Origin of the sequence: Escherichia sp. WS1368, assembly GCF_046487485.1 — a bacterium.
Taxonomy (GTDB): Bacteria; Pseudomonadota; Gammaproteobacteria; order Enterobacterales; family Enterobacteriaceae; genus Escherichia; species Escherichia coli.
On the sequence record NZ_JBJQJI010000002.1, the window covers coordinates 115,343 to 576,715 of the forward strand.

At 51.1% G+C, this 461,373-nt stretch carries 423 protein-coding genes, 8 tRNA genes, 9 pseudogenes, 1 riboswitch and 1 other annotated feature (2 of these 442 only partly in view); of the genes and pseudogenes, 217 read left to right on the forward strand and 223 right to left on the reverse strand.

Annotation, left to right across the window (positions count from 1 at the left end; genetic code table 11):
* Positions 1–614 carry the end of a type II secretion system protein GspE gene (gspE, locus tag ACJHYD_RS06220; RefSeq protein ID WP_001550607.1) on the forward strand. The gene continues 772 nt to the left of window position 1, outside the view, so only the last 614 of its 1,386 coding nucleotides appear in the window; the start codon falls outside the window, past its left edge; the stop codon is at positions 612–614.
* Entirely contained in the window at positions 604–1,806 is a 1,203-nt protein-coding gene (hofC, locus tag ACJHYD_RS06225; RefSeq protein WP_001550605.1) for a protein transport protein HofC, read from the forward strand. The genes gspE and hofC overlap by 11 nt, the downstream gene beginning before the upstream one ends.
* A gap of 34 nt (positions 1,807–1,840) precedes the next feature.
* Here hofC and guaC read toward each other — a convergent pair whose 3' ends face one another.
* Both guaC and ACJHYD_RS06235 read right to left on the reverse strand, forming a co-directional pair.
* A complete protein-coding gene (guaC, locus tag ACJHYD_RS06230; protein ID WP_001217337.1) occupies positions 1,841–2,884 on the reverse strand; it encodes a GMP reductase in 1,044 nt (347 codons plus the stop codon).
* A gap of 155 nt (positions 2,885–3,039) precedes the next feature.
* Entirely contained in the window at positions 3,040–3,084 is a 45-nt protein-coding gene (locus tag ACJHYD_RS06235; protein ID WP_120795372.1) for a protein YacM, read from the reverse strand.
* 24 nt (positions 3,085–3,108) lie between these two features.
* Between ACJHYD_RS06235 and coaE the strand changes: the two genes are divergently transcribed.
* Genes coaE through yacG form a run of 3 tightly spaced genes read left to right on the forward strand, consistent with a single transcriptional unit; the run spans position 3,109 to position 4,679 of the window.
* Positions 3,109–3,729 carry a dephospho-CoA kinase gene (gene coaE, locus ACJHYD_RS06240; protein ID WP_001269520.1) on the forward strand — a complete coding sequence of 207 codons (621 nt, stop codon included), beginning with the start codon at positions 3,109–3,111 and terminating at the stop codon, positions 3,727–3,729.
* Positions 3,729–4,472 (forward strand): cell division protein ZapD, encoded by a 744-nt coding sequence (gene zapD / locus ACJHYD_RS06245; RefSeq protein ID WP_001194736.1) that lies wholly within the window; start codon positions 3,729–3,731, stop codon positions 4,470–4,472. The genes coaE and zapD overlap by 1 nt, the downstream gene beginning before the upstream one ends.
* 9 nt (positions 4,473–4,481) lie before the next feature.
* On the forward strand, positions 4,482–4,679 hold the full coding sequence (yacG, locus tag ACJHYD_RS06250; protein ID WP_000005042.1) for a DNA gyrase inhibitor YacG: 198 nt from the start codon (positions 4,482–4,484) through the stop codon (positions 4,677–4,679).
* An 87-nt stretch (positions 4,680–4,766) separates the two neighbouring features.
* Here yacG and mutT read toward each other — a convergent pair whose 3' ends face one another.
* The 23 genes from mutT to ilvI all read right to left on the reverse strand — a co-directional run bounded on the left by mutT (position 4,767) and on the right by ilvI (position 30,579).
* Positions 4,767–5,165 carry an 8-oxo-dGTP diphosphatase MutT gene (gene mutT / locus ACJHYD_RS06255; protein WP_001550604.1) on the reverse strand — a complete coding sequence of 133 codons (399 nt, stop codon included), beginning with the start codon at positions 5,163–5,165 and terminating at the stop codon, positions 4,767–4,769.
* 59 nt (positions 5,166–5,224) lie between these two features.
* A complete protein-coding gene (gene secA, locus ACJHYD_RS06260) occupies positions 5,225–7,930 on the reverse strand; it encodes a preprotein translocase subunit SecA (RefSeq protein ID WP_000905780.1) in 2,706 nt (901 codons plus the stop codon).
* A 61-nt stretch (positions 7,931–7,991) separates the two neighbouring features.
* Positions 7,992–8,504 (reverse strand): secA translation cis-regulator SecM, encoded by a 513-nt coding sequence (secM, locus tag ACJHYD_RS06265; protein WP_000014320.1) that lies wholly within the window; start codon positions 8,502–8,504, stop codon positions 7,992–7,994.
* Positions 8,505–8,734: 230 nt separating this feature from the next.
* Positions 8,735–9,652 (reverse strand): UDP-3-O-acyl-N-acetylglucosamine deacetylase, encoded by a 918-nt coding sequence (gene lpxC, locus ACJHYD_RS06270; RefSeq protein WP_000595482.1) that lies wholly within the window; start codon positions 9,650–9,652, stop codon positions 8,735–8,737.
* 100 nt (positions 9,653–9,752) lie between these two features.
* The gene (ftsZ, locus tag ACJHYD_RS06275) at positions 9,753–10,904 is read right to left on the reverse strand and encodes a cell division protein FtsZ (protein WP_000462776.1); all 1,152 of its coding nucleotides are present in this window, start codon (positions 10,902–10,904) and stop codon (positions 9,753–9,755) included.
* 60 nt (positions 10,905–10,964) lie between these two features.
* Positions 10,965–12,227, reverse strand: a complete 1,263-nt coding sequence (gene ftsA, locus ACJHYD_RS06280) for a cell division protein FtsA (RefSeq protein WP_000588474.1) — start codon at positions 12,225–12,227, stop codon at positions 10,965–10,967.
* Positions 12,224–13,054 (reverse strand): cell division protein FtsQ, encoded by an 831-nt coding sequence (gene ftsQ / locus ACJHYD_RS06285; protein WP_000075744.1) that lies wholly within the window; start codon positions 13,052–13,054, stop codon positions 12,224–12,226. The genes ftsA and ftsQ overlap by 4 nt, the downstream gene beginning before the upstream one ends.
* A 1-nt stretch (position 13,055) precedes the next feature.
* Positions 13,056–13,976 carry a D-alanine--D-alanine ligase gene (ddlB, locus tag ACJHYD_RS06290; protein WP_000130056.1) on the reverse strand — a complete coding sequence of 307 codons (921 nt, stop codon included), beginning with the start codon at positions 13,974–13,976 and terminating at the stop codon, positions 13,056–13,058.
* Positions 13,969–15,444 carry a UDP-N-acetylmuramate--L-alanine ligase gene (murC, locus tag ACJHYD_RS06295; RefSeq protein WP_001096047.1) on the reverse strand — a complete coding sequence of 492 codons (1,476 nt, stop codon included), beginning with the start codon at positions 15,442–15,444 and terminating at the stop codon, positions 13,969–13,971. The genes ddlB and murC overlap by 8 nt, the downstream gene beginning before the upstream one ends.
* Positions 15,445–15,497: 53 nt before the next feature.
* Entirely contained in the window at positions 15,498–16,565 is a 1,068-nt protein-coding gene (gene murG / locus ACJHYD_RS06300; RefSeq protein WP_001550603.1) for an undecaprenyldiphospho-muramoylpentapeptide beta-N-acetylglucosaminyltransferase, read from the reverse strand.
* On the reverse strand, positions 16,562–17,806 hold the full coding sequence (gene ftsW / locus ACJHYD_RS06305) for a cell division protein FtsW (RefSeq protein WP_001295532.1): 1,245 nt from the start codon (positions 17,804–17,806) through the stop codon (positions 16,562–16,564). Before ftsW ends, murG begins: the two co-directional genes overlap by 4 nt.
* Positions 17,806–19,122: a UDP-N-acetylmuramoyl-L-alanine--D-glutamate ligase gene (murD, locus tag ACJHYD_RS06310; RefSeq protein WP_000796459.1), complete on the reverse strand. Its 1,317-nt coding sequence runs from the start codon at positions 19,120–19,122 to the stop codon at positions 17,806–17,808. Before murD ends, ftsW begins: the two co-directional genes overlap by 1 nt.
* Positions 19,123–19,124: 2 nt before the next feature.
* Positions 19,125–20,207 (reverse strand): phospho-N-acetylmuramoyl-pentapeptide-transferase, encoded by a 1,083-nt coding sequence (gene mraY, locus ACJHYD_RS06315; protein ID WP_000964122.1) that lies wholly within the window; start codon positions 20,205–20,207, stop codon positions 19,125–19,127.
* Positions 20,201–21,559, reverse strand: a complete 1,359-nt coding sequence (murF, locus tag ACJHYD_RS06320; protein ID WP_001550602.1) for a UDP-N-acetylmuramoyl-tripeptide--D-alanyl-D-alanine ligase — start codon at positions 21,557–21,559, stop codon at positions 20,201–20,203. The genes mraY and murF overlap by 7 nt, the downstream gene beginning before the upstream one ends.
* Positions 21,556–23,043: a UDP-N-acetylmuramoyl-L-alanyl-D-glutamate--2,6-diaminopimelate ligase gene (gene murE, locus ACJHYD_RS06325; RefSeq protein ID WP_001550601.1), complete on the reverse strand. Its 1,488-nt coding sequence runs from the start codon at positions 23,041–23,043 to the stop codon at positions 21,556–21,558. Before murE ends, murF begins: the two co-directional genes overlap by 4 nt.
* Complete coding sequence (gene ftsI / locus ACJHYD_RS06330) at positions 23,030–24,796, reverse strand: peptidoglycan glycosyltransferase FtsI (protein WP_000642212.1); 1,767 nt, start codon at positions 24,794–24,796, stop codon at positions 23,030–23,032. The genes murE and ftsI overlap by 14 nt, the downstream gene beginning before the upstream one ends.
* A gap of 15 nt (positions 24,797–24,811) precedes the next feature.
* Positions 24,812–25,177: a cell division protein FtsL gene (ftsL, locus tag ACJHYD_RS06335; protein ID WP_000625658.1), complete on the reverse strand. Its 366-nt coding sequence runs from the start codon at positions 25,175–25,177 to the stop codon at positions 24,812–24,814.
* Positions 25,174–26,115: a 16S rRNA (cytosine(1402)-N(4))-methyltransferase RsmH gene (gene rsmH / locus ACJHYD_RS06340; protein ID WP_000970479.1), complete on the reverse strand. Its 942-nt coding sequence runs from the start codon at positions 26,113–26,115 to the stop codon at positions 25,174–25,176. Before rsmH ends, ftsL begins: the two co-directional genes overlap by 4 nt.
* Before the next feature lies 1 nt (position 26,116).
* Positions 26,117–26,575: a division/cell wall cluster transcriptional repressor MraZ gene (gene mraZ, locus ACJHYD_RS06345; protein WP_001295770.1), complete on the reverse strand. Its 459-nt coding sequence runs from the start codon at positions 26,573–26,575 to the stop codon at positions 26,117–26,119.
* A 601-nt stretch (positions 26,576–27,176) separates the two neighbouring features.
* Complete coding sequence (cra, locus tag ACJHYD_RS06350; RefSeq protein ID WP_000762401.1) at positions 27,177–28,181, reverse strand: catabolite repressor/activator; 1,005 nt, start codon at positions 28,179–28,181, stop codon at positions 27,177–27,179.
* An 81-nt stretch (positions 28,182–28,262) separates the two neighbouring features.
* Positions 28,263–28,349 (reverse strand): fruR/shl operon leader peptide, encoded by an 87-nt coding sequence (locus ACJHYD_RS06355; protein ID WP_001303787.1) that lies wholly within the window; start codon positions 28,347–28,349, stop codon positions 28,263–28,265.
* An 11-nt stretch (positions 28,350–28,360) separates the two neighbouring features.
* Complete coding sequence (gene ilvN / locus ACJHYD_RS06360; protein WP_001252744.1) at positions 28,361–28,852, reverse strand: acetolactate synthase small subunit; 492 nt, start codon at positions 28,850–28,852, stop codon at positions 28,361–28,363.
* Between the two features lie 2 nt (positions 28,853–28,854).
* A complete protein-coding gene (gene ilvI, locus ACJHYD_RS06365) occupies positions 28,855–30,579 on the reverse strand; it encodes an acetolactate synthase 3 large subunit (protein WP_001550599.1) in 1,725 nt (574 codons plus the stop codon).
* Positions 30,580–30,698: 119 nt separating this feature from the next.
* Between ilvI and ACJHYD_RS06370 the strand changes: the two genes are divergently transcribed.
* The gene (locus ACJHYD_RS06370; protein ID WP_120795371.1) at positions 30,699–30,743 is read left to right on the forward strand and encodes a protein YabR; all 45 of its coding nucleotides are present in this window, start codon (positions 30,699–30,701) and stop codon (positions 30,741–30,743) included.
* A gap of 154 nt (positions 30,744–30,897) precedes the next feature.
* Here ACJHYD_RS06370 and leuO read toward each other — a convergent pair whose 3' ends face one another.
* On the reverse strand, positions 30,898–31,842 hold the full coding sequence (gene leuO / locus ACJHYD_RS06375) for a transcriptional regulator LeuO (protein ID WP_001115472.1): 945 nt from the start codon (positions 31,840–31,842) through the stop codon (positions 30,898–30,900).
* A gap of 658 nt (positions 31,843–32,500) precedes the next feature.
* Between leuO and leuL the strand changes: the two genes are divergently transcribed.
* From leuL to leuD, 5 genes are all read left to right on the forward strand, one after another.
* Positions 32,501–32,587, forward strand: coding sequence for a leu operon leader peptide (gene leuL, locus ACJHYD_RS06380; protein WP_001300467.1), 87 nt, complete (start codon positions 32,501–32,503; stop codon positions 32,585–32,587).
* A gap of 92 nt (positions 32,588–32,679) precedes the next feature.
* Complete coding sequence (gene leuA / locus ACJHYD_RS06385; protein ID WP_000082847.1) at positions 32,680–34,251, forward strand: 2-isopropylmalate synthase; 1,572 nt, start codon at positions 32,680–32,682, stop codon at positions 34,249–34,251.
* On the forward strand, positions 34,251–35,342 hold the full coding sequence (gene leuB / locus ACJHYD_RS06390) for a 3-isopropylmalate dehydrogenase (RefSeq protein WP_000042358.1): 1,092 nt from the start codon (positions 34,251–34,253) through the stop codon (positions 35,340–35,342). The genes leuA and leuB overlap by 1 nt, the downstream gene beginning before the upstream one ends.
* A gap of 2 nt (positions 35,343–35,344) precedes the next feature.
* On the forward strand, positions 35,345–36,745 hold the full coding sequence (gene leuC, locus ACJHYD_RS06395) for a 3-isopropylmalate dehydratase large subunit (protein ID WP_001140665.1): 1,401 nt from the start codon (positions 35,345–35,347) through the stop codon (positions 36,743–36,745).
* Positions 36,746–36,755: 10 nt separating this feature from the next.
* Positions 36,756–37,361 (forward strand): 3-isopropylmalate dehydratase small subunit, encoded by a 606-nt coding sequence (gene leuD / locus ACJHYD_RS06400; RefSeq protein WP_000818239.1) that lies wholly within the window; start codon positions 36,756–36,758, stop codon positions 37,359–37,361.
* Between the two features lie 107 nt (positions 37,362–37,468).
* On the opposite strand, the gene sgrT is transcribed toward leuD, so the two are convergent.
* Positions 37,469–37,600, reverse strand: coding sequence for a glucose uptake inhibitor SgrT (sgrT, locus tag ACJHYD_RS06405; RefSeq protein ID WP_001248769.1), 132 nt, complete (start codon positions 37,598–37,600; stop codon positions 37,469–37,471).
* Between the two features lie 88 nt (positions 37,601–37,688).
* Between sgrT and sgrR the strand changes: the two genes are divergently transcribed.
* Positions 37,689–39,347 (forward strand): DNA-binding transcriptional regulator SgrR, encoded by a 1,659-nt coding sequence (gene sgrR, locus ACJHYD_RS06410; protein ID WP_001550598.1) that lies wholly within the window; start codon positions 37,689–37,691, stop codon positions 39,345–39,347.
* A gap of 229 nt (positions 39,348–39,576) precedes the next feature.
* On the opposite strand, the gene espY2 is transcribed toward sgrR, so the two are convergent.
* Positions 39,577–40,146: a T3SS effector EspY2 gene (espY2, locus tag ACJHYD_RS06415; RefSeq protein ID WP_001550597.1), complete on the reverse strand. Its 570-nt coding sequence runs from the start codon at positions 40,144–40,146 to the stop codon at positions 39,577–39,579.
* Between the two features lie 241 nt (positions 40,147–40,387).
* Positions 40,388–40,487, forward strand: a riboswitch (TPP riboswitch).
* Between the two features lie 30 nt (positions 40,488–40,517).
* Between espY2 and thiB the strand changes: the two genes are divergently transcribed.
* From thiB to thiQ, 3 genes are read left to right on the forward strand one after another with little or no spacing between them, the layout of a single operon-like run.
* Positions 40,518–41,501, forward strand: a complete 984-nt coding sequence (gene thiB, locus ACJHYD_RS06420) for a thiamine ABC transporter substrate binding subunit (protein WP_001550596.1) — start codon at positions 40,518–40,520, stop codon at positions 41,499–41,501.
* Positions 41,477–43,087 (forward strand): thiamine/thiamine pyrophosphate ABC transporter permease ThiP, encoded by a 1,611-nt coding sequence (thiP, locus tag ACJHYD_RS06425; protein WP_001550595.1) that lies wholly within the window; start codon positions 41,477–41,479, stop codon positions 43,085–43,087. The genes thiB and thiP overlap by 25 nt, the downstream gene beginning before the upstream one ends.
* Positions 43,071–43,769, forward strand: coding sequence for a thiamine ABC transporter ATP-binding protein ThiQ (thiQ, locus tag ACJHYD_RS06430; RefSeq protein WP_001550594.1), 699 nt, complete (start codon positions 43,071–43,073; stop codon positions 43,767–43,769). The genes thiP and thiQ overlap by 17 nt, the downstream gene beginning before the upstream one ends.
* A 113-nt stretch (positions 43,770–43,882) precedes the next feature.
* On the opposite strand, the gene ACJHYD_RS06435 is transcribed toward thiQ, so the two are convergent.
* Together ACJHYD_RS06435 and araC are read right to left on the reverse strand one after the other, a co-directional pair.
* Positions 43,883–44,647: a DedA family protein gene (locus tag ACJHYD_RS06435; RefSeq protein WP_001550593.1), complete on the reverse strand. Its 765-nt coding sequence runs from the start codon at positions 44,645–44,647 to the stop codon at positions 43,883–43,885.
* Positions 44,648–44,732: 85 nt separating this feature from the next.
* Positions 44,733–45,611: an arabinose operon transcriptional regulator AraC gene (gene araC / locus ACJHYD_RS06440; protein ID WP_001300811.1), complete on the reverse strand. Its 879-nt coding sequence runs from the start codon at positions 45,609–45,611 to the stop codon at positions 44,733–44,735.
* A gap of 338 nt (positions 45,612–45,949) precedes the next feature.
* Here araC and araB point away from each other — a divergent pair, with 338 nt between their 5' ends.
* The 7 genes and pseudogenes from araB to ACJHYD_RS06475 all read left to right on the forward strand — a co-directional run.
* Positions 45,950–47,650 (forward strand): ribulokinase, encoded by a 1,701-nt coding sequence (araB, locus tag ACJHYD_RS06445; protein ID WP_000951847.1) that lies wholly within the window; start codon positions 45,950–45,952, stop codon positions 47,648–47,650.
* Positions 47,651–47,660: 10 nt separating this feature from the next.
* Entirely contained in the window at positions 47,661–49,163 is a 1,503-nt protein-coding gene (gene araA / locus ACJHYD_RS06450; RefSeq protein WP_000151750.1) for an L-arabinose isomerase, read from the forward strand.
* A 168-nt stretch (positions 49,164–49,331) separates the two neighbouring features.
* Complete coding sequence (araD, locus tag ACJHYD_RS06455; protein ID WP_000888651.1) at positions 49,332–50,027, forward strand: L-ribulose-5-phosphate 4-epimerase; 696 nt, start codon at positions 49,332–49,334, stop codon at positions 50,025–50,027.
* A gap of 74 nt (positions 50,028–50,101) precedes the next feature.
* Positions 50,102–52,453 (forward strand): DNA polymerase II, encoded by a 2,352-nt coding sequence (polB, locus tag ACJHYD_RS06460; RefSeq protein WP_001550592.1) that lies wholly within the window; start codon positions 50,102–50,104, stop codon positions 52,451–52,453.
* 163 nt (positions 52,454–52,616) lie between these two features.
* Positions 52,617–55,523: an RNA polymerase-associated protein RapA gene (rapA, locus tag ACJHYD_RS06465; protein WP_001550591.1), complete on the forward strand. Its 2,907-nt coding sequence runs from the start codon at positions 52,617–52,619 to the stop codon at positions 55,521–55,523.
* Positions 55,524–55,534: 11 nt separating this feature from the next.
* Entirely contained in the window at positions 55,535–56,194 is a 660-nt protein-coding gene (gene rluA, locus ACJHYD_RS06470; RefSeq protein ID WP_000525176.1) for a bifunctional tRNA pseudouridine(32) synthase/23S rRNA pseudouridine(746) synthase RluA, read from the forward strand.
* Positions 56,195–56,406: 212 nt separating this feature from the next.
* Positions 56,407–56,585 (forward strand): annotated as a pseudogene (locus ACJHYD_RS06475) (transposase DNA-binding-containing protein); the annotation flags it as partial.
* 16 nt (positions 56,586–56,601) lie between these two features.
* Here the strand turns inward: ACJHYD_RS06475 and espY1 are convergent.
* On the reverse strand, positions 56,602–57,360 hold the full coding sequence (gene espY1, locus ACJHYD_RS06480; RefSeq protein ID WP_001550590.1) for a T3SS effector EspY1: 759 nt from the start codon (positions 57,358–57,360) through the stop codon (positions 56,602–56,604).
* 294 nt (positions 57,361–57,654) lie between these two features.
* Positions 57,655–58,470, reverse strand: coding sequence for a co-chaperone DjlA (djlA, locus tag ACJHYD_RS06485; RefSeq protein WP_001200573.1), 816 nt, complete (start codon positions 58,468–58,470; stop codon positions 57,655–57,657).
* 254 nt (positions 58,471–58,724) lie between these two features.
* Between djlA and lptD the strand changes: the two genes are divergently transcribed.
* Genes lptD through apaH form a run of 6 tightly spaced genes read left to right on the forward strand, consistent with a single transcriptional unit; the run spans position 58,725 to position 65,460 of the window.
* Positions 58,725–61,079, forward strand: a complete 2,355-nt coding sequence (gene lptD, locus ACJHYD_RS06490; protein WP_001550589.1) for an LPS assembly protein LptD — start codon at positions 58,725–58,727, stop codon at positions 61,077–61,079.
* Between the two features lie 52 nt (positions 61,080–61,131).
* The gene (gene surA / locus ACJHYD_RS06495; protein WP_000800457.1) at positions 61,132–62,418 is read left to right on the forward strand and encodes a peptidylprolyl isomerase SurA; all 1,287 of its coding nucleotides are present in this window, start codon (positions 61,132–61,134) and stop codon (positions 62,416–62,418) included.
* Positions 62,418–63,407, forward strand: a complete 990-nt coding sequence (gene pdxA / locus ACJHYD_RS06500; RefSeq protein WP_001550588.1) for a 4-hydroxythreonine-4-phosphate dehydrogenase PdxA — start codon at positions 62,418–62,420, stop codon at positions 63,405–63,407. The genes surA and pdxA overlap by 1 nt, the downstream gene beginning before the upstream one ends.
* Positions 63,404–64,225, forward strand: a complete 822-nt coding sequence (gene rsmA, locus ACJHYD_RS06505) for a 16S rRNA (adenine(1518)-N(6)/adenine(1519)-N(6))-dimethyltransferase RsmA (RefSeq protein ID WP_001065381.1) — start codon at positions 63,404–63,406, stop codon at positions 64,223–64,225. Before pdxA ends, rsmA begins: the two co-directional genes overlap by 4 nt.
* Before the next feature lie 2 nt (positions 64,226–64,227).
* The gene (gene apaG, locus ACJHYD_RS06510; RefSeq protein WP_000610901.1) at positions 64,228–64,605 is read left to right on the forward strand and encodes a Co2+/Mg2+ efflux protein ApaG; all 378 of its coding nucleotides are present in this window, start codon (positions 64,228–64,230) and stop codon (positions 64,603–64,605) included.
* 6 nt (positions 64,606–64,611) lie between these two features.
* Positions 64,612–65,460: a bis(5'-nucleosyl)-tetraphosphatase (symmetrical) ApaH gene (gene apaH / locus ACJHYD_RS06515; RefSeq protein WP_000257196.1), complete on the forward strand. Its 849-nt coding sequence runs from the start codon at positions 64,612–64,614 to the stop codon at positions 65,458–65,460.
* Here apaH and ACJHYD_RS06520 read toward each other — a convergent pair.
* The 10 genes and pseudogenes from ACJHYD_RS06520 to ACJHYD_RS06565 all read right to left on the reverse strand — a co-directional run bounded on the left by ACJHYD_RS06520 (position 65,457) and on the right by ACJHYD_RS06565 (position 73,981).
* Positions 65,457–65,758, reverse strand: a pseudogene (locus tag ACJHYD_RS06520) (CcdB family protein). The gene apaH and the pseudogene ACJHYD_RS06520 sit on opposite strands and share 4 nt — an antisense overlap.
* Positions 65,759–65,760: 2 nt before the next feature.
* A complete protein-coding gene (locus ACJHYD_RS06525) occupies positions 65,761–65,994 on the reverse strand; it encodes a type II toxin-antitoxin system CcdA family antitoxin (RefSeq protein ID WP_000125566.1) in 234 nt (77 codons plus the stop codon).
* An 85-nt stretch (positions 65,995–66,079) separates the two neighbouring features.
* The gene (folA, locus tag ACJHYD_RS06530) at positions 66,080–66,559 is read right to left on the reverse strand and encodes a type 3 dihydrofolate reductase (protein WP_000624375.1); all 480 of its coding nucleotides are present in this window, start codon (positions 66,557–66,559) and stop codon (positions 66,080–66,082) included.
* Positions 66,560–66,750: 191 nt separating this feature from the next.
* Complete coding sequence (gene kefC / locus ACJHYD_RS06535) at positions 66,751–68,613, reverse strand: glutathione-regulated potassium-efflux system protein KefC (protein ID WP_000377113.1); 1,863 nt, start codon at positions 68,611–68,613, stop codon at positions 66,751–66,753.
* Positions 68,606–69,136 (reverse strand): glutathione-regulated potassium-efflux system oxidoreductase KefF, encoded by a 531-nt coding sequence (gene kefF / locus ACJHYD_RS06540; protein ID WP_000600725.1) that lies wholly within the window; start codon positions 69,134–69,136, stop codon positions 68,606–68,608. The genes kefC and kefF overlap by 8 nt, the downstream gene beginning before the upstream one ends.
* A 107-nt stretch (positions 69,137–69,243) precedes the next feature.
* Positions 69,244–70,575: an MFS transporter gene (locus tag ACJHYD_RS06545; RefSeq protein ID WP_001550585.1), complete on the reverse strand. Its 1,332-nt coding sequence runs from the start codon at positions 70,573–70,575 to the stop codon at positions 69,244–69,246.
* A 58-nt stretch (positions 70,576–70,633) separates the two neighbouring features.
* Positions 70,634–70,921: a ferredoxin-like protein FixX gene (fixX, locus tag ACJHYD_RS06550; protein WP_000203741.1), complete on the reverse strand. Its 288-nt coding sequence runs from the start codon at positions 70,919–70,921 to the stop codon at positions 70,634–70,636.
* The gene (locus ACJHYD_RS06555) at positions 70,918–72,204 is read right to left on the reverse strand and encodes an FAD-dependent oxidoreductase (protein WP_001287746.1); all 1,287 of its coding nucleotides are present in this window, start codon (positions 72,202–72,204) and stop codon (positions 70,918–70,920) included. Before ACJHYD_RS06555 ends, fixX begins: the two co-directional genes overlap by 4 nt.
* A gap of 50 nt (positions 72,205–72,254) precedes the next feature.
* On the reverse strand, positions 72,255–73,196 hold the full coding sequence (locus tag ACJHYD_RS06560; RefSeq protein ID WP_001550584.1) for an electron transfer flavoprotein subunit alpha/FixB family protein: 942 nt from the start codon (positions 73,194–73,196) through the stop codon (positions 72,255–72,257).
* Positions 73,197–73,210: 14 nt separating this feature from the next.
* Positions 73,211–73,981, reverse strand: a complete 771-nt coding sequence (locus tag ACJHYD_RS06565) for an electron transfer flavoprotein FixA (RefSeq protein WP_000692217.1) — start codon at positions 73,979–73,981, stop codon at positions 73,211–73,213.
* A gap of 472 nt (positions 73,982–74,453) precedes the next feature.
* On the opposite strand from ACJHYD_RS06565, the gene caiT reads away from it, so the two are divergent.
* From caiT to caiE, 6 genes are all read left to right on the forward strand, one after another.
* Positions 74,454–75,968, forward strand: coding sequence for an L-carnitine/gamma-butyrobetaine antiporter (gene caiT / locus ACJHYD_RS06570; protein WP_000787109.1), 1,515 nt, complete (start codon positions 74,454–74,456; stop codon positions 75,966–75,968).
* A 30-nt stretch (positions 75,969–75,998) separates the two neighbouring features.
* The gene (caiA, locus tag ACJHYD_RS06575; protein WP_000347137.1) at positions 75,999–77,141 is read left to right on the forward strand and encodes a crotonobetainyl-CoA dehydrogenase; all 1,143 of its coding nucleotides are present in this window, start codon (positions 75,999–76,001) and stop codon (positions 77,139–77,141) included.
* A 128-nt stretch (positions 77,142–77,269) separates the two neighbouring features.
* Positions 77,270–78,487 (forward strand): L-carnitine CoA-transferase, encoded by a 1,218-nt coding sequence (gene caiB / locus ACJHYD_RS06580; protein WP_000349954.1) that lies wholly within the window; start codon positions 77,270–77,272, stop codon positions 78,485–78,487.
* Positions 78,488–78,560: 73 nt separating this feature from the next.
* A complete protein-coding gene (gene caiC / locus ACJHYD_RS06585) occupies positions 78,561–80,114 on the forward strand; it encodes a crotonobetaine/carnitine-CoA ligase (protein ID WP_001309938.1) in 1,554 nt (517 codons plus the stop codon).
* Between the two features lie 108 nt (positions 80,115–80,222).
* Positions 80,223–81,008: a crotonobetainyl-CoA hydratase gene (caiD, locus tag ACJHYD_RS06590; protein ID WP_000004399.1), complete on the forward strand. Its 786-nt coding sequence runs from the start codon at positions 80,223–80,225 to the stop codon at positions 81,006–81,008.
* Between the two features lie 5 nt (positions 81,009–81,013).
* Positions 81,014–81,604, forward strand: coding sequence for a carnitine operon protein CaiE (caiE, locus tag ACJHYD_RS06595; RefSeq protein ID WP_000122882.1), 591 nt, complete (start codon positions 81,014–81,016; stop codon positions 81,602–81,604).
* Between the two features lie 118 nt (positions 81,605–81,722).
* Here caiE and caiF read toward each other — a convergent pair whose 3' ends face one another.
* The 11 genes from caiF to ACJHYD_RS06650 all read right to left on the reverse strand — a co-directional run bounded on the left by caiF (position 81,723) and on the right by ACJHYD_RS06650 (position 95,196).
* On the reverse strand, positions 81,723–82,118 hold the full coding sequence (gene caiF / locus ACJHYD_RS06600) for a carnitine metabolism transcriptional regulator CaiF (RefSeq protein ID WP_000333124.1): 396 nt from the start codon (positions 82,116–82,118) through the stop codon (positions 81,723–81,725).
* A gap of 260 nt (positions 82,119–82,378) precedes the next feature.
* On the reverse strand, positions 82,379–85,597 hold the full coding sequence (gene carB, locus ACJHYD_RS06605) for a carbamoyl-phosphate synthase large subunit (RefSeq protein ID WP_001550582.1): 3,219 nt from the start codon (positions 85,595–85,597) through the stop codon (positions 82,379–82,381).
* A gap of 17 nt (positions 85,598–85,614) precedes the next feature.
* Positions 85,615–86,763, reverse strand: a complete 1,149-nt coding sequence (gene carA / locus ACJHYD_RS06610; protein ID WP_001445800.1) for a glutamine-hydrolyzing carbamoyl-phosphate synthase small subunit — start codon at positions 86,761–86,763, stop codon at positions 85,615–85,617.
* A gap of 455 nt (positions 86,764–87,218) precedes the next feature.
* On the reverse strand, positions 87,219–88,040 hold the full coding sequence (gene dapB / locus ACJHYD_RS06615) for a 4-hydroxy-tetrahydrodipicolinate reductase (RefSeq protein ID WP_000543604.1): 822 nt from the start codon (positions 88,038–88,040) through the stop codon (positions 87,219–87,221).
* A 166-nt stretch (positions 88,041–88,206) separates the two neighbouring features.
* Entirely contained in the window at positions 88,207–89,121 is a 915-nt protein-coding gene (gene rihC / locus ACJHYD_RS06620) for a ribonucleoside hydrolase RihC (protein ID WP_001239137.1), read from the reverse strand.
* A 65-nt stretch (positions 89,122–89,186) separates the two neighbouring features.
* Positions 89,187–90,137, reverse strand: a complete 951-nt coding sequence (ispH, locus tag ACJHYD_RS06625) for a 4-hydroxy-3-methylbut-2-enyl diphosphate reductase (RefSeq protein ID WP_001166395.1) — start codon at positions 90,135–90,137, stop codon at positions 89,187–89,189.
* Position 90,138: 1 nt separating this feature from the next.
* A complete protein-coding gene (fkpB, locus tag ACJHYD_RS06630; RefSeq protein ID WP_000004655.1) occupies positions 90,139–90,588 on the reverse strand; it encodes an FKBP-type peptidyl-prolyl cis-trans isomerase in 450 nt (149 codons plus the stop codon).
* Between the two features lie 87 nt (positions 90,589–90,675).
* Complete coding sequence (gene lspA, locus ACJHYD_RS06635; protein WP_000083369.1) at positions 90,676–91,170, reverse strand: signal peptidase II; 495 nt, start codon at positions 91,168–91,170, stop codon at positions 90,676–90,678.
* Positions 91,170–93,986 (reverse strand): isoleucine--tRNA ligase, encoded by a 2,817-nt coding sequence (ileS, locus tag ACJHYD_RS06640; protein ID WP_001286869.1) that lies wholly within the window; start codon positions 93,984–93,986, stop codon positions 91,170–91,172. The genes lspA and ileS overlap by 1 nt, the downstream gene beginning before the upstream one ends.
* A gap of 42 nt (positions 93,987–94,028) precedes the next feature.
* Positions 94,029–94,970 (reverse strand): bifunctional riboflavin kinase/FAD synthetase, encoded by a 942-nt coding sequence (gene ribF / locus ACJHYD_RS06645; protein WP_000767329.1) that lies wholly within the window; start codon positions 94,968–94,970, stop codon positions 94,029–94,031.
* 7 nt (positions 94,971–94,977) lie between these two features.
* Complete coding sequence (locus tag ACJHYD_RS06650; protein WP_001300728.1) at positions 94,978–95,196, reverse strand: DUF2575 family protein; 219 nt, start codon at positions 95,194–95,196, stop codon at positions 94,978–94,980.
* 102 nt (positions 95,197–95,298) lie between these two features.
* Between ACJHYD_RS06650 and rpsT the strand changes: the two genes are divergently transcribed.
* The 6 genes from rpsT to ACJHYD_RS06680 all read left to right on the forward strand — a co-directional run bounded on the left by rpsT (position 95,299) and on the right by ACJHYD_RS06680 (position 102,471).
* A complete protein-coding gene (gene rpsT, locus ACJHYD_RS06655; RefSeq protein ID WP_001274021.1) occupies positions 95,299–95,562 on the forward strand; it encodes a 30S ribosomal protein S20 in 264 nt (87 codons plus the stop codon).
* Positions 95,563–96,046: 484 nt separating this feature from the next.
* Entirely contained in the window at positions 96,047–97,468 is a 1,422-nt protein-coding gene (gene espX1, locus ACJHYD_RS06660) for a type III secretion system effector EspX1 (RefSeq protein ID WP_001550581.1), read from the forward strand.
* Between the two features lie 301 nt (positions 97,469–97,769).
* On the forward strand, positions 97,770–98,303 hold the full coding sequence (locus ACJHYD_RS06665; RefSeq protein WP_000759929.1) for a fimbrial protein: 534 nt from the start codon (positions 97,770–97,772) through the stop codon (positions 98,301–98,303).
* Between the two features lie 49 nt (positions 98,304–98,352).
* Positions 98,353–99,036 (forward strand): fimbria/pilus periplasmic chaperone, encoded by a 684-nt coding sequence (locus ACJHYD_RS06670; protein WP_001306194.1) that lies wholly within the window; start codon positions 98,353–98,355, stop codon positions 99,034–99,036.
* 12 nt (positions 99,037–99,048) lie between these two features.
* Entirely contained in the window at positions 99,049–101,499 is a 2,451-nt protein-coding gene (locus ACJHYD_RS06675; protein WP_001550580.1) for a fimbrial biogenesis outer membrane usher protein, read from the forward strand.
* A 12-nt stretch (positions 101,500–101,511) separates the two neighbouring features.
* Positions 101,512–102,471 (forward strand): hypothetical protein, encoded by a 960-nt coding sequence (locus ACJHYD_RS06680; RefSeq protein ID WP_001550579.1) that lies wholly within the window; start codon positions 101,512–101,514, stop codon positions 102,469–102,471.
* A 37-nt stretch (positions 102,472–102,508) separates the two neighbouring features.
* On the opposite strand, the gene nhaR is transcribed toward ACJHYD_RS06680, so the two are convergent.
* A complete protein-coding gene (nhaR, locus tag ACJHYD_RS06685) occupies positions 102,509–103,408 on the reverse strand; it encodes a transcriptional activator NhaR (protein WP_001300855.1) in 900 nt (299 codons plus the stop codon).
* A 65-nt stretch (positions 103,409–103,473) separates the two neighbouring features.
* A complete protein-coding gene (gene nhaA, locus ACJHYD_RS06690; protein ID WP_000681360.1) occupies positions 103,474–104,640 on the reverse strand; it encodes a Na+/H+ antiporter NhaA in 1,167 nt (388 codons plus the stop codon).
* A 585-nt stretch (positions 104,641–105,225) separates the two neighbouring features.
* Here nhaA and mokC point away from each other — a divergent pair.
* Positions 105,226–105,378, forward strand: a complete 153-nt coding sequence (mokC, locus tag ACJHYD_RS06695; protein ID WP_000809168.1) for a type I toxin-antitoxin system toxin MokC — start codon at positions 105,226–105,228, stop codon at positions 105,376–105,378.
* Between the two features lie 103 nt (positions 105,379–105,481).
* On the opposite strand, the gene dnaJ is transcribed toward mokC, so the two are convergent.
* Together dnaJ and dnaK are read right to left on the reverse strand one after the other, a co-directional pair.
* A complete protein-coding gene (dnaJ, locus tag ACJHYD_RS06700) occupies positions 105,482–106,612 on the reverse strand; it encodes a molecular chaperone DnaJ (RefSeq protein ID WP_001118464.1) in 1,131 nt (376 codons plus the stop codon).
* A gap of 88 nt (positions 106,613–106,700) precedes the next feature.
* Positions 106,701–108,617: a molecular chaperone DnaK gene (gene dnaK / locus ACJHYD_RS06705; protein WP_000516135.1), complete on the reverse strand. Its 1,917-nt coding sequence runs from the start codon at positions 108,615–108,617 to the stop codon at positions 106,701–106,703.
* A 375-nt stretch (positions 108,618–108,992) separates the two neighbouring features.
* Here dnaK and ACJHYD_RS06710 point away from each other — a divergent pair, with 375 nt between their 5' ends.
* The 3 genes from ACJHYD_RS06710 to satP all read left to right on the forward strand — a co-directional run bounded on the left by ACJHYD_RS06710 (position 108,993) and on the right by satP (position 110,851).
* Positions 108,993–109,397, forward strand: a complete 405-nt coding sequence (locus ACJHYD_RS06710) for a DUF2541 family protein (protein ID WP_000843562.1) — start codon at positions 108,993–108,995, stop codon at positions 109,395–109,397.
* A 25-nt stretch (positions 109,398–109,422) separates the two neighbouring features.
* Positions 109,423–110,136, forward strand: a complete 714-nt coding sequence (gene msyB / locus ACJHYD_RS06715; protein WP_001102367.1) for an acidic protein MsyB — start codon at positions 109,423–109,425, stop codon at positions 110,134–110,136.
* Positions 110,137–110,284: 148 nt separating this feature from the next.
* The gene (gene satP / locus ACJHYD_RS06720; protein WP_000528538.1) at positions 110,285–110,851 is read left to right on the forward strand and encodes an acetate uptake transporter; all 567 of its coding nucleotides are present in this window, start codon (positions 110,285–110,287) and stop codon (positions 110,849–110,851) included.
* A gap of 34 nt (positions 110,852–110,885) precedes the next feature.
* Here satP and mog read toward each other — a convergent pair whose 3' ends face one another.
* Together mog and tal are read right to left on the reverse strand one after the other, a co-directional pair.
* A complete protein-coding gene (gene mog / locus ACJHYD_RS06725; RefSeq protein WP_001094685.1) occupies positions 110,886–111,473 on the reverse strand; it encodes a molybdopterin adenylyltransferase in 588 nt (195 codons plus the stop codon).
* Positions 111,474–111,587: 114 nt separating this feature from the next.
* The gene (gene tal / locus ACJHYD_RS06730; protein WP_000130187.1) at positions 111,588–112,541 is read right to left on the reverse strand and encodes a transaldolase; all 954 of its coding nucleotides are present in this window, start codon (positions 112,539–112,541) and stop codon (positions 111,588–111,590) included.
* Positions 112,542–112,819: 278 nt separating this feature from the next.
* Between tal and ACJHYD_RS06735 the strand changes: the two genes are divergently transcribed.
* Both ACJHYD_RS06735 and yaaA read left to right on the forward strand, forming a co-directional pair.
* Positions 112,820–114,250 carry an alanine/glycine:cation symporter family protein gene (locus ACJHYD_RS06735; RefSeq protein WP_001550576.1) on the forward strand — a complete coding sequence of 477 codons (1,431 nt, stop codon included), beginning with the start codon at positions 112,820–112,822 and terminating at the stop codon, positions 114,248–114,250.
* A gap of 69 nt (positions 114,251–114,319) precedes the next feature.
* Entirely contained in the window at positions 114,320–115,096 is a 777-nt protein-coding gene (yaaA, locus tag ACJHYD_RS06740) for a peroxide stress protein YaaA (RefSeq protein ID WP_000906203.1), read from the forward strand.
* Between the two features lie 39 nt (positions 115,097–115,135).
* Here the strand turns inward: yaaA and ACJHYD_RS06745 are convergent, their stop codons facing one another.
* From ACJHYD_RS06745 to yjjY, 7 genes are all read right to left on the reverse strand, one after another.
* A complete protein-coding gene (locus ACJHYD_RS06745) occupies positions 115,136–115,432 on the reverse strand; it encodes a DUF2502 domain-containing protein (RefSeq protein WP_000738734.1) in 297 nt (98 codons plus the stop codon).
* A 213-nt stretch (positions 115,433–115,645) separates the two neighbouring features.
* Positions 115,646–116,932, reverse strand: a complete 1,287-nt coding sequence (gene thrC, locus ACJHYD_RS06750) for a threonine synthase (RefSeq protein WP_000781063.1) — start codon at positions 116,930–116,932, stop codon at positions 115,646–115,648.
* Positions 116,933–117,865, reverse strand: coding sequence for a homoserine kinase (gene thrB / locus ACJHYD_RS06755; RefSeq protein ID WP_000241660.1), 933 nt, complete (start codon positions 117,863–117,865; stop codon positions 116,933–116,935).
* 1 nt (position 117,866) lies between these two features.
* Positions 117,867–120,329: a bifunctional aspartate kinase/homoserine dehydrogenase I gene (gene thrA, locus ACJHYD_RS06760; protein ID WP_001264698.1), complete on the reverse strand. Its 2,463-nt coding sequence runs from the start codon at positions 120,327–120,329 to the stop codon at positions 117,867–117,869.
* Between the two features lie 25 nt (positions 120,330–120,354).
* Positions 120,355–120,474, reverse strand: a sequence feature (Thr leader region).
* Positions 120,410–120,475: a thr operon leader peptide gene (gene thrL, locus ACJHYD_RS06765; protein ID WP_001386572.1), complete on the reverse strand. Its 66-nt coding sequence runs from the start codon at positions 120,473–120,475 to the stop codon at positions 120,410–120,412. It overlaps the preceding feature by 65 nt.
* Positions 120,476–120,688: 213 nt before the next feature.
* The gene (locus ACJHYD_RS06770) at positions 120,689–121,375 is read right to left on the reverse strand and encodes a tRNA/rRNA methyltransferase (RefSeq protein WP_001223149.1); all 687 of its coding nucleotides are present in this window, start codon (positions 121,373–121,375) and stop codon (positions 120,689–120,691) included.
* 399 nt (positions 121,376–121,774) lie between these two features.
* On the reverse strand, positions 121,775–121,915 hold the full coding sequence (gene yjjY, locus ACJHYD_RS06775) for a protein YjjY (RefSeq protein WP_001303782.1): 141 nt from the start codon (positions 121,913–121,915) through the stop codon (positions 121,775–121,777).
* 95 nt (positions 121,916–122,010) lie between these two features.
* Between yjjY and arcA the strand changes: the two genes are divergently transcribed.
* Positions 122,011–122,727 (forward strand): two-component system response regulator ArcA, encoded by a 717-nt coding sequence (gene arcA / locus ACJHYD_RS06780; RefSeq protein WP_001194358.1) that lies wholly within the window; start codon positions 122,011–122,013, stop codon positions 122,725–122,727.
* A gap of 59 nt (positions 122,728–122,786) precedes the next feature.
* On the opposite strand, the pseudogene creD reads toward arcA, so the two are convergent.
* From creD to creA, 4 genes and pseudogenes are all read right to left on the reverse strand, one after another.
* Positions 122,787–124,138, reverse strand: a pseudogene (gene creD / locus ACJHYD_RS06785) (cell envelope integrity protein CreD).
* A gap of 57 nt (positions 124,139–124,195) precedes the next feature.
* Positions 124,196–125,620, reverse strand: a complete 1,425-nt coding sequence (gene creC, locus ACJHYD_RS06790) for a two-component system sensor histidine kinase CreC (protein WP_001219577.1) — start codon at positions 125,618–125,620, stop codon at positions 124,196–124,198.
* On the reverse strand, positions 125,620–126,309 hold the full coding sequence (creB, locus tag ACJHYD_RS06795; protein ID WP_001188679.1) for a two-component system response regulator CreB: 690 nt from the start codon (positions 126,307–126,309) through the stop codon (positions 125,620–125,622). Before creB ends, creC begins: the two co-directional genes overlap by 1 nt.
* A gap of 12 nt (positions 126,310–126,321) precedes the next feature.
* The gene (gene creA, locus ACJHYD_RS06800; RefSeq protein WP_000875487.1) at positions 126,322–126,795 is read right to left on the reverse strand and encodes a protein CreA; all 474 of its coding nucleotides are present in this window, start codon (positions 126,793–126,795) and stop codon (positions 126,322–126,324) included.
* A 210-nt stretch (positions 126,796–127,005) separates the two neighbouring features.
* Between creA and robA the strand changes: the two genes are divergently transcribed.
* A complete protein-coding gene (robA, locus tag ACJHYD_RS06805) occupies positions 127,006–127,875 on the forward strand; it encodes an MDR efflux pump AcrAB transcriptional activator RobA (RefSeq protein WP_000371666.1) in 870 nt (289 codons plus the stop codon).
* On the opposite strand, the gene gpmB is transcribed toward robA, so the two are convergent.
* On the reverse strand, positions 127,872–128,519 hold the full coding sequence (gpmB, locus tag ACJHYD_RS06810; protein ID WP_000942344.1) for a 2,3-diphosphoglycerate-dependent phosphoglycerate mutase GpmB: 648 nt from the start codon (positions 128,517–128,519) through the stop codon (positions 127,872–127,874). The two genes, robA and gpmB, sit on opposite strands and share 4 nt — an antisense overlap.
* 51 nt (positions 128,520–128,570) lie before the next feature.
* Between gpmB and yjjX the strand changes: the two genes are divergently transcribed.
* On the forward strand, positions 128,571–129,086 hold the full coding sequence (yjjX, locus tag ACJHYD_RS06815; protein ID WP_001545810.1) for an inosine/xanthosine triphosphatase: 516 nt from the start codon (positions 128,571–128,573) through the stop codon (positions 129,084–129,086).
* Here yjjX and trpR read toward each other — a convergent pair.
* On the reverse strand, positions 129,080–129,406 hold the full coding sequence (gene trpR / locus ACJHYD_RS06820) for a trp operon repressor (protein ID WP_000068678.1): 327 nt from the start codon (positions 129,404–129,406) through the stop codon (positions 129,080–129,082). The two genes, yjjX and trpR, sit on opposite strands and share 7 nt — an antisense overlap.
* Positions 129,407–129,495: 89 nt before the next feature.
* Complete coding sequence (gene sltY / locus ACJHYD_RS06825; RefSeq protein ID WP_000409451.1) at positions 129,496–131,433, reverse strand: murein transglycosylase; 1,938 nt, start codon at positions 131,431–131,433, stop codon at positions 129,496–129,498.
* A 210-nt stretch (positions 131,434–131,643) separates the two neighbouring features.
* Between sltY and ettA the strand changes: the two genes are divergently transcribed.
* Positions 131,644–133,311 (forward strand): energy-dependent translational throttle protein EttA, encoded by a 1,668-nt coding sequence (gene ettA, locus ACJHYD_RS06830; protein WP_000046743.1) that lies wholly within the window; start codon positions 131,644–131,646, stop codon positions 133,309–133,311.
* A 154-nt stretch (positions 133,312–133,465) separates the two neighbouring features.
* Here ettA and ACJHYD_RS06835 read toward each other — a convergent pair whose 3' ends face one another.
* A complete protein-coding gene (locus ACJHYD_RS06835; protein ID WP_000566334.1) occupies positions 133,466–134,353 on the reverse strand; it encodes a LysR substrate-binding domain-containing protein in 888 nt (295 codons plus the stop codon).
* 133 nt (positions 134,354–134,486) lie between these two features.
* Between ACJHYD_RS06835 and ACJHYD_RS06840 the strand changes: the two genes are divergently transcribed.
* From ACJHYD_RS06840 to ACJHYD_RS06860, 5 genes and pseudogenes are all read left to right on the forward strand, one after another.
* Positions 134,487–135,497, forward strand: a complete 1,011-nt coding sequence (locus tag ACJHYD_RS06840; RefSeq protein ID WP_410228818.1) for an aldo/keto reductase — start codon at positions 134,487–134,489, stop codon at positions 135,495–135,497.
* A gap of 19 nt (positions 135,498–135,516) precedes the next feature.
* On the forward strand, positions 135,517–136,314 hold the full coding sequence (locus tag ACJHYD_RS06845) for an SDR family NAD(P)-dependent oxidoreductase (protein ID WP_001550574.1): 798 nt from the start codon (positions 135,517–135,519) through the stop codon (positions 136,312–136,314).
* A 25-nt stretch (positions 136,315–136,339) separates the two neighbouring features.
* Positions 136,340–136,756, forward strand: a complete 417-nt coding sequence (locus ACJHYD_RS06850; protein ID WP_001140838.1) for an SRPBCC family protein — start codon at positions 136,340–136,342, stop codon at positions 136,754–136,756.
* A 157-nt stretch (positions 136,757–136,913) separates the two neighbouring features.
* Positions 136,914–137,126: a DUF1471 domain-containing protein gene (locus tag ACJHYD_RS06855; RefSeq protein WP_000848792.1), complete on the forward strand. Its 213-nt coding sequence runs from the start codon at positions 136,914–136,916 to the stop codon at positions 137,124–137,126.
* Positions 137,127–137,198: 72 nt separating this feature from the next.
* A pseudogene (locus ACJHYD_RS06860) lies at positions 137,199–137,315 on the forward strand (hypothetical protein); the annotation flags it as partial.
* Between the two features lie 270 nt (positions 137,316–137,585).
* Here ACJHYD_RS06860 and nadR read toward each other — a convergent pair.
* From nadR to serB, 3 genes are read right to left on the reverse strand one after another with little or no spacing between them, the layout of a single operon-like run.
* Positions 137,586–138,818, reverse strand: a complete 1,233-nt coding sequence (nadR, locus tag ACJHYD_RS06865; RefSeq protein WP_000093813.1) for a multifunctional transcriptional regulator/nicotinamide-nucleotide adenylyltransferase/ribosylnicotinamide kinase NadR — start codon at positions 138,816–138,818, stop codon at positions 137,586–137,588.
* Positions 138,819–138,838: 20 nt separating this feature from the next.
* A complete protein-coding gene (gene radA, locus ACJHYD_RS06870) occupies positions 138,839–140,221 on the reverse strand; it encodes a DNA repair protein RadA (RefSeq protein ID WP_001029698.1) in 1,383 nt (460 codons plus the stop codon).
* A gap of 48 nt (positions 140,222–140,269) precedes the next feature.
* Positions 140,270–141,238 (reverse strand): phosphoserine phosphatase, encoded by a 969-nt coding sequence (serB, locus tag ACJHYD_RS06875; RefSeq protein ID WP_001132956.1) that lies wholly within the window; start codon positions 141,236–141,238, stop codon positions 140,270–140,272.
* Between the two features lie 105 nt (positions 141,239–141,343).
* Here serB and ACJHYD_RS06880 point away from each other — a divergent pair, with 105 nt between their 5' ends.
* The 3 genes from ACJHYD_RS06880 to ACJHYD_RS06890 are packed head-to-tail and all read left to right on the forward strand — an operon-like array spanning position 141,344 to position 143,327.
* Positions 141,344–141,988 carry a YtjB family periplasmic protein gene (locus ACJHYD_RS06880; protein ID WP_001550573.1) on the forward strand — a complete coding sequence of 215 codons (645 nt, stop codon included), beginning with the start codon at positions 141,344–141,346 and terminating at the stop codon, positions 141,986–141,988.
* A 27-nt stretch (positions 141,989–142,015) separates the two neighbouring features.
* A complete protein-coding gene (gene lplA, locus ACJHYD_RS06885) occupies positions 142,016–143,032 on the forward strand; it encodes a lipoate--protein ligase LplA (RefSeq protein WP_001550572.1) in 1,017 nt (338 codons plus the stop codon).
* Between the two features lie 31 nt (positions 143,033–143,063).
* The gene (locus ACJHYD_RS06890; RefSeq protein WP_000566139.1) at positions 143,064–143,327 is read left to right on the forward strand and encodes a helix-turn-helix domain-containing protein; all 264 of its coding nucleotides are present in this window, start codon (positions 143,064–143,066) and stop codon (positions 143,325–143,327) included.
* A 160-nt stretch (positions 143,328–143,487) separates the two neighbouring features.
* Here the strand turns inward: ACJHYD_RS06890 and deoD are convergent, their stop codons facing one another.
* The 4 genes from deoD to deoC all read right to left on the reverse strand — a co-directional run bounded on the left by deoD (position 143,488) and on the right by deoC (position 147,718).
* Positions 143,488–144,207 (reverse strand): purine-nucleoside phosphorylase, encoded by a 720-nt coding sequence (gene deoD / locus ACJHYD_RS06895; RefSeq protein WP_000224877.1) that lies wholly within the window; start codon positions 144,205–144,207, stop codon positions 143,488–143,490.
* A gap of 56 nt (positions 144,208–144,263) precedes the next feature.
* Complete coding sequence (deoB, locus tag ACJHYD_RS06900) at positions 144,264–145,487, reverse strand: phosphopentomutase (protein ID WP_000816471.1); 1,224 nt, start codon at positions 145,485–145,487, stop codon at positions 144,264–144,266.
* Between the two features lie 51 nt (positions 145,488–145,538).
* The gene (deoA, locus tag ACJHYD_RS06905; RefSeq protein WP_000477829.1) at positions 145,539–146,861 is read right to left on the reverse strand and encodes a thymidine phosphorylase; all 1,323 of its coding nucleotides are present in this window, start codon (positions 146,859–146,861) and stop codon (positions 145,539–145,541) included.
* 77 nt (positions 146,862–146,938) lie between these two features.
* Positions 146,939–147,718: a deoxyribose-phosphate aldolase gene (gene deoC / locus ACJHYD_RS06910; protein WP_001550571.1), complete on the reverse strand. Its 780-nt coding sequence runs from the start codon at positions 147,716–147,718 to the stop codon at positions 146,939–146,941.
* Between the two features lie 257 nt (positions 147,719–147,975).
* On the opposite strand from deoC, the gene ACJHYD_RS06915 reads away from it, so the two are divergent.
* Positions 147,976–149,526 carry a YjjI family glycine radical enzyme gene (locus ACJHYD_RS06915; protein WP_001550570.1) on the forward strand — a complete coding sequence of 517 codons (1,551 nt, stop codon included), beginning with the start codon at positions 147,976–147,978 and terminating at the stop codon, positions 149,524–149,526.
* Entirely contained in the window at positions 149,498–150,361 is an 864-nt protein-coding gene (locus ACJHYD_RS06920) for a YjjW family glycine radical enzyme activase (RefSeq protein WP_001550569.1), read from the forward strand. Before ACJHYD_RS06915 ends, ACJHYD_RS06920 begins: the two co-directional genes overlap by 29 nt.
* Before the next feature lie 33 nt (positions 150,362–150,394).
* Here the strand turns inward: ACJHYD_RS06920 and ACJHYD_RS06925 are convergent, their stop codons facing one another.
* The 8 genes from ACJHYD_RS06925 to holD all read right to left on the reverse strand — a co-directional run bounded on the left by ACJHYD_RS06925 (position 150,395) and on the right by holD (position 156,852).
* Positions 150,395–151,174 carry a metal-dependent hydrolase gene (locus ACJHYD_RS06925; RefSeq protein WP_001550568.1) on the reverse strand — a complete coding sequence of 260 codons (780 nt, stop codon included), beginning with the start codon at positions 151,172–151,174 and terminating at the stop codon, positions 150,395–150,397.
* Entirely contained in the window at positions 151,171–152,244 is a 1,074-nt protein-coding gene (locus ACJHYD_RS06930; protein WP_001550567.1) for a patatin family protein, read from the reverse strand. The genes ACJHYD_RS06925 and ACJHYD_RS06930 overlap by 4 nt, the downstream gene beginning before the upstream one ends.
* Positions 152,245–152,365: 121 nt before the next feature.
* The gene (locus ACJHYD_RS06935) at positions 152,366–152,527 is read right to left on the reverse strand and encodes a DUF1328 domain-containing protein (RefSeq protein WP_000490275.1); all 162 of its coding nucleotides are present in this window, start codon (positions 152,525–152,527) and stop codon (positions 152,366–152,368) included.
* 126 nt (positions 152,528–152,653) lie between these two features.
* Positions 152,654–153,259 carry a molecular chaperone OsmY gene (gene osmY / locus ACJHYD_RS06940; protein WP_001295748.1) on the reverse strand — a complete coding sequence of 202 codons (606 nt, stop codon included), beginning with the start codon at positions 153,257–153,259 and terminating at the stop codon, positions 152,654–152,656.
* Between the two features lie 392 nt (positions 153,260–153,651).
* Complete coding sequence (gene prfC / locus ACJHYD_RS06945) at positions 153,652–155,241, reverse strand: peptide chain release factor 3 (protein WP_000175940.1); 1,590 nt, start codon at positions 155,239–155,241, stop codon at positions 153,652–153,654.
* 90 nt (positions 155,242–155,331) lie between these two features.
* Positions 155,332–156,009: a pyrimidine 5'-nucleotidase gene (yjjG, locus tag ACJHYD_RS06950; protein WP_000870712.1), complete on the reverse strand. Its 678-nt coding sequence runs from the start codon at positions 156,007–156,009 to the stop codon at positions 155,332–155,334.
* Positions 156,010–156,023: 14 nt separating this feature from the next.
* Positions 156,024–156,470 carry a ribosomal protein S18-alanine N-acetyltransferase gene (rimI, locus tag ACJHYD_RS06955; RefSeq protein WP_001092461.1) on the reverse strand — a complete coding sequence of 149 codons (447 nt, stop codon included), beginning with the start codon at positions 156,468–156,470 and terminating at the stop codon, positions 156,024–156,026.
* Positions 156,439–156,852, reverse strand: coding sequence for a DNA polymerase III subunit psi (gene holD / locus ACJHYD_RS06960; RefSeq protein WP_001550566.1), 414 nt, complete (start codon positions 156,850–156,852; stop codon positions 156,439–156,441). The genes rimI and holD overlap by 32 nt, the downstream gene beginning before the upstream one ends.
* Before the next feature lie 102 nt (positions 156,853–156,954).
* On the opposite strand from holD, the gene rsmC reads away from it, so the two are divergent.
* The 4 genes from rsmC to ACJHYD_RS06980 all read left to right on the forward strand — a co-directional run bounded on the left by rsmC (position 156,955) and on the right by ACJHYD_RS06980 (position 158,508).
* The gene (rsmC, locus tag ACJHYD_RS06965) at positions 156,955–157,986 is read left to right on the forward strand and encodes a 16S rRNA (guanine(1207)-N(2))-methyltransferase RsmC (RefSeq protein ID WP_001272308.1); all 1,032 of its coding nucleotides are present in this window, start codon (positions 156,955–156,957) and stop codon (positions 157,984–157,986) included.
* A 199-nt stretch (positions 157,987–158,185) separates the two neighbouring features.
* A tRNA-Leu gene (locus ACJHYD_RS06970) sits at positions 158,186–158,272 on the forward strand.
* A gap of 28 nt (positions 158,273–158,300) precedes the next feature.
* A tRNA-Leu gene (locus ACJHYD_RS06975) sits at positions 158,301–158,387 on the forward strand.
* A gap of 34 nt (positions 158,388–158,421) precedes the next feature.
* Positions 158,422–158,508: transfer RNA gene (locus ACJHYD_RS06980), tRNA-Leu, on the forward strand.
* A 38-nt stretch (positions 158,509–158,546) separates the two neighbouring features.
* Here ACJHYD_RS06980 and ACJHYD_RS06985 read toward each other — a convergent pair.
* The gene (locus ACJHYD_RS06985; RefSeq protein ID WP_001550565.1) at positions 158,547–158,783 is read right to left on the reverse strand and encodes a DUF1435 domain-containing protein; all 237 of its coding nucleotides are present in this window, start codon (positions 158,781–158,783) and stop codon (positions 158,547–158,549) included.
* A 140-nt stretch (positions 158,784–158,923) separates the two neighbouring features.
* Between ACJHYD_RS06985 and fhuF the strand changes: the two genes are divergently transcribed.
* Entirely contained in the window at positions 158,924–159,712 is a 789-nt protein-coding gene (gene fhuF / locus ACJHYD_RS06990; protein WP_001550564.1) for a siderophore-iron reductase FhuF, read from the forward strand.
* A 37-nt stretch (positions 159,713–159,749) separates the two neighbouring features.
* Here fhuF and bglJ read toward each other — a convergent pair whose 3' ends face one another.
* Entirely contained in the window at positions 159,750–160,427 is a 678-nt protein-coding gene (gene bglJ, locus ACJHYD_RS06995) for a DNA-binding transcriptional activator BglJ (RefSeq protein ID WP_001300509.1), read from the reverse strand.
* Complete coding sequence (locus tag ACJHYD_RS07000) at positions 160,385–161,110, reverse strand: helix-turn-helix domain-containing protein (protein ID WP_000936635.1); 726 nt, start codon at positions 161,108–161,110, stop codon at positions 160,385–160,387. Before ACJHYD_RS07000 ends, bglJ begins: the two co-directional genes overlap by 43 nt.
* Before the next feature lie 618 nt (positions 161,111–161,728).
* On the opposite strand from ACJHYD_RS07000, the gene ACJHYD_RS07005 reads away from it, so the two are divergent.
* From ACJHYD_RS07005 to opgB, 6 genes are all read left to right on the forward strand, one after another.
* The gene (locus ACJHYD_RS07005) at positions 161,729–162,499 is read left to right on the forward strand and encodes a threonine/serine exporter ThrE family protein (RefSeq protein ID WP_001346517.1); all 771 of its coding nucleotides are present in this window, start codon (positions 161,729–161,731) and stop codon (positions 162,497–162,499) included.
* Complete coding sequence (locus ACJHYD_RS07010; RefSeq protein ID WP_000538191.1) at positions 162,490–162,963, forward strand: threonine/serine exporter; 474 nt, start codon at positions 162,490–162,492, stop codon at positions 162,961–162,963. The genes ACJHYD_RS07005 and ACJHYD_RS07010 overlap by 10 nt, the downstream gene beginning before the upstream one ends.
* Before the next feature lie 106 nt (positions 162,964–163,069).
* Positions 163,070–163,609, forward strand: coding sequence for a primosomal protein DnaT (dnaT, locus tag ACJHYD_RS07015; RefSeq protein ID WP_000098818.1), 540 nt, complete (start codon positions 163,070–163,072; stop codon positions 163,607–163,609).
* Between the two features lie 2 nt (positions 163,610–163,611).
* The gene (dnaC, locus tag ACJHYD_RS07020; RefSeq protein ID WP_000799911.1) at positions 163,612–164,349 is read left to right on the forward strand and encodes a DNA replication protein DnaC; all 738 of its coding nucleotides are present in this window, start codon (positions 163,612–163,614) and stop codon (positions 164,347–164,349) included.
* A gap of 48 nt (positions 164,350–164,397) precedes the next feature.
* Positions 164,398–164,892: a DUF2501 domain-containing protein YjjA gene (gene yjjA, locus ACJHYD_RS07025; protein ID WP_001308243.1), complete on the forward strand. Its 495-nt coding sequence runs from the start codon at positions 164,398–164,400 to the stop codon at positions 164,890–164,892.
* Between the two features lie 253 nt (positions 164,893–165,145).
* Positions 165,146–167,437 (forward strand): phosphatidylglycerol--membrane-oligosaccharide glycerophosphotransferase, encoded by a 2,292-nt coding sequence (gene opgB / locus ACJHYD_RS07030; protein WP_001292647.1) that lies wholly within the window; start codon positions 165,146–165,148, stop codon positions 167,435–167,437.
* 139 nt (positions 167,438–167,576) lie between these two features.
* On the opposite strand, the gene lgoD is transcribed toward opgB, so the two are convergent.
* Positions 167,577–168,599 carry an L-galactonate oxidoreductase gene (gene lgoD, locus ACJHYD_RS07035; RefSeq protein WP_001596491.1) on the reverse strand — a complete coding sequence of 341 codons (1,023 nt, stop codon included), beginning with the start codon at positions 168,597–168,599 and terminating at the stop codon, positions 167,577–167,579.
* A 138-nt stretch (positions 168,600–168,737) separates the two neighbouring features.
* Between lgoD and ACJHYD_RS07040 the strand changes: the two genes are divergently transcribed.
* On the forward strand, positions 168,738–169,652 hold the full coding sequence (locus ACJHYD_RS07040; RefSeq protein WP_000091572.1) for a GntR family transcriptional regulator: 915 nt from the start codon (positions 168,738–168,740) through the stop codon (positions 169,650–169,652).
* A 214-nt stretch (positions 169,653–169,866) separates the two neighbouring features.
* The gene (locus ACJHYD_RS07045) at positions 169,867–171,228 is read left to right on the forward strand and encodes an MFS transporter (RefSeq protein ID WP_000410144.1); all 1,362 of its coding nucleotides are present in this window, start codon (positions 169,867–169,869) and stop codon (positions 171,226–171,228) included.
* Positions 171,229–171,276: 48 nt separating this feature from the next.
* Here ACJHYD_RS07045 and tsr read toward each other — a convergent pair whose 3' ends face one another.
* Positions 171,277–172,941, reverse strand: coding sequence for a methyl-accepting chemotaxis protein (gene tsr, locus ACJHYD_RS07050; RefSeq protein WP_000919571.1), 1,665 nt, complete (start codon positions 172,939–172,941; stop codon positions 171,277–171,279).
* A gap of 118 nt (positions 172,942–173,059) precedes the next feature.
* Positions 173,060–173,506 carry a homoprotocatechuate degradation operon regulator HpaR gene (hpaR, locus tag ACJHYD_RS07055; protein WP_000543916.1) on the reverse strand — a complete coding sequence of 149 codons (447 nt, stop codon included), beginning with the start codon at positions 173,504–173,506 and terminating at the stop codon, positions 173,060–173,062.
* 271 nt (positions 173,507–173,777) lie between these two features.
* Here hpaR and hpaG point away from each other — a divergent pair, with 271 nt between their 5' ends.
* The 13 genes from hpaG to yjiA all read left to right on the forward strand — a co-directional run bounded on the left by hpaG (position 173,778) and on the right by yjiA (position 187,999).
* The gene (hpaG, locus tag ACJHYD_RS07060; protein ID WP_021561431.1) at positions 173,778–175,067 is read left to right on the forward strand and encodes a 4-hydroxyphenylacetate degradation bifunctional isomerase/decarboxylase; all 1,290 of its coding nucleotides are present in this window, start codon (positions 173,778–173,780) and stop codon (positions 175,065–175,067) included.
* Positions 175,064–176,530 (forward strand): 5-carboxymethyl-2-hydroxymuconate semialdehyde dehydrogenase, encoded by a 1,467-nt coding sequence (gene hpaE, locus ACJHYD_RS07065; protein ID WP_000757512.1) that lies wholly within the window; start codon positions 175,064–175,066, stop codon positions 176,528–176,530. The genes hpaG and hpaE overlap by 4 nt, the downstream gene beginning before the upstream one ends.
* A 1-nt stretch (position 176,531) precedes the next feature.
* Positions 176,532–177,383 carry a 3,4-dihydroxyphenylacetate 2,3-dioxygenase gene (hpaD, locus tag ACJHYD_RS07070; protein WP_001612286.1) on the forward strand — a complete coding sequence of 284 codons (852 nt, stop codon included), beginning with the start codon at positions 176,532–176,534 and terminating at the stop codon, positions 177,381–177,383.
* A 9-nt stretch (positions 177,384–177,392) separates the two neighbouring features.
* Positions 177,393–177,773: a 5-carboxymethyl-2-hydroxymuconate Delta-isomerase gene (locus ACJHYD_RS07075; protein ID WP_001119868.1), complete on the forward strand. Its 381-nt coding sequence runs from the start codon at positions 177,393–177,395 to the stop codon at positions 177,771–177,773.
* 67 nt (positions 177,774–177,840) lie between these two features.
* Complete coding sequence (gene hpaH, locus ACJHYD_RS07080) at positions 177,841–178,644, forward strand: 2-oxo-hept-4-ene-1,7-dioate hydratase (RefSeq protein ID WP_000459750.1); 804 nt, start codon at positions 177,841–177,843, stop codon at positions 178,642–178,644.
* Positions 178,645–178,654: 10 nt separating this feature from the next.
* On the forward strand, positions 178,655–179,443 hold the full coding sequence (hpaI, locus tag ACJHYD_RS07085; protein WP_000431702.1) for a 4-hydroxy-2-oxoheptanedioate aldolase: 789 nt from the start codon (positions 178,655–178,657) through the stop codon (positions 179,441–179,443).
* Positions 179,444–179,617: 174 nt separating this feature from the next.
* Complete coding sequence (hpaX, locus tag ACJHYD_RS07090; RefSeq protein WP_001285761.1) at positions 179,618–180,994, forward strand: 4-hydroxyphenylacetate permease; 1,377 nt, start codon at positions 179,618–179,620, stop codon at positions 180,992–180,994.
* A gap of 9 nt (positions 180,995–181,003) precedes the next feature.
* A complete protein-coding gene (gene hpaA, locus ACJHYD_RS07095; protein ID WP_001205639.1) occupies positions 181,004–181,894 on the forward strand; it encodes a 4-hydroxyphenylacetate catabolism regulatory protein HpaA in 891 nt (296 codons plus the stop codon).
* A 250-nt stretch (positions 181,895–182,144) separates the two neighbouring features.
* Positions 182,145–183,707, forward strand: a complete 1,563-nt coding sequence (gene hpaB / locus ACJHYD_RS07100) for a 4-hydroxyphenylacetate 3-monooxygenase, oxygenase component (protein ID WP_000801481.1) — start codon at positions 182,145–182,147, stop codon at positions 183,705–183,707.
* Between the two features lie 17 nt (positions 183,708–183,724).
* Positions 183,725–184,237: a 4-hydroxyphenylacetate 3-monooxygenase reductase subunit gene (locus ACJHYD_RS07105; RefSeq protein ID WP_001175460.1), complete on the forward strand. Its 513-nt coding sequence runs from the start codon at positions 183,725–183,727 to the stop codon at positions 184,235–184,237.
* A gap of 391 nt (positions 184,238–184,628) precedes the next feature.
* Positions 184,629–186,779: a pyruvate/proton symporter BtsT gene (btsT, locus tag ACJHYD_RS07110; protein ID WP_001309197.1), complete on the forward strand. Its 2,151-nt coding sequence runs from the start codon at positions 184,629–184,631 to the stop codon at positions 186,777–186,779.
* A 49-nt stretch (positions 186,780–186,828) separates the two neighbouring features.
* Complete coding sequence (locus ACJHYD_RS07115; RefSeq protein ID WP_000467859.1) at positions 186,829–187,032, forward strand: YbdD/YjiX family protein; 204 nt, start codon at positions 186,829–186,831, stop codon at positions 187,030–187,032.
* A 10-nt stretch (positions 187,033–187,042) separates the two neighbouring features.
* On the forward strand, positions 187,043–187,999 hold the full coding sequence (gene yjiA, locus ACJHYD_RS07120; protein WP_001309196.1) for a GTPase: 957 nt from the start codon (positions 187,043–187,045) through the stop codon (positions 187,997–187,999).
* 45 nt (positions 188,000–188,044) lie between these two features.
* Here yjiA and mrr read toward each other — a convergent pair whose 3' ends face one another.
* Positions 188,045–188,959, reverse strand: a complete 915-nt coding sequence (gene mrr, locus ACJHYD_RS07125; RefSeq protein ID WP_000217934.1) for an adenine/cytosine-specific restriction endonuclease Mrr — start codon at positions 188,957–188,959, stop codon at positions 188,045–188,047.
* A 187-nt stretch (positions 188,960–189,146) separates the two neighbouring features.
* Here mrr and hsdR point away from each other — a divergent pair, with 187 nt between their 5' ends.
* The 4 genes from hsdR to symE all read left to right on the forward strand — a co-directional run bounded on the left by hsdR (position 189,147) and on the right by symE (position 196,328).
* The gene (hsdR, locus tag ACJHYD_RS07130; RefSeq protein ID WP_000981384.1) at positions 189,147–192,659 is read left to right on the forward strand and encodes a type I restriction-modification system endonuclease; all 3,513 of its coding nucleotides are present in this window, start codon (positions 189,147–189,149) and stop codon (positions 192,657–192,659) included.
* 200 nt (positions 192,660–192,859) lie between these two features.
* A complete protein-coding gene (gene hsdM / locus ACJHYD_RS07135; RefSeq protein ID WP_001063214.1) occupies positions 192,860–194,449 on the forward strand; it encodes a type I restriction-modification system methyltransferase in 1,590 nt (529 codons plus the stop codon).
* Positions 194,446–195,759 carry a restriction endonuclease subunit S gene (locus ACJHYD_RS07140; protein WP_000042302.1) on the forward strand — a complete coding sequence of 438 codons (1,314 nt, stop codon included), beginning with the start codon at positions 194,446–194,448 and terminating at the stop codon, positions 195,757–195,759. The genes hsdM and ACJHYD_RS07140 overlap by 4 nt, the downstream gene beginning before the upstream one ends.
* A 227-nt stretch (positions 195,760–195,986) precedes the next feature.
* Positions 195,987–196,328, forward strand: a complete 342-nt coding sequence (gene symE, locus ACJHYD_RS07145; RefSeq protein WP_000132864.1) for an endoribonuclease SymE — start codon at positions 195,987–195,989, stop codon at positions 196,326–196,328.
* 42 nt (positions 196,329–196,370) lie between these two features.
* On the opposite strand, the gene ACJHYD_RS07150 is transcribed toward symE, so the two are convergent.
* The 3 genes from ACJHYD_RS07150 to ACJHYD_RS07160 form a co-directional block, all read right to left on the reverse strand.
* On the reverse strand, positions 196,371–202,715 hold the full coding sequence (locus ACJHYD_RS07150) for a DEAD/DEAH box helicase (protein WP_000213434.1): 6,345 nt from the start codon (positions 202,713–202,715) through the stop codon (positions 196,371–196,373).
* Positions 202,716–202,727: 12 nt separating this feature from the next.
* A complete protein-coding gene (gene yjiT / locus ACJHYD_RS07155; protein WP_016239407.1) occupies positions 202,728–206,018 on the reverse strand; it encodes a protein YjiT in 3,291 nt (1,096 codons plus the stop codon).
* A 496-nt stretch (positions 206,019–206,514) separates the two neighbouring features.
* Positions 206,515–206,679, reverse strand: a complete 165-nt coding sequence (locus tag ACJHYD_RS07160) for a DUF1127 domain-containing protein (RefSeq protein ID WP_000394267.1) — start codon at positions 206,677–206,679, stop codon at positions 206,515–206,517.
* Between the two features lie 176 nt (positions 206,680–206,855).
* Between ACJHYD_RS07160 and ACJHYD_RS07165 the strand changes: the two genes are divergently transcribed.
* Complete coding sequence (locus ACJHYD_RS07165; protein WP_000199317.1) at positions 206,856–208,268, forward strand: PLP-dependent aminotransferase family protein; 1,413 nt, start codon at positions 206,856–206,858, stop codon at positions 208,266–208,268.
* Between the two features lie 242 nt (positions 208,269–208,510).
* On the opposite strand, the gene ACJHYD_RS07170 is transcribed toward ACJHYD_RS07165, so the two are convergent.
* Positions 208,511–209,455 carry an Rpn family recombination-promoting nuclease/putative transposase gene (locus tag ACJHYD_RS07170; protein ID WP_000181156.1) on the reverse strand — a complete coding sequence of 315 codons (945 nt, stop codon included), beginning with the start codon at positions 209,453–209,455 and terminating at the stop codon, positions 208,511–208,513.
* A 466-nt stretch (positions 209,456–209,921) separates the two neighbouring features.
* Here ACJHYD_RS07170 and mdtM point away from each other — a divergent pair, with 466 nt between their 5' ends.
* The 7 genes from mdtM to ACJHYD_RS07205 all read left to right on the forward strand — a co-directional run bounded on the left by mdtM (position 209,922) and on the right by ACJHYD_RS07205 (position 216,944).
* On the forward strand, positions 209,922–211,154 hold the full coding sequence (gene mdtM, locus ACJHYD_RS07175) for a multidrug efflux MFS transporter MdtM (RefSeq protein ID WP_001137015.1): 1,233 nt from the start codon (positions 209,922–209,924) through the stop codon (positions 211,152–211,154).
* A 40-nt stretch (positions 211,155–211,194) separates the two neighbouring features.
* Entirely contained in the window at positions 211,195–212,475 is a 1,281-nt protein-coding gene (locus tag ACJHYD_RS07180; protein WP_001037401.1) for a DUF445 domain-containing protein, read from the forward strand.
* Between the two features lie 115 nt (positions 212,476–212,590).
* On the forward strand, positions 212,591–213,742 hold the full coding sequence (locus ACJHYD_RS07185; RefSeq protein WP_001355767.1) for a double-cubane-cluster-containing anaerobic reductase: 1,152 nt from the start codon (positions 212,591–212,593) through the stop codon (positions 213,740–213,742).
* A 9-nt stretch (positions 213,743–213,751) separates the two neighbouring features.
* Positions 213,752–214,519 carry a putative 2-hydroxyacyl-CoA dehydratase activator YjiL gene (yjiL, locus tag ACJHYD_RS07190; RefSeq protein WP_000222495.1) on the forward strand — a complete coding sequence of 256 codons (768 nt, stop codon included), beginning with the start codon at positions 213,752–213,754 and terminating at the stop codon, positions 214,517–214,519.
* The gene (locus ACJHYD_RS07195; RefSeq protein WP_000657679.1) at positions 214,516–214,773 is read left to right on the forward strand and encodes a DUF3343 domain-containing protein; all 258 of its coding nucleotides are present in this window, start codon (positions 214,516–214,518) and stop codon (positions 214,771–214,773) included. Before yjiL ends, ACJHYD_RS07195 begins: the two co-directional genes overlap by 4 nt.
* Positions 214,774–214,837: 64 nt before the next feature.
* Positions 214,838–215,698, forward strand: coding sequence for an SdiA-regulated domain-containing protein (locus tag ACJHYD_RS07200; protein WP_001298932.1), 861 nt, complete (start codon positions 214,838–214,840; stop codon positions 215,696–215,698).
* A gap of 67 nt (positions 215,699–215,765) precedes the next feature.
* Positions 215,766–216,944, forward strand: a complete 1,179-nt coding sequence (locus ACJHYD_RS07205; RefSeq protein ID WP_001141202.1) for an MFS transporter — start codon at positions 215,766–215,768, stop codon at positions 216,942–216,944.
* Positions 216,945–216,956: 12 nt separating this feature from the next.
* Here ACJHYD_RS07205 and kptA read toward each other — a convergent pair whose 3' ends face one another.
* A complete protein-coding gene (kptA, locus tag ACJHYD_RS07210; RefSeq protein ID WP_001151859.1) occupies positions 216,957–217,511 on the reverse strand; it encodes an RNA 2'-phosphotransferase in 555 nt (184 codons plus the stop codon).
* 249 nt (positions 217,512–217,760) lie between these two features.
* Between kptA and ACJHYD_RS07215 the strand changes: the two genes are divergently transcribed.
* The 4 genes from ACJHYD_RS07215 to hypT all read left to right on the forward strand — a co-directional run bounded on the left by ACJHYD_RS07215 (position 217,761) and on the right by hypT (position 221,063).
* Entirely contained in the window at positions 217,761–218,444 is a 684-nt protein-coding gene (locus ACJHYD_RS07215) for a nucleoside recognition domain-containing protein (protein WP_001295597.1), read from the forward strand.
* Positions 218,441–218,902, forward strand: a complete 462-nt coding sequence (locus ACJHYD_RS07220; protein ID WP_000211971.1) for a YjiG family protein — start codon at positions 218,441–218,443, stop codon at positions 218,900–218,902. The genes ACJHYD_RS07215 and ACJHYD_RS07220 overlap by 4 nt, the downstream gene beginning before the upstream one ends.
* A gap of 12 nt (positions 218,903–218,914) precedes the next feature.
* Positions 218,915–220,087, forward strand: a complete 1,173-nt coding sequence (gene iadA, locus ACJHYD_RS07225) for a beta-aspartyl-peptidase (protein WP_000568432.1) — start codon at positions 218,915–218,917, stop codon at positions 220,085–220,087.
* A 64-nt stretch (positions 220,088–220,151) separates the two neighbouring features.
* Positions 220,152–221,063 carry a hypochlorite stress DNA-binding transcriptional regulator HypT gene (gene hypT, locus ACJHYD_RS07230; RefSeq protein WP_000340740.1) on the forward strand — a complete coding sequence of 304 codons (912 nt, stop codon included), beginning with the start codon at positions 220,152–220,154 and terminating at the stop codon, positions 221,061–221,063.
* Here hypT and iraD read toward each other — a convergent pair.
* The 3 genes from iraD to ACJHYD_RS07245 form a co-directional block, all read right to left on the reverse strand.
* On the reverse strand, positions 221,056–221,448 hold the full coding sequence (gene iraD / locus ACJHYD_RS07235; RefSeq protein ID WP_000986224.1) for an anti-adapter protein IraD: 393 nt from the start codon (positions 221,446–221,448) through the stop codon (positions 221,056–221,058). The genes hypT and iraD overlap by 8 nt on opposite strands.
* Entirely contained in the window at positions 221,445–221,528 is an 84-nt protein-coding gene (gene idlP, locus ACJHYD_RS07240) for an iraD leader peptide IdlP (RefSeq protein ID WP_120795393.1), read from the reverse strand. Before idlP ends, iraD begins: the two co-directional genes overlap by 4 nt.
* 115 nt (positions 221,529–221,643) lie before the next feature.
* The gene (locus ACJHYD_RS07245) at positions 221,644–221,769 is read right to left on the reverse strand and encodes a hypothetical protein (protein ID WP_269538266.1); all 126 of its coding nucleotides are present in this window, start codon (positions 221,767–221,769) and stop codon (positions 221,644–221,646) included.
* A gap of 351 nt (positions 221,770–222,120) precedes the next feature.
* On the opposite strand from ACJHYD_RS07245, the gene ACJHYD_RS07250 reads away from it, so the two are divergent.
* Entirely contained in the window at positions 222,121–222,951 is an 831-nt protein-coding gene (locus tag ACJHYD_RS07250) for a YjfZ/YjiC family protein (protein WP_000062552.1), read from the forward strand.
* A 140-nt stretch (positions 222,952–223,091) separates the two neighbouring features.
* On the opposite strand, the gene uxuR is transcribed toward ACJHYD_RS07250, so the two are convergent.
* From uxuR to uxuA, 3 genes are all read right to left on the reverse strand, one after another.
* Complete coding sequence (gene uxuR / locus ACJHYD_RS07255) at positions 223,092–223,865, reverse strand: Uxu operon transcriptional regulator (protein ID WP_000833677.1); 774 nt, start codon at positions 223,863–223,865, stop codon at positions 223,092–223,094.
* Positions 223,866–224,079: 214 nt separating this feature from the next.
* Entirely contained in the window at positions 224,080–225,540 is a 1,461-nt protein-coding gene (locus tag ACJHYD_RS07260; protein ID WP_000208220.1) for a fructuronate reductase, read from the reverse strand.
* A gap of 80 nt (positions 225,541–225,620) precedes the next feature.
* A complete protein-coding gene (uxuA, locus tag ACJHYD_RS07265) occupies positions 225,621–226,805 on the reverse strand; it encodes a mannonate dehydratase (protein ID WP_000438591.1) in 1,185 nt (394 codons plus the stop codon).
* A 451-nt stretch (positions 226,806–227,256) separates the two neighbouring features.
* Here uxuA and ACJHYD_RS07270 point away from each other — a divergent pair.
* Positions 227,257–227,349 (forward strand): annotated as a pseudogene (locus ACJHYD_RS07270) (hypothetical protein); the annotation flags it as partial.
* A 242-nt stretch (positions 227,350–227,591) separates the two neighbouring features.
* Here ACJHYD_RS07270 and fimH read toward each other — a convergent pair.
* The 9 genes from fimH to fimB form a co-directional block, all read right to left on the reverse strand.
* Positions 227,592–228,494, reverse strand: a complete 903-nt coding sequence (fimH, locus tag ACJHYD_RS07275; protein WP_000832240.1) for a type 1 fimbria D-mannose specific adhesin FimH — start codon at positions 228,492–228,494, stop codon at positions 227,592–227,594.
* A gap of 19 nt (positions 228,495–228,513) precedes the next feature.
* Complete coding sequence (locus ACJHYD_RS07280; protein WP_077897989.1) at positions 228,514–228,957, reverse strand: fimbrial protein; 444 nt, start codon at positions 228,955–228,957, stop codon at positions 228,514–228,516.
* 72 nt (positions 228,958–229,029) lie between these two features.
* Positions 229,030–229,560: a type 1 fimbria minor subunit FimF gene (gene fimF, locus ACJHYD_RS07285; RefSeq protein WP_001244826.1), complete on the reverse strand. Its 531-nt coding sequence runs from the start codon at positions 229,558–229,560 to the stop codon at positions 229,030–229,032.
* A 9-nt stretch (positions 229,561–229,569) separates the two neighbouring features.
* Positions 229,570–232,206, reverse strand: coding sequence for a fimbrial usher FimD (gene fimD / locus ACJHYD_RS07290; RefSeq protein ID WP_000120930.1), 2,637 nt, complete (start codon positions 232,204–232,206; stop codon positions 229,570–229,572).
* 66 nt (positions 232,207–232,272) lie between these two features.
* On the reverse strand, positions 232,273–232,998 hold the full coding sequence (gene fimC, locus ACJHYD_RS07295; protein ID WP_000066560.1) for a type 1 fimbria chaperone FimC: 726 nt from the start codon (positions 232,996–232,998) through the stop codon (positions 232,273–232,275).
* A 36-nt stretch (positions 232,999–233,034) separates the two neighbouring features.
* Positions 233,035–233,574, reverse strand: a complete 540-nt coding sequence (locus tag ACJHYD_RS07300) for a fimbrial protein (protein WP_000824105.1) — start codon at positions 233,572–233,574, stop codon at positions 233,035–233,037.
* Between the two features lie 64 nt (positions 233,575–233,638).
* Positions 233,639–234,187: a type 1 fimbrial major subunit FimA gene (fimA, locus tag ACJHYD_RS07305; protein WP_000695546.1), complete on the reverse strand. Its 549-nt coding sequence runs from the start codon at positions 234,185–234,187 to the stop codon at positions 233,639–233,641.
* Positions 234,188–234,667: 480 nt separating this feature from the next.
* Complete coding sequence (gene fimE, locus ACJHYD_RS07310; protein WP_000044711.1) at positions 234,668–235,264, reverse strand: type 1 fimbria switch DNA invertase FimE; 597 nt, start codon at positions 235,262–235,264, stop codon at positions 234,668–234,670.
* A gap of 477 nt (positions 235,265–235,741) precedes the next feature.
* The gene (gene fimB, locus ACJHYD_RS07315) at positions 235,742–236,344 is read right to left on the reverse strand and encodes a type 1 fimbria switch DNA invertase FimB (protein ID WP_000790583.1); all 603 of its coding nucleotides are present in this window, start codon (positions 236,342–236,344) and stop codon (positions 235,742–235,744) included.
* A 1,455-nt stretch (positions 236,345–237,799) separates the two neighbouring features.
* Here fimB and nanC point away from each other — a divergent pair.
* From nanC to ACJHYD_RS07330, 3 genes are all read left to right on the forward strand, one after another.
* Positions 237,800–238,516, forward strand: a complete 717-nt coding sequence (gene nanC, locus ACJHYD_RS07320) for an N-acetylneuraminic acid outer membrane channel NanC (RefSeq protein WP_001443018.1) — start codon at positions 237,800–237,802, stop codon at positions 238,514–238,516.
* A gap of 19 nt (positions 238,517–238,535) precedes the next feature.
* Positions 238,536–239,642: an N-acetylneuraminate epimerase gene (gene nanM / locus ACJHYD_RS07325; protein WP_001341302.1), complete on the forward strand. Its 1,107-nt coding sequence runs from the start codon at positions 238,536–238,538 to the stop codon at positions 239,640–239,642.
* A 64-nt stretch (positions 239,643–239,706) separates the two neighbouring features.
* Positions 239,707–240,687 carry a sialate O-acetylesterase gene (locus tag ACJHYD_RS07330; RefSeq protein WP_000991415.1) on the forward strand — a complete coding sequence of 327 codons (981 nt, stop codon included), beginning with the start codon at positions 239,707–239,709 and terminating at the stop codon, positions 240,685–240,687.
* A gap of 7 nt (positions 240,688–240,694) precedes the next feature.
* Here the strand turns inward: ACJHYD_RS07330 and ACJHYD_RS07335 are convergent, their stop codons facing one another.
* Positions 240,695–241,345, reverse strand: coding sequence for an HNH endonuclease (locus ACJHYD_RS07335; RefSeq protein ID WP_001037966.1), 651 nt, complete (start codon positions 241,343–241,345; stop codon positions 240,695–240,697).
* Between the two features lie 136 nt (positions 241,346–241,481).
* Here ACJHYD_RS07335 and ACJHYD_RS07340 point away from each other — a divergent pair.
* Positions 241,482–241,631, forward strand: a pseudogene (locus ACJHYD_RS07340) (restriction endonuclease); the annotation flags it as partial.
* An 859-nt stretch (positions 241,632–242,490) separates the two neighbouring features.
* On the opposite strand, the gene ACJHYD_RS07345 reads toward ACJHYD_RS07340, so the two are convergent.
* The 5 genes from ACJHYD_RS07345 to ACJHYD_RS07365 are packed head-to-tail and all read right to left on the reverse strand — an operon-like array spanning position 242,491 to position 246,188.
* A complete protein-coding gene (locus ACJHYD_RS07345; protein WP_109553739.1) occupies positions 242,491–244,824 on the reverse strand; it encodes a primase-helicase zinc-binding domain-containing protein in 2,334 nt (777 codons plus the stop codon).
* A 14-nt stretch (positions 244,825–244,838) separates the two neighbouring features.
* Positions 244,839–245,162, reverse strand: a complete 324-nt coding sequence (locus ACJHYD_RS07350) for a DUF5375 family protein (protein ID WP_000842358.1) — start codon at positions 245,160–245,162, stop codon at positions 244,839–244,841.
* Positions 245,159–245,383: a hypothetical protein gene (locus ACJHYD_RS07355; protein WP_001014979.1), complete on the reverse strand. Its 225-nt coding sequence runs from the start codon at positions 245,381–245,383 to the stop codon at positions 245,159–245,161. The genes ACJHYD_RS07350 and ACJHYD_RS07355 overlap by 4 nt, the downstream gene beginning before the upstream one ends.
* The gene (locus tag ACJHYD_RS07360; protein ID WP_000761643.1) at positions 245,383–245,931 is read right to left on the reverse strand and encodes a host cell division inhibitor Icd-like protein; all 549 of its coding nucleotides are present in this window, start codon (positions 245,929–245,931) and stop codon (positions 245,383–245,385) included. The genes ACJHYD_RS07355 and ACJHYD_RS07360 overlap by 1 nt, the downstream gene beginning before the upstream one ends.
* Complete coding sequence (locus ACJHYD_RS07365; protein WP_001084853.1) at positions 245,928–246,188, reverse strand: helix-turn-helix transcriptional regulator; 261 nt, start codon at positions 246,186–246,188, stop codon at positions 245,928–245,930. Before ACJHYD_RS07365 ends, ACJHYD_RS07360 begins: the two co-directional genes overlap by 4 nt.
* 904 nt (positions 246,189–247,092) lie before the next feature.
* On the opposite strand from ACJHYD_RS07365, the gene ACJHYD_RS07370 reads away from it, so the two are divergent.
* The 5 genes from ACJHYD_RS07370 (at position 247,093) to ACJHYD_RS07390 (ending at position 251,741) form a co-directional block, all read left to right on the forward strand.
* The gene (locus tag ACJHYD_RS07370) at positions 247,093–247,845 is read left to right on the forward strand and encodes a hypothetical protein (RefSeq protein WP_000214377.1); all 753 of its coding nucleotides are present in this window, start codon (positions 247,093–247,095) and stop codon (positions 247,843–247,845) included.
* On the forward strand, positions 247,842–248,396 hold the full coding sequence (locus ACJHYD_RS07375; protein WP_000991130.1) for a phage polarity suppression protein: 555 nt from the start codon (positions 247,842–247,844) through the stop codon (positions 248,394–248,396). The genes ACJHYD_RS07370 and ACJHYD_RS07375 overlap by 4 nt, the downstream gene beginning before the upstream one ends.
* A gap of 1 nt (position 248,397) precedes the next feature.
* Positions 248,398–248,670 (forward strand): ogr/Delta-like zinc finger family protein, encoded by a 273-nt coding sequence (locus tag ACJHYD_RS07380; protein WP_001185332.1) that lies wholly within the window; start codon positions 248,398–248,400, stop codon positions 248,668–248,670.
* 507 nt (positions 248,671–249,177) lie between these two features.
* On the forward strand, positions 249,178–250,764 hold the full coding sequence (locus ACJHYD_RS07385) for a hypothetical protein (protein ID WP_088759220.1): 1,587 nt from the start codon (positions 249,178–249,180) through the stop codon (positions 250,762–250,764).
* A 137-nt stretch (positions 250,765–250,901) separates the two neighbouring features.
* Positions 250,902–251,741: an MltR family transcriptional regulator gene (locus tag ACJHYD_RS07390; protein ID WP_088759221.1), complete on the forward strand. Its 840-nt coding sequence runs from the start codon at positions 250,902–250,904 to the stop codon at positions 251,739–251,741.
* Between the two features lie 243 nt (positions 251,742–251,984).
* Here the strand turns inward: ACJHYD_RS07390 and ACJHYD_RS07395 are convergent, their stop codons facing one another.
* Complete coding sequence (locus tag ACJHYD_RS07395) at positions 251,985–253,247, reverse strand: tyrosine-type recombinase/integrase (RefSeq protein ID WP_000772685.1); 1,263 nt, start codon at positions 253,245–253,247, stop codon at positions 251,985–251,987.
* Between the two features lie 163 nt (positions 253,248–253,410).
* Positions 253,411–253,495, reverse strand: a tRNA-Leu gene (locus tag ACJHYD_RS07400).
* Positions 253,496–253,690: 195 nt separating this feature from the next.
* Here ACJHYD_RS07400 and ahr point away from each other — a divergent pair.
* Positions 253,691–254,710 (forward strand): NADPH-dependent aldehyde reductase Ahr, encoded by a 1,020-nt coding sequence (gene ahr / locus ACJHYD_RS07405; RefSeq protein ID WP_001318460.1) that lies wholly within the window; start codon positions 253,691–253,693, stop codon positions 254,708–254,710.
* Between the two features lie 3 nt (positions 254,711–254,713).
* On the opposite strand, the gene idnK is transcribed toward ahr, so the two are convergent.
* Positions 254,714–255,277, reverse strand: coding sequence for a gluconokinase (gene idnK / locus ACJHYD_RS07410; RefSeq protein ID WP_000896738.1), 564 nt, complete (start codon positions 255,275–255,277; stop codon positions 254,714–254,716).
* Between the two features lie 216 nt (positions 255,278–255,493).
* On the opposite strand from idnK, the gene idnD reads away from it, so the two are divergent.
* The 5 genes from idnD to ACJHYD_RS07435 all read left to right on the forward strand — a co-directional run bounded on the left by idnD (position 255,494) and on the right by ACJHYD_RS07435 (position 261,340).
* Positions 255,494–256,525, forward strand: coding sequence for an L-idonate 5-dehydrogenase (gene idnD / locus ACJHYD_RS07415; RefSeq protein ID WP_023356371.1), 1,032 nt, complete (start codon positions 255,494–255,496; stop codon positions 256,523–256,525).
* A 23-nt stretch (positions 256,526–256,548) separates the two neighbouring features.
* A complete protein-coding gene (idnO, locus tag ACJHYD_RS07420) occupies positions 256,549–257,313 on the forward strand; it encodes a gluconate 5-dehydrogenase (RefSeq protein ID WP_000998695.1) in 765 nt (254 codons plus the stop codon).
* 62 nt (positions 257,314–257,375) lie between these two features.
* Positions 257,376–258,695: a gnt-II system L-idonate transporter gene (gene idnT, locus ACJHYD_RS07425; protein WP_001128347.1), complete on the forward strand. Its 1,320-nt coding sequence runs from the start codon at positions 257,376–257,378 to the stop codon at positions 258,693–258,695.
* Between the two features lie 66 nt (positions 258,696–258,761).
* Positions 258,762–259,760: a DNA-binding transcriptional regulator IdnR gene (gene idnR, locus ACJHYD_RS07430; RefSeq protein ID WP_109553740.1), complete on the forward strand. Its 999-nt coding sequence runs from the start codon at positions 258,762–258,764 to the stop codon at positions 259,758–259,760.
* Between the two features lie 77 nt (positions 259,761–259,837).
* Positions 259,838–261,340, forward strand: coding sequence for a helicase HerA-like C-terminal domain-containing protein (locus ACJHYD_RS07435; protein ID WP_001294573.1), 1,503 nt, complete (start codon positions 259,838–259,840; stop codon positions 261,338–261,340).
* Positions 261,341–261,500: 160 nt separating this feature from the next.
* Here ACJHYD_RS07435 and lptG read toward each other — a convergent pair whose 3' ends face one another.
* The 3 genes from lptG to ytgA all read right to left on the reverse strand — a co-directional run bounded on the left by lptG (position 261,501) and on the right by ytgA (position 263,796).
* On the reverse strand, positions 261,501–262,583 hold the full coding sequence (gene lptG / locus ACJHYD_RS07440; RefSeq protein WP_001295681.1) for an LPS export ABC transporter permease LptG: 1,083 nt from the start codon (positions 262,581–262,583) through the stop codon (positions 261,501–261,503).
* Positions 262,583–263,683, reverse strand: a complete 1,101-nt coding sequence (lptF, locus tag ACJHYD_RS07445) for an LPS export ABC transporter permease LptF (RefSeq protein ID WP_000584114.1) — start codon at positions 263,681–263,683, stop codon at positions 262,583–262,585. Before lptF ends, lptG begins: the two co-directional genes overlap by 1 nt.
* A 62-nt stretch (positions 263,684–263,745) precedes the next feature.
* Entirely contained in the window at positions 263,746–263,796 is a 51-nt protein-coding gene (gene ytgA / locus ACJHYD_RS07450; RefSeq protein WP_211180521.1) for a protein YtgA, read from the reverse strand.
* 153 nt (positions 263,797–263,949) lie between these two features.
* Between ytgA and pepA the strand changes: the two genes are divergently transcribed.
* The 3 genes from pepA (at position 263,950) to valS (ending at position 269,113) form a co-directional block, all read left to right on the forward strand.
* Complete coding sequence (gene pepA, locus ACJHYD_RS07455; RefSeq protein WP_000397144.1) at positions 263,950–265,461, forward strand: leucyl aminopeptidase; 1,512 nt, start codon at positions 263,950–263,952, stop codon at positions 265,459–265,461.
* Positions 265,462–265,814: 353 nt separating this feature from the next.
* Positions 265,815–266,258, forward strand: coding sequence for a DNA polymerase III subunit chi (gene holC / locus ACJHYD_RS07460; protein ID WP_000786393.1), 444 nt, complete (start codon positions 265,815–265,817; stop codon positions 266,256–266,258).
* Entirely contained in the window at positions 266,258–269,113 is a 2,856-nt protein-coding gene (gene valS / locus ACJHYD_RS07465) for a valine--tRNA ligase (protein ID WP_000416403.1), read from the forward strand. The genes holC and valS overlap by 1 nt, the downstream gene beginning before the upstream one ends.
* 55 nt (positions 269,114–269,168) lie before the next feature.
* Here valS and ACJHYD_RS07470 read toward each other — a convergent pair whose 3' ends face one another.
* Positions 269,169–270,365, reverse strand: coding sequence for a YjgN family protein (locus tag ACJHYD_RS07470; RefSeq protein WP_000079628.1), 1,197 nt, complete (start codon positions 270,363–270,365; stop codon positions 269,169–269,171).
* 192 nt (positions 270,366–270,557) lie between these two features.
* On the opposite strand from ACJHYD_RS07470, the gene ACJHYD_RS07475 reads away from it, so the two are divergent.
* On the forward strand, positions 270,558–271,061 hold the full coding sequence (locus ACJHYD_RS07475; RefSeq protein ID WP_001059397.1) for a GNAT family N-acetyltransferase: 504 nt from the start codon (positions 270,558–270,560) through the stop codon (positions 271,059–271,061).
* Between the two features lie 45 nt (positions 271,062–271,106).
* Here the strand turns inward: ACJHYD_RS07475 and rraB are convergent, their stop codons facing one another.
* Positions 271,107–271,523, reverse strand: a complete 417-nt coding sequence (rraB, locus tag ACJHYD_RS07480; protein WP_000002953.1) for a ribonuclease E inhibitor RraB — start codon at positions 271,521–271,523, stop codon at positions 271,107–271,109.
* A gap of 161 nt (positions 271,524–271,684) precedes the next feature.
* Here rraB and argF point away from each other — a divergent pair, with 161 nt between their 5' ends.
* Positions 271,685–272,689 (forward strand): ornithine carbamoyltransferase, encoded by a 1,005-nt coding sequence (argF, locus tag ACJHYD_RS07485; protein WP_000012907.1) that lies wholly within the window; start codon positions 271,685–271,687, stop codon positions 272,687–272,689.
* Between the two features lie 72 nt (positions 272,690–272,761).
* Here argF and ACJHYD_RS07490 read toward each other — a convergent pair whose 3' ends face one another.
* The 3 genes from ACJHYD_RS07490 to ACJHYD_RS07500 form a co-directional block, all read right to left on the reverse strand.
* Entirely contained in the window at positions 272,762–274,414 is a 1,653-nt protein-coding gene (locus tag ACJHYD_RS07490; RefSeq protein WP_000036440.1) for a hypothetical protein, read from the reverse strand.
* 122 nt (positions 274,415–274,536) lie between these two features.
* A complete protein-coding gene (gene tabA / locus ACJHYD_RS07495) occupies positions 274,537–274,989 on the reverse strand; it encodes a toxin-antitoxin biofilm protein TabA (RefSeq protein ID WP_001336307.1) in 453 nt (150 codons plus the stop codon).
* 144 nt (positions 274,990–275,133) lie between these two features.
* Positions 275,134–275,727 carry a TetR/AcrR family transcriptional regulator gene (locus ACJHYD_RS07500; RefSeq protein WP_000256663.1) on the reverse strand — a complete coding sequence of 198 codons (594 nt, stop codon included), beginning with the start codon at positions 275,725–275,727 and terminating at the stop codon, positions 275,134–275,136.
* 70 nt (positions 275,728–275,797) lie between these two features.
* Here ACJHYD_RS07500 and bdcA point away from each other — a divergent pair, with 70 nt between their 5' ends.
* The 6 genes from bdcA to ridA all read left to right on the forward strand — a co-directional run bounded on the left by bdcA (position 275,798) and on the right by ridA (position 279,324).
* On the forward strand, positions 275,798–276,511 hold the full coding sequence (gene bdcA, locus ACJHYD_RS07505) for an SDR family oxidoreductase (RefSeq protein WP_000500685.1): 714 nt from the start codon (positions 275,798–275,800) through the stop codon (positions 276,509–276,511).
* A 130-nt stretch (positions 276,512–276,641) separates the two neighbouring features.
* Positions 276,642–277,037, forward strand: coding sequence for a RidA family protein (locus ACJHYD_RS07510; protein ID WP_000230274.1), 396 nt, complete (start codon positions 276,642–276,644; stop codon positions 277,035–277,037).
* 280 nt (positions 277,038–277,317) lie between these two features.
* On the forward strand, positions 277,318–277,452 hold the full coding sequence (pyrL, locus tag ACJHYD_RS07515; RefSeq protein WP_001296693.1) for a pyr operon leader peptide: 135 nt from the start codon (positions 277,318–277,320) through the stop codon (positions 277,450–277,452).
* A 3-nt stretch (positions 277,453–277,455) separates the two neighbouring features.
* Complete coding sequence (pyrB, locus tag ACJHYD_RS07520) at positions 277,456–278,391, forward strand: aspartate carbamoyltransferase (RefSeq protein ID WP_000013046.1); 936 nt, start codon at positions 277,456–277,458, stop codon at positions 278,389–278,391.
* A 12-nt stretch (positions 278,392–278,403) separates the two neighbouring features.
* Entirely contained in the window at positions 278,404–278,865 is a 462-nt protein-coding gene (gene pyrI / locus ACJHYD_RS07525; RefSeq protein WP_000148581.1) for an aspartate carbamoyltransferase regulatory subunit, read from the forward strand.
* A 72-nt stretch (positions 278,866–278,937) separates the two neighbouring features.
* Positions 278,938–279,324 carry a 2-iminobutanoate/2-iminopropanoate deaminase gene (gene ridA / locus ACJHYD_RS07530; protein ID WP_000047538.1) on the forward strand — a complete coding sequence of 129 codons (387 nt, stop codon included), beginning with the start codon at positions 278,938–278,940 and terminating at the stop codon, positions 279,322–279,324.
* A gap of 205 nt (positions 279,325–279,529) precedes the next feature.
* On the opposite strand, the gene mgtA is transcribed toward ridA, so the two are convergent.
* Both mgtA and mgtL read right to left on the reverse strand, forming a co-directional pair.
* Positions 279,530–282,226 (reverse strand): magnesium-translocating P-type ATPase, encoded by a 2,697-nt coding sequence (gene mgtA, locus ACJHYD_RS07535; protein ID WP_000471897.1) that lies wholly within the window; start codon positions 282,224–282,226, stop codon positions 279,530–279,532.
* Positions 282,227–282,366: 140 nt separating this feature from the next.
* Positions 282,367–282,420 (reverse strand): mgtA regulatory leader peptide MgtL, encoded by a 54-nt coding sequence (gene mgtL, locus ACJHYD_RS07540; RefSeq protein WP_001387276.1) that lies wholly within the window; start codon positions 282,418–282,420, stop codon positions 282,367–282,369.
* 184 nt (positions 282,421–282,604) lie between these two features.
* Here mgtL and treR point away from each other — a divergent pair, with 184 nt between their 5' ends.
* From treR to nrdG, 5 genes are all read left to right on the forward strand, one after another.
* Entirely contained in the window at positions 282,605–283,552 is a 948-nt protein-coding gene (gene treR, locus ACJHYD_RS07545; protein ID WP_001181307.1) for a trehalose operon repressor TreR, read from the forward strand.
* Positions 283,553–283,670: 118 nt separating this feature from the next.
* On the forward strand, positions 283,671–285,092 hold the full coding sequence (gene treB / locus ACJHYD_RS07550) for a PTS trehalose transporter subunit IIBC (protein WP_001299664.1): 1,422 nt from the start codon (positions 283,671–283,673) through the stop codon (positions 285,090–285,092).
* A 49-nt stretch (positions 285,093–285,141) separates the two neighbouring features.
* Positions 285,142–286,797: an alpha,alpha-phosphotrehalase gene (gene treC, locus ACJHYD_RS07555; RefSeq protein ID WP_032301154.1), complete on the forward strand. Its 1,656-nt coding sequence runs from the start codon at positions 285,142–285,144 to the stop codon at positions 286,795–286,797.
* Between the two features lie 393 nt (positions 286,798–287,190).
* The gene (gene nrdD, locus ACJHYD_RS07560) at positions 287,191–289,329 is read left to right on the forward strand and encodes an anaerobic ribonucleoside-triphosphate reductase (protein ID WP_000187778.1); all 2,139 of its coding nucleotides are present in this window, start codon (positions 287,191–287,193) and stop codon (positions 289,327–289,329) included.
* A 157-nt stretch (positions 289,330–289,486) separates the two neighbouring features.
* Complete coding sequence (gene nrdG, locus ACJHYD_RS07565) at positions 289,487–289,951, forward strand: anaerobic ribonucleoside-triphosphate reductase-activating protein (protein WP_001106233.1); 465 nt, start codon at positions 289,487–289,489, stop codon at positions 289,949–289,951.
* A 44-nt stretch (positions 289,952–289,995) separates the two neighbouring features.
* Here nrdG and cybC read toward each other — a convergent pair whose 3' ends face one another.
* Positions 289,996–290,382 (reverse strand): cytochrome b562, encoded by a 387-nt coding sequence (gene cybC, locus ACJHYD_RS07570; protein ID WP_001232246.1) that lies wholly within the window; start codon positions 290,380–290,382, stop codon positions 289,996–289,998.
* Between the two features lie 183 nt (positions 290,383–290,565).
* Positions 290,566–291,918 (reverse strand): metalloprotease PmbA, encoded by a 1,353-nt coding sequence (pmbA, locus tag ACJHYD_RS07575; protein ID WP_001162160.1) that lies wholly within the window; start codon positions 291,916–291,918, stop codon positions 290,566–290,568.
* A gap of 93 nt (positions 291,919–292,011) precedes the next feature.
* Here pmbA and yjgA point away from each other — a divergent pair, with 93 nt between their 5' ends.
* A complete protein-coding gene (yjgA, locus tag ACJHYD_RS07580) occupies positions 292,012–292,563 on the forward strand; it encodes a ribosome biogenesis factor YjgA (RefSeq protein WP_000166270.1) in 552 nt (183 codons plus the stop codon).
* 155 nt (positions 292,564–292,718) lie between these two features.
* On the opposite strand, the gene mpl is transcribed toward yjgA, so the two are convergent.
* Positions 292,719–294,092 carry a UDP-N-acetylmuramate:L-alanyl-gamma-D-glutamyl-meso-diaminopimelate ligase gene (gene mpl / locus ACJHYD_RS07585; RefSeq protein WP_001219792.1) on the reverse strand — a complete coding sequence of 458 codons (1,374 nt, stop codon included), beginning with the start codon at positions 294,090–294,092 and terminating at the stop codon, positions 292,719–292,721.
* 175 nt (positions 294,093–294,267) lie between these two features.
* On the opposite strand from mpl, the gene fbp reads away from it, so the two are divergent.
* Positions 294,268–295,266, forward strand: coding sequence for a class 1 fructose-bisphosphatase (gene fbp, locus ACJHYD_RS07590; RefSeq protein WP_000853753.1), 999 nt, complete (start codon positions 294,268–294,270; stop codon positions 295,264–295,266).
* Between the two features lie 32 nt (positions 295,267–295,298).
* Here the strand turns inward: fbp and yjfF are convergent, their stop codons facing one another.
* From yjfF to ytfQ, 4 genes are all read right to left on the reverse strand, one after another.
* Positions 295,299–296,294 carry a galactofuranose ABC transporter, permease protein YjfF gene (gene yjfF, locus ACJHYD_RS07595; protein ID WP_000595986.1) on the reverse strand — a complete coding sequence of 332 codons (996 nt, stop codon included), beginning with the start codon at positions 296,292–296,294 and terminating at the stop codon, positions 295,299–295,301.
* Positions 296,281–297,303 carry a galactofuranose ABC transporter, ATP-binding protein YtfT gene (gene ytfT, locus ACJHYD_RS07600; protein WP_001367906.1) on the reverse strand — a complete coding sequence of 341 codons (1,023 nt, stop codon included), beginning with the start codon at positions 297,301–297,303 and terminating at the stop codon, positions 296,281–296,283. Before ytfT ends, yjfF begins: the two co-directional genes overlap by 14 nt.
* Before the next feature lie 13 nt (positions 297,304–297,316).
* Positions 297,317–298,819 (reverse strand): galactofuranose ABC transporter, ATP-binding protein YtfR, encoded by a 1,503-nt coding sequence (gene ytfR, locus ACJHYD_RS07605; protein ID WP_033557615.1) that lies wholly within the window; start codon positions 298,817–298,819, stop codon positions 297,317–297,319.
* Between the two features lie 139 nt (positions 298,820–298,958).
* Positions 298,959–299,915, reverse strand: coding sequence for a galactofuranose ABC transporter substrate-binding protein YtfQ (ytfQ, locus tag ACJHYD_RS07610; RefSeq protein WP_069903736.1), 957 nt, complete (start codon positions 299,913–299,915; stop codon positions 298,959–298,961).
* 309 nt (positions 299,916–300,224) lie between these two features.
* On the opposite strand from ytfQ, the gene ppa reads away from it, so the two are divergent.
* Positions 300,225–300,755: an inorganic diphosphatase gene (gene ppa / locus ACJHYD_RS07615; protein ID WP_000055072.1), complete on the forward strand. Its 531-nt coding sequence runs from the start codon at positions 300,225–300,227 to the stop codon at positions 300,753–300,755.
* Positions 300,756–301,134: 379 nt separating this feature from the next.
* On the opposite strand, the gene ACJHYD_RS07620 is transcribed toward ppa, so the two are convergent.
* The 3 genes from ACJHYD_RS07620 to tamA are packed head-to-tail and all read right to left on the reverse strand — an operon-like array spanning position 301,135 to position 306,988.
* Complete coding sequence (locus ACJHYD_RS07620; protein ID WP_001219160.1) at positions 301,135–301,476, reverse strand: gamma-glutamylcyclotransferase; 342 nt, start codon at positions 301,474–301,476, stop codon at positions 301,135–301,137.
* A 2-nt stretch (positions 301,477–301,478) separates the two neighbouring features.
* A complete protein-coding gene (gene tamB, locus ACJHYD_RS07625; protein WP_000060936.1) occupies positions 301,479–305,258 on the reverse strand; it encodes an autotransporter assembly complex protein TamB in 3,780 nt (1,259 codons plus the stop codon).
* Positions 305,255–306,988, reverse strand: coding sequence for an autotransporter assembly complex protein TamA (tamA, locus tag ACJHYD_RS07630; RefSeq protein WP_001269327.1), 1,734 nt, complete (start codon positions 306,986–306,988; stop codon positions 305,255–305,257). The genes tamB and tamA overlap by 4 nt, the downstream gene beginning before the upstream one ends.
* A gap of 205 nt (positions 306,989–307,193) precedes the next feature.
* On the opposite strand from tamA, the gene msrA reads away from it, so the two are divergent.
* Positions 307,194–307,832, forward strand: a complete 639-nt coding sequence (gene msrA / locus ACJHYD_RS07635) for a peptide-methionine (S)-S-oxide reductase MsrA (RefSeq protein WP_001295196.1) — start codon at positions 307,194–307,196, stop codon at positions 307,830–307,832.
* 322 nt (positions 307,833–308,154) lie between these two features.
* A complete protein-coding gene (locus ACJHYD_RS07640; protein WP_000935036.1) occupies positions 308,155–309,498 on the forward strand; it encodes a hemolysin family protein in 1,344 nt (447 codons plus the stop codon).
* A gap of 61 nt (positions 309,499–309,559) precedes the next feature.
* On the opposite strand, the gene ACJHYD_RS07645 is transcribed toward ACJHYD_RS07640, so the two are convergent.
* Positions 309,560–309,766, reverse strand: coding sequence for a DUF1107 domain-containing protein (locus ACJHYD_RS07645; RefSeq protein WP_000689228.1), 207 nt, complete (start codon positions 309,764–309,766; stop codon positions 309,560–309,562).
* 324 nt (positions 309,767–310,090) lie between these two features.
* Between ACJHYD_RS07645 and ACJHYD_RS07650 the strand changes: the two genes are divergently transcribed.
* Positions 310,091–310,645 carry a YtfJ family protein gene (locus ACJHYD_RS07650; RefSeq protein WP_000175287.1) on the forward strand — a complete coding sequence of 185 codons (555 nt, stop codon included), beginning with the start codon at positions 310,091–310,093 and terminating at the stop codon, positions 310,643–310,645.
* Between the two features lie 89 nt (positions 310,646–310,734).
* On the opposite strand, the gene ytfI is transcribed toward ACJHYD_RS07650, so the two are convergent.
* Together ytfI and cysQ are read right to left on the reverse strand one after the other, a co-directional pair.
* Positions 310,735–311,646: a protein YtfI gene (ytfI, locus tag ACJHYD_RS07655; protein ID WP_001719338.1), complete on the reverse strand. Its 912-nt coding sequence runs from the start codon at positions 311,644–311,646 to the stop codon at positions 310,735–310,737.
* A 211-nt stretch (positions 311,647–311,857) separates the two neighbouring features.
* Entirely contained in the window at positions 311,858–312,598 is a 741-nt protein-coding gene (gene cysQ / locus ACJHYD_RS07660; protein WP_000886909.1) for a 3'(2'),5'-bisphosphate nucleotidase CysQ, read from the reverse strand.
* 189 nt (positions 312,599–312,787) lie between these two features.
* Here cysQ and cpdB point away from each other — a divergent pair, with 189 nt between their 5' ends.
* Positions 312,788–314,731: a 2',3'-cyclic-nucleotide 2'-phosphodiesterase gene (gene cpdB / locus ACJHYD_RS07665; RefSeq protein ID WP_001719337.1), complete on the forward strand. Its 1,944-nt coding sequence runs from the start codon at positions 312,788–312,790 to the stop codon at positions 314,729–314,731.
* A gap of 128 nt (positions 314,732–314,859) precedes the next feature.
* Here the strand turns inward: cpdB and ACJHYD_RS07670 are convergent, their stop codons facing one another.
* The gene (locus ACJHYD_RS07670; protein WP_001317588.1) at positions 314,860–315,240 is read right to left on the reverse strand and encodes a winged helix-turn-helix transcriptional regulator; all 381 of its coding nucleotides are present in this window, start codon (positions 315,238–315,240) and stop codon (positions 314,860–314,862) included.
* An 88-nt stretch (positions 315,241–315,328) separates the two neighbouring features.
* Here ACJHYD_RS07670 and qorB point away from each other — a divergent pair, with 88 nt between their 5' ends.
* The 3 genes from qorB to ytfE all read left to right on the forward strand — a co-directional run bounded on the left by qorB (position 315,329) and on the right by ytfE (position 318,032).
* Positions 315,329–316,189: an NAD(P)H:quinone oxidoreductase gene (qorB, locus tag ACJHYD_RS07675; protein ID WP_001719336.1), complete on the forward strand. Its 861-nt coding sequence runs from the start codon at positions 315,329–315,331 to the stop codon at positions 316,187–316,189.
* A gap of 107 nt (positions 316,190–316,296) precedes the next feature.
* Positions 316,297–317,262 carry a DMT family transporter gene (locus tag ACJHYD_RS07680; RefSeq protein WP_032201334.1) on the forward strand — a complete coding sequence of 322 codons (966 nt, stop codon included), beginning with the start codon at positions 316,297–316,299 and terminating at the stop codon, positions 317,260–317,262.
* 107 nt (positions 317,263–317,369) lie between these two features.
* Complete coding sequence (gene ytfE / locus ACJHYD_RS07685; RefSeq protein WP_001719334.1) at positions 317,370–318,032, forward strand: iron-sulfur cluster repair protein YtfE; 663 nt, start codon at positions 317,370–317,372, stop codon at positions 318,030–318,032.
* Between the two features lie 44 nt (positions 318,033–318,076).
* Here the strand turns inward: ytfE and cycA are convergent, their stop codons facing one another.
* Positions 318,077–319,489, reverse strand: a complete 1,413-nt coding sequence (gene cycA / locus ACJHYD_RS07690) for a D-serine/D-alanine/glycine transporter (protein WP_000228346.1) — start codon at positions 319,487–319,489, stop codon at positions 318,077–318,079.
* Positions 319,490–319,797: 308 nt separating this feature from the next.
* Positions 319,798–320,418, reverse strand: a complete 621-nt coding sequence (gene fklB, locus ACJHYD_RS07695) for an FKBP-type peptidyl-prolyl cis-trans isomerase (RefSeq protein WP_000211225.1) — start codon at positions 320,416–320,418, stop codon at positions 319,798–319,800.
* A gap of 217 nt (positions 320,419–320,635) precedes the next feature.
* On the opposite strand from fklB, the gene ytfB reads away from it, so the two are divergent.
* Positions 320,636–321,274 carry a cell division protein YtfB gene (ytfB, locus tag ACJHYD_RS07700; protein ID WP_001119478.1) on the forward strand — a complete coding sequence of 213 codons (639 nt, stop codon included), beginning with the start codon at positions 320,636–320,638 and terminating at the stop codon, positions 321,272–321,274.
* Here ytfB and ACJHYD_RS07705 read toward each other — a convergent pair.
* Both ACJHYD_RS07705 and ACJHYD_RS07710 read right to left on the reverse strand, forming a co-directional pair.
* Positions 321,258–321,365 (reverse strand): annotated as a pseudogene (locus ACJHYD_RS07705) (TetR/AcrR family transcriptional regulator); the annotation flags it as partial. The gene ytfB and the pseudogene ACJHYD_RS07705 overlap by 17 nt on opposite strands.
* A 43-nt stretch (positions 321,366–321,408) precedes the next feature.
* On the reverse strand, positions 321,409–322,617 hold the full coding sequence (locus tag ACJHYD_RS07710) for an RNA-guided endonuclease InsQ/TnpB family protein (protein WP_069903738.1): 1,209 nt from the start codon (positions 322,615–322,617) through the stop codon (positions 321,409–321,411).
* A gap of 7 nt (positions 322,618–322,624) precedes the next feature.
* Here ACJHYD_RS07710 and tnpA point away from each other — a divergent pair, with 7 nt between their 5' ends.
* Positions 322,625–323,056 (forward strand): IS200/IS605-like element IS609 family transposase, encoded by a 432-nt coding sequence (gene tnpA, locus ACJHYD_RS07715; protein ID WP_000604912.1) that lies wholly within the window; start codon positions 322,625–322,627, stop codon positions 323,054–323,056.
* Positions 323,057–323,092: 36 nt separating this feature from the next.
* Here tnpA and ACJHYD_RS07720 read toward each other — a convergent pair.
* A pseudogene (locus ACJHYD_RS07720) lies at positions 323,093–323,407 on the reverse strand (TetR/AcrR family transcriptional regulator); the annotation flags it as partial.
* Positions 323,408–323,679: 272 nt separating this feature from the next.
* Here ACJHYD_RS07720 and ACJHYD_RS07725 point away from each other — a divergent pair.
* A complete protein-coding gene (locus ACJHYD_RS07725) occupies positions 323,680–324,474 on the forward strand; it encodes a DUF2686 family protein (RefSeq protein ID WP_001308220.1) in 795 nt (264 codons plus the stop codon).
* A 70-nt stretch (positions 324,475–324,544) separates the two neighbouring features.
* Here the strand turns inward: ACJHYD_RS07725 and rplI are convergent, their stop codons facing one another.
* Genes rplI through rpsF form a run of 4 tightly spaced genes read right to left on the reverse strand, consistent with a single transcriptional unit; the run spans position 324,545 to position 325,984 of the window.
* Positions 324,545–324,994, reverse strand: a complete 450-nt coding sequence (gene rplI, locus ACJHYD_RS07730) for a 50S ribosomal protein L9 (RefSeq protein WP_001196062.1) — start codon at positions 324,992–324,994, stop codon at positions 324,545–324,547.
* Positions 324,995–325,035: 41 nt separating this feature from the next.
* Complete coding sequence (gene rpsR, locus ACJHYD_RS07735) at positions 325,036–325,263, reverse strand: 30S ribosomal protein S18 (protein ID WP_000135199.1); 228 nt, start codon at positions 325,261–325,263, stop codon at positions 325,036–325,038.
* Positions 325,264–325,267: 4 nt separating this feature from the next.
* The gene (gene priB / locus ACJHYD_RS07740) at positions 325,268–325,582 is read right to left on the reverse strand and encodes a primosomal replication protein N (protein ID WP_001296681.1); all 315 of its coding nucleotides are present in this window, start codon (positions 325,580–325,582) and stop codon (positions 325,268–325,270) included.
* A 6-nt stretch (positions 325,583–325,588) separates the two neighbouring features.
* A complete protein-coding gene (gene rpsF, locus ACJHYD_RS07745) occupies positions 325,589–325,984 on the reverse strand; it encodes a 30S ribosomal protein S6 (protein WP_001216676.1) in 396 nt (131 codons plus the stop codon).
* Positions 325,985–326,310: 326 nt separating this feature from the next.
* On the opposite strand from rpsF, the gene yjfY reads away from it, so the two are divergent.
* Entirely contained in the window at positions 326,311–326,586 is a 276-nt protein-coding gene (yjfY, locus tag ACJHYD_RS07750; protein ID WP_000492914.1) for a DUF1471 family protein YjfY, read from the forward strand.
* Between the two features lie 128 nt (positions 326,587–326,714).
* On the opposite strand, the gene ulaF is transcribed toward yjfY, so the two are convergent.
* From ulaF to ulaA, 6 genes are read right to left on the reverse strand one after another with little or no spacing between them, the layout of a single operon-like run.
* Entirely contained in the window at positions 326,715–327,401 is a 687-nt protein-coding gene (ulaF, locus tag ACJHYD_RS07755) for an L-ribulose-5-phosphate 4-epimerase UlaF (protein ID WP_001601324.1), read from the reverse strand.
* Entirely contained in the window at positions 327,401–328,255 is an 855-nt protein-coding gene (gene ulaE / locus ACJHYD_RS07760) for an L-ribulose-5-phosphate 3-epimerase UlaE (protein WP_000949511.1), read from the reverse strand. Before ulaE ends, ulaF begins: the two co-directional genes overlap by 1 nt.
* Before the next feature lie 9 nt (positions 328,256–328,264).
* Positions 328,265–328,915: a 3-keto-L-gulonate-6-phosphate decarboxylase UlaD gene (gene ulaD / locus ACJHYD_RS07765; protein WP_001719329.1), complete on the reverse strand. Its 651-nt coding sequence runs from the start codon at positions 328,913–328,915 to the stop codon at positions 328,265–328,267.
* Positions 328,916–328,928: 13 nt separating this feature from the next.
* Positions 328,929–329,393 (reverse strand): PTS ascorbate transporter subunit IIA, encoded by a 465-nt coding sequence (gene ulaC, locus ACJHYD_RS07770; protein ID WP_000776543.1) that lies wholly within the window; start codon positions 329,391–329,393, stop codon positions 328,929–328,931.
* A gap of 9 nt (positions 329,394–329,402) precedes the next feature.
* Positions 329,403–329,708: a PTS ascorbate transporter subunit IIB gene (gene ulaB / locus ACJHYD_RS07775; protein ID WP_000218362.1), complete on the reverse strand. Its 306-nt coding sequence runs from the start codon at positions 329,706–329,708 to the stop codon at positions 329,403–329,405.
* Positions 329,709–329,723: 15 nt separating this feature from the next.
* Entirely contained in the window at positions 329,724–331,121 is a 1,398-nt protein-coding gene (gene ulaA, locus ACJHYD_RS07780; RefSeq protein WP_032201196.1) for a PTS ascorbate transporter subunit IIC, read from the reverse strand.
* Positions 331,122–331,475: 354 nt separating this feature from the next.
* On the opposite strand from ulaA, the gene ulaG reads away from it, so the two are divergent.
* Positions 331,476–332,540 carry an L-ascorbate 6-phosphate lactonase gene (gene ulaG / locus ACJHYD_RS07785; RefSeq protein ID WP_001295191.1) on the forward strand — a complete coding sequence of 355 codons (1,065 nt, stop codon included), beginning with the start codon at positions 331,476–331,478 and terminating at the stop codon, positions 332,538–332,540.
* A gap of 107 nt (positions 332,541–332,647) precedes the next feature.
* Positions 332,648–333,403 carry an HTH-type transcriptional regulator UlaR gene (ulaR, locus tag ACJHYD_RS07790; protein ID WP_000133631.1) on the forward strand — a complete coding sequence of 252 codons (756 nt, stop codon included), beginning with the start codon at positions 332,648–332,650 and terminating at the stop codon, positions 333,401–333,403.
* Here the strand turns inward: ulaR and yjfP are convergent.
* Positions 333,400–334,149 (reverse strand): esterase, encoded by a 750-nt coding sequence (yjfP, locus tag ACJHYD_RS07795; RefSeq protein ID WP_001719327.1) that lies wholly within the window; start codon positions 334,147–334,149, stop codon positions 333,400–333,402. The genes ulaR and yjfP overlap by 4 nt on opposite strands.
* 181 nt (positions 334,150–334,330) lie before the next feature.
* On the opposite strand from yjfP, the gene bsmA reads away from it, so the two are divergent.
* Entirely contained in the window at positions 334,331–334,660 is a 330-nt protein-coding gene (gene bsmA, locus ACJHYD_RS07800) for a biofilm peroxide resistance protein BsmA (protein ID WP_000254636.1), read from the forward strand.
* 148 nt (positions 334,661–334,808) lie between these two features.
* Positions 334,809–335,084: a DUF1471 family protease activator YjfN gene (gene yjfN / locus ACJHYD_RS07805; RefSeq protein ID WP_000811566.1), complete on the forward strand. Its 276-nt coding sequence runs from the start codon at positions 334,809–334,811 to the stop codon at positions 335,082–335,084.
* A gap of 116 nt (positions 335,085–335,200) precedes the next feature.
* Here the strand turns inward: yjfN and ACJHYD_RS07810 are convergent, their stop codons facing one another.
* The 21 genes from ACJHYD_RS07810 to nnr all read right to left on the reverse strand — a co-directional run bounded on the left by ACJHYD_RS07810 (position 335,201) and on the right by nnr (position 356,947).
* Positions 335,201–336,826 (reverse strand): isovaleryl-CoA dehydrogenase, encoded by a 1,626-nt coding sequence (locus ACJHYD_RS07810; RefSeq protein WP_001550492.1) that lies wholly within the window; start codon positions 336,824–336,826, stop codon positions 335,201–335,203.
* A gap of 83 nt (positions 336,827–336,909) precedes the next feature.
* The gene (locus ACJHYD_RS07815) at positions 336,910–338,073 is read right to left on the reverse strand and encodes a glutathionylspermidine synthase family protein (protein ID WP_001550491.1); all 1,164 of its coding nucleotides are present in this window, start codon (positions 338,071–338,073) and stop codon (positions 336,910–336,912) included.
* Positions 338,074–338,075: 2 nt separating this feature from the next.
* Positions 338,076–338,714: a DUF1190 domain-containing protein gene (locus ACJHYD_RS07820; RefSeq protein ID WP_000101676.1), complete on the reverse strand. Its 639-nt coding sequence runs from the start codon at positions 338,712–338,714 to the stop codon at positions 338,076–338,078.
* Positions 338,715–338,723: 9 nt separating this feature from the next.
* On the reverse strand, positions 338,724–339,122 hold the full coding sequence (locus ACJHYD_RS07825; RefSeq protein WP_000547760.1) for a DUF350 domain-containing protein: 399 nt from the start codon (positions 339,120–339,122) through the stop codon (positions 338,724–338,726).
* Positions 339,123–339,139: 17 nt separating this feature from the next.
* The gene (locus tag ACJHYD_RS07830; RefSeq protein ID WP_001564276.1) at positions 339,140–339,799 is read right to left on the reverse strand and encodes a YjfK family protein; all 660 of its coding nucleotides are present in this window, start codon (positions 339,797–339,799) and stop codon (positions 339,140–339,142) included.
* Positions 339,800–339,849: 50 nt separating this feature from the next.
* Positions 339,850–340,548 carry a PspA/IM30 family protein gene (locus ACJHYD_RS07835; RefSeq protein ID WP_001522365.1) on the reverse strand — a complete coding sequence of 233 codons (699 nt, stop codon included), beginning with the start codon at positions 340,546–340,548 and terminating at the stop codon, positions 339,850–339,852.
* 18 nt (positions 340,549–340,566) lie between these two features.
* Entirely contained in the window at positions 340,567–340,968 is a 402-nt protein-coding gene (locus ACJHYD_RS07840; protein ID WP_001550489.1) for a YjfI family protein, read from the reverse strand.
* A 126-nt stretch (positions 340,969–341,094) separates the two neighbouring features.
* Positions 341,095–341,826, reverse strand: a complete 732-nt coding sequence (rlmB, locus tag ACJHYD_RS07845; RefSeq protein WP_001293282.1) for a 23S rRNA (guanosine(2251)-2'-O)-methyltransferase RlmB — start codon at positions 341,824–341,826, stop codon at positions 341,095–341,097.
* Between the two features lie 90 nt (positions 341,827–341,916).
* Entirely contained in the window at positions 341,917–344,358 is a 2,442-nt protein-coding gene (gene rnr, locus ACJHYD_RS07850; RefSeq protein WP_000076315.1) for a ribonuclease R, read from the reverse strand.
* A gap of 38 nt (positions 344,359–344,396) precedes the next feature.
* A complete protein-coding gene (gene nsrR / locus ACJHYD_RS07855) occupies positions 344,397–344,822 on the reverse strand; it encodes a nitric oxide-sensing transcriptional repressor NsrR (RefSeq protein WP_001177639.1) in 426 nt (141 codons plus the stop codon).
* A gap of 204 nt (positions 344,823–345,026) precedes the next feature.
* Positions 345,027–346,325: an adenylosuccinate synthase gene (gene purA / locus ACJHYD_RS07860; protein WP_000527955.1), complete on the reverse strand. Its 1,299-nt coding sequence runs from the start codon at positions 346,323–346,325 to the stop codon at positions 345,027–345,029.
* A 103-nt stretch (positions 346,326–346,428) separates the two neighbouring features.
* Positions 346,429–346,626 carry a DUF2065 domain-containing protein gene (locus tag ACJHYD_RS07865; RefSeq protein WP_001089295.1) on the reverse strand — a complete coding sequence of 66 codons (198 nt, stop codon included), beginning with the start codon at positions 346,624–346,626 and terminating at the stop codon, positions 346,429–346,431.
* Between the two features lie 81 nt (positions 346,627–346,707).
* A complete protein-coding gene (hflC, locus tag ACJHYD_RS07870; protein WP_001232412.1) occupies positions 346,708–347,712 on the reverse strand; it encodes a protease modulator HflC in 1,005 nt (334 codons plus the stop codon).
* 2 nt (positions 347,713–347,714) lie between these two features.
* On the reverse strand, positions 347,715–348,974 hold the full coding sequence (hflK, locus tag ACJHYD_RS07875) for an FtsH protease activity modulator HflK (RefSeq protein ID WP_000312488.1): 1,260 nt from the start codon (positions 348,972–348,974) through the stop codon (positions 347,715–347,717).
* A gap of 85 nt (positions 348,975–349,059) precedes the next feature.
* Positions 349,060–350,340 carry a ribosome rescue GTPase HflX gene (gene hflX, locus ACJHYD_RS07880; RefSeq protein WP_000460360.1) on the reverse strand — a complete coding sequence of 427 codons (1,281 nt, stop codon included), beginning with the start codon at positions 350,338–350,340 and terminating at the stop codon, positions 349,060–349,062.
* Between the two features lie 76 nt (positions 350,341–350,416).
* Positions 350,417–350,725 carry an RNA chaperone Hfq gene (gene hfq / locus ACJHYD_RS07885; protein WP_001051883.1) on the reverse strand — a complete coding sequence of 103 codons (309 nt, stop codon included), beginning with the start codon at positions 350,723–350,725 and terminating at the stop codon, positions 350,417–350,419.
* 85 nt (positions 350,726–350,810) lie between these two features.
* A complete protein-coding gene (miaA, locus tag ACJHYD_RS07890) occupies positions 350,811–351,761 on the reverse strand; it encodes a tRNA (adenosine(37)-N6)-dimethylallyltransferase MiaA (protein ID WP_001280339.1) in 951 nt (316 codons plus the stop codon).
* Positions 351,754–353,601 carry a DNA mismatch repair endonuclease MutL gene (gene mutL / locus ACJHYD_RS07895; protein WP_001550486.1) on the reverse strand — a complete coding sequence of 616 codons (1,848 nt, stop codon included), beginning with the start codon at positions 353,599–353,601 and terminating at the stop codon, positions 351,754–351,756. Before mutL ends, miaA begins: the two co-directional genes overlap by 8 nt.
* 9 nt (positions 353,602–353,610) lie before the next feature.
* Positions 353,611–354,948, reverse strand: a complete 1,338-nt coding sequence (gene amiB / locus ACJHYD_RS07900) for an N-acetylmuramoyl-L-alanine amidase AmiB (protein ID WP_000990303.1) — start codon at positions 354,946–354,948, stop codon at positions 353,611–353,613.
* A gap of 18 nt (positions 354,949–354,966) precedes the next feature.
* Positions 354,967–355,428 (reverse strand): tRNA (adenosine(37)-N6)-threonylcarbamoyltransferase complex ATPase subunit type 1 TsaE, encoded by a 462-nt coding sequence (gene tsaE / locus ACJHYD_RS07905; RefSeq protein WP_000981977.1) that lies wholly within the window; start codon positions 355,426–355,428, stop codon positions 354,967–354,969.
* Positions 355,400–356,947: a bifunctional ADP-dependent NAD(P)H-hydrate dehydratase/NAD(P)H-hydrate epimerase gene (gene nnr / locus ACJHYD_RS07910; RefSeq protein ID WP_023909786.1), complete on the reverse strand. Its 1,548-nt coding sequence runs from the start codon at positions 356,945–356,947 to the stop codon at positions 355,400–355,402. The genes tsaE and nnr overlap by 29 nt, the downstream gene beginning before the upstream one ends.
* On the opposite strand from nnr, the gene queG reads away from it, so the two are divergent.
* Positions 356,946–358,085 (forward strand): tRNA epoxyqueuosine(34) reductase QueG, encoded by a 1,140-nt coding sequence (gene queG / locus ACJHYD_RS07915; protein WP_001550482.1) that lies wholly within the window; start codon positions 356,946–356,948, stop codon positions 358,083–358,085. The genes nnr and queG overlap by 2 nt on opposite strands.
* Here queG and ACJHYD_RS07920 read toward each other — a convergent pair.
* From ACJHYD_RS07920 to orn, 5 genes are all read right to left on the reverse strand, one after another.
* Positions 358,068–358,121, reverse strand: coding sequence for a hypothetical protein (locus tag ACJHYD_RS07920; protein WP_010723271.1), 54 nt, complete (start codon positions 358,119–358,121; stop codon positions 358,068–358,070). The genes queG and ACJHYD_RS07920 overlap by 18 nt on opposite strands.
* 233 nt (positions 358,122–358,354) lie before the next feature.
* Positions 358,355–358,430: transfer RNA gene (locus ACJHYD_RS07925), tRNA-Gly, on the reverse strand.
* Between the two features lie 35 nt (positions 358,431–358,465).
* Positions 358,466–358,541: transfer RNA gene (locus ACJHYD_RS07930), tRNA-Gly, on the reverse strand.
* 157 nt (positions 358,542–358,698) lie between these two features.
* Positions 358,699–358,774 (reverse strand) — tRNA-Gly (locus tag ACJHYD_RS07935).
* A gap of 210 nt (positions 358,775–358,984) precedes the next feature.
* Positions 358,985–359,530, reverse strand: a complete 546-nt coding sequence (gene orn, locus ACJHYD_RS07940) for an oligoribonuclease (protein ID WP_001295188.1) — start codon at positions 359,528–359,530, stop codon at positions 358,985–358,987.
* 94 nt (positions 359,531–359,624) lie between these two features.
* On the opposite strand from orn, the gene rsgA reads away from it, so the two are divergent.
* The 3 genes from rsgA (at position 359,625) to mscM (ending at position 365,087) form a co-directional block, all read left to right on the forward strand.
* The gene (gene rsgA / locus ACJHYD_RS07945) at positions 359,625–360,677 is read left to right on the forward strand and encodes a small ribosomal subunit biogenesis GTPase RsgA (RefSeq protein ID WP_000041959.1); all 1,053 of its coding nucleotides are present in this window, start codon (positions 359,625–359,627) and stop codon (positions 360,675–360,677) included.
* A gap of 96 nt (positions 360,678–360,773) precedes the next feature.
* The gene (gene asd / locus ACJHYD_RS07950) at positions 360,774–361,742 is read left to right on the forward strand and encodes an archaetidylserine decarboxylase (protein ID WP_000934925.1); all 969 of its coding nucleotides are present in this window, start codon (positions 360,774–360,776) and stop codon (positions 361,740–361,742) included.
* 21 nt (positions 361,743–361,763) lie between these two features.
* The gene (gene mscM, locus ACJHYD_RS07955; RefSeq protein WP_001550481.1) at positions 361,764–365,087 is read left to right on the forward strand and encodes a miniconductance mechanosensitive channel MscM; all 3,324 of its coding nucleotides are present in this window, start codon (positions 361,764–361,766) and stop codon (positions 365,085–365,087) included.
* A gap of 28 nt (positions 365,088–365,115) precedes the next feature.
* Here mscM and ACJHYD_RS07960 read toward each other — a convergent pair whose 3' ends face one another.
* The 3 genes from ACJHYD_RS07960 to epmA all read right to left on the reverse strand — a co-directional run bounded on the left by ACJHYD_RS07960 (position 365,116) and on the right by epmA (position 368,226).
* Positions 365,116–365,430 carry a YjeO family protein gene (locus tag ACJHYD_RS07960; protein WP_001276175.1) on the reverse strand — a complete coding sequence of 105 codons (315 nt, stop codon included), beginning with the start codon at positions 365,428–365,430 and terminating at the stop codon, positions 365,116–365,118.
* 97 nt (positions 365,431–365,527) lie between these two features.
* Complete coding sequence (gene yjeM / locus ACJHYD_RS07965) at positions 365,528–367,030, reverse strand: glutamate/gamma-aminobutyrate family transporter YjeM (protein WP_019842468.1); 1,503 nt, start codon at positions 367,028–367,030, stop codon at positions 365,528–365,530.
* Positions 367,031–367,248: 218 nt separating this feature from the next.
* Positions 367,249–368,226 (reverse strand): elongation factor P--(R)-beta-lysine ligase, encoded by a 978-nt coding sequence (epmA, locus tag ACJHYD_RS07970; RefSeq protein WP_001550479.1) that lies wholly within the window; start codon positions 368,224–368,226, stop codon positions 367,249–367,251.
* Positions 368,227–368,550: 324 nt separating this feature from the next.
* On the opposite strand from epmA, the gene frdA reads away from it, so the two are divergent.
* The 6 genes from frdA (at position 368,551) to blc (ending at position 373,679) form a co-directional block, all read left to right on the forward strand.
* Positions 368,551–370,359 carry a fumarate reductase (quinol) flavoprotein subunit gene (frdA, locus tag ACJHYD_RS07975; protein WP_001192973.1) on the forward strand — a complete coding sequence of 603 codons (1,809 nt, stop codon included), beginning with the start codon at positions 368,551–368,553 and terminating at the stop codon, positions 370,357–370,359.
* A complete protein-coding gene (gene frdB / locus ACJHYD_RS07980) occupies positions 370,352–371,086 on the forward strand; it encodes a fumarate reductase iron-sulfur protein (RefSeq protein ID WP_000829498.1) in 735 nt (244 codons plus the stop codon). The genes frdA and frdB overlap by 8 nt, the downstream gene beginning before the upstream one ends.
* Positions 371,087–371,096: 10 nt before the next feature.
* Positions 371,097–371,492 carry a fumarate reductase subunit FrdC gene (gene frdC, locus ACJHYD_RS07985; RefSeq protein ID WP_000208763.1) on the forward strand — a complete coding sequence of 132 codons (396 nt, stop codon included), beginning with the start codon at positions 371,097–371,099 and terminating at the stop codon, positions 371,490–371,492.
* Positions 371,493–371,502: 10 nt separating this feature from the next.
* Complete coding sequence (gene frdD / locus ACJHYD_RS07990; protein ID WP_000609663.1) at positions 371,503–371,862, forward strand: fumarate reductase subunit FrdD; 360 nt, start codon at positions 371,503–371,505, stop codon at positions 371,860–371,862.
* Between the two features lie 62 nt (positions 371,863–371,924).
* Positions 371,925–373,058, forward strand: coding sequence for a BlaEC family class C beta-lactamase (locus tag ACJHYD_RS07995; RefSeq protein ID WP_001550478.1), 1,134 nt, complete (start codon positions 371,925–371,927; stop codon positions 373,056–373,058).
* A gap of 87 nt (positions 373,059–373,145) precedes the next feature.
* Positions 373,146–373,679, forward strand: a complete 534-nt coding sequence (blc, locus tag ACJHYD_RS08000) for a lipocalin Blc (RefSeq protein WP_001550477.1) — start codon at positions 373,146–373,148, stop codon at positions 373,677–373,679.
* Here the strand turns inward: blc and sugE are convergent.
* The 4 genes from sugE to efp form a co-directional block, all read right to left on the reverse strand.
* Positions 373,676–373,993: a quaternary ammonium compound efflux SMR transporter SugE gene (gene sugE / locus ACJHYD_RS08005; RefSeq protein ID WP_000118482.1), complete on the reverse strand. Its 318-nt coding sequence runs from the start codon at positions 373,991–373,993 to the stop codon at positions 373,676–373,678. The two genes, blc and sugE, sit on opposite strands and share 4 nt — an antisense overlap.
* Positions 373,994–374,167: 174 nt before the next feature.
* Entirely contained in the window at positions 374,168–374,314 is a 147-nt protein-coding gene (gene ecnB, locus ACJHYD_RS08010; RefSeq protein ID WP_000239596.1) for a lipoprotein toxin entericidin B, read from the reverse strand.
* 110 nt (positions 374,315–374,424) lie between these two features.
* Entirely contained in the window at positions 374,425–374,550 is a 126-nt protein-coding gene (gene ecnA / locus ACJHYD_RS08015) for a lipoprotein antitoxin entericidin A (protein WP_000977754.1), read from the reverse strand.
* A 51-nt stretch (positions 374,551–374,601) separates the two neighbouring features.
* Entirely contained in the window at positions 374,602–375,168 is a 567-nt protein-coding gene (gene efp / locus ACJHYD_RS08020; protein ID WP_000257278.1) for an elongation factor P, read from the reverse strand.
* 41 nt (positions 375,169–375,209) lie between these two features.
* On the opposite strand from efp, the gene epmB reads away from it, so the two are divergent.
* Positions 375,210–376,238 carry an EF-P beta-lysylation protein EpmB gene (epmB, locus tag ACJHYD_RS08025; protein ID WP_000940514.1) on the forward strand — a complete coding sequence of 343 codons (1,029 nt, stop codon included), beginning with the start codon at positions 375,210–375,212 and terminating at the stop codon, positions 376,236–376,238.
* 234 nt (positions 376,239–376,472) lie between these two features.
* On the forward strand, positions 376,473–377,342 hold the full coding sequence (locus tag ACJHYD_RS08030) for a YjeJ family protein (protein WP_001008025.1): 870 nt from the start codon (positions 376,473–376,475) through the stop codon (positions 377,340–377,342).
* Positions 377,343–377,391: 49 nt separating this feature from the next.
* Here ACJHYD_RS08030 and ACJHYD_RS08035 read toward each other — a convergent pair whose 3' ends face one another.
* The 3 genes from ACJHYD_RS08035 to ACJHYD_RS08045 form a co-directional block, all read right to left on the reverse strand.
* Positions 377,392–377,745, reverse strand: coding sequence for a DUF4156 domain-containing protein (locus tag ACJHYD_RS08035; protein WP_000558209.1), 354 nt, complete (start codon positions 377,743–377,745; stop codon positions 377,392–377,394).
* 137 nt (positions 377,746–377,882) lie between these two features.
* Positions 377,883–379,529 (reverse strand): chaperonin GroEL, encoded by a 1,647-nt coding sequence (gene groL / locus ACJHYD_RS08040; protein ID WP_000729117.1) that lies wholly within the window; start codon positions 379,527–379,529, stop codon positions 377,883–377,885.
* Positions 379,530–379,572: 43 nt separating this feature from the next.
* Positions 379,573–379,866, reverse strand: a complete 294-nt coding sequence (locus ACJHYD_RS08045) for a co-chaperone GroES (RefSeq protein ID WP_001026276.1) — start codon at positions 379,864–379,866, stop codon at positions 379,573–379,575.
* 275 nt (positions 379,867–380,141) lie between these two features.
* Between ACJHYD_RS08045 and yjeH the strand changes: the two genes are divergently transcribed.
* On the forward strand, positions 380,142–381,398 hold the full coding sequence (gene yjeH / locus ACJHYD_RS08050; RefSeq protein ID WP_000015844.1) for an L-methionine/branched-chain amino acid transporter: 1,257 nt from the start codon (positions 380,142–380,144) through the stop codon (positions 381,396–381,398).
* Between the two features lie 15 nt (positions 381,399–381,413).
* On the opposite strand, the gene ACJHYD_RS08055 is transcribed toward yjeH, so the two are convergent.
* A complete protein-coding gene (locus ACJHYD_RS08055) occupies positions 381,414–381,890 on the reverse strand; it encodes an FxsA family protein (protein ID WP_001267445.1) in 477 nt (158 codons plus the stop codon).
* A gap of 336 nt (positions 381,891–382,226) precedes the next feature.
* On the opposite strand from ACJHYD_RS08055, the gene aspA reads away from it, so the two are divergent.
* The 12 genes and pseudogenes from aspA (at position 382,227) to lysS (ending at position 397,354) form a co-directional block, all read left to right on the forward strand.
* Positions 382,227–383,663: an aspartate ammonia-lyase gene (aspA, locus tag ACJHYD_RS08060; RefSeq protein WP_000069437.1), complete on the forward strand. Its 1,437-nt coding sequence runs from the start codon at positions 382,227–382,229 to the stop codon at positions 383,661–383,663.
* A 117-nt stretch (positions 383,664–383,780) separates the two neighbouring features.
* The gene (gene dcuA / locus ACJHYD_RS08065) at positions 383,781–385,082 is read left to right on the forward strand and encodes an anaerobic C4-dicarboxylate transporter DcuA (protein WP_000961959.1); all 1,302 of its coding nucleotides are present in this window, start codon (positions 383,781–383,783) and stop codon (positions 385,080–385,082) included.
* A gap of 114 nt (positions 385,083–385,196) precedes the next feature.
* A complete protein-coding gene (gene cutA / locus ACJHYD_RS08070; RefSeq protein ID WP_000883400.1) occupies positions 385,197–385,535 on the forward strand; it encodes a divalent cation tolerance protein CutA in 339 nt (112 codons plus the stop codon).
* The gene (gene dsbD, locus ACJHYD_RS08075) at positions 385,511–387,208 is read left to right on the forward strand and encodes a protein-disulfide reductase DsbD (RefSeq protein ID WP_001550476.1); all 1,698 of its coding nucleotides are present in this window, start codon (positions 385,511–385,513) and stop codon (positions 387,206–387,208) included. The genes cutA and dsbD overlap by 25 nt, the downstream gene beginning before the upstream one ends.
* A 36-nt stretch (positions 387,209–387,244) precedes the next feature.
* Positions 387,245–387,820: a transcriptional regulator gene (locus tag ACJHYD_RS08080; RefSeq protein ID WP_001188520.1), complete on the forward strand. Its 576-nt coding sequence runs from the start codon at positions 387,245–387,247 to the stop codon at positions 387,818–387,820.
* Positions 387,821–387,926: 106 nt separating this feature from the next.
* Positions 387,927–388,002: transfer RNA gene (locus ACJHYD_RS08085), tRNA-Phe, on the forward strand.
* Between the two features lie 197 nt (positions 388,003–388,199).
* Positions 388,200–388,353 (forward strand): annotated as a pseudogene (locus ACJHYD_RS08090) (integrase); the annotation flags it as partial.
* A gap of 265 nt (positions 388,354–388,618) precedes the next feature.
* Positions 388,619–390,157: a lysine decarboxylation/transport transcriptional activator CadC gene (gene cadC / locus ACJHYD_RS08095; RefSeq protein ID WP_001187178.1), complete on the forward strand. Its 1,539-nt coding sequence runs from the start codon at positions 388,619–388,621 to the stop codon at positions 390,155–390,157.
* Between the two features lie 365 nt (positions 390,158–390,522).
* The gene (cadB, locus tag ACJHYD_RS08100) at positions 390,523–391,857 is read left to right on the forward strand and encodes a cadaverine/lysine antiporter (RefSeq protein ID WP_000092909.1); all 1,335 of its coding nucleotides are present in this window, start codon (positions 390,523–390,525) and stop codon (positions 391,855–391,857) included.
* Between the two features lie 79 nt (positions 391,858–391,936).
* Positions 391,937–394,084 carry a lysine decarboxylase CadA gene (gene cadA, locus ACJHYD_RS08105; protein WP_001550474.1) on the forward strand — a complete coding sequence of 716 codons (2,148 nt, stop codon included), beginning with the start codon at positions 391,937–391,939 and terminating at the stop codon, positions 394,082–394,084.
* A 58-nt stretch (positions 394,085–394,142) separates the two neighbouring features.
* Positions 394,143–395,600: a dipeptide/tripeptide permease DtpC gene (gene dtpC, locus ACJHYD_RS08110; RefSeq protein ID WP_001550473.1), complete on the forward strand. Its 1,458-nt coding sequence runs from the start codon at positions 394,143–394,145 to the stop codon at positions 395,598–395,600.
* Positions 395,601–395,836: 236 nt separating this feature from the next.
* Complete coding sequence (gene lysS / locus ACJHYD_RS08115) at positions 395,837–397,354, forward strand: lysine--tRNA ligase (protein ID WP_001550472.1); 1,518 nt, start codon at positions 395,837–395,839, stop codon at positions 397,352–397,354.
* 118 nt (positions 397,355–397,472) lie between these two features.
* On the opposite strand, the gene ghoT is transcribed toward lysS, so the two are convergent.
* The 4 genes from ghoT to yjdI all read right to left on the reverse strand — a co-directional run bounded on the left by ghoT (position 397,473) and on the right by yjdI (position 398,713).
* Positions 397,473–397,646, reverse strand: a complete 174-nt coding sequence (gene ghoT, locus ACJHYD_RS08120) for a type V toxin-antitoxin system toxin GhoT (protein WP_001173343.1) — start codon at positions 397,644–397,646, stop codon at positions 397,473–397,475.
* 27 nt (positions 397,647–397,673) lie between these two features.
* On the reverse strand, positions 397,674–397,970 hold the full coding sequence (ghoS, locus tag ACJHYD_RS08125) for a type V toxin-antitoxin system endoribonuclease antitoxin GhoS (RefSeq protein WP_000398619.1): 297 nt from the start codon (positions 397,968–397,970) through the stop codon (positions 397,674–397,676).
* 228 nt (positions 397,971–398,198) lie between these two features.
* The gene (locus tag ACJHYD_RS08130) at positions 398,199–398,471 is read right to left on the reverse strand and encodes a GNAT family N-acetyltransferase (protein WP_000405647.1); all 273 of its coding nucleotides are present in this window, start codon (positions 398,469–398,471) and stop codon (positions 398,199–398,201) included.
* A gap of 11 nt (positions 398,472–398,482) precedes the next feature.
* Positions 398,483–398,713: a 4Fe-4S mono-cluster protein YjdI gene (gene yjdI, locus ACJHYD_RS08135; protein ID WP_001550470.1), complete on the reverse strand. Its 231-nt coding sequence runs from the start codon at positions 398,711–398,713 to the stop codon at positions 398,483–398,485.
* A gap of 179 nt (positions 398,714–398,892) precedes the next feature.
* Here yjdI and ACJHYD_RS08140 point away from each other — a divergent pair, with 179 nt between their 5' ends.
* From ACJHYD_RS08140 to ACJHYD_RS08160, 5 genes are all read left to right on the forward strand, one after another.
* Entirely contained in the window at positions 398,893–400,524 is a 1,632-nt protein-coding gene (locus ACJHYD_RS08140; protein ID WP_001216477.1) for a sensor histidine kinase, read from the forward strand.
* Complete coding sequence (gene dcuR / locus ACJHYD_RS08145) at positions 400,521–401,240, forward strand: two-component system response regulator DcuR (protein ID WP_000611288.1); 720 nt, start codon at positions 400,521–400,523, stop codon at positions 401,238–401,240. Before ACJHYD_RS08140 ends, dcuR begins: the two co-directional genes overlap by 4 nt.
* Positions 401,241–401,810: 570 nt before the next feature.
* Positions 401,811–403,151 carry an anaerobic C4-dicarboxylate transporter DcuB gene (gene dcuB, locus ACJHYD_RS08150; protein ID WP_000899522.1) on the forward strand — a complete coding sequence of 447 codons (1,341 nt, stop codon included), beginning with the start codon at positions 401,811–401,813 and terminating at the stop codon, positions 403,149–403,151.
* Between the two features lie 77 nt (positions 403,152–403,228).
* A complete protein-coding gene (gene fumB, locus ACJHYD_RS08155; protein WP_001550468.1) occupies positions 403,229–404,875 on the forward strand; it encodes a class I fumarate hydratase in 1,647 nt (548 codons plus the stop codon).
* 122 nt (positions 404,876–404,997) lie between these two features.
* Positions 404,998–405,627: a DUF2238 domain-containing protein gene (locus ACJHYD_RS08160; RefSeq protein WP_000198749.1), complete on the forward strand. Its 630-nt coding sequence runs from the start codon at positions 404,998–405,000 to the stop codon at positions 405,625–405,627.
* A gap of 138 nt (positions 405,628–405,765) precedes the next feature.
* Here the strand turns inward: ACJHYD_RS08160 and melB are convergent, their stop codons facing one another.
* The gene (gene melB / locus ACJHYD_RS08165) at positions 405,766–407,187 is read right to left on the reverse strand and encodes a melibiose:sodium transporter MelB (RefSeq protein WP_000028114.1); all 1,422 of its coding nucleotides are present in this window, start codon (positions 407,185–407,187) and stop codon (positions 405,766–405,768) included.
* 102 nt (positions 407,188–407,289) lie between these two features.
* Positions 407,290–408,645: an alpha-galactosidase gene (melA, locus tag ACJHYD_RS08170; protein ID WP_000986622.1), complete on the reverse strand. Its 1,356-nt coding sequence runs from the start codon at positions 408,643–408,645 to the stop codon at positions 407,290–407,292.
* 282 nt (positions 408,646–408,927) lie between these two features.
* Between melA and melR the strand changes: the two genes are divergently transcribed.
* The 7 genes from melR to pmrB all read left to right on the forward strand — a co-directional run bounded on the left by melR (position 408,928) and on the right by pmrB (position 418,386).
* Entirely contained in the window at positions 408,928–409,836 is a 909-nt protein-coding gene (melR, locus tag ACJHYD_RS08175; protein WP_001090758.1) for a transcriptional regulator MelR, read from the forward strand.
* Between the two features lie 198 nt (positions 409,837–410,034).
* Positions 410,035–412,302: an arginine decarboxylase gene (gene adiA, locus ACJHYD_RS08180; protein WP_076797591.1), complete on the forward strand. Its 2,268-nt coding sequence runs from the start codon at positions 410,035–410,037 to the stop codon at positions 412,300–412,302.
* A 335-nt stretch (positions 412,303–412,637) separates the two neighbouring features.
* Positions 412,638–413,399, forward strand: coding sequence for a DNA-binding transcriptional activator AdiY (gene adiY, locus ACJHYD_RS08185; protein ID WP_001217059.1), 762 nt, complete (start codon positions 412,638–412,640; stop codon positions 413,397–413,399).
* A 136-nt stretch (positions 413,400–413,535) separates the two neighbouring features.
* Entirely contained in the window at positions 413,536–414,873 is a 1,338-nt protein-coding gene (adiC, locus tag ACJHYD_RS08190) for an arginine/agmatine antiporter (protein ID WP_000093154.1), read from the forward strand.
* Positions 414,874–414,976: 103 nt separating this feature from the next.
* Positions 414,977–416,620, forward strand: a complete 1,644-nt coding sequence (eptA, locus tag ACJHYD_RS08195) for a phosphoethanolamine transferase EptA (protein WP_001309144.1) — start codon at positions 414,977–414,979, stop codon at positions 416,618–416,620.
* Positions 416,617–417,285 (forward strand): two-component system response regulator BasR, encoded by a 669-nt coding sequence (gene basR / locus ACJHYD_RS08200; protein WP_000697915.1) that lies wholly within the window; start codon positions 416,617–416,619, stop codon positions 417,283–417,285. The genes eptA and basR overlap by 4 nt, the downstream gene beginning before the upstream one ends.
* Entirely contained in the window at positions 417,286–418,386 is a 1,101-nt protein-coding gene (gene pmrB, locus ACJHYD_RS08205; protein WP_001052138.1) for a two-component system sensor histidine kinase PmrB, read from the forward strand. It begins immediately after the preceding gene.
* Here pmrB and pmrR read toward each other — a convergent pair.
* From pmrR to crfC, 4 genes are all read right to left on the reverse strand, one after another.
* On the reverse strand, positions 418,362–418,451 hold the full coding sequence (pmrR, locus tag ACJHYD_RS08210; protein WP_000797657.1) for an LpxT activity modulator PmrR: 90 nt from the start codon (positions 418,449–418,451) through the stop codon (positions 418,362–418,364). The genes pmrB and pmrR overlap by 25 nt on opposite strands.
* 111 nt (positions 418,452–418,562) lie before the next feature.
* Complete coding sequence (gene proP, locus ACJHYD_RS08215) at positions 418,563–420,065, reverse strand: glycine betaine/L-proline transporter ProP (protein ID WP_001305708.1); 1,503 nt, start codon at positions 420,063–420,065, stop codon at positions 418,563–418,565.
* Positions 420,066–420,328: 263 nt separating this feature from the next.
* Positions 420,329–421,207, reverse strand: coding sequence for a YjcZ-like family protein (locus ACJHYD_RS08220; RefSeq protein WP_000169141.1), 879 nt, complete (start codon positions 421,205–421,207; stop codon positions 420,329–420,331).
* Entirely contained in the window at positions 421,204–423,432 is a 2,229-nt protein-coding gene (crfC, locus tag ACJHYD_RS08225) for a clamp-binding protein CrfC (RefSeq protein WP_001550460.1), read from the reverse strand. Before crfC ends, ACJHYD_RS08220 begins: the two co-directional genes overlap by 4 nt.
* A gap of 401 nt (positions 423,433–423,833) precedes the next feature.
* On the opposite strand from crfC, the gene ACJHYD_RS08230 reads away from it, so the two are divergent.
* The 16 genes from ACJHYD_RS08230 (at position 423,834) to phnP (ending at position 435,673) form a co-directional block, all read left to right on the forward strand.
* Complete coding sequence (locus ACJHYD_RS08230; protein WP_001300891.1) at positions 423,834–424,169, forward strand: zinc ribbon domain-containing protein YjdM; 336 nt, start codon at positions 423,834–423,836, stop codon at positions 424,167–424,169.
* A gap of 159 nt (positions 424,170–424,328) precedes the next feature.
* The gene (gene yjdN / locus ACJHYD_RS08235) at positions 424,329–424,772 is read left to right on the forward strand and encodes a VOC family metalloprotein YjdN (protein ID WP_001550457.1); all 444 of its coding nucleotides are present in this window, start codon (positions 424,329–424,331) and stop codon (positions 424,770–424,772) included.
* Positions 424,773–424,904: 132 nt separating this feature from the next.
* Entirely contained in the window at positions 424,905–425,693 is a 789-nt protein-coding gene (phnC, locus tag ACJHYD_RS08240; RefSeq protein WP_001193403.1) for a phosphonate ABC transporter ATP-binding protein, read from the forward strand.
* 24 nt (positions 425,694–425,717) lie between these two features.
* Positions 425,718–426,734, forward strand: coding sequence for a phosphonate ABC transporter substrate-binding protein (gene phnD, locus ACJHYD_RS08245; protein WP_000991995.1), 1,017 nt, complete (start codon positions 425,718–425,720; stop codon positions 426,732–426,734).
* 60 nt (positions 426,735–426,794) lie between these two features.
* The gene (gene phnE, locus ACJHYD_RS08250; RefSeq protein WP_001193496.1) at positions 426,795–427,574 is read left to right on the forward strand and encodes a phosphonate ABC transporter, permease protein PhnE; all 780 of its coding nucleotides are present in this window, start codon (positions 426,795–426,797) and stop codon (positions 427,572–427,574) included.
* Between the two features lie 20 nt (positions 427,575–427,594).
* Positions 427,595–428,320, forward strand: a complete 726-nt coding sequence (gene phnF, locus ACJHYD_RS08255) for a phosphonate metabolism transcriptional regulator PhnF (RefSeq protein WP_001295387.1) — start codon at positions 427,595–427,597, stop codon at positions 428,318–428,320.
* On the forward strand, positions 428,321–428,773 hold the full coding sequence (gene phnG, locus ACJHYD_RS08260; protein ID WP_000542773.1) for a phosphonate C-P lyase system protein PhnG: 453 nt from the start codon (positions 428,321–428,323) through the stop codon (positions 428,771–428,773).
* Positions 428,770–429,354 (forward strand): phosphonate C-P lyase system protein PhnH, encoded by a 585-nt coding sequence (phnH, locus tag ACJHYD_RS08265; protein ID WP_000171616.1) that lies wholly within the window; start codon positions 428,770–428,772, stop codon positions 429,352–429,354. The genes phnG and phnH overlap by 4 nt, the downstream gene beginning before the upstream one ends.
* The gene (gene phnI, locus ACJHYD_RS08270) at positions 429,354–430,418 is read left to right on the forward strand and encodes an alpha-D-ribose 1-methylphosphonate 5-triphosphate synthase subunit PhnI (protein ID WP_001550451.1); all 1,065 of its coding nucleotides are present in this window, start codon (positions 429,354–429,356) and stop codon (positions 430,416–430,418) included. The genes phnH and phnI overlap by 1 nt, the downstream gene beginning before the upstream one ends.
* A complete protein-coding gene (phnJ, locus tag ACJHYD_RS08275) occupies positions 430,411–431,256 on the forward strand; it encodes an alpha-D-ribose 1-methylphosphonate 5-phosphate C-P-lyase PhnJ (RefSeq protein ID WP_000002288.1) in 846 nt (281 codons plus the stop codon). The genes phnI and phnJ overlap by 8 nt, the downstream gene beginning before the upstream one ends.
* Positions 431,253–432,011 (forward strand): phosphonate C-P lyase system protein PhnK, encoded by a 759-nt coding sequence (gene phnK, locus ACJHYD_RS08280; RefSeq protein ID WP_001075519.1) that lies wholly within the window; start codon positions 431,253–431,255, stop codon positions 432,009–432,011. The genes phnJ and phnK overlap by 4 nt, the downstream gene beginning before the upstream one ends.
* A gap of 110 nt (positions 432,012–432,121) precedes the next feature.
* Positions 432,122–432,802 (forward strand): phosphonate C-P lyase system protein PhnL, encoded by a 681-nt coding sequence (phnL, locus tag ACJHYD_RS08285; RefSeq protein WP_001564234.1) that lies wholly within the window; start codon positions 432,122–432,124, stop codon positions 432,800–432,802.
* Complete coding sequence (phnM, locus tag ACJHYD_RS08290; RefSeq protein WP_001550447.1) at positions 432,799–433,935, forward strand: alpha-D-ribose 1-methylphosphonate 5-triphosphate diphosphatase; 1,137 nt, start codon at positions 432,799–432,801, stop codon at positions 433,933–433,935. Before phnL ends, phnM begins: the two co-directional genes overlap by 4 nt.
* Positions 433,935–434,492: a ribose 1,5-bisphosphokinase gene (gene phnN / locus ACJHYD_RS08295; RefSeq protein WP_001550446.1), complete on the forward strand. Its 558-nt coding sequence runs from the start codon at positions 433,935–433,937 to the stop codon at positions 434,490–434,492. The genes phnM and phnN overlap by 1 nt, the downstream gene beginning before the upstream one ends.
* On the forward strand, positions 434,479–434,913 hold the full coding sequence (gene phnO / locus ACJHYD_RS08300) for an aminoalkylphosphonate N-acetyltransferase (protein ID WP_001110486.1): 435 nt from the start codon (positions 434,479–434,481) through the stop codon (positions 434,911–434,913). Before phnN ends, phnO begins: the two co-directional genes overlap by 14 nt.
* Before the next feature lies 1 nt (position 434,914).
* Entirely contained in the window at positions 434,915–435,673 is a 759-nt protein-coding gene (gene phnP, locus ACJHYD_RS08305; protein ID WP_001550444.1) for a phosphonate metabolism protein PhnP, read from the forward strand.
* A gap of 158 nt (positions 435,674–435,831) precedes the next feature.
* Here phnP and yjdP read toward each other — a convergent pair whose 3' ends face one another.
* Together yjdP and ACJHYD_RS08315 are read right to left on the reverse strand one after the other, a co-directional pair.
* Positions 435,832–436,161, reverse strand: a complete 330-nt coding sequence (gene yjdP / locus ACJHYD_RS08310) for a DDRRRQL repeat protein YjdP (RefSeq protein ID WP_000819739.1) — start codon at positions 436,159–436,161, stop codon at positions 435,832–435,834.
* A 68-nt stretch (positions 436,162–436,229) separates the two neighbouring features.
* A complete protein-coding gene (locus tag ACJHYD_RS08315; protein ID WP_001183282.1) occupies positions 436,230–436,547 on the reverse strand; it encodes an RpiB/LacA/LacB family sugar-phosphate isomerase in 318 nt (105 codons plus the stop codon).
* Between the two features lie 252 nt (positions 436,548–436,799).
* Between ACJHYD_RS08315 and yjcS the strand changes: the two genes are divergently transcribed.
* The 7 genes from yjcS to yjcO all read left to right on the forward strand — a co-directional run bounded on the left by yjcS (position 436,800) and on the right by yjcO (position 446,961).
* Complete coding sequence (yjcS, locus tag ACJHYD_RS08320; protein ID WP_001522248.1) at positions 436,800–438,785, forward strand: alkyl sulfatase YjcS; 1,986 nt, start codon at positions 436,800–436,802, stop codon at positions 438,783–438,785.
* A 208-nt stretch (positions 438,786–438,993) separates the two neighbouring features.
* Positions 438,994–439,269 carry a YtcA family lipoprotein gene (locus ACJHYD_RS08325; RefSeq protein WP_001309139.1) on the forward strand — a complete coding sequence of 92 codons (276 nt, stop codon included), beginning with the start codon at positions 438,994–438,996 and terminating at the stop codon, positions 439,267–439,269.
* An 18-nt stretch (positions 439,270–439,287) separates the two neighbouring features.
* On the forward strand, positions 439,288–440,319 hold the full coding sequence (mdtN, locus tag ACJHYD_RS08330; protein WP_001522247.1) for a multidrug efflux transporter periplasmic adaptor subunit MdtN: 1,032 nt from the start codon (positions 439,288–439,290) through the stop codon (positions 440,317–440,319).
* The gene (gene mdtO, locus ACJHYD_RS08335) at positions 440,319–442,370 is read left to right on the forward strand and encodes a multidrug efflux transporter permease subunit MdtO (RefSeq protein WP_410228819.1); all 2,052 of its coding nucleotides are present in this window, start codon (positions 440,319–440,321) and stop codon (positions 442,368–442,370) included. The genes mdtN and mdtO overlap by 1 nt, the downstream gene beginning before the upstream one ends.
* Positions 442,367–443,833, forward strand: a complete 1,467-nt coding sequence (gene mdtP, locus ACJHYD_RS08340; RefSeq protein ID WP_001550439.1) for a multidrug efflux transporter outer membrane subunit MdtP — start codon at positions 442,367–442,369, stop codon at positions 443,831–443,833. The genes mdtO and mdtP overlap by 4 nt, the downstream gene beginning before the upstream one ends.
* Positions 443,834–444,030: 197 nt before the next feature.
* Positions 444,031–446,178 carry a formate dehydrogenase subunit alpha gene (gene fdhF / locus ACJHYD_RS08345; protein ID WP_001300547.1) on the forward strand — a complete coding sequence of 716 codons (2,148 nt, stop codon included), beginning with the start codon at positions 444,031–444,033 and terminating at the stop codon, positions 446,176–446,178.
* A 93-nt stretch (positions 446,179–446,271) separates the two neighbouring features.
* The gene (gene yjcO / locus ACJHYD_RS08350; RefSeq protein WP_000719886.1) at positions 446,272–446,961 is read left to right on the forward strand and encodes a Sel1 family TPR-like repeat protein YjcO; all 690 of its coding nucleotides are present in this window, start codon (positions 446,272–446,274) and stop codon (positions 446,959–446,961) included.
* Positions 446,962–447,039: 78 nt separating this feature from the next.
* Here the strand turns inward: yjcO and gltP are convergent, their stop codons facing one another.
* The 8 genes from gltP to nrfA all read right to left on the reverse strand — a co-directional run bounded on the left by gltP (position 447,040) and on the right by nrfA (position 455,070).
* Entirely contained in the window at positions 447,040–448,353 is a 1,314-nt protein-coding gene (gltP, locus tag ACJHYD_RS08355; protein ID WP_000789589.1) for a glutamate/aspartate:proton symporter GltP, read from the reverse strand.
* A 341-nt stretch (positions 448,354–448,694) separates the two neighbouring features.
* Positions 448,695–449,291 (reverse strand): heme lyase NrfEFG subunit NrfG, encoded by a 597-nt coding sequence (nrfG, locus tag ACJHYD_RS08360; protein ID WP_001550437.1) that lies wholly within the window; start codon positions 449,289–449,291, stop codon positions 448,695–448,697.
* On the reverse strand, positions 449,288–449,671 hold the full coding sequence (nrfF, locus tag ACJHYD_RS08365; RefSeq protein ID WP_001550436.1) for a heme lyase NrfEFG subunit NrfF: 384 nt from the start codon (positions 449,669–449,671) through the stop codon (positions 449,288–449,290). The genes nrfG and nrfF overlap by 4 nt, the downstream gene beginning before the upstream one ends.
* A complete protein-coding gene (locus tag ACJHYD_RS08370) occupies positions 449,664–451,382 on the reverse strand; it encodes a heme lyase CcmF/NrfE family subunit (RefSeq protein WP_071591548.1) in 1,719 nt (572 codons plus the stop codon). The genes nrfF and ACJHYD_RS08370 overlap by 8 nt, the downstream gene beginning before the upstream one ends.
* 19 nt (positions 451,383–451,401) lie before the next feature.
* Entirely contained in the window at positions 451,402–452,358 is a 957-nt protein-coding gene (gene nrfD, locus ACJHYD_RS08375; protein WP_001550434.1) for a cytochrome c nitrite reductase subunit NrfD, read from the reverse strand.
* Positions 452,355–453,026 carry a cytochrome c nitrite reductase Fe-S protein gene (gene nrfC, locus ACJHYD_RS08380; protein WP_000220281.1) on the reverse strand — a complete coding sequence of 224 codons (672 nt, stop codon included), beginning with the start codon at positions 453,024–453,026 and terminating at the stop codon, positions 452,355–452,357. Before nrfC ends, nrfD begins: the two co-directional genes overlap by 4 nt.
* A complete protein-coding gene (nrfB, locus tag ACJHYD_RS08385; protein WP_001296647.1) occupies positions 453,023–453,589 on the reverse strand; it encodes a cytochrome c nitrite reductase pentaheme subunit in 567 nt (188 codons plus the stop codon). Before nrfB ends, nrfC begins: the two co-directional genes overlap by 4 nt.
* A 44-nt stretch (positions 453,590–453,633) precedes the next feature.
* On the reverse strand, positions 453,634–455,070 hold the full coding sequence (nrfA, locus tag ACJHYD_RS08390) for an ammonia-forming nitrite reductase cytochrome c552 subunit (RefSeq protein WP_001305718.1): 1,437 nt from the start codon (positions 455,068–455,070) through the stop codon (positions 453,634–453,636).
* 392 nt (positions 455,071–455,462) lie between these two features.
* Between nrfA and acs the strand changes: the two genes are divergently transcribed.
* The 4 genes from acs to espX5 all read left to right on the forward strand — a co-directional run bounded on the left by acs (position 455,463) and on the right by espX5 (position 461,078).
* On the forward strand, positions 455,463–457,421 hold the full coding sequence (acs, locus tag ACJHYD_RS08395; RefSeq protein ID WP_001550433.1) for an acetate--CoA ligase: 1,959 nt from the start codon (positions 455,463–455,465) through the stop codon (positions 457,419–457,421).
* Positions 457,422–457,647: 226 nt separating this feature from the next.
* Positions 457,648–457,962: a DUF485 domain-containing protein gene (locus ACJHYD_RS08400; RefSeq protein WP_001014565.1), complete on the forward strand. Its 315-nt coding sequence runs from the start codon at positions 457,648–457,650 to the stop codon at positions 457,960–457,962.
* Entirely contained in the window at positions 457,959–459,608 is a 1,650-nt protein-coding gene (gene actP / locus ACJHYD_RS08405) for a cation/acetate symporter ActP (protein ID WP_000832554.1), read from the forward strand. Before ACJHYD_RS08400 ends, actP begins: the two co-directional genes overlap by 4 nt.
* A gap of 177 nt (positions 459,609–459,785) precedes the next feature.
* Positions 459,786–461,078 carry a T3SS effector pentapeptide repeat protein EspX5 gene (espX5, locus tag ACJHYD_RS08410; protein ID WP_109553673.1) on the forward strand — a complete coding sequence of 431 codons (1,293 nt, stop codon included), beginning with the start codon at positions 459,786–459,788 and terminating at the stop codon, positions 461,076–461,078.
* A 153-nt stretch (positions 461,079–461,231) separates the two neighbouring features.
* Here the strand turns inward: espX5 and ACJHYD_RS08415 are convergent, their stop codons facing one another.
* Positions 461,232–461,373, reverse strand: partial view of a Na+/H+ antiporter gene (locus ACJHYD_RS08415; protein ID WP_000402207.1) — the final stretch only. 1,508 nt of this gene lie beyond the right edge of the window; the window shows 142 of its 1,650 coding nt (coding positions 1,509–1,650); its start codon lies off the right edge, out of view — the gene reads right to left on this strand; its stop codon occupies positions 461,232–461,234.

Below are 461,373 nucleotides of genomic sequence, written 5' to 3' on the forward strand. Positions count from 1 at the left end.
CCGGACTAAACCAGACGCAAATCCATCCGCGTGCCGGTCTTACCTTTCAGGGCGTTTTGCGTGCGTTATTGCGCCAGGACCCTGACGTCATTATGATCGGAGAGATCCGCGATGGCGAAACAGCAGAGATCGCTATTAAAGCGGCGCAAACCGGTCACCTGGTGTTGTCTACCCTACACACCAACTCCACCTGCGAAACGCTGGTGCGTTTACAGCAAATGGGCGTTGCTCGCTGGATGCTCTCATCAGCGCTTACGCTGGTAATAGCCCAGCGTCTGGTACGCAAACTTTGCCCACATTGTCGCCGACAGCAAGGGGAGCCAATCCATATTCCAGACAATGTATGGCCGTCGCCGCTGCCCCGCTGGCAAGCCCCTGGTTGTAGACACTGCTACCACGGTTTTTATGGTCGTACGGCCTTATTTGAAGTTCTACCCATAACACCGATCATACGCCAGCTTATTTCCGCTAATACCGACGTTGAATCGCTGGAAACACACGCCCGACAGGCGGGTATGCGTACGCTTTTTGAAAACGGCTGCCTGGCCGTGGAGCAAGGCTTAACCACCTTTGAAGAGTTAATCCGCGTATTGGGGATGCCGCATGGCGAGTAAGCAACTCTGGCGCTGGCATGGCATAACCGGCGACGGCAATGCGCAAGATGGGATGCTATGGGCTGAGAGCCGTGCTTTGCTGCTCATAGCACTACAGCAACAGATGGTTACCCCACTTAGCCTGAAGCGAATCGCCATCAATTCTGCGCAGTGGCGAGGAGATAAAAGCGCGGAAGTCATTCATCAACTGGCGACGCTACTCAAAGCCGGGTTAACGCTTTCTGAAGGGCTGGCACTGCTGGCGGAACAGCATCCCAGTAAGCAATGGCAAGCGTTGCTGCAATCGCTGGCGCACGATCTTGAACAGGGCGTTGCCTTTTCCAATGCCTTATTACCCTGGTCAGAGGTATTTCCGCCGCTCTATCAGGCGATGATCCGCACGGGTGAACTGACCGGTAAGCTGGATGAATGCTGCTTTGAACTGGCGCGTCAGCAAAAAGCCCAGCGTCAGTTGACCGACAAAGTGAAATCAGCGTTACGTTATCCCATTATCATTTTAGCGATGGCAATCATGGTGGTTGTGGCAATGCTGCATTTTGTTCTACCGGAGTTTGCCGCTATCTATAAGACCTTTAACACTCCGCTACCGGCGCTAACGCAGGGGATCATGACGCTGGCAAGCTTTAGTGGCGAATGGGGTTGGTTGCTGGTGCTATTCGGCTTTCTGCTGGCGATAGCCAATAAGCTGCTGATGCGCCACCCAACCAGGCTTATCGCACGGCAGAAATTGCTGTTACGCATCCCGATTATGGGTTCACTGATGCGGGGACAAAAACTCACACAGATCTTTACGATTCTGGCGCTGACACAAAGTGCAGGCATTACTTTTTTACAGGGCGTAGAGAGCGTCAGAGAAACAATGCGCTGCCCGTACTGGGTGCAACTTCTGACACAAATCCAGCACGATATCAGTAACGGTCAACCCATCTGGCTGGCGCTAAAAAATGCCGGTGAGTTTAGCCCACTCTGTTTGCAATTAGTGAGAACAGGAGAGGCATCCGGCTCGCTGGATCTCATGTTAGACAACCTCGCCCATCATCATCGGGATAACACACTGGCGCTGGCGGATAACCTCGCAGCCTTACTGGAACCGGCGTTGCTGATCATAACGGGAGGAATTATCGGTACGCTGGTGGTGGCAATGTATCTGCCCATTTTCCATTTAGGCGATACAATGAGTGGAATGGGATAACGCTGGCGTGTTGCTCCACGCCAGCGTTGGGAGATTACAGGTTGTTGAAGATGCGGTTTTCTTGTTCCAGCACACGGATAAATGTGGTGCGCTTGGTCAGCTCTTTCAGGCGTGAAGCCCCAACGTATGTACAAGCTGAACGCAGGCCGCCCAAAATATCACGCGCGGTATTTTCAACCGGGCCTCGCAGCGGCAGCTTAACGGTTTTACCTTCTGCTGCGCGATATTCCGCAACGCCGCCAACGTGACGTTTCATCGCAGACTCGGAGCTCATGCCGTAGAACAGCATAAATTTCTCGCCGTTCTCCTCAACGATGCGACCGCCGCTCTCTTCGTGGCCCGCCAGCATGCCGCCAAGCATGACGAAATCGGCACCGCCGCCAAAGGCTTTCGCGACATCGCCCGGCGTGGTGCAGCCACCGTCGCTGACGATCATTCCGCCCAGACCATGCGCAGCATCGGCACATTCGATCACCGCAGAAAGTTGCGGATAACCGACGCCTGTTTTGACGCGAGTTGTACAAACAGAACCTGGGCCAATGCCAACTTTAACGATATCAGCACCGGAGAGGATAAGCTCCTCACACATTTCACCAGTCACTACGTTGCCAGCACAAATGGTTTTGGTCGGCCACGCTTCACGCGCTTTCGCAACGAACTGCACGAAGTGTTCGGAATAACCATTCGCCACGTCAATACAAACGAAATTTAATGCCGGGTTCAGGTCGAGAATCTGTTTAGTTTTTTCGAAATCCGCATCTGATGTACCGGTAGAAACCATCACATGTTTCAGCACATCAGCGGAAGAATTGTTGATAAACGCTTGCCACTCTTCGACAGAATAGTGTTTATGCACAGCAGTCAAAATATCAAAAGAAGCCAGCGCAGAGGCCATAGAAAATGTGCCTACGGTGTCCATATTTGCGGCGATAATCGGCACGCCGGACCAGCTCTGACCTGAATGTTTGAAGGTGAATTGACGTTCCAGTTCAACATCGGAACGGCTTTTAAGAGTGGAGCGTTTAGGGCGGATGAGAACGTCTTTAAAACCTAACTTCAGATCTTCTTCAATACGCATGTGCGGATTCCTGGGGTTAATGGCTATAAGGGTAAGAGCGCAACTCCAGTGACGTTATCATACGCACTAATCAATGCGGCGCAAGACTGCGAAATTGTCTTTTTTTACGCTACAATCCCATAAATTTACCTGGTAAATAGTGAGCGAACGTTTCATCAATTTCGCTTTCGTGCGCTCATTTTTAACGTTTTGATAATCATGATGAATTCCCGGGAATATAAATTATGAGGTATATAGTTGCCTTAACGGGAGGCATTGGCAGTGGCAAGAGTACCGTTGCCAATGCGTTTGCTGATCTCGGAATTAACGTCATTGATGCCGATATTATTGCGCGTCAGGTGGTTGAACCAGGCGCACCTGCGCTACATGCCATTGCTGATCACTTTGGCGCTAACATGATTGCTGCTGATGGAACATTGCAGCGCCGGGCCTTGCGCGAGCGGATCTTCGCCAACCCGGAAGAGAAAAACTGGCTTAACGCCCTGCTGCATCCGCTGATTCAGCAAGAGACGCAACACCAGATCCAGCAAGCTACTTCCCCCTATGTACTATGGGTTGTGCCATTGCTGGTAGAAAACTCACTGTATAAAAAAGCGAATCGAGTGCTGGTGGTGGATGTCAGCCCAGAAACGCAACTTAAGCGCACCATGCAGCGCGATGATGTAACTCGCGAGCATGTTGAACAAATCCTTGCTGCTCAGGCAACGCGCGAAGCCCGCCTTGCCGTGGCAGATGACGTCATTGATAATAACGGCGCACCGGATGCTATCGCATCGGATGTTGCCCGCCTGCACGCACACTATTTGCAGCTTGCGTCGCAGTTTGTCTCACAGGAAAAACCGTAATGCAGACCCAGGTCCTTTTTGAACATCCACTAAATGAAAAAATGCGTACATGGCTGCGCATTGAGTTTTTGATTCAGCAACTCACCGTTAATCTACCCATCGTTGACCACGCTGGCGCGCTGCATTTCTTCCGTAATGTCAGTGAATTACTGGATGTTTTCGAGCGCGGCGAAGTCCGCACTGAGCTGTTGAAAGAACTTGACCGGCAGCAACGTAAACTCCAGACCTGGATTGGCGTGCCTGGCGTGGACCAGAGCCGTATTGAAGCATTAATTCAGCAGTTAAAAGCGGCGGGGAGCGTATTAATTTCCGCGCCGCGTATCGGGCAATTTCTGCGTGAAGATCGTTTGATTGCTCTGGTGCGTCAGCGACTGAGCATCCCAGGCGGCTGTTGCAGCTTTGATTTACCTACATTGCACATTTGGCTGCATCTACCCCAGACGCAGCGCGACAGCCAGGTAGAAACCTGGATTGCCAGCCTGAACCCGCTCACCCAGGCACTTACCATGGTGCTGGATTTAATTCGCCAGTCGGCCCCCTTCCGTAAACAAACCAGCCTGAATGGTTTTTATCAGGATAACGGTGGCGATGCCGACTTGCTGCGTCTGAATCTGTCGCTCGATTCACAGCTTTATCCGCAAATTTCCGGTCATAAGAGCCGTTTTGCCATTCGTTTTATGCCGCTGGACAGTGAAAACGGACAGGTACCGGAACGTCTGGATTTCGAACTGGCCTGTTGCTAAGGAGTAAAAATGTCAGAAACTATTACGGTGAATTGCCCAACCTGCGGGAAAACGGTGGTGTGGGGCGAAATCAGCCCGTTTCGGCCATTTTGTTCCAAACGTTGCCAGCTGATCGACCTCGGAGAATGGGCTGCTGAAGAAAAACGAATCCCCAGCAGTGGCGATCTTTCCGAAAGCGATGACTGGAGCGAAGAGCCAAAGCAGTGACATTTTGTCTGATGCGACGCTGGCCTGATAAGACGCGCCAGCGTCGCATCGGGCATCTTGTGCAAATGTTGGATGCGGCATAAACGCCTATCCGACATATACACGCTTAAGCTTCGCAAGTACCGGTTCATTGGCTGGCGGAAAATCATCGGCATTCAGACCGACCAGCGACATCCACTCACCGGGTTGCCCTTCTTTACCCCACGGCTCCCCTTCCCAGCTTTCGACCAGCCAGAACCACAGAGTTATATGCCTGTCCGGGAATTCATATTCCAGTTTTTCAAATAGCGAAAAATGTTGCGGGGTAATCCCGACTTCCTCCTGAAGTTCACGCACCACCGCCTGTTCCGGCGTTTCGCTCATTTCAATTTTACCGCCGGGAAACTCTAGTTTATTCGCCATGTGCGCATCTGCTGCGCGACGGGTTATAAAGATTTCATTGTTCTCGTTGCGAATAATACCTACCGCAATTTGCAGCTTTTTCATTGTCTTAAACCTATAAAAAAGGCGCAGAATCCTGCGCCTTTTACTTCAACTGTTAGCTTTTATTGCAGGCGACCATGGCACTGCTTGTATTTTTTACCAGAACCGCACGGGCAAGGATCGTTACGTCCTACTTTGCGCTCACCGGTTTGCGCCGCCAGTGCAGCTGCAGCTGCAGAGTCGTCATCCTGATGGCTAAGCTGCTGCATCTGCGCTAAACGCTCGGCTTCCATACGACGCTGTTGTTCCAGCTCCTCAACCTCTTCAGGCATACGTACCTGAACTTTGCTCAGCGTACTGATAACTTCATATTTCAACGACTCCAGCATCGCTGCAAACATGGAGAACGATTCACGTTTGTATTCCTGCTTCGGATCTTTCTGTGCATAGCCACGCAGGTGGATACCCTGACGCAGATAGTCCATCGCCGCCAGGTGCTCTTTCCACAGAGAGTCAAGCGTTTGCAGCATGACGCCTTTTTCGAAGTGACGCATCATCTCTGCACCAACCACTTCTTCTTTACGCTGATACACTTCGATGGACTGCGCCAGAATGCGCTCACGCAGCGTCTCTTCATGCAGTTCTGGTTCTTTATCCAGCCACTCGGCAATTGGCAAATCAAGGTCGAAGTCGTTCTTCAGACGTTCCTGCAGCCCCGGAATATCCCACATTTCTTCCAGCGACTGTGGCGGAATGTAGGCATCAATGGTCGCTTTGAACACATCTTCACGAATGCTGTTGATGGTTTCACTCACATCGCTGACATCCAGCAGTTCGTTACGCTGGGAGTAAATGGCGCGACGCTGATCGTTAGCCACGTCATCATATTCCAGCAGTTGCTTACGAATGTCGAAGTTACGACTTTCAACTTTACGCTGGGCATTGGCAATCGCTTTAGTCACCCACGGGTGTTCAATGGCTTCGCCTGGCTTCATACCCAGTTTACGCATCATGCCGGATACTCGGTCGGAAGCAAAAATACGCATCAGCGCATCTTCCATCGACAGGTAGAAACGGGAAGAACCAGCATCCCCCTGACGACCAGAACGACCGCGCAACTGGTTATCGATACGACGGGATTCGTGACGCTCGGTACCGATGATATGCAGGCCACCTGCTGCCAGTACCGCATCGTGACGTACCTGCCAGTCGGCTTTAATTTTTTCAATTTGCTCTGCGGTCGGATTTTCCAGCGCGGCAACTTCTGCCTGCCAGCTACCACCGAGCACAATATCTGTACCACGACCCGCCATGTTGGTCGCGATAGTCACCGCAGCCGGATAACCTGCCTGAGCAACAATCGCCGCTTCGTTGGCGTGGAATTTGGCGTTCAGGACGTTGTGCTTAATACCGGCTTTGGTCAGTTCGTTTGATACCAGCTCCGATTTTTCGATGGAGATAGTACCCACCAGCACCGGCTGGCCTTTCGCAGTACGTTCTTTGATATCTTCAATGATCGCCTGAATTTTTTCCGCTTCAGTCATGTAGACCAGGTCCGGCAGATCTTTACGAATCATTGGACGGTTGGTCGGAACAACGACGGTATCCAGCTTGTAGATGGAGCTGAATTCGAAAGCTTCGGTATCAGCAGTACCGGTCATCCCCGCCAGTTTTTCATACAGACGGAAGTAGTTCTGGAAGGTGATCGAAGCCAGCGTTTGGTTTTCGTTCTGGATCTGCACACCTTCTTTCGCTTCCACAGCCTGGTGCAGACCATCGGACCAGCGACGCCCCTGCATGGTACGACCGGTGTGTTCGTCAACGATGATAACTTCACCATCTTTAACGATGTAATCGACGTCGCGGGTAAACAGCGCATGAGCGCGCAGCGCCGCCGTTACGTGGTGCATCAGCATGATGTTTGCCGGAGAGTACAGAGACTCCCCTTCATCCATGATGCCTTCTTTCACCAGCAGTTCTTCAATCAGGACCAGACCACGTTCGGTCAGGTTCACCTGACGAGATTTTTCGTCCACCGAGAAGTGGCCTTCGCCCTGGAAGGTTTCGGAGTCTTCTTTTTCCTGACGGATCAGGTGCGGAATAATTTTATTCACGCGTTTATACATTTCCGAGCTGTCTTCTGCCGGGCCGGAAATGATCAGCGGTGTACGAGCTTCATCGATCAGGATGGAGTCCACTTCGTCCACCAGCGCATAGTGCAGTTTACGCTGTACACGTTCTTCAGGGCTGAACGCCATGTTATCGCGCAGGTAGTCAAAGCCGTATTCGTTGTTCGTACCGTAAGTGATGTCAGCTGCGTAAGCTTCACGCTTCGCCGGTGCTGGCATGCCCGGCAGGTTGATACCGACAGTCAGGCCAAGGAATTCAAACAGCGGACGGTTGTTTTCGGCGTCACGTTGCGCCAGGTAGTCGTTGACGGTAACAACGTGTACGCCCTTACCGGTTAATGCGTTCAGGTAAGCAGGCAGCGTTGCGGTCAGGGTTTTACCTTCACCGGTACGCATTTCGGCGATGCAGCGTTCGTTAAGAACCATACCGCCGAGTAACTGAACGTCGAAGTGACGCATACCAAAGACGCGCTTACTTGCCTCACGCACCACGGCGAAAGCTTCCGGGATCAGATTTTCCAGCACTTCGCCTTTTTCCAGACGTGCACGAAACTCTGCGGTTTTCCCTTTCAGTTCTTCGTCGGAGAGTTTTTCCATCTCCGGTTCCATGGCATTGATGATGTTAACCACTTTGCGCATCCGGCGCAGGGTGCGATCGTTACGACTACCGAAAACTTTAGTTAATAATTTGATTAGCATAATAAAATCTCAAACGCCCCGCGTTGCGGAGTCAATAAAATGAAGTAAAGGTTTATTGTTGTTAGCTGAGGCGTTGAGGGCCAGCACGGATGCCTTGCGCCTGGCTTATCCAGACGGGCGTGCTGAATTTTGCTTGCGGGGTAAAATGCGCATAATCAATGCGATAACCCTTTTCAGACGGCGTGCCTTCCTGGGTCAACAGCGCGCTGAGCGTATCCAGTAATGCAAGATGTTGCGCCTGAAGAGGCAAAGATTCTTCAGCAACGGGCAGCGTTTGCGGTGCCATTGCGAAGGAAAGATGACGGATTACCGTGCGAATGGCATGTTGATGCCAGTAATCAACGGAATAGTTCGAATTCGGGCGGCGCGTGTTCGCTTCCAGCAAGGCCAATTGACCAAAGTTAACTTTGGCTGAAGGCTCGTGGTTGCGGGTTGTCGCTTTTGCGGGCGCGTTTGGTTCGGCGGCGTTGCTGAGCGCAGGCAAACCTAAACTCGCCGCGACCATCCCTAATAAGAGATGCGGCCAGAAGTAGCGTTTACCAAACTGTCGCCAGCGCGTCAGTATTCCACTCACGTTATTGCCATCCCGATCGTATTCAAACGTATTTAGCGCACAAATCTTATCATTAAAGCCTGAAGTCCACAGCACGAATGAAGATAAGTTGTGCGTAAAAGTGCTTAAGAAAACAGCGTTCGCACCGTTTTTTATCGTTCTTATAAAATTCAAAAAAAAACGACTGGTTCACCTGGCCGGAGAGAGTGCCAGATTTGCCAGTCGAATTTTATACGACAGTATAAATGTCGTTATGCCAGTACGGCTGAAGGCGCTTTGAAGGCCAACGGCAGTTCTGCGTCGTCCTGGAAGGTCACATATTCCCAGGCTTCCTGTTTTGCAAGGACAGCCTGCAGCAGTTTGTTATTCAGTGCATGACCAGATTTATAAGCGGTAAATGCACCAATAATATTGTGACCACACATGAACAAGTCACCGATCGCATCGAGCATTTTGTGACGCACAAATTCGTCTTCAAAACGCAGGCCGTCTTCGTTCAGTACGCGATAATCGTCAACAACGATGGCACAATCGAAGCTGCCGCCCAGGCACAAACCACGGGACTGCAGATATTCGATATCACGCATGAAACCGAACGTACGCGCACGGCTGATCTGGCGCATAAACGCATCAGCGGAGAAGTTCATCGCATAGCGCTGGTTGCTGGAATCAATAGCCGGATGGTTAAAATCGATGGTGAAATCCAGCGAAAAACCATTGTACGGCTTAAATTCAGCCCACTTATCGCCATCTTCGACACGAACAGTCTCTTTGATGCGAACAAATTTCTTGGCGCAGTTCAGCTCGTCGATACCGGCGTCAAGCAGCAGGTATACAAACGGAGCGGCGCTGCCGTCCATGATCGGGATTTCCGGCGCGTTAACTTCGATAACAATGTTATCGATGCCCAAGCCCGCGAGAGCAGCATTGAGGTGCTCTACGGTTGAAATCCGTACATCATGCTCGTTGACCAGACACGTACAGAGCATGGTATCACGCACAGATTTGGCATCGGCCGGGAAATCTACCGGTGGATTCAAGTCGGTGCGACGATAGATGACCCCGGTGTTGGCCGGCGCAGGGCGTAACGTCAGGGTGACTTTCTTGCCGGTATGTAAACCGACACCCGTCGCCTGAACGATACGTTTAAGTGTCCTTTGTTTGATCATCGTATTATCTCGCCAAATTACCTATCCAACCGAAGTGTACTATACATTCGGCGGGCCAGTTTAGCACAAAGAGCCTCGAAACCCAAATTCCAGTCAATTCTTAATCAGCTTGCTTACGCAGGAATGCTGGGATATCCAGATAATCTGGCTCTTTCGCAGTTTGCGGCGCATTGTCATTCACGACTTTAGCAACCGGCTTCTGCTCCTGGGTCAGCGGAGCCATCCCGTGCTGCTGGTAGCGATCCATCACTGGCTGCTGAACCTGCTTATTGGTCACCAGAGTGATTTCAGGACGTTTGTCCATGCCGATACCTGTCGCAACAACAGTTACGCGCAGCTCGTCATTCATATCCGGGTCAAGAGAAGTACCGATAACCACAGTCGCGTTGTCGGAAGCAAATGCACGGATGGTGTTACCTACCGTTTCGAACTCATCCAGACGCAGGTCGAAGCCCGCCGTGATGTTAACCAGCACGCCGCGTGCGCCAGACAGGTCGATATCTTCAAGCAGCGGAGAAGAGATAGCCATTTCAGCAGCTTCTTCCGCACGGTCTTCACCGCTCGCCACGCCAGAACCCATCATTGCGTAGCCCATTTCAGACATTACGGTGCGTACGTCTGCAAAGTCCACGTTCATCAAACCCGGACGAGTAATCAGTTCGGCGATACCTTGCACAGCGCCTTTGAGTACATCGTTCGCTGCGCCAAACGCATCCAGCAGGGAGATACCGCGGCCCAGAACTTTCAGCAGTTTGTCGTTCGGGATAGTGATCAGAGAGTCCACATGTTTGGACAGTTCAGTGATCCCCTGCTCCGCGAATGCCATACGCTTCTTGCCTTCAAAGTTGAAAGGCTTAGTGACGACAGCAACGGTCAGGATACCCAAATCTTTTGCCACTTCAGCGACGACTGGAGCTGCGCCTGTACCGGTACCACCACCCATACCCGCAGCAATAAAGACCATGTCTGCACCTTCCAGCGCCGCACGCAGTGCATCGCGATCCTCATCAGCCGCATTACGGCCAACTTCTGGATTAGCGCCAGCGCCCAGTCCTTTGGTGATACCGCTACCGATTTGAATCGTCTGTCCAACCGCTGTTTTACGCAGCGCTTGTGCATCGGTATTTACCGCGAAGAATTCAACACCTTCAATGCGCTCGCGCACCATGTGTTCAACAGCATTACCGCCGCCGCCGCCGACGCCGATGACTTTAATCACCGCGTCATTGGTAAGTTCCATTGGTTCAAACATAGTTTCTCTCCGATTTGTGCCTGTCGCCTGAGGCCGTAATCATCGTCGGCCTCATAAAAATTAAAACTCTTTTCGCAGCCAACTATTGAGTCGCTTGATCCACGAGCCAACTGATGCTGTAACACGTTTTTCTACTTCAGCTTCACCGTTAAGATGTGACTCTTTTCCATAGTGAAGCAATCCCACCGCCGTCGAATAATACGGCTCCTGAGCATAATCCGTTAAACCGGTAATGTTCAGCGGCGCGCCGATACGCACTTGCGTATGAAACACGCGCTGAGCACAGGCTGCAAGACCTTCGATCTGCGCTGCGCCACCAGTTAATACAATGCCTGCCGCCAGGTGATGTTTAACCCCTTGTTGGCGAAGCTTTTCCTGCAACTGCAATATCTCTTCGTTGACCAGGTTGAGCAGCTCGGTATAGCGCGGCTCGATCACCTCTGCCAGGGTCTGACGTTGCAGACTCCGCGGCGGACGACCGCCTACGCTCGGCACTTCCACGCTCTCATCTTTTCCAACGATGGAACCCAGCGCACAACCGTGGCGAACTTTAATCGCTTCGGCGTCGCTTGGCGGCGTGCCAAAGGCGTAAGCGATATCACTGGTCACGACATTGCCAGCATAAGGAATTACCTTAGTGTGGCGCAATGCCCCACCGGTATAAACGGCGATATCCATTGTACCACCACCGATATCGACGACGCAGACACCCAGTTCACGTTCATCTTCCGTCAATACCGAATAACTTGATGCCAGTCCGGCAAATATCAGTTGGTCAACTTTCAGCCCACAACGTTCAACCGCTTTGACGATGTTTTTCGCCATATCGTTGTGACATGTGATCAGGTGCACTTTTGCCTGCATCCGCACGCCCGAAAGTCCTACCGGATTCTTGATCCCTTCCTGATAGTCAATCGCATACTCTTGCGGGATCACATGCAGCACACGATGCTCATCGCGCACACGCACCGATTTCGCGGTATGGACGACGTTTTCCACATCTTCTTGCGTCACTTCTTCTTCAGAAATAGGCACCATACCAATTTCATTCTGGCAGCTGATGTGCTTACCAGAAAGCGCCAGATATACCGAAGAGATCTGACAATCTGCCATCAATTCTGCCTGGTCAATGGCACGTTGTACGCACTTGACCACGGATTCGAGGTCGTTCACCCCGCCTTTATCCATACCACGTGACGGGCAGCTGCCCACGCCAATGATATTGACCATACCGTCGGGCAGAACTTCCCCTACTAAAGCGGCAACCTTCGCGGTACCAATCTCCAGTCCTACTACCAGTTTTCTGTCCGTCGCCTTGATCATTGTTGTTCTGCCTGTGCCTGATTTTGTTGCTGAGTAGATTCCTCTGGCGGCAAGGGCGCCCAGCCTACTGCCGCTCCAGAGTCATAACGCAAATCAACGTAGCTAATCCGTTTGCCATCGGTTTGCGCCTGCTGCTGTAAAACCGGATAAAGTTCTACAAAGCGAGCCAAACGTTTCATCGTATCGCCCCGGCCAAGATTGAGCTTAATATCGTTATTCAGCGTCAACTGCCAGGAACGCCGCGCGGTCATCGCCGCTTCCTTCAGAGTAAATCTGTCCTTTGCCAGCATCTGCCCCATTTCGCGATAGCCCTGCAACACTTCATTAGCGCTGCCTTCCGGGCCATACAGCATTGGAAGCACCTGCTTGCTGGTGCGATCTGGCGGCACGCTGAAGGTGTTTCCTTCCGCGTCTACCATGTGTTGATCATTCCACCGCGCAATCGGCACATATTCAACCAGATGAATCTTCAATTCATCAGGCCACTGCTTTCTGACGCTCACCTGCTTAATCCACGGCAGGCGTTGTTCTATTTGCGTCTGGATGATGTTGACATCCTGGGTCATAAAGGTACCCGGCTCACCCAATGCCAGGATCGACTGCCGGATATCGTCATTACGCGTGTAATGGCGTTCACCGGTCAACACCAGCTTTGAGAGCGGCAGGCGTTGCGCATCTTCCATCCAGCCCAACACGACCCAGCCGCTCACCAACACTGTCGTTAAAACGGTCAGCAGGAAAAGGATCCCCGCCAGACGCGTTCCATTATTGCGGCGAGAAGAAACCTCTTCTTCGCTGTTTCGCGTGTTCAGAGCAGCCTGCGACATATTAGTCCGCCAGTTCCAGAATTCGTACTACCAACTGCGAGAAGCTCATACCTGCCTGACGTGCCGCCATCGGCACCAGGCTGTGGCTGGTCATACCCGGTGAGGTATTGGCTTCCAGCAGATAAAACTGTCCATCGCTGTCCAGCATAACGTCAATACGTCCCCATCCTTTGCAACCTAACGTCGTCCATGCTTTCAGCACTAATGCCTGCAAATTGGCCTCTTGTGACGCTTCCAGACCTGCGGGGCAGAAATACTGTGTCTCATCAGAGAGATACTTCGCCTCATAATCATAGAAGGTTCCGGACGGTTGAATACGTATTGACGGTAAAATTTCTTCACCGAGTATCGCAACCGTGAACTCCGGCCCACTTAGCCATTTTTCAATCAATACTTCTTCATCGTGCTGAAATGCCAATCTTAATGCATCTTGTAGAGCATTTTCTGCTACTACTTTTGACATTCCCACACTGGAACCTTCGCGGCTCGGCTTAACGATAACCGGCAAACCTAAGGCAGAAATTTCTGCTAACTGCTTATCACTCAGGCCTTTTTCAAACTCTGCGCGGGTTAACGCTACCCACGGAGCGACCGGTAAACCGGCACCTTGCCACAGAAGTTTGCTGCGTAGTTTATCCATTGAAAGCGCAGATGCCATCACTCCGCTGCCGGTATAAGGCAAGCCCATCAGCTCGAGCATGCCCTGCAGCGTGCCATCTTCACCGCCGCGACCGTGTAGCGCGATAAACACTTTCTGAAAGCCCATCGACTTCAGTTGCGTCACGTCGACTTCTTTCGGGTCGACAGGATACGCGTCAATACCGCCTTCACGCAGCCCGGCTAACACCGCTGCGCCAGAATTCAGAGAAACTTCCCGCTCAGCGGAGGTCCCACCCAACAGGACCGCGATTTTATCAGTCATGTTGTGCTTCCTCCGGAGTTTGCGGCTTCAGTTTGATTTCAGCTAAAGAACGGGCAATTTTTCCAATATTACCAGCCCCCTGAACGAGAATCAGGTCGTTACCGGTTAATACCGGTGCCAGCATCTCGGCTACCTGCGCCGGGTCAGGCACCAGAATGGGATCAATTTTCCCACGTCCACGAATTGTGCGACACAGCGAACGGCTGTCCGCTCCCGGAATTGGCGCTTCGCCAGCCGGATACACTTCCAGCATCAACAGGGTATCAACCTGCGTCAGCACATTGGCGAAATCATCATACAGGTCGCGTGTACGGGTAAAACGGTGCGGCTGAAACAGCATTACCAGGTTTTTATCCGGCCAGCCTGCACGCGCCGCTTTAATAGTGGCGTCCACTTCCGTCGGGTGGTGGCCGTAGTCATCGACCAACATTGCCGTACCGCTTTTACCATTCACTGGCTCCAGCGGGAATTCACCGAGGAAATCAAAACGACGACCAGTACCCTGGAAGCTCTCCAGCGCACGCAAAATAGCCTCGTCGTCAATTCCCTCTTCCGTAGCAACCGCAACCGCAGCTGCGGCGTTCAGCGCGTTATGACGGCCTGGCGCATTCAGGGTGACGCGCATCGGCTCTTTGTCCTGGCGCAGCAGCGTAAAGTGCCCCTGCGGGCCAATCTGCTGATAATCTTCTACACGCACGTCGGCATCTTCGCTGAAGCCGTAAGTCGTGGTCTGACGTCCCACACGCGGTAACAATTCGCGGATCACCGGATCATCAACACACATCACTGCACGACCGTAAAACGGCAGGTTGTGCAGAAAATTAATAAAGGTCTGTTTTAAATTCTCAAAGTCGCCCTGGTAGGTATCCATGTGGTCGGCTTCGATATTGGTGACAATCGCCACCATCGGTTGCAGATGCAGGAACGATGCATCACTCTCATCTGCTTCGGCAATCAGGTACCGACCATGCCCCAAACGCGCATGAACGCCCGCCGCTTTTACCAGCCCACCGTTAACGAAGGTTGGGTCGAGTCCCGCTTCTGCGTAGATGCTGGAAACCATCGCAGTGGTTGTCGTTTTGCCGTGCGTTCCGGCAATGGCGATGCCATGACGAAAACGCATTAACTCAGCCAGCATTTCGGCACGACGGATCACCGGAATACGCGCTTCATGAGCTGCGACAATTTCCGGGTTATCGGCAGAAATCGCGCTGGAAACAACGACCACGCTGGCATCACGTACGTTTTCCGGGCGATGGTTGAAATAAATCGTCGCCCCAAGATTCATTAACTGCTGCGTGACCGGATTTGGCGCTAAATCGGAACCACTGATCTGATAACCTTCATTGGCCAGAACTTCGGCAATACCGCCCATACCGGCACCACCGATGCCGACAAAATGTATGTGCCGAACGCGACGCATTTCGGGCACGATGGAACGCAGTTTTGCCAATTGTTGTGTATTCATTCTTTACGCCATTAACTTCTTAAATTCATACGATGCAAAAGGCATCGCTACAATTACGCCCGGGCAGCCCGGCTCACTTCATTTGCCACTCGCTCGGTGGCATCCGGAATGGATGCAGCGCGGGCGCGTTCTGCCATGGTTAATAAGGTTTCTCGCGACCACCCGGCCAGGGTGTTGGCGACAGCATCCACGCTAAGCTGTGGCTGCTCGATAATTTTGGCTGCGCCCGCTTTTTCCAGCGGTAGAGCATTCCAGTATTGCTGGCGGTCTTTATGTTGAAACGGCACAAACAACGCCGGTAGTCCTGCCGCAGCGATTTCACTCACCGTTAACGCACCGGAGCGGCAAACGACGACATCCGCCCACGCATACGCCGCCGCCATATCATCAATAAATTCCGTCACTTTATGCTGCGATTGCCCCGCTTCGGCATACGCCTGTTCAACGGATTGTTGCGAACCTTTGCCGCTCTGATGCCAGATAGTGACTGAATCACCCAGTTTCACAGCAACCTGCGGCATTGTCTGGTTAAGAATGCGTGCGCCCTGGGAACCACCCACTACCAACACACGAACCGGACCTTCACGTCCAGCCAAACGTTGCTGCGGCAACGGCAGCGCCAGCACATCGGTACGCACCGGGTTACCCACCACTTCCGCATTAGGGAAAGCGCCTGGAAACGCCTGCATCACTTTGGTGGCAATCTTCGCCAGCCATTTATTGGTTAAGCCCGCAATACCGTTTTGTTCATGAAGTACAACCGGAATGCCTAACGACCACGCGGCCAGACCACCTGGGCCTGATACGTAGCCGCCCATTCCGAGCACCACGTCAGGTTTGTACGCTTTCATAATCGCCCGCGCCTGACGCCAGGCGTTGAAGATTCGCAGTGGCGCAGCTATCAGTGCTTTTATACCTTTTCCACGCAGACCAGAGATACGAATGAAATCAATTTCGATGCCATGTTTTGGCACTAAGTCCGCTTCCATACGGTCGGCAGTCCCCAGCCAGCGAACTTGCCAACCCTGAGCCATTAGATGGTGCGCAACCGCCAGTCCCGGGAATACATGTCCACCGGTTCCGCCTGCCATCACCATTAATCGCTTTCCTTGACCACTCATCGTGAACCTCGTACAAACGCCTGCGCTTTCTCCAGACGCGTTTCATAATCAATACGCAACAGCATCATGATGGCTGTCGACATAATCAGTAAGCTCGAACCACCGTAACTGATCAGTGGCAATGTCAGACCTTTGGTCGGTAACATCCCCGCCGCCGCGCCTACGTTAACCAGCGCCTGGAAGCTAAACCAGATGCCAATGGAACAGGCGAGAAAACCGGAAAAACGATGGTCAATTTCTAATGCTTTACGGCCAATCGACATCGCACGAAAAGCGACGAAGAATACCATTAAAAGTGCTAGTACCACACCGACATAACCTAATTCTTCGCCGATAATGGCGAAAATAAAGTCAGTGTGCGCTTCCGGCAGATACTCCAGTTTTTGTACCGAGTTACCTAAGCCTTGCCCCCAAAGTTCGCCGCGACCAAACGCCATCAGCGATTGCGTTAACTGATAGCCGCTGCCAAAGGGATCTTCCCACGGGTTCCAGAATGCGGTAACACGGCGGATACGGTACGGTTCGGCGAGGATCAGCAACACAACCGCTGAAATGCCCATACCGATAATGGCAATGAACTGCCACAATTTCGCTCCCGCCAGGAATAACATCGCCAGCGTAGTCACAAACAACACCACCACCGTACCAAGGTCTGGCTGTGCCAGCAGTAACACTGCCAACACCAGAATCACGCCCATCGGTTTCAGGAAGCCGCGCAGGTTATTACGTACTTCGTCGCCTTTACGCACCAGATAGTTGGCGATATAGCAAAACAACGACAGTTTTGTCAGCTCCGCAGGCTGGATACGCAGCAAGCCGAGATCGATCCAACGCGATGCCCCTTTAACAGAGCTACCCACTACCAGAACGATCATCAACAGGATGATTGATCCGAGTAGCATCGTAGCGCTGTAACGTTGCCAGAACTCCATCGGCAGACGCAGCGTAATGATCGCCAGAATGAATGCCAGGATCAGATAGACGCCATCACGCTTCGCGAAGAAGAACGGATCGTTGGTTAAGCGTTGCCCGATGGGCATTGACGCCGAGGTCACCATGATAAAGCCAATCGCCGCGAGGCCGAAGGTCAGCCACAGTAAGGTGCGATCGTACATGATCAGGCTGTCGGTATCTTTTTCCCGCGAGCCCATCACCCAGCCCTTTAGCGCCGTGGAGATCCAGACCAGAATACTGAATCCTGGCAGGCGCGGCATTTTCAGGCGAGGGAGAGATAAACGCATCAACCTAACTCCTTCGCCAGACGGGCAAACTCATTGCCTCGTTGTTCAAAGTTCTTGAACTGATCAAGGCTGGCACAGGCCGGGGAGAGCAGAACCATATCGCCCGGCTGAACACGCGGAGCCAGCAAGCGCATCGCCTGTTCCATGGTTTCGGTTTGTTCTGCCACTTCCGGGCGTAGCGCCGCCAGCTGCGCGCCGTCCCGACCGAAACAATACAGACGTACGTTATCGCCATTCAGGTAACGCGCCAGTGGGCTAAAATCTGCCGATTTACCATCGCCGCCCAGCAACAAATGCAGCGTGCCGTCTACGTGCAGGCCATTCAGTGCCGCTTCCGTACTGCCGACGTTGGTCGCTTTTGAATCGTTAATCCAGCGCACACCGTTATGCTCCAGCACAACTTCAAAGCGATGCGGCAGACCAGTGAATGTGGTTAACGCTTTCAGGCTGCTGGCGCGCGGCAAACCAGCGGCATCTGCCAGTGCCAGAGCTGCCAGTGCATTGGTGTAGTTATGCTGCCCGGAAAGTTTCATTTCTTTCACGTTCAGCACTTTCTCGCCCTTCACCCGCAGCCAGGTTTCACCCTGCTGATGATTCAGGTGATAGTCACCCATGTTGACGCCAAAGCTGACGCAGCGTTCATCCGCACCGCGAATCGGCATTGTTAAGGCATCATCAGCATTAACCACGCAAACTTTCGCGTTTTCGTAAATGCGCAGTTTTGCTGCACGATACTGTTGTAAACCAAACGGATAGCGATCCATATGATCTTCAGTCACGTTCAGAATGGTCGCTGCTACCGCCTGTAAACTGGAGGTGGTTTCAAGCTGGAAGCTCGACAGCTCCAGCACGTACAGTTCGCACTCATCATCCAGCAGCATCAACGCAGGCAGGCCAATATTGCCACCCACACCAACGTTAACCCCCGCCGCTTTCGCCATTTCACCCACTAGCGTGGTGACCGTGCTTTTGCCGTTAGAACCGGTGATCGCCACAATCGGTGCTTGTGCTTCACGACAGAACAGCTCGATATCGCCAACGATTTCGATTCCGGCATCAGCGGCAGCGCTTAAGGATGGATGCGCCAGTGCAATACCGGGACTGGCGACAATCAGATCGGCCGCCATCAGCCATTCATCATTCAGACCGCCCGTGTGGCGTTCTACAGCTTCGGGTAATTTATCCAGGCCAGGCGGTGTCATACGCGTATCCATAACGCGCGGCGTCACACCGCGAGCGAGGAAAAAGTCCACGCAAGAAAGCCCGGTGAGGCCCAGGCCGATAATGACGACATTTTTACCCTGGTAATCAGCCATGATTAACGTACCTTCAGCGTTGCCAGACCAATCAGGACCAGCATCAGCGAAATAATCCAGAAACGTACAATGACGCGCGGTTCCGGCCAGCCTTTCAGTTCATAGTGGTGATGAATCGGTGCCATGCGGAAAATACGTTGTCCGCGCAGTTTAAAGGAGCCGACCTGCAGGATGACGGAAAGCGTTTCTACCACGAACACGCCCCCCATAATCACCAGCAGGAATTCCTGACGCAGCAGTACGGCGATAATACCTAACGCACCACCTAACGCCAGCGAACCGACATCGCCCATAAAGACCTGCGCCGGATAGGTGTTAAACCACAGGAAGCCCAGCCCTGCCCCGACTATCGCGGTACAGACAATGACCAGTTCCCCGGCGTGTCGTAGATACGGTATGTGTAAATAGCTGGCAAAGTTCATGTTGCCGGTCGCCCACGCCACCAGCGCAAAACCACCGGCGACAAATACGGTCGGCATAATTGCCAGACCGTCGAGACCATCAGTCAGGTTTACCGCGTTGCCTGTACCCACAATGACGAAGTAAGCCAGCAGAATGTAGAACAGCCCCAGTTGCGGCATCACATCTTTAAAGAACGGAACCACCAGCTGCGTTGCGGGCGTGTCTTTGCCGGCAAGGTACAGCGCGAAGGCAACACCCAGCGCAATGACCGACATCCAGAAATACTTCCAACGAGCGATCAACCCTTTGGTGTCTTTACGCACCACTTTGCGATAGTCATCAACAAAGCCAATGATGCCGTAACCTACCAGCACCACCAGTACGCACCAGACGTACGGATTGGATGGATAAGCCCACAGCAGCACGGAGATCACAATCGCTGTCAGGATCATAATCCCGCCCATGGTCGGCGTACCGCGCTTGCTGAAGTGTGATTCAGGACCGTCGTTACGCACTACCTGACCAAAGGAAAGTTTTTGCAAATGAGCAATCATACGCGGGCCCATCCACAATGAGATGAACAGCGCGGTCAGCAGGCTGACGATGGCGCGAAACGTCAGATAGGAAAAGACGTTAAAGCCGGAATAATATTTGACCAAATGTTCGGCCAGCCAAACTAACATGTCCCATTCTCCTGTAAAGCGCGTACTACCTCTTCCATGGCGGCACTACGTGAACCCTTAACTAAAATCGTAATTACCTGTTGCTCAGCAATCAGTGATTTAATACGCGCGATAAGCGCTGTTTTATCTGCAAAATGTTCGCCAACGCCGCTGGCGGTGCTGATAGCATGGCTTTGTTTACCCACGCTTAACACGCGGTCAATACCAGCAGCTTTTGCCGCCTCGCCCACCTGTACATGGCAGGCTTCGCTTTCAGCGCCCAATTCCGCCATATCGCCCACCACCAGCACGCGGTAGCCCGGCATTTCAGCCAGTACCTGGACTGCTGCGGTCATTGAACCGACATTGGCGTTGTAGGAGTCGTCGAGCAGCAACTGGTTTTCCGCCAGTTGGATGGGGAACAGACGGCCTGGAACAGCTTTCAGATTTGCCAGCCCCGCTTTGATAGCATCAAGCGTTGCGCCCACGGACATGGAGAGCGCAGCGGCTGCCAGCGCATTCGCAATATTGTGACGCCCTGGAAGCGGCAGCAGAACATCGACGCTACCTGTTGGGGTTTGGAGGGTAAATTCCGTACCGTGCGAAGTCACATGGATGTTGGTGGCGGTGAAATCGCTGTTGGCGGCATTCGGTGAGAAACGCCACACTTTGCGTGAGCCAATTACGCTCTGCCAGTTCAGCCAGTCGTTGTTGTCGGCATTCATAATGGCGATACCGTTTTCCGGCAGGCCGCTAAAGATTTCGCCTTTCGCTTTTGCCACGCCAGCCAAAGAACCGAAACCTTCCAGATGCGCTGCCGCCAGGTTATTGACCAGCGCCGCTTCCGGGCGAGTCAGACTCACGGTCCAGGCAATTTCGCCCTGATGGTTCGCGCCAAGTTCAATAACTGCGTAATCGTATTCCGGCGTTAAGCGCAGCAGCGTCATCGGCACGCCGATGTCGTTGTTGAGATTGCCTGCCGTATAAAGCGTGTTGCCGCACTGGCTTAAAATTGCCGCCGTCATCTCTTTAACAGAGGTTTTGCCGGAGGAGCCCGTCAGAGCAACCACGCGCGCCGGAACTTGCTGGCGAACCCATGCAGCCAGTTCACCAAACGCCAGACGCGTATCCTTGACGATTAACTGCGGCAGATCGATATCCAGCGGACGGCTGACCAGTAGTGCGCCCGCGCCGCCAGCTTTCGCCTGGTCGGCAAAATCATGAGCATCGAAACGTTCGCCTTTCAGGGCAACAAACAGGCAGCCCGGCGTCAGTTTTCGCGTGTCAGTGGTTACAGCATCAAGGGTGATATCTGCACCTTGCAGTTCACCGTTGAGAATATCGGTAAGTTGGCTAAGGGTTACGCTAATCATGCAATCACCCCCAGCAGACGCGCCACCGTGACGCGATCGGAGTAGTCCAGACGCTGATTGCCAACAATCTGGTAATCCTCATGGCCTTTGCCCGCGACCAGTACCACATCATTCTCTTTAGCCTGCATAACGGCGCAAGTCACCGCTTCAGCACGGCCTTCCATCACTTTGGCATGTCCGGCATCTAACATTCCCGCCAGAATATCGTTGATGATGGCACGCGGTTCTTCGGTACGCGGGTTATCGTCCGTTACCACCGCCACGTCAGCGAACTCTTCAGCAATTGCGCCCATCAGTGGACGTTTGCCTTTATCACGATCGCCACCACAGCCAAAGACGCACCACAGCTTGCCCGTACAGTGCAGGCGCGCCGCCTGTAAGGCTTTTTCCAGTGCATCTGGCGTATGCGCGTAATCCACCACCACCGTCGGTTTGCCTGGTGCAGTGAACACTTCCATACGTCCGCAAACCGGTTGCAGACGCGCGGCGGTTTTCAGCAGCTCAGCCAGTGGATAGCCCAGCGCCAGCAGCGTCGCCAGCGCGAGCAGCAGGTTGCTGACGTTAAAAGCGCCCATCAGATGGCTTTCAATTTCGCCATCGCCCCAACTTGAGCTAAAGCGAATCGTCGCACCGCTGTCGTGATAGTTCACGTCGATCGCTTTTAACCAGCGTCCGTGACAATTCGGATTAATATGATCTTCCATTGATACCGCAACCGCGTCCGGCAGTTTTGCCAGCCAGCGGCGGCCCACTTCATCGTCGGCGTTAATAATCGCCTGACCGCAATGATGTTCAGAATAAAGCAGCCATTTCGCAGCTTCGTAGTGTTCCATATCACCATGATAATCAAGGTGATCGCGGCTTAAGTTGGTAAAGACCGACGCCGCAAATTTTAATGCCGCCACACGGTGCTGTACCAGCCCGTGGGAGGAAACTTCCATTGCGCAAAAAGTCGCGCCCTGATCCACCAGCCCCGCCAGCTCATGCTGAACATCGACTGCCGAACCGGTGGTATTTTCTGTCGGGATCACTTTCCCCAGCAGACCGTTACCAACGGTGCCCATTACCGCGCTGGTTTCGCCAAGCAGTTGGCTCCACTGCGCCAGCAGCTGGGTCGTCGTGGTTTTGCCGTTGGTGCCCGTTACGCCTACAAGACGTAAATTGTCAGAGGGTTCATGGTAAAAGCGGCCCGCCAGTGCAGATAAACGCTCGTTGAGCTGGCTGAGATAGATGACCGGTACGCCGTGCATTTCACGGATTTCACCGTCGGTCGCCTCATCTTTCGCCTCTGCAATAATGGCAGCCACACCTTGCGCTATCGCCTGCGGGATATATCGACGCCCGTCCGCCTGATGACCTACTACAGCTACAAAGAGATCGCCCGCCGCAGCCACACGGCTGTCGAGTGTCATCTCTCGCAGTGCTCGCGAAGGTGCGTCTGGCACCCACGGAGCAAGAAGGTCGCGCAAATTACGATCTGCCACCTGTCCCCTCGCCTTGATTAATCACAAATTCATTTTTATCGCCCGTTGTCAGCGCATCCGGCTCGATGTTCATGGTACGCAATACGCCGCCCATGATGGCACCAAAGACCGGCGCGGAAACGGCGCCGCCGTAGTATTTACCCGCCTGCGGATCGTTGATAACAACAACCAGCGCGAAGCGCGGCTGACTCGCAGGCGCAACGCCTGCGGTATAAGCAATATATTTATTGATGTAGCGACCGTCCGGCCCAACCTTTTTCGCGGTACCGGTTTTAATGGCGATACGATAGCCCTTAATCGCCGCCTTCACGCCGCCACCACCCGGTAGCGCCACGCTTTCCATCATATGCACCACGGTGCGAACAATGGATTCCGGGAAGACTCGTTCACCGGGAACCGGGGGGTCAACTTTGGTAATCGACAGTGGGCGATAAATGCCGTAGCTGCCGATAGTTGCGTAGACTCGCGCTAACTGTAACGGTGTTACCATTAGCCCGTAGCCGAAAGAGAAGGTGGCCCTCTCTATGTCAGACCACCGTTGTTTTTGAGGATATAAGCCACTGCGTTCTCCGACCAACCCCAAATTGGTCGCTTTTCCCAGTCCAAAACGTGAGTAAGTATCTACTAACGCTGAGGACGGCATCGCTAACGCCAGCTTGGAAACACCGACGTTACTCGACTTCTGTAATACCCCGGTCAGGGTTAATTCGCTGTAGCGTGCCACGTCTTTGATTTCATGGCCGTTAATTCGATAAGGAACGGTATTCAGTACCGAGTTTTCCCGCACTACGCCACGTTGCAACGCGGTCATCACCACCATCGGTTTAACCGTTGAACCCGGTTCAAACACGTCAGTGATGGTACGGTTACGCATCGCCTCTTTCGGCGTGCCACTCAGATTGTTTGGGTTGTATGACGGGCTGTTAGCCATCGCCAGCACTTCACCGGTGTTGACATCCACCAGCACGGCGCTACCAGATTCAGCTTTGTTAAAGGCCACCGCGTTGTTCAGTTCGCGATAAACCAGCGCCTGCAGGCGTTCATCAATACTCAGCGCCAGGTTGTGCGCCGCCTGACTGTCGGTGGAAGAGATATCTTCAATTACGCGACCATAGCGGTCTTTACGCACAATGCGCTCACCCGGCTGCCCGGTAAGCCATTTATCGAAACTCTTCTCGACGCCCTCAATCCCCTGACTATCGACGTTAGTAAAGCCGATGAGGTGAGCGGTCACTTCGCCGGATGGATAATAACGGCGAGATTCTTCACGCAGATGAATCCCCGGCAGTTTCAGTTTTTTGATGTACTCTGCCATGTCAGGGTTTACCTGACGCGCCAGATAAATAAAGCGCCCTTTCGGGTTGGCGTTAATGCGGGCTGAAAGCTGATCCAGCGGAATATTGAGTGCGTTAGCCAGCGCCTTCCAGCGATCACCGACGCTGATACCGCCAGCGTCATGCACTTCTTTCGGGTCAGCCCAAATCGCTTTTACCGGCACGCTCACCGCTAACGGGCGACCAGAACGGTCAGTAATCATGCCGCGGGAGGTGGAAACTTGCTGAACGCGAAGAGAACGCATGTCGCCCTCTTTTACCAGCATATCCGGAGAGATAACTTGTAACCACGCTACGCGTCCGAGCAGAAAAGCCAGCGCCAGGAGAATACAGCCGCATAACAACGCAAAACGCCAACTGATAAAGTTGGCATGTTCTTCCTGACGTTTTGGTTTCTGCGTTTTCGCCGCTGCTTTCATGCGTCGCGTTTATCCTTATTTTTGCACTACGATATTTTCTTGTGACGGATCAACATGCTGCATTTGCAGCTTTTCCGTGGCGATCCTTTCCACCCGGCTATGGTCGCCGAGCGCATTCTCTTCAAGGATCAGGTTGCGCCATTCAATGTCTAAAGCATCTCGCTCCAGCACCAGTTGTTCGCGCTGAGCGGTCAGTAAACGGGTATGGTGCGCCGTGGTTACCACGGTCACCGCCGTCAAAATAATGCAAATGAACAGGCAGAGTGGCAGCTTCCCAAATCGCAAAAGATCGTCACCGATAACACCAGGCAATGCATGGCGCTCGTGGCTTCCCATCGATCCTTTAACTTTGCTTAGAGCTTCTGTCACTCTGCTGATCATGCGTTCGTCCTCTCTGCAATACGCAGAACTGAACTACGGGCACGAGGGTTCTCAGCCACCTCTTCTTCGCCCGGCATTAACTTGCCTAGTGCTCGCAGCTGACGGCCACCCAGTTTTTTGAGCTGCTCTTCAGTCATCGGTAACCCTGCCGGAACTTGCGGACCGCGGCTGTTTTCACGCATAAAACGTTTCACAATACGGTCTTCCAGCGAGTGGAAGCTGATGATCGAAAGCCGCCCACCCGGGGCCAGCACGTTGAGCGAGCTTTTTAGCGCCTGCTCTATCTCCTCCAGTTCACTGTTTACCCAAATGCGCACCGCCTGGAAGGTCCGGGTCGCGGGATGTTTAAACTTATCTTTCACCGGCGTAGCGGCAGCCACGACTTCCGCCAGTTCTTTGGTGCGGGTCATCGGCTGTTCGCGGTTACGCTCGACAATGGCGCGGGCAATGCGTTTGGCAAAACGCTCTTCACCATAGGTTTTCAATACCCAGGCGATATCGGCTTCTTCTGCGGTTTGTAGCCATTCAGCGGCTGACTGCCCACGGGTTGGGTCCATACGCATGTCCAGCGGACCATCGCGCATAAAGGAAAAGCCGCGTTCAGCATCATCAAGTTGCGGTGAAGAGACGCCAAGATCGAGGAGAATGCCGTCGATCTTGCCGATAAGATCGCGCTCGGCAACATATTCGCCCAGCGCGGAGAAAGGTCCGTGGATGATGGAGAAGCGCGGATCATCAATAGTCTTCGCAACGGCGATAGCCTGCGGGTCGCGATCGATCGCCAGCAAACGCCCCTCTTCGCCAAGCTGCGAGAGGATCAGACGTGAGTGACCACCGCGACCAAAAGTCCCATCAATGTAGATGCCATCAGGACGGATATTGAGGCCATTAACGGCTTCATCCAGCAGCACCGTAGTATGTTTATAGTTTTCCATCATTTTATAGAGACAAGTCCTGCAGTCGCTCTGATAAGTCTCCAGTAGCCAACTGCTCTGCGTCGATATCTTCCTTGACCTGTTGATGCCAGGTTGTTTCATCCCACAGCTCAAACTTGTTGAACTGTCCAACCAGCATCACTTCTTTTGTCAGCCCGGCATGTTGCCGCAGTACTGGCGCGATTAACAATCGACCTGCGCCATCCATCTGACATTCGCTGGCATGACCTAACAGTAGGCGCTGCACACGGCGCTCAACCGGGTTCATGCTCGACAGACGCGATAATTTTTGCTCGATAATTTCCCATTCAGGCAGGGGGTAAAGCAGCAGGCACGGGTGATGAATGTCAATGGTGCAAACCATTTGACCGGCAGCGTTCTCAAGCAGCTGCTCCCGATAACGGGTAGGCACTGATAAGCGCCCTTTGCTGTCGAGATTGACTAACGTTGCTCCCCGGAACATGCCAGCCTCACCCCTTATTCCCACTTTGCCCCACAATTTCCCACTGAAAGGAGTTTACGGAGCGGAGGAAAAGCTTGTCAAGCCAGTCACAAGGCATACCGAGGTAAAAAACCCGATGTTTACGGCTAATATCAGCGTTGTTTATTTTACGTCCAACGTGCGAAGCAAATTAACGTTATGAATAGCTGTAAGAAAAAATCCCTCATCGTCATCACCGTTTTAAAATGACTAACTATTTTCCACAGCAAATATAAAGTGTCAGTTTGCGACGCGAGCGGCATTTTAGGACATATCTTCCCCGGTTAACAGTCCCTGTTGCGTCTGTGTGGCGCTTGATGCCAGCGGGTTTGCGCAAAAGCAAAGAAAAGTGTTTGTTAAATCGGCAATTCATCTCTGCATGTAACAAAATAATGCAAAAACGCGCTATCGATATCACTTAATTATTGTGAATTTCATCTGGTGAGGTAATTAACGGGCAGGTTTATAAGCATTTATCAATAATAGCCAGGAATAGTCTTATTTACTTTAAGGATATTGATGTCCATTCCCGTACTCAACGCGCCAGAGAGAAATTCACCTGACGCGTATTTTTGTTCGCGGCTTAGCTACGGCTGAGCACGCCGCGGCGATAGAGATTACGTTTAATGCGCGTTAAACCAGGTTTTGGCTTACGCGGTTCGTCCAGGCTTGCCAGGACAATCTCCAGCACACGCTCTGCGACATCGCGGTGACGTTGAGCCACTGCCAGCACCGGGCACTGTAAGAAGTCGAGCAGTTCGTTATCGCCAAAGGTGGCAATTGCCAGGTCAGAAGGCAGTTTGCCGTCACGACGTAGCGTGACATCCATCACCCCTTGCAACAACGCAAACGACGTTGTGAACAGTGCCTGCGGCATCGGATGCGTTTCCAGCCATTTTTCGAATAACTGGGCAGCCGCCTCCCGCTCATAGCTGTTGGCATAAAGGAAATGCACTTCGCGCGGATCATCTTTCCAGGCAGTACGGAAACCTTGTTCACGCAGGAAGCTGACAGAAAGCTCCGGCAGCGCGCCAAGATAAAGTACCGTCTCGGCGGGAAACTTACGTAACTCTTCCGCCAGCATTTCGGCATCATCCTGATCGGCACCAACCACGCTGGTGAAATGTTCACGATCGAGGGCGCGGTCCAGCGCGACAATCGGGAACGGGTCGTTAGCCCAGCGTTGATAAAAAGGATGCTCAGGTGGCAACGACGTCGAAACAATAATGGCATCAACCTGACGCTGCAAAAGATGCTCGATACAACGCATTTCGTTGTCGGGCTGATCTTCCGAGCAGGCAATCAGCAGTTGATAACCCCTTTGCCGCGCCTGGCGTTCAAGATAGTTAGCGATGCGGGTATAGCTGGTGTTCTCCAGATCGGGGATCACAAGACCAATAGAACGTGTGCGTCCAGCACGAAGCCCAGCTGCCACGGCGTTCGGGTGGTAATTGTGCTCACGCACCACAGCCATGACTTTTTCAACGGTTTTGTCGCTCACACGGTATTGCTTCGCTTTGCCGTTAATAACATAGCTTGCAGTGGTCCGCGACACTCCCGCCAGCCGAGCGATTTCATCCAGTTTCACAATTGCCCCTTGCGTAAAATGTAAAAACCATAGCCATTGTACTGGTATGGGTTAAATTCATTAACATCTAAGCGCAGAAAATTAACTGCGGCAACTGCTTTTATTCCAGGTTCCCACTGATTTCGCAAAAAAAGCCCAACGTGACATGTTGGGCTGCAAATTGCGCATTGAGATCATTCTCAACGCATTATTTTATCGCCGCGCGAAAGTCCGACTACACCAGAGCGAGCAACTTCCACAATTTTCGCCACATCGCGAATCGATGCTAAAAATGCATCAAGCTTATCGCTGGTGCCTGCTAATTGAACGGTATAAAGCGAGGGTGTGACATCAATAATTTGCCCACGGAATATTTCCGTATTACGTTTAACTTCGTCACGCCCGTAGCCGCTGGCCTGAATTTTCACCAGCATGATTTCCCGCTCAACATGCGCGCCCTGCCCTAACTCGCTCACGCGTAATACATCGACTAGCTTGTGTAATTGCTTTTCGATCTGCTCAAGCACTTTTTCATCGCCCACGGTCTGGATGGTCATACGCGATAATGTCGGATCGTCAGTTGGTGCAACGGTCAGGCTTTCAATGTTGTAGCCTCGCTGGGAAAAAAGGCCAATCACGCGGGATAACGCGCCTGATTCATTTTCGAGTAAGACTGATAATATCCGGCGCATAATCAGGTTCTCTCCGTTTTGCTTAACCACATTTCATCCATTCCGCCCCCGCGAATCTGCATCGGGTAGACGTGCTCACTGCCATCGACGGTGACATCAACAAACACCAGGCGATTATTACGCACCTGTTCCAGCGCCTCGCTAAGTTTGCTTTCCAGTTCTTGCGGATGAGCAATCTGGATCCCGACGTGACCATAGGCTTCCGCCAGACGAACGAAATCGGGTAGAGATTGCATATAAGATTGTGAATGACGGCCGGAATAGATCATGTCCTGCCACTGTTTCACCATCCCCAGATAGCGGTTATTGAGATTCACTACCAGTACCGGCAACTCGTATTGCAACGCGGTAGACAGTTCCTGGATGTTCATCTGAATACTGCCGTCGCCCGTGACGCAAACCACGGTTTCTTCTGGCAACGCCATTTTGACGCCCAGTGCCGCAGGTAAACCAAAACCCATCGTGCCGAGGCCGCCAGAGTTGATCCAGCGACGCGGTTTGTCGAATGGATAATAAAGCGCAGCAAACATCTGGTGCTGCCCGACATCGGACGTCACGTAAGCGTCTCCCTTCGTCAACCGCCAAAGAGTCTCGATCACCGCCTGCGGTTTAATCTTTTCACTGTGAGAGTCATATTTCAGGCACTGACGAGCGCGCCACTGTTCAATCTGTTGCCACCAGTCGCGGATCTCATCCAGCGGTTGATGGACGGATTCTTGCGACAGGAGTTCAAGCATTTGTTCGAGGACCTGGCGAGCATCCCCCACAATCGGGATATCAGCAGTCACGGTTTTAGAAATGGAAGTAGGATCAATATCGATATGCAGAACCGTGGCATTTGGGCAGTACTTCGCCAGATTGTTCGTCGTTCGGTCATCAAAACGTACCCCGACGGCAAAAATCACATCCGCGTTATGCATCGTCATATTAGCTTCGTAGGTGCCGTGCATTCCCAGCATGCCCAGTGCCTGACGATGCGTTGCCGGAAACGCCCCCAGCCCCATTAATGAGGAAACAACGGGCAGGTTCAACGCCTCCACCGTTTCTTTTAGCTGCTGATGACAGCCCGCCGTGATTGCCCCACCGCCTACATAGACAACCGGTTTTTTTGCCGCCACCAGCGTTTGCAGAGCACGCTTAATTTGCCCTTTATGCCCGGAGGTCGTGGGATTGTAAGATCGCATACTGACCGACTCCGGCCAGACGTAGGGTAATTTGTTCGCCGGATTAAGAATATCTTTGGGTAAATCAACGACCACGGGCCCAGGGCGACCACTTGCCGCCAGCCAGAAAGCCTTTTTCAGCACCTGCGGAATGTCTTCCGTTTGCTTAACCAGAAAACTGTGTTTAACCACCGGGCGAGAAATCCCCACCATGTCGCACTCCTGAAAGGCATCGTAGCCTATCAACGAGGTCGCTACCTGCCCGGAAAGGACAACTAATGGAATGGAATCCATATAAGCGGTGGCAATGCCAGTAATCGCATTGGTCGCCCCTGGACCCGACGTTACCAGCACGACGCCGACTTCCCCGGTCGCGCGCGCCAGACCATCGGCCATATGCACCGCCGCCTGCTCATGACGAACTAAAACATGATCGATACCACCCACGGTATGCAATGCATCGTAAATATCAAGGACCGCGCCTCCGGGATAACCGAATACTTGTTTAACGCCCTGATCGATAAGCGATCGGACGACCATCTCGGCTCCAGACAACATCTCCATGGCCTGCCTCACTGTTTGACGGAAAAAAATGTGTAAAACACATTAACCGTCCGATCTTGCTTAAGCAATTGGCAGCCAGAGACATAAACACGGGGTAATAAGAATAAACAGGAGGAAAGGTGAAAAGAAACGATAAAATCCTCCATTACAGAGGATTAAATTGATAATAAATCGGCTGAATCCCACAACTTACAGCAATTTCTCTATTTTTTTAATTAATCCTAAAATAGAGAGCACACACATTCAGAATAAAATTCTACATTCAATAAAAAATGCAGAATAAACCAGACATTGATGTCTGACCTATTCTGCATTCAGTTAGCGTTTGCAAATTGAGACTAATTGCTCTTCCATCCACTGATGGCCTTTATCGCGCCCGGCAGCTTCATGCCAGGAGAGATAACAGGTTCTGCTGTTTTGTTTTAACGGCAGCGGTAATACCTGTAATTCTAAGGATTCAGCGAACTCTTCCGCCAGCCAACGCGGCGCAATAGCGACCAGATGCGTTTGCGACACCACGCTAAGTACGCTCATCATTGCCATGCCCTGATACGCGATACTGGCTTGCTTATCTACCGTGTCATACCACGGTTGACTAAATGACGCGAAACGATCGAGCGAAACCGCCGCATGTTGTTCGTTATAAACATCATGTTTCAGTAACGGGCCTTTAATTGTTGGATGATTTTTGCTGGCTACCAGCACCATTTCATCTTTAAATAATGGCACACTGGTAAATTCAGGACGATGGAAGTCTTCATAACTAATCACAAACTCCGTTTCCTGATAACGCAGCTGATGTTCAGTGTTCTGATTTAATGAAGACTTGAACATAACATGTATATTTGGCGCAATCTGCTCAATGTGATTATAAATCTGCGAGGTCAGAATGCTGTCTAACGGGCTGCAGACACAAAGATGAAATACACGTTCACTACTGGCAGGCTCAAAGCCTGAACCTGGTAATTCATTTTGTACTAATTGCAATGCCTGACGAACTGAACCAAAAAGTTGAAATGCGCGAGCAGTCGGTTGAATACCACGGCCATAACGAACAAAAAGCTCGTCATTAAACATCACCTTCAGGCGTGCAACAGCGTTACTGACCGCAGGTTGCGACATTCCCAGAACATGAGCGGCACGGGTAATGTTTTGCTCCTGCATCACGGCATCGAAAACGGTTAATAAGTTGAGATCGACCATGCGTAGCTGTGGCTTGCTTAACTCCGCCGTCTCTGGATGATCTGTTTGTACCTCTGGCATACTTAACTCCACTGTCACACTTAACTCCCTTTCCCTTATTGGAATGCAGAGAAATAATCCTCGAGAATATGATTTATCATGCATATAAAATAAGAAAAAGGAAAATGAGTAAAATTAGGAAAACATAAAGATACGGGTTCTTATAAAAACAGAATCCATTGCCGTGGAAAGCGTCATTTACCACAGCATAATAATCCATAATGTTTTTGTTGCGAAAACAATCTAATCATAACTACCGCGAATACTCAATCATCCACAAAATGGATTAAATGTGCTTTTTTAATAATTAATTTATATGTTTAATGCATTAATCCTTAACATTAATTGATCAATAATATTCACCAAATCAATATCAAAAAATTCGCAAAACATATAATTCAATACAAATCATCAGGATAGGTTTCGTAACGCGTGCATTTTATCCCCCTTTCCCTCGTCGATTAGATGCAAAAATTTATTCTGAAATATGTCAACCGATGAAAAGCGGCGGTGGTTAAGCAGAAATTAATATCGCTTGTTTTAACCACCGCAGCACAATTAGCTAATTTGACGGATGCAGAACTCATGCTGGCGGGACGTTTTTATTACGTCAGGGTTGACATCCGTTTTTGTATCCAGTAACTCTAAAAGCATATCGCATTCATCTGGAGCTGATTTAATGACTCACATCGTTCGCTTTATCGGTCTACTACTACTAAACGCATCTTCTTTGCGCGGTAGACGAGTGAGCGGCATCCAGCATTAAGCCAGCACGCAGTCAAACAAAAAACCCGCGCCATTGCGCGGGTTTTTTTATGCCCGAAGCGAGGCGCTCAAAAAGAGACAAGGACCCAAACCATGAGCCAGCAAGTCATTATTTTCGATACCACATTGCGCGACGGTGAACAGGCGTTACAGGCAAGCTTGAGTGTGAAAGAAAAACTGCAAATTGCGCTGGCCCTTGAGCGTATGGGTGTTGACGTGATGGAAGTCGGGTTCCCCGTCTCTTCGCCGGGTGATTTTGAATCAGTGCAAACCATCGCTCGCCAGGTTAAAAACAGCCGCGTATGCGCGTTAGCTCGCTGCGTGGAAAAGGATATCGACGTGGCGGCCGAATCTCTGAAAGTCGCCGAAGCCTTCCGGATTCATACCTTTATTGCCACTTCGCCAATGCACATTGCCACCAAGCTGCGTAGCACGCTGGACGAGGTGATCGAACGCGCTATCTATATGGTGAAACGCGCCCGTAATTACACCGATGATGTTGAATTTTCTTGCGAAGATGCCGGACGCACCCCAATTGCCGATCTGGCGCGAGTGGTCGAAGCGGCGATTAATGCCGGTGCCACCACCATCAACATCCCGGACACCGTGGGCTACACCATGCCATTTGAGTTCGCCGGAATCATCAGCGGGCTGTATGAACGCGTACCCAACATCGACAAAGCCATTATTTCCGTACATACCCACGACGATTTGGGCCTGGCGGTCGGAAACTCACTGGCGGCGGTACATGCCGGTGCACGCCAGGTGGAAGGTGCAATGAACGGGATCGGCGAGCGTGCCGGTAACTGTTCCCTGGAAGAAGTGATCATGGCGATCAAAGTTCGTAAGGATATTCTCAACGTTCATACCGCCATTAATCACCAGGAAATATGGCGCACCAGCCAATTAGTTAGCCAGATTTGTAATATGCCGATCCCGGCAAACAAAGCCATTGTTGGCAGCGGCGCATTCGCACACTCCTCCGGTATTCATCAGGATGGTGTGCTGAAAAACCGCGAAAACTACGAAATCATGACACCAGAATCTATTGGTTTGAACCAAATCCAGCTGAATCTGACCTCTCGTTCGGGACGTGCGGCAGTAAAACACCGCATGGATGAGATGGGGTATAAAGAAAGTGAATATAATTTAGACAATTTGTACGATGCCTTCCTGAAGCTGGCGGACAAAAAAGGTCAGGTGTTTGATTACGATCTGGAGGCACTGGCCTTCATCGGTAAGCAGCAAGAAGAGCCGGAGCATTTCCGTCTGGATTACTTCAGCGTGCAGTCTGGCTCTAACGATATTGCCACTGCCGCCGTCAAACTGGCCTGCGGCGAAGAAGTCAAAGCAGAAGCCGCCAACGGTAACGGTCCGGTCGATGCCGTCTATCAGGCGATAAACCGCATCACTGACTATAACGTCGAACTGGTGAAGTACAGCCTGACCGCCAAAGGCCACGGTAAAGATGCGCTGGGTCAGGTGGATATTGTCGCCAACTACAATGGTCGCCGCTTCCACGGCGTCGGCCTGGCCACCGATATTGTCGAGTCCTCCGCCAAAGCCATGGTGCACGTACTTAACAATATCTGGCGTGCCACAGAAGTCGAAAAAGAGTTGCAACGCAAAGCTCAACACAACGAAAACAACAAGGAAACCGTGTGATGTCGAAGAATTACCATATTGCCGTATTGCCGGGGGACGGTATTGGTCCGGAAGTGATGACCCAGGCGCTGAAAGTGCTGGATGCCGTGCGCAACCGCTTTGCGATGCGTATCACCACCAGCCATTACGATGTAGGCGGCGCAGCCATTGATAACCACGGGCAGCCGCTGCCGCCTGCGACGGTTGAAGGTTGTGAGCAAGCCGATGCCGTGCTGTTTGGCTCGGTAGGTGGTCCGAAGTGGGAACATTTGCCGCCAGACCAGCAACCAGAACGCGGCGCACTGTTGCCTTTGCGTAAACACTTCAAATTATTCAGCAATCTGCGTCCGGCAAAACTGTATCAGGGGCTGGAAGCATTCTGTCCGCTGCGTGCTGACATTGCCGCTAACGGCTTCGACATCCTGTGTGTGCGCGAACTGACCGGCGGCATCTATTTCGGTCAGCCAAAAGGCCGCGAAGGTAGCGGACAATATGAAAAAGCGTTTGATACCGAGGTGTATCACCGTTTTGAGATTGAACGTATCGCCCGCATCGCGTTTGAATCTGCTCGTAAACGTCGCCATAAAGTGACGTCTATCGACAAAGCCAACGTGCTGCAATCCTCTATTTTATGGCGGGAGATCGTTAACGAGATCGCCACGGAATACCCGGATGTCGAACTGGCGCATATGTACATCGACAACGCCACCATGCAGCTGATTAAAGATCCATCACAGTTTGACGTCCTGCTGTGCTCCAACCTGTTTGGCGACATTCTGTCTGACGAGTGCGCAATGATCACTGGCTCAATGGGGATGTTGCCTTCCGCCAGCCTGAACGAACAAGGTTTTGGTCTGTATGAACCGGCAGGCGGCTCCGCACCAGATATCGCAGGCAAAAACATCGCCAACCCGATTGCACAAATCCTGTCGCTGGCACTGCTGCTGCGTTACAGCCTGGATGCCGATGATGCGGCTTCCGCCATTGAACGCGCCATTAACCGCGCATTAGAAGAAGGCATTCGCACCGGAGATTTAGCCCGTGGCGCTGCCGCCGTTAGTACCAATGAAATGGGCGATATCATTGCCCGCTATGTGGTAGAAGGGGTGTAATCATGGCTAAGACGTTATACGAAAAATTGTTCGACGCTCACGTAGTGTACGAAGCCGAAAACGAAACCCCGCTGTTATATATCGACCGCCACCTGGTGCATGAAGTGACCTCACCGCAGGCGTTCGATGGTCTGCGCGCCCACGGTCGCCCGGTACGTCAGCCGGGCAAAACCTTCGCCACCATGGATCACAACGTCTCTACCCAGACGAAAGACATTAATGCCTGCGGTGAAATGGCGCGCATCCAGATGCAGGAGCTGATCAAAAACTGCAAAGAGTTTGGCGTCGAGCTGTATGACCTGAATCACCCGTATCAGGGGATCGTCCATGTAATGGGGCCGGAACAGGGCGTCACATTGCCGGGGATGACTATTGTCTGCGGCGACTCGCATACCGCCACCCACGGCGCGTTTGGCGCACTGGCCTTTGGTATCGGCACTTCCGAAGTTGAACACGTACTGGCAACGCAAACCCTGAAACAGGGTCGTGCGAAGACCATGAAAATTGAAGTCCAGGGCAAAGCCGCGCCGGGCATTACCGCAAAAGATATCGTGCTGGCAATTATCGGTAAAACTGGCAGCGCAGGCGGCACCGGGCATGTGGTGGAGTTTTGCGGCGAAGCAATCCGTGATTTAAGCATGGAAGGTCGTATGACCCTGTGCAATATGGCAATCGAAATGGGCGCGAAAGCCGGTCTGGTTGCACCGGACGAAACTACCTTTAACTATGTCAAAGGCCGTCTGCATGCGCCGAAAGGCAAAGATTTCGACAACGCCGTTGCCTACTGGAAAACCCTGCAAACCGACGAAGGCGCAACTTTCGATACCGTTGTGACTTTGCAGGCAGAAGAAATTTCACCGCAGGTCACCTGGGGCACCAATCCAGGTCAGGTGATTTCCGTGAACGACAATATTCCCGATCCGGCTTCGTTTGCCGATCCGGTTGAACGCGCGTCGGCAGAAAAAGCGCTGGCCTATATGGGGCTGAAACCGGGTATTCCGCTGACAGAAGTGGCTATCGACAAAGTGTTTATCGGTTCCTGCACTAACTCGCGTATTGAAGATTTACGCGCGGCGGCTGAAATCGCCAAAGGGCGGAAAGTCGCGCCAGGCGTGCAGGCACTGGTGGTTCCCGGCTCTGGCCCGGTAAAAGCCCAGGCGGAAGCGGAAGGTCTGGACAAAATCTTTATTGAAGCCGGTTTTGAATGGCGCTTGCCAGGTTGCTCAATGTGTCTGGCGATGAACAACGATCGCCTGAATCCGGGTGAGCGTTGTGCCTCCACCAGCAACCGTAACTTTGAAGGCCGCCAGGGGCGTGGAGGGCGCACCCATCTGGTCAGCCCGGCAATGGCTGCCGCTGCTGCTGTGACCGGACATTTCGCCGACATTCGCAACATTAAATAAGGAGCACACCATGGCAGAGAAATTTATCAAACACACAGGCCTGGTGGTTCCGCTGGATGCCGCCAATGTCGATACCGATGCAATCATCCCGAAACAGTTTTTGCAGAAAGTGACCCGTACAGGTTTTGGCGCGCATCTGTTTAACGACTGGCGTTTTCTGGATGAAAAAGGCCAACAGCCAAACCCGGACTTCGTGCTGAACTTCCCGCAGTATCAGGGCGCTTCCATTTTGCTGGCGCGGGAAAACTTCGGCTGCGGTTCCTCGCGTGAGCACGCGCCGTGGGCATTGACCGATTACGGTTTTAAAGTGGTGATTGCCCCGAGTTTTGCTGACATCTTCTACGGCAACAGCTTTAACAACCAGCTGCTGCCGGTGAAATTAAGCGACGCAGAAGTGGACGAACTGTTTGCGCTGGTGCAGGCCAATCCGGGGATTTATTTCGACGTGGACCTGGAAGCGCAAGAGGTGAAAGCGGGAGAGAAAACTTATCGATTTACCATTGATGCCTTCCGCCGCCACTGCATGATGAATGGTCTGGACAGCATTGGCCTGACCCTGCAGCACGACGACGCTATTGCGTCTTATGAAGAGAAGCAACCGGAATTTATGCGTTAGTTTGTAAACCGTCCGGCACTCAATCGCCAAAAAGAAAAAAGCCAGCAGATAATCACTGCTGGCGTGGCGATTAACACCAATACTCAGTCACACATGATGTCCGCAAATCAGTAGCCAGAATGACTCCCCTCCCACTGCATCAGTTCTTCAAGCATGGTTAATCGTTGTGGGACGCTTAACCAACGCAACCAGCACAACTTCGCTGTCGCGGTAAAATAGTGCTGATAAAACTGACGCATGGGGCACCTCCTTGCTTCATCGTTAGGAATTATTGACTTAATATAGGGAAAATAAAATTGCTGACTTTTGCGCAGGAGTTCCCCTTTTATGCCATCTGCTCGTCTGCAACAACAGTTCATCCGCCTGTGGCAATGCTGCGAGGGTAAATCGCAGGACACGACGCTCAACGAACTGGCAGCGTTATTGAGCTGCTCGCGTCGTCATATGCGTACCCTGCTCAACACCATGCAGGATCGCGGCTGGCTGACGTGGGAAGCGGAAGTCGGGCGCGGTAAACGCTCGCGTCTGACCTTCCTCTATACCGGGCTGGCACTTCAGCAACAGCGGGCGGAAGACCTGCTGGAGCAGGATCGTATCGACCAACTAGTGCAGTTGGTTGGCGACAAAGCGACTGTGCGGCAAATGCTGGTTTCTCATCTGGGCCGCAGCTTCCGCCAGGGGCGGCACATCCTGCGCGTGCTCTACTATCGTCCGTTGCGTAATCTGCTACCTGGCAGCGCATTGCGTCGTTCCGAAACCCATATCGCCCGGCAAATCTTCAGTTCGCTAACGCGCATAAATGAGGAAAATGGGGAACTGGAAGCGGACATAGCCCACCACTGGCAGCAAATATCACCGCTTCACTGGCGTTTCTTTTTGCGTCCAGGAGTCCATTTTCATCATGGTCGTGAACTGGAAATGGACGATGTGATCGCCTCTTTAAAACGGATCAATACGCTGCCGCTCTATTCGCATATTGCTGAAATTGTATCGCCGACGCCCTGGACGCTGGATATCCACCTCACGCAGCCGGACCGCTGGTTGCCGTTACTGCTGGGACAAGTTCCGGCGATGATCCTGCCGCGCGAATGGGAAACCATCAGTAACTTTGCCAGCCATCCCATCGGCACCGGTCCGTATGGGGTGATCCGCAACAGCACCAATCAACTGAAAATTCAGGCATTCGATGACTTCTTCGGTTACCGGGCATTAATCGACGAAGTTAACGTCTGGGTTCTACCGGAAATTGCCGACGAGCCAGCCGGAGGGCTGATGCTAAAAGGTCCACAGGGCGAGGAAAAAGAGATTGAAAGCCGCCTGGAGGAAGGTTGCTACTATTTACTGTTCGACAACCGCACCCATCGCGGGGCGAATCAGCAAGTCAGGGACTGGGTAAGCTATGTGCTTTCTCCAACTAATCTGGTCTATTTCGCTGAGGAACAGTACCAGCAACTGTGGTTCCCGGCTTATGGACTGCTCCCACGTTGGCACCATGCTCGTCCGACACATTGCGAAAAACCCGCCGGGCTGGAAAGCCTCACCCTGACCTTTTATCAGGATCATATTGAGCATCGAGTGATTGCCGGGATCATGCAGCAGATTCTGGCAAGTCACCAGGTCACGCTGGAAATCAAAGAGATCAGCTACGATCAGTGGCATGAAGGAGAGATCGAGAGCGATATCTGGCTTAACAGCGCCAACTTTACGCTGCCGCTGGATTTTTCGCTGTTCGCGCACCTGTGCGAGGTGCCGCTGCTCCAACACTGTATTCCGATCGACTGGCAAGCCGACGCCGCCCGCTGGCGCAATGGCGAAATGAATCTGGCGAACTGGTGCCAGCAACTGGTCGCCAGTAAAGCAATGGTGCCACTTATCCACCACTGGCTGATCATTCAGGGGCAACGCAGTATGCGCGGTCTGCGTATGAACACCCTCGGCTGGTTCGATTTTAAATCAGCGTGGTTTGCGCCGCCGGATCCAGAGTAGCTTGTGCCTTTTGGCGGTCATGAGCGCGTTTTTTATATTCAGACGGAATGAATAAAATACATTACTTTTATATTTTCTCTGTTTTATGCATCGTCTGATTAGAGTCGCAAATAAGATTAAAGAAGGGGCATTCCAGCCCCTCTTTCATATTCTGAGTTAATCAATAACGGCGCAGCCTAGCCGTGTTCTGGCCGGAAAGGTCAGCTTTTTCAGGTTAACCTCGCGCAGGTCAGTCATACCAACGGCTATTGTTCGTTTCAGCATTGCTCAGGTCAACCTCGAGACGGTCAATACCACAAATGACAACCCCGTTAAAGTAAGCATGACTCAGATCAATGCACCCGGTACTGGTGCTCTCTTTCAGCTGCAAATCCAGAGTAAGTATCGCCTCATCTCCAATAAAAAAACTGACTCTTAACGTATCTCCTGACGAGAGTGAGGCCTTCGCGGCCATATTTTCCGGATCTATTGCATGTTCTTTGAGTTTATTAAAATTTATCAGCCAGTGGGTAAACTTATCACGCGCATCCCCATCTACAGCCCCGGTAAAGTATTTTGAGTAGTCATCACAATTCTGGAAATAAAATGCATCCTTCAGAATTTGCCTTGCCGCAGTCTGGGAATGTTTATCTGACCGGAAGAGATTGCGTAACGTCTCCCATAGCTCTTCAAAGATATTCATATTCTCGGTCTTTTTGACCAGGTTAACCATCCTGATAATCTGAGAATGAGTAAGGCCTGGATCTTTAGTGGTATTACTTGCAGGGATACTAATCTGTTCTGGGTTTCTTACTTTCATGCTGATAGCTCCACTCTGAGTTAAAAACTCAGAATAAGCGTCCTGAATAAGAATACTGTCAAAAATCGCTCATTCACGCAATAAACTGTTACGTTACCGATTCTGACTGAAGCTAAGGGATTCTTTCGGATCGACACCCTTCAGCTATGCAAATACGTCCTTGATAGCTGAACGAATATTGGCTTTTTTAATACACCTTCTCTATGGATTGCTGGTTGATAACAAAATCACTACACTAACGCCGTTCTCAACGGGGTGCCACGCAGCCGCGTGCGCTGAGAAAATACCCGTCGAACCTGATCCGGATAACGCCGGCGAAGGGATTTGAGGCTCCTTCTCAAGTCCTTTGCCACTCTTTTTTGAGGTGCAAAGTGTTAAAAAAATGTCTTCCCCTGCTGTTGCTGTGCACAGCGCCTGTTTTCGCTAAATCCGTTCTGACTGTTTATACCTACGATTCCTTTGCCGCTGACTGGGGACCTGGTCCGGTGGTCAAAAAAGCCTTTGAAGCAGACTGTAATTGCGAACTGAAACTGGTGGCGCTGGAAGATGGCGTTTCGCTGCTCAACCGTCTACGGATGGAAGGCAAAAACAGCAAAGCCGATGTGGTGCTGGGGCTGGATAACAACCTGCTGGACGCCGCCAGCAAAACCGGGTTGTTTGCTAAAAGCGGTGTGGCAGCGGAAGCCGTTAACGTTCCCGGCGGCTGGAAAAATGACACCTTTGTGCCGTTTGACTATGGCTATTTCGCCTTCGTCTATGACAAGAACAAACTGAAAAATCCGCCGCAAAGCCTGAAAGAACTGGTTGAGAGCGATCAAAACTGGCGGGTGATTTATCAGGATCCGCGCACCAGCACGCCGGGACTGGGTCTGCTGTTGTGGATGCAAAAAGTCTATGGCGATGACGCCCCACAAGCCTGGCAGAAACTGGCGAAGAAAACGGTCACGGTCACCAAAGGCTGGAGCGAAGCCTACGGCCTGTTTTTAAAAGGTGAAAGCGATCTGGTCCTGAGTTACACCACCTCTCCGGCTTATCACATTCTCGAAGAGAAGAAAGATAACTACGCCACCGCGAACTTCAGCGAAGGTCACTATTTGCAAGTGGAAGTCGCCGCCCGCACCGCTGCCAGCAAGCAGCCAGAGCTGGCGCAAAAATTCCTCCAGTTTATGGTTTCTCCGGCTTTCCAGAATGCGATCCCAACCGGCAACTGGATGTATCCGGTGGCAAATGTCACGCTGCCTGCCGGGTTTGAACAATTGACCAAACCGGCAACCACGCTGGAGTTCACGCCAGCCGAAGTGGCGGCACAACGTCAGGCATGGATTAGCGAATGGCAACGCGCCGTCAGCCATTAATTCCCGGCTGGTTAATTCCAGGTGTAAGCGCCGCTACGCTTGTGGTGGCGGTTGCACTGGCGGCGTTTCTCGCCCTGTGGTGGAACGCGCCGCAGGGTGACTGGGTGGCAGTCTGGCAGGACAGCTATCTGTGGCATGTGGTGCGCTTCTCCTTCTGGCAGGCGTTTCTCTCGGCGCTGCTCTCTGTCGTGCCCGCGATATTCCTTGCCCGCGCCCTCTACCGCAGGCGCTTTCCAGGACGGCTGGCGCTGTTGCGTCTGTGTGCCATGACCTTGATCCTCCCGGTGCTGGTTGCTGTTTTCGGCATTCTTAGCGTCTATGGTCGCCAGGGCTGGCTGGCATCGCTCTGCCAATCGCTCGGTCTGGAGTGGACCTTTTCGCCCTACGGCCTGCAAGGCATTTTGCTGGCCCATGTGTTTTTTAATCTGCCGATGGCGAGCCGCTTATTACTCCAGGCACTGGAAAACATTCCCGGCGAACAACGTCAGCTTGCCGCCCAGCTTGGGATGCGCGGCTGGCATTTTTTCCGCTTCGTCGAATGGCCGTGGTTACGGCGACAAATCCCGCCAGTTGCTGCGCTTATCTTTATGCTCTGTTTCGCCAGCTTCGCCACCGTGCTGTCGCTGGGCGGCGGTCCGCAGGCGACCACTATCGAGCTGGCTATTTATCAGGCGCTGAGTTACGACTACGATCCTGCCCGCGCGGCGATGCTGGCGTTGATCCAGATGGTGTGTTGCCTCGGGCTAGTGCTGTTGAGTCAGCGATTGAGTAAGGCCATTGCGCCCGGCACTACTCTGCTGCAAGGCTGGCGCGACCCGGACGATCGTCTGCATAGCCGCATTTGCGACACGGTGTTAATTGTGCTGGCGCTGCTGCTGTTGCTACCACCGTTACTGGCGGTGATCGTCGATGGGGTAAATCGCCAGTTGCCGGAAGTGCTGGCACAACCGGTGCTGTGGCAGGCGCTGTGGACCTCGTTGCGTATTGCGCTGGCGGCAGGCGTATTATGCGTAGTGCTGACCATGATGCTGCTATGGAGCAGTCGCGAACTGCGGGTGCGGCAAAAAATGCTGGCGGGTCAGGCGCTGGAGATGAGCGGCATGTTGATCCTCGCCATGCCGGGGATTGTGCTGGCTACGGGCTTCTTTTTACTGCTCAACAACACTATCGGCCTGCCGCAATCTGCTGACGGCATTGTGATTTTCACCAATGCGTTAATGGCGATCCCTTATGCGCTGAAGGTGCTGGAAAACCCGATGCGCGATATCACCGCGCGTTACAGTATGTTGTGTCAGTCGCTGGGCATTGAAGGCTGGTCACGCTTAAAAGTGGTGGAGCTGCGCGCCCTGAAACGCCCACTGGCGCAGGCACTGGCCTTTGCTTGTGTGCTATCGATTGGTGATTTTGGCGTGGTGGCGTTGTTCGGTAACGATGATTTCCGTACCCTGCCGTTTTATCTCTACCAGCAAATTGGCTCCTATCGCAGCCAGGACGGCGCGGTCACCGCGTTAATTCTGCTGCTACTCTGTTTTCTGCTGTTTACTGTGATTGAAAAACTACCGGGGCGAAATGTTAAAACTGACTGATATCACCTGGCTTTACCACCATTTGCCGATGCGTTTTAGCTTAACGGTGGAACGCGGCGAGCAGGTGGCGATCCTCGGGCCAAGCGGCGCGGGTAAAAGTACCCTGCTGAATTTGATCGCCGGTTTTCTGACGCCAGCCAGCGGTTCGCTGACTATCGACGGCGTTGATCACACCACTACGCCGCCGTCACGCCGTCCGGTGTCGATGCTGTTTCAGGAGAACAACCTGTTCAGTCACCTGACGGTCGCGCAGAACATCGGGTTGGGGCTTAATCCAGGATTGAAGCTGAACACGGCACAGCAGGAGAAAATGCACGCTATCGCCCGCCAGATGGGGATTGATAATTTAATGGCGCGATTACCGGGCGAGCTTTCTGGCGGTCAACGACAGCGCGTGGCGTTAGCGCGTTGTCTGGTGCGCGAACAGCCGATTTTATTGCTCGATGAACCGTTCTCTGCGCTCGATCCGGCGTTACGTCAGGAGATGTTGACGCTGGTGAGCACGAGCTGCCAGCAGCAAAAAATGACGTTATTGATGGTGTCGCACAGTGTGGAAGATGCGGCGCGGATCGCCACACGCTCGGTGGTGGTCGCCGACGGGCGCATCGCCTGGCAGGGTATGACCGATGAGTTGTTGAGCGGTAAGGCGAGTGCTTCGGCACTATTGGGGATTACGGGTTAGTATGCACTGTCGGATGCGGCGTGAACGCCTTATCCGACCTACGGACAGTGCGTTTTGTAGGCCTGATAAGACGCGGCAAGCGTCGCATCAGGCAACCCGCACAAGGCTATCCCCTAACCCCCAACCACTTTACGCAAAATATCGATATACATCGGCATCAACGGGTGGCGAATTAACACCACCAGCGCCACTACACCGACGGCAGAAATCAACGGCGTCAGCCACAACAAACGACCGCGCGACAAATAATGACTTAAACGATCGGTTGCTTTACCGCTGCGCCATAACCGCCAGCACAGCCAGCCACCAACCCACAAAAATACCGCCGTCGCCAGCAGCAACCATTTAAACTCGCCGCTCTGCATTCCGGCTGGAATATCGATCGCCGCACCCGCCAGAATCCCCGGCAGGAAGTAAAACGGTGGCCACAGCAGGCAGCCGATAATATTCGGCGTAATAAATTTTGCCACCGGGAGATCCAGCATTCCCGCCACCATTGGCACCAGCGGACGCGTCGGGCCAACAAAACGACCGACCAGAATGGTGAACATGCTGTGTTGATGCAACGCATGTTCAGTTTTATCAAGTAGTGCTTTGTTTTTCTTCAGAAATGACCAGCGATGCAATGGCTTTTTAAAACGCCAGCCCAGCCAGAAGGAGATCCAGTCGCCCAGCAGGCAACCGACGATCCCTGCCAGCCAGGCGTGCCAGAAACTTAACTCGCCGCTGCCAATCAGCGCCCCCAGCCCCGCCATCAGCACCGTACCGGGTAGAATCAAACCGACCAGCGCCAGCGACTCCAGAAAGGCCACCAACACCACCGCCATCAATGAATACACGGTGGATTGGGTAATAAAGTGTTCCAGCAATGCTTGCATAATGTGCCTGTCAAATGGACGAAGCAGGGATTCTGCAAACCCTATGCTACTCCGTCAAGTCGTCAATTGTCTGATTCGTTACCAATTATGACAACTTGACGGCTACATCATTCACTTTTTCTTCACAACCGGCACGGAACTCGCTCGGACTGGCCCCGGTGCATTTTTTAAATACTCGCGAGAAATAGAGTTGATCGTCAAAACCAACATTGCGACCGACGGTAGCAATAGGCATCCGGGTGGTGCTCAAAAGCAGCTTCGCCTGACTAATGCGTTGGTCCTCGCGCCAGCTTAAGACGCTAATTCCTAACTGCTGGCGGAACAGATGCGACAGACGCGACGGCGACAGGCAAACATGCTGTGCGACGCTGGCGATATCAAAATTGCTGTCTGCTAGGTGATCGCTGATGTACTGACAAGCCTCGCGTACCCGATTATCCATCGGTGGATGGAGCGACTCGTTAATCGCTTCCATGCGCCGCAGTAACAATTGCTCAAGCAGATTTATCGCCAGCAGCTCCGAATAGCGCCCTTCCCCTTGCCCGGCGTTAATGATTTGCCCAAACAGGTCGCTGAAATGCGGCTGGTGCGCTTCATCCGGGCGAAAGAAACCCGTATTGGCAAATATTGACGGCCAGTTAAGCCATTCATGCCAGTAGGCGCGCGGACGAAAGTAAACCCACTGGTGATACCATTCGCGAGCCTCCGGATGACGACCGTAGTGATGAATCTCTCCTGGCGGGAACAGCAAAATATCACCCGGTCGGCAGACAAATTCTCGTCCCTGATTTTTCACCACCCCCTGGCCGCGTATGGTGAGATTGAGAATATAACCCTTCATTCCCAGTGGTCGGTCGATAAAAAAATCGAGATAACCGTTGGCCTCAATCGGCGTTAAACCCGCCACCAGATGGGCGTTAAACGAGTATCCCGGCAGCAGGGGATCATTTTGCGCTTCAGCCATACTTTTCATACTCCCGCCATTCAGAGAAGAAACCAATTGTCCATATTGCATCAGACATTGCCGTCACTGCGTCTTTTACTGGCTCTTCTCGCTAATCCAACCGGTAACCCCGCTTATTAAAAGCATTCTGTAACAAAGCGGGACCAAAGCCATGACAAAAACGCGTAACAAAAGTGTCTATAATCACGGCAGAAAAGTCCACATTGATTATTTGCACGGCGTCACACTTTGCTATGCCATAGCATTTTTATCCATAAGATTAGCGGATCCTACCTGACGCTTTTTTTCGCAACTCTCTACTGTTTCTCCATACCCGTTTTTTTGGATGGAGTGAAACGATGGCGATTGCAATTGGCCTCGATTTTGGCAGTGATTCTGTGCGAGCTTTGGCGGTGGACTGCGCCACCGGTGAAGAGATCGCCACCAGCGTAGAGTGGTATCCCCGTTGGCAGAAAGGGCAATTTTGTGATGCCCCAAATAACCAGTTCCGTCATCATCCGCGTGACTACATTGAGTCAATGGAAGCGGCGCTGAAAACCGTGCTTGCAGAGCTTAGCGCCGAGCAGCGCGCAGCTGTGGTCGGGATTGGCGTTGACACAACCGGCTCGACGCCCGCACCGATTGACGCGGACGGTAACGTCCTGGCGCTGCGCCCGGAGTTTGCCGAAAACCCGAACGCGATGTTCGTATTGTGGAAAGACCACACCGCGGTTGAAGAAGCGGAAGAGATTACCCGCTTATGTCACACGCCGGGCAACGTTGACTACTCCCGCTATATTGGCGGTATTTATTCCAGCGAATGGTTCTGGGCAAAAATACTGCATGTAACTCGCCAGGACAGCGCCGTGGCGCAATCTGCCGCATCGTGGATTGAGCTGTGCGACTGGGTGCCAGCTCTGCTTTCCGGTACCACGCGCCCGCAGGATATTCGTCGCGGACGTTGCAGCGCCGGGCATAAGTCGCTATGGCACGAAAGCTGGGGCGGCCTGCCGCCAGCCAGTTTCTTTGATGAGCTGGACCCGATCCTCAATCGCCATTTGCCTTCCCCGCTGTTCACTGATACCTGGACTGCCGATATTCCGGTGGGCACCTTATGCCCGGAATGGGCGCAGCGTCTCGGCCTGCCTGAAAGCGTGGTGATTTCCGGCGGCGCGTTTGACTGCCATATGGGCGCAGTTGGTGCAGGCGCACAGCCTAACGCTCTGGTAAAAGTTATCGGTACTTCCACCTGCGACATTCTGATTGCCGACAAACAGAGCGTTGGCGAGCGGGCAGTGAAAGGTATTTGCGGTCAGGTTGATGGCAGCGTGGTGCCTGGATTTATCGGTCTGGAAGCAGGCCAATCGGCGTTTGGTGATATCTACGCCTGGTTTGGTCGCGTACTCGGCTGGCCGCTGGAACAGCTTGCCGCCCAGCATCCGGAACTGAAAGAGCAAATCAACGCCAGCCAGAAACAACTGCTTCCGGCGCTGACCGAAGCATGGGCTCAAAATCCGTCTCTGGATCACCTGCCGGTGGTGCTCGACTGGTTTAACGGCCGCCGCACGCCAAACGCTAACCAACGCCTGAAAGGGGTGATTACCGATCTGAACCTCGCTACCGACGCTCCGCTGCTGTTCGGCGGTTTGATTGCTGCCACCGCCTTTGGCGCACGCGCAATCATGGAGTGCTTTACCGATCAGGGGATCGCCGTCAATAACGTGATGGCGCTGGGCGGCATCGCGCGGAAAAACCAGGTCATTATGCAGGCCTGCTGCGACGTGCTGAATCGCCCGCTGCAAATTGTTGCCTCTGACCAATGCTGTGCGCTCGGTGCGGCGATTTTTGCTGCCGTCGCCGCGAAAGTGCACGCAGACATCCCCTCAGCCCAGCAAAAAATGGCCAGTGCGGTAGAGAAAACCCTGCAACCGCGCAGCGAACAGGCACAACGCTTTGAACAGCTTTATCGCCGCTATCAGCAATGGGCGATGAGCGCCGAACAACACTATCTTCCAACTTCCGCCCCGGCACAGGCTGCCCAGGCCGTTCCGACTCTATAAGGACACGACAATGACGATTTTTGATAATTATGAAGTGTGGTTTGTAATTGGCAGCCAGCATCTGTATGGCCCGGAAACCCTGCGTCAGGTCACCCAACATGCCGAGCACGTCGTTAATGCGCTGAATACGGAAGCGAAACTGCCCTGCAAACTGGTGCTGAAACCGCTGGGCACCACGCCGGATGAAATCACCGCTATTTGCCGTGACGCGAATTACGACGATCGTTGCGCCGGCTTGGTAGTGTGGCTACACACTTTCTCCCCGGCCAAAATGTGGATCAACGGCCTGACCATGCTCAACAAACCGTTGCTGCAATTCCACACCCAGTTCAACGCGGCGCTGCCGTGGGATAGCATCGATATGGACTTTATGAACCTGAACCAGACTGCACATGGCGGTCGCGAGTTCGGCTTCATTGGCGCGCGTATGCGTCAGCAACATGCCGTGGTTACCGGTCACTGGCAGGATAAACAAGCCCATGAGCGTATCGGCTCCTGGATGCGTCAGGCGGTATCTAAACAGGATACCCGTCATCTGAAAGTCTGCCGTTTTGGCGATAACATGCGTGAAGTAGCGGTCACCGATGGTGATAAAGTTGCCGCACAGATCAAGTTCGGTTTCTCCGTCAATACCTGGGCGGTTGGCGATCTGGTGCAGGTGGTGAACTCCATCAGCGATGGCGATGTTAACGCGCTGGTCGATGAGTATGAAAGCAGCTACACCATGACGCCTGCCACACAAATCCACGGCGAAAAACGCCAGAACGTGCTGGAAGCGGCGCGTATTGAGCTGGGGATGAAGCGTTTCCTGGAACAAGGTGGCTTCCACGCGTTCACCACCACCTTTGAAGATTTGCACGGTCTGAAACAGCTTCCTGGTCTGGCCGTACAGCGTCTGATGCAGCAGGGTTACGGCTTTGCGGGCGAAGGCGACTGGAAAACTGCCGCCCTGCTTCGCATCATGAAGGTGATGTCAACCGGTCTGCAGGGCGGCACCTCCTTTATGGAGGACTACACCTATCACTTCGAGAAAGGTAATGATCTGGTGCTCGGCTCCCATATGCTGGAAGTCTGTCCGTCGATCGCCGTAGAAGAGAAACCGATCCTCGACGTTCAACACCTCGGTATTGGCGGTAAAGACGATCCTGCCCGCCTGATCTTCAATACCCAAACTGGTCCGGCGATTGTCGCCAGCCTGATTGATCTCGGCGATCGTTACCGTCTGCTGGTTAACTGCATCGACACTGTGAAAACACCGCACTCCCTGCCGAAACTGCCGGTGGCGAATGCGCTGTGGAAAGCGCAACCGGATCTGCCAACTGCTTCCGAAGCATGGATCCTTGCTGGTGGCGCGCACCATACTGTTTTCAGCCATGCGCTGAACCTCAACGATATGCGCCAGTTTGCCGAGATGCACGACATTGAAATCACGGTGATTGATAACGACACCCGCCTGCCCGCGTTTAAAGACGCGCTGCGCTGGAACGAAGTGTATTACGGATTTCGTCGCTAAGTAGCTGCATCAGGTGTGTAACGCCTGATGCGACGCTGGCGCGTCTTATCAGGCCTACACGCTGCGATTTTGTAGGCCGGGTAAGCAAAGCGCATCCGGCATTGTTTTCCCCCTCGCCCCTTTGGGGAGAGGGCCGGGGCGAGGGGAAACGACCTCTCAGGAGTCAACATGTTAGAAGATCTCAAACGCCAGGTATTAGAAGCCAATTTGGCGCTGCCAAAACATAACCTGGTCACGCTCACATGGGGCAACGTCAGCGCCGTTGATCGCGAGCGCGGCGTCTTTGTGATCAAACCTTCCGGCGTCGATTACAACGTCATGACCGCTGACGATATGGTCGTGGTCAGCATCGAAACCGGTGAAGTGGTTGAAGGAACGAAAAAGCCCTCCTCCGACACGCCAACTCACCGGCTGCTCTATCAGGCATTCCCGTCCATTGGCGGCATTGTGCACACACACTCGCGCCACGCCACCATCTGGGCGCAGGCGGGCCAGTCAATTCCGGCAACCGGTACCACCCACGCCGACTATTTCTACGGCACCATTCCCTGCACCCGCAAAATGACCGATGCGGAAATCAACGGCGAATATGAATGGGAAACAGGAAAAGTGATCGTCGAAACCTTCGAAAAACAGGGGATCGACGCAGCACAAATGCCCGGCGTTCTGGTCCATTCTCACGGCCCGTTTGCATGGGGCAAAAATGCCGAAGATGCGGTGCACAACGCCATCGTGCTGGAAGAAGTCGCTTATATGGGGATTTTCTGCCGCCAGCTTGCTCCGCAGTTACCGGATATGCAGCAAACGTTGCTGGATAAACATTATTTACGTAAGCATGGTGCGAAGGCATATTACGGGCAGTAATGACTGTATAAAACCACAGCCAATCAAACGAAACCAGGCTATAATCAAGCCTGGTTTTTTATTGGATTTTTAGCGTGGCGCAGGCAGGTTTTATCTTAACCCGACACTGGCGGGACACCCCGCAAGGGACAGAGGTCTCCTTCTGGCTGGCGACGGACAACGGGCCGTTGCAGGTTACGCTTGCACCGCAAGAGTCCGTGGCGTTTATTCCCGCCGATCAGGTTCCCCGCGCTCAGCATATTTTGCAGGGTGAACAAGGCTTTCGCTTGACGCCGCTGGCGTTAAAAGATTTTCACCGCCAACCGGTGTATGGCCTTTACTGTCGCGCCCATCGCCAGTTGATGAATTACGAAAAGCGCCTGCGTGAAGCTGGCGTTACCGTCTACGAGGCCGATGTGCGCCCGCCAGAACGCTATCTGATGGAGCGGTTTATCACCTCACCGGTGTGGGTCGAGGGTGATATGCGCAATGGCACTATTGTTAATGCCCGTCTGAAACCGCATCCCGACTATCGTCCGCCGCTAAGGTGGGTTTCTATTGATATTGAAACCACCCGCCACGGTGAGCTGTACTGCATCGGCCTGGAAAGTTGCGGGCAGCGCATCGTTTATATGCTGGGGCCAGAGAATGGCGACGCCTCCGCGCTCGATTTCGAACTGGAATACGTCGCCAGCCGCCCGCAGCTACTGGAAAAACTCAACGCCTGGTTTGCGACTCACGATCCTGATGTGATCATCGGCTGGAACGTGGTGCAGTTTGATCTGCGAATGCTGCAAAAACATGCCGAGCGTTATCGTATTCCACTGCGTCTTGGGCGTGATAACAGCGAGCTGGAGTGGCGCGAACACGGCTTCAAAAACGGCGTCTTTTTTGCCCAAGCCAAAGGGCGACTGATTATCGACGGTATCGAGGCGCTGAAATCCGCGTTCTGGAATTTCTCTTCATTCTCGCTGGAAACTGTCGCTCAGGAGCTATTAGGCGAAGGAAAATCTATCGATAACCCGTGGGATCGAATGGACGAAATTGACCGCCGTTTCGCCGAAGATAAACCTGCGCTGGCAACTTATAACCTGAAAGATTGCGAACTGGTGACGCAGATCTTCCACAAAACTGAAATCATGCCGTTTTTACTCGAACGAGCGACGGTTAACGGCCTGCCGGTAGACCGCCACGGGGGGTCGGTGGCAGCGTTTGGTCATCTCTATTTTCCCCGAATGCATCGCGCTGGTTATGTCGCGCCTAATCTCGGCGAAGTGCCGCCACACGCCAGCCCTGGCGGCTATGTGATGGATTCGCGGCCAGGGCTTTATGATTCGGTACTGGTGCTGGACTACAAAAGCCTGTACCCGTCGATCATCCGCACCTTTCTGATTGATCCCGTCGGGCTGGTGGAAGGCATGGCGCAGCCTGATCCAGAGCACAGCACCGAAGGTTTTCTCGACGCCTGGTTCTCGCGGGAGAAACATTGCCTGCCGGAGATTGTGACTAACATCTGGCACGGGCGCGATGAAGCCAAACGTCAGGGTAATAAGCCGCTTTCGCAGGCGCTGAAGATCATTATGAATGCCTTTTATGGCGTGCTTGGCACCACCGCCTGCCGCTTCTTCGATCCGCGCCTGGCGTCGTCGATCACCATGCGTGGTCATCAGATCATGCGGCAAACCAAAGCATTGATTGAAGCGCAGGGCTACGACGTGATCTACGGCGATACCGACTCAACGTTTGTCTGGTTGAAAGGCGCACATTCGGAAGAAGAAGCGGCGAAAATTGGTCGTGCACTGGTGCAGCACGTTAACGCCTGGTGGGCAGAAACGCTGCAAAAACAACGGCTGACCAGCGCATTAGAACTGGAGTATGAAACCCATTTCTGCCGTTTTCTGATGCCAACCATTCGCGGAGCCGATACCGGTAGTAAAAAGCGTTATGCCGGGCTGATTCAGGAGGGCGATAAACAGCGGATGGTGTTTAAAGGGCTGGAAACCGTGCGCACCGACTGGACGCCGCTGGCCCAGCAGTTTCAGCAGGAGCTGTACCTGCGTATCTTCCGCAACGAGCCATATCAGGAGTACGTCCGCGAAACCATCGACAAACTGATGGCGGGTGAACTGGATGCGCGGCTGGTTTACCGTAAACGCCTTCGCCGTCCGCTGAGCGAATATCAGCGTAATGTTCCGCCTCATGTACGCGCCGCTCGCCTTGCCGATGAAGAAAACCAAAAGCGCGGTCGCCCCTTGCAATATCAGAACCGCGGCACCATTAAGTACGTATGGACCACCAACGGCCCGGAGCCGCTGGACTACCAACGTTCACCGCTGGATTACGAACACTATCTGACCCGCCAGCTACAACCCGTGGCGGAGGGAATACTCCCTTTTATTGAGGATAATTTTGCTACACTTATGACCGGGCAACTTGGGCTATTTTGAGCAAAAAAAGAGTTCGCCAGATACCATTTTGATGCGTGACGAATGCTTTGCCATCCAGTACCATAGCGCCCTTTCCATTCCTGGACCTGAATAACACCACTACCTCATAAGCACGGTAGCGGGTGGTTATTGCCTGCAATTAAAGATATAGAGCCGAACACATATGCCTTTTACACTTGGTCAACGCTGGATCAGCGATACAGAAAGCGAATTGGGACTTGGAACCGTTGTCGCGGTGGATGCGCGAACTGTCACTTTACTTTTCCCATCTACTGGTGAAAACCGTCTGTACGCACGCAGTGATTCCCCCGTGACCCGCGTGATGTTCAACCCTGGTGATACTATTACCAGCCATGACGGCTGGCAGATGCAAGTCGAAGAAGTAAAAGAAGAAAATGGCTTGCTGACCTATATCGGTACTCGCCTGGATACTGAAGAGTCCGGCGTAGCCCTGCGTGAAGTTTTCCTTGATAGCAAACTGGTGTTCAGCAAACCGCAAGACCGTCTGTTTGCCGGGCAGATTGACCGTATGGACCGCTTTGCGCTGCGTTATCGCGCGCGTAAGTATTCCAGCGAACAGTTCCGTATGCCGTACAGCGGCCTGCGCGGTCAGCGTACCAGCCTGATCCCGCACCAGCTCAACATCGCTCATGATGTTGGTCGCCGCCACGCGCCGCGCGTCCTGCTCGCTGACGAAGTCGGTTTAGGGAAAACCATTGAAGCCGGGATGATCCTGCATCAGCAACTGCTCTCTGGCGCTGCTGAACGTGTGCTGATTATCGTCCCGGAAACCTTACAGCATCAGTGGCTGGTAGAAATGCTGCGCCGTTTCAACCTGCGCTTTGCTCTGTTTGATGATGAGCGTTATGCCGAAGCTCAGCACGATGCTTACAACCCGTTCGACACCGAACAGCTGGTGATTTGCTCGCTGGATTTTGCCCGTCGTAGCAAACAGCGTCTGGAACATCTCTGTGAAGCCGAATGGGATCTGCTGGTGGTCGATGAAGCCCATCACCTGGTGTGGAGCGAAGATGCGCCGAGCCGCGAATATCAGGCCATTGAACAACTGGCAGAGCACGTGCCCGGCGTTCTGCTGCTGACCGCAACCCCGGAACAACTGGGGATGGAAAGCCACTTCGCCCGTCTGCGTCTGCTGGACCCGAACCGTTTCCACGATTTTGCGCAATTCGTTGAAGAACAGAAAAATTATCGTCCGGTTGCGGACGCCGTTGCCATGCTGCTGGCAGGTAACAAACTGAGCAATGATGAACTGAACATGCTCGGTGAGATGATCGGCGAGCAGGATATCGAGCCGCTGTTGCAAGCAGCAAACAGCGACAGCGAAGATGCAAAGAGCGCCCGTCAGGAACTGGTTTCCATGCTGATGGATCGCCACGGCACCAGCCGCGTGCTGTTCCGTAACACGCGTAACGGTGTGAAAGGCTTCCCGAAACGCGAGCTGCACACCATCAAGCTGCCGCTGCCGACGCAGTATCAGACGGCTATTAAAGTCTCCGGCATTATGGGCGCACGCAAAAGTGCGGAAGATCGCGCTCGCGATATGCTCTACCCGGAGCGTATTTATCAGGAATTTGAAGGTGATAACGCCACCTGGTGGAACTTCGATCCGCGCGTTGAGTGGCTGATGGGCTACCTGACCAGCCATCGCTCTCAGAAAGTGCTGGTGATCTGCGCCAAAGCTGCCACTGCGCTGCAACTGGAGCAAGTACTGCGCGAACGTGAAGGTATCCGCGCTGCGGTGTTCCACGAAGGCATGTCGATTATTGAGCGTGACCGCGCTGCCGCCTGGTTTGCTGAAGAAGACACCGGCGCACAGGTACTGCTGTGCTCGGAAATCGGTTCTGAAGGACGTAACTTCCAGTTCGCCAGCCACATGGTGATGTTTGACCTGCCATTCAACCCGGATCTGCTGGAGCAGCGTATTGGTCGTCTGGATCGTATCGGCCAGGCGCACGATATTCAGATCCATGTGCCTTATCTGGAGAAAACCGCTCAGTCGGTGCTGGTGCGCTGGTATCACGAAGGTCTGGATGCATTCGAGCACACCTGCCCGACCGGACGCACTATTTACGATAGTGTATACAACGATCTGATTAACTATCTGGCTTCACCGGATCAAACCGAAGGCTTTGACGATCTGATCAAAAACTGCCGCGAGCAACATGAAGCGCTGAAAGCACAGCTGGAACAGGGTCGTGACCGCCTGCTGGAAATCCATTCCAACGGTGGCGAAAAAGCCCAGGCACTGGCAGAAAGCATTGAAGAGCAGGATGACGATACCAACCTGATCGCCTTCGCCATGAATCTGTTCGATATTATCGGTATCAATCAGGACGATCGCGGCGACAACATGATCGTGCTGACCCCGTCCGATCATATGCTGGTGCCGGACTTCCCAGGCTTGTCGGAAGATGGCATCACCATCACCTTCGACCGTGAAGTGGCGCTGGCGCGTGAAGATGCGCAGTTTATTACCTGGGAGCATCCGCTGATCCGCAACGGTCTGGATCTGATCCTTTCTGGCGATACCGGTAGCAGCACGATTTCACTGTTGAAAAACAAAGCGTTGCCGGTAGGTACGCTGTTGGTGGAACTGATTTACGTGGTCGAAGCCCAGGCTCCGAAGCAGTTGCAGCTCAACCGCTTCCTGCCACCGACGCCGGTACGTATGCTGCTGGATAAAAACGGCAACAACCTGGCGGCGCAGGTGGAGTTTGAAACCTTTAACCGTCAGCTTAACGCGGTTAACCGTCACACCGGCAGCAAACTGGTTAACGCCGTGCAGCAGGATGTTCACGCTATCCTTCAGCTGGGGGAAGCACAGATCGAGAAATCTGCCCGTGCACTGATTGATGCCGCACGTAACGAAGCCGACGAAAAACTGTCTGCCGAGCTGTCTCGTCTGGAAGCTCTGCGTGCAGTGAACCCGAACATTCGTGACGACGAACTGACCGCCATTGAGAGCAACCGTCAGCAGGTAATGGAAAGCCTGGATCAGGCAGGCTGGCGTCTGGATGCCCTGCGTTTGATCGTTGTAACGCATCAGTAACGGAGCCGAAAATGGGGATGGAAAACTACAATCCACCGCAGGAACCCTGGTTGGTTATCCTGTATCAGGATGACCATATTATGGTGGTCAACAAGCCGAGCGGTTTGTTGTCTGTGCCGGGTCGTCTGGAAGAGCACAAAGACAGCGTGATGACGCGCATTCAGCGTGATTATCCGCAGGCAGAATCGGTGCATCGTCTGGATATGGCTACCAGCGGCGTGATTGTAGTGGCGCTGACCAAAGCCGCGGAGCGGGAGTTAAAACGCCAGTTCCGCGAGCGCGAGCCGAAAAAGCAGTATGTGGCCCGCGTCTGGGGGCATCCATCCCCCGCAGAAGGTCTGGTGGATCTGCCGCTGATTTGCGACTGGCCAAACCGCCCGAAACAGAAAGTCTGTTACGAAACAGGTAAACCTGCGCAGACGGAGTATGAAGTGGTGGAATATGCGGCGGATAACACGGCAAGAGTGGTGTTAAAACCGATTACCGGGCGTTCGCATCAGCTGCGTGTGCATATGCTGGCGCTGGGTCATCCGATTCTCGGCGATCGTTTTTATGCATCACCAGAAGCGAGAGCAATGGCACCGCGTTTGTTGCTACATGCAGAGATGCTGACGATTACCCATCCGGCGTATGGCAATAGTATGACGTTTAAAGCGCCAGCGGATTTTTAACCTTTCCTGTACGTTTATACCCTCATCCTAAGGGCTGCCTCTTGTACATAAATCCCCGAGTCCGGGGATTTTTTGTTTCTGCCAAACTGCTTTCAGTTGTTGCGTGTGGCTACGCTTTCCATTCGGTAATTCCCTTCCTGCTCCACAGCGAATTTTTGAACTTTTTCTTCACCCGTTGATCGTCTCTATTATTTCATTTTATCGGGTCTGTTATGGTCCTTTCTGATTGTTATTCATGGGCTAATTAGCAGTCTGGTTGGCGATGCCCATCTCGGTGATCCGCGTCGTGCACGACGCCTTGCATCACCAGCCTCTTCTCTAGCTCATCATGCAGGTCTTTCTAATTGTGAAATCATCCCACGCTACTGCTAAGGTTGAAGGGGCGTTCCAGCCCCTTCAACCTTAGCTTATTCTGGATCATTCAATAATTGCGTTGGCAATAATTTTTCAGCAGTACTTTGTTTAGTAGCAACTCCTTCAGTAACAATTTTTTTTGGGGTGATTTTATTAATAATAATTACCTCAGCATATAGGCGGGTAGCACCATCCACGGTAGCACCGTCCAGGATAGCACCGTCCAGGGTAGCACCGTCCAGGTTAGCATTCCACCCAGGTTCCAAGTAAAGGGCTTTTTTATCTATTATTGTTTTTTTACCAAAGTAACAATCCCTCATGTCAACGCCGGGAAGGTAAGCCTCTCCAAGATCAACGCCCAAGTTACCTGGGCCTTTATGCAGCTGCAACGTCTGAGTACATATCTCCTTATTTTCAATGAAAAAAGTGACACTTAACTCGATATCACCGTAGATCTCGGCGACCCAGCGCATCTTGCCCTTTGCGACCATCTCATCCGGATTTTTTGCGCATGTTTTGAGTTCATTGAATAATTCCAGACTATGGATAAACTTTTCTTTCTCATTCTCGTCGACAGCCCCAGTAAAGTATTTTGAGGCGTTGATGTTGCCAGCCTTTTTATTCACGAAATTGAACAGAAGTTTATAAGCCTCAGTCTGTTTATCTGACCAGAACAGATGACGTAACGTCTCCCACAAGCGTTGAAAGATATTCATCTTCACGTCCATCTTGTCCCCGCTCACCATCTTATAAATATCGTTATTGCTCATATTTAAAAGTGTAGCCGGCATGCCTGGAACTGATACTTTCATGGTAATAGCCTCGCATTGAGTTAAAAACTCATGATGCGCGCTCTGAATAAATATACTTTCAAAAATCGCTCATTCAGATATGTGTTTTTTATTTTTAAGACGTAAAAATATAATTCCGCTCGTCGTAAAGCTCTCAACCTTAAGCAGGGTCAACGCGATAAAACCAACAGAAACTTTCCCATAAACCGTGTATTGAGCCTGTCCACCACTCTGAGTAAACGCCTTTTCTCAAAGAAGTGACCGCCAGGGCGGCCACCTTTAATCGTGGGCAGTTACTCAGCATCATTTACAGGGTCATTTAAACCCTTTCTGCTGTTTTATCAGCTCATAGGCCTGCTGAATTTCCTGCGCTTTCTGCTTCGCCATCTCCATCATCTCAGGCGGCAAACCTTTCGCCACCAGCTTATCGGGATGGTGTTCACTCATCAGCTTACGGTAGGCACGTTTGATGGTGGTCGCATCATCCGTCGGCTTCACGCCCAGCACATTACAGGCATCTTCCAGCGTCGGGCCACGCTGCGCTTGCTGCCAGTTACCACCGCCAGATTGCTGCTGATAACCGCCGCCAAACTGTGCACCGCCCTGCATCATGCGCAAAAACTGGTCAAACTGGGCGCGGGAGATGCCTAATTCTTCAGCAATAACATACAGCACCGCCCGTTCATTCGGGTGCAGTGAACCATCAGCAAACGCCGCCTGAATCTGGATCTCCAGAAACATACGAATTAAGTCAAAACGACCAAAGCAAACACTGCGAAACTGGCGCATCTTTTCGCGCAGCGGGTAATTGTCTGATTTTCCCACCCGGAACGCATTTTGCGCCGCAGTACGGGAAGCGCCATGAAGGTTCATTCGGTCCATCAACTGGCTGGCGATATGAATATCAGCCTCCGTGACACGACCTTTGGATTTGGTTAAATGGCCCATCACTTCAAAAGTGGTGGCAAAAAACAGCGCCTGACGCTCACGCTGGTTGGCAAACCACGCCATTTTACGGCTACGGGCTTTATCAAACATATGGCCAATTAACAGGCCTAACACTACGCCCCAAAAGCCGCCGCCCATCAGTAAGGCCACGGCCACGCCAATGATTTTTCCCCAATACTGCATATATTCCCCAAATCGACACACGGATATCAGGGCTATCTCCCACAATATAAAGGTGCTTTTACCGTTTTCCGGCTGCGGTCAATTGTGGGACATCGCCTATAATTTGCATTATCATACCTGTCATTCAATGCCGTGCCTAACACCACTGACGCTATTCGGACAGGATTAACACTAGCGTAGAGATGACGAGTACGTTAGTCTCTGACCGTTTGTCACGCGCAACGTTACCGATGATGGAACAATAAAATCAACGTATGAAAAAACGTATCCCCACTCTCCTGGCCACCATGATTGCCACCGCCCTTTATAGTCAACAGGGACTGGCAGCCGACCTCGCCTCACAGTGCATGTTGGGCGTGCCAAGCTATGACCGTCCTCTGGTACAGGGCGATACCAATGACTTACCCGTGACTATCAATGCTGACCACGCGAAAGGGGACTACCCGGATGACGCCGTGTTTACTGGCAGCGTGGATATCATGCAGGGTAACAGCCGTCTGCAGGCCGACGAAGTGCAGCTCCATCAAAAAGAGGCACCAGGACAACCGGAGCCGGTACGTACCGTTGATGCGCTCGGTAATGTCCATTACGACGATAACCAGGTGATCCTCAAAGGGCCGAAAGGCTGGGCGAATCTGAACACCAAAGATACCAATGTCTGGGAAGGTGATTACCAGATGGTGGGTCGTCAGGGCCGCGGTAAAGCGGACCTGATGAAACAACGTGGCGAAAACCGCTATACCATTCTGGATAACGGTAGCTTTACCTCCTGTCTGCCGGGTTCTGACACCTGGAGCGTGGTAGGTAGCGAAATTATTCATGACCGCGAAGAACAAGTTGCGGAGATCTGGAACGCCCGCTTTAAGGTGGGTCCGGTACCGATCTTTTATAGCCCCTATTTGCAGTTGCCGGTGGGTGACAAACGTCGCTCTGGTTTCTTGATCCCGAACGCCAAGTACACCACCACCAACTACTTTGAGTTCTACCTTCCATATTACTGGAACATCGCGCCAAATATGGATGCCACCATCACGCCGCATTATATGCATCGTCGTGGCAATATCATGTGGGAGAACGAATTCCGCTACCTCTCCCAGGCGGGCGCTGGCTTGATGGAACTGGACTATCTGCCTTCAGATAAAGTCTATGAAGATGAACACCCGAACGATGACAGTTCACGTCGTTGGTTATTCTACTGGAACCACTCCGGGGTCATGGATCAGGTGTGGCGTTTCAACGTCGACTACACCAAGGTCAGCGATCCTAGCTACTTCAATGATTTCGATAACAAGTACGGTTCCAGTACTGACGGCTACGCAACGCAAAAATTCAGCGTTGGCTATGCGGTGCAAAACTTCAATGCCACCGTTTCAACCAAGCAGTTCCAGGTCTTCAGCGAGCAGAACACCAGTAGCTACTCGGCAGAGCCGCAGTTAGACGTTAACTACTACCAGAATGATGTTGGTCCGTTTGATACACGTATTTACGGCCAGGCAGTGCACTTTGTAAACACCAGAGACGACATGCCTGAAGCAACCCGAGTTCACCTGGAACCGACCATCAATTTGCCGCTCTCTAATAACTGGGGCAGCATCAATACCGAAGCGAAGTTGCTGGCAACTCATTATCAGCAAACTAATCTTGACTGGTATAACTCCAGAAACACAACCAAGCTGGACGAATCCGTTAACCGCGTAATGCCGCAATTCAAAGTTGACGGCAAAATGGTCTTTGAACGCGATATGGAAATGCTGGCTCCGGGTTATACCCAAACGCTGGAACCGCGCGCGCAGTATTTATACGTGCCGTATCGCGATCAGAGCGACATCTATAACTACGACTCGTCTCTGCTGCAATCTGACTACTCTGGCCTGTTCCGGGACCGGACTTACGGCGGTCTTGACCGTATTGCCTCCGCTAACCAGGTGACGACCGGTGTCACATCTCGCATATATGATGATGCTGCCGTTGAACGTTTTAATATTTCCGTTGGTCAAATCTACTATTTCACGGAGTCTCGCACTGGCGATGACAACATAACATGGGAGAATGACGACAAAACGGGCTCACTGGTGTGGGCAGCCGATACTTACTGGCGTATCTCCGAGCGTTGGGGATTGCGTGGCGGGATTCAGTACGATACACGTCTGGATAACGTAGCGACCAGTAACTCCAGCATTGAATACCGTCGGGATGAAGACCGTCTGGTACAGCTGAATTACCGTTACGCCAGCCCGGAATATATTCAGGCTACGCTGCCTAAGTACTATTCCACAGCTGAGCAATATAAGAATGGTATTTCGCAGGTAGGTGCCGTCGCCAGCTGGCCAATTGCCGATCGTTGGTCAATTGTTGGGGCCTACTACTACGACACCAATGCGAACAAGCAAGCCGACTCTATGTTAGGTGTGCAATACAGCTCCTGCTGCTATGCAATTCGCGTCGGTTACGAGCGGAAGCTGAACGGTTGGGATAACGATAAACAACATGCGGTATATGACAACGCAATCGGCTTTAACATCGAACTTCGCGGCCTGAGCTCCAACTACGGTCTGGGTACGCAAGAGATGCTGCGTTCGAACATTCTGCCGTATCAAAACACTTTGTGATTTGTTGATTTACCACGTAATCCGCAGTGCGGTTAATTGAAATGGAAAAAGTATGAAGAACTGGAAAACGCTGCTTCTCGGTATCGCCATGATCGCGAATACCAGTTTCGCTGCCCCCCAGGTAGTCGATAAAGTCGCAGCCGTCGTCAATAACGGCGTCGTGCTGGAAAGCGACGTTGATGGATTAATGCAGTCGGTAAAACTGAACGCTGCTCAGGCAAGGCAGCAACTTCCTGATGACGCGACGCTGCGCCACCAAATCATGGAACGTTTGATCATGGATCAAATCATCCTGCAGATGGGGCAGAAAATGGGAGTAAAAATCTCCGATGAGCAGCTGGATCAGGCGATTGCTAACATCGCGAAACAGAACAACATGACGCTGGATCAGATGCGCAGCCGTCTGGCTTACGATGGTCTGAACTACAACACCTATCGTAACCAGATCCGCAAAGAGATGATTATCTCTGAAGTGCGTAACAACGAGGTGCGTCGTCGCATCACCATCCTGCCGCAGGAAGTCGAATCCCTGGCGCAGCAGGTGGGTAACCAAAACGACGCCAGCACTGAGCTGAACCTGAGCCACATCCTGATCCCGCTGCCGGAAAACCCGACCTCTGATCAAGTGAACGAAGCGGAAAGCCAGGCGCGTGCCATTGTCGATCAGGCGCGTAACGGCGCTGATTTCGGTAAGCTGGCGATTGCTCATTCTGCCGACCAGCAGGCACTGAACGGCGGCCAGATGGGCTGGGGCCGTATTCAGGAGTTGCCGGGGATCTTCGCCCAGGCATTAAGCACCGCGAAGAAAGGCGACATTGTTGGCCCAATTCGTTCCGGCGTTGGCTTCCATATTCTGAAAGTTAACGACCTGCGCGGCGAAAGCAAAAATATCTCGGTGACCGAAGTTCATGCTCGCCATATTCTGCTGAAACCGTCGCCGATCATGACTGACGAACAGGCCCGCGTGAAACTGGAACAGATTGCTGCCGATATCAAGAGTGGTAAAACGACTTTTGCTGCCGCAGCGAAAGAGTTCTCTCAGGATCCAGGCTCTGCTAACCAGGGCGGTGATCTCGGTTGGGCTACACCAGATATTTTCGATCCGGCCTTCCGTGACGCCCTGACCCGCCTGAACAAAGGTCAAATGAGTGCACCGGTTCACTCTTCATTCGGCTGGCATTTAATCGAACTGCTGGATACCCGTAATGTCGATAAAACCGACGCGGCACAGAAAGATCGTGCGTACCGCATGCTGATGAACCGTAAGTTCTCGGAAGAAGCAGCAAGCTGGATGCAGGAACAACGTGCCAGCGCCTACGTTAAAATCCTGAGCAACTAATGGTTAAAACCCAACGTGTTGTGATCACTCCCGGCGAGCCCGCCGGGATTGGCCCGGACTTAGTTGTCCAGCTTGCACAGCGTGAGTGGCCGGTCGAACTGGTTGTTTGTGCCGATGCCACTCTCCTTACCGACCGGGCAGCGATGCTCGGTTTGCCGCTCACCCTCCGCCCTTATTCCCCCACCTCCCCTGCACAACCGCAAACTGCGGGCACATTAACGCTACTTCCTGTCGCGCTACGTGAATCTGTCACTGCGGGGCAGTTAGCGGTTGAAAATGGGCATTATGTGGTGGAGACGCTGGCGCGAGCGTGTGATGGCTGTCTGAACGGTGAATTTGCTGCGCTGATCACAGGCCCCGTGCATAAAGGCGTCATTAACGACGCAGGCATTCCGTTTACCGGTCATACCGAGTTTTTCGAAGAGCGTTCGCAGGCGAAAAAAGTGGTGATGATGCTGGCGACCGAAGAACTTCGCGTGGCGCTGGCAACGACGCATTTACCGCTGCGCGATATCGCAGATGCTATCACCCCTGCGCTTTTGCACGAAGTGATTGCTATTTTGCATCACGATTTGCGGACCAAATTTGGTATTGCCGAACCGCGCATTCTGGTCTGCGGGCTGAATCCGCACGCGGGCGAAGGCGGTCATATGGGTACGGAAGAGATAGACACCATTATTCCGGTGCTCGACAAGCTGCGGGCGCAGGGGATGAAACTCAACGGGCCGCTGCCTGCCGATACCCTGTTTCAGCCGAAATATCTCGATAACGCCGACGCCGTGCTGGCGATGTACCACGATCAGGGTCTTCCCGTGCTAAAATACCAGGGCTTCGGGCGCGGTGTGAACATTACGCTGGGCCTGCCCTTTATTCGCACATCAGTGGACCACGGCACCGCGCTTGAATTGGCGGGACGTGGCGAAGCCGATGTCGGCAGTTTTATTACGGCGCTTAATCTCGCCATCAAAATGATTGTTAACACCCAATGAATAATCGAGTCCACCAGGGCCACTTAGCCCGTAAACGCTTCGGGCAAAACTTTCTCAACGATCAGTTCGTGATCGACAGCATTGTTTCTGCCATTAACCCGCAGAAGGGCCAGGCGATGGTCGAAATCGGTCCCGGTCTGGCGGCATTGACCGAACCGGTCGGCGAACGTCTGGACCAGCTGACGGTCATCGAACTTGACCGCGATCTGGCGGCACGTCTGCAAACGCATCCATTCTTAGGCCCGAAACTGACGATTTATCAGCAGGATGCGATGACCTTTAACTTTGGCGAACTGGCCGAGAAAATGGGTCAGCCGCTGCGTGTTTTCGGCAACCTGCCTTATAACATCTCCACGCCGTTGATGTTCCATCTGTTTAGCTATACTGATGCCATTGCCGACATGCACTTTATGTTGCAAAAAGAGGTGGTGAATCGTCTGGTTGCAGGACCGAACAGCAAGGCGTATGGTCGATTAAGCGTCATGGCGCAATACTATTGCAACGTGATCCCAGTGCTGGAAGTACCGCCGTCAGCCTTTACACCACCACCCAAAGTGGATTCCGCCGTCGTGCGCCTGGTTCCTCATGCAACGATGCCTCACCCGGTTAAAGATGTTCGCGTGTTGAGCCGCATCACCACCGAAGCCTTTAACCAGCGTCGTAAAACCATTCGTAACAGCCTCGGCAACCTGTTTAGCGTCGAGGTGTTAACAGGAATGGGGATCGACCCGGCGATGCGAGCGGAAAATATCTCTGTCGCGCAATATTGCCAGATGGCGAACTATCTGGCGGAGAACGCGCCTTTGCAGGAGAGTTAACGATGATCAATTCGCCCCGAGTGTGTATTCAGGTTCAAAGCGTCTACATTGAGGCACAATCTTCACCTGATAATGAACGTTACGTTTTTGCTTATACCGTAACCATACGCAATCTGGGGCGAGCGCCAGTGCAGTTGTTGGGGCGTTACTGGCTGATCACCAATGGCAATGGCCGTGAAACCGAAGTCCAGGGCGAAGGAGTGGTTGGCGTCCAGCCACTTATCGCGCCTGGCGAAGAGTACCAGTACACCAGCGGTGCAATCATTGAAACCCCGCTGGGCACCATGCAGGGTCACTACGAAATGATCGATGAAAATGGCGTCCCTTTCAGCATCGACATTCCCGTATTCCGACTCGCCGTTCCCACACTCATTCATTAAAAGAATATGGCGACATACCTTATTGGCGACGTTCATGGTTGTTACGATGAACTGATCGCATTGCTGCATAAAGTAGAATTTACCCCTGGGAAAGATACCCTCTGGCTGACGGGCGATCTGGTCGCGCGCGGCCCGGGTTCGCTGGATGTTTTGCGCTATGTGAAATCCTTAGGCGACAGCGTACGTCTGGTGCTGGGCAATCACGATCTGCATCTGCTGGCGGTATTTGCCGGGATAAGCCGCAATAAACCGAAAGATCGCCTGACACCGCTGCTGGAAGCGCCGGATGCCGACGAGCTGCTTAACTGGCTGCGTCGCCAGCCTCTGCTGCAAATCGACGAAGAGAAAAAGCTGGTGATGGCCCACGCCGGGATCACGCCACAGTGGGATCTGCAGACCGCCAAAGAGTGCGCGCGCGATGTAGAAGCGGTGCTGTCGAGTGACTCCTATCCCTTCTTTCTTGATGCCATGTACGGCGATATGCCAAATAACTGGTCACCGGAATTGCGGGGGCTAGGAAGACTGCGGTTTATCACCAACGCCTTTACCCGGATGCGTTTTTGCTTCCCGAACGGGCAACTGGATATGTACAGCAAAGAATCGCCAGAAGAAGCCCCTGCCCCACTGAAACCGTGGTTTGCGATTCCTGGCCCTGTCGCTGAAGAATACAGCATCGCCTTTGGTCACTGGGCATCGCTGGAAGGCAAAGGTACGCCGGAAGGTATTTACGCGCTGGATACTGGCTGCTGCTGGGGTGGTACATTAACCTGCCTGCGCTGGGAAGATAAACAGTATTTTGTCCAGCCGTCGAACCGGCATAAGGATATGGGCGAAGGAGAGGCGGTCGCGTCTTAAATCCCGTCGAGCATAAAATCTAATGCCCCTTTAATCAACGTTCGGTGCGCGCTGGCATCGCAAAATTTCGTTCCCTGCGCGTTAACTGGAACAGTTGCAGTCTCATGCGTCATGAGCCGTCTACCAGTAAAAGGATTGTGTTAAGCCGTTCTGGAGGGCGAATACGGATAAATCGTTCAATAGGTGTTAATGGAATAACAATACGGCGATTAATCTCACCAATAATGTCGCTGGTAACATCGATAACAAAGGGAAACGCGGCGTTCCTGCCGCGACTGCGGTATACCGTAAATTGCATCGCTAGAAGCTCCGGTACTCATCAGAGAAACATCCGGTTTCATCAGCCAATTGATTTAACGCAGCGATAGCTTCTGCGTTCTCTTCACGCCAACGTGTTGCTGCATGTTTTTTAAGTTCAGCATTGAGCGCAACCGTAAGGGTGGCGCTCATATTTAAGCCTGCATCACGAGCGCGATTGACTAACTCACGGTCGACGGTGACGGTCACACTTTGTGTGGTACGTTTTGCAGTCATGATATCGTGCTCCTGTACAATTTATACGTCTAGTAAACACGGATATCTGCACGTATCAGTGATGCCGGAATTCTAATATACAAACTTACCGCCGCTCCAGAATCTCAAAGCAATAGCTATGAGAGTTCTGCGCATCAGCGTCGTGGAATTCGCTGAATACCGATTCCCAGTCATCCGGCTCGTAATCCGGGAAATGGGTGTCGCCTTCCACTTCTGCGTCGATATGCGTCAGATACAGTTTTTGCGCTTTGGGCAAGAACTGCTCATAAACGCGACCACCGCCAATCACCATGATTTCTGGTACGTCACCACACGCCGCGATGGCTTCATCAACCGATTTCACCCACGTAACGCGATCGTCAGTACCCGGTTGACTGCTGAGGATAATATTTTTGCGTCCTGGCAGCGGACGACCGATGGATTCCCAGGTATGGCGGCCCATAATTACGGGTTTATTTAAAGTGTTGCGTTTAAACCAGGCGAGATCGGCAGGCAGGTTCCACGGCATGGCGTTTTCCATGCCGATAACGCGATCTACCGCTAACGCCGCAATCAGACTGATCATTGAGATTTCCCGATAAAAAAAATTGTCGCCACTATACGTAAAGCGTAAACCGTCGTCGACTGGTGCGAGGATGATGTTGAGGAAAATTTTATATTCTGCTGGCGAGTCCACGCTCTCTCCCTGGACTCGCCGCATTACAATGAAACAAAAACAAACAGTTAGCTGTAAAGTGTGATTTACGTCACTCTTTATTAGGATGAGGGTTTCGTTTCCGGTTCATCCGCCATGTTGCCGGTATGTTTACCTTCTTCGGTTCCCTGCCAGCCATGTCGTTGAATTAATGACAGATGTTCGCGGTCCTCGGTAATGATCTCACTTAACATCGCGCTGGTGCGTTTATAGACCGCCGCGCGGGCTTTGGTGTCGTTCTCAACCATTGCCATCTCTTCCACCATCTGAATATTAAAGCGGCGGAACACATCGGCACGTTCTCGCGCTTCATACGGCCCCAGACCTAAACTTTCCAGTGCCAGACGCCCGGTTTTCAGCGCACCTTCGAAGGTTTCACGCTCCGGCTTTTCAACGCCTGCCTGACGCAAACGAATGTAGTGGTCGACATCGCGGGCGCGGGCAATAATCTGCAAATGCGGGAAATGTTCTTTCACCATCTCCGTCAGTTGCAGGTTGGTTTGCGGATCGTCGATGGCGTTAATCAGCACTTCCGCTTTCGCCGCTCCCGCAGATTCCAGTAAATCCATCCGCGTGGCATCGCCGTAAAACACTTTCATACCAAATTTACGCAAGGTTTCGATATGGTCCGGATCGTGATCGAGCACCACCATTTTCACCCCGCTGGAGAGCAGTAAACGTCCGGTGATCTGCCCAAAACGACCGAATCCGGCGATGATTACCCGCGGCTGTTCTTCGTCGATCTCATCGGCTTCACGCGCCTCTTCACTAGAAGATTGCTCAAGGCGATTGAGGATCACCAGCAGAATCGGCGTTGCCGCCATCGACAGCGCCACCGCCAGGGTCAGCGATTTCGCCCACTCCGGCTCCAGCACATTCGCCATCTGCGCCGCACCAAATACCACAAAGGCAAACTCACTACCCTGCCCTAACAACACCGCAAACCAGCGACGCTGTTTATTTGGCACCTGCAACGGTCGGGCAATCAGCCACAGCATGGCGATTTTGATGATGAGGAAACCGAGCAGCAGAATGACAATACGCAATGGGTTTTCAATCAGCGTGCCAAAGTCTATCGACATGCCAACGCCAATGAAAAACAGCCCCAGCAGCAAACCTTTAAAGGGTTCGATATCGCTTTCCAGCGCATGACGATATTCCGAGCTTGCCAGCAGTACGCCCGCCAGAAACGCGCCCATCGCCATCGACAAGCCAACCTCTTCCAGCAGCAAACCAAAGCCAAACACGAGGAATAACGCCACGGCACTAAACACTTCCCGCAAGCCAGAGCGGGCGACAAAGCGCAGCGCCGGACGCGTGACATAGCGCCCCAGCAGTACCACCAGCACCAGCGCACCCGCCACTTTTAACGCCGAGAGAGCAAATGCGCCCATCGTCGTCGAGGCACTGCTCGCCGCCAGTAGCGGGATCATCGCCACCAGCGGGATCGCCGCGATATCCTGGAACAGCAGCACCGCAAAGGCACTGCGACCCATTTGCGTCACCATCAGATTGCGTTCATTCATCGCCTGCATGGCAATCGCCGTAGAGGAGAGCGCCAGCGTCATGCCGATCAATTCCGCGACCTGCCAGCGCAGCCCAAGCAACATACAGAACAGCCCCAGCAGGCCGCCGCAAATCACCATCTGCAATGCGCCACCACCGAACACCGCCGCACGCAGCTTCCACAGCCTTTGTGGATCGAGTTCGAGGCCGATAATAAACAGCATCAGCACCACGCCAATCTCGGCAAAGTGCAGAATAGATTCGGCATCGGTCACCAGTCGCAGCCCCCACGGGCCAATAATGCAGCCAGCGATCAGGTAGCCAAGTACCGATCCCAGACCAAGACGTACCGCAATGGGTACAATCAGCGCCGCCGAACCGAGATAAATCAGCGCCTGAATCAGCGTATGGCTATCCATGATGTGCCTCCTGCCATTCCAGCAGACGTTGCTTATAGTGCCGCGCCTGCCCTTCGAGGGTTTCGTCGTCACAAATAAAGGTGCAGTGCATGGCAAACGGTGGCAGCCAGTTCAGCCCGCAGTAGATTGCCGTCGCCTGTAGCGGCTGCGATAGCACATCAAAGCCCGGATGCGCACCAATTTCAAAATGGCTTTCCCCGCCGCCGGTCGTCACCGCCCACAGCAAATGTTTGCCATGCAGCGCCGTGCCGCCGTGACCGTAAGCCCAGCCGTGTGAGAAGACTTTATCGATCCAAAGTTTAAGAAGCGGAGGAATGCTGTACCACTGCATCGGGTGCTGCCAGACGATCAGATCGGCGCGAGACAGCGCCTCCTGCTCGGCGGCAATATCGATATTGAAGTCAGGATAGAGTTGATAAAGAGAGCGAATTTCGACGCCTTCCAGCGTCCTTGCCTGTTCAAGCATCCGTTTATTCGCATGGGAATGATGCGGATACGGATGCGCATAAATTATAAGAATCATAGGTAGCCCGCGTGATTACGCCTTTGTTTTCCCACAAAGTGTAGTCATATATTCACGCGGCTTATAGTCAATAATATTGATTCAGAAAAGAGAGAAATCTGAACAAATTACCCCATTCTCTGCCCGCGGATGGTCATATTGCTGGTCTGCGCCAGTGACATCCCTCGAGTCTCCGGGGCAAACGCTACGGAAATCAACAAGCCAAACAGCGAGATACCCGCCCCCATTAGCATCGTGTTACTGATACCGTAATTGTTGATAAAGATCGGCAGTGCCCAGGTCGAAACAATAGTGCCAATACGACTTAAGGACATAATCACGCCCACGGCAGAGGCGCGGATATCTGTCGGGAAGAGTTCATTAGGATAGAGCCACTGCAAATTACCTGGCCCGCCAGAGAAAAAGGCATACACCGCAAAGGCCATCACTACCAGCCAGATCCCCATATCCGGGATCAGCCCCAAAACCGCCAGCGCCAGCGTCATCATGGCAAAGCTGCCAATCAACAATGGACGCCGTCCGGCAGTGTTTAACCACAGCATCGGCGGAATACAGCCAAGCATAAAGAACAGGCTAATCACCACGTTCCCCAGTGCCGCGTTTTTGCCAACACCCAATCCCAACAAACCAACGATTTGCGGGCCAAAGGTGTAAATGGCGAACATTGGGATCACCTGGCAGGTCCAGATGGCGGCAACAAACAGAACAAAAGGAAAATGGCGGCGATTAAACAGATCGCGAAAACGGGTTTGCTGCGGCTGCTCTTCATCGAAAGCCACCGGTTCGCCAAACAGTTTGCTCATCATCTCTTCGCACTCTTTTACTCGCCCTTTGCGTAACAACCAGCGGGGAGATTCAGGCAGTTCGAATCGACCAATCAAAATCAACAAACAAGGGATCGCCGCGCTACCCAGCATCCAGCGCCAGCCGCCTTCCACATCATAAAGCCAGTAGCCGACCAGATCGGCGCAGGTCGCACCGACATACCACATGGCGGCAATAAAGCTGATGGAAAACGCCCGCTGACGGGTACTGGAGAACTCGGTGATCATCGAAGTGGCGATGGGATAATCTGCACCGATGACAATACCGATGAGTACCCGCATCACCAACAGTTCGACGGGGGATGAGACAAACATCGTCGCCACCGATATCACGCCGATGGCGATGATATCAATGAGGAACATTTTGCGCCGTCCGACTTTATCGGAGATATAACCAAACAGCGATGTGCCAACGAACAGCCCGGCGAGCGTTCCCGCGCCCAGCAAGCCAATCCAGTCAGCGTCCAGCTTCAGCGCCGGAGTCAGTTGCTCCAGCGCCACGCCAATCATTACCAGTACATAACCATCCAGAAACGGACCACCGCTTCCCCACAGCAAAATGCGGCGGTGAATAGAGGAAAATTTAAGATCGTCAAAGTTTCTGGACGGTTGCATGGGTTATTCCTGTTTTTTTGCAATGAGAGTCAGTACGGCGTTACGTATCAAACCAACATCAGCCGTAACGGAACTCCACACCAAAGGTGCCGCGCGGGTATTCCCACTGTTCCAGCGCCGACCCCAGCCCCAGAATGCGACAGGTGCCGCACTCCAGACATCCGGCGTAATCGAAGCGCACACTGCCGTCATCCTGCTTCTTGTACAGACCTGCGGGGCACGCTTTCACCAGCAGCTCCAGCGCCTGTTTATCGGCATCGGCCTTCACAACAATGTGCGGATGCTCTTCATCGACATTGAATTTATTGACGCCCAGTTTGACGTCCACATTGACGGGAGAAGTCATAAAACGGTCACTCCTTTCATGCCATCCTTGATCAGATTGATGAAGCCCACTTTCTTGCCGTGGCGGAGGATTTTCTTGCGCATCAGTTCCGGCGCACTGCCGTCAATGGTGAACAGGTCACGCGCCACGCCCACCGCCAGTTCCGGGTAGCCGCTAAACATGCGTGGGTTATCAAGGAACGCCGGTAGTTTCTGGTACATACGCATATCGCGCAGCGGGCCACTCTCAAGATGCTGACGATATTCCGCCAGTTTTTGCTTACTGAAATCGTCGCTTTTCATCGCTGAAAGCACGGTTTTTGCTGCGGCTTCCCCGGCGGCAATCGCCAGATCCATACCGCGAATGGTAAAACCGAGGTTCATACACATTCCGGCGGCATCACCGGCAATCAATACGCCGTCACCAACCAACTCCGGCAGCATGTTGATGCCTGCTTCCGGCACTACGTGAGCGGAATATTCCACCAGCTTGCCGCCTGCGATCAGCGGTGCAACGGCCGGATGTTGTTTGAAATCTTCCAGCATTTGCGGCACCGATTTTTTCGCGTCATGCAGATGATGCAGACCACAAACCAACCCCAGCGACAGAGTGTTTTCATTGGTATAAAGAAAGCCGCCGCCCATCAGGCCATTGGTGGGTGATCCCGCAAACAGGCAAGCCGCGCCCTGATTACCCTGCAATTGAAAACGGTCTTCAATAACCGACTTCGGTAACTCGATCAGTTCCTTCACGCCAACCGCCACATCCGTCGGTTTGACGCGTTTTGCCATCCCCAGCTTTTCGGCAAGGATGGAATTCACCCCGTCAGCAAGGATCACCGTTTTCGCTTCAATTACATCGCCATCGGCTTCTACGCCGACAACTTTGCCATCACGCTGTACGAGGTTATCGACGCGAATCCCGGTAATTAACTGCGCGCCCGCTTCTTCGGCCTGCTCCATCAACCAGGCATCAAATTTACTGCGCAAAACGGAGTAAGAACGCTGGGATGGCGAGGTTTCGTCACCGTTGCAGTAATCCATAGTCATCGCTGACTTTTCCGTCATAAACGCGAGTTTTTCATGGGTGATCAGGCGTTCTACGGGGGCGGATTCGGCGAAACCTGGAATAATGTGTTCCAGACTGTGGGCATAGAGACGCCCGCCGGTGACGTTCTTGGCACCTGCGGAATTGCCACGCTCGATAACTAACACTTGCGCCCCTTCGCGGGCGAGCACCAGTGCGGCAACCGAACCGGCAAGCCCTGCACCGACGATGATGGCGTCAAAGATATCTTCGGACATAAGAGCTCCCTGTCAGCGGCAGGGCCGAAATGCAGCCCTGCCAGAGTGGATCAACGCGCTAAAGCTGCGGTCAGAGCCGGAAGGATCTTCACGGCGTCGCCAACAATGCCGTAATCCGCGTACTGGAAGATCGGCGCATTTTTATCTTTATTGATGGCGAAAATGGTTTGCGATGCATTAGCACCAACCATGTGCTGGATCTGCCCGGAGATCCCCACCGCCAGGTACAGTTCAGGTTTCAGCATCAGGTTGGAGATACCGACATAGCGTTCGTGCTCCATCCATTTTTCGTTTTCCGCCACCGGACGAGAACAGGCCAACTCCGCACCTATCGCCTTACAAAGCTGTTCTGCCAGCGCAATGTTCTCTTTGCTGCCAATGCCGCGACCGACGCTGACCACCAGACGGGCTTTGTCGAGATCGACGCTGTTGCTCTGGCGCGCCTGGGTTGCCGTGCGGGTAATCGCCACAGCCGGAGCCTGCCACTCCACGGTGTGCGTTTCGCCAGTGCGTGACGCGTCTGGCTGAGCCGCATCAAACGTGCCGCTGCTGATGGTCAGTACCGCATACGGCGTGGCAATGCGTTCTTCGCCAATCGCCAGACCGCCGTAAACCATGTGTTTCACTGTCGCTTTCCCGTCCTGTACGCTGACGGTGCTGGCATCGTTAGACACCGCCGCTTTAAGGCGATAACCCAGTTTTGCCGCCAGTAATTTGCCGCGACGGGTATTCGGCAACAGCACCAGACCGTCTGCGCCGTGCTGGCGAATAGTGTCCGCCATGACACCGGCGTAATCTTCGACCATCCGATCGTCCGGTTTGCCGTTTAATTTCCAGACATGATTAGCGCCTAGCTGGATTGCCTGTGCGCCGTCGGCATCATTGAGGACAAAGGCATTGATTTGATTAGCTAAAGCCTGCGCACCGTTCATCAGTTCCGGCAGACGAGAAGGGGTATCGCTGAATACCCAGACTTGAGAAAACGTGTTCATAGCATCCCCTGTAATTAAATGACTTTGCGAAGATTTTCAGCAAATGCGGCGATCTGTTCTTCGCCGTCGCCTTCAATCACGATGCGCTGACGCTCGCGCTGTTTCGGCGCGGCAACCTGTTGTTCTGACCAGGCTGCCTCTGCGTTAAAACCGATATCCGCCGCCGACCATACCTGGACTGGCTTTTTCGCCGCGCCGAGAATGGCTTTCATCGAAGGAATTTGTGGGGAGTTGATATCAGTGGAAACAGCAACAACCGCAGGCAGCGGAATGCTTAAGGTTTCTGTTTCATCTTCCAGTTCGCGCTCAACGGTGAGGGTATCTGCCGTCAGGGAGATAATTTTGCTGACGCCGTTAACTGCCGGAATATTGAGGATTTCGCCTACCAGCAAACCAACCTGCTGGGCATAAAGGTCGGAAGAACCATCGCCACAGAGGATCAAATCAAAGCCTGCTTTCTGGGCGGCTGCAGCAAGTACGCTCGCCGTTTGTTGCGGCAGTGCCTGCTCGAACTGGTCATCAATCACCACAATCAGTTCATCCGGACCGCGCGATAGCACATCTTTACGCCCTTTGGCGTTGGTCAGGGCTTTACCGCCCACACTTAGGGCCGTCACCTGCGCCTCTGCTGCCTGTTGCTTTAGCTGGCAAGCCGCTTCAATAGCGTTGAGATCGTATTGGCTTATTTTGGCATCGGCTTTACTGAAGTCTAACGAACCATCAGCATTATTGACCGCAATATCCTGTTCATCAGGCACGCACTTATAGCAAGTAATAATCTTCATTGCATCTCCAGAAATCATGAAGGAAACGTCGTTCATATCGGTGGTGTTAATTACAGATATCACGCCCTTTAATTTGGAAATAAAACTTTAATCACCAATATTGAAAATGTCACACGCAGATAAATCCAACTTTCAATATTGTTAAGTCCCTCACCAATATTGAAAACACGGCGTAGCAAAAAGAAATTTTCAATATTGCTTTATGGATCACCAATATTGAAAGTCAGATGCTATTTTTTCACTCACAATCAAACTCATCACATTGATAAACAATGAATATTTACACAAAGACGCCCTGTTTTTACCCGATAAAAAACTGTGACTAACATCACAGAACGCAGCCAATTGAATACCCATTATGAGTTAGCCATTAACGCGTCCACGAGGTTAATAATAATTATATTAAATGTTAACAAAAATAAAACAAACGGGAACGCAAAATAAATATTCGTTTTCACAGTGGAATTAACTCATGAAGAATGAAAAGAGAAAAACGGGAATAGAACCGAAGGTTTTCTTTCCGCCGTTAATAATCGTCGGCATACTTTGTTGGCTTACAGTCAGAGATCTGGATGCAGCGAATGTCGTTATTAATGCTGTATTCAGTTACGTCACCAATGTATGGGGATGGGCATTTGAATGGTATATGGTAGTGATGCTTTTCGGTTGGTTCTGGCTGGTGTTTGGCCCGTATGCCAAAAAGCGTTTAGGTAACGAACCACCTGAATTTAGTACCGCCAGTTGGATCTTTATGATGTTCGCCTCCTGTACGTCTGCTGCCGTACTGTTCTGGGGATCGATTGAGATCTACTACTACATCTCCACCCCGCCGTTTGGCTTAGAACCGAACTCGACAGGGGCGAAAGAGTTGGGGCTGGCTTACAGCTTGTTCCACTGGGGACCTCTGCCGTGGGCCACTTACAGCTTCCTTTCAGTCGCCTTCGCTTACTTCTTCTTTGTCCGCAAAATGGAAGTGATTCGCCCCAGCTCGACACTAGTGCCGCTGGTAGGTGAAAAACACGCCAAAGGGTTGTTCGGCACTATCGTCGACAACTTCTATCTCGTCGCCTTGATCTTCGCGATGGGCACCAGTCTGGGCCTTGCCACGCCGCTGGTGACCGAGTGTATGCAATGGTTGTTTGGCATTCCGCATACCCTGCAACTGGACGCTATCATCATTACCTGCTGGATTATCCTCAACGCCATTTGCGTCGCTTGCGGTCTGCAAAAAGGGGTACGTATCGCCAGTGACGTGCGTAGTTACCTGAGCTTCCTGATGCTGGGTTGGGTGTTCATTGTCAGCGGTGCCAGCTTCATCATGAACTACTTCACCGATTCGGTGGGGATGTTGCTGATGTATCTGCCGCGCATGTTGTTCTATACCGATCCCATCGCTAAAGGCGGCTTCCCGCAGGGCTGGACCGTGTTCTACTGGGCATGGTGGGTGATTTACGCTATCCAGATGAGTATCTTCCTCGCCCGCATCTCCCGTGGTCGTACCGTGCGTGAACTGTGCTTCGGCATGGTGCTGGGGCTGACAGCGTCAACCTGGATCCTGTGGACTGTACTCGGTAGTAACACTCTGCTGTTGATGGATAAAAACATCATCAACATTCCAAATCTGATCGAACAGTACGGTGTGGCGCGCGCCATCATTGAAACCTGGGCCGCTCTGCCACTCAGCACCGCCACCATGTGGGGCTTCTTCATCCTCTGCTTTATTGCCACCGTTACGCTGGTTAACGCCTGCTCTTATACCCTGGCGATGTCCACTTGCCGCGAAGTACGCGATGGTGAAGAACCACCGCTGCTGGTGCGTATCGGCTGGTCAATTCTGGTTGGCATTATCGGTATTGTTCTGCTGGCGCTCGGCGGCCTGAAACCGATTCAAACCGCCATTATCGCCGGAGGATGCCCGCTGTTCTTCGTCAACATTATGGTGACGCTCTCCTTTATTAAAGACGCGAAACAGAACTGGAAAGATTAATTAACCCCCAAAATATCAAGAGGTTGAAAGATGGATTTTAATTTAAATGATGAGCAGGAACTGTTTGTCGCCGGTATCCGCGAACTTATGGCCAGCGAAAACTGGGAGGCCTATTTTGCCGAGTGCGACCGTGACAGCGTCTACCCGGAACGTTTTGTCAAAGCACTGGCGGATATGGGTATCGACAGTCTGCTGCTCCCTGAAGAGCACGGTGGTCTGGACGCGGGGTTTGTTACTCTCGCCGCCGTGTGGATGGAGCTGGGACGTCTGGGGGCACCAACCTATGTACTGTACCAGTTGCCGGGCGGGTTCAACACCTTCCTGCGCGAAGGCACACAAGAGCAGATCGACAAAATTATGGCTTTCCGCGGCACCGGTAAGCAGATGTGGAACTCAGCGATTACCGAACCGGGCGCGGGCTCCGACGTGGGTAGCCTGAAAACGACTTATACCCGTAGAAATGGTAAGATTTATCTTAATGGTAGTAAGTGTTTTATTACCAGCAGCGCCTACACCCCGTACATCGTGGTGATGGCGCGCGACGGGGCTTCTCCGGACAAACCTGTCTACACCGAATGGTTTGTTGATATGAGCAAACCGGGCATCAAAGTGACCAAACTTGAAAAGCTCGGTCTGCGTATGGATAGCTGCTGTGAAATCACCTTTGACGATGTGGAACTGGACGAGAAAGACATGTTCGGTCGGGAAGGTAACGGCTTTAACCGCGTCAAAGAAGAGTTCGACCATGAACGTTTCCTGGTAGCCCTGACCAACTACGGTACGGCGATGTGCGCCTTTGAAGATGCGGCGCGCTACGCCAACCAGCGCGTGCAGTTTGGCGAGGCTATTGGTCGTTTCCAGTTGATTCAGGAAAAATTCGCCCACATGGCGATCAAATTAAACTCCATGAAAAACATGCTGTATGAAGCAGCGTGGAAAGCAGACAACGGCACCATCACCTCTGGCGATGCAGCGATGTGCAAATACTTCTGCGCCAATGCGGCATTTGAAGTGGTGGATAGCGCAATGCAGGTGCTGGGCGGTGTCGGGATTGCGGGCAACCACCGCATCAGCCGCTTCTGGCGTGATCTGCGTGTAGACCGCGTCTCCGGGGGATCTGACGAAATGCAGATCCTGACGCTGGGTCGCGCGGTGCTGAAGCAATACCGCTAAGTCCGTGCGCTGCCTGATGCGACGCTGACGCGTCTTATCAGACCTACGGGAGCACGAATGTAGGCCGGATAAAGCGTTTACGCCGCATCCGGCAGTCATGCGCTACATAAATTTTTCAGGAGCTAATAATGGATCATCTACCCATGCCGAAATTCGGGCCGCTGGCCGGATTGCGCGTTGTCTTCTCCGGTATCGAAATCGCCGGGCCGTTCGCCGGGCAAATGTTCGCAGAATGGGGCGCGGAAGTTATTTGGATCGAGAACGTCGCCTGGGCCGACACCATTCGCGTTCAACCGAACTACCCGCAGCTCTCCCGCCGCAATTTGCACGCGCTGTCGTTAAATATTTTCAAAGATGAAGGCCGCGAAGCGTTTCTGAAATTAATGGAAACCACCGATATCTTCATCGAAGCCAGCAAAGGTCCGGCCTTTGCCCGTCGTGGCATTACCGATGAAGTCCTGTGGCAGCACAACCCGAAACTGGTTATCGCTCACCTGTCCGGTTTTGGTCAGTACGGCACCGAGGAGTACACCAATCTTCCGGCCTATAACACCATCGCCCAGGCCTTCAGTGGTTACCTGATTCAGAACGGTGATGTTGACCAGCCAATGCCTGCCTTCCCGTATACCGCCGATTACTTTTCTGGTCTGACCGCCACCACGGCGGCGCTGGCAGCACTGCATAAAGTGCGTGAAACCGGTAAAGGCGAAAGTATCGACATCGCCATGTATGAAGTGATGCTGCGTATGGGCCAGTACTTCATGATGGATTACTTCAACGGCGGCGAAATGTGCCCGCGCATGACCAAAGGTAAAGATCCCTACTACGCCGGTTGCGGTCTATACAAATGCGCCGACGGCTACATCGTGATGGAACTGGTGGGCATTACTCAAATTGAAGAGTGCTTTAAAGATATTGGCCTCGCACATCTGCTCGGTACGTCGGAAATCCCGGAAGGCACTCAGCTTATCCACCGTATCGAATGCCCTTACGGCCCACTGGTAGAAGAGAAACTCGATGCCTGGCTGGCTGCACATACCATCGCAGAAGTTAAAGAACGCTTTGCCGAACTGAATATCGCCTGTGCCAAAGTACTGACCGTACCGGAACTGGAAAGCAATCCACAGTATGTGGCTCGCGAATCAATCACTCAGTGGCAAACGATGGATGGTCGCACCTGCAAGGGGCCGAATATCATGCCGAAATTCAAAAATAACCCCGGAAAAATCTGGCGCGGAATGCCCTCACATGGCATGGACACGGCTGCCATTTTGAAAAATATCGGCTACAGCGAAAACGACATTCAGGAGTTGGTCAGCAAAGGTCTGGCCAAAGTTGAGGACTAAACGCGTGACGTCAGTCGGCTTGCCTGACTAGCGCCCGCCCAATAACAAACGAACAACAATGGATAGAGGTGCAATGGATATCATTGGCGGACAACATCTACGTCAAATGTGGGACGATCTGGCGGACGTTTACGGTCATAAAACGGCGCTGATTTGTGAATCCAGCAGCGGAGTCGTTAACCGGTATAGTTATCTTGAGTTAAATCAGGAGATTAACCGCACGGCAAACCTGTTTTATACGCTGGGGATTCGCAAAGGCGACAAGGTTGCTCTACATCTCGACAACTGCCCGGAATTTATCTTTTGCTGGTTCGGGCTGGCAAAAATTGGCGCGATTATGGTGCCGATTAACGCCCGCCTGTTACGCGAGGAAAGCGCGTGGATCCTGCAAAATAGCCAGGCGTGCCTGCTGGTGACCAGTGCGCAATTTTATCCTATGTATCAACAGATTCAGCAGGAAGATGCCTCTCAGTTGCGGCACATTTGCCTGATAGATATGGCACTTCCCGCTGATGATGGCGTGAGTTCGTTTACTCAACTGAAAAATCAACAACCTGCCACCTTGTGCTATGCACCGCCGCTATCGACTGACGATACGGCGGAAATTCTCTTCACCTCCGGCACCACCTCCCGACCGAAAGGTGTGGTGATTACCCATTACAACCTGCGCTTCGCTGGATATTACTCCGCCTGGCAATGTGCACTGCGTGACGATGACGTCTACCTGACGGTAATGCCTGCGTTTCATATTGACTGCCAGTGTACTGCGGCGATGGCGGCGTTTTCTGCCGGGGCCACCTTTGTGCTGGTCGAGAAATACAGCGCCCGCGCCTTCTGGGGACAGGTGCAGAAGTACCGCGCCACCATTACCGAATGTATTCCGATGATGATTCGTACGTTGATGGTCCAGCCGCCTTCAGCCAACGATCGGCAACACTGCCTGCGGGAAGTGATGTTTTATCTCAACCTGTCGGAGCAGGAAAAAGACGCGTTTTGTGAACGCTTCAGCGTTCGCTTGCTGACGTCTTATGGGATGACGGAAACCATTGTGGGCATTATCGGCGATCGCCCTGGCGATAAACGACGCTGGCCGTCGATTGGTCGGGCGGGCTTTTGCTACGAAGCGGAGATCCGCGACGATCACAATCGTCCCCTCCCGGCTGGTGAGCTCGGTGAAATCTGTATTAAAGGCGTACCAGGGAAAACCATCTTCAAAGAGTATTTTCTCAACCCGAAAGCCACTGCGAAAGTGCTGGAAGCCGATGGCTGGCTACATACCGGCGATACCGGATACCGCGACGAAGAGGGCTTTTTTTATTTCGTCGATCGCCGCTGCAATATGATCAAACGCGGTGGCGAGAATGTCTCCTGCGTGGAGCTGGAAAATATTATCGCCGCGCACCCGAAAATTCAGGACATCGTGGTTGTGGGTATTAAAGATTCGATACGCGATGAAGCCATCAAAGCATTTGTGGTGCTGAATGAAGGTGAAACATTGAGCGAAGAGGAATTTTTCCGCTTCTGCGAACAAAATATGGCGAAATTTAAAGTGCCCTCTTATCTGGAGATCAGAAAAGATCTGCCACGTAATTGCTCGGGGAAAATAATTAGAAAGAATCTTAAATAAATGAAACGGCAGGGAACTACCCTGCCAGCTAATAATCACGCTCTAAAACAATATGCATTTTTTGCAGAGATGTTGTCGTCCCTGAAAAAGCAAAAATGGAGAAAAGGAATGAGTGAATCATTACATCTGACCCGCAATGGATCAATTCTGGAAATTACCCTTGATCGCCCAAAAGCGAATGCTATTGATGCAAAAACCAGCTTTGAAATGGGCGAAGTATTTCTAAATTTCCGTGACGATCCGCAATTACGTGTCGCCATTATTACCGGTGCCGGAGAGAAATTCTTTTCCGCGGGCTGGGATTTAAAAGCGGCAGCAGAAGGCGAAGCACCGGATGCTGACTTTGGCCCGGGTGGTTTTGCGGGATTAACCGAAATTTTCAATCTCGACAAACCAGTTATCGCCGCTGTGAACGGCTATGCCTTTGGCGGCGGCTTTGAACTGGCACTGGCGGCAGATTTTATTGTCTGTGCCGATAACGCCAGCTTCGCCCTGCCGGAAGCCAAACTGGGCATCGTTCCTGACAGCGGCGGCGTGCTGCGTCTGCCGAAGATCCTGCCGCCTGCCATCGTCAATGAAATGGTGATGACCGGCAGACGAATGGGCGCAGAAGAGGCGCTGCGTTGGGGGGTAGTCAACCGCGTGGTTAGCCAGGCGGAACTGATGGATAACGCCCGCGAACTGGCGCAGCAGCTGGTTAACAGCGCTCCGCTGGCGATTGCGGCGCTGAAAGAGATCTACCGCACCACCAGCGAAATGCCGGTAGAAGAAGCGTATCGCTATATTCGCAGCGGCGTGTTGAAACACTATCCGTCGGTTCTGCATTCGGAAGATGCCATTGAAGGGCCGCTGGCGTTTGCCGAGAAGCGCGATCCAGTGTGGAAAGGACGTTAACAACCGTGAGCTATTACGCCTTTGAGGGGTTAATTCCGGTGGTTCACCCGACGGCGTTTGTCCATCCCAGTGCAGTCTTGATTGGCGATGTGATTGTGGGAGCCGGTGTCTACATCGGCCCACTCGCCTCACTGCGTGGTGACTACGGGCGGTTGATCGTGCAAGCGGGAGCCAATATTCAGGATGGCTGCATTATGCATGGCTACTGCGACACTGACACCATCGTTGGGGAAAACGGTCATATCGGGCACGGAGCGATCCTGCATGGTTGTGTGATTGGTCGCGATGCACTGGTCGGGATGAACAGCGTGATTATGGATGGCGCGGTCATTGGCGAAGAGAGCATTGTTGCCGCTATGAGCTTTGTCAAAGCGGGCTTTCGCGGCGAGAAACGCCAGTTGTTGATGGGTACGCCAGCCCGCGCTGTACGCAGCGTGAGTGACGACGAGTTACACTGGAAACGGTTGAATACCAAAGAGTATCAGGATCTTGTCGGGCGCTGTCATGCATCGTTACATGAAACGCAGCCACTGAGGCAAATGGAGGAAAATCGCCCCCGTTTGCAGGGGACGACGGATGTGACGCCGAAACGGTGATCTTGCCGGATGCGGCGTAAACGCCTTATCCGACCTGGCTGGAAAGCAACCGTAAGCCGGATAAGATGCGCCAGCATCGCATCCGGCGACCAGGTCGCACGGTATCATCGAAATGACATTAACGACGCATACTCTTTGACAACATCATCTGCCACTTCTGCTCGCGGTTAAGTTCCGTGAGCGGAACGGCAGGAATACGCGGCGTCTTTCTTACGCCGACTAATTTATCCCGGCTGTTATTGCGCAGGCGCGCGTAAATTTGCTCATCGATATCGACCACTTTAACCAGTCGCTGACACTGACATCCCCGCCCTTCCAGCTTATTAGGGATCATCTTAACTTCGCAGCTTATTTCTGTGACTTCCGACAGAATATAAGTCAGGGTATTAACCGCCTTGCTGTGTTCAATATCGAAATGAATAGAGATCTCTCTTGCTATCACCCACCGATTTTCAGCCATCATCCATTCGGCGATTAACAAGTAGAGTGGTTTTTCAACATATCCTTCACACATACGAACTCCAGTTTCACAAATTAAAAGTCTGGCTATGACTCGTTTTGAAGCAATTAAACAAGGCCATATTAAAATTGTGGATATATCGATAGTATGCAACTTCACCGTCGATAAGTGTGAGCTAAATCCTGCTTATGTCATCAAAAATATCGATTCCCCAAAAGATTTACTTAATGGGCAAAAAAAACGGTCCTCATCAGAGAACCGTATTAGTTATTCGATCAAATTAGCGGATGAAAAATATCCGCCATGACACGCTATTATTTGATCTGCGCGTGCATTTCCTGCACCGAAATTACTTTATCGGTCGCATCAGCATTCAGCGCCATCGCAGTAGCGAAACCACCGTTCAGGGTGGTGTCATAATGCACTTTATATTGCAGCGCACTGCGACGAATCACGCGGGAGTCTTCAATCGCGCGACGACCTGAGGTGGTGTTGATGATGTAGGTATATTCGCCATTCTTGATGCGGTCCTGAATGTGCGGACGGCCTTCATGCACCTTGTTTACCAGACGCGGATTGATACCCGCTTCGCCCAGCACAATCGCCGTGCCGTGGGTCGCATCCAGCTCGAAGCCCTGTTTCAGCAGTTTTGCCGCCAGGTCCACCACGCGTTCTTTGTCGCCTTCGCGCACGGAAAGCAGCGCACGACCGTGTTTCTTCATGGTGGAGTTGCTGCCCAGCTGCGCTTTGGCGAACGCTTCAGCGAAGGTGCGGCCCACGCCCATGACTTCCCCGGTAGAGCGCATTTCTGGCCCTAACAGCGGGTCAACGCCGGGGAATTTATTGAACGGCAGCACCACTTCTTTCACCGAGTAGTACGGCGGGATAACTTCTTTGGTTACGCCCTGCTCGGCCAGCGTTTTGCCTGCCATCACGCGCGCCGCCACTTTCGCCAGCGGTACGCCGGTGGCTTTGGAGACGAACGGAACGGTACGCGCCGCACGCGGGTTAACTTCAATCAGGTAGACTTCGTTGTTTTTAACCGCAAACTGCACGTTCATCAGGCCGCGCACCTGCAATTCGAAGGCCAGTTTCTGCACCTGCTGGCGCATCACATCCTGAATTTCCTGACTTAAGGTGTAGGCTGGCAGAGAACATGCGGAGTCACCGGAGTGCACGCCCGCCTGCTCGATGTGCTCCATGATGCCGCCAATCAGCACCATTTCACCGTCGCAGATGGCATCCACGTCAACTTCTACTGCGTCATCAAGGAAATGATCCAGCAACACTGGCGCATCGTTAGACACGCTAACCGCCGTCTGGAAGTAGCGACGCAGGTCAGCTTCGTCATAGACGATTTCCATCGCCCGACCGCCGAGAACGTAAGACGGACGTACCACCAGCGGGTAGCCAATCTCTTTCGCTTTCTCAACCGCCATTTCGATGGTGGTAACGGTGGCGTTCGCCGGTTGTTTCAGTTTCAGACGCTCAACCGCATGCTGGAAGCGTTCACGGTCTTCCGCACGGTCGATGGCATCCGGGCTGGTACCGATAACCGGTACGCCAGCAGCTTCCAGCGCGCGCGCCAGTTTCAGCGGGGTCTGACCGCCGTACTGGACGATAACGCCTTTCGGCTTCTCAATACGCACAATTTCCAGCACGTCTTCCAGAGTTACCGGCTCGAAGTAGAGGCGGTCGGAAGTGTCGTAATCAGTGGAGACGGTTTCCGGGTTACAGTTAACCATAATGGTTTCGTAACCGTCTTCGCGCAGCGCCAGTGAGGCGTGTACGCAACAGTAGTCGAATTCGATACCCTGACCGATACGGTTCGGGCCGCCGCCGAGGACCATGATTTTTTCACGGTCAGATGGGTTGGATTCGCACTCTTCTTCATAAGTGGAGTACATATAAGCGGTGTCGGTAGCGAACTCTGCCGCACAGGTATCCACGCGCTTGTAAACCGGGTGCAGGTCATACTGGTCACGCAGCTTACGGATTTCTGCTTCACGCACGCCCGCGAGTTTTGCCAGACGCGCGTCGGCAAAGCCTTTGCGTTTCAACTGGCGCAGGAAGTCAGCGTTCAGGCCAGTGATGCCCACTTCCGCCACTTTCTCTTCCAGACGCACCAGCTCTTCAATCTGTACCAGGAACCAGCGGTCAATGTTGGTCAGGTTGAAGACGCCGTCTACGGACAGGCCCGCGCGGAAAGCATCGGCGATATACCAAATACGCTCTGCGCCAGCGTCTTTCAGCTCGCGGCGGATTTTAGTCAGCGCTTCCGGGTCGTCGAGACTCACTTTCGGATCGAAGCCGGTCGCGCCCACTTCCAGGCCGCGCAGCGCTTTTTGCAGGGATTCCTGCTGCGTGCGACCAATCGCCATCACTTCGCCAACCGATTTCATCTGAGTGGTCAGACGGTCGTTCGCCCCGGCGAATTTCTCGAAGTTGAAGCGAGGAATTTTGGTGACCACGTAGTCGATGGACGGCTCGAAGGAGGCCGGAGTACGCCCGCCGGTGATGTCGTTCATCAGCTCGTCGAGGGTGTAACCCACCGCCAGTTTCGCCGCCACTTTGGCAATCGGGAAACCAGTGGCTTTCGACGCCAGCGCCGAAGAACGCGACACGCGCGGGTTCATTTCGATAACAATCAGGCGACCGTTTTTCGGGTTCACCGCAAACTGGACGTTGGAACCACCGGTTTCAACGCCGATTTCACGCAGCACCGCCATCGAGGCGTTACGCATGATTTGATATTCTTTGTCGGTCAGCGTTTGGGCTGGTGCGACAGTGATGGAGTCACCGGTGTGGATGCCCATTGCATCGAAGTTTTCGATAGAGCAGACGATGATGCAGTTGTCGTTTTTATCACGCACCACTTCCATCTCGTACTCTTTCCAGCCGATCAGCGACTCATCAATCAGCAGTTCTTTGGTCGGAGAGAGATCCAGACCGCGGGCGCAAATTTCTTCAAACTCTTCGCGGTTATAAGCGATACCGCCACCGCTACCACCCATGGTAAAGGATGGGCGAATAATGCACGGGAAGCCCACATCAGCGGCAACCGCCAGCGCTTCTTCCATCGTGTGTGCGATACCGGAACGCGCGGTTTCCAGACCAATTTTCTTCATCGCTACGTCGAAACGACGGCGGTCTTCTGCTTTATCAATCGCATCGGCAGTGGCACCAATCATGGTGACGCCGAACTCTTCCAACACGCCCTGACGTTCCAGCTCCAGCGCACAGTTCAGCGCCGTCTGACCGCCCATCGTTGGCAGCACCGCGTCCGGGCGCTCTTTTTCAATAATCTTGCGTACCACTTCCCAGTGAATCGGCTCGATGTAGGTCGCATCAGCCATTTCCGGGTCGGTCATGATGGTCGCCGGGTTGGAGTTCACCAGAATGACGCGGTAACCCTCTTCACGCAGGGCTTTACACGCTTGCGCGCCAGAGTAGTCAAACTCACACGCCTGACCGATAACAATCGGGCCCGCACCCAGAATCAGGATACTTTTTATATCTGTACGTTTTGGCATGGCTCTTTTACTCCTGATTACTTAGCGGTTTTACGGTACTGCTCAATTAACTCGATAAAGTGGTCGAACAACGGCGCTGCGTCGTGTGGCCCAGGGCTGGCTTCAGGGTGACCCTGGAAGCTGAACGCCGGTTTATCGGTGCGATGAATGCCCTGTAACGTACCGTCGAACAGGGATTTATGCGTGACACGCAGGTTTGCAGGTAATGTTGCTTCATCCACCGCAAAACCGTGGTTCTGGGCGGTGATCATCACCACGTTTTTCTCCACATCTTTAACCGGATGGTTGCCGCCGTGGTGACCAAATTTCATTTTGACAGTCTTCGCACCGCTCGCCAGCGCCAGCAGCTGATGACCGAGGCAGATGCCGAAGACCGGAATATCGGTTTCGAGGAATTTCTGGATGGCGGTAATGGCGTAATCGCACGGGGCCGGGTCGCCAGGACCGTTGGAGAGGAAGATGCCGTCTGGATTCATTTTCAACACATCTTCCGCAGAAGTTTGCGCCGGAACGATGGTCAGGCGGCAGCCTCTATCCACCAACATGCGCAGGATGTTGCGCTTGGCACCAAAATCATAAGCCACAACATGGAACGGCAGCTCGTCTTCTTTCTTCGCTTCTGGCAGGCCGCCGGTCAGCGTCCAGCTCCCTTGTGTCCAGCTATACGTTTCTGCGGTGGTCACTTCTTTTGCCAGATCCATGCCGTTCAGACCTGGGAACGCGCGGGCTTTTTCTAACGCCAGCGCCGCATCCGGGTTATCGCCCGCGATAATGCAGCCATTCTGTGCGCCTTTCTCGCGCAGTAAACGCGTCAGCTTACGGGTATCGATATCGGCAATCGCCACGATGTTATGGCGCTTCAGGTAAGAAGAGAGGTCTTCGGTATTACGGAAGTTGCTGGCAATCAGCGGCAGGTCGCGAATCACCAGACCTTGTGCATGTACCTGAGAAGATTCTTCATCGGCGTCATTAGTGCCGACATTGCCAATATGGGGATAAGTAAGAGTAACGATTTGACGAGAATAGGAAGGATCAGTGAGGATTTCTTGATAACCGGTCATTGAAGTATTGAAAACGACTTCCCCAACCGCCGAACCTGTTGCCCCTATGGCCCGACCGTGAAACTGGGTTCCGTCTTCCAGAACCAATAGCGCTGACTTAATCAAAACACCCTCCAGAGAATATTCACTCACTTTATTTGCATATTAATTCACAATGATGACGTAAATCAATGCAAATCTGCTTACCGACGAATTTCTGGCAAACGGCGGCATTCTGGAGATATGGGAGCTAAAAGTCAACTTAATGGCGGGATTTTTTATATTATTTTGTGGCTCATGCATGTTTTACAGGCATTAAGCGACAAAAAGATCATATAACATGTTCTGGAAAACGCTTGCGCAGCAAGAAGATTGCATGAAATCAAAATGAGCAGAAAAAAGTGGACCAAACGGTCAAAATTTACATTAAAACAACAAAAACAGAATACAAAACATGTAGTTTTCAGCACTTGCATTAAATTTAAAAGCATAACACCAAAAATAAAAGGGCTAAAAAATAAAGCCCTTTATATTCAATGCATTAAATGTGTTATTTTTGCATCACTATAAATATTTTGTGGTTACAGATTATTGAGATCAAGCACATCTCGCATATCAAAAAGACCACTTTCCTTACCACTCAACCACAACGCCGATCTTACCGCACCGTTAGCAAATGTCATGCGGCTGGATGCCTTATGGGTGATCTCCAGACGCTCGCCAATATCGGCAAACATCGCGGTATGTTCACCAACGATGTCACCTGCACGCACGGTGGCAAAACCAATGGTGCCAGGCACACGTTCACCGGTATGGCCTTCACGACTGTAGACCGCGCAATCTTTCAGATCTTTATCAAGAGCGTGGGCGATCGCCTCTCCCATTGCCAGTGCGGTGCCTGACGGCGCATCAACTTTATGTCTATGATGTGCTTCAATAATTTCGATATCGGTGTAGTCCCCCATCACTTTGGCTGCTTTCTCCAGCAGTTTAAGCATGACGTTAACGCCAACGCTAAAATTGGCGGCAAAGACAATCGCAATATCGGCGGCTGCGTCACGAATCGCCTGTTTACCGGCTTCGTCAAACCCCGTAGTGCCGATCACCATCCCTTTGCCATGCTGGCGACAAAAAGCGAGATGATTCAGCGTACCTTCCGGACGGGTAAAATCGATAAACACATCAAAATCATCTTTTACCGCATCGAGGCTGCTTTGCACGGTAACGCCTGTTTTCCCTGCTCCAGCCAGCTCACCGGCGTCGCTGCCCAGTAAAGAAGATCCTTCGCGCTCCAGCGCCGCGCCCAGCTGCACGCCTTCTAATGCCAGCGCCGCCTGAATCAACTGGCGGCCCATACGCCCCCCGGCTCCCGCGATGGCAACGCGGATGTTTGCATCATGCATAGCTATTCTCTTTTGTTAATTTGCATAGACCGTTTTCAGAGTAACCAGCGCATCGCTACGCCGCCAGCCAAAAACGCTGATAATTAGAAATTAATGATAAACAGGGAGGGATATCAGTGAAAGGCATGAGTCGATGAATGACTGCATGCCGATAACATGTGACAGGTTACGGCACCAGAGCCAGCACCTCAGCTACCCACTGCTGGAAGCCTTTTACATTCAGATCCAATGCCACCTGTACATTGGCTGGTTTGCCCAGGCAACCGTCGATATCAACCACCGTCGTGCCAGAGGTAAATTCGCCCTGCGTTTCCACTGCCACAAAACACGGCTTGAGAGTGAACAGGTCCGGGCGCACCAGCCAGGCGATGGCGCAGAGATCGTGCATTCGCAGTCCACTTTGCATACTGCCGCTACGGTAGTGACTAAACAGGGCGTGGAGCATTTTTCCGGTGCGATTCAACTCCGGCAAAGTAGCGAGATAGTCAGGGGTTAATATTGCCTGATTGGTGACATCCAGACCGCACATGACGATTTCGATGCCGCTACGGAAGACACAGGCTGCCGCTTCTGGATCGGCAGCGATATTAAACTCGGCGTTTGGTGTGCAGTTGCCGCGACCAGCAGAACCGCCCATGATCACCAGACGACGAATATACGGTTTACATTCCGGGCATTGTGAAAGTAACAGCGCAATATTGGTTAACGGGCCGATGGCCACCAGGGTAACAGGCTCAGGCGCACGCATCAGGGCATCACGAATCGCCAGAAACGCTGGTATCCCAAGTGGCTTTCGGTTGTGCTCAACAAAGTCGTAGCCAGCCATTCCCGATTCGCCGTGCACAGATGCCGCATCACGCGGTGCGCGTACCAGCGGCACAGCGGCTCCCTGAGCGAGCGGAATCTCCGCATTCCAGAAATGCAGCAGTTGCAGGGCGTTGCGGGTGGTTTTCTCAACCGAGACATTACCCGCGACGGTGGTCATCAGTTGCAGGTCGAGTTCGGGGGCAAAAATCGCGGCAGCAATGGCGACGGCATCGTCAATGCCGGGGTCAGTATCGAGGAAGATAGGTAAACGCATGTTTTCTCCATAAAAAATGCCGGTAACAAGACCGGCATTTTCGCATAACTTAGGCTGCTAATGACTTAATCGACTTCACGAATATCGACACGCAGCTCTTTCGGCACTTCGAAAACAATGTTTTCTTCACGGCCTTCCAGCGGAATGGCTTCACCACCGCCCAGCTGCTGCAAACGTGCCACCACATTCTGCACCAGAATATCCGGAGCCGATGCGCCCGCAGTCACGCCGACGCATTTAACCTCTTTCACCCACTCTTCCTGGATATCTTTCGCATCGTCAATCAAAAACGCGCGTTTGCCCATCCGCTGAGCCAGCTCCGCCAGACGGTTGGAGTTAGAGGAGTTTTTCGAACCGACCACCAGCACCACTTCCGCCTGCTCTGCCAGGGCGCGTACTGCTTCCTGACGGTTAGTAGTGGCGTAGCAGATGTCATCTTTGCGCGGACCGACAATTTTCGGGAAGCGTTTACGCAGCGCGTCGATCACATCAGACGTGTCATCCACCGACAGCGTGGTTTGGGTCATAAAGGAGAGCTTCTCTTCGTTTTTGACCGTCAGTTTCCACACATCGTCTGGCGATTCGACCAGATACATTCCCCCTTCCGGGTTGCTGTACTGACCCATCGTCCCTTCCACTTCCGGGTGCCCGGCGTGACCGATAAGAATAGATTCTTCGCCACGACGGCTGGCGCGGGCGACTTCCATATGCACTTTGGTCACCAGCGGACAGGTGGCATCAAACACCGTCAAATCGCGGCTTTTTGCTTCGTTACGTACGGCCTGAGAAACACCGTGTGCGGAGAAAATCAGGATTGCGCCGTCCGGCACTTCGCTAATCTGCTCAATAAAGATAGCCCCACGCTCACGCAAGCTATCGACCACGTAGCGGTTATGCACCACTTCGTGACGGACATATATCGGTGCGCCGTAAATGGCCAGCGCGTTTTCAACAATGCTGATAGCGCGGTCTACCCCGGCACAAAAACCACGCGGGTTGGCCAACAGGATCTGCATGTTACGCCTCCAGTGCCGGATCGATTTCCAGCACTTCAATATCAAAATGAACGGTCTGCCCGGCCAGCGGATGGTTGAAATCAACGGTAATGGAGTCGCCGTTAATTTCGCGGATCACGCCAGGCATCTCACTGCCATCCATTGCGGTAAAAAGCATGATTGCGCCAATTTCTGGCTCGCCTGCATCCATAAACTCACGGCGGGAGAAGTACTGAATCAGATCCGGTGACGGCACGCCAAACGCCGCATCTGGCTCCAGCGAGAAAGTGGTTTTATCGCCCACTTTCAGCCCCAGCAGGTGTTGCTCCAGCCCTTCGGAAAGAGAAGCATCGCCCAGGCGGAATAGCGCCGGTTTACCGTTGTTGCGGGTAGACTCGGCGGTGGTGCCATCGTCGAGTTTTAGCGTGAAATGCACCAGGACGGCGCTATTGCTCTGTACAGATTCAGACATGCAGGTTTGCTCTTATATTTTGAGGATTTTTGCCGGATGCTGCCTACGATTTCGTAGCAATCTGTAGGCCGCATCCGGCAGGGTTTATTATTGTTTTTTCGCTTTAGAAGGTAAAAACCCTTCCAGCACGATCAGTGCCGCACCGACACAAATGGCAGTATCGGCAAGGTTGAAGGTGGCGAAGTGCCAGTCGCCGACGTAGAAGTCGATCATATCGACAACGAAGCCGTGCCACAGGCGGTCGAACAGGTTGCCCAGCGCGCCGCCAATAATCAGCGCGTAAGCGATATTGTTTAGCTTCTGCGTGGCCTTCGAGCGATACATCATCACTGCCAGGATCACGCTAATACCAATCGCAATACCGGCAAAGAACCAACGCTGCCAGCCGCCGCTATCGGCAAGGAAACTAAACGCCGCGCCATAGTTACGCGCATAATGCAGATTAAGCGACGGGAACAGCGGGACCGTATCCCCCAGAGCAAAGTTCTGGAGGATCAGGTACTTGCTGCCCAGATCGATAATCAGCACGACTACCACCAGCCACAGCCAGCGTAGCCCTGTTGAACAGATCGATTGACTCATCAGGCAAACTTACGTTTTTCACCGTCACCGGCGACGTTGCTGACACAGCGGCCGCAGATTTCTGCGTGTTCCGCTACCTTGCCGACATCCTGGGTGTAGTGCCAGCAGCGTGGGCACTTCTCACCTTCGGCTTTACTCAACGCGACTTTCAGCCCTTTGAGTACTTCGCTCTGCTGGGCATCAGCAGGTGCGTCGTTATAGTCTGCAACGGTAGCGCCGGAGGTCAACAGGACAAATCGTAATTCATCGCCCAGCGCGGTCAGTTTCGCCGCCAGTTCCGGTTCTGCGAACAAGGTCACTGCCGCTTCCAGCGAGCCACCCACTTTCTTGTCGGCACGCGCTTGCTCAATGACTTTGTTCACTTCGCCACGCACTTTCAACAGCTCGTCCCAGAACGCATCGTTCATCGCTTCACTGTCTGCCAGACCAAACAGGCCTTCGTACCACTCGCCGGTGAAGACGTATTTTTCACGTTCACCCGGCAGGTAGCCCCACACTTCATCAGCGGTGAAGGAGAGGATTGGTGCCATCCAGCGCACCAGCGCTTCCGCGATGTGATACAGCGCTGTCTGGCAGCTACGACGCGCCACACTGTCCGCTTTGGCGGTGTACTGACGGTCTTTGATGATGTCGAGGTAGAAGGAACCCATCTCAACGGAGCAGAAGCGCATCAGACGCTGTACCACTTCGTGGAAATCGTATGCTTCGTACGCCTTGAGGATGTCTTCCTGTGCCGCTTTCGCACAACCTACGGCCCAGCGATCCAGTACCACCATCTCTTCCGGTTTCACCATATCTTTTGCCGGATCAAAACCGTTCAGGTTTGCCAGCAGGAAGCGCGCGGTGTTACGGATACGACGATAGCTGTCGGCAGCACGTTTCAGGATCTCGTCAGAAACGGCCATTTCACCGGTGTAGTCAGTTGATGCCACCCACAGACGCAGAATATCCGCGCCCAGTTTGTTCATCACATCCTGCGGCGAAACGGTGTTGCCGATGGATTTAGACATCTTGCGGCCCTGACCATCCACGGTAAAGCCGTGGGTCAGTACCTGACGATACGGTGCTTTGCCCTTCATCGCGGTAGAGATCATCAGAGAGGACATGAACCAGCCACGGTGCTGGTCTGAACCTTCCAGATACATGTCCGCAGCGTGACCGGCAAATTCCGGACGCACGTCAACAACGGAAGAGTGGGTAGATCCGGAGTCAAACCATACATCCAGCGTATCCGGCACTTTCACGTACTGATCAGCTTCGTCGCCGAGGAGCTCTTTCGCATCGAGATCCCACCACGCCTGGATGCCGTCAACTTCAACGCGTTTAGCCACTTCTTCCATCAGTTCGAGGGTACGCGGATGCAGCTCTTCCGTGTCTTTATGCACGAACAGTGACATCGGTACGCCCCAGGTGCGCTGACGGGAGATACACCAGTCAGGACGGTTAGCAACCATCGACTCGATACGCGCCTGGCCCCAGTCCGGGATCCACTGCACGCCTTTGATCTCTTTCAGTGACTGCGCACGCAGACCTTTCTGATCCATGCTGACGAACCACTGCGGCGTCGCGCGGAAGATGATCGGCGTTTTGTGACGCCAGCAGCACGGATAGCTGTGCTGCATTTTCTCAACGTGCAACAGCGCGCCTTTTTCCTGCAGCAGCGCAACAACGATGTCGTTCGCTTTGAAAACGTTCACGCCATCCAGCGTCGGGTAAGTACCCGGCAGATAAGTGCCGTCCGGGCCAACCGGGTTAGCGGTTTCCAGGCCGTATTTCTGACCGATCACATAGTCGTCCGGGCCGTGGCCAGGCGCGGTGTGAACGGCACCGGTACCGGCATCCAGGGTAACGTGATCGCCGAGGATTGCCGGAACGTCGAAGCCCATAAACGGATGGGTAAAGCGCAGCAGCTCAAGCTCCGCACCTTTTACCGTGCCGAGAATGGTGTAATCGGTCACGCCGATACGCTGCATTACGCTTTCAACCAGATCTTTCGCCAGAATCACGGCCTGACCGTCGATCTGCACCAGCGCATAGTCGAAATCAGGTGCAATAGAGATTGCGCGGTTCGCAGGCAGAGTCCACGGCGTAGTGGTCCAGATCACCAGCGAGATTGGGCCGTTAACGTTGCTTACGGCAAATTTTGCTTTCAGCGCATCCTGATCGACCGCCTGGAAAGCAACGTCGATGGACGGAGAAGTTTTGTCGTAATACTCAACTTCCGCTTCCGCCAGCGCAGAACGGCAGTCAACGCACCAGTGTACCGGCTTCGCGCCTTTGTGCAGGTGACCGTTGCCGATGATTTTGCCCAGCGCGCGGATGATATTGGCTTCAGTTTTGAAGTCCATGGTCAGGTACGGGTGGGACCAGTCACCCAGCACGCCCAGACGGATAAAGTCTTTGCGCTGACCGTCAACCTGGGTCGCAGCGTATTCGCGGCACTTGGCGCGGAACTCAGCGGCGGTGAATTTCTCCCCCGGCTTACCGTATTCTTGCTCTACTTTCAGTTCGATTGGCAGACCATGACAGTCCCAGCCAGGCACATACGGCGAGTCATAACCGGAAAGCCCTTTGGACTTCACGATAATGTCTTTCAGAATCTTGTTAACCGAGTGACCAATATGAATGCTGCCATTCGCATAAGGAGGGCCATCATGCAGAATGAAGGTTTTTTTGCCTTTTTTAGCCGCACGGATGATGCCGTACAGATCATCATCAGTCCAACGCGCCAGCATTCCCGGTTCGCGCTTGGCGAGATCGCCACGCATCGGGAACCCTGTTTCCGGCAAATTCAGGGTTGATTTATAGTCACTCATCAGATTCTCGGTTCCGTGTTTCGGTTTGATTACATAACAGGCTTAAGCCGGTTTTGTTAGCCCAAAAAATTCGCGGGCGGTTAATTCATCACGCGCAATCTGCGCTTTCAGTTCGTCCAGCGACGCAAATCGCTGCTCATTGCGTATTTTTTTACGCAGCACTACTTGTATATGGCGACCGTAAAGGTCCATTGCAACATCTAACAAATGCACTTCCAGCTGCTGGCGAATACCGGCAACCGTTGGGCGTGTTCCGATGTTTGCCACGCCGGGTAACGGCTTTTCACCGAGGCCCAGCACTTCTACCGCATAAACCCCTTTCACCGGGGAAACCTGACGGCGCAGCGGTACATTCGCCGTCGGGAAACCTATAGTGCGCCCTAATTCATCACCGTGGACTACACGCCCGGAGATGGCAAACGGGTGCCCCAGTAAACTTTCTGCCAGAGCCAGATTGTCATCCGCAAGGGCCTGACGCACGGCGGTGCTGCTGATACGCACCCCACCTTCGCAAAAAGTTTGCGTACTGGTGATATCGAAGCCGTATTCCATGCCAGCTTTCTGTAATAACAAGAAATCGCCTTCACGACCAGCGCCAAAGCGGAAATCATCACCTACGGCAAGAAATTTTACGCGCAAATGCTTCACCAGAAGATCGCTGATGAAATTTTGCGCGGTTAACGCCGCGAAACGCCTGTCGAAACGTACGCACAGCACGTAATCAACGCCACACTCTGCAAGGTAACGCAGTTTTTCCCGCAGCCGGGTCAGCCGTGCCGGGGCTTTATCGGTTGCAAACAGTTCCAGTGGTTGAGGTTCAAAAAGCATCACCATCACCGGTAAGTTGCGCTTGCGCCCTTCTTCCTGCAAGCCCTGTAACAGCGCGCGATGACCGCGATGCACGCCGTCGAAATTACCAATAGTCAGCACACACCCTTCTTGCGGGGCCTGGCTGAGATTATGTATGCCGCGTATCAGCTTCATGTCTGGCTCAAAACAGTGAAAATCGTCCGAGTATACCTTGTACAGCGGTCAAGGTTAACCGGCGATTGAGTACCGAAATCAGAAAGAAGTGGCTTTTCATTGCCATGGCGCAAATCACGGGAAGAAACTGACCGCCTGCTGCAATTTTTATCGCGGAAAAGCTGTATTCACACCCCGCAAGCTGGTAGAATCCTGCGCCATCACTACGTAACGAGTGCCGGCACATTAACGGCGCTTATTTGCACAAATCCATTGACAAAAGAAGGCTAAAAGGGCATATTCCTCGGCCTTTGAATTGTCCATATAGAACACATTTGGGAGTTGGACCTTGGCTAATATCAAATCAGCTAAGAAGCGCGCCATTCAGTCTGAAAAGGCTCGTAAGCACAACGCAAGCCGTCGCTCTATGATGCGTACTTTCATCAAGAAAGTATACGCAGCTATCGAAGCTGGCGACAAAGCTGCTGCACAGAAAGCATTTAACGAAATGCAACCGATCGTGGACCGTCAGGCTGCTAAAGGTCTGATCCACAAAAACAAAGCTGCACGTCATAAGGCTAACCTGACTGCACAGATCAACAAACTGGCTTAATCGCCAATTTGCTGAAGCTTTGTGAAAAAGCCCGCGCAAGCGGGTTTTTTTATGCCTGCTGCTTTTGTGATGCGTGAGAAAACACACTGCCGGTTGCCAGATAGTCAAAAGTTACAGGTTCTTGCAGACATGCAGTTACACTCTCTGTACTCTTCGTGACTTAAGAATCGTAGAGTCATCGGCTGATATATTCTGAATAAGAATATCTACTCAATCTTCAGACTCCCCCTACACAGAATGTGGAGATTGTGATACACATTGAGGTATTAAACTTAAGACCACTCTATTTTTGAATTAAATTCCTATACACTTTAACGATTCATAAATATCTCCTTATTAGACCTTGTAAATTATTAACAGCAATCAACACAGGTTAACTACCTATTTATATTGTACTTCTTAAAATTAATGAGCGATTTTTGATAGTCCTCACATTCACTCATAAATTAAATTAAAAAAAATTCATCAACTTCAAGGACTGATAATGACAGATGGTATCTCAACCTCGCCACGTTGTCTTTATAAATCAAATATAGTAGATGATGTAATAATAAATAAAACAAGACAAAATGAGTTAATAAAAGTATTTTGCGAGTATAAAACCGAGTTCTTAATTTTGTTTGATGACTTTTTCAGAAGCCAGGATTTGCCTAAACCATCTCCAGTCCTTCATCATTTTTTTCAATATACTCATCTAAGAGATGCGCATTTTTATAGATGTAAACTCATAGAACATACAGTTCAATTTTCTTTTTTTAAACACAAAGATATCACATTACTTAGATTGGATGTTTTTGATGACAGAACAAGCGAATGTCTTTCTGAAGAGATTAAGATATATCAAGAATGCCATGAAAAATTCATTAAGTTTTTAAAGATAAACTTCAGCCAGGAAATATACCCACAGCTATATACTCCTGAAATATTTTATGAGGCCTGCAGAAACCTCCAGTCATTTTATGATCATCAGGAGACGTCACAAAACGCTAATTACAGTGCAATAGACAAGAAAAAAAGTTATTTTAATAAGGAAATCAAAAATCTAATTAAAAAGAATATTTATCCTGAGCTATACAATGAACAATGCTTGAAAATCCCCGCCTCATCGACAGATGATAACCAGGAAATAACATGGCGGAATTTTAAAACTAGCAATGCGGCATATTCACAACTATGTGAAAAATTATCTTTATTTAAAAGCGCGCCCAGTCGGTTAATAGAAAAATCAGCTTACTGCTCAATTGAAAACATGATCACCAATAAATTTGATGTTGTCTTTTCTTACTGCGGAGATGATATAAAGGAATTTATACTTTTATTACCCTATAATAAATCACTGGAGATGTATGAACTTAACGAGCAAAAGATCCAGTATTTGACCACCCCTAATATTAATATAAATAAACTATTGCTATCAAATATAACAATAGAAAAGAGCAACCTTTCATATGGGTATTATTTTGGTTGTGTATTATCCAATATATCATGTTTTGAAAGCGACTTATCAAACACCATCTTTTCAAATGGAGAAATAAATAACCTCTTCATTAAAAAAAGCAACATATTTGGAACATCGTTCACTAATACCAAGATAAAAAATTTGCGCTGTGAAGATATTATGCCTGGTCGATGGACCACTCAACTTGTCAATAAGCACTTAGGTTACAGATATACAGGAGTATTCAAAACCCTGGCAAGTATTGATGACAAACCGTCCCGTTTCGAAATTTTGATACCATTGATACAAACTTTAGTTCGCGACAATGTAAAGCTAAATAATGATGTGTATAAAGAACTTAATAAGTTTATGCACGATTACGACAAAACATCCCCAGAAATGAGAAAATACCTTCAGAGCATCAACGAGTGTATGCTCCTTATGAAAAACATAGTTCACCAAGATTAAAATACTCAAAGAAAGAAGTAATTTCAGAATGAAATTGTCTGTGATGATTATTAATACACTGCAGAGAAATAAAAAACAATCTGAAGCATGCTCTGAAACATCCTACTCTGTCACTCTAATGATGGCACCTTGCTCTTCTTATAAAGAAGGGAACAATTAAGAATATTAAATTTTCAAAGTTTCATCAACTTCACATCAAGAAATTAAAAAATTTAAACATTAATCTAAATAATAACAACCTGATCACATAATCGGGTTTGAAAACGAGTGACCTTCCATACCAGTTAATTAAGGATGATTTATGAAAAAGTATATTATTCCCTTCGTTGCGACAACGTTGATGTTTAGCGCAACAACCTTCGCCAAGGATGTCGATCAAGGAACGCTAACCATTAGAGGAGAAGTTGTTGATACAACGTGTTACTTTGTTAATGGTGATTCGACAACAGATATCGTTGTCGAAGATGTTGTAACCAGTGCAATGAATCAACTTATCAATAATGAAATCTATACTTTAAAAACCGGTTCAACCTCTCATGACTTAGAAATTCAGTGTGACGGCAATACAGCCCCAAGTATCGAAGTGCTAGCATCAGAGTTTGATGCTAATAACTTTACGCTGAATAAAGGAACTGCTGAGAACATTGGCTTTGCCATTTTCCTCGATGATGGAACTTTGACCAGAATGAGACCGGGGTTAAAAACACCGCTGAAAGATAATGGCTCTGGTCAATATTTTCTTAATTTAAGTGCACAATATGCCCGCACAAGTGGCAATCCTGTTACAAAAGGCTCCGTAGAGTCAACCGTAACGATTAAAATCAGTGCAGATTAACGTTTTTTGCCGGTAGCTCTGCTACCGGTATTATTTACGGAGTGATTACGTGAGAATAATAACAGCATTACTGATGTCATTTTTTATTTTACCTGTTCATGCCGGTGTGGTCATCTATGGTACGCGCATTATTTATCCGGAAAAAAACAGAGAAGTTCTCGTACAGTTAATGAATCAAAGTAAAAATGCCTCTTTGATTCAGGCATGGATCGATGATGGGAACACCACTATCGCGCCAGAAAAAATTCAGGTCCCATTTATTCTCACACCGCCAGTAAGTCGTGTAGCAGGTGGTTCTGGCCAACAACTTAAAATAAGAAAAATGCCAAACAATTTGCCTCACAATAAAGAAAGTTTATTTTATCTAAATGTTCTGGATATCCCTCCAAACAACCCACAAAATGCAGGAAAAAACAAAATTAAACTTGCATTGCAAAACCGTATAAAGTTACTTTGGCGTCCAAGCGGAATCGCTCCGGTAGATAAAAAAAGCCTTTCTCAATTAAATATCAAAAAGAAAAATAACGCCATCTCAATAAACAACGAAACAGCCAACTGGATAACGGTTACAACTATCAAAGCACAAAACGTGAAAGTTAATAATGAAAGTATCTTACTGCCTCCATTTTCGAATAACGACATTACATTAAAAAATAACCACGCATCAGAATATGAACTAACGGTAGTTGATGATTACGGGAATAACATCCATAGTAAAATCGCCGCGAGATAACAGGAAAAAGTCATGTTAAGGACGACACGATGGGTCGCTGCTATTATTTTTTTGTATTCTTTTCCGGGTTATGCTGAAGAAACTTTTGATACGCACTTCATGATTGGCGGCATGAGAGGAGAAAAAGTTTCCGAATATCGTTTCGATAATAAACAACCGCTTCCAGGAAACTACGAACTTGATTTTTATGTAAATCACCAGTGGCGTGGGAAAAAAGATATCACGATCCCAGAGTCACCAGCCAAACCATGTCTGCCTAAGGTGCTGCTAACCACACTGGGGGTAAAGACCGATAACCTCAATACAGAAGATAATTGTATTTTACTGGATGAAGCGGTTCATGGTGGACAATATCAGTGGGATATCAGTGAACACCGACTAAATTTAACAGTACCACAGGCGTATATCAATGAACTTGAAAGAGGCTACGTTCCCCCAGAAAGTTGGGATCGCGGCATTGATGCTTTTTATACCTCCTATAATTTAAGTCAGTATCGCTCTTATGACAGCAATAATAACAGTAATACAGCCAGTTATGGCCGGTTTAACAGCGGATTAAATTTATTTAGTTGGCAGTTACACTCTGATGCCAGTTATAGCAAACCTGATGATATGAAAGGCAAATGGCAAAGTAATACTCTTTACCTGGAACGTGGCTGGTCGCAAATATTAAGCACAGTTCAGATAGGAGAAAATTACACATCTTCACTCATATTCGACTCTCTGCGATTTAGCGGAATACGCTTATTTCGCGATATGCAAATGCTACCTGATTCTATGCAAAGCTTTACACCTTTAGTACAAGGTGTTGCGCAAAGTAACGCCTTGATAACGGTTTCGCAAAATGGCTATACCATTTACCAAAAAGAGGTTCCCCCAGGACCATTTACTATCGCAGATTTGCAACTTTCGGGCAGCGGCTCTGATCTCGATGTCAGTATTAAGGAAGCAGATGGTAGTGTTCGTTCCTTTTTGGTGCCCTACTCTTCCGTGCCCAATATGCTGCAACCTGGTGTTTCAAATTTCGATTTTACCGCCGGACGCAGTCAGATATATGGTGTCAAGAATCAGGAGGACTTTCTCGAGGCAAATTATATATATGGCCTCAACAATCTTTTGACACTTTATGGCGGTACGATTTTATCCGATAACTATAATGCTATAACTCTGGGAAATGGTTGGAATACACCGCTGGGAGCAATCTCTTTTGATGCTACCCGATCGAGTAGTAAGTTAAATAATGATACCAGACACGAAGGTACGAGCTATCAGGTCGCCTATAATAAATATCTATTGCAAACGGCTACTCACTTTAGCGTGGCCGCCTGGCGTTATGCTTCGCAGGATTACAGGACATTCAGCGACCATCTTTACGAAAATGATAAAATAAATCATCAGAGTGACTATGACGATTTTTATGATATTGGAAGAAAAAATAGCCTTTCTGCCAATATCATGCAACCTTTATCCAATAATCTGGGAAATGTATCATTAAGTGCGCTTTGGCGGAATTACTGGGGGCGAAGTGGAAATGCTAAAGATTACCAATTCAGTTATTCCAATAGCTGGCAACGCATCAGTTATACTTTCTCTGCCAGCCAATCCTATGATGAAAACGACAAAGAAGAGGAGCGTTTTAATCTGTTTATCTCCATTCCTTTCTACTGGGGGGATGATATTGCCAAAACACGTCACCAAATTAACTTATCGAATTCGACCTCATTTTCCAAAGATGGCTATTCCTCCAACAATACTGGAATTACTGGCATAGCCGGTGAACATGATCAGTTAAATTATGGTATATATGTTAATCAGCAACAACAAAATAATGATACCTCGCTTGGTACGAATTTAAGCTGGAGAACTCCCATCGCCACAATAGATGGCAGCTATAGCCATTCTAAAAACGCCTGGCAAAGTGGTGGAAGTATTAGTAGTGGATTAGTTGTCTGGCCCGGTGGTATTAATATAACTAACCAGTTATCCGATACATTTGCAATTCTGGATGCGCCTGGGTTAGAAGGCGCGCATATTAATGGACAAAAATACAACCGAACAAACAGCAAAGGCCAGGTTGTTTACGACCTGATTATACCTCATCGTGAAAACCATCTGGTGCTTGATATAGCAAACAGTGAAAGTGAAACAGAATTGCAGGGCAATCGTCAAATTATTGCGCCTTACCGTGGAGCAGTTTCTTATGTGCAGTTTACAACTGACCAACGTAAGCCCTGGTATATACAGGCACTGCGTCCCGATGGTTCGCCATTAACCTTTGGCTATGACGTACTGGATCTCCAGGAAAACAATATTGGAGTCGTTGGCCAGGGTAGTCGCCTTTTTATTCGCGTAGATGAAATTCCCACTGGCATAAAAGTTGCTCTCAATGATGAACAGAACTTATTCTGTACTATTACTTTTCAACACGTTATCGATGAAAACAAAACATATATATGCCAGTAAAAGGAGTTTACTATGAAGTGGCTTTTATTAATCACCTTGAGTCTATATTCTTTTATTGTGCAAAGTGCTCCCTGTGCAGTGACCAATGTCGGTGAACAACGTGGAACATATATACTCAAGCCACTGAGTATGAAAGGTAATCTAACCACCGAAAAAATTGAAAACACCGGGAATATCATTGAGTGTGCAGACTTGCAAGAGACGACCAACGCCATTAAAGTTCATTTTTTAACACAGAACGCTTTAAGGTTTAAAGTCGGAAGTCGTCATTACATTATTAATTTCCCCTTTGAATCTGACGGTAAAAAAATAGAGCTTCCAGGGAAGTTATCTTATAATTTAGAAGAAATGCTATCTGCGATAAATTTCACCATTCCATATTCTATCGCATCTGTATCAGATAGTTCTAACACCGCAGACATTTTTCCAGGAACTCCTTTTCCTTTGTTGTTCGAAATTGAAGTGAGTTCATGTACAGGGAATAATACTAATTGTAATAGCGTCCGCTTTAATTTTAATTTAAATACTATTTTACAGGTAAATTTAATGACCTGTGGTTTTGAAGATCAATCCATCGACACTGGACGATTTGTACTGTCTCGTATCAATAATGAAAATTATCAGTTTCATCATATAAGATTTGACTGTATCCAGGGTGAGCAAGGTGAATTAGTTTTTGAACCTAGTGATGTTGAATATTACTTTGAGCCAGTGACGATACAGGATTCAGGAACCAGCATATTAAAAAATGATTTAGAAAACAGTGAGGACGGTGCGGGTCAAATAGGCTTTCAACTCTCCAATGATGGTACGCATGAAATGCAGTATGGTAAAAGCAATTACTACTCTTTTCAGCATCCCCATGAAGGAAGTAATCAGATTCCTCTATTTATTCGCCCGCGTACATATGGAAATAATGTCTCAAGCGGGCAAATAATGAGCCGAGTCAAAATCGTGGTAATGTACAACTAATCTATCTCCCCCACCTTAACTTTGGGGGAGCTGCCGATTAACGTGCCGCTGGGCTAAAAAGCGCAGAATAATCCGTATTGCAGATTCGCTGTACCGCCGGGTGCTGAATCATCCGCTCAGCAAAAATAGCATGGTACTCTTCCATCACATTTTCGACGCGACCAATTTCTACGACAGTTTTATCGGCATAAAAGTCATATGCATAAAGCGTTGGGGCAACGAAGATTGCATTGTGCATCGCACCAAAAGCTTTCATCAACGCGGCATCATCAAACTCGCCGAGGATTTCTACGTTTAATCCCTGGGAGTTAAACCAGTTAAGCAATTTGCGCCCTAACATTGAACGTCGCCCAGGAATCAAAAGCCGCCGTTCTTCCAGACAAGCCGGGAACGGTTTTTCCGGTGGTGGATTTGTACACCAGAAACTCACGCCACATTCGCCAATTCTCACGGAGAACAGACCTTCCTGCTGCGTAGAATCTATCGGACAGTCGGAAATGATCATATCCAGTTTATGCTGACTTAATTGCTCCAGCAGCATTTCGTGGGTGGATTCGAAGCAGCGAAGATGAATCGGCTCGCCTTCTACCACTGCGGCGTTAAGTACGCTACTGACCAGGCGTTTAGAAAGTGCATCAGCCACGCCAACGTCAAACAATAAATTGGATTCTTTGCGATAGTTCACGATATCCAGCATTTCCTGGCTTAAGGTGAACATTTTATCGGCATAGCGATAGACCAGCTCTCCCAGCTCGCTGGGTTCGAGACCACGTCCCTTGCGTTTAAATAATTTGCCTTGCAGGCGCTCTTCCAGCGCCCGAATCTGTCCGGTAATGGTTTGTGGTGTTAAATAAAGCGCCTCCGCTGCGCCAACCACGGAACCTTCTTTATAGACATGCCAGAAGTAATACAAGTGGTTGTAATTGATATGAGACATGCTCATTTCTCTCCCTGATAACAATGAAAAGGGAGCCGTTTATGGCTCCCCGGTAAACCGTCCTGTCAAACTGATGGACGCAAACGAACGCGTAACCAGCTGTATCCAATTACCGCCGAAGAGATAGAACCGACCAGGATACCGAGTTTCGCCCAGTTAATCAGTTCTGGATCTACGCTACCAAAGGCCAGGCTGGCAATAAAGATAGACATAGTAAAACCGATACCGCACAGGATCCCCACCGCCATAATTTGCTGATAAGTCGTTCCCTCAGGCAGATGCGCCAGTTTCAAACGCAGCGCCAACCAGCAGAACAGACTAATCCCCAGCGGTTTGCCAATCAGCAAGCCAGCGATGATCCCCAATGGTAGAATGGAGGTCAAGCCATCCAGCGTGACGCCTTGCAGTGAAACGCCAGCATTAGCAAATGCAAACAGCGGTAAAATCAGATACGCCACCCACGGGTGCAACACATGCTCCAGTCGCTTCGCTGGAGAACGCCCATGCTTCTCTTTCAAAGGAATAAAGAAGCCGACAATTACCCCCGCCAGGGTTGCGTGAACCCCCGATTTCAACACCGCAGTCCACAACACCACGCCAACCAGAATATAAACGCCCGTGCGGCGTACACCACACAGATTCAATACCGCGAGTACCGCAATTGCTACAGCCGCGACACCAAGAGAGGCCATCGATAAGTCATTAGTGTAGAACAATGCGATGATAATGATGGCCCCAAGATCGTCGATAATAGCCAGAGCCATCAAAAAGATCTTCAGTGCTAACGGAACACGACTTCCCAACAGCGCCAGCACACCAAGTGCAAAAGCAATGTCAGTAGCCGCCGGGATCGCCCACCCTTCGCGGGTAATCGGATCGGCATAGTTAAAGGCCAGATAGAGCAATGCCGGCACAATCATCCCACCAATAGCGGCGATAACTGGAAATGCAGCCTGGCGTAAGCTGGCTAGCGATCCTTGCATCAGTTCACGTTTAACTTCCAGACCGACTAACAGGAAAAATACCGCCATCAGCGCGTCATTTATCCATAACAGCATGTTTTTGTTGATTTCGAGTGAACCAACCCGGAGCTGAACCGGCGTCTCCAGAAAGTCGTGATACCATCCACTGGTTGCGCCGCTGTTGGCCATAATCATCGCCAGGATAGCGGCAATGATAAGAATAATGCCTCCCGAGGCATCACTGCTAAAGAATCGATGCAGATGTTTCACTTTTTATTTCTCTTTCAGGTGAATAGATCGTTTTTACTATCTTACCCCGCACGAATCATCGTTAAAATCAGATTATAGTGTAAGAATAATTCGTTTTTTACGAACCATTGAAGGATTTGTGCCATCAGCGATGAGATGAGTTTTTGACGGCTGTAAGCGCTCACGAGTGACCCTAAACCCTGATAATCATAGCTTAAGGTCAGGATTTCTGAGGGATTAATTAGGAAAAGTAATAATTAATTTGTTGTCAGTCGGCGATGTTTGTTAGGCCAATACTTCAAAAATAATCCAGTTTGTCGTCAATAATTGCGATGAAGAGATAAATTAAAGTTAAATAATTAAATCATTAAAAAATTACGCCATAAAAATGCGAGGCGTCTTCAGGATTAGAATCGATAAAACAGAATTGGTTAAAGAGAGCGATATAATAGCGGCGGGTGCTTGAGGCTGTCTGTCTCAGGCATTAGCTGAACGGCAGATAGAGAAAAGCCCCGAGTGATATTTTACCATCAACCCGAGGCTCCCTATATGCTGAACACATGTAGAGTGCCTCTTACTGACCGTAAGGTCAAGGAGAAGAGAGCAATGAAGCAGCATAAGGCGATGATTGTCGCCCTGATCGTCATCTGTATCACCGCCGTAGTGGCGGCGCTGGTAACGAGAAAAGACCTCTGTGAGGTTCACATCCGAACTGGCCAGACGGAGGTTGCTGTTTTCACGGCTTACGAATCCGAGTAAGAGCAACGGCGGGGAGTGATCCCCGCCACTTTACAGGTGCTCGCATATCTTCAACGCACCCTATTTTTACCCTGGCCTGCCCACAGGCAGGCTTTTGGGGAGGTTAGCGAGTCAGGTCGTCAAAAAACTTCTTCACACCATCAAAGAAGCTCTTTGAACGCGGGCTGTTGTGCTCACCGGTTGGGCCACCGAAGCTTTCCTGCAGCTCTTGCAGCAGCTGTTTCTGCTTCTCGTTCAGACCTACCGGTGTTTCGACGACAACGCGGCACAGCAAGTCACCTTGCGCACCGCCGCGAACAGACTTGACGCCTTTACCGCGCATACGGAACAGCTTACCGGTCTGGGTTTCGCCAGGCACTTTCAGTTTGACGCGACCATCAAGGGTCGGTACTTCGATTTCGCCACCCAGCGCTGCCATAGCGAAGTTGATCGGGACTTCGCAATACAGGTTGTTACCTTCACGCTCGAAAATCGGGTGCTGTTTAACCTGAACCTGAACGTACAGATCGCCTGCCGGTGCGCCATGCTCGCCCGCTTCACCTTCACCCGCAAGACGGATGCGGTCTCCAGTGTCCACTCCTGCCGGGATTTTAACGGACAGCGTTTTGCTGCGCTCAACACGACCATGACCATGACATTTGTTGCACGGATCTTTGATCAGCGTACCGCGGCCCTGACAGTGTGGACAGGTCTGCTGCACGGCAAAGAAACCCTGGCGCATCTGCACCTGACCAGAACCATGACAGGTCGGACAGGTCTGCGGCTGTGTACCTGGTTTTGCACCGCTACCGTGGCAAACGTCACACTCTTCCAGAGTCGGAATGCGGATCTCTTTGGTCACGCCACGTACAGCTTCTTCGAGGGTGAGCTCCATGTTATAGCGTAAATCAGCACCGCGCGCCGCACGTTGACGACCACGTCCGCCGCCAAAAATATCGCCGAAAACGTCACCAAAAATATCGCTGAAGTCTGCGCCGCCGCCGAAACCGCCGCCGCCCATGCCACCTTGCTCAAACGCAGCATGACCATACTGATCGTATGCCGCACGTTTTTGCGAGTCGGTCAGAACTTCATAAGCTTCCTTGATCTCTTTAAATTTCGCCTCGGCCTCTTTGTCACCCTGGTTACGGTCCGGGTGGTATTTCATGGCCAGGCGTTTGTAGGCCTTTTTGATTTCACGCTCTTCCGCTGTTTTGGAAACGCCTAAAATCTCGTAATAATCTTGCTTAGCCATCTTTTTTAAATTGCCCCTAGATGAATGCACGGGCGGAGAGGAAATTCCCCTTCGCCCGTGTCAGTATAATTACCCGTTTATAGGGCGATTATTTTTTGTCTTTGACTTCTTCAAATTCAGCGTCGACAACATCGTCATCTTTCGCGTTGTTTGCAGAAGCATCAGCACCGGCAGTCTGCTGCTGGGCATGTTGCTGCTGGGCGATTTCCATCAGTTTCTGGGAAACCTGTGCCAGTTCCTGCATTTTCGCTTCGATAGCGGCTTTGTCTTCACCTTTCAGAGCAGTTTCCAGTGCAGTCAGTGCAGACTCGATAGCAGTTTTGTCGTCAGCCGGCAGTTTGTCGCCCGCTTCTTCAACCTGCTTACGGGTGCTGTGCAGCAGATGGTCGCCCTGGTTGCGAGTCTGTACCAGCTCTTCAAACTTACGGTCAGCTTCGGCGTTAGCTTCTGCGTCGCGTACCATTTTCTGGATTTCATCTTCGTTCAGACCAGAAGAAGCCTTGATGGTGATCTTCTGCTCTTTACCGCTGTTTTTATCTTTCGCGGAAACGTGCAGGATACCGTCAGCATCGATATCGAAGGTAACTTCGATCTGCGGCATGCCGCGCGGTGCCGGGTTGATACCATCCAGGTTGAACTGACCCAGAGATTTGTTATCAGCTGCACGTTTACGTTCACCCTGCAGCACATGGATGGTTACCGCAGACTGGTTGTCTTCAGCGGTAGAGAACACCTGGCTGTGCTTGGTCGGGATAGTGGTGTTTTTCGCGATCAGCGTCGTCATCACACCGCCCATGGTTTCGATACCCAGAGACAGCGGGGTAACGTCCAGCAGCAGTACGTCTTTTACGTCACCAGTCAGAACACCACCCTGAACAGCAGCACCGATTGCTACAGCTTCGTCCGGGTTAACGTCTTTACGCGGCTCTTTACCAAAGAACTCAGCAACTTTCTTCTGAACCATTGGCATACGAGTCTGACCACCAACGAGGATAACGTCGTCGATATCAGATACGGACAGGCCAGCGTCCTGCAGTGCAACTTTCAGCGGCTCAATGGAACGGTTTACCAGATCTTCAACCAGGCTTTCCAGTTTCGCACGAGTCACTTTGATGTTCATGTGTTTCGGACCGGTCGCGTCTGCAGTGATGTACGGCAGGTTAACGTCGGTCTGCTGAGCGGAAGACAGTTCGATTTTCGCTTTTTCTGCCGCTTCTTTCAGGCGCTGCATTGCCAGCGGATCGTTGCGCAGGTCAATGCCCTGATCTTTCTTGAATTCTTCAACCAGGTAGTTGATCAGACGGCTGTCGAAGTCTTCACCACCCAGGTGGGTATCACCGTTGGTAGCCAGAACTTCGAAGGTTTTTTCGCCGTCAACTTCGTCGATTTCGATAATAGAAATATCGAAAGTACCACCACCCAGGTCATAAACCGCGATAGTACGGTTGCCAGTACCTTTGTCCAGACCGTAAGCCAGCGCAGCTGCGGTCGGTTCGTTGATGATACGTTTTACTTCCAGACCAGCGATACGGCCTGCGTCTTTGGTTGCCTGACGCTGAGCATCGTTAAAGTATGCCGGTACGGTGATAACAGCTTCAGTTACCGGTTCACCCAGGTAATCTTCAGCGGTTTTCTTCATTTTTTTCAGCACTTCAGCAGAAATCTGCGGCGGTGCCATTTTCTGGCCTTTAACTTCGACCCATGCGTCGCCGTTATCAGCAGCAATAATTTTGAACGGCATGATGGAAACATCACGCTGTACTTCTTCGTCCTGGAAGCGGCGGCCAATCAGGCGTTTAATCGCAAACAGGGTGTTTTGCGGGTTCGTCACTGCCTGACGTTTAGCCGGCTGACCAACCAGAGTTTCACCATCCTGGGTATAGGCAATGATAGAAGGCGTGGTGCGATCGCCTTCGGCGTTCTCCAGTACACGAGGAGTGGTGCCATCCATAATCGCTACACAAGAGTTGGTAGTACCCAGGTCGATACCAATTATTTTACCCATCTAAACGTCTCCACTATATATTCGGTCATCATGTGGTTGTGAGTCTGTAATAGGGGCGAAACGTCTGGTTTCAACTGCCCAATTTCATTTTTTTGCAGACTCACTCACTGCGGTTGACTACTAAATGGGGTCGTAACCCACGTCATCAAGGGGGAGATGCAAAAATTTTTTGTGCTTTTGCGCAGAAATTTCGCGATATGCCAGAACAAGACACGAAACTGACAGCAATTTTATTCATATAGAGAATGAATGACAGCCAAGACATTCATAGAAAAATTGTAATAAAAAGAAAATATTACGTACCTGAATCTTCTCTTTATCAGCAGTAAACTAGTGGGTATTCATCCCCTACCTCTCCCCACTAAGAGAATCCTTATGAAATCCGTTTTTACGATTTCCGCCAGCCTGGCGATTAGCCTGATGCTGTGCTGCACGGCGCAGGCAAACGACCATAAAATCCTCGGCGTCATTGCAATGCCACGTAACGAAACCAACGATCTGGCGCTGAAACTTCCTGTTTGCCGAATTGTTAAACGCATACAACTCTCAGCCGACCATGGCGATTTGCAGTTAAGCGGTGCATCGGTTTATTTCAAAGTCGCCCGTAGCGCCAGTCAGAGTCTGAATATTCCTTCAGAAATAAAAGAAGGGCAAACCACTGACTGGATCAACATTAACAGCGATAACGACAATAAACGCTGCGTCTCAAAAATCACCTTTTCCGGTCATACGGTTAACTCATCGGATATGGCCACGCTGAAAATTATCGGCGACGACTAACGCCAGAATATAGAAGCCACAAAAAATGAATGTTAATTACCTGAATGATTCAGATCTGGATTTTCTCCAGCATTGTAGTGAGGAACAATTGGCAAATTTCGCCCGGCTGCTCACCCATAATGAAAAAGGCAAAACTCGCCTCTCCAGCGTACTGATGCGCAACGAACTGTTTAAATCGATGGAAGGACATCCCGAGCAACATCGCCGCAACTGGCAGCTGATTGCCGGAGAATTACAACATTTTGGTGGCGATAGTATCGCCAACAAACTGCGTGGACACGGTAAATTGTATCGGGCCATTTTGCTCGATGTTTCAAAGCGATTGAAGCTGAAAGCCGACAAAGAGATGTCTACGTTTGAAATTGAGCAACAGTTACTGGAACAATTTCTGCGTAATACCTGGAAGAAAATGGACGAGGAACATAAGCAGGAGTTTCTGCACGCAGTCGATGCCAGGGTGAATGAGCTGGAAGAGCTGCTGCCGCTGCTGATGAAAGACAAATTATTGGCAAAAGGCGTGTCGCATTTGCTTTCCAGCCAATTGACCCGCATTTTACGCACCCACGCAGCAATGAGCGTACTTGGGCATGGTTTGCTGCGCGGCGCGGGGCTGGGAGGCCCTGTAGGCGCGGCACTAAATGGGGTTAAAGCGGTCAGCGGCAGCGCCTATCGCGTGACGATTCCAGCCGTACTGCAAATCGCCTGCCTGCGCCGGATGGTTAGTGCCACTCAGGTCTGATACCGGAAACCGGGGAAAATTTTCATTTTCCCCTCAAAAGATCGTAGACACTGCCCCACTGGCTGATTATTATGCCGCGCCCTGAAAACACTACAGTTATTCAGGGAAATTATTTCACCATTCATTCGATGATGATTTTTGAGGAATTATGGGCAACACTAAGTTGGCTAATCCGGCACCGCTGGGCCTGATGGGCTTCGGCATGACCACCATTCTGCTTAACCTGCACAACGTGGGTTATTTCGCTCTGGACGGTATTATTCTTGCCATGGGCATTTTCTACGGCGGCATCGCGCAAATTTTTGCTGGTCTGCTGGAGTACAAAAAAGGCAACACTTTCGGTTTAACCGCATTCACCTCTTACGGTTCTTTCTGGCTGACGCTGGTTGCGATTCTGCTGATGCCGAAACTGGGTCTGACCGATGCGCCAAATGCACAGTTCCTTGGTGTCTACCTGGGTCTGTGGGGCGTATTTACGCTGTTTATGTTCTTCGGCACGCTGAAAGGCGCACGCGTTCTGCAATTCGTTTTCTTTAGCCTGACCGTGCTGTTTGCCCTGCTGGCGATCGGTAACATTGCCGGTAACGCCGCGATCATCCACTTTGCCGGCTGGATTGGTCTGATCTGTGGTGCCAGCGCAATCTATCTGGCGATGGGTGAAGTGCTGAACGAGCAGTTTGGTCGCACCGTTCTGCCGATTGGTGAATCGCACTAATTGTTTTGAGATCCCCCCGCTCGGGGGGATTTTTTTATTCGCTAACTTCGCGTCTTGCACTCTTCGGTCTGAATGCAGCAACCACTTCCGGTGCCGTTTCAACGTATGGCCCTTCCAGCAACTGAATGCAGTACGGTACGCTGGCAAAAATACCGTGCACCACAACGTTACCCTCAGCGTCCTTTACACCTTCCAGCGTCTCTTTAATCGACTTCGGCTGACCGGGTAAGTTAAGGATCAGCGCCTGTTTGCGAATCACACCCACCTGACGCGAAAGGATCGCAGTTGGTACAAAATGCAGGCTGATCTGGCGCATCTGTTCACCAAAGCCTGGCATCTCGCGGTCCGCTACTGCCAGCGTCGCATCGGGCGTTACGTCACGACGCGCCGGGCCAGTTCCGCCCGTGGTGAGCACCAGATGGCAACTCATTTCATCCACCAGCTCACACAACGTTTGCTCGATGATCGCCTGCTCGTCGGGGATTAAGCGGGTTTCCAGTTCAAACGGCGTGGTTAGCGCCGATGTCAGCCATTCTTCCAACGCAGGGATGCCTTTATCCTGATAAACGCCGCTGGATGCGCGATCAGAGATGGAAACTAAGCCAATACGTAAAGTATTCATCAAGATTTTTCCGTTTAAACAGTCTCGTTAAACAGAATGATACACTGCGAAGGGAGTGACAGACAGGCTTCAGAAGAGGTAGCGTGACCAACTTCCCGGTCACGCTAAGAATGATTACAGCAGATCGCCGATCATTTTTTCCAGTTTTTCCTGGTCAACAGCAAACTTACGGATACCTTCCGCCAGTTTATCTACTGCCATTGGATCCTGGTTATGCTGCCACAGGAACTCGGACTCAGTGATACGCGCCGGACGCGCTTTCACTTCGCCGGTGTAAGACAGTTTACGTTCGATAGCCCCTTCGCTCTCAGCCAGCTCTTTCAGCAGTGCCGGTGCGATGGTCAGACGGTCGCAGCCTGCCAGTTCCAGAATTTCGCCGATGTTACGGAAGCTTGCGCCCATCACCACGGTTTCATAACCGTGCTCTTTGTAGTACTGGTAGATTTCAGATACAGAAACCACGCCCGGATCTTCTGCCGGAGCGTACTCTTTCTTGTCGGTATTCGCTTTGTACCAGTCAAGAATACGGCCAACAAACGGCGAGATCAGGAACACGCCCGCTTCCGCACAAGCACGAGCCTGAGCGAAGGAGAACAGCAGTGTCAGGTTACAGTTAATACCTTCTTTTTCCAGCTGTTCTGCAGCACGGATACCCTGCCAGGTAGAAGCCAGTTTGATCAGAATACGATCGTTGCTAATCCCTGCATCGTTGTAGAGTTTGATCAGGCGTTTTGCTTTCGCAATTGACGCTTCGGTGTCATAGGAAAGACGCGCATCAACTTCAGTTGAGATACGGCCCGGAACCAGTTTCAGGATTTCCAGACCAATATTTACTGCCAGTTTGTCGGTCGCGTCCACGATCTGCTGCGCGCGATCGTTGCTCTGCTGTTTCGCCCAGGCGACAGCATCATCAATCAACTTACGGTATTCCGGAATCTGCGCTGCGTTAAGAATGAGAGAAGGGTTGGTTGTGGCATCCTGCGGTTGATACAGCTTCATTGCCGCGATGTCCCCAGTGTCGGCCACTACGGTGGTGTACTGACGAAGGGAGGTCAATTTGTCCGTCATGATAGTATTTCTCTTTAAACAGCTTGTTAGGGGGATGTAACCGGTCTGCCCTGATGATATCACGACGCAACGTCAGCGCAACCGCCGACAAGACGGTTATCGCCAGGCGAGACTGTTTCGGATTTCTGACACTGCGTTGATATCGCCCGCCATTTTTATACAAAACCTCATGTATGCTACGCAGAAGTTATCAAGTACCTCGTAGCGTATATACTTCTTAAACAATTGGTAACGTTTACACAGGAAAGTCATCGCGACCGGCAATAAGAGGGATATGCATGCCAGATTTTTTCTCCTTTATTAACAGCGTCCTTTGGGGATCGGTAATGATTTACCTGCTCTTCGGCGCAGGTTGTTGGTTCACTTTTCGCACCGGATTTGTGCAGTTTCGCTACATCCGCCAGTTTGGCAAAAGTCTTAAAAATAGCATTCATCCACAGCCAGGCGGTTTAACCTCATTTCAGTCATTGTGTACCAGTCTTGCGGCACGCGTGGGTAGCGGCAACCTGGCCGGCGTTGCGCTGGCTATTACCGCCGGTGGACCTGGAGCCGTCTTCTGGATGTGGGTTGCCGCGTTTATCGGCATGGCGACCTCGTTTGCCGAATGTTCCCTTGCACAACTTTATAAAGAACGTGACGTCAATGGGCAGTTTCGTGGCGGACCGGCATGGTATATGGCGCGCGGGCTGGGGATGCGTTGGATGGGCGTTCTGTTCGCCGTCTTTTTGCTCATCGCCTACGGCATAATTTTCAGCGGAGTTCAGGCGAACGCCGTTGCCCGCGCCCTAAGTTTTTCTTTTGATTTTCCTCCGCTGGTGACAGGCATTATTCTTGCTGTCTTTGCTCTGCTGGCAATCACTCGCGGTCTTCATGGCGTCGCCCGGCTCATGCAGGGGTTTGTCCCGTTGATGGCGTTAATCTGGGTACTGACCAGCCTGGTAATTTGCGTAATGAATATCGGGCAACTTCCCCACGTCATTTGGTCTATTTTTGAGAGTGCTTTTGGCTGGCAGGAAGCGGCAGGCGGCGCGGCGGGATATACCTTAAGCCAGGCGATTACTAACGGTTTTCAGCGCAGTATGTTTTCCAATGAGGCGGGAATGGGGTCGACGCCAAACGCGGCAGCGGCGGCTGCGTCCTGGCCTCCGCATCCCGCAGCGCAAGGAATTGTCCAGATGATTGGCATTTTTATCGACACCCTGGTCATCTGTACGGCAAGCGCCATGCTGATATTACTGGCGGGTAACGGCACAACCTACATGCCACTGGAAGGTATTCAGCTTATCCAGAAGGCGATGCGGGTGTTAATGGGTTCCTGGGGTGCGGAGTTTGTTACCCTCGTGGTTATTCTGTTTGCCTTCAGCTCCATCGTTGCCAACTACATTTATGCCGAAAACAATCTCTTCTTCTTACGCCTGAACAACCCTAAAGCGATCTGGTGTCTGCGAATCTGCACCTTCGCAACGGTCATCGGCGGCACCTTGCTAAGTCTTCCGCTGATGTGGCAACTGGCAGATATCATAATGGCCTGCATGGCTATTACCAATTTGACCGCCATATTACTGCTCTCGCCTGTGGTTCATACCATTGCCAGTGATTATCTACGCCAGCGTAAACTCGGCGTGCGCCCGGTGTTTGATCCGTTGCGTTATCCGGATATCGGTCGCCAGCTTTCTCCGGACGCGTGGGATGATGTTTCGCAGGAGTAATCACAACTATCGATCAACTCATTCTCTTTTTTTGCTAAAGTCGGCATAAATTTCCTGCAAGGACTGGATATGCTGATTCTTATTTCACCTGCGAAAACGCTTGATTACCAAAGCCCGTTGACCACCACGCGCTATACGCTGCCGGAGCTGTTAGACAATTCCCAGCAGTTGATCCATGAAGCGCGGAAACTGACGCCTCCGCAGATTAGCACGCTGATGCGCATCAGCGACAAACTGGCGGGTATCAACGCCGCTCGCTTTCATGACTGGCAGCCAGATTTCACGCCGGAGAATGCCCGCCAGGCGATTCTGGCATTTAAAGGTGATGTCTACACCGGCTTGCAGGCCGAAACCTTCAGCGAAGACGATTTCGATTTTGCCCAACAGCATTTGCGAATGCTTTCCGGCTTGTATGGCGTACTGCGCCCGCTCGATTTAATGCAGCCTTATCGTCTGGAAATGGGGATCCGTCTTGAGAATGCCCGAGGGAAAGATCTGTATCAATTCTGGGGAGATATCATCACCAACAAGCTGAACGAGGCGCTCGCAGCACAAGGCGATAATGTGGTGATTAATCTGGCGTCAGATGAGTATTTTAAATCGGTGAAGCCGAAGAAATTGAATGCCGAGATTATCAAGCCGGTGTTCCTCGATGAGAAGAACGGCAAATTTAAGATCATCAGCTTCTACGCTAAGAAAGCACGCGGTCTGATGAGTCGTTTCATTATTGAAAATCGGCTGACCAAACCAGAGCAACTGACTGGTTTTAATAGCGAAGGTTACTTCTTTGATGAAGCTTCCTCCAGCAATGGTGAACTGGTGTTTAAACGCTACGAGCAGCGTTAAGTTTGTAGTCAATGCCGGATGGCAATCCGGCATTGATATTTAGCGATGATGTTTGTCAGGCCCCGGACGATGATCGCCACGATGATCATTGTGCTTGTTATGGCGCGGCGATGGCGGCGGTCCATATGGGTGCCAGCGATTGCCTCGCCATTCATAATGTTGTTTCCACCAGCCGTGGTCGCGCCAGTGACCGCCATCCCAGTAATAGCCACGATTATCACGATCGCCTATCTGTAATTTTACTGACGGGACTAACGTAATTTCCGCAGCCTGCGCTGCCATGGGAGCGACCAGAACCAGGGAAAGTGCGAGTACGATAGATTGCATCTTTTTCACAGGTTACTCCTTTTATCATTGCCCGTTATGGGTCGATATCCGGAGATTACGCGATGAGAACGGCGGTTGTTATTCTCCGCAATCCTAATCTCTAAGTTACCGCATTTATTGAGAATTTCTCCTTTTTCCCTGTCGTTTCTCTCCATATTTTCTTCACAAAAAAGCCGGGCTGCATAAAAGCAAACCCGGCCTGATTGAGATAATGAATAGATATTACTGATGATTCATCATCAATTTACGCAACGCAGCAAAATCGGCGGGCAGATTATGCGAAAGCAAGGGTAAATCAGCACGTTCTGCCAGCTCTTTTGGCAGATCCAACGTTTCACCGAGAATCGCTTCCACGCTCTCTTTAAATTTCGCCGGATGCGCGGTGCCGAGGAACAAGCCATATTCGCCTGGATTCAACTGGTCACGCAGCGCACGATAAGCTACGGCAGCGTGCGGCTCCGAGGTGTAGCCCAGTTCTTTTAACTCACGCATTGTCTGTTGCGTGGTTTCATCATCCACGGCTGCATAACCCAGCTCTTTCAGTTGCCAGATTTTGCGGCGGAACAACTCTTCCACACGCGGCCAGTTGTTCGGCTGACTCACGTCCATCGCGTTGGATAACGTCGCCTGAGTCGCTTTGGGGGACCACTGACCGTCGTGCAGGAAACGTGGCACGGTATCGTTCACGTTGGTCGCAGCAATAAAACGTTTCACCGGCAGACCGAGTGACTTCGCCAGCAGACCCGCCGTCAAATCGCCGAAGTTTCCGCTTGGCACCGAGACAACCAGCTGGTTGCGCGCTTCCTGCGGCAGCTGCGCAACAGCTTCAAAGTAGTAGCAAATCTGCGCCAGCAAACGGCTGATGTTAATCGAGTTAGCCGAGTTTAACCCCAGCGCCACTTTCAGCTCTTCATCATCAAACGCCTGCTTCACCAGCGCCTGACAGGCATCGAAATCGCCGTCGATGGCAACAGTTTCAATATTGCCGCCCAATGTACAGAACAGTTTTTCTTGCAGTGGACTGATTTTGCCTCGTGGATAGAGGATAACCACTTTCACATTCGGCAAACCGTAGAAAGCATGAGCCACTGCCGCTCCGGTATCACCGGAGGTCGCGGTCAGAATGGTCACTGGCTTATCGCCCGCAATATGGGTCAGCATTTGTGCCATAAAGCGACCGCCGAAATCTTTAAATGCAAGCGTTGGCCCGTGAAACAACTCCAGACAACCGACATCGCTTTCAACATTGGCGACCGGAGCCGGGAAGGCAAACGCCGCGCGTACGCGCTCTTCCAGGATTTCCTGCGGGATTTCATCACCAATAAACGCCGAGAGGATCTTCGCACTGCGGGTGACAAAATCCAGCTTCAGCATCTCATCAATTTCAGTCAGGCTGAATTCCGGCAGGTCGTGCGGGAAAAACAGCCCCTGATTTTTGCCCAACCCCTGGGTTACGGCTTGCGCAAAGCTGACCTGCTCATTGTGATCTTTAAGATTGTAGAGTTTCATTTAGTTTTCCAGTACTCGTGCGCCCGCCGTATCCAGCCGGCAAATATGAACAAAACCTTCCTGATTTTGCAGGTAGTTCTTACCCAACCAGTCGGCAACGCGCTGGGCGGTATCCGGCTTGTCACACAGAGCGAACAAAGTCGGGCCGGAGCCGGAGATACCGCTCGCTACCGCGCCGATTTCCGCGACCGCCTGCCGCGCCTGCCGGAAGCCTGGCAGTAACCGTTCACGGTAGGGTTCAGCGATAACATCTTTCATCAGCTTCGCGGCAAGCTCAGGCTGACGGGAATAGCAGGCGTGAATAAAGCCTGCCAGATGTCGCCCGTGCGCAATGCAATCCTGGCGGCGATACTGCGCCGGTAAAATAGCCCGGGCTTCTGCCGTCGAGACTTTAATCCCCGGATACGCCAGCACCCACAGCCACTCATCAAACCCTGGCACTTGCTGGCTGATGATGTCGTTTTCTTCGATCATCAACTGCATACCACCAAGAAAACACGGTGCCACGTTGTCGTAATGAATGCTGCCGGAGATACGGCCTTCCAGCTCGCCCATCAAAGCCAGCAAACGAGTGTCATTAAGCGGCTTGCCGCAGTGTTCATTCATCGCCATCAGCGCCGCGACCACTGAACAGGCGCTGGAGCCTAAGCCCGAACCGATCGGCATATTCTTTTCCAGGGTCATCGCCACTGGAATTTGCTTACCCAGCTCCTGGCAAAAACGCTCCCAACACTGATAAACGATATTTTCCCGAGGTTCTGACGGCAGCTTATCGGCAAAGCGTCCGAGGTTGTTGAGACTGAATGTCTCTGCCGCCTCAACCGTGACTACATCTCCGAGCAATGCACCATCAACAGGTGTCACCGCCGCCCCGAGCACATCAAACCCGACGCTCATATTGGCACTGGAAGCAGGGGCATAAACTTTAACCATGTCAGACTCCTAACTTCCATGAGAGGGTACGTAGCAGATCGGCAAAGACACCGGCAGCTGTAACGTCATTGCCCGCACCATATCCGCGCAGCACCAACGGCAGCGGCTGATAATAGTGGCTATAAAAGGCCAGGGCGTTTTCGCCATTTTTCACTTTGAACAGCGGATCATTACCATCCACTTCGGCAATCTTCACGCGGCAGACGCCATCTTCATCAATATTGCCAACATAGCGCAAAACTTTTCCTTCATCACGGGCCTTCGCCACGCGCGCGGCAAAGAGATCATCGAGCTGTGACAGATTCGCCATAAAAGCGGCAACATCACCCTCGGCGTTAAACTCAGCGGGCAGCACAGGTTCAATTTCAATATCCGCCAGCTCCAGTTCACGTCCCGTTTCACGAGCGAGAATCAATAGTTTACGCGCCACATCCATACCAGAAAGATCATCTCGCGGGTCCGGTTCGGTATAACCCATTTCCCGCGCCAGAGTAGTCGCCTCGGAGAAACTCATGCCTTCGTCTAACTTGCCGAAGATATAAGAAAGCGAACCTGAAAGAATGCCGGAGAACTTCATCAATTCATCACCAGCATTGAGCAGATTTTGCAGGTTCTCAATAACCGGTAATCCAGCCCCAACGTTGGTGTCATAGAGGAATTTACGCCGCGATTTTTCCGCCGCATGACGCAACAGATGGTAGTAATCCATCGACGAGGTGTTGGCCTTTTTGTTCGGCGTGACAACGTGGAAACCTTCGCGCAAGAAGTCGGCATATTGATCCGCCACTGCCTGGCTGGAGGTGCAGTCAACAATGACCGGGTTCAGCAGATGATATTCTTTCACGAGGCGAATTAAGCGCCCGAGATTAAACGGCTCTTTGGCTTGCGCCAGTTCTTCCTGCCAGTTTTCCAGATTTAGGCCATGCACATTGGTGAGCAGTGCCTTCGAGTTGGCAACACCGCAGACACGTAAGTCGATATGTTTATTCTTCAGCCAGCTTTGTTGACGCTTCAGTTGCTCCAGCAGCGCACCGCCAACGCCACCGACGCCAATCACAAACACTTCGATAACCTGATCGGTATTGAACAGCATCTGATGAGTAACGCGCACGCCAGTGGTCGCATCATCGTTATTTACCACGACAGAGATTGAGCGTTCAGAAGATCCCTGAGCAATGGCGACAATGTTGATATTGGCGCGGGCCAGCGCGGCAAAGAATTTCGCCGAGATCCCACGCAAGGTGCGCATACCATCACCTACCACCGAGATAATGGCCAGCCGTTCCGTCACCGCCAGCGGCTCCAGTAAGCCTTCTTTCAGTTCCAGGTAGAACTCTTCCTGCATTGCCCGTTCAGCCCGCACACAGTCGCTTTGCGGAACGCAGAAACTGATACTGTATTCGGAAGATGATTGCGTAATCAGCACCACGGAAATACGGGCGCGTGACATCGCGGCAAAGACGCGCGCCGCCATGCCGACCATTCCTTTCATCCCCGGGCCGGAAACGCTGAACATTGCCATGTTATTCAGATTGGAAATGCCCTTGACCGGTAATTCGTCTTCATCACGACTGGCACCAATGAGCGTACCTGGTGCTTGAGGATTTCCGGTATTTTTAATCAGGCAAGGGATCTGGAACTGGGCGATGGGGGTAATGGTGCGGGGGTGAAGAACTTTAGCGCCGAAGTAGGAAAGCTCCATCGCTTCCTGGTAGGACATCGACTTCAACAACCTCGCATCGGGCACCTGACGCGGGTCGCAGGTATAGACCCCGTCAACGTCCGTCCAAATCTCGCAACAATCGGCGCGTAAACAGGCAGCCAGCACCGCCGCGGAGTAGTCGGAACCGTTGCGTCCAAGTACCACCAGTTCGCCTTTTTCATTACCGGCGGTGAAGCCTGCCATCAGCACCATGTGATCAGCCGGAATACGACTTGCCGCAATACGGCGGGTGGACTCAGCAATATCGACGGTAGATTCGAGGTAATGCCCCACTGCCAGTAGTTTTTCGACCGGATCGATAACGGTAACGTTGTGACCACGCGCTTCTAACACGCCGGCCATAATGGCGATCGACATTTTCTCGCCACGGCAAATCAGCGCAGCGTTGATGCTATCCGGGCACTGCCCCAACAAACTAATGCCATGCAGGACATGTTTTATTTGGGCAAATTCCTGATCGACGAAAGTTTTCAATTGCGCCAGCGGGAACCCCGGCTGGGCGGCGGCGAGTCCCGTCAAAAGTTCGGCAAAAATACGTTCGGCATCGCTGATATTGGGTAAAGCATCCTGGCCGCTAATGGTTTTTTCAATCATCGCCACCAGGTGGTTGGTGATTTTGGCGGGGGCAGAGAGGACGGTGGCCACCTGCCCCTGCCTGGCATTGCTTTCCAGAATATCGGCAACACGCAGAAAACGTTCTGCATTTGCCACTGATGTACCGCCGAACTTCAACACTCGCATGGTTGTTACCTCGTTACCTTTGGTCGAAAAAAAAGCCCGCACTGTCAGGTGCGGGCTTTTTTCTGTGTTTCCTGTACGCGTCAGCCCGCACCGTTACCTGTGGTAATGGTGATGGTGGTGGTAATGGTGGTGCTAATGCGTTTCATGGATGTTGTGTACTCTGTAATTTTTATCTGTCTGTGCGCTATGCCTATATTGGTTAAAGTATTTAGTGACCTAAGTCAATAAAATTTTAATTTACTCACGGCAGGTAACCAGTTCAGAAGCTGCTATCAGACACTCTTTTTTTAATCCACACAGAGACATATTGCCCGTTGCAGTCAGAATGAAAAGCTGAAAAATACTTACTAAGGCGTTTTTTATTTGGTGATATTTTTTTCAATATCATGCAGCAAACGGTGCAACATTGCCGTGTCTCGTTGCTCTAAAAGCCCCAGGCGTTGTTGTAACCAGTCGACCAGTTTTATGTCATCTGCCACTGCCAGAGTCGTCAGCAGTGCCATGGCTCGTTCGCGTAAAGCTTGCAGTTGATGTTTGTCTGCCGTTGTGTCACTTTTCGCCGGTTGTTGTATTAATGTTGCTAATTGATAGCAATAGACCATCACCGCCTGCCCCAGATTGAGCGAAGGATAATCCGCCACCATCGGCACACCAGTAAGAACGTCAGCCAACGCTAACTCTTCGTTAGTCAACCCGGAATCTTCGCGACCAAACACCAGCGCGGCATGGCTCATCCATGAAGATTTTTCCTCTAACAGCGGCACCAGTTCTACTGGCGTAGCGTAGTAATGATATTTCGCCCGACTGCGCGCAGTGGTGGCGACAGTGAAATCGACATCGTGTAACGATTCAGCCAGTGTCGGGAAAACTTTAATATTATCAATAATATCACCAGATCCATGTGCGACCCAGCGGGTGGCTGGCTCCAGGTGCGCCTGACTATCGACAATCCGCAGTTCGCTAAACCCCATCGTTTTCATTGCCCGCGCCGCTGCCCCAATATTTTCTGCTCTGGCGGGTGCGACCAGAATAATCGTTATACGCATATTGCCACTCTTCTTGATCAAATAACCGCGAACCGAGTGATCACTGTCAACTTATTACGCGGTGCGAATTTACAAACTCTTAACGTAAGTCGCAGAAAAAGCCCTTTACTTAGCTTAAAAAAGGCTAAACTATTTCCTGACTGTACTAACGGTTGAATTGTTAAAAAATGCTACATATCCTTCTGTTTACTTAGGATAATTTTATAAAAAATAAATCTCGACAATTGGATTCACCACGTTTATTAGTTGTATGATGCAACTAGTTGGATTATTAAAATAATGTGACGAAAGCTAGCATTTAGATACGATGATTTCATCAAACTGTTAACGTGCTACAATTGAACTTGATATATGTCAACGAAGCGTAGTTTTATTGGGTGTCCGGCCCCTCTTAGCCTGTTATGTTGCTGTTAAAATGGTTAGGATGACAGCCGTTTTTGACACTGTCGGGTCCTGAGGGAAAGTACCCACGACCAAGCTAATGATGTTGTTGACGTTGATGGAAAGTGCATCAAGAACGCAATTACGTACTTTAGTCATGTTACGCCGATCATGTTAATTTGCAGCATGCATCAGGCAGGTCAGGGACTTTTGTACTTCCTGTTTCGATTTAGTTGGCAATTTAGGTAGCAAACATGCAGACCCCGCACATTCTTATCGTTGAAGACGAGTTGGTAACACGCAACACGTTGAAAAGTATTTTCGAAGCGGAAGGCTATGATGTTTTCGAAGCGACAGATGGCGCGGAAATGCATCAGATCCTCTCTGAATATGACATCAACCTGGTGATCATGGATATCAATCTGCCGGGTAAGAACGGTCTTCTGTTAGCGCGTGAACTGCGCGAGCAGGCGAATGTTGCGTTGATGTTCCTGACTGGCCGTGACAACGAAGTCGATAAAATTCTCGGCCTCGAAATCGGTGCAGATGACTACATCACCAAACCGTTCAACCCGCGTGAACTGACTATTCGTGCACGCAACCTGCTGTCCCGTACCATGAATCTGGGTACTGTCAGCGAAGAACGTCGTAGCGTTGAAAGCTACAAGTTCAATGGTTGGGAACTGGACATCAACAGCCGTTCGTTGATCGGCCCTGATGGCGAGCAGTACAAGCTGCCGCGCAGCGAGTTCCGCGCCATGCTTCACTTCTGTGAAAACCCAGGCAAAATTCAGTCCCGTGCTGAACTGCTGAAGAAAATGACCGGCCGTGAGCTGAAACCGCACGACCGTACTGTAGACGTGACGATCCGCCGTATTCGTAAACATTTCGAATCTACGCCGGATACGCCGGAAATCATCGCCACCATTCACGGTGAAGGTTATCGCTTCTGCGGTGATCTGGAAGATTAATCGGCTTTACCACCGTCAAAAAAAACGGCGCTTTTTAGCGCCGTTTTTATTTTTCAACCTTATTTCCAGATACGTAATTCATCGTCCGTTGTAACTTCTTTACTGGCTTTCATTTTCGGCAGTGAAAACGCATACCAGTCGATATTACGGGTCACAAACATCATGCCGGCCAGCGCCACCACCAGCACACTGGTTCCCAACAACAGCGCGCTATCGGCAGAGTTGAGCAGTCCCCACATCACACCATCCAGCAACAACAGCGCGAGGGTAAACAACATGCTATTGCGCCAGCCTTTCAATACCGCCTGCAAATAAATACCGTTCATTAACGCCCCAATCAGACTGGCTATTATCCATGCCACGGTAAAACCGATATGTTCAGAAAGCGCCAGCAAGAGCAAATAAAACATCACCAATGAAAGCCCCACCAGCAAATATTGCATTGGGTGTAAACGTTGCGCGGTGAGCGTTTCAAAAACAAAGAACGCCATAAAAGTCAGTGCAATCAGCAGAATGGCGTACTTAGTCGCCCGGTCCGTTAATTGGTATTGATCGGCTGGCGTCGTCACTGCGACGCTAAACGCGGGGAAGTTTTCCCAGCCGGTATCATTGCCTGAAGCAAAACGCTCACCGAGATTATTAGCAAACCAGCTGCTTTGCCATTGCGCCTGAAAACCTGACTCGCTAACTTCCCGTTTGGCTGGTAGAAAATCACCTAAAAAACTGGGATGCGGCCAGTTGCTGGTTAAGGTCATTTCGCTATTACGCCCGGCAGGCACCACAGAAAGATCGCCGGTACCGCTTAAATTCAGTGCCATATTCAGCTTCAGGTTCTGCTTGCGCCAGTCCCCTTCGGGTAAAGGGATATGCACGCCCTGCCCGCCTTGCTCTAAGCCGGTGCCCGGTTCAATGGTCAGCGCCGTTCCGTTAACTTCAGGCGCTTTCACCACACCAATACCACGCGCATCCCCGACGCTAATCACAATAAATGGCTTGCCTAAGGTGATATTTGGCGCGTTGAGTTCGCTAAGACGCGAAACATCGAAATCGGCTTTTAGCGTTAAATCACTGTGCCAGACCTGACCGGTATAAATCCCTATCTTGCGTTCTTCCACGTTCTGATTGCCATCAACCATCAATGACTCAGGTAACCAAAAATGGATAAAACTTCGTTTCCGCCCACGGTTTTATCCTCTTCCTGCACCGTATAAAGCTCGGTCACAGGAATAGCGATGAGCGGCCCAACGAGTTTTTGCGGCCCGCTGGTACTTTGGCGAATCGCATCTTCCACATCGCTACGGTAATCAGCACGTTCGACAATCACCTGCCGAATCAGCATTATCGGAATCAACAACAGCAATACTGCACCAAACAGGGTGGTCATTTTCCAGAACAGGGGGGATTTCAACATAGTCTTCTCCTTTGCAATGGCAGCAGGATACGAAGGCTATGTGGGAAGAATTTGAAGCTATGTGAAGTGACGGTGAAGTCGAAGCGAAGCCAGCACGCCACCTTCCTGCACGTTGCGCAGCGTGACTTCGCCGTTAAACAAACGGGCGACCTCACTGACGAACGCCAACCCCAGACCGCTGCTTTTTTGACCATTTGCACGAGGCAAAGAGTAAAAGCGTTCAAAAATACGTGAAAGCGCGTAGTCAGGAATACCACTACCGGTATCCAGCACCTTAAGCGTGACGTGTTCCTGATCCACTTCGGCGCTTAGCGTGATGCAACCGCTCTCGGGGGTAAAATCGATGGCGTTATCCAGTAAATTTCCCAGCGCCTGCTCCAGTAACGCCGGTTCAGCAGCAACGTTAACCTCGGTGGGCGTAACATGCAGAGTGATTTTTTTTTCTGCCAACTGCACGGTGCGCGCTTCGCTGACGCGGCGGAATAATGCCGCCACATCAACAGCAGTCAGAACGACTTCCTGACGATTCTCCAGTCTTGCCTGGCGTAGTAACGTTTCTACCAATGCCTGCATACGCGCATTTTGCGTCAGAATGTTGTCAGTAAAACGAGCCACCACTTCCGGCGGCGGACCTTCGCGTAAAATTTCCGCCGCTCCACGAATCGCCGCCAGTGGGCTTTTTAGCTCATGAGTTAATGCGTAAACATACTGCTCAATATAGTTTTTCCCTTCCAGCTTCACGCGCATACTTTCCAGCGCCTGCGCGAGTTTACGCAGCTCGCTACTACCGAGATCGGGAAGAGGAACGGGCTTATTGTCAGTGACGGAATCAGCATAGCGAGTGAGCCGGGCAATGGAGCGGTTGATCCACCAAACCATGCCTGCGCCAATCACCAGTGCAATCCCCAACAAAATGGCGCTGGCCCATAAAATTCGCCGCTCGCTGCGTTTAATGACCGGAGCCATCGCCGCGTTCGGTTTGCCTACGCTCAAAACGCCAATAAGCCGCGAGCCGTCCATAATCGGCGCGGCAACATACATCACCGAACTTTCGGGATCGGCAGGATTTTGCAACGTGCTGCGCGCACCATACTGACCACGCAACGTTAGCCAGACGTCATTCCAGCGCGAATAATCCTGTCCAACGGCTTTATTTGCCGAATCGAACAATACTTTGCCCTGCGCATCGGTCATATAGACATGATATTCATTGCGCACTTTGTTAATGCCACCGATATTGGCGCGAAACGGGCGATGCTGTAGCTGATTAAACGCCTGCGCCAGTTGCCCATGCGTTGGGTCCCCAGAGAGCAAATCGGGACGCGCCAGCTCCGCCAGCAACGTTGCGGTGTCGATCAATGTCCCCTCCGTTGCTCTTCGCACGCCCGGTTTAACTTCTTTGACAAAAATGGCCAGTACGAACCAGGCTGCCACCGCCACCAGTAAAAAATAGCCCAGCAGCAACCGCATGCCGATACGCATTACAGGCCCCTCAGGCTATATCCCATGCCGCGATGAGTATTAATCGGTGAAAGATCGGGGTTGATGGCGCGCAGCTTGGCACGCAACGTTTTAATGTGGGTATCGACGGTGCGATCGTAGGTGTCCTGCGCATCTTCCCACACGCTATCCATCAGTTGCTGGCGGGACCAGACGCGGCCTGGCGACTTGAGTAACGTCTTCAGCAATAAAAACTCATACCGCGTCAGCGTTAATGGCGTGTCAAACCAGCTGATCTGCGCCGCGGGTTCATTCAATTCAAAATGTCCAATACGGATGACGGGAGACGGCGTCGAGAACTTCTTCACCCGACGCAGTAAGGTGCGCACCCTGGCGCACACTTCGCGGGGTGAAAACGGTTTAGCCACATAGTCGTCAGCGCCAATTTCCAGCCCAAGCAGGCGATCGACCTCTTCACTTCGGGCCGTCAGGAACAGTACAGGTAACGCCGGATGGAGCGCCAGTAACTGGCGGCACAATTCAAAGCCGCTAATATCCGGCAGACCAACATCGAGAATCATGACGTCGGGTACCTGCTGGCGAGCTTTATCCAGCACCGGCAAGCCTCGCTCAAAGACCTCGACGGCAAAACCTTCCTGCTGCAACATGTAGACCAGCGTGTCGGCTATCCCTTGCTCATCTTCCACTAACCAGACCGTTTCCCGTTGCATAAATCGCCTCTGTTATTGCCGCCACGGCATGACAGGAACCGCGCTAATCGCGTTTTTCGGCGAACCTTCTACAACTTTGTCGGAGTAAGCCAGATAAGCGAGCGCGTTGCGTTTGGCATCATAAAAGCGCACGACCTGTAACGACTTAAAGACCAGGGACGTGCGTTTTTTGAATACTACCTCGCCCTGAGCTTTGCCGTTTTTAATACGATCCGACAGTTCAATCGGCCCGACTTGCTGACAAGAAATGGCCGCATCAGAGGTATCTTCTGCCAGGCCCAATCCCCCTTTAATACCACCGGTTTTCGCCCGGCTCACATAACAGGTGACATTTTTCACATCGGGATCGTCAAAGGCTTCCACAACAATTTTGTGATCCGGGCCGATCATTTTAAATACGGTGTCGACCGAACCAATCTCTTCTGCATGAGCCAATGGCCCCAGCATTATCAGGCTTAAAGACAGGATCAAATGCTTGTATTTCATATTGTTACCATTTTTATCTATTACACGAGCAATTAGTTCGTCACGGTAAATAACATATTGATTAAGAACAAAATCTCAATACTTTTATTTCCGTCAAGTCCTAAAACATACTCTACTAAGAAAAAAACACTGAATGCTAAAACAGCAAAAAATGCTATTATCCAATTACCTGATGTCAGGTGCTCGTTGTTGAAAGGATGAGGATATTTTATGGATCAGGCCGGCATTATTCGCGACCTTTTAATCTGGCTGGAAGGTCATCTGGATCAGCCCCTGTCGCTCGACAATGTAGCGGCGAAAGCAGGTTATTCCAAGTGGCACTTACAGAGAATGTTTAAAGATGTCACTGGCCATGCTATTGGCGCGTATATTCGTGCTCGTCGTTTGTCGAAATCGGCGGTCGCACTACGCCTGACTGCGCGTCCGATTCTGGACATCGCGCTGCAATACCGCTTCGACTCTCAACAGACATTTACCCGCGCATTCAAGAAGCAGTTTGCCCAGACTCCTGCACTTTACCGCCGTTCTCCTGAATGGAGCGCCTTTGGTATTCGCCCGCCGCTACGCCTGGGTGAATTCACTATGCCAGAGCACAAATTTGTCACCCTGGAAGATACGCCGCTGATTGGTGTTACCCAGAGCTACTCCTGTTCGCTGGAGCAAATCTCTGATTTCCGCCATGAAATGCGTTATCAGTTCTGGCACGATTTTCTCGGCAACGCGCCGACCATTCCGCCGGTGCTCTACGGCCTGAATGAAACGCGTCCGAGTCAGGATAAAGACGACGAACAAGAAGTATTCTATACCACCGCGTTAGCCCAGGATCAGGCAGATGGCTATGTACTGACGGGGCATCCGGTGATGCTGCAGGGCGGCGAATATGTGATGTTTACCTATGAAGGTCTGGGAACCGGCGTGCAGGAGTTTATCCTGACGGTATACGGAACGTGTATGCCAATGCTCAACCTGACGCGCCGTAAAGGTCAGGATATTGAGCGATACTACCCGGCAGAAGATGCCAAAGCGGGAGATCGCCCAATTAATCTGCGCTGTGAACTGCTGATTCCGATCCGTCGTTAACGCTGCAGCTCATCTAATGCAGGGGCGTCCAGATGCGAGATGTCCCCTGCGGTTTCAACGACCCAACCAGACGCCAGCCACAGGCTTTCCTGATAATCCACGCGCGAAATAGAACAGTTACGCAGACGTAAGCGACGCTCTGCCCATGCTGGTAATCCGAGAATCGTACTCACCAGGCATCCCAGTGCAATACCGTGGCTCACCAGCAGCGGTCGGCTTCCCTGCGGTAAGTCCCGGCAAGATTCCAGTGCCGCATTGACGCGATCGCTGAGCTCCTGCATTGACTCGCCTTCAGGAATACGCCCGTCAACGGTGCCATTGACCAGCTGCCGACGCCAGTTCTCTTCTTCTTCGGTCAGAGAATCGATATGTCTTTTTTCCAGCACACCCATGTTTAATTCACGCAGGCGAGAATCAAAGATGATGTCACAGCCGCAGGCCTGGGCGATGATTTCCGCCGTACGCCGGGTGCGTCCTAAATCGCTACTGATGATATGCGTAATGCCAAGCTCTTTGGCACGGGTTGCCACCTGCATCGCCTGTTGCTCACCTTTGGCGGTCAGCGGGCTGTCAGACTGGCCCTGAATACGTCGCTCGGCGTTCCACTGCGTTTCACCGTGGCGGACTAGGTATACCTGTAACATGCTTTTTTTCCGTATACTGCTGTAACGTTAATTTTCTGAGTAATGCTGATTATGCACCAAGTTGTCTGTGCGACCACCAATCCCGCTAAAATTCAGGCCATTCTGCAGGCATTTCACGAGATCTTCGGCGAAGGATCCTGCCATATTGCATCCGTTGCCGTCGAGAGCGGTGTACCGGAACAGCCCTTTGGCAGTGAGGAAACGCGCGCTGGCGCACGAAATCGGGTAGCAAATGCCCGCCGTTTACATCCAGAGGCTGATTTTTGGGTGGCGATTGAAGCTGGCATTGATGGCGACAGCACCTTCAGTTGGGTGGTGATTGAAAACGCCAGCCAGCGCGGCGAGGCGCGTTCGGCTACTTTGCCGTTACCTGCGGTGATTCTGGAAAAAGTGCGTGAAGGCGAGGCGCTCGGTCCCGTGATGTCGCGCTATACCGGTATTGATGAGATTGGTCGTAAGGAAGGGGCGATCGGCGTGTTTACCGCCGGGAAACTTACCCGCGCCAGCGTCTATCACCAGGCGGTGATCCTGGCGCTGAGTCCGTTTCATAATGCGGTGTATCAGTGATCTTTCAGCAACACCTCTTCCAGCCACTGGCGCAGCTCGACGGGCGCGGCTTTCAGGCTGTTAGATCCACGCGTAATCGTCGCGATGCCCGCGCCGAGTTCATTTTTTAACTCACGCTGGCTCATTTCGCCGCGCAACAACTCTTCGACAATACGCACGCGAGTCCCCAACGCTTCGCGCTCATCTGGCGTCAGCATCAGGTTTAACAACGGTAAATGGAGATCGTTTTGGTAGGCATTCTTAAGCAGGTCGACAAAACGTAACCACTCCTGGTGACGCTGTTCTGCCATCGCTGCTGAATAGGGTGATTGTTGGGCCATAATATGTCGCCATTGTTAGCGGGGGAAGCAAAATGCCTCCCCCGGTTGTACTCGCTAAAGAGTACGATAGCATATCATAAACGTGCGGATCAGTAACGACGTCCCCATTCCGTGGCGCTCATCAATGTCGGTTTATCCCCCATGAAATAGCGGTAGTAAGCGTCATAAGCCAGCACGTTCTTCACATAACCGCGCGTCTCGGAGAACGGAATACTCTCGACAAATGCCACTGCGTCGATACGCCCGGCGCTGTTGCCAAGCCAGGTTCGCACCCGCCCCGGTCCGGCGTTATAAGCTGCTGAGGAGAAAATACGGTTATTACCAAACTGCTGATAAACATATTGCAGGTAACTGGTGCCAATGTTGATGTTCGTTTCCGGATCCAGCAATTGTCCTGGGCTGCTATAACCAGGAATAGAGAACATCTTCACCGTATGGGTCGCCGTGCCCGGCATAATCTGCATCAGGCCGCTGGCCCCTACCGGCGATTTCACTTTCGGATTCCAGGCACTCTCCTGACGGGCAATCGCCATCGCATAGCTTTGCGGGATCTCCTTCCCACTGGTGTAACGTTTGAAAAGATCGTTGTAGGCCAGCGGGAATCGTTCTTCCAGATGATCCCAAAGCTTCCCGGCGATCGTTGCCTGAACGCTAAGATCCCACCATTGGTTATTGAAAGCATACCGAGCCAGTTGCGCCTGCTCTGTTTTTGACTTGCTCTTCACCAGATTGGCCCACTCGCTACGCGCGGTGTTATCGAGATTCCAGTACATCAACTCGCGCACGCGCGCCATTTCCGGCCCCTGAGTCAGGGCGCTGTCAACATTCTGCGGCGCTTTATCAATCTTCAGCTCATACTCTTCTCCGATGCGTTGTGCTGCAACCATCGGGTAGAAACCACGCTGTTGCATGAGTTGATGCAAAATCTCTTTTGCTTCAGCTTCACGTCCGCGTTCCAGCAGTAAATCCGCCTGCCAGTAACGCCATTCATCTTTCTCTTTCGCCTCCATCGGCAAACGCGCCAGCCAGGTATTCAGGCCGCGACGATCGCCGGTGCCAAGCGCCATTCGCACACGGCGTTCAATTAACGACGTGGATTGCGAGCGCATAATGGCGTCATCGCGCCATTTCGCCTGCTCGTCGGTGACATCGTTGCCCATCAAACGCCAGGCGACGATATCGCGCAGCTCCTGAATCTGATCTTCATTAAGCTGCTGCGCCTGGGCAAGCGATGGGATCATCAGCCGTGCATTCTCAGCATCCTGCCGCGCCACACTGGCAAACGCCACCGCCGCCATTTGACGGGTAAAATCGGTCGCTCCGGTTGTACGCGCGAAGGTCAGTACCGTATTAGGGTTGTTCGCCAGTGAAATGATTGCCGAGGCGATAGTCTGGTAATCGGCAGGCATCTGCCCTGCCAGCACTGTTACCAGTCCAGTGTTACCCGCTTTCATCGCCAAACGGATACGCTCTAAATACGCCAGCGGATCTTGTTTACCTGACGCACGCCAGACGCTAAATAACTTGTCACAGGCGTTAGGCTGGCTCTTGCCGGTTAGCCACAGCTCTTTCGCCCCTTGCCAGGCTTCTTCACTCTGCCCGGTATTCCATTTCGCATAGTAGTAATTACATTGCGCTTCGGTAGTTCCGGGCTTTTCCGGGCTAAAGGCTAACAAGCCACGCCAGTCTTCACGCCGCGCCAGTTCATTGACGAAACGAGATTGCAGCGTGCGAGCGGGAGGAAGCGTGGGGTTAGCGCGAACAAAGTTAGTGACCGTCACCGCCGGTTGATTCATCAGGTCATCGGTGATCTGACGGTATTCCAGGTAGGGATAAAGCGGATAATCCTTCAGTCCAGGCATCATTTGTTCGACCACATCCATTTGTCGATTATCCCAGGCCTGCTTGATTTGGGCGTAGCGGCTACGCTGCTCATCCAGTGAGTCGGCTCGCGCCACGCTGCTGACCGTCAGCAGACAGACACCGGCAGCCAACAGCCGCCAGGTAACTTGTTTGGCTTTTTCCACAAGCGCATCCTCTAAGTGTAAATACATCAATGCAGCGTCATGCCGCGTAATAGATTTATGCTAACCAGTCATTGCCGTTTACGCCACGTTACGGACACTTTTTTACTTTTACTGCGAGGGTGATCGACCGGCTGGGATTAGGCGGGGAAAAAGGCTACACTTCGCCTTTGAAAACTCATCATCACGATAAACATAGAGGCGAAGTCCAACGTGGCTCAATTCGTTTATACCATGCATCGTGTCGGCAAAGTTGTTCCGCCGAAACGTCATATTTTGAAAAACATCTCTCTGAGTTTCTTCCCTGGGGCAAAAATTGGTGTCCTGGGTCTGAACGGCGCGGGTAAGTCCACCCTGCTGCGCATTATGGCGGGCATTGATAAAGACATCGAAGGCGAAGCGCGTCCGCAACCGGATATCAAGATTGGTTATCTGCCGCAGGAACCGCAGCTGAACCCGGAACACACCGTGCGTGAGTCCATTGAAGAAGCGGTTTCTGAAGTGGTTAACGCCCTGAAACGCCTGGATGAAGTGTATGCGCTGTACGCCGATCCGGATGCCGATTTTGACAAGCTGGCCGCTGAACAAGGCCGTCTGGAAGAGATCATTCAGGCTCACGACGGTCACAACCTGAACGTTCAGCTGGAGCGTGCGGCGGATGCGCTGCGTCTGCCGGACTGGGACGCGAAAATCGCTAACCTCTCCGGTGGTGAGCGTCGTCGCGTGGCGTTGTGCCGCCTGCTGCTGGAAAAACCAGACATGCTGCTGCTCGACGAACCGACGAACCACCTGGATGCCGAATCCGTGGCGTGGCTGGAACGCTTCCTGCACGACTTCGAAGGCACTGTTGTGGCGATTACCCACGACCGTTACTTCCTCGATAACGTGGCGGGCTGGATCCTCGAACTGGACCGTGGTGAAGGTATTCCGTGGGAAGGTAACTACTCCTCCTGGCTGGAGCAGAAAGATCAACGTCTGGCGCAGGAAGCTTCACAAGAAGCTGCGCGTCGTAAGTCGATTGAGAAAGAGCTGGAGTGGGTACGTCAGGGGACTAAAGGCCGTCAGTCGAAAGGTAAAGCACGTCTGGCGCGTTTTGAAGAGCTGAACAGCACCGAATATCAGAAACGTAACGAAACCAACGAACTGTTTATTCCACCGGGACCGCGTCTTGGCGATAAAGTGCTGGAAGTCAACAACCTGCGTAAATCCTATGGCGATCGTCTGCTGATTGATGACCTGAGCTTCTCGATCCCGAAAGGAGCGATCGTCGGGATCATCGGTCCGAACGGTGCGGGTAAATCGACCCTGTTCCGTATGATCTCCGGTCAGGAACAGCCGGACAGCGGCACCATCACTTTAGGTGAAACGGTGAAACTAGCATCGGTTGATCAGTTCCGTGACTCAATGGATAACAGCAAAACCGTTTGGGAAGAAGTTTCCGGCGGGCTGGATATCATGAAGATCGGCAACACCGAGATGCCAAGCCGTGCCTACGTTGGCCGCTTTAACTTTAAAGGGGTTGATCAGGGTAAACGCGTTGGTGAACTCTCCGGCGGTGAGCGCGGTCGTCTGCATCTGGCGAAGCTGCTGCAAGTTGGCGGCAACATGCTGCTGCTCGACGAACCGACCAACGACCTGGATATCGAAACCCTGCGTGCGCTGGAAAACGCCCTGCTGGAGTTCCCGGGCTGCGCGATGGTTATCTCGCACGACCGTTGGTTCCTCGACCGTATCGCCACGCACATCCTGGACTACCAGGATGAAGGTAAAGTTGAGTTCTTCGAAGGTAACTTTACCGAGTACGAAGAGTACAAGAAACGCACGCTGGGCGCAGACGCGCTGGAGCCGAAGCGTATCAAGTACAAGCGTATTGCGAAGTAATGCGTAAAATGCCGGATGCGACGCGCCAGCATCGCATCCGGTATTAGTTAAATGATTAGTCCCCGGAAAAGGCAGAATTTTCTTTAAGCGTATTAGCTCAGATGCGGACTGACATCTCAAATTAAGCGGGAACTCATGGTTCCCGCTTAACGTTTTATTCACCGCGCAAAATCTGGCGGAAATGGGAAACCAGCGGACGTTGGTTGGCTTTATGCCAGGCTGCCCATAATTGCGTTGAATAATTCATCCACGGCAATTCACGTAATACCACCCCTTCCGGCGCATTATGACGCAGACTATGTTGAATTAAGGCCAGACCTAATCCCGCAGCGACCAAACCTAATGCCGTGAGGGGTTCACCCGCTTCCAGGCGAATATCAGGATTAAACCCGGCGTTAACACAGGCGGCGACAAAATGATCGCGAGAATGCGCATCGTCGTTATGAATCACCGCAATCCACTGCTCATCGCCAAGTTGTGACGCGACAAGGTTTTCCTCCTGCGCCAGAGGATGATTTTGCGGTAAGGCCAACAACATTCGATCATCCAGAACCTGAATATATTCCAGATCCTGCTCGCTGTCGGTGGGCGGCGTATCGACCAGAGAAAAATCGAGACTGCGCTGGCGCAGGCCTTCAATCTGGGTCGCCGGTGGTTGGCTGTAAAGAGCGATATGCACATTCGGACGCGATACACGTAACGTACGTAACGCCGTAGAAAGTACACCGGAATGCATGGCGTTTTCGATATAGCCAATACACAAGCCCCCATCTTCCCCCCGTCCCAGGCGTTTGCCTAACGACTCCAGGCGGTTGGCGTGTGTCAGCAACGAACGTGTTTCGGCAAGGAATGTCTGTCCATCAGCGGTCAGGCGAATGCGCTGCTGATTACGCTCAAACAGCGTCAGCCCCAGCCGTTCTTCCAGTTGTGCAATCTGGCGGCTCAGCGGTGATTGCGAGATATGTAATCGCTCGGCTGCGCGTCCCACGTGCTCTTCTTCTGCGACCACCACGAAGTACTTCAGTTGGCGTAAATCAATCATGTTAGACCTCAAAGGACTTAAGTCAGACGAATTATGTCCTATCAAGTCACAACCTCGCAAGGTATTGTGATCCACGTCACAGGGCGATAGCAAAAAAACGCCCTAACCCAAACCGAATAATTGAGGACATCTTATGAGCATCAAAAATTTACTTCCCGGCAAAATTGGCTTAGGCGGCGCACCACTCGGCAACATGTTCCGTGCCATTCCGGAAGAAGAGGCCCACGCCACCGTGAGCGAAGCCTGGAACCTGGGCGTGCGTTACTTTGATACCGCGCCGCTGTACGGCTCTGGCCTTTCTGAAATCCGCATGGGCGAAGCGCTGTCTCAGTATCCACGTGATGAATACGTTCTGAGTAGCAAAGTCGGTCGCATCATGCTGGACGAAATGGAAGATCCGGCAAAACGGGATTTCGGTGAAAAAGGTGGCCTGTTCGAACACGGCCTGAAAAACAAAATTCTGAATGACTACTCTGCTGACGCCACGCTGCGCTCGATTGAAGACAGCCTGAAACGCCTGAAAACAGACCGTCTGGACATTGTCTGGATCCACGACCCGGCGCAGGACTTCTACGGTGACAGCTGGCTGGAGCAGTTCAACATTGCCCGTACCGGTGCGTTTCGTGCACTGACACGTTTGCGTGACGAAGGTGTGATTAAAGCCTGGGGACTGGGTGTGAACCGCGTCGAACCTTGCGAACTGACGCTGGCGCTGGACGAACCGAAGCCGGATGCGTTCCTGCTGGCGGGGCGTCATTCCCTGCTGGATCACGAACGTGCGCTGCAACGCCTGATGCCAGAAGCACTGGAACAGAACGTGGATATTGTTGTGGGCGGTCCGTACAGCTCTGGTGTACTGGCAGGCGGCGAGCACTTTGAATATCAGAAAGCCTCTGCGGCCATCCAGCAGAAAGTGGCGCAAATTAACGCCATTGCCACACGTTTCAATGTGAACGTTAAAGCAGCTGCGCTGCAGTTCGCGCTGGCAAACCCGGCCGTTGCAGCGGTTATTCCTGGCTCCAGCCGTCCTGGCCGTATGGCAGAAGATCTGGCTGCACTGAATGCGCCTGTTCCGGCTGAATTCTGGGCAGAAATGCGCCGTCAAAATCTGGTTGCGGAAAACGCTCCGCTGCCGACCCGTTAATCAACCTGGTGAGAAAACGATGAAACTGGATCTGACAGGTAAAGTCGCGGTGGTCAGCGGCTCAACCTCCGGCATTGGGCAGGGTATCGCCGCCGGACTGGCAAAAGCAGGCGCAACGGTGGTTGTCGTCGGCCGTAAACAGCGCGGCGTTGATGACGCCATGGCAGCGATTGCGACACAAACTCCCACGGCGTCACTGCGTGGCGTGGTGGCCGATCTCAGCACCGAAGACGGCGTGGCTGCGCTGATCGCTGCAGTCCCAACGGCTGATGTGCTGGTCAATAATCTGGGCATTTTCAACGATAAAGATTTCTTTAGCGTTCCGGATGATGAGTGGATGCACTTCTATAACGTCAACGTCCTCTCCGGCGTTCGTCTGGCGCGTCACTATGCGCCAGGCATGACGGAACAGGGCTGGGGGCGGATTATCTTTGTCTCGTCCGAATCCGGCGTGGCAATTCCTGGCGACATGATCAACTACGGCGTCACCAAAGCTGCGAATCTGGCGGTCTCTCATGGTCTGGCGAAACGACTGGCGGGGACCGGTGTGACCGTCAACGCCATTCTGCCAGGGCCAACCTTTACCGATGGCCTGAAAGAGATGCTGGCGGATGCCGCTGCACAATCGGGACGCAGTGCGCGTGAACAGGCCGATGAGTTTGTTAAAACCTCGCGTCCGAGCTCCATCATCCAGCGTGCGGCGGATGTGGAAGAAGTAGCGAATCTGGCGGTTTATCTCGCGTCACCGCTTTCCTCGGCAACCACAGGGGCAGCCCTGCGCGTCGATGGCGGTGTCGTCGACACCCTGACTATGTAACCCTATAAATTAAGAGAAAATTATCATGGCTAAAACAACTGTATCGATCGAAATTCCGGCTTCTGCCGACGCCGTATGGCAATTGATGGGCGGCTTTGATGCGCTGCCAGACTGGCTGCCGTTCATCCCGAAAAGCGTAGTGACAGAAGGCGGTCGCGTTCGTTCGCTGACAACCTCTGACGGCGGCACTGTGGTTGAACGTCTGGAAGCGTTTGATAACCGTCAACGCAGTTATACCTATTCCATTATTCAGGCACCGTTCCCGGTGGTGGATTACCTCTCCACCATTACCGTTCATGAAACCGCCGACAGCCAGGTTTCCCGTGTGGAATGGTTCGGTGAATTCACCCCGGTGAATGTGACGAACGAAGAGGCCGAAGCGCTGTTTACCGGCATCTATCGGGATGGTCTCAAGGCGCTGAAGGACAACTTTGTTGCCTGATGCGATCGACAGGCGTCGGAACGTCCGGCGTCTGATTATTAACAAAATCAGAATAGTCTATTGTCATTTGTATCATTTATGTTATCAGGCAGCAGGCGTATTCTCTCCCCATCGCGTTAATAAACGCCAAACAATTAAGACACTCTGGAATATAAACATGAAAACGATCATCGCAATTTTTACAGCTTCTCTTTTCTCTGTCGCGGCGTTTAACGCATCGGCGCAAAGCGTGACAGCAACCGGTACAACACTGGATTCTGCGGAAGCAGTTATTGCGCAGAAAGCGAAAGAGATGAACGCCTCTGAATATAAAATTACCAGCGCTCGCATGGGCAATACCGTCACCATGAGTGCCGAACTGTATAAATAATCGCGCGAGGGACCCATTACGTAATTTGCTAAATATGCGCTGAATGCGTTGCCATTAATAAACCGTATTGTAATGCCACCGATGACGCGTTCCCGCGCGGGTGACGTTGCGACTGACATAATGGCGGACTATTACGCGCAGCGCGCCAGTGCAGGACTTATCATCAGCGAAGGTACGCAAATCAGCAGAAGCGCTGCGCATAATTTTCCACGGCACGCTGATTTACTCCGGTAAATACACCAAAGCGCGCGCCGAAGCAGACTGTCAGATTTGATTGCATTCTGGCTACGCAACCGGTCGGTTGGAGTATGAAGTTGCTCACGAATAGCCTTAGCATCCGCAATTTCGTAGCGGGTCACCCGTACAGGTTCTTTCTAATCTCGACAGTCTCTTCCAGAGAGGTTTTCAACTCATCAAAAAACTTATTTTATACCTCGCCTTTGAGCCGTTTCGTCACGGTTATCTCTGCTCCCCCATCATCTCCCGCACTAGCTCCACGCAGCGCAGGAAACGGCTGTCATAATCGTCCTCTTCAACCCGCACGAATTCGATATTGTTCTCTTCCAGCATCTCCACCAGCAAGTTCTGGAACTCTTTGCGATCCACCGAACTACCGAGGCTGCGTAAACCATCCGCCACCCACGGGGTGTTGTTCTCCAGCAAGATAACCAGATCAAAACGGTATTCATCGATCAGCGCCTGCACGAACGGATGCTCCCGCCCTTCGTACTTTTTGCAGAACGCCTGGGTAGTGACAAAATCAGTGTCAATAAACGCCACTTTATTGGCATATTTCACTGCAAAATCAATATATTGAGCGTGTCCCAGCGCGATTTTATCGTAGTCAGAATACTGCAATGCGATCTCATCACCGCCGAGGTGTGAAAAGACATAATCGCGACCATATTCCCACGCACTGGTGGTATTGAAGATATTGGCAAGTTTGTTTACCAGGGTGGATTTACCGCTCGACTCGCCGCCAAGGATCGCCACGGTACGCACAAAGAACGGCTTCACTTCGGTGGGAATATATTCCCAGTAGCGGAACGGGTTTTCGCGGATCTGCGCACCGCTGATACTCATAAAGGTACGCTTCGGATCGACCAGCACCGTCTCGATCCCCAGATGTTCCATATACTGTGGCGCATCGGCTTCTTCCGAGGTGTAGATCAGGTCCGGCTGGATCCCCTTTTCAGCCATAAACTTTTTGATGCCGTTGCTCCACACATCCCAGCCGTGCGGATATGGCTCCATGCCCTCTTCGTTGAAAGCATGAATACGGATATTTTTCTGATATTTAAAGGTTTGCAATAACCAGCGCAGACGATCCGGCACGGTGGGCTGCTGCGACATGGCGCTGTCTTCAAACAACGCGCGGTCGCGGGTATCGTCAAAACCCATAATGATATGCAGCTCGTCAACCTGGCTACAGGCGCGCTGGATAAGGTAGATATGTCCGGTATGCAGCGGGTAGAACTTACCGAATACGACACCAATGGTTTTCTTCTGCCGGGGAAATTCAAGCCCCAAAAAACGGTGCAACGCCTCCAGCTTTTGCGCGCTGGGGCTTTTAATTTTGGCATTCAGTAACTGGCTTAAATACCCTTTGGTCATACCGCTGGCATCAGCTACCTGCTGTAGCGTGCAGCCCTGTTGCTTGATGGCAGTTTTCAGGTAATCAAATGACGACATATCTCCCTCCGTATCTCTCATTATAAGTCGTCGAACACGCTAAGCGCGTCGGAGAGTTTTTTAACGCCAAAAATCTGCATCCCTTCCGGCGCTTTTTTCGGCACATTAGCCGCCGGAACAATCGCCCGGCGAAAACCGTGTTTCGCCGCTTCAGAGATTCGTTCCTGGCCGCTGGGCACCGGGCGGATCTCCCCTGCCAGCCCGACTTCACCAAACACCACCAGATCCTGTGGCAGCGGTCTGTCGCGCAGGCTGGAAACCATCGCCAGCAGTAACGCTAAGTCGGCGCTGGTTTCCGTCACCTTCACGCCGCCGACCACGTTAACAAATACATCCTGATCGGCCATTTGCAACCCACCGTGACGGTGCAGCACCGCCAGCAGGATTGCCAGACGGTTTTGCTCCAGCCCTACTGCGACGCGGCGTGGATTCGCCATCATCGAGTGATCGACCAGCGCCTGGATCTCCACCAGCAGCGGACGCGTTCCTTCCCACACTACCATCACTGAGCTACCGGAGGTCACTTCATCACCGCGGCTTAAAAAGATGGCAGAAGGGTTGCTGACTTCACGCAGCCCCTGTTCGGTCATCGCGAAGACGCCCAGCTCATTCACCGCGCCGAAGCGGTTTTTATGGCTGCGTAAGGTGCGAAAACGGGAGTCGGCATCGCCATCCAGAAGCACCGAACAGTCGATACAGTGTTCCAGCACTTTAGGGCCAGCCAGCGAGCCATCTTTGGTTACGTGCCCAACCATGACAATCGCCACGCCGCGCGTTTTGGCGAAGCGCGTCAGATAAGCCGCCGTTTCACGCACCTGCGCCACACTGCCAGGCGATGACTGAACATCCGCCATATGCATCACCTGGATGGAGTCAATTACCATCAGCTTCGGTTGCTCTTCTTCGGCAATCAGGCAGATCTGCTCGATGCTGGTTTCCGACAACATATTGAGATTGTCGGTCGGCAGGCCAAGGCGATGAGCGCGCATTGCCACCTGTTGCAGCGACTCTTCGCCAGTGACATACAGCGTTTTCATCTGCTGGGCCAGTTTGCACAGCGTTTGCAATAGCAATGTGGATTTCCCGGCACCTGGGTTACCGCCAATCAGAATGGCACTTCCCGGCACCACGCCACCGCCTAGTACGCGGTCGAACTCTTTAAATCCGGTGGAAAAACGCGGCAGCTCTTCAAGGCTGATATCGGAGAGTTTCTGGACTTTTGCCACCCCGGCGCTACCGGCATAGCCACTGAGACGCTCGTTACGCGCCACCGTTGGCGACGCTGCAAGACGCACCTCGGTGATGGTGTTCCAGGCATGACAGGCGCTGCACTGCCCCTGCCAGCGCGGATAATCGGCCCCGCATTCATTACAAACAAAGGCGCGTTTTGGAGCTTTTGCCACGGTGTACCTCGTTAATGCTGTGCCGCCCGCAGGATGACGGGCGAGCAATTACTTCTGATTCAGGCTGCCAGAGAGGATGCAGAATACCCCCATCAGGTCAGCGTGACGGATGGTGACTTCCGTCTTTTCATTCACTTTTGGCTTGGCATGGTAGGCAATCCCCAGCCCTGCCGCTTTGATCATCGGCAGGTCATTGGCTCCATCACCAATCGCCACGGTCTGCGCCAGCGGGATTTCATACTCCTGCGCGAGGCGAGTCAGAGTTTTCGCTTTGTACTGCGCGTCAACGATGTCGCCGATCACATTGCCGGTAAATTTACCATCCATGATCTCCAGTTCATTGGCTACCACGGCTGTCAGGCGCAGCTTGTCGCGCAGATATTCAGCAAAGAAAGTAAAGCCGCCGGAAGCAATCGCCACTTTCCAGCCCAGCGTTTCCAGCTTGAGCACCAGTTGCGTTAAGCCTGGCATCAGCGGCAGATTTTCACGCACCTGTTGCAGAATATTGGCATCAGCGCCTTTCAGCGTCGCCACGCGGCTGCGCAGGCTGGCGGTAAAATCGAGTTCGCCGCGCATCGCCCGTTCGGTTACCTCCGCCACCATCTCGCCCGTTCCGGCCAGTTTGGCAATTTCATCAATACATTCAATCTGGATGGCGGTGGAATCCATGTCCATCACCAGCAAACCCGGCGTGCGCAGGTGCGGGATTTTCCCCAGCGGCGCGACATCCAGCTGCGCTTCGTGGGCCAGGCGCGTAGCCCGCGCGGTGAGTGAACCTGCCAGACGAATCACCTGATAATCTTCCACGCACCAGGCGGCAACAATCACCATCGCCGCGCCCAGTTTGCTCTGGTATTGGGTCAGACGCTGTTTATCCAGCCCACGACCATACAGCAGCCAGCCGCTACGACCTGCGTGGTAATCCAGTGGCATCACTTCATCACCACTTAATGAAAGAGGCAGACCCGGCCATAAAGAGACATCTTCAGGCAGGTCGCACCAGGTAATGTTAGGCATTAAGGCTCCTGTAAAATCGTTCGAAGCAGGGAAAATAACGCATGAGGCTACCTTGTATCCATTGCTTCTGGCAACATTAAGTCTCAAATTTTCAAAGGGTGGAAGATGGCTCGCACAAAACTGAAATTCCGGCTGCATCGGGCAGTGATTGTCCTGTTCTGTCTTGCCTTGTTAGTGGCGCTGATGCAGGGAGCGTCATGGTTTAGTCAAAACCACCAGCGACAGCGTAATCCACAGCTGGAAGAACTGGCCCGCACCCTGGCGCGTCAGGTGACGCTGAACGTTGCACCGCTGATGCGTAACGACTCACCGGATGAAAAACGCATTCAGGCGATCCTCGATCAGTTAACGGATGAAAGCCGCATCCTCGACGCGGGCGTGTATGACGAACAAGGCGATCTTATCGCCCGTTCTGGCGAAAGCGTCGAAGTGCGCGACCGGTTGGCGCTCGACGGCAAAAAAGCGGGCGGCTATTTTAACCAGCAGATTGTCGAACCTATTGCCGGGAAAAACGGACCGCTCGGCTATCTGCGCCTGACGCTCGACACCCATACGCTCGCCACCGAAGCCCAACAGGTGGATAACACCACTAACATTTTACGCCTGATGTTGCTGCTCTCACTGGCAATCGGCGTAGTACTGACCCGCACGCTGCTACAGGGTAAACGCACCCGCTGGCAGCAATCGCCCTTCCTGTTAACCGCCAGCAAACCGGTGCCGGAAGAGGAAGAAAGCGAGAAAAAAGAGTGACCCATTACTACAAGAAAGGAAATCGTTATGTCCACATTACGCCTGCTCATCTCTGACTCTTACGACCCGTGGTTTAACCTGGCGGTGGAGGAGTGTATTTTTCGCCAGATGCCCGCCACGCAGCGCGTTCTGTTTCTCTGGCGCAATGCCGACACGGTAGTGATTGGTCGCGCACAGAACCCGTGGAAAGAGTGTAATACCCGGCGGATGGAAGAAGATAACGTCCGCCTGGCGCGGCGCAGTAGCGGTGGCGGCGCGGTGTTCCACGATCTCGGCAATACCTGTTTTACCTTTATGGCTGGCAAGCCGGAGTACGATAAAACCATCTCCACGTCGATTGTGCTCAATGCACTGAACGCGCTCGGCGTCAGCGCCGAAGCGTCCGGACGTAACGATCTGGTGGTGAAAACCGCCGAAGGCGACCGCAAAGTCTCAGGCTCGGCCTATCGCGAAACCAAAGATCGTGGCTTCCACCACGGCACCTTGCTGCTCAATGCCGACCTTAGCCGCCTGGCAAACTATCTCAATCCGGATAAAAAGAAACTGGCGGCGAAAGGCATTACGTCGGTACGTTCCCGCGTGACCAACCTCACCGAATTGCTGCCGGAAATTACCCATGAGCAGGTTTGCGAGGCCATAACCGAGGCCTTTTTCGCCCATTATGGCGAGCGCGTGGAAGCGGAAATCATCTCCCCGGACAAAACGCCAGACCTGCCGAACTTCGCCGAAACCTTTGCCCGCCAGAGTAGCTGGGAATGGAACTTCGGTCAGGCTCCGGCATTCTCGCATCTGCTGGATGAACGCTTTACCTGGGGCGGTGTGGAACTGCATTTCGACGTTGAAAAAGGCCATATCACCCGCGCCCAGGTGTTTACCGACAGCCTCAACCCCGCGCCGCTGGAAGCCCTCGCCGGGCGACTGCAAGGCTGCCTGTACCGCGCAGATATGCTGCAACAGGAGTGCGAAGCGCTGTTGGTTGACTTCCCGGAACAGGAAAAAGAGCTACGGGAGTTATCGGCATGGATGGCTGGGGCGGTAAGGTAACTCGCTGATTAAAATATCCAGGGAAGGAAATATGATCGATCTGGAAAACCAGGAACGGGAGATTATCAATTTAATGTTCAGCCAGGGTATATCCTGGATAACTGCCGTGCGTATCAGGCATAAACTATCACTTGCTGAAGTAAGTAAAATGTTAGGTATCTCCATTAATTCTCTAAAACAGATCGAAAAGACGGAACGGCTTAGTTCAAACATCAAAAGCAAAATGGCAGGAATTTATGGTTGTCCACCAGAGTTGCTGATATGCCCTTCCTGGATGACGGCTGAACATAAATGAATAGATTCGTGAATAGATACTTGAATGTATTTTATTTTCTATCCATATGAAAAATAATAGTAAATCTATAAATCAGTTGCTATTGATGAATAGATACTAAAAAGCCGGAGCAGTCTCCCGCTCCGGCTTCACAAGGCAATCGCCTTTCAGCGAAACACAATTACTCTTTATCGCCCAGCAGAACGGATTCCAGTGCGATTTTGATCATGTCGTTGAAGGTGGTCTGACGCTCAGCGGCAGTGGTCTGCTCGTGAGTACGGATGTGGTCAGACACGGTGCAGATGGTCAGGGCTTTCGCGCCAAATTCTGCAGCGACGCCGTAGATACCAGCCGCTTCCATTTCCACGCCGAGGATGCCGTATTTTTCCATCACGTCGAACATTTCGCCGTCCGGAGAGTAGAACAGGTCAGCGGAGAACAGGTTACCAACGCGAGCATCAATGCCCAGTGCTTTAGCTGCATCTACTGCGTTACGCACCATGTCAAAGTCAGCGATAGCGGCAAAGTCATGGTCTTTAAAACGGATGCGGTTAACTTTGGAATCGGTGCAGGCACCCATACCGATAACGACGTCGCGCAGTTTTACGTGTGGCAGAACAGCGCCACAGGAGCCTACGCGGATAATTTTCTTCACGCCGAAATCGGTGATCAGTTCTTTGGTGTAGATGGAGCAGGACGGGATACCCATACCGTGACCCATTACGGAAATTTTGCGGCCTTTGTAAGTACCGGTGAAGCCCAGCATACCGCGAACGTTGTTCACTTCACGGGCATCTTCAAGGAAAGTTTCAGCAATATACTTCGCACGCAGCGGGTCGCCTGGCATCAAAACTACGTCAGCGAAATCGCCCATTTCTGCATTAATGTGTGGGGTAGCCATTGTTTTATCCTTTTTGTGACATAACAAAGGCGGAGTCAACGCTCCGCCCAAATCCATCAGAACATGGCTTTGCCATATTCCATATCAGAAGTACCAAAATATTTTGCCAGAGTCTGGCCGATATCCGCGAAGGTTTCACGGTGACCCAGTGAGCCCGGTTTTACTTTCGGGCCGTAAACCAGTACCGGAATGTGTTCACGCGTGTGGTCAGTACCGGTCCAGGTCGGATCACAGCCGTGGTCAGCGGTGAGGATCAGGATGTCGTCATCGCGCAGCAGAGACATCAGCTCCGGCAGACGGCGGTCGAACAGTTCCAGACCCGCAGCATAACCGGCGACGTCGCGACGGTGGCCCCAGGAAGAGTCGAAGTCAACGAAGTTGGTGAAGACGATGGTGTTATCACCCGCTTCTTTCATCTCTTTGATGGTGGCGTCAAACAGCGCGTCCAGGCCAGTCGCTTTCACTTTTTTGGTGATACCGCAGTTGGCGTAGATGTCTGCAATTTTACCGACAGAAACCACCTGGCCGTGTTTTTCATCAACCAGTTTCTGCAGCACGGTCGGTGCTGGCGGTTCAACGGCCAGGTCGTGACGGTTACCGGTACGCTGGAAGTTACCGGCTTTGTCGCCGATAAACGGACGAGCGATAACACGACCGATGTTGTAGCCGCCGTTGGTCAGCTCTTCACGGGCGATTTCGCACAGTTCGTAGAGTTTATCCAGACCGAAAGTTTCTTCATGGCAGGCAATCTGGAACACGGAGTCAGCGGAGGTATAGAAAATCGGCTTGCCGGTTTTCATGTGCTCTTCGCCCAGCTGATCCAGAATGACCGTACCGGAAGAGTGGCAGTTACCGAGGTAACCCGGCAGATTAGCGCGTTCGACCAGTTTATCCAGCAGCTCTTGCGGGAAGCTGTTTTCGTGATCGGAGAAGTATCCCCACTCAAACAGAACCGGCACACCGGCGATTTCCCAGTGACCAGACGGGGTATCTTTACCGGATGACATTTCGTGCGCCCATGCGTACGCGCCGATAACTTCAGCGTTGCCGTCCATTCCCGCCGGAATGAAACCGGTAGAACCTTCGTGTGCTTTCGCCAGCCCCAGACGGGTCAGATTTGGCAGATTGAGCGGGCCCTTACGACCGTTATCAGCTTCGCCTTTGGCACAAGCTTCTGCGATATGACCCAGGGTGTCAGCCCCGACGTCACCAAAGCGTTCTGCATCTTCTGTAGCGCCGATGCCGAATGAGTCCAGCACCATAATAAATGCACGTTTCATATGTTCTCCGTACTCAGTGCTTCAAATTTAAATGATCAGATCAGTATACCGTTATTCACTGATACGACGATAGACAGTTGGTGTGCTTTCCGGTGCTTTATCGGCAAGTTTAATTGCCGCTTTCACCGCTTTAGCCGCTTCCTGCCAGCTGTTTTCGTCTTTCGCGTGGATAACCGCCAGCGGACGCTGACCGTCTACCTGGTCGCCCAGACGCGCCATATCAGTAAAGCCGACGCTGTAATCGATGGTGTCAGATGCCTGACGGCGTCCGCCGCCCATTGCAACCACTGCCATCCCCAGCGCACGGGTATCCATTTCACTGACAAAACCTTCGGTATCAGCATAGACTGCTTTCGTCAGCATCGCTGTCGGCAGATACTTCGCGTAGTTCTCAACGAAGTCGGTCGGGCCTTTTTGTGCCGCCACCATACGGCCAAAGACTTCTGCCGCTTTACCGTTGTCCAGCACCGCCTGCAATTTCGCGCGCGCTTCGGCGTCATCTTTCGCCAGTTTGCCGGAGGTAAGCATCTCCACGCACAGCGCCATCGTGACATCAAACAGACGCGGGTTACGATACTCACCCGTCAGGAACTGCACCGCTTCACGAACTTCAACCGCGTTACCTGCACTGGAGGCCAGTACCTGATTCATATCGGTGAGCAGCGCGGTGGTGCGCACGCCAGCGCCGTTAGCCACGCCAACAATCGCTTCGGCAAGGGCTTCAGAGAGTTCGTAGGTCGGCATAAACGCGCCGCTACCCACTTTCACGTCCATCACCAGCGCGTCCAGACCTTCCGCCAGTTTCTTCGCCAGAATAGAGGCGGTGATCAGCGGGATGGAGTCCACGGTTGCGGTAATATCACGGGTCGCGTAGAAACGTTTATCCGCCGGAGCCAGTGAGCTGGTCTGGCCGATAATCGCCACGCCGACGTCTTTAATAATTTCGCGGAAACGGTTGTCATCCGGGAAAATGTCGAAGCCAGGGATGGATTCCAGTTTGTCGAGCGTACCGCCAGTATGACCGAGGCCGCGACCGGAGATCATCGGAATATAGCCGCCGCAGGCTGCGACCATCGGCCCCAACATCAGCGAAGTCACATCGCCGACGCCACCGGTGGAGTGTTTATCAACAATTGGGCCATTCAGATGCAGGCTTTTCCAGTCGAGAACGGTTCCTGAATCTCGCATCGCCATGGTCAGCGAGACACGCTCAGGCATTGTCATATCGTGGAAGAAAATGGTCATCGCGAGAGCGGCAATCTGCCCTTCGGAGATAGTGTTGTCGCGAATACCGTTGATAAAGAAACGAATTTCTTCATCGCTCAGCGCATGACCATCACGTTTTTTACGAATAATTTCTTGTGCGAGAAACAAGGTAACCTCCCGTGGAAAAGAGACGAGGTAATCGGGGAACCGGATGAGCATCGCTGCGTCATCCGGCAAATCAAGCCTTAGTAGCTGCTGGCGCTCTTACCGTCGCCGTGGCCCAGAGCCTTCAGCAGGCTTGCCAGCAGGCTGGAAGCGCCAAAGCGGTAGTGACGCGCATCGGCCCAATCAGCGCCGAACAGTTCATCGGCGATGGCGAGATATTTCTGCGCATCTTCCGCAGTACGCACGCCGCCCGCCGGTTTGAAACCAACGGTTTTTTCTACGCCCATATCACGGATCACTTCCATCATGATGCGCGCGCTTTCCGGCGTCGCGTTCACTGCCACTTTACCGGTAGAGGTTTTGATGAAGTCAGCACCCGCTTTGATGGAGATTTCAGACGCTTTACGGATCAGCGCTTCGTCTTTCAGTTCGCCGGTTTCGATGATCACTTTCAGCAGTACATTCGCTGCCGCACAAGCATCTTTACAGGCTTTCACCAGGTCAAAACCAACCTGCTCGTTACCTGCCATCAGCGCACGGTACGGGAACACTACGTCAACTTCATCGGCACCGTAGGCGATTGCCGCACGGGTTTCTGCCAGCGCGATGTCGATGTCGTCGTTACCGTGTGGGAAGTTGGTTACCGTAGCGATACGGATTTCCGGGGTACCCTGCTCTTTCAGCGTTTTGCGAGCAATTGGGATAAAGCGAGGATAGATACAGATAGCGGCGGTATTGCCGACCGGAGTTTTGGCCTGATGACACAGAGCAATTACTTTCTCGTCGGTGTCGTCGTCATTCAGGGTGGTCAGGTCCATCAATTTCAGTGCACGCAGGCTGCTTGCTTTCAGATCAGTCATTTCATTCTCCTGGCTTGTCGCCAATAAAATTCACCTTGCGAGTTTGTTAGTATTCTAACATCTACTCCGCAACACACTTCGATATACATCACAATTAAGGAAATCTACTTACAAGTTTGCATCACTGTAATGCGATCTGGTTCAAATAATTCACTTTCAAATGAATGCGTCAGTGGTGGCAAACGCATCAGGATCAAAGTGAACATCACGAAACTTCTTACAATGGCGCATCACCTTCGGCATAAAAGGAAAAGAAGATGCCCACTTCTCATGAGATTGCACTGCAACAACGTTGCCAGCAAATTGTCACCAGTCCGGTACTTAGCCCGGAGCAGAAGCGCCATTTTCTGGCGCTGGAAGCAGAAAACAATCTGCCTTATCCGCAGCTTCCTGCCGAAGCCCGCCGCGCGCTGGATGAGGGTGTAATCTGCGATATGTTTGAAGGTCATGCGCCGTACAAACCGCGCTATGTCTTACCCGATTACGCCCGTTTTCTGGCGAACGGTTCCGAATGGCTGGAGCTGGAAGGCGCGAAAGATCTTGATGATGCACTCTCTCTGCTGACCATTCTTTACCACCACGTACCGTCGGTCACATCGATGCCGGTCTACCTGGGGCAACTGGATGCGTTGTTGCAACCGTATGTTAGAATTCTAACACAAGACGAGATCGATATTCGAATAAAACGTTTCTGGCGTTACCTCGACAGAACCCTGCCAGACGCCTTTATGCACGCCAATATCGGCCCGTCTGATTCGCCCATCACCCGTGCAATCTTACGTGCAGATGCAGAGCTGAAGCAGGTTTCACCGAACCTGACCTTTATCTACGATCCTGAAATCACCCCTGATGACCTGCTGCAGGAAGTGGCGAAGAACATCTGTGAATGTAGCAAACCGCACATCGCCAACGGTCCGGTGCATGATAAAATTTTCACAAAAGGGGGCTACGGGATTGTGAGCTGTTACAACTCACTGCCGCTGGCGGGTGGTGGCAGCACGCTGGTACGCCTTAACCTGAAAGCCATTGCCGAGCGCAGCGAATCGCTGGATGACTTCTTTGCGCGCACTCTACCGCACTACTGCCAGCAGCAGATCGCCATCATCGATGCGCGGTGTGAATTCCTCTATCAACAATCACACTTCTTTGAGAATAGCTTCCTGGTGAAAGAAGGGCTGATTAACCCTGAACGTTTTGTGCCAATGTTTGGCATGTATGGGCTGGCGGAAGCGGTTAACTTGCTGTGTGAGAAAGAAGGGATTGCCGCGCGCTACGGTAAAGAAGCCGCCGCAAATGAAGTGGGTTATCGCATCAGCGCGCAACTGGCGGAGTTTGTCGCCAATACCCCCGTGAAATATGGCTGGCAAAAACGCGCCATGTTACACGCACAGTCAGGGATAAGTTCCGATATCGGCACCACGCCGGGCGCACGTTTGCCGTATGGTGATGAGCCAGATCCGATCACCCATCTGCAAACCGTCGCCCCGCATCATGCTTATTATTATTCCGGCATCAGCGACATTCTGACGCTCGACGAAACCATCAAACGTAATCCGCAGGCGCTGGTACAGCTTTGCCTCGGTGCCTTTAAAGCCGGAATGCGTGAATTTACCGCCAATGTCAGCGGTAACGATCTGGTTCGCGTTACCGGTTATATGGTGCGTTTGTCGGATTTAGAAAAATATCGCGCCGAAGGTTCACGTACCAACACCACCTGGCTGGGCGAAGAGGCCGCACGTAACACTCGTATTCTGGAACGCCAGCCGCGCGTGATAAGCCATGAACAGCAGATGCGCTTTAGTCAGTAAGATTATCCCCTTCTCCTGCGTTGACGGGCCAGGCAGTCGTCTGGCTCTGTTTTTGCAGGGCTGCAATCTGCGCTGCAAAAACTGTCACAATCCGTGGACGATGGGACGTTGCAATGACTGCGGGGAGTGCGTGCCACAGTGTCCGCATCAGGCGTTGCAGATTGTTGACGGCAAAGTGGTGTGGAACGCTGTGGTCTGCGAGCAATGTGATACCTGCCTGAAGATGTGTCCGCAACATGCCACGCCAATGGCGCAGTCCATGAGCGTGGATGAGGTGCTTAGCCATATCCGCAAAGCAGTGCTGTTTATCGAAGGGATAACGGTAAGCGGCGGCGAAGCCACGACCCAGCTACCGTTTGTGGTGGCGCTGTTTACTGCTATCAAAAATGATCCGCAACTGTGCCATCTCACCTGTCTGGTGGACAGTAACGGTATGTTGAGCGAAACCGGCTGGGAAAAATTGCTCCCGGTGTGCGACGGCGCGATGCTCGATCTCAAAGCGTGGGGGAGCGAATGTCATCAACAGTTAACCGGACGCGATAATCAGCAGATTAAGCGCAGCATCTATTTGCTGGCAGAGCGCGGCAAGCTGGCGGAACTGCGTTTGCTGGTAATCCCTGGCCAGGTGGATTATTTGCAACACATCGAAGAACTGGCGGCGTTTATCAAGGTACTTGGCGATGTTCCGGTACGCCTGAACGCGTTTCATGCCCACGGCGTGTATGGCGAAGCGCAAAGCTGGCCGAGCGCCACACCGGAAGATGTTGAGCAGTTGGCTGATGCGTTAAAGGTGCGCGGGGTGAGCCGGTTGATATTTCCGGCGCTGTATTTGTGACATGCCGGATGTGGCGTAAACGCCTTGTCCGGCCTACGGCACGTTAAACAACGTATACGTGTTATTAAGCAACACTTCGGCAATTTCATCCGCGGGTTCCGGGCGTAACTCGCAAAGCACGGCAAACACCCGCGCGGCCTGTTCCGGGCGATTAGGCTTCCCCTGAAAGCCGTTGAGCGGCATATCCGGCGCGTCGGTTTCCAGCAACAACGATGCCAGCGGTAGTTTTGCGATGACATCGCGGGTTTTACTGGCGCGTGGATAGGTGATAGTGCCGCCTACGCCAATTTTGTAGCCCAGCTGTACAAACCGTTCAGCCTGTTGCAGGCTGCCGGAAAAACCGTGAACCACGCCAGTACGCGGCAAATCGTGGCGTTTAAGATGCATCGCGAGTTTGTCGTGCGTGCGCCGTGAATGAAGGATCACCGGCAGATCGTAGCGTTTCGCCAGTTTCAGTTGTTCGTCGAGTAACCACTGCTGCCTCTCAAATTGCGGATCGTCGCCGAAGAGATCCAGACCGATCTCCCCCACCGCCACCACCTTCGCCGGACGCCTTTCCAGCGCCTGCTGTAGCTGATCAAGAGACACATCGCTATGTTTTTCCAACATACCAGGATGCAAGCCCAATGCGGCATACAGCGGTTGATATTTTTCCGCTAACGCCTGCACGCGGGCAAAATTTTCCGCCTCTGTCGCCGGAACAATGATCTTGCCTACGCCCGCTTGTGCCGCGCGTTGCAGGCTGGCCTCTTCATCGCCACTAAACGGCGGGAAATCAAAATGGCAGTGGGTGTCGATAAAACGGCAAATCAAGCCAGATCCTCATTGTTAAATGTCGGGTCGTTCGCCTGCGGAGCATCGCTCACTTCGGCAACCAGCGTATCGTTGGCGACTGGCGCAGGCGGAATGACAATCGATTCCGGCGTCACCACTGGCACCAGATGGCGGGTTAGCGGCGCTTTTTCAGTTAATAGCTTGCCAACCGTTGCCAGGAAATAACGACCGCATAAACGCCCAAGTTTATAGTCTTCACGCAGCGCCGGAATCCGACTGCCAAGCGCGATACTATGCAATGGCTTCGGCGGATAAATTTCGAATATCCGCAGTTTGCCCGGTGGTTTCTCAATAAATTGCTGAATATCACAATAGCTGGTTTCATGATGCTGCACCAGATTGACCAGCGGCTGCAGGCTACTGTCACCCAGCCAGCGTTCCATGCGTTTGAACCACTGCGGCGTGTAGTACATTTGCGACGGCACGGTGCGGATGACGACCAAGGTTTTTGCTCCCTGCCTTGCCGCCTCTTTAACCGGAATCGCATCACTGATCCCGCCATCCAGGTAGTTAATGCCTTCCAGCGACACTCCGCTACGATAAAAGCCAGGTATCGCACTGGAGGCGCGAATCACATCCAGCCAGTTTTGTTTGGTTGGTAAAAAGTAATTCGGCGCATAGTCATCCTGACGACAGGCGCACATATAAAACGATTTGCCGCTGTCAAACAACCGCGCGGCGGTATCCATTTGCAACGGCATCTGGCTTGCAGTGGCCTCCACCAGCCAGTCGAGATCGATAAGATTTCCTCCACGGACAAAGCGCAATGGATCGAAAAATTCGCGTTTTGTGGTATAGCGCATGATGACTTTGCGCGCGTAACCGGGCTGATTGCAGATATACGCCGAGAGGTTCTGCGCCCCGGCAGATGTGCCGAGATAAAGATCGAAAGGATTAAACTGCGCGCGCATAAACTCATCCAGCACGCCAGCCGTGAAAATTCCACGCTGTCCGCCGCCTTCGCACACCAGAGCTATTCGTCCAGGCTGGAACGGCCTTAGCGACAACGGCGCAATATTACCAAGCGTTACAGGTATTCGCTGCCCCACCTCTGCCTTCCTGTTTTTGTTGTGAAAGAATGACAAAGTAACGCAATTTATTATTCGCTAAAACCGCAAAAGCCAGTCCGCTGGACTGGCTTTGGATAAAATTTTCTTAATGGTCTGAAATCTAGGGTCGTTTTCGGCCCATGAACAAACTCACCAGGAACAGAATAATCCCGACGACAAAGACTATTTTAGCTGCGCCTGCAGCGGTACCGGCCAGACCACCAAACCCAAGTGCGGCGGCGATTAACGCGATAACCAGAAATATGATGCCCCAACGAAACATAAGCGTCTCCTTTACCATAGTTAATGTCACCGCTTGATATGAGCGTGAAAATCACTCAATGCGATATTTTTAGTGTGGTGCACATCGCGCCTCCCGACAAAGTTCGGGAGGACGAATTACGACGAATTACTTAGTTTTCAGATCATTTTTAACGCTTTTCACACCATCTACCGCTTTGGCGATACTTTCAGCACGGTCGCTCTGTGCCTGGGAATCGACGGTACCGGAGAGCTGAACCACGCCGTCGGTGGTTTCAACTTTCACATGACGGGAAGGGACGATATCGTCCGCCAGCAGTTTGGCTTTGATTTCACTGGTGGTGGCGGTGTCACCCGCGTAGCCCTTCACCGAGCCTTCTTTAGCGTCGCGAACGTGCAGTTTGTCGCTGACAGAGGTCACCCCTTCAACGCCTTTCGCCACTTTCACTGCCTCTTCGGCCTGAGCCTGGCTTTCAACGAAACCGCTCAGGGTCACGACTTTTTGATCGGTTTTGACAGAGATATCGGTGCTCTTAATGTTGTCATGATCCACCAGCGCCGCCTTCACTTTCGCGGTGATGGCGCTGTCATCCATGAAATTACCGACTTTATTCATAGAGCTATCGACTTTTTGCCCTGCGCTTTCATTGGTAGTCTGCGCGTTGTTTTCCGCGTAGGCAGAGCCGGTCGCGACGGCAGAGGTCAACATTACAGCCAGCAGAGTTTTCGAAATCTTCAGTCTTGTCATAGTCATCGATTTATTCCTGTATGTTTGCTCGTAATTTGAGCCTGGCAACACGAGGTTGCATTGCTGAATAGGGAGAGACTTCACCCTCTACAGAAGTCAATGGTCGCCATCACAAAAGCGATGGGTGATGAATAACGACCATTACAGCCTCTGAATCAGTTATTAATATCGGTAGAATGACAATCGACGGCTTTAGATACTGATATCTACGCATTGAACGGTATTTAACGCCGTCAGAAATGTCATTACTTTGTTAAATATAGATCACAATTTTGAAACCGCTCGGGATATCAGCGAAAACATAAGCAAAAGTGAATGTTTTAAGAACATTCCGTAAGCGGCTAATAAGGAAGGGAAATTGACAGGGCGCAGCGGCTACCGCGCCCTGGAGGCAAGAATTAATGCTCGCGGGTCTGGTGGAACTGAACGTCCGGATAACGTTCCTGCGCCAGACGCAGGTTGACCATGCTGGTAGCGATGTAAGCGAGGTTATCGCCGCCATCAAGCGCCAGTTGGCTTTCGTTCTTACGCTTGAACTCTTCGAATTTCTTCGCGTCCGCACATTCTACCCAGCGTGCAGTGGCAACGTTGACTGACTCATACACTGCTTCAACGTTGTATTCGCTCTTCAGGCGCGCTACCACCACATCAAACTGCAGCACACCAACTGCACCAACGATCAGGTCGTTGTTGGAGATCGGACGGAACACCTGCACTGCGCCCTCTTCGGAAAGCTGTACCAGCCCTTTGAGCAGCTGTTTTTGCTTCAGTGGATCTTTCAGGCGGATACGACGGAACAGTTCTGGTGCGAAGTTCGGAATACCGGTGAACTTCATCATCTCACCCTGGGTAAAGGTGTCGCCGATCTGAATGGTGCCGTGGTTGTGCAGGCCGAGGATGTCTCCCGGATACGCTTCTTCAACGTGCGAACGGTCGCCCGCCATAAAGGTCAGCGCGTCGGAGATCACCACATCTTTCGCGGTGCGCACCTGGCGCAGTTTCATGCCTTTTTCATATTTACCGGATACCACGCGCATAAACGCCACGCGGTCGCGGTGTTTCGGGTCCATGTTGGCCTGAATTTTAAATACGAAGCCGGTAAATTTGTCTTCGCTCGCTTCTACGGTACGGGTATCAGTCTGACGCGGCATCGGCGCAGGTGCCCACTCCACCAGACCATCCAGCATATGATCGACGCCGAAGTTACCCAGCGCAGTACCAAAGAATACCGGAGTGATTTCGCCCGCAAGGAACAATTCTTTGTCGAACTCGTTAGACGCGCCTTTCACCAGCTCCAGTTCATCACGCAGCTGCTGCGCCAGATCTTCACCAACCGCAGCGTCGAGATCCGGGTTATTCAGCCCTTTAACAATACGGACTTCCTGAATGGTGTGGCCTTTACCGCTCTGATAAAGATAGGTTTCATCTTTATAAAGGTGGTAAACGCCTTTAAACAGCTTGCCGCAGCCAATCGGCCAGGTGATCGGTGCGCAGCCGATTTTCAGCTCGTTCTCAACTTCATCGAGCAGTTCCATCGGGTCGCGGATATCACGGTCAAGTTTGTTCATAAAGGTGAGGATCGGCGTATCGCGCAGACGGGTAACTTCCATCAGCTTGCGGGTACGATCTTCAACACCTTTTGCGGCGTCGATAACCATCAGGCAGCAGTCCACCGCCGTCAGGGTACGATAGGTATCTTCCGAGAAGTCTTCGTGCCCCGGGGTGTCGAGCAGGTTAACCAGGCAATCGTGATACGGAAACTGCATCACAGACGTAGTAATGGAGATCCCACGCTGCTTTTCCATCTCCATCCAGTCCGACTTAGCGTGCTGGTTGGAACCACGGCCTTTTACTGTACCGGCGGTCTGAATGGCCTGTCCGAACAGCAGCACCTTCTCGGTGATGGTAGTCTTACCGGCGTCTGGGTGAGAAATAATGGCAAAAGTGCGGCGCTTCGCCACCTCTTGCAAATAAGGAGACAACGTCATAATTCTTTCTTCTTGAGTAAGCGGCATCGCGCCGCGCTTGTTGAAAACGAAAAATTGCGGCTATTTTACCCATCAACGGGGGGGAGGCAATCAGTGTTTACACAGGAGCTGCTCCAGTTCGTGCAACGAAGAAACGGTCCAGGTAGGCGCGATGCCTTCTGGTTGCTCGCGATTGTGCGCATTCAGCCAGCAGGTCGCAAGCCCGGCGTTGATGCCACCGAGAATATCGGACTCGGCAGTGTCGCCAACCATCAGCACGCGTGAACGGTCAGGATTGCCCGCCTGTTCCAGCGCATAATCGAAAATTTTCTTATTCGGTTTGGCAACGCCAACTTCTTCGGAAATCACCAGCAAATCGAAATAATCACGCAGGCCCGTGCGTTCCAGACGCACTTGCTGCAAGGCGCTAAAGCCGTTGGTGATGATGCCAATTTTAGCGTTGCCACGAATGGCGTTAAGCAGAGAAACCGCGCCCGGCAGCGGCGTACAGATTTCCGCCATCGCATTAATAAAGGCTTCGTTGAGTTTACCCGGCTCGACGTTCAGCCGTTCGGCCCAGCTCTCAAACCGCCCGTGCTGAAGCTGTAATGAAGTGATCGCGCCGTTTTGATAATCCACCCACAGTGGCTTGTTAACGGCCTGATAGTCCTGAAAATCTTCAGCGGTAAAGGTGACGCTGTAATCAAGAAACATCCGCTGCAGGCCGGTGAATGAGTCAAAGGTAAACAGCGTTTCATCGGCATCAAAGAAAATCCAGTCCCACTTCATTATTCCACCTTGTCTTACATACTGATTGGCAACGCCATGATGATGGCGTCTTCGCGACCGTCCGTGGTGGGGTAGTAATTGCGGCGAATCGTCGCCTCGTTAAAGCCTAAACTTTCGTACAGTGCAATGGCGGCAGCGTTTGAGGCACGGACTTCCAGCCATAGCGTCGCCACGCCGCGTTTTTCCAGTTCGTCGATCAGATGTTCCAGCAGCGCCCTTCCCAATCCCTGACGCTGATAGTCAGGATCGACCGCAATATTGAACAATGTAGCTTCATCCAGCACCACTTGCGTAATCGCAAACGCCGCCATTTTGCCGTTTTGCGTTAACTGAAAGTTGAGATAACGCTCGCCCTGGTTGCTGGCAAAGGTTTTCTCACTCCACGGAAAGGCGTGGGCGCGTTGTTCAATGTGGTAAGCCGCTGGTAAATCAGTCGTTTCGAGGGAAGAAATCGTGTTCATATGTGCAAATTTGTTGCCATAACGCGGCGCGTGCCATTGGGTTTGCCCGTAATTCGGTGAGCGCCGGTGATGCCACCTGAGCGCCTTCCAGTGATAGCGGTTCGTCAGTACCCAACCGCCAGCTGTTGCAGCGACTGCCTTGTGGCAGCATCGAGATTTTTTCTGGCGTCAGTTGCAGCACTTGATCGGGGCTGACGGTTAATGCGCGCAGAACATCGCTCACTAAAGGATCAGTCAGGGCGGGAAGATCGTTTGCCACCATCACCAGACGGACGTGTGCCGGGATCGCAATGGCAATCTCCCCCTGCAACGCGCCAGGGCGACGCAGCGACCACTGGGTAATGCCCAGTTGCTGTAACTGCCAGTCTCGTCGGGATGTCATAGCGAATCGCTCCTGTTGTCAGGGGCGCAAATATAGCAAATTCGTCGATACCGCGCCAACATATGGCTATAATCGCCGCCAGTATCAATTGAGGAGCATTCCATGTCTGCATTTACCCCGGCAAGTGAAGTCTTGCTGCGTCACAGTGATGATTTCGAACAAAGCCGTATTCTGTTTGCCGGAGACTTACAGGATGACCTGCCCGCGCGTTTAGATACCGCGGCCAGCCGTGCTCATACCCAGCAATTCCACCATTGGCAGGTGTTAAGCCGCCAGATGGGGGATAACGCCCGTTTTAGTCTGGTCGCAACGGCAGATGACGTCGCAGATTGCGATACGCTGATCTACTACTGGCCGAAGAATAAACCGGAAGCCCAGTTCCAGTTGATGAATTTACTTTCTCTGCTGCCGGTGGGCACGGATATTTTTGTCGTTGGCGAGAACCGCAGCGGCGTGCGCAGCGCCGAACAGATGCTGGCAGATTATGCGCCGTTGAATAAAGTCGACAGCGCCCGTCGCTGCGGCCTCTATTTTGGTCGTCTGGAAAAACAGCCGGAATTTGATGCGGATAAATTCTGGGGCGAATATAACGTGGATGGCCTGACGGTCAAAACGCTGCCGGGCGTGTTTAGCCGCGACGGTCTGGATGTCGGTAGCCAGTTACTGCTCTCGACGTTAACTCCGCACACGAAAGGTAAAGTGCTGGATGTCGGCTGTGGCGCGGGCGTGCTTTCTGTTGCCTTTGCGCGCCATTCGCCGAAAATTCGTCTCACTCTGTGCGATGTCTCTGCGCCAGCGGTAGAAGCCAGCCGCGCAACACTTGCGGCCAACGGTGTTGAAGGTGAAGTCTTTGCCAGTAACGTCTTTTCCGAGGTGAAAGGTCGTTTTGATATGATCATCTCCAACCCGCCGTTCCACGATGGGATGCAAACCAGCCTGGATGCGGCGCAAACGCTGATTCGCGGCGCGGTGCGTCATCTTAATAGCGGCGGCGAGCTGCGAATTGTAGCGAACGCCTTCCTGCCTTACCCGGACGTGCTGGATGAGACATTTGGCTTCCACGAAGTGATCGCGCAAACCGGGCGCTTCAAGGTGTATCGCGCCATTATGACCCGCCAGGCGAAGAAAGGTTGAGTATCTGATATCTGTCGCCGCATACCGTGTCGGATGCGGCGTACACGCCTTCTCTGACCGACAAACGAATTATCCACAATTCGCTGATGGACATTTTTCCAGCAATTACACCTCCGGCGATAATTAACTATTGACGAAAAGCTGAAAACCACTAGAATGCGCCTCCGTGGTAGCAATTCTTTTTAAGAATTGATGGTATGCGAAGGTGGCGGAATTGGTAGACGCGCTAGCTTCAGGTGTTAGTGTCCTTACGGACGTGGGGGTTCAAGTCCCCCCCCTCGCACCAAAAACCACGTTGATATTGCTCGCACTGGGCGAAGGTGGCGGAATTGGTAGACGCGCTAGCTTCAGGTGTTAGTGTTCTTACGGACGTGGGGGTTCAAGTCCCCCCCCTCGCACCAAACGAGGCGATATCAAAAAAAGTAAGATGACTGTGCGAAGGTGGCGGAATTGGTAGACGCGCTAGCTTCAGGTGTTAGTGTCCTTACGGACGTGGGGGTTCAAGTCCCCCCCCTCGCACCAATTATCTTTACTTCCTTTCTTGTTGCTTCCCTGTTTTATCATCCCTGCTTCAAATTCATTATCATCAGCATGATGCCAGCAATAAGCGCCAGGCACGATGGCAGCAAAATGTAATGCCGCAACTGTTTGTGATACAGCATCACCGGCGTCAATACTAATCCCATCAGAATGACAATCCGCCACTGATCCGGCGATAAATCCGCATACATCAGCCCTGCAATTAGCAATCCCGGCAGCAACACTCCCCAGCCACTGCCCAGCGTACGTTGCAACATGGTTTCATCTCTTTCATTGATAATGATAACCAATATCATATGATAATTTTTATCATTTGCAAGCCAGAGAAATCCCTTGCTATCGGGTAAACCTATCGCTAGGATTAGCAATCATTATCATTTAGATTACTATCCCGATTATGGCCTATCGTTCCGCACCGCTCTATGAAGATGTTATCTGGCGAACGCATCTCCAGCCGCAGGATGCTGGGCTTGCACAAGCCGTACGGGCGACGATCGCCGAACATCGTGAACATTTGCTCGAGTTTATCCGCCTGGATGAACCCGCTCCGCTTAACGCCATGACGCTGGCGCAATGGTCATCAACGAATGCGCTAAGTTCTCTACTCGCGGTCTATTCCGATCATATCTATCGCAACCAACCAACGATGATCCGCGAGAACAAACCGCTGATCTCACTATGGGCGCAATGGTATATCGGCCTGATGGTGCCACCATTAATGTTGGCGCTGCTGACGCAGGAAAAAGCATTAGATGTGTCGCCGGAACATTTCCACGTTGAGTTTCACGAAACCGGACGCGCCGCCTGTTTCTGGGTCGATGTGTGTGAAGATAAAAACGCAACACCACATTCGCCGCAGCAGCGAATGGAAACGTTAATCAGCCAGGCGCTGGTTCCGGTTGTGCAGGCATTAGAAGCGACGGGAGAGATCAACGGCAAACTTATCTGGAGTAATACCGGTTATTTGATCAACTGGTATCTCACTGAGATGAAGCAGCTGCTTGGCGAGGCGACGGTTGAATCGCTGCGCCATGCCCTCTTTTTTGAGAAAATGCTCACGAACGGTGAAGATAATCCACTCTGGCGTACCGTGGTACTGCGCGACGGCCTGCTGGTGCGCCGCACTTGCTGCCAGCGTTATCGCTTACCGGATGTGCAGCAATGTGGCGATTGTACGCTGAAATGAAAGCACTGCCGGGGAAGTAAACCCGGCATCATGCGGATTAATAGGGATGCAACACATTACTTGCTTCGCAATGCCGCATACATAACAGAATATCTGCGGCCTCCAACAACCCTGCATCAGAACTGACGCCCAGTTTCGACATCACATTAAATTTATGTGCACGGATCGTTTTGATATTGCGTTTAAGCTGCTCGGCAATTTGTGTCATTGAGTAGCCACGCGACATAAAGCGCAATATTTCTCTCTCCGTCGGGCTTAGCGTTCGGCTTTGATTAATGTACCACTGATTGTTCAGTCGGTCGGTCGCCTGACGTACACCATTTAATGACAAAAAGAGTTCCTGATGAAAAATCTCCAGCGTTGACGCTTTACTTAATACACCGTCCAACGGTGATGGCGACAATGAACCAATCAGCCGAGCTTCAATATCATCATCCGCAATAACTAAACGCCGGGTACGCGGAAACTTAATCGCCAGTTCAGTCAGGCAAGATAATCCCTCTCTGCGCTCACTTCTCATGGCAGAAAAAGAAAAAATGACCGCCGCAAACGAGATCCGCGACATGGCATCCTGAAATGACTCCTGACTGGTATAGGTATGGAGCTTATAAGGGTTACCCGCAAACTTTCTGAATAAACTCTCAATACCGATACTACTCATGACGCATTTTTCTATGAGTGCGACATTTCTCTTCTTAATTCGGCTGTGTTCCATTCTGCGGCATCTCCATAAACAGAAGGCAAGTTAAGTTCTCTTGCACCCTGCGCGCTATTTATCCATGCATACATTTCAGCGTTGCTGTGAATTGCCAGTCGACGCATCGCACTGTTTTTTTGGGCGCTGATAGTTTTATTACTTTTCTTAAGCAATGAAGCTATCTGGTTGATGCCCCATCCTTTACCTAATAGCCGCAGTACCTTGCGCTCTGAAAGAGTGAGAATGACGGAGCGATAGCTAAAATCATGAGTTTCAGTCATTGCCGGAGAGGTCAGCATGGCGCTGATACGCTCTGCGTGCGTATTGCCGGAACGTACGGTCTTGACCAGATTCTCAATGGGTTCAACATCAGACAATAACGTCGCCGTAGGGCACATAAGCAGTTCTACTGCCTGGGAATACCAGGAGCGTGACACCATGAAAACCCAGTGAATTTCCCGATATTGCGAGATTAAAGAATAATAATGTTCACAAACAGAACGTGGATCTTCACTTTCACCGGCTAAATCAGCAATGACTAATCCGGAACGACGTAATTGTAATAAGGTAAGGTCCTCCGCAGAGGCGCTGGATATTATTTCATATTCAGGGAAGTGAGTCCTCATGACCTCTTTTAACCCTGCTTGCATAACAGGTATTTTACTGATAACAATTCCATTTTTGCAGCATCCTGGCAACATATTTCCTCCACATCCACTGTCTAAAAATTACGATGGTTTATTCAGGATATTCATTCCTTAAATGTTTCCAGCAAATTAATAGATTAAGCGAATAAATTATCCTTAGCATTCACTTTCATATCAGCATACTCCTGCTGCACAACAACTCCACTGCATGTGTCAGAAGGTTAGCATCAAATGATAACCTGGTGAAATAGCCTGGAGACATTTAAAATATCTACATTAAGTTGTTAGAAATACTTAATGAAAAACAGAATTCTCATTCATTTAATTTATAATTAACTGATATCCCTTCCAGTAGAATGCAAAATCACACAATCAATATTTATTCAATAAAATCTGATAGTTTTAACTTGTAAAAATTAAAAAACGCGCCCAGTTATCTTTTATCCTGATTCGTAAAGGCTAAACAATAAATTCATTATAGTGATAATATTCATGTGATAATTTATTTGCGACGAGAGATAATTCGCTTTTTATCACCGAGCTTCTCCCGATAACCAGGATTAATCAGCGCAATTTTGATCTTAACCTACCGCAAAACAACCGTGCTTCATGATACAAATGGATTCTCATTATCTGAACAATACGCAGCACGTCTATGACAAAGGGCGAGTTATGCAAACTGAGCAACAGCGAGCCGTAACACGGCTTTGTATCCAGTGTGGATTATTTCTTTTGCAACATGGTGCGGAAAGCGCGTTGGTTGATGAGCTTTCCTCACGACTGGGTCGGGCGTTGGGAATGGACAGCGTCGAAAGTTCTATCTCTTCGAACGCCATAGTGCTGACAACCATTAAAGATGGGCAATGCCTGACATCGACACGAAAAAATCACGATCGCGGCATTAATATGCATGTGGTGACTGAAGTCCAGCACATTGTGATTCTGGCGGAGCATCATCTGCTGGATTACAAAGGTGTAGAGAAACGATTTAGCCAAATTCAGCCATTACGTTACCCGAGATGGCTGGTAGCCTTAATGGTCGGCCTTTCTTGCGCCTGTTTCTGTAAACTCAATAAAGGTGGCTGGGATGGTGCCGTCATCACCTTCTTTGCCAGTACGGTCGCGATGTATATCCGCCAGCTGCTGGCACAACGTCATCTTCATCCACAGATCAACTTTTGCCTCACCGCTTTCGCCGCCACCACCATTTCCGGTTTGCTTTTGCAACTTCCCACTTTCAGCAATACACCCACCATCGCGATGGCCGCCAGCGTTCTGCTGCTGGTGCCGGGTTTTCCGTTGATTAATGCCGTCGCCGATATGTTTAAAGGCCACATCAATACCGGACTGGCACGCTGGGCGATCGCCAGTCTGCTGACACTGGCTACCTGCGTCGGCGTGGTGATGGCACTGACGATTTGGGGGCTACGCGGATGGGTGTGATCGAATTTCTGTTAGCGTTGGCGCAGGATATGATCCTCGCCGCCATTCCTGCGGTCGGCTTTGCGATGGTGTTCAACGTTCCCGTGCGGGCGTTACGCTGGTGTGCGCTGCTTGGATCGATAGGTCATGGTTCCCGAATGATCTTAATGACCAGCGGGCTGAATATTGAGTGGTCAACTTTTATGGCTTCTATGCTGGTCGGCACCATTGGTATTCAATGGTCGCGCTGGTATCTGGCGCATCCGAAAGTGTTTACCGTGGCGGCTGTTATTCCTATGTTCCCTGGCATATCGGCTTATACCGCAATGATTTCGGCGGTAAAAATCAGCCAGCTAGGTTACAGCGAACCGTTGATGATTACCCTGTTAACCAACTTTCTTACAGCTTCATCAATTGTTGGTGCGTTATCCATCGGTCTTTCCATTCCTGGATTATGGTTGTACCGCAAGCGCCCTCGCGTATAAAATTGCCTCGCTTAAGCACACGGATGAGAGACAGCCTCCTCTCCTCCGTGTGTTACTATAAAAGTTATCTCCCTTCTCGTTCATCGTTCCATATTTGAGAAACAGTATGTCTTCCAGAGTTTTGACCCCGGACGTCGTTGGTATTGACGCCCTGGTACACGATCACCAAACCGTTCTGGCAAAAGCTGAAGGCGGTGTGGTTGCCGTATTTGCTAACAATGCCCCGGCGTTTTATGCCGTCACGCCTGCACGCCTGGCTGAACTGCTAGCGCTGGAAGAAAAGCTGGCGCGTCCGGGAAGCGATGTCGCTCTGGACGATCAACTCTATCAGGAACCGCAAGCTGCTCCCGTTGCTGTACCCATGGGGAAATTCGCCATGTATCCGGACTGGCAACCCGATGCCGACTTTATCCGCCTGGCGGCGCTATGGGGCGTGGCACTAAGAGAGCCGGTGACCACCGAAGAACTGGCCTCATTCATTGCCTACTGGCAGGCGGAAGGTAAAGTCTTTCACCATGTGCAGTGGCAACAAAAACTGGCGCGCAGCCTGCAAATCGGTCGTGCCAGCAACGGCGGACTGCCGAAACGAGATGTGAATACGGTCAGTGAACCTGACAGCCAAATTCCACCAGGATTCAGAGGGTAACGATGAAAAACGTTGGCGACCTGATGCAACGCCTGCAAAAAATGATGCCTGCCCATATCAAACCTGCTTTCAAAACGGGTGAAGAACTACTGGCCTGGCAGAAAGAACAAGGGGCGATCCGCTCCGCCGCTCTCGAACGTGAAAATCGGGCGATGAAAATGCAGCGCACCTTTAACCGCTCCGGTATTCGTCCACTGCATCAGAACTGCTCCTTTGAGAACTATCGCGTTGAGTGTGAAGGGCAGATGAATGCGTTAAGCAAAGCGCGCCAGTATGTCGAAGAGTTTGACGGCAACATCGCCAGCTTCATCTTTTCTGGTAAGCCAGGAACCGGCAAAAACCATCTGGCGGCGGCAATCTGCAACGAGCTGCTGCTACGCGGTAAATCCGTATTGATCATCACCGTGGCCGATATTATGTCGGCGATGAAAGATACCTTCAGGAATAGCGGTACCAGCGAAGAACAACTACTTAACGATCTGAGCAACGTTGATCTGCTGGTGATCGATGAGATCGGCGTGCAGACCGAATCGAAATACGAAAAAGTGATCATCAACCAGATCGTCGATCGCCGCTCTTCTTCCAAACGCCCAACCGGGATGCTGACCAACAGTAATATGGAAGAGATGACCAAGTTGCTGGGCGAACGCGTGATGGACCGTATGCGCCTGGGTAACAGTTTGTGGGTGATCTTCAACTGGGATAGCTACCGTAGCCGGGTAACGGGTAAAGAGTATTAATCCCCGTTTCTGGCGGTATACTGCGACACAATTCCACCTTGAGTAATGATGATGAAAACTGTTAAACATCTTCTGTGCTGTGCCATTGCCGCCAGCGCATTAATTTCCACCGGGGTGCATGCTGCGTCCTGGAAAGATGCGCTCTCCAGCGCCGCCAGCGAACTTGGCAACCAAAACAGCACGACACAGGAAGGCGGTTGGTCGCTCGCGTCATTAACTAACTTGCTTAGCAGCGGGAACCAGGCCTTAAGCGCAGATAACATGAACAATGCCGCAGGCATTCTGCAATACTGCGCGAAGCAAAAGCTGGCTTCGGTAACCGATGCCGAAAACATCAAGAATCAGGTACTGGAAAAACTGGGCCTGAACAGTGAAGAGCAAAAAGAAGACACCAACTATCTGGATGGCATTCAGGGTTTGCTGAAAACCAAAGATGGTCAGCAACTCAATCTGGATAATATTGGAACGACTCCGCTGGCAGAAAAGGTGAAAACCAAAGCCTGCGATCTGGTGTTAAAGCAGGGGCTGAACTTCATTTCCTGAACCGCGAAACGCCGCGTTTTAGCTGTTACCCGGCTGACGCGGCTCTCTCCTGCCCTTTTCCCTGCTCCTGGACGGTTTTCCCCCTGTTACACGGGAAGCGACCGCGATCAAAAAAGTCTGTTTATAAACTAATTCCTAACAACATCGCATTTTTTTGACACTAGAATTGCAGCAATATGGCGACGCCATTACATTGTGCTTCTCAAAAAGCTTAAACGTTGGCTAAACGGCCCGGTTTAGTGAGGATCGCCCGTTGTCAGAACTACTCTCTTTCGCCCTTTTTCTCGCCTCTGTGCTGATTTACGCATGGAAAGCGGGACGTAACACCTGGTGGTTTGCAGCCACATTAACGGTACTGGGGCTATTTGTCGTTTTAAATATCACCCTGTTTGCCAGCGACTATTTTACTGGCGATGGTATTAACGACGCGGTTCTCTATACCTTAACCAACAGCCTGACCGGTGCTGGTGTCAGTAAATACATCCTGCCTGGTATCGGCATTGTGCTGGGGCTGACGGCGGTGTTCGGTGCGCTGGGCTGGATCCTGCGCCGTCGTCGCCATCATCCGCACCATTTTGGTTACAGCCTGCTGGCACTCTTACTGGCGCTGGGCTCAGTGGATGCCAGCCCGGCATTTCGTCAGATAACGGAACTAGTGAAATCCCAGTCACGCGACGGCGACCCGGACTTTGCGGCTTATTATAAAGAGCCGTCGAAAACTATCCCTGACCCGAAACTCAACCTGGTTTATATCTACGGCGAAAGTCTCGAGCGGACCTATTTTGATAACGAGGCTTTCCCGGATCTCACGCCTGAACTGGGCGCGTTGAAAAATGAAGGCCTGGATTTCAGCCACACGCAGCAGCTGCCGGGAACAGATTACACGATTGCTGGCATGGTGGCTTCTCAGTGCGGCATACCGCTGTTTGCCCCCTTTGAAGGTAACGCCTCCGCCTCTGTCTCCAGCTTCTTCCCGCAGAACATCTGTCTGGGCGATATCCTGAAAAACTCGGGTTATCAGAACTATTTCGTGCAGGGCGCGAATCTGCGTTTTGCCGGTAAAGATGTGTTCCTGAAATCGCACGGCTTCGACCACTTATTCGGCTCAGAAGAGCTGAAAAGCGTGGTGGCCGACCCGCACTATCGCAACGACTGGGGATTCTACGACGATACCGTTCTCGATGAAGCGTGGAAAAAGTTTGAAGAGCTTTCCCGCTCAGGTCAGCGATTCTCACTGTTTACCCTGACAGTCGATACCCATCACCCGGATGGTTTTATCTCGCGTACCTGTAACCGCAAAAAATATGATTTTGACGGTAAGCCGAATCAGTCATTCAGCGCGGTAAGTTGCAGCCAGGAGAATATCGCGACGTTTATCAACAAAATCAAAGCGTCACCGTGGTTTAAAGATACCGTCATCGTCGTCTCTTCTGACCATTTAGCGATGAACAACACGGCGTGGAAATACCTTAATAAACAGGATCGCAATAACCTGTTTTTTGTCATCCGTGGCGACAAGCCGCAGCAAGAGACGCTGGCGGTGAAGCGTAACACGATGGATAACGGCGCGACGGTGCTGGACATTCTCGGTGGCGATAACTATCTCGGACTTGGTCGTAGCAGTTTATCCGGGCAGTCAATGTCGGAAATCTTCCTCAATATCAAAGAGAAAACATTGGCGTGGAAGCCGGATATCATCCGCCTGTGGAAATTCCCTAAAGAGATGAAAGAGTTCACCATCGACCAGCAGAAAAACATGATTGCCTTCTCGGGTAGCCATTTCCGTTTGCCGCTGCTGTTGCGGGTTTCAGACAAACGCGTGGAACCGCTGCCGGAAAGTGAATACTCAGCACCGCTGCGTTTCCAGCTGGCCGATTTCGCTCCACGCGACAATTTCGTCTGGGTTGACCGTTGCTACAAGATGGCACAACTTTGGGCTCCGGAACTGGCACTCTCCACCGACTGGTGTGTCTCGCAAGGGCAGCTTGGCGGTCAGCAAATTGTCCAGCATGTTGACAAAACAACATGGAAGGGCAAAACGGCATTTAAAGATACGGTCATCGACATGGCGCGTTACAAAGGCAATGTCGATACGCTGAAGATTGTTGATAACGATATTCGCTACAAAGCCGACAGTTTCATCTTTAACGTCGCCGGTGCGCCAGAAGAGGTGAAACAGTTTAGCGGGATTTCCCGTCCGGAGTCGTGGGGCCGCTGGTCCAACGCGCAACTGGGCGATGAAGTAAAAATCGAGTACAAGCATCCGCTGCCGAAGAAATTTGACCTGGTGATTACTGCCAAAGCATACGGCAATAACGCCAGCCGTCCTATTCCGGTACGCGTAGGCAATGAAGAACAAACTCTTGTGCTGGGCAATGAAGTGACCACCACCACACTGCATTTCGATAACCCAACCGATGCCGACACACTGGTAATTGTGCCGCCGGAACCTGTCTCAACCAACGAAGGGAATATCCTCGGACACTCGCCGCGTAAGCTCGGGATCGGCATGGTGGAAATTAAAGTTGTGGAACGTGAAGGGTAATTTCTGACTGATGTGTAGGTCGCATAAGGTGCGACCTACACACCTTCTCCGGCCTACAAAACATCATTGAGAAACAGAAAAAAAACAGCGCCCAACACTTCCCCGGACGCTGCATGGCAACTTTAATAATCTCGCCTTATCAGAAAGTAATTACACCCTTAATCAACTCACGATTGTTAATCACATCGCGCTCGTAGGTTTCTGCCAGCGTGGCGAACGGGTAGCGATGGGTTAACATCATGTCGGCAGTGATTTTTCCTTCCGCCATCAGTCGACCGACTTTAGCGAAATCTTCCGGCGTGGCGTTGCGGCTACCCATCATCGTCGTTTCTTTTTTATGGAATTCCGGATCGGAGAACTGCAACTCACCTTTAAACAGACCGACAAATACCACCGTGCCGCCGTGACGAATCAGATTCACGGTGTTATTCATCGCATGTTGATTACCTGTCGCGTCGATCACTTTCTGCGCCAGCGAACCACCAAACTGCGCCCGCAGCTGCGCGTCAAAATCTTCGGCTGACGGGTCCAGTACAGGTAATTCCAGACGCGTTGCCACATGTTCACGGCGCGCCGGACTGGTATCCGCCACCACCACCTGTGCGCCATCGGCTTTAGCGATTGCCGCCGCGCCCAGACCGATTGGCCCCGCCCCGACCACCAGCACCTGCTCGCCGGGAGCAATGGCTGCGCGACGCACCGCATGAGCGCTAATAGCGAAAGGTTCAATTAATGCTGCCGCCTGCGGGTCAATACCATCTGCGGGCAAAATGTTCGCCACCGGCACGCTCAAATACTCACTAAAACCGCCATCCTGATGCACGCCAATGACTGAAATTTTTTCACAGCAATTGGTACGCCCGCTTTTACACGTCGGGCATTGCTGACAGGCAACATAAGGGATCACCGCTACTTGCTGTCCATTTTTAAGATTTGCAATATTTTTACCCAGCCCAACAATCTCCCCACATATTTCATGGCCTAAAACGCGTGGATAACTAAAAAATGGTTGATTCCCACCCCAGGCATGAATATCGGTACCACAAATGCCGACTGACTTAATTTTTATTAATGCTTCATTGTCACCCGGAATAGGTATCTCGCGTTGTTTCCAGACTAATTCTTTCGGCTGCTGGCAAATTAAAACATTCATCGTAGACATGATTCGGCTCTCCATTTTTTGTTGCCTTAGATATCAATGAAAATGAAAAATGGCAGCGGAACGGAAAATCTGTTTTGTGAAAACACACGCATAAAAATGTTTTAAATCGGGTTTTAATGGACTCACAAGGAGGAAAATATGAGTCGTTCACAAAATTTACGCCACAATGTGATTAACCAGGTCATTGATGATATGGCGCGGGGTCATATCCCTTCCCCACTTCCATCGCAAAGTGCGCTGGCGGAAATGTACAACATCAGCCGCACTACAGTGCGTCATATTCTCAGCCACTTACGCGAATGCGGCGTCTTAACGCAGGTTGGAAACGACTATGTTATTGCGCGTAAACCTGACCATGATGACGGTTTCGCCTGTACTACCGCTTCAATGAGTGAACAAAACAAAGTGTTTGAGCAGGCTTTTTTCACGATGATAAACCAGCGCCAGTTACGCCCTGGGGAAACTTTTTCTGAACTGCAACTGGCTCGGGCCGCGGGTGTCAGCCCGGTTGTAGTAAGAGAATATCTTTTAAAATTCGGCCGTTATAATCTTATTCAAAGCGAAAAGCGCGGCCAGTGGAGCATGAAGCAATTCGATCAATCCTACGCCGAGCAGCTGTTTGAACTACGCGAAATGCTCGAAACACATTCACTTCAGCACTTTCTCAACCTGCCTGATCATGATCCCCGCTGGCTGCAGGCGAAAACCATGCTCGAACGTCATCGGCTACTGCGTGACAACATCGGCAATAGCTTTCGCATGTTCTCGCAACTTGACAGAGATTTTCACTCCTTACTGCTTTCAGCTGCCGACAATATCTTTTTTGATCAATCTCTTGAGATCATCTCAGTCATCTTTCATTTTCACTATCAATGGGACGAAAGCGATCTTAAACAGCGCAATATCATTGCCGTCGATGAGCATATGACCATTCTCAGCGCTCTGATTTGCCGCAGTGACCTTGATGCCACCCTTGCGCTCCGTAACCATTTGAATTCAGCTAAACAATCAATGATTCGATCCATTAATGAGAACACGCGTTATGCTCATTAAGTACGGATTAAAAACAGCAAACTATTAGCGGGTGCACGGTTTTATCAAAAGATAAATACCGGGAAATTCCCGCTTACCTATGCTCACAATCAGTCGACTAAAAATGTTTTTGTGAGCGGTAGTAAAGTCCTAAAACTTTAACCTGCCGTTAATATCAACCTTGCGTAATGCACAATTACGTAAACAATTAAAATTATAAATACAGGAGTCCGGCGTGGAAAAAGAAAATATCACCCTCGATCCGCGTTCTTCATTTACTCCATCTTCGTCGGCAGATATTCCCGTGCCACCAGATGGATTAGTTCAACGCAGTACCCGAATTAAACGCATTCAAACCACCGCCATGTTGTTATTATTTTTTGCGGCGGTAATCAATTATCTCGACCGCAGTTCGCTGTCGGTAGCAAATTTAACGATTCGTGAAGAATTGGGATTAAGTGCCACCGAAATCGGCGCTTTGCTCTCCGTGTTTTCACTCGCTTACGGGATTGCGCAACTTCCTTGCGGCCCACTATTGGATCGTAAAGGCCCACGCCTGATGCTGGGACTGGGGATGTTCTTCTGGTCACTGTTCCAGGCCATGTCTGGCATGGTGCACAGCTTTACGCAGTTCGTGTTGGTGCGTATCGGTATGGGGATTGGTGAAGCGCCGATGAACCCATGTGGCGTAAAAGTCATTAACGACTGGTTCAACATCAAAGAGCGCGGACGCCCGATGGGCTTCTTCAACGCAGCTTCTACCATTGGCGTTGCCGTAAGCCCACCGATTCTGGCGGCGATGATGCTGGTGATGGGCTGGCGTGGGATGTTTATTACCATTGGTGTGCTGGGGATTTTTCTCGCCATTGGCTGGTATATGCTCTATCGCAACCGCGAGCACGTAGAACTGACTGCCGTTGAACAAGCTTATCTCAATGCAGGTAGCGTCAATGCCCGCCGAGATCCGCTCAGTTTTGCCGAATGGCGCAGCCTGTTCCGTAACCGCACAATGTGGGGAATGATGCTCGGATTCAGTGGCATCAACTACACTGCGTGGCTGTATCTGGCCTGGCTTCCTGGTTACCTGCAAACAGCCTATAACCTGGATTTAAAAAGCACAGGGTTGATGGCGGCTATCCCTTTCCTGTTTGGGGCTGCCGGGATGCTGGTCAACGGTTACGTTACTGACTGGCTGGTCAAAGGGGGAATGGCTCCGATTAAAAGCCGTAAGATCTGCATTATTGCCGGGATGTTCTGTTCTGCCGCCTTTACGCTGGTCGTACCGCAAGCGACAACATCCATGACGGCGGTTCTGCTGATTGGCATGGCACTGTTCTGTATTCACTTTGCCGGAACATCCTGCTGGGGCTTGATCCACGTCGCAGTTGCTTCTCGCATGACGGCGTCGGTGGGCAGTATCCAGAACTTTGCCAGCTTCATCTGCGCCTCTTTTGCGCCGATCATTACTGGTTTTATTGTTGATACCACCCACTCATTCCGTCTGGCACTAATCATCTGCGGTTGCGTCACCGCAGCGGGAGCACTGGCGTACATCTTCCTGGTTCGTCAGCCGATCAACGACCCGCGTAAAGATTAAACTCCCTATGCCCGATAACATTTTGCTTATCGGGCATTTTTATGGCGATTAAAACGTTTCCCAGTTCTCCCCGCTATCTGCCACGGCCATTTTACGCGGCGTAGCTGGCGTCACGGTTTTTACTACAGCCGATGTTTCACGCTGCTGTTGCTGCTGTTGCTGAATCCGGAACACTGCCACAGCTTCGGTCAGGCGACTGGCCTGCTCTTCCAGCGCGGCGGCGGCAGCGGCAGATTCTTCCACCAGCGCAGCGTTCTGTTGAGTTACCCGGTCCATCTCAGCAACCGCTAAGCCAACCTGATCGATACCACGGCTCTGCTCATCAGAAGCAGAAGCAATTTCGCCCATAATGTCCGTCACGCGGGTCACGGCGCTGACAATCTCCGCCATTGTTTCCCCGGCGCTTTCGACCAGCGTAGAGCCAACATCCACTTTCCCCACCGAGTCTTCAATCAGGCTTTTAATTTCACGAGCCGCCTGGGCGCTGCGCTGGGCCAGATTACGCACTTCTCCCGCGACCACCGCAAAACCGCGCCCTTGCTCACCCGCACGCGCAGCCTCAACCGCGGCGTTCAAAGCCAGAATATTGGTCTGGAAGGCAATGCCGTCAATTACGCTGATAATATCGGCGATTTTCTGCGAACTGGTGGAGATATCGCGCATGGTCTGTACTACGTTATCCACCACTTTGCCGCCGCGTTGCGCCGTTTCAGAAGCACTTAACGCCAGATGGCTGGCCTGACGCGCATTCTCGGCGTTCTGTTTCACCGTTGCGGTCAGTTGCTCCATGCTGGCTGCCGTCTCTTCCAGCGAAGCGGCCTGTTGCTCGGTGCGCGAAGAGAGATCGTTATTGCCGGTGGCGATTTCGCTGGCACCGCTATAAATGGCATTGGCCCCGTTGCGCACATCACCGACGGTACGCATCAGCTCTCCCTGCATATGGCGCAAACTCTCTGCCAGTTGCCCCATCTCATTAGAGCCATCCACCTCAATCGGTTTCACCAGATCGCCGCCTGCAATATGACGAATGCTGTCAATCAGGCGATTCATTGGCGCTACCAACGAGGCTTTAATACCGAACCAGACGGCGAAGATGACCGCCAGTACGACGATCATCACGCCCACCAGAATCCACATCGCCTGGCTGTAGGAGGCATTATTATCGCTGACGGCGATATCATAGAGCCGATCGTTTTGCTCCATGTAAGCCACATACTGCTTCTCGAAACCGTCCTGATATCCCTGGGTCGGCTGATCAAAGAACTCGTTGATTTTGCCTGCACCTAACAGTTGGATCAGCTCCGCCAGCGCATTGTGATAAATATCGTAATTACGTTTGATCTCTGCCGCTGCGGCGGTGCTCTGACGCGGGTCACGCGGCAACGCTTCGTAATCCGCCCAGTTTTTTTCCGCCTGTTTCAGCGAAATACTGGCACTCTGCATCAGCTCAGCAACGGTTGAACCGCTACCAATATTATTCTGATCCATCATGTAGCGGATACCCGCGCGGTTGAGGGTGTTACGCGTCTGCAACAACGCGACCCAGCTGCCATTCAGCGTGGATTGCTGCTGGCGAATGGTTTGTAAAACAGTGAAATTTTCTTTGTCATTCTTTAAGGCATTAAAGAACAGACCGCCTGATGTCAGTTGTAAAAGGCCAAAAACGGCCAAAACCAGCAGTAAGCTGGTCACAATTTTGATACGTTTTAACATGGTTTCTCTTTCCTGTGGACCGATGCAAGATTTTCGGCCTGGAAAGCAAAAACTTTATGAAAAGGTGTAACCCGCCATCCATGGAAAAACCAGGCGCTGGTTATCAGATACTAAAAAGTTATTCATTATCGCCCGGGATGTCTTCTTGTCGGGAATTGCCCAGAGCAATAAATTCCTCTAACAGATGGGTTAACTGTTGCATTTTCTCGGCAGTAAACTGAGCTTCAATCTGCCGATAGGCTTCTTCAATCTGTGTCTGGGCGCGGTTATACAGCGCCTGCCCCTCTTTGGTTAGCGAGATATAGAGCTTCCGCTGATCATTGATCGGCTTTAATCGCAACACTAAACCGTCGCGTTCCATCCGCGTGAGGATCCCGGTCAGGCTTGGGCGCAAAATGCAGGCGCGATACGCCAGATCGTGAAAATCCATTGATGGGCTTTCCGCCAGAATACGCACGATGCGCCACTGTTGCTCAGTCAAATTATGCCGTTTAACGATTGGGCGAAAATAACTCATCGCCGCTTCTCGCGCCTGGAGCAACGCAATGGTTAGTGAGTCGTGCATTATCTTTCCCCTGAAAAATTCAAAATCATTAATATAGAAACAGTTAATCATCACGTTACCGGGACTGAGCTATCCCCGCAATTCCTCATTTTATCAAAATTGAGCATACTTTATTAACTTACTGATATTTAGTATTTTATTACCTGCAAATGTAAATAGTTTGTTAATTAGATCACATTTACATCACTTACTTTTGCCAAACTACGCAATCGGGAATAAAAGTAATCATTAACATATTAATGATTAAAATGATCGAATCCGAGGAGTGGTAATGAAAGGCACTATCTTCGCCGTAGCGTTGAACCATCGCAGCCAGCTTGATGTATGGCAGGAAGCGTTCCAGCAATCCCCCTACAAAGCCCCGCCTAAAACTGCGGTCTGGTTTATTAAACCGCGCAATACGGTGATTGGTTGCGGTGAACCGATTCCCTTTCCACAGGGTGAAAAGGTACTGAGCGGTGCGACAGTTGCGCTGATTGTGGGAAAAACGGCGACGAAAGTACGTGAAGAAGATGCGGCAGAGTACATCGCCGGATATGCGCTGGCTAACGACGTCAGCCTGCCGGAAGAGAGCTTTTACCGCCCGGCAATCAAAGCAAAATGTCGTGATGGATTCTGCCCCATTGGCGAAACCGTGGCTCTCAGCAATGTCGATAATCTGACCATCTATACCGAGATCAACGGGCGTCCTGCCGATCACTGGAACACCTCCGATTTACAACGTAACGCCGCGCAGTTGCTGAGCGCCCTGAGCGAATTTGCCACGCTGAATCCAGGCGATGCCATTCTGCTCGGCACGCCACAGGCGCGCGTGGAAATACAGCCAGGCGATCGCGTGCGTGTTCTCGCAGAAGGTTTCCCGCCGCTGGAAAATCCGGTAGTGGACGAACGTGAAGTGACCACGCGCAAGAGCTTCCCAACGCAGCCACACCCGCACGGCACGCTGTTTGCCCTCGGCCTGAACTACGCCGACCACGCCAGCGAACTGGAATTTAAGCCACCGGAAGAACCGCTGGTGTTCCTGAAAGCGCCGAATACCCTCACGGGCGATAACCAGACCTCCGTGCGCCCGAACAATATTGAATACATGCACTACGAAGCGGAGCTGGTGGTAGTTATTGGCAAGCAGGCGCGTAACGTCAGCGAAGCCGATGCCATGGATTATGTCGCGGGCTACACCGTGTGTAACGACTACGCCATTCGCGACTATCTGGAAAACTACTACCGCCCTAACCTGCGGGTAAAAAGCCGCGACGGACTGACGCCGATGCTTTCAACCATCGTGCCGAAAGAGGCGATCCCGGACCCGCATAATCTGACCCTTCGCACCTTCGTCAACGGCGAGTTACGCCAGCAAGGCACCACCGCCGATCTGATCTTCAGCGTGCCCTTCCTGATCGCCTACTTAAGCGAATTTATGACCCTGAATCCGGGCGACATGATCGCCACCGGCACACCAAAAGGCTTATCTGACGTGGTGCCTGGTGATGAAGTAGTGGTGGAAGTAGAAGGCGTGGGCCGCCTGGTGAACCGAATTGTGAGTGAGGAAACAGCGAAATGAAAAAAGTAAATCATTGGATCAACGGCAAAAATGTTGCAGGTAACGACTACTTCCAGACCACCAATCCGGCAACGGGTGAAGTGCTGGCAGATGTGGCCTCCGGCGGTGAAGCGGAGATCAATCAGGCGGTAGCGGCAGCGAAAGAGGCGTTCCCGAAATGGGCCAATCTGCCGATGAAAGAGCGTGCGCGCCTGATGCGCCGTCTGGGCGATCTGATCGACCAGAACGTGCCTGAGATCGCCGCGATGGAAACCGCGGACACGGGCCTGCCGATCCATCAGACCAAAAATGTGTTGATCCCACGCGCTTCTCACAACTTTGAATTTTTCGCGGAAGTCTGCCAGCAGATGAACGGCAAGACCTATCCGGTTGACGACAAGATGCTCAACTACACGCTGGTGCAACCGGTAGGCGTTTGTGCGCTGGTATCGCCGTGGAACGTGCCGTTTATGACCGCCACATGGAAGGTCGCGCCGTGTCTGGCGCTGGGCAATACCGCGGTGCTGAAGATGTCGGAACTCTCCCCGCTGACCGCTGACCGCCTGGGTGAGCTGGCGCTGGAAGCCGGTATTCCGGCAGGCGTGCTGAACGTGGTACAGGGCTACGGCGCAACCGCAGGGGATGCGCTGGTTCGTCATCATGACGTACGTGCCGTGTCGTTCACCGGCGGTACGGCGACCGGGCGCAACATCATGAAAAACGCCGGGCTGAAAAAATACTCCATGGAACTGGGCGGTAAATCGCCGGTGCTGATTTTTGAAGATGCCGATATTGAACGCGCGCTGGACGCCGCCCTGTTCACCATCTTCTCGATCAACGGCGAGCGCTGCACCGCCGGTTCGCGCATCTTTATTCAGCAAAGCATCTACCCGGAATTCGTTAAACGCTTTGCCGAACGCGCCAACCGTCTGCGCGTGGGCGATCCGAACGATCCGAATACCCAGGTTGGGGCGCTTATCAGCCAGCAGCACTGGGAAAAAGTCTCTGGCTATATCCGTCTCGGCATTGAAGAAGGCGCAACCCTGCTGGCGGGCGGCCCGGATAAACCGTCTGACCTGCCTGCACATCTGAAAGGCGGCAACTTCCTGCGCCCAACGGTGCTGGCAGACGTAGATAACCGTATGCGCGTCGCCCAGGAAGAGATTTTCGGGCCGGTCGCCTGCCTGCTGCCGTTTAAAGACGAAGCCGAAGGTCTGCGCCTGGCAAACGACGTGGAGTACGGCCTCGCGTCATACATCTGGACACAGGATGTCAGCAAAGTGTTACGCCTGGCGCGTGGCATTGAAGCAGGCATGGTGTTCGTCAACACCCAGAACGTGCGTGACCTGCGCCAGCCATTTGGCGGCGTAAAAGCCTCCGGCACCGGGCGTGAAGGCGGTGAGTACAGCTTCGAAGTGTTCGCGGAAATGAAGAACGTCTGCATTTCCATGGGCGACCATCCAATTCCGAAATGGGGAGTCTGATATGGGTAAGTTAGCGTTAGCCGCCAAGATCACGCACGTACCGTCGATGTATCTCTCTGAACTGCCAGGGAAAAACCACGGTTGCCGCCAGGGCGCGATCGACGGGCATAAAGAGATCAGCAAGCGTTGCCGGGAAATGGGCGTCGATACCATTATCGTTTTCGATACCCACTGGCTGGTCAACAGTGCTTATCACATCAACTGTGCAGACCATTTTGAAGGCGTCTACACCAGCAACGAGCTGCCGCATTTTATCCGCGATATGACCTACAACTACGAGGGCAACCCGGAGTTGGGGCAGCTTATTGCCGATGAAGCCTTAAAGCTCGGCGTGCGGGCAAAAGCGCACAACATTCCCAGCCTGAAACTGGAATACGGCACGCTGGTGCCAATGCGCTACATGAATGAAGACAAGCACTTCAAAGTGGTTTCCATTTCAGCTTTCTGCACTGTTCACGATTTTGCCGACAGCCGCAAGCTGGGCGAGGCTATTCTGAAAGCGATCGAACAGTACGACGGCACCGTGGCGGTCCTTGCCAGCGGTTCGTTATCGCACCGCTTTATTGACGATCAGCGAGCGGAAGAAGGGATGAACAGCTACACCCGCGAGTTCGACCGCCAGATGGACGAGCGCGTGGTGAAGCTGTGGCGCGAAGGCCAGTTCAACGAGTTCTGCAATATGCTGCCGGAGTATGCCGACTACTGCTACGGCGAAGGCAATATGCACGACACGGTGATGCTGCTGGGGATGCTCGGCTGGGATAAATACGACGGCAAGGTGGAGTTTATCACCGAGCTATTCCCAAGCTCTGGCACCGGTCAGGTTAACGCTGTTTTCCCGCTTCCCGCGTAAGGACGTTTTATGCCGCACTTTATCGTGGAATGTACTGAAAATATTCGTGAAGAAGCCCGCTTACCTGAGCTGTTTGCCAGTGTTAACACTGCACTGGCGGCAACGGGGATTTTTCCGCTTGGGGGAATACGTAGCCGGGCACACTGGATCGATACCTGGCAAATGGCTGATGGCAAGCACGATTACGCCTTTGTGCATATGACGCTAAAAATCGGCAGCGGGCGCAGTCTGGAAAGCCGTCAGGAAGTAGGCGAAATGCTGTTTGATCTGATTAAAACGCACTTCGCCTCACTGATGGAGAGCCGTTACCTGGCGCTTTCATTTGAGATTGCAGAGCTGCACCCGACGTTGAATTTCAAACAGAACAACGTACACGCGTTGTTTAAATAAATTTGCACCAGCTTCCAGGCTGGATGATAAGGCGCAGCCGCATCCGGCAATGCCACAGGATATCGCTATGTTCGATAAACACACCCACACCCTGATCGCCCAGCGTCTGGATCAGGCAGAAAAACAGCGTGAACAGATCCGCGCGATCTCGCTGGATTACCCGGAGATCACCATTGAAGACGCCTACGCCGTACAGCGCGAATGGGTCCGACTGAAAATCGCCGAAGGCCGCACGCTGAAAGGCCACAAAATCGGCCTGACCTCGAAAGCGATGCAGGCCAGCTCACAAATCAGCGAGCCAGATTACGGTGCATTGCTGGACGACATGTTCTTCCACGATGGCAGCGATATCCCGACCGATCGCTTTATCGTGCCGCGCATTGAAGTGGAGCTGGCTTTTGTGCTGGCAAAACCGCTGCGTGGGCCAAACTGCACGCTGTTCGACGTCTACAACGCCACGGACTACGTGATCCCGGCGCTGGAGCTGATCGACGCCCGCTGCCACAACATCGATCCGGAAACCCAGCGCCCGCGCAAAGTGTTCGACACCATTTCTGATAACGCCGCCAACGCCGGAGTGATCCTCGGCGGTCGTCCGATCAAACCAGACGAACTGGATCTGCGTTGGATCTCCGCCCTGATGTATCGCAATGGCGTGATTGAAGAAACTGGCGTCGCCGCTGGTGTGCTAAATCATCCGGCAAACGGCGTGGCCTGGCTGGCGAACAAACTCGCACCGTATGACGTACAACTGGAAGCCGGGCAAATCATTCTCGGCGGTTCGTTCACCCGCCCGGTTCCGGCGCGTAAGGGCGATACCTTCCACGTCGATTACGGCAACATGGGCTCCATTAGCTGCCGCTTTGTTTAAGGAGAGAACGATGGAAAACAGTTTTAAAGCGGCGCTGAAAGCAGGCCGCCCGCAGATCGGATTATGGCTGGGGCTAAGTAGCAGCTACAGCGCAGAGTTACTGGCCGGAGCAGGATTCGACTGGTTATTGATCGACGGTGAGCACGCGCCGAATAACGTGCAAACCGTGCTCACCCAGCTACAGGCGATTGCGCCCTACCCCAGCCAGCCGGTGGTACGTCCGTCGTGGAACGATCCGGTGCAAATCAAACAACTGCTGGATGTCGGCACACAAACCTTACTGGTGCCGATGGTTCAAAACGCTGACGAAGCCCGTGAAGCGGTACGCGCCACCCGTTATCCCCCCGCCGGTATTCGCGGTGTGGGCAGTGCGCTGGCCCGAGCCTCGCGCTGGAATCGTATTCCTGATTACCTGCAAAAAGCCAACGATCAAATGTGCGTGCTGGTGCAGATCGAAACGCGTGAGGCAATGAAGAACTTACCGCAGATTCTGGACGTGGAAGGGGTCGACGGCGTGTTTATCGGCCCGGCGGATCTGAGCGCCGATATGGGTTATGCCGGTAATCCTCAGCACCCGGAAGTACAGGCCGCGATTGAGCAGGCGATCGTGCAGATCCGCGAAGCGGGCAAAGCGCCGGGGATCCTGATCGCCAATGAGCAACTGGCAAAACGCTATCTGGAACTGGGCGCGCTGTTTGTCGCCGTCGGCGTTGACACCACCCTGCTCGCCCGCGCCGCCGAAGCGCTGGCAGCACGGTTTGGTGCGCAGGCTACAGCGATTAAGCCCGACGTGTATTAATGCCGGATGCGCTGCGCTTATCCGGCCTACACTCGCACCAAACCGTAGGCCGGATAAGGCGTTTACGCCGCATCCGGCAAAAAGCCGTACCAAATCGCGGACCGGATAAGGCGTTTGTGCGCATCCGCCATAAACCTTGTCGTACCCTACAAAAATCCCATTAGAGGAAGAAAAATGAGCGACACCTCACCTGCCATACCGGAGAGTATCGATCCGGCGAATCAGCATAAAGCGCTGACTGCCGGACAACAGGCGGTTATTAAGAAGCTGTTTCGCCGCCTGATCGTCTTTCTGTTCGTGCTGTTTATCTTCTCGTTCCTTGATCGCATCAACATCGGCTTTGCCGGACTCACGATGGGACGCGACCTCGGTCTGAGCGCCACCATGTTTGGCCTCGCCACCACCCTGTTCTACGCCGCTTATGTCATCTTCGGCATTCCCAGCAACATTATGCTGAGTATTGTCGGTGCGCGGCGCTGGATCGCCACCATCATGGTGCTTTGGGGCATCGCCTCTACTGCCACCATGTTTGCCACTGGCCCCACTAGCTTGTACGTACTGCGTATACTGGTTGGCATTACCGAAGCCGGCTTTCTGCCTGGCATTCTGCTGTATTTAACCTTCTGGTTTCCGGCCTATTTCCGCGCCCGTGCCAACGCCTTGTTTATGGTGGCAATGCCGGTAACGACAGCGTTGGGATCGATCGTTTCCGGCTACATTTTGTCGCTGGATGGCGTAATGGCATTAAAAGGCTGGCAGTGGCTGTTTTTGCTGGAAGGCTTCCCGTCGGTATTACTCGGCATCATGGTGTGGTTCTGGCTTGATGACTCACCGGACAAAGCTAAGTGGCTGACGAAAGAAGACAAAAAATGCCTGCAAGAGATGATGGATAACGATCGTCTGACGCTGGTTCAGCCAGAGGGAGCCATCAGCCACCACGCCATGCAACAACGCAGCATGTGGCGGGAGATCTTCACTCCGGTGGTGATGATGTATACCCTGGCGTATTTCTGCCTGACCAACACACTTAGTGCGATCAGCATCTGGACACCGCAGATCCTGCAAAGCTTTAATCAGGGCAGCAGTAATATCACCATCGGCCTGCTGGCCGCCGTACCGCAGATTTGTACCATTCTCGGGATGATTTACTGGAGCCGTCACTCAGATCACCGCCAGGAACGAAGGCATCACACCGCCCTTCCTTATTTGTTCGCTGCCGCTGGTTGGTTACTGGCTTCGGCAACTGATCACAACATGATCCAGATGCTGGGGATCATTATGGCTTCGACCGGATCATTCAGCGCAATGGCGATTTTCTGGACAACACCGGATCAGTCCATCAGCCTGCGGGCACGAGCGATCGGTATTGCGGTGATCAACGCCACTGGCAACATTGGTTCAGCATTAAGTCCGTTTATGATCGGCTGGTTGAAAGATCTGACCGGCAGCTTTAACAGTGGATTGTGGTTTGTTGCCGCGCTGCTGGTGATTGGTGCGGGGATTATCTGGGCGATTCCAATGCAGTCCTCCCGTCCGCGAGCGACCCCGTAAGGAACGACGATGCGTGACCGTCAGATTGCCAATATTGATATCAGCAAAGAGTACGATGAAAGCCTGGGTACGGACGATGTGCATTATCAGTCGTTCGCCCGCATGGCGGCATTTTTTGGCCGCCATATGCTGCCACATCGCCACGAACAGTACTTTCAGATGCATTTCCTCAATAGCGGACAGATTGAGCTACAGCTTGACGATCATCGCTACTCGGTGGAAGCGCCCCTGTTTGTCCTGACGCCGCCGTCAGTACCTCATGCGTTTATTACGGAGTCTGACGCCGACGGTCATGTGTTGACGGTACGGGAAGATCTGATCTGGCCCCTGCTGGAAGTTCTGTATCCGGGCACTCGGGAAACCTTCGGCCTGCCGGGGATTTGCCTGTCACTGGCAGATAAACCCGACGAACTGGCGGCGCTGGAACACTATTGGCAACTGATAGAGCGGGAATCGGTGGAACAACTGCCTGGACGGGAACACACCCTGACGCTCCTGGCACAGGCAGTGTTCACCCTACTGCTGCGTAACGCAAAACTCGACGACCATGCCGCCAGCGGGATGCGCGGAGAATTAAAACTGTTCCAGCGTTTTCATATGCTGATTGAAAGCCATTTTCATCAGCACTGGACAGTACCGGATTACGCTAACGAACTGCATATCACCGAATCACGACTCACGGACATCTGCCGTCGCTTTGCCAACCGTCCGCCAAAACGGTTGATTTTCGACAGGCAGCTGCGAGAAGCCAAGCGGCTGCTGCTGTTTTCTGATAACGCCGTGAACAATATTGCCTGGCAACTCGGTTTTAAGGATCCGGCTTATTTTGCGCGCTTTTTTTATCGCTTAGTCGGTTGCTCGCCCAGTGCTTATCGTGCCAAAAAAGTACCTGTGACGTGAAAATCCCTTAGCCTTAACGGGAAACCAGGCACCACCTGCTATTCCCCTTTCTCCGCCTGGAGCAAGGGGATTTAGTAACGTCAAAAATCGCTAAAAGCGACCTCGATCACAAAACCGTACCCGACCTGAAAAGTACCAGCCATTGTCCCAAAAGTCTCTTCCCGTAATCGCCCCTGCAAGCTTCAATTGAATAACAAAAACAACACACAAAATTAACAATCGTATTCCGATTAATACTGTAGAGGTCGACATGAAACCAGAAGATTTCCGCGCCAGTACCCAACGTCCGTTCACCGGGGAAGAGTATCTGAAAAGCCTGCAGGATGGTCGCGAGATCTATATCTATGGCGAGCGAGTGAAAGACGTCACTACTCATCCGGCATTTCGTAATGCGGCAGCGTCTGTTGCCCAACTGTACGACGCGCTGCACAAACCGGAGATGCAGGACTCTCTGTGTTGGAACACCGACACCGGCAGCGGCGGCTATACCCATAAATTCTTCCGCGTGGCGAAAAGTGCCGACGACCTGCGCCAGCAACGCGACGCCATCGCTGAGTGGTCACGCCTGAGCTATGGCTGGATGGGCCGTACCCCAGACTACAAAGCTGCTTTCGGTTGCGCACTGGGCGCGAATCCGGGCTTTTACGGTCAGTTCGAGCAGAACGCCCGTAACTGGTATACCCGTATTCAGGAAACTGGCCTCTACTTTAACCACGCGATTGTTAACCCACCGATCGATCGTCATTTGCCGACCGATAAAGTGAAAGACGTTTACATCAAGCTGGAAAAAGAGACTGACGCCGGGATTATCGTTAGCGGTGCGAAAGTGGTTGCCACCAACTCGGCGCTGACTCACTACAACATGGTTGGCTTCGGCTCGGCACAAGTAATGGGCGAAAACCCGGACTTCGCGCTGATGTTCGTTGCGCCAATGGATGCTGATGGCGTGAAATTAATCTCCCGCGCCTCTTATGAGATGGTCGCGGGTGCTACCGGCTCACCGTATGACTACCCGCTCTCCAGCCGCTTCGATGAGAATGATGCGATTCTGGTGATGGATAACGTGCTGATCCCATGGGAAAACGTGCTGATCTACCGCGATTTTGATCGCTGCCGTCGCTGGACGATGGAAGGCGGTTTTGCCCGTATGTATCCGCTGCAAGCCTGTGTGCGCCTGGCAGTGAAACTCGACTTCATTACGGCACTGCTGAAAAAATCACTCGAATGTACCGGCACCCTGGAGTTCCGTGGTGTGCAGGCCGATCTCGGTGAAGTGGTGGCGTGGCGCAACACCTTCTGGGCATTGAGTGACTCGATGTGTTCTGAAGCGACGCCGTGGGTCAACGGGGCTTATTTACCGGATCATGCCGCACTGCAAACCTATCGCGTACTGGCACCAATGGCCTACGCGAAGATCAAAAACATTATCGAACGCAACGTTACCAGTGGCCTGATCTACCTCCCTTCCAGTGCCCGTGACCTGAACAATCCGCAGATCGACCAGTATCTGGCGAAGTATGTGCGCGGTTCGAATGGTATGGATCACGTCCAGCGCATCAAGATCCTCAAACTGATGTGGGACGCCATTGGCAGCGAGTTTGGTGGTCGCCACGAACTGTATGAAATCAACTACTCCGGTAGCCAGGATGAGATTCGCCTGCAGTGTCTGCGCCAGGCACAAAGCTCCGGCAATATGGACAAGATGATGGCGATGGTTGATCGCTGCCTGTCGGAATACGACCAGAACGGCTGGACTGTGCCGCACCTGCACAACAACGACGATATCAACATGCTGGATAAGCTGCTGAAATAACGCAGCAGGAGGTTAAGATGCAATTAGATGAACAACGCCTGCGCTTTCGTGACGCGATGGCCAGCCTGTCGGCAGCGGTAAATATTATCACCACCGAGGGCGACACCGGACAATGCGGGATTACGGCAACGGCTGTCTGCTCGGTCACGGATACACCACCGTCGCTGATGGTGTGCATTAACGCCAACAGTGCGATGAACCCGGTTTTTCAGGGCAACGGCAAGTTGTGCGTCAACGTCCTCAACCATGAGCAGGAACTGATGGCACGCCACTTCGCGGGCATGACAGGCATGGCGATGGAAGAGCGTTTTAGCCTCTCATGCTGGCAAAAAGGTCCGCTGGCGCAGCCGGTGCTAAAAGGTTCGCTGGCCAGTCTTGAAGGTGAGATCCGCGATGTGCAGGCAATTGGCACACATCTGGTGTATCTGGTGGAGATTAAAAACATCATCCTCAGTGCAGAAGGTCACGGACTTATCTACTTTAAACGCCGTTTCCATCCGGTGATGCTGGAAATGGAAGCTGCGATTTAAGCTCCAGCCCCTTCACGCATTCGTCGAAGGGGCATTTTTATTGTGATCTCAATCACATATCCACCCGATGATAATTCTTGCCCAACCGCTCACCGCCATTCCTGACCGCTTACATCCCTAAAATAACCACTCAGTTATTTACCTTACTTTACGCGCGCGTATCTCTGGCAACATCACTGCAGGATAGCGGTCAATTTACCTCCTCAAACGCAACGCAAACCTAGAACGGCTTCGGCCTATGATTAACAAATTACTCTATGGATTTTGGTTTGCAGGAAGGCAGCAAGTGAGTGAATCCCCGGGAGCTTACAACAGTAAGTGTCAGAGGTGAACGAACGCAGCTGCCGCACCTGTAAGCCAAAAGACGACGAGTAAAATGCCAGGTTTTACTATGGATACGAAAAAACTATTCAAGCACATACCCTGGGTGATTCTCGGAATCATCGGTGCATTCTGCCTCGCGGTAGTTGCATTACGTCGGGGGGAGCACGTCAGCGCCCTGTGGATCGTGGTCGCCTCTGTGTCGGTGTATCTGGTGGCGTATCGCTACTACAGTTTGTACATCGCCCAGAAGGTGATGAAACTCGACCCCACGCGCGCGACGCCTGCGGTTATTAACAACGACGGTCTGAACTACGTTCCGACCAACCGTTACGTGTTGTTTGGTCACCACTTCGCCGCTATCGCCGGTGCTGGTCCGCTGGTTGGTCCGGTTCTCGCCGCGCAGATGGGCTACCTACCTGGCACGCTGTGGCTGCTGGCGGGGGTAGTACTGGCCGGTGCGGTACAGGACTTTATGGTGCTGTTTATCTCCTCTCGCCGTAACGGCGCATCTCTCGGTGAGATGATCAAAGAAGAGATGGGACCAGTACCGGGGACTATCGCGCTGTTTGGCTGTTTCTTAATCATGATCATCATCCTTGCCGTCCTGGCGCTGATTGTGGTTAAAGCCCTGGCCGAAAGCCCGTGGGGTGTTTTCACCGTTTGCTCAACCGTACCGATTGCGCTGTTTATGGGTATCTACATGCGCTTTATCCGTCCGGGGCGTGTGGGTGAAGTCTCTGTCATTGGTATCGTGCTGCTGGTTGCCTCTATCTACTTCGGTGGCGTGATTGCTCACGATCCGTACTGGGGTCCGGCACTGACCTTTAAAGACACCACCATTACCTTCGCGCTGATTGGCTATGCGTTTGTTTCCGCACTGCTGCCGGTGTGGCTGATCCTCGCACCGCGCGACTATCTGGCAACCTTCCTGAAAATCGGCGTTATCGTCGGCCTGGCGCTGGGTATCGTGGTGCTGAACCCGGAACTGAAAATGCCTGCGATGACCCAGTACATTGACGGTACTGGCCCGCTGTGGAAAGGCGCTCTGTTCCCGTTCCTGTTCATCACCATCGCCTGTGGTGCGGTATCTGGCTTCCACGCGCTGATCTCTTCCGGTACGACGCCGAAACTGCTGGCTAATGAAACCGACGCGCGTTTCATTGGCTACGGCGCAATGCTGATGGAGTCCTTCGTGGCGATTATGGCGCTGGTTGCTGCGTCCATCATCGAACCGGGTCTTTACTTCGCGATGAATACCCCGCCTGCTGGCCTTGGCATCACCATGCCTAACCTGCATGAAATGGGTGGCGAGAACGCGCCGATCATCATGGCGCAGCTGAAAGACGTTACCGCACACGCGGCGGCAACCGTCAGCTCCTGGGGCTTCGTGATTTCGCCAGAGCAGATCCTGCAAACCGCGAAAGACATTGGTGAGCCTTCTGTCCTGAACCGTGCAGGTGGTGCGCCGACGCTGGCGGTAGGTATCGCTCATGTGTTCCACAAAGTGCTGCCGATGGCTGACATGGGCTTCTGGTATCACTTCGGTATTCTGTTCGAAGCCCTGTTCATCCTGACCGCGCTGGATGCGGGTACCCGTTCTGGCCGCTTTATGCTGCAAGACCTGCTGGGTAACTTCATCCCGTTCCTGAAAAAAACCGACTCTCTGGTTGCCGGTATCATCGGTACTGCGGGCTGTGTGGGTCTGTGGGGCTACCTGCTGTATCAGGGCGTGGTCGATCCGCTGGGCGGCGTTAAGAGCCTGTGGCCGCTGTTCGGTATCTCCAACCAGATGCTGGCAGCCGTGGCGCTGGTACTGGGCACCGTTGTGCTGATTAAGATGAAGCGCACCCAATACATCTGGGTTACCGTTGTTCCGGCTGTATGGCTGCTTATCTGCACCACCTGGGCACTGGGTCTGAAACTGTTCAGCACCAACCCACAGATGGAAGGCTTCTTCTACATGGCAAGCCAGTACAAAGAGAAGATTGCTAACGGTACTGACCTGACGGCGCAGCAGATTGCCAACATGAACCACATTGTTGTGAACAACTACACCAACGCGGGCCTGAGTATTCTGTTCCTGATTGTGGTGTACAGCATCATCTTCTACGGTTTCAAAACCTGGCTGAAGGTGCGTAACAGCGACAAACGTACTGACAAAGAAACACCGTACGTTCCAATCCCGGAAGGCGGCGTGAAGATCTCTTCGCACCACTAACCGTGTTTAGCCCCGCTTCGGCGGGGCTTTGTTCTTATCAGAGTGAACTATGTTTGGTAACTTAGGACAGGCAAAAAAATATCTCGGCCAGGCGGCGAAGATGTTGATTGGCATTCCAGACTACGACAACTACGTCGAGCATATGAAGACCAACCATCCCGACAAGCCGTACATGAGCTATGAAGAATTCTTCCGCGAACGCCAGAACGCGCGCTACGGCGGCGATGGTAAAGGCGGTATGCGCTGTTGTTAATGGAGAGAGCATGAACCCGATTGCAGTTACCCTACTCACCGGTTTTTTAGGCGCGGGCAAAACCACCCTGCTGCGCCATATTCTTAACGAACAACACGGCTACAAGATTGCCGTGATTGAAAACGAATTCGGCGAAGTCTCCGTTGATGATCAACTGATTGGTGACCGCGCCACGCAGATCAAAACGCTGACCAACGGCTGCATCTGCTGTTCGCGCTCCAACGAGCTGGAGGACGCGCTACTCGACCTGCTGGATAATCTCGACAAGGGCAATATTCAGTTCGACCGTCTGGTCATTGAATGCACCGGCATGGCCGATCCCGGCCCGATTATTCAGACCTTTTTCTCCCATGAGATTTTATGCCAGCGTTACCTGCTGGACGGCGTGATTGCGCTGGTGGATGCGGTACATGCCGATGAGCAGATGAACCAGTTCACCATCGCCCAGTCACAGGTTGGCTACGCCGACCGTATTCTGCTGACTAAAACCGACGTCGCAGGCGAAGCAGAAAAACTGCGCGAACGCCTGGCGCGCATCAACGCCCGTGCACCGGTCTACACCGTTACCCACGGCGACATCGACCTGGGCCTGCTGTTCAACACCAACGGTTTTATGCTGGAAGAGAACGTCGTCAGCACCAAACCGCGTTTCCACTTTATCGCGGATAAACAAAACGATATTTCGTCGATTGTGGTGGAACTGGATTACCCGGTAGATATCAGCGAAGTTTCCCGCGTGATGGAAAACCTGCTGCTGGAATCGGCGGATAAACTGCTGCGTTACAAAGGGATGCTGTGGATTGACGGCGAAGCTAACCGCCTGCTGTTCCAGGGCGTCCAGCGCCTCTACAGCGCCGACTGGGACAGACCGTGGGGCGATGAAAAACCGCATAGCACGATGGTGTTTATCGGGATTCAGTTGCCGGAGGATGAGATTCGGGCGGCGTTTGCGGGGTTGAGGAAGTAAGGGGTTATGGGCCGGATAAGGCGCAGCCGCATCCGGCCTGATATTTCACTCAAAATAGTCCATATCCAGTTTCGGCACCTTCAACAAACGTGAAGAAACCCCTACTTCGTTTTCGATCATTAAGTGCACCAGGCGTTCCCCATCAACCAACACCATACCCTCGACGGATTGAGCAAAGTCACGCGCCTGAGACGTAAATCCAGAAGTGGTAATAAACACCCCACGTTTCGCCTTTTGCCCAGCCAGTGCGCCGTAAAATGCCTGTAATTCTGGCCTGCCTACAGTGTTCTGCCAACGTTTTGCCTGAACATAAACTTTCTCCAGGCCAAGTTTATCAAGCGATATCACACCATCGATGCCACCATCTCCAGTACCGCCAACACGCTGCAAATCATCACGGTGGCCGCCATACCCCAGGCGATGCAAAACATCCAGAACAATGACTTCAAAGCGCGAAGGAGAAACCTGCAATAAGTTTTCCAGAACCTCATCAGCCACCGCATCACGAAGCTCTTTTAGCGCCTGATCTAACCGATCGTCCGGGCTGCTCTTTGCTAGTTCTTCATGATCGGGAGAGTCGGCTTTCGGATCTAAATCGACGGCATCCGGCCGTGACTTAAGTTTGACATTCACAAAATCGAAGGCCAGATGGTTCGTCTCCTGCTCCGTCATTGGCTGGGGATGAGACGCAACCCAGTCAAAACCCGCAGGAGTCAGGCACCATTTGCCACGCGACAAACTTTGCGACAACCCGGCACGTTTTAAACGGTCATGTGCCCAGCCTGCACGATTTTTATAAACAAGTTGTCCGCTGGTAATGACTTTCGCTCGCTGGCTGTCATCCAGTCCTAATGCATCCGCGGCAGCCTCATGAACATCACGCGCGGCTGCACCTTCCGGTTTTGTCGCCAGATAACGCAGAACAGGTTCAATAAATTTGTCATAGGTAGGAACCGTCATAGTACATCCTTGCAGAATCAGGTAGATGTTTTTCGGCTACTATAACACTACCAAAATAGACGAACACGTTAGAAATGAGTCAGTTGCTGTGACTCCGGTCATTGTCCGGAAAGGTACAGAAAGCTAAGATAAGACGTTATGGGCCTTAAATATTTGGACAGGCCCACACAGCAATGGATTAATAACAATGATGAATAAATCCAACTTCGAATTCCTGAAGGGCGTCAACGACTTCACTTATGCCATCGCCTGTGCGGCGGAAAATAACTACCCGGATGATCCCAACACGACGCTAATTAAAATGCGTATGTTTGGCGAAGCCACAGCGAAACATCTTGGTCTGTTACTCAACATCCCCCCTTGTGAGAATCAACACGATCTCCTGCGCGAACTCGGCAAAATCGCCTTCGTTGATGACAACATTCTCTCTGTATTTCACAAATTACGCCGCATTGGTAACCAGGCGGTGCACGAATATCACAACGATCTCGACGATGCCCAGATGTGCCTGCGACTCGGGTTCCGCCTGGCTGTCTGGTACTACCGTCTGGTCACTAAAGATTATGACTTCCCGGTGCCGGTGTTTGTGTTACCAGAACGTGGCGAGAACCTCTATCACCAGGAAGTGCTGACGCTAAAACAACAGCTTGAACAGCAGGTGCGAGAAAAAGCGCAGACTCAGGCAGAAGTCGAAGCGCAACAGCAGAAGCTGGTTGCCCTGAACGGCTATATCGCTATTCTGGAAGGCAAACAGCAGGAAACAGAAGCGCAAACCCAGGCTCGCCTTGCGGCGCTGGAAGCACAGCTCGCCGAGAAGAACGCGGAACTGGCCAAACAGACTGAACAGGAACGTAAGGCTTACCACAAAGAAATTACCGATCAGGCCATCAAGCGCACACTCAACCTTAGCGAAGAAGAGAGCCGCTTCCTGATTGATGCGCAACTGCGTAAAGCAGGCTGGCAGGCCGATAGCAAAACCCTGCGCTTCTCCAAAGGCGCGCGCCCGGAACCCGGCGTCAATAAAGCCATTGCCGAATGGCCGACCGGGAAAGATGAAACGGGTAAACAGGGCTTTGCGGATTATGTGCTGTTTGTCGGCCTCAAACCCATCGCGGTGGTAGAGGCGAAACGTAAAAATATCGACGTTCCCGGCAAGCTCAATGAGTCGTATCGCTACAGTAAATGCTTCGATAATGGCTTCCTGCGGGAAACCTTGCTTGAGCACTACTCACCGGATGAAGTGCATGAAGCGGTGCCGGAGTATGAAACTAGCTGGCAGGACTCCAGCGGCCAACAACGGTTTAAAATCCCCTTCTGCTACTCCACCAACGGGCGCGAATACCGCGCAGCAATGAAGACTAAAAGTGGCATCTGGTATCGCGACGTGCGTGATACCCGCAATATGTCGAAAGCCTTACCCGAGTGGCATCGCCCGGAAGAGCTGCTGGAAATGCTCGGCAGCGAACCGCAAAAACAGAATCAGTGGTTTGCCGATAATCCCGGCATGAGCGAGCTGGGCCTGCGTTATTATCAGGAAGATGCCGTCCGCGCGGTGGAAAAGGCAATCGTCAAGGGTCAACAAGAGATCCTGCTGGCGATGGCGACCGGTACCGGTAAAACCCGCACCGCAATTGCCATGATGTTCCGCCTGATCCAGTCCCAGCGTTTTAAACGCATTCTCTTCCTTGTGGATCGCCGTTCTCTTGGCGAGCAGGCGCTGGGGGCGTTTGAAGATACGCGTATTAACGGCGACACCTTCAACAGCATTTTCGACATTAAAGGGCTGACGGATAAATTCCCGGAAGACAGCACCAAAATTCACGTTGCCACCGTACAGTCGCTGGTGAAACGCACCCTGCAATCAGATGAACCGATGCCGGTGGCCCGTTACGACTGTATCGTCGTCGATGAAGCGCATCGCGGCTATATTCTCGATAAAGAGCAGACCGAAGGCGAACTACAGTTCCGCAGCCAGCTGGATTATGTCTCTGCCTACCGTCGCATTCTCGATCACTTCGATGCGATAAAAATCGCCCTCACCGCCACCCCGGCGTTGCATACGGTGCAGATTTTCGGCGAGCCGGTTTACCGTTATACCTACCGTACCGCGGTTATCGACGGTTTTCTGATCGACCAGGATCCACCAATTCAGATCACCACCCGCAACGCACAGGAGGGTGTTTATCTCTCCAAAGGCGAACAGGTAGAGCGCATCAGCCCGCAGGGGGAAGTAATCAACGACACCCTGGAAGACGATCAGGATTTTGAGGTCGCCGACTTTAACCGTGGCCTGGTGATCCCGGCGTTTAACCGCGCCGTCTGTAACGAACTCACCAACTACCTTGACCCGACCGGGTCGCAAAAAACGCTGGTCTTCTGCGTCACCAATGCCCATGCCGATATGGTGGTGGAAGAGTTGCGTACCGCGTTCAAGAAAAAGTATCCGCAACTGGAGCACGACGCGATAATCAAGATCACCGGTGATGCCGATAAAGACGCGCGCAAAGTGCAGACCATGATCACCCGCTTCAATAAAGAGCGGCTGCCCAATATTGTGGTAACCGTCGACCTGCTGACGACCGGCGTCGATATTCCGTCGATCTGTAACATCGTGTTCCTGCGTAAAGTACGCAGCCGTATTCTGTACGAGCAGATGAAAGGCCGCGCCACGCGCTTGTGCCCGGACGTGAATAAAACCAGCTTTAAGATTTTCGACTGCGTCGATATATACAGCACGCTGGAGAGCGTCGACACCATGCGTCCGGTGGTGGTGCGTCCTAAGGTGGAGCTGCAAACGCTGGTCAACGAAATTACCGATTCAGAAACCTATAAAATCACCGAAGCGGATGGCCGCAGTTTTGCCGAGCACAGCCATGAACAACTGGTGGCGAAGCTCCAGCGCATCATCGGCCTGGCCACGTTTAACCGTGACCGCAGCGAAACGATAGATAAACAGGTGCGTCGTCTGGATGAGCTATGCCAGGACGCGGCGGGGGTGGGCTTTAACGGCTTCGCCTCGCGCCTGCGGGAAAAAGGGCCGCACTGGAGCGCCGAAGTCTTTAACAAGCTGCCTGGCTTTATCGCCCGCCTGGAAAAGCTGAAAACTGATATCAATAACCTGAATGATGCGCCGATCTTCCTCGATATCGACGATGAAGTGTTGAGCGTAAAATCGCTGTACGGTGATTACGACACGCCGCAGGATTTCCTCGAAGCCTTTGACTCGCTGGTGCAACGTTCCCCGAACGCGCAACCGGCATTGCAGGCGGTGATCAATCGCCCGCGCGATCTCACCCGTAAAGGGCTGGTCGAACTCCAGGAGTGGTTTGACCGCCAGCACTTTGAGGAATCTTCCCTGCGCAAAGCGTGGAAAGAGACGCGTAATGAAGATATTGCCGCCCGGTTGATTGGACATATTCGCCGCGCTGCGGTGGGCGATGCGCTGAAACCGTTTGAGGAACGTGTCGATCACGCGCTGACGCGCATCAAGGGCGAAAACGACTGGAGCAGCGAGCAATTAAGCTGGCTCGATCGTTTAGCACAGGCGCTGAAAGAGAAAGTGGTGCTCGACGACGATGTCTTCAAAACCGGCAACTTCCACCGTCGCGGCGGGAAGGCGATGCTGCAAAGAACCTTTGACGATAATCTCGACAACCTGCTCGATAAATTCAGCGATTATATCTGGGACGAGCTGGCCTGACACGTATACACTTCATCCTTCAGGCTGCCTCTGCGTTGGCTGCGCTCGTTCACCCCGGTCACGTACTTCTGTACGCTCCCGGGGATTCACTCACTTGCCGCCTTGATGCAACCTGAATGATTTTGTGTATATTACCCTCGGCAATTTATTCTTATGCGGCCCAATAAATTTGGGCCGCTGCTTAATTTACGGAACTCACAATGAACAATAACGATCTGGTCGCCAAGCTGTGGAAGCTGTGCGACAACCTGCGCGATGGCGGCGTTTCCTATCAAAACTACGTCAATGAACTCGCCTCGCTGCTGTTTTTGAAAATGTGTAAAGAAACCAGACAGGAAGCGGAATACCTGCCGGAAGGCTACCGCTGGGACGACCTGAAATCCCGTATCGGTCAGGAGCAGTTGCAGTTCTACCGTAACCTGCTGGTACATCTGGGCGCCGACAATCAAAAGCTGGTGCAGGCGGTGTTCCAGAACGTCAACACCACCATTACCCAGCCAAAACAGTTGACCGAACTGGTCAGCAATATGGATTCACTGGACTGGTACAACGGTGCGCACGGTAAGTCGCGCGATGACTTCGGCGATATGTACGAAGGGCTGTTGCAGAAGAACGCGAACGAAACCAAGTCTGGCGCGGGCCAGTACTTCACCCCGCGTCCGCTGATTAAAACCATTATTCATCTGCTGAAACCGCAGCCGCGTGAAGTGGTGCAGGACCCGGCAGCGGGTACGGCGGGCTTTTTGATTGAAGCCGACCGCTACGTTAAGTCGCAGACTAACGATCTGGACGACCTTGATGGCGACACACAGGATTTCCAGATCCACCGCGCGTTTATCGGCCTCGAACTGGTGCCCGGCACCCGTCGTCTGGCGCTGATGAACTGCCTGCTGCACGATATTGAAGGCAACCTCGACCACGGCGGCGCAATCCGTCTGGGCAACACCCTGGGCAGCGACGGTGAAAACCTGCCGAAGGCGCATATTGTCGCCACTAACCCGCCGTTTGGCAGCGCCGCAGGCACCAACATTACCCGCACCTTTGTTCACCCGACCAGCAACAAACAGCTGTGCTTTATGCAGCATATTATCGAAACGCTGCATCCCGGCGGTCGTGCGGCGGTGGTGGTGCCAGATAACGTGTTGTTTGAAGGCGGCAAAGGCACCGACATCCGTCGTGACCTGATGGATAAGTGTCATCTGCACACCATTCTGCGTCTGCCGACCGGTATTTTTTACGCGCAGGGCGTGAAGACCAACGTGCTGTTCTTTACCAAAGGCACAGTGGCGAACCCGCATCAGGATAAGAACTGCACCGACGACGTGTGGGTGTACGACCTGCGGACCAATATGCCGAGCTTTGGTAAACGCACGCCGTTTACCGACGAGCATTTGCAGCCGTTTGAGCGCGTGTATGGCGAAGATCCCCACGGCTTAAGCCCGCGTACTGAAGGGGAATGGAGTTTTAACGCCGAAGAGACGGAAGTTGCCGACAGCGAAGAGAACAAAAATACCGATCAGCATCTGGCTACCAGCCGCTGGCGCAAGTTCAGCCGCGAGTGGATCCGCTCCGCGAAATCCGATTCGCTGGATATCTCCTGGCTGAAAGATAAAGACAGCATTGACGCCGACAACCTGCCGGAGCCGGATGTATTAGCGGCAGAAGCGATGGGCGAACTGGTACAGGCGCTGGGTGAACTGGATGCGCTGATGCGTGAACTGGGGGCGAGCGATGAGGCGGATGCACAGCGTCAGTTGCTGGAAGAAGCGTTTGGTGGGGTGAAGGAATGAGTAAAAATTGGCAAATATGCCAGTTGGGTGATGTTTTGACCCTCATCAATGGCAGAGCATATAAGAAAGAAGAAATGCTCACAGAAGGTGTTCCTATTCTCAGAATTCAAAATTTGAATGGAGGGAATAAATGGTTTTATTCCAACTTAGAGCTACAGGAAGATAAATATTGCTATAAAAATGATCTCCTATATGCTTGGTCAGCAACATTTGGTCCATATTGGTCGAAGTGGGATCATAAACTAATTTATCACTACCATATTTGGAAGATTGAAACATCCCCTGCACTTAATAAGCAATTTGCTTATTATGCATTATTGAATATTACAGAGGCACTTAAAGCATCGGCTCACGGCGTGGCAATGCCACATATTACCAAAGCTGGAATGGAGGCTTGGGAAATACAACTTCCTCCAATTTCAGAACAAAAAATCATCGCTGAAAAACTCGATACGCTGCTGGCGCAGGTAGAGAGCACCAAAGCACGTCTTGAGCAAATCCCACAAATCCTGAAACGTTTTCGTCAGGCGGTGCTGGGTGCAGCGGTAAGTGGAAAACTAACTGAAGACTGGAGAGATAATTCGAGCCTGTCTGGGTGGATAGAAGGCAAACTTGGGGAATTTATAAAAAAACCAAGTTATGGAACGTCATCTAAGTCTAATAAAGAAGGACTCATTCCTGTATTAAGAATGGGCAATCTTCAGGGCGGAAAATTGGACTGGACGGATCTAGTCTATACTTCAGATACCATAGAAATTGAAAAGTATAAACTTGAGTACAATGATGTATTATTCAATCGTACAAATAGTCCTGAACTTGTCGGGAAAACAGCCATATATAAATCAGAGCAACCAGCTATTTATGCAGGTTATTTGATTAGGGTTCAATGTTTACCTGATTTAAACCCTGACTATCTTAACTACCATTTAAATAGCATTTTGGGGAGGCAATATTGCTACTCAGTAAAATCTGATGGGGTCAGTCAATCAAATATTAATGCACAGAAATTAATTGCATACCCAATAACTGTTCCTCCACTCCCCGAACAACACGAAATCGTTCGCCGCGTCGAGCAGCTCTTCGCCTACGCAGACACCATAGAAAAACAGGTCAACAACGCCTTAGCCCGCGTTAACAACCTGACGCAATCCATCCTGGCAAAAGCGTTCCGTGGTGAACTCACCGCCCAGTGGCGGGCCGAAAACCCGGAATTAATCAGCGGAGAAAACAGCGCCGCCGCGTTGCTGGAAAAAATCAAAGCTGAACGCGCAGCCAGCGGAGGTAAAAAAGCCTCGCGTAAAAAATCCTGATCATTATTTTCTGGCGCACCTTTCCGGTGCGCCTTTTATTATTTCACGCCAATCATAACTCACATAAATATATTTAAATCATTCCAGGAACTGACCATTTTATTCTATTTTTAGCTGGACTTTCCCTGTATTTACTGATGATATATCCAGGTATTTAGCGCGGTGCGGATGTGCGCCAACACACCCGCACCGCTCATCACAATCACTATTATCGGAGAATAGCAGTTATGACTGACACGTATTCTATTGCACAACCGTTCGAAGCAGAAGTCTCTCCGGCAAATAACCGTCATGTCACCGTCGGTTATGCGAGCCGCTACCCGGATCACGCGCATATTCCCGCCATCACCCTGAAAGGTCAGTGGCTGGAAGCCGCCGGTTTTGCCACCGGCACGGCGGTAGATGTCAAAGTGATGGAAGGCTGCATCGTCCTCACCGCTCAACCACCCGCCGCCGAAGAGAGCGAACTGATGCAGTCGCTGCGCAGGGTGTGCAAGCTGTCGGCGCGTAAACAAAAGCAGGTGCAGGAATTTATTGGGGTGATTGCCGGTAAACAGAAAGTTGCCTGAATGGAAAAACGCTCCCGACACCACATCGGGAGCGGCACATCATCAGGAGGCGCTCACCTCCACCAGCACATCCGTTGCCCAGCTCTCTTCGCTGTTGGCCACATTTCCTTCATTGCAGGCCTGAGCCATTTTGACTAACTGGAAAGAAACGTCATCGCGGAAGTCAAAGTAATGCCATTGCGATGCAAAGTTGATACGCCAGTAGCCCATCCCCTGATCGAAGCGGATCTTCAAAACCTGACCATCCTCAAAAGTCACCGTCAGTTTACGATGGTGAGGGATATCGCGCGGCGAGTCGAACACCGTTAGTTCTATCGGCCTGCCCAGCGCAGCAGCAAACCACTGATCAGCGAAATCCTGAAAATCCGCTATGCTCATCCAGTCATGGAAAGGCCGGTTACCGGGGCGATCTTTATCTTTAAACAGCGTATCCAGCGCCACTTCAGCGCCATCGGTCAGCTTTGTTTTTAGCGGTCTCAGAATTGATCCCAACAACGCCAGCGCAACCGGGTTTTGCAGATAGCGATCGGTATAGTGAACGCCGGTAATTCGCGTGTTATTCATCAGTGACTGTGCTTCTTCATGGTCGTTAAACAGCACGTCCCAGAAGCGTTGTCCAAACTGCGAAAGTGGTCCATTCAACTGTTTGTGGATCTGAATGTCTTTGACCCGCTCGACAGCGTTGGCGGCTTTAGCCGGCAGAATAAACTCGTTCAGTTCTACCGTTTTATAACCGAGACTACGCACCACCAGTTCGTCATTCAGGTGCCACTCCGGCCCCGGAATCGTTGCCTGCTGGCTGCGAGAAGCCAGCGTCATCACGCGATCGGCAAAGGTAACCTGGGCAACGATCGGCAATTGCAGATCCTGTTCAACATGGCACAGCCGCACACCCAGCGCAGTAAATTGCGATAGTTCATACAACAGATCCGGGTCATCCACTCCCGCAGGTATAACAAGATCGACCTCGACGTTGTCTTTTAGCCGATAGCTCTGAACCGCCGCGCGGAACTGACGGGCGTATAAATCCCACTCATTGGGCGCGCCGGTCATCCACAGGGTGAGCTTTTCAGCGCCTTCGTTAATCGCCCGGCGAATCGTATCGCCAATAGCGCCAGGGCAGTAGCGGGCATCCGGCAGCGAGAATGTCTCTTCATCCGGTAAACCGATGTAATACGTGAAGTCATCGCCAAGCCAGGCCAGCGCCGCTTTGCGATCCAGCAAATCGTGATCGTGGCGAGTCTGGGAATCAAGCAGGCATTCACTACATGCAGTATCACAATGGCGGCAACCTAACTGTTTCACCATTCCCTGCAAAATAGCTTCAATGTGTACCGGTGCGCTGGAGGCAAAACCTGCACCACCGCTGATCACATCATAAAGCTGAACGGCTAATACCGATTGCCCATCCTCCAGTCTGACCGGGCGTACAGAATAGCCGAGTTCTGCGCCGGAGATACCCAGAACGCCCGCTAGCGCCTGACGCAGAGCAACCGCCAGAGTCATAGCGACAATCCGCCCCTCTTCTGTGTTATCTGGCAGATACTCGCCTTTTTGCGGTTTGCGCAGAACCATTTCAAAGACATCGGTGCGCGCCAGTGCGCCCAGGGTGACGTTCTTCATGAGTGCCGTCGAACCTGGGCAAATCAGACGATGATTCTGGCTGTCGCGGTCCGCTTTACCCGGACGCGGTGGATAGTGAGCTTCCATACTTTTCGGAGCATCATTTTCATTCAGCATCGACTCCGCACGGCCACAGCTCAGACACAATGCATAACCGTGTCCACCTTCCCCCAGACTTTGCTGGAAAACATGCCCATCAGCCCCAGAAGCCATATAACCCATTAGCGGGTTAGGCAACGGTACGGGCTCTGCTTTAACAAAGACCCAGGCGGGGACAACCGGGACGAATTTCATGGTTTCAATATTGTTCGTTACCGGAGCGTGTGCATCGGTGACAAACCCGGCAGGCTGCAACACCTGACGGCGATTATCCATGATTATTTTTTCGCCGCAGGCGCTATTGGAGCAAAAGAGCATCCCGGAACTGCTCATCCCCTCTTCATAGCCAATGGTCCCGCATTTGTGACAGCGCCAGGCACAATCCAGACGCTGGGCTTCATTGGTATCAGCATTAATATTGTGCCAGTGCAGTGAGACACCGGCAGAGCGGAAGACACGGCCATCAAGAATGATCTCTGCTCCCGGTGCATATTCACGAATGGCAACACCGAGGTTACGGGAAGGTAATCCTTTATAACGGGAGACGTTATCTTCACGGTCCTTTTTATCACGACTTTTTTGCAATTTTTCGCGGATATAATCTTCCATTGTGAAGTTATCAAACGTCACTACATCTGTCGGGAAGCCGTATCCCGGCAGGAAAGTTCTGGCAGCCAGATCGCGCAGCAGATACTCTCCACAGTGTCGTTTCTTCTCCAGCTCTATGCGCTTACGATAAGGCGTTTGTGGCTGCGACTCACGCTCCTGGGTCACGAGATCGCGATAAACGGAGAGCCACCGCTGTTGCAGGAAGGTGATCGCGCTGATTGTTTTATCCCGCAGATGTTCAGCTCTTGCACCATGCAACGCCGTACCTTTCACCAGCCGTTCCAGCGCCGTGTCGATATCAAGAACCGGGCGTTCCAGCCAGATTTTAAAGCGTTCGCATTTTGACTGCCCGTCATCTTCACCGAAAAACCAGAGGCTATCGAGGCTGGTTTTCTCTTTATCGGTTTCGCCAATAACGTTACATAAAAAGTCGGACAGTAATAATGCATTGACGTGACGTTGTACCAGTCGGGCGGAGTTCATCGCGACCATGGGTGCCGGGATCATGGTTTCAAACGGCCAGAGCGGGTTGGCAAAAACCTGTTGGTCGTGTGGGTTACCTTTGCATAGGGTGTAAGAGATCGCACGCGACTCTTTACTACGCCCGGCTCGCCCGGCGCGCTGTAAATAGTTGGCAGGATGTGGCGGTACATTGTTCATTACCACCGCTGTAATGCCCCCGATATCAACCCCCATTTCCATGGTGGTGGAACAGTTGAGAACATTTAGTTGCCCGTTCTTGAACATCTTTTCATAGCTTTGCAGGCGTTCTGACGACTGCTGGGCAGAGTGCTCGGCAGTGCGATAGTAGAAACCGCCTTCCACGACACGATCGTTGATGTCTGTCCAGACGTTTTCTGACCGCAATTGTGCGATCAGCGGATCATTGCTGACCCAGTCGCGTGCTTTTGCCAGACCCTCTGCGTAGTCTTCCTGTGAACGATCCAGCTTCCAGATTTCCGGCATGGTGACTTTCTGCGCGACAAAAGTGTCATATTGCGCCTGGGTAAGATGCTCGAACGAAATATGGGTAGGCAGATAAGGGGTTAAGCCTTTAAAAGCCGTATCCAGGATTTTATTGGTTACCGGGCAAATCCAGGCATCCGTGATTAAAGAAAAAGTCATATGCTCTTTCGGTAAATAAAAACGGTTGCCATCGGGTTTCAGTACTGCAAGCGGTCCGGTAAGTTGGGCCCATGCTTCTTTCAGCCATGTATTGATAATATCAATAGTCGCCGTATTGACGGTTTTGAATCCAGCCCCCAGCATCAGTAACTTCGCTAAACGATGGGATACGTTGCCATTACGAATTTGAGGCCAGCGTCTATTCTGATTATCTTCAGGATCTTTTGATTCCGGGTTACGGACGAATTTTGATGAAAAACGGCTACCAATCCAGTTTTTCAGCTCATCATCCAGCTGTGTGAAGTTGCTCTCGCGAACGTAATGATCCAACGTAACCTTGAGAAAATCGCGCCAGTCATCCAGCGTTAATTCCCTTTCCTGCCAGTGCATAGGGAGCTTATGTATTTTCTCCAGTCCCAGGTAACCAACCTGAACCAGCCCCTGTGTTTCCAGGCTGTTAGTCCGTTTAGGGCGACGCATGAATTCCCGGAACAACAACATTTCAGAAAGCTTTAGAGGCCCGCCGTTTTCATTAAACACTTCAGGCTTCAAATAGTAGTTATATTTCAGAACCGGGCCACGGATATCGGCTTTATCTTTAAGCTCGTTAACCATTTCAGTCCAGGTGCGGGATACTAGGGTGGTTGCTGCTTTTCCGCCGATTGCAAACTGATAAGCCTGTTCAAGCTGTTCAGCCTGCGCTTGTGACAATTTCGCCTGGTCTGGCATTCCCCAGCTTCGATATTCTTCTGCCTGCTCACGGGCTTGCTTCGCCCTGGTCGCTAATTTTTCCAGATCGGCATTGGCATTCGGCGCTGTAGACGTTTGCGTCCTTTGATGCCAGCTGAGAATTTCGACTACGCTTCCGCGTAAGCGACTGCGTTCTGCTTCTTGCTGCATACGCACCGCCATTCGGGCTGTCCCTTGTCGACTGTCTGTAAAGGTGATGAGTCGACGACCTCGTCCTGGCAACGAATCTGGTCCGACGCCCTCTTTGCCTTCATCACTGGTAAAGTCCTGACAATACTCTAGAACGGTGGGCACGATATTAGTAACGTAAAATGGCCCACCTAATAGTGCACGCCGGAAGGGCTGTTTCCCACTCATGCCTCTGTAGCCACAGCCACTGGCACTACAAACCTGTTCAACATCATTAATAATCAGCGGAATGCTGTCATTGTTAATAACGCCAATACGGCGCGTCTGGCGGTCGAGGCGTTGTAGGGTATAACCGGCCTCGCTGGTCTCTCCTGCGGCAATAATCAACGGAGGCTGGAAACTGTTCTCTTTTTCGACTTTTTCCGCTGTAGCGTCATGTTCAACAGGTACTTCATCCTGCAAAGAGAATTCATCGCCACCTTTATTTTCCCACTGGACTAGTTTGCCCTTTTTGTCCCGCGCCAGAAGATGAGGTTCATTACAATCATTACAGAACGCCACTTCGTAAACAGGGCTTCCACAATCGCAATTTTGTCGCTGGTTCACATATACATAGCCAAAGGGCCAGCCTTTTTCGAGCGGTGTACCGTGCTTTAACCTGCAATCTTTATCCACACAAGCCCATATTCCCTGGGTATTACGCTGGAAGATATGCGCCCTGACTTTAAGAAATGCGGGATCCTTTGCATTAGGTTGGGTCCCTGAACAGACGTCGATCCAACGCAGTACTTCATGCTGGCTGTGATGCTGTTTTGTCAGTATGTTTAACCGCTCTGTCATCTCATCCAGCTTCATTGGATTGGGATGTTTGACCAACATCTCGCGTATGTAACGTGCTTCGGGGGAGTGCGTGAGCGCATAAAAGCGCTCAGGACTTATCCCTTTAATTTTATTATCATTTTTATCTTTTAGATCCAGATCAGGTATTTGCTCTATTTCGTCTAACGGAACAGAAACGTTTTTGGATGGTTCCAGTTCAGGAATCACCCGACTTCCGTCCAGAACATCGATGCGCTCCTGCGGGATACCGGATAATTCAGAGAGAAATTTTTTCAGCTGCTTTTCGGCGTCGCTGCCGGCAATGGTCGCAGAGGTCGCTACAAAGCGCACATCATCTGGCGTCACGCCAAACGCTGTCATCACACGACGCAGCTGGAGTGCCAGTTCAGCGGCCTGCGACCCGACATAGGTATGCGCTTCATCCAGTACAATCCAGCGTAGTGATTTTTGTGCTTTGGATTGCTGGATAATCGGGGCGTCGACCTGGCGAACCATCATATATTCCAGCATCGTGCCGTTGGTCACCAGAATCGGGGCTGGCTCCAGACGCATCTTTTCACGGGATAAGACTTCATTTGGTCTATTATCCTGCACTGTTTTCATTTTTGCGTGGAGCTCTTCTGTATTTCCGTTATACAAGCAGTAGCGGATTCCAGTACCAAAACCACGCGTCCAGGCATCCAGACGCTCGCGCTGTGAATTAATCAAGGCGTTCAATGGATAGAGAAAAAGGGCTCGGACACCGACCAACGGATTGTTGCCATTTTCATGCAGTTCCCGGTAAAGATCTTCCAGCACCGGAACCATAAAACATTCCGTTTTACCTGAACCCGTACCACTGGTTACCACCACTGAATGTTTCTTTTCCAGCAAAGCTTTCCAACTGGCTAACTGGTGTGTAAAAGGCTTCCAGTCAGCACCAAATCGGTACCGGCCATTACTCTGATTATCCAGTGAATCAACCACTGCTTTGCTCAACAATGCGTTGCCTTCCGTCAGGCTGCGCATCGTGTGATTTGACTCCTTCCATCCAAACATTTGCTGGAATACCGGAGAAGCAAGGAATGAGCCCGGTTTCCCACAATCAGCCCCCATTTGTTGCGCGAGATGTTCACGCAACTGCGGGTTTGTAACGCCCATGATACTGAGCGTTGCTTCAGTTGAACGAGACAACGATTGTTCAATAAGTGACGAAAAATAGCGTGTAGTCATCCTTATTCCTTTTTATTTTTTAGCAACATAACGCAACAGGCTGCACTGGAAGATGGCCTTAAACCAGCGGGAATCGAAATCCCTGACTTGCCTCAGGAAAAATACGGCACCGGGTTTACGGTCAAATACAGATTCAAAAGAAGCATTTCCGCTTGCCACCGCTGCGGCGAAGACGGGTAACCAGGCCACGGAATAGCGGTAATCTGCATCAGGATTAATACCAATCACTGGATTTTTTTGTGACATCATCCATTCATACAGACGCTTACAGCCATATTCAGGCCAGCGAGCCTCACTGTGCTCACGTAAGAGCTCCTGATACCACCCGTGGACACAAGATTCAGGAATAGACGGAGGGAGATATCCGTTACTTAACCATTTCTCAATTTCATCGGCATATGTCGGGAACACGAGCCCCAGCCGTTGAAACATATTAGTAACCAGTAATTTTTGGGTTTCCTCCGGTGCACCTTTTTGGCTCAGGAACAATTTGAAACGCTCAGATGCAGCTTTGATCTCAAAGATGGGGAAAAACTCCCATAAAATAGGGAACTCATTCTCAATACGACTCAGGTACTCTGCTGACATTTCAAATTTGAAGAGCGACATTGCCAATGCCTGCGGATGCTGCACCAGTGCACGCCATACTTCAAAGGTTGCCAGTGGTAAATACCCGAATTGATCGTACAGGCTACGCATAAATTGCCAGCCGGAATGGGCAGGATCGTTAGCCATCTGTCCGAGAACCCGTGTGATGGTATTAACTTCTGCCTGTGGATTAAAAAGCTGGGTCGCTTTCTGCAATGAGCGGATGTTGCTTTCTTCTACCGGTAACGAAGATTCGCCACGAATGAAGCAGGGACGAAAAGCCATCTCTTCACCCGGTTTAGGGACAACCAACCACGGTCCATTTTTGTTAACGATTGAGCTCAACTCATATTCACCGACAGGCACTCCCTCGCTCATTCTAGATGCTAAGGGAATGGATTTCCTCTCGGGTTCACTTAACAGCATGATAACGGGGGAAGGAATCTGCCCAGCACGATGGTTCACTGACTGGCTGAGTAATAGTTCTTTTTCATAATCATAGCGCAGGCTGTATTTATAGCGACGAATTTGCCAGGCCATGACCACACCTGCCCCCGTAATACGCATCTCAACAACCTGATCAATACCTGCCTCAAGTGAAATCAGGTTCTCAATATGTTCGCGCAGACTATAGAGATTCAATTCAACAGGACGATCGCTCAACGCCGTATAACACCATTCATGCCATGCCTGTAATCCACTAACGGAGCGCAAATACAACTGCAATGTATATTTTGTCGGCTCACCATTTCTGGAGAACAGAAACGCTCTGGAACCCAGCAGATCATGCAGCGTAATGTTTTTATCCAGAGGACGTCCGTTTACATCAAGAGCGAGACAGCCTTTAGCGGGAAAAGGTAACTCAATGTCGATGGGGTCAGCCGCCAAATTAGGCAGAACTTGTAATGTAATAAATGCCGGAGGTACCCCTTCCGCTTTAAGTTGTATCTCTGTTCGCCCCTCAGTACGCTTACGTGTAGCCTCCAATGTTTTATCTTTAAGTTTTGCTACACAAGGATGCTGTGTGGTGATTACGATAGTGCCTTCATTTGCGTGCATTCCACCTTTTATCTCAATACTGAAATCAGCAGGCAAGATACCGATTTTGCGACGCAAGAGCGTTTCATTATTACTATTACGGATAGAAAGATATTGAGCCCCCAGCATCTCTTGTATATGACATTGCTCAATTGAAATTCCGCTCAGGTAACGCGTTACATCAATGCTTTGAATATCTGGTAGTGTAGAAATGACTTTTGGTACACCAATAAATGTCTCATCTGGATGACAAACCCAGCTTGCACGCTTTCCATTTAGAGCAAATCTTCCGATGCTGATTTGTTCTCTTCCGGTGCGAATCCGATAAGTTTCATTTGCTGTAACTGTAACGTCCTGACATCCCTTAACAGGCAGCGCTTTAAGTCCTAATACGTTTACTGCACTCGATTGGCCATCAAAACCAGCAACAGTACTATTGTCCCGAGGGAGCACAATCAGAACATCGCTGCTTTGCACACTACAGGAGGCCTGTCCCTGTAACAGCCATTGATCTGCATCAACGATGAAGGTTAACGGCACCTCACCAATGGCAATTTCACTGTCATCAAGTTTAATGCTCCCAACAATCATCCCTCCAGCACGAGCCACTAACGACAAACCTGCCGATGGATTTTGCCTGACAAATCTCACTTCGCTTTTACGTAATCGAACTGTTGCCTGTCTGTTTTCCAGGGAAGCATAAGCTGGCCCAAGGCCAGAGACTTCCTCACCATCTTCACAAATGGCAAGTTCAAAGCGCGTAGTTGACGGCTCGCTTGTTACAGGAAAGGAAACTTCGTCAGGGAGAGATACTATCGCCCTAAGCTCATCTGGATGCTTTTCTGACCAATAGAATTGGCAACGCGTACTCTTATTTTTTTGTAGTCGAGGCTTAGCCTCTACAGAGGCTGCGCATAGCAGTCCATTCAAAAAATGCGTTCCTGTTTCATCATCTAACGGTATTGGAAACTCGCTTCGCCAGGTAGGGTGAACCTTATCAAGCTGTTGTACTGGTTCTTTGTGATTTATTAGGTTGTGAGTAAGTACTAAGGAATTGAGGTTATCAGCCATATGACTGATAAGTTCTACAGAAGTATCTTCGCTAAAAACAGTTGGCAGCGCTGATTTTTCTATGACGGCTCTTGCCAGCGAAAGGGCAGAAAAACCTGACTGCTTTGCTTGCTCATATTGTCCAAGGATCCTGGAGAAAACAGCCAGAAAGCGACTGTCTGATTCTTTGAGTAACCGGAAAGGTAAACCACCTTCACTGAATAATGTTCCGAGAAAATTGCGTCGTTCAGATTCATAAAATCGAATTGGGCGCAGCCAGTAATCGTCCATCCCTTTCGGTACGATGGTACCAAGCTCTGTGGCGGTAAATGAAATCCCTATTTTTTTATATATAGGGTCCCACGTCCATCCGCATTGCCGTTCATAATCCCTGCGGTACCACTCAGAGCAAAAAAGAACAAAACAGGCAGCAAAGTCCTTATTACATATATTAGATTGTGATTGACCGACTGCACGGAGTAGCTGCGTTAATTGGTTATATTCATCATTGGTTGCATGATATTCATAAAGAGGACGGCCATCCGGTTGTCTCAACCCTCTAAGATTCACAAAGTTACTTAGCCAGGAAGTACATTTTACCCATGAAATGTATTCTGATTGACCCAAAGCAAGCTCCTTAGAGATAAAAGATACAAAAACAAAACCCCAGAATATTTCTAATTTGAAAGAAAACCTTTAAAAATATCGTATAATTAATCAGGCGGCAATAGCTAATTTTTCAGGTCGGCACCATAAATCAATTTTAGATAAAAATGATATCAACTATCTATTAATCACAACTCATTTATCACCTGACTTTATAATTTCAAATGAAAATAAATCTCAAAAAATAAAAAAGTATGCAGTAACTAACATTTAACTTTCCAGGATATAAAACAATTAGAGAAACTTCACAATAGCGAATAATGAGAGTTGTAAAGTCAGTCAAAAAACACAAGTAATCACTGTGCGTTTTTTGACCATTATCGACATGAGTTTAAAGAGGTTAGTGAAGAAGATATTCCTGTACACTCCATACCTATTGATGAATAGTCTCGGGAAAATTTTTATAACTTAATTTAAAAACATAAAAACGTTTTATTATATAAATTTATATCCCCCCTCACTCCACATCCTCCCTGCGTAACCCGATATCCCTCAACCGTTCATCACTCATCTGCTGTAACACTCGTCGGGTCTGCATTTGCCGCCGCCAACGCCTCACCTCCTGCCAGAGTTGCACTAGGCCGATAAACGGCGTTTTGGCTTTGTTTTCGTGAAATTCCATCTGCTGCCTCCTCATCTTTCAGAGGCTTCATCATCCGTCTTCTGGCAGTTCACAATACAGATGCAAATATTAGTTTTATTTAACATACAGACAGGTTAAAACAGCATCTGCATCCGGTTTTTTAGCCTCATCTGTACCGGTTTTTCTCTCTGTATGGTCCAAATAAGGAATACAGCATGACGCGTTATCAACATCTGGCGACTCTACTTGCCGAGCGGATTGAGCAAGGGCTGTATCGTCACGGGGAGAAATTGCCGTCGGTGCGCAGCTTAAGCCAGGAGCACGGCGTCAGCATCAGCACCGTGCAGCAGGCGTATCAGACGCTGGAGACGATGAAGCTCATCACCCCACAGCCGCGTTCGGGTTATTTTGTCGCACAACGTAAAGCCCAGCCGCCAGTGCCACCAATGACGCGTCCGGTGCAGCGTCCGGTGGAAATTACCCAGTGGGATCAGGTGCTGGATATGCTGGAAGCGCATAGCGACAGTTCCATTGTTCCGTTAAGCAAAAGCACGCCGGATGTCGAAACGCCCAGCCTGAAACCGCTGTGGCGGGAGCTAAGCCGGGTGGTGCAGCATAATCTGCAAACCGTTCTCGGTTATGACTTGTTAGCCGGTCAGCGGGTATTGCGTGAGCAGGTTGCCCGCCTGATGCTCGACAGCGGCTCGGTGGTCACCGCCGATGACATCATTATCACCAGCGGCTGCCATAACTCGATGTCGCTGGCGTTAATGGCGGTGTGTAAACCGGGCGATATTGTCGCGGTCGAATCCCCCTGTTATTACGGTTCGATGCAGATGCTGCGCGGTATGGGCGTGAAAGTGATTGAAATCCCAACCGATCCAGAAACTGGCATCAGCGTTGAAGCGCTGGAACTGGCGCTGGAACAGTGGCCGATTAAAGGCATCATTCTGGTGCCAAACTGTAATAATCCGCTGGGATTTATTATGCCGGACGCGCGCAAACGGGCCGTTCTCTCTCTCGCTCAGCGTCATGATATTGTGATTTTTGAAGATGATGTCTACGGCGAACTGGCAACGGAGTATCCGCGCCCGCGGACCATTCATTCCTGGGATATCGACGGGCGAGTGCTGTTGTGCAGCTCGTTCAGTAAAAGCATTGCACCAGGCCTGCGCGTGGGTTGGGTCGCACCGGGGCGTTATCACGATAAACTGATGCATATGAAATACGCCATCAGCAGCTTTAATGTGCCGTCCACGCAAATGGCGGCGGCAACGTTTGTGCTGGAAGGTCACTATCATCGCCATATCCGGCGGATGCGGCAGACTTATCAGCGCAATCTGGCGCTTTATACCTGCTGGATACGGGAATATTTTCCCTGCGAAATCTGTATTACGCGCCCGAAAGGCGGATTTTTACTGTGGATCGAATTGCCTGAACAGGTCGATATGGTCTGCGTCGCGCGGCAGCTGTACCGCATGAAAATCCAGGTGGCAGCAGGCTCGATTTTCTCGGCTTCCGGCAAATACCGTAATTGTCTGCGCATCAACTGCGCTTTGCCGCTCAGCGAAACCTATCGCGAAGCACTAAAGCAAATTGGCGATGCCGTGTATCGGGCAATGGAATAAATTCGAATTAGTGCCGAGGCCCCTGATTTACTCTCACGAATCGCCTGTAACTCGTTTTATCTTTGCAGGGTCATCGCCACGTTACAGCATGGCTTAGGCAAAGTGCGCTTTGTTCATGCCGGATGCTATGTGAACGCCTTACCAGGTCTACAAAATTTTTAAAGTTCAATATATTTAATGGGTTATGTAGACCTGATAAGCGTAGCACATCAGGCTGCTTTGCGTTTGTCATCAGCCTCTGATTAGTATTCGATCCATGGTTCGCGCTTGCTTTCAGGCAAGGGCTGCTCTAATGCCTGCATTTGCTCTGCCGAAAGTCCGGTAATCTTTTGTATCCATTCAGGATCTGCCCCATTCTGCAACAACAATCGGAGGAGGCGCTGTTCCCCTTCTTCTTTCCCTTTCTCCCTTCCCAACAGCCATCCATCATTATGAATTCGCTCTGCAATTGTCATTATTCGCTCCCTGTGGTGTGGCATTCGCCTGGTAAGTTCGCTGATAAACGCCTTAAAACGCGCTTCATCGCCAGTCAGTAAAATGTAATTTAACAGCGCGGTTATCTGGCTGTCATTAGCGCACCCTGTAACCAGTAATACTGCCAGTTGATCGATAAGCTCCATCAGATCGCGCTGGCGAATATGCTTTTGGATCAACTCCAACAGAGCGACTCTGCGGTGCTGCACAATCTCGTCGTCTGGCACGACAGTGACATCCACCAGCGGGAACGCGGCGGTATAAACTTTCCGTGCGGTAGTCGGGTCGGCAAATTCGTCCAGCCAGCACAGGGACCAGGGGTAAGGACTACGGCTACCGTGATAAAACAGCATCGGGATGACCAGCGGTAGCGGCTGGCGTTTATCATGCTCGATATGGCGCTGCATCACCGCCATAGAATAGCGCATCAGGCGAAAGGCCATATGAATATCCTCGCGGCTCTGATGTTCAATCACCACATAAATATAGCCATCGCCTTCGCGGGTCTTTACCGACCACAGAATATCGGAATGTAGCGCCCGCAATTTTTCATCGACAAAGCTGGCGGATTCAAGTTTTAAGCTGTCGAGATCGCACAGTTCACGTAAATCTTTAGGTAAGTGGATCTCCATAAAATCCCGCGCGGTATCCGGATGCGTGAGAAAAGATTTAAACAATGCGTCATGCGGCGTGCTGGTCGTGAAGTTTGTCATGGCGATCCGTCACCTGTTGATAAGATGGCCCGACTTTAGCGACTAACAAAACCATTCTCACCCGGCAATTTCTCGTTCCCCGAGGCGCTTTCCAGGCTATTTTTGTTCGTCTGCAAACGATACATTTTTCCGGAAACAGGCTCGCGTTTTACATTTCCTGTACCCGGCAGATATTCCCCTTTCCACCGCGCTCTTTTGATTAACCGCAAATTTTAATTACACTTAAGGTGTATATTTTCTATGCAACCCATCAATTCAAGAGGTGTAATGTGCTGATGACTATTTGTAATCGTTATACATTCTGACCTGGAATCAGAAGGTATTTCTCTGTCTGTGTGTTCACAGGCAGAGTGGTTGATTACATGAAATTCAGTACATTTGTCCTTCTCGCCTGCCTTTCGTCATTACCGACGGTATTGAATTTCGTTTTCCCCATTGGGGTTCTCCGGACAAGGAGTTGTTTGTTATGCCACGTTTTTTTGCCCGCCATGCCGCCACGCTGTTTTTCCCGATGGCGTTGATTTTGTATGACTTTGCCGCGTACCTGTCGACGGATCTGATCCAGCCGGGGATCATTAATGTGGTCCGTGATTTTAATGCCGATGTCAGTCTGGCCCCGGCAGCCGTCAGTCTCTATCTCGCTGGCGGTATGGCGTTGCAGTGGCTGCTGGGGCCACTTTCCGACAGGATTGGCCGCAGGCCGGTGCTGATTACCGGGGCGCTAATATTTACCCTTGCCTGCGCTGCGACAATGTTCACCACGTCTATGACACAGTTTCTTATCGCGCGTGCAATTCAGGGCACCAGTATCTGTTTTATTGCTACCGTTGGTTATGTCACGGTGCAGGAGGCGTTCGGACAGACAAAAGGGATTAAGTTGATGGCGATTATCACCTCCATCGTACTGATTGCGCCGATTATTGGCCCGCTTTCCGGCGCAGCTCTGATGCACTTTGTGCACTGGAAAGTCCTTTTTGCCATCATTGCGGTTATGGGTTTTATCTCATTTGTTGGCTTACTGCTGGCGATGCCAGAGACGGTGAAGCGCGGCGCGGTTCCATTTAGCGCCAAAAGCGTCTTGCGCGATTTTCGTAATGTCTTTTGCAATCGGCTGTTCCTCTTTGGCGCAGCAACCATCTCTTTAAGCTATATCCCAATGATGAGTTGGGTGGCTGTCTCGCCGGTGATCCTGATCGACGCGGGCGGCTTAACAACTTCGCAGTTCGCCTGGACACAGGTTCCGGTGTTCGGCGCGGTGATTGTCGCGAATGCCATCGTGGCGCGTTTCGTTAAAGATCCGACCGAACCGCGCTTTATCTGGCGTGCCGTACCCATTCAACTGGTCGGCCTCGCGCTGTTGATTATCGGCAATCTGCTGTCACCGCACGTCTGGCTGTGGTCGGTGCTGGGCACCAGTCTGTATGCTTTCGGGATTGGTTTGATCTTCCCGACCTTATTCCGCTTTACGCTTTTTTCCAATAACTTACCGAAAGGGACCGTCTCCGCATCGCTGAATATGGTGATCCTGATGGTGATGTCTGTCTCGGTCGAAATCGGCCGCTGGCTGTGGTTTAACGGCGGTCGCTTGCCGTTTCATCTGTTAGCCGTCGTGGCGGGCGTTATCGTCGTTTTCACCCTGGCAGGATTGCTCAATCGCGTGCGCCAACATCAGGCTGCCGAGCTGGCGGAGGAGCGGTGATTTTTGCGCGATCCTGCCGTCAGGCTCTATTCTTAACGTTATGAATAAACTCATTGAACTCAGACGCGCCAAAATGTTGGCGCTCTCTTTACTGCTTATCGCCGCTGCTACCTTTGTCGTTACGCTGTTTTTGCCGCCCAATTTTTGGGTGAGCGGCGTGAAGGCGATTGCTGAAGCGGCGATGGTCGGCGCGCTGGCGGACTGGTTTGCGGTGGTGGCGCTGTTTCGCCGCGTGCCGATTCCGATCATTTCTCGTCATACGGCGATTATCCCGCGTAATAAAGACCGGATTGGCGAAAATCTCGGTCAGTTCGTGCAGGAAAAATTTCTCGATACCCAGTCGCTGGTGGCATTGATTCGACGTCACGAACCGGCGTTGTTGATTGGCAACTGGTTTAGTCAGCCGGAGAACGCCCGCCGCGTTGGTCAGCATCTGTTGCAGATCATGAGCGGTTTTCTTGAACTGACCGATGATGCGCGTATTCAGCGCCTGCTTAAGCGCGCGGTCCATCGGGCGATTGATAAGGTCGATCTTTCCGGAACCAGTGCGTTGATGCTGGAGAGTATGACCAAAAACAATCGTCATCAGGTGCTGCTGGATACGCTGATCGCACAGTTGATCGCCCTTCTCCAGCGCGATAAATCGCGCAAGTTTATTGCCCAGCAAATTGTTCGCTGGCTGGAGAGCGAGCATCCGCTGAAAGCCAAAATTTTGCCTACTGAATGGCTGGGCGAACATAGCGCGGAGTTGGTTTCTGACGCGGTGAATTCTTTGCTTGATGATATCAGCCGCGATCGTGCGCATCAGATCCGCCATGCATTTGATCGCGCCACCTTTGCCCTGATCGACAAGTTGAAAAACGATCCTGAAATGGCAGCGCGAGCCGATGCCGTAAAAAGTTATCTGAAAGAAGATGAAGCTTTTAACCGCTATCTCAGTGAATTGTGGGGGGATTTACGGGAATGGCTGAAAGTGGATATCAACAGTGAAGATTCTCGTGTGAAAGAACGTATCGCGCGGGCGGGTCAATGGTTTGGCGAAACGTTAATTGCCGATGATGCCTTGCGGGCGTCGTTAAATGGTCATCTGGAACAAGCCGCGCACCGCGTCGCGCCTGAGTTTTCCGCATTCCTGACGCGCCATATCAGCGACACGGTAAAAAGCTGGGATGCGCGGGATATGTCGCGGCAAATCGAGTTAAATATCGGCAAAGATCTGCAGTTTATCCGTGTCAACGGTACGCTAGTCGGCGGTTGTATTGGGCTAATTTTATATTTGCTGTCGCAGCTACCGGCCTTGTTCCCCCTCGGCAATTTTTAGAAATCCATGAAAAACTAAGTGGCTAACCGCGAGAGAGATCAAATAAACCACACTAAAAGAATGGTAATAATGTGGCCTCTTTTCATTATCTCCCGTGGTACGGGGAAGGAAAATCATGTCACTTGTCACCGATCTACCCGCCATTTTCGATCAGTTCTCTGAAGCTCGCCAGAAAGGCTTTCTCACCGTCATGGATCTCAAGGAGCGCGGCATTCCGCTGGTTGGCACCTACTGCACCTTTATGCCGCAAGAGATCCCGATGGCAGCCGGTGCGGTTGTGGTTTCGCTCTGTTCCACCTCTGATGAAACCATTGAAGAAGCGGAGAAAGATCTGCCGCGCAACCTCTGCCCGCTGATTAAAAGTAGCTACGGCTTCGGCAAAACCGATAAATGCCCCTACTTCTACTTTTCGGATCTGGTGGTCGGTGAAACCACCTGCGACGGCAAAAAGAAAATGTATGAATACATGGCGGAGTTTAAGCCTGTTCATGTGATGCAGTTGCCGAACAGCGTTAAGGACGATGCCTCGCGTGCATTATGGAAAGCTGAGATGCTGCGCTTGCAAAAAACGGTAGAAGAACGTTTTGGGCACGAGATTAGCGAAGATGCTCTGCGCGATGCTATTGCGCTGAAAAACCGCGAACGTCGCGCACTGGCCAATTTTTATCATCTTGGGCAGTTAAATCCTCCGGCGCTTAGCGGCAGCGACATTCTGAAAGTGGTTTACGGCGCAACCTTTCGGTTCGATAAAGAGGCGTTGATCAATGAACTGGACGCGATGACCGCCCGCATTCGTCAGCAGTGGGAAGAAGGCCAGCGACTGGACCCGCGTCCACGCCTTTTAATCACCGGCTGCCCGATTGGCGGCGCAGCAGAGAAAGTGGTGCGCGCGATTGAAGAGAATGGCGGCTGGGTGGTCGGTTATGAAAACTGCACCGGGGCGAAAGCGACCGAGCAATGCGTGGCAGAAACGGGCGATGTCTACGACGCGCTGGCGGATAAATATCTGGCGATTGGCTGCTCCTGTGTTTCGCCGAACGATCAGCGCCTGAAAATGCTCAGCCAGATGGTGGAAGAATATCAGGTCGATGGCGTAGTTGATGTGATTTTGCAGGCGTGCCATACCTACGCGGTGGAATCGCTGGCGATTAAACGTCATGTGCGCCAGCAGCACAACATTCCTTATATCGCTATTGAAACAGACTACTCCACCTCGGATTTCGGGCAGCTCAGTACCCGTGTCGCGGCCTTTATTGAGATGCTGTAAGGAGTGGCAGTGACATATTCGATTGGCATTGATTCTGGTTCTACCGCCACCAAAGGGATCTTACTGGCAGACGGCGTGATTACGCGCCGTTTCCTCGTTCCAACCCCCTTTCGCCCGGCAACAGCAATTACTGAAGCCTGGGAAACTCTGCGCGAAGGGTTAGAGACAACGCCGTTTCTGACGCTCACCGGCTACGGACGGCAACTGGTGGATTTTGCCGATAAACAAGTGACGGAAATCTCCTGTCACGGGCTGGGCGCACGGTTTCTTGCGCCAGCAACGCGCGCGGTAATCGACATCGGTGGTCAGGACAGCAAAGTGATTCAGCTTGATGATGACGGTAACCTGTGCGATTTCCTGATGAATGACAAATGCGCGGCGGGCACCGGGCGTTTCCTGGAGGTGATCTCGCGCACGCTTGGCACCAGCGTCGAGCAACTCGACAGCATTACCGAAAATGTCACGCCGCACGCCATCACGAGTATGTGCACAGTGTTTGCTGAATCAGAAGTGATCAGCCTGCGCTCAGCGGGCGTCGCGCCAGAAGCGATTCTCGCCGGAGTGATTAACGCGATGGCGCGGAGGAGTGCCAATTTCATTGCTCGTCTCTCCTGTGAAGCGCCGATTCTGTTTACTGGTGGCGTTAGTCATTGCCAGACGTTTGCCCGGATGCTGGAATCTCACCTGGGAATGCCGGTAAATACCCATCCTGATGCGCAATTTGCTGGCGCAATTGGCGCGGCGGTAATTGGTCAACGAGTGAGGACACGCCGATGAAAGAGTTTTTATTTTTATTTCACTCCACGGTCGGCGTCATACAAACCCGCAAGGCGTTGCAGGCAGCGGGCATGACTTTTCGCGTCAGCGATATTCCCCGTGATTTACGCGGCGGCTGCGGGTTATGCATTTGGCTGACCTGTCCCCCCGGCGAGGAAATACAATGGGTGATCCCTGGGCAGACTGAGTCAATTTATTGCCAGCAGGATGGTGTCTGGCGCTGCATTGCACATTACGGGGTTTCTCCGCGTTAAGGATTCATTAAGGTCGCTACGTATACTTCTCGATATCTTATTGATTTGCCTTAAAGGGATTACCGTGACAAAAAGTATTTCGTTAAGTAAACGCATCTCCGTTATTGTGATTCTTTTTGCCATTGTGGCAGTGTGTACTTTCTTCGTGCAATCTTGCGCCCGTAAAAGCAATCATGCAGCATCATTTCAGAATTACCACGCCACCATTGACGGCAAAGAAATTGCAGGCATAACGAATAATATCTCTTCGCTGACCTGGTCGGCACAAAGCAATACTCTTTTTAGCACTATCAACAAACCTGCCGCCATTGTTGAAATGACCACCAATGGTGATTTTATCCGCACAATTCCTCTGGATTTTGTTAAGGATCTCGAGACGATCGAATACATTGGCGATAATCAGTTTGTCATTAGCGATGAGCGCGATTACGCCATTTATGTGATTTCACTGACCCCAAACTCGGAAGTAAAAATCCTCAAAAAAATAAAAATCCCGCTGCAAGACTCCCCAACCAATTGCGGTTTTGAAGGGTTGGCTTATTCTCGCCAGGATCACACTTTCTGGTTTTTTAAAGAGAAAAATCCGATTGAGGTCTACAAAGTTAACGGGCTGTTAAGTAGCAATGAATTACACATCAGCAAAGACGAGGCACTACAACGGCAATTTACTTTAGATGATGTGTCCGGCGCAGAATTTAACCAGCAAAAAAATACGCTTCTGGTGCTGTCTCATGAATCTCGCGCACTCCAGGAAGTAACCCTGGTTGGCGAGGTTATCGGTGAAATATCACTAACCAAAGGTAGTCGAGGTTTGTCGCATAACATCAAACAGGCCGAAGGGATTGCGATGGATGCCTCTGGTAATATTTATATCGTTAGCGAACCAAATCGTTTTTATCGCTTTACCCCTAAATCATCGCATTAACAGGCTGGCATATTTCACCTTTTTGTTATTAACTTGTTAACAACAAAAATGACATACAAGGTTAAACATGCCTTCGTCCTCGCATCCCGTAGAACGCTTTTCTTTCAGCACCGCGCTTTTCGGGATGCTGGTTCTGACCTTAGGTATGGGATTAGGTCGCTTCCTTTATACGCCTATGTTGCCCGTCATGATGGCGGAAGGGGCGTTTTCATTTAGCCAGCTCTCGTGGATTGCCAGCGGCAACTATGCGGGGTATCTGGCTGGCAGTCTGCTATTTTCGTTTGGCGCATTTCACCAGCCGTCGCGCCTGCGCCCATTTCTGTTGGTTTCTGCCCTGGCGAGCGGGTTGTTGATCCTCGCAATGGCATGGTTGCCGCCATTTATTCTGGTGTTATTGATTCGCTTCCTGGCGGGTGTCGCCAGCGCCGGTATGCTGATTTTTGGTTCGACGCTGATTATGCAGCACACGCGCCATCCTTTTGTGCTGGCAGCTTTGTTTTCTGGCGTTGGCATTGGCATTGCACTGGGCAACGAATATGTTCTGGCAGGCCTGCATTTTGCCTTATCCTCGCAAACGTTATGGCAAGGCGCCGGGGCGCTTTCTGGCATGATGCTGATTGCACTTACGCTTTTAATGCCCTCGAAAAAACACGCCATCGCACCAATGCCATTGGCAAAAACGGAGCAACAGATAATGAGCTGGTGGTTACTGGCTATTCTGTACGGCCTGGCGGGATTTGGTTATATCATCGTCGCGACTTACCTGCCGCTCATGGCGAAAGATGCAGGCTCACCATTGTTAACCGCCCATCTCTGGACGTTAGTCGGCTTATCAATTGTGCCAGGCTGCTTTGGCTGGCTATGGGCAGCAAAACGTTGGGGGGCTTTGCCTTGCCTGACGGCGAATTTGCTGGTGCAGGCTATCAGTGTGCTGCTTACTCTCGCCAGCGACTCTCCTCTCTTGCTTATCATTAGTAGTATCGGTTTTGGCGGTACCTTTATGGGCACGACATCTCTGGTGATGACTATCGCCCGCCAACTGAGCGTTCCGGGAAATCTCAATCTTTTAGGCTTTGTGACGCTCATTTACGGCATTGGACAAATCCTCGGCCCGGCGCTGACCAGTATGCTCGGCAATGGAACATCGGCGCTTGCCGGCGCCACTCTCTGCGGCGCGGCGGCGTTGTTTATTGCTGCGCTTATCAGCACAGTACAATTATTTAAGCTGCAAGTGGTCACTTCATGAGGAGTGTTTCCCTTACCACTCAAGAAATTCGACCGCAACCGTTGATGTCAGCCAGACTCCGTTTTCCGCTTGCCAGAAAGGGATACCTCGTTTCGCCATTTCCTGTGCTTTGACGGTTAAGATAACCGGCGATCCGTGTCTTGCTCCCACTTTGCGTGCCGTTGCTTCATCAGCAGAGAGATGCACGTAATGACGATCCCCTGCAATCAGCCCCTGTTTTTTTATCTCATCAAGGAAACGGCTTGCCGTACCGTGGTAGAGAAACTGTGGCGGTGTTTTTTCGACAAAGGAAATAGCGACCTGCGAAGTCGAATGCCCCTGAACCGCGCGGATGCACCTACCATCACTGGAATAACTAAAACGTTTTTTATCACTGGTAGCGACCACGGTATCCAGCAATGCACGGGTTAACCGCTTGCCCGCTTTTTGGGCACAGAGTATAAGCTTATCGATATCCGCCCATCCTTCACGGTCAAGTACGATACCAATCGCCTCCGGTTTGTGTCGGAGGACAAAACTTAAAAACTTGCTCGTATCCGCCAGCTCTTTTTCGTTGTACTTTGCCATCTCGTTTTCGTCCCTGGATTTTCTGTTTTTATTTACTGATGTCATTGTCACTGGGTTTATGAATTTTCTGCAACTCAATCCTGCGCAGAGCCTTTTCCACACAGCGTAATTTTTCCGCTATGCAAAAAACGCATAGCCAGAAACATACTTGCATTTTCCCCATACCCACATGGCTGATAAGGTTTTTCCGCTCCAGGAATTTTCCTGGCTCAAGCAACACACAAACACAAAAAAACAATGGGGATTGTTATGACACAACAAGGGGATGCTGTAGCCGGGGAGCTGGCGACAGAAAAAGTGGGCATTAAAGGGTATCTGGCTTTTTTTCTCACCATAATCTTTTTTTCCGGTGTTTTTTCCGGGACAGACAGTTGGTGGCGCGTTTTTGATTTTTCCGTTCTGAACGGATCGTTTGGGCAACTGCCTGGTGCGAATGGAGCCACCACCTCATTTCGCGGGGCGGGTGGCGCGGGGGCTAAAGATGGCTTTCTCTTTGCGCTGGAGCTGGCACCGTCAGTCATTCTCTCTCTGGGGATTATTTCAATTACCGATGGTCTTGGTGGATTACGCGCCGCGCAGCAGTTAATGACACCTGTGCTAAAACCGTTGTTGGGCATTCCAGGGATCTGCTCGCTGGCGCTGATCGCTAACCTGCAAAACACGGATGCCGCCGCCGGTATGACCAAAGAGCTGGCGCAGGAAGGTGAAATTACCGAACGCGATAAAGTGATTTTCGCCGCATATCAAACCAGCGGTAGCGCCATCATCACCAACTACTTCTCTTCCGGCGTCGCGGTGTTTGCCTTTCTGGGCACGTCCGTAATCGTACCTTTAGCCGTCATCCTGGTGTTTAAATTTGTCGGAGCCAACATTTTGCGCGTCTGGCTTAACTTCGAAGAACGTCGCAACCCAACGCAAGGAGCGCAAGCATGACAACTCAGGTCCGCAAAAATGTCATGGATATGTTTATCGATGGTGCGCGCCGTGGCTTTACTATCGCCACGACCAACCTGCTGCCAAACGTGGTGATGGCGTTTGTCATCATTCAGGCGCTGAAAATTACCGGCCTGCTCGACTGGGTGGGGCATATCTGTGAACCCGTAATGGCGCTGTGGGGATTACCCGGTGAAGCGGCAACCGTCCTTTTAGCCGCATTAATGAGTATGGGCGGCGCAGTCGGTGTTGCCGCCAGTCTGGCGACCGCCGGCGCATTAACCGGTCACGATGTCACCGTTTTACTGCCCGCGATGTATTTAATGGGCAACCCGGTGCAAAATGTCGGTCGCTGCCTGGGGACAGCCGAAGTGAATGCCAAATATTACCCGCATATCATTACGGTCTGCGTGATTAACGCATTGCTGTCGATCTGGGTTATGCAGCTTATTGTTTAACAAGGAGTTACCATGATTGATTATACCGCAGCCGGTTTTACCCTGCTGCAGGGAGCGCATTTGTATGCGCCGGAAGATCGGGGAATTTGCGATGTCCTCGTCGCTAACGGCAAAATTATCGCCGTTGCCAGCAATATCCCTTCTGACATTGTACCGAACTGCACGGTTGTCGATCTCAGTGGGCAGATCCTCTGCCCAGGTTTTATTGATCAACACGTCCATTTGATTGGCGGTGGCGGCGAAGCAGGTCCCACGACGCGCACGCCGGAAGTGGCGCTAAGTCGCCTGACGGAAGCGGGCGTCACGTCAGTGGTTGGTCTGCTGGGCACCGACTCTATCTCTCGCCACCCGGAATCCCTGCTCGCCAAGACCCGTGCGCTCAATGAAGAAGGCATCAGCGCCTGGATGCTGACCGGCGCTTATCATGTCCCTTCCCGCACCATTACGGGTTCCGTGGAAAAAGACGTGGCGATTATCGATCGTGTGATTGGCGTGAAATGCGCCATCTCTGATCACCGTTCTGCCGCACCGGACGTTTATCACCTGGCCAATATGGCGGCAGAATCCCGCGTTGGCGGTTTGCTCGGCGGTAAACCTGGCGTCACCGTGTTCCACATGGGCGACAGTAAAAAGGCGTTACAGCCTATTTATGACCTGCTGGAAAACTGCGATGTGCCGATCAGCAAGCTGCTGCCGACCCACGTTAACCGCAACGTACCGTTGTTTGAGCAGGCGCTGGAGTTCGCGCGCAAAGGCGGCACCATCGATATCACCAGCAGCATTGACGAACCGGTCGCCCCTGCCGAAGGTATTGCCCGCGCCGTTCAGGCGGGTATTCCGCTGGCACGCGTCACCCTCAGCTCCGACGGCAACGGTAGCCAGCCGTTCTTCGATGACGAAGGGAATTTAACCCATATCGGTGTTGCAGGTTTTGAAACGTTGCTGGAAACCGTGCAGGTGCTGGTCAAAGACTATGATTTCAGTATCAGCGATGCCCTGCGCCCGCTCACCAGTAGCGTAGCCGGTTTCCTTAACCTGACCGGGAAAGGCGAAATTCTGCCAGGCAATGATGCTGACTTGCTGGTCATGACGCCAGAACTGCGCATTGAGCAGGTATACGCTCGCGGCAAACTGATGGTCAAAGACGGCAAAGCCTGCGTGAAAGGAACGTTTGAAACGGCTTAAACGGTTGTCAGCCGCCCGAATGGACGTAGAATGCCCGCAAGGGCGGCTGACAGAGTAAAACGTAATGGATGACTGTGGTGCGATTTTGCATAATATTGAAACCAAATGGCTTTATGATTTTCTGACCCTGGAAAAATGCCGCAATTTTTCCCAGGCGGCAGTCAGTCGCAACGTCTCGCAACCGGCATTCAGCCGCCGCATCCGTGCGCTGGAACAGGCGATTGGTGTTGAATTGTTTAACCGCCAGGTAACGCCGCTGCAACTCTCAGAACAAGGGAAAATCTTCCATTCGCAGATCCGCCATCTGTTGCAACAGTTAGAGAGCAATCTGGCAGAGCTGCGTGGCGGCAGCGATTACGCGCAACGTAAAATCAAGATAGCCGCTGCACACTCTCTTTCCCTCGGTCTGTTACCGTCCATTATCAGCCAGATGCCGCCGCTCTTTACCTGGGCAATTGAAGCCATTGATGTCGATGAAGCGGTCGATAAACTGCGTGAAGGGCAAAGTGACTGTATTTTTTCCTTTCACGACGAAGATTTGCTGGAAGCGCCGTTTGACCACATTCGCTTATTTGAATCTCAATTGTTCCCTGTCTGCGCCAGTGACGAACACGGAGAAGCACTTTTTAACCTCGCGCAGCCACACTTTCCGTTACTGAATTACAGCCGCAACTCCTACATGGGGCGATTGATTAATCGCACCCTGACGCGCCACAGTGAGTTAAGTTTCAGCACCTTTTTTGTCTCTTCGATGAGCGAGCTTTTAAAGCAGGTTGCCCTCGACGGCTGTGGGATTGCCTGGCTGCCGGAGTACGCCATCCAACAAGAAATTCGCAGCGGGAAGCTCGTTGTACTGAATCGGGACGAACTGGTGATCCCGATTCAGGCCTATGCATACCGGATGAATACCCGCATGAATCCCGTTGCCGAACGCTTCTGGCGTGAACTGCGCGAGCTGGAGATTGTGCTTAGCTGACATTCTCCAGCGTCGCACTGCGCCAACCGCCATTATCCCAGACCAGATCAAACGTTAGCGGTTCATCGTCGTGGTACAGCATTATCTCAAGGCTGATCGCCAGAGTGTGGCAGTACGCTTCTTTCAGATTAACCTGCAACGCCGCAATCCGTGGCTCATGAAATAACAGTGCAGAACGCAGCTGACGGCAATACCAGCTCTGGAGATGTTTGTCGCTCGGGTTATGCACTTGCCACTCGGGCATGCCTGAAACAAGTAATGACGGTAATGCCGAATGAGGAGAATTAAAAAGAGTGAGGAGATCGCTGCATACCGATTTACGCAGCAATGACGTTTTATTGCCTGAAATTTTAGGTAAAACAGCCTGAAGTGATTGGCGCATCATTTTGCGCACTCCTGACGTTTAGCAACATATGCGGCTTGCCCTGAACACCGGGCACCACTGTATTGATGCTCATTTTCCATAGCCATTCCCTTTTGTTCATTACATCCATGTCAGTCTGAGACAGGCCTGAATCCTGTCAGCAAAGTATAAAACCTTACTTGCCTATGAATATCTACTGACTTTTCAGGAAAAAAGTCATGATTTGATAAAAATCATCAAACTCAAAAAAAAACCGCTAGTATATTCTGAATATTCCGAATAGTTACGTAGATGAAAATACTTGTCACCGCTGCTACTTAATTCCGGTGGGAAATTATTTATTTCCGCATAATCAGCCGTGTATTATTTGAAACAATTAGTTTGTAAATAATATAAATTGATAACATATCAAATACATCAAAAATACCATTCACAGGCATTATTAATATAGACCTCAATATAGCAACATCAAATTCCAATTAGTAATAAGATATGCTTTTAAATTGCATGCAAATAATTTTAAATGAGCGTTTTTTGATACTTTAGAGTGTTTCCTACCCTTTAATATCACCGTGTAGAGTTGATATCACTACAACAGAAACATGCATGTCATTTGTTTACTTCTCTTTTTACTACAGAAAAATTTATCTATTTTTCTAAACATCAGTGAAATACTCATAAAAGGTAACTATTATGTCTATGCCATTAAGCAATGCCCTTCAGAGTCAAATTATTACAGATGCTCACTTCCTTCATCACCCAATAGTCGACAGTGAGTTTACACGTAAATTAAAATATGCACGCATGGATTCGGAAAACATCTATCTTCCGCCTCTTACTCGTGGCAATAACCATAATTACGATGGAAAAAGCGTTGTCGAAATTAGAAAACTTGATATTAGTAAAGAGCCCTGGCCATTTAATTATGTGACAGGAGCATGCAGAGAATCCGATGGTATTACAACAACAGGACGTATGCTCTATCGGAACTTGAAAATCACCTCAGCTTTAGACGAAATATATGGTGGCATATGTAAAAAGGCGCATGCTACCACAGAGTTAGCAGAAGGTTTACGGCTAAATTTATTTATGAAGAGCCCTTTCGATCCTGTTGAGGACTATACAGTTCATGAAATAACATTAGGCCCTGGTTGCAATGTTCCTGGTTATGCCGGAACCACGATAGGATATATTTCAACCCTTCCAGCTTCTCAGGCAAAAAGATGGACCAATGAGCAGCCAAGGATTGATATCTATATTGATCAGATAATGACGGTAACAGGGGTAGCAAATTCTTCCGGATTCGCCCTTGCCGCATTACTTAATGCTAATATTGAGTTGGGTAATGACCCAATAATTGGTATAGAAGCCTATCCCGGTACCGCGGAGATCCATGCAAAAATGGGATATAAAGTTATCCCGGGTGATGAAAATGCACCACTCAAACGTATGACTCTGCAACCGTCATCTCTTCCAGAACTGTTTGAATTAAAAAATGGTGAATGGAATTATATTGGTAAATAACTACCAGGAAGAATGAGTACTAACATTCAGGTTATACAGATAGCTAAACAATACCCTGCAATTTACAAAGTAATACTCATTGCGACTTCTTAATTTAAGAAAGCGCAAGGAACGTTTACCCTTGCGCTTATTATAATAAGTCAGGCGTCGACTTTATCCAGCGGCCATGAATCAAACAGATAGCCATCAAAATAAATATCGTCAACGTTCGAGAATTCCAGCAGACGTTGCTTAACGTTTTCCAGATGCTGCCACATTGCCAGCTTCGCCGCTCGGGCATCTTTTTTGATTAACGCGGCGAGGATCTGTTTGTGATCGCCCAACCACTCTTTGCGATACAGGCTGTCATCCAGATGGCTGTGCAACTGGATCCACATTGGATTGTTTTCCCGCCACTGCCAGGACTGACGGAACAGCTCCACCAGCATGCTGTTATGCGTTGCTTCGGCAATGGCGAGATGGAACTGCATATCACCGCTTTCGCTGCTACCCGGCGCGCTGGAAGCCAGTTCACGCTCTTCCAGTTGCAATGCCTGACGCATTTTGACGATATCTTCGCGGGTAGCCTGCAGGGCGGCAAACTCGGCGATGTTACTTTCCAGTAACTGACGCGCCTGTAACAGCTCAAAAGGACCCGCATCATTGCAGACGTTGGCATCCGGACTGTCTGTGTTGTGGCTGCCTGAGTTATCAAGAACATAGATACCGGCACCCCGGCGTACTTCCACCAGCCCTTTGATCTCCAGCATGATCAGCGCTTCACGTACCACCGTCCGCGTGACATCAAGCATTTCTGCAATTTCACGCTCCGGCGGCAGCCGTTCGCCAGGGTTGTACGGCGTCTTTATGATCAGATCGCGGATCATCGCCCCGACTTCCTGGTAAGGTCTTTGCGCAGAGGTGGCAGATTTCATGGTGTTGTGTCCGTTAGGTGCGGTTAATCAAATTTTCGCCGGATGCGGCGTGAACGCCTTATCCGGCCTACAACGGGCAATTTTACGGCCCCTGTTAATCTCAAACTATACCATTAGCACTGGAAGTTGGCACGTACAGGTGGGCAAAAAAACGAAAACTGGTCAACCAAATATCAGTTTGATTGACCAGTAAGTCTGTAGGGTAATCAGTTAGTTACAGCGCAGCCACACACTCGCGCGCACCGCGTTCGCACAGCTGCTGATATGCCGCCGTCACCGCGCCAACAAAGTCGGCATTCTGCGGCAGATCATCGGCAAAAATACCGCTCAGGCCTAGCAGCGCTTTCACGCGGTCTGCGCCCTGATACTGCGCGTTAATCTTCTGGAACTCGGCCAGCATCGGGTCGACCACGTCAATGGCATTACCCTGCTCATCCACGCCCTGGGTGTAACGCATCCAGCCAGCCACGCCCAGCGCCAGGTGACGCCAGCTGCCGCCGTTTTGCAGGTGCAGACGCACCGGGTCCAGCAGACGCTGCGGTAACTTCTGGCTGCCGTCCATCGCAATCTGCCAGGTACGGTGACGCAGAGACGGGTTGCTGAAACGCTCGATCAGCAGCGTCGCATAGGCGTTCAGGTCCGTACCTTCCGGCATCGACAGCGTTGGCGCTTGTTCCTGCATCATCAGGGCAAAGGCCGCTTTGCGATAATCCGGGTTAGTCATGGTGTCGGCAATAGTTTCATAGCCGCCGAGGTAACCGAGGTACGCCAGGAAAGAGTGGCTACCGTTCAGCATACGCAGCTTCATCATTTCGAACGGCACAACGTCTGCAACGAACTGTGCGCCCACTTTATCCCAGTCCGGGCGACCATTAACGAAATTATCTTCAATCACCCACTGACGGAACGGTTCGCAGGCAATGGCGCACGGGTCGTAAACGCCCAGCTGGTCAGCAATTTCCTGTAAGGTTTCTGGCGTCGCCGCCGGAACGATGCGGTCAACCATGGTGCACGGGAAGGTGACGTTCTCTTCAATCCATGCCGCCAGCTGCGGGTCACGCGCCTGAGCCAGTCCCAGTACCGCGACCTTCGCCACATGGCCGTTTTCACGCACGTTATCGCAGGACATCACCGTAAACGCTTTCAACCCTTTTTCACGACGCAGCCGCAGGGCTTCGACGATGTAACCAATCGCGGACTTCGGCGCAGTCGGGTTTTCCAGATCGTGCTTGATCAGTGGGTTATTGAGATCCAGCTGACCGCTTGCCGCATCAGCGCAGTAGCCTTTTTCCGTGACTGTCAGAGAGACAATCGCCGTCTGCGGACGCGCCATCGCATTGAGAATACCTTCGCAGCCGTCGATTTCCGGATGCAGCGCTTCTTTCATCGAACCGATAATTTTCAGCTCGGTGCTTTCCGCGCCTTTTTCCGCCACGGTGTACAGCAGTTGCTGTTTTTTCAGGTTTTCGATCAGCACGCGGTCGTTGCCTGGCATCAGGTTAACTTCGCAGATACCCCAGTCGCTGTCGGTGCTTTCCAGCAGGTGATGGGTATACAGCGCCTGGTGCGCGCGGTGAAACGCCCCGCAACCGAGATGCACAATGCGTGATTCCAGACGAGAATGCTCCCATGACGGGCGGGCAACCGGCAGATTGCTGTCAACAATAGTAGTCATCGTAAACTCCAGAATCCGTCTTCAGAGAGTGACGGCAAGGAAGAAGGAACCGGCACGGCGCGCAGCCATGCCGGTGGGTATTAACGGCTAAAGAAAGCGCGCTGGATCGCCAGTTCGACACCGCGAACTTCGGCCAGGCCTTTCAGACGACCAATTGCGGAGTAACCTGGGTTGGTTTTCTTCTTCAGGTCGTCCAGCATCTGATGACCGTGGTCCGGACGCATCGGGATCAGGTCTTCTTTGCCTTCCGCTTTACGACGGTGTTCTTCTTCAACAATCGCTTTCACCACTTCGTACATATCAACGTCACCGTTCAGGTGCGCCGCTTCGTGGAAGGTTTTCGGGTTATCTTCACGCATGGTGGAGCGCAGATGGGTGAAGTAAATACGCGGACCGAACTGCTTGATCATATCAACCAGATCGTTGTCAGCACGCACGCCGTAGGAACCGGTGCACATGGTGAAACCGTTCGCCATGCTGTTTACGGTATCAACCATCCACTGCATATCTTCAATGGTGGAAACAATGCGCGGCAGGCCAAGGATCGGGCGCGGCGGATCGTCCGGGTGAACCGCCATACGCACGCCAACTTCTTCAGCAACTGGAATAATCGCTTTCAGGAAGACGGCAAAGTTTTCGCGCAGCTTCGCTTTATCGATATCTTTGTACAGCTCCAGGTGCTTACGGAACTGGTCGAGGGTATACCCTTCTTCCGCGCCCGGCAGACCGGCAATGATGTTACGCGTCAGACGCGCTTTGTCTTCGTCGCTCATAGTGGCGAAGCGAACAGCAGCCTGAGCAATTTCTTCTTCGGTGTAATCCGCTTCCGCGCCTGGACGTTTCAGGATATGCATTTCGAATGCAGCGAATTCGATCTGGTCGAAGCGCAGAGCTTTGGAGCCGTCTGGCAGCACGTATTCGAGGTCAGTACGGGTCCAGTCGAGCACCGGCATGAAGTTGTAGCACACGGTGCGAATGCCGCACTGCGCCAGGTTGCGCAGAGTCTGCTGATAGTTAGCGATCCACTGCTCATAGTTGCCAGTGTGGGTTTTGATATCTTCGTGAATTGGTACGCTTTCTACGACAGACCACACCAGGCCTGCGTCTTCAACGATCGCCTTGCGTTTGAGGATCTCTTCTACGGACCATACTTCGCCGTTCGGGATATGGTGCAGCGCGGTAACCACGCCAGTTGCGCCCGCCTGACGGACATCAGCTAAAGAAACCGGATCGTTTGGGCCGTACCAGCGCCAGGTCTGTTCCATGATTTTTCCTCTTTCACATAGTGGGTTCCACAGCAAAGAGACGCGGAACCCTGGAGTTGTTTAGGTATCCGGATGAACAACCAGACCGCAGCCGTGGCGTTGCATCGGATGAGATGGCGTATAAGTTCTACCTTTTGGTAAGACATGTCAACCCGAATTCTGAAATTGGTTAACCAAATCACAAGAATTTCACTCTCATGGTTGTTGCTGCAAATTGCAGCAAAGGGTAATCGATGGTTATTGATCAGAGGATGTGACATTCATCGCAACAATGGTTGACCAATTTACATAACATGTCGCCCAAAATAACAACGGTTCAACCAGGTAAGGTAAAACGTTATGCATGTGCTTAACATTCTCTGGGTGGTATTCGGCATTGGCCTGATGCTGGTACTGACAAAGACCGCAGGTTCAGACACATTCGCTGCATTAGCAATGCCTCTTAGATAATTTTGACCTGTCAGTAAAAGACACGTTGAAAACCTGGGGTCTGCTGGAGCTGGTCAACTCCGTGGTTGGGCTGATTATTAGCAAGGTAGCGTAAAAGAACACCAGAGCCTGCCAATGGCAGGCTCTGACTGATGACAAAGTCTAAAAATGTGCCCGGACAGTCCCCTCGCCCCTCCGGGGAGAGGGTTAGGGTGAGGGGAACAGACCAGCAAAGTGCGCTTTGTTTATGCCAGATGCGACGCTGACGCGTCTTATCTGGCCTACAAAGGGCTAACGTGCAGGTTTTTAGCTTCAGGTAATATTGCGTAACTGCATTAGCAATGCCCTGTGATTTCTTTATTGATAAACAAAAGTCACGCCAATAATCGATTGCACATTCCCTGCAGTCACCTGCCCTCCGGTACGTGCGTAATTTGCCGTTAATCCCAGACTTACCGCCGAAGTCCCTACTGCTCCTAACGATACCGTGTTATTCGCTGGAATAATCGTACCGTTGCGCGTCAACTGTACGCCGACGCCCTGCGCTGGTGAAAACGACGCGGTATTGGTGAAAATCGAGTTGCCCGCATCTACGGTTGTGCCGGAGAGGTAATACCCCAGATTTTGGCTTTTCGCACAATAAACGGTAAGAGGAATTGGCACTGAACCAGGGTAGTCCGGCAGAGTAACGGTGACATCACGAGCAGAAACATCGCAGCCGCCAGTAGGCACCACCACATCATTATTGGCGTAAATATTCCACACAAACTGAAAATCATCGCTGTTATAGTTGTTGGTCTGTCGCAAAATAAGCACGGCAATTAATGAGCCAGCTTTAATCGCCACCCCGCCCGCACTGCTCACAGGCGTCAAATAAAGCGCCACCGGCCACGGCTTATCCGTTCTCGAATTATAAACAACGCGCGGCGTTTCGCTGGTGGTAGGAAATGGATAGCTACTGCCACTATATTTTACGGTCCCGGAAAAATTAGATAACACGCTGCCATAAGCCGAGCCTCGTTGCAGTGTGACATAGTCTGTAATGGTTTCCGGATAATCGTTATGGCAAAAGATTTGCGTCGAAAGATCCACGACCAGGTTTTGCCCCACATTCACGGCGGGCGCAAGGTTTACATAAACATTGGCGCTGCCACCGCCAATAGGGATAGCGGTACCATTGGCGGTTTTACAGGCGAATGACCAGGCATTTACCGACCAGCCCATCAGCAGTACAGCAAACAGGGTAATAACTCGTTTCATTACAATCATCTCTTCGGGTTCAGCTGTAGGTATAGGTGATGCTAATCACTGCCTGAATGGTTCCCTGAGTGGCTCCGCCATTTACCGTCAATGCTCTGACCTGTAACGGGAAGTGCGCTGATTGTGAGGAATCATCCACCTGAACTGTTTTGGTTGCGCCAGTATTCAATGTGTTGCCACTGTCATCCTGTAGCTCTAACTGGATGTTTTGCGCGGTCCCCTGGTTTTTATAATATCCGGTACTGTCGGCTGCCCCGCTGAAGCTGGCGGTGACCCTCGACGTTCCCACCGGACAATTAGTCAACTCAAGCGCAACATCATGCCAGGCCGATGCCGCCCCGGCAGACATCAGACTGAAAGAATAAAGATCGCCGAGATCAACCGTGGCATTGGTGGTGGAAACCGTACACGGTTTGGCGACGACCTTACCGTTCACCGTGATGGTGACATCGGCTGCCTGTATCGTCGCACTTGCGAGCGCCAATATTGCCGCCAATAAATACCCACGTTTGCGCCATTTCATGAGCATCTCCAGTTACTGATATTCAAGAGTGAAGGTAGCCGTGGCATTGATATGCCCCGCAGTGACAGGCACCTGTGTCGCCATTAGCCGGGCGTAAAAATTCAACGTATTTGGTTTACCCGGCGTCAGGGTCGTCCACGAAATCGCGGACGATGGAGCATTAAGGGGTATTTGATTTTGCTGCTCATTCAGAAGCTGTATTCCCAGTCCCGAAGCCGCTGACACCGTATTTTCAAGTGCAAGCAGATTGGCATTGTGGCTATCTGCAACGCCGGTAAACCCAACTTTTACGGCAGAAACGGCATTACCACAGGGTGACAGCAAAATACGAAATGGAACAACAGGAGTCGTCGCGCCAATGTTGTTAAATTGCTTCGCCGCGTTTTCCATCAGATCAACAGTAAAATTGGTTGATTCAGCGGCCACACTACAGCCGTTATCTCTGACATAGCCGCGGATAGTAATCGTGCTATCCGCAGCCAAAGCGTGACTCACCGCCAGCCACAAAAAAGCGCACAGAAGATAAAAAGGTTTGTTTCTCATCACGCCCCCTTAACGACATTCAGCTGATAGCTGGGTTAATAACTGCTGCTGACTCTCTGGTGGCAGTTGATAATTGGCGACACAGTGAGCATTTTCCTCTTCTCCCCATTTCACCTGAACTTTTCCCGCTAAAGGCATTCCGCTGAGGTAAACCTGACCATTATCCGCAACAATGCCGCTACTCTGGCTACTCTCTGATGTCACCATCGCCCCAAACGGCAGCGGCTTATTATTGTGGGTTAGCGTCATGAGCAGTTTTATCCCAACGCGCGCTTTAAACTCTGCTCGCACGATCGCCCCACGAGTGGGAACAACGTTAGCGACCGCGTTATCTAAATCGACGTTATCAGCCAGGGTATTGGTATCCAGCGCCACTCTGTTTTCCCTATATTCAGTGGCATAAGGCAGCACGGCATAACCGCGCCAGTCGGTACGCACCCCCGTCTGGTTTTCGACTTTTGCATCTTTTGCGCCAGGCGCTTTAACAAGCACCACCGTATCGTTTAACGGCTGCCCCAGCGTTACGCCATTGGCATGAGCCAATACCCCACCGCTGACTCCGTAATAGAGCTGCTTAATATCATCGCTATGGCTGTAACCGATATTGGCATTGCCGTAACCACCGCGATAATTCAGCGTGGCGTAGCCTGTGCTTCCGCTATTACCATCGCCTCCCCCGGCATAGCCGGTTTGCACGCTATAGCTGAGGTTGTTGTCTTCCAGCAACGTACCGTATACACCAGCCAGATTGGTCATCCGACCGTTGAGATCGTGTGACATGCTGTAGCTGGCACTGGCATGTCGCCACTGAGATTTACTGTCAGAACGCAGCCAGTGGCTGAAAGGAATATTGACGTTAAGCGCTAACATCTGATCACGTCCTTTTTGCCAGGCGTTTTTCGTCAGGCTATAGCTGAGCGTCCAGTTGATATCTTCGAACGCAGTATTTAATCCAGCCTGGAATTGCTCATCGACATTACTCGTTCCCCAATAAGTTTGATGGCTACCACTCAAATACAGTGTTGATGTGCGCCCGAGTTGCTGAGTAACGGTGAGCTGTAATTTCCCGCGTTTGTTATAAGCGAGGTTGTAATAGTCGGTGAATTTCGGCTTAACCTGAATAACTCCATCCTGTGTTTCGATGTTGTAGCCATTCATTCGACTGTATGTTGTATCAGCGAAATTAAAATATCCGCTGGTCGAATAACGGTAACCCACTAACTGAATATTCGTGCCTGATTCATTGAGCGATTTGTTATAGAGAAAACGCACCGATTGTCCGTCATGCTGACTGTCATCGGGAAGTGTGGAATTAGCCTGCGTCATATCCACAGACAGAGCGCCCAGTGCCCCCATGTTTTTCCCGATACCGAAATTAAAAGCACGATAACGATCCGCCAGTTGCGTTCCACCATATATTGTCCAGCCAGCCGGAAGGCCGTGGAGTAATGTACTCTGGAAAAAGCGGGGTTTTTCCTGCTGCGCATTTCCACTACGGTATTCTCCTGCCGTAATGGAATAACGAGTATGCCCTTCACGTTGCAAAAGCGGGACTGACGAATAGGGTACGGTAAAAATCTGCGTGCTGCCGTCAGCCTCTTTGATCGTTACCTGCAAGTCACCACTATTACCTGCGGCATAGATATCGTTGATGGTAAAAGGCCCCGGTGGCACCGTACTATTATAAATGTCATACCCATTTTGTTTAATAGTGACCTGTGCAGTACCACGAGCAATACCGTGGATCACCGGGGCAAATCCTCTTTGGCTATCGGGTAACATATTGTCATCTGAGGCCAATTGTGCGCCGCGAAAGTTAATACCATCGAAAATATCGCCCTGAGTATAACCATCACCCAGCGTCAGCCGGGAACGTAACGGTATTATGTCTCGCTCAAGCCAGGTATTGATATGCTGCCATTTATTTTTGCTACCTGATGATCTGTCGCTACTGTTATAACTCCAGGTGGTATTGTCGCGTAAACGCCACGCACCAATATTTAACCCACTCTGTAGGTTTAAATATGCATAATGGCTGTTACCCCCAATCCGATTCTGTACACTATTTCCGCTGAAATTATAATTGAGCAATCCGGCATTAATACCGGGATCCCATAACTCAGGAGGAATATAACCACGCGCGCGATTACTCATAAATGCCTGAGGGATCGTCAGGTTCAGTCGCTGCTGACCAACATCCAGATGCGCAGTAGCGTCCTGGACCATTGTGGTTAATGGCACACAGGCATCATCCGCCAGCAGATTCATACCGGCGACAGAAGCCGTATTCAGCCCCATACTGGCGAGTTGCGCGCGTGTCAGGCAGGGAACAATCCCTTGTTCACTGTCGCCCGTATTAAATGTGACATCACGCGTTGCCATATAACCATTATTCAAATAGATATCGACGCGATACGTCCCTGGCGGTAATTCTTGCCCATTTTCAAAACGCGATAAATCGGCCACAGCCTGGGGATCATCCGCTAAAAAACGCGGGTTAAAATAGAGTTCGGCAGATGACAAAGGTGCCTGTGCGGCAAAAGCACAGGCAACAAAGAGCCGGACAAAAAAACCAGCCAAACGATGCTTACGAATATGCAAGCATTGTGTGTTTCGCTGGTAAAGTCTTAAATTCAGATATGACATTATTCCTCCGGTTTAAAGTCACCCGGCAGTCAATTCTTTTTATTCAGGCGAAAAATTCCCCCTGCGTTATTCCATTACGCCCGTCATTTTGGGGGTAAGTGCACCATAATCATTTATTGTTCGGTAAGTAATATTGCTTCCCGCATCAGAAGGCAATTTAACCGTGCTTTCGCCCATTGGAGGCACCAAGGCATTTTCAAGAACCCGGGTTCCGGCATTCAACTCTGTTACCGTCAGGTAATAGGGTGTCGGGTTAATCAGCGTCAGAGAATTCGCGCTACGACGAAATCTTAATTTTTCTGCGGCCTGATCGGGTGGCAACGCTAATTTAGCCGGGCGATAGTACAGTTTAATGCGGCTGATAATTGCGAGCTGTAGCGTATTCTCAGTCAATTTTGATTTATCCATTGACGGAATCGCTTTAACATTCATCCAGAATAAACTTTCCCGATCCTGTGGCAATTGGTTATTTGTTGCATCAAGAATACGCAAGGTATTCTCTTTTTTTCCCTTCATCGCAAACAGAGGAGGCGTCACGATAAAACGACCATCCTTTACACCATCGGCATTTTCCACCCATGATTGAATTAAATAGGTACTATTTTCATCATTATTTGTCACGGCAAGTTGCACTTGTTTTTGCCCTGCCGGATAAATTACGCGAGTCGCACCTAAGGCCACTCCCGCTTCAGCGCGTCCGGCAACCATCATTGCCATAAACATCAGGATACCTGCCAGCAAGCAGAATGTTATTTCCTGCGATTTCCTTACATTGACGTTTTTATTACTCACTGTCCTGTTCCTGTTATCACATTATCTGCTGAACAATTACTGATAGGTTAAAGAGAACCAGGCCTGGGCATTGGCGATGCCGCCAGTAACCCGACGCCCGGTAGCACGATATTTGGCGATGAAATGTAGCGAAGTAGAGCCTGAGTAAAGCCGTTTCCAGTTTGCTGGAGGACGATTAATCGGTACGAGGTTTCCTTCATCATCAAACAACGCTACGCCAATATTGGTGGCTATCCCTGGCCCCTCTCCCACGGAAAGCACATCCGGATTTTTACCATCCGCGACACCGTGAAACGCCACCCCCACACGTTCACTCACCACCGTGCTACATTCCCGTAAATGAATAACAAAAGGCACCGGTGCGCTATCTTCCCCTGCCGCATGAAACCGGTTACTGCTGATTTGCCCCATATTGACCGTCATTTGTTTATCACCGGCTTCAATCCGGCAAGTTTCCGCAATAATGACGCCCTGAAATTGCATATTTCCGCCGGGCAGCGTGGTATTCCATTTATTTCCGGCCAGAGCAAACATTGGCAGCAACGACGCTAACAGAAATAATCTCTTCCTTTTCATCGTTATTTTTATCGCACAAGGGTGGGCATCCCTGCCCGTAATGACGTCCTTGAACCTGGGTAGGTTATTGATACTGAACCTTGAAGGTTGCATCCGCATTAGCTGCACCCGGGGTTGCCTCGCCGATTGCATAATAACGCGCCTGGAACGGAATGGTGTTGGTACCGTTATTCAGGGTTGTTTGTGCACTAAATGTCGCACCGTCCAGCGTCAGAGCATTGCCTGTTCTGTCCAGGATCTGCACGCCAACGTTTGTTGCACTACCTGCAGCAGAACTCTGCAGAGCCAGTACATCAGTACGCGTAGCATCAATTGCCGTACCTAAGAAGGCAACAGCGGCTTTTGTGGCAACAGTGGTATCGCAATCATTCAACTGAATGTTAAAACCAACGGCAGAGCTGGTTGCTCCAGCCTGCTTCAGGCTAGCGGTACGAACCTGTCCCAACTGAACGGTTTGATCAACAGAGCCTGCATCAACTGCGCAAGCGGCGTTAACAACTTCCCCTTTAAAGTGAACGGTCCCACCATTTACCGTCGTAGTATCGGCCAGAGCCGCTGCGGAACTGAGGGACAGAGCCGACAGAACAACGATTGCCAGAGTTTTAATTTTCATGCTGCTTTCCTTTAAAAAAACTATTTCTAAATCGACATGGGCAGTCGTTCTGTACACTTTGTTTTGTCAACGAGTTTGACTGCCAACACTGCACAGTTTTCCCCCAAAAGATGAAACATTTGGGGCCATTTTGACTCATAGAGGAAAGCATCGCGCACAAACTTTTTCAGTTTATTTGTTGGCTTAATATTCTATTGTTATCTTTATTTATAGATTTTTATATTGCATGAGGTGGTTTTTGGAGAGAAGAATGAGGAAGATGCGTCGAGCCACAGAAACGTTAGCTTTACATATAGCGGAGGTGATGTGAAATTAATTTACAAGAGAAATAATTTACATATCAAACAGTTAGATGCTTTTTGTCGTTTTTTAATATTTTTATGCTTGAGAAAAAATACGTAACTTATTTATGATATGGACAGTTTGGCCCCAATTGTCTTGTATTTATTTGTTTTTTAACTTTATTATCAATGAGTTAAATCAAACCTCTTCTCTTTTTAATTTTTCGTTTATGAGATTATTTCTTTCCCATAATCCGGCAAAACGAGCAGCATTACTGGCGGTATAACGTACAGTATGGCGAATATTTCGATGCCCGAGATAATCCTGAATTAAACGAGTATCTGCACCACGCTCCGCCAGTTCATAACCGCAAGCATGCCTTAACATATGAGGATGAGTCTGCGTTACGGTTCCAGCTTCAATACCGGCATCGCGAATAATGCGATAGGCCTGCTGGCGAGAAAGCCGACTCCCACGGCGAGAAATAAATATAGCGTCGGTCCGGTCAGCGCCTTTCCAGTTAGCACGTTCCTGGGTCCAGCGTTCCACGGCTTCACGCTCATCAAAACGTAACGGGTGAACGGTAGAAAATCCGTTCTTCAGTCGGCGAATATTTATTCGACCTTCATTAAGGTCAAGATCCTGATAATGCAGATCAAGCAGTTCACTAATACGCATCCCATGCCGATATGCCAACAGAATAAGACAATAATCTCTGGCTCCCGTTGCCCCGTAACAAACCGCCTGCATCATGGCCTGAACTTCTTTACCGGTAAGATAACGACGTTTACTCACAATAGTAGTACTCCTGACTGAGATATATTTGAATGAATACCTATAGGAAACCTCAATCGGTCAAAATTAGCCCAATAGATAAAAAGATAACCACACACGAAGTGATGTGGCTATCAGTCAATTACATTAAATATCATACAAAAATAAAATATCACTGATGTGATAACATCTATTTTCATTGATTTGATTCAATATAACAATAGATTGCAGTGGATTAACTTCCAGTTGCTTAAAAAATAAAGAAAAAAGTGCGGAAACAGGAGAATTTAAGTGATGTGTAAATTTATGAATGATTTTGTTTATTTATTTTTAAGAACATAAACCATTGTATTTTGTATGGATATGGTTAACTTAATGTTTATTATGAAAATTAATAATCACACTTACAATAACATCAATTAATAAATGGTTAATCATTTTTGATATATCGTAAGAATAATGTAGTTTTTAACACCATCCCTGGTATCTCAACTATCTCTATAAAACAGCGTGACGCTGTCGTCCTCTGGCTCTATCCCAGATGCCGTAAAAACGCCCTGCATTGCTGGCGGTATACCAGACAGTATGACGAATATTGCGATGCCCAAGATAATCCTGGATAAGTCGCGTATCTATTCCCATATTCGCCAAAGCAAAACCACACGAATGGCGTAACATGTGCGGATGAATCTCCAGTGACAACCCGGCATTACCACCGGAAGTCGAGATAATATGGTAAAACTGTTGCCGAGAAAGCGGATTTCCCTTACGCGATAAAAATACCCATTCGCTCTCAGCATGCGGGTACGAAGTACGGATACTCAACCAGTTTTTTAAAGCCTGAACTTCTTTGTTCAATAGCGGGTGCGTTGTTGAAAAGCCTTTTTTTAATCGATGGATATATATACACTTTGCCTTAAGATCAATATCCGAAATCCTCAATCGACAAATTTCACTCGCCCGGAAACCATGAATAAAACAAAGCAAAGTCAGACAATAATTACGTGCTGCATGAGGCCCGGTATTTGCTGCTTTAAGGAGTGATTCGATTTCACTATGGGTCAGGAAGTTCCTTTTTTTGTTATCAGCCTTATTCTTCATCGTTTTTCCCTTATAATTACAGACGCGCACTAGCTGTGCTGGGTTAGCAATAATCCAACATTTTTATCCTGATTATGTTTATAAAAGCGAACGTTTGCTTAATAACTAACGTAAGTGGACCAGTTCTTCTGAGTGAACTTAAATGGAGTAGCAACAGTTACTTATAATAACGTTGCCATACAAACGCTATGCTCTTGCATGCTATGTACCTTTATATATTTATCAATCGGATACGAATCTAATAATAACCCTCATCATTAATGCAACTAATCTTATCTATATATCATGTGATATGTTCTGTAACAAGTAAAATCAACATAAAAAATTCAGCAAAATTTAATATTCGTTCAACTATCCGTCTCACATATGACATTATTAGACAACTCCATTTGCCACAAAATGGCTATTTCATGGAACGCAGTAATTTCTTAGTAGCTATTATCAGGCTAATTCTTAGGTCCCTAGCGATTATTCCTGGCTGGTTCGTCAGTTTAGTTCATGAGATTGTTACATTCCTTTTTATCCTGGAGATATGGGGGAAAGCAGGAGATGATTTTTTCATCTGCATCCGTTGGTAAATATGGCTTTGGTCACTGCGACTTAAACCTTCCTCAATCACAGCTGTTCGCCGGGCTATTCGGCAAACAAGCTAAGTGAAACATCATCCTGAAAACACCAACATCAACAAGCCTCTCCAGAGAGACTTCAGGAGTGACCAGCTACAAGCCACAAACCAGGAAACATATTTCATGATGAGAATTATGCTCAGCCTGATGGCGGGTAAACACTTATTTTCACCACGCCCACTGAGTTATCTTGCAAATCTTTCCTTGTTTATACTCTAAATAAATTACTTATAAAACAGATAATTAAATAACAACCCTTGGTTTGTGAAGGCCTCCGCAAGTGTTCGTTTGGCTTCACATGGCATCTTCTTCTTAGAAAAATATCGACATATTTTGTGACACGAATTGCAAATCTGGTTTTGTTGTATGGATTGCGTGATTTTTGATCTGGTATAACAGGTATAAAGGTGCACCAAGATAGTCAATGAGACAGGGCATCTCGCAATCTATGGCAAACATCACTTCAGTTCTTTCACATCGGGTGATGAAAATGCACTTCAGTCTGAAAGGAATATGAAAATGAGATCAACAGACACTCTATTTTATGACTCTGGGTAAAATGGATTGAGTAAGTGATATAGCTTACGAACATTCAAATCAATTAAACATCAGAAGAGATTTTATACTCAGGTATTTAATCTGGCTCTCTGTTTATTTAAATAATGTGAAAAGAGATTTTTCACAGGAGACCTTATACAAAAAATATAAAATACAGCTACCGGTTGCCAAAGACACTATAAGCCTGGCAAAAAAATATTACACAACATAAATGCTAATTGTTTATGCGGGCTTTGTATTGCTTTCTGTTTCCTACAAATGAGTGAAATTTATGAAAAAGGCTAAAATACTTTCTGGCGTATTATTACTGTGCTTTTCGTCACCATTAATTTCTCAAGCTGCGACACTGGACGTACGTGGTGGATATCGTAGTGGAAGCCACGCCTATGAGACTCGACTCAAAGTCAGTGAGGGATGGCAAAATGGATGGTGGGCAAGTATGGAAAGTAATACCTGGAATACCATTCATGATAATAAAAAGGAAAATGCCGCACTCAATGATGTTCAGGTTGATGTTAATTACGCGATTAAACTTGATGATCAATGGACGGTGCGCCCGGGAATGTTAACGCATTTTAGCAGCAACGGCACACGCTACGGACCCTACGTAAAACTGTCCTGGGACGCGACAAAAGATCTTAATTTTGGCATTCGCTATCGTTACGACTGGAAAGCTTACCGACAACAAGACTTATCCGGTGATATGTCTCGTGATAACGTTCATCGTTGGGATGGATATGTCACTTACCATATTAATAGTGATTTCACCTTCGCATGGCAAACGACGCTATACAGCAAACAGAACGATTATCGCTATGCAAACCATAAGAAATGGGCGACGGAAAATGCATTTGTTCTACAATACCATATGACGCCGGATATTACGCCATACATAGAATATGACTACCTTGACCGTCAGGGTGTTTACAACGGCAGAGATAATTTATCGGAAAACAGTTATCGCATTGGTGTGTCATTTAAACTGTAGTAGACAGGAGACAGTCACAATGAATAAAACAATAACGGCGCTTGCTATCATGATGGCTTCATTTGCCGCAAACGCGTCTGTATTACCGGAAACTCCTGTGCCATTTAAAAGTGGTACCGGAGCAATTGATAACGACACTGTCTACATTGGTTTAGGTAGCGCAGGTACGGCATGGTACAAGCTGGATACACAGGCCAAAGATAAAAAATGGAAAGCGTTAGCTGCATTCCCTGGTGGACCAAGAGATCAAGCAACCTCGGCATTTATTGATGGCAATCTGTATGTGTTTGGCGGCATTGGCAAAAACAGCGAGGGCTTAACTCAGGTATTTAATGACGTACACAAATACAACCCCAAAACCAATAGTTGGGTTAAATTGATGTCGCACGCACCGATGGGCATGGCGGGTCATGTAACTTTTGTACACAACGGCAAGGCTTATGTTACTGGCGGTGTTAACCAGAATATCTTCAATGGCTATTTTGAAGATCTCAACGAGGCTGGAAAAGATTCAACCGCTATAGATAAAATCAACGCTCACTATTTTGACAAAAAAGCAGAAGATTATTTTTTCAATAAGTTTCTGTTGTCTTTTGATCCCTCAACACAGCAATGGAGTTACGCTGGCGAATCGCCCTGGTACGGAACGGCTGGTGCGGCGGTTGTGAATAAAGGTGATAAAACCTGGCTTATTAATGGCGAAGCCAAACCAGGATTGCGAACGGATGCCGTATTTGAACTTGATTTCACCGGTAATAATTTAAAATGGAATAAGCTTGCTCCCGTCTCATCACCAGATGGCGTAGCTGGCGGTTTTGCGGGGATAAGCAATGATTCTCTTATATTTGCCGGAGGGGCCGGATTCAAAGGTTCACGAGAAAATTACCAGAACGGTAAGAACTATGCGCATGAAGGCCTGAAAAAATCATATAGCACTGATATTCATCTTTGGCATAACGGGAAATGGGATAAATCGGGTGAATTATCGCAAGGTCGGGCCTACGGAGTATCATTGCCCTGGAATAATAGTCTATTGATTATTGGCGGTGAAACTGCAGGCGGCAAAGCGGTGACGGATTCAGTTTTGATCTCTGTGAAGGATAATAAAGTTACAGTACAAAACTAACGCTTCAGGGCCCCGGTAAAGGGGCCCTGCTATCAATTTGTCATTTCAATTACGCGAAATTTATATGAACGCAATAATATCGCCCGATTATTACTATATTCTTACCATTGCTGGTCAGTCTAATGCCATGGCGTATGGCGAAGGACTGCCATTACCGGACAGGGAAGATGCGCCTCATCCCAGAATCAAACAATTAGCGAGATTTGCGCATACGCATCCCGGAGGCCCGCCATGTCACTTTAACGACATGATTCCACTGACTCACTGCCCACACGATGTTCAGGATATGCAGGGTTATCACCATCCTCTGGCAACGAATCATCAAACACAGTACGGCACCGTTGGCCAGGCACTGCATATAGCACGGAAATTACTGCCCTTTATTCCTGATAATGCAGGGGTTCTCATCGTTCCGTGTTGCCGTGGCGGATCGGCTTTTACCGCGGGCAGCGAAGGGACATATTCAGAACGGCACGGAGCCAGCCATGATGCTTGTCGTTGGGGAACGGATACTCCGCTATACCAGGATTTAGTCAGCAGAACGCGAGCCGCACTGGCAAAAAATCCGCATAACAAATTCCTCGGCGTATGCTGGATGCAAGGCGAATTTGACTTAATGACCAGTGACTACGCGTCACACCCTCAACACTTTAATCATATGGTTGAAGCCTTTCGTAGGGATCTAAAACAATACCATTCTCAGCTTAATAATATTACTGACGCACCGTGGTTTTGCGGCGATACCACCTGGTACTGGAAAGAAAATTTCCCTCATGCGTATGAAGTTATTTATGGCAATTATCAAAATAATGTTTTAGCCAATATTATTTTCGTCGACTTCCAGCAACAAGGTGAAAGAGGACTGACGAACGCGCCTGATGAAGACCCGGACGATTTAAGCACGGGATATTACGGTTCAGCGTACCGGTCACCGGAGAACTGGACGACGGCACTGCGAAGCAGTCATTTCAGCACGGCAGCCCGTCGGGGGATTATTTCTGACAAGTTTGTAGAAGCAATTTTGCAGTTTTGGCGCGAAAGGTGAGCGTTCATTAATTTGATTTATTCGCATCCATCAGCGCTTTTAACTGCTCCGGCGTAAACGGTGGTTTGCGTCGGTGCAACATCGCATGGCAATTAGGGTACACAGGCAGCAAATCATTAACTGGATCCAGCTGGTAATCCTCTTTAATGGCTGACAGCGGCACCAGGTGATGCACATGGATAAAGCCTTCAGCGATATCACCATAGATCTTCACCAGATCAACACCGCATACGTTGCACTGGCATCCATGATGTTCGACCGCTTTATCTCGGGCCTTTTTATCGCGTTCATAGCGGTTTACTGTCACCTTTATCGCCGCACCTTCAAGGTATGTCTCCTGCGACGGCAACTCATCCGGGAACAGAACGTCGGCTATGGGAGCCGCAGCGGCTTTATCCAGATGAATATGAAATCCCTGCTCTATGAGTAGCTTGACACATTTAGATTTTATTCCGCCGGTGAAATCCGCAGGGGTAAATTGCGTCCCCGTCATCAATGTCGCTGCGATGCCAGCAATCGCCTTCGAGGGGTAACGTCGGCCATGATATTCAATCTCATACAACCGCGCAGGCTGGAACTGATGAGTTTCTCCCGCATCCCATAAATGGATAGCTTCGATGATATACCGCCGCGGAAGATGATCAGGGAGTTTATTCATGGAGAATGTCCTTATACGTTCTCAGAACAGGCAGCAAAAAAACAAATGAGATCAAGGTAATATATCTTCACTTGCAGGCTTGAACAGCAGAAAATTTGCGAGCATGATCGCAATTATTTCACTGCCAGGGATATCAATAGCTTCCAGTAAATCGCTACAGCAGGCAATTGCCAATATAAAAATCTGGCACAAGGGTGAACAGCGCGCGCCGCATAAGCCATTGTTATTGCTATACGTATTAGCGGGATACCTGAATGGACATCCGCGCCTTTTCGATTATTGTAGTGGAACAGTCTACGAGGATGCAGTTCGAAGTGAGTAAGTAAAGGTTGCTGGAAACGATCAATGCCGCCATACAATGATTTTTTAGGATCAACAATGAGTAATAAAAACTACGAAAGTCACCGCAAAGCGATTGTTAGTAAAGGTATACCACCCGCTCTATTAAATAGGCTCACCAATTCGGATGTTCAGGTGATCAATACCTTCTTAACACGAGTGAGCAAACTGGAACTATCTCAACAAGAGAAAGACTGGATCATAAAAATCATCTCTATGGTTTAGACAATTTCAGCCTTGTAGCCTTTCAAGGGTTTTGTGTGGGTACAAACATTATCGAATCGGGGTATAGCCGCAGCTGTAGCTGTATCCACATCAGTAAGTTGATGTAGGTTGACTTAGGTTGAGCGAAAAATAGCGAAAAGCCTTGTGTGGCGCGGATTTCAGTCATAAAAAAACGTCCGTTGATGTCTATTGATGTTCCGATGGTGCGAAGGTGCGAAGGCCGGACTCGCACACACATTTAACCTATTGTAAAAATTGAAATTTAATTATAATTAATTCAATTATGCCCCTTTTTGTGCCCCCACCATTCTCTGTTCACATTTTGATTTTTGTTGATTATTTATCCAAAAATCATCAGAGAAATAGTCAATCTAGTTAGGTTCCGTTAAACGGATCCAAACCGGGACTTGACTCTACAAAAAATACTTTTTTTTCGCAAAACCATGCACACTATTCACCCTGTCATTTTTAACTTATATATCAATTGTTTATGTGTTAACAGCGAGGTGAAGAGTGAACAGCTATCTCTACATTTGTGCGTTTCCAATAAGAAGCCCGGCATCAGCCGGGTTAGTTAATCGTTATTTTAATATTGGCTCATCACACTTGGGCAGCCAGTCTGCATTACTCTCCTCTTTCAAAGTGAGGTTAGTTTGCATTCCCTGATTAGTTCGCCGTTTCTCATAATGTAGCCCGTACTCCTTCAGCATGACTGGCAACCCTTTGCCAAACATCGTAAGACTCAGGGTGTTTTTATAGCCATTAGCCTCCATGTATACGAGGTAGGCATGGTAAAGGTATGTACGTGGCTGGCGTGGGACAATATTGGCGTTCCCCATAAACATACCGTTGGTGTCAGGTAATGCCTCAAGGTAGCCACAAAAATCAAATGCTGGATCAGCATCACGCTTGATGGTGAGAGCCTCATCAGAATTCTGCTGCGACTGAAGCAATGTTCTGGCGCTCATCGGATCGCTGAAACGCTGCATGAGCTGACGAACAATCACAGCCAGTTCTCGTGCAATTTTATCTTTCAACTGCGGATCGCGTTCTTCCGGTGCTATCTGCTCAGGAAAATGCAGAATAACTCTCCTGCGGGACACACCACCACTGCGATCAGTGAAGCGCATAGGATTATTATTTACGGCCAAGATAACCGCCGGAATATGTGTTGAATAAGCATTCTGATATTTGGGGTCCACAGATACTGCATCGCCACCAGTTATAGCCTTAAGCCCGGCGCCGTCGCCGCTCCACTTCTCCTGATCAGGCAGGCGAATAAGAGAAAAACCTATCAGAGCCGCACGTTCTCGCGGGGACTCCAGCGTTTCAATGGTCGCAGAGGTGGCGTTATCCTCTCCAGCAAGCATGGTCGCAATTTCAGCCAGAATACTTTTGCCACTTCCACCAGGGCCAGTCACTTCCAGAAAGAGCTGCCAGTCATAGCGGTTCGCCAGCACCATAAATAACGCTGCAAGAATAATGTCGCGTTTTGCTGGCTTGTGTCCGGCGGCCCGGTCCAGCCAACGCCAGAATGCCGGGGCATGAGTTTCAAGCGTTTCCCCCTTTACCGGTGGCGTGAAATCGACTTCACACAGGGTACGCAGCCAGTTCTCTTTACAGTGCGGACTAAAAAGCCCTGTTCGCGTATCGAGAACGCCATTACGAAAACCAATCAGATGACGTGACGGATTTTGCTGCTGCGGAACAATTAACTTTAATGTTTCCACCAGTGAGGCAATTTTTCCTGAGGAAAACGGTGCCCCGAGGCGCTGGAAAAGGGCTGCGACATCTCGGGCAAAATCTGACTGAGAAATAACTTTCCACACTCCAGACTCGTAGCGGGATAAAAGCTGCCCGTTCGGATCAACCGCCAGTGCATCCCTGTAATGCTCCCGAACCCTCTGAGCTTTTTCGCTGACACTCATCGCTGTGAATTCTGCTTCACTCATTGTGTCGAAAGGACTGGCGTTATGTGGCTTCAAAGCCTCAAGAATTGCCTTCCGGGTGGATTCCTCTCCGTATTGGGTAAGCGCATCATTCCAGTCACCAAAAACCGGTGGCAGCACAATGTCACACTGACTCGCTTTTGCAGCAGTTTCAGCCCTGTTCTGGCCTGAACCATTCAGATCGCGGTCCGCTGCAATAATTAACTGATATCCTGGATACTTATTATGGGCAACGCTGCTCAGAGAAAGAAAGTTGACCGACGAAAATGCCACCATGACGGCTTCTCCTGTCAAATAATGAATGGTAAGCGCCGTGGCGTAACCTTCCGCAATCCAAATCCTTCTTACAGAACTCCCGCCCCCTTCTATCAGATGATAGGCCTCCTTAACCTGACCTCCTTTAAGAAAACACTTGCTACCATTGCCACTGATGAGCTGAATATTCACCAGCTCCCCGTCAGCGTTATAGAGTGGGACGATCAAATCACCGGGGCGGAACATCACACCACCGGCCTTATGAGCTGAAGTCAGCTCATGGCAAATATGCTCCGGGAAACCTTTATGTGTAAGATAAGTGTTTCCGGCAGATTCACGCGAGGCTTGCAGCAGTCGCGCGGCAAGTGCTGCCGCTGCATCTTTCCCGCTATCGGTATCGGCGGTTAACGTCCTGACCTCGGAATTAACTACAGACAGATCATGTGTCAGTCCATGTATCCTGTCAGCTGCTTCACTGATATCCACATTCAGTGCCCTGGTGACAAGCGCTAAACCATCCCCGGCTCCGCACTGATTGCAGAACCATGTTCCGCGTCCTTCCTGATCGTCGAAGCGAAAACGATCTTTACCGCCACAGACCGGGCAAGGCTGATGGCGATTTTTCAATATATTCACGCCCAGCGCTGGCAGAATCTGAGCCCAGTGACCGCGGGCAGCCTTCACGGCCTGACTGACTTTCATTCCTGACATGACGCAGTTCTCCCTCAGTGTAAAACCGGCTTTTTGATGTGACGGACGCATAACTCATCCATTACGGCTATTCCGAGCTGGGAGAGTGCGGGACAGGACATTAGAGGGCCGTATTCCATCAGGTCTGAAAGCAGGGCGCAGGCGATTTCCATGCCTTTTGTTTGCCCGTGCTGTCGCAGATAAAATCCTTCAAGCTCACGGGCAATAGCGGTTTCAATTTCATCCAGAGTGAGCTGCAGATGGCGGTTTTGCTGATAGCAGGCACTCAACCAGGCGCAGGCTACCGCGCGGCGATACAACGCTACCCGAAGTGAAAGGGAAAGAGTGCGTGATTTCATTGCACCACCTCCATGTTCATGAGGTCATCCTGGCAACGCTGTACCACGCCATCAAGCTGCTCTGTCATCAGATAAATCAGGGAAACCAGTTGTTCACATTGAGCACTGGCAGGTTTTTCGTAGCAATCCTGAAGAACAGCCATTCCAGTGACAAACTCTCCCACGTTACGAAGATGCTTCAGGCGGAGAATATCGTCATAAGAGATTGCGGCGTGATTCATTAGATCACCTCCCGGACAGGCAGGCGAGCAGCAAGACAAAGCACATACTCATGGACCAGTGAAAGACGTGCATGATGCTCATTGCTGGCGATGATACGCAGCATACTGATACGTGGTTTACGTTCTGCACGACGAACGGCGGCAAAAACAAATATAAATTGAGGATGTGACGGGGCGAGGATCGTAGCCATAAGGGCAACCTCCAATAAGTAGCGGTAAATGCCACCACCGGAGTTCCTACGCTCATGGGTGGTGACCCGAACGGGGGTAGGAATACCGGCCTTATTGGAAACCGGCCAGCCCGAAGGCTGCCCCGCCCGGACCACCATTATCTGAAAGGGGCTAAGGTATAAGCACCGCAGCCCGAAAAATGGGTGTGCCTGAGCAACGACGTAAAAAAAGACGCACGGCGCGTCTGGTGTCGCCAATAAGTAACTCGGGTTCCTACGCCCGGCAGCCGATTTTGCGGCAGCGGGAAAACTATACCTGGAAAAGATATCAGGACGCAAGCCAGAAAAAAGAAGATGAGACTGCAAAGCAAGTTTCACGCATGGCCTCCTTGCTCGCGGGCAGCAATTCGCGCCGCCATCCATGCACTGACCTCCGACTGTACCCAGGCCACATTTTTTCCACCCAGGGATATCTGCTGCGGGAAGGCATCGCGGCTGATAAGGTCGTAGATGGTTGAACGGGATAGCCCGCAAAGGTGCATCACTTCAGGTAATCGTATGAAGCGCTCCTGCTGAGCCGGAACCGGGAGCACCGGAGCAGCTGGTGCCGGGGTGGAAACGGAAATACTATTCATCTGGCTACCTCTCTAATATGTTTACAACAGTCCGGGCAATTCCATGCGGATTCAGGTAGCTCCTTATTATGTTTATATAAGCGGCTCGCGCATGCTTTATTTATTTTGTGTGAAATGTTGATTTCTCAAAAAATAAAACAGCTAAAAACCGTATGAAACGAACAAAAACAAACAATTCCTTTATGGAATATAATAAGGAGCATCAATAATAAAAAAGTCTATTACACTAGGCAGGATCACAGCTCAAATCTGAACCAGCCCATATCATTCAGGGCGTTACATCATAAGCACTAAGACAACACCTGATTAATAAAAGAGCCAAAACGGCCAAAAATAAACAGCTCACCATATGTATCAATAAATCTGATGATTAAAGAAATTAAATTACCATCTTACTTCCGCATGTATCCGGATGTGTTTAATGAACATCAGACAAATTCATTTTTATGAATATTTTCCTGAAATGCAACTGAGTGCAGGGAGGTTGAATGTTTAATTATTAAACAGACATAAGACATCTTTTATTCTTTACATAGAATATGTATTGAATACTGGTGAATATTGGTGAGGAGAAAAGATCCAGTAATAAACTGAAATAAATATCGCGACTTATATGAAAAAGAAATATATGTTTAATTTTATCTCTGTGAACAGTCATGAACAGTAGATGATCACTTTAATTAAAACACTACACCACTTAACCACATGTATTTACTATATTTTTATTGAAGTGAACAGTAGTGAATAGTATGTATTAAAGGAAGCGTGTAGATCAGACATGACACCTTTCTCTGGCTAGCCAGAACAAGGTCATTGTTCAGTCACTGACACAATCCTCCTCGGTAGTGCGCTTGTATGGACCCCGGCACAATTGACACAACAACAAAACACTACCGGAGCAGTCATGACTACTGTTAACCAGATCCCTGATGCAAACATTACACCCTCCCTCCCACCGAAAATTCGCGAAGCGGTGGATAAAGTTAAGGCAGCAAAAGCTGTCTGGCAGGAAGAACGGCGAAAACAAACTGAAGCTGCTGCAATGATTGAAACTATCCGTAAACGTCAGGAAGATACAAAAACGGAAACGCAGGCGCTTAATGATGAATGGCGAAACCTGTTTCGTGAGAATCAGGGAAATATGACGCCACGCATGAAAAAACTGCGGGCAGAAATCGCCCTCGGACGCGAAACACTGGATGAGTTCGAAGATTTGCTGGCAGCTCAGGCGGCAGAAAATGAATTCCTGCCCTGGAAAACTGCGGATGCTGCAAACCACTACATCAGCGAACATAATCGCCTGATTGAAACTCATGCAGTGTGGCTCTGGAATGAGTTTATGAAGGAACACGGTCAGAAACTTATTCAGATCCTTGGACTGCTGAAAATGACTCTGGGCCGAAGCGCTTCTGCTGTTATCGGTGTAGTTCATACCGTAAACGACCCCGAAAGTGTGCTGAAGCAATTTATCAGCGAGCAACTCACCACTCCGGCACTGTCCTGTAACGTATCTTCAACCGATGATATTACCCTGCCGGGGATCAGCATTTATGCGGACGATAAAGCCATCCAGGATGCCAGACAATCCCCCAGCCCTGCAGCGCGTTCACGGATGCTTAAACAGCGTGACATGGTTAAAGGGGGCGAGAAGAAATGAATGCCGGAACCATTACTCAGGAAGCACTCAACGATTACCGCTCGGCGATAAAAAGCTGGCTGACACTACGTAATACGCAAAGTACCTACCAGCTTCGTCTGGCGGCTCTGCTGGATACTGAAGAAAAACCGGCAGCATATGCCAGCCAGCTTGAGGATCTTCGTGAGCGTCTTGCAGTCCTCGAATGGCAGATTAACTGTGCTGCACGGGATGGTCTTTATGCTCATCAGATTGTGCTGGAGAGTTGTGTTACAAGCGCAACGGAAAACTTCATGAGCGAGCATGGTGATGCACTCACTGACGCTCTGGCTCCTTTTCTTTGCGCTCCATACGGGCTTGAGGCGGCAATGAAAATATTACGAACCGCTGTAGCCCGACAAACGGAAATGCGTACTCCGGTAATTTCAGCAGCATATAAGAGCATTATCGACGAAACCGGATTAACGGTGGATGCATCAATGCGCGCTGATGCTTCAGCCAGTTTCACCCCGGCACAACATAAAGTTTTCCTGGCCCGCCTTAACCGACTTAATGAAAAAGGAGTGTGCTGATATGGCCCTGAAGTGTCCTGAATGTGGCGCGGTCGCTCACGCCAGAACCAGCGCCTATGAAGCTCCGTCGGTTAAACGCTCATGGTATCAGTGCCAGAATCTGGAATGTTCCTGCACATTTACCGCACTGGAAAGCGTGGATACGATAATTATGAAGCCTCGGTGCAATGAACAGGAATCAGACAAAGCAAAAATACCGGAAAAACAACAGCAAACTCTCAATCGCTATGGCTCCGCGTCAAAGCTGTCAAACCGTCAGCAAATTCCTGTCTGATTAGCAAAATACGACCACGAAGTCCCGGTCCAGTACCGGGATTTTTTACGCCTTTTTCCTGGCTGGCCTGAGAGCGTATGAGTGCATATCTATGGCGCATGAAAACGCATGAGTCTCATGCGCCATTTTTGACGCGAAAGCCCTTGTGTGGTGGCTTCTGAGACGATTTACGGGGTGCATGAAAACCAGTCTGTTAAGCGAAGCGGGCAGGCGGGCGGGGCATTGCGCGCAGGAATGTGTATACCGTTTTAGTAATGATCGCTGACATCTCACTTTTAATAATCATGATGGTAATGTGATTATTGTGAATACGAGCTCAAGGTTTGAGCTCCGGAAAAAATACGTTGGGACGTTAAAAATCAACTCGGGAGTATCCACAGTTGATCCTCATTGGCCCCCTGTAAGCAAGCGCATCAAGCTAATATTTTTCAGCCCGACACTTCATAGTTTTTCCTGCATTGGGGTAAGCTAAACCTAGTATCGTACATATGAAAGAGGGATGAGTTTATGAGTCGAAGAAAAGTTGGTAATATGGGACGTGGTGATTTTGACAGACTTTGCAATGCATCTGGCTTGATTTACAACAGCTCCTCTGAGGATGATTCCGGAGGGTGGGATGCCATTGTCGAATTTCCTCTGTTAGGTGGTATAGCCTTACTGAATAGTTTGAATGAACAGCCTATACAATGTTTAGTGCAGATAAAGTCTTCTGACGGAGAAAAGAAAGGTGTACAGGTCAAACTTTCTAACATGAAACGTTTCTGTGACACACCTCTACCCTGTTTTTTCTTTTTTGCGCGTTATAATAAGAATGCTAATATCGAATCAGCTTACCTTGTCCACATTAATAGTGATATCATGTTTCAGGTTCTGAAGCGGATTCGTCAAAATGATATAGGAAAAAAATCACCACTTCACAAACTTTCTTTCACGGTAAATTACTCTGATGAGGATGAGATAGACCTGACTAATGAATATGCACTCAAAAATGCTATTGAAAAACATATTCCTCATGGAATGAAAAAATATAGTGAAGATAAATTGAGAGATTTAGGTAATGTAGGATATAACGAAAGCCGCTATGCATTCAATTTCAAAGTTGATAATAATGAGGATTATAAGTCTCTTATTAGTGCCACGCTTGGATATCCGACCAGAATAAATGTAAAAGATGTTCGCGGTTGGGATACTCGATTTGATATTAATTTTCAGATGGAAGAACTGACAGCTGAACAAGCAATAATCGAAATAAGATCTGTTGAAGCATTCTCAACAGGCTCTATAATATTCGAAGATGAAAAAGAAGATGTCTCTTTTAAGTGTGAATTTTTCGTTTCTCCTATTGCACTTAATGCTCCAAGGGATCTGGCAAGCTTTAGAATTTGCTCGGACTTTTTCGATTTACTGGTTGGTATTAAAAATAACAAATTGAAAATAGATTTTGAATCATATGATAAGCCTTTTCATTTAGCTGACATTAGAGAATTACTGTTATTAATGAAGATCTTAAATGCCCCAAGCGGAGATCTGAAGTTAACAATAAAAAACAATGAGGGTAACGAGACATCCTTTTTAGCCTCGGATAATTCATTTTCTGCGAATCCAATTACTAACGAAATAATAAAGGCAGAACAGATAGCCTTGGCTTTGATACAAGTTGCTTCATACTTTAGAGTAGATAAAAATTGTAAAGTAAGTATAAATGAATTAATTCGCAAACAAAAAGATATTGAAAGGATGCATACCTTAATTAGTAAGGTTCCGGGCGGCTATCCAGCTCTTCGCTTAGAGATTCCAGAACACGATGATAACATTGACTCTTCAAAGGAATTAAGAATATTTATCGCCATCCCTTTAATTTTCTCATCTTTTTCAATTTGCCTCACTTGCGTTGCCAGGGGCTCCTTTACATATCAAAATAACGCTATGACATTTAATGATTATGAAATCAATATTGAAAAACTAATTCGCGCAAATAATCTTAACGAACTTAAAAAGCAATGCCAAGCAGTTTCTGATAAAGTAAATAAAAAATTCGAGAAGGATAGTATGGATTTTTACTATTACAACTCATTCTCGCAGGAAACCCCTTAATTAATAAGGAGGAAATTTAAGATGGGAACAATATAATTATTTAATAAATTATTGATTTTTAAATGGTTTTACAAAAAAATAAAAATATGATAACAACCAACTTATAGTTTATTCAAAATATTTATAAGGCAGAAGAAATGGATAAAGATAATTTATTTAATGATCTAAACAAACTGAACGGTTATTTGGACAGCCTAGATGAAAGAGGCCTAATATTGTCTCTAGCGGCTTTCTCTGAAGACGCCTTAGGTAAAATGCTTTTGACGTTCATGCTCGATAACAAAGCGTCTAAAGAATTAATCGAAGGGTTTAATGCCCCCCTTGGAACATTTTCTTCACGAATAAAAGCCTGTTTTTCCTTGGGACTAATAACAGAGGGTCAATACAAAGATCTTGAACTTCTTAGAAAAATAAGAAATAAATTCTCTCACAGCTGGGAAAACATTTCAATTGAGGATCAGGATATTTCTCAGCAAATTAAAGCGTTAAGCTTCAGTCGTATTGATTTTGAATGCCCAAAGGATAACTATCAAAAAATAAAAAAATCCATATCGTGTTTACTAATTGAAATTAAGATAACCACATCTCAAATCAAAAAGAAACACCTCAAAGCAAGGTTAGTTGGTTCAAATGTTAACATAGGATTCTCCGGTAAGTATGAGGAACAAGTTAATGATATTAAGAAGAACATAGAATCCATAAAAAATGATTTAACTTCACATGATAAAAATATAAAATCATTTGCAGTACATACTGCTAATTTACTCATTGAACGTTTATCATATGTGCAATTTAACCATGATGACCTAGATGTTTTTTCTGACCAATTAGTAGATATCCTAGAAATAAAATACCAATTGCTTAATTTATTAGGAATTAATGGAGTTACAGATTTAAGTCAAAAGGAAAAGGAAAAGTTGAAAAAAAGTTTTATAGAAGGAATTACGATCCAGACTAGTAATGTATCTAAAAAATGATAAAACCACACCGACTAAAACTGTAATGAACAGAGTTAGTCGGCTGGTTTCTATAACAAAAGCCATACCGTTTGAACACTTTTTGTTTTTTCACTATCATCTCAGAATGGCCATTGCACCTCGCTCTAAAATAATGCCCCTTGGTTGAGGTTTTCCCGCATTTTAAAAGAGCATTTCAATTTATTATTATATAATTCTCTCACACAATTACCAAATTAGTTAATGTATAATATTTCAGTTACATTATTTCCCCATGAATTTAGCAAATTCATAAGGTGTAACAGAGTTATTTCGATTGGCCTCAAGAAAATCAGCCCACCATTGAACCATTAATCTACGTTCGTCTAAATGCTCAGAGGTATGAATATATGCTGCACGCACATTGTTACGCTCTGTATGACTCAACTGCCGTTCTATCGCGTCATCGCTCCATAAGCCTGATTCACCAAGCGCGCCACGCGCCATCGTCCTAAATCCATGCCCACAGACCTCAGTTTTCGTGTCATACCCCATCGCACGCAAGGCGCTATTTACTGTGTTCTCACTCATAACTTTGGCCGCGTCGTGATCCCCTGGAAAAAGTAACTCTTTATCGCCACTAATCTGCTTGAGTTGCTCTAACAAAACCATCGCCTGTCGACTAAGAGGAACGATATGCTCCTCTTTCATCTTCATGCCACGATACGAGTAACGCACGCCTTTAATTTCTTCTCGCTTTGCAGGTATACGCCAAAGAGATTTATCGAAGTCGAACTCATCCCATCGCGCGAAACGTAACTCACTGGAACGTACAAAAGTTAGTAAGGAAAGCTCGACCGCGATCCTTGTCATTACACGACCACGATATGCAGCAAGACGTGCAAGAAACTCAGAGAAGCGGCTAGAGGGTAAAGCTGGATAGTGTCGTGCTTTGGTTGTAGATAACGCACCGGCCATGTCACTGGCTGGATTAGAGTCGATGTAATCGTTCTGTACGGCATAACGCATAATGGCCGTGACGCGCTGTTGCAGGCGCTGAGCGACATCGTGTTTGCCACTGGCATCAACTTTTTTAATCGGGGCTAACAGGTGGCTGGTTTTAAGCTGCCGAATGTCGGACGAACCGATATGAGGAAAAATATAAAGCTCAAGATAGCGCAGAATGCGTGATCGATGGTCTTCACTCCAGCGCTTATTACTGGCATGCCATTCACGAGCAATTGTCTCGAAAGTGTATGCGCCCGAATTCTCAGCCTGAGCTTCTTTCTGCTCGGCTTTTGGGTCAATGCCCTGCACTAAGAGCTTTTTAGCCTCGTCACGCTTTGCTCTTGCCTGAGCAAGTGTCACCATGGGCCAAACACCAAAAGCGAGGCGATCCTCTTTTTTGTCAGAGGGGCGTCTGTATTTCATGCGCCAGTATTTAGAACCCTTAGCCGAAACCTCGAGATACAAACCGCCGCCATCGGCCATTTTGTAGGTTTTCTCTTTTGGCTTTGCTGTCTCGACCTGTCTGGCGTTGAGCTTCATTTGGGGGCACATTTCTAATCGAAGTTAAGATGCCCCCAATTATGCCCCCAATAGCATCCGGATTTCAACGGACTAGCTCGGACAGCTCAGGACAGAAAAACCGCTACAGGCATTGATTTTAAAGGGTTTGCTGGATTTTCTCGGATGGTCTTGGAAGTACTAATGGTGCCGAAGGCCGGACTCGAACCGGCACGTATTTCTACGGTTGATTTTGAATCAACTGCGTCTACCGATTTCGCCACTTCGGCACTGAAGAGGTATGCGGAAAACGTTGTGGATTATACCTGTCGCACGCCACCATGCAAGCGCCAGCTTGCTCGCACCTCGCTAAGTGCTGAAATTTTCAGCATTGCATACAGCGATGTGTAACCTTTGTCACACTCCAGGCACCCCGCCCTGCCATGCTCTACACTTCCCAAACAACACCAGAGAAGGACCAAAAAATGTCGATGATAAAAAGCTATGCCGCAAAAGAAGCGGGCGGAGAACTGGAAGTTTATGAGTACGATCCCGGTGAGCTGAGGCCACAAGATGTTGAAGTGCAGGTGGATTACTGCGGGATCTGCCATTCCGATCTGTCGATGATCGATAACGAATGGGGATTTTCACAATATCCGCTGGTTGCCGGGCATGAGGTGATTGGGCGCGTGGTGGCACTCGGGAGCGCCGCGCAGGATAAAGGTTTGCAGGTCGGTCAGCGTGTCGGGATTGGCTGGACGGCGCGTAGCTGTGGTCACTGCGACGCCTGTATTAGCGGTAATCAGATCAACTGCGAGCAAGGTGCGGTGCCGACGATTATGAATCGCGGTGGCTTTGCCGAGAAGTTGCGTGCGGACTGGCAATGGGTGATTCCACTGCCAGAAAATATTGATATCGAGTCCGCCGGGCCGCTGTTGTGCGGCGGTATCACGGTCTTTAAACCACTGTTGATGCACCATATCACTGCTACCAGCCGCGTTGGGGTAATTGGTATTGGCGGGCTGGGGCATATCGCTATAAAACTTCTGCACGCAATGGGATGCGAGGTGACAGCCTTTAGTTCTAATCCGGCGAAAGAGCAGGAAGTGCTGGCGATGGGTGCCGATAAAGTGGTGAATAGCCGCGATCCGCAGGCACTGAAAGCACTGGCGGGGCAGTTTGATCTCATTATCAACACCGTCAACGTCAGCCTCGACTGGCAGCCCTATTTTGAGGCGCTGACCTATGGCGGTAATTTCCATACGGTCGGTGCGGTTCTCACGCCGCTGTCTGTTCCGGCCTTTACGTTAATTGCGGGCGATCGCAGCGTCTCTGGTTCTGCTACCGGCACGCCTTATGAGCTGCGTAAGCTGATGCGTTTTGCCGCCCGCAGCAAGGTTGCGCCGACCACCGAACTGTTCCCGATGTCGAAAATTAACGACGCCATCCAGCATGTGCGCGACGGTAAGGCGCGTTACCGCGTGGTGTTGAAAGCCGATTATTGAAAATCATTCGCAGCGCTGATCTGAGGCGCTGCCCTCTTTCGCACATATTCTGTTTTGTCGTATCGCCAGCACAGCCTGCCGACATTGTTCGGTGACATTGGCAATATCATGGTTGATATCAATGCGCACAATATCCTGTTCATCTGCTTGTGGACGCTCCAGTGCCTCAAACTGACTTTTTAGTAACGCTACCGGCATAAAATGCCCAGCCCGACGCTGCATTCGCGCGAGAATAGTTTCATAGTCGCCATCTAACCAGAGGAAATGAACATGGGGGCTACCCTTGCGTAAAATATCACGATACTGTTTTTTTAATGATGAACAGACAATAAATCCTGTTTCATTCTTTTTATAAAGACTGTATGAAGCATCATTTAAGCGTTCCAGCCAGGGAAGTCGATCTTCATCAGATAATGGAATACCCTGCGACATTTTATCTATATTTTTGGCTGGATGAAGATCGTCACCATCAATAAATTTAGCAGATAATAACGCGGCAACCTTGCTACCAATTAATGTTTTACCACTCCCTGAAACGCCCATCAAAATAAAGCTTTCACCCGCCATTTAAAATCTCCTGAATCATCTTACCTGCTGCGATACTACGCCTGGCGGCATAATAATTTCACGTTTTTTTATTTCTACTGATAAGAATTACAAGGCACATCACGTTATGCGTAACATAGTAATGTAACAATTTTCTGACGTGATCTTCATCACAAATAATGACAGTTAAAACCGCTTAAATGCTTCCGAGGTGTCTACCTGACCAGTGAGGAATTTATGCAAGTGAAAACACAGTCCTGCGTTGTTGCGGGCAAGAAAACTGTTGCCGTTACCGAGCAGACGATAGATTGGAATAATAATGGAACATTAGTACAAATAACCCGAGGTGGAATTTGCGGTTCCGATTTACATTATTATCAGGAAGGAAAAGTAGGTAATTTCATGATAAAGGCACCGATGGTGTTAGGTCATGAAGTTATCGGTAAAGTTATTCATAGCGACTCATCAGAATTACATGAAGGGCAAACGGTAGCCATTAATCCGTCTAAACCGTGCGGTCACTGCAAATACTGCATTGAACATAACGAGAATCAGTGTACAGATATGCGTTTTTTTGGCAGTGCCATGTATTTCCCTCATGTTGATGGTGGTTTTACCCGTTATAAAATGGTCGAAACGTCGCAATGTGTCCCTTATCCGGCCAAAGCTGACGAAAAGGTTATGGCTTTTGCCGAACCTTTAGCCGTCGCGATTCATGCCGCACATCAGGCCGGCGAGTTACAGGGCAAGCGAGTATTTATTTCCGGTGTTGGACCCATTGGCTGCCTGATTGTCAGTGCAGTGAAAACACTGGGGGCCGCGGAAATTGTCTGTGCTGATGTGAGTCCCCGTTCCCTTTCGCTGGGCAAAGAGATGGGGGCGGATGTGCTCGTAAACCCACAAAACGACGACATGTATCACTGGAAAGCGGAAAAAGGCTATTTCGATGTCAGCTTTGAAGTGTCCGGTCATCCTTCATCAGTGAATACCTGTCTGGAGGTCACTCGTGCACGCGGCGTAATGGTGCAGGTAGGTATGGGAGGCGCGATGGCAGAATTCCCAATGATGACGTTGATTGGTAAGGAGATTTCACTCAGAGGCTCTTTCCGTTTTACCAGCGAATTTAATACCGCAGTGTCATGGCTGGCGAATGGCGTTATCAATCCACTGCCTTTACTGAGTGCTGAATATCCCTTCACTGACCTGGAAGAGGCGCTACGTTTCGCCGGTGATAAAACCCAGGCAGCAAAAGTCCAGCTTGTTTTCTAAGAGATAAATAAAGGAATAATACAATGAACGATCTATTTTCACTGGCAGGAAAAAATATCTTGATTACCGGTTCAGCACAGGGCATTGGCTTTTTACTGGCAACCGGCCTGGGTAAATATGGCGCACAAATAATTATTAATGATATTACTGCCGAACGCGCAGAACTTGCTGTAGAAAAACTCCACCAGGAGGGTATTCAGGCCGTTGCCGCACCTTTTAATGTTACTCATAAACATGAAATTGATGCCGCCGTTGAACATATCGAAAAGGACATCGGCCCCATTGATGTGCTGGTGAATAACGCCGGTATCCAGCGCCGTCATCCTTTTACTGAGTTCCCTGAACAAGAGTGGAATGATGTGATCGCAGTAAACCAGACCGCCGTGTTCCTGGTATCGCAAGCGGTAACTCGTCACATGGTTGAACGCAAGGCAGGTAAAGTTATTAATATTTGCTCGATGCAAAGCGAACTGGGACGTGACACCATCACCCCTTATGCCGCATCGAAAGGGGCGGTAAAAATGCTCACCCGCGGCATGTGCGTCGAGCTGGCGCGCCACAATATTCAGGTCAACGGTATTGCGCCGGGCTATTTCAAAACAGAAATGACTAAAGCACTGGTTGAGGACGAAGCCTTCACCGCCTGGTTGTGCAAACGGACCCCCGCCGCACGCTGGGGAGATCCGCAGGAACTGATTGGTGCTGCGGTGTTCCTTTCTTCAAAAGCCTCTGATTTCGTAAACGGCCACCTGTTGTTTGTTGATGGCGGCATGTTAGTGGCTGTTTAACAGCCCCCCCTACGTGCAGCGCGAAAGCGCTGCTTTTCTGGCACTAATAAGAGATAAAGACTATGCCATTAATCATTATTGCGGCAGGCGTCGCGCTGCTTCTTATCCTGATGATCGTCTTTAAAGTTAACGGCTTTATTGCCCTCGTTCTGGTAGCTGCCGTCGTCGGATTTGCCGAAGGGATGGATGCACAGGCCGTCCTGCACTCTATACAAAATGGTATCGGCAGCACGCTCGGCGGGCTGGCAATGATCCTCGGTTTCGGGGCCATGTTAGGCAAGCTGATTTCTGATACGGGTGCGGCACAACGTATCGCCACTACGCTGATTGCTACTTTTGGTAAAAAACGCGTGCAATGGGCGCTAGTGATCACCGGTCTGGTTGTGGGCCTCGCCATGTTTTTTGAAGTGGGTTTTGTCCTGCTGTTGCCGTTGGTATTTACCATCGTAGCATCATCAGGATTACCCCTGTTGTATGTTGGCGTACCAATGGTAGCAGCGCTCTCTGTAACCCACTGTTTTCTGCCGCCACATCCAGGGCCTACTGCCATCGCGACTATCTTTGAGGCTAATCTCGGAACGACTTTACTGTATGGATTTATCATTACCATTCCGACAGTTATTGTCGCAGGACCGCTGTTTTCTAAACTGCTAACTCGCTTTGAGAAAGCACCACCGGAAGGCTTATTTAATCCTCATCTGTTTAGCGAAGAGGAGATGCCCTCCTTCTGGAACAGTATTTTCGCTGCCGTGATCCCGGTCATCCTGATGGCTATCGCCGCCGTTTGTGAAATTACGTTACCGAAAACTAACACCGTGCGCCTCTTCTTTGAATTTGTCGGTAACCCTGCCGTTGCGCTGTTTATTGCCATTGTTATTGCGATTTTCACACTGGGCCGACGTAATGGACGCACCATCGAGCAAATCATGGATATCATTGGGGATTCTATAGGCGCTATCGCGATGATTGTGTTTATTATCGCTGGCGGCGGCGCGTTTAAGCAGGTATTAGTAGATAGCGGTGTCGGGCACTATATTTCACACTTAATGACCGGAACTACACTTTCGCCGTTATTGATGTGCTGGACTGTTGCGGCGCTGTTGCGTATCGCTCTGGGCTCTGCCACCGTCGCGGCCATTACCACCGCGGGTGTGGTGTTGCCGATTATCAACGTTACCCATGCCGATCCCGCTTTAATGGTACTGGCAACCGGTGCGGGCAGCGTGATCGCGTCACACGTAAACGACCCTGGCTTCTGGCTATTTAAAGGGTATTTTAATCTGACGGTTGGTGAAACGTTGCGTACCTGGACGGTGATGGAAACCCTTATTTCTATTATGGGTTTGCTGGGCGTGTTAGCCATTAACGCCGTATTGCACTGAAAGAATAAAATATTGTGATGTAGTTTCGGGGGAAGATTGAAGATTCCCCCGACGTTGGGAGAAGTTATGCGCAATCACAGAATTTCTTTACAGGATATCGCTACGCTGGCTGGCGTAACAAAAATGACCGTGAGTCGTTATATCCGCTCGCCGAAAAAGGTGGCAAAGGAAACAGGCGAGCGCATCGCCAAAATTATGGAAGAGATCAATTATATCCCTAATCGCGCTCCCGGCATGTTGTTGAATGCACAAAGTTATACCCTCGGTATCTTGATTCCGTCATTTCAAAATCAACTCTTCGCTGACATTCTCGCGGGAATAGAATCCGTCACCTCTGAGCATAATTATCAGACCCTTATTGCTAATTACAATTACGATCGCGATTCCGAAGAAGAGTCGGTGATTAACCTGCTCTCTTATAACATTGACGGGATTATACTTTCGGAAAAATATCACACCATCAGGACGGTGAAATTTCTGCGTTCAGCCACCATTCCGGTCGTGGAATTGATGGATGTACAGGGAGAACGGCTGGATATGGAGGTCGGTTTTGATAATCGGCAGGCCGCTTTTGACATGGTGTGTACCATGCTGGAGAAGCGAGTCAGGCACAAAATTCTGTATCTCGGTTCCAAAGATGACACCCGCGATGAACAGCGTTATCAGGGGTATTGCGATGCGATGATGCTGCATAATCTTTCCCCATTACGCATGAATCCACGCGCCATCTCATCCATTCATTTAGGAATGCAGTTAATGCGTGATGCCCTTAGCGCAAACCCGGATTTAGACGGTGTATTTTGCACCAATGACGATATTGCGATGGGTGCGCTTCTGCTGTGCCGCGAGCGAAACCTCGCCGTGCCAGAACAAATTTCCATTGCGGGTTTTCATGGGCTGGAGATTGGCAGGCAAATGATCCCAAGCCTCGCCAGCGTAATTACTCCCCGTTTTGATATTGGTCGGATGGCCACCCAAATGTTGCTGAGCAAAATTAAAAATAACGATCACAACCACAACACTGTTGACCTCGGGTATCAGATTTATCACGGCAACACGCTTTAGGTTATTTTCTCTTCATTACACGTATTCTCTTTGCCGGACGTTGCCTATACTCCAGGCAGGAAACTGGAGGATATCTCATGAGTGAACCCCTGTTAATTGCCCGCACGCCGGACACAGAACTGTTTTTACTGCCGGGAATGGCTAACCGTCATGGGCTGATTACCGGCGCAACGGGGACGGGTAAAACCGTTACGCTGCAAAAACTGGCGGAGTCATTGTCGGAAATCGGCGTGCCGGTGTTTATGGCTGATGTGAAAGGCGATCTGACCGGCGTCGCGCAGGCAGGAACGGTGTCGGAAAAACTGCTCGCAAGGCTTAAAAATATCGGCGTCAATGACTGGCAACCGCATGCCAATCCGGTGGTGGTGTGGGATATCTTTGGCGAGAAAGGCCATCCGGTGCGGGCGACGGTTTCGGATCTGGGGCCGCTGTTGCTGGCACGACTGTTGAATCTCAACGATGTGCAATCTGGCGTGCTGAATATCATCTTCCGCATTGCTGACGATCAGGGGCTGTTACTGCTCGACTTTAAAGATCTGCGGGCAATTACCCAGTACATCGGCGATAACGCCAAATCCTTCCAGAATCAGTACGGTAATATCAGTAGCGCATCGGTTGGTGCCATCCAGCGCGGGCTGTTGTCGCTGGAACAGCAAGGCGCAGCACACTTCTTTGGTGAGCCGATGCTGGATATCAAAGACTGGATGCGCACCGATGCCAACGGTAAAGGCGTTATCAATATCCTCAGCGCCGAGAAACTTTATCAGATGCCGAAACTGTACGCCGCCAGCCTGCTGTGGATGCTTTCAGAGTTGTATGAACAATTGCCGGAAGCGGGCGATCTGGAGAAACCAAAACTGGTGTTTTTCTTCGACGAGGCACATCTGCTGTTTAACGATGCCCCGCAGGTACTGCTGGATAAGATTGAGCAGGTGATAAGGCTTATTCGCTCAAAAGGCGTGGGCGTCTGGTTCGTTTCGCAAAACCCGTCTGATATTCCGGATAATGTGCTCGGGCAGCTCGGTAATCGCGTTCAACATGCTTTGCGGGCTTTTACGCCAAAAGATCAGAAAGCAGTGAAGGCAGCGGCGCAAACCATGCGGGCCAATCCGGCGTTTGATACCGAAAAGGCGATTCAGGAACTGGGCACCGGCGAGGCGTTGATCTCTTTTCTGGATGCGAAAGGAAGCCCTTCTGTGGTGGAGCGTGCGATGGTGATCGCGCCTTGTTCGCGGATGGGGCCGGTGACGGAAGATGAGCGTAATGGCTTGATTAATCACTCTCCGGTGTATGGCAAATATGAGGATGAGGTGGACCGGGAATCCGCCTATGAGATGTTGCAAAAAGGCTTTCAGGCCAGTACCGAGCAGCAAAATAATCCTCCCGCGAAAGGGAAAGAGGTAGCGGTGGATGACGGCATTCTTGGTGGATTGAAGGATATTTTGTTCGGCACTACCGGACCACGCGGCGGGAAGAAAGATGGTGTGGTGCAAACAATGGCCAAAAGCGCCGCTCGCCAAGTGACGAATCAGATTGTACGCGGGATGTTGGGGAGTTTGCTGGGGGGGAGAAGAAGGTAAGTCAGGCGAGATTTGTCTTTGCCTGATGCGACGCTGGCGCGTCTTATCATGCCCACCCCACTGCAATATATTGAATTTTAATTATTTTTCAGGAATGAACGAAGCACACTTTGCTAACAATAATAAAGGGAGCTTTCGCTCCCTTTATTCGTTCATTCGGTTACGATTTTCTCATTAACAGCCACAGGCTGATTAAGAAGAAGCTGGCGCTTGGCAACAGTGCGCCGATGATCGGCGGGATGCCATAAACCAACGTCAGCGGGCCGAAGATCTGGTCCAGTACGTAGAAGACAAAACCGAAACTGATACCGGTGACCACACGCACGCCCATCGGTACGCTACGCAGTGGGCCAAAGATGAACGACAGCGCCATCAGCATCATCACCGCCACAGATAGCGGCTGGAAGATTTTGCTCCACATGTTGAGCTGATAACGTCCGGCATCCTGACCGCTCGACTTCAGATACTTCACATAGTTGTGCAAACCGCTGATAGAGAGTGCATCCGGGTCCAGCGCCACCACGCCCAGTTTGTCCGGCGTGAGGTTGGTTTTCCAGGTGCCGCTCACCGTCTGCGAACCGGTAATCTGTTTCGGATTGGTCAGATCAGATTCATCAACCTGCGACAGACGCCAGACTTTATGTTCCGGGTCAAACTTCGCAGTAGCGGCATAGCGTACGGATTGCAGACGACGATTCTCGTTAAAGGCATAAATGCTGATGCCACCTAACTCTTCGTCACCTTTAACCCGCTCAATGTAGACGAAGTTGTTGCCATCTTTCGCCCATAAGCCTTGCTGGGTAGAGAGCAACGAGCCGCCGTACATCGCCTGCGCACGGTAGTTACGCGCCATCTGCTCGCCCTGCGGCGCGACCCATTCGCCAATCGCCATCGTCAGCAAGACCAGCGGAATGGCGGTTTTCATCACCGACAGCGCCACCTGCATACGGGTAAAACCAGAAGCCTGCATCACCACCAGTTCGCTGCGCTGCGCCAGCATCCCAAGACCAAGCAACGCCCCAAGCAGAGCCGCCATCGGGAAGAAGATCTGCACATCTTTCGGCACGCTCAGCAAGGTATACATTCCTGCGCCTAACGCGTCGTAACTCCCCTGCCCGGCTTTTTTCAGCTGATCGACAAACTTGATAATGCCCGACAGCGACACCAGCATGAACAGTGTCATCATGATGGTGGTGAAAATAGTTTTACCGATATAGCGGTCAAGTACGCCAAAAGGTTGCATCACACCGCTCCTTTACGCGAAAAACTGGCGCGCAGGCGGCGGACCGGCACGGTGTCCCAAAGGTTGAGAACAATCGCTAAAGCCAGATAAATCAGGTTAACGGTCCACATCCACAGCGTCGGGTCCAGCTTACCTTTACCGCCGTTCGATTTCAGGGAGGTCTGGATCAGGAAGAAAAGTAGATACAGCAGCATGGCTGGCAGCATCGACAGTACGCGTCCCTGACGTGGGTTAACCACGCTCAGCGGTACGACCATAAGTGCCATCATAAACACGGTGAATACCAACGTGATACGCCAGTTCAGTTCTGCGCGAGCACGATCGGTGTCAGTGTTCCACAATGTGCGCATGTCCATCTGGTCGGTATCGTTCGGGTCGAGCGCCACCGCCTGGTGACCAATGATCGCCTGATAATCCTGGAAATCCGTAATGCGGAAATCACGTAACAGTGCAGTGCCTTCGAAGCGCGTTCCCTGGTTGAGAGTGACGACCTGGGAGCCGTCGCGCAGCTGGGTTAAATGTCCGGAATCGGCCACCACCACAGAAGGACGTGCATTACCTTTTGGTCGAATTTGCGCGAGGAACACATCTTTGAAATCGCTGCCGTCAACGCTTTCGATGAACAGCACCGAACTGCCATTAGTCGCTTGCTGGAATTGCCCTTGCGCCAGCGCCGCCATGCCAGGGTTCGCTTTCGCTTCTGCTAACACTTCATCCTGATGACGCGATGACCACGGTCCCGCCCACATCACGTTAACCGCCGCGACGATTGCCGTGAATACCGCAAGGATCATTGCCGCTTTCACCAGAACCGCTTTGCTCAGGCCGCAGGCATGCATTACCGTAATTTCACTTTCGGTATACAGTTTGCCCAGCGTCATCAGCAGCCCGAGGAACAGGCTTAATGGCAGGATAAGCTGCGCCATTTCCGGCACGCCCAACCCGAGAAGGGAGAGTACCAGATTCGCCGGAATATCGCCGTCAACCGCTGCGCCGAGGATCCTCACTAACTTTTGACAGAAGAAGATCAAAAGCAAGATGAAGAGTATCGCCAGCTGGCTTTTGAGCGTCTCCCGCACCAGATATCTTATGATTATCACTTTAAATACGCCCGTAAAAACTCGTCTTTTGCAGGATTTTAGCTTGTTTCATGGCTTAAACGTCATTTATTCTCTTGAGTCGTCGAAATCGTCGCTAAGATAATTATACTCAACGGATTCACCTCTCAGATTTTGTTCTGACGTGCCAATGCCGTAATAACGTTAAGATTAACACGAAGTCATCGCAACAGCGGACATGAGTTACGAAAGCTTGCAATTCTATCTGTAGCCACCGCCGTTGTCTTTAAGATTCAGGAGCGTAGTGCATGGAGTTTAGTGTAAAAAGCGGTAGCCCGGAGAAACAGCGGAGTGCCTGCATCGTCGTGGGCGTCTTCGAACCACGTCGCCTTTCTCCGATTGCAGAACAGCTCGATAAAATCAGCGATGGGTACATCAGCGCCCTGCTACGTCGGGGCGAACTGGAAGGAAAACCGGGGCAGACATTGTTGCTGCACCATGTTCCGAATGTACTTTCCGAGCGAATTCTCCTTATTGGTTGCGGCAAAGAACGTGAGCTGGATGAGCGTCAGTACAAGCAGGTTATTCAGAAAACCATTAATACGCTGAATGATACTGGCTCAATGGAAGCGGTCTGCTTTCTGACTGAACTGCACGTTAAAGGCCGTAATAACTACTGGAAAGTGCGTCAGGCTGTCGAGACGGCAAAAGAGACGCTCTACAGTTTCGATCAGCTGAAAACGAACAAGAGCGAACCGCGTCGCCCGCTGCGTAAAATGGTGTTCAACGTGCCGACCCGCCGTGAACTGACCAGCGGTGAGCGCGCGATCCAGCACGGTCTGGCGATTGCCGCCGGGATTAAAGCAGCGAAAGATCTCGGCAATATGCCGCCGAATATCTGTAACGCCGCTTACCTCGCTTCACAAGCGCGCCAGCTGGCTGACAGCTACAGCAAGAATGTTATCACCCGCGTTATCGGCGAACAGCAGATGAAAGAGCTGGGGATGCATTCCTATCTGGCGGTCGGTCAGGGTTCGCAAAACGAATCGCTGATGTCGGTGATTGAGTACAAAGGCAACGCGTCGGAAGATGCACGCCCAATCGTGCTGGTGGGTAAAGGTTTAACCTTCGACTCCGGCGGTATCTCGATCAAGCCTTCAGAAGGCATGGATGAGATGAAGTACGATATGTGCGGTGCGGCAGCGGTTTACGGCGTGATGCGGATGGTCGCGGAGCTACAACTGCCGATTAACGTTATCGGCGTGTTGGCAGGCTGCGAAAACATGCCTGGCGGGCGTGCCTATCGTCCGGGCGATGTGTTAACCACCATGTCCGGTCAAACCGTTGAAGTGCTGAATACCGACGCTGAAGGCCGCCTGGTACTGTGCGACGTGTTAACTTACGTTGAGCGTTTTGAGCCGGAAGCGGTGATTGACGTGGCGACGCTGACCGGTGCCTGCGTGATCGCGCTGGGTCATCACATTACCGGTCTGATGGCGAACCATAATCCGCTGGCCCATGAACTGATTGCCGCGTCTGAACAATCCGGTGACCGCGCATGGCGCTTACCGCTGGGTGACGAGTATCAGGAACAACTGGAGTCCAATTTTGCCGATATGGCGAACATTGGCGGTCGTCCTGGTGGGGCGATTACCGCAGGTTGCTTCCTGTCACGCTTTACCCGTAAGTACAACTGGGCGCACCTGGATATCGCCGGTACCGCCTGGCGTTCTGGTAAAGCAAAAGGCGCCACCGGTCGTCCGGTAGCGTTGCTGGCACAGTTCCTGTTAAACCGCGCTGGGTTTAACGGCGAAGAGTAATTGCGTCAGGCAAGGCTGTTATTGCCGGATGCGGCGTGAACGCCTTATCCGACCTACACAGCACTGAACTCGTAGGCCTGATAAGACGCGCAAGCGTCGCATCAGGCAATGCTGTTATTGTCGGATGCGGCATGAACGCCTTATCCGACCTACACAGCACCGAACTCGTAGGCCTGATAAGACGCGGCAGCGTCGCATCAGGCAATGCTGTTATTGTCGGATGCGGCGTGAGCGCCTTATCCGACCTACACACAGCACTGAACTCGTAGGCCTGATAAGACACAACAGCGTCGCATCAGGCGCTGCGGTGTATACCTGATGCGTATTTAAATCCACCACAAGAAGCCCCATATATGAAAAACGCAACGTTCTACCTTCTGGACAATGACACCACCATCGATGGCTTAAGCGCCGTTGAGCAGCTGGTGTGTGAAATTGCCGCAGAACGTTGGCGCAGCGGTAAGCGCGTGCTCATCGCCTGTGAAGATGAAAAGCAGGCTTACCGGCTGGATGAAGCCCTGTGGGCGCGTCCGGCAGAAAGCTTTGTTCCGCATAATTTAGCGGGAGAAGGACCGCGCGGCGGTGCGCCGGTGGAGATCGCCTGGCCGCAAAAACGCAGCAGCAGCCCGCGCGATATATTGATTAGTCTGCGAACAAGCTTTGCAGATTTTGCCACCGCTTTCACAGAAGTGGTAGACTTCGTTCCTTATGAAGATTCTCTGAAACAACTGGCGCGCGAACGCTATAAAGCCTACCGCGTGGCTGGTTTCAACCTGAATACGGCAACCTGGAAATAATGGAAAAGACATATAACCCACAAGATATCGAACAGCCGCTTTACGAGCACTGGGAAAAGCAGGGCTACTTTAAGCCTAATGGCGATGAAAGCCAGGAAAGTTTCTGCATCATGATCCCGCCGCCGAACGTCACCGGCAGTTTGCATATGGGTCACGCCTTCCAGCAAACCATCATGGATACCATGATCCGCTATCAGCGCATGCAGGGCAAAAACACCCTGTGGCAGGTCGGTACTGACCACGCCGGGATCGCTACCCAGATGGTCGTTGAGCGCAAGATTGCCGCAGAAGAAGGTAAAACCCGTCACGACTACGGCCGCGAAGCTTTCATCGACAAAATTTGGGAATGGAAAGCGGAATCCGGCGGCACCATTACCCGTCAGATGCGCCGTCTCGGCAACTCCGTCGACTGGGAGCGTGAACGCTTCACCATGGACGAAGGCCTGTCCAATGCGGTGAAAGAAGTTTTCGTTCGTCTATATAAAGAAGACCTGATTTACCGTGGCAAACGCCTGGTAAACTGGGACCCGAAACTGCGCACCGCTATCTCTGACCTGGAAGTGGAAAACCGCGAATCGAAAGGTTCGATGTGGCACATCCGCTATCCGCTGGCTGACGGTGCGAAAACCGCAGACGGTAAAGATTATCTGGTGGTCGCGACTACCCGTCCGGAAACCCTGCTGGGCGATACTGGCGTAGCCGTTAACCCGGAAGATCCGCGTTACAAAGATCTGATTGGCAAATATGTCATTCTGCCGCTGGTTAACCGTCGTATTCCGATCGTTGGCGACGAACACGCCGACATGGAAAAAGGCACCGGCTGCGTGAAAATCACTCCGGCGCACGACTTTAACGACTATGAAGTGGGTAAACGTCACGCGCTGCCGATGATCAACATCCTGACCTTTGACGGCGATATCCGTGAAAGCGCCCAGGTGTTCGATACCAAAGGTAACGAATCTGACGTTTATTCCAGCGAGATCCCGGCAGAATTCCAGAAACTGGAGCGTTTTGCCGCACGTAAAGCAGTCGTTGCTGCGGTTGACGCACTCGGCCTGCTGGAAGAAATTAAACCGCACGACCTGACCGTTCCTTACGGCGACCGTGGCGGCGTGGTTATCGAACCAATGCTGACCGACCAGTGGTACGTACGTGCCGATGTACTGGCGAAGCCGGCGGTTGAAGCGGTTGAGAACGGCGACATTCAGTTCGTACCGAAGCAGTACGAAAACATGTATTTCTCCTGGATGCGCGATATTCAGGACTGGTGTATCTCTCGTCAGCTGTGGTGGGGTCACCGTATCCCGGCATGGTATGACGAAGCGGGTAATGTTTATGTTGGCCGCAACGAAGAAGAAGTGCGCAAGGAAAATAACCTCGGTGCCGACGTTGCCCTGCGTCAGGACGAAGACGTTCTCGACACCTGGTTCTCTTCTGCGCTGTGGACCTTCTCTACCCTTGGCTGGCCGGAAAACACCGACGCCCTGCGTCAGTTCCACCCAACCAGCGTGATGGTATCCGGCTTCGACATCATCTTCTTCTGGATTGCCCGCATGATCATGATGACCATGCACTTCATCAAAGATGAAAATGGCAAACCGCAGGTGCCGTTCCACACCGTTTACATGACCGGCCTGATTCGTGATGACGAAGGCCAGAAGATGTCTAAATCCAAGGGTAACGTTATTGATCCGCTGGATATGGTTGACGGTATTTCGCTGCCAGAACTGCTGGAAAAACGTACCGGCAATATGATGCAGCCGCAGCTGGCGGACAAAATCCGTAAGCGCACCGAGAAGCAGTTCCCGAACGGTATTGAGCCGCACGGTACTGACGCGCTGCGCTTCACCCTGGCGGCGCTGGCGTCTACCGGTCGTGACATCAACTGGGATATGAAGCGTCTGGAAGGTTACCGTAACTTCTGTAACAAGCTGTGGAACGCCAGCCGCTTTGTGCTGATGAACACGGAAGGTCAGGATTGCGGCTTTAACGGCGGTGAAATGACGCTGTCGCTGGCGGATCGCTGGATTCTGGCTGAGTTCAACCAGACCATCAAAGCGTACCGCGAAGCGCTGGACAGCTTCCGCTTCGATATCGCTGCAGGCATTCTGTATGAGTTCACCTGGAACCAGTTCTGTGACTGGTATCTGGAGCTGACTAAGCCGGTAATGAACGGTGGAACCGAAGCCGAACTGCGCGGTACTCGCCATACGCTGGTGACCGTACTGGAAGGTCTGCTGCGCCTCGCGCATCCGATCATTCCGTTCATCACCGAAACCATCTGGCAGCGTGTGAAAGTACTTTGCGGTATCACTGCCGACACCATCATGCTGCAGCCGTTCCCGCAGTACGATGCATCTCAGGTTGATGAAGCCGCACTGGCCGACACCGAATGGCTGAAACAGGCGATCGTTGCGGTACGTAACATCCGTGCAGAAATGAATATCGCGCCGGGCAAACCGCTGGAGCTGCTGCTGCGTGGTTGCAGCGCGGATGCAGAACGTCGCGTAAATGAAAACCGTGGCTTCCTGCAAACCCTGGCGCGTCTGGAAAGCATCACCGTGCTGCCTGCCGATGACAAAGGTCCGGTTTCCGTTGCGAAGATCATCGACGGCGCAGAGCTGCTGATCCCGATGGCTGGCCTCATCAACAAAGAAGATGAGCTGGCGCGTCTGGCGAAAGAAGTGGCGAAGATCGAAGGCGAAATCAGCCGTATCGAGAACAAGCTGGCGAATGAAGGCTTTGTCGCCCGCGCACCGGAAGCGGTCATCGCGAAAGAGCGTGAGAAGCTGGAAGGCTATGCAGAAGCGAAAGCTAAGCTGATTGAACAGCAGGCTGTTATCGCCGCGCTGTAATCAAAACACAGTGATGAAAACGAAGGCCGGAGCATGCTCCGGCCTTTTTTATCTCTTACAGAAATGGTAAAGAAGGCATAATTCCCCGTGAAATACTGGCTAAGAAGCCTTTATCTGGTTGTTCTTCTTTATTGATTAAAGGAAGGTCATCCAAATCGCCCAGCAAATACGTATTTTTTGCCTGCCAGTCAATCATCCATATTTTCAGCAGTGGATAAGCCAGACCGCCCGTAATCCCGGATATCACCACCAACGCACACATGCGATAAAGCATACCGTGGTATGTTAAAGTTGAGCGAAAACGAATACGCCCATCATTCAGTGACAGGTTGCTCATAAAATGATTTCGCAACGACACCGTTAAATAACTGGTGCTAACAGCAATCCCAAAATAATAGATTAACTGCGCGATTATCATTTTACGTTGCATTTCCATAAATTGCTGTAAATTCTCAATATCATCATTTGCATACACAGAACTATCATACGCATTTAATATTTGATCGAAGATAATATAACCAGCAACAGCGAGAAAAGGTAATAAAGCTAAAAATGCGAGAATGGCATATTTTATACAATACGTAGTATCTAATTTCACCTTGAAACGATGTATACCGAAACTGGTATTGCTCCAGAGAAAACTCATTACCAGACTATATAAAGTACCATTAAAAATACCAATGGAAACAATACCAACTATTGCCATCAGAACCACAGATATAATAACACTACTTGAACTATTGGCATGTAGCATCTTTGTCGAGATAAAGAAAACAGTCCCCATCCCAATGGCCATTAAAATCGGCAAGAAAAAGGTTACCCACCAGAACCCTTTCATAGAGCAATTAAAACTAAATCTTACGCCGTTGAGACTGGTCATCAAGGCCTGATAACGCAGTCCTTTTGCTGCCATAAATATAAGCAAAACCAACAGTGACAAAGTCAAAACACAGCCAACAAGCGGCATATCTGCTGACACTGTCATTAATATTGCGAAATAGAAAAAAACAAAAACAAGACAACTAAAAAAAACATTCCCACCAGTAATTCCATAAGAAAATCGTTGTCCGTTAACTTCCATATTAGCATAGAGATAACGCTTACATTTCATTAATGCCCATGGTAAATAGATACCTAGCGTTATAATCGTTAACAACACATTCACCACACAAATAAGAAAATATCTCTCACCTGTACCATGAAAAACAAACGAATGGGACGGAACATCCATTTCATTAATAACTTGAGCCATAAAAATTCCCTGAATTAAAAAATCCATTGATATAATTTATAGATACAGACAGTAAAATGTTCTGCCACGTTACAATACTCTTATCAGTAATAGGCTGGCAAAAACTTTATTGCTTTATAAGATGCTTGCGCACGTAAGAAGAGAGTGGTATTAAACAAATGTATAATTACTTTATTTTTATTGGGTTAAACTATGAATAACATTGCGCCGCAATCACCTGTAATGCGTCGCCTGACGCTGCAGGATAATCCTGCTATCGCCCGCGTCATTCGTCAGGTATCCGCCGAATACGGTCTTACCGCTGATAAAGGCTACACCGTCGCCGATCCGAATCTTGACGAGCTGTATCAAGTGTATAGTCAGCCGGGTCATGCATATTGGGTGGTTGAGTACGAGGGTGAAGTGGTCGGCGGCGGTGGGATTGCGCCATTAGCAGGTAGTGAATCGGACATTTGCGAACTGCAAAAGATGTATTTTCTCCCGGCTATTCGCGGCAAAGGGCTGGCAAAAAAACTGGCCTTAAAGGCGATGGAGGAGGCAAGAGAAATGGGCTTCAAACGCTGCTATCTGGAAACGACCGCTTTTTTGAAAGAAGCGATTGGTTTGTATGAACATTTAGGTTTTCAACATATCGACTATGCACTTGGCTGCACGGGCCATGTTGATTGTGAAGTGCGGATGTTGCGCGAACTCTAAAAAAATGCCCGCTAGTGTGTGCTATCGGGCATTTTAATCAATTAATTAGTGGCGAACCCCGTCATCGTCTTCATCGACAAAATCTTCATCGTCGCCATCTTCGCCGTTGGGATCTTCAAAGTAAGTGCCCCAACCGTCGTACTCAACGTCAAATTTCTCCGCCAGCGTCATCAGTTGTTCAACCTGGGCATCGATCAGATCGGCATTCAACGCGCACTCGCTGAGGATGTCGCAGCAAATCACGATATCACCATCTTCAACTTCCAGCTCTTCTGGATCGGTCACTTCGTAACCGAGTTTAAACGCTTCAACTGCTGCTTTTTCCAGGGTTTCCAGATCGTCTGCGGAAAGATGGTGTTCGATGGTGTACAGCGCGTCCGGATCGCTGCCATCTTCCAGTAATTCTTCAATAATCAAACGTGTTTCTTCACGCTGTTCTTCCAGTTGTTCCGGGTTTGCCATGGCTCATTCCTCTTAATGTCCTGCCGATACTCATATTGTCACACACCACTGGCATTGCCTCCACCTTTGTGACAAAGATTTATGCTTTAGACTTGCAAATGAATAATCATCCATATAAATTGAATTTTAATTCATTGAGGCGTTAGCCACAGGAGGGATCTATGTCCGGGTTTTATCATAAGCATTTCCTGAAATTACTCGATTTCACGCCAGCTGAACTCAACAGCCTGCTGCAGTTAGCCGCGAAGCTGAAAGCCGATAAGAAAAGCGGCAAAGAAGAAGCCAAACTCACTGGTAAAAACATCGCGCTCATCTTCGAAAAAGACTCGACCCGTACCCGATGCTCTTTCGAAGTTGCCGCATATGACCAGGGTGCTCGCGTTACTTATCTCGGCCCAAGCGGCAGTCAGATTGGTCATAAAGAGTCGATTAAAGACACTGCCCGCGTGCTGGGTCGCATGTATGACGGTATTCAGTATCGCGGCTATGGTCAGGAGATTGTCGAAACACTGGCGGAATACGCTGGCGTGCCGGTATGGAACGGCCTGACCAATGAGTTTCACCCCACGCAGTTGCTGGCGGATCTCCTCACCATGCAGGAGCATTTACCCGGTAAAGCATTCAACGAAATGACGCTGGTCTATGCAGGTGACGCACGTAACAACATGGGCAATTCGATGCTCGAAGCTGCGGCGCTTACCGGTCTGGATTTGCGTCTGGTCGCGCCACAGGCATGCTGGCCGGAAGCTGCGCTGGTTACGGAATGCCGCGCTCTGGCACAGCAAAATGGCGGGAATATTACGCTGACGGAAGATGTAGCTAAAGGAGTTGAAGGTGCTGACTTTATCTATACCGATGTATGGGTGTCGATGGGTGAAGCAAAAGAGAAATGGGCTGAACGCATTGCATTGCTGCGTGATTATCAAGTGAACAGCAAGATGATGCAGTTGACCGGTAACCCGGAGGTCAAATTCCTCCACTGCCTGCCCGCGTTTCATGACGACCAAACGACGCTTGGTAAGAAAATGGCGGAAGAGTTTGGCCTACATGGCGGAATGGAAGTGACTGATGAGGTCTTCGAATCTGCCGCCAGCATTGTTTTTGATCAGGCGGAAAACCGCATGCATACCATCAAAGCGGTGATGGTAGCGACGCTCAGTAAATAATTGATATCGCTATAAAGATGCCGGGAAACACAAAAAACATCCCGGCATCACATTAATTTATGCAGTGATAGTTCAATTATTCCACCCCAATTTTTTTATTGCTATACGTAAATCTTCCGGAGGATTTAATTTTTCTAACTGTTCTTTATTAATATATTCACATATATTTATTTTCCCATCCCGGAGGATTTCCATCATTCTTGTTCTAATTTTTAATTCATTACCCATCTTTTCTTCAAAAATCTCAACGACATAACCCGGATGTTTTTTTACAATTTCATTTGTTTTTTCTTCATTACCATAAACATATCCTAACTCATTAAGATACAGCTGTTCGCCCTCATACTTCTTAAGTAATTGATAGAAGTACCACTTCGCAAAATCAGGTTGCTTCATGAAAAAACCCTTCAAAAAAATATCATTTACTAAAATGCTGACAGGCACTTCATCAAATAGCAACTTAACATCATCAAATAACCTTAGTATTAAGCGTGATTTTTCTTGATTGCTTAAGTTAAAATCATTGACATATGCAACCAACTTATCCCAAATCAATTCCTGTAATTTACGGCTATTTTTATAGGGTTCTTTATCGAGATTGAAAAATAAGGTCTCAGCTATTTTAATTTTAGATTGATCGCAGCTAAAATCTTTAGATTGATCGCGGCTAAAATCAATATGATTTATCACGGAGCATGCATACTTTATCTTTTCAGAATCACCAAAATATTGCATTCTTTTATTAAAACACCAATCCAGTATTCTTACATCATTAATATATGGGGATTTTAAAAAAGTCTCCAGAATCGAATCGATGACCGGTGTAAGGTTAACTTTTGCATCATCTAAGGAATCAATAAGAATATGAGACAGGTTAACTTTGATGTCATTAATTTCATTGTCAGTAGCTTTCTTATTATTAAGAAGATAATTATTTACTGCGTTAAGGTCATCTATTTCTTTCAGTATCCCTTTTTCACCAAGCAAGTATGAAATCGATTCATTACATACATAAGGCATTAATAGCAGATGTTCTTTCCTTATTGCTAATAATGCATTGTTCAATGGTTTTTCTAATAAATCCGTAATCGTAGAATCAACTGAATCTTTACAACTCACCTGCGAGTTATTCAAGTCCTGAGAATTATTTAACTCCTGCGGAATATTTAATAGACGAGCTATTTCCTTGTTAGCTTCGCGTTGGTAACATGCCAGAATCTTGTTAGTAATCAGGTGTAATGAACTCTCATCTTTTCTTTCAAAGGACTTTCCTTCATAACGATTAGTCGAACCATCAGGTTGTTGAAATATAATAGCCGTATGTCCTTGACGAGTCCCCATAGTAGTGAAAGCGGAAAGTGTGATTTCTATTTCCACCTTAGATAAATCCGCTCGTTCCCCTTCAGGATTATTCATAACAAACTTCATTATCTCACTGCCATCATTATTTTTGATATAAGATGAGGACTCAATATGAGCCATCATATTTCTTCCCGCTTCGTTGGAGCGTTTGCTAAAATCCACATAACCTAAAGTAAATATTTTTACCAAAAATTCCAAAAATGTCTTAGGATCAAGGATATTTCTTGTGTTATCCTGCCCCTCGGCATTACGGGCAAAATTATTCATTCCAACACGCCAGGTATTTAAAACTTCACTTTTTTGTTTAAAATTGTCGGCTAATGTAATGTGTTGAGAATAATTCAAATCTGATATTTTGCTCATGACGAACTCCTTGAGTTAATAAGAACGTCTAAGCATTACAAATTTTACTCACAAAAAAATATCAAAAAACGCTCTTTTCACAAACTCGCCGTAAACCTGGAGTTATTTACGGCGAAAAGTCATCACGCCATCAGCATCTTCACTACTGCTTTGCGAACCCGGGCTGGCGCGCCCACTGCGCACAGCGGTTTATGCACTTCCCCCGGATAAAACACAACAAAATCACCTTCATTAAGGATAACTGTTTTCTCATCAACACCTTCCGGCAAAAATGCGATGTCTTTATCAGCTAACCAGTCGGTATCCGGCGTACCTGCAGGTTGTGTGCTGAAGGTCATGCCTTCCTGACCTTTTAACACAATCTGAATGTCGAGATAGCGGGCATGGTACTCCGCACGGCGAGCTTCGTACGGCTCGGTCATATCTTCCGAGATAAGATAAAACAGACGATTGCCTTCGATATCGTGCTTGCCCTTTGGCGTTTCTGCCGTAACGTGTGCTTTGATATGCTCAATCGCCTGGCGTAACTCCTGGGGTAGCCACGGCTGAAGATTATGAATATTTCCGATGATCATCTTTTCCACTCCTTAATTAAAACAACGTTTCATTTCTATCGTTATACGAAAAGATGATCAATTCCGCTAGCCTTAACGCGTGAATTATTGTCTTATCACAACTTATCGGCAGGCGCGTTCCCGCCTTTCGGGTCAAGGCCCGCATCACTCCTTGAGAATAGTTTTTATCGCTTCCCCCGCCAGTGCAGCTGTTGCACAGAGTTGTTCGATGGAGTGCCCCTCCCGTGCCTTCGCAGAAAGCCCTGACATCACGGTACTCATAAAATCAGTCACACATTGTGCGCTTTGTGGATGCCGCCTGGCGATATAGTCATAAATGGCCGTTTCTGCGGCGTGATAATATTGAACGGCAATATCACGCGCTTGTGGATCATGACTATGAATGCCTTCAAGAACCATACAGCCAGCGCAGCCGCCGTTTTGGCTATATCTGCGCGCCGCTTCTTTTAATACCTCAGCCAGGCACTCCCCTACCGGACGATCATCACGAAGAATATCGGCAAGCGGAATAGCTTCCGTACCGACATATTCATTGAGTACACGGCTAAATAACCCAGCCTTATTGCCAAAAGCCGCGTAGAGGCTCGGGGGGTTAATACCAAGATAATCAGTAACTTCAGCAACACTGACAGCATCGAAACCTTTTTGGTGAAAAAGCACTTTTGCCGCAGAGACTGCCTGCTCAGGAGCGAAACGTCTGGGACGACCTGGAACGCGAGATTGTTTTTTAGTGACCATTACAAAACTTATTGACAGAAAGTTAAAACAGTTTTGTAATGCATGTTACATAATAAATCAAGGAGTCCTTATGGGCGCTTTTACAGGTAAGACAGTTCTCATCCTCGGTGGCAGTCGTGGTATCGGTGCCGCTATCGTACGTCGTTTCGTCACCGATGGGGCCAATGTACGATTCACCTATGCGGGGTCGAAAGATGCCGCTGAACACCTGGCACAAGAGACTGGAGCGACAGCAGTATTCACAGATAGTGCTGACAGAGACGCTGTCATTGATGTCGTTCGTAAGAGCGGCGCATTGGATATCCTGGTGGTAAATGCAGGTATTGGCGTCTTTGGCGATGCCCTGGAATTAAATGCCGACGATATTGATCGCCTTTTCAAAATCAATATTCATGCTCCTTACCATGCCTCTGTTGAAGCCGCCCGGCAGATGCCCGAAGGCGGGCGCATCTTAATCATCGGCTCCGTGAATGGCGATCGTATGCCTGTTGCAGGCATGGCTGCTTATGCCGCAAGTAAATCTGCCCTACAAGGCATGGCGCGCGGGCTGGCCCGTGATTTTGGACCGCGTGGGATCACCATCAACGTCGTCCAGCCAGGGCCAATTGATACCGACGCTAATCCCGCCAACGGGCCAATGCGCGATATGTTGCATGGTTTTATGGCCATCAAAAGACATGGGCAACCGGAAGAGGTCGCTGGTATGGTCGCATGGTTAGCAGGGCCAGAAGCCAGTTTTGTTACCGGCGCGATGCATACCATTGATGGCGCGTTTGGCGCATAACCGACTACGCTCAATTAAGCCCAGCCATTTCCCATGATGTCTGGGTTTTGTTTACTCACGTCGTCCGCTAAAAGCGGCTCCTGGTAAATATAAATCTTCTGTTCATGTCGTAAATCTTGAGGATAACCAAATGGTAGAAAGAACCGCTGTTTTCCCTGCTGGACGACATTCACTGTATGCTGAGCATCGTTATTCTGCGGCTATTCGTTCCGGCGATTTGCTGTTTGTTTCCGGGCAAGTAGGAAGTCGAGAGGACGGAACACCAGAACCCGATTTTCAGCAACAAGTCAGACTGGCATTTGATAATTTGCATGCGACCCTGGCAGCTGCGGGATGCACTTTTGACGATATCATTGATGTTACGAGCTTTCATACCGATCCAGAAAAACAATTCGAAGACATCATGACGGTGAAAAATGAAATATTTAGCGCCCCACCTTATCCAAACTGGACGGCGGTGGGTGTTACATGGCTGGCAGGCTTTGATTTTGAAATTAAAGTGATAGCGCGCATCCCTGAGCAGTAAGCAATAGTGTTAGCCGTTCGTTTTCACACTCCGTCCTATAAGTCGGATGAATGGAATAAAATGCATATCTGATTGCGTGAAAGTGAAAAAGAAAAAAGCAGGAAATGTCTGCAATTATTGATACCGAACGACAGTTCCCCTCCAGAATCACAGTAAATAAAAATGCATATATTTTGACTTTAAATTCATATAAACCGTTTGCGCTGACAAAATATTGCATCAAATGCTTGCACCGCTTCTGACGATGAGTATAATGCCGGACAATTTGCCGGGAGGATGTATGGTTCAGTGTGTTCGACATTTTGTCTTACCGCGTCTGAAAAAAGACGCTGGCCTGCCGTTTTTCTTCCCGTTGATCACCCATTCCCAGCCCCTCAATCGAGGGGCTTTTTTTTGCCCAGGCGTCAGGAGATAAAAGATGGCTAATCCGCTATATCAGAAACATATCATTTCCATAAACGACCTTAGTCGCGATGACCTTAATCTGGTGCTGGCGACAGCGGCGAAACTGAAAGCAAACCCGCAACCAGAGCTGTTGAAGCACAAAGTCATTGCCAGCTGTTTCTTCGAAGCCTCTACCCGTACCCGCCTCTCTTTCGAAACTTCCATGCACCGCCTGGGTGCCAGCGTGGTGGGCTTTTCCGACAGCGCCAATACATCACTGGGTAAAAAGGGCGAAACGCTGGCCGATACCATTTCGGTTATCAGCACTTACGTTGATGCGATAGTGATGCGTCATCCGCAGGAAGGTGCGGCGCGCCTGGCCACCGAGTTTTCCGGCAATGTACCGGTACTGAATGCCGGTGATGGCTCCAACCAACATCCGACGCAAACCTTGCTGGACTTATTCACTATTCAGGAAACCCAGGGGCGTCTGGACAATCTCCACGTCGCAATGGTTGGTGACCTGAAATATGGCCGCACCGTTCACTCCCTGACTCAGGCGTTAGCGAAGTTCGACGGCAACCGTTTTTACTTCATCGCGCCGGACGCGCTGGCAATGCCGCAATACATTCTGGATATGCTTGATGAAAAAGGGATCGCCTGGAGTCTGCACAGCTCTATTGAAGAAGTGATGGCGGAAGTTGACATCCTGTACATGACCCGCGTGCAAAAAGAGCGTCTGGACCCGTCCGAGTACGCCAACGTGAAAGCGCAGTTTGTTCTTCGCGCCAGCGATCTCCACAACGCCAAAGCCAATATGAAAGTGCTGCATCCGCTGCCGCGTGTTGATGAGATTGCGACGGATGTTGATAAAACGCCACACGCCTGGTACTTCCAGCAGGCAGGCAACGGGATTTTCGCTCGCCAGGCGTTACTGGCACTGGTTCTGAATCGCGATCTGGTACTGTAAGGGGAAATAGAGATGACACACGATAATAAATTGCAGGTTGAAGCTATTAAACGCGGCACGGTAATTGACCATATCCCCGCCCAGATCGGTTTTAAGCTGTTGAGTCTGTTCAAGCTGACCGAAACGGATCAGCGCATCACCATCGGTCTGAACCTGCCTTCTGGCGAGATGGGCCGCAAAGATCTGATCAAAATCGAAAATACCTTTTTGAGTGAAGACCAGGTAGATCAACTGGCATTGTATGCGCCGCAAGCCACGGTTAACCGTATCGACAACTATGAAGTGGTGGGTAAATCGCGCCCAAGTCTGCCGGAGCGCATCGACAATGTGCTGGTCTGCCCGAACAGCAACTGTATCAGCCATGCCGAACCGGTTTCATCCAGCTTTGCCGTGCGAAAACGCGCCAATGACATCGCGCTCAAATGCAAATACTGTGAAAAAGAGTTTTCCCATAATGTGGTGCTGGCCAATTAATTGCGGTTGGTAATAAAAGTCTGGCTCCCTATAATGAGCCAGACTTTTTACCGCTGTAATAAAGGAGAAATCATGAGCAAAACTATCGCGACGGAAAATGCACCGGCAGCTATCGGCCCTTACGTACAGGGCGTTGATCTGGGCAATATGATCATCACCTCCGGTCAGATCCCGGTAAATCCGAAAACGGGCGAAGTACCGGCAGACGTCGCTGCACAGGCACGTCAGTCGCTGGATAACGTAAAAGCGATCGTCGAAGCCGCTGGTCTGAAAGTGGGCGACATCGTTAAAACTACCGTGTTTGTAAAAGATCTGAACGACTTCGCAACCGTAAACGCCACTTACGAAGCCTTCTTCACCGAACACAACGCCGCCTTCCCGGCACGTTCTTGCGTTGAAGTTGCCCGTCTGCCGAAAGACGTGAAGATTGAGATCGAAGCGATCGCTGTTCGTCGCTAATCTTGATGGAAATCCGGGCTATCATGCCCGGATTAAGTCTGATGACAAACGCAAAATCGCCTGATGCGCTACGCTTATCAGGCCTACGTGATTCCTGCAATTTATTGAATTTGTAGACCGGATTAGGCGTTTACGCCGCATCCGGCATGAACAAAACTCACTTTGTCTGCAATCTGAATCCGGGCCACCATGCCCAGTTTATTCTTTACTGCCAGCCGTAACGACGGCTATAGAACCCTTTCACCAACTGGGTTAACGTCATATACCCTGCCAGAATCGCAACCAGCCACGGGAAATAGCTTAACGGCAACGCCTGTAATTGCAGATAACTGGCCAGCGGTGAAAACGGCAATGCGATCCCGACAATCATCACGATCACGGTCATGATCATTAACGGCCACGATGCACAGCTCTGAATAAACGGCACACGGCGGGTGCGGATCATATGCACAATCAGCGTTTGCGACAGTAAGCCCACCACAAACCATCCCGACTGGAACAGCGTTTGCGTTTCCGGCGTGTTGGCATGGAATACCCACCACATCAGGCAAAACGTCAAAATATCGAAGATCGAGCTGATCGGTCCGAAGAAGATCATAAAGCGCCCCAGATCCGCCGGATTCCAACGCTGCGGCTTTTGAATTTGCTCGTCGTCGACGTTATCAAACGGGATCGCCACCTGTGACACATCGTACAGCAGGTTCTGAATAAGCAAGTGTAACGGCAACATCGGTAGGAAGGGCAAGAAAGCACTCGCTACCAGCACGCTGAACACATTACCGAAGTTAGAGCTCGCCGTCATTTTGATGTATTTCAGCATGTTGGCGAAAGTGCGACGTCCCTCAATAACCCCCTCTTCCAGCACCATCAGGCTTTTTTCCAGCAGGATGATATCAGCCGCTTCACGGGCAATATCTACCGCGCCGTCCACAGAAATGCCGATATCCGCAGCGCGTAAGGCGGGCGCATCATTAATACCATCGCCCATAAAGCCAACCACATGCCCTTCGCGCTTCAGTAAGGTCACAATGCGTTCTTTATGCATCGGCGTCAGGCGGGCAAACAGCGTGGTGCGCTGTGCAAGATTTGCCAGTTCGTCGTCAGATAGCATTTCAATATCACTACCAATGACCACCTCTCCCGCGTCCAGCCCCACTTCATGGCACACTTTCGCTGCAACTAACTCACTGTCGCCAGTAAGGATTTTTACGGTAATTCCACTCGCTTTTAATGCCTTCAGTGCCGGAGCGGTTGTCTCTTTTGGCGGATCAAGGAAAGCAATATATCCTTCGAGGATCAGGTCGGATTCATCCGCCCGCTGGTAATCTCCTTCACGCGCTGGCAGGTATTTCGTCGCCACCGCAACCACGCGCAGCCCCTGACGATTCAGCGTATCAGTAACCCGCTTAATCTTACGCAGCATGATGTCATCGAGCGGTACAATCTCGCCATTGTGACGCACTTGCGAACACACATTGAGGATTTCCTGCAATGCGCCTTTGCAAACCAGCTGATGGTGCTCGGTATTTTCTGCCACTACCACCGACATCCGGCGACGCTCGAAATCAAACGGAATCTCATCGATTTTTTGCCAACGACTGACCAGCGAGCGCGCTGACTCTTCATCCGTACCTTCGAGCACCGCTGTATCGAGCAGGTTTTTAAGTCCGGTCTGATAATGACTGTTCAACCACGCGCTATGCAGCACGCGTTCGCTGGTTTTACCGGAGATATCGGTATGATTCTCCAGCACAATTTTATCCTGTGTCAGGGTGCCGGTTTTATCAGTGCACAGAATATCCATTGCGCCAAAGTTCTGAATAGCATCCAGATGTTTGACGATCACTTTCTGTTTCGACAGCTTTACTGCGCCGCGCGCCAGCGTCGAGGTAACAATCATCGGCAACATTTCCGGCGTTAGGCCTACCGCGACCGAAAGCGCAAACAGCGCCGCTTCCCACCAGTCGCCTTTGGTGTAGCCATTGATTAACAGCACCACCGGTGCCATCACCAGCATAAAGCGAATCAGCAGCATACTGACGCGGCTGATCCCTTGCTGAAAGGCATTCGGCTCGCTTTCCTGCTCACTAACACGCCCCGCCAGTTGACCAAACCAGGTATTGGCACCTGTAGCAATCACCATTGCTTGTGCCGTGCCGCTCACCACGGTGGTGCCCATAAAACACAGCGTGTCGCACTCCAGCGGATTGCTGTGCTCCGGCTGGCGAGTGGTAGCGGCTTTTTCTACGGGCAGAGACTCACCGGTTAACGACGCCTGAGCGACGAACAGATCCCGCGCCTGCAAGATACGTAAATCTGCCGGGATCATATCTCCCGCCGCCAGTTTTATAATATCGCCGGGCACCAGCTGGTCGATCGGGATCTCCAGCCAGCCATTTTCGCCTTTGTCGTTAATTACGCGCAGCACCGTCGCAGTATTGCTGACCATCGCTTTCAGGGCATCTGCCGCTTTAGTGGAACGTGCTTCCTGAATAAAGTTCAGCAACGTAGAAATAGCGACCATTAGCGCGATAACGCCCGCAGCAAATAAATCTTCCGTGGCGTAAGAAATAGCGCCGAGAATGGTGAGTAAAATATTAAAGGGGTTGCGATAGCAGACCCATAAATGTACCCACCACGGCGACGGTTGTTGTGCGGGTAATTTATTTTCACCATGTTGTTCGCGGGCAGATTCCACTTCCGCCTGATTTAACCCTTCCGGATGGGTGTCGAACGTTTTCCACAATTCTTCTTCGGGCATCACCGCCATTTTCAGGCAATGCGCACTTAAGGACGGCGGGACCACCGTATTCACTGTCTGCTGCGCGCCAGGCAATGGATCACGATGAACCAGACGGGAAGGTAAATGGCGAGTGAGCCGGGTAAAAATTTCTTTAAACATAAGGAGTCCCTCCGCACTGTCTGAAACAGTACAGAAATGTCTTCAGGCGTGGCGAAGCCTTACCTGAAGGTAATAAAGCTGAGCAGGGACGTTAAAACGTCACGGCCTTACGCATCCGGTAACGCCGTGAAAAGACGGGCTTACCGGAAAAGTTTTAATCTCCGTCGAGGGAGAGGCGTGGGATCAGGTTCCATATAACCTCCGGTAAGTGAAAAAAGCGCCGCAAATAATAAGGAGAATCCAATAATATTCGTAGCATCTATGGCGATATAATACCTGCTGGCAACTAAACCAACGATAAACCAGACTTTACCCATTGCTGAATGCACGGGTAAAGTTAGGCTCAAATAATTAAACAACACGTTACAGGACAACAGGATGCAAAATCGGCTGACCATCAAAGATATCGCGCGCTTAAGCGGCGTGGGGAAATCTACAGTTTCCCGGGTGCTGAATAACGAAAGCGGCGTGAGCCAGCTCACCCGCGAGCGTGTTGAAGCAGTGATGAATCAGCATGGATTTTCCCCTTCCCGCTCTGCGCGCGCTATGCGTGGGCAAAGCGATAAAGTGGTCGCCATCATTGTTACCCGTCTGGATTCGTTGTCAGAAAATCTCGCCGTTCAAACCATGCTGCCAGCGTTCTATGAACAAGGTTACGACCCAATCATGATGGAAAGTCAGTTTTCCCCGCAATTAGTTGCCGAACATTTGGGGGTGCTGAAACGGCGTAATATCGACGGCGTAGTGCTGTTCGGTTTTACTGGCATAACAGAAGAAATGTTAGCCCACTGGCAGTCATCGCTGGTTCTGCTGGCGCGTGACGCAAAAGGCTTTGCTTCGGTCTGTTATGACGACGAAGGGGCAATCAAGATCCTGATGCAACGGCTGTATGACCAGGGGCATCGTAATATCAGTTATCTCGGCGTGCCGCACAGTGACGTGACAACCGGTAAGCGACGTCACGAAGCCTACCTGGCGTTCTGCAAAGCGCATAAACTGCATCCCGTTGCCGCCCTGCCAGGCCTTGCTATGAAGCAAGGCTATGAGAACGTAGCAAAAGTGATTACGCCTGAAACTACCGCCTTACTGTGCGCAACCGACACGCTGGCACTTGGCGCAAGTAAATACCTGCAAGAGCAACGCATCGACACCTTGCAACTGGCGAGCGTCGGTAATACGCCGTTAATGAAATTCCTCCATCCGGAGATCGTCACCGTAGATCCCGGTTACGCCGAAGCTGGACGCCAGGCGGCCTGCCAGTTGATCGCACAGGTAACCGGGCGCAGCGAACCGCAACAAATCATCATCCCCGCCACCCTGTCCTGATCGTTTCCTGAACGATAAATTGTGATCTTCGCTGCGTTTCGGGAACGTTCCCGTTTTTAAATTTTTCCGCGCAATATATTCTGCAGCCAACCAAAAATGTCATCTGCCATGGGGCTTTATGATGAGCAAAATAAACCAAACGGATATCGATCGGTTGATTGAACTGGTCGGCGGGCGCGGCAATATTGCGACGGTGAGCCACTGTATTACTCGCCTGCGCTTTGTCCTCAACCAACCGGCCAATGCCAGACCGAAAGAAATTGAGCAACTCCCCATGGTGAAAGGCTGTTTCACCAATGCCGGGCAATTTCAGGTGGTGATTGGCACCAACGTGGGTGATTACTATCAAGCACTGATAGCGTCAACCGGACAGGCGCAGGTTGATAAAGAGCAGGTAAAAAAAGCCGCCCGGCAGAATATGAAATGGCATGAGCAGTTGATCTCTCATTTCGCGGAGATCTTCTTCCCGTTGCTGCCCGCGTTGATCAGCGGCGGTTTGATCCTCGGTTTTCGCAATGTGATCGGCGATTTGCCCATGAGCAACGGTCAAACGCTGGCGCAAATGTATCCTTCCCTGCAAACGATCTACGATTTTCTGTGGTTGATCGGTGAAGCGATCTTCTTCTACCTGCCGGTCGGGATTTGCTGGTCAGCGGTGAAAAAAATGGGCGGCACGCCGATCCTTGGTATCGTACTTGGCGTAACGCTGGTTTCTCCACAGCTGATGAACGCTTATCTGCTCGGACAGCAGCTGCCGGAAGTGTGGGACTTTGGCATGTTCAGCATCGCCAAAGTGGGCTATCAGGCGCAGGTGATCCCGGCACTATTAGCCGGGCTGGCGCTGGGCGTTATTGAAACTCGCCTTAAACGCATCGTGCCAGATTACCTCTATCTGGTGGTGGTGCCAGTCTGTTCGCTGATCCTCGCGGTGTTCCTCGCCCATGCGCTGATTGGTCCGTTTGGTCGCATGATTGGCGATGGCGTTGCCTTTGCGGTACGTCACCTGATGACCGGCAGCTTTGCTCCGATTGGCGCGGCATTGTTTGGCTTCCTGTACGCCCCGCTGGTGATCACCGGGGTACACCAGACCACGCTTGCTATTGATTTGCAGATGATTCAAAGCATGGGTGGTACGCCAGTGTGGCCGCTGATTGCGCTGTCGAATATCGCTCAGGGCTCCGCCGTGATAGGCATTATCATTTCCAGCCGCAAGCACAATGAACGCGAGATCTCCGTGCCTGCGGCGATCTCCGCCTGGCTTGGGGTCACTGAGCCTGCAATGTACGGCATCAACCTGAAATATCGCTTCCCGATGCTGTGCGCGATGATTGGTTCTGGTCTGGCAGGATTGCTATGCGGCCTGAACGGCGTTATGGCGAATGGCATCGGCGTAGGCGGCCTGCCGGGAATTCTCTCGATTCAACCGAGCTACTGGCAGGTGTTTGCGCTGGCAATGGCTATCGCCATCATCATCCCGATTGTACTCACCTCGTTTATCTACCAGCGGAAATACCGCCTGGGCACGCTGGACATTGTTTAATTTTCTTCGGGGCGCAATTGCGCCCCCTCGCATTTGCAGGAATAACGTAATGACTAATCTTCCCCACTGGTGGCAAAACGGCGCTATCTACCAGATTTATCCAAAGAGTTTTCAGGACACCACGGGTAGCGGTACCGGCGATTTACGTGGCGTTATACAACGCCTGGACTATCTGCATAAACTGGGCGTTGATGCCATCTGGCTAACCCCCTTTTATGTCTCTCCCCAGGTCGATAACGGTTACGACGTAGCGAACTATACGGCGATTGATCCCACCTACGGCACGCTGGACGATTTTGACGAACTGGTGACGCAGGCAAAATCGCGCGGGATTCGTATCATTCTCGATATGGTGTTTAACCATACCTCTACCCAACATGCCTGGTTTCGCGAGGCGCTGAACAAAGAAAGCCCTTACCGCCAGTTTTATATCTGGCGCGATGGCGAACCAGAAACGCCACCGAACAACTGGCGTTCAAAATTTGGCGGTAGTGCGTGGCGCTGGCATGCGGAAAGCGAACAGTACTATTTGCATCTCTTTGCACCAGAACAGGCGGATCTCAACTGGGAGAATCCAGCGGTACGCGCAGAGCTGAAAAAAGTCTGTGAGTTCTGGGCCGATCGTGGGGTCGACGGGTTGCGCCTGGATGTGGTGAATCTGATCTCCAAAGACCCGCGTTTCCCTGAAGACCTGGACGGCGACGGGCGTCGCTTCTACACCGACGGGCCACGAGCACACGAGTTTTTGCACGAGATGAACCGCGATGTGTTTACGCCACGCGGGTTAATGACCGTAGGTGAAATGTCCTCCACCAGCCTTGAGCATTGCCAGCGATACGCGGCACTGACAGGCAGTGAATTGTCGATGACCTTTAATTTTCATCACCTGAAGGTCGATTATCCCGGTGGTGAAAAATGGACGCTGGCTAAACCTGACTTTGTGGCGTTGAAAACATTGTTCCGCCACTGGCAACAAGGAATGCACAACGTGGCATGGAATGCCTTGTTCTGGTGTAACCACGATCAGCCGCGCATTGTTTCTCGCTTTGGTGATGAAGGTGAATACCGCGTGCCTGCGGCAAAAATGCTGGCGATGGTGCTGCATGGCATGCAGGGAACGCCGTATATCTACCAGGGCGAAGAGATTGGCATGACCAACCCGCATTTCACGCGCATTACTGACTATCGCGACGTAGAGAGCCTCAATATGTTTGCCGAGCTGCGCAACGATGGTCGTGATGCCGACGAGTTATTGGCAATCCTCGCCAGTAAATCCCGTGACAACAGTCGCACGCCCATGCAATGGAGCAACGGCGATAATGCCGGGTTTACGGCTGGCGAACCGTGGATTAGCCTGGGCGATAACTATCAGGAAATCAACGTAGAAGCCGCGCTGACCGATGAGTCCTCGGTGTTTTACACCTACCAAAAGTTAATCGCACTGCGTAAGCAAGAAGCCGTTCTGACATGGGGCAATTACCAGGATCTGCTGCCAAACAGCCCTGTATTGTGGTGCTATCGCCGTGAATGGAAGGGGCAAACCTTGCTGGTCATTGCCAACCTTAGCCGTGAGATCCAACCCTGGCAGCCAGAGCAAATGCGCGGCAACTGGCAGCTTGTGATGCATAACTACGAAGAAGCCTCACCACAACCCTGTGCCATGACTTTACGGCCTTTTGAGGCTGTCTGGTGGTTACATAAGTAAATCTTCCCTAAGCCCCGGTAATGCCGGTCATTCCGGGGTTTTGCCTGTCAGCATGTTGTTTTTGTTGATTTTTCAACCAGCAAATTCATTAAAAAATTTACATAACGCTGTAGCGCCCGTCATCCGTACGCTCTGCTTTTTACTTTGAGCTACATCAAAAAAAGTTCAAACATCCTTGATGCAAAGCACTATATATAGACTTTAAAATGCGTCCCAACCCAATATGTTGTATTAATCGACTATAATTGCTACTACAGCTCCCCACGAAAAAGGTGCGGCGTTGTGGATAAGCGGATGGCGATTGCGGAAAGCTCCGGAAAACGAAACGAAAAAACCGGAAAACGCCTTTCCCAATTTCTGTGGATAACCTGTTCTTAAAAATATGGAGCGATCATGACACCGCATGTGATGAAACGAGACGGCTGCAAAGTGCCGTTTAAATCAGAGCGCATCAAAGAAGCGATTCTGCGTGCAGCTAAAGCAGCGGAAGTCGATGATGCCGATTATTGCGCCACTGTTGCCGCGGTTGTCAGCGAGCAGATGCAGGGCCGCAACCAGGTGGATATCAACGAGATCCAGACCGCAGTTGAAAACCAGCTGATGTCGGGTCCATACAAACAACTGGCTCGTGCTTACATCGAGTACCGTCACGATCGCGACATTGAACGTGAAAAACGCGGTCGCCTGAACCAGGAGATCCGTGGCCTGGTCGAGCAGACCAACGCCTCGTTACTCAACGAAAACGCCAACAAAGACAGCAAGGTGATTCCAACCCAGCGCGACCTGCTGGCCGGGATCGTGGCTAAACACTATGCACGTCAGCACCTGCTGCCGCGTGACGTGGTGCAGGCACATGAGCGTGGCGATATTCACTATCACGATCTCGATTACTCGCCGTTCTTCCCGATGTTCAACTGCATGTTGATCGACCTGAAAGGCATGCTGACCCAGGGCTTTAAGATGGGGAACGCCGAGATTGAACCGCCGAAGTCGATCTCTACGGCAACCGCTGTAACTGCGCAGATTATTGCTCAGGTCGCCAGCCATATTTATGGCGGCACCACCATTAACCGTATCGATGAAGTGCTGGCACCGTTTGTCACCGCCAGCTACAACAAACATCGCAAGACCGCAGAAGAGTGGAACATCCCGGACGCCGAAGGCTACGCTAACTCTCGTACCATTAAAGAGTGCTACGATGCCTTCCAGTCGCTGGAGTACGAAGTAAACACCCTGCACACCGCCAACGGTCAGACGCCGTTTGTAACCTTTGGTTTTGGTCTGGGCACCAGCTGGGAATCGCGCCTGATTCAGGAATCGATCCTGCGTAACCGTATCGCAGGCCTCGGTAAAAACCGTAAAACTGCGGTGTTCCCGAAACTGGTGTTTGCGATTCGCGATGGCCTGAACCATAAAAAAGGCGATCCGAACTACGACATCAAACAGCTGGCGCTGGAGTGCGCAAGCAAGCGCATGTATCCGGATATCCTGAACTACGATCAGGTAGTGAAAGTCACCGGTTCGTTTAAAACCCCGATGGGCTGCCGCAGCTTCCTCGGCGTGTGGGAAAATGAAAACGGCGAGCAGATCCACGATGGTCGTAACAACCTCGGCGTGATCAGCCTGAACCTGCCGCGTATTGCGCTGGAAGCAAAAGGCGATGAAGCCACCTTCTGGAAGCTGCTGGATGAACGTCTGGTGCTGGCACGTAAGGCGCTGATGACCCGTATCGCTCGTCTCGAAGGCGTGAAAGCGCGCGTGGCCCCGATCCTCTATATGGAAGGTGCTTGTGGCGTGCGTCTCAATGCTGACGATGATGTTTCTGAAATCTTCAAAAACGGTCGTGCGTCTATTTCGCTGGGTTACATCGGCATCCACGAAACCATTAACGCGCTGTTCGGCGGCGAGCATGTTTACGACAACGAGCAGCTTCGCGCGAAAGGTATCGCCATTGTTGAACGTCTGCGTCAGGCAGTGGATCAGTGGAAAGAAGAAACGGGTTATGGTTTCAGTCTCTACAGCACGCCGAGTGAAAACCTGTGCGACCGCTTCTGCCGTCTCGATACTGCTGAGTTTGGCGTGGTGCCGGGCGTGACCGATAAAGGTTACTACACCAACAGTTTCCACCTCGATGTGGAGAAGAAGGTGAACCCGTACGACAAGATCGACTTTGAAGCGCCTTACCCGCCGCTGGCGAACGGTGGTTTCATTTGCTACGGCGAGTATCCAAACATTCAGCACAACCTGAAGGCGCTGGAAGATGTCTGGGATTACAGCTATCAGCATGTACCGTATTACGGCACCAATACACCGATTGATGAGTGCTACGAGTGTGGCTTTACCGGTGAGTTCGAGTGCACCAGCAAAGGCTTCACCTGCCCGAAATGTGGTAACCATGACGCCTCCCGTGTGTCGGTAACTCGCCGCGTGTGCGGATATTTAGGTAGCCCGGATGCACGTCCGTTTAACGCCGGCAAGCAGGAAGAAGTTAAGCGCCGCGTTAAACATTTGGGAAATGGGCAGATAGGTTGATCTTCACTCTGAGCTAAGCAAATGCCGGATGCGGCGTAAACGCCTTATCCGGCCTACATTTGGCAATTGCTGTAGGCCTGATAAGACGCGACAGCGTCGCATCAGGCGTTGATTACCGGATGCATCCTATACGCGGACTGATAAGCCAGGCGAAACAATGAATTATCATCAGTACTATCCTGTCGACATCGTCAACGGCCCCGGCACTCGCTGCACCCTGTTTGTCTCCGGGTGTGTTCATGAATGCCCCGGTTGCTATAACAAAAGCACATGGCGGGTAAATTCCGGTCAGCCATTTACCAAAGCAATGGAAGACCAGATCATTAACGATCTGAATGACACTCGTATCAAACGCCAGGGGATTTCCCTCTCCGGCGGCGATCCGCTGCATCCGCAAAACGTGCCGGATATTCTGAAACTGGTACAACGCATCCGCGCCGAGTGTCCGGGTAAAGACATCTGGGTGTGGACAGGCTATAAACTCGACGAACTCAACGCTGCGCAAATGCAGGTTGTTGATTTGATTAACGTGCTGGTCGACGGCAAATTTGTGCAGGATTTAAAAGACCCTTCCCTGATCTGGCGCGGCAGCAGCAATCAGGTGGTGCATCATTTGCGATGATAAGTTCCCTGTTACCTGAGTGCAGGCAACAGGGAAATGAGGAATTAACGATACTTCTGGTGATAGGCGTTGCGGGTCGTTTTCAGTTGCTCTGCAGCAGCCTGCGCTTCTTTTACTTTACCTTCATTTGCCAGCTTCAGCGCGTCGTCAATCTGACCGACCAGAATGTCGAAACCGTGGCGGAAGTCTTTCATTTCCGGGCTGTCTGGCGATTTTCCTTCCAGCTTCGGCGGCGTTGCTTTTTGCGCATCCAGCGCCGCGGCACGCATTTTGGTTAACGCGTCTTTGACTTGCGCCGCGTTATCGGCTTTTTCGACCACTTTTAAATTGTCGTTGAGGGTTTCCATATTGTCTTCAAGATCAGCGGCAAACGACGCCGAACTGAATACCAACGAGGAGACTGCAAGAATAGCTAACAGGCTTTTTCGCATTGCTCACTTCCTTTTTTATTTACACTTCATCATTCACACTGCCTCATCGACGACTACGCTCATTCGACCGGGTCACGTACTGCGAGTACGCTCCCCGGCCCTCATTCACTTTCCGTCTCGATGCAGTGCGAATGATTTTGTGTAATTTTTTAGTTTATAGCGCGACAGGTCGCGCCAGTTTTTTTACTGTCCGGCGATTTTCATCTCCGGCAACAGCACAGAACCACACTGTATATTACTGCGTGTTTCAATATCGTTACCGACGGTGACAATATTGCGCCACATATCTTTTAAATTACCTGCGATGGTGATTTCGCTAACCGGATACTGAATTTCGCCGTTTTCTACCCAGAAGCCCGCCGCACCACGGGAATAATCACCGGTAATTGCACTCACGCCCTGGCCCATCAATTCCGTCACCACCAGCCCGGTGCCCATCTCTTTGAGCATTTGTTCGAAGCTTAGCCCTTGTCCGGCAATCCGCCAGTTGTGAATACCGCCCGCATGTCCGGTGCTTTTCAGCCCCAGTTTCCGCGCCGAGTAGCTGGTCAGCAGCCACTGAGTCAGGATGCCATCTTTAATAATATCGCGACGCTCGGTGCGCACACCTTCGCTGTCGAATGGCGTCGACGCCAGCCCTTTCAGCAGATGCGGATGCTCTTCAATGGTCAGCCAGTCCGGCAGAATTTGTTTACCCAGCGAATCCAGCAGAAAGGTAGATTTACGGTAAACCGAGCCACCCGCTATCGCCCCCACCAGATGGCCAAAAAGCCCGGTTGCCACTTCATTGGCAAAAATGACTGGCGCTTTCATGGTGGAGAGTTTACGCGGTGACAGGCGCGATAAAGTACGGCGAGCACAGTCGGCCCCAACCCACTCTGGCGTTTGCAGATCGCTCATCGCACGACCAATGGTGTAGGCGTAATCACGCTCCATATCGCCATTTTCTTCGGCAATTACACAGCTGGAGAGTGAATGACGCGTAGAGCAGTAACCCTGCAACATGCCGTGGCTGTTGCCAAAAACTTTGACACCGTAGTGGCTGTTAAAACTGCCGCCTTCGGTATTGGTAATGCGTTTGTCCGCCTGCAATGCCGCCTGTTCTGCGCGGGCCGCCAGTTCAATGGCATCATCCGGGGAAACTTCAGCAGGGTGGAACAAGTCGAGATCTGGTGCGTCAAAGGCCAGCAGCTCTTTGTCTGCCAGGCCGGCACAGGGATCTGGCGAGGTATAACGGGCAATATCCAGCGCCGCCTGTACAGTACGGGCAATGGCCTGCGGGCTTAAATCGGTGGATGATGCGCTACCTTTGCGGTTCTGGTGATAAACAGTGATCCCCAGCGCGCCATCGCTATTGAATTCAACATTCTCCACTTCACCATAACGCGTGCTTACGCTAATGCCGGTGGTCTTGCTGACGGCAACTTCCGCACCGTCCGATTTGCCTGAGGCCAACTCCAGCGCAGTGGAAACTGCTTCTTCCAGAATCTTGCGCTGCGCTTCAACTTGAGAGATTACTTTCATTGCAAGTGCCATAATGTAGAGAGTTTCTCTGAAGTCTAACAGAGAACCGTTTTTCAGTGCGCATCTTAACTGGTAACATTAGCCTCTTTTTTTAAGGAGCCTGAGATGACTAAGCAGCCCGAAGACTGGCTCGACGACGTTCCCGGTGATGACATCGAAGACGAAGACGATGAAATTATCTGGGTCAGTAAAAGTGAAATTAAACGTGATGCCGAGGAGCTAAAACGCCTTGGCGCGGAAATTGTTGATCTGGGGAAAAACGCGCTGGATAAGATCCCGTTAGATGCGGATCTGCGCGCGGCTATTGAGCTCGCCCAGCGTATTAAGATGGAAGGTCGCCGCCGCCAGTTGCAGCTCATCGGTAAGATGCTGCGCCAGCGCGACGTAGAGCCTATTCGTCAGGCGCTGGATAAGCTGAAAAATCGCCACAATCAGCAGGTGGTGCTGTTCCATAAACTGGAAAACCTGCGCGATCGTCTGATCGATCAAGGTGATGACGCCATCGCTGAAGTATTGAATCTGTGGCCCGATGCCGATCGTCAGCAGCTGCGTACTCTGATCCGTAACGCGAAGAAAGAGAAAGAAGGGAATAAGCCGCCGAAATCCGCACGCCAGATTTTCCAGTATCTGCGCGAACTGGCGGAGAATGAAGGGTAATTTTCGTTGTTGATGTGAGTATGGTTTGCCGGATGCGGTGCACCTGTAGGCCTGATAAGACGCATCAAGCGTCGCATCAGGCACTATGCTCAAATGCCGGATGCGGCGTGAACGCCTTATCCGGCCTACGCACACTATATCAGGCTGAGGCCGAATTACTGCGCGGCTTCCGCCTTCTTCGCCAGACCATCCAGCAGTTTCTGATGGATGCCACCAAAACCGCCGTTGCTCATGACCAGAATATGGTCGCCAGGCTGAGCGGTTTTCACCACCATATCTGCCAGCGTATCCACATCGCCACTCCAGTGTGCAGGCTGAACGCAGGCTTCTGCCACTTCTGCCACCTGCCACGGAATATGCGCCGGTTGCAGCAGGAAGACTTCATCGGCACGACCTAATGAAGGTGCCAGATCGTCTTTGCAGATCCCCATTTTCATGGTATTCGAGCGCGGTTCCAGCACAGCAATAATGCGCGCCGTACCACCAACTTTGCCACGCAGCGCCGCCAGCGTTGCCAGAATCGCCGTCGGGTGATGGGCAAAATCGTCATATACCGTCACGCCATTCGCTTCACCACGCAACTCCAGACGGCGGCGAGCGTTAATAAACGAACCCAGCGCGTTAGCGGCATCTGCAGGCGCTACACCAACATGGCGAGCCGCTGCAATCGCCATCAGGCCATTGTGCATATTATGTTCGCCTACCAGCGACCATTTCACTTCGCCCACTTTTTCGCCATCAAGCAAGACTTCCCATTCGGAAGCATCGGTGGTCAGCTTTTTCGCCTGCCAGTGCCCCTGCTCACCCACCAGCTCCTGCTCGCTCCAGCAGCCCATCGCCATGGTCTGTTTCAGGTTGATGTCATTTTCCGGCCAGATAATACGGCCCTGCCCCGGAACGATACGCACCAGATGGTGGAACTGTTTCTGGATCGCTTTCAGGTCGTCAAAGATATCGGCGTGATCGAACTCAAGGTTGTTGAGGATCAGCGTACGCGGGCAGTAATGGACAAATTTAGAGCGTTTGTCGAAGAAGGCGCAGTCGTACTCATCCGCTTCGATAACAAAGAAGTCGCTTTCGCCCAGACGCGCCGAAACCTCAAAGTTCCCCGGCACACCGCCGATCACAAATCCCGGTTTGTAACCGCACTGTTCCAGAATCCAGGTCGCCATTCCCGCGGTGGTAGTTTTGCCGTGTGTACCGGCAACGGCCAGCACCCAGCGGTCGCGCAGCACAAAATCGTGCAGCCACTGTGGACCTGACATATAAGGGATGTTTTTTTCCAGTACCGCTTCCACACACGGATTTCCACGGGTCATGGCGTTGCCAATAATCACCAGATCCGGCTGCGGATCGAGCTGGCTGGCATCGTAACCCTGAATCAGCTCAATGCCTTGCTTCTCAAGTAAGGTGCTCATCGGCGGATACACATTGGCGTCCGAACCCGTTACTTCATGGCCTAACTGGCGCGCCAGCATCGCCAGACCGCCCATAAATGTGCCACAAATTCCTAAAATATGAATGCGCATACGTCACTATCCTTTTTTAATCTGCCGCTCATTTTACGCATATGTCGGGCAAGTGAGAAACGCATTTCAGGATAATCCGCAATTTGCTGGCGCGATTCACCTGAGCGCAACATTGAGATTATTTGTTAAGATTGTTGCGGTCGCTTTACTCCATAAACATTGCAGGGAAAGTTTTATGAAAACGTTAGGTGAATTTATTGTCGAAAAGCAGCACGAGTTTTCTCATGCTACCGGTGAGCTCACTGCTTTGCTGTCGGCAATAAAACTGGGCGCCAAGATTATCCATCGCGATATCAACAAAGCAGGACTGGTTGATATCCTGGGTGCCAGCGGTGCTGAGAACGTGCAGGGCGAGGTTCAGCAGAAACTCGACTTGTTCGCTAATGAAAAACTGAAAGCCGCACTGAAAGCACGCGATATCGTTGCGGGCATTGCCTCTGAAGAAGAAGATGAGATTGTTGTCTTTGAAGGCTGTGAACATGCAAAATACGTGGTGCTGATGGACCCACTGGATGGCTCGTCCAACATCGATGTTAACGTCTCTGTCGGTACCATTTTCTCCATCTACCGCCGAGTTACGCCCGTCGGCACGCCGGTAACGGAAGAAGATTTCCTCCAGCCTGGTAACAAACAAGTTGCGGCAGGTTACGTGGTATACGGCTCCTCTACCATGCTGGTTTACACCACCGGATGCGGTGTTCACGCCTTTACTTACGATCCTTCGCTGGGCGTTTTCTGTCTGTGCCAGGAACGGATGCGCTTCCCGGAGAAAGGCAAAACCTACTCCATCAACGAAGGAAACTACATTAAGTTTCCGAACGGGGTGAAGAAGTACATTAAATTCTGCCAGGAAGAAGATAAATCCACCAACCGCCCGTATACCTCACGTTATATCGGTTCACTGGTCGCGGATTTCCACCGTAACCTGCTGAAAGGCGGTATTTATCTCTACCCAAGCACCGCCAGCCACCCGGACGGCAAACTGCGTTTGCTGTATGAGTGCAACCCGATGGCATTCCTGGCGGAACAAGCGGGCGGTAAAGCGAGCGATGGCAAAGAGCGTATTCTGGATATCATCCCGGAAACCCTGCACCAGCGCCGTTCATTCTTTGTCGGCAACGACCATATGGTTGAAGATGTCGAACGCTTTATCCGTGAGTTCCCGGACGCGTAATCTCCTGCGCCTCTCCACACGGAGAGGCGTTTTTATCGCTGCGCAATGTTGACTCTTGTCACTGGCGAACTCTGACGATTCTCCCACAGCACCGTTAACCCACGCTGTAATGCTATAAAAATAAACAACAAAATACCGATGGCGATTTTCGTCCACCAGGAACTCAGCGTGCCGTCAAAGTTGATGTAAGTCTGGATCAGTCCCTGAATTGCCACGCCAAAAAGCGTCCCAAGCACCGTCCCGACGCCACCACTTAACAACGTACCGCCAATCACCACCGACGCGATGGCGTCCAGTTCCACACCTACGCCCGCCAGTGCATATCCGGCCTGGGTATAAATCGAGAAGACAATCCCCGCCAGTGTTGCCAGTCCGGTGGAGAGCATATAAATGCGAATAGTGGTGCTGCGAGTAGAAATCCCCATCAGGTTCGCCGACGTCGCGTTGCCGCCAATAGCGTACACCTGATTGCCAAAACGGGTACGATGCGCAAGGAAAATACCGATAACCACCACCGCCAGCATCAACAGCCCCATCGCACTAAGGCGACCGCCGCCGGGGATTTTCCACGCAAGGCTTGAGAGCGTGTCATAAATGGGATGGTTTATCGGAATCGACTCTTCCGAAACGAGATAGCTGACGCCGCGCAAAAAGAACATCCCCGCAAGCGTAATGATAAATGCCGGGATCTTCAGGGCGTCGATCAGAAGCCCCATAAATGCGCCGAAGGCACAGCCCATCACCAGCACTAGCGGAAACGCCAGCAGCGGCGAGAGGCCGAAATCGCCAACCACTTTTGCCAGAAACACGCCAGTAAAGGCGATCACCGAACCGACGGAGAGATCGATACCGCCAGAGAGGATCACAAAGGTCATGCCAACGGCGATTATCCCAAGAAAGGCGTTATCTGTCAGGATATTGCAGATCACTCTTGTGGAAGCAAAACCGGGAAACTGCGTCAGGCAGTAGAAATAGCCCAGCACAAAGACGCCGATGGTGATCATCAGTGGCAAATTACGTTTTATCATGGCTACGTACTCCTTTAATCAGACTGATAAAGCGTTGCGACTGAACAATCAGCACACAAAGCACCACCACCGCTTTTACGACCTGGTTCATCTCCGGCGGAAAGCCAGAAAGTAAAATTCCGGTGTTCATCCCCTGAATAATCAGCGCCCCCACTACCGAGAGCAGCAGGTTAAAGCGCCCGCCCATCAGCGATCCGCCGCCAATCACCACCGCGAGAATGGCGTCCAGCTCCAGCCATAATCCGGCGTTGTTGGCATCGGCACCGCGAATATCCGCCGCCACGATAATGCCCGCAATCGCCGCACACAGCCCGCTCAACACATAAGTGAGCATGACGATGATTCGCGTGTTTACCCCGGCATTTTTTGCCGCCCGAATGTTGATACCAACGGCTTCGATAAACATCCCCAGCGCCGTTTTGCGGGTCAACAGCCAGAACAGGAGAAGCGTCAGCACCGCGATAATGACCGGCGTTGGCAGGAACAACAGCGATCCGCTGCCAAACCATGAGAGATCCGGCGAGTTAAACGTGACGATCTGTCCGGAGGTGATCAGTTGCGCCACGCCGCGCCCGGCGACCATCAGGATCAGGGTGGCGACAAACGGCTGAATTTTGAGGATCGCTACCAGTATGCCGTTCCACAATCCCGCCAGGATGCCAGTGCCCAGGGCGCTTAACAAAACAATCGGCAGGCTGAATCCCGCGACCGTCATCGCAGCCGTTGTGGCTCCGGCGATAGCCATCACCGCCCCTACGGAGAGATCAATCCCACCGGTGGCGATCACCAGCGTCATACCAATCGCCAGTAACGCAACGGGAGCTGCGCGGTTAAGAATGTCGATAGGGCTACCGAACAAACGCCCATCCTGAAGCACCACCTGCCAGAAATGCGGAGCTACCAGGCTATCGACCAGCAGCACCAGCAATAGCGCCGCCAGCTGCGGCATTCCCGTTGGCCAGCGAAAGCGCCTTTTCGGCGGCGTAGTGTCCGGGAGAGATTGAGGCATCACACTGTTCTCCTTACGCCGCAATGGCGTTCATGATCGCCGGAACGGAAAGCTCTGCCAGCGGGATCTCCGCCACCTGTTTGCGATCGCGCATGATGATCACCCGATCGGCATAGCCCACCAGCTCTTCCAGTTCGGAGGAGATCACCAGCAGCGCCAGACCATCGGCGCATAGCGTTTCAATCAGGCGGATGATCTCGGCGTGGGCACCAACATCAATGCCGCGGGTTGGCTCATCGAGGATCAGAAATTGCGGTCGGGTCAGTAGCCAACGTGAAAGCAACACTTTTTGCTGATTGCCGCCAGAGAGAAATTCAATCGGTTGTTCAGTTGAAGGTGTGCGAATGCCAAGCTGGCGGATAAAGCGTTCGGCAATCTCTTGCTGCTCTTTGCGGGAAATGGGTCGTAGCCAGCCGCGCTGGGCCTGGAGAGCGAGGATGATATTTTCCCGTACCGAGGCGGCGGCGATGATGCCATCGGTTTTCCTGTCTTCCGGGCAGAAGCCGATACCCAGTACCGAAGCCTGATGTGGCGATCGCAGGTTTTGCTGTTTGCCTTTGATCAACGCCGTGCCGCTGTCAGCAGGTTTGATACCGAAGATCACTTCGGCGGTTTCGGTACGTCCGGATCCCAGCAAGCCAGCCAGACCGACGATCTCGCCGGGGCGTACTTCGAGATCAAACGGTGCTATCGTTCCTTTTTTGCCGTAATTTTTGAACGCGGCAACGGGTTTGTCGCTCAACAATGTTCGCCCGGCACGCTGTAGCGCGTGGGTATCCAGCTCGCGCCCCAGCATCATTTTTACCAGTTCGATCTGCGGTAGCTCGCGCGTTTCCCGACAGCCTACGAAACTGCCGTTGCGTAAGACAGTGATCCGATCGCTGACCTGATAGACCTGATCGAGAAAGTGAGTGACAAAGATCAGGCTGACGCCGCGATCGCGCAACTGACGCATCAGGACAAATAATAGCTCCACTTCCTGGGTGTCGAGGCTGGCGGTGGGTTCATCGAGGATCAGCACTTTGGCGGAGAGATCGATAGCCCGGCAAATGGCGACGATTTGCTGCATCGCCACCGAAAAACGGTTAAGCGGTTCGCGCACGTCGAGGGAGAAACCGTAAGATGCCATCAGTTCGGTGGCGCGCTTTTCCATCTCTTTACGGCGTAGAAGGCCGAAACGTTTGGGTTCGCGACCTATGAATAGATTATCAGCAACCGACATATTGGGTAGCAGGTTGACTTCCTGATAGACGGTGCCGATACCGAGTTGTTGTGCATGGGCGGTATTTTTCGGTGAGATAGCCTGGCCTTCCAGCCAGATGGTGCCGCGATCGGCGTGGTATACACCGGTTAATGCTTTGATTAGCGTCGATTTTCCCGCCCCGTTTTCACCGAGCAGCGCCATGATTTCGCCACGGCGCAGGCTGAAATCAACGTTGTCTAACGCTTTGACTCCGGGGAAAAATTTACTTAATCCTTCGGTGCGGAGGATTTCCTGGTGTTGGTCGGTCGTCATGGTTTCCCCCGGTGTAAAGCGTGCTCCCAGTAGGCATGATAAGACGCGGTAAGCGTCGCATCAGGCTTCAGTGCACCATCGCCGGATGCGGCGCGAGCGCCTTATCCGGCCTACGAATCGGCATCAGGCATAGCAACCCTCAATACCCCATATTTTTCTTCTTCTCTAACTCTTCTTTTGCGGTATCAGGCAGGTAAAGGGTGGATTTGGTTAACGTCAGCTTTTCAGGCATGGTGCCGTCTTTTTTGTATTTCTCCAGCGCGTCAAAAGCGGGTCCCGCCATGTTCGGCGTCAGTTCAACACTGGCGTTCGCTTCGCCATCAATCATCGCTTTGTAGATATCCGGTACGCCATCAATGGAACCCGTGAGGATATCTTTGCCCGGTTTCAGGCCCGCTTCTTTAATTGCCTGAATTGCACCAATCACCATGTCGTCGTTATGGGCGTAAACCATGCAGATATTTTTGCCGTTGTTTTCCGCTTTGATAAAGCTCTCCATGACTTCTTTGCCTTTACTGCGGGTGAAGTCACCTGACTGCGAGCGGATGATTTTGATATTTGGCGCACTCTTAATGGCTTCGGCAAAGCCTTTCTTACGGTCAATGGCGACGCTGGCTCCAACGGTGCCCTGCAGCTCCACCACGTTGCATGGTTTGCCATTCACTTCTTTTACCAGCCAGTCACCGATCAACTTACCTTCGAGGATGTTGTCGGCAGTAACGGTGGTCATATAGAGAGATTTGTCTTTCACATCGATGGAACGGTCGAGCAAGAAGACCGGGATTTCGGCATCTTTCGCCTCTTTTAATACCGGTTCCCAACCTGTCGCGACCACCGGAGCGATAAAGATCGCATCCACCCCTTGCGCGACGAAGGAACGTACCGCTTTAATCTGGTTTTCCTGCTTTTGCTGACCATCGGCAATTTTTAGCGTAATTCCGCGTTTTTCGGCCTCACTTTTCGCCACATTGGTTTCTGCAGCGCGCCAGCCGGATTCCGATCCGACCTGCGAAAATCCTACGGTTAATGGAGCGGCCAACGCCATAGACGACATGGCTGCCGAGACTGCAGAGACTACAAGTAAGCGTTTCCACATAGGGTTGTCCTCGTCGGGGTAATTATTATTGGTGAAAAGATGTTCGCGGAAAAACTATAGACAATTCGTTATGTAACGGATTGCGTTACATCACACTTCATAAAAGTAAATAAAACGTTAATCACAAGTTTGTAATCGCTTTCATCTCACTATGAAAAATGCGGCTACGGTTATGGATTTTCCTGCTCTGTATACCGTCTTAAAACTGGCGAAAAAGGAAAATGAAGACGAAAACAAGCGAAGACATTCGGCGCGAGTTGGCTATAATACTCGGCACTTGTTTGCCACATATTTTTAAAGGAAACAGACATGAGCTTACTCAACGTCCCTGCGGGTAAAGATCTGCCGGAAGACATCTACGTTGTTATTGAGATCCCGGCTAACGCAGATCCGATCAAATACGAAATCGACAAAGAGAGCGGCGCACTGTTCGTTGACCGCTTCATGTCCACCGCGATGTTCTATCCGTGCAACTACGGCTATATCAACCACACTCTGTCTCTGGACGGTGACCCGGTTGACGTACTGGTCCCGACTCCGTACCCGCTGCAGCCGGGTTCTGTGATCCGTTGCCGTCCGGTTGGCGTTCTGAAAATGACCGACGAAGCCGGTGAAGATGCGAAACTGATTGCTGTTCCGCACACCAAGCTGAGCAAAGAATACGATCACATTAAAGACGTTAACGATCTGCCAGAGCTGCTGAAAGCGCAGATCGCTCACTTCTTCGAGCACTACAAAGACCTCGAAAAAGGCAAGTGGGTGAAAGTTGAAGGTTGGGAAAACGCAGAAGCCGCTAAAGCTGAAATCGTTGCCTCCTTCGAGCGCGCAAAGAATAAATAAGTTCTTATAGCGCAATAACCCTGAACACCGGGCTTCGGTTAGTAAGGGTTTTTTTATGCCCGCGATAAATAAACTCTCTATTCCACTTTCATTATTCTCAGCGCTTGCAAGGCTTGAACGGTAAGAACAAGCAAACCCGACCACCATTTTGCTGTTCATAGCCACTTGCTGGAAGTTAGCCGACCTCACTCATACTCACCGTTCAAAGCGTGCCCCCGTTTTACCCCTGCACATTTGTGAACGCCAGCAGAGTTTTTTATGCGATTGCAGATATGGAAAGCGGCTCGGAGAGAAAAGCAAAAGATGGAAAAGTTACAAAAAAAAATCGCGAGATACATCGCATAAAACAACGCCACCCGAAGGTGGCGTGCTTTTATTATTACTTATCCCTGTCTAACCAGTCGCCGCTTTCAATTAGCTTTAATCCATCGACGGGTCGTTGATAAACGTACATCCATGCACTCCCGTACGGCGTCTGAATCAACTGGCGCGCGTATTCACCTCCCCTGGTGCGCAAGGCATCAAGTTCGGCCAGCGTGGCGTTGTCAATACGATAAACTTCACCGTGTACTGTTCCGTTCCCCGGAACTGCGCCTGGATAGTGGCCCAGGCTATACAACTGGTAGTTATCGATACTGAAATCGCCCAGTAACTGGGCATTGGTCATCCAGTGACTGTTGCCTTGTTTGTGGCGTAAACTGCCGTAGACAAATATTCGCATTGCTAAAACTCGAACTGATAGAGCAAATCCAGTGCCTGGTCTACACCAGACACGGCTTCCAGATATAGCTTAGGCATCAGGCGATAACGTAACGTGAGTGTTGCTATAGAGTCAAATATACCCACGCCGTATTTCACTTGCAGACCTGGCAATACATAGCCGCTGACCACTACCTGGGAGGAGTCGCCTACTCCCTGGGTGTCGAGCGCTAAATTGCTTACGCCAAACGTCTCGCCGATTTTACCCACAATCTGGCCACTTTGCGCAACCCCCAGGCCAATCAGCATTGAGGTCATCGCCGCACTGTCGCTCTGATCGCTCTCCAGCCCTTGTCCACGTAGCAAATAAGACAATGCAGCTTGTTGCGACATAGCCGGGTCAGAGAAGATCTCCGCTTTCGGTTCGTCCGCCAGACCAGTGACGCGAACTCCGGCGATTACGTCGTCTTCTGTAGCATCCGGGTTACGAATAGCTTCAATATTAAGATACGGTTGATCTGGCGGACCAGAGAACAGTAGCTCACCCTTACGCACAATCAGATCCTGACCATAGGCATGGAAGCGCCCTTCAGGGATGTTGATCTGCCCGTTCAGGCCCAGCCCTTGTTTGTCCTGAACGACGTTAAGATCGCCCGTCAGCCGCGCTTTCAGGCCAAAGGCGTCAATGCGCACATTGTTGCCAACGTGGACAATCAGGTTACTGTTAATCGGAATCGACGCCGTTTTCGGCTCTTCCGGTTGCAGGTTATCGTTAAGCATCACCACATCGCTGGAGACGCCTACTGCGCTTTCCGGCAGATCGTGCACCACGATGCGCGCCCACGGGACATCCACGCGACCATCGAGGGTAAACAGGTTTGGTGTAGCCTCGAATACAACATCTGGCGATACATCCATTCGTACCATCGGCGGCACGGTGATCCGCACTTTACTGCCTTTCGCCGTTACTCGTGCCCGCCAGTTTTCAATTTGGCTCCAGTCGGCATCACCGTTCAGGTAGATTTCACCCTGCTGGGTCCGTACTGTACCGGCAAGCGTCGAGCGCATACCGTTAAAGTTGACCGCAAGCTGGCTCGGCTGCATATCAAACGGCATAAAGTTGCCGTCGATATCCACACCCGTAACCTGAAGCTGACCAAACAACTGCGGGCTTTGCACATCACCACCCAGACGCAAGTTGGCACTCACCATCCCCGCTGCTTTTTCCCCACGGGTAAAGATGGGGTTTATCATCGCAAGGTTGAAGTTACGGATATTGACGTTGCCACCAAGATTACGGCGGCCTTGCGGATCGGTCACCTGCACCTGTCCATCAAACTGGCCGTTATTGGTCAGGCGGATGGTCCAGCCCAATTCGGCACGGTTGTTACGCAATTCCGCCGTCAGATTCAGTGTCTGAAACGCCACCGGCAGCGCCGCATCGTTGACGGTTTGCGTTACCTGCACGTTACGCCCCGAAAGGGTGATACTGCCCTGCGGCAGCCCCTCTTTCGTGGTGTCCCAGGCAACATCCGCTTTACCCGTGAAGATACCGCTGGCCTGAGTGGTTTCTGGCATAAACGGTTTCAGCATGGCGAGGTCGAAGCGGTTGAGATTCACCACCGCACGCCCTTCGGCCCCCGCATCGATAGTTTGCGGCACGCACAGTTCCGCATTCGGGTTAAGCCAGCAGTGTGGCCCGATGCTGATTTTTTGCTCCTTATTGCGGTAATCCAGCGCAATATCGCGGGTCAGCGACCACGGGCCGACCGGCGTCTGGAAGCGGGTATTGCTAAGAGTTCCCTTCCAGCGTTCTTCTTTGCGATCAAAACTTCCTGCCAGATTAAGCTGCCCGGAGACAGGCTCGCCCTGAATCCGCAACTGTAGCTCGTGCTGCTTTTCGCTGCCTTTGGCATTCAGGGTGACGAGGTTGATATTTACATCCGGCTGCGAAATTTGCTCAACGCGTACGTCGAGTTTCCCGGCGATCTGATCGGTGGATTTAATGTCGCCTTCCACGCGAACCTGCGCCACGGAAAGTTCCTGCCAGCGCAGGCCGCGCGCGGTGATATCTGCCAGTAGTTGTGGCGCTTCCACCGTGCCGCGTACTTTCACCAGCCCTTTCGCTGTACCGCCAAGCCCCGGCAGCGCGTTATCCAGCCCCGGCGCGTTGATGGTGGCATCAAGATTGAGATCTTTTACCCCCAGCTCGCCTTTCACTTCGGCACTGTTTGGCCCGAGTTCCAGATGAAGCCCAGGGATCATCCACTGCATATAACTGTTGCCTTTCAGCGTACCGTCAACGTTCACTTTGTTCTGTTTGACGTTACCGGTCAGCTTCAGTTCTGGCACCTCCATCTGCCAGGTGCCGCCGTACAGGCTACCGCGGGTTTTAATCAAGCCATTGAGTTTCGACGGCCACTCCGGGAACTCTTTGGCGGTGTTAATGCCATTAAGCGTTAGCTCACCGCGCCAACTAATGGCCTGCTGCCAGTCGAGCAACGCCTTGAGTTCAGTTTTCCCTTCCAGCGCCGCGACGGTGAGTTTGTCGAGATTGACCTGCTGTTCATTACCTTTGGCATCAAGGGTAATGGTGGCTGGCGGGATCTCCTGTCCCTTCACTGCCGTACGCATAGAGAGCGTGTAATCGGTCATTTTGCCGGTAAGTTTCAGTTTCAGATCATCCGCCTGATACTGCTTCTCACCAGTGAACGGCCAGTAAAGCTGTTTGCTGTTCACTTCCACGTTGAGCGGCAATCCGGCTTCCGCCAGTCGCGTCTGGGCGCGTAAATCCATATCCACCGGACCGGAAAGATTAACGCCAATCTCCAGCTGTTCGCGCAGCGCGCCACCCACTTTTAGCTTCACTTTTTCACCTTTCAACGGCTCCACGTTCAGTGTGCTGTTGAGGGTGATATCCACCGGCCAGTTGTCTGACAGCTGCGCCGTGCCGCTGGCGTTGACGATCCCCTGGTTGGAATCGATATCCAGGGCGTCCAGTTTAGTATTGCCGTCAATGCTGCTCACTTTCAGCAGCATGGTGCGCACGGTGATGTCCGTGTCGCCCGTCACGCGTAACTGCTCGCCTTTAAACTCTTCAATGTTCAGGTTAAGCGGCAAATGCACGTCGGTCATTTCCGGCAATACCGGGCGAGAAAAGAGATCTTTCAGCGTTTCGCCGAGCGGCTTTTCCTCCGGCTGCGGATTTTCAATTTTCGGTTCGACCACTTCTTCCTGCGCCACTTCCGCCACTTTCGGCAGAGCAATCAGCAGGCCTTTCAGCGACGTCGGTTTCAGGGTCAGGGTTTTCTCCTGCCAGTTCAGGCCGGAGGTGAAGTCCATCACCGACACCGTGGTGTCATCAATCTTGATGTTGACGTTGTCCAGCGCCACCCGTGTCAGGGTGATGGGATACGGCGTGGAGAGATCCAGCGGACCGCTATCTTCCTCTTCTTCAACCTGTTCAGAAGGAGGCATTTTTTTACTGTCGATGTTGACCTGAATGTCTTTCAGCGCCAGGTCATTAATACAAACGCTACTGTTCCACAGGCACTCAAGCCCGACCGCCAGATGCAGATTGCCCGCTTTTACCGCCACGCCTGGCTGCTCATAACGAACGTCAGACAAGGTGAGATCGCGCCAGCCGCCGGTGACCTTGCCAATATCCAGTCCTGGCACCCAGCGATCCGCCGCTTTAAATACCAGATGCAGGCCGCTGGTGGTGCCCACCAGAAACGCCACCGATCCCAGCAACAGTAAGATAACGATAACCACGCCGAGGCTGATTTTTTTCCATAAACTCATAATTCTGGCCCCAGACCGATGTAAAACTGTAACCCGTGCTCGTCTTTATCCGCGACCGGTACGGCAAAATCGAGTTTGATTGGCCCGACCGGCGATTCCCAGCGTACGCCGACCCCGGTACCGGTTTTAAAGTCGCTGCGGCGAATATCGCTTACCGCTTCGCCACTATCGACAAACACCGCGCCCCACCATTTTCCGGTCACGTTGTACTGGTATTCCAGCGATCCGGTTATCAGCTTCGAGGCCCCTTTCAGGTCACCGTTGGCGTATTTCGGGGCGATAGATTTGTATTTGTAGCCGCGAATACTGCGATCGCCCCCGGCGAAGAAACGCAGATCCGGCGGTACTTTGTCGAAATCACCCGTTTCAATCCAGCCCAGCGTGCCGCGTGTCACAAAACGATGGCGATCGTACAGTGTGCGGATCCAGACGTTCTGCGCCTGGAAAACGGAGAAATCGACATCTGAGCCCCAGGCCGTGTTGGAGTAGTCGATAGAGTAGCGTTGCGAGTCGCCCCAGGTTGGCATCAGGCCACCACGAGAACGCGTGCGGCTAATCATCACCCCAGGATAAAACAGCATCGTGGTGTTGGTAATTTCACCCTGGGTAAAGTGGTCGAGGCTCCAGCGCAGGTTAATGGCACGCTGCCAGCCGCTGGAGAGATCCCAGTAGCGAGAAGCCACCAGCGTAGTGGAGTCAGATTCGGTATCGTTCAGGTCAGTGCGCTTAAAACCGCCCTGCACCAAATAATATTGTTCCAGTGGATTCTTCAGCAGCGGCATTTTATAGCTGAAGTCGAGGGTCTGTTCCGGCGCGGAAATACTGGTACTGGTGGTCAGACTGTGACCATAAGAGTTCATCCACGGCTTTTTCCACGTCGCTTTCACGCGCGGTCCCACGTCCGTAGAGTAACCGACCCCGGTTTCGATGGTGTTTTCAGTTCGCGGCGAAACCACGCCCGTCAAGGGTAATACTTTCGTTTCGCGCGCTTTATCAAATTGTGGAGCCACCACCACCGAGTTAAACCAGCCGGTAGCAGAAAGTCGGCGGTTCAGTTCCGCCAGATCTTTCGATTCGTACTCATCGCCCTCTTTAAACGGCACCAGATTTTGCAGGTATTCATCGCGGATTTGTGATCCTTCAAAGGTCACATGCCCAAAGCGGTAACGTTCGCCACTGTTATAATCAATATCCCAGAAGGCTTTATGCAGGCCGAGCGCAATGCCCAGCTGCGCTTTGGTAAATTCGCTATCGAAATAACCTTTACGCAACGCAATGCTGGTTAAGGACTTTTTGAAATTTTCATAATCGCCCTGGTTCAGCACCGTGCCAATAGCCGGGCGAGTATCGAGCAATTTCAAATAGTCTTTATCGGTCCGCGCGCCGCCGCGCAATACCACATCGGTGCCGCCAATTAACACCGGCACACCTGGCGTGACTTTGGCGATCAATACCTGCCGCCCTTTCTTTGGCGGTGGACGGAGATCAAATTCAATGGTCGGCTGGTAATAACCCAGCGCTTTCAGACCTTCACGGATGGCATCATCGACGCGTGCGCGAAAGCGACGGTCTGGCGTCACTTCATCACTTTCAATCGTAGAAAGCTGCGCACGAACGTTCTTTTCCAGCTGTCCCGATAACCCCTCGACCTGTAGACGGACGTTCGCGGCGACGGCAGATCCGCTTAAGCAGAGTAAGCTTACACAGCATAACTGTCGGATATAGCGCACATTTTCTCCTGAATATCCTTTTTTCCTGCCCCTGGAACGCCGTTAAACGGCTTAACAAAAATCCAGTAATATGGATTAAAAAGCAGACTAAACCCCAAATATTTCTTATGTTTTACTTTAGACCTATTCACGGTGGTTATTGTGTGCAAATACGCCTCTTGTTACAACCTTAACCCCAATGACCGATTTTCGGGAGAGCGACACCATGAGTTTATTTGATAAAAAGCATCTGGTTTCCCCCGCCGATGCCCTGCCTGGACGTAACACCCCGATGCCCGTAGCCACGCTGCATGCGGTCAACGGTCACTCAATGACCAATGTACCTGACGGAATGGAGATTGCCATTTTTGCGATGGGTTGTTTCTGGGGTGTGGAGCGTCTGTTCTGGCAGTTACCCGGCGTTTACAGCACCGCCGCAGGCTATACCGGCGGCTATACGCCAAATCCGACTTATCGGGAAGTGTGCTCCGGTGATACGGGTCATGCCGAAGCGGTACGCATTGTTTACGATCCTTCCGTCATCAGCTATGAGCAGTTGCTACAGGTATTTTGGGAGAATCACGATCCCGCCCAGGGAATGCGTCAGGGCAATGACCACGGCACGCAGTATCGTTCAGCGATTTATCCGCTGACCCCAGAACAGGATGCCGCAGCTCGCGCCAGTCTGGAACGTTTTCAGGCGGCGATGCTTGCCGCCGATGACGATCGTCACATCACCACGGAAATCGCTAACGCCACACCGTTTTATTATGCCGAAGATGACCACCAGCAATATCTGCATAAAAACCCGTATGGTTACTGTGGAATTGGCGGAATTGGCGTCTGTCTGCCACCGGAAGCATAGCGTTACGGGTACAAATGTAGATTGTTGATAAAGTGCTCTTTGTCTATGCCTGATGCGGCGTAAACGACTTACCAGGCCTACAAAATCGTCCAAATTCAATATATTGCAAGGACTGCGTAGGCCTGATCGGCATAGCGTATCAGGCAGTTTTGCATTTTTCAGCTGTCTGAATTTTAACCCTCTGGCGGCTTTACAGTACCTTACGCTATACTAGCCACTGAAAATGCCGGTTCACTTTCTTCGAATCGGCTTTCAATGTGTATTTCACACAAATTAATCAACTTCCCCTTCCGAGGATCTGGCCTGAAAGGTCGGATAAGATATGTTAAACAGTATTTTAGTCATACTCTGCTTGATCGCTGTAAGTGCGTTCTTCTCGATGTCCGAGATCTCGCTTGCCGCCTCACGCAAAATCAAACTTAAACTGCTGGCTGATGAAGGCAATATAAATGCCCAACGCGTTCTGAATATGCAGGAAAATCCCGGCATGTTCTTTACCGTGGTCCAAATCGGTCTGAACGCAGTGGCGATTCTCGGCGGTATCGTCGGTGATGCGGCATTTTCTCCAGCTTTTCACAGCCTGTTCTCCCGCTATATGTCGGCAGAGCTCTCTGAGCAACTGAGCTTTATTCTCTCTTTCTCGTTAGTGACTGGCATGTTTATCCTGTTTGCGGATTTAACCCCGAAACGCATCGGTATGATTGCGCCAGAAGCTGTGGCTTTGCGTATCATCAACCCGATGCGCTTCTGCCTGTACGTTTGCACCCCGCTGGTGTGGTTCTTCAACGGCCTGGCGAACATAATCTTCCGTATTTTCAAACTGCCAATGGTACGTAAAGATGACATCACTTCTGATGACATCTACGCGGTAGTGGAAGCCGGTGCGCTGGCGGGCGTGTTACGTAAACAGGAACACGAGCTGATTGAAAACGTCTTTGAACTGGAATCCCGTACCGTTCCGTCGTCAATGACACCGCGTGAAAACGTGATTTGGTTTGATCTCCACGAAGATGAGCAAAGTCTGAAGAATAAGGTGGCGGAACATCCGCACTCTAAGTTCCTCGTCTGTAATGAAGATATTGACCACATCATCGGCTATGTCGATTCTAAAGACCTGCTGAACCGCGTGCTGGCTAACCAAAGCCTGGCACTGAACAGCGGCGTACAAATTCGCAACACGCTGATTGTGCCGGATACGTTAACCCTTTCAGAGGCGTTGGAAAGTTTTAAAACCGCAGGTGAAGACTTCGCGGTGATCATGAACGAGTACGCGCTGGTAGTGGGGATCATCACCCTCAACGACGTGATGACCACGCTGATGGGCGATCTGGTCGGCCAGGGGCTGGAAGAGCAGATTGTCGCCCGTGATGAGAACTCATGGCTGATTGACGGCGGCACTCCGATTGACGACGTCATGCGCGTGCTGGATATTGACGAATTCCCGCAGTCGGGCAACTACGAAACCATCGGCGGCTTTATGATGTTTATGCTGCGTAAGATCCCGAAACGCACCGATTCGGTGAAATTCGCCGGCTACAAATTTGAAGTGGTGGATATCGATAACTACCGCATCGACCAGCTGCTGGTGACCCGGATCGACAGCAAGGCCACCGCCCTTTCGCCAAAACTGCCTGACGCTAAAGATAAAGAAGAAAGCGTCGCGTAACCCCCAGAAACATCAACGGCTCCTGAATCAGGAGCCGTCTTATTACTGCATAGCACTTTGGTTAAGCCATCTCTGTTTGCAGACGCATAACCTGACGGTTAACTTCGGACATCACTGACAAATGCAGCTTATCCTTCACTTTTGGGATAAGAATCTTACCCTTATCAAATTCAAAAGCGCCAACGTCCTTGATGTATAACCGTCCACGGAACAGGATCTTTACGTACTTCGCCACCTGAAGTGGGTTGTACCGTTGGAAAATTTTCATTGTTATCTCCTGCTGAGTATTACGCCTGTGCGGTGCCACAATCGGCCCAACTATTATGAGGCGCAAATTTTAATGCTTAGTGACTATAGACTATCCGGGCAATGTTTCCACCGCGTATAACTTTTTTTACCTAAAGGTTACAATTATTCAGAATTATCTTTTTACCGAAGCGCGGTCTTCAGTATAAGCATTCATTTTTCATATGATTTGTGCGCTTGACCGCAAACTGGCATCACACTTGCGGGAAATTCGATAAATAGCACATATGATTAAAACTCAGACCCAAGTGGTCGGATCACCTGCATATCATAAGAAGGAAACACCATGACCCTACGCAAGATTCTGGCACTCACCTGCCTGCTGTTGCCGATGATGGCTTCCGCACATCAGTTCGAAACCGGTCAGCGAGTGCCGCCGATTGGCATTACCGATCGGGGCGAGTTGGTGCTTGATAAAGATCAGTTTAGCTACAAAACCTGGAACAGCGCGCAGTTAGTGGGAAAAGTGCGAGTACTGCAACATATTGCTGGTCGCACCTCTGCAAAAGAGAAAAACGCGACGCTGATTGAAGCGATTAAATCAGCGAAGTTACCGCACGATCGTTACCAGACCACCACCATTGTTAACACCGACGACGCAATTCCGGGTTCCGGCATGTTTGTGCGCAGCAGTCTGGAGAGTAATAAAAAGCTTTATCCCTGGTCGCAGTTTATTGTCGATAGCAATGGCGTCGCGCGCGGTGCCTGGCAGCTGGATGAAGAAAGTTCCGCTGTAGTGGTGCTGGATAAAGACGGTCGCGTGCAATGGGCCAAAGACGGGGCGCTCACACAGGAAGAGGTGCAGCAAGTGATGGACCTGCTGCAAAAGTTGCTCAAATAATGGCAATAACATAAATTCTGCAAAAATAATTTTCCCCTATCGTTATCTATGGGATAGGGGAATTAAGTCTCTGAGTTCTTACGCCGAACTCATACTGGTAACGCTAGTTGCTCTTTTTTAAACGCCTCAATGGTCGATTTATATTTCTCGCAAATCTTTTCTTTGGTAATATCACTATCTGCGGCCAGATTCGCACTTACTATCGCATCCACTTGTTCGGCTAATTCGACTTGTTGGCAACCTGCATTAACCAGAAAATTATAAATAAGAGAGTAATCTTCATCCTCCAAAACAACAGAGGAACCATTACGAAAACTTTCATCCCCTCCATAGATTTTAAGCGCAAAGCCCAAAGATTCTATGACTATGGCAAAATTATCATCAATTATTTTTTCGTAAATATACCATCCATCGCATTCTTTAATTCCACCTCCTGGTATTTGGAGTTCAAATTTACCCCGTTTTAATTTGCTTACTATATCCTCCAATAAGGCATAACCTAAACACACGTCACCAATCGCCTGGTGAATATAACCTTTAATCCTTTTCGGTATGTCAGACTGTTTTTTCTGTAGAATATCCCAGGCATACAATCGTCTGTTTTGTTCTAACGGAAATTCACGGTTTTTGAAATCCATGAATGAGTTATATTCATTTATTGTTATGGGTATTTCTTCGTATTCAAATCCACTACCTCGCAATGTCATTGTATATTCGGCACCGTTATCTTTAAGACTGAAACTGATAAGAAACTTATCCATGGCGTTAACAGTTTCATTTTTTGATGAAAGCACCTGATAACTACTTTTATCAATCTGAGTTGCGCAACGAAAGAACTCCCGCAAAGTTAACAGGCTATCATAATTCGAAATCCAATCTTTTTTCTTAAATGCATGATGGATGTTGTTAAAAAGATTGTTTGAATGTGTTTTTGTATACGAAGACTTTACAAATAACTCCACCGCACCAATAAAATTATTGTGTCTGATCCTGGGTAACATATGGCTACCTTATTTTATTTGGTTATTTTATGTCGCCATTAAATATCTCATTATAGAAGTAAACTATCAAAAAACGCTCATTATTAAAATGTAACTTATTAGCAATTGAATTTTTGCACTTTAAATACAATCTCTTTTTATTTATAACTTTTTAGGTTGGAAGAAATCAGGATGGCAGAATCAGGAAATACACTGTTTCTGCCATCTGAATTTAGTAAATAGACACTCTGAACCCCGGATTCAGGAACGACTCGCGCGGAGTGTAATCCAGCGGTTTACCCTGCCAGTCGTGAACGTGCGCTCCGGCAGCTGCAGCCACAGCATGTCCAGCGGCGGTGTCCCAAATATTCGTTGGTCCGAAGCGCGGGTACAGCTGCGCCTGTCCTTCCGCCACCAGGCAGAATTTCAGCGAAGAGCCGATGGACGTGGTCTGATGTTCGCCAAGCTGTTGCAGATACTCTTTCAGCTCCGCATCCGCATGGGAACGGCTGATCACCACCAGCGGCGGGCGCGCATCGCGGACCTGAATCTGCTTGCGCACACCGCACTCTTCTTTCCACGCTTTGCCTTCTGCCGCGCTGTACATTACGTTCATTACCGGCGCATACACCACGCCTAAAATCGGTTTGCCATGGTCAATGAGCGCAATGTTAACGGTGAATTCGCCATTACGTTTAATAAACTCTTTAGTACCATCCAGTGGGTCTACCAGCCAGTAACGCTGCCAGTGCTGACGGACTTCCCAACCGGGAGGATCTTCTTCAGAAAGGACCGGAATATCCGGTGTCAGCGTACGTAAACCGTCCATGATAACGGTGTGTGCGGCAATATCCGCTGCCGTTACCGGGGAATTGTCCGCTTTGCTGACGACGTCCATCGGTTTCGTCCCGTCGTAGACCTGCATAATGGCATCGCCTGCATTCCGTGCAAGCTGGCATACTTGATCTAACATTTCTCCACCTCGTCTCTGTGAGCGGTGTTAACTTATTGTTTTACTTATACCCTATCGTTAATGAATGCGCCAACTGTGATAGTGTCATCATTTTCAAAGCGTAAAATTGTGGCATTCTTCACTGTTCTATAAGTAAGACGTTTATTCTCCCTTTTCTTTCGTATTCCCGATGATAAAAGGATGTCCCTGATGATTAAGTTTAGCGCAACGCTCCTGGCCACGCTGATTGCCGCCAGTGTGAATGCAGCGACGGTCGATCTGCGTATCATGGAAACCACTGATCTGCATAGCAACATGATGGATTTCGATTATTACAAAGACACCGCCACGGAAAAATTCGGACTGGTACGTACGGCAAGCCTGATTAACGATGCCCGCAATGAAGTGAAAAACAGCGTACTGGTCGATAACGGCGATTTGATTCAGGGGAGTCCGCTGGCCGATTACATGTCGGCGAAAGGATTAACAGCAGGTGATGTTCATCCGGTTTATAAGGCGCTGAATACGCTGGATTATACGGTCGGTACACTCGGCAATCATGAATTTAACTACGGTCTGGATTACCTGAAAAATGCGCTGGCGGGAGCGAAATTCCCTTATGTAAATGCCAACGTCATTGACGCCAGAACCAAACAGCCAATGTTTACACCGTATTTAATTAAAGATACCGAAGTGGTCGATAAAGACGGAAAAAAACAGACGCTGAAGATTGGCTATATTGGCGTCGTGCCGCCACAAATCATGGGCTGGGATAAAGCTAATTTATCCGGGAAAGTGACGGTGAATGATATTACCGAAACCGTGCGCAAATACGTGCCTGAAATGCGCGAGAAAGGTGCCGATGTTGTTGTCGTTCTGGCACATTCCGGGCTGTCTGCCGATCCGTATAAAGTGATGGCGGAAAACTCAGTTTATTACCTCAGTGAAATTCCGGGCGTTAACGCCATTATGTTTGGCCATGCTCACGCCGTTTTCCCGGGTAAAGATTTTGCTGATATCGAAGGGGCTGATATCGCCAAAGGCACGCTGAATGGTGTTCCGGCGGTAATGCCAGGCATGTGGGGCGATCATCTTGGGGTGGTCGACTTACAACTCAGTAATGACAGCGGTAAATGGCAGGTGACGCAGGCGAAAGCGGAAGCACGGCCGATTTACGATATCGCTAATAAAAAATCACTCGCAGCGGAAGACAGCAAGCTGGTAGAAACACTCAAAGCCGATCACGATGCCACACGCCAGTTCGTCAGCAAGCCAATCGGTAAATCTGCCGACAATATGTATAGCTATCTGGCGCTGGTGCAGGACGATCCGACCGTGCAGGTGGTGAACAACGCGCAAAAAGCGTATGTCGAGCATTACATTCAGGGCGATCCGGATCTGGCAAAACTGCCGGTGCTTTCAGCTGCCGCACCGTTTAAAGTCGGTGGTCGCAAAAATGACCCGGCAAGCTATGTGGAGGTGGAAAAAGGCCAGTTGACCTTCCGTAATGCCGCCGATCTTTATCTCTATCCCAATACGCTGATTGTGGTGAAAGCCAGCGGTAAAGAGGTGAAAGAGTGGCTGGAGTGCTCCGCCGGACAGTTTAACCAGATTGATCCCAACAGCACGAAACCACAGTCACTCATCAACTGGGATGGTTTCCGCACTTATAACTTTGATGTTATTGATGGTGTGAATTATCAGATTGATGTTACCCAGCCCGCCCGTTATGACGGCGAGTGCCAGATGATTAATGCCAATGCGGAAAGGATTAAGAACCTGACCTTTAATGGCAAGCCGATTGATCCGAACGCTATGTTCCTCGTTGCCACCAATAACTATCGCGCTTACGGCGGCAAATTTGCCGGGACGGGCGACAGCCATATCGCTTTTGCTTCACCGGATGAGAACCGCTCGGTGCTGGCAGCGTGGATTGCTGATGAGTCGAAACGTGCGGGGGAAATTCACCCGGCGGCAGATAACAACTGGCGTTTAGCACCGATAGCTGCCGATAAGAAACTGGATATCCGTTTCGAAACTTCCCCGTCAGATAAAGCCGCAGCGTTTATTAAAGAGAAAGGGCAGTATCCGATGAATAAAGTCGCGACCGATGATATCGGGTTTGCGATTTATCAGGTGGATTTGAGTAAGTAAAACACTTCTTTTTCGGCCTATAAATCATCAACCGCATCCGGCATTTATTGGCGGATGCGATGCTGGCGCATCTTATCCGCCCTACAAGCCATGAACCGTCGACCGGATAAGCGCAGCGCAGCCGGCAGTTATGCCGCACGTTCATCCCGCACCGCCAACACCTCGGGCAAATTCAACTCAATCCAGTCCGCCAGTGCAGCAACCTTTTCACTCACCTGCTCGCCCAGTGGCGTGAGGCTGTATTCAACATGCGGCGGCACCACCGGATACGCGATACGGTTAAGAAAACCATCCTGCTCTAGCGCCTGTAACGACTGCGCAAGCATCTTTTCACTCACCCCGCCCATTTTGCGCCGCAGGTCGCTAAAGCGATGAGTACCTTCGCGTAGCGCCACCAGAATCAACACCCCCCAACGGCTGGTGACGTGTTTCAACACCTCGCGCGACGGGCACTGTTCCGCAAAGAGATTGCCCTCTTTCAGTTGTTGCGACAGGCTAACCTGACTCATTTCATACTTACCTTTTTGTACGTACTTACTAAAAGTAAGTTTAGGTGTTAGCGTATTTAAACACAAGACAAAACGATGGAGACTTCCCATGATCGCTATTACTGGTGCCACTGGCCAACTTGGTCAGTATGTTATTGAATCCTTGATGAAAACGGTTCCTGCCAGCCAAATAGTGGCTATCGTTCGTAATCCGGCAAAAGCCCAGGCACTGACAGCACAAGGCATTACCGTGCGTCAGGCTGACTACGGCGATGAAGCCGCACTGACATCTGCACTTCAGGGAGTGGAAAAACTACTGCTGATCTCTTCCAGCGAAGTGGGTCAACGTGCCCCGCAGCATCGTAATGTTATTAATGCCGCAAAGGCGGCTGGCGTGAAATTTATCGCTTATACCAGCCTGCTACATGCAGATACCTCCCCGCTCGGCCTCGCCGATGAGCACATCGAGACGGAGAAAATGCTGGCTGATTCTGGCATCGTTTACACCCTGCTGCGCAACGGCTGGTACAGCGAAAACTACCTCGCCAGCGCCCCGGCAGCACTGGAACACGGCGTATTTATCGGTGCGGCGGGCGATGGCAAAATCGCCTCAGCAACGCGGGCAGATTATGCGGCAGCTGCGGCACGCGTGATTAGCGAAGCCGGTCACGAAGGCAAGGTTTACGAACTGGCGGGCGATAGTGCCTGGACGTTGACACAGTTAGCGGCAGAGCTGACCAAACAGAGCGGCAAACAGGTTACCTATCAAAATCTGAGCGAAGCCGATTTCGCCGCGGCACTGAAAAGCGTCGGACTGCCCGACGGACTGGCGGATATGCTGGCGGATTCTGACGTTGGCGCATCGAAAGGCGGTCTATTTGATGACAGCAAAACGCTTAGCAAATTGATTGGCCGCCCAACGACAACGTTAGCCGAAAGCGTAAGCCATCTTTTTAATGTTAATAACTAGTTAATTAAAGTGGCATCCTCCCGCATCCTCTCTGATAATGACGGGATGCCGGGAGCAATCATGTCTGCTTCCTGAACTTTCTTCTGACAGACCAATGGATGCCAGTAATGATTAGCGGCGTGCTGTACGCCCTGTTAGCAGGGTTGATGTGGGGGCTTATTTTTGTCGGGCCGTTGATCGTGCCGGAATACCCGGCGATGTTGCAGTCGATGGGGCGTTATCTGGCGTTAGGGTTAATTGCGCTGCCCATTGCCTGGCTGGGACGCGTGCGTCTGCGTCAGTTGGCGCGTCGCGACTGGCTTACCGCCTTGATGCTCACTATGATGGGCAACCTCATCTATTACTTCTGCCTTGCCAGTGCCATTCAACGTACTGGTGCGCCTGTTTCCACGATGATTATCGGCACCCTGCCGGTGGTGATTCCCGTCTTCGCCAATCTGCTTTATAGCCAGCGCGACGGCAAACTCGCGTGGGGAAAACTCGCCCCGGCACTGATTTGTATTGGCATCGGCCTGGCGTGTGTGAATATTGCTGAGTTAAACCACGGACTCCCCAATTTTGACTGGGCACGTTATACCTCTGGCATCGTGCTGGCGTTAGTTTCCGTGGTCTGCTGGGCGTGGTATGCCCTGCGCAACGCCCGCTGGCTGCGGGAAAATCCCGACAAACATCCGATGATGTGGGCAACAGCGCAGGCGCTGGTCACACTGCCGGTTTCACTTATCGGCTATCTCGTCGCTTGTTACTGGCTGAATACGCAAACGCCGGACTTCTCCCTACCCTTTGGCCCCCGTCCGCTGGTGTTTATTAGTCTGATGATTGCGATAGCCGTGCTTTGCTCATGGGTTGGCGCACTCTGCTGGAACGTCGCCAGCCAGCGATTACCGACAGTGATTCTCGGGCCGCTGATTGTTTTCGAAACGCTGGCAGGTTTGCTGTACACCTTTTTACTCCGCCAGCAAATGCCGCCGCTAATGACGCTGAGCGGTATCGCGCTGTTAGTGGTTGGCGTGGTCATTGCTGTCAGAGCAAAACCAGAAAAACCTTTAACTGAATCTGTCTCAGAAAGTTGACATGCTGGCTGTGAGTTAAATAAGCCTCTGCTACGTAAGGGTTATAGCATTTGCCTTAAAGATGCATTTAAAATACATCTTATATTATTAAGAATGAGGTATCAGCTATGGCTTATCGCGACCAACCTTTAGGTGAACTGGCGCTCTCTATTCCTCGCGCTTCAGCTCTGTTTCGTAAATATGATATGGATTACTGCTGCGGCGGTAAGCAAACGCTGGCGCGCGCGGCGGCACGTAAAGAACTGGATGTTGAGGTCATTGAAACTGAACTGGCAAAGCTTGCTGAACAACCGATTGAGAAAGACTGGCGTAGCGCCCCGCTGGCAGAAATCATTGACCATATCATCGTGCGCTACCACGATCGTCACCGCGAGCAACTGCCGGAGCTGATCCTGCAAGCGACTAAAGTCGAGCGCGTTCACGCCGACAAACCGAGCGTGCCAAAAGGGCTGACAAAATACCTGACTATGCTGCATGAAGAGCTTTCCAGCCACATGATGAAAGAAGAGCAGATTCTCTTCCCGATGATCAAACAAGGCATGGGCAGCCAGGCAATGGGGCCAATCAGCGTAATGGAAAGCGAGCACGATGAAGCGGGCGAACTGCTGGAAGTGATCAAACACACCACCAATAACGTCACACCGCCGCCAGAAGCCTGCACCACCTGGAAAGCGATGTATAACGGCATTAATGAACTGATTGATGACCTGATGGATCACATCAGCCTGGAAAATAATGTGCTGTTCCCAAGGGCGCTGGCGGGTGAGTGATCTAAAAGCTGGATGGCATTGCGCCATCCAGCATGATAATGCGGTTATTTCCGCAATTCAGCAGCCCGCTTCTTACCAATAAACAACCAGCCCAGCCCCAGTGCGATAAACCACAGCGGGGTGACCAACAGCGCCTGGCGAGTGTCATCTTCCAGTGTCAGCAACACGACCACGAACACAAAGAACGCCATACATACCCAGCACATCAGCTTGCCGAGCGGCATCTTGTAGATCGACTTCTCATGCAGATGAGGTCGCTGTTTGCGATACACCAGGTACGAGCAAAGGATAATCGTCCAGACGAACATAAACAGAATCGCGGAAACGGTTGTAATCATCGTGAACGCGCCAATCACGCTAGGATTCACATACAACATCACCACGCCGCCGAGCAGACAGATACACGAGAATGTCAGCCCTTTCGCGGGTACTGCGCGCTTAGAAAGTTTAGCGAACGCTTTCGGCGCAACACCTTCCTGCGCCAGACCAAACAGCATACGGCTGGTAGAGAAGACGCCGCTGTTAGCGGAAGACGCCGCAGAGGTCAGCACCACAAAGTTGATCACGCTGGCAGCCGCAGGCAAACCTACCAACACAAACAGTTCAACAAACGGGCTTTTCTCCGGGACTACCGAACTCCACGGCGTCACGGACATAATCACAATCAGCGCGAAGACGTAGAACATAATGATACGGATCGGAATGGAGTTAATCGCGCGTGGCAGTGATTTCTCTGGATCTTTGGTTTCCGCAGCTGTTGTACCTACCAGCTCAATCCCCACGAAAGCGAAAACCGCTATCTGGAATCCGGCAAAGAAGCCACTTAAACCTTTCGGGAACCAGCCGCCGTCATTCCACAAATGCGCGAATGACGCTTCCACACCAGTCGGTGACTGAAAGTGCATCGCCACCATGACCAGGCCGACGACAATCAGCGACACAATGGCGACGATTTTGATCATCGCAAACCAGAACTCCATCTCACCGAACATTTTCACGGTGGCGAGATTGAGCGTCAGCAGCAGCACTATCACCGCCAGCGAGGCGACCCAGTCGGAGAGATCGGGGAACCAGAACTGAGCATAAGCCGTTATCGCCACCACGTCTGCCATACCGGTTACAACCCAGCAGAACCAGTAAGTCCAGCCGGTGAAATATCCTGCCCACGGCCCGAGTAAATCGGAAGCGAAGTCACTAAAAGATTTGTATTCCAGATTCGAAAGCAGCAATTCCCCCATTGCCCGCATCACGAAAAAGAGCATAAAACCAATGATCATATAAACGAAAATGATCGACGGCCCGGCAAGGCTAATCGTTTTGCCGGACCCCATAAACAACCCCGTACCAATGGCACCGCCAATGGCAATAAGCTGAATATGTCGGTTTGTGAGATTGCGCCGTAGCGACTGTTCAGCCGGAGCCTGATCATCGGCAACGACTTTTACCTGATCTACCATGTTTTTTTCTTCCTGTACCTGTCTGTGTTGTTCAGGCTCTACGGCCTTTAGTCAGTCTATGATACGACGAATCTGTATCGGGACTCATCGATATTAGGTAACAATACGCGGGATGAATACTAAGATTTAGATCTAATGTTAATTTTATGTTTAAAGTGAGTGTCATATCACGGTGATAACGCGAAACAGCTCACAAAAATACACGCTTACGGGGTCTTTGCAACACAAAATAGCGCCGTTTGGCAAACTGAAGGGTTTATTGCTGAATGCCTGCTCCCCTCTGGTTTGAGGGGAACAGAATGCGCTGCTTAGAGGATTTCCAGCAGTTCGACTTCAAACACCAGGGTGCTGAACGGAGGGATGGATGCGCCTGCGCCGCGCTCGCCATATGCCAGTTCCTGCGGGATAGTCAGTTCCCATTTAGAACCTACCGGCATCAGAGTCAGTGCTTCAATCCAGCCAGGGATCACGCCATTAACCGGGAATTCAGCGGGTTCACCACGAGCAACGGAGCTGTCAAACACGGTGCCGTCGATCAGTTTACCGGTGTAATGAACACGAACGCGGTCGGTACGTGCCGGAATTGCGCCTTCACCCTGGTTGATCACGCGGAATTGCAGGCCAGATTCGGTGCTATTCACACCTTCTTTTTTGGCGTTTTCTTCCAGGTATTTCACACCTTCAGCAGCCATCGCCTGGAAACGCTGACGACGAACGGCATCGGCGCGTTCGTGAATTTCACGCAGTGCGCGATGCACCACATCAACCGGAACAGCCGGATGTTTGCCTTCCAGCGCATCGGCAATACCTGCAACCAGTGCTTCTGGCAGCAGCCCTTCCAGGCCAGATTCACTCAGTTGTTGCCCTACCTGCAAACCAATGCCGTAGCTTGCTTGCGCTTCGATGGTGTCAAAAGTTGGGGTGGTCATCGTATTTCCTTTCTTAGGGTATAAAGTAGCGGGCAGCATATCAGCCACACTTCTTTGGGTAAAACTTTGTCGCGGGAATGATGACAAATCCCAGGGAAAAAGAAACAATAGCAATATCCCGTATGAATATAATAAAGGCGGGTTTACCACGGACATCATAGCGTTAGCTTATTCATAGGCTATGATTGAGGAACAAGACGCGGAGCAGGAGGAAACCATGCCCGGGCGCTTTGAACTAAAACCAACCCTGGAGAAAGTCTGGCACGCGCCGGACAATTTTCGCTTCATGGACCCGCTGCCGCCGATGCATCGTCGGGGGATCATTATTGCCGCCATTGTATTGGTGGTCGGATTTCTGCTTCCATCTGATGATACGCCCAACGCGCCGGTGGTGACGCGTGAAGCGCAGTTAGATATTCAGTCACAATCACAACCGCCGACAGAAGAACAGCTGCGGGCGCAATTAGTCACACCACAAAATGATCCTGATCAGGTGGCTCCGGTCGCTCCAGAACCTATACAGGAAGGCCAGCCAGAAGAGCAGCCGCAAACTACCCAAACGCAACCATTCCAGCCAGATAGCGGAATTGATAATCAATGGCGCTCTTACCGTGTCGAACCCGGTAAAACGATGGCGCAGCTGTTCCGCGACCACGGACTGCCCGCTACCGATGTCTATGCAATGGCGCAGGTAGAAGGCGCGGGTAAACCGCTGAGTAATTTGCAAAATGGGCAGATGGTGAAAATCCGCCAGAACGCCAGCGGCGTGGTGACGGGCTTAACCATTGATACGGGGAATAATCAACAGGTCCTGTTTACCCGCCAGCCGGATGGCAGTTTTATTCGCGCGCGGTAGATGAAGAGTCAACCAGAAGCCAGCTAAGGATTGTCTCTTTGATGACCTTACGTCTGGCTTCCAGTGCCTGGGGTGAAACCATACTGATGTGTTGACATCCTCCACGCCCTGAAGGACGTGGATCCCTGCTACGTTCAGGCTGTCGCCTGAATCATTTCGGTGGGTTCCTGCTTCAACGAGCGGCCTGACTGCACCATCTCTCCACAGGCAAGAACGGCGTGCCCCGCCGCTAAAATGTTACGAGCGCCATTTACATCAGCGTTCGCTGTATATCCACATGCCTGGCATCTGAATTTACTTTGTGACAGGCGATTTTCTTTCGCTGTATGACCACAGCACGCGCAACGCTGGCTTGTGTACGCTGGCGGAACAGCAAGCACCTGACCGCCACGCCAGAGCTGCTTGTACTCAAGCTGGCGGCGCATTTCATACCAGCCCTGATCCAGTATCGAACGGTTTAAACCTGATTTTGCCCGGACATTGCGCCCCGGCTGGCTGACCGTACCCGCTGCTGACTTTGACATGTTGCTGACCTTCAAATCCTCAATGACTATCATTGCGTGGTTTTTGCTGACGGTCGTTGTGACTTTGTGAAGGTAGTCCCTGCGGATATTTGCGATACAGGAATGCAGTCGCTGTATTTTGCGTTTCTGCTTCTGCCAGTTGTTGCTGAATTTGACCTTGCGGCTTAACTGTCGCTGAAGTCTCGCCAGCGTCTTCTGGTTTTTCTGAAAACTGTTTACAGGCTCAAAGACTGTGCCATCTGACAGCGTGGCGAGTTTAGCCACGCCAGCATCCAGCCCGATCATTGATGCTGAAGGGTGAACCGGAGTTGATACTTCACTTTCTGTCTGAATACTGATGTACCACTTACCGCAGGACTGGCTGACAGTGACATTTTTCACAACACCCGTGACCTGACGGCTATTCCGGTAGCGCATCCAGCCCAGTTTCGGCAGAAAAATACGGCTGTTTTCCTGATCGAGCTTAACGCCCTGCGGGTAGCGGAATGCATCATTCTGTCCCCGCTTTTTGAATCGGGGAAAAGCAGCCCGCTTCCGGAAGAAGTTTTTGTAAGCCCGCTCAAGGTCTTTCAGTGACTGTTGCAATGGCTGTGAGGGAGAATCTTTAAGCCATTGCGTTTCAGTGGCATTTTTCCACTCAACCAGCCAGGAAGCCATTTTCCCGTAAGGGATGTATTTATTACCGGCCTCATGATTCTCATTCTGACGTGCCAGAGCACGATTGAAAACGAAACGACATGCGCCTGCGAAGCGCCTCATTTCACACTTCTGTTGACCACCTGGTCTTAACTGGAATTTAAATGCCTGTAATCGTTTCACAGGTCAAATGATACTTTGGTCTGTGAAAAAAGAAACCGATATCCGGCGTGGAAGGCATTGTGTTTTCCTGATGCATGTTCACCTGGTCTTTGTCACCAAATACCGACGCCAGATTTTTGACCATGACGCGACAGAAAAACTACGCACTTACTTTTCAAAGGTATGTGCTGATTTTGAAGCTGAACTGGTTGAAATGGATGGCGAACCAGATCACGTCCATTTGTTAATTAACTATCCTCCCAAACTGGCGATATCCAGTCTGGTAAACAGCCTCAAAGGCGTATCGGGTAGGTTACTGCGACGAGATCGACCAGATATTGCAGTCAGGTATTACTACAAAGGCGTTTTGTGGAGTCCTGGCTATTTTGCCAGTAGCTGCGGAGGTGCGCCAATATCCGCCATCCGTCAATACATTGAACAACAGCAAACACCTGGTTAGGTGGAAAACCGCGCCGTATATCCCCGCCCTGAAGGACGGGGTTTTACGGCGCACCGGATAAACCAGGCCAAGCGTATGCTGGTTGATCAAATAATATCCCCCAAGCGCAGCAATATTAATATTCACCTGCAATGGGTCGATATCTGGCTTAAAAATATTATGTTTATTCCCTTCATCCAATAAGGATTCCATTAACTGCAAGTGCGCATGGGTAATTTCTAAGAGACGCTGTGATTTTGCATAATGCACACCTTTACTTTGATTTTCACTATGCACAATTTTTAAAAACCAGGGATTAGCAATATAATAATCCCATGTAAAATCAATAATTTTCTCAATGGCTTTTTGTGGCTGGTTAACCTGCTGATTAACGAATACACCGATACCGACAGCGTAGAATAATTACATACCGCACAACAAGAATGTACGGTGTAAGGCGTGGAAGTCATTTTCTCCCCGGGTGCATCGTTATATCCATAATGAGCGATTTTTGATATTAATATCTTTCACCATCCGCTATTTTCACCACTTCAGAAAACAAACTTATTTTTATTAATATCAATTATTTTTCTTTGAACATTCAACTGCGATATTTGTAAAAATATTAAACAGGCAACAATAAAATGACATTACCAACAACTATTTATTCATTCCCCGCATATTTACCTCGTTTTTCGTCCACCGACAAACCAGCAAAACTAAAATTTCATCAATACGCACGCGCTACATTACTGTCAAATCGTGGAAGAGATCATAATTGCGATGGCAGACGTACTGTTGAGATCCACAAACTAGATCTCTCAGACTGGCAAGCATTCAATAAGTTAGCAAAGAAGTGTAATGCTTACGATGGAGTAACGATGAATGGTGATAATTCTTTTGGATGGAACCATGAAGCTACATTAGATAATATTCACGCCCAGAAATACAATAAAGCTTACGCGGGTGCGAGGTTAACCGCAGAACTGAAATATTTATTGCAAGATGTCGAATCCTTCGAACCCAACAGTAAATACACAATACACGAAGTGGTTTTGGGACCTGGTTATGGTACTCCAGACTATACCGGCCAAACGATAGGATACGTTGTAACCCTTCCTGCCCAAATGCCTAATTGCTGGTCATCTGAACTACCAACAATCGATCTTTATATCGACCAACTTCGCACTGTTACAGGCGTTTCTAATGCCCTCGGATTCATCATTGCTGCATTGCTAAACGCGTATTCTGATTTACCCCATGATTTGAAAATTGGTCTGCGTTCCTTATCAAGCTCAGCCGCAATCTACTCGGGTTTGGGTTTTGAGCGAGTGCCGCAGGAGCGAGACATCAGTTGCGCTCGTATGTATCTAACGCCAGCAAACCATCCTGACTTATGGACACAAGAGAATGGTGAATGGATCTACTTGCGAAACTAATACCTGACGAAAAATAGAAAGCAAAACGCCGACCAATGGCCGGCGTTTTTACGTCTCGTTGAATAACGAATTATTCAGCTACTACGTTTACGATCACTTTCGCGAATACTTCGCTGTGAACCTGGAAGCTCACTTCGTGTTCGCCAGTGGTACGCAGAACGCCGTTCGGCAGACGAACTTCGCTCTTAGCCACTTCAACGCCAGCTGCAGTTACAGCGTCAGCGATGTCGCGAGTACCGATGGAACCGAACAGTTTACCTTCGTCGCCAGCTTTAGACGCGATGGTAACAGTTTCCAGTGCATTGATTTTCTCAGCGCGAGCATTAGCTGCTGCCAGAACTTCAGCCAGTTTAGCTTCCAGTTCAGCGCGACGTGCTTCGAAGAATTCAATGTTTTTCTTGGTAGCTGGAACAGCTTTACCCTGCGGTACCAGGAAGTTACGAGCATAGCCCGCTTTAACGTTTACCTGATCACCCAGGCTACCCAGGTTTGCTACTTTATCAAGCAGAATAACTTGCATTACCTTATCCTCTCAAAGTCGTATTAATGGACCGTGACCGATTACTGATGGCGATCAGTGTACGGCAGCAGGGACAGGTAGCGAGCGCGTTTGATAGCGCGAGCCAGCTGACGCTGGTATTTTGCACGGGTACCGGTGATACGGCTTGGGACAATCTTACCGCTTTCGGTGATGTAGTTTTTCAGCGTAGCGATATCTTTATAGTCGATCTCTTGAACGCCTTCCGCGGTGAAACGGCAGAACTTGCGACGACGGAAATAACGTGCCATATGGCTAGTCTCCAGAATCTATCAATTCAATCTGCTCGGCATGCAAAACCATTTTGCTCAGACCGTTCTTTGCCTTGTGGCATGAAATGAACCCCTGAACGGTTATGCGACTGCCGACCGTTATACTGTGAGTAATGGCCTGGTTTTCGTGTCCGCTAACAATAACGGGCATTTGGCACCACGCCTGCCGGTGAAAACCGGCTTCCTCCTGCACAGAACGATGCTCAAGCACGAACTGGCAGTGAGGAATTCCTGATGGACTGACCTTTCGAAGGGGAGTCCTGCACACGGTGCCGGACAACACCAGACGGTTGGTCATCAGAAATTACTCTTCAGAATCCCCAGCTTCAGCATCATCAGCGGTTTCGTTTGCGAAATCATCGCGACGCTCACGGCGCTCGTCTTTCGCTTTAACCATCGGAGATGCTTCGGTAACAGCGTGCTTGGTACGCATAACCATGCTGCGGATAACGGCATCGTTGAAGCGGAAGGTAGTTTCCAGCTCATCGATCACTTCCTGCGGAGCTTCAACGTTCATCAGAACGTAGTGAGCTTTGTGCAGTTTGTTGATCGGGTAAGCCAGCTGACGGCGGCCCCAGTCTTCCAGACGGTGGATCTTGCCTTCTGCACCAGTGATGGCAGCAGTGTAGCGCTCGATCATGCCCGGAACCTGTTCGCTCTGGTCAGGATGGACCATAAAAACGATTTCGTAATGACGCATCGAATTGCTCCTTACGGATTATTCAGCCTCCTGTCTGGGTCAGCCGAATCCCGGGGAGGCAAGGAACGTGTTAAAGGTCGGCTGAAAAATGACGCGTTATAGTACTGACATACCCCGCTAAACTCAAGGCCAGCCGACAAATAAATCTCATCTTTCACCAAAGTGGACTAACACGCTGATTTGGAGTTCATCACACTTCATCATGGTGTTTTTTTGAACAACTGCATCAGAAATGGTCACCATCAACTTCTTTATCATTGATTAAAATTAAATCAGAAGATCATCACAGAGGAGAGCACACAAAGTCAGCCGTCGAGGAGGTATCTATGTTCAGTCGTGTTTTAGCCCTTCTGGCTGTGCTTTTGCTAAGTGCAAATACATGGGCAGCCATTGAAATTAATAACCACCAGGCCAGAAATATGGACGATGTGCAAAGCTTAGGCGTGATTTATATCAATCATAATTTCGCCACTGAAAGCGAAGCACGTCAGGCATTAAATGAAGAAACAGATGCGCAAGGCGCAACGTACTACCACGTAATTCTGATGCGGGAACCGGGGAGTAACGGCAATATGCACGCCAGCGCGGATATTTATCGTTAGCACCAGGTATAACCAACGAAACATTGCCATAGTTTGCTTTGCCCCCTTCGCAGGGGGCTTTTTTTGAAAAACGGCTGCGGAATTAGACCAGTTATCTCCCGAGGAAGGAAATTTCCGCAGCGCGTGTTCTACTTCTGCCCGTAATAAGCGTTAGGACCGTGTTTACGCATGAAGTGTTTATTCATCAGGAAGCTGTCGATGTGATTCAGTTGTGGGTTAATGCCGCGGGCAATCCACGCCATTTTCGCCACTTCTTCCATCACCACCGCGTTATGCACCGCATCGTGAGCATCTTTCCCCCAGGCGAACGGCCCGTGCTGATACACCACAATTCCCGGCGTATGCAGCGGCTCGGCGTTGCCCAGCGTTTCGATAATCACTTTGCCGGTGTTCAGTTCATACTCGCCCTGCACCTCTTCTTCGCTTAACCCGCGCGTACACGGAATGTCGCCAAAGAAGTAGTCGGCGTGCGTGGTGCCTAACGCCGGGATCGCCAGCCCCGCCTGCGCCCATGCGGTAGCATGAGTTGAGTGGGTATGGACAATGCCGCCAAGCGACGGGTAACGACGGTAGAGTTCAAGATGCGTCGCGGTGTCGGAAGACGGACGATATTCCCCTTCCACCACCTTACCGCTCATATCGACCACCACCATATCGTCTGCTTTCATGGTTTCGTAGGCAACGCCGCTGGGCTTGATCACCACCAGCCCGCGTTCGCGGTCGATAGCGCTGACGTTGCCCCAGGTAAAGGTCACCAGCCCATAGCGCGGCAGATCCATGTTGGCTTCAAACACCTGCTGTTTTAGCTTTTGCATTATGCCGCCTCCACCATGCCCGCTTTCGCCATGCGCGCTTTCACCCAATCACGCGCTTTCGCCACTTCTGCCGCCGGGTCTTCCGCCGTTTCGCTCCACATCTCAATCAGGTACGGCCCGCAATAGCCACTCTGTTTGAGCGTTTCGAAACAACGTTCGAAATCCACTACACCTTCGCCAAACGGCACGTTTTTGAAGACGCCAGGTTTGGTGTCTTTCACATGTACCGCGACGATATGCCCGATTCCGGCCTGCAACTCCATCTGCACATCGTTGTCCCACGCCGACAGGTTGCCGATATCCGGGTAGAGCTGGAACCACGGATTGTTGAGATAGTGCGCGTAGCCCAGCGCCTTGCTGATGGAGTTCATCAACGGATAATCCATGATCTCCATCGCCAGCGTCACCTGCGCGCGGCTTGCCATCTCAACGCTCTCTTTCAGGCCGTCACGGAAACGACGACGCGTTTCGTTATTGGCTTCCTGATAGTAAACGTCATAGCCCGCCAGCTGGATCACGCGAATACCGACATCCTGGGCGAACTGGATAGCTTTACGCATAATCTCCAGCCCCTGCGCCCGCACCGCGTCATCTTCACTGCCCAGCGGGAAACGACGATGAGCAGAAAGGCACATGGACGGCACGCGCACGCCGGTTTCAACAATCGCATTGACCAGCGCCAGACGCTGCTCGCGGCTCCAGTCGAGGCGCGACAGGCGCTCGTCCGTTTCATCTACCGACATCTCGACAAAATCGAAGCCCAACGTTTTTGCCAGTTGCAGGCGTTCCAGCCAGCACTCCCCAGCGGGGAGCGCTTTTTCATAGATGCCAAGCGGGATTTGTTTGGACAACATATCCGCTCCTTAGCCCCACAGTTCAGCGATGGAACGTTTGAACTCACGTGCGGCTTCCACCGGAGAAGCGGCATCACGGATACTACGGCCCGCGATAAAGACGTGAATCGGAATACCCTTGAACAGCGGCAGATCTTCCAGCGCCAGGCCTCCGGTGACGGTGACTTTGAAGCCCATATCGGAAAGACGTTTGATCGCGCTGATGTCCGCTTCGCCCCACGCCACGCCTGCGGCCTGCGCGTCACGGCTGCGGTGATAAACCACCTGCTGAATGCCTGCATCGCGCCACTGTTGCGCCTGTTCCCAGGTCCAGTAACCGGTCAGTTCGATCTGCACGTCGCCGTTAAACTCTTTTGCCACGTCCAGCGCGCCTTTGGCGGTGTTGATATCCGCACAGCAAATTACCGTCACCCAGTCAGCGTTGGCTTCGAAGCACATACGCGAAAGGATTTTGCCTGCATCGGCAATTTTGGCGTCTGCCAGTACGATTTTGTGCGGGTAGAGCGCTTTCAGGTCACGAACCGCACGCACGCCTTCGCCCACGCACAGAATGGTGCCCACTTCGATAATGTCGACTTCTTCGGCAATCAGGCGAGTGGTTTCGTAGGCGCTATCCATAGTCTGGTTGTCCAGCGCGACTTGCAACATCGGTAATGACATGTTCAATTCCTTCTTAAGCTGCCGCGTTGGTGCGGTCAATGAGATCCAGTACTTCCTGCTCGGTACGGCAGGCGCGTAAACGGTCAAAATTCTCTTCATCTTCAAACAGGTTGACGATCTGCATGATGCCCACTTCCTGGTGAGTATTGGCATCGACCGCCGCCATGGTGATGAGGATATCCACCGGATCGTTGTCGTCGTGGTTAAATTCCAGCGGCTTTTTCAGCGTTACCAGAGAGAAACCTGTTTTCTTAACACCCTCTTCCGGCCGCCCGTGCGGCATCGCCAGCCCCGGAGCGATAACGAAATAAGGGCCAAACTGTTCCACGCCATCCAGAATCGCCTGGTAATAGCGCGGCTCGACAACGTCCGCCGCCACCAGCAGATCGACGCCGATTTTCACCGCGTCCTGCCAGGTTTCAGCTTCAGCCTGCAGGCGGATGGATTTATTTACAGCCAGCGAATCACGTAATTTCATGGCGCGTCCTTACTTCACGTCCTGCGGGAAATGCTCTTTGATCACTTCCAGCAGTTTCGGGCCAAAGTCGGCAGGAGAGAGCATGTTGCGCACGCCAACCACGTATTTGTTGCCGGTCACGGTGATTTCGCCCGCAATGTGCGTAGAAGCGATGATGATATCCGCGCCACTCAACTCGCTTTTGTACTCGCCAACCGCGCAGCTGTTTACCGTATGGTCAATGTTTGATTGGGTTAAAAACTGGTCCACTTTCATCTTCATGATCATGGAACTGCCTTGTCCGTTGCCACACACAGCCAGAATACGTACGGTCATAATCAAAACTCCTTATTAAGCAGACTGTTCTGCCAGTTGTTTTTCTGCATCTTCTTCTGCACGCAGTGCGCGGCCAGCGAAGAACATATAAGCCAGTGCAATTACAATGATGACGGCCATACAGGCGATACCGATGGAGAAGAAGCCTTGCATCATCGGCGGTGCCAGAATCGACCAGTCCGCCATGCCCATCCAGGCACTCATACCGGTGAGTTTCACCGCCCAGACGCAACCAAAGATTTCGATCATTCCCATCACCAGACAAATCTTCAGCGCTGCACGCCAGCCGCCGAAGTGGTTAGCGAACACGCCGATGGTGGCGTTGGAGAAGAACATCGGGATAAAGCCTGGAATAATCAGAATGGAAGAGCCGCAGGCGACCAGGATGCCAACTGCAATCAGCTGACCGATGGTGCCCCACATAAAGCCCCAGACCACGGCGTTCGGCGCGAAGCTATAGATAGCCGCACAGTCAATCGCCAGAACCGCACCTGGGATCAGGCGCTGGGAGATACCGTTAAATGCTTCAGAGAGTTCCGCCACAAACATGCGCACGCCCTGAGTGATGATGAAGATCGCCACCGCGAAGGAGAAACCGGTTTGCAGGATGTAGACCGTCCAGTGCACTTTGCCCGCCATCGCCTGCACGGTGTCGATACCGAAGGAGAGCAGAATGGCGCCAAAGAAGATGGTCATCACAATCGCCGTGGAGACGATGTTGTCGTGGAAAATGTTCAGCCAGCCCGGCAATTTGAGGTCTTCAACGCTCTCCTCTTTTTTGCCGAGGAACGGCGCAACTTTATAGGCAATCCATGATGCAAACTGCTGCTGGTGACCGATGGAGAAACCGCAGCCGTCCGTCACTTCCTGAGTCGGCTTGTACATCATGTTGGAGGTAATGCCCCAGTAGAGCGAAACCAGAATCGCCGTGCAGATAATGGTCGTCCACATGGAATAGCCGAAAATAAACAACGTAACGGCAATCAGCCCCGCCTGCTGGAACATGATATGACCAGTCAGCATGATGGTACGAATACCGGTAATGCGACGCAGCAGCACGTAACAGATGTTCAGTGCCAGCGCTAACAACACCGCGTAACCCACCCAGCTATAGGCATCGCCCATGCGGTCGATGGTTGCCATCATCGACGCGTAAGTATCGGAAATTGCGCCGTTAATGCCGTAGACTTCAGACATTTTCGCCACCACCGGTTTGAAGGTGCTGGTGAGGATGCCGGACCCTGCCTGCAACAACATGAAACCAATTATGGTTTTAATCGTGCCTTTAATAATAACGCTGACACTTTTGCGCAGTAGGATGTAGCCCAGACAGGTCACAATACCCAGCAACAACGGGGCATTGGTCATGACCTGGTTAAAAAACACGGTAAAGATGTTGTAGAGGATCTCCATAACGATCTCCTGAAGAAGAGGTAACCGGGTATTCCTCACACCCGGAATGTTGTGCACTCACTCTAATTTTCAAAAGTAATCACAACAAGATTATTTATGATTAAATATGACGCGACACACAAATAATTCCATAACGAAAATATGGGATTCACACAACGAAACAATTAATCATTTAAATTCATTAAGTTAATTGAATTACACATTCCATTAAATCTTTCCACACTCCAAATTCACAACAATTCACCCGGCAAAAAGTCAAAAAATGGTCATTGCCTTCCTGAAAAAATAGTGCCAGGATTAATCAAAACCAATCACATATTGATTCGAATTGAACTATCATGAAGGTAAATGGCGATGAGTAAAGTGAAAAGTATCACCCGAGAATCCTGGATCCTGAGCACTTTCCCGGAGTGGGGTAGCTGGCTGAATGAAGAAATTGAACAAGAGCAGGTCGCCCCTGGCACATTTGCGATGTGGTGGCTAGGCTGCACCGGGATCTGGTTGAAATCAGAAGGTGGCACCAACGTTTGCGTTGATTTCTGGTGCGGCACTGGCAAACAAAGTCACGGTAACCCGTTAATGAAACAGGGTCACCAGATGCAGCGCATGGCTGGCGTGAAAAAACTGCAGCCAAACCTACGCACCACCCCGTTTGTTCTTGATCCGTTTGCGATTCGCCAGATCGACGCGGTACTGGCGACTCACGATCACAACGATCATATCGACGTTAACGTCGCTGCTGCCGTGATGCAGAACTGTGCTGATGACGTACCATTCATTGGACCGAAAACCTGCGTTGATTTGTGGATTGGCTGGGGCGTACCGAAAGAGCGTTGCATCGTGGTCAAACCGGGCGATGTTGTAAAAGTAAAAGACATTGAAATTCATGCGCTTGACGCTTTCGACCGTACTGCACTGATCACCCTGCCTGCCGATCAAAAAGCGGCTGGCGTACTGCCGGACGGCATGGACGATCGCGCGGTGAACTATCTGTTCAAAACGCCTGGCGGCTCCCTGTATCACAGCGGCGACTCCCACTACTCTAACTATTATGCGAAGCACGGTAACGAACATCAGATCGATGTGGCGTTAGGATCGTATGGTGAGAACCCGCGCGGTATTACCGACAAAATGACCAGCGCCGATATGCTGCGTATGGGTGAAGCCCTGAATGCGAAAGTGGTTATCCCGTTCCACCACGACATCTGGTCAAACTTCCAGGCCGATCCGCAAGAGATCCGCGTGCTGTGGGAGATGAAAAAAGATCGTCTGAAGTATGGCTTCAAGCCGTTTATCTGGCAGGTTGGCGGCAAATTTACCTGGCCGCTGGATAAAGACAACTTCGAGTACCACTATCCGCGCGGTTTCGATGATTGCTTCACTATTGAACCGGATCTGCCGTTCAAGTCATTCCTGTAATCTGTCGTTTATACCGGATAGCGTGGAGAAGTTCGCGCTATCCGGCGTAGTATTTCCTGGCTATTTCAAATATCATCTAAAAAAATCAAATTTTATCGGAATAGCTCATGACTGAAGCACAAAGACATCAAATCCTCCTGGAAATGCTCGCACAATTGGGCTTTGTGACCGTTGAGAAAGTCGTTGAGCGTCTGGGAATTTCGCCTGCCACTGCGCGACGCGATATCAATAAACTTGACGAAAGCGGCAAACTGAAAAAAGTGCGCAATGGCGCAGAAGCTATTACCCAACAGCGCCCGCGCTGGACGCCGATGAATCTGCATCAGGCGCAGAATCACGATGAAAAAGTACGTATCGCTAAAGCGGCCTCGCAGCTGGTTAATCCGGGCGAAAGCGTAGTCATCAACTGCGGCTCCACCGCGTTTCTGCTTGGGCGGGAAATGTGTGGCAAGCCAGTGCAAATCATCACTAATTATCTACCGCTGGCAAATTACCTGATCGATCAAGAACATGACAGCGTGATCATTATGGGCGGACAGTACAACAAAAGTCAGTCCATCACTTTAAGCCCGCAGGGCAGCGAAAACAGTCTCTATGCCGGGCACTGGATGTTTACCAGCGGAAAAGGGCTGACCGCAGAAGGGTTGTATAAAACCGATATGCTGACAGCAATGGCAGAGCAGAAGATGCTGAGCGTGGTAGGGAAACTGGTGGTACTGGTTGATAGCAGTAAGATTGGCGAACGCGCGGGAATGCTTTTTAGCCGTGCCGATCAAATCGATATGCTTATCACCGGCAAAAATGCTAACCCGGAAATCCTGCAACAACTGGAAGCGCAAGGGGTCAGCATTCTGCGTGTTTAAAGATGCTGGCGGAAAAATGTCACGGCAGCATCTAACGCCTCAGGCGTAATGCGGTGACGCACGCCTGGCTGCCATGAACAGGTTAGCCGTTTATCCCGTCCCGTCTCGCTTAAGGCCTGCTGCAAACGTAGTGATTCGTCGGCAGGCACAACGTCATCGTCGAGGCCATGCCACAGCAGTAGAGGTCTGTCACTAAGTTGTTCCAGGTGGTTTGTCGCTTCCCACTCTGCCAGCGGCGCGACAATGTTATTGAATTCATTCTGCTGTGCTGTCGTTTCAGGTATCAGCGGTGGAAACAGTGAACGGGCGAGCGATGTAAAATAGCCCGATCCCATCATGCTGGCGGTACATTTCAACGTGGGGTGGCGAGCGGTAATTCCCAGTGCCGTCATCGCGCCCATCGACGCGCCACCGACTGCAAGACGGTCATCAAGCAGCCAGTTTTCTTCGGCTATTGCCGCACGTAAAGTAGTGAATTCCTGCATACTTTGTAGCAAGATTTGCCAGAATTGATTTAACCGCCGCGCTGCGTCGCCACTAAAACGACTACCGTGATCGGGCGCATCCGGCATGATCACCCGCAAACCAGCCTGCGCCAGCGCAACGGCAAAATAGCTATACACCAGACTGGACGAAGTAAAGCCGTGATAAAAAATCACGCACGGTAACGGGGTATCTTTTTGTCCGACAGGATAAGCATGAAGAACGGGAATATCTGCCAGCTCGCGTGATTCTATTTCAATCATCTGTCTCTCCTTTTTGTCTGGTATGACATGAAGAAATCCTTAGCACAAGTTTCTGCTGGCGGTATTAGTTCATAATGTTGAGATGTGGGTTACGCTTTCGTCACGTTTTCATTCGAAAATCGCGTACCAGGTAACAATTCGGGAACATTCCCCCAAAGTTAAATTAATAAGGCACTACACTATGGTTAGCAGGAAACGTAATAGCGTTATTTACCGGTTTGCCAGTTTATTATTGGTGTTGATGTTAAGTGCCTGTAGCGCACTGCAAGGTACGCCACAGCCAGCACCGCCAGTAACGGACCATCCGCAAGAGATTCGCCGCGACCAGACGCAAGGGTTACAGCGAATAGGTAGCGTAAGCACGATGGTTCGGGGTTCTCCGGATGACGCATTAGCAGAAATCAGAGCAAAAGCTGTCGCTGCAAAAGCTGATTATTACGTTGTCGTCATGGTGGACGAAACCATCGTGACAGGACAGTGGTATTCACAAGCCATTTTGTACCGTAAATAAATCAGACAACTTACATAGTCAGCTTTACATTGCTTTGCGTCCCTATGCGTTTACCTGTGCACAATAAATTACCGGCTGGAAGCCTGGGCGTTTATTACCGCGATGGAATGCCCTGCAACATGTGGGGAAACGAAAAATGGAGCTGACGATGAAACAATTACTTGCCTCACCCTCGCTGCAATTAGTGACTTATCCTGCGAGCGCCACGGCACAGTCTGCAGAATTCGCCAGTGCTGACTGCGTGACGGGCCTGAATGAAATAGGTCAGATCTCAGTTAGCAATATTTCAGGGGATCCGCAGGACGTGGAACGTATCGTGGCGTTAAAGGCCGATGAACAAGGTGCGTCATGGTACCGCATTATTACCATGTACGAAGACCAACAGCCTGATAACTGGCGTGTACAGGCGATACTGTATGCGTGAGTGTCATCTGAAGCGAATGAACAATGCCGGATGCGGCGCGAGCGCCTTGTCCGGCCTACAATTTTCACATATTTCATTTAGTTAATCGAAACCAGCGTCGCATCCGTCGTATACGCTTACAAACACACTCCCCCCGTCGCCCGCAGCAATAAATCATTCTGGATCTGCTCTGACAACCGCACGCCACCGCGCGTATTTAACATCACCTGACACCACGCCTGTGCCATTGGCGGAGAAGCATATTTCAACATTTGCGCACCGCAGCCCAGCAGGAATAGCTGATGAGTAATCTCTCGCCCCAGTTCTTCAGCTGGCTTACGCAGCTGCTGCTGTAAACGACGAACCGCGCGATCAAAATAACGATCTTGCCCTTTCACTTCCATAAACGCTTCCGACAGCAAGTCGTATACTCCCGCTTGCTTATTAAGAACGCGCAGCACATCCAGGCACATAATATTGCCGGAACCTTCCCAAATACTGTTTACCGGCATCTCCCGGTAAAGCCGCGGCAGCTCGCTCTCTTCGCAATAGCCAATACCGCCCAGCACCTCCATCGCCTCAGCCACAAACGGAATGCCACGTTTGCAGATCACAAATTTCGCCGCAGGCGTAAATAAGCGCGCCCACAGGGCTTCTTTGGCATCGGCACGCCGATCCCACGCTCGCGCAAGACGAAACAGCAACGCCGTTTGCCCTTCAAGCTGAAGCGCCATGCGACTTAAGACATGGCGCATAAGGGGCTGTTCTATTAACGGATTACCAAATACATGGCGTTGATGAGCGTGATATATCGCCAGCGAGAACGCACGGCGCATCATGGCATGGCTACCCAGGGCGCAATCAAAACGCGTCATCCCACCCATTTTCAGGATCAGACGAATCCCTTCCCCTTCCTGACCCAACAACCAGCCAATGGCATCCTGAAACTCCACTTCGCAACTGGCATTGGAACGATTACCCAGCTTGTCTTTCAGCCGCTCGAGGCGAATCGCGTTGCGTTGCCCGTCAGGCAAAAAGCGCGGCACAAAAAAGCAGGACAGACCGCCCGCGGTCTGCGCCAGCACCAGATGCGCATCGCTTTGTGGCACTGAGAAAAACCATTTATGCCCCACCAGCCGATAAGAGCCATCTTCCAGACGCTCTGCGCGGGTGGTGTTGCTCATCACATCGGAACCGCCCTGCTTTTCCGTCATTCCCATGCCAATCAACAAACCGCGTTTTTGCCCACCTGGCAATAAGTGAGAATCGTAGCGATCGCTCAACAGCGGCGTGGTCCAGTCCTGAAACGGCGTGGGTAACATCTGTAACAGCAATGGCGTGGCGGCAAAGGTCATGGTTATCGGACATAACGACCCAGCCTCAACCTGCGCATGTAACATAAAACGCGCCGCGCGCGCCACAAATGCGCCGGAGCGAGCGTCTTCTTCCCAGGCCAGGTTGTGTACCCGATTGGTACATAACGCCTGCATCAGCAGGTGCCATGCGGGATGGAAACGGACATCGTCCAGACGCCGCCCCTGGGCATCGTAGCGCAATAGTTCAGGTGGGTTTACATTCGCCAGTCGCCCCAGTTCAAGGGATTCAGCCGTTCCGAGTTGCTGACCAATACTGGCGAGAAAATCGCTATCCCAGCCAGCGCCTTCGCGTGTTACCGCTTCGCAGAGCGCGCCATCAGATAAGTATAAATTGCTGTTATTTAAGGGTATAGGTTGATTAAAAACAGTGTGAGTTTGCCAGTGCACTGTGTCTCCCTCCATCAATGGCAGTCACCATTAGTATGGTCACTGCCACGGATTCCCGACAGAAAGAGATTGCTAAAACATTCTTAACCCGCAATGTAGTGCGGAACAAAACGCGAAGTGTCTTTAGTGATCAGCGTGTTATCTTCGCGGATACCCATACCGCACGCTTCATCATCGACAATCCAGCTACCAATCAGCGTGTAACTATCGCCAAATCGCGGTAGAGGTTGAAACGCCTGATAGATCATCGGTTCATCGGCGTAATCACCGTCAGCGTGGTCAACGACGTTATTCTGACCGTCGAAAATGGTGACGTTACCGCCCTCGCGCGAGTAGATCGGTTTACGCACATAGCTTTCGCCAGCGGCGATCTGCAGTTTTTCGCCCTCAAACCAGGACGCCAGAAGATTAGGATGACCAGGAAAGAAGCGCCAAAGCAGCGGCATTAGCCCTTTGTTACTCAAGATACTTTTCCATAACGGCTCCACCCATTGCTCGCGGCGCTTGCGCAGCAGCGGACCGTTATCGTCACGCATCATCCACTCCAGCGGGTACAGCTTAAATGCACGCTGGATGACATTATCATCAAGATCGGTCAGTACACCGCCGACGCCCAAACCGAGATCTTCAATGTAGATAAACCGCGACTCCTGCCCTGCCTGCTGGGCGCAGTCCTGCAAGTACAGCACGGTACTCCTGTCTTCGTCAGTGTCCTGACAACAGCAAAAATAAAACGGCTCCCGACTATAAAGCTCGCTAAAGCGCGAAATCAGGCGTTCCTGAATGGCATTGTACTGATCGGTATCACGCGGAATAACGCCGCTGCGCCGGGCATCCTCCAGCCACAGCCACTGAAAATAAGCCGATTCATACAACGAGGTTGGCGTATCGGCGTTGTACTCCAGCAGCTTCACCGGCGCATTGCCACACCAGGCAAAATCCATCCGGCCATACAGCGAAGGATCGCGTGCGCGCCAGCTTTCAGCGATCACATCCCAGTACAACGGAGGGATCGCCAGTTGCGTCAGGATCTCTTCGTCTTTAACCGCGCGATCCACCACCTCAAGGCACATCTGATGCAGTTCCGCAGTCGGTTTTTCGATCTGCTCTTCAATCTGGCGCAGAGTAAAACGGTAAGCCCGACTCTCGTCCCAATAGATTTCATTGTCGATGATATGAAAGTCGAAACCGTTGTCAGCGGCGATCTGGTCCAGATCCCGCCGCACAGGAACGTTGTGTCTCAGCATGATTAGCCTCCCCAATGCCCACGGGCGCTGGAAGAACGACCATAGCCGCCGCGAGAAACGGTTGACGCTTTTTTGGTGGTAAAGCCGCCCGAAGAGTAAGACTCTTTTTTGCCAGAACCGGAGCGCCAGGAGTAATCACCAGAAGTGTTGCGCCAGACGGGGCGCGAAGCAAAAGAGGAACCACCGCTGTTATACACAAACTGCTCATCGCGATCTTTACGAATAACCCGGCTTAACAAAAATCCAGAAACGACCGGGATCCAACTCTGTTCAACGTTGTCGTAGTAACAATTTTCATACTTAGACTGACAATTCTGCTGAGTCATATTCTTCGGAACATCGGCATAAAACGCCGCTTTGGCGTTGTTCCAGCCATGAGCACAGATATCTGAATTATTACCGTCATCAATACAATCCTGCACAGTCGAGTAAAACGTTCCGTCGCCGTCGTTATCGACATCGCCACTATCGCCACAACCTTTCAATACGAAAAAAGCGGCACCGCCCATTAGCGCCAACGTTAAGTATTTTTGTGCGTAGCGATTGCGACGCGGTTCAAAAGGATTATTCGGTCTGCCAATGCGACTGATCGCTCCGTGACCAATTTTACTGTTATTTCTTGATTTGCGTTTTCTGGCCATGATCGTCCATTACCATGTCATACAAGCTGCGTTAAAAATACCACCAGCCAGTGCGGCGGTTCCCATAAACATTCCTGCTGCGGTATTGTGATTAATAATTTTTTCGCTTAATGCGGGCATATAAAGCCTGACGCCAGCAAAAACGAGTAATTGAATCACCAGAGCAATCCCGCCCCAGGCGAAATAGTCTGGAATACTCACCGCATTGATTGCCGCACTGGATAAGGGGATCACGTAACCCAACAATGTACCGCTGAACGCCAGTGACGCCGCGGTATTATTGTTTTTGATTAACTGCCATTCGTTGTGCGGTGTAATTTTAGAATAGATAAAAAGAAAAATAATCACCATAGCCACGCCAATAAAAAAATAGGCACTAAAGGCAAGAAGAGAATCCAGTATATGCATTGTAAACGTCCTTGTAATTAACCAATAATATGAAGTGATGTCAGCGGGATATCGACACCCAACGCGCGCGAAAATAACCACTCTGGCTCGCCGAGATCGTTAAAAGATTCCTCACCATTTAGCAGCAAATATTCGTAAGTATCTTCGGTTACTTGCCGTTGGTAGCCCATGGTAAAATTATGTACTTCCCATTTGGCATGGTTTTGATTTTCTACTTTTTCCAGCATGTAGACGGGTTCGATATTTCCCGGTTCTTCGCTGTTAAAAAATCGCAGCCAGCGTTTTTCCTGCCAGTTTAAGGTCATTGCCCCCATCGCTTTGGCATTGATCGTCTCGCGCCAGTGACTCTCTTTACTGATACCGTAGCTCTCTTCATAGACAAAGAGCTTGATATCATCAATGTCATCAATATTTTCGCCGCCGGTGGTATTGATTTGCAGAAACTCATCGCCTGAAGTGTAGTAGCGGAAAATCTGGCTACCGCCGCCCAGATCGATGCGGCTGACGGCGGCTACCGTAAATTCCTCACCCGGCAGCGCAATCAGCAATTCATCTTCCAGCAAACGAAACGCTAACGTGTCGAGCGTAAAACCACTATTGAGATGCAGACCCAGCGGACCGCGAGCGATAGCAGGCTTATTATCCTTGCCAAACAGACGCTGGAAAAAACCAGACATATTTTATCCTTAAAATAGTTGCCAGCCTTGCAGTGAGGCTGGCAAAAAAATTACTCGCCCTGTTGGCGTTGCAGTCTTGCTAATACATCCTGGGCGCTACTTTTATTGCTACCGCCTATTCCGGCTTCCGCCAGCTTTTCATCAAGATCGCGACCGTCTGCGACTTTTTCCAACTGTGCAGCAGCATCCAGACGAGCCTGACGTTCGGCCTGACGCGTTTGCAGGCGTTTTAAGGATTCTGCCGCTGTCGAAACGCTGGAAGATGCGCCAACGGTAGAGGTCGTTACAGCCTGTTGTGCACGCTGCATGGCTTCAGTGGCTTTAACGACTTCCATTTGCTGCTCAAACTGAGCGATACGCTGCGCTGTCGCTGTAACTGCTTTTTCCACGCCATCACGAGAGACTTCCAGATTCGACAACACTTGCTCTTCAGCGGTAATGAGATTCTCAAGGCGCGCGATTTCTTCAGCAACTTCGTTAATCAACGACGGATTAACGTTCTTGCTTAACGCTTTCAGCGCACGAGCTTCCAGACTGGCTTTGCGCTCACGTAAATCTTTCAGCTTATCGTGACTTAATTTCACCCGCGCCAGCAGATCAACGCGAGATTTTCCGGCTTTATCGAGTTCAGCTTTAGCGTCACGGATATGCTGTTCCAGCATGCGCACGCCCTGGGTTTCTTCAATGGATTCTTCCGCCTGGGAGATAAACGATTTCCCCAGCGTAAATAAACTTTTTAAAATTCCCATAAATACCCGTCCTTGTAATTAGAGTGAATATTCTTCTGTAATTTCAGCCAGATCCAATGCGTTATCTACCAGCGAGGTTATCTCAAGCAGGATATCTTCAAGAGAAGATTTAAGCGATAACGCCCCGAAAACAATGTAATACTCTTCATGTTGCACGCTGGAGATCCCTACCGATGACAACGGCATCATCTTCTGATTTCTTAATAAGAAGGTATTAAATTCATCTGGATTGCTGATACTACTCACCGGACAAATAAAGGTTTCGATAATCATTTGGCGGGAAGTAAAAAGAATATTGATTTGCAAATCGCCATAATCATTCATTTTAATAATTAATGCGTTCTCGCTATTTGTTACATCAATATTTTGTTCAGGTACAGTTTGCAGCGCCGTCGCCAGCGCCAACGGATTCCATGTCATATATTATTCCATATAGATTTAGTTTAAATATTAACAAAATGAATATTTGCAGTACGTAATTATCTTACCAGCTAAACACAAAAAAAAACCATCCAAATCTGGATGGCTTTTCATAATTCAGAGGAACTAGCTGCGCTGTCGCACCGCTTCAAATAAGCAAATCCCTGTCGCAACCGAAACGTTCAGGGAAGAAACGCTTCCTGCCATTGGGATGCTGATCAACTCGTCGCAATGTTCACGAGTCAGGCGACGCATACCTTCACCTTCCGCGCCCATCACCAGTGCCAGCCGTCCGGTCATTTTGCTCTGATAAAGTGTATGATCCGCCTCACCTGCCGTACCGACGATCCAGATATTCTCTTCCTGCAACATACGCATGGTGCGCGCCAGATTAGTCACCCGAATCAGCGGAACGCTTTCTGCCGCACCACAGGCCACTTTTTTCGCCGTGGCGTTGAGCTGTGCGGAGCGATCTTTCGGCACAATCACCGCATGAACACCAGCGGCGTCCGCGCTACGCAGGCACGCGCCGAGGTTGTGCGGATCGGTTACGCCGTCGAGGATCAGCAGGAACGGTTGATCGAGCGAAGCGATCAGATCCGGCAGATCGTTTTCCTGATACTGCCGTCCTGGCTTCACACGGGCGATAATGCCCTGATGCACGGCACCGTCGCTTTTCTCGTCGAGATACTGACGGTTCGCCAACTGGATAACCACGCCCTGGGACTCAAGGGCGTGAATCAGCGGTAACAGACGTTTATCTTCACGGCCTTTTAAAATAAAGACTTCCTGAAAACGTTCAGGGGCGCGCTCCAGCAGGGCCTGCACTGCGTGGATGCCGTAAATCATTTCGCTCATTAATGTACTCGTTGTTTACGTTTTGCCGGGAGCGCCACGCTTGCCCGGCCTACGGATAATTCACCCTCTTCTGTTTGAAGAGGGTTATGATCACTCTGCCACTTTTTTCTTCGCCGCACGCTTCGCTTTGGTCGCTGCGGCTATTTTCTGCGTTTTAGCCGATGGCTTTTTCGCTTTTCTCGCGTCTTTCTTCGCCGCTTTCGGCTTCGGTTTTTTCTCGCCGCGGAAGGCACTGTCTGGCTCAAAGTTTACCTTTTTACCGACCTGACGACGCTTGCCGCCTTTTTTGCCAGCATCGCCTTTTTTCGCTTTCTCGCGCGCCGTTTTACCGACGTTGCGCGGTGCGCGTTCGCTGGAGATCAGGCTAAAGTCGATTTTACGCTCGTCCATATTAACCGCTTCGACGCGAACTTCCACGCGATCGCCCAGGCGATAAGTCTGGCCGCTGGATTCACCCATCAGGCGTTGCCCTACCTGGTCAAAGCGATAGTAGTCATTGTCCAGCGAAGAGACATGGACCAGACCATCAATGAACAAGTCGTCCAGACGGACGAAGAAGCCAAAGCCAGTGACGCTGGAAATTACGCCTTTAAAGACGTTACCTACCTGGTCGAGCATGAAGTCACACTTCAGCCAGTCAGCTACATCGCGTGTTGCTTCGTCGGCACGACGTTCCGCCATCGAACAGTGCTGACCCAGTTGCAGCATCTCTTCCATCGAATAATGGTAACCACCGGTTTCAGTGGTATTGCCCTGATGCCCCTGCTCTTTCGCCAGCAGATACTTAATGGCGCGGTGCAGCGTCAGGTCAGGATAACGACGAATCGGCGAAGTGAAGTGCGCATAGGACTGCAATGCCAGACCGAAGTGACCACGGTTTTCCGGATCGTAAATCGCCTGTTTCATCGAGCGCAGCAGCATGGTTTGCAGCATTTCTGCATCAGGACGATCGGCAACCGACTCTAGCAACTCCGCGTAATCACGCGGTTCCGGCTTGTTACCGCCCGGCAGTTCCAGCCCCAGCTCCGCCAGCACTGAACGGAAAGAGGTAATCGCTTCGGTGCTCGGCTTATCGTGAATACGGAACAGTGCCGGTTCTTTCGCTTTCTCAACGAAACGCGCCGCCGAGATATTCGCCAGAATCATACACTCTTCAATTAATTTGTGTGCGTCGTTACGCTGGGTCTGTTCGATACGTTCAATACGGCGTTCAGCGTTGAAAATGAACTTCGCTTCTTCGCTCTCAAATGAGATCCCACCGCGTTCTTCACGGGCTTTATCCAGCACTTTATAGAGGTTATGCAACTCTTCGAGATGCTTAACCAGCGGGGCGTACTGCTCGCGCAGATCCTGATCGCCCTGCAGAATATGCCAGACTTTGGTGTAGGTCAGACGTGCGTGAGAGCTCATTACCGCTTCATAGAATTTGTAGCCAGTCAGGCGGCCTTTCGACGAAACCGTCATCTCGCACACCATACACAGGCGGTCTACCTGCGGGTTAAGCGAACACAGACCGTTAGAGAGCACTTCCGGCAGCATCGGGATAACCTGCGAAGGGAAGTACACCGACGTACCACGGTTACGCGCTTCTCTGTCCAGCGGCGTTGGAGGGCGCACATAGTAGCTGACGTCGGCAATCGCGACCCATAAACGCCAGCCGCCGCCGCGTTTTTTCTCGCAGTAAACCGCATCGTCAAAGTCACGGGCGTCTTCGCCATCAATGGTGACCAGCGGTAAATCGCGCAGATCAACACGGCCCGCTTTTGCTTCTTCCGGCACTTCTTCTTTCAGCCCGGCAACCTGTTGCTCAACAGCCTGCGGCCAGATGTACGGAATTTCATGGGTACGCAGAGCGATATCAACCGCCATGCCGGTGCCCATATTGTCGCCCAGCACTTCGACGATTTTACCCACCGCTTTGGTACGGCGAGTCGGGCGTTGGGTCAGTTCAACAACCACCACAAAGCCCATCCGCGCGCCCATGATCTGATCGGGCGGGATTAAGATATCGAAGCTCAGACGGCTGTCGTCAGGAACCACAAAGCCGACGCCCGCTTCGGTAAAGTAGCGACCAACAATCTGGCTGGTTTTTGGCACCAGTACGCGGACAATACGCGCTTCACGACGACCTTTACGGTCAGCGCCCAGCGGCTGCGCCAGCACCTGATCGCCATGAATGCAGGTTTTCATCTGCTCGCTGGAGAGATACAAATCATCTTTACGCCCTTCAACCCGCAGAAAGCCGTAGCCATCACGGTGGCCAATAACGGTACCTTTCACCAGGTCGAGGCGTTCCGGCAGCGCATAGCACTGACGACGAGTGAAGACCAGTTGACCATCGCGCTCCATCGCGCGCAGGCGGCGACGCAGGCCTTCAAGCTGCTCTTCGCCTTCAATGTGCAGTTCTACCGCCAGCTCATCACGGCTGGCCGGTTTTTCACGTTTGGTTAAATGTTCGAGGATAAATTCCCGACTAGGGATGGGATTCGCGTATTTTTCAGCTTCGCGTTCCTGGAAAGGATCTTGTGACATCTCGGTTCCTCCGTTGTCATCTCTGATGAAGATTTTCGTCACTCCACCAGCAATAATTTATAAAGCGGTTGATTCTCTTCAACCAAATCGGCAAGCGTGTAGTTATCCAGTTCCGTAAGAAAACTTTGCACGGCCTTAGAAAGTGCCTGTTTCAACCGACAGGCAGGTGTAATGTGGCAAAACTCACTGCTGCAATTCACCAGCGATAAGGGCTCCAGCTCGCGCACCACATCACCAATACGTATCGCACTCGCCGGTTTACCCAGACGAATGCCGCCATTTTTTCCACGAACAGCAGTCACGTAGCCGGCACGACTAAGTTGATTGATTATTTTGACCATATGATTACGGGAGACGCCGTAGACGTCAGTCACTTCAGAAATACTGGTCATCCGCCCTTCTGGCAATGACGCCATGTAGATCAGCGCACGTAATCCGTAATCAGTGAAACTCGTTAACTGCACATCAACCTCAAAAGGGAAATCGGGAAAAAATACATTTATATTGATGATAAACCAGCCACAAGCTGTGTCGCTAATTTATTTCAGTTCGGGGAAGGAAAAAAGCGAGGATTTAACACTGTGTCGGAAAGCGTAATGGCTTAACCGACACAGCAATGTATCACACTGTTAGCCCGGCAGGCAAAATATCTGCCAGGCGTACCAGAATTACGCGTCGAACGGGTCGCGCAGAATCATGGTTTCAGTACGATCCGGACCGGTAGAGATGATATCGATCGGCACACCGGTCAGCTCTTCAATACGCTTGATGTAGTTCAGCGCCGCCTGCGGCAGGCCGCTACGATCTTTCACGCCGAAGGTGGATTCAGACCAGCCCGGCATGGTTTCGTAAATCGGCTCTACACCTTTCCAGTCGTCAGCTGCCAGCGGAGTGGTAGTCACTTCACGACCATCCGGCATACGGTAAGCCACGCAGAGTTTCACCTCTTTCAGGCCATCCAGAACGTCCAGCTTGGTCAGGCAGAAGCCAGACAGGGAGTTCAGCTGTACCGCACGACGAACGGCAACGGTGTCCAGCCAGCCGGTACGACGACGACGACCCGTAGTTGCGCCGAATTCGTTACCCTGCTTGCAGAGGAACTCGCCAGTTTCATCAAACAGTTCAGTCGGGAACGGACCTGCACCCACACGAGTGGAGTAAGCTTTGAGGATACCCAGAACGTAATCAACATAACGCGGGCCCAGGCCGGAACCGGTCGCCACGCCACCAGCAGTGGTGTTGGAAGATGTTACGTACGGATAAGTACCGTGGTCGATATCCAGCAGCGTACCCTGAGCACCTTCGAACATGACGAAATCGCCACGCTGACGCGCCTGGTCGAGCAGGTCAGAAACGTCAACCACCATAGAAGTCAGGATGTCGGCAACAGCCATCGTATCATCCAGAACTTTCTGGTAATCAACCGCTTCAGCTTTGTAGTAGTTAACCAACTGGAAGTTGTGATATTCCATCACTTCTTTCAGTTTTTCAGCGAAGGTTTCTTTGTCGAAAAGGTCGCCAACACGCAGACCGCGACGTGCCACTTTATCTTCATAAGCAGGCCCGATACCACGACCGGTGGTGCCGATCGCTTTCGCGCCACGCGCTTTCTCACGCGCGTTATCCAGCGCAACGTGATAATCAAGGATCAGCGGACATGCTTCAGACAGCAGCAGACGCTCACGAACGGGGATGCCACGGTCTTCCAGTTCTTTCATCTCTTTCATCAGCGCGGCTGGAGACAGCACAACACCGTTACCGATGATGCTGGTTACATTCTCGCGGAGAATACCTGATGGAATAAGATGGAGAACGGTTTTTTCACCGTTAATTACGAGAGTATGGCCTGCGTTGTGACCGCCCTGGTAGCGTACAACATATTTAGCCCGTTCAGTCAGAAGATCGACGATCTTACCTTTACCTTCGTCACCCCATTGGGTGCCCAGTACGACGACGTTGTTACCCATTTTTCAAAATCACCGTTTGCTTAAAAATGGATTCTACCATCGCTTTTTCAGAGTTACAGCACTTTTTGCACTCAAAAATGACCTCGATCAGTCTGTTTTTTGTTCAGCCAATCGTTTTCCTCAACATGTAGTAGACCACAACGCCCGCAACCACAAGTCCACCGCCAAAACGACGTAAAATATTATCAGGCAAATTGGTCATCGCAGAGATCATCTTCTTCCATGCCTTCGGGTAAAGCATCGGCCCTAAACCTTCGAGCACCAAAACCAGGGCAAGCGCCAGCCAGATTGTCGAATTCATTCATTATCCTTATAGAAAAAGAAAACCACCGACATCCCTGAGGATGCGGTGGCTTTATTGACCTGTACCGCAGTCGTTATATTAACGCGTTGCGGAAGTCGGCGTCTTCATGTAGCGGAAGAAATCGCTATCCGGGCTCATGACCATCACGTCCTGATTGCCAGAGAAGCTGTTCTCATAAGCACGCAGGCTACGGATGAATGCGTAGAAGTCCGGATCTTTACTGAATGCATCAGCAAACAGTTTGGCTGCTTCGGCATCGCCTTCACCACGCATGATGCGGCCCTGACGCTCAGCTTCTGCCAGCGTTCTGGTCACTTCATAGTCGGCAGTCGCGCGCAGTTTTTCCGCTTCTTCCTGACCTTGTGAACGGTGACGACGCGCTACCGCTTCACGCTCGGCGCGCATACGGTTGTAGATCGCTTCAGACACTTCGGTCGGCAGGTTGATCTGCTTGATACGCACATCGACAACTTCAATACCCAGCGCCGCCATACTGTTCGGGTTGATGACCGGAACTTTGCCCTTCGTCTCAGCCGTTACGCGCTCTGCCGCTTCGGCAATGGCGTTATCTGCTGCCGGGGTAGTAACTTCATCTTCTGTACCCGCAGAACCGGAGTTCAGCGCGTCACGTACTTCGAGGGTCAGACGACCACGGGAATCGGTGACGATGTCTTTCACATCCAGACGACCAATTTCAGAACGCAGACGGTCAGAGAACTTACGTTTCAACAGCACTTCCGCTTGCGAAATGTCGCCACCGCCCGTTGCCAGGTAGTAACGACTGAAATCGCTGATGCGCCATTTGATGTAAGAGTCGACGATCAGGTCTTTCTTCTCTTTGGTCACAAAGCGGTCGGCCTGGTTGTCCATGGTCTGAATACGTGCGTCGAGCATTTTCACCGTTTCAATGAACGGTATCTTGAAATGCAGACCCGGCTCATAAACCAGAGGTTTGTTGTCATCGTCACGCAGTACCTTACCAAAACGCAGCGTAATGCCGCGCTCACCTTCTTTGACGACAAAGACAGACATGTAAAGCACTACCAGCACGATGATGATAATCGCGATAACTGACTTACGCATCGTTATTCCCCCTGACGCTGGTAGTCGTTACGCTGCGCGTTGGCGCGGCGTTGGTCCATAATATCGCCCTGACTGGTGGACGACGTGTTGCTTGCTCCACTGGTTGTGGAGGAAGAGGCTGGCGGCAGACGCAGCAGATTGCTGGCACCGTTATCGCTCTTCGCCGCAGGGGCGTTACCACCTTTCAGCATCTGGTCTAACGGCAGAACCATCAGGTTGCCACCTTTATCGTTAACCAGCACTTTGCGGGTGTTGCCCAACACTTTTTCCATCGTCTCGATATACAGACGCTCGCGAGTAATTTCCGGCGCGGCTTTATATTCCGGCAGAAGTTTAGCAAAGCGCGCCACTTCACCCTGAGCTTCCAGGATGGTCTGGGCCTTGTACGCACGCGCCTCTTCGAGGATACGTTGCGCCTGACCGTTCGCACGCGGCTGAACTTCGTTGGTATACGCTTCTGCTTCACGAATATATTGCTGTTCGTTTTCACGCGCGGCAATCGCATCGTCAAACGCCGCTTTTACTTCTTCTGGCGGACGAGCTGCCTGGAAGTTGACGTCCAGCAGAGTGATACCCATGTCATACGGACGAATCGTCTCTTCCAGTTCGCGCTGAGTATCGCTACGAATCACGGTACGACCTTCCGTCAGAATGCGGTCCATGGTGTATTTACCGATAACCCCGCGTAGGGCGCTGTCGGTAGCCTGACGCAGGCTGTCATCCGGGCTGGTCACGCTATACAGATATTTTTCCGGATTGGTGACGCGGTACTGCACGTTCATCTCAACGCGCACTACGTTCTCGTCCGACGTCAGCATCACACCAGAAGCGGCCAGTTCACGCACGGCTTCCACGTTCACCGGTTTGACTTCGTCGATAAACGTCGGTTTCCAGTTCAGACCCGGCTCAACCAGATGGCTGAATTTACCAAAGCGTGTTACCACGCCACGTTCGGCTTCTTTAATGGTATAGAAACCACTGGCCGCCCAGATAATGACAATCGCTGCCGCTGCGATGGTAACGACACGACCGCCAAGCTGCGGGCGCGGGCCTTGCGATGAACTGCCACCGCCAGATCCGGTGCCTTTACCGCCGCCCAGACCACCGAGCTTTTTGCTCAGTTTGCGGAAGATATCATCTAAATCAGGTGGCCCTTGATCGCGACCGCCTTTGTTTCCATTTCCCTCAGAGTTGCCGCCAGGTTTGCTGCTTCCCCACGGGTCGCGGTCTTGTCCGTTATTACCGGGCTGATTCCACGCCATGTTTGTGCTCCATATTTGTTATGCGGTGATCCCTGTTGTCTTTCGACGCCAGAGGATATGACTCCACGCTTCAGACGCTACGCCGTTAGATCAGGTAATCGATCAACGCCGGTTCTTGTTTACAGAGGCGACGCCAGTCAACGATCGGCATACGAACTTGCAGACTTACGCTGCCGTCCTCCTCCATCCACTCTTTTTCTATTGCCTGAAGCTGATAAAAACGACTTCTCAGACGCCCTTCCTGCGGTGGCAGACGCAATGTATGCTGCGCCACCTCGCCGGAAAGCCGCTCCGTCAAAGCCTGAAAAAGCTGTGGTATCCCCGCTCCGGTCTGTGCGGAAAGCCAGACACGGATCGGTTTGTTCTCTTCGTCCCGATCAATACGCGGTTCGAAATCTTCCAGCATATCGATCTTGTTCATCACCAGCAGGGTTGGGATCTCGTGAGCGTCGATCTCTTCAAGAACCGTATTCACCGCTTCGATGTTTTCTTGTACACGTACATCCGCCGCATCAATGACGTGCAGCAGCAATGTGGCTTGCCGCGTCTCTTGTAACGTGGCTTTAAATGCCGCCACCAGATCGTGCGGCAGGTGGCGAATAAACCCTACGGTATCTGCCAACACGGTTTCACCGACATCCGCGACGTCAATACGCCGCAACGTCGGGTCGAGGGTGGCAAACAACTGGTCTGCCGCGTAGACCCGCGCTTCGGTGATGCGATTGAAAAGGGTAGATTTACCGGCGTTGGTATATCCCACCAGCGAAACAGTAGGAACGTCGGCTTTGATACGCGATTGCCGCCCCTGCTCACGCTGCTTTTCAACTCTTTCCAGGCGCGACTGTATCTGCACGATGCGATTACGCAACAAACGACGGTCGGTTTCGAGCTGGGTTTCACCCGGACCACGCAAACCAATCCCGCCTTTCTGTCTTTCAAGGTGGGTCCAGCCACGCACCAGGCGCGTAGCCAGATGGCGCAGCTGCGCCAGCTCAACCTGCAACTTACCCTCATGGGTACGCGCACGTTGGGCGAAAATATCTAAAATAAGGCCGGTGCGGTCGATGACACGACACTCGCACAAACGCTCCAGGTTACGCTCTTGCGCCGGGCTCAGGGCATGGTCAAAAAGAACGACCGAAGCACCCGTCGCTTTGACAGCTTCCGCAATTTCAACTGCTTTACCTTCACCTACAAAATACTTTGGGTGCGGCGCTTTACGGCTACCGGTAATCACCTGCAATGCTTCGACACCGGCGGAAGAGACCAGAGATTCAAACTCCTGGAGATCTTCCATATCTTTGTCTTGCGTAAAATAGATGTGTACCAGTACCGCCTGCTCACCAGCATCATAACGGTCAAACAAGCGTATAACCCTCTAAATAGATCAGCGGGGAACGCAGGATCGCTGGCTCCCCGTGTAAAAAAAACAGCCCGAAACCTTATTCGGTTTCTTCGCTGTCCTGTTGCGCGGAAGTATTCTGCGCGCTGCTACCATGATGGTAGTTACTGCTGGTACCGCCACCGGCGTTGTTACTGTGATGAGAAACCGGGCGAGACGGGACAACAGTAGAAATCGCGTGCTTGTAAACCATCTGGCTGACCGTGTTTTTCAACAGGATCACGAACTGATCAAAAGACTCGATTTGCCCTTGCAGCTTAATACCATTCACCAAATAAATAGAAACTGGAACACGTTCCCGACGCAGTGCGTTCAGGAACGGATCTTGTAAAGATTGCCCCTTAGCCATTCTCTCTTTTCCTTATATGCTTATTTGTACTTTGAACCTTTCGATTCTGAAAAAATTGCGCACGATACGTCTCAATTGTACACATTCAGCCTGCGATAGCACCAACAACCTGTAATACTTCGTCACGCGCCTGTTCTGGTTTTTCACTATCAAGCCAGTGAACCCCTTCCCAACCACGCAGCCAGGTTATCTGCCGCTTCGCCAACTGTCTCGTGGCGCAAACACCTCGATAAACCATTTCATCGTATGAGATTTCGCCTTCAAGGTAAGACCACATCTGGCGATAACCCACGCAACGAATGGAAGGCAAGTCCGTATGCAAATCTCCTCGGGCAAAAAGCGCCCGGACTTCTGCTTCAAAACCTGAAGCCAACATCTGATGAAAACGCTGCTCAATTCGTTGATGGAGCAGTTCACGGCTCGCCGGGGCGATGGCGAACTGATGCACCTGATACGGTAGAGCGTCTCCTGACGTTTGCGTCAGTTCCGTTAAAGTTTTACCCGAAATGAAAAAAACTTCCAGTGCCCGGGAAAGCCTTTGTGGATCATTTGGATGAATCCTTGCTGCCGCAACCGGATCGATCTCCTGAAGTTGACGATGCAATGACTCCCAACCTTGCTCTGCCGCCTGTTGCTCAATTCTGGCCCGCACTTCCGGGTCTGCCGACGGTAGCGGCGACAACCCTTCCAGCAATGCCTTGAAATACAACATCGTACCGCCCACTAACAGTGGGATCCGCCCCGCCGCGGTGATATCGGCCATTTCCGCCAGCGCATCACGGCGAAAATCAGCAGCCGAGTAAGCCTGCGACGGATCGCGAATATCCAGCAATCGGTGCGGCGCGGCGAGTAACTCTTCAGCGTTCGGCTTCGCCGTCCCGATATCCATCCCTTTGTAAATAAGGGCAGAATCAACGCTTATCAACTCTACTGGTAAAATTTTACGCAGCTCAATGGCTAACGCCGTTTTACCGGAGGCCGTCGGCCCCATCAAAAAAATCGCCTTAGGCAGGCTCGCCTTACTGATATCACTCATCTTTCAGGGCTTTTATCGCCGGATGTAAATCAACAGATTGTAACAGACCACCCGGCGGCGTTTTCACAAGTTGCGGACATAACCGTTCCACGTCCGCCAGCAGAGTTATGGCCTGCGCCATTGACCACTGCGCATGTTCGCTCATCAGATTTCGTGCAATCCACTGCGCAATATTGCCAGGTTCGAATACGGACTGCTTCGCCAGGTAGCCTATCAGTTCAGGAATCAAGATTTGTAAATTTTGTTGGCGTAAGGGTAAAGGCACGGCCCTGATGGTCACATGCTGTGCATCTGACTGGAAATCAATACCCAATTCCGCCAGGGCAGACTGCGCTTTTTCTAATGCCGATTTTTCTTCGCCAGAAACTTTTAGCCGCAACGGAATCAGCAGCGGCTGGGCGCAAACTGGCGCTTCACCCGGCGTCAGTTGCGCCTGACGCAGCCAACGTTCTGCCACTGGCAAGGCTAAAAGTGAAATGTTGCCGCCGCGCTCCAGCAACGCACAGTCGGAATGGACGATAGTCAGTACCCGACCAAAACTCTGACTGTTCGCCGCAAGTGCAGGTTCCTGCGGTTCTGGCGCTTTTGGTTTTTGCATCGGCGCGGGCGTTTGCAAAAGCTGGCGATACACTTCACCTTGCTGTTTCTGGTAACCTGGCTGCGCATTCGGCCAGGGGGCAGCCGGACGACTGCCTGAGGCGGGCGCAGGAGTGTAACGCGGAGCTACTGGCTCACGAACTGCCGGTTCAGCAAAATGATTGCGCCCCGCCGCCACGCGGTTTTCCGGGATGGCGCGCGGTGCAGGTTGTGGTTCATCGTCCAGCGGTAGCGGCGTTTCCAGTTGCTGTTGTAGCACGCTCAGCACGCCCTGATAGATAAAATCATGCACCAGACGCGACTGATGGAAACGCACTTCGTGTTTGGCAGGGTGCACATTGACGTCCACCTGATGTGGGTCGATCTCCAGATACAGCACAAATGCCGGTTGCTGATCGGCCCCCAGTTTGTCTTCACAGGCCTGGCGGATCGCGTGATTGATCAGGCGATCGCGCATCATGCGACCATTCACATAGCAATACTGAATTTCCGCCAGTGCGGGCGTGGTGTGATTCGGATCTGCCACCCAGCCGCGCAGCGTAAGATCGCCGTGTTGCCATTCAATCGCCAGCGCTTGTTCGAGAAAAGCGGTACCGCAAATCGCGCCTAAGCGCCGTTCTTTTTGCCCGCCTTCCGGCACTGCGCGGTACTGACGCACAATTTTACCGTTATGCGACAGGTTGATCGTGACGTCGAAACGCGCCAGCGCAATGCGGCGGATGATCTCATCGATATGGTTAAATTCGGTTTTCTCAGTGCGCAGGAATTTGCGCCGCGCCGGAGTGTTGTAGAACAGATCCAGCACCTCCAGCGTCGTTCCCACAGGATGCGCCGCCGGTTTTACCGTCACGTCCATATCGCGCCCTTCGGCATAGGCCTGCCAGGCTTCCTGCTGTTCTGCGGTACGTGAAGTGAGCGTCAGGCGGGAAACCGAACTGATACTCGCCAGCGCCTCACCGCGAAAGCCCAGGCTGATAATGGCTTCGAGATCGTCCAGAGAGGCGATTTTACTGGTGGCATGACGAGCCAGCGCCAGCGCCAGCTCATCTTTTTTGATACCGCAGCCGTTATCACGAATGCGGATAAGTTTCGCCCCACCGCGTTCGATATCAATATCGATACGCGTCGCACCTGCATCGAGGCTGTTTTCCACCAGTTCTTTGACTACCGACGCAGGTCGCTCGACCACCTCACCTGCGGCAATCTGGTTCGCCAGTTGTGGCGGTAAGACCTGAATTGGCATCAATCGTCCTTAGTTTGGCAGCGTGCGATCTGGCGTCGTCACCGTACTGGCAGTTTGTGCCGCTGTACCCTGCGGCGCAGATTGCATCGGATGCGCAAGGAAATAATTACGCAGGCCTTTGTAAATGGCTTCTGCCAGCTGTTGTTGGTAATCGTCGCTCGCCAGCAAACGTTCTTCGCTGTTGTTGCTGATAAAACCGGTTTCGACCAGTACTGATGGGATATCCGGCGAACGCAGAACGCCAAGGCTGGCGTGTTCTGGTCGACGTTTATGTATTTCGCCAATGCGTTGCAACTGGCTGATCATACTGGTCGCTACATCATACCCTACACGCTGGGAATGACCGAACTGTAAATCCAGCACCGCCTGGCTTAAATAGGGATCAGACTGACTGTTCGCCAGCACATCGCCCGCTCCGCCCAGCAGCTCCGACTGTTTCTCATGCTGTTCCAGCCAGCTTGCCATCTCGCTGTTTGCACGACGGTTTGAGAGCACCCATACGGAAGCGCCAGTCGCACTGCGGTTCGGTGCGGCATCAGCGTGAATCGACACGAGGAAATTGGCGTTTTGCTTACGTGCCACATCGCTGCGCCCCATCACCGAGATAAAGTAATCCCCGTCACGGGTTAAAACGCCTTTAAACATTGGATCGTCATTGAGCAAAGTACGCAATTTACGTGCGATGGCGATGGTGACATTTTTCTCCCGCGTACCGCCGGGGCCGATAGCGCCAGGGTCCTGACCGCCGTGTCCTGCATCAATAGCGATGATAATTTTATCGCCAGTGTTAGCCGTCGCACGCGCTGCCGGACGCGTTACCGTATTACTGCTGATAACACCTGTAGTGCGGTTACTTTCCGTTTTAAACGGATTGCGCGCCGGTTCGCTGACGCGCGGTGCGACAACCGCAGGCGTTTCAACGCGTTTCGCAACCACAGGCGGCGGAGGAGGCGGTGGCGGCACATCGGCGTTAATCGTAAAGACGACAGTGTAATTGCTGCCATTCTGCCGCTTCACCGCTTCGGTTTTACCGTTTTCGGTAAGATCGACCACCAGCCGTAGCGTTTGTGCATCTTTAGGCGTTCCGGAGCGAATCGCCTTCACCAGATTATTGCCGCTAAACAACAACGGCAGCCCCTGAATTACCCCCGTTTGTTTGATATCGAGCGCCACGGTGCGTTTGCTTTGATGGCTAAACGCATAATCAGGATCGCCAATAAAACTCAACGTTATCCGCGCCTGTTGGTTGCCGTTAGAAACCTGAATATCAGAGAGCGTCGCGGCACCCACCTGCGCGCACAGCAGCAGCAACGTCGCTACCAACCAATTTCTGATGCGATACATCATCCCGCCACCTTTCAAAGGTTAACCGGCTAAACGCGCCAGCAACAATTCACCCGCAGAGGAAACCGCACTCACGCGCGCCTCACGGCCTTGTGCCTGATAATCAATGTGTATTTCGACATCCGGGTCAGGAAGAACACCTGTACCTTGTTGTGGCCACTCCACCAGGCAGATGGCATCGTTGGCAAAATAATCGCGGATCCCCATAAACTCCAGCTCCTCGGGATCGGCAAGGCGGTACAAATCAAAGTGATAAACCATTAAATTGTCGAGCGTATAGGGTTCGACCAGCGTATAAGTGGGGCTTTTGACATTACCCTGATGGCCCAAAGCCTGTAAAAAGCCCCGACTAAAGGTGGTTTTACCTGCGCCTAAATCGCCATACAGATAGATTACGGTTGCGCCATCGCAGGCTTTCGCTACCCGCTCGCCCAGGTCTAATGTTGCCTGCTCATCAGGGAGCGGAATTACTCGATTCATCATGGTTTTTATCAGTCACTTCCGGGTTAACAATACGCTGTAGCGTGGAAAAGAGATCGGTTGCCAGCATCCCGCGCGTTCCAAAACGCGCCGCCAGTACGTCAGCTGCCGCACCGTGCGCGACGCAGCCCGCACAGGCTGCATCATACGGCGACAGTTTTTGCCCAAGCAATGCGCCAATAATACCAGAGAGCACATCGCCCATGCCGCCGCTCGCCATGCCTGCATTCCCGGCATCAATAATGCCTAAAGCGTCAGGATGGGCGGCGACCACGGTTCCGGCACCTTTCAGCACCGCTACGCCGCCATAACGTTGTACCAGACGTTTAGCGCAATGTAAGCGGTCACTTTCAATTTCAGCGACGGAACAGCCTAACAACCGTGCGGCCTCGCCAGGATGCGGCGTGATCACGCGATTGTGACGCTTATCGGGATTGATTGCCAGTAGGTTCAATGCATCGGCATCCCACAACATCGGTTTGCGAAAATTCTCAACTTTTTGCAGGGCTTTTTTCCCCCACTCTTGCTGGCCCAGTCCGGGACCAATCACCAGCACATCGGCCCATTCCAGGCTTTCGGTAAGAGAGTCCATAGTCAGTTCATGCACCATCAATTCTGGTCGTGCAGTCAGTAGCGGCGCAATGTTTTCACTGCGGGTCAATACTCGAACTAAACCAGCACCAGCACGCAGTGCCGCTTCCCCCGTCATACGAATAGCTCCCGCCGTGCCGTGATCGCCGCCAATAATCACCACTCTCCCGTGATCGCCTTTATGCGATGTCGGGCGACGCGGTTTCAGCCAGTGAGAAAGTTGTTCTGCCGAAAACCGCTGAATTTTCGTCTCCTGACCTGCCAGCCAGCTATCCAGCCCCAGTGAGTCAAAATGCAGTTGTCCGGTAACATCCCGCGCTTTTCCAGTGAGCAAGCCTGGTTTCAGCGCAATAAAAGTGATGGTGTGATCGGCGTTGATCACCGCGCCTGGCGTAGCGCCAGTTTCAGCCAGCAGCCCGGAAGGGATATCAACCGCCACAATCGGCGCAGGATGGGTATTAGCGTGGTCGATTAACTGGCTAATGGATTCGCGGGGTGCTTGCTGCAAGCCGGTACCGAGCAGCGCATCAACAATCAGATCTACCGATTCGGGCCAGACAGTATTCGAAGCATGGATCTCGCCTCCCGCGTTTAACCATGCTTCGCGTGACAGCGCGGCCTCTTCCGGCAACGGTTTGTCACTTTCCTGGGCCAGCAGCGTGACCTCAATACCGACCGCTTTGGCCAGTCGCGCGACCACGTAGCCATCGCCGCCGTTATTACCATGACCGCACAGCACCAGCCAGTGGCGGGCGTCAGGATAAGCCGTGCGACACACCTGGAATGCGGCTTCGCCAGCGCGAAGCATCAGCTCATAGAGTGTGAGTCCCAGCGCATCTGCCGCCTCGCGTTCTCCGCGGCGGATATCGTCGGCGTACCAGACGGTGTGTGGTATACTTACGGGGTTTTTCTTCATTGTATGGTCCGTCATGTCAGAGCCCCTCGATCTCAATCAGTTAGCGCAAAAAATTAAACAGTGGGGGCTGGAACTGGGCTTTCAGCAGGTAGGTATTACCGATACCGATCTCAGCGCGTCCGAGCCCAAACTGCAAGCATGGCTGGACAAACAATACCACGGCGAAATGGACTGGATGGCGCGTCACGGTATGCTGCGTGCTCGTCCTCACGAATTATTGCCCGGTACGCTGCGCGTGATCAGCGTGCGGATGAATTACCTTCCTGCTAACGCCGCATTTGCCAGCACGCTGAAAAATCCCAAACTCGGCTATGTTAGCCGTTATGCGCTGGGCCGTGACTATCACAAGCTTCTGCGCAACCGACTCAAAAAGCTGGGCGAGATGATTCAGCAACATTGTGTTTCGCTGAATTTTAGACCGTTTGTCGATTCTGCGCCTATTCTCGAGCGCCCGTTAGCTGAAAAAGCAGGACTTGGCTGGACAGGTAAGCACTCACTTATCCTCAATCGCGAGGCCGGTTCATTCTTCTTTTTAGGCGAATTGCTGGTCGATATTCCTCTGCCCGTGGATCAACCAGTCGAGGAAGGATGCGGTAAATGCGTGGCCTGTATGACGATTTGCCCGACCGGAGCCATCGTCGAGCCATATACCGTCGATGCTCGCCGCTGTATCTCTTATCTCACCATCGAACTGGAGGGGGCGATCCCGGAAGAGTTGCGACCGTTAATGGGAAACCGTATTTACGGTTGCGATGACTGCCAGCTTATCTGCCCGTGGAATCGCTATTCGCAACTCACTACAGAAGACGATTTCAGCCCGCGTAAGCCGCTACACGCACCGGAACTCATTGAGTTATTCGCCTGGAGCGAAGAGAAGTTTTTAAAAGTCACGGAAGGATCGGCGATTCGCCGTATAGGTCACCTGCGCTGGCTGCGTAATATCGCCGTGGCATTAGGCAATGCCCCCTGGGATGAAACGATTCTGGCGGCGCTGGAGAGTCGCAAAGGTGAGCACCCACTTCTTGATGAGCACATAGCGTGGGCGATTGCGCAGCAAATAGAGAGACGAAATGCGTGCATAGTCGAAGTGCAATTGCCGAAAAAACAGCGTCTGGTTCGGGTGATTGAAAAAGGGTTACCGCGTGACGCCTGATTCATCCACAGCTTGTGAATAAAAATAAAAACGCATTGCAATTCAAGACGAATAAAATCGTCAAGTGATCGACTCGACAAAACGAAATCTTAATTTTTAACTTATCTATCAATAGATTAAAAAAATACTATTCACCGTGCGAAGTTTCTTTGAAATTAAGATTACGGCCTGAGGCTGTGGATAACTCTGTTTACAAGAGTTTGTCAGAGACAACAAAAACCAGCAATAACGCATCGCGTCGCTGTGGATATTTTATTGAGAGAAGAATTTGGAGCGGGAAACGAGACTCGAACTCGCGACCCCGACCTTGGCAAGGTCGTGCTCTACCAACTGAGCTATTCCCGCTTGGGTGGTCTGTGCTTTACAGCACTTTCAAATTTTGGAGCGGGAAACGAGACTCGAACTCGCGACCCCGACCTTGGCAAGGTCGTGCTCTACCAACTGAGCTATTCCCGCTTAATCTTCGTCTTTCGAACCGCTACTGCCTTGGCTGCCTTCACTCACCTTAGTCACTTACTTTTGTAAGCTCCCAAGGATTCGTTCAGTTGCCGCCTTGTCGCAATTCGAAATACTGCGATTGGGTGGTCTGTGCTTTGCAGCACTTTTCAAATTTTGGAGCGGGAAACGAGACTCGAACTCGCGACCCCGACCTTGGCAAGGTCGTGCTCTACCAACTGAGCTATTCCCGCGTACTACTTAATTTTGCTTTCGTAATTTTCGCATTTCTGCGTCGTTACGGGAGGCGCATTATACGAGAAATCTTTCCCTCTGCAACCCCCCTAAAAAATTTTTTTTGAGTTTTTATCTCAAATGCTGAAATTATCAGCAAGACGTTCAATTTAGCGTCAAAATCACGCCGCCGCAAGTGGATTCCGGCGCTTACGTGACCAGGAAAAATTTTACAGCTTGATAAAATGCTCGCGATAGTAAGCCAGTTCTGCCACCGACTCACGGATATCATCCATCGCCTGATGCGTCCCCTGCTTGGTAAAACCATCAAGAATTTCCGGCTTCCAGCGGCGCGCCAGCTCTTTCAGCGTGCTGACATCGAGATAACGGTAGTGGAAGTAGGCTTCCAGCTCCGGCATGTATTTAAACAGGAAGCGACGATCCTGGCCGATGCTGTTACCGCAAATCGGCGATTTTCCCGCAGGCACCCACTGTTTTAAGAATTCGAGCGTTGCCAGTTCAGCTTCACGATCGCCCATTGTGCTCGCTTTCACGCGCTCCACCAGCCCGCTGGCGGTATGGGTGCGCACGTTCCAGTCATCCATCAGCGCCAGCTGTTCATCAGACTGGTGTACTGCAATGGTCGGCCCTTCTGCCAGAATATTCAGGTTGGCATCGGTCACCAGCGTGGCAATCTCAATAATGCGATCGCGCTCGGGATCCAGACCGGTCATCTCAAGATCGATCCAAATCAGGTTGTTTTCATTGGCACTCATGCTATTTTCCACCCATTCACAGTGACTATATTGATCCACAATTGCGTGTATCATAGATGTTTTGCCCATCAGGGGCGACCAGGAGTCTGTACGATTGAGTAAAAATAAACTCTCCAAAGGCCAGCAGCGCCGCGTGAACGCCAATCACCAGCGTCGTCTTAAAACGTCTAAGGAGAAGCCCGACTACGACGACAATCTGTTTGGCGAGCCTGATGAAGGTATCGTCATCAGCCGCTTTGGTATGCACGCTGATGTGGAATCCGCCGATGGCGACGTTCACCGCTGCAATATTCGCCGTACCATCCGTTCGCTGGTGACCGGCGACCGCGTAGTCTGGCGTCCGGGTAAACCGGCGGCGGAAGGCGTAAATGTCAAAGGGATCGTGGAAGCGGTGCATGAGCGCACCTCGGTGTTGACGCGCCCGGACTTCTACGACGGCGTGAAACCTATTGCCGCCAACATCGACCAGATTGTTATTGTCTCCGCCATTTTGCCGGAGCTGTCGCTCAATATTATCGACCGTTACCTGGTGGCCTGCGAAACCTTGCTGATTGAGCCGATTATTGTGCTCAACAAGATAGACCTGCTGGACGACGAAGGCATGGAGTTCGTCAACGAACAGATGGATATCTACCGCAACATTGGTTATCGCGTATTGATGGTTTCCAGTCATACTCAGGATGGGCTGAAACCGCTGGAAGAGGCGTTGACCGGACGCATCAGCATTTTTGCCGGGCAGTCTGGCGTTGGCAAATCCAGCCTGCTTAACACGTTGCTGGGGCTGCAAAAAGAGATCCTGACCAACGATGTTTCTGACAACTCGGGTCTCGGTCAGCACACCACGACCGCCGCTCGGCTGTATCACTTCCCGCACGGCGGTGATGTGATTGACTCCCCTGGTGTGCGTGAGTTCGGCCTCTGGCACCTGGAGCCGGAACAAATCACTCAGGGCTTTGTCGAATTCCATGACTACTTAGGTCTGTGTAAATATCGCGATTGCAAACACGATACCGATCCGGGCTGCGCTATCCGGGAAGCGGTTGAGGAAGGGAAAATCGCGGAAACCCGTTTCGAAAACTATCACCGTATTCTGGAAAGCATGGCGCAGGTAAAAACGCGTAAAAACTTTTCTGATACGGATGACTGACAATTAAGCTAACCGTCGTTAGAATCGTCCCCTTTTTTTCAGGATCCGGCATGTAGGCCGGATCAGGAACGACAAAACAATGGCCTGGAGGCTACCTTGTTAAATTCATTTAAACTTTCGCTACAGTACATTCTGCCGAAACTATGGCTTACTCGCCTGGCGGGTTGGGGCGCAAGCAAGCGGGCAGGATGGCTGACAAAACTGGTTATCGATCTGTTCGTTAAATACTACAAGGTCGACATGAAAGAGGCGCAAAAGCCGGATACCGCCAGCTACCGCACCTTTAACGAATTCTTTGTCCGTCCGCTGCGTGACGAAGTACGCCCAATCGATACCGATCCGAATGTACTGGTTATGCCTGCCGATGGCGTTATCAGCCAGTTGGGTAAAATCGAAGAAGATAAAATCCTGCAAGCCAAAGGCCACAACTACAGCCTCGAAGCCCTGCTGGCAGGCAACTATCTGATGGCGGACCTGTTCCGCAACGGTACGTTTGTGACCACTTACCTCTCCCCACGTGACTACCACCGCGTACACATGCCGTGCAACGGTATTCTGCGTGAAATGATCTACGTGCCGGGCGATCTCTTCTCCGTTAACCATCTCACCGCTCAGAACGTGCCGAATCTGTTTGCCCGTAACGAACGCGTGATCTGCCTGTTCGATACCGAATTTGGCCCGATGGCGCAGATTCTGGTCGGTGCGACGATTGTAGGCAGCATTGAGACGGTCTGGGCGGGCACCATTACGCCGCCGCGCGAAGGCATCATCAAGCGCTGGACCTGGCCTGCCGGGGAAAACGACGGTTCTGTGGCACTGCTGAAAGGCCAGGAAATGGGTCGCTTTAAACTCGGTTCCACCGTTATCAACCTGTTTGCACCGGGTAAAGTGAATCTGGTTGAGCAACTGGAAAGCCTGTCTGTTACGAAAATTGGCCAGCCGCTGGCAGTATCTACCGAAACCTTTGTTACGCCAGACGCTGAACCCGCCCCGCTTTCTGCTGAAGAGATCGAAGCAGAACACGACGCCAGCCCATTGGTTGACGATAAAAAAGACCAGGTCTAATCCATCAAAGGAAACGCTGACGTGCGCCTGATTATCACTTTTCTGATGGCCTGGTGCCTCAGTTGGGGGGCGTACGCCGCGACGGCCCCCGATAGCAAACAAATCTCACAAGAACTGGAGCAGGCAAAAGCGGCGAAACCCGCGCAACCGGAAGTCGTAGAGGCGCTCCAGTCTGCCTTAAATGCGCTTGAGGAACGGAAAGGTTCCCTTGAGCGCATCAAGCAATATCAAGAAGTCATTGATAATTATCCGAAACTCTCCGCTACTCTGCGCGCGCAATTAAACAACATGCGTGACGAGCCGCGCAGCGTGTCACCGGGAATGTCTACCGACGCGCTGAATCAGGAAATTCTCCAGGTCAGCAGCCAGTTGCTGGATAAAAGCCGTCAGGCCCAGCAAGAGCAGGAACGCGCCCGCGAGATTGCCGATTCGCTGAATCAACTGCCGCAACAGCAAACCGATGCCCGCCGTCAGTTAAATGAAATCGAGCGCCGCCTGGGGACGCTTACCGGCAATTCCCCGCTCAATCAGGCACAAAATTTCGCGTTGCAGTCTGACTCCGCACGCCTGAAAGCGCTCGTCGATGAACTGGAACTGGCGCAGCTGTCCGCCAATAACCGCCAGGAATTAGCGCGCTTACGCTCAGAGCTGGCGGAAAAAGAGAGCCAGCAACTGGATGCGTATTTGCAGGCCTTACGTAATCAGTTGAACAGCCAACGTCAGCTTGAGGCGGAGCGGGCGCTGGAAAGTACCGAATTGCTGGCAGAAAACAGCGCCGATTTGCCGAAAGACATCGTCGCGCAATTCAAAATTAACCGCGAACTATCAGCGGCGCTGAATCAACAGGCGCAGCGGATGGATCTCGTTGCCTCGCAACAGCGTCAGGCTGCCAGCCAGACGTTACAGGTCCGGCAAGCGTTGAATACGCTGCGTGAACAGTCGCAATGGCTGGGATCGTCCAATCTGCTCGGCGAAGCGTTGCGGGCGCAGGTGGCACGGCTGCCGGAAATGCCAAAACCACAACAGCTTGATACCGAAATGGCGCAGTTGCGTGTGCAACGGTTACGTTATGAGGATCTGCTTAATAAACAGCCGCAGCTACGGCAAATCCATCAGGCCGACGGTCAGCCGCTGACCGCCGAGCAAAACCGTATTCTGGAAGCACAGCTACGCACTCAGCGTGAGTTGCTGAACTCATTGTTGCAGGGTGGAGACACGCTACTACTGGAACTGACCAAGCTGAAAGTCTCCAACGGGCAACTGGAGGATGCGCTGAAAGAGGTGAATGAAGCGACGCACCGCTATCTGTTCTGGACCTCTGACGTGCGCCCGATGACCATCGCCTGGCCGCTGGAAATCGCCCAGGATCTGCGTCGTCTCATTTCGCTGGACACCTTCAGTCAGTTGGGCAAAGCCAGTGTGATGATGCTGACCAGTAAAGAGACAATTTTACCGCTGTTTGGCGCGTTGATTCTGGTCGGTTGCAGTATTTACTCACGCCGCTATTTCACCCGTTTTCTTGAACGTTCGGCGGCGAAAGTCGGCAAAGTGACTCAGGATCACTTCTGGCTGACGTTACGCACTCTTTTCTGGTCGATTCTCGTCGCGTCACCGCTACCGGTGCTGTGGATGACGCTGGGTTACGGCTTGCGCGAGGCGTGGCCTTATCCGCTGGCGGTCGCGATTGGTGATGGCGTAACGGCCACCGTGCCGCTGCTGTGGGTAGTGATGATTTGCGCCACCTTTGCCCGCCCGAACGGCTTGTTTATCGCTCATTTTGGCTGGCCGCGCGAACGGGTTTCCCGTGGGATGCGCTACTACCTGATGAGCATCGGGCTTATTGTGCCGCTGATTATGGCGCTGATGATGTTCGATAACCTCGACGACCGTGAATTCTCCGGTTCGCTGGGACGGCTTTGCTTTATCCTCATTTGCGGTGCGCTGGCGGTGGTCACTCTCAGTCTGAAAAAGGCCGGGATCCCGCTGTATCTCAACAAAGAAGGCAGCGGTGACAACATTACCAACCATATGCTGTGGAACATGATGATTGGCGCACCGCTGGTTGCCATTCTGGCGTCGGCGGTGGGTTATCTGGCAACGGCGCAGGCGCTGTTAGCGAGGCTTGAAACCTCGGTTGCCATCTGGTTTTTGCTACTGGTGGTTTATCACGTTATCCGCCGCTGGATGCTGATCCAACGCCGCAGGCTGGCGTTTGACCGGGCGAAGCATCGCCGGGCAGAGATGTTAGCGCAACGTGCGCGTGGCGAAGAGGAAGCACATCATCACAGTAGCCCGGAAGGGGCAATTGAAGTCGATGAAAGCGAAGTCGATCTCGATGCCATCAGTGCGCAGTCCTTGCGGCTGGTGCGCTCAATTTTGATGTTGATCGCCCTGCTTTCGGTCATTGTGCTGTGGTCAGAAATCCATTCCGCTTTCGGCTTCCTCGAAAATATTTCGCTGTGGGATGTCACCTCCACGGTACAGGGCGTAGAAAGTCTGGAGCCGATTACCCTCGGTGCGGTGCTGATTGCCATTCTGGTGCTTATCATCACCACGCAGCTGGTGCGCAACCTGCCCGCGCTGCTGGAACTGGCGATTTTGCAGCACCTGGATTTAACGCCGGGTACAGGTTACGCCATCACCACCATCACCAAATATCTGCTGATGCTGATTGGCGGGCTGGTCGGCTTCTCAATGATTGGTATTGAGTGGTCGAAATTGCAGTGGCTGGTCGCCGCGCTCGGTGTTGGTCTCGGTTTTGGTTTGCAGGAAATTTTCGCCAACTTTATCTCTGGCCTGATCATCCTGTTCGAAAAACCGATTCGCATTGGCGATACGGTAACGATCCGCGATCTTACTGGTAGCGTGACGAAAATTAACACCCGCGCCACCACCATCAGCGACTGGGACCGTAAAGAGATAATCGTGCCGAACAAGGCGTTTATTACCGAGCAGTTTATCAACTGGTCGCTCTCTGACTCGGTCACGCGCGTGGTGTTGACGATTCCGGCCCCTGCCGATGCCAACAGTGAAGAAGTGACGGAAATCCTGCTCACCGCAGCGCGTCGCTGCTCGCTGGTGATCGACAACCCGGCACCGGAAGTCTTCCTGGTGGATCTGCAACAGGGGATTCAGATTTTCGAGCTGCGTATTTACGCCGCTGAGATGGGTCACCGTATGCCGCTACGCCATGAGATCCACCAGCTAATTCTGGCAGGCTTCCATGCCCACGGTATCGATATGCCATTCCCGCCCTTCCAGATGCGTCTGGAAAGCCTGAATGGTAAACAAACGGGGAGAACATTAACTTCTGCGGGCAAAGGTCGTCAGGCGGGAAGTTTGTAAGGTTTTGTGCCGGATGAACCCATCCGGCTCACAAACAAAACTGATAGCGCAGAAAAAACTGCCACAGCCAGTAGCCGAAAATAGCCAGCGCGGTGGCGTACATAAACCAGCCGCGTTTTTTTCGCCACAAAGCGAACCAGAGAAAAGGGAAAAAGAGCGGTAACGTCATTATCACACCGACATCGCGAGTATCGTCATCTTCGAGATACATCAAAACATCACAGACGTTGTTAATCCCGCGTCCATCAATCATCCACTCTTTGTCCAGCGCGGAGGTAATGGTTATCCAGAGGAACGCCACAATGAACCAGATGCAGCACAAGACAAACATGCGCGCACTCATGAGATAACCCGTAGTTTAATTTCGCTATAGCACATACGAAATCCCACTAATTCCCTGTCATTGCGCCCTATCGTCAGACAGACGATAGGGCATCGGGTTATTCCACCACCCACTGCGGATTTTTTGCCACTCTGCTGCAATAGTTCTGGTAAATCGCCATCGCTAACAGCGAGAAGAAGACAGGGCCGCCAATCATCCACAATGTGCTGTCCCAGTCTCCGGCTTCAACCACAGGTTGAATGATGGTGAAGACGTTCGCAAATGTCACCACCAGAACGACAACCACCGTCGCAATCATTGCCGACATACGCGTTTTGAAAATCACAAATGGTCTGTCGAGATCCTGACGTGCTTTAAAGAATGGGAAAGCCAGCGCGAGGAACAGGTAAGGAAGCGTCATAGACACGTTCGCCATCAGCGTCAGCTTGTTAAAGAACGCCGATGCGGTACCGCCACCAAACGAAACCAGCAGGATGAAGACAGTAACCAACCCGCACTGCATCCACATGGCGATAGACGGCATCCCCATCGCATTCAGGCGCGTCATCGGTTCCGGCCACAACGCTTTCGGCGTCCCCTGGATGATGGCTTTCAGCGGTGAATAGCAAAGCGTAAAGAACGCACCGGTATAAGCGAGGAACATCGAAAGTCCGGTAATACGCGCAAACCATACGCCCAGCGACAATGACGCTTCTGGTGACAAATGCAGTGCGTTACCCAGCGTCACCCCGAGGCTCTTCATCAGCACATAGGTAATATTGCCGAGGTTAACGGAACCATTACTTAATACCTGCTGCCAGTTTGTGCTGACGCCCCATAAAAATATTGCCAGCGAATAACCGATTGAAATAACAATAGCGGCAAAAACAATACCTTTGGCAAAGTTCTTTTCTGGATTTTCCGTTTTATCGACCAGACCACCAACCGCTTCAATTCCGCCATAGGCAAAAATAGCAAATACCACAAACGATAGCATTGCCAGACCGGACTGATAACCTGGGTTCGGTGATGCAAGGAAATTAATATCCTGCGCGAAATGCCCACCATTTAATAACAAAATAGTAATGCTTACTAACAGCAATACTAAATTCAGACACATTACTGCAATACCGCCCACCGCAGTAATGCGGGCAATTTTATTAATCCCCTTTGAAGCAACGACGGTGACCAGAATCATCCATGCCACTGCCAGCAGACCAACCACCTGCGTAGGCTCCAGTCCGGTAATACGCCAGTGCTGGGTCATGTCGCTACCATAGAGGAATGTTGAGAACGGAACCCAAACTTTCGCGGAGGTACTCACCATCCAGATGATATAAGAGGAAAACCACATAAATGTACCAATGAAGGCAAAACGTGGTCCGACACTATTATTCATCCAGGAATAGATACCACCTTCTTCTTTGCGATAAGCAGCTCCCATTTCAGCCATCATTAAGGCGAATGGAATAAAGAATAACAATGCAGAAAATATATAAAAGGGAATCGCACTATAACCCATTAAGTAATAAGCCGATGGGCTATTGGCAAATCCAAATACGGAAGTAAAGATCATCAATATGAGTCCTATCAGACTCATCTTTTTTATCGTGTGAGGCATGAAACCATCCTTCATTTCAGCGCGTGTATAAAACGCGCCCACTGAACTGCACTGCCCAACATTGAGCGGGCAGCGTAAAAACCAATACAGAATTGATACCTGGATGATATCAAATATCCAGTCTTAAATTGTGGCCTTTAGCGGAAAAATGAAAACATATGCTACAGAATGGCGCTTATCACGCCATTCTTCGCGGTTAATTCAGTAATTTTTCAGAATTATGCCCGGTCAACGCTAAAGGCGATGACTTCAGCCAGTGTCTCCGCGCCCAGCGCCAACATCACCAGACGATCAACGCCTAATGCCACGCCGGAACAGTCAGGCATACCGACTTTCAAGGCTTCAATCAGATTCTGGTCAATGGGGTGCTGCGGCAAACCGCGCGCCGCGCGCTTACGGTTATCTTGTTCAAAGCGTTGTTGCTGCTCACGGGCATCCGTCAATTCATGGAAACCATTCGCCAGCTCAATACCTTTATAATAAACCTCAAAGCGTTCAGCGACCCGATGATCTTCGGTACTGATTTGCGCCAGTGATGCCTGGCTGGCCGGAAAGTGGTACACAAAGGTCGGTTTTTCTTTGCCAATATTTGGCTCTACGCCAAAGGTAAACAGCAGTTGTAGCAGCGTGTCGCGGTCTTCTTCGGTATCGGCAACGTTGCTCAAATCCAGTTTCGCTGCCACTTCCCGCAGTTGCGTTTTGTCAGCAGAGAGTGGGTCAATTTCCAGATAACGCAAGAAAGCTTGTTGATAAGAAAGGCTTTCTGCTGCCGGGCAGTCCAGCACCTGTTGTAAGAGATCGTCCACCTCGTTCATCAACCGGTACATATCATAGTGCGGTCGATACCACTCAAGCATAGTGAACTCAGGGTTGTGATAACGCCCCATCTCTTCATTACGGAAGCTGCGGCACAGCTGGAATACCGGCCCACAACCAGCAACCAGCAGGCGTTTCATATGGTATTCCGGGCTGGTCATTAACCAGAGATTCATCCCCTGCGAATGCCCGGGGCCTACGAAACGTGTCTCAAACGGGACCAAATGAATATCGGTTACCGTCGCCTGGCTCATACAAGGCGTCTCCACCTCCAGCACTCCACGATCGGCAAAGAAACGACGGATCTCCGCCATAATCGTCGCGCGTTTTAATAAGTTAGGAATGGATGCGCTCGGCTGCCAGGATGCCGTTTCGCTCATAGTTAAATCTCCAGTTTTTGACAAGGGCACGAAGTCTACTCGCAACGCGACGGCGAGACAAATTTTACGCAGGAATCAAACAAGGGTGGGCAGTGACTAAAAAAAGCACGATCTGATGGTTTAGTAATTAAATTAATCATCTTCAGTGATAATTTAGCCCTCTTGCGCACTAAAAAAATCGATCTCGTCAAATTTCAGACTTATCCATCAGACTATACTGTTGTACCTATAAAGGAGCAGTGGAATAGCGTTCGCAGACCGTAACTTTCAGGCACTTACCCTGAAGTACGTGGCTGTGGGATAAAAACAATCTGGAGGAATGTCGTGCAAACCTTTCAAGCCGATCTTGCCATTGTAGGCGCCGGTGGCGCGGGATTACGTGCTGCAATTGCTGCCGCGCAGGCAAATCCAAATGCAAAAATCGCACTAATCTCAAAAGTATACCCGATGCGTAGCCATACCGTTGCTGCAGAAGGGGGCTCCGCCGCTGTCGCGCAGGATCATGACAGCTTCGAATATCACTTTCACGATACAGTAGCGGGTGGCGACTGGTTGTGTGAGCAGGATGTCGTGGATTATTTCGTCCACCACTGCCCAACCGAAATGACCCAACTGGAACTGTGGGGGTGCCCATGGAGCCGTCGCCCGGATGGTAGCGTCAACGTACGTCGCTTCGGCGGCATGAAAATCGAGCGTACCTGGTTCGCCGCCGATAAGACCGGCTTCCATATGCTGCACACGCTGTTCCAGACCTCTCTGCAATTCCCGCAGATCCAGCGTTTTGACGAACATTTCGTGCTGGATATTCTGGTTGATGATGGTCATGTTCGCGGCCTGGTAGCAATGAACATGATGGAAGGCACGCTGGTGCAGATCCGTGCTAACGCGGTCGTTATGGCTACCGGCGGTGCGGGTCGCGTTTATCGTTACAACACCAACGGCGGCATCGTTACCGGTGACGGTATGGGTATGGCGCTAAGCCACGGCGTTCCGCTGCGTGACATGGAATTCGTTCAGTATCACCCAACCGGTCTGCCAGGTTCCGGTATCCTGATGACCGAAGGCTGCCGCGGTGAAGGCGGTATTCTGGTCAACAAAAATGGCTACCGTTATCTGCAAGATTACGGCATGGGCCCGGAAACTCCGCTGGGCGAGCCGAAAAACAAATATATGGAACTGGGTCCACGCGACAAAGTTTCTCAGGCCTTCTGGCACGAATGGCGTAAAGGCAACACCATCTCCACGCCTCGTGGCGATGTGGTTTATCTCGACCTGCGTCACCTCGGCGAGAAAAAACTGCATGAACGTCTGCCGTTCATCTGCGAACTGGCGAAAGCGTACGTTGGCGTCGATCCGGTTAAAGAACCGATTCCGGTACGTCCGACCGCACACTACACCATGGGCGGTATCGAAACCGATCAGAACTGTGAAACCCGCATTAAAGGTCTGTTCGCCGTGGGTGAATGTTCCTCTGTTGGTCTGCACGGTGCAAACCGTCTGGGCTCCAACTCCCTGGCGGAACTGGTGGTCTTCGGCCGTCTGGCCGGTGAACAAGCGACAGAGCGTGCAGCAACTGCCGGTAATGGCAACGAAGCGGCAATTGAAGCGCAGGCAGCTGGCGTTGAACAACGTCTGAAAGATCTGGTTAACCAGGATGGCGGCGAAAACTGGGCGAAGATCCGCGACGAAATGGGCCTGGCTATGGAAGAAGGTTGCGGTATCTACCGTACGCCGGAACTGATGCAGAAAACCATCGACAAGCTGGCTGAGCTGCAGGAACGCTTCAAGCGCGTGCGCATCACCGACACCTCCAGCGTGTTCAACACCGACCTGCTCTACACCATTGAACTGGGCCACGGTCTGAACGTTGCTGAATGTATGGCGCACTCCGCAATGGCACGTAAAGAGTCCCGCGGCGCACACCAGCGTCTGGACGAAGGTTGCACCGAGCGTGACGACGTCAACTTCCTCAAACACACCCTCGCCTTCCGCGATGCTGATGGCACGACTCGCCTGGAGTACAGCGACGTGAAGATTACTACGCTGCCGCCAGCTAAACGTGTTTACGGTGGCGAAGCGGATGCAGCCGATAAGGCGGAAGCAGCCAATAAGAAGGAGAAGGCGAATGGCTGAGATGAAAAACCTGAAAATTGAGGTGGTGCGCTATAACCCGGAAGTCGATACCGCACCGCATAGCGCATTCTATGAAGTGCCTTATGACGCAACTACCTCATTACTGGATGCGCTGGGCTACATCAAAGACAACCTGGCACCGGACCTGAGCTACCGCTGGTCCTGCCGTATGGCGATTTGTGGTTCCTGCGGCATGATGGTTAACAACGTGCCAAAACTGGCATGTAAAACCTTCCTGCGTGATTACACCGACGGTATGAAGGTTGAAGCGTTAGCTAACTTCCCGATTGAACGCGATCTGGTGGTCGATATGACCCACTTCATCGAAAGTCTGGAAGCGATCAAACCGTACATCATCGGCAACTCCCGCACCGCGGATCAGGGTACTAACATCCAGACCCCGGCGCAGATGGCCAAGTATCACCAGTTTTCCGGTTGCATCAACTGTGGTCTGTGCTACGCCGCGTGCCCGCAGTTTGGCCTGAACCCAGAGTTCATCGGTCCGGCTGCCATTACGCTGGCGCATCGTTACAACGAAGATAGCCGCGACCACGGTAAGAAGGAGCGTATGGCGCAGTTGAACAGCCAGAACGGCGTATGGAGCTGTACTTTCGTGGGCTACTGCTCCGAAGTCTGCCCGAAACACGTCGATCCGGCTGCGGCCATTCAGCAGGGCAAAGTAGAAAGTTCGAAAGATTTTCTTATCGCGACCCTGAAACCACGCTAAGGAGTGCAACATGACGACTAAACGTAAACCGTATGTACGGCCAATGACGTCCACCTGGTGGAAAAAATTGCCGTTTTATCGCTTTTACATGCTGCGCGAAGGCACGGCGGTTCCGGCTGTGTGGTTCAGCATTGAACTGATTTTCGGGCTGTTTGCCCTGAAAAATGGCCCGGAAAGCTGGGCGGGATTCGTCGACTTTTTACAAAACCCGGTTATTGTGATCATTAACCTGATCACTCTGGCGGCAGCTCTGCTGCACACCAAAACCTGGTTTGAACTGGCACCGAAAGCGGCCAATATCATTGTAAAAGACGAAAAAATGGGACCAGAGCCAATTATCAAAAGTCTCTGGGCGGTAACTGTGGTTGCCACCATCGTAATCCTGTTTGTTGCCCTGTACTGGTAAGGAGCCTGAGATGATTAATCCAAATCCAAAGCGTTCTGACGAACCGGTATTCTGGGGCCTCTTCGGGGCCGGTGGTATGTGGAGCGCAATTATTGCGCCGGTGATGATCCTGCTGGTGGGTATTCTGCTGCCGCTGGGGCTGTTTCCGGGTGATGCACTGAGCTACGAGCGCGTTCTGGCGTTCGCGCAGAGCTTCATTGGTCGCGTATTCCTGTTCCTGATGATCGTTCTGCCGCTGTGGTGTGGTTTACACCGTATGCACCACGCGATGCACGATCTGAAAATCCACGTACCTGCGGGCAAATGGGTTTTCTACGGTCTGGCTGCTATCCTGACAGTTGTCACGCTGATTGGTGTCGTTACAATCTAACGCATCGCCAATGTAAATCCGGCCCGCCTATGGCGGGCCGTTTTGTATGGAAACCAGACCCTATGTTCAAAATGACGCTCTGCGCCTTATTAATTACCGCCTCTTGCTCCACATTTGCTGCCCCTCAACAAATCAACGATATTGTGCATCGCACAATAACCCCGCTTATAGAGCAACAAAAGATCCCCGGTATGGCGGTGGCGGTAATTTATCAGGGTAAACCTTATTACTTTACCTGGGGCTATGCGGACATCGCCAAAAAGCAGCCCGTCACACAGCAAACGTTGTTTGAGTTAGGCTCGGTCAGCAAAACATTTACGGGCGTACTTGGTGGCGACGCTATTGCACGAGGGGAAATCAAGTTAAGCGATCCCGCGACAAAATACTGGCCTGAACTTACCGCTAAACAATGGAATGGGATCACACTATTACATCTCGCAACCTACACCGCTGGCGGCCTGCCATTGCAGGTGCCGGATGAGGTGAAATCCTCAAGCGACTTGCTGCGCTTCTATCAAAACTGGCAACCTGCATGGGCTCCAGGAACACAACGTCTGTATGCCAACTCCAGTATCGGTTTGTTCGGCGCACTGGCTGTGAAGCCGTCTGGTTTGAGTTTTGAGCAGGCGATGCAAACTCGTGTCTTCCAGCCACTCAAACTCACTCATACGTGGATTAATGTGCCGTCCGCAGAAGAAAAGAATTACGCCTGGGGATATCGCGAAGGTAAGGCAGTGCATGTTTCGCCAGGGGCGTTAGATGCTGAAGCTTATGGTGTGAAGTCGACCATTGAAGATATGGCCCGCTGGGTGCAAAGCAATTTAAAACCCCTTGATATCACTGAGAAAACGCTTCAACAAGGGATACAACTGGCACAATCTCGCTACTGGCAAACCGGCGATATGTATCAGGGCCTGGGCTGGGAAATGCTGGACTGGCCGGTAAATCCTGACATCATCATTAACGGCAGTGACAATAAAATTGCACTGGCAGCACGCCCCGTAAAAGCGATTACGCCCCCAGCTCCTGCAGTGCGCGCATCATGGGTACATAAAACGGGGGCGACCGGCGGATTTGGTAGCTATGTTGCGTTTATTCCAGAAAAAGAGCTGGGTATCGTGATGCTGGCTAACAAAAACTATCCCAATCCAGCGAGAGTCGCCGCCGCCTGGCAGATTCTCAACGCTCTACAGTAAAATTTCATCGGGTCCGAATTTTCGGACCTTTTCTGCGCTTTTCCTTGCTGTCATCTACACTTAGAAAAAACCAGTAAGGAAACATTTATGCGCCTGCTCCCTCTCGTTGCCGCAGCGACAGCTGCATTTCTGGTGGTTGCCTGTAGTTCTCCCACACCACCGCGTGGCGTGACCGTGGTAAATAATTTCGATACCAAACGCTATCTGGGTACATGGTATGAGATTGCCCGTTTTGATCACCGTTTTGAACGCGGGCTGGAGAAAGTGACCGCGACGTATAGCCTGCGGGATGACGGCGGCCTGAATGTCATTAATAAAGGCTATAACCCGGACAGAGAGATGTGGCAGCAGAGTGAAGGAAAAGCCTACTTTACTGGAGATCCGCGTCGCGCAGCCCTGAAAGTGTCGTTCTTTGGGCCATTCTACGGCGGTTATAATGTCATCGCGCTCGACCGGGAGTACCGCCACGCGCTGGTTTGCGGCCCGGACCGCGACTACCTGTGGATACTCTCTCGCACGCCAACCATTTCTGACGAAGTGAAACAGGAGATGCTGGCAATCGCGACCCGGGAAGGGTTTGATATCAGTAAGTTTATTTGGGTACAGCAACCCGGTAGTTAATGAGTGCTGAGTTTCAGACCAATAATCCCCAATACGATTAACGCCAGACTCGCCAGGCGCATCGGGTTAGCGGACTCGCCGAGCAGCACAATGCCGGTGATGGCCGCGCCGACTGCGCCAATACCCGTCCACACGGCATAAGCCGTCCCTACTGGTAACGATTTCATCGCCCAGGCAAGTAGCGCCATACTGACAATCATCGCCGTCACAGTAATAACACTTGGCGTCAAACGACTAAAGCCGTGGGTATATTTCAGGCCAACGGCCCATACCACTTCCAGCAGACCAGCAATAACTAAGATAATCCAGGACATATCAGGCTCCGGAGAATTGGGGCCGTCCCCGGTGAAAAGAGGCGTTTGCAGGTCGTCCTGCAAAGCTGATGGTTGAACGGATATTTTGCCAGGTGGCAGGGGAATTTCAACTATTACCTTTGTGACTATCGCAAAAAAACAAACGGCACGACATAACTGTCGTACCGTTATTGCTTACTGCTGCGCTTTCGTTGCTGCGCCAGAAATCGCGTTACCGCCATCAGAAATGTCTTCACCAACGCCACGCGTGGTGTTGCAGGCAGTTAATACTGTTGAAAGCACCAGAACAGAAAAGATCGCTGCAATTGTCTTCTTCACCATAACGTCTTCCTTTTAGGTAATGTTATTTATGTTTGCCTATAGCAAATTAATAATAGACAACATCACCAAAAATGATGGAAATCTGATGATTTTTCGGAAGAGAAGAAAAATTAGCTGGCAGCGCGGGAGATGGAATTACCGAGATGTTTAATGTCTTCACCAAAACCGCGAGCGGTATTACAGCCCGTGAGCAGCGCACTGGCAAGCAAAACAAGAACGATAAGGCGTTTCATCATCTCTGGCCTGAATAAGTGATGGTGCAGCCTGCAGGCCGCACCACAACCGCATTACTTCACGCGAGAGACGTATTCACCAGAGCGGGTATCCACTTTGATGACTTCGCCGATCTGCACGAACAGCGGAACTTTAACCACAGCGCCAGTAGACAGGGTAGCCGGTTTGCCGCCAGTACCTGCGGTATCACCTTTCAGGCCCGGATCGGTATCCACGATTTCCAGTTCAACGAAGTTCGGCGGAGTAACGGAGATCGGCTGACCATTCCACAGAGTTACGATACACTCTGCCTGATCCAGCAGCCATTTCGCGTTGTCGCCAATTGCTTTTGCATCAGCAGACAGCTGCTCGAAAGTTTCGTTGTTCATGAAGTGCCAGAACTCACCGTCGTTGTACAGGTAAGTCAGGTTCATATCGACAACATCAGCGCCTTCAGCGGAATCAGTAGATTTGAAGGTTTTTTCTACGCGAGTACCGGTCAGCAGACGACGCAGTTTAACGCGAGCAAATGCCTGGCCTTTACCCGGTTTTACGAATTCACTCGCTTCAACCGCGTAAGGTTCGCCGTCTAACATGATTTTAAGACCAGCACGAAAATCGTTGCTATAGTACGTTGCCATAAGGCCCTCTGAAATTTGTTAATTGGTAGCTAAGCCACAAAATGGCGCATATTGTAACCCTAAATACCCCATCCAGAGAAGATTGGTTAACGCAACTTGCCGATGTTGTGACCGATCCTGATGAACTTCTGCGTCTTTTGAATATAGACGCGGACGAAAAACTGTTGGCCGGACGCAGCGCCAAAAAGCTTTTTGCCCTGCGTGTGCCCCGCTCATTTATCGATCGCATGGAGAAAGGCAATCCGGACGATCCTCTTTTGCGTCAGGTACTTACCTCGCAAGATGAGTTTGTCGTCGCGCCCGGATTCTCCACCGACCCACTGGAAGAACAGCACAGCGTAGTGCCTGGTTTGTTGCATAAATACCACAACCGGGCGCTTTTGCTGGTCAAAGGCGGCTGCGCGGTAAATTGCCGCTATTGCTTCCGTCGCCACTTCCCCTATGCCGAAAATCAGGGCAACAAGCGTAACTGGCAAACTGCACTTGAGTATGTTGCTGCGCATCCGGAACTGGACGAGATGATTTTCTCCGGCGGCGATCCGCTGATGGCGAAAGATCACGAGCTGGACTGGTTGCTCACACAACTGGAAGCCATCCCGCATATCAAACGTCTGCGGATTCACAGCCGTCTGCCGATTGTGATCCCGGCACGCATCACAGATGCGCTGGTTGAACGCTTTTCACATTCTACGCTGCAAATCTTGCTGGTGAATCACATCAACCATGCCAATGAGATAGATGAAACATTCCGTCAGGCGATGGCTAAGTTGCGCCGGGTAGGCGTTACTTTGCTCAACCAGAGCGTTCTGTTACGTGGCGTGAACGATAACGCACAAACGCTGGCAAACCTGAGTAATGCGTTGTTCGATGCCGGCGTGATGCCGTATTACCTGCATGTGCTCGATAAGGTACAGGGCGCGGCGCATTTTATGGTGAGTGATGACGAAGCACGGCAGATTATGCGTGAGTTGCTGACACTGGTGTCGGGATATCTGGTGCCTAAACTGGCGCGAGAAATTGGCGGCGAACCCAGCAAAACGCCGCTGGATCTCCAGCTACGCCAGCAGTAACTGATTAAACAGGGAAGTTTAATCTTTGCACGTTGCATAACCTTTAATTATTCATATACATTGCTGTTATTACTTTTTATATAACCAACACCAATAATTAACCTTTCTTTTCTGTTTATATAGAGTGAGCACGGCTATTTATGTTATTTTAACAACTATTACTACCAAGCCCATTTATCTGGCTTATAAATTAAAATTAATTATTTAATTGAGAAATGGTTAGGGAGAACCTACATGGCCATAAGCATCAAGGGTGTTAATACCGGTGTTATTCGCAAGAGTAATAATTTCATTGCACTGGCGCTGAAAATTAAAGAGCCTCGCAATAAAGAATCGTTGTTCTTTCTGTCTGTCATGGAACTGCGCGACCTTCTGATTGCGCTGGAAAGCCGTCTGCATCAAAAGCATAAACTGGATGCTGCTGCACGCCTTCAGTATGAGCAAGCTCGCGATAAAGTCATTAAGAAAATGGCAGAAAATATCCCAGAAATTCTGGTTGATGAGCTTAAAAATGCCGATATTAATCGTCGGGTTAACACGCTGGAACTTACCGATAATCAGGGTGAAAATCTTACCTTCGTATTAACGCTACATGACGGTAGCAAATGTGAGTTAGTCATCAATGAATTGCAGATTGAAATGCTGGCGCGAGCAATCATTCATGCAATTAATAATGCGGAAATGCGTGAACTGGCATTACGTATTACCTCACTGTTAGATTTCCTGCCGTTATACGACGTTGACTGCCAGGACAATGGCAATCTGGAATATGACACCTATTCCCAACCGGAATGGAAACATAACTTGTTCAACCATTATCTGGCGGTGCTTTACCGCTTTAAAGATGAAAGTGGCAAAGAACAATTTAGCGGCGCAGTGGTGAAAACGCGTGAAGCAACGCCGGGTAAAGAAGTGGAGGCGATCACTCGCCGAATGCTTGATTTCAGCCCCCGACTGAAAAAACTCGCGGGTGTGCCATGTCAGGTCTATGTTCGCACCGTAGCGGCAAATAACGCCCAACCGCTAACCCAGGATCAATGCTTACGCGCGCTGCATCACTTACGTGTTCAATCCACCAGCAAAACTGCACCACAGGCGAAATAATCCCATCTGTTTTACTACGAGGCTGGAAGTATCCAGCCTCTGGATCCCATCAGTTCGGGCACTTATATACCTGGCCGATAATCTGGCTATCCGTCGGGACAAAACTGGACAACATCCCCTGCGACGGGCTGCTGATGCCATAAATCACGTTACCGCCCATTGCAGCCGCCTGGTTGCGCAGATCGTTTGCTGCGCCGCGCATAGAACCGCCCTCTTCACCGTGTTGCCCGGAAAGCCAGTTGCTTTGCTTACCTGTCGCAGTACCAATCAGCTGGCACTCTGCGCCTGGCTGCTCGTCCACAATGCGTACACTCTGACCGGCAGCACTCAATTCGTTGCTGGAGCTACAACCCGCCATCAGTAGCGCGGCACCGACAATCCCTGCTAAGTATTTTACGTGCATGTTATTCCCCATAATCAATGAGCTGGACGCCACTCGCGTCGTCCGTGTCTGAATCTTATACTAGAAAGATGACCAAAAGAAAAACCCCCAGACATTTCTGCCCGGGGGTTTGTTTATTTCTGCGAGGTGCAGGGCAATTACATCATGCCGCCCATGCCACCCATGCCGCCCATACCGCCAGCAGCGCCTAAGTCAGCTGCATCGTTTTTCGGCAGGTCGGTAACCATGCACTCGGTGGTGATCATCAGGCCAGCCACAGAAGCCGCGTACTGCAGAGCAGAACGGGTTACTTTGGTTGGATCCAGGATACCCATGTCGATCATGTTGCCGTATTCTTCGGTTGCTGCGTTGTAACCGTAGTTACCGTCGCCGCCTTTAACGGTGTTAGCAACAACAGACGGTTCTTCGCCGCAGTTCAGGACGATCTGACGCAGCGGAGCTTCCATTGCACGCAGTGCAACTTTGATACCCACGTTCTGGTCTTCGTTCTGACCACGCAGGTCAGCCAGTTTAGACGCTACGCGGATCAGCGCAACACCACCACCAGCAACCACGCCTTCTTCTACCGCAGCACGGGTCGCGTGCAGGGCGTCTTCAACGCGTGCTTTTTTCTCTTTCATTTCAACTTCGGTAGCAGCACCTACTTTGATAACTGCAACGCCGCCTGCCAGTTTCGCTACGCGCTCCTGCAGTTTTTCACGGTCGTAGTCAGAAGTTGCTTCTTCAATCTGCTGACGGATCTGAGCAACACGGCCCTGGATTGCAGCTTCTTCACCCACGCCATCGATGATGGTGGTAGTGTCTTTGTTGATCACAACACGTTTAGCCTGACCCAGGTCTTCCAGGGTTGCTTTTTCCAGCTCCATACCGATCTCTTCAGAGATTACGGTACCGCCAGTCAGGGTTGCGATATCCTGCAGCATAGCTTTACGACGATCGCCGAAGCCCGGAGCTTTAACCGCAGCAACTTTCACGATGCCACGCATGGTGTTAACAACCAGAGTTGCCAGCGCTTCGCCTTCTACATCTTCAGCGATGATCAGCAGCGGTTTGCCTGCTTTGGCAACAGCTTCCAGAACCGGCAGCATTTCGCGGATGTTGGAGATTTTCTTGTCAGCCAGCAGGATGAACGGGCTTTCCAGTTCTACTGCGCCAGTTTCCGGCTTGTTGATGAAGTAAGGAGACAGGTAGCCACGGTCGAACTGCATACCTTCAACCACGTCCAGTTCGTCCTGCAGACCGGTACCGTCTTCAACGGTGATAACGCCTTCTTTACCGACTTTGTCCATCGCTTCAGCGATCAGTTTACCTACGGTTTCGTCGGAGTTAGCGGAGATGGTACCAACCTGAGCAATCGCTTTAGAGTCAGAGCACGGTACGGACAGCGCTTTCAGTTCTTCAACTGCAGCGGTAACAGCTTTGTCGATACCACGTTTCAGGTCCATCGGGTTCATGCCCGCAGCAACAGCTTTCAGACCTTCAGTGATGATAGCCTGAGCCAGTACGGTTGCAGTGGTGGTACCGTCGCCTGCAGCGTCGTTCGCTTTAGAGGCAACTTCTTTCACCATCTGCGCACCCATGTTTTCGAACTTATCTTCCAGTTCGATTTCACGAGCAACGGAAACACCATCTTTGGTGATGGTCGGTGCACCGAAAGATTTATCCAGAACTACGTTACGGCCTTTCGGACCGAGGGTAACTTTCACTGCATCTGCCAGTACGTTTACGCCGCGCAGCATTTTCACACGAGCGTCGTTACCGAATTTTACGTCTTTAGCTGCCATTATCTTTATTCCTTAAATTCGTATGTTCAGTGTCGTGCGCGGATTACGCTTCAACAATTGCCAGAATGTCGCTTTCGGACATGATCAACACTTCTTCATTGTCGATCTTCTCAGATTTCACACCGTAGCCATCGTTGAAAATAACGATGTCGCCAACTTTCACATCCAGCGGCTTCACTTCGCCATTTTCAAGGATACGGCCATTGCCGACAGCCAGCACTTCGCCGCGGGTGGATTTAGCCGCTGCAGAGCCGGTCAGAACGATGCCGCCAGCAGATTTAGTTTCAACTTCTTTACGCTTGACGATCACGCGATCATGCAATGGACGAATATTCATTGATAACTCTCCTTTGAGAAAGTCCGTATCTGTTATGGGTGACGCCGGAGCTTACGTGGTTTCCCGGCTGGTGACCAGAGAAATGGGGATGAGGCTTCGCCCCTTCAAGGGGGAAAAAGAAAAAAAATTCTGATCAGCACAAAATCGGGTGAAAACCCTGATTCACCTCACATTTCATCGCAATTTCTTCATCACCGTCATAAGCGAATCTGATTGTGCTACCATCGAAAATCTACGCAGTTGCCCATAATTTGGGCGCAATCGGACATCAACCCATGAGTGGACTCAAACAAGAACTGGGACTGGCCCAGGGCATTGGCCTGCTATCGACGTCATTATTAGGCACTGGCGTGTTTGCCGTTCCTGCGTTAGCTGCGCTGGTAGCGGGCAATAACAGCCTGTGGGCGTGGCCCGTTTTGATTATCTTAGTGTTCCCGATTGCGATTGTGTTTGCGATTCTGGGTCGCCACTATCCCAGCGCAGGCGGCGTCGCGCACTTCGTCGGTATGGCGTTTGGTTCGCGGCTTGAGCGAGTCACCGGCTGGCTGTTTTTATCAGTCATTCCCGTGGGTTTGCCTGCCGCACTACAAATTGCAGCCGGATTCGGCCAGGCAATGTTTGGCTGGCATAGCTGGCAACTGTTGTTGGCAGAACTCGGTACGCTGGCGCTGGTGTGGTATATCGGTACTCGCGGTGCCAGTTCCAGTGCTAATCTACAAACAGTTATTGCCGGACTTATCGTCGCGCTGATTGTCGCTATCTGGTGGGCGGGCGATATCAAACCTGCGAATATCCCCTTCCCTGCACCTGGTAATATCGAACTTACCGGGTTATTTGCTGCGTTATCAGTGATGTTCTGGTGCTTTGTCGGTCTGGAAGCATTTGCCCATCTTGCCTCGGAATTTAAAAATCCAGAGCGTGATTTTCCTCGTGCTTTGATGATTGGTCTGCTGCTGGCAGGATTAGTCTACTGGGGCTGTACGGTAGTCGTCTTACACTTCGACGCCTATGGTGAACAAATGGCGGCAGCAGCATCGCTTCCAAAAATTGTAGTGCAACTGTTCGGTGTAGGAGCGTTATGGATTGCCTGCGTGATTGGCTATCTGGCCTGCTTTGCCAGTCTCAACATTTATATACAGAGCTTCGCCCGCCTGGTCTGGTCGCAGGCGCAACATAATCCTGACCACTACCTGGCACGCCTCTCTTCTCGTCATATCCCGAATAATGCCCTCAATGCGGTGCTCGGCTGCTGCGTGGTGAGCACGTTGGTGATTCATGCTTTAGGGATCAATCTGGACGCACTTATCATCTATGCCAATGGCATCTTTATTATGATTTATCTGTTATGCATGCTGGCAGGCTGTAAATTATTGCAAGGACGTTATCGACTACTGGCGGTGGTTGGCGGGCTGTTATGCGTTCTGTTACTGGCAATGGTCGGCTGGAAAAGTCTCTATGCGCTGATCATGCTGGCGGGGTTATGGCTGTTTCTGCCAAAACGAAAAACGCCGGAAAATGGCATAACCACATAATCCGGCGTTTCGGCATTAATCCTGGCGATCGTCTTTATGATCAAGGCGGTCGCGGTCATCATCCTTTCGCTGGTACTCACCATCAAAAGTATTACCGCCACCGGTCCCGGCGCTAAAACCGCCGCCTGGCATGCGAGAAAAGCGCAAATGCGGCATCAACTTCACTGTCAGATGCTTTTGCACCGGCGGTAATAAAAGCAGAAGACCGAGGAAGTCGGTGAAAAAGCCCGGTAATAAAAGCAGCAAACCGGCAATGATCAGCGAAACACTTTTAATCATCTCCGCCGCTGGGTTTTCACCCGCCGCCATTTTTTGCTGCATCAGCACGAAATTCTTAAAGCCCTGGTTACGTACCAGTGACATACCGATAACTGACGTGAATATAACCAGCACGAGGGTCAGCAATACCCCCAATACATGGGCAACCTGAATAAAGATTGAAATCTCAATATAGACATAAAGGAAAATGGCAATAAAAGGTAACCAGCGCAAAGGTTTCTCCTGTAATAGCAGCCGGTTAACCCCGGCTACCTGAATGGGTTGCGAATCGCGTTTAGCTTATATTGTGGTCATTAGCAAAATTTCAAGATGTTTGCGCAACTATTTTTGGTAGTAATCCCAAAGCGGTGATCTATTTCACAAATTAATAATTAAGGGGTAAAAACCGACACTTAAAGTGATCCAGATTACGGTAGAAATCCTCAAGCAGCATATGATCTCGGGTATTCGGTCGATGCAGGGGATAATCGTCGGTCGAAAAACATTCGAAACCACATATATTCTGTGTGTTTAAAGCAAATCATTGGCAGCTTGAAAAAGAAGGTTCACATGTCAAACAACATTCGTATCGAAGAAGATCTGTTGGGTACCAGGGAAGTTCCAGCTGATGCCTACTATGGTGTTCACACTCTGAGAGCGATTGAAAACTTCTATATCAGCAACAACAAAATCAGTGATATTCCTGAATTTGTTCGCGGTATGGTAATGGTTAAAAAAGCCGCAGCTATGGCAAACAAAGAGCTGCAAACCATTCCTAAAAGTGTAGCGAATGCCATCATTGCCGCATGTGATGAAGTCCTGAACAACGGAAAATGCATGGATCAGTTCCCGGTAGACGTCTACCAGGGCGGCGCAGGTACTTCCGTAAACATGAACACCAACGAAGTGCTGGCCAATATCGGTCTGGAACTGATGGGTCACCAGAAAGGTGAATATCAGTACCTGAACCCGAACGACCATGTTAACAAATGTCAGTCCACTAACGACGCCTACCCGACCGGTTTCCGTATCGCAGTTTACTCTTCCCTGATTAAGCTGGTAGATGCGATTAACCAACTGCGTGAAGGCTTTGAACGTAAAGCTGTCGAATTCCAGGACATCCTGAAAATGGGTCGTACCCAGCTGCAGGACGCAGTACCGATGACCCTCGGTCAGGAATTCCGCGCTTTCAGCATCCTGCTGAAAGAAGAAGTGAAAAATATCCAACGTACCGCTGAACTGCTGCTGGAAGTTAACCTTGGCGCAACAGCAATCGGTACTGGTCTGAACACGCCGAAAGAGTACTCTCCGCTGGCAGTGAAAAAACTGGCTGAAGTCACTGGCTTCCCATGCGTACCGGCTGAAGACCTGATCGAAGCGACCTCTGACTGCGGCGCTTATGTTATGGTTCACGGCGCGCTGAAACGCCTGGCTGTGAAGATGTCCAAAATCTGTAACGACCTGCGCTTGCTCTCTTCTGGCCCACGTGCCGGCCTGAACGAGATCAACCTGCCGGAACTGCAGGCGGGCTCTTCCATCATGCCAGCTAAAGTAAACCCGGTTGTTCCGGAAGTGGTTAACCAGGTATGCTTCAAAGTCATCGGTAACGACACCACTGTTACCATGGCAGCAGAAGCAGGTCAGCTGCAGTTGAACGTTATGGAGCCGGTCATTGGCCAGGCCATGTTTGAATCCGTTCACATTCTGACCAACGCTTGCTACAACCTGCTGGAAAAATGCATTAACGGCATCACTGCTAACAAAGAAGTGTGCGAAGGTTACGTTTACAACTCTATCGGTATCGTTACTTACCTGAACCCGTTCATCGGTCACCACAACGGTGACATCGTGGGTAAAATCTGTGCCGAAACCGGTAAGAGTGTACGTGAAGTCGTTCTGGAACGCGGTCTGTTGACTGAAGCGGAACTTGACGATATTTTCTCCGTACAGAATCTGATGCACCCGGCTTACAAAGCAAAACGCTATACTGATGAAAGCGAACAGTAATCGTACAGGGTAGTACAAATAAAAAAGGCACGTCAGATGACGTGCCTTTTTTCTTGTGAGCAGTAACTTAAAAATAACAATCTAATATCAACTTGTTAAAAAACAAGGAAGGCTAATATGCTAGTTGTAGAACTCATCATAGTTTTGCTGGCGATCTTCTTGGGCGCCAGATTGGGGGGAATAGGTATTGGTTTTGCAGGCGGATTGGGGGTGCTGGTTCTTGCCGCTATTGGCGTTAAACCCGGTAACATCCCGTTCGATGTCATTTCCATTATCATGGCGGTTATCGCCGCTATTTCTGCCATGCAGGTTGCTGGCGGTCTGGACTATCTGGTTCATCAGACAGAAAAGCTGCTGCGCCGTAACCCGAAATACATCACGATCCTCGCACCGATCGTGACCTATTTCCTGACAATCTTTGCTGGTACTGGCAACATCTCTCTGGCGACACTGCCAGTTATCGCTGAAGTTGCGAAGGAACAAGGCGTTAAACCTTGCCGTCCGCTGTCTACTGCAGTGGTATCCGCGCAGATTGCGATCACCGCATCGCCAATCTCAGCGGCAGTGGTTTACATGTCTTCCGTAATGGAAGGTCATGGCATCAGCTACCTCCATCTGCTCTCCGTGGTCATCCCGTCCACCCTGCTGGCGGTTCTGGTGATGTCCTTCCTGGTCACTATGCTGTTCAACTCCAAACTCTCTGACGATCCGATTTATCGCAAGCGTCTGGAAGAGGGCCTGGTTGAACTGCGCGGTGAAAAGCAGATTGAAATCAAATCCGGTGCAAAAACGTCCGTCTGGCTGTTCCTGCTGGGCGTAGTTGGCGTTGTTATCTATGCAATCATCAACAGCCCAAGCATGGGTCTGGTTGAAAAACCGCTGATGAACACCACCAACGCAATCCTGATCATCATGCTCAGCGTTGCAACTCTGACCACCGTTATCTGTAAAGTCGATACCGACAACATCCTCAACTCCAGCACCTTCAAAGCAGGTATGAGCGCCTGTATTTGTATCCTGGGTGTTGCATGGCTGGGCGATACTTTCGTTTCCAACAACATCGACTGGATCAAAGATACCGCTGGTGAAGTGATTCAGGGTCATCCGTGGCTGCTGGCCGTCATCTTCTTCTTTGCGTCTGCTCTGCTGTACTCTCAGGCTGCAACCGCAAAAGCACTGATGCCGATGGCTCTGGCACTGAACGTTTCTCCGCTGACCGCTGTTGCTTCTTTCGCTGCGGTGTCTGGTCTGTTCATTCTGCCGACCTACCCGACGCTGGTTGCTGCGGTACAGATGGATGACACGGGTACTACCCGTATCGGTAAATTCGTCTTCAACCATCCGTTCTTCATCCCGGGTACTCTGGGTGTTGCCCTGGCCGTTTGCTTCGGCTTCGTGCTGGGTAGCTTCATGCTGTAATGACCAATCGCGGGGCTTCAGGCCCCGCTTTCTTTCCCGCCGACTAACATCCTTCCCCCGTCCGTTGTATAGTGACCTCTCTCTTGCGGTTCCATCTGTTCTTGCGAGGTGTTTATGCTTGATGAAAAAAGTTCGAATACCGCGTCTGTCGTGGTGCTATGTACGGCACCGGATGAAGCGACAGCCCAGGATTTAGCCGCCAAAGTGCTGGCGGAAAAACTGGCGGCCTGCGCGACCTTGATCCCCGGCGCTACCTCTCTCTATTACTGGGAAGGTAAGCTGGAGCAAGAATACGAAGTGCAGATGATTTTAAAAACTACCGTATCTCACCAGCAGGCACTGCTGGAATGCCTGAAGTCTCATCATCCATATCAAACCCCGGAACTTCTGGTTTTACCTGTTACACACGGAGACACAGATTACCTCTCATGGCTCAACGCATCTTTACGCTGATCCTGCTACTTTGCAGCACTTCCGTTTTTGCCGGATTATTCGACGCGCCGGGACGTTCACAATTTGTCCTCGCGGATCAAGCCTTTGCTTTTGATTTTCAGCAAAACCAACATGACCTGAATCTGACCTGGCAGATCAAAGACGGTTACTACCTCTACCGTAAACAGGTCCGCATTACGCCGGAACACGCGAAAATTGCCGACGTGCAGCTGCCGCAAGGCGTCTGGCATGAAGATGAGTTTTACGGCAAAAGCGAGATTTACCGCGATCGGCTGACGCTTCCCGTAACCATCAACCAGGCGAGTGCGGGAGCGACGTTAACTGTCACCTACCAGGGCTGTGCTGATGCCGGTTTCTGTTATCCGCCAGAAACCAAAACCGTTCCGTTAAGCGAAGTGGTCGCCAACAACGCAGCGTCACAGCCTGTGTCTGTTCCGCAGCAAGAGCAGCCCACCGCGCAATTGCCCTTTTCCGCGCTCTGGGCGTTGTTGATCGGTATTGGTATCGCCTTTACGCCATGCGTGCTGCCAATGTACCCACTGATTTCTGGCATCGTGCTGGGCGGTAAACAGCGGCTTTCCACTGCCAGAGCATTGTTGCTGACCTTTATTTATGTGCAGGGGATGGCGCTGACTTACACGGCACTGGGTCTGGTGGTTGCCGCCGCAGGGTTACAGTTCCAGGCGGCGCTACAGCACCCATACGTGCTCATTGGCCTCGCTATCGTCTTTACCTTGCTGGCGATGTCAATGTTTGGCTTGTTTACCCTGCAACTCCCCTCTTCGCTGCAAACGCGCCTCACGCTGATGAGCAATCGCCAACAGGGCGGCTCACCTGGCGGTGTGTTTGTTATGGGGGCGATTGCCGGACTGATCTGTTCACCATGCACCACCGCACCGCTTAGCGCGATTCTGCTGTATATCGCCCAAAGCGGGAACATGTTGCTGGGGGGCGGCACGCTTTATCTCTATGCGTTGGGCATGGGCCTGCCGCTGATGCTAATAACCGTCTTTGGTAACCGCCTGCTGCCGAAAAGCGGCCCGTGGATGGAACAAGTCAAAACCGCGTTTGGTTTTGTGATCCTCGCACTGCCGGTCTTCCTGCTGGAGCGAGTGATTGGTGATATATGGGGATTACGCTTGTGGTCGGCGCTTGGTGTCGCATTCTTTGGCTGGGCCTTTATCACCAGCCTACAGGCCAAACGCGGCTGGATGCGCGTGGTGCAAATAATCCTGCTGGCAGCGGCATTGGTTAGCGTGCGCCCACTTCAGGATTGGGCATTTGGTGCGACGCATACCGCGCAAACTCAGACGCATCTCAACTTTACACAAATCAAAACGGTAGATGAGTTAAATCAGGCGCTCGTTGAAGCCAAAGGCAAACCGGTGATGTTAGATCTCTATGCCGACTGGTGCGTCGCCTGTAAAGAGTTTGAGAAATACACCTTCAGCGACCCGCAGGTGCAAAAAGCGTTAGCAGACACGGTATTACTTCAGGCCAACGTCACTGCCAACGACGCACAAGATGTGGCGCTGTTAAAGCATCTTAATGTCCTTGGCCTACCGACAATTCTCTTTTTTGACGGACAAGGCCAGGAGCATCCACAAGCACGCGTCACGGGCTTTATGGATGCTGAAACCTTCAGCGCACATTTGCGCGATCGCCAACCGTGAACGACACTTGCAGTGGGAAAGACGGAGGAAAATAGCGTGCAACGTGAAGATGTACTGGGAGAAGCCCTGAAATTATTAGAATTACAAGGGATTGCCAACACCACGCTGGAGATGGTTGCTGAACGTGTGGATTATCCACTGGACGAGCTACGCCGCTTCTGGCCAGACAAAGAGGCAATCCTCTACGATGCGCTGCGTTATCTTAGCCAACAGATAGATGTCTGGCGTCGTCAGCTGATGCTGGACGAAACGCAAACCGCCGAACAAAAGTTGCTGGCACGTTATCAGGCGTTATCGGAGTGCGTTAAAAACAACCGCTATCCGGGCTGTCTGTTTATCGCTGCCTGTACGTTTTATCCCGATCCTGGCCACCCTATTCATCAACTGGCCGATCAGCAAAAAAGCGCGGCCTACGATTTCACCCACGAACTATTAACCACACTGGAAGTTGACGATCCGGCGATGGTTGCAAAGCAGATGGAACTGGTGCTGGAAGGCTGTTTAAGCCGAATGCTGGTGAATCGTAGCCAGGCGGATGTCGACACCGCACATCGGCTGGCGGAAGATATCCTGCGCTTCGCCCGCTGCCGCCAGGGTGGTGCTTTGACCTGACAGAAACACAGAAAAGAAGCGATTTGCCGCAATCTTAAGCAGTTGAATCGCTTTTACTGAAATTAGGTTGACGAGATGTGCAGATTACGGTTTAATGCGCCCCGTTGCCCGGATAGCTCAGTCGGTAGAGCAGGGGATTGAAAATCCCCGTGTCCTTGGTTCGATTCCGAGTCCGGGCACCAAATTCATATCAACGGACCTCCACGGAGGTCCGTTTTTCGTTTCAGGACGCCACAATTTAAGCGTTCTGCCTAAAAATCATTTCTACCGAACTCAACCAGATTCTCCCCACATCACCAGCAATTTGCGGGCATATCCCAATTCGGGGAAATGTGTTCCTGAGCGATAGCACTGACTGACGTGAAATGTCGCGCGGCCCCGTGATGCTGTTGAACGTCAGATGACGTCATCAGGAGCGTAACGCATCCATAAAGCACAACCTCGGGCAGAACGCCGACTGATGAGATTTTCTGAATGAGAACAAAGAGAAATGTATCAGTCCGCTTGCTCATGCAAAGACTAACAATCCATAAAAATAGTAAGCGCGCCGGGCAATTTCCCATGGATTATTTTATGAACATTTTTCTTTGGCAAAGATGATGAATTTTGATGATAAGGAATATTACTTCTGGTTCTCAGTAAAATCCTTTCGTAATACCATGTAATCAAGAAGTTTATGGCTGGTAAAAATAACGTCTTGCATTCACCAATAATATGTAAATAAAACCATCTATAGATGGTAAAAATAGGTTGTGGCAATTATCATTGCATCATTCCCTTTTCGAATGAGTTTCTATTATGCAACAACCTGTAGTTCGCGTTGGCGAATGGCTTGTTACTCCGTCCATAAACCAAATTAGCCGCAATGGGCGTCAACTTACCCTTGAGCCGAGATTAATCGATCTTCTGGTTTTCTTTGCTCAACACAGTGGCGAAGTACTTAGCAGGGATGAACTTATCGATAATGTCTGGAAGAGAAGTATTGTCACCAATCACGTTGTGACGCAGAGTATCTCAGAACTACGTAAGTCATTAAAAGATAATGATGAAGATAGTCCTGTCTATATCGCTACTGTACCAAAGCGCGGCTATAAATTAATGGTGCCGGTTATCTGGTACAGCGAAGAAGAGGGAGAGGAAATAATGCTATCTTCGCCTCCCCCTATACCAGAGGCGGTTCCTGCCACAGATTCTCCCTCCCACAGTCTTAACATTCAAAACACCGCAACGCCACCTGAACAATCCCCAGTTAAAAGCAAACGATTCACTACCTTTTGGGTATGGTTTTTTTTCCTGTTGTCGTTAGGTATCTGTGTAGCACTGGTAGCGTTTTCAAGTCTTGATACACGTCTTCCGATGAGCAAATCGCGTATTTTGCTCAATCCACGCGATATTGACATTAATATGGTAAATAAAAGTTGTAACAGCTGGAGTTCCCCGTATCAGCTCTCTTACGCGATAGGCGTGGGTGATTTGGTGGCGACATCACTTAACACCTTCTCCACCTTTATGGTGCATGACAAAATCAACTACAACATTGATGAACCGAGCAGTTCCGGTAAAACATTATCTATTGCGTTTGTTAATCAGCGCCAATACCGTGCTCAACAATGCTTTATGTCGGTAAAATTGGTAGACAATGCAGATGGTTCAACCATGCTGGATAAACGTTATGTCATCACTAACGGTAATCAGCTGGCGATTCAAAATGATTTACTGGAGAGTTTATCAAAAGCGTTAAACCAACCGTGGCCACAACGAATGCAGGAGATGCTCCAGCAAATTTTGCCTCATCGTGGTGCGTTATTAACTAATTTTTATCAGGCACATGATTATTTACTGCATGGCGATGATAAATCATTGAACCGTGCCAGTGAATTATTGGGTGAGATTGTTCAATCATCCCCAGAATTTACCTACGCGAGAGCAGAAAAAGCATTAGTTGATATCGTGCGCCATTCTCAACATCCTTTAGATGAAAAACAATTAGCAGCACTGAATACAGAAATAGATAACATTGTTACACTGCCGGAATTGAATAACCTGTCCATTATATATCAAATAAAAGCGGTCAGTGCTCTGGTAAAAGGTAAAACAGATGAGTCTTACCAGGCGATAAATACTGGCATTGATCTTGAAATGTCCTGGCTAAATTATGTGTTGCTTGGCAAGGTTTATGAAATGAAGGGGATGAACCGGGAAGCAGCTGATGCATATCTCACCGCTTTTAATTTACGCCCAGGGGCAAACACCCTTTACTGGATTGAAAATGGTATATTCCAGACTTCTGTTCCTTATGTTGTACCTTATCTCGACAAATTTCTCGCTTCAGAATAAGTGACTCCCGGGTTGATTCATACTCGGGAATATTTGTTGTTGATTTTTTGTATGTTCATGTTGGTATAATATGTTGCGGCAATTTATTTGCCGCATAATTTTTATTACATAAATTTAACCAGATAATGTCCCGCAATTTATTGTAAACATTGAATGTTTATCTTTTCATGATATCAACTTGCGATCCTGATGTGTTAATAAAAAACCTCAAGTTCTCACTTACAGAAACTTTTGTGTTATTTCACCTAATCTTTAGGATTAATCCTTTTTTCGTGAGTAATCTTAGCGCCAGTTTGGTCTGGTCAGGAAATAGTTATACATCATGACCCGGACTCCAAATTCAAAAATGAAATTAGGAGAAGAGCATGAGTTCTGCCAAGAAGATCGGGCTATTTGCCTGTACCGGTGTTGTTGCCGGTAATATGATGGGGAGCGGTATTGCATTATTACCTGCGAACCTAGCAAGTATCGGTGGTATTGCTATCTGGGGTTGGATTATCTCTATTATTGGTGCAATGTCGCTGGCGTATGTATATGCCCGACTGGCAACAAAAAACCCGCAACAAGGTGGCCCAATTGCTTATGCCGGAGAAATTTCCCCTGCATTTGGTTTTCAGACAGGTGTTCTTTATTACCATGCTAACTGGATTGGTAACCTGGCGATTGGTATTACCGCTGTATCTTATCTTTCCACCTTCTTCCCAGTATTAAATGATCCTGTTCCGGCGGGTATCGCCTGTATTGCTATCGTCTGGGTATTTACCTTTGTAAATATGCTCGGCGGTACCTGGGTAAGCCGTTTAACCACTATTGGTCTGGTGCTGGTTCTTATTCCTGTGGTAATGACAGCTATTGTTGGCTGGCATTGGTTTGATGCGGCAACTTATGCTGCTAACTGGAATACTGCGGATACCACTGATGGTCATGCGATCATTAAAAGTATTCTGCTCTGCCTGTGGGCCTTCGTGGGTGTTGAATCCGCAGCTGTAAGTACTGGTATGGTTAAAAACCCGAAACGTACCGTTCCGCTGGCAACCATGCTGGGTACTGGTTTAGCAGGTATTGTTTACATCGCTGCGACTCAGGTGCTTTCCGGTATGTATCCGTCTTCTGTAATGGCGGCTTCCGGTGCTCCGTTTGCAATCAGTGCTTCAACTATCCTCGGTAACTGGGCTGCGCCGCTGGTTTCTGCATTCACCGCCTTTGCGTGCCTGACTTCTCTGGGCTCCTGGATGATGTTGGTAGGCCAGGCAGGTGTACGTGCCGCTAACGACGGTAACTTCCCGAAAGTTTATGGTGAAGTCGACAGCAACGGTATTCCGAAAAAAGGTCTGCTGTTGGCTGCAGTGAAAATGACTGCCCTGATGATCCTCATCACTCTGATGAACTCTGCCGGTGGTAAAGCATCTGACCTGTTCGGTGAACTGACCGGTATCGCAGTACTGCTGACTATGCTGCCGTACTTCTACTCTTGCGTTGACCTGATTCGTTTTGAAGGCGTTAACATCCGCAACTTTGTCAGCCTGATCTGCTCTGTACTGGGTTGCGTGTTCTGCTTCATCGCGCTGATGGGCGCAAGCTCCTTCGAGCTGGCAGGTACCTTCATCGTCAGCCTGATTATCCTGATGTTCTACGCTCGCAAAATGCATGAGCGCCAGAGCCACTCAATGGATAACCACACAGCGTCTAACGCACATTAATTAAAAGTATTTTCCGAGGCTCCTCCTTTCATTTTGTCCCATGTGTTGGGAGGGGCCTTTTTTACCTGGAGATATGACTATGAACGTTATTGCAATATTGAATCACATGGGGGTTTATTTTAAAGAAGAACCCATCCGTGAACTTCATCGCGCGCTTGAACGTCTGAACTTCCAGATTGTTTACCCGAACGACCGTGACGACTTATTAAAACTGATCGAAAACAATGCGCGTCTGTGCGGCGTTATTTTTGACTGGGATAAATATAATCTCGAGCTGTGCGAAGAAATTAGCAAAATGAACGAGAACCTGCCGTTGTACGCGTTCGCTAATACGTATTCCACTCTCGATGTAAGCCTGAATGACCTGCGTTTACAGATTAGCTTCTTTGAATATGCGCTGGGTGCTGCTGAAGATATTGCTAACAAGATCAAGCAGACCACTGACGAATATATCAACACTATTCTGCCTCCGCTGACTAAAGCACTGTTTAAATATGTTCGTGAAGGTAAATATACTTTCTGTACTCCTGGTCACATGGGCGGTACTGCATTCCAGAAAAGCCCGGTAGGTAGCCTGTTCTATGATTTCTTTGGTCCGAACACCATGAAATCTGATATTTCCATTTCAGTATCTGAACTGGGTTCTCTGCTGGATCACAGTGGTCCACACAAAGAAGCAGAACAGTATATCGCTCGCGTATTTAACGCAGACCGCAGCTACATGGTGACCAACGGTACTTCCACTGCGAACAAAATTGTTGGTATGTACTCTGCTCCGGCAGGCAGCACCATTCTGATTGACCGTAACTGCCACAAATCGCTGACCCACCTGATGATGATGAGCGATGTTACGCCAATCTATTTCCGCCCGACTCGTAACGCTTACGGTATTCTTGGTGGTATCCCACAGAGTGAATTCCAACACGCTACCATTGCTAAGCGCGTGAAAGAAACACCAAACGCGACCTGGCCAGTACATGCCGTAATTACCAACTCTACCTATGATGGTCTGCTGTACAATACCGACTTCATCAAGAAAACACTGGATGTGAAATCCATCCACTTTGACTCCGCGTGGGTGCCTTACACCAACTTCTCACCGATTTACGAAGGTAAATGCGGTATGAGCGGTGGTCGTGTAGAAGGGAAAGTGATTTACGAAACCCAGTCTACTCACAAACTGCTGGCGGCGTTCTCTCAGGCTTCCATGATCCACGTTAAAGGTGACGTAAACGAAGAAACCTTTAACGAAGCCTACATGATGCACACCACCACTTCTCCGCACTACGGTATCGTGGCGTCCACTGAAACCGCTGCGGCGATGATGAAAGGTAATGCTGGTAAGCGTCTGATCAACGGTTCCATTGAACGTGCGATCAAATTCCGTAAAGAGATCAAACGTCTGAGAACGGAATCTGATGGCTGGTTCTTTGATGTATGGCAGCCGGATCATATCGATACGACTGAATGCTGGCCGCTGCGTTCTGACAGCAACTGGCACGGCTTCAAAAACATCGATAACGAGCACATGTATCTTGACCCGATCAAAGTCACCCTGCTGACTCCGGGGATGGAAAAAGACGGCACCATGAGCGACTTCGGTATTCCGGCCAGCATCGTGGCGAAATACCTCGACGAACATGGCATCGTTGTTGAGAAAACCGGTCCGTATAACCTGCTGTTCCTGTTCAGCATCGGTATCGATAAGACCAAAGCACTGAGCCTGCTGCGTGCTCTGACAGACTTCAAACGTGCGTTCGATCTGAACCTGCGTGTGAAAAACATGCTGCCGTCTCTGTATCGTGAAGATCCTGAATTCTATGAAAACATGCGTATTCAGGAACTGGCTCAGAATATCCACAAACTGATTGTTCACCACAATCTGCCGGATCTGATGTATCGCGCATTTGAAGTTCTGCCGACCATGGTAATGACTCCGTATGCTGCGTTCCAGAAAGAGCTGCACGGTATGACCGAAGAAGTTTACCTCGACGAAATGGTAGGTCGTATTAACGCCAATATGATCCTTCCGTATCCGCCGGGAGTTCCTCTGGTAATGCCGGGTGAAATGATCACCGAAGAAAGCCGTCCGGTTCTGGAGTTCCTGCAGATGCTGTGTGAAATCGGCGCTCACTATCCGGGCTTTGAAACCGATATTCACGGTGCATACCGTCAGGCTGATGGCCGCTATACCGTTAAGGTATTGAAAGAAGAAAGCAAAAAATAATTAGCTCGTACAAGGGAAGTGGCTTGCCACTTCCCTTTTTTGCTCATAAGGAGAACACATGAAAACACCCTCACAGCCGCGCGCGATATACTATATCGTGGCGATCCAAATCTGGGAGTACTTCAGTTTTTACGGCATGCGTGCCTTACTCATTCTCTATCTCACCCATCAGCTTGGTTTTGATGATAACCATGCCATCAGCCTGTTCAGCGCATATGCTTCTCTGGTTTACGTTACCCCTATTCTCGGCGGCTGGCTTGCCGACCGCCTGCTCGGCAACCGCACTGCAGTGATTGCCGGCGCGCTGTTAATGACCCTTGGCCATGTGGTGCTGGGCATTGATACAAATTCAACTTTTAGCCTGTATCTGGCGCTGGCAATCATTATTTGTGGCTACGGTTTATTCAAATCAAACATCAGCTGTTTGCTTGGCGAGCTCTACGACGAGAACGATCATCGACGTGATGGCGGTTTTTCGCTGCTGTATGCTGCGGGCAATATCGGTTCTATCGCCGCTCCCATCGCCTGCGGCCTGGCTGCTCAGTGGTATGGATGGCATGTTGGCTTTGCCCTTGCGGGTGGCGGCATGTTTATCGGTTTGTTGATTTTCTTAAGTGGTCATCGTCATTTCCAGTCCACGCGTAGTATGGATAAAAAAGCGCTCACTAGCGTTAAATTTGCCTTACCAGTATGGAGCTGGTTAGTGGTGATGCTCTGTTTAGCCCCTGTATTTTTTACCCTGCTGCTGGAGAACGACTGGTCAGGATATTTGCTGGCGATCGTTTGCCTCATTGCCGCACAAATCATTGCCCGCATGATGATCAAATTCCCCGAACACCGCCGTGCTCTTTGGCAAATTGTATTGTTGATGTTTGTCGGGACATTGTTCTGGGTACTGGCACAACAGGGCGGCAGTACCATCAGCTTGTTTATCGATCGCTTTGTGAATCGTCAGGCATTCAATATTGAAGTACCTACTGCACTATTCCAGTCAGTGAACGCAATTGCGGTGATGCTCGCTGGGGTTGTTCTGGCCTGGCTGGCGTCGCCAGAAAGCCACGGCAACTCAACATTGCGCGTCTGGCTGAAGTTTGCCTTTGGCTTATTGCTGATGGCTTGTGGCTTTATGTTGCTGGCATTTGATGCCCGACATGCAGCGGCTGACGGTCAAGCGTCAATGGGCGTGATGATATCCGGGCTGGCGCTAATGGGCTTTGCCGAACTCTTTATTGACCCGGTGGCGATTGCGCAAATCACGCGTCTGAAAATGTCTGGCGTATTAACCGGTATTTATATGCTGGCAACAGGCGCGGTCGCCAACTGGCTGGCAGGCGTCGTGGCACAGCAGACCACAGAGTCGCAAATTAGCGGTATGGCAATTGCCGCTTACCAGCGATTCTTTTCTCAAATGGGAGAGTGGACGTTGGCTTGTGTCGCGATCATCGTCGTATTGGCCTTTGCTGCCCGTTTTCTGTTTAGCACGCCAACGAATATGATACAGGAGAGCAACGATTAACTGTCGTAAAAACAATTAGTTATGAATAAATTAACTTTCAGTTTATCACACTAATAAATCGAGATTAATAAGTCATTTAAACCATTTTGATGGTTATTTATTAGTGATATCAACTTGAGGTAAGCGTTAGTTTCGATAAGATAAACTGAGTTATTAATAGTCGAGGCAGATAATACAGTGTACCGATCTGTCTCTTTATCTACGCTAAATTGAAAGCTGGATTTAGAGGAACCAAAATGTCTGAACGAGAAACACGGGGAGCCAATGAGGCTATTGATTTTAACGATGAACTGAGAAATCGCCGCGAAAAACTGGCGGCACTGCGTCAGCAAGGTGTGGCGTTTCCTAATGATTTTCGCCGCGACCATACCTCTGACCAGTTGCACGAAGAGTTTGATGCGAAGGATAACCAGGAACTGGAATCCTTAAACATTGAAGTCTCGGTTGCTGGCCGAATGATGACCCGTCGTATCATGGGGAAAGCCTCCTTTGTAACGTTGCAGGATGTCGGTGGCCGTATTCAACTGTACGTTGCAAGAGATAGCCTGCCAGAAGGTGTTTATAACGATCAGTTTAAAAAATGGGATCTGGGTGACATTATCGGTGCCCGCGGTACGCTGTTTAAGACGCAAACCGGTGAGCTTTCCATTCACTGTACTGAGCTGCGCCTGCTGACTAAAGCACTACGTCCTTTACCAGATAAATTCCATGGTCTGCAGGATCAGGAAGTCCGTTATCGTCAACGTTATCTGGACCTCATCGCTAACGATAAATCCCGTCAAACGTTTGTTGTCCGTTCAAAAATTCTGGCCGCTATCCGTCAGTTCATGGTCGCGCGCGGCTTTATGGAAGTAGAAACCCCGATGATGCAGGTAATTCCAGGTGGGGCATCTGCTCGCCCGTTTATTACCCATCATAACGCTCTGGATTTAGATATGTACCTGCGTATCGCGCCGGAGCTGTATCTGAAACGTCTGGTTGTAGGCGGTTTTGAACGGATATTCGAAATCAACCGTAACTTCCGTAATGAAGGTATTTCTGTTCGCCATAATCCTGAGTTCACAATGATGGAACTCTACATGGCGTATGCGGATTACCACGATTTGATTGAACTGACGGAGTCCCTGTTCCGCACCCTGGCACAAGAAGTTCTGGGTACCACTAAAGTCACTTATGGCGAGCATGTGTTTGATTTCGGCAAACCGTTTGAAAAACTCACCATGCGCGAAGCAATCAAAAAATATCGTCCAGAAACCGATATGGCCGACCTGGATAATTTTGATGCCGCTAAAGCATTAGCTGAATCTATCGGAATTACGGTAGAGAAAAGCTGGGGGCTGGGACGTATTGTGACGGAGATCTTTGATGAAGTGGCAGAAGCACATCTGATTCAGCCAACCTTTATTACGGAATATCCGGCAGAAGTGTCCCCGCTGGCGCGCCGTAATGATGTTAACCCGGAAATCACCGACCGTTTTGAATTCTTCATCGGTGGTCGTGAAATCGGTAATGGTTTTAGCGAATTAAACGACGCAGAAGATCAGGCTGAACGTTTCCAGGAACAGGTTAACGCTAAAGCTGCAGGTGACGACGAAGCCATGTTCTATGACGAAGATTACGTGACTGCGCTGGAATATGGTCTGCCGCCAACCGCTGGTCTGGGTATTGGTATCGACCGAATGATTATGCTGTTTACAAACAGCCATACTATTCGCGACGTTATTCTCTTCCCGGCGATGCGCCCACAGAAATAAATTTCACTTTAATGAACGAAGCAGTCAGGCGACTGCTTCGTTCGTCGTTCCGCAAATCCAGTTTTGAGGAGAGACGCTTCGTTTCAAGATAACCAGCGGGTCCACTCAACTACAGCTCCTAAAAGAGAGAAAAAAGTAATGCCACAGGCAGACTCATTGGCCAGGTTATTCCGACCAGGAATGCACTAAGTAAACGAATATGTGTTTTCTCATGTGAGATAAACCAGATAATGACAAAGGATATGTTCACACCAATCACATAAAAAATTAATATTTTAGAGAATAGTGCCATTTTTTATGTTCTTCTTATCCTTCCTGGCTACTTGTAAAACTGACGGAAATAGTCATCAACTGTCATAATGTTGAGGTCAAAATCAATATCCGGTAAGTCTAAGCATTTGAGCCTGATTAAATCTTCGATTTCACTTGCGGCTAATGATGTCGTTATTGCGAAGGAATTTTCATTCAATTGTCGTGGTATCCCATATTCATCAGCCACGATAGAGGAGAAATTCATATCATACATCAATGATCTTAACCTTAAGAACACTGAGGAATAAGATGATGGATAATCAAAAGAAACAACATAAGTATTGAACTTGTTTTTACCTTCCATAATATGACTCCTATCAATTTTAAACGCTCTGGGGACGCAAAACTTATTAACCCCAATCGATGATTCTCATATAGGAGATATTCTTTTTTTTTTGCTCAGTAAAGGGGATGACTTGGGACAAAAAAACGCTCTCTCTGCCCATTCTTTGTGCATCCCCCTACCCTTCAGATGCTCTCCTGCATCACACCGCGGAGAGCATGAAAAATATCGTGACTCTGTACTCTCCCATCAACTGCGAATATCATCATACTCCCGCGTTTTATCAAATTCGTGTTTCGCAAATGGGCATAGTGGGATAATTTTTCGTTTTTCCCGACGCATTTTTTCCACGACTTTCGCAACCAGCTGTTTACCAATCCCCTGCCCTTTCAGGCTTTCATCGACATCGGTATGTTCGATAATCGCTAAATTCTCTCCGGTCGGCACAAAGACAATTTCAGCGATTTGCTTGCCTTGTTCGTCATTAATGTAAAATTTATTGTGGCCTTCGCGTATTTCCATTTTACCCTCGCTTATTTATGACGGTATTTCAGCGCGCCGCTCGGGCACGTATCAATCACTTTAACCACAGTGGTGACGTCAACTTCATCCGGCATGATCCACGGCTTTCGTTTGAGATTAAATAACTTGCCGTTGCCACGTACGCAATTGCCAGAATGCTGACATATCGCAGTGTTGAACCAGACATCGATCTTTTCGCCGGTATAGCAGCGATAACCACCGTCCAGTAGATCCTGATCCATGACCTTCCCCCTCTCATCAGTATGGTTTTCGCAATAAGCATAGCCCGGAATCTTCATACCGCACCGGCAGTTTCAGTTTCCTGAGCCTCTTCCCCTATATAGCCAATCATTCTTACTCCCTTTGAATTACCCGCCTCATCAGAGATAATGCTTAAGAAATTTGTCACACAAGGAAGCTGATGAGACATTCATTGCCCTACCGCATGTTACGCAAACGTCCGATGAAATTGAGTACCACAGTGATCTTAATGGTCAGCGCGGTACTGTTCTCGGTGCTATTGGTGGTGCATCTGATTTACTTCTCGCAAATCAGTGATATGACGCGAGACGGGCTAGCCAACAAGGCACTGGCGGTGGCGCGTACCCTCGCCGACTCGCCGGAAATCCGTCAGGGCTTGCAGAAAAAACCGCAGGAGAGCGGCATCCAGGCCATCGCGGAAGCCGTGCGCAAACGCAACGATCTGCTGTTTATTGTCGTTACCGATATGCAAAGTCTTCGCTACTCGCATCCTGAAGCCCAGCGTATTGGTCAGCCATTTAAAGGTGATGACATCCTTAAAGCGCTGAATGGCGAAGAAAATGTCGCTATCAATCGCGGTTTTCTGGCGCAGGCTTTACGCGTATTTACCCCCATCTACGATGAAAATCATAAACAAATTGGCGTGGTGGCGATCGGCCTTGAGTTAAGTCGCGTGACCCAACAGATCAATGACAGTCGCTGGAGCATTATCTGGTCGGTATTATTTGGCATGCTGGTCGGACTGATCGGCACCTGCATTCTGGTTAAAGTACTGAAAAAAATTCTTTTTGGCCTGGAACCCTACGAAATCTCCACGCTGTTTGAGCAACGCCAGGCCATGTTGCAGTCTATCAAAGAAGGCGTCGTTGCCGTGGACGATCGCGGCGAAGTCACGCTGATCAACGATGCCGCACAAGAATTGCTGAATTACCGTAAGTCGCAGGACGATGAGAAACTGTCGACGCTAAGCCACTCGTGGTCACAGGTAGTAGATGTCTCGGAAGTGTTACGCGACGGTACCCCGCGCCGCGACGAAGAGATTACGATTAAAGACCGGCTATTACTGATCAACACCGTTCCGGTGCGCAGTAATGGCGTTATCATCGGTGCCATTTCAACCTTCAGAGACAAAACTGAAGTACGTAAACTGATGCAGCGACTCGACGGTCTGGTCAACTATGCTGACGCACTTCGTGAACGATCCCACGAATTTATGAATAAATTGCACGTGATTCTCGGATTATTGCATCTGAAGAGTTATAAGCAGTTGGAAGATTACATTCTCAAAACAGCCAATAACTATCAGGAAGAGATTGGCTCTCTGCTGGGTAAGATCAAATCTCCGGTTATAGCTGGTTTTTTAATCAGCAAGATTAACCGCGCGACCGATTTAGGCCATACGCTGATTTTAAACAGTGAAAGCCAGCTGCCAGACAGCGGCAGTGAAGACCAGGTCGCGACGCTGATTACCACGTTGGGAAATCTGATAGAAAACGCGCTGGAAGCATTAGGGCCGGAACCCGGAGGCGAAATTAGCGTAACATTGCACTACCGTCACGGCTGGCTGCACTGTGAAGTTAATGATGATGGACCGGGGATCGCACCCGATAAAATCGATCACATTTTTGACAAAGGTGTCTCGACAAAAGGAAGCGAGCGAGGCGTCGGTTTAGCACTTGTCAAACAACAGGTAGAAAATCTCGGCGGCAGCATCGCCGTGGAATCGGAACCCGGGATTTTCACACAATTTTTTGTCCAGATACCCTGGGACGGGGAGAGGTCGAACAGATGATCAATGTATTAATTATCGATGACGACGCAATGGTCGCGGAGCTGAATCGCCGATACGTAGCACAAATCCCAGGCTTTCAATGCTGTGGAACAGCCTCGACGCTGGAGAAAGCCAAAGAGATTATCTTCAATAGCGATACGCCTATCGACCTGATATTGCTCGATATCTATATGCAAAAAGAGAACGGGCTCGATTTACTGCCTGTCCTGCATAACGCGCGTTGCAAAAGTGATGTGATTGTCATCTCCTCCGCAGCCGATGCGGCAACCATTAAAGATTCGCTGCATTACGGTGTCGTGGATTACCTGATCAAACCCTTCCAGGCTTCCCGCTTTGAAGAGGCGCTCACCGGCTGGCGGCAAAAGAAAATGGCGCTGGAAAAACATCAGTATTATGACCAGGCCGAGCTTGATCAGCTAATCCACGGCAGCAGCTCCAACGAGCAGGATCCTCGTCGCTTGCCAAAAGGCTTAACGCCGCAGACGTTACGCACGCTGTGCCAGTGGATTGACGCGCATCAGGACTATGAGTTTTCAACCGACGAGCTGGCTAACGAGGTTAACATTTCGCGTGTTTCCTGCCGTAAATACCTCATCTGGCTGGTCAACTGCCACATCTTGTTCACCAGTATCCATTATGGCGTCACGGGGCGTCCGGTTTACCGTTACCGTATTCAGGCAGAACACTACTCACTGCTGAAACAATATTGCCAATAACGGATCGCTGGTTATCTGTAAGTAATAATTATTACTGTAATGCAAAATATTCCTGGCACAAGTTACATTCTTCATCAGTAAAACTTGTGCCAGATCAAATATAATTATCCCTCCATCATCGTTAAAAATTAATATCTCTTCAGATGAACGGTGTTTTTAATTTCAAAACGCTAACAAAAGTTAATTAACTATTATGTCACCCGCATTATGTGTATTTTTACCCACAAATGGGTAGATCAGATTAATCTATATACCTAATGATATCTGCCCTGAGAACAAAAAATAGACCGATAAATATCAATAAGATAATAGCAAACAAAACATTAACATCTGCGCAGTACAAACTATAAACCCATCGCCAGAGAGTTTTTCTCTCTGAAAAAGCCGCTTATCACAGTGCATAAATTTGCCGCTGCTTTAATCAGCCAATATTCACTGTGAGGTATTTGCTAAAGCCGGTAACGACCAAACGGATATTTAGTCAGGCTCTGAAAACAGTTCATACAAAACAGAACGTGACTGTGATCTATTCAGCAAAAATTTAAATAGGATTATCGCGAGGGTTCACACATGTTATTTACTATCCAACTTATCATAATACTGATATGTCTGTTTTATGGTGCCAGAAAGGGTGGTATCGCGCTGGGTTTATTAGGCGGTATCGGTCTGGTCATTCTGGTCTTCGTCTTCCACCTTCAGCCAGGTAAACCACCGGTTGATGTCATGCTGGTTATCATTGCGGTGGTGGCGGCATCGGCGACCTTGCAAGCTTCGGGCGGTCTTGATGTCATGCTGCAAATTGCCGAGAAGCTGCTGCGCCGCAACCCGAAATATGTCTCAATTGTCGCGCCGTTTGTGACCTGTACGCTGACCATTCTTTGCGGTACGGGTCATGTGGTTTACACCATTCTGCCGATCATCTACGACGTCGCCATTAAGAACAACATCCGTCCGGAACGCCCGATGGCGGCAAGTTCTATCGGTGCACAGATGGGGATTATCGCCAGTCCGGTGTCGGTTGCAGTCGTGTCTCTGGTTGCGATGCTGGGTAATGTCACCTTTGATGGTCGCCATCTTGAGTTCCTCGACCTGCTGGCAATCACCATTCCATCGACGTTAATCGGTATCCTGGCGATCGGTATCTTCAGCTGGTTCCGCGGTAAAGATCTGGATAAAGACGAAGAGTTCCAGAAATTCATCTCCGTACCGGAAAACCGTGAGTATGTTTACGGTGATACCGCGACGCTGCTCGATAAAAAACTGCCGAAAAGCAACTGGCTTGCAATGTGGATCTTCCTCGGGGCAATCGCTGTAGTCGCACTTCTTGGTGCTGATTCGGACCTGCGTCCATCCTTCGGTGGCAAACCGCTGTCGATGGTACTGGTTATTCAGATGTTTATGCTGCTTACCGGGGCGCTGATTATTATCCTGACCAAAACCAATCCCGCGTCTATCTCAAAAAACGAAGTCTTCCGTTCCGGTATGATCGCCATCGTGGCGGTGTACGGTATCGCATGGATGGCTGAAACCATGTTCGGTGCGCATATGTCTGAAATTCAGGGCGTACTGGGTGAAATGGTGAAAGAGTATCCGTGGGCCTATGCCATTGTTCTGCTGCTGGTTTCCAAGTTTGTAAACTCTCAGGCTGCGGCGCTGGCGGCGATTGTTCCGGTCGCGCTGGCGATCGGCGTTGATCCGGCATACATCGTGGCTTCAGCACCGGCTTGCTACGGTTATTACATCCTGCCGACTTATCCGAGCGATCTGGCAGCGATTCAGTTTGACCGTTCCGGCACCACCCACATCGGTCGCTTCGTCATCAACCACAGCTTTATTCTGCCGGGGTTGATTGGTGTGAGCGTATCGTGCGTCTTCGGCTGGATCTTCGCCGCGATGTACGGGTTCTTATAAATGCACTTTGCGTGCCGCCCGTGACTACGCGGCACGCCATTTTCGAATAACAAATACAGAGTTACAGGCTGGAAGCTATGTCAAACAAACCCTTTATCTACCAGGCACCTTTCCCGATGGGGAAAGACAATACCGAATACTATCTACTCACTTCCGATTACGTTAGCGTTGCCGACTTCGACGGCGAAACAATCCTGAAAGTGGAACCAGAAGCCCTGACTCTGCTGGCGCAGCAAGCCTTTCACGACGCTTCTTTCATGCTCCGCCCGGCACACCAGAAACAGGTCGCGGCTATTCTTCAAGATCCAGAAGCCAGCGAAAACGACAAGTACGTGGCGCTGCAATTCTTAAGAAACTCCGAAATCGCCGCCAAAGGCGTGCTGCCGACCTGCCAGGACACCGGCACTGCGATCATCGTCGGTAAAAAAGGCCAGCGCGTGTGGACCGGTGGCGGTGATGAAGAAGCGCTGTCGAAAGGCGTCTATAACACCTATATCGAAGACAACCTGCGCTATTCACAGAATGCGGCGCTGGACATGTACAAAGAGGTCAACACCGGCACTAACCTGCCTGCGCAAATCGACCTGTACGCGGTAGATGGCGATGAGTACAAATTCCTCTGTGTCGCTAAAGGCGGCGGCTCTGCCAACAAAACCTATCTCTACCAGGAAACCAAAGCCCTGCTGACTCCCGGCAAACTGAAAAACTTCCTCGTTGAGAAAATGCGTACCCTCGGTACTGCAGCCTGCCCGCCGTACCATATCGCGTTTGTGATTGGCGGTACGTCTGCGGAAACCAACCTGAAAACCGTCAAGTTAGCAAGCGCTCACTATTACGATGAACTGCCGACGGAAGGGAACGAACATGGTCAGGCGTTCCGCGATGTCCAGCTGGAACAGGAACTGCTGGAAGAGGCCCAGAAACTCGGTCTTGGCGCGCAGTTTGGTGGTAAATACTTCGCGCACGACATTCGCGTTATCCGTCTGCCACGTCACGGTGCATCCTGCCCGGTAGGCATGGGCGTCTCCTGCTCCGCTGACCGTAACATTAAAGCGAAAATCAACCGCGAAGGTATCTGGATCGAAAAACTGGAACACAACCCAGGCCAGTACATTCCGGAAGAACTGCGCCAGGCCGGTGAAGGCGAAGCGGTGAAAGTTGACCTTAACCGCCCGATGAAAGAGATCCTCGCCCAGCTTTCGCAATACCCGGTATCCACCCGCTTGTCGCTCACCGGCACCATTATTGTGGGTCGAGATATTGCACACGCCAAGCTGAAAGAGCTGATTGACGCCGGTAAAGAACTGCCGCAGTACATCAAAGATCACCCGATCTACTACGCGGGTCCGGCGAAAACCCCTGCCGGTTATCCATCAGGTTCACTTGGCCCAACCACCGCAGGTCGTATGGACTCCTACGTGGATCTGCTGCAATCCCACGGCGGCAGCATGATCATGCTGGCGAAAGGCAACCGCAGCCAGCAGGTTACCGACGCGTGTCATAAACACGGCGGCTTCTACCTCGGTAGCATCGGCGGTCCGGCGGCGGTACTGGCGCAGCAGAGCATCAAGCATCTGGAATGCGTCGCTTATCCGGAGCTGGGTATGGAAGCTATCTGGAAAATCGAAGTAGAAGATTTCCCGGCGTTTATCCTGGTCGATGACAAAGGTAACGACTTCTTCCAGCAAATCGTCAACAAACAGTGCGCGAACTGCACTAAGTAACCTCTTCGGCCCAGCGCCTGGCAGCATGCTGCCAGGTGATCCCCCTGGGCCACCTCTTTTGCGATTGTAATTTCACGCTTGCTGGTGAATAGTCAGTATTTTCCCTGACTTGCGAACTCACCATGACCCGCACACTCAAGCCGTTAATTCTTAACACCGGCGCACTGGCGCTAACGTTAATCCTGATTTATACCGGCATTTCGGCCCATGACAAACTCACCTGGCTGATGGAAGTGACACCGGTGATTATTGTCGTGCCGCTACTGCTTGCCACCGCCAGACGTTATCCGTTAACGCCGCTGCTCTATACGCTCATTTTCTTTCACGCCATCATCCTGATGGTCGGCGGACAATACACCTACGCGAAAGTCCCCGTTGGTTTTGAGGTGCAGGAATGGCTGGGGTTGAGCCGTAATCCGTATGACAAACTGGGGCATTTTTTCCAGGGGCTGGTGCCTGCACTGGTGGCACGAGAGATCCTTGTGCGCGGTATGTACGTTCGCGGACATAAGATGGTGGCGTTTCTGGTCTGCTGCGTGGCGCTGGCGATAAGCGCGATGTATGAATTAATCGAGTGGTGGGCGGCGCTGGCAATGGGCCAGGGAGCGGATGATTTTCTCGGCACCCAGGGCGACCAGTGGGACACGCAATCCGATATGTTCTGCGCGCTGCTTGGCGCATTAACGACGGTGATATTTCTCGCTCGCTTTCATTGCCGCCAGCTACGGCGCTTTGGCTTGATAACCGGATAACAACGTGCGCTTTGTTGACGCCGGATGCGGCGTGAATTCCTTATCCGGTCTACAAAATTTGCAAATCCAAAGCATTACATTAAGACATGGCCTGATAAACATATCGCATCAGGCCATTTTCGTTAGCTATTGTCCACGTCAGGCTTTCACATCACTCACTGCACCGACCGGAATATCAGCATGAACAGGCTCGGGCGGTACTTTGCGATATTTATCCAGCAGATGGATCTGGATCCTGCGCAGCGTGTCACCATTGAGGCGATAGAAACGGAAGTAGAGAATCAGCGTTACCATGAAAAACAGAGTCGGTAGAGCAATCATAATAAACTGCATACCTAATAGGGCTTGCGTAGACTGTTCAACATTCGGTACATAGCCAATCATCCCTAACACAACCGCAATGAAAAAAGCCGCAAAGGCTGAACCGCCCTTCACCACCATAGTCTGCACGGAGTAAGCGATGCTTTCACAGCGTACGTGCAGTTTATATTCACCGTAATCAACGGTATCTGCCACCATGATGACCTGTAATACCCAGAAAAGCGCCGTTCCCACATTCAGCAAGATACCCGCAATCACAATGAGGACGACGTTGTGATAGCTCATTAATGCCATTAACAGGAGAACACCACAGCTTAACACCGGAAGAATAGATGCTCCGGCCCATAAAATGCGTCGGGATAATGATTTAACTAAGCGTGGGAAGAATACTAACGTCACCAGATTAGCAGCTCCCGCATACGACAGATAATAGGGGAACAAATCCGCATCACCGATAACATATGAGAAATAATAGATAGCAAAGCCGGTAATAATATTGCTGGCTACATTATAAGCAAGAGCCATACCCAAGAGGCATGAAAGCTGATCGTTTTTATAAATAAGCGCAACGATGGCTTTAAGTGTCAGATGGCTTCCTTCAGCAGACGGTTGATTGTCTGACGAAAAGACTTCATGCACATTGCGCAGAGTGATGATGGTTGAAACAATAAAAAAGGCGATCAGTACCAGAGTGAACATCTGAAAGCCAAATCCCCGATCGCCACCGCCGACATAATTAACAAATGGTAGCGTCACACCTGCCGTAACAAAGCCCGCCAGACTGGCAAAAAAACGCGGATAAGGAACCAGTTGTTCGCGCTCACGTTTATCGAGCGTTATGGTTGGAACCAGCGACCAGAAGGGAATATCCATAATGGTGTAAGTCATGCCCCAGAGGATGTAGGTCACGCAAACAAAGACAATCTGAGTAGTACCTTCAAACAGATGCGCACTAAAGAGGAGAAATAAGATTACAGAGTTTGCCAACGTACCGATCAGGATCCAGGGTTTGAACTTACCCCATCGCGATCGCGTAGCATTTACAATCCATCCCATAATCGGATCGTTAATAGCATCCCAGATCCTCGCCACCAGAAACAAAGTACCGACCAAACCCACAGACAGCCCGACGACATCGGTGTAGTAATACATGAGGTACATATACACAATGCCGATCGCAAAATCCTTCCCGAACGCTCCAAATCCATAACTGAGTTTTGTAGTCATTGAAATGCTCATAGGGTATCGGGTCGTTGTTACCAACGCCCGCCTTCTGTTATTGGTATCGTCAGAAGTGTGCGCCGGAATAAATCCCCCGGCGCAGTAGCGTTTAGTCGCGTTTTAACGGTGCAACCAGCCAGGCAGCCAGTCGCCGTGGGCAGCAATCAAGTCGTCAACAAGAGCATATATTTCGTCAATGCCCAGCACGGCGGCAGTATGCGGGTCCATCATCGCGGCGTGGTAAACACGGTCGCGATTTTCCGTAAGAATGGCTTCGGTCAGCAGCGTCTGTACGTTGATGTTGGTTTGCATCAGAGCGGCCAGATGCGAAGGTAGCGTACCGACTTTGGTCGGCTGAATGCCATTAGCATCAACCAGACAGGCTACTTCCACGCAACATCCTTGTGGCAGGTTATCAATCAAACCATCGTTACGGACGTTGCCGTAAATCACACTCGGCTCGCCAGTCCAGATAGCGTTCATGATTGTGCTGGCATATTCCCGTGACGGTTTAATATCAATCCGGGAGGCGTTTTTATACTCCTCCAGCTCTTTATGCCAGTTCGCCAGCTGCTCGACGCAGCGTTTCGGGTACTCATCCAGCGGTACTTTATAACGCTCAATCAAATCCTCACGACCTGGCTTAATAAACCACGGTGTGTACTCAGCAAAATGTTCTGACGATTCCGTGACGAAGTAGCCCAGCTTTTTGAACATTTCATAGCGCACAATATTCTGGCAGCGAGTATTGCCATGAATATTCGGCTTCGGTGCCTGCCCTGCTTCATAAGCCGCCAGCAGTTCCGGGTAGAGATTCACGTAACTGCCGTCGGCGGTTTTGCGCTCCAGTTCCAGGTAAAACGCCATATGGTTGATACCTGCGCAACGGTAACGCAGCGTAGCCGGGTCGATATTGAGGTCACGCGCCAGCTCTTCCGCCGTTCCCTGCACCGAATGGCACAGCCCTACCTGTTTGATATGCGGATAGCGGGCATACATCGCCCAGGTATTCATCGCCATTGGGTTAACGTAGTTGAGCATGGTGGCATCGGGGCAGACTTCCGTCATGTCCTCGCAAATTTGCCACAGATGCGGAATGGTACGTAGCGCGCGCATAATACCGCCCGGCCCCAACGTATCGGCAATGGTTTGTTCCAGACCATGCCGCTTACAGACCTCGAAATCAGTCACCGTGCAAGGTTCATAACCGCCAATCTGAAATGCCACCACGACAAAATCGGCATCCTGTAAGGCTTCTTTCTGTTGGGTGTGGCAGGTGATTTTGCCGCTGGCCCCTGCTGAATCCATCAGCTTGCGCACCACAATATGCGACTCTTCCAGGCGAGTGGGATCAATGTCCATCAGGGCAATATGCGCCGTTTTCAGCGCCTCGCGATGGAACACATCACCAAGAATATTTTTAACGAAAATCGTCGAACCAGCGCCGATAAATGTAATTTTGGGTGCAGACATCATGCAGATCTCCTGGCTTGCTTGAATAACTTCATCATGGCAGGCGAATCTGCAGAAAACCTCCGGCTTCCAGGTTGAGCATTCCCATAAACTCAGATCCTACGTGAAGCATCAATAAATCTGAGTTTATGGGAATAAATTACCTGAAAAGCAGAGTTTTCGGCCTCATGATGCTCGGACGCTCCCCTCGCCGCTGTGGGAAGAGGGTGAAAACCGTGCTCCCACTCGCAGTCATCCTCCCTCACTCCTGCCATAATTCTGATATTCCAGGAAAGAGAGCCATCCATGAATACAGATACGTTTATGTGCAGCAGCGACGAAAAACAGACCCGCAGCCCGCTGTCGCTGTATTCGGAATACCAGCGGATGGAGATTGAGTTTCGCGCACCGCATATCATGCCCACCAGCCACTGGCATGGTCAGGTCGAAGTGAATGTGCCTTTCGATGGCGATGTGGAATACCTGATCAACAATGAAAAAGTGAATATCAATCAGGGTCATATCACGCTGTTCTGGGCCTGTACACCGCACCAACTAACAGATACCGGAACCTGTCAGAGCATGGCGATTTTTAATCTGCCGATGCATCTGTTTCTCTCCTGGCCGCTGGATAAAGACCTGATTAACCACGTCACTCACGGCATGGTGATCAAATCACTGGCCACACAGCAACTTAGCCCGTTTGAAGTGCGCCGCTGGCAGCAGGAATTGAACAGTCCGAACGAGCAAATTCGCCAGCTCGCCATTGATGAAATTGGCCTGATGCTCAAGCGATTTAGCCTCTCTGGCTGGGAACCGATTCTGGTCAATAAAACCTCGCGCACACACAAAAACAGCGTCTCGCGCCATGCGCAATTTTATGTTAGCCAGATGCTGGGCTTTATTGCCGAAAACTATGATCAGGCGCTGACCATCAACGATGTGGCTGAGCACGTCAAACTTAACGCCAACTATGCAATGGGGATATTCCAGCGGGTCATGCAATTGACGATGAAACAGTACATAACCGCGATGCGCATCAACCACGTTCGCGCGTTACTGAGCGATACCGATAAAAGTATTCTCGATATTGCCCTGACGGCAGGCTTTCGTTCAAGTAGTCGTTTTTACAGCACGTTCGGCAAATATGTCGGCATGTCACCGCAACAATACCGCAAACTTAGCCAACAGCGCCGCCAGACGTTTCCCGGCTAAAGACGATATCAGTATCAGCCAAAAAAATAGTTTAGCCGTCGATAATAAGCAGTGAAAATAATTTAAAATAATCACATAACATATTGTTTATAAAAATAAATATTTCAAAAATGTTTGTTTTTCACGCGCTTTACAGCCCGAAAAGGCCGGAAGATACTTGCCCGCAACGAAGATTCCTTCATAACCGGGTAAGCAATGATGAAAGTATTAATTGTTGAAAGCGAGTTTCTCCATCAAGACACCTGGGTCGGTAACGCCGTTGAGCGTCTGGCAGATGCTTTAAGCCAGCAAAATGTTACCGTGATTAAATCCACCTCCTTTGATGATGGTTTTGCCATTCTCTCTTCAAACGAAGCCATTGACTGCCTGATGTTCAGCTATCAAATGGAACATCCGGACGAACATCAAAACGTCAGACAATTGATCGGTAAGCTTCATGAGCGCCAACAAAACGTGCCGGTCTTCCTGTTGGGCGATCGGGAAAAAGCCCTCGCCGCAATGGACCGGGATCTGCTGGAGCTTGTCGATGAATTCGCCTGGATTCTGGAAGATACCGCCGACTTTATCGCCGGACGCGCCGTTGCCGCGATGACCCGCTACCGCCAGCAGCTGTTGCCGCCACTGTTCAGCGCGCTGATGAAATATAGCGACATCCATGAATATTCCTGGGCAGCGCCAGGCCACCAGGGTGGCGTTGGTTTTACCAAAACACCCGCCGGACGTTTCTACCATGACTACTATGGTGAAAACCTGTTCCGCACCGACATGGGCATCGAACGCACTTCCCTCGGTTCTTTGCTTGACCATACTGGCGCATTTGGCGAAAGCGAAAAATATGCCGCACGCGTATTTGGTGCCGATCGCTCCTGGTCGGTAGTCGTCGGTACTTCCGGCTCTAACCGCACCATCATGCAGGCTTGCATGACCGATAACGATGTCGTGGTCGTTGACCGTAACTGCCATAAATCCATCGAACAAGGCTTGATGCTGACAGGCGCGAAACCGGTCTACATGGTGCCAAGCCGCAACCGCTACGGCATTATCGGGCCAATCTATCCGCAGGAAATGCAACCTGAAACCTTGCAGAAGAAAATCAGTGAAAGCCCGCTGACTAAAGACAAAGCCGGGCAAAAACCGTCTTACTGCGTGGTGACCAACTGCACCTATGACGGCGTGTGTTATAACGCTAAAGAAGCGCAGGATCTGCTGGAAAAAACCTCCGATCGTCTGCACTTTGACGAAGCCTGGTACGGCTATGCACGTTTCAACCCGATCTATGCCGATCACTATGCCATGCGCGGCGAACCTGGCGATCACAACGGCCCTACCGTTTTCGCCACCCACTCCACCCACAAACTGCTGAATGCGCTGTCACAGGCCTCTTATATTCATGTACGTGAAGGTCGTGGGGCGATTAACTTCTCCCGCTTCAACCAGGCCTACATGATGCATGCCACCACCTCCCCGCTGTATGCCATCTGCGCATCCAACGACGTGGCGGTGTCGATGATGGACGGCAACAGCGGCCTGTCACTGACTCAGGAAGTGATCGACGAAGCGGTTGATTTCCGTCAGGCGATGGCGCGGCTGTATAAAGAGTTCACCGCTGACGGTAGCTGGTTCTTCAAACCGTGGAACAAAGAAGTCGTCACCGACCCACAAACCGGCAAAACCTATGACTTTGCTGACGCACCAACCAAACTGCTGACCACCGTTCAGGACTGCTGGGTCATGCATCCGGGCGAAAGCTGGCACGGCTTCAAAGATATTCCGGATAACTGGAGTATGCTCGACCCAATTAAAGTCAGCATCCTTGCTCCGGGAATGGGTGAAGATGGTGAACTGGAAGAAACCGGTGTTCCGGCGGCGCTGGTCACTGCCTGGCTTGGTCGCCACGGCATTGTGCCTACCCGCACCACTGACTTCCAAATCATGTTCCTGTTCTCTATGGGCATAACCCGTGGGAAATGGGGGACTCTGGTTAACACCCTTTGCTCCTTCAAACGCCACTATGACGCCAACACACCGCTGGCGCAGGTGATGCCGGAACTTGTTGAACAATATCCTGACACTTACGCGAACATGGGGATTCACGATCTGGGTGACACCATGTTTGCCTGGCTGAAAGAAAACAACCCTGGCGCACGGTTGAACGAAGCCTATTCCGGCCTGCCGGTGGCGGAAATCACCCCACGTGAAGCGTACAACGCGATTGTCGACAACAATGTCGAACTGGTATCCATTGAAAATCTGCCAGGACGCATCGCGGCAAACTCAGTTATCCCGTATCCGCCAGGAATCCCGATGCTGCTGTCTGGTGAAAACTTCGGCGATAAAAACAGTCCGCAAGTAAGTTATTTACGCTCGCTGCAATCCTGGGACCATCATTTCCCTGGGTTTGAACACGAAACAGAAGGGACAGAAATTATTGACGGTATTTACCACATTATGTGTGTGAAAGCGTAACCACTATTCCGCTGAAGGCGTAATTGTTAAATAACATTACGCCGCCTGGCTTGAGGCCTTTTAAGTATGGCAACGTTTTCATAAAAATTGCTGCAAACAAAAAATGTCATGCTTTTTGCGCGGTCCCACCCCGCGCTTTTTTTTGCCTGTTATTTATCCTTTTTTTAGCCTGTAAAAAAATATGTACATGAGAAATTACTATAAAAATTTGTAATATTAGTAAAACTCGTTATTTTTATGCATGTTTATATTCATCATACAATTATATAACCATTTCCCGGTATCGCTTTGCTTTAGCGAGAACTGGTCTTTTATTCGCACTCAGGAGTACATGTATGAGGATTTGCAGCGACCAACCTTGTATTGTTTTATTGACTGAAAAAGATGTCTGGATAAGGGTGAATGGGAAAGAACCTATTAGCCTTAAAGCTAACCATATGGCGTTATTAAATTGTGAAAATAATATTATCGACGTCTCCTCTCTTAATAACACTTTGGTTGCTCATATTAGTCACGACATCATCAAAGATTACCTCCGGTTTCTGAATAAAGATCTCTCGCAAATACCAGTATGGCAACGTAGCGCTACGCCCATCCTCACTCTGCCATGCCTGACGCCAGACGTCTTTCGCGTTGCCGCGCAACATAGCATGATGCCCGCTGAAACTGAGTCAGAAAAGGAACGAACACGTGCATTATTATTCACTGTGCTATCCCGTTTTCTCGACAGTAAAAAATTCCTTTCACTAATGATGTATATGTTACGTAATTGTGTAAGTGACAGCGTTTATCAAATTATTGAAAGCGATATCCACAAAGACTGGAATCTTAGTATGGTAGCCAGTTGTTTATGTCTTAGCCCAAGTCTGTTAAAGAAAAAGCTGAAAAGCGAAAACACCAGTTATAGCCAAATAATCACCACCTGCCGCATGCGTTATGCCGTAAATGAATTAATGATGGACGGTAAAAATATCTCTCAGGTATCACAGTCCTGCGGCTACAACAGTACGTCGTACTTTATTTCTGTCTTTAAAGACTTCTACGGTATGACGCCTCTGCATTATGTTAGTCAGCACAGAGAACGCACTGTCGCCTGATTTTTAACCTTAACGAAGAGCTATATTAATAACGGCATCAGCGATAACCCGGTCGATAATAATTCAACTATCGAATGCAGGCGTATGATATGACGTAATTTATTGTCACGAAGCTCGCCTTCGCAGGAGTTTAATTATGTCTTCGGATGCTGATGCTCACAAAGTGGGCTTAATCCCCGTCACCCTGATGGTGTCGGGGAATATTATGGGGTCAGGTGTTTTTCTGTTACCTGCAAACCTGGCCTCCACTGGCGGGATTGCCATTTATGGATGGTTGGTGACGATTATCGGTGCGCTGGGGCTCTCGATGGTATACGCCAAAATGTCGTTCCTCGACCCAAGTCCTGGTGGTTCTTACGCTTACGCCCGCCGCTGCTTTGGGCCGTTTCTCGGTTATCAAACCAACGTCCTCTACTGGCTGGCCTGCTGGATCGGCAATATCGCCATGGTGGTCATTGGCGTAGGTTATTTAAGTTACTTCTTCCCGATTCTGAAAGATCCATTGGTATTAACCATCACCTGCGTCGTGGTGCTGTGGATCTTCGTCCTGCTGAACATTGTCGGTCCGAAAATGATCACCCGTGTGCAGGCCGTTGCCACCGTGCTGGCGCTGATCCCCATCGTCGGGATTGCCGTATTTGGCTGGTTCTGGTTCCGTGGTGAAACCTATATGGCGGCATGGAACGTCAGCGGCCTGGGCACCTTCGGCGCGATTCAAAGTACCCTTAACGTTACGCTGTGGTCGTTCATCGGTGTGGAAAGTGCCTCCGTTGCCGCAGGTGTGGTGAAAAACCCGAAACGCAACGTCCCTATCGCCACCATTGGTGGGGTATTGATTGCCGCCGTTTGCTATGTGCTCTCCACCACCGCGATTATGGGGATGATCCCTAATGCCGCACTGCGCGTTTCTGCCTCGCCATTCGGTGATGCCGCACGGATGGCGTTGGGTGACACCGCCGGGGCCATTGTTTCCTTCTGCGCAGCTGCGGGTTGCTTAGGTTCACTGGGCGGCTGGACGTTGCTGGCGGGTCAAACGGCGAAAGCCGCTGCCGATGACGGACTGTTCCCACCGATTTTTGCCCGTGTAAATAAAGCGGGTACGCCAGTGGCAGGGCTGATTATCGTCGGTATTTTGATGACCATCTTCCAGCTCAGTAGCATTTCGCCAAACGCGACTAAAGAGTTCGGTCTGGTGTCTTCCGTGTCGGTCATCTTTACACTGGTGCCATATCTTTACACCTGTGCGGCGTTACTGCTGCTCGGCCACGGTCACTTTGGTAAAGCACGCCCGGCATATCTGGCAGTGACTACCATTGCCTTCCTCTACTGCATCTGGGCCGTGGTCGGGTCCGGGGCGAAAGAGGTTATGTGGTCATTTGTCACCCTGATGGTAATCACCGCCATGTATGCGCTGAATTACAACCGGCTGCATAAAAACCCGTATCCCTTAGATGCACCAATAAGCAAAGATTAATTCCCCTTAATCAAGCAAACATAAAAGCCAACCTTAAGAACTTAAGGTTGGCTTAATTTTGCTTTGCGAGCATATGCGCACTTTGTTCGATGGAAACACCGTGATGTTGAAGCGCCTACTAAAAAGACCCTCTTTGAATTTACTCGCCTGGCTATTGTTGGCCGCTTTTTATATCTCTATCTGCCTGAATATTGCCTTTTTTAAACAGGTGTTGCAGGCGCTGCCGCTGGACTCGCTGCATAACGTACTGGTTTTCTTGTCGATGCCGGTCGTCGCCTTCAGCGTGATTAATATTGTCCTGACACTAAGCTCTTTCTTATGGCTTAATCGACCGCTGGCCTGCCTGTTTATTCTGGTCGGCGCAGCTGCACAATATTTCATAATGACTTACGGCATCGTCATCGACCGCTCGATGATAGCCAATATTATTGATACCACTCCGGCAGAAAGTTATGCGTTGATGACACCGCAAATGTTATTAACGCTGGGATTCAGCGGCGTGCTTGCTGCGCTGATTGCCTGCTGGATTAAAATCAAACCTGCCACCTCGCGCCTGCGCAGTGTTCTTTTCCGTGGAGCCAATATTCTGGTGTCTGTACTGCTGATTTTGCTGGTCGCCGCACTGTTTTATAAAGACTACGCCTCATTGTTCCGCAACAACAAAGAGCTGGTGAAGTCCTTAAGCCCCTCTAACAGCATTGTTGCCAGCTGGTCATGGTACTCCCATCAGCGACTGGCAAATCTGCCGCTGGTGCGAATTGGTGAAGATGCGCACCGCAACCCATTAATGCAGAACGAGACACGTAAAAATTTGACCATCCTGATTGTCGGCGAAACCTCGCGGGCGGAGAACTTCTCCCTCAATGGCTACCCGCGTGAAACTAACCCGCGGCTGGCGAAAGATAACGTGGTCTATTTCCCTAATACCGCATCTTGCGGCACGGCAACGGCAGTTTCAGTACCGTGCATGTTCTCGGATATGCCGCGAGAGCACTACAAAGAAGAGCTGGCACAGCACCAGGAAGGCGTGCTGGATATCATTCAGCGAGCGGGCATCAACGTGCTGTGGAATGACAACGATGGCGGCTGTAAAGGTGCCTGCGACCGCGTGCCTCACCAGAACGTCACCGCGCTGAATCTGCCTGGTCAGTGCATCAACGGCGAATGCTATGACGAAGTGCTGTTCCACGGGCTGGAAGAGTACATCAATAACCTGCAGGGTGATGGCGTGATTGTCTTACACACCATCGGCAGCCACGGTCCGACCTATTACAACCGCTATCCGCCGCAGTTCAGGAAATTTACCCCAACCTGCGACACTAACGAGATCCAGACCTGTACCAAAGAGCAACTGGTGAACACTTACGACAACACGCTGGTTTACGTCGACTATATTGTTGATAAAGCGATTAATCTGCTGAAAGAACATCAGGATAAATTTACCACCAGCCTGGTTTATCTTTCTGACCACGGTGAGTCGTTAGGTGAAAATGGCATCTATCTGCACGGTCTGCCTTATGCCATCGCCCCGGATAGCCAAAAACAGGTGCCAATGCTGCTGTGGCTGTCGGAGGATTATCAAAAACGGTATCAGGTTGACCAGAACTGCCTGCAAAAACAGGCGCAAACGCAACACTATTCACAAGATAATTTATTCTCCACGCTATTGGGATTAACTGGCGTTGAGACGAAGTATTACCAGGCTGCGGATGATATTCTGCAAACTTGCAGGAGAGTGAGTGAATGAAAATTCTGATTGTTGAAGACGATACGCTGTTATTGCAGGGATTGATTCTGGCGGCACAAACCGAAGGCTACGCGTGCGATGGCGTGACAACCGCGCGGATGGCGGAACAAAGCCTTGAGGCCGGTCATTACAGCCTGGTGGTACTGGATTTAGGGTTACCCGACGAAGATGGACTGCATTTTCTCGCCCGTATCCGGCAGAAAAAATACACCCTGCCGGTACTGATCCTCACCGCTCGCGATACGCTGACCGACAAAATCGCCGGGCTGGATGTCGGTGCCGATGACTATCTGGTGAAGCCTTTTGCGCTGGAAGAGTTACACGCCCGTATCCGCGCCCTGCTACGACGCCATAATAATCAGGGCGAAAGTGAGCTGATTGTTGGCAATCTGACGCTGAATATGGGTCGCCGTCAGGTATGGATGGGCGGTGAAGAGTTGATTCTGACGCCCAAAGAATATGCTCTGCTGTCACGGTTAATGCTCAAAGCAGGCAGTCCGGTGCATCGGGAAATTCTCTACAACGACATCTATAACTGGGACAATGAACCCTCGACCAACACCCTGGAAGTGCATATCCACAATCTGCGCGACAAAGTGGGCAAAGCCCGTATCCGCACCGTGCGCGGCTTTGGCTATATGCTGGTCGCGAATGAGGAAAACTAATTGAATCTGATGCGTTTTCTGCGCCGACCAATATCGCTGCGCCAACGGCTGATATTGACCATTGGGGCCATTTTGTTGGTGTTTGAGCTGATCAGCGTCTTCTGGCTATGGCATGAAAGTACCGAGCAGATTCAGCTGTTTGAGCAGGCGCTACGCGACAATCGCAACAACGATCGCCACATCATGCGTGAGATCCGCGAGGCGGTCGCCAGCCTGATCGTCCCCGGCGTCTTTATGGTCAGCCTGACGCTATTTATCTGCTATCAGGCGGTACGCCGCATCACCCGGCCGCTGGCGGAGCTGCAAAAAGAGCTGGAAGCGCGCACCGCCGACAACTTAACGCCTATTGCCATTCACAGCGCCACCCTCGAAATCGAAGCGGTGGTTTCGGCGTTGAACGATCTGGTCAGTCGCCTGACCAGCACGCTGGATAACGAAAGGTTGTTTACCGCTGACGTCGCGCACGAACTGCGAACGCCACTGGCGGGGGTGCGTTTGCATCTGGAACTGCTGGCGAAAACGCATCACATTGATGTAGCACCGTTAGTGGCTCGACTTGATCAGATGATGGAGAGTGTCTCCCAGCTGCTGCAACTGGCGCGTGCCGGACAGTCATTTTCTTCCGGTAATTATCAACATGTAAAACTGCTGGAAGATGTCATTCTCCCCTCGTATGACGAACTCAGTACCATGCTCGACCAGCGACAGCAAACCCTGCTATTGCCAGAGAGCGCCGCCGACATCACCGTTCAGGGTGATGCAACCCTGCTGCGGATGTTATTGCGAAACCTGGTAGAAAACGCCCATCGTTACAGCCCGCAAGGCAGCAACATTATGATTAAGCTGCAAGAAGATGGCGGAGCGGTCATGGCCGTTGAAGATGAAGGACCGGGTATTGATGAGAGTAAATGCGGGGAGTTGAGTAAAGCGTTTGTACGTATGGACAGCCGTTATGGCGGGATTGGTCTGGGGTTAAGTATTGTCAGCCGCATTACACAGTTGCATCACGGGCAGTTTTTCCTGCAAAACCGGCAAGAGACTTCCGGCACGCGGGCCTGGGTACGGCTGAAGAAAGATCAGTACGTGGCAAACCAGATATAAAGAAAGCTGCTGACCACCAGCACGCTGAACACGGTAGTTAAACTTTCATAAACACGGTTTTTCATTGCACTCTCCTCCGTTAACCTGGAGGAGAGTATGCGCGTCAGAGATTAAGTGAACCTTAAGACTTCAATTGGCCTGATAAGACAGCGTCACATCAGGCCATCCGTTTCAGCTTATTCATCAATTCGCGGATGTTGCTGCACCAGGCGAGTACGTTTCGCCTGCAAATCGGCAATCTCGTGGTCAATATCATCGATTTTCTGCTCGATATTATCGTAATGCTCGACGAGAATTTCCTTCGCTTCCTGTATATCTGACGCCGCCGGTGTCGCACCTTTCAACGGACGATTTGCCGTCTCTTTCATGGTTACGCCGGTGATTAAACCAACCACCGCCACTACCATCAGGTAATAGGCAGGCATCATCAGATTCTGCGAGCTTTCGACCAGCCAGGCCGCCAGTGTTGGCGTCAGACCGGCAACCAGCACCGAAATATTAAATGCCGCCGCCAGCGCGCTGTATCGGATATGCGTCGGGAACATCGCTGGCAAGGTAGAAGCCATAACGCCCGTAAAGCAGTTAAGGATCACCGCCAGCATCAGTAACCCGGCAAAAATCAGGCCGATGACGTTACTGTTAATCAGAATAAACGCCGGGATCGCCAACACAAACAGTGCAACACTACCAAGTAGCACAAACGGACGACGGCCAAAACGGTCACTCAGCAAGCCCATCACCGGCTGGACAAACAGCATACCGATCATAATAGCGATAATAATCAGCACCCCGTGGTCTTCGGAGTAATGCAGGTTATGCGACAAATAACTCGGCATATAGGTCAGCAACATGTAGTAAGTCACGTTGGTGGCAATTACCAGACCAATACATGTCAACAGGCTGCGCCAGTGTTTGGTGGCAATCTCTTTAAACGAGACTTTCGGGCCATCCTGCAAACCTTCGCGGTCGCCCTGTTCCAGTTTATCAACATGCTGCTGGAACGCCGGAGTCTCTTCCAGCGCATGGCGCAGGTAAAGCCCGATAATCCCTAACGGCAGAGCAATAAAGAACGGAATACGCCAGCCCCAGTCGAGGAAGTTCGCTTCGCCGACAATGGTCGAAATTAACACCACCACGCCCGCACCCAGCACAAACCCGGCAATAGAACCGAAGTCCAGCCAGCTGCCCATAAATCCACGTTTACGGTCAGGTGAGTATTCCGCAACAAATATCGACGCCCCGGTATATTCACCACCAACCGAGAAACCTTGTGCCATCTTACAGATCAACAGCAAAATCGGTGCCCAAATACCAATCGTGTCGTAGGACGGTATTAAGCCAATACAGAACGTACTGATCGACATAATCACAATAGTGATAGCGAGGATCTTCTGGCGACCATATTTATCGCCCAACATACCAAAGAAGAGTCCACCAAGCGGTCGAATCAGAAAGGGAACGGAGAAAGTGGCAAGTGCAGCAACCATCTGCACGCTGGGGTCAGCCCCCGGGAAAAAAACTTTACCTAATGCGTAAGCAACAAAACCATAAACACCAAAATCGAACCATTCCATTGCATTACCCAGTGATGCTGCGGTAATGGCTTTACGCAGTTTACCGTCATCAATAATGGTGACATCACGAAGGGTAATCGGTTTTACTTTTTTCCTTTTCAGCATAGCTTTCCTCGCAGAGTTGGCCCATTTCCGCAAACGCCAGAAAAATCAGCGCGACGGCCGCAAAAGGGGAGCGGGAATTGCAGGATGCAATCTCTGTAACAAGCGTAGCGGGTTTGCTTACACCCTCCGGTTAAGGAATGTACAATCAAACCAGTTGACGCCTGAATTGGGCAGTTAATGACCTTTTTACCCTACCAGTGTTTAAATTTGTGATCAACTTCACACATGGATTTCGTTTAGGACTCATTGATGTAACTGATTATTTACACCAAATTTACAGAGAAGATTTCCTCGACCATTGCCCCCGCCAGACGCTGCGCTGAACAGAGTCGTGGCATCCCCAGCGCGACAGTTTGCCAGCGTTGGGTCACTGACCAGCAAACGGGTTGTTTATCTGCCGTGGTCCACTTTCCCAGCCAACTTAAAAAATCAGCATGATCCCCGCCCGTCGGAATGGTCGAAGAGGCAAACCACTGATGGTAATAGTGACGCGTGGTCGGTGCCGCATTGATACTCTCTGCCAGATGTTGTGTCGCTTTCTCGCGCAAATCACCCAGCAACAACGCCACCGCTTGCGGGCTTCCCAGACGGCAGGCATCGCCAAATGCCCCCCAGCGCAACTCCTCCAGAACGATAAAACAGCGCCCAGGCAACGACCAGGCGTTATACGCCCCAGCACGCCAGCGGGTAAAAATTTGCTCGCTCTGATCACCTGCCTGCACCAGTAGGCCTCGTTGCGTTAACGCCTTTTCCTTCCAGCGACAACGGGCTGAAAACCACTCATACAAGGCGGCAATTTGCTGGGGGAGCTCCGGGAAAGCAGAGTGCTGGCGGTGATCCATTTTTTGCAGCAGCGCCAGATGTTGCGCGATCTGCGTCAGCGCCAGATGACCTGGATCCAGCATCGAAGCCAGTTTTTCCACCAATGTCAGACGCAGGCTAAGCGGCGCATTTAACATCCCGCCGTTCGTCCATGCCTGAAGCTGCACACGCGCAAGAAGTTCCTGCATCAGTCGTTCACGAAACTGCTGCTGATGGGCTTGTGGATGGCGGGCATCATCGCCCTGCGCCAGATCCACTAAAAAGCGCGGATGAACCGACTCCAGCACGCGACCGGGGCCGTCCAGTAACGTCTTGGTCAATATCGTTCTGCCGTGAAAAGTGTTTGAATATCATCGCGTAACAGCTGAGCGTCGGTGTAAATCCAGCTGTGAGTCATCACAGCCTGCTGCAATTGCTGCTGCATCAGCCTGACCACCGATTCATTTTGTTGACGCAGAGCCAGGCTTTCGCGTAAACGCGTCTGTAATTCCGTCAAACATGAAGCGAACTCAGCGAAAAAAGTATTCATGCCTGCCGTAACAGATTCATCGACCTGCTCTGCCAGAACTTTAGCCATTTGTTGGCAATAAAGATCGACTTCTGCGCTTAATGCTCGTTGCAACACACTGTAATCAACCGTCTCTGTCGGGGATTTCTCATTTCCCCGTCCCCAGTCGGGCTGATTCAACCAGCGCGAAAAAGTCTCACGCACAACGCCTAAACGCGTGCTCTGCTCGTCCGTTGCTTCCTGGCGCGAAATGACTTCACTGAACAGCTGGCGAGTGTTGAAGTGGGGAACTGCGCCGTGAAAAACAGGAAAATGAAACCCAGGACGAAACCCTGACTCGCTCAATTCCATTTTGATTTGTTGCTCAATGGGGCGAATAACATCGGTTAACACCCGGCAAAGGGTGGATTCCAGCTCGGCAAAACGCAGCGTAAAGTCGCGACTAATGGTGTTCTGCGCCGTCTGTAACAGTGTCTCACAGCGGGTACGAATCTCGCTTAACGGCTCCGAATCATCCTGAAACAAGGCGGCTAACTGCGCATTCAGCGCATCTTGCTGTTGACGCAGAAAGTGGTTGGCGGAGGTCAGGGCCAGCTCGATTTCATGTTTAATCTCGCCGCTCACCTGCGCCTGATTGAGTTGCAATAGCTGCAAACTTTCTTCGATCTGATGGATATTTTGCCGCAATTGTTCACAAGCGACGTTTAACCCGTGCGCACGAAAATCCAGGTATTCCCGCGCCTGCTGCGCGTAATTCAACAGTTTATGCGCGGCAGATCGCAGAGCATACAACGAGGCGTTAGCGTAAGCGGCATGAAGCAACGCCTGAATTGGCTGGGCGAACAGCGAATCTTCCCACAACTGATCGGCAGCATGACGAATATGTTCGAAGTCAGCCAGATCGGCATGACGCCAGCGCCTGCCGAGCGCGGCATGGGCAAAATCTTCCACCCAGCGTTGTTGCTCTGGCGGTGGTAACTTACCGTTGTTGGCTAACTCATGGCGCGCCCGATTCGCCAGGTAGCCCCACATCGACGACACCGGAAATATCTGCTGTGGCGTAATACAGCCTTTCATCAGCGTCCCGGAAATCAGTGCCCGCACCTGGTCGGCGTCGTCACTGTTACGATCCTGTTGATCGAACTTATTGACCAGCACATACAGCGGCACCGATTGCCCCACCGCCAAAATCGCCTCACGGACCTCTTCATCGGAGATCGATTTCAGTTGCGTATAATCCAGCACCGCCAGTACCGCCGAGGCGCGAGCCAGCTGCTGGTTAAGCATTTTTTGCAGATGCGGTTGCCCGGCTTCATTTGGCCCGGGGGTATCCAGTAACGTCAACTGACCGGGATAACTCTCCAGCCCCGCCAGATGGACAAACTCCACTTCAATCACGGGAATATGCTCAATGGCGGCGTAAGCAGAAAAAGGAAAATCGACGTCCAGCGCCTTCGCCAGTCGCACCAAATCATTCAAACTTTTCAGACAATGAAAAATAGGCTGGGCACCCAGATAATATTTTTCGAAAGCGACGCCATTTTCGATCCGCTGCATAAGCGCACGCATATCTTTATCTATTTCCAGCACATCGGTCAGATGCTTAATATCGCAATCACGCAGGCGCTGTTGTAATTTTTGAATTAAACAATCGATTGGCGCGACATGTGAAAAATGCAGTACCGGTTCCTTTTGCCCGGGCGTATGGCGAATAAGCGTCGGCAGCGCAGTCATTGGGCGATTACGATTAGGCAAAACCTCCGTACCAACAATGGCATTAATGGTGGTTGATTTCCCTGCTTTCATGGTACCGACAATCGCCAGCACCATTTCCAGTCGGGAAATTTTACGCAACTCATTATTCAGCATCGCGTGACGTTCGGCGATATTAGGCTGACTCCAGGGTAAAGCCAGTTGTGGCGCATCGTCTCCGGGGACAGAGAGAGGCATTTTTTCCAGTAACTGCAACTGTTGGCGAGAAAGCTGTAACAGGCGTTCAGCCTCCTGACTTAACTCATACAGGGTCTGTGTGTACATAGAAAATTCTTCCTTAAAGCAAATTTTGTTACTTTTATTTAGCCAGATTGTTTTTGAGTTCTGTTTTCGGCTTTTATAATTACTGCAAGAAATAATTTTATATTTAGAGTGTTGTTTTTTATTAGAATAAATAACGTCTTCCGATACGTTTAAAACGTCAGAAAGATAAAAATATCATTTGAATTAAAAAAAGAACAAGTAGAGCATTAACCTTATCTTAAATAATAAATGGAGGCAAAAAGATTATTTTCTTTTTGCGTTTCCTTTCAAATGAAAACGATCGTCGTCTAAAATCAGCAGTACCCCCGACAAACTCAGGGATTTTGTGTATAATTGCGGCCTTTTTCGGCAATCTGCCGTTTTTTGGCGCTTTTGCCCTGCTGACTTTTGAGGAAATCCACATGTCATTACCACACTGCCCAAAATGCAACTCCGAATACACCTACGAAGATAACGGCATGTACATCTGCCCGGAATGTGCCTACGAATGGAACGACGCAGAACCTGCACAGGAAAGCGACGAGCTGATCGTTAAAGATGCTAACGGCAATCTGCTGGCTGACGGCGACAGCGTTACCATCATTAAAGATCTGAAGGTGAAAGGTAGCTCTTCGATGCTGAAAATTGGCACCAAAGTGAAAAACATCCGCCTGGTTGAAGGCGACCATAACATCGATTGCAAAATCGACGGTTTTGGTCCGATGAAACTGAAATCTGAGTTTGTGAAAAAGAACTGATTGTATTGTGATCGGTAAGCCGGATAAGGCGCTCGCGCCGCATCCGGCAACGATGCCGACTGCCTGATGCGACGCTGACCGCGTCTTATCAGGCTTCCCTCTCATCTGTATAAATTTCGAACTACACTTAAGTGGCTTCTCTTAACTGAGGTCACCATCATGCCGTTAAGTCCCTACCTCTCTTTTGCCGGTAACTGTGCCGACGCAATTGCTTATTATCAACGTACGTTGGGCGCTGAACTGCTCTATAAAATCAGCTTCGGCGAAATGCCAAAATCAGCGCAGGACAGCGCCAAGAACTGCCCTTCCGGAATGCAATTTCCCGATACCGCCATCGCCCACGCCAATGTGCGCATTGCCGGAAGCGATATCATGATGAGCGATGCTATACCGTCAGGAAAAGCCAGCTACTCCGGCTTTACGCTGGTGCTCGATTCGCAACAGGTCGAAGAAGGAAAACGCTGGTTTGACAACCTTGCCGCTAACGGAAAAATCGAAATGGCCTGGCAGGAAACTTTCTGGGCGCATGGCTTCGGCAAAGTCACCGATAAATTTGGCGTACCGTGGATGATTAATGTCGTCAAACAACAACCAACGCACTAACCCGCCGGGAGGGCCGCCCTCCCGCACTGTCATCGAAATCTCGTTAACTCTTCATCCGTTAGTCACTTTTAGTTAACAAAATCGTCACAATAATCCGCCACGATGGAGCCACTTTTTTAGGGAGGCTGCATCATGCAAACGATTATCCGTGTCGAGAAGCTCGCCAAAACCTTCAATCAGCATCAGGCGCTGCACGCGGTTGATCTGAACATTCATCACGGTGAAATGGTGGCTCTGCTTGGGCCGTCGGGTTCCGGCAAATCCACCCTTTTACGTCACTTAAGCGGTTTGATTACCGGCGATAAATCTGCCGGTAGCCATATCGAGCTGCTGGGCCGCACAGTCCAGCGCGAAGGCCGCCTGGCCCGCGATATCCGCAAAAGCCGCGCCAACACCGGCTACATCTTCCAACAATTCAACCTGGTGAATCGCCTGAGCGTACTGGAGAACGTGCTGATTGGCGCGCTCGGCAGCACGCCATTCTGGCGCACCTGTTTTAGCTACTTCACTCGCGAGCAGAAACAGCGCGCGTTACAGGCGCTGACCCGCGTTGGCATGGTGCACTTTGCCCATCAGCGCGTTTCCACCCTCTCCGGCGGACAGCAGCAGCGTGTGGCGATTGCCCGTGCGCTGATGCAGCAGGCGAAGGTGATTCTGGCCGATGAACCCATCGCCTCGCTGGACCCGGAATCAGCGCGCATCGTGATGGACACCCTGCGCGACATCAACCAGAACGACGGCATCACCGTGGTCGTCACGCTGCATCAGGTGGATTACGCCCTGCGCTACTGCGAACGCATCGTCGCCCTGCGTCAGGGGCACGTCTTCTACGACGGCAGCAGCCAACAGTTTGATAACGAACGCTTTGATCATCTCTATCGCAGCATCAACCGCGTCGAAGAGAACGCGAAAGCTGCCTGACATCCCCATCATTGAGGAAAACGAATGAACGCTAAGATAATTGCCTCGCTGGCCTTCACCAGCATGTTCAGCCTCAGCACCCTGTTAAGCCCGGCGCACGCCGAAGAGCAGGAAAAGGCGCTGAATTTCGGCATTATTTCAACGGAATCACAGCAAAACCTGAAACCGCAATGGACGCCGTTCTTACAGGATATGGAGAAGAAGCTGGGCGTAAAGGTCAACGCCTTCTTTGCCCCGGACTACGCGGGCATTATCCAGGGGATGCGCTTCAATAAAGTGGATATCGCCTGGTACGGCAATCTGTCGGCGATGGAAGCGGTGGATCGCGCCAACGGTCAGGTCTTCGCCCAGACGGTCGCAGCGGATGGATCGCCGGGTTACTGGAGCGTGTTGATCGTCAACAAAGACAGTCCGATCAACAACCTGAACGATCTGCTGGCGAAGCGTAAAGATCTCACCTTCGGCAATGGCGATCCTAACTCCACCTCTGGCTTCCTCGTCCCCGGCTACTACGTCTTCGCCAAAAACAATATCTCCGCCAGCGACTTCAAGCGCACCGTCAACGCCGGGCATGAAACCAACGCGCTGGCCGTCGCCAACAAGCAGGTGGATGTGGCGACCAACAACACCGAAAACCTCGACAAGCTGAAAACCTCCGCGCCAGAGAAGCTCAAAGAACTGAAGGTGATCTGGAAGTCGCCGCTGATCCCAGGCGATCCGATCGTCTGGCGCAAGAATCTTTCCGAAACCACCAAAGACAAGATCTACGACTTCTTTATGAATTACGGCAAAACGCCGGAAGAGAAAGCGGTGCTGGAACGCCTGGGCTGGGCCCCGTTCCGCGCCTCCAGCGACCTGCAACTGGTGCCGATTCGCCAGCTCGCGCTGTTTAAAGAGATGCAGGGCGTGAAAGGCAATAAAGGGCTGAATGAGCAGGACAAGCTGGCAAAAACTAGCGCCATTCAGGCGCAACTGGATGACCTGGACCGCCTGAACAACGCGTTAAGCGCGATGAGTTCGGTGAGTAAAGCGGTGCAGTAATGTGCTCGATCGGTCCCCTCTCCCACAGGGAGAGGGAGAAAACATTAAACGGAGCAATATATGCAAACCATCACCATCGCCCCACCCAAGCGCAGCTGGTTCTCGCTTCTGAGCTGGGCCATTGTTCTCGCCGTGCTGGTCGTCTCGTGGCAGGGCGCGGAAATGGCCCCGCTCACGCTGATTAAAGACGGCGGCAACATGGCGACGTTCGCTGCCGACTTCTTCCCGCCCGATTTCAGCCAGTGGCAGGATTACCTCACCGAAATGGCCGTCACGCTGCAAATCGCCGTCTGGGGCACCGCGCTGGCGGTGGTTCTCTCCATCCCCTTCGGTCTGATGAGCGCCGAAAACCTGGTGCCGTGGTGGGTTTACCAGCCCGTACGCCGCCTGATGGACGCCTGCCGCGCCATTAACGAAATGGTCTTCGCCATGCTGTTCGTGGTCGCCGTCGGCCTTGGCCCGTTCGCTGGCGTGCTGGCGCTGTTTATCCACACCACCGGCGTGCTCTCCAAGCTGCTTTCCGAAGCGGTGGAAGCGATTGAACCCGGCCCGGTGGAAGGCATTCGCGCCACCGGTGCCAACAAGCTGGAAGAGATCCTCTACGGCGTGCTGCCACAGGTGATGCCGCTGCTGATCTCCTACTCCCTCTATCGCTTCGAATCCAACGTCCGTTCGGCCACCGTTGTTGGCATGGTCGGCGCTGGCGGGATCGGCGTCACCCTGTGGGAAGCGATTCGCGGTTTCCAGTTCCAGCAAACCTGCGCCCTGATGGTGCTGATTATCGTCACGGTCAGCCTGCTGGATTTCCTCTCTCAACGGTTGCGTAAGCACTTTATCTGATAAGCGAGGCATTGATATCTATGCACTTGTCTACACATCCGACCAGCTACCCAACACGCTATCAGGAGATAGCCGCAAAACTTGAGCAGGAGCTTCGTCAACACTACCGCTGCGGCGACTATCTTCCCGCCGAGCAGCAACTGGCGGCGCGCTTTGAGGTGAACCGCCACACCCTGCGCCGCGCCATCGACCAACTGGTGGAAAAAGGCTGGGTACAGCGCCGTCAGGGCGTCGGCGTGCTGGTGCTGATGCGCCCGTTCGATTACCCGCTCAACGCCCAGGCGCGTTTTAGCCAGAACCTGCTGGATCAGGGCAGCCATCCCACCAGCGAAAAACTGCTGTCTGTGCTGCGCCCGGCCTCCGGTCACGTCGCTGACGCGCTGGGGATAACCGAGGGCGAGAACGTTATCCACCTGCGCACCCTGCGCCGGGTCAACGGCGTCGCGCTCTGTTTAATCGACCACTACTTTGCGGACCTCACCCTCTGGCCGACGCTGCAACGCTTCGACAGCGGCTCGCTGCACGATTTTCTGCGCGAGCAAACGGGGATTGCGCTGCGCCGCAGCCAGACGCGGATCAGCGCCCGCCGCGCCCAGGCCAAAGAGTGCCAGCGTCTTGAAATCCCGAATATGTCGCCGCTGCTGTGCGTGCGCACCCTTAACCACCGTGACGGTGAAAGCAGCCCGGCGGAGTACTCCGTCAGCCTGACGCGCGCCGACATGATTGAATTCACTATGGAGCACTGAATGCACGCAGATACCGCGACTCGCCAGCACTGGATGTCCGTACTGGCACACAGCCAACCGGCTGAACTGGCAGCCCGCCTGAAGGCGCTGAACATCACTGCCGACTATGAAGTAATCCGCGCCGCTGAAACCGGCCTGGTGCAGATTCAGGCGCGGATGGGTGGCACCGGCGAACGCTTTTTTGCTGGCGACGCCACGCTCACCCGCGCCACCGTACGCCTGACTGACGGCACGCTCGGCTACAGCTGGGTGCTGGGGCGCGACAAACAGCACGCCGAACGCTGCGCGCTGATTGACGCGCTGATGCAGCAAACCCGCCATTTTCAAAACTTATCAGAAACCCTTATTGCCCCGCTGGACGCTGACCGTATGGCACGCATTGCCGCACGCCAGGCCGAAGTGAACGCCAGCCGGGTCGACTTCTTTACGATGGTTCGCGGAGATAACGCATGACCCTGGAAACCGCTTTTATGCTTCCTGTGCAGGATGCCCAGCACAGTTTTCGTCGCCTGTTAAAGGCCATGAGCGAGCCGGGCGTGATTGTCGCCCTGCATCAGCTCAAACGCGGCTGGCAGCCGCTGAATATCGCCACCACCAGCGTGCTGCTGACGCTGGCCGATAACGACACGCCGGTGTGGCTTTCTGCGCCATTAAGTAACGATATCGTCAGCCAGAGCCTGCGTTTTCATACCAACGCGCCGCTGGTCAATCAGCCGGAACTGGCGACCTTCGCGGTAACGGATGAGGCGATTTCCAGCGAACAGCTTAACGCCCTTTCCAGCGGCACCGCTGTTGCGCCAGAAGCGGGCGCGACGCTGATTTTACAGGTCGTCAGCCTGAGCGGCGGGCGCATGCTGCGCCTTACTGGCGCGGGTATTGCCGAAGAACGAATGATCGCTCCGCAGCTGCCGGAGTGCATTCTGCACGAACTTACCGAGCGCCCGCACCCGTTCCCGCTCGGCATCGACCTGATCCTGACCTGCGGCGAGCGCCTGCTGGCTATCCCGCGAACCACTCATGTGGAGGTGTGCTGATGTACGTTGCCGTGAAAGGGGGCGAAAAGGCGATCGACGCCGCCCACGCCCTGCAAGAGAGCCGACGCCGGGGCAATACCGATTTGCCTGAACTGAGCGTCGCCCAGATTGAACAGCAGCTTAATCTTGCAGTAGATCGCGTGATGACCGAAGGCGGCATTGCCGACCGCGAACTGGCGGCGCTGGCGCTGAAACAGGCCAGCGGCGATAACGTCGAAGCGATTTTCCTGCTACGCGCCTACCGCACCACGCTGGCGAAGCTGGCGGTAAGCGAGCCGCTCGACACCACGGAGATGCGTCTCGAACGGCGTATTTCAGCGGTTTATAAAGATATTCCCGGCGGCCAGCTGCTTGGCCCAACCTACGACTACACCCATCGCCTGCTCGATTTCACCCTGCTGGCAAACGGCGAAGCGCCGACGCTGACCACCGCCGACAGCGCACAACAGCCGTCGCCGCACGTTTTCAGCCTGCTGGCGCGTCAGGGGCTGGCGAAGTTTGAAGAGGATAGCGGCGCACAGCCGGATGACATCACCCGCACGCCGCCGGTTTACCCCTGCTCACGTTCTTCCCGTTTGCAGCAGCTCATGCGCGGAGACGAAGGCTATTTGCTGGCGCTGGCCTACTCCACCCAACGCGGTTACGGACGCAATCATCCGTTCGCAGGCGAAATCCGCAGCGGCTATATCGACGTGTCGATTGTGCCGGAAGAGCTGGGATTTGCGGTGAACGTCGGCGAACTGCTGATAACTGAGTGTGAAATGGTCAACGGTTTTATCGACCCGCCGGATGAGCCGCCGCACTTCACGCGCGGCTACGGGCTGGTGTTCGGCATGAGCGAGCGCAAAGCGATGGCAATGGCGCTGGTTGACCGCGCTCTACAAGCCCCGGAGTACGGCGAGCACGCGACAGGCCCGGCACAGGATGAAGAGTTCGTGCTGGCGCATGCCGACAACGTCGAAGCCGCAGGCTTTGTCTCGCACCTCAAACTCCCCCACTACGTCGATTTCCAGGCCGAACTGGAGCTACTCAAACGTCTGCAACAGGAGCAGAACCATGGCTAATCTGAGCGGCTACAACTTTGCTTACCTCGACGAGCAGACCAAACGCATGATCCGCCGCGCCATCTTAAAAGCGGTGGCGATCCCCGGTTATCAGGTGCCGTTTGGCGGGCGCGAGATGCCGATGCCATACGGCTGGGGAACTGGTGGTATCCAGCTTACCGCCAGCGTGATTGGCGAAAGCGACGTGTTGAAGGTGATTGACCAGGGTGCGGATGACACCACCAACGCCGTGTCGATTCGCAACTTCTTTAAGCGCGTGACCGGGGTAAACACCACTGAACGTACGGACGATGCGACGCTTATCCAGACGCGTCACCGCATCCCCGAAACGCCGCTGACCGAAGATCAGATCATTATCTTCCAGGTGCCAATCCCGGAACCGCTGCGCTTTATCGAGCCGCGCGAAACGGAGACCCGCACTATGCACGCGCTGGAGGAGTACGGCGTGATGCAGGTGAAACTGTATGAAGATATCGCCCGCTTCGGTCATATCGCCACCACCTATGCTTATCCGGTGAAGGTGAACGGGCGCTACGTGATGGACCCGTCGCCGATCCCGAAATTCGATAACCCGAAAATGGACATGATGCCCGCCCTGCAGCTGTTCGGCGCAGGGCGCGAGAAGCGCATCTATGCGGTGCCGCCGTTTACCCGCGTGGAAAGCCTCGATTTCGACGATCACCCGTTCACCGTTCAGCAGTGGAATGAGCCATGCGCCATCTGCGGATCGACCCACAGCTATCTTGATGAAGTGGTGCTGGATGACGCCGGAAACCGCATGTTTGTCTGCTCCGATACCGATTATTGCCGCCAACAGAGCGAGGCAAAAAACCAATGAATCAACCGTTACTTTCGGTCAATAACCTGACCCACCTTTACGCGCCGGGCAAAGGCTTTAGCGATGTCTCTTTTGATTTATGGCCGGGGGAAGTGCTGGGCATCGTCGGGGAATCCGGCTCCGGGAAGACCACGCTGCTGAAATCAATTTCCGCGCGTCTGACGCCGCAGCAAGGGGAGATTCACTATGAAAACCGTTCCCTCTATGGCATGAGCGAGGCCGACCGCCGTCGCCTGCTGCGCACCGAATGGGGCGTGGTGCATCAGCATCCACTCGACGGCCTGCGCCGCCAGGTGTCGGCAGGCGGCAATATCGGCGAGCGGCTGATGGCGACCGGGGCGCGTCATTACGGCGATATTCGCGCCACCGCGCAGAAGTGGCTGGAGGAGGTGGAGATTCCCTCCAACCGGATCGACGACCTGCCGACCACCTTTTCCGGCGGTATGCAGCAACGTTTGCAGATTGCCCGCAACCTGGTGACGCATCCGAAGCTGGTGTTTATGGATGAACCGACCGGCGGGCTGGATGTATCGGTACAGGCGCGCCTGCTCGATCTGCTGCGCGGTCTGGTGGTGGAGCTGAATCTGGCGGTGGTGATTGTCACCCACGATCTGGGCGTCGCCCGCTTGCTGGCGGACCGTTTGCTGGTGATGAAGCAGGGGCAAGTAGTGGAGAGTGGGTTAACCGACCGCGTGCTCGACGACCCTCACCATCCATATACCCAGCTGCTGGTGTCATCGGTTTTGCAGAATTGAGCCAGTGCCGGATACGGCGTAAACGCCTTATCCGGCCGACAAATGCGCTCCCCGTAGGTCGGATAAGACGCGTCAGCGTCGCATCCGACACCCGAACAACGAGGCGAAAAATGATTAACGTACAAAACGTCAGTAAAACCTTCATCCTGCACCAGCAAAACGGCGTGCACCTGCCCGTCCTCAACCGTGCCTCGCTCACCGTCAACGCAGGCGAATGCGTGGTGCTTCACGGCCACTCCGGCAGCGGAAAATCAACCCTGCTGCGCTCGCTGTACGCCAACTATCTGCCCGACGAAGGGCAAATCCAGATCAAACACGGTGAGGAATGGGTAGACCTGGTCACCGCGCCAGCCCGCAAAGTGGTGGAGATCCGCAAAACCACCATCGGCTGGGTGAGCCAGTTTCTGCGCGTCATCCCGCGTATTTCGGCACTGGAAGTGGTGATGCAGCCTCTGCTCGATACCGGCGTACCGCGTGAAGCCTGCGCCGCTAAAGCCGCGCGTCTGCTCACCCGCCTGAACGTGCCTGAACGCCTGTGGCACCTGGCACCATCGACCTTCTCCGGCGGCGAACAGCAGCGCGTCAACATCGCCCGTGGCTTTATCGTCGACTATCCGATTCTGCTGCTCGACGAACCTACCGCCTCGCTGGACGCTAAAAACAGCGCCGCCGTAGTGGAACTGATCCGCGAAGCCAAAGCCCGTGGCGCGGCCATCGTCGGTATCTTCCATGACGAAGCCGTACGCAATGACGTCGCCGACCGCCTGCACCCGATGGGAGCCTCTTCATGATTATCAATAACGTCAAACTGGTGCTGGAAAATGAAGTGGTGCACGGTTCACTGGAAGTACAGGATGGCGAAATCCGCGCCTTTGCCGAAAGCCAGAGCCGCCAGCCGGAAGCGATGGACGGCGAAGGTGGCTGGCTACTGCCGGGGCTGATTGAGCTGCATACCGATAATCTGGATAAATTCTTCACCCCGCGCCCGAAGGTCGACTGGCCCGCCCACTCGGCGATGAGCAGCCACGATGCGCTGATGGTGGCGAGCGGCATCACCACCGTGCTGGACGCGGTGGCGATTGGCGACGTGCGCGACGGCGGCGATCGGCTGGAGAATCTGGAGAAGATGATCAACGCCATTGAAGAGACGCAGAAACGCGGCGTCAACCGCGCCGAGCACCGCCTGCACCTGCGCTGCGAACTGCCGCATCACACCACGCTGCCACTGTTTGAAAAACTGGTGCAGCGCGAGCCGGTGACGCTGGTGTCGCTGATGGATCACTCGCCGGGACAGCGCCAGTTCGCCAACCGCGAGAAGTATCGCGAATATTATCAGGGCAAATACTCGCTCACCGATGCGCAGATGCAGCAGTACGAAGAAGAGCAACTGGCGCTTGCCGCACGCTGGTCACAGCCTAATCGCGAATCCATCGCCGCCCTGTGCCGCGCGCGACAAATTGCCCTCGCCAGCCACGATGACGCCACGCACGCCCACGTTGCCGAATCCCACCAGCTTGGCAGCGTGATCGCCGAATTTCCCACCACGTTTGAAGCGGCGGAAGCTTCGCGCAGGCATGGTATGAACGTGCTGATGGGCGCGCCGAATATCGTGCGCGGCGGTTCGCACTCCGGCAACGTGGCGGCCAGTGAACTGGCGCAGCTTGGCCTGCTGGATATCCTCTCTTCCGACTACTACCCCGCCAGCCTGCTCGATGCGGCATTTCGCGTCGCCGACGACGAGAGCAACCGCTTTACGCTGACGCAGGCGGTGAAGCTGGTGACCAAAAATCCGGCCCAGGCGCTCAATCTTCAGGATCGCGGGGTGATTGGGGAGGGCATACGCGCCGACCTGGTGCTGGCGCATCGCAAGGGCAACCACATTCATATCGACCACGTCTGGCGTCAGGGTAAAAGGGTGTTCTGATGACGGGAAAACTGATTTGGTTAATGGGGGCCTCTGGCTCCGGAAAAGACAGTCTGTTGACGGAACTCCGCCAGCGGGAACAAACTCAGCTACTGGTAGCGCATCGCTACATCACGCGCGCCGCCAGCGCCGGAAGTGAAAACCATATCGCCCTGAGCGAGCAGGAGTTTTTTACCCGCGCGGGGCAGAACCTTCTGGCCTTAAGCTGGCACGCCAACGGCCTGTATTATGGCATCGGCGTCGAGATTGACCTCTGGCTGCACGCTGGATTTGACGTGGTGGTCAACGGCTCACGCGCCCATCTGCCGCAGGCGCGGGCGCGCTATCAATCGGCGCTGCTGCCCGTTTGTTTACAGGTTTCGCCGGAGATCCTGCGCCAGCGCCTCGAAAACCGTGGTCGTGAAAATGCCAGTGAAATTAACGCCCGACTGGCACGCGCTGCCCGCTATACTCCTCAGGATTGTCTTACGCTCAATAATGACGGCAGCCTGCGCCAGTCGGTCGACAAGCTGCTGACGCTGATTCATCAGAAGGAGAAACACCATGCCTGCTTGTGAGCTTCGCCCGGCTACGCAGTACGACACCGACGCAGTTTACGCGCTGATTTGTGAGCTAAAACAGGCGGAGTTTGACCACCACGCGTTTCGCGTGGGGTTTAACGCCAATCTGCGCGACCCGAACATGCGCTACCATTTGGCGCTGCTGGATGGCGAAGTTGTCGGCATGATCGGCCTGCATTTGCAGTTTCATCTGCATCATGTCAACTGGATCGGCGAAATTCAGGAACTGGTGGTGATGCCGCAGGCGCGCGGTCTGAACATCGGCAGTAAATTACTGGCATGGGCAGAAGAAGAAGCCCGCCAGGCCGGGGCCGAAATGACCGAGCTTTCCACCAACGTGAAGCGCCACGACGCGCACCGTTTCTATCTGCGCGAAGGCTACGAGCAGAGCCATTTCCGCTTCACCAAGGCGCTGTAACATGAGCCTGACCCTCACACTTACTGGCACTGGCGGCGCACAGGGCGTTCCCGCATGGGGCTGTGAGTGCGCGGCCTGCGCCAGAGCGCGGCGCTCACCGCAGTATCGCCGCCAGCCATGCAGCGGCGTCGTGAAGTTTAACGACGCGATCACCCTGATCGACGCCGGGCTGCACGATCTCGCCGATCGCTGGTCGCCCGGATCGTTCCAGCAGTTTTTGCTGACGCACTACCATATGGATCACGTGCAGGGGCTGTTTCCGCTGCGCTGGGGCGTGGGCGATCAGATCCCGGTCTACGGCCCGCCGGATGAACAGGGCTGCGACGATCTGTTTAAACATCCGGGCCTGCTTGATTTCAGCCACACGATGGAACCGTTTGTGGTGTTTGATTTACAGGGGTTACAGGTCACGCCCCTGCCGCTCAACCACTCAAAACTCACCTTCGGCTATTTGCTGGAAACCGCGCACAGCCGCGTGGCGTGGCTGTCTGACACCGCAGGCCTACCGGAAAAAACGCTGAAATTTTTACGCAATAATCAACCGCAGGTGATGGTGATTGATTGCAGCCATCCGCCGCGCGAGGATGCGCCACGTAATCACTGCGATTTAAACACCGTGCTGGCACTGAATGAGGTTATCCGCTCGCCACGGGTGATTCTGACGCATATCAGCCACCAGTTTGATGCGTGGCTGATGGAAAACGCACTGCCGTCGGGGTTTGAGGCGGGGTTTGATGGGATGGAGATTGGGGTGGCGTGATGGGAGGGAATGTGCGCGCTGGCCCCCTCACCCTAACCCTCTCCCCAGAGGGGCGAGGGGACCGATTGTGCTCGATATTGAATATTGCGCTGGTTTTCTCCCTCGCCCCATTGGGGAGAGGGCCGGGGTGAGGGGCGATGCCTGCTCCATACCCAACATCAACGCCCATACTCATCTTCCATTCTCCGCTCTTCATCTTCTAGCTGCCGACGCTCCTGATCAAGCTGGCGCTGGCGATCGTCCAGCTGCCTGCGGCGATCTTCAAACTGGCGGCGGCGATCGTCATATTGTCTGCGCCGATCGTCGTTCACTTCACGCTGCCATCCGTCGTCGCGCGAATCTTCATAGTCTCGCCCACGGTCAGGGTTATAAGCATCGTTAATCGCCTGCTGAATATTGCCAATGGTGTCGTCGATAATATCGGCCTGGGCCGGAACGGTGGACAGCGTGAGCAGGGTGAATAAAAGAAATAGCGGAAAGCGTTTCATTAGCCAACCTCAAAAAGAAACTCTATCCACATTAGTCATTACTCATCCATGCAAGTAGTGGATGAATCTCAATTTCTCCGCTGCTCTATTGCCGTAATCGCCTCCACGCGTTGTTGATGACGACCGCCTTCGTACTGCGCGCCCAGCCACGCATCCACAATCATTTTTGCCAGTTCGAGGCCAACCACTCGTGAACCAAAAGCCAGTGCAACTTCACTGGCGTAATGCGGATAATCAGTGCGCTCTGACGACCTGGTTTCTTTATCAATCCCCTCACTCATTGACCATGAATAAAAGGCTGGCACAGCAACGCAGAATCCTGCGGTGCCAGCGACATGACCGCCCATTGCTCCGGTACGTTTTTTAATAAAAAACACCGGTTGCATTGATTAATTGTGCTCAGTATTTGCCGAAGTACAATATATATAATAAATATATAAAACACCTCATATTATTTACAGAGATAATAAATTCGCGTACTTTTCCCTCTTCAGCACAAATGCCTAATAAAATGGCGCGTTCAGCTCACACTTCTACTTATTAAAGTCGCAATTTCCCAATTATGATAACGCCAGCTTCAAATGACGTATTTTGCATGGGTTACATATTTACGACATAAATGATAAATGGAGATTTATATGAATAACTCTCGGTTATTCCGTTTGAGCAGGATTGTTATTGCGTTAACTGCCGCCAGCAGCATGATGGTAAATACCGCTAATGCGAAAGAGGAAGCGAAAGCCGCCACTCAATATACCCAACAGGTTAATCAGAATTACGCCAAATCATTACCGTTTAGCGATCGTCAAGATTTTGACGATGCCCAGCGTGGATTTATCGCCCCGCTGCTGGATGAAGGTATTCTGCGTGATGCGAACGGTAAAGTTTACTACCGCGCAGACGATTACAAATTTGATATTAATGCCGCTGCGCCGGAAACCGTAAACCCCAGCCTGTGGCGTCAGTCGCAAATCAACGGTATTTCTGGCCTGTTCAAAGTCACCGATAAAATGTATCAGGTGCGCGGCCAGGATATCTCTAACATTACGTTCGTTGAGGGCGAGAAAGGCATTATTGTTATCGACCCGCTGGTGACGCCGCCTGCCGCAAAAGCCGCACTTGATCTTTACTTCCAGCATCGTCCGCAAAAACCGATTGTTGCTGTGATTTACACCCACAGCCACGCCGACCATTATGGCGGTGTGAAAGGCATTATCTCTGAAGCGGATGTTAAATCCGGCAAAGTGCAGGTGATCGCTCCGGCAGGCTTTATGGACGAAGCCATCAGCGAAAACGTGCTGGCGGGTAACATCATGAGCCGCCGTGCGCTCTACTCTTACGGTCTGTTACTGCCGCACAACGCGCAAGGCAACGTGGGCAACGGCCTGGGCGTGACGCTGGCAACGGGCGACCCGAGCATTATTGCACCGACTAAAACTATCGTCAGAACTGGCGAGAAGATGATTATCGACGGCCTGGAATTTGACTTCCTGATGACTCCGGGTAGCGAAGCGCCAGCCGAAATGCACTTCTATATTCCGGCTCTGAAAGCCCTGTGTACCGCCGAGAACGCCACGCATACCCTGCACAACTTCTACACTCTGCGCGGCGCGAAAACCCGCGACACCAGCAAGTGGACCGAGTATCTGAACGAAACGCTGGATATGTGGGGTAATGACGCGGAAGTACTGTTTATGCCGCACACCTGGCCGGTCTGGGGCAATAAGCATATCAATGATTATATTGGTAAATATCGCGATACTATCAAGTACATTCACGACCAGACCCTGCACCTGGCTAACCAGGGCTACACCATGAATGAAATCGGCGACATGATTAAGCTGCCGCCTGCGCTTGCCAATAACTGGGCCAGCCGCGGCTATTACGGTTCTGTCAGCCACAACGCCCGCGCGGTGTATAACTTCTATCTTGGCTATTACGACGGTAACCCGGCTAACCTGCATCCGTATGGTCAGGTGGAGATGGGTAAACGTTACGTGAAAGCGCTGGGCGGTTCTGCCCGCGTCATCAACCTGGCGCAAGAAGCGAACAAGCAAGGTGATTACCGCTGGTCGGCAGAACTGCTGAAACAGGTGATTGCCGCCAACCCTGGTGACCAGGTCGCGAAGAATCTGCAAGCGAATAACTTTGAACAGCTGGGCTATCAGGCCGAGTCCGCCACCTGGCGCGGTTTCTACCTGACCGGCGCGAAAGAGCTGCGCGAAGGGGTGCATAAATTCAGCCACGGCACCACCGGTTCCCCGGACACCCTTCGCGGAATGTCGGTCGAAATGCTGTTCGACTTTATGTCCGTTCGCCTCGATAGTGCGAAAGCCGCGGGTAAAAATATCAGCCTGAACTTCAATATGAGCAACGGCGATAACCTCAACCTGACGCTGAACGATAGCGTGCTTAACTACCGTAAAACGCTGCAACCTGAAGCCAATGCCTCTTTCTACATCAGCCGTGAAGATCTTCACGCCGTGCTGACCGGACAAGTCAAAATGGCGGATCTGGTAAAAGCGAAGAAAGCCAAAATTATTGGCAATGGCGCGATACTGGAAGAAATTATTGCCTGTCTGGATAATTTCGATTTGTGGGTGAATATCGTAACCCCAAATTAATGCCACTCACTTTTGGGGGCGCTTAAGCCCCCAAAAGCATTTATTTTAAAAATACATACAACAAATTAATACATAAAATATATAAGTTATGAATGCGGTGGCTGAATAAAGCTATTTTTATTCATCGAGAAAATAGCCATACTGACGCCTTCAATGGATATTGATATTCACTACAGATATTGTTCGCAGCAGACAGGATGTATTTAATATGCCAACAGTTCTCTCTCGCATGGCGATGCAACTCAAAAAAACAGCCTGGATAATTCCCGTCTTCATGGTTTCGGGATGCTCATTATCTCCGGCAATCCCGGTGATCGGCGCTTATTATCCCAGCTGGTTTTTCTGCGCCATTGCCAGCCTTATTTTGACGCTCATCACGAGGCGAATTATTCAGCGGGCAAATATCAATCTGGCATTTGTCGGAATTATTTATACCGCCCTTTTTGCTCTCTACGCCATGCTGCTCTGGCTGGCATTTTTCTAATCTATTTGAGACGCGCTCATGGAAAGTACGCCGAAAAAAGCTCCTCGCAGTAAATTCCCTGCTCTGTTAGTGGTTGCGTTGGCGCTGGTTGCCCTTGTTTTCGTTATCTGGCGCGTAGACAGTGCGCCATCAACTAATGACGCCTACGCGTCAGCAGATACCATTGATGTGGTGCCGGAAGTCAGCGGTCGCATTGTAGAACTGGCGGTCACCGACAACCAGGCGGTGAAACAGGGCGATTTGCTGTTTCGCATCGACCCGCGCCCATACGAGGCCAATCTGGCGAAAGCCGAAGCCTCCCTCGCGGCGCTGGATAAGCAAATTATGCTCACCCAGCGTAGCGTTGACGCGCAACAGTTTGGTGCCGACTCGGTTAATGCCACGGTAGAAAAAGCCCGTGCCGCCGCGAAACAGGCCAGTGATACATTACGCCGCACCGAGCCATTACTGAAAGAAGGTTTCGTCTCAGCGGAAGACGTTGACCGCGCGAGAACCGCGCAGCGCGCCGCAGAAGCCGATCTTAATGCCGGATTGTTGCAGGCGCAGTCAGCCGCCAGCGCCGTCAGCGGCGTGGATGCGCTGGTGGCGCAACGTGCGGCAGTGGAAGCGGATATTGCGTTGACGAAACTGCATCTGGAAATGGCGACCGTTCGCGCGCCGTTTGATGGCCGGGTCATTTCCCTCAAAACCTCCGTCGGGCAATTTGCTTCTGCCATGCGCCCTATTTTCACCCTAATCGACACTCGTCACTGGTACGTGATCGCCAACTTCCGCGAAACTGATCTGAAAAATATTCGCTCAGGTACACCCGCAACCATTCGCCTGATGAGCGACAGCGGCAAAACCTTCGAGGGTAAAGTGGATTCGATTGGCTACGGCGTGCTACCGGATGACGGCGGCCTGGTGCTGGGCGGCCTGCCGAAAGTGTCTCGTTCTATTAACTGGGTCCGCGTTGCCCAGCGTTTTCCGGTCAAAATCATGGTTGATAAACCTGACCCGGAAATGTTCCGCATCGGCACTTCGGCAGTCGCTAATCTTGAGCCGCAATAATGAGCGCGCTCAACTCCCTGCCATTACCGGTGGTCAGGCTGCTGGCGTTCTTTCATGAAGAGTTAAGCGAGCGGCGGCCAGGTCGTGTGCCGCAGACCGTGCAACTCTGGGTAGGCTGCCTACTGGTGATTCTGATCTCGATGACTTTTGAGATCCCTTTTGTGGCGTTATCGCTGGCAGTGCTGTTTTACGGTATTCAGTCGAACGCGTTTTACACCAAATTTTTGGCGATCTTGTTTGTGGTTGCCACGGTGCTGGAGATCGGCAGCCTGTTTTTGATCTACAAATGGTCATACGGCGAACCGTTGATCCGATTGATCATCGCCGGGCCGATCCTGATGGGCTGCATGTTTTTGATGCGCACCCATCGGCTGGGACTGGTCTTTTTCGCTGTCGCCATTGTCGCCATTTACGGGCAAACCTTCCCCGCCATGCTCGACTATCCGGAAGTGGTCGTGCGCTTAACCCTGTGGTGTATCGTTGTCGGCCTCTACCCGACGTTATTGATGACGTTAATCGGCGTGCTGTGGTTTCCCAGCCGCGCTATCACGCAGATGCATCAGGCGCTTAATGATCGGCTTGATGATGCCATTAGCCACCTGACGAACAGCCTCACACCGCTACCCGAAACGCGGATTGAAAGAGAGGCGCTGGCGCTGCAAAAACTGAATGTATTTTGTCTCGCGGACGATGCCAACTGGCGAACTCAGAGCGCATGGTGGCAAAGCTGCGTGGCAACGGTAACCTACATTTACTCGACGCTGAATCGCTACGATCCCACCTCTTTTGCTGATTCTCAGGCAATTATTGAATTTCGGCAAAAATTAGCCTCAGAAATCAACAAACTGCAGCATGCCATTGCCGAAGGTCAGTGCTGGCAAAGCGACTGGCGGATCACTGAAAGTGAAGCGATGGCGGCACGGGAATGTAACCTGGAGAATATCTGCCAGACGTTATTGCAACTGGGTCAGATGGACCCGAATACGCCGCCAACGCCCGCCACCAAACCGCCATCAATGGTCGCCGACGCTTTTACCAATCCAGACTATATGCGCTACGCGGTAAAAACGCTGCTCGCCTGTTTGATCTGTTACACCTTCTACAGCGGCGTGGACTGGGAAGGCATTCACACCTGTATGCTGACCTGCGTGATCGTCGCTAACCCGAATGTTGGTTCGTCGTATCAGAAAATGGCGCTGCGTTTTGGCGGTGCCTTCTGCGGTGCAATTCTGGCGCTGTTATTCACGTTACTGGTCATGCCCTGGCTGGACAATATTGTCGAATTGCTATTTGTGCTGGCACCGATTTTTCTGTTGGGCGCATGGATTGCCACCAGCTCTGAACGCTCTTCTTATATCGGCACACAGATGGTGGTCACCTTCGCGCTCGCCACGCTCGAAAACGTTTTTGGCCCGGTGTACGACCTGGTGGAAATTCGCGATCGCGCCCTGGGTATCATCATTGGTACCGTGGTGTCCGCGGTGATTTACACCTTTGTCTGGCCTGAAAGTGAAGCGCGCACACTGCCGCAAAAACTGGCTGGCGCGCTGGGTATGTTGAGTAAAGTAATGCGGATCCCACGCCAGCAGGAAGTCACAGCTCTGCGCACTTATTTGCAAATTCGTATAGGTCTGCATGCGGCGTTTAATGCCTGTGAAGAGATGTGCCAACGCGTGGCGTTGGAGCGTCAACTGGACAGCGAAGAACGCGCTTTACTGATTGAACGTTCGCAAACGGTTATTCGTCAGGGCCGCGATATTCTTCACGCCTGGGATGCAACCTGGAACTCGGCGCAGGCGCTGGATAACGCACTACAGCCGGACAGAGCAGGTCAGTTTGCCGACGCACTGGAGAAATACGCCGCCGGTCTGGCAACCGCACTCAGCCGTTCTCCTCAAATAACGCTTGAAGAAACACCCGCCTCGCAGGCCATCCTGCCCACCTTATTAAAACAGGAGCAACACGTCTGCCAGCTTTTCGCCCGCTTGCCAGACTGGACAGCCCCGGCATTAACGCCCGCCACGGAACAGGCACAAGGAGCCACGCAATGATCAATCGTCAACTTTCACGTCTGCTGTTGTGCAGCATTCTCGGCAGCACGACGCTGATTTCCGGCTGTGCCCTGGTACGTAAGGATTCTGCACCTCATCAACAGCTCAAACCGGAACAAATCAAACTGGCCGATGATATTCATCTTGCCAGCTCCGGCTGGCCGCAGGCGCAGTGGTGGAAACAACTCAATGACCCGCAGTTGGATGCCCTGATCCAACGGACGCTAAGTGGTTCACACACCCTCGCCGAAGCGAAACTGCGGGAAGAAAAAGCGCAGTCCCAGGCCGATTTGTTAGATGCTGGTTCACAGTTGCAGGTGGCAGCGTTAGGGATGCTCAACCGCCAACGTGTCTCGGCGAACGGCTTTTTAAGCCCTTATGCGATGGATGCGCCAGCACTGGGTATGGACGGGCCGTACTATACGGAAGCCACAGTCGGTTTGTTTGCCGGACTGGATCTTGATTTGTGGGGTGTGCATCGCTCAGCGGTTGCCGCCGCCATTGGCGCGCATAATGCCGCGCTGGCAGAAACCGCAGCAGTAGAGCTATCGCTGACCACGGGCGTAGCGCAGCTTTATTACAGTATGCAGGCCAGCTATCAGATGCTCGATCTGTTAGAACAAACACGCGATGTGATTGATTACGCGGTGAAAGCGCACCAGAGTAAAGTGGCGCACGGTCTGGAAGCGCAAGTGCCTTTCCACGGCGCGCGGGCACAGATTCTGGCGGTCGATAAACAAATTGCTGCCGTTAAAGGGCAAATCACCGAAACGCGAGAATCTCTGCGTGCATTGATTGGCGCGGGAGCCAGCGATATGCCGGAGATCAAACCGGTGGCATTACCGCAAGTCCAGACCGGTATTCCGGCGACACTCTCTTATGAGTTGCTCGCCAGACGCCCGGATCTGCAAGCTATGCACTGGTATGTTCAGGCGTCATTAGATCAGGTGGATTCCGCGCGGGCGCTGTTCTATCCGAGCTTTGATATCAAAGCGTTTTTCGGCCTGGATTCTATCCACCTGGATACCTTATTCAAAAAAACCAGTCGCCAGTTCAACTTTATCCCAGGTCTGAAATTGCCGCTGTTTGACGGTGGACGGTTGAATGCCAATCTCGAAGGCACTCGCGCCGCCAGCAACATGATGATTGAACGTTACAACCAGTCAGTGCTGAATGCGGTGCGCGACGTTGCCGTCAACGGCACGCGTCTGCAAACGCTCAACGACGAGCGAGAGATGCAGGCTGAACGCGTGGAAGCAACGCGCTTCACCCAGCGCGCTGCCGAGGCCGCCTATCAACGCGGCTTAACCAGCCGCTTACAGGCCACCGAAGCCCGGTTGCCAGTGCTTGCCGAGGAGATGTCATTACTGATGCTGGACAGCCGCCGGGTGATCCAAAGCATTCAGTTGATGAAATCGCTGGGCGGCGGGTATCAGGCAAGTCCCGTCGTCGAGAAAAAATAAAATGTCTGCCGCGTGATGGCTGTCACGCGGTATTTCGTTTCGTCACGTCAAAACTGACGACAGCCTGTTTTTCGTCAGAGTTTTGAATAAATAGTGCCCGTAATATCAGGGAATGACCCCAAATAAAATGTGGCATAAAAGATGCATACTGTAGTCGAGAGCGCGTATGCGTGATTTGATTAACTGGAGCGAGACCGATGAAAAAAGTCGTCACGGTTTGCCCCTATTGCGCATCAGGTTGCAAAATCAACCTGGTCGTCGATAACGGCAAAATCGTCCGGGCGGAGGCAGCGCAGGGGAAAACCAACCAGGGTACCCTGTGTCTGAAGGGTTATTATGGCTGGGATTTCATTAACGATACCCAGATCCTGACCCCGCGCCTGAAAACCCCCATGATCCGTCGCCAGCGTGGCGGCAAACTCGAACCTGTTTCCTGGGATGAGGCACTGAATTACGTTGCCGAGCGCCTGAGCGCCATCAAAGAGAAGTACGGTCCGGATGCCATCCAGACGACCGGCTCCTCGCGTGGTACGGGTAACGAAACCAACTATGTAATGCAAAAATTTGCGCGCGCCGTTATTGGTACCAATAACGTTGACTGCTGCGCTCGTGTCTGACACGGCCCATCGGTTGCAGGTCTGCACCAATCGGTCGGTAATGGCGCAATGAGCAATGCTATTAACGAAATTGATAATACCGATTTAGTGTTCGTTTTCGGGTACAACCCGGCGGATTCCCACCCAATCGTGGCGAATCACGTAATTAACGCTAAACGTAACGGGGCGAAAATTATCGTCTGCGATCCGCGCAAAATTGAAACCGCGCGCATTGCGGACATGCACATTGCACTGAAAAACGGCTCGAACATCGCGCTGTTGAATGCGATGGGCCATGTCATTATTGAAGAAAATCTGTACGACAAAGCATTCGTCGCTTCCCGTACAGAAGGCTTTGAAGAGTATCGTAAAATCGTTGAAGGCTACACGCCGGAGTCGGTTGAAGATATCACCGGCGTCAGCGCCAGTGAGATTCGTCAGGCGGCACGGATGTATGCCCAGGCGAAAAGCGCCGCCATCCTGTGGGGCATGGGTGTAACCCAGTTCTACCAGGGCGTGGAAACCGTGCGTTCTCTGACCAGCCTCGCGATGCTGACCGGTAACCTCGGTAAGCCGCATGCGGGTGTAAACCCGGTTCGTGGTCAGAACAACGTGCAGGGTGCCTGCGATATGGGCGCGCTGCCGGATACGTATCCGGGATACCAGTACGTGAAAGATCCGGCTAACCGCGAGAAATTCGCCAAAGCCTGGGGCGTGGAAAGCCTGCCTGCTCATACCGGCTATCGCATCAGCGAGCTGCCGCACCGCGCAGCGCATGGCGAAGTGCGTGCCGCGTACATTATGGGCGAAGATCCGCTGCAAACTGACGCGGAGCTGTCGGCAGTACGTAAAGCCTTTGAAGATCTGGAACTGGTCATCGTTCAGGACATCTTTATGACCAAAACCGCGTCGGCGGCGGATGTCATTTTACCGTCAACGTCGTGGGGCGAGCATGAAGGCGTGTTTACTGCGGCTGACCGTGGCTTCCAGCGTTTCTTCAAGGCGGTTGAGCCGAAGTGGGATCTGAAAACGGACTGGCAAATCATCAGTGAAATTGCCACTCGTATGGGTTATCCGATGCACTACAACAACACCCAGGAGATCTGGGATGAGTTGCGTCATCTGTGCCCGGATTTCTACGGTGCGACTTACGAGAAAATGGGCGAACTGGGCTTCATTCAGTGGCCTTGTCGCGATACTTCAGATGCCGATCAGGGGACTTCTTATTTGTTTAAAGAGAAGTTTGATACCCCGAACGGTCTGGCGCAGTTCTTCACCTGCGACTGGGTAGCGCCAATCGACAAACTCACCGACGAATATCCGATGGTACTGTCAACGGTGCGTGAAGTTGGTCACTACTCTTGCCGTTCGATGACCGGTAACTGTGCGGCACTGGCGGCGCTGGCTGATGAACCTGGCTACGCACAAATCAATACCGAAGACGCCAAACGTCTGGGTATTGAAGATGAGGCATTGGTTTGGGTGCACTCGCGTAAAGGCAAAATTATCACCCGTGCGCAGGTCAGCGATCGTCCGAACAAAGGGGCGATTTACATGACCTACCAGTGGTGGATTGGTGCCTGTAACGAGCTGGTTACCGAAAACTTAAGCCCGATTACGAAAACGCCGGAATACAAATACTGCGCCGTGCGCGTCGAGCCGATCGCCGATCAGCGCGCCGCCGAGCAGTACGTGATTGACGAGTACAACAAGTTGAAAACTCGCCTGCGCGAAGCGGCACTGGCGTAATACAGTCCTTTCTACAGCCTCCTTTCGGAGGCTGTTTTTTTATCCATTCGAACTCTTTATACTGGTTACTCCCTACCCAATCGTATTATCAAAATGAAAAAAATTATCGCATTGATGTTGTTTTTGACATTCTTTGCCCACGCGAACGACTCCGAGCCTGGCAGCCAGTATTTAAAGGCAGCAGAGGCCGGGGACCGACGCGCACAATATTTTCTTGCCGACAGCTGGTTTAGCTCCGGCGATTTGAGCAAAGCCGAATATTGGGCACAGAAAGCCGCCGACAGCGGTGATGCTGATGCCTGCGCGCTGTTGGCGCAGATCAAAATCACCAATCCAGTCAGTCTGGACTATCCACAAGCAAAAGTTCTTGCAGAGAAAGCGGCGCAAGCGGGGAGTAAAGAAGGTGAAGTAACGCTGGCGCATATTCTGGTAAATACGCAAGCGGGTAAACCGGATTATCCAAAGGCGATTTCGCTGTTAGAAAACGCTTCGGAAGATCTGGAGAACGACTCTGCCGTCGATGCCCAAATGCTGCTTGGTTTGATTTACGCCAACGGCGTGGGCATTAAGGCCGACGATGACAAGGCAACCTGGTATTTCAAACGCAGCTCTGCGATTTCCCGAACCGGTTATTCCGAGTACTGGGCGGGAATGATGTTCTTAAATGGTGAAGAAGGTTTTATCGAGAAGAACAAGCAAAAGGCGCTGCACTGGTTAAATCTGAGCTGTATGGAAGGGTTTGATACCGGGTGTGAAGAGTTTGAAAAATTAACTAACGGTTAAGGTAGGCCTGATAAGACGCGTTAAGCGTCGCATCAGGCATCCACACATTGCCGGGTGGATATCCCCGGCAATCTTCAATTATTGATCCGCAGTTTTATCAAATTTGCCCAGCACTTCACGCTCATAAGCCAGCGCTTTCTTACGGTCAAATTTGTGTTCCCACTTGGCAATCACCAGCACCGCCAGCGCATTACCCACCACGTTCAGCGCAGTACGCGCCATATCGAGGATACGGTCAACACCGGCAATAAATGCCAGACCTTCCAGCGGAATACCTACGCTACCCAGCGTTGCCAGCAGCACCACAAACGACACGCCCGGCACGCCAGCAATCCCTTTCGAGGTCACCATCAGCGTCAGCACCAGAATGATTTCCTGCCAGATGGACAGGTCAATGCCATACAACTGCGCAATGAAGATAGCGGCAATACTTTGATACAGCGTCGAACCATCAAGGTTAAAAGAGTAACCGGTCGGCACCACGAAACTGGTGATCGACGCCGGTGCACCGTAGGCTTCCATCTTCTCAATAATTCGCGGCAGCACGCTTTCAGAACTGGCAGTGGAGTACGCCAGAATCAGCTCATCTTTCAGAATACGAATCAGGATCCAGACGCTTAACCCGCACAGGCGCGCCACAATTCCCAGCACGACCAGCGCGAAGAACAGAATAGCGAAATGCACCAGCAGCACCAGTTTCGCCAGTGGCCACAGAGACGAGAAACCAAAGTTAGCCACCGTCACCGCAATCAGCGCAAACACACCCACCGGCGCATAACGCATCACCATGTGAGTCACTTTAAACATGGTTTCAGAGATGGAGCGGAACACGGTCACCAGCGGTTCACGATGCGTCGCGGGCAGGGAGGAAAGCCCCAGACCAAACAGCACCGAGAAGAAGATGATCGGCAGCATTTCGCCTTTCGCCATCGACGCCACAATGTTCGTCGGCACCAGCGACAAAATCGTGCCCATAATGCCGTGGGAACTGCTTTGTACCGCTTCCGTAGTGCTCTGATATTTCGAGATATCGACGGTCGCCAGCTGCGACATATCCACCCCGGCACCGGGCTGGAAGACGTTCGCCAGAGTGATCCCCAAAATGATGGCGACGGTGGTGATCACCTCGAAGTAAATAATGGTTTTCGCGCCAATACGCCCGAGCTGTTTGGCATCACCAACACCCGCGATACCCACCACCAGCGTGGAGATCACAATCGGCACAACAATCATTTTGATCAGATGGATGAAGATATCACCCGCCGGAGAGAGCAAATTGACGACCAGCCAGTCGCGGCTGTCGCTATGGTAGTGCAGGTAGCTTCCCAGGAGAATGCCCAGCACCATAGCAAACAGAATCTGCCAGGCCAGGCTGAATTTTATATTTTTCATCAGAATAACTTCCTCAATGGAGCGCCGTTCCCCGTTCAGAAACGTGAGAACGTGACATACTGCCAGGGCATGAATTGTGTTGCGTTGGTTTGTAGATTTTTTTAACGCTTATGATCAGTATCATTTGCGCGGTATGTTGCGCAACCCTTTAACAACAGAGCTTTTCGCTGCATTAATGCATAATAACGCGAGTTTATGGCAGGATTAATGAATAACCATTTGTTATGGAAAGATTTTTATTTGTTTAATCTGCAATAATACTGATTGGTGATTATTTTTGGCATATGTTCATTCGATTATTTTTTATGCAGCTCAATAACATAATCTCCATCACCAGATGATTAATCTGATCTCCGCTGCAACAATTTCGCCATATTAATCGACTCGACCAGCTGTGTCCTGTTGATCCGGGGTGAGTTGAGATCCATCACTTTTTGCCATAGTTCGATGGCTTGCGCGTAATTCGCCTGCATAAACGCATCGGAAGCCAGCAGCATCAGAGCGGTGATTTCGTTAGAGTCCAGCGCGAGGGCTTTGTCGATCATTGCGCGAGTCTGGGCGGTCATATGCTGGCTAGCCTGGTAATAAAGCACCGTCGCCAGCGCCGCATACAGTTCAGCGTTCTCACCACGTAGTTGCAACGCCTGACGGTAAGCCAGCAGCGAATTGCTGTAATCGTTTTGCCACAGATAATACTCGCCCAGTAACGCCCATTGTTCGCTGTTTTGTGGATTAGTGCGGATTTTATCCTGCAATGCCTGAAGCTGCGCTTCCGGGGTTTGCTGGCTGGCAAACTGATGTAGCGGATCGCGCTGACGCTGATACTCCGCACGCACCGCCAGCCATTTTGGACTTAGCAGATAACTGCCGACACAGAGAAATACCATCAATATCGTGAGTGTTGTCAGCATTTTCACCGGTATTTGAGGCGGTTTCATCGCTTCGCCCTCACTCGCCAGAGGATCAGTGCCATCAGCAGTAACAACACCACTGGCAGAGCCCACAATACCAGCGTCTGACCCGTTAACGGTGGGTTATAGCGAACAAAATCTCCGTAGCGTTCGGTCATCCAGCCAATGATTTCGACTTCACTTTTCCCCTCCGCCACCATGCTGTAAACCTGATGGCGCATACTAACTGCCACCGGCGCATTGGATTCCAGTAAGTTCTGATTCTGGCACTGCGGACAACGTAACTGGCTGGCAATATTTAACGCCCGTTCCTGTTGTTGCGGATTGGCGAATTGCCAGGTGTCTACAACCTGAGCGCGCGCAAAACAGGTAAATAACAGCAGTAGCGTGAGAAGTCCTTTATTCATCGCGCTTCCTCCCCCGCCATCCGCTTAACAATGCGCCCGCAATCATCAACAATCCTCCCCCCCAGATCCAGCGCACACCGCTTTGTACATACAAACGAAAAGCGTAACGATCCGGCCCAGTTTTCTCCCCCATAACCGCATACCAGTCATGGATGCCGTTCCAGCGAATTGACGGCTCCATCATTTGCTGACGGCGTGCTTCGTAAAAACGCCGCTCCGGCGTCAGTTCACCAATACGTTGCTGATGGTCAAACAGTGCCACTATCGCTTTTTCGCTGGTGTAATTGCCTCTGGCTTGCAGATCGAGGCGCTCAAAACGGAAGGTGTATCCTGCCAGCGTCACCTGCTGACCCGGCTGTAAATTCAGGCTGATCTCCTGACGGCTGACGCTGGAGACCACGATCCCCGCGGCAAATAACAGCACGCCCGCATGAGCTACCAGCGCCGGAAGCTGCACGCGTTTGCCAGAGACAAACGTCGCCAGCACAATCACCACCAGCATCAACAGACCAAACGGTAACGTCGCGCGGTTAAAATACGGCGCGCCAACGGAGAGGCGTCCCCAGCCCAGCAGGCCGTAAATCATCGGATAAAGCGTTCCCACCAGCACGATCAATAGCACTGCGCAAAACAGCAACAGCGTAGCGAGGATTAACATTTCCCGCGATAACCCCGAAAAATGCACCGCCGGGCCACCGTCCCGCGCTCGCCAGCCATACAGAGCCAGAGACGCAAGGCTAATCAGTGCAAACAGGGTGAACAACGGCACGGCGCGGACGTTATCCAGCGCGAACGCATGAACCGAAACCAGAATGCCAGAACGGACAATTAAGGTACCCAGCAGCGACAGCATCAGAGTGACTATCGCCAGTAACAGCGACCAGTGGCGGAAAATCCCCCGCTGGCGTGTCAGGGACAAACTGTGCAGCAGCGCAGTGGCAGAAAGCCAGGGTAATAAAGAGGCGTTTTCCACCGGATCCCAGAACCACCAGCCGCCCCAGCCCAGTTCGCAATAGGCCCACCAGGAACCGAGGATGATCCCCGCCGTTAATGCGCTCCAGCCAGGTAGTGCCCAGCGCCAGCAAATTCGGGCGCTGGCACCATCAAACTCGCCGCGCAGTAAACTCCCCAGCGCCACGCTCGCTGCCACCATCAAACCGCCATAGCCGAGATAAAGCAGCGGCGGATGAAAGATAAGACCGGGATGTTGCAGCATCGGATTGAGATCGCGGCCTTCGATTGCTGGTGGAAATATCCGCACGAAGGGATCGGACCACAGCACCACAAACAGTAGCAGTGCGGCGAGCATGAGAGATAAAACGGCTAGCGTCAGCGGAAATAGCGGATCGGTTTGCTGCCGATAATGCCAGGCAAACAGCGCGCTCCAGGCGGAAAGCAACAGCACCCAAAGCAGCAGCGAACCTTCATGACCGCCCCACACCGCCGCCAGTTTGAGTTCCCACGACAGCAGGCTGTAGCTATGTTGGGCGACATAAATGACCGAGAAATCGCTGATGAGAAAACAGTACGTCAGTACGCCAAAGGCGAGCAGCAGGAGCGCGAACTGCGCCAGAATGCCGATGCAAGTGAGTCGCATCATGGCAGGCCAGCGCAACCGCACTCCCGCGAAGGCCGTCAACGGGGTCAACACGTTGACCCCGAGACTTAACAACAACGCCAGAAAACCGACTTCAGGAAGGAATACGTCCAGAAACCACCTCTGTTCTGGCTTACGCCACCGTTAACTGCCCGGCGTAGAGAATGAAAAATCGCAACATCAACACGCCGACCAGGCTGGCCCCACACGCCGCCAGCACGGCAGGAATGCCGGAACTGCGATTGACCCACGGTTTGAGCAACATTGGCACAATCAACCCCAGCCCGGCGACACCAAGCCAGAACCACCACGTCCAGAAACCGCCGCCCAATGCCGCCACCAGCGCACGCACTTTACCGTCATCGCCCAGCGCCAGACCGACAAAAAACGCCACCAGCAGGAAGATTTCGCCCCATACCACAGGGATCTCCATACGGTGTACAAAGTGCGCTTCCGTGGAATGCGGGTTACTGCGTTGGCGTATCGCCATGGCGATCAGCGCCACCGCCGCACCGGACGAGATGCCGGAGAAGAGGAACAGCACCGGCAGGATCGGGTTATTGAGGAACGGATACGATTTCAGCGCCGATAGCAGAAAGCCGGTATAAGCCCCCAGCAGCACCGCCAGCACCAGCATCAATGTTTCCAGTCCGCGATGAACGGGCGTCAGCAGGCTCAGAACCTTTTGCACGAACCCCAGCTTCGGCAACCAGCGTTGTTGCAGGGCAAGCAAATCATGTTCAAAGATTTTCGCCAGCCACAGCAACAGCACCACCATGTAGAGCTGAAACAGCATCACCCCCATCGACATCACCGAGGTAAAACTGTAGTGGAACATCAGCTTCCAGAAGGTCCACGGTCTTGTCAGGTGGAAGACGAGGATCAACAGACCAAGGATCACCGCGCCAGGCCCGACAATCAGCGTGGTGCGCAACAACGTACTGTCTGCACCGCCCGCCTGCGGGTAGAAGCGACGTAACAGCACGGCCAGTGTCACCAGACCGGCAGAAATACCAATCAAAAACAGGTAGATGGCAATCGGCCAGTCCCACACCAGCGATTCAAAATGAAATGCGGAAGTCTGCGTCATTGGCTCACCTCCCCGTATTTAAACGGTACGCGGTACAGCTTCGGTTTGGTTCCCAGCGCCAGCTTGTAGCGGTAAGTGGGCTTCTGGCGTAGCAGTTGCGAAATCTCACTGTTGGGATCGTCCAGATTGCCAAACGTCAGCGCCTTCGTCGGGCAAGCCTCAACGCACGCGGGCAGCTTACCGGCCTGCAAATTGGTCTTACGGCAGAAATCGCATTTGTCCGCTGTCTTCGTGACCGGATGGATAAAGCGCACGCGGTACGGACAGGCGGCGATGCAGTACTGACAACCGACGCAGAGATCCGGGTTAACATCGACAATCCCGCTAGCGGCATCACGAAAAGACGCACCGGTCGGGCAGACGTCAACGCACGGCGCATGATCGCAGTGCTGGCAAGACTTACGGAAGAAGCGATATTTCACATCAGGAAATTCGCCCTGCGGCTCGCTACGAATAATCGTCAGGCGCGAGACGCCTTCCGGCACCTTGTTCACTTCCCGACAAGCATCCATACAGGCGGTACAGCCGATACATAACGACTCGTCATGCACCATGCCGTAACGCACCCCATTGATATTCAACGTTTTCGCCACCACGCGCCCTGCGGTGCCGCTGACGGCTGCCAGCACGCCGACGCCGGTGAGAAACTGGCGACGTGACCAGGTCATGGCTGCTCCTTAAGCAACGGAACAGACGCCGGGTTAAAGTTCGGATTGGTGCGCTGATCGCTGTGGCAATCGACGCAAATCTTAATCCGTCCTTTGTCACTTAACGTCTGCATCGTATCTTGCTGTGGATGCAGGGAATGGCAGCTAGCGCACGCCACTTTGGTTACGTGGACATCGTGTGGCCAGAACGCTTTTTGCAACTGTTCCGGCAGATGGCAGGACATACAGACGCTGTTCTGCTCTCCAACCTTGTACATCGGCTCGTTAAAGCGCATCACATCTTTCACCCCTTCGCGGTGTTGCGGTGATGGCTGGCCGTGACAGTTGGTGCAGGTGACCGGCAGTTTGTTATTCGGGTTGATAACGGAAGCATGTTTGCCATGCATACCTTCGGTATCTGGCTTATGACAGTCCAGACAGGCGGCATCCGGGTTACGCTGCTGGGTAACTTCGTAGCGATCACCAGATGCCTGCGCCGCAGGGGTAGCGGTAATTCCGTTCAGGCTCCACAACAGGCCCGACGCCAGCACCCCGGCAGTTAATAACGAACGTAATACGCTCATATTCACTCCATTGTGTTTTCCGCCCCTTGCGAGGCGGAACGGGGTTATTGGCTTAACAGACCGTTTTTACGTGCCTGCTCTTCCCACTGCGGGATCACCGTTTTGATGAAGTCCTGCTTCTCGGCCTTGATTTGTTCCATGTTCAGGCCAATGGCCTTCTGGGCTTTCTCTTTGGTCGAGATATCCGGGATCTGGATTTCATGGGTGATGCCTTTGGTTGCCAGCAGTCGCGCCAGTTTAGTGCGCGCATCCGCCGCTTTATCCATCGCCGTACCGAGCATCCTCAGACCTTCTTCCGGTGCGTGCATATGAATGCCGTGGGAAGCGATCGCCAGATCCCAACGCCACTGGGCATGACGGATATCGTCCTGAATCGGCTTCATTTCGGCTTCCGTCGCGCCTGCATCCAGCGCCGCTTTCGCTTCGAAGTGAGCGTGAACCAGTTGATCTTCAACCTTGATTTTCAGGTCGTTAATCGACTGCTTACGTTCCGCGACCACTTTTTGCAAGGCAGCTTTGTCCTGGGTATGGCAGTTCGCACAAGTCTGGGCGAAGTTATCAAACGGATTACCAATTTTATGGTCGGTGTAGAGTTTGCCTTCGGCGTTCTGCACTTTTGGCATATGGCAATCGATACAGGTCACGTTGTTTTTGCCATGAATGCCCGCTGTCCAGGTTTCATATTCCGGGTGCTGCGCTTTCAGCATTGGCGTTTTCGACAGGGAGTTAGTCCAGTCAGAGAAGGCAATTTTGTCGTAATACTGCTCCATATTTTCGACTTTCATGCCGTCATCCCACGGGAATTTAACCGCTTTGTTTTTGCCGTCGAAGTAATACTCCACATGGCACTGACCGCAAACCATCGATTGCTGGTCGAAACGTCCGGCTTTCTCAAAAGGTTTACCAATGGCTTCCATCGCGCGAGCCGCATACGGACGGGAAAGGGTTAACTCCGGTTTGCCTTTGGCGAACTCTGGTGAGGCGGTGTTATGGCAATCGGCACAACCTAAGTTGTTGACGATTTCCGGGCCGCCGCGCGCCCATTTTCCGTGGAAGTAGCCATCTTCGCCGTCTTTCTGGATCAGACGCGCCACATCCGGGCTTTTACAACTCCAGCATGCCATCGGTAGCGGACCATCTTCAGCGTTTTTCGGCGCACCGGTGCGCAGGGTTTCACGCACATCGGTCACAGCAAAGGCATGTCCACGCGGCTTGTTGTAATCGCGCGAGAAGGGATACCCCGCCCACAGGATCACCAGCCGTGGATCTTCCGCCAGGGCGTCAACACGCTCTGACTGTTCCGAGGTGGCTTTCCAGGAGAGATATTGATCGGGATGTTGCGGGGCAAAGGTTTCATTCTTCGCTTCAACAGTTACAGGTTTTGCGGGAGCTGCCGTTTGTTCAGCGTGAACAGAAGTGAAAAAGAAAAAAGGAATCAATAAGCTGAAGATACGGCGTGCGTTTATTTTTATCCTTGTCATAGGGGCTTCATCCGAATTGCGCCATTGTTGCAATGGCGGTTTTTATTGTTTTTCACGACAGTAACCGCACCTACACTGTCATGACATTGCTCGCCCCTATGTGTAACAAATAACCACACTGTGAATGTTGTCTTTAATCAATTGTAAGTGCATGTAAAATACCACTTTAGAGTTAGTCAGTATCTTCCTCTTTTTCAACAGCATGCATAACTGCATGTTCCTCAAAGAATTAATCAACTTTTGTTGCTGACCTTCAAAAATTACCCTGCCGTTTATTTGCACAATTCTACTTTTGCGTGATCTGTCGCCCAAATACTAAACAAAACTGCCAATACCCCTACATTTAACTCTTATGCCACATATTATTAACATCCTACAAGGAGAACAAAAGCATGAGTCAAATTCACAAACACACCATTCCTGCCAACATCGCAGACCGTTGCCTGATAAACCCTCAGCAGTACGAGGCGATGTATCAACAATCTATTAACGCACCAGATACCTTCTGGGGCGAACAGGGAAAAATTCTCGACTGGATCAAACCTTACCAGAAGGTGAAAAACACCTCCTTTGCCCCCGGTAATGTGTCCATTAAATGGTACGAGGACGGCACGCTGAATCTGGCGGCAAACTGCCTTGACCGCCATCTGCAAGAAAACGGCGATCGTACCGCCATCATCTGGGAAGGCGACGACGCCAGCCAGAGCAAACATATCAGCTATAAAGAGCTGCACCGCGACGTCTGCCGCTTCGCCAATACCCTGCTCGAGCTGGGCATTAAAAAAGGTGATGTGGTGGCGATTTATATGCCGATGGTGCCGGAAGCCGCGGTCGCGATGCTGGCCTGCGCCCGCATTGGCGCGGTGCATTCGGTAATTTTCGGCGGCTTCTCGCCGGAAGCCGTTGCCGGGCGCATTATCGATTCTAACTCACGGTTGGTGATCACTTCCGACGAAGGCGTGCGCGCCGGGCGTAGTATTCCGCTGAAGAAAAACGTTGATGACGCGCTGAAAAACCCGAACGTCACCAGCATTGAACATGTGGTGGTACTGAAGCGTACTGGCGGGAAAATTGACTGGCAGGAAGGGCGCGATCTGTGGTGGCACGACCTGATTGAGCAAGCCAGCGATCAGCACCAGGCGGAAGAGATGAACGCCGAAGATCCGCTGTTTATTCTCTACACCTCCGGTTCTACCGGGAAGCCGAAAGGCGTGCTGCACACTACCGGCGGTTATCTGGTGTATGCGGCGCTGACCTTTAAATATGTCTTTGATTATCATCCGGGCGATATCTACTGGTGCACCGCTGATGTGGGTTGGGTTACCGGACACAGTTATTTGCTGTACGGCCCGTTGGCCTGCGGCGCGACCACGCTGATGTTTGAAGGCGTACCGAACTGGCCGACGCCTGCCCGTATGGCGCAGGTGGTGGACAAGCATCAGGTCAATATTCTCTATACCGCGCCCACGGCGATCCGCGCGCTGATGGCGGAAGGCGATAAAGCGATCGAAGGCACTGACCGTTCGTCGCTGCGCATTCTCGGTTCCGTAGGCGAGCCAATCAACCCGGAAGCGTGGGAGTGGTACTGGAAAAAAATCGGCAACGAGAAATGCCCGGTGGTCGATACCTGGTGGCAGACCGAAACCGGCGGTTTCATGATCACCCCGCTGCCTGGCGCTACCGAGCTGAAAGCCGGTTCGGCAACACGTCCGTTCTTCGGCGTGCAACCGGCGCTGGTCGATAACGAAGGTAACCCGCTGGAAGGGGCCACCGAAGGCAGTCTGGTGATCTCCGACTCCTGGCCGGGTCAGGCGCGTACGCTGTTTGGCGATCACGAACGTTTTGAGCAGACCTACTTCTCCACCTTCAAAAATATGTATTTCAGCGGCGACGGCGCGCGTCGCGATGAAGATGGCTATTACTGGATCACCGGGCGCGTGGACGACGTGCTGAACGTCTCCGGTCACCGTCTGGGAACGGCAGAGATTGAGTCGGCGCTGGTGGCACATCCGAAGATTGCCGAAGCCGCTGTCGTCGGTATTCCGCACAATATTAAAGGTCAGGCGATCTACGCCTACGTCACGCTTAATCACGGGGAGGAACCGTCACCAGAACTGTACGCAGAAGTCCGCAACTGGGTGCGTAAAGAGATTGGCCCGCTGGCGACGCCAGACGTGCTGCACTGGACCGATTCCCTGCCTAAAACCCGCTCCGGCAAAATTATGCGCCGTATTCTGCGCAAAATTGCGGCGGGCGATACCAGCAACCTGGGCGATACCTCGACGCTTGCCGATCCTGGCGTGGTCGAGAAGCTGCTTGAAGAGAAGCAGGCTATCGCGATGCCATCGTAACCCACAATTGCCGGATGCGGCGTTTAACGCCTTATCCGGTCTACACGCCCCTTTCTTTATAGTGGGAAAGGGCAAATATAAAAATTCCCCTAAGTATTTCGCGTTGCAGGCAGGAAGCAAGCGAGCATCTCCCCAGGAGCATAGAAAACTATGTGACTGGGGGAGGCGAGTGCGGCTGACGAACCTGCGGCGTGAAAGACGACGGGGAACCTCTGGAGAATCTGTGATGAATGGTACGATTTATCAGCGGATAGAAGACAATGCGCATTTCAGGGAGTTAGTCGAAAAACGGCAACGGTTTGCCACCATCCTGTCGATTATTATGCTGGCAGTTTATATCGGCTTTATTTTACTGATCGCCTTCGCGCCCGGCTGGCTGGGCACTCCGCTGAATCCGAACACCAGCGTCACACGCGGTATTCCGATTGGTGTTGGGGTAATTGTGATCTCCTTTGTTCTCACTGGTATCTACATCTGGCGGGCGAACGGCGAATTCGACCGTCTTAATAATGAAGTCCTGCATGAGGTACAAGCATCATGAAAAGAGTTCTGACGGCGCTTGCCGCCACACTCCCTTTCGCAGCTAACGCCGCGGATGCTATTAGCGGGGCCGTAGAGCGCCAGCCAACAAACTGGCAGGCGATTATTATGTTCCTGATTTTCGTCGTGTTTACGCTCGGTATTACCTACTGGGCGTCAAAACGCGTACGTTCGCGTAATGACTACTACACGGCAGGCGGCAATATCACCGGTTTTCAGAACGGGCTGGCGATTGCCGGGGACTATATGTCCGCCGCCTCATTCTTGGGGATCTCCGCGCTGGTGTTTACCTCCGGCTATGACGGGCTGATCTACTCGTTGGGCTTCCTGGTGGGCTGGCCAATCATTCTGTTCCTGATTGCCGAACGTCTGCGTAACCTGGGACGCTACACCTTTGCCGATGTAGCCTCTTACCGCCTGAAACAAGGGCCGATTCGTATTCTTTCGGCCTGTGGTTCTCTGGTGGTGGTGGCGCTTTACCTTATCGCTCAGATGGTAGGCGCAGGTAAACTGATCGAGCTGCTGTTTGGCCTTAACTATCACATTGCGGTAGTGCTGGTCGGCGTGCTGATGATGATGTACGTCCTGTTCGGCGGCATGCTGGCGACCACCTGGGTACAGATTATCAAAGCCGTGCTGTTGCTGTTCGGTGCCAGCTTTATGGCCTTTATGGTGATGAAACACGTCGGCTTTAGCTTCAACAATCTGTTCAGCGAAGCGATGGCGGTACACCCGAAGGGTGTCGACATCATGAAGCCAGGCGGGCTGGTGAAAGATCCGATCTCAGCACTGTCGCTGGGGCTCGGACTGATGTTTGGTACGGCTGGCTTGCCGCACATTCTGATGCGCTTCTTTACGGTCAGCGATGCCCGCGAAGCGCGTAAGAGCGTGTTCTACGCTACCGGATTTATGGGCTACTTCTATATTCTGACCTTTATTATCGGCTTCGGCGCGATCATGCTGGTTGGTGCGAATCCGGAATATAAAGACGCGGCGGGCCATCTGATTGGTGGTAACAACATGGCGGCAGTTCACCTGGCGAATGCAGTGGGTGGCAACCTGTTCCTCGGCTTTATTTCAGCGGTTGCTTTCGCCACCATTCTTGCGGTGGTTGCGGGTCTGACGCTGGCGGGCGCATCGGCGGTGTCTCACGACCTGTACGCTAACGTCTTCAAAAAAGGCGCGACTGAACGTGAAGAGCTGCGGGTATCGAAAATCACCGTCCTGATTTTGGGCGTGATTGCCATTATCCTCGGCGTGCTGTTTGAGAATCAGAACATCGCCTTTATGGTGGGGCTGGCGTTTGCCATCGCAGCGAGCTGTAACTTCCCAATCATTCTGCTTTCCATGTACTGGTCAAAACTGACCACGCGTGGCGCAATGATGGGCGGCTGGCTGGGGCTGCTTACCGCAGTGGTACTGATGATCCTCGGCCCGACGATTTGGGTACAGATCCTCGGTCACGAAAAAGCCATCTTCCCGTATGAATACCCGGCGCTGTTCTCTATCAGCGTGGCATTCCTCGGCATCTGGTTCTTCTCGGTAACCGATAACTCAGCGGAAGGCGCGCGTGAGCGTGAACTGTTCCGTGCGCAGTTTATCCGCTCCCAGACCGGCTTTGGCGTTGAGCAAGGCCGCGCGCATTAATCTCTCCCCTTCCCCGGTCGCCTGACCGGGGAATACTCTTCCTCTGCAAAATGCATCACCTTTTCCCATAATATTAAACAAATAAACGCATTAAAAAATGAGCGATTTTTGACAGTCGTAGAAAATGATAATGCAGAGAATATGCCTTTTCTTTCTTGTTAATTATAAGGATATTTTATGTGCTACAATGGTTTAAATAATATGTTTTTCCCTCTTTGCCAGATTAACAATAACCACTCTGTCACAAGTCCATCACATACAAAGAAAACAAAATCAGATAATTACAGAAAACATCATAAAAACACGTTAATTGACAATAAAGCCCTCTCTCTTTTCAAAATAGATGATCATGAAAAAGTGATAGGCTTGATTCAGAAAATGAAAAGATTTTATGATAGTTTACCATCAGGAAAAATCACGAAAGAAACGGACAGGAAAATACATAAATATTTTATAGATATAGCTTCACATGCAAATAATAAATGTGACGATAGAATTACGAGAAGAGTTTACCTTAATAAAGATAAGGAAGTGTCCATTAAGGTAGTATATTTTATAAACAATGTCACCGTCCATAATAATACTATCGAAATCCCACAGACAGTAAATGGTGGTTACGATTTTTCACACCTTAGCCTGAAAGGTATCGTGATTAAAGATGAAGATTTATCCAATTCAAATTTTGCAGGTTGCAGACTACAAAACGCTATTTTCCAGGACTGTAATATGTATAAAACGAATTTTAATTTCGCCATAATGGAAAAAATACTTTTTGATAATTGTATTCTCGATGACTCAAATTTCGCTCAGATAAAAATGACTGACGGATCTCTAAATTCATGCTCCGCTATCCATGTTCAATTCTACAATGCAGCAATGAATAGAGCCAATATTAAAAATACCTTCCTTGACTATTCAAATTTTTATATGGCGTACATGGTTGAGGTAAATTTTTATAAAGTAATAGCGCCGTATGTTAATTTATTTAGAGCCGATCTTAGTTTCTCTAAACTCGATTTAATTAACTTTGAACATGCTGATCTGTCTCGCGTCAATCTGAACAAAGCAACTCTCCAGAATATAAACTTAATTGATAGCAAACTCTTTTTTACGCGGCTGACAAATACATTCCTTGAAATGGTTATATGTACCGGCTCTAATATGGCTAATGTTAATTTTAATAATGCCAATTTAAGCAATTGCCATTTCAACTGTTCTATTTTAACAAAAGCCTGGATGTTTAATACCCGTCTCTATCGGGTTAATTTCGATGAGGCTAACGTGCAGGGAATGGGCATTTCCATTCTCCGTGAGGAGGAAAATATCCCCATTAATAGTGATACCCTGATAACACTACAGAAATTCTTTGAAGAAGATTGTACCTCTCATACTGGCATGTCACAAACTGAGGATAATATTCATGCAGTCGCTATGAAGATTACTGCAGATATTATGCGAGATGCAGATTGAGGTTAAGCCGAAGAACAGCCAATGAATTGACTTTAAAAGAGAGATAACTTATTTGTTTTAGAATCATGTATGTTAGCCCGAGCTAACCTGTTAAAGGTGCAAAAGATTGCACCTTTTTCAAATTACCTCGGGCCTGGTTACGTCGCTTTCGGCTTACTGATTTTCCTCAATCAACAACGCTTCAAGCAAATCGAGATCGTGCAGTAATTTTTGCAGCGTTTCATTGCTGATCTCCCGCGTGGCGCGCAGGTGGTACAGTTCAGCACGTTCAGAACGCAATGCCGCCAGACGGAAG

Bases quoted from the DNA above. Each gene is read 5' to 3' on its own strand.
- hofC (WP_001550605.1), top strand. From the start codon at position 604: ATGGCGAGTAAGCAACTCTGGCGCTGGCATGGCATAACCGGCGACGGC.
- guaC (WP_001217337.1), bottom strand. From the start codon at position 2,884: ATGCGTATTGAAGAAGATCTGAAGTTAGGTTTTAAAGACGTTCTCATC.
- coaE (WP_001269520.1), top strand. From the start codon at position 3,109: ATGAGGTATATAGTTGCCTTAACGGGAGGCATTGGCAGTGGCAAGAGT.
- zapD (WP_001194736.1), top strand. From the start codon at position 3,729: ATGCAGACCCAGGTCCTTTTTGAACATCCACTAAATGAAAAAATGCGT.
- yacG (WP_000005042.1), top strand. From the start codon at position 4,482: ATGTCAGAAACTATTACGGTGAATTGCCCAACCTGCGGGAAAACGGTG.
- mutT (WP_001550604.1), bottom strand. From the start codon at position 5,165: ATGAAAAAGCTGCAAATTGCGGTAGGTATTATTCGCAACGAGAACAAT.
- secA (WP_000905780.1), bottom strand. From the start codon at position 7,930: ATGCTAATCAAATTATTAACTAAAGTTTTCGGTAGTCGTAACGATCGC.
- lpxC (WP_000595482.1), bottom strand. From the start codon at position 9,652: ATGATCAAACAAAGGACACTTAAACGTATCGTTCAGGCGACGGGTGTC.
- ftsZ (WP_000462776.1), bottom strand. From the start codon at position 10,904: ATGTTTGAACCAATGGAACTTACCAATGACGCGGTGATTAAAGTCATC.
- ftsA (WP_000588474.1), bottom strand. From the start codon at position 12,227: ATGATCAAGGCGACGGACAGAAAACTGGTAGTAGGACTGGAGATTGGT.
- ftsQ (WP_000075744.1), bottom strand. From the start codon at position 13,054: ATGTCGCAGGCTGCTCTGAACACGCGAAACAGCGAAGAAGAGGTTTCT.
- ddlB (WP_000130056.1), bottom strand. From the start codon at position 13,976: ATGACTGATAAAATCGCGGTCCTGTTGGGTGGGACCTCCGCTGAGCGG.
- murC (WP_001096047.1), bottom strand. From the start codon at position 15,444: ATGAATACACAACAATTGGCAAAACTGCGTTCCATCGTGCCCGAAATG.
- murG (WP_001550603.1), bottom strand. From the start codon at position 16,565: ATGAGTGGTCAAGGAAAGCGATTAATGGTGATGGCAGGCGGAACCGGT.
- ftsW (WP_001295532.1), bottom strand. From the start codon at position 17,806: ATGCGTTTATCTCTCCCTCGCCTGAAAATGCCGCGCCTGCCAGGATTC.
- murD (WP_000796459.1), bottom strand. From the start codon at position 19,122: ATGGCTGATTACCAGGGTAAAAATGTCGTCATTATCGGCCTGGGCCTC.
- mraY (WP_000964122.1), bottom strand. From the start codon at position 20,207: ATGTTAGTTTGGCTGGCCGAACATTTGGTCAAATATTATTCCGGCTTT.
- murF (WP_001550602.1), bottom strand. From the start codon at position 21,559: ATGATTAGCGTAACCCTTAGCCAACTTACCGATATTCTCAACGGTGAA.
- ftsI (WP_000642212.1), bottom strand. From the start codon at position 24,796: ATGAAAGCAGCGGCGAAAACGCAGAAACCAAAACGTCAGGAAGAACAT.
- ftsL (WP_000625658.1), bottom strand. From the start codon at position 25,177: ATGATCAGCAGAGTGACAGAAGCTCTAAGCAAAGTTAAAGGATCGATG.
- rsmH (WP_000970479.1), bottom strand. From the start codon at position 26,115: ATGATGGAAAACTATAAACATACTACGGTGCTGCTGGATGAAGCCGTT.
- mraZ (WP_001295770.1), bottom strand. From the start codon at position 26,575: ATGTTCCGGGGAGCAACGTTAGTCAATCTCGACAGCAAAGGGCGCTTA.
- ACJHYD_RS06355 (WP_001303787.1), bottom strand. From the start codon at position 28,349: ATGCGCAATTTGCAGCCCAACATGTCACGTTGGGCTTTTTTTGCGAAA.
- ilvN (WP_001252744.1), bottom strand. From the start codon at position 28,852: ATGCGCCGGATATTATCAGTCTTACTCGAAAATGAATCAGGCGCGTTA.
- ilvI (WP_001550599.1), bottom strand. From the start codon at position 30,579: ATGGAGATGTTGTCTGGAGCCGAGATGGTCGTCCGATCGCTTATCGAT.
- leuO (WP_001115472.1), bottom strand. From the start codon at position 31,842: ATGCCAGAGGTACAAACAGATCATCCAGAGACGGCGGAGTTAAGCAAG.
- leuL (WP_001300467.1), top strand. From the start codon at position 32,501: ATGACTCACATCGTTCGCTTTATCGGTCTACTACTACTAAACGCATCT.
- leuA (WP_000082847.1), top strand. From the start codon at position 32,680: ATGAGCCAGCAAGTCATTATTTTCGATACCACATTGCGCGACGGTGAA.
- leuB (WP_000042358.1), top strand. From the start codon at position 34,251: ATGTCGAAGAATTACCATATTGCCGTATTGCCGGGGGACGGTATTGGT.
- leuC (WP_001140665.1), top strand. From the start codon at position 35,345: ATGGCTAAGACGTTATACGAAAAATTGTTCGACGCTCACGTAGTGTAC.
- leuD (WP_000818239.1), top strand. From the start codon at position 36,756: ATGGCAGAGAAATTTATCAAACACACAGGCCTGGTGGTTCCGCTGGAT.
- sgrT (WP_001248769.1), bottom strand. From the start codon at position 37,600: ATGCGTCAGTTTTATCAGCACTATTTTACCGCGACAGCGAAGTTGTGC.
- sgrR (WP_001550598.1), top strand. From the start codon at position 37,689: ATGCCATCTGCTCGTCTGCAACAACAGTTCATCCGCCTGTGGCAATGC.
- espY2 (WP_001550597.1), bottom strand. From the start codon at position 40,146: ATGAAAGTAAGAAACCCAGAACAGATTAGTATCCCTGCAAGTAATACC.
- thiP (WP_001550595.1), top strand. From the start codon at position 41,477: ATGGCAACGCGCCGTCAGCCATTAATTCCCGGCTGGTTAATTCCAGGT.
- thiQ (WP_001550594.1), top strand. From the start codon at position 43,071: ATGTTAAAACTGACTGATATCACCTGGCTTTACCACCATTTGCCGATG.
- ACJHYD_RS06435 (WP_001550593.1), bottom strand. From the start codon at position 44,647: ATGCAAGCATTGCTGGAACACTTTATTACCCAATCCACCGTGTATTCA.
- araC (WP_001300811.1), bottom strand. From the start codon at position 45,611: ATGGCTGAAGCGCAAAATGATCCCCTGCTGCCGGGATACTCGTTTAAC.
- araB (WP_000951847.1), top strand. From the start codon at position 45,950: ATGGCGATTGCAATTGGCCTCGATTTTGGCAGTGATTCTGTGCGAGCT.
- araA (WP_000151750.1), top strand. From the start codon at position 47,661: ATGACGATTTTTGATAATTATGAAGTGTGGTTTGTAATTGGCAGCCAG.
- araD (WP_000888651.1), top strand. From the start codon at position 49,332: ATGTTAGAAGATCTCAAACGCCAGGTATTAGAAGCCAATTTGGCGCTG.
- rapA (WP_001550591.1), top strand. From the start codon at position 52,617: ATGCCTTTTACACTTGGTCAACGCTGGATCAGCGATACAGAAAGCGAA.
- rluA (WP_000525176.1), top strand. From the start codon at position 55,535: ATGGGGATGGAAAACTACAATCCACCGCAGGAACCCTGGTTGGTTATC.
- espY1 (WP_001550590.1), bottom strand. From the start codon at position 57,360: ATGAAAGTATCAGTTCCAGGCATGCCGGCTACACTTTTAAATATGAGC.
- djlA (WP_001200573.1), bottom strand. From the start codon at position 58,470: ATGCAGTATTGGGGAAAAATCATTGGCGTGGCCGTGGCCTTACTGATG.
- lptD (WP_001550589.1), top strand. From the start codon at position 58,725: ATGAAAAAACGTATCCCCACTCTCCTGGCCACCATGATTGCCACCGCC.
- surA (WP_000800457.1), top strand. From the start codon at position 61,132: ATGAAGAACTGGAAAACGCTGCTTCTCGGTATCGCCATGATCGCGAAT.
- pdxA (WP_001550588.1), top strand. From the start codon at position 62,418: ATGGTTAAAACCCAACGTGTTGTGATCACTCCCGGCGAGCCCGCCGGG.
- rsmA (WP_001065381.1), top strand. From the start codon at position 63,404: ATGAATAATCGAGTCCACCAGGGCCACTTAGCCCGTAAACGCTTCGGG.
- apaG (WP_000610901.1), top strand. From the start codon at position 64,228: ATGATCAATTCGCCCCGAGTGTGTATTCAGGTTCAAAGCGTCTACATT.
- apaH (WP_000257196.1), top strand. From the start codon at position 64,612: ATGGCGACATACCTTATTGGCGACGTTCATGGTTGTTACGATGAACTG.
- ACJHYD_RS06525 (WP_000125566.1), bottom strand. From the start codon at position 65,994: ATGACTGCAAAACGTACCACACAAAGTGTGACCGTCACCGTCGACCGT.
- folA (WP_000624375.1), bottom strand. From the start codon at position 66,559: ATGATCAGTCTGATTGCGGCGTTAGCGGTAGATCGCGTTATCGGCATG.
- kefC (WP_000377113.1), bottom strand. From the start codon at position 68,613: ATGGATAGCCATACGCTGATTCAGGCGCTGATTTATCTCGGTTCGGCG.
- kefF (WP_000600725.1), bottom strand. From the start codon at position 69,136: ATGATTCTTATAATTTATGCGCATCCGTATCCGCATCATTCCCATGCG.
- ACJHYD_RS06545 (WP_001550585.1), bottom strand. From the start codon at position 70,575: ATGCAACCGTCCAGAAACTTTGACGATCTTAAATTTTCCTCTATTCAC.
- fixX (WP_000203741.1), bottom strand. From the start codon at position 70,921: ATGACTTCTCCCGTCAATGTGGACGTCAAACTGGGCGTCAATAAATTC.
- ACJHYD_RS06555 (WP_001287746.1), bottom strand. From the start codon at position 72,204: ATGTCCGAAGATATCTTTGACGCCATCATCGTCGGTGCAGGGCTTGCC.
- ACJHYD_RS06560 (WP_001550584.1), bottom strand. From the start codon at position 73,196: ATGAACACGTTTTCTCAAGTCTGGGTATTCAGCGATACCCCTTCTCGT.
- ACJHYD_RS06565 (WP_000692217.1), bottom strand. From the start codon at position 73,981: ATGAAGATTATTACTTGCTATAAGTGCGTGCCTGATGAACAGGATATT.
- caiT (WP_000787109.1), top strand. From the start codon at position 74,454: ATGAAGAATGAAAAGAGAAAAACGGGAATAGAACCGAAGGTTTTCTTT.
- caiA (WP_000347137.1), top strand. From the start codon at position 75,999: ATGGATTTTAATTTAAATGATGAGCAGGAACTGTTTGTCGCCGGTATC.
- caiB (WP_000349954.1), top strand. From the start codon at position 77,270: ATGGATCATCTACCCATGCCGAAATTCGGGCCGCTGGCCGGATTGCGC.
- caiC (WP_001309938.1), top strand. From the start codon at position 78,561: ATGGATATCATTGGCGGACAACATCTACGTCAAATGTGGGACGATCTG.
- caiD (WP_000004399.1), top strand. From the start codon at position 80,223: ATGAGTGAATCATTACATCTGACCCGCAATGGATCAATTCTGGAAATT.
- caiF (WP_000333124.1), bottom strand. From the start codon at position 82,118: ATGTGTGAAGGATATGTTGAAAAACCACTCTACTTGTTAATCGCCGAA.
- carB (WP_001550582.1), bottom strand. From the start codon at position 85,597: ATGCCAAAACGTACAGATATAAAAAGTATCCTGATTCTGGGTGCGGGC.
- dapB (WP_000543604.1), bottom strand. From the start codon at position 88,040: ATGCATGATGCAAACATCCGCGTTGCCATCGCGGGAGCCGGGGGGCGT.
- rihC (WP_001239137.1), bottom strand. From the start codon at position 89,121: ATGCGTTTACCTATCTTCCTCGATACTGACCCCGGCATTGACGATGCC.
- ispH (WP_001166395.1), bottom strand. From the start codon at position 90,137: ATGCAGATCCTGTTGGCCAACCCGCGTGGTTTTTGTGCCGGGGTAGAC.
- fkpB (WP_000004655.1), bottom strand. From the start codon at position 90,588: ATGTCTGAATCTGTACAGAGCAATAGCGCCGTCCTGGTGCATTTCACG.
- lspA (WP_000083369.1), bottom strand. From the start codon at position 91,170: ATGAGTCAATCGATCTGTTCAACAGGGCTACGCTGGCTGTGGCTGGTG.
- ileS (WP_001286869.1), bottom strand. From the start codon at position 93,986: ATGAGTGACTATAAATCAACCCTGAATTTGCCGGAAACAGGGTTCCCG.
- ribF (WP_000767329.1), bottom strand. From the start codon at position 94,970: ATGAAGCTGATACGCGGCATACATAATCTCAGCCAGGCCCCGCAAGAA.
- ACJHYD_RS06650 (WP_001300728.1), bottom strand. From the start codon at position 95,196: ATGTGCCGGCACTCGTTACGTAGTGATGGCGCAGGATTCTACCAGCTT.
- espX1 (WP_001550581.1), top strand. From the start codon at position 96,047: ATGACAGATGGTATCTCAACCTCGCCACGTTGTCTTTATAAATCAAAT.
- ACJHYD_RS06665 (WP_000759929.1), top strand. From the start codon at position 97,770: ATGAAAAAGTATATTATTCCCTTCGTTGCGACAACGTTGATGTTTAGC.
- ACJHYD_RS06675 (WP_001550580.1), top strand. From the start codon at position 99,049: ATGTTAAGGACGACACGATGGGTCGCTGCTATTATTTTTTTGTATTCT.
- ACJHYD_RS06680 (WP_001550579.1), top strand. From the start codon at position 101,512: ATGAAGTGGCTTTTATTAATCACCTTGAGTCTATATTCTTTTATTGTG.
- nhaR (WP_001300855.1), bottom strand. From the start codon at position 103,408: ATGTCTCATATCAATTACAACCACTTGTATTACTTCTGGCATGTCTAT.
- mokC (WP_000809168.1), top strand. From the start codon at position 105,226: ATGAAGCAGCATAAGGCGATGATTGTCGCCCTGATCGTCATCTGTATC.
- dnaJ (WP_001118464.1), bottom strand. From the start codon at position 106,612: ATGGCTAAGCAAGATTATTACGAGATTTTAGGCGTTTCCAAAACAGCG.
- dnaK (WP_000516135.1), bottom strand. From the start codon at position 108,617: ATGGGTAAAATAATTGGTATCGACCTGGGTACTACCAACTCTTGTGTA.
- ACJHYD_RS06710 (WP_000843562.1), top strand. From the start codon at position 108,993: ATGAAATCCGTTTTTACGATTTCCGCCAGCCTGGCGATTAGCCTGATG.
- msyB (WP_001102367.1), top strand. From the start codon at position 109,423: ATGAATGTTAATTACCTGAATGATTCAGATCTGGATTTTCTCCAGCAT.
- satP (WP_000528538.1), top strand. From the start codon at position 110,285: ATGGGCAACACTAAGTTGGCTAATCCGGCACCGCTGGGCCTGATGGGC.
- mog (WP_001094685.1), bottom strand. From the start codon at position 111,473: ATGAATACTTTACGTATTGGCTTAGTTTCCATCTCTGATCGCGCATCC.
- tal (WP_000130187.1), bottom strand. From the start codon at position 112,541: ATGACGGACAAATTGACCTCCCTTCGTCAGTACACCACCGTAGTGGCC.
- ACJHYD_RS06735 (WP_001550576.1), top strand. From the start codon at position 112,820: ATGCCAGATTTTTTCTCCTTTATTAACAGCGTCCTTTGGGGATCGGTA.
- yaaA (WP_000906203.1), top strand. From the start codon at position 114,320: ATGCTGATTCTTATTTCACCTGCGAAAACGCTTGATTACCAAAGCCCG.
- thrC (WP_000781063.1), bottom strand. From the start codon at position 116,932: ATGAAACTCTACAATCTTAAAGATCACAATGAGCAGGTCAGCTTTGCG.
- thrB (WP_000241660.1), bottom strand. From the start codon at position 117,865: ATGGTTAAAGTTTATGCCCCTGCTTCCAGTGCCAATATGAGCGTCGGG.
- thrA (WP_001264698.1), bottom strand. From the start codon at position 120,329: ATGCGAGTGTTGAAGTTCGGCGGTACATCAGTGGCAAATGCAGAACGT.
- ACJHYD_RS06770 (WP_001223149.1), bottom strand. From the start codon at position 121,375: ATGCGTATAACGATTATTCTGGTCGCACCCGCCAGAGCAGAAAATATT.
- yjjY (WP_001303782.1), bottom strand. From the start codon at position 121,915: ATGACTAAAGTACGTAATTGCGTTCTTGATGCACTTTCCATCAACGTC.
- arcA (WP_001194358.1), top strand. From the start codon at position 122,011: ATGCAGACCCCGCACATTCTTATCGTTGAAGACGAGTTGGTAACACGC.
- creC (WP_001219577.1), bottom strand. From the start codon at position 125,620: ATGCGTATCGGCATGCGGTTGCTGCTGGGCTATTTTTTACTGGTGGCG.
- creB (WP_001188679.1), bottom strand. From the start codon at position 126,309: ATGCAACGGGAAACGGTCTGGTTAGTGGAAGATGAGCAAGGGATAGCC.
- creA (WP_000875487.1), bottom strand. From the start codon at position 126,795: ATGAAATACAAGCATTTGATCCTGTCTTTAAGCCTGATAATGCTGGGG.
- robA (WP_000371666.1), top strand. From the start codon at position 127,006: ATGGATCAGGCCGGCATTATTCGCGACCTTTTAATCTGGCTGGAAGGT.
- gpmB (WP_000942344.1), bottom strand. From the start codon at position 128,519: ATGTTACAGGTATACCTAGTCCGCCACGGTGAAACGCAGTGGAACGCC.
- yjjX (WP_001545810.1), top strand. From the start codon at position 128,571: ATGCACCAAGTTGTCTGTGCGACCACCAATCCCGCTAAAATTCAGGCC.
- trpR (WP_000068678.1), bottom strand. From the start codon at position 129,406: ATGGCCCAACAATCACCCTATTCAGCAGCGATGGCAGAACAGCGTCAC.
- ACJHYD_RS06835 (WP_000566334.1), bottom strand. From the start codon at position 134,353: ATGATTGATTTACGCCAACTGAAGTACTTCGTGGTGGTCGCAGAAGAA.
- ACJHYD_RS06840 (WP_410228818.1), top strand. From the start codon at position 134,487: ATGAGCATCAAAAATTTACTTCCCGGCAAAATTGGCTTAGGCGGCGCA.
- ACJHYD_RS06845 (WP_001550574.1), top strand. From the start codon at position 135,517: ATGAAACTGGATCTGACAGGTAAAGTCGCGGTGGTCAGCGGCTCAACC.
- ACJHYD_RS06850 (WP_001140838.1), top strand. From the start codon at position 136,340: ATGGCTAAAACAACTGTATCGATCGAAATTCCGGCTTCTGCCGACGCC.
- ACJHYD_RS06855 (WP_000848792.1), top strand. From the start codon at position 136,914: ATGAAAACGATCATCGCAATTTTTACAGCTTCTCTTTTCTCTGTCGCG.
- nadR (WP_000093813.1), bottom strand. From the start codon at position 138,818: ATGTCGTCATTTGATTACCTGAAAACTGCCATCAAGCAACAGGGCTGC.
- serB (WP_001132956.1), bottom strand. From the start codon at position 141,238: ATGCCTAACATTACCTGGTGCGACCTGCCTGAAGATGTCTCTTTATGG.
- ACJHYD_RS06880 (WP_001550573.1), top strand. From the start codon at position 141,344: ATGGCTCGCACAAAACTGAAATTCCGGCTGCATCGGGCAGTGATTGTC.
- lplA (WP_001550572.1), top strand. From the start codon at position 142,016: ATGTCCACATTACGCCTGCTCATCTCTGACTCTTACGACCCGTGGTTT.
- ACJHYD_RS06890 (WP_000566139.1), top strand. From the start codon at position 143,064: ATGATCGATCTGGAAAACCAGGAACGGGAGATTATCAATTTAATGTTC.
- deoD (WP_000224877.1), bottom strand. From the start codon at position 144,207: ATGGCTACCCCACACATTAATGCAGAAATGGGCGATTTCGCTGACGTA.
- deoB (WP_000816471.1), bottom strand. From the start codon at position 145,487: ATGAAACGTGCATTTATTATGGTGCTGGACTCATTCGGCATCGGCGCT.
- deoC (WP_001550571.1), bottom strand. From the start codon at position 147,718: ATGACTGATCTGAAAGCAAGCAGCCTGCGTGCACTGAAATTGATGGAC.
- ACJHYD_RS06915 (WP_001550570.1), top strand. From the start codon at position 147,976: ATGCCCACTTCTCATGAGATTGCACTGCAACAACGTTGCCAGCAAATT.
- ACJHYD_RS06920 (WP_001550569.1), top strand. From the start codon at position 149,498: ATGAACAGCAGATGCGCTTTAGTCAGTAAGATTATCCCCTTCTCCTGC.
- ACJHYD_RS06935 (WP_000490275.1), bottom strand. From the start codon at position 152,527: ATGTTTCGTTGGGGCATCATATTTCTGGTTATCGCGTTAATCGCCGCC.
- osmY (WP_001295748.1), bottom strand. From the start codon at position 153,259: ATGACTATGACAAGACTGAAGATTTCGAAAACTCTGCTGGCTGTAATG.
- prfC (WP_000175940.1), bottom strand. From the start codon at position 155,241: ATGACGTTGTCTCCTTATTTGCAAGAGGTGGCGAAGCGCCGCACTTTT.
- yjjG (WP_000870712.1), bottom strand. From the start codon at position 156,009: ATGAAGTGGGACTGGATTTTCTTTGATGCCGATGAAACGCTGTTTACC.
- rimI (WP_001092461.1), bottom strand. From the start codon at position 156,470: ATGAACACGATTTCTTCCCTCGAAACGACTGATTTACCAGCGGCTTAC.
- holD (WP_001550566.1), bottom strand. From the start codon at position 156,852: ATGACATCCCGACGAGACTGGCAGTTACAGCAACTGGGCATTACCCAG.
- rsmC (WP_001272308.1), top strand. From the start codon at position 156,955: ATGTCTGCATTTACCCCGGCAAGTGAAGTCTTGCTGCGTCACAGTGAT.
- ACJHYD_RS06985 (WP_001550565.1), bottom strand. From the start codon at position 158,783: ATGTTGCAACGTACGCTGGGCAGTGGCTGGGGAGTGTTGCTGCCGGGA.
- fhuF (WP_001550564.1), top strand. From the start codon at position 158,924: ATGGCCTATCGTTCCGCACCGCTCTATGAAGATGTTATCTGGCGAACG.
- bglJ (WP_001300509.1), bottom strand. From the start codon at position 160,427: ATGGAACACAGCCGAATTAAGAAGAGAAATGTCGCACTCATAGAAAAA.
- ACJHYD_RS07000 (WP_000936635.1), bottom strand. From the start codon at position 161,110: ATGTTGCCAGGATGCTGCAAAAATGGAATTGTTATCAGTAAAATACCT.
- ACJHYD_RS07005 (WP_001346517.1), top strand. From the start codon at position 161,729: ATGCAAACTGAGCAACAGCGAGCCGTAACACGGCTTTGTATCCAGTGT.
- ACJHYD_RS07010 (WP_000538191.1), top strand. From the start codon at position 162,490: ATGGGTGTGATCGAATTTCTGTTAGCGTTGGCGCAGGATATGATCCTC.
- dnaT (WP_000098818.1), top strand. From the start codon at position 163,070: ATGTCTTCCAGAGTTTTGACCCCGGACGTCGTTGGTATTGACGCCCTG.
- dnaC (WP_000799911.1), top strand. From the start codon at position 163,612: ATGAAAAACGTTGGCGACCTGATGCAACGCCTGCAAAAAATGATGCCT.
- yjjA (WP_001308243.1), top strand. From the start codon at position 164,398: ATGATGAAAACTGTTAAACATCTTCTGTGCTGTGCCATTGCCGCCAGC.
- lgoD (WP_001596491.1), bottom strand. From the start codon at position 168,599: ATGTCTACGATGAATGTTTTAATTTGCCAGCAGCCGAAAGAATTAGTC.
- ACJHYD_RS07040 (WP_000091572.1), top strand. From the start codon at position 168,738: ATGAGTCGTTCACAAAATTTACGCCACAATGTGATTAACCAGGTCATT.
- tsr (WP_000919571.1), bottom strand. From the start codon at position 172,941: ATGTTAAAACGTATCAAAATTGTGACCAGCTTACTGCTGGTTTTGGCC.
- hpaR (WP_000543916.1), bottom strand. From the start codon at position 173,506: ATGCACGACTCACTAACCATTGCGTTGCTCCAGGCGCGAGAAGCGGCG.
- hpaG (WP_021561431.1), top strand. From the start codon at position 173,778: ATGAAAGGCACTATCTTCGCCGTAGCGTTGAACCATCGCAGCCAGCTT.
- hpaE (WP_000757512.1), top strand. From the start codon at position 175,064: ATGAAAAAAGTAAATCATTGGATCAACGGCAAAAATGTTGCAGGTAAC.
- hpaD (WP_001612286.1), top strand. From the start codon at position 176,532: ATGGGTAAGTTAGCGTTAGCCGCCAAGATCACGCACGTACCGTCGATG.
- ACJHYD_RS07075 (WP_001119868.1), top strand. From the start codon at position 177,393: ATGCCGCACTTTATCGTGGAATGTACTGAAAATATTCGTGAAGAAGCC.
- hpaH (WP_000459750.1), top strand. From the start codon at position 177,841: ATGTTCGATAAACACACCCACACCCTGATCGCCCAGCGTCTGGATCAG.
- hpaI (WP_000431702.1), top strand. From the start codon at position 178,655: ATGGAAAACAGTTTTAAAGCGGCGCTGAAAGCAGGCCGCCCGCAGATC.
- hpaX (WP_001285761.1), top strand. From the start codon at position 179,618: ATGAGCGACACCTCACCTGCCATACCGGAGAGTATCGATCCGGCGAAT.
- hpaA (WP_001205639.1), top strand. From the start codon at position 181,004: ATGCGTGACCGTCAGATTGCCAATATTGATATCAGCAAAGAGTACGAT.
- hpaB (WP_000801481.1), top strand. From the start codon at position 182,145: ATGAAACCAGAAGATTTCCGCGCCAGTACCCAACGTCCGTTCACCGGG.
- ACJHYD_RS07105 (WP_001175460.1), top strand. From the start codon at position 183,725: ATGCAATTAGATGAACAACGCCTGCGCTTTCGTGACGCGATGGCCAGC.
- btsT (WP_001309197.1), top strand. From the start codon at position 184,629: ATGGATACGAAAAAACTATTCAAGCACATACCCTGGGTGATTCTCGGA.
- ACJHYD_RS07115 (WP_000467859.1), top strand. From the start codon at position 186,829: ATGTTTGGTAACTTAGGACAGGCAAAAAAATATCTCGGCCAGGCGGCG.
- yjiA (WP_001309196.1), top strand. From the start codon at position 187,043: ATGAACCCGATTGCAGTTACCCTACTCACCGGTTTTTTAGGCGCGGGC.
- mrr (WP_000217934.1), bottom strand. From the start codon at position 188,959: ATGACGGTTCCTACCTATGACAAATTTATTGAACCTGTTCTGCGTTAT.
- hsdR (WP_000981384.1), top strand. From the start codon at position 189,147: ATGATGAATAAATCCAACTTCGAATTCCTGAAGGGCGTCAACGACTTC.
- hsdM (WP_001063214.1), top strand. From the start codon at position 192,860: ATGAACAATAACGATCTGGTCGCCAAGCTGTGGAAGCTGTGCGACAAC.
- ACJHYD_RS07140 (WP_000042302.1), top strand. From the start codon at position 194,446: ATGAGTAAAAATTGGCAAATATGCCAGTTGGGTGATGTTTTGACCCTC.
- symE (WP_000132864.1), top strand. From the start codon at position 195,987: ATGACTGACACGTATTCTATTGCACAACCGTTCGAAGCAGAAGTCTCT.
- ACJHYD_RS07150 (WP_000213434.1), bottom strand. From the start codon at position 202,715: ATGACTACACGCTATTTTTCGTCACTTATTGAACAATCGTTGTCTCGT.
- ACJHYD_RS07160 (WP_000394267.1), bottom strand. From the start codon at position 206,679: ATGGAATTTCACGAAAACAAAGCCAAAACGCCGTTTATCGGCCTAGTG.
- ACJHYD_RS07165 (WP_000199317.1), top strand. From the start codon at position 206,856: ATGACGCGTTATCAACATCTGGCGACTCTACTTGCCGAGCGGATTGAG.
- ACJHYD_RS07170 (WP_000181156.1), bottom strand. From the start codon at position 209,455: ATGACAAACTTCACGACCAGCACGCCGCATGACGCATTGTTTAAATCT.
- mdtM (WP_001137015.1), top strand. From the start codon at position 209,922: ATGCCACGTTTTTTTGCCCGCCATGCCGCCACGCTGTTTTTCCCGATG.
- ACJHYD_RS07180 (WP_001037401.1), top strand. From the start codon at position 211,195: ATGAATAAACTCATTGAACTCAGACGCGCCAAAATGTTGGCGCTCTCT.
- ACJHYD_RS07185 (WP_001355767.1), top strand. From the start codon at position 212,591: ATGTCACTTGTCACCGATCTACCCGCCATTTTCGATCAGTTCTCTGAA.
- ACJHYD_RS07195 (WP_000657679.1), top strand. From the start codon at position 214,516: ATGAAAGAGTTTTTATTTTTATTTCACTCCACGGTCGGCGTCATACAA.
- ACJHYD_RS07205 (WP_001141202.1), top strand. From the start codon at position 215,766: ATGCCTTCGTCCTCGCATCCCGTAGAACGCTTTTCTTTCAGCACCGCG.
- kptA (WP_001151859.1), bottom strand. From the start codon at position 217,511: ATGGCAAAGTACAACGAAAAAGAGCTGGCGGATACGAGCAAGTTTTTA.
- ACJHYD_RS07215 (WP_001295597.1), top strand. From the start codon at position 217,761: ATGACACAACAAGGGGATGCTGTAGCCGGGGAGCTGGCGACAGAAAAA.
- ACJHYD_RS07220 (WP_000211971.1), top strand. From the start codon at position 218,441: ATGACAACTCAGGTCCGCAAAAATGTCATGGATATGTTTATCGATGGT.
- iadA (WP_000568432.1), top strand. From the start codon at position 218,915: ATGATTGATTATACCGCAGCCGGTTTTACCCTGCTGCAGGGAGCGCAT.
- hypT (WP_000340740.1), top strand. From the start codon at position 220,152: ATGGATGACTGTGGTGCGATTTTGCATAATATTGAAACCAAATGGCTT.
- iraD (WP_000986224.1), bottom strand. From the start codon at position 221,448: ATGATGCGCCAATCACTTCAGGCTGTTTTACCTAAAATTTCAGGCAAT.
- idlP (WP_120795393.1), bottom strand. From the start codon at position 221,528: ATGGAAAATGAGCATCAATACAGTGGTGCCCGGTGTTCAGGGCAAGCC.
- ACJHYD_RS07250 (WP_000062552.1), top strand. From the start codon at position 222,121: ATGTCTATGCCATTAAGCAATGCCCTTCAGAGTCAAATTATTACAGAT.
- uxuR (WP_000833677.1), bottom strand. From the start codon at position 223,865: ATGAAATCTGCCACCTCTGCGCAAAGACCTTACCAGGAAGTCGGGGCG.
- ACJHYD_RS07260 (WP_000208220.1), bottom strand. From the start codon at position 225,540: ATGACTACTATTGTTGACAGCAATCTGCCGGTTGCCCGCCCGTCATGG.
- uxuA (WP_000438591.1), bottom strand. From the start codon at position 226,805: ATGGAACAGACCTGGCGCTGGTACGGCCCAAACGATCCGGTTTCTTTA.
- fimH (WP_000832240.1), bottom strand. From the start codon at position 228,494: ATGAAACGAGTTATTACCCTGTTTGCTGTACTGCTGATGGGCTGGTCG.
- fimF (WP_001244826.1), bottom strand. From the start codon at position 229,560: ATGAGAAACAAACCTTTTTATCTTCTGTGCGCTTTTTTGTGGCTGGCG.
- fimD (WP_000120930.1), bottom strand. From the start codon at position 232,206: ATGTCATATCTGAATTTAAGACTTTACCAGCGAAACACACAATGCTTG.
- ACJHYD_RS07300 (WP_000824105.1), bottom strand. From the start codon at position 233,574: ATGAAAAGGAAGAGATTATTTCTGTTAGCGTCGTTGCTGCCAATGTTT.
- fimA (WP_000695546.1), bottom strand. From the start codon at position 234,187: ATGAAAATTAAAACTCTGGCAATCGTTGTTCTGTCGGCTCTGTCCCTC.
- fimB (WP_000790583.1), bottom strand. From the start codon at position 236,344: ATGAAGAATAAGGCTGATAACAAAAAAAGGAACTTCCTGACCCATAGT.
- nanC (WP_001443018.1), top strand. From the start codon at position 237,800: ATGAAAAAGGCTAAAATACTTTCTGGCGTATTATTACTGTGCTTTTCG.
- nanM (WP_001341302.1), top strand. From the start codon at position 238,536: ATGAATAAAACAATAACGGCGCTTGCTATCATGATGGCTTCATTTGCC.
- ACJHYD_RS07330 (WP_000991415.1), top strand. From the start codon at position 239,707: ATGAACGCAATAATATCGCCCGATTATTACTATATTCTTACCATTGCT.
- ACJHYD_RS07335 (WP_001037966.1), bottom strand. From the start codon at position 241,345: ATGAATAAACTCCCTGATCATCTTCCGCGGCGGTATATCATCGAAGCT.
- ACJHYD_RS07345 (WP_109553739.1), bottom strand. From the start codon at position 244,824: ATGTCAGGAATGAAAGTCAGTCAGGCCGTGAAGGCTGCCCGCGGTCAC.
- ACJHYD_RS07350 (WP_000842358.1), bottom strand. From the start codon at position 245,162: ATGAAATCACGCACTCTTTCCCTTTCACTTCGGGTAGCGTTGTATCGC.
- ACJHYD_RS07355 (WP_001014979.1), bottom strand. From the start codon at position 245,383: ATGAATCACGCCGCAATCTCTTATGACGATATTCTCCGCCTGAAGCAT.
- ACJHYD_RS07365 (WP_001084853.1), bottom strand. From the start codon at position 246,188: ATGAATAGTATTTCCGTTTCCACCCCGGCACCAGCTGCTCCGGTGCTC.
- ACJHYD_RS07370 (WP_000214377.1), top strand. From the start codon at position 247,093: ATGACTACTGTTAACCAGATCCCTGATGCAAACATTACACCCTCCCTC.
- ACJHYD_RS07375 (WP_000991130.1), top strand. From the start codon at position 247,842: ATGAATGCCGGAACCATTACTCAGGAAGCACTCAACGATTACCGCTCG.
- ACJHYD_RS07380 (WP_001185332.1), top strand. From the start codon at position 248,398: ATGGCCCTGAAGTGTCCTGAATGTGGCGCGGTCGCTCACGCCAGAACC.
- ACJHYD_RS07385 (WP_088759220.1), top strand. From the start codon at position 249,178: ATGAGTCGAAGAAAAGTTGGTAATATGGGACGTGGTGATTTTGACAGA.
- ACJHYD_RS07390 (WP_088759221.1), top strand. From the start codon at position 250,902: ATGGATAAAGATAATTTATTTAATGATCTAAACAAACTGAACGGTTAT.
- ACJHYD_RS07395 (WP_000772685.1), bottom strand. From the start codon at position 253,247: ATGAAGCTCAACGCCAGACAGGTCGAGACAGCAAAGCCAAAAGAGAAA.
- ahr (WP_001318460.1), top strand. From the start codon at position 253,691: ATGTCGATGATAAAAAGCTATGCCGCAAAAGAAGCGGGCGGAGAACTG.
- idnK (WP_000896738.1), bottom strand. From the start codon at position 255,277: ATGGCGGGTGAAAGCTTTATTTTGATGGGCGTTTCAGGGAGTGGTAAA.
- idnD (WP_023356371.1), top strand. From the start codon at position 255,494: ATGCAAGTGAAAACACAGTCCTGCGTTGTTGCGGGCAAGAAAACTGTT.
- idnO (WP_000998695.1), top strand. From the start codon at position 256,549: ATGAACGATCTATTTTCACTGGCAGGAAAAAATATCTTGATTACCGGT.
- idnT (WP_001128347.1), top strand. From the start codon at position 257,376: ATGCCATTAATCATTATTGCGGCAGGCGTCGCGCTGCTTCTTATCCTG.
- idnR (WP_109553740.1), top strand. From the start codon at position 258,762: ATGCGCAATCACAGAATTTCTTTACAGGATATCGCTACGCTGGCTGGC.
- ACJHYD_RS07435 (WP_001294573.1), top strand. From the start codon at position 259,838: ATGAGTGAACCCCTGTTAATTGCCCGCACGCCGGACACAGAACTGTTT.
- lptG (WP_001295681.1), bottom strand. From the start codon at position 262,583: ATGCAACCTTTTGGCGTACTTGACCGCTATATCGGTAAAACTATTTTC.
- pepA (WP_000397144.1), top strand. From the start codon at position 263,950: ATGGAGTTTAGTGTAAAAAGCGGTAGCCCGGAGAAACAGCGGAGTGCC.
- holC (WP_000786393.1), top strand. From the start codon at position 265,815: ATGAAAAACGCAACGTTCTACCTTCTGGACAATGACACCACCATCGAT.
- valS (WP_000416403.1), top strand. From the start codon at position 266,258: ATGGAAAAGACATATAACCCACAAGATATCGAACAGCCGCTTTACGAG.
- ACJHYD_RS07470 (WP_000079628.1), bottom strand. From the start codon at position 270,365: ATGGCTCAAGTTATTAATGAAATGGATGTTCCGTCCCATTCGTTTGTT.
- ACJHYD_RS07475 (WP_001059397.1), top strand. From the start codon at position 270,558: ATGAATAACATTGCGCCGCAATCACCTGTAATGCGTCGCCTGACGCTG.
- rraB (WP_000002953.1), bottom strand. From the start codon at position 271,523: ATGGCAAACCCGGAACAACTGGAAGAACAGCGTGAAGAAACACGTTTG.
- argF (WP_000012907.1), top strand. From the start codon at position 271,685: ATGTCCGGGTTTTATCATAAGCATTTCCTGAAATTACTCGATTTCACG.
- ACJHYD_RS07490 (WP_000036440.1), bottom strand. From the start codon at position 274,414: ATGAGCAAAATATCAGATTTGAATTATTCTCAACACATTACATTAGCC.
- tabA (WP_001336307.1), bottom strand. From the start codon at position 274,989: ATGATCATCGGAAATATTCATAATCTTCAGCCGTGGCTACCCCAGGAG.
- ACJHYD_RS07500 (WP_000256663.1), bottom strand. From the start codon at position 275,727: ATGGTCACTAAAAAACAATCTCGCGTTCCAGGTCGTCCCAGACGTTTC.
- bdcA (WP_000500685.1), top strand. From the start codon at position 275,798: ATGGGCGCTTTTACAGGTAAGACAGTTCTCATCCTCGGTGGCAGTCGT.
- ACJHYD_RS07510 (WP_000230274.1), top strand. From the start codon at position 276,642: ATGGTAGAAAGAACCGCTGTTTTCCCTGCTGGACGACATTCACTGTAT.
- pyrL (WP_001296693.1), top strand. From the start codon at position 277,318: ATGGTTCAGTGTGTTCGACATTTTGTCTTACCGCGTCTGAAAAAAGAC.
- pyrB (WP_000013046.1), top strand. From the start codon at position 277,456: ATGGCTAATCCGCTATATCAGAAACATATCATTTCCATAAACGACCTT.
- pyrI (WP_000148581.1), top strand. From the start codon at position 278,404: ATGACACACGATAATAAATTGCAGGTTGAAGCTATTAAACGCGGCACG.
- ridA (WP_000047538.1), top strand. From the start codon at position 278,938: ATGAGCAAAACTATCGCGACGGAAAATGCACCGGCAGCTATCGGCCCT.
- mgtA (WP_000471897.1), bottom strand. From the start codon at position 282,226: ATGTTTAAAGAAATTTTTACCCGGCTCACTCGCCATTTACCTTCCCGT.
- treR (WP_001181307.1), top strand. From the start codon at position 282,605: ATGCAAAATCGGCTGACCATCAAAGATATCGCGCGCTTAAGCGGCGTG.
- treB (WP_001299664.1), top strand. From the start codon at position 283,671: ATGATGAGCAAAATAAACCAAACGGATATCGATCGGTTGATTGAACTG.
- treC (WP_032301154.1), top strand. From the start codon at position 285,142: ATGACTAATCTTCCCCACTGGTGGCAAAACGGCGCTATCTACCAGATT.
- nrdD (WP_000187778.1), top strand. From the start codon at position 287,191: ATGACACCGCATGTGATGAAACGAGACGGCTGCAAAGTGCCGTTTAAA.
- nrdG (WP_001106233.1), top strand. From the start codon at position 289,487: ATGAATTATCATCAGTACTATCCTGTCGACATCGTCAACGGCCCCGGC.
- cybC (WP_001232246.1), bottom strand. From the start codon at position 290,382: ATGCGAAAAAGCCTGTTAGCTATTCTTGCAGTCTCCTCGTTGGTATTC.
- pmbA (WP_001162160.1), bottom strand. From the start codon at position 291,918: ATGGCACTTGCAATGAAAGTAATCTCTCAAGTTGAAGCGCAGCGCAAG.
- yjgA (WP_000166270.1), top strand. From the start codon at position 292,012: ATGACTAAGCAGCCCGAAGACTGGCTCGACGACGTTCCCGGTGATGAC.
- mpl (WP_001219792.1), bottom strand. From the start codon at position 294,092: ATGCGCATTCATATTTTAGGAATTTGTGGCACATTTATGGGCGGTCTG.
- fbp (WP_000853753.1), top strand. From the start codon at position 294,268: ATGAAAACGTTAGGTGAATTTATTGTCGAAAAGCAGCACGAGTTTTCT.
- yjfF (WP_000595986.1), bottom strand. From the start codon at position 296,294: ATGATAAAACGTAATTTGCCACTGATGATCACCATCGGCGTCTTTGTG.
- ytfT (WP_001367906.1), bottom strand. From the start codon at position 297,303: ATGCCTCAATCTCTCCCGGACACTACGCCGCCGAAAAGGCGCTTTCGC.
- ytfR (WP_033557615.1), bottom strand. From the start codon at position 298,819: ATGACGACCGACCAACACCAGGAAATCCTCCGCACCGAAGGATTAAGT.
- ytfQ (WP_069903736.1), bottom strand. From the start codon at position 299,915: ATGTGGAAACGCTTACTTGTAGTCTCTGCAGTCTCGGCAGCCATGTCG.
- ppa (WP_000055072.1), top strand. From the start codon at position 300,225: ATGAGCTTACTCAACGTCCCTGCGGGTAAAGATCTGCCGGAAGACATC.
- ACJHYD_RS07620 (WP_001219160.1), bottom strand. From the start codon at position 301,476: ATGCGAATATTTGTCTACGGCAGTTTACGCCACAAACAAGGCAACAGT.
- tamB (WP_000060936.1), bottom strand. From the start codon at position 305,258: ATGAGTTTATGGAAAAAAATCAGCCTCGGCGTGGTTATCGTTATCTTA.
- msrA (WP_001295196.1), top strand. From the start codon at position 307,194: ATGAGTTTATTTGATAAAAAGCATCTGGTTTCCCCCGCCGATGCCCTG.
- ACJHYD_RS07640 (WP_000935036.1), top strand. From the start codon at position 308,155: ATGTTAAACAGTATTTTAGTCATACTCTGCTTGATCGCTGTAAGTGCG.
- ACJHYD_RS07645 (WP_000689228.1), bottom strand. From the start codon at position 309,766: ATGAAAATTTTCCAACGGTACAACCCACTTCAGGTGGCGAAGTACGTA.
- ACJHYD_RS07650 (WP_000175287.1), top strand. From the start codon at position 310,091: ATGACCCTACGCAAGATTCTGGCACTCACCTGCCTGCTGTTGCCGATG.
- ytfI (WP_001719338.1), bottom strand. From the start codon at position 311,646: ATGTTACCCAGGATCAGACACAATAATTTTATTGGTGCGGTGGAGTTA.
- cysQ (WP_000886909.1), bottom strand. From the start codon at position 312,598: ATGTTAGATCAAGTATGCCAGCTTGCACGGAATGCAGGCGATGCCATT.
- cpdB (WP_001719337.1), top strand. From the start codon at position 312,788: ATGATTAAGTTTAGCGCAACGCTCCTGGCCACGCTGATTGCCGCCAGT.
- ACJHYD_RS07670 (WP_001317588.1), bottom strand. From the start codon at position 315,240: ATGAGTCAGGTTAGCCTGTCGCAACAACTGAAAGAGGGCAATCTCTTT.
- qorB (WP_001719336.1), top strand. From the start codon at position 315,329: ATGATCGCTATTACTGGTGCCACTGGCCAACTTGGTCAGTATGTTATT.
- ACJHYD_RS07680 (WP_032201334.1), top strand. From the start codon at position 316,297: ATGATTAGCGGCGTGCTGTACGCCCTGTTAGCAGGGTTGATGTGGGGG.
- ytfE (WP_001719334.1), top strand. From the start codon at position 317,370: ATGGCTTATCGCGACCAACCTTTAGGTGAACTGGCGCTCTCTATTCCT.
- cycA (WP_000228346.1), bottom strand. From the start codon at position 319,489: ATGGTAGATCAGGTAAAAGTCGTTGCCGATGATCAGGCTCCGGCTGAA.
- fklB (WP_000211225.1), bottom strand. From the start codon at position 320,418: ATGACCACCCCAACTTTTGACACCATCGAAGCGCAAGCAAGCTACGGC.
- ytfB (WP_001119478.1), top strand. From the start codon at position 320,636: ATGCCCGGGCGCTTTGAACTAAAACCAACCCTGGAGAAAGTCTGGCAC.
- tnpA (WP_000604912.1), top strand. From the start codon at position 322,625: ATGATACTTTGGTCTGTGAAAAAAGAAACCGATATCCGGCGTGGAAGG.
- ACJHYD_RS07725 (WP_001308220.1), top strand. From the start codon at position 323,680: ATGACATTACCAACAACTATTTATTCATTCCCCGCATATTTACCTCGT.
- rplI (WP_001196062.1), bottom strand. From the start codon at position 324,994: ATGCAAGTTATTCTGCTTGATAAAGTAGCAAACCTGGGTAGCCTGGGT.
- rpsR (WP_000135199.1), bottom strand. From the start codon at position 325,263: ATGGCACGTTATTTCCGTCGTCGCAAGTTCTGCCGTTTCACCGCGGAA.
- priB (WP_001296681.1), bottom strand. From the start codon at position 325,582: ATGACCAACCGTCTGGTGTTGTCCGGCACCGTGTGCAGGACTCCCCTT.
- rpsF (WP_001216676.1), bottom strand. From the start codon at position 325,984: ATGCGTCATTACGAAATCGTTTTTATGGTCCATCCTGACCAGAGCGAA.
- yjfY (WP_000492914.1), top strand. From the start codon at position 326,311: ATGTTCAGTCGTGTTTTAGCCCTTCTGGCTGTGCTTTTGCTAAGTGCA.
- ulaF (WP_001601324.1), bottom strand. From the start codon at position 327,401: ATGCAAAAGCTAAAACAGCAGGTGTTTGAAGCCAACATGGATCTGCCG.
- ulaE (WP_000949511.1), bottom strand. From the start codon at position 328,255: ATGTTGTCCAAACAAATCCCGCTTGGCATCTATGAAAAAGCGCTCCCC.
- ulaD (WP_001719329.1), bottom strand. From the start codon at position 328,915: ATGTCATTACCGATGTTGCAAGTCGCGCTGGACAACCAGACTATGGAT.
- ulaC (WP_000776543.1), bottom strand. From the start codon at position 329,393: ATGAAATTACGTGATTCGCTGGCTGTAAATAAATCCATCCGCCTGCAG.
- ulaB (WP_000218362.1), bottom strand. From the start codon at position 329,708: ATGACCGTACGTATTCTGGCTGTGTGTGGCAACGGACAAGGCAGTTCC.
- ulaA (WP_032201196.1), bottom strand. From the start codon at position 331,121: ATGGAGATCCTCTACAACATCTTTACCGTGTTTTTTAACCAGGTCATG.
- ulaG (WP_001295191.1), top strand. From the start codon at position 331,476: ATGAGTAAAGTGAAAAGTATCACCCGAGAATCCTGGATCCTGAGCACT.
- ulaR (WP_000133631.1), top strand. From the start codon at position 332,648: ATGACTGAAGCACAAAGACATCAAATCCTCCTGGAAATGCTCGCACAA.
- yjfP (WP_001719327.1), bottom strand. From the start codon at position 334,149: ATGATTGAAATAGAATCACGCGAGCTGGCAGATATTCCCGTTCTTCAT.
- bsmA (WP_000254636.1), top strand. From the start codon at position 334,331: ATGGTTAGCAGGAAACGTAATAGCGTTATTTACCGGTTTGCCAGTTTA.
- yjfN (WP_000811566.1), top strand. From the start codon at position 334,809: ATGAAACAATTACTTGCCTCACCCTCGCTGCAATTAGTGACTTATCCT.
- ACJHYD_RS07815 (WP_001550491.1), bottom strand. From the start codon at position 338,073: ATGCTGAGACACAACGTTCCTGTGCGGCGGGATCTGGACCAGATCGCC.
- ACJHYD_RS07820 (WP_000101676.1), bottom strand. From the start codon at position 338,714: ATGGCCAGAAAACGCAAATCAAGAAATAACAGTAAAATTGGTCACGGA.
- ACJHYD_RS07825 (WP_000547760.1), bottom strand. From the start codon at position 339,122: ATGCATATACTGGATTCTCTTCTTGCCTTTAGTGCCTATTTTTTTATT.
- ACJHYD_RS07830 (WP_001564276.1), bottom strand. From the start codon at position 339,799: ATGTCTGGTTTTTTCCAGCGTCTGTTTGGCAAGGATAATAAGCCTGCT.
- ACJHYD_RS07835 (WP_001522365.1), bottom strand. From the start codon at position 340,548: ATGGGAATTTTAAAAAGTTTATTTACGCTGGGGAAATCGTTTATCTCC.
- ACJHYD_RS07840 (WP_001550489.1), bottom strand. From the start codon at position 340,968: ATGACATGGAATCCGTTGGCGCTGGCGACGGCGCTGCAAACTGTACCT.
- rlmB (WP_001293282.1), bottom strand. From the start codon at position 341,826: ATGAGCGAAATGATTTACGGCATCCACGCAGTGCAGGCCCTGCTGGAG.
- rnr (WP_000076315.1), bottom strand. From the start codon at position 344,358: ATGTCACAAGATCCTTTCCAGGAACGCGAAGCTGAAAAATACGCGAAT.
- purA (WP_000527955.1), bottom strand. From the start codon at position 346,325: ATGGGTAACAACGTCGTCGTACTGGGCACCCAATGGGGTGACGAAGGT.
- ACJHYD_RS07865 (WP_001089295.1), bottom strand. From the start codon at position 346,626: ATGAATTCGACAATCTGGCTGGCGCTTGCCCTGGTTTTGGTGCTCGAA.
- hflC (WP_001232412.1), bottom strand. From the start codon at position 347,712: ATGCGTAAGTCAGTTATCGCGATTATCATCATCGTGCTGGTAGTGCTT.
- hflK (WP_000312488.1), bottom strand. From the start codon at position 348,974: ATGGCGTGGAATCAGCCCGGTAATAACGGACAAGACCGCGACCCGTGG.
- hfq (WP_001051883.1), bottom strand. From the start codon at position 350,725: ATGGCTAAGGGGCAATCTTTACAAGATCCGTTCCTGAACGCACTGCGT.
- miaA (WP_001280339.1), bottom strand. From the start codon at position 351,761: ATGAGTGATATCAGTAAGGCGAGCCTGCCTAAGGCGATTTTTTTGATG.
- mutL (WP_001550486.1), bottom strand. From the start codon at position 353,601: ATGCCAATTCAGGTCTTACCGCCACAACTGGCGAACCAGATTGCCGCA.
- amiB (WP_000990303.1), bottom strand. From the start codon at position 354,948: ATGATGTATCGCATCAGAAATTGGTTGGTAGCGACGTTGCTGCTGCTG.
- tsaE (WP_000981977.1), bottom strand. From the start codon at position 355,428: ATGATGAATCGAGTAATTCCGCTCCCTGATGAGCAGGCAACATTAGAC.
- queG (WP_001550482.1), top strand. From the start codon at position 356,946: ATGTCAGAGCCCCTCGATCTCAATCAGTTAGCGCAAAAAATTAAACAG.
- nnr (WP_023909786.1), bottom strand. From the start codon at position 356,947: ATGACGGACCATACAATGAAGAAAAACCCCGTAAGTATACCACACACC.
- orn (WP_001295188.1), bottom strand. From the start codon at position 359,530: ATGAGTGCCAATGAAAACAACCTGATTTGGATCGATCTTGAGATGACC.
- ACJHYD_RS07960 (WP_001276175.1), bottom strand. From the start codon at position 365,430: ATGAGTGCGCGCATGTTTGTCTTGTGCTGCATCTGGTTCATTGTGGCG.
- yjeM (WP_019842468.1), bottom strand. From the start codon at position 367,030: ATGCCTCACACGATAAAAAAGATGAGTCTGATAGGACTCATATTGATG.
- epmA (WP_001550479.1), bottom strand. From the start codon at position 368,226: ATGAGCGAAACGGCATCCTGGCAGCCGAGCGCATCCATTCCTAACTTA.
- frdB (WP_000829498.1), top strand. From the start codon at position 370,352: ATGGCTGAGATGAAAAACCTGAAAATTGAGGTGGTGCGCTATAACCCG.
- frdC (WP_000208763.1), top strand. From the start codon at position 371,097: ATGACGACTAAACGTAAACCGTATGTACGGCCAATGACGTCCACCTGG.
- frdD (WP_000609663.1), top strand. From the start codon at position 371,503: ATGATTAATCCAAATCCAAAGCGTTCTGACGAACCGGTATTCTGGGGC.
- ACJHYD_RS07995 (WP_001550478.1), top strand. From the start codon at position 371,925: ATGTTCAAAATGACGCTCTGCGCCTTATTAATTACCGCCTCTTGCTCC.
- blc (WP_001550477.1), top strand. From the start codon at position 373,146: ATGCGCCTGCTCCCTCTCGTTGCCGCAGCGACAGCTGCATTTCTGGTG.
- sugE (WP_000118482.1), bottom strand. From the start codon at position 373,993: ATGTCCTGGATTATCTTAGTTATTGCTGGTCTGCTGGAAGTGGTATGG.
- ecnB (WP_000239596.1), bottom strand. From the start codon at position 374,314: ATGGTGAAGAAGACAATTGCAGCGATCTTTTCTGTTCTGGTGCTTTCA.
- ecnA (WP_000977754.1), bottom strand. From the start codon at position 374,550: ATGATGAAACGCCTTATCGTTCTTGTTTTGCTTGCCAGTGCGCTGCTC.
- efp (WP_000257278.1), bottom strand. From the start codon at position 375,168: ATGGCAACGTACTATAGCAACGATTTTCGTGCTGGTCTTAAAATCATG.
- epmB (WP_000940514.1), top strand. From the start codon at position 375,210: ATGGCGCATATTGTAACCCTAAATACCCCATCCAGAGAAGATTGGTTA.
- ACJHYD_RS08030 (WP_001008025.1), top strand. From the start codon at position 376,473: ATGGCCATAAGCATCAAGGGTGTTAATACCGGTGTTATTCGCAAGAGT.
- ACJHYD_RS08035 (WP_000558209.1), bottom strand. From the start codon at position 377,745: ATGCACGTAAAATACTTAGCAGGGATTGTCGGTGCCGCGCTACTGATG.
- groL (WP_000729117.1), bottom strand. From the start codon at position 379,529: ATGGCAGCTAAAGACGTAAAATTCGGTAACGACGCTCGTGTGAAAATG.
- ACJHYD_RS08045 (WP_001026276.1), bottom strand. From the start codon at position 379,866: ATGAATATTCGTCCATTGCATGATCGCGTGATCGTCAAGCGTAAAGAA.
- yjeH (WP_000015844.1), top strand. From the start codon at position 380,142: ATGAGTGGACTCAAACAAGAACTGGGACTGGCCCAGGGCATTGGCCTG.
- aspA (WP_000069437.1), top strand. From the start codon at position 382,227: ATGTCAAACAACATTCGTATCGAAGAAGATCTGTTGGGTACCAGGGAA.
- dcuA (WP_000961959.1), top strand. From the start codon at position 383,781: ATGCTAGTTGTAGAACTCATCATAGTTTTGCTGGCGATCTTCTTGGGC.
- cutA (WP_000883400.1), top strand. From the start codon at position 385,197: ATGCTTGATGAAAAAAGTTCGAATACCGCGTCTGTCGTGGTGCTATGT.
- dsbD (WP_001550476.1), top strand. From the start codon at position 385,511: ATGGCTCAACGCATCTTTACGCTGATCCTGCTACTTTGCAGCACTTCC.
- cadC (WP_001187178.1), top strand. From the start codon at position 388,619: ATGCAACAACCTGTAGTTCGCGTTGGCGAATGGCTTGTTACTCCGTCC.
- cadB (WP_000092909.1), top strand. From the start codon at position 390,523: ATGAGTTCTGCCAAGAAGATCGGGCTATTTGCCTGTACCGGTGTTGTT.
- cadA (WP_001550474.1), top strand. From the start codon at position 391,937: ATGAACGTTATTGCAATATTGAATCACATGGGGGTTTATTTTAAAGAA.
- dtpC (WP_001550473.1), top strand. From the start codon at position 394,143: ATGAAAACACCCTCACAGCCGCGCGCGATATACTATATCGTGGCGATC.
- lysS (WP_001550472.1), top strand. From the start codon at position 395,837: ATGTCTGAACGAGAAACACGGGGAGCCAATGAGGCTATTGATTTTAAC.
- ghoT (WP_001173343.1), bottom strand. From the start codon at position 397,646: ATGGCACTATTCTCTAAAATATTAATTTTTTATGTGATTGGTGTGAAC.
- ghoS (WP_000398619.1), bottom strand. From the start codon at position 397,970: ATGGAAGGTAAAAACAAGTTCAATACTTATGTTGTTTCTTTTGATTAT.
- ACJHYD_RS08130 (WP_000405647.1), bottom strand. From the start codon at position 398,471: ATGGAAATACGCGAAGGCCACAATAAATTTTACATTAATGACGAACAA.
- yjdI (WP_001550470.1), bottom strand. From the start codon at position 398,713: ATGGATCAGGATCTACTGGACGGTGGTTATCGCTGCTATACCGGCGAA.
- ACJHYD_RS08140 (WP_001216477.1), top strand. From the start codon at position 398,893: ATGAGACATTCATTGCCCTACCGCATGTTACGCAAACGTCCGATGAAA.
- dcuR (WP_000611288.1), top strand. From the start codon at position 400,521: ATGATCAATGTATTAATTATCGATGACGACGCAATGGTCGCGGAGCTG.
- dcuB (WP_000899522.1), top strand. From the start codon at position 401,811: ATGTTATTTACTATCCAACTTATCATAATACTGATATGTCTGTTTTAT.
- fumB (WP_001550468.1), top strand. From the start codon at position 403,229: ATGTCAAACAAACCCTTTATCTACCAGGCACCTTTCCCGATGGGGAAA.
- ACJHYD_RS08160 (WP_000198749.1), top strand. From the start codon at position 404,998: ATGACCCGCACACTCAAGCCGTTAATTCTTAACACCGGCGCACTGGCG.
- melB (WP_000028114.1), bottom strand. From the start codon at position 407,187: ATGAGCATTTCAATGACTACAAAACTCAGTTATGGATTTGGAGCGTTC.
- melA (WP_000986622.1), bottom strand. From the start codon at position 408,645: ATGATGTCTGCACCCAAAATTACATTTATCGGCGCTGGTTCGACGATT.
- melR (WP_001090758.1), top strand. From the start codon at position 408,928: ATGAATACAGATACGTTTATGTGCAGCAGCGACGAAAAACAGACCCGC.
- adiA (WP_076797591.1), top strand. From the start codon at position 410,035: ATGAAAGTATTAATTGTTGAAAGCGAGTTTCTCCATCAAGACACCTGG.
- adiY (WP_001217059.1), top strand. From the start codon at position 412,638: ATGAGGATTTGCAGCGACCAACCTTGTATTGTTTTATTGACTGAAAAA.
- adiC (WP_000093154.1), top strand. From the start codon at position 413,536: ATGTCTTCGGATGCTGATGCTCACAAAGTGGGCTTAATCCCCGTCACC.
- eptA (WP_001309144.1), top strand. From the start codon at position 414,977: ATGTTGAAGCGCCTACTAAAAAGACCCTCTTTGAATTTACTCGCCTGG.
- basR (WP_000697915.1), top strand. From the start codon at position 416,617: ATGAAAATTCTGATTGTTGAAGACGATACGCTGTTATTGCAGGGATTG.
- pmrR (WP_000797657.1), bottom strand. From the start codon at position 418,451: ATGAAAAACCGTGTTTATGAAAGTTTAACTACCGTGTTCAGCGTGCTG.
- proP (WP_001305708.1), bottom strand. From the start codon at position 420,065: ATGCTGAAAAGGAAAAAAGTAAAACCGATTACCCTTCGTGATGTCACC.
- crfC (WP_001550460.1), bottom strand. From the start codon at position 423,432: ATGTACACACAGACCCTGTATGAGTTAAGTCAGGAGGCTGAACGCCTG.
- ACJHYD_RS08230 (WP_001300891.1), top strand. From the start codon at position 423,834: ATGTCATTACCACACTGCCCAAAATGCAACTCCGAATACACCTACGAA.
- yjdN (WP_001550457.1), top strand. From the start codon at position 424,329: ATGCCGTTAAGTCCCTACCTCTCTTTTGCCGGTAACTGTGCCGACGCA.
- phnC (WP_001193403.1), top strand. From the start codon at position 424,905: ATGCAAACGATTATCCGTGTCGAGAAGCTCGCCAAAACCTTCAATCAG.
- phnD (WP_000991995.1), top strand. From the start codon at position 425,718: ATGAACGCTAAGATAATTGCCTCGCTGGCCTTCACCAGCATGTTCAGC.
- phnE (WP_001193496.1), top strand. From the start codon at position 426,795: ATGCAAACCATCACCATCGCCCCACCCAAGCGCAGCTGGTTCTCGCTT.
- phnF (WP_001295387.1), top strand. From the start codon at position 427,595: ATGCACTTGTCTACACATCCGACCAGCTACCCAACACGCTATCAGGAG.
- phnG (WP_000542773.1), top strand. From the start codon at position 428,321: ATGCACGCAGATACCGCGACTCGCCAGCACTGGATGTCCGTACTGGCA.
- phnH (WP_000171616.1), top strand. From the start codon at position 428,770: ATGACCCTGGAAACCGCTTTTATGCTTCCTGTGCAGGATGCCCAGCAC.
- phnI (WP_001550451.1), top strand. From the start codon at position 429,354: ATGTACGTTGCCGTGAAAGGGGGCGAAAAGGCGATCGACGCCGCCCAC.
- phnJ (WP_000002288.1), top strand. From the start codon at position 430,411: ATGGCTAATCTGAGCGGCTACAACTTTGCTTACCTCGACGAGCAGACC.
- phnK (WP_001075519.1), top strand. From the start codon at position 431,253: ATGAATCAACCGTTACTTTCGGTCAATAACCTGACCCACCTTTACGCG.
- phnL (WP_001564234.1), top strand. From the start codon at position 432,122: ATGATTAACGTACAAAACGTCAGTAAAACCTTCATCCTGCACCAGCAA.
- phnM (WP_001550447.1), top strand. From the start codon at position 432,799: ATGATTATCAATAACGTCAAACTGGTGCTGGAAAATGAAGTGGTGCAC.
- phnN (WP_001550446.1), top strand. From the start codon at position 433,935: ATGACGGGAAAACTGATTTGGTTAATGGGGGCCTCTGGCTCCGGAAAA.
- phnO (WP_001110486.1), top strand. From the start codon at position 434,479: ATGCCTGCTTGTGAGCTTCGCCCGGCTACGCAGTACGACACCGACGCA.
- phnP (WP_001550444.1), top strand. From the start codon at position 434,915: ATGAGCCTGACCCTCACACTTACTGGCACTGGCGGCGCACAGGGCGTT.
- yjdP (WP_000819739.1), bottom strand. From the start codon at position 436,161: ATGAAACGCTTTCCGCTATTTCTTTTATTCACCCTGCTCACGCTGTCC.
- ACJHYD_RS08315 (WP_001183282.1), bottom strand. From the start codon at position 436,547: ATGCAACCGGTGTTTTTTATTAAAAAACGTACCGGAGCAATGGGCGGT.
- yjcS (WP_001522248.1), top strand. From the start codon at position 436,800: ATGAATAACTCTCGGTTATTCCGTTTGAGCAGGATTGTTATTGCGTTA.
- ACJHYD_RS08325 (WP_001309139.1), top strand. From the start codon at position 438,994: ATGCCAACAGTTCTCTCTCGCATGGCGATGCAACTCAAAAAAACAGCC.
- mdtN (WP_001522247.1), top strand. From the start codon at position 439,288: ATGGAAAGTACGCCGAAAAAAGCTCCTCGCAGTAAATTCCCTGCTCTG.
- mdtO (WP_410228819.1), top strand. From the start codon at position 440,319: ATGAGCGCGCTCAACTCCCTGCCATTACCGGTGGTCAGGCTGCTGGCG.
- mdtP (WP_001550439.1), top strand. From the start codon at position 442,367: ATGATCAATCGTCAACTTTCACGTCTGCTGTTGTGCAGCATTCTCGGC.
- yjcO (WP_000719886.1), top strand. From the start codon at position 446,272: ATGAAAAAAATTATCGCATTGATGTTGTTTTTGACATTCTTTGCCCAC.
- gltP (WP_000789589.1), bottom strand. From the start codon at position 448,353: ATGAAAAATATAAAATTCAGCCTGGCCTGGCAGATTCTGTTTGCTATG.
- nrfG (WP_001550437.1), bottom strand. From the start codon at position 449,291: ATGAAACCGCCTCAAATACCGGTGAAAATGCTGACAACACTCACGATA.
- nrfF (WP_001550436.1), bottom strand. From the start codon at position 449,671: ATGAATAAAGGACTTCTCACGCTACTGCTGTTATTTACCTGTTTTGCG.
- nrfD (WP_001550434.1), bottom strand. From the start codon at position 452,358: ATGACGCAGACTTCCGCATTTCATTTTGAATCGCTGGTGTGGGACTGG.
- nrfC (WP_000220281.1), bottom strand. From the start codon at position 453,026: ATGACCTGGTCACGTCGCCAGTTTCTCACCGGCGTCGGCGTGCTGGCA.
- nrfB (WP_001296647.1), bottom strand. From the start codon at position 453,589: ATGAGCGTATTACGTTCGTTATTAACTGCCGGGGTGCTGGCGTCGGGC.
- nrfA (WP_001305718.1), bottom strand. From the start codon at position 455,070: ATGACAAGGATAAAAATAAACGCACGCCGTATCTTCAGCTTATTGATT.
- acs (WP_001550433.1), top strand. From the start codon at position 455,463: ATGAGTCAAATTCACAAACACACCATTCCTGCCAACATCGCAGACCGT.
- ACJHYD_RS08400 (WP_001014565.1), top strand. From the start codon at position 457,648: ATGAATGGTACGATTTATCAGCGGATAGAAGACAATGCGCATTTCAGG.
- actP (WP_000832554.1), top strand. From the start codon at position 457,959: ATGAAAAGAGTTCTGACGGCGCTTGCCGCCACACTCCCTTTCGCAGCT.
- espX5 (WP_109553673.1), top strand. From the start codon at position 459,786: ATGTGCTACAATGGTTTAAATAATATGTTTTTCCCTCTTTGCCAGATT.